Source organism: Methanosarcina thermophila TM-1 (assembly GCF_000969885.1).
Taxonomy (GTDB): domain Archaea; phylum Halobacteriota; class Methanosarcinia; order Methanosarcinales; family Methanosarcinaceae; genus Methanosarcina; species Methanosarcina thermophila.
In genome coordinates, this window is sequence record NZ_CP009501.1 from 1,441,787 (window position 1) to 1,903,159 (window position 461,373).

General features: G+C 40.7%; 395 protein-coding genes, 4 tRNA genes, 3 rRNA genes, 1 other RNA gene and 4 pseudogenes (1 of these 407 running past the window's edge). 205 read left to right on the plus strand and 202 right to left on the minus strand.

Annotation, left to right across the window (positions count from 1 at the left end; genetic code table 11):
* Window positions 1–454 precede the first annotated feature (454 nt).
* From MSTHT_RS06225 to MSTHT_RS13735, 7 genes are all read left to right on the plus strand, one after another.
* A complete protein-coding gene (locus MSTHT_RS06225; RefSeq protein WP_048167037.1) occupies window positions 455–742 on the plus strand; it encodes a hypothetical protein in 288 nt (95 codons plus the stop codon).
* A gap of 97 nt (window positions 743–839) precedes the next feature.
* Window positions 840–1,730, plus strand: a complete 891-nt coding sequence (locus MSTHT_RS06230) for a DUF1616 domain-containing protein (protein WP_048167038.1) — start codon at window positions 840–842, stop codon at window positions 1,728–1,730.
* 224 nt (window positions 1,731–1,954) lie between these two features.
* Complete coding sequence (locus MSTHT_RS06235) at window positions 1,955–3,139, plus strand: CPBP family intramembrane glutamic endopeptidase (RefSeq protein WP_231588216.1); 1,185 nt, start codon at window positions 1,955–1,957, stop codon at window positions 3,137–3,139.
* 266 nt (window positions 3,140–3,405) lie between these two features.
* Window positions 3,406–3,576 carry a hypothetical protein gene (locus MSTHT_RS14485; RefSeq protein ID WP_156149729.1) on the plus strand — a complete coding sequence of 57 codons (171 nt, stop codon included), beginning with the start codon at window positions 3,406–3,408 and terminating at the stop codon, window positions 3,574–3,576.
* Window positions 3,577–4,079: 503 nt separating this feature from the next.
* Window positions 4,080–5,633, plus strand: a complete 1,554-nt coding sequence (locus MSTHT_RS06245) for a DUF362 domain-containing protein (protein WP_048167040.1) — start codon at window positions 4,080–4,082, stop codon at window positions 5,631–5,633.
* A gap of 419 nt (window positions 5,634–6,052) precedes the next feature.
* A complete protein-coding gene (locus tag MSTHT_RS06250) occupies window positions 6,053–7,264 on the plus strand; it encodes a hypothetical protein (protein WP_048167041.1) in 1,212 nt (403 codons plus the stop codon).
* A gap of 495 nt (window positions 7,265–7,759) precedes the next feature.
* Window positions 7,760–8,386, plus strand: coding sequence for an acyltransferase (locus MSTHT_RS13735; RefSeq protein ID WP_052721841.1), 627 nt, complete (start codon window positions 7,760–7,762; stop codon window positions 8,384–8,386).
* Between the two features lie 346 nt (window positions 8,387–8,732).
* On the opposite strand, the gene MSTHT_RS06260 is transcribed toward MSTHT_RS13735, so the two are convergent.
* The 4 genes and pseudogenes from MSTHT_RS06260 to MSTHT_RS13740 form a co-directional block, all read right to left on the minus strand.
* The gene (locus MSTHT_RS06260) at window positions 8,733–9,590 is read right to left on the minus strand and encodes a LamG domain-containing protein (RefSeq protein ID WP_048167042.1); all 858 of its coding nucleotides are present in this window, start codon (window positions 9,588–9,590) and stop codon (window positions 8,733–8,735) included.
* A 432-nt stretch (window positions 9,591–10,022) separates the two neighbouring features.
* A complete protein-coding gene (locus MSTHT_RS06265) occupies window positions 10,023–12,110 on the minus strand; it encodes a PKD domain-containing protein (protein WP_048167043.1) in 2,088 nt (695 codons plus the stop codon).
* Between the two features lie 654 nt (window positions 12,111–12,764).
* Window positions 12,765–13,292: pseudogene (locus MSTHT_RS15565) on the minus strand (PKD domain-containing protein); the annotation flags it as partial.
* Between the two features lie 1,300 nt (window positions 13,293–14,592).
* On the minus strand, window positions 14,593–14,910 hold the full coding sequence (locus MSTHT_RS13740; protein ID WP_052721824.1) for a transposase: 318 nt from the start codon (window positions 14,908–14,910) through the stop codon (window positions 14,593–14,595).
* Between the two features lie 343 nt (window positions 14,911–15,253).
* On the opposite strand from MSTHT_RS13740, the gene MSTHT_RS06280 reads away from it, so the two are divergent.
* On the plus strand, window positions 15,254–16,243 hold the full coding sequence (locus MSTHT_RS06280) for a class I SAM-dependent methyltransferase (protein ID WP_197071765.1): 990 nt from the start codon (window positions 15,254–15,256) through the stop codon (window positions 16,241–16,243).
* A 698-nt stretch (window positions 16,244–16,941) separates the two neighbouring features.
* Here the strand turns inward: MSTHT_RS06280 and MSTHT_RS06285 are convergent.
* The 15 genes from MSTHT_RS06285 to MSTHT_RS15080 form a co-directional block, all read right to left on the minus strand.
* Window positions 16,942–18,015: a glycosyltransferase family 4 protein gene (locus tag MSTHT_RS06285; RefSeq protein WP_048167046.1), complete on the minus strand. Its 1,074-nt coding sequence runs from the start codon at window positions 18,013–18,015 to the stop codon at window positions 16,942–16,944.
* A 297-nt stretch (window positions 18,016–18,312) separates the two neighbouring features.
* Window positions 18,313–19,548: an oligosaccharide flippase family protein gene (locus MSTHT_RS06290; protein ID WP_156149707.1), complete on the minus strand. Its 1,236-nt coding sequence runs from the start codon at window positions 19,546–19,548 to the stop codon at window positions 18,313–18,315.
* A gap of 561 nt (window positions 19,549–20,109) precedes the next feature.
* Window positions 20,110–21,540, minus strand: a complete 1,431-nt coding sequence (locus tag MSTHT_RS06295) for a hypothetical protein (RefSeq protein ID WP_156149731.1) — start codon at window positions 21,538–21,540, stop codon at window positions 20,110–20,112.
* Between the two features lie 381 nt (window positions 21,541–21,921).
* Window positions 21,922–22,947: a glycosyltransferase gene (locus MSTHT_RS06300; protein ID WP_048167048.1), complete on the minus strand. Its 1,026-nt coding sequence runs from the start codon at window positions 22,945–22,947 to the stop codon at window positions 21,922–21,924.
* 76 nt (window positions 22,948–23,023) lie between these two features.
* Complete coding sequence (locus MSTHT_RS06305; protein WP_048167049.1) at window positions 23,024–23,995, minus strand: glycosyltransferase family 2 protein; 972 nt, start codon at window positions 23,993–23,995, stop codon at window positions 23,024–23,026.
* Window positions 23,996–24,770: 775 nt separating this feature from the next.
* Window positions 24,771–25,763, minus strand: coding sequence for an NAD(+) synthase (gene nadE / locus MSTHT_RS06310; protein WP_048167050.1), 993 nt, complete (start codon window positions 25,761–25,763; stop codon window positions 24,771–24,773).
* A gap of 78 nt (window positions 25,764–25,841) precedes the next feature.
* Window positions 25,842–26,858 (minus strand): adenine nucleotide alpha hydrolase family protein, encoded by a 1,017-nt coding sequence (locus tag MSTHT_RS06315; RefSeq protein WP_048167051.1) that lies wholly within the window; start codon window positions 26,856–26,858, stop codon window positions 25,842–25,844.
* A complete protein-coding gene (locus tag MSTHT_RS06320; protein WP_048167052.1) occupies window positions 26,824–28,317 on the minus strand; it encodes a class I adenylate-forming enzyme family protein in 1,494 nt (497 codons plus the stop codon). Before MSTHT_RS06320 ends, MSTHT_RS06315 begins: the two co-directional genes overlap by 35 nt.
* 6 nt (window positions 28,318–28,323) lie before the next feature.
* Window positions 28,324–28,569 (minus strand): acyl carrier protein, encoded by a 246-nt coding sequence (locus tag MSTHT_RS06325; RefSeq protein ID WP_048167053.1) that lies wholly within the window; start codon window positions 28,567–28,569, stop codon window positions 28,324–28,326.
* A gap of 268 nt (window positions 28,570–28,837) precedes the next feature.
* Window positions 28,838–29,437, minus strand: coding sequence for an indolepyruvate oxidoreductase subunit beta (locus MSTHT_RS06330; RefSeq protein WP_048167054.1), 600 nt, complete (start codon window positions 29,435–29,437; stop codon window positions 28,838–28,840).
* Window positions 29,434–31,236: an indolepyruvate ferredoxin oxidoreductase subunit alpha gene (iorA, locus tag MSTHT_RS06335; RefSeq protein ID WP_048167055.1), complete on the minus strand. Its 1,803-nt coding sequence runs from the start codon at window positions 31,234–31,236 to the stop codon at window positions 29,434–29,436. The genes MSTHT_RS06330 and iorA overlap by 4 nt, the downstream gene beginning before the upstream one ends.
* Window positions 31,237–31,743: 507 nt before the next feature.
* A complete protein-coding gene (locus MSTHT_RS06340) occupies window positions 31,744–32,562 on the minus strand; it encodes an ATP-binding protein (RefSeq protein ID WP_048167056.1) in 819 nt (272 codons plus the stop codon).
* Window positions 32,563–33,257: 695 nt separating this feature from the next.
* Complete coding sequence (locus tag MSTHT_RS06345) at window positions 33,258–34,151, minus strand: prenyltransferase (RefSeq protein WP_048167057.1); 894 nt, start codon at window positions 34,149–34,151, stop codon at window positions 33,258–33,260.
* A 96-nt stretch (window positions 34,152–34,247) separates the two neighbouring features.
* On the minus strand, window positions 34,248–34,520 hold the full coding sequence (locus tag MSTHT_RS14785) for an ATP-binding cassette domain-containing protein (RefSeq protein WP_197071766.1): 273 nt from the start codon (window positions 34,518–34,520) through the stop codon (window positions 34,248–34,250).
* Window positions 34,521–34,873: 353 nt separating this feature from the next.
* On the minus strand, window positions 34,874–35,338 hold the full coding sequence (locus MSTHT_RS15080; RefSeq protein ID WP_052721842.1) for a hypothetical protein: 465 nt from the start codon (window positions 35,336–35,338) through the stop codon (window positions 34,874–34,876).
* Window positions 35,339–35,797: 459 nt separating this feature from the next.
* On the opposite strand from MSTHT_RS15080, the gene MSTHT_RS06360 reads away from it, so the two are divergent.
* The 3 genes from MSTHT_RS06360 to MSTHT_RS15090 all read left to right on the plus strand — a co-directional run bounded on the left by MSTHT_RS06360 (window position 35,798) and on the right by MSTHT_RS15090 (window position 37,148).
* Window positions 35,798–36,334, plus strand: coding sequence for an IMPACT family protein (locus MSTHT_RS06360; protein ID WP_156149732.1), 537 nt, complete (start codon window positions 35,798–35,800; stop codon window positions 36,332–36,334).
* 149 nt (window positions 36,335–36,483) lie between these two features.
* Window positions 36,484–36,924 (plus strand): DMT family transporter, encoded by a 441-nt coding sequence (locus MSTHT_RS15085; protein WP_231588217.1) that lies wholly within the window; start codon window positions 36,484–36,486, stop codon window positions 36,922–36,924.
* A gap of 17 nt (window positions 36,925–36,941) precedes the next feature.
* The gene (locus MSTHT_RS15090) at window positions 36,942–37,148 is read left to right on the plus strand and encodes a hypothetical protein (protein ID WP_231588218.1); all 207 of its coding nucleotides are present in this window, start codon (window positions 36,942–36,944) and stop codon (window positions 37,146–37,148) included.
* Here MSTHT_RS15090 and MSTHT_RS15095 read toward each other — a convergent pair.
* The 5 genes from MSTHT_RS15095 to MSTHT_RS06385 all read right to left on the minus strand — a co-directional run bounded on the left by MSTHT_RS15095 (window position 37,132) and on the right by MSTHT_RS06385 (window position 45,611).
* Window positions 37,132–37,335 carry a hypothetical protein gene (locus MSTHT_RS15095; protein ID WP_231588219.1) on the minus strand — a complete coding sequence of 68 codons (204 nt, stop codon included), beginning with the start codon at window positions 37,333–37,335 and terminating at the stop codon, window positions 37,132–37,134. The two genes, MSTHT_RS15090 and MSTHT_RS15095, sit on opposite strands and share 17 nt — an antisense overlap.
* Window positions 37,336–37,421: 86 nt before the next feature.
* A complete protein-coding gene (gene mtaA, locus MSTHT_RS06370; RefSeq protein WP_048167060.1) occupies window positions 37,422–38,447 on the minus strand; it encodes a methylcobamide:CoM methyltransferase MtaA in 1,026 nt (341 codons plus the stop codon).
* Window positions 38,448–38,659: 212 nt separating this feature from the next.
* Window positions 38,660–40,372, minus strand: a complete 1,713-nt coding sequence (locus MSTHT_RS06375) for a histidine kinase N-terminal 7TM domain-containing protein (RefSeq protein ID WP_048167061.1) — start codon at window positions 40,370–40,372, stop codon at window positions 38,660–38,662.
* Between the two features lie 819 nt (window positions 40,373–41,191).
* Entirely contained in the window at window positions 41,192–42,283 is a 1,092-nt protein-coding gene (locus tag MSTHT_RS06380) for a hypothetical protein (protein WP_048167062.1), read from the minus strand.
* A gap of 715 nt (window positions 42,284–42,998) precedes the next feature.
* Complete coding sequence (locus MSTHT_RS06385; protein WP_048167063.1) at window positions 42,999–45,611, minus strand: right-handed parallel beta-helix repeat-containing protein; 2,613 nt, start codon at window positions 45,609–45,611, stop codon at window positions 42,999–43,001.
* 692 nt (window positions 45,612–46,303) lie between these two features.
* Between MSTHT_RS06385 and MSTHT_RS06390 the strand changes: the two genes are divergently transcribed.
* Together MSTHT_RS06390 and MSTHT_RS06395 are read left to right on the plus strand one after the other, a co-directional pair.
* Complete coding sequence (locus tag MSTHT_RS06390) at window positions 46,304–46,567, plus strand: hypothetical protein (RefSeq protein WP_048167064.1); 264 nt, start codon at window positions 46,304–46,306, stop codon at window positions 46,565–46,567.
* Between the two features lie 483 nt (window positions 46,568–47,050).
* A complete protein-coding gene (locus tag MSTHT_RS06395) occupies window positions 47,051–52,048 on the plus strand; it encodes a PKD domain-containing protein (protein ID WP_048167065.1) in 4,998 nt (1,665 codons plus the stop codon).
* A 36-nt stretch (window positions 52,049–52,084) separates the two neighbouring features.
* Here MSTHT_RS06395 and MSTHT_RS06400 read toward each other — a convergent pair whose 3' ends face one another.
* The 4 genes from MSTHT_RS06400 to MSTHT_RS06415 form a co-directional block, all read right to left on the minus strand.
* Window positions 52,085–52,768, minus strand: a complete 684-nt coding sequence (locus MSTHT_RS06400) for a DUF5591 domain-containing protein (RefSeq protein WP_048167066.1) — start codon at window positions 52,766–52,768, stop codon at window positions 52,085–52,087.
* A gap of 230 nt (window positions 52,769–52,998) precedes the next feature.
* Window positions 52,999–54,180, minus strand: coding sequence for an aminotransferase class I/II-fold pyridoxal phosphate-dependent enzyme (locus MSTHT_RS06405; RefSeq protein WP_048167067.1), 1,182 nt, complete (start codon window positions 54,178–54,180; stop codon window positions 52,999–53,001).
* 74 nt (window positions 54,181–54,254) lie between these two features.
* Window positions 54,255–54,746 (minus strand): Lrp/AsnC family transcriptional regulator, encoded by a 492-nt coding sequence (locus tag MSTHT_RS06410; RefSeq protein ID WP_048167068.1) that lies wholly within the window; start codon window positions 54,744–54,746, stop codon window positions 54,255–54,257.
* 67 nt (window positions 54,747–54,813) lie between these two features.
* A complete protein-coding gene (locus MSTHT_RS06415; protein ID WP_048167069.1) occupies window positions 54,814–55,191 on the minus strand; it encodes a 30S ribosomal protein S8e in 378 nt (125 codons plus the stop codon).
* Window positions 55,192–55,868: 677 nt separating this feature from the next.
* Between MSTHT_RS06415 and MSTHT_RS06420 the strand changes: the two genes are divergently transcribed.
* From MSTHT_RS06420 to MSTHT_RS06435, 4 genes are all read left to right on the plus strand, one after another.
* A complete protein-coding gene (locus MSTHT_RS06420; RefSeq protein ID WP_048167070.1) occupies window positions 55,869–56,195 on the plus strand; it encodes a DUF6951 family protein in 327 nt (108 codons plus the stop codon).
* Window positions 56,196–56,396: 201 nt separating this feature from the next.
* Window positions 56,397–57,086, plus strand: a complete 690-nt coding sequence (locus MSTHT_RS06425) for a DUF169 domain-containing protein (protein ID WP_048167071.1) — start codon at window positions 56,397–56,399, stop codon at window positions 57,084–57,086.
* Between the two features lie 487 nt (window positions 57,087–57,573).
* Window positions 57,574–58,092, plus strand: a complete 519-nt coding sequence (locus MSTHT_RS06430) for an NOB1 family endonuclease (protein ID WP_048167072.1) — start codon at window positions 57,574–57,576, stop codon at window positions 58,090–58,092.
* A gap of 175 nt (window positions 58,093–58,267) precedes the next feature.
* Window positions 58,268–58,882: an orotate phosphoribosyltransferase-like protein gene (locus MSTHT_RS06435; protein WP_048167073.1), complete on the plus strand. Its 615-nt coding sequence runs from the start codon at window positions 58,268–58,270 to the stop codon at window positions 58,880–58,882.
* Window positions 58,883–59,182: 300 nt separating this feature from the next.
* Here MSTHT_RS06435 and MSTHT_RS06440 read toward each other — a convergent pair whose 3' ends face one another.
* Window positions 59,183–61,315, minus strand: a complete 2,133-nt coding sequence (locus MSTHT_RS06440; RefSeq protein WP_048168427.1) for a DHH family phosphoesterase — start codon at window positions 61,313–61,315, stop codon at window positions 59,183–59,185.
* A gap of 562 nt (window positions 61,316–61,877) precedes the next feature.
* Between MSTHT_RS06440 and MSTHT_RS06445 the strand changes: the two genes are divergently transcribed.
* On the plus strand, window positions 61,878–62,666 hold the full coding sequence (locus MSTHT_RS06445; protein ID WP_048167074.1) for a slipin family protein: 789 nt from the start codon (window positions 61,878–61,880) through the stop codon (window positions 62,664–62,666).
* Between the two features lie 101 nt (window positions 62,667–62,767).
* Window positions 62,768–64,072, plus strand: a complete 1,305-nt coding sequence (locus MSTHT_RS06450; RefSeq protein WP_048168428.1) for an NfeD family protein — start codon at window positions 62,768–62,770, stop codon at window positions 64,070–64,072.
* A gap of 69 nt (window positions 64,073–64,141) precedes the next feature.
* Here the strand turns inward: MSTHT_RS06450 and MSTHT_RS06455 are convergent, their stop codons facing one another.
* Together MSTHT_RS06455 and hisH are read right to left on the minus strand one after the other, a co-directional pair.
* Window positions 64,142–65,467, minus strand: a complete 1,326-nt coding sequence (locus MSTHT_RS06455) for an AIR synthase-related protein (RefSeq protein ID WP_048167075.1) — start codon at window positions 65,465–65,467, stop codon at window positions 64,142–64,144.
* A gap of 276 nt (window positions 65,468–65,743) precedes the next feature.
* Window positions 65,744–66,352 carry an imidazole glycerol phosphate synthase subunit HisH gene (gene hisH, locus MSTHT_RS06460; protein WP_048167076.1) on the minus strand — a complete coding sequence of 203 codons (609 nt, stop codon included), beginning with the start codon at window positions 66,350–66,352 and terminating at the stop codon, window positions 65,744–65,746.
* Between the two features lie 699 nt (window positions 66,353–67,051).
* On the opposite strand from hisH, the gene MSTHT_RS06465 reads away from it, so the two are divergent.
* Both MSTHT_RS06465 and MSTHT_RS06470 read left to right on the plus strand, forming a co-directional pair.
* Entirely contained in the window at window positions 67,052–67,537 is a 486-nt protein-coding gene (locus MSTHT_RS06465; protein ID WP_048167077.1) for an Ig-like domain-containing protein, read from the plus strand.
* Window positions 67,538–67,643: 106 nt separating this feature from the next.
* Window positions 67,644–68,099: a hypothetical protein gene (locus MSTHT_RS06470; RefSeq protein ID WP_048167078.1), complete on the plus strand. Its 456-nt coding sequence runs from the start codon at window positions 67,644–67,646 to the stop codon at window positions 68,097–68,099.
* Between the two features lie 53 nt (window positions 68,100–68,152).
* Here the strand turns inward: MSTHT_RS06470 and MSTHT_RS06475 are convergent, their stop codons facing one another.
* The 4 genes from MSTHT_RS06475 to MSTHT_RS06490 all read right to left on the minus strand — a co-directional run bounded on the left by MSTHT_RS06475 (window position 68,153) and on the right by MSTHT_RS06490 (window position 73,676).
* The gene (locus MSTHT_RS06475) at window positions 68,153–69,019 is read right to left on the minus strand and encodes a hypothetical protein (RefSeq protein WP_231588221.1); all 867 of its coding nucleotides are present in this window, start codon (window positions 69,017–69,019) and stop codon (window positions 68,153–68,155) included.
* 189 nt (window positions 69,020–69,208) lie between these two features.
* Window positions 69,209–71,131, minus strand: coding sequence for a PINc/VapC family ATPase (locus tag MSTHT_RS06480; RefSeq protein ID WP_048167079.1), 1,923 nt, complete (start codon window positions 71,129–71,131; stop codon window positions 69,209–69,211).
* Window positions 71,132–71,243: 112 nt separating this feature from the next.
* Window positions 71,244–71,606 (minus strand): phosphoribosyl-AMP cyclohydrolase, encoded by a 363-nt coding sequence (hisI, locus tag MSTHT_RS06485; RefSeq protein ID WP_048168430.1) that lies wholly within the window; start codon window positions 71,604–71,606, stop codon window positions 71,244–71,246.
* 90 nt (window positions 71,607–71,696) lie between these two features.
* The gene (locus MSTHT_RS06490) at window positions 71,697–73,676 is read right to left on the minus strand and encodes an amylo-alpha-1,6-glucosidase (protein ID WP_048167080.1); all 1,980 of its coding nucleotides are present in this window, start codon (window positions 73,674–73,676) and stop codon (window positions 71,697–71,699) included.
* A gap of 167 nt (window positions 73,677–73,843) precedes the next feature.
* On the opposite strand from MSTHT_RS06490, the gene MSTHT_RS06495 reads away from it, so the two are divergent.
* The 6 genes from MSTHT_RS06495 to MSTHT_RS06515 all read left to right on the plus strand — a co-directional run bounded on the left by MSTHT_RS06495 (window position 73,844) and on the right by MSTHT_RS06515 (window position 78,200).
* Window positions 73,844–74,995 carry a hypothetical protein gene (locus MSTHT_RS06495; protein ID WP_048167081.1) on the plus strand — a complete coding sequence of 384 codons (1,152 nt, stop codon included), beginning with the start codon at window positions 73,844–73,846 and terminating at the stop codon, window positions 74,993–74,995.
* A gap of 293 nt (window positions 74,996–75,288) precedes the next feature.
* Window positions 75,289–75,609 (plus strand): HesB/IscA family protein, encoded by a 321-nt coding sequence (locus tag MSTHT_RS06500; RefSeq protein WP_048167082.1) that lies wholly within the window; start codon window positions 75,289–75,291, stop codon window positions 75,607–75,609.
* Window positions 75,610–75,676: 67 nt separating this feature from the next.
* Window positions 75,677–76,039, plus strand: coding sequence for a nascent polypeptide-associated complex protein (locus MSTHT_RS06505; RefSeq protein WP_048167083.1), 363 nt, complete (start codon window positions 75,677–75,679; stop codon window positions 76,037–76,039).
* Between the two features lie 413 nt (window positions 76,040–76,452).
* Window positions 76,453–76,821, plus strand: a complete 369-nt coding sequence (locus MSTHT_RS14790; protein ID WP_197071767.1) for a hypothetical protein — start codon at window positions 76,453–76,455, stop codon at window positions 76,819–76,821.
* A gap of 25 nt (window positions 76,822–76,846) precedes the next feature.
* Complete coding sequence (locus tag MSTHT_RS06510; protein ID WP_197071768.1) at window positions 76,847–77,521, plus strand: M4 family metallopeptidase; 675 nt, start codon at window positions 76,847–76,849, stop codon at window positions 77,519–77,521.
* Between the two features lie 346 nt (window positions 77,522–77,867).
* Window positions 77,868–78,200, plus strand: coding sequence for a protealysin inhibitor emfourin (locus tag MSTHT_RS06515; RefSeq protein WP_148704520.1), 333 nt, complete (start codon window positions 77,868–77,870; stop codon window positions 78,198–78,200).
* 273 nt (window positions 78,201–78,473) lie between these two features.
* Here the strand turns inward: MSTHT_RS06515 and rrf are convergent.
* From rrf to MSTHT_RS06530, 3 genes are all read right to left on the minus strand, one after another.
* Window positions 78,474–78,595, minus strand: a 5S ribosomal RNA gene (gene rrf / locus MSTHT_RS06520).
* A gap of 100 nt (window positions 78,596–78,695) precedes the next feature.
* Window positions 78,696–81,602: ribosomal RNA gene (locus tag MSTHT_RS06525) — 23S ribosomal RNA — on the minus strand.
* Window positions 81,603–81,816: 214 nt separating this feature from the next.
* Window positions 81,817–83,294 (minus strand): 16S ribosomal RNA (locus MSTHT_RS06530).
* Together the 16S, 23S and 5S rRNA genes form the textbook arrangement of a ribosomal RNA operon.
* 715 nt (window positions 83,295–84,009) lie before the next feature.
* Between MSTHT_RS06530 and eif1A the strand changes: the two genes are divergently transcribed.
* Genes eif1A through MSTHT_RS06545 form a run of 3 tightly spaced genes read left to right on the plus strand, consistent with a single transcriptional unit; the run spans window position 84,010 to window position 85,673 of the window.
* The gene (gene eif1A, locus MSTHT_RS06535; RefSeq protein WP_048167085.1) at window positions 84,010–84,339 is read left to right on the plus strand and encodes a translation initiation factor eIF-1A; all 330 of its coding nucleotides are present in this window, start codon (window positions 84,010–84,012) and stop codon (window positions 84,337–84,339) included.
* Between the two features lies 1 nt (window position 84,340).
* Complete coding sequence (locus tag MSTHT_RS06540) at window positions 84,341–85,123, plus strand: serine protein kinase RIO (protein WP_048167086.1); 783 nt, start codon at window positions 84,341–84,343, stop codon at window positions 85,121–85,123.
* A gap of 1 nt (window position 85,124) precedes the next feature.
* Complete coding sequence (locus MSTHT_RS06545) at window positions 85,125–85,673, plus strand: KH domain-containing protein (protein WP_048167087.1); 549 nt, start codon at window positions 85,125–85,127, stop codon at window positions 85,671–85,673.
* Window positions 85,674–85,768: 95 nt separating this feature from the next.
* On the opposite strand, the gene MSTHT_RS06550 is transcribed toward MSTHT_RS06545, so the two are convergent.
* The 9 genes from MSTHT_RS06550 to MSTHT_RS06595 all read right to left on the minus strand — a co-directional run bounded on the left by MSTHT_RS06550 (window position 85,769) and on the right by MSTHT_RS06595 (window position 98,687).
* Window positions 85,769–87,175 carry a dihydroorotase gene (locus tag MSTHT_RS06550; RefSeq protein ID WP_048167088.1) on the minus strand — a complete coding sequence of 469 codons (1,407 nt, stop codon included), beginning with the start codon at window positions 87,173–87,175 and terminating at the stop codon, window positions 85,769–85,771.
* A 236-nt stretch (window positions 87,176–87,411) separates the two neighbouring features.
* The gene (phoU, locus tag MSTHT_RS06555) at window positions 87,412–88,062 is read right to left on the minus strand and encodes a phosphate signaling complex protein PhoU (RefSeq protein ID WP_048168431.1); all 651 of its coding nucleotides are present in this window, start codon (window positions 88,060–88,062) and stop codon (window positions 87,412–87,414) included.
* A 5-nt stretch (window positions 88,063–88,067) separates the two neighbouring features.
* The gene (pstB, locus tag MSTHT_RS06560) at window positions 88,068–88,844 is read right to left on the minus strand and encodes a phosphate ABC transporter ATP-binding protein PstB (protein WP_048167089.1); all 777 of its coding nucleotides are present in this window, start codon (window positions 88,842–88,844) and stop codon (window positions 88,068–88,070) included.
* Between the two features lie 47 nt (window positions 88,845–88,891).
* Complete coding sequence (pstA, locus tag MSTHT_RS06565) at window positions 88,892–89,749, minus strand: phosphate ABC transporter permease PstA (protein ID WP_181952262.1); 858 nt, start codon at window positions 89,747–89,749, stop codon at window positions 88,892–88,894.
* 2 nt (window positions 89,750–89,751) lie between these two features.
* Window positions 89,752–90,642: a phosphate ABC transporter permease subunit PstC gene (gene pstC / locus MSTHT_RS06570; RefSeq protein WP_048167090.1), complete on the minus strand. Its 891-nt coding sequence runs from the start codon at window positions 90,640–90,642 to the stop codon at window positions 89,752–89,754.
* A 31-nt stretch (window positions 90,643–90,673) separates the two neighbouring features.
* Complete coding sequence (locus tag MSTHT_RS06575) at window positions 90,674–91,567, minus strand: PstS family phosphate ABC transporter substrate-binding protein (protein WP_048167091.1); 894 nt, start codon at window positions 91,565–91,567, stop codon at window positions 90,674–90,676.
* A gap of 464 nt (window positions 91,568–92,031) precedes the next feature.
* Entirely contained in the window at window positions 92,032–94,827 is a 2,796-nt protein-coding gene (locus MSTHT_RS06585; RefSeq protein WP_048167093.1) for a DNA-directed DNA polymerase, read from the minus strand.
* A 103-nt stretch (window positions 94,828–94,930) separates the two neighbouring features.
* Window positions 94,931–96,970, minus strand: coding sequence for a putative cobaltochelatase (locus tag MSTHT_RS06590; RefSeq protein WP_048167094.1), 2,040 nt, complete (start codon window positions 96,968–96,970; stop codon window positions 94,931–94,933).
* Between the two features lie 19 nt (window positions 96,971–96,989).
* Window positions 96,990–98,687, minus strand: coding sequence for an S-layer protein domain-containing protein (locus tag MSTHT_RS06595; protein ID WP_231588222.1), 1,698 nt, complete (start codon window positions 98,685–98,687; stop codon window positions 96,990–96,992).
* 415 nt (window positions 98,688–99,102) lie between these two features.
* Between MSTHT_RS06595 and MSTHT_RS06600 the strand changes: the two genes are divergently transcribed.
* From MSTHT_RS06600 to MSTHT_RS06640, 9 genes are read left to right on the plus strand one after another with little or no spacing between them, the layout of a single operon-like run.
* On the plus strand, window positions 99,103–99,681 hold the full coding sequence (locus tag MSTHT_RS06600) for a hypothetical protein (protein ID WP_048167096.1): 579 nt from the start codon (window positions 99,103–99,105) through the stop codon (window positions 99,679–99,681).
* Window positions 99,682–99,710: 29 nt separating this feature from the next.
* Window positions 99,711–101,273, plus strand: a complete 1,563-nt coding sequence (locus MSTHT_RS06605) for an outer membrane protein assembly factor BamB family protein (protein WP_231588223.1) — start codon at window positions 99,711–99,713, stop codon at window positions 101,271–101,273.
* Window positions 101,274–101,277: 4 nt separating this feature from the next.
* Window positions 101,278–102,996, plus strand: coding sequence for a WD40 repeat domain-containing protein (locus MSTHT_RS06610; RefSeq protein ID WP_048167097.1), 1,719 nt, complete (start codon window positions 101,278–101,280; stop codon window positions 102,994–102,996).
* Window positions 102,997–103,005: 9 nt separating this feature from the next.
* A complete protein-coding gene (gene cobN, locus MSTHT_RS06615) occupies window positions 103,006–106,992 on the plus strand; it encodes a cobaltochelatase subunit CobN (protein WP_048167098.1) in 3,987 nt (1,328 codons plus the stop codon).
* 13 nt (window positions 106,993–107,005) lie between these two features.
* The gene (locus tag MSTHT_RS06620; RefSeq protein WP_048168434.1) at window positions 107,006–108,580 is read left to right on the plus strand and encodes a hypothetical protein; all 1,575 of its coding nucleotides are present in this window, start codon (window positions 107,006–107,008) and stop codon (window positions 108,578–108,580) included.
* A gap of 37 nt (window positions 108,581–108,617) precedes the next feature.
* The gene (locus MSTHT_RS06625; RefSeq protein ID WP_231588224.1) at window positions 108,618–110,363 is read left to right on the plus strand and encodes an ABC transporter ATP-binding protein; all 1,746 of its coding nucleotides are present in this window, start codon (window positions 108,618–108,620) and stop codon (window positions 110,361–110,363) included.
* A gap of 24 nt (window positions 110,364–110,387) precedes the next feature.
* Complete coding sequence (locus MSTHT_RS06630; protein ID WP_048167099.1) at window positions 110,388–111,281, plus strand: energy-coupling factor transporter transmembrane component T family protein; 894 nt, start codon at window positions 110,388–110,390, stop codon at window positions 111,279–111,281.
* Window positions 111,278–112,045 (plus strand): ABC transporter ATP-binding protein, encoded by a 768-nt coding sequence (locus MSTHT_RS06635; protein WP_048167100.1) that lies wholly within the window; start codon window positions 111,278–111,280, stop codon window positions 112,043–112,045. Before MSTHT_RS06630 ends, MSTHT_RS06635 begins: the two co-directional genes overlap by 4 nt.
* On the plus strand, window positions 112,045–112,770 hold the full coding sequence (locus tag MSTHT_RS06640; protein WP_048167101.1) for an ABC transporter permease: 726 nt from the start codon (window positions 112,045–112,047) through the stop codon (window positions 112,768–112,770). The genes MSTHT_RS06635 and MSTHT_RS06640 overlap by 1 nt, the downstream gene beginning before the upstream one ends.
* Window positions 112,771–113,080: 310 nt before the next feature.
* Here the strand turns inward: MSTHT_RS06640 and MSTHT_RS06645 are convergent, their stop codons facing one another.
* From MSTHT_RS06645 to MSTHT_RS06670, 6 genes are all read right to left on the minus strand, one after another.
* Complete coding sequence (locus tag MSTHT_RS06645) at window positions 113,081–114,106, minus strand: phosphate signaling complex PhoU family protein (RefSeq protein ID WP_259274592.1); 1,026 nt, start codon at window positions 114,104–114,106, stop codon at window positions 113,081–113,083.
* Window positions 114,107–114,605: 499 nt separating this feature from the next.
* On the minus strand, window positions 114,606–115,058 hold the full coding sequence (locus MSTHT_RS06650; protein WP_048167102.1) for a hemerythrin domain-containing protein: 453 nt from the start codon (window positions 115,056–115,058) through the stop codon (window positions 114,606–114,608).
* A gap of 340 nt (window positions 115,059–115,398) precedes the next feature.
* The gene (locus tag MSTHT_RS06655) at window positions 115,399–115,839 is read right to left on the minus strand and encodes a hemerythrin domain-containing protein (protein ID WP_048167103.1); all 441 of its coding nucleotides are present in this window, start codon (window positions 115,837–115,839) and stop codon (window positions 115,399–115,401) included.
* Window positions 115,840–116,010: 171 nt separating this feature from the next.
* On the minus strand, window positions 116,011–116,376 hold the full coding sequence (locus MSTHT_RS06660) for a YetF domain-containing protein (RefSeq protein ID WP_082086788.1): 366 nt from the start codon (window positions 116,374–116,376) through the stop codon (window positions 116,011–116,013).
* The gene (locus MSTHT_RS06665; RefSeq protein WP_048167105.1) at window positions 116,373–116,726 is read right to left on the minus strand and encodes a DUF421 domain-containing protein; all 354 of its coding nucleotides are present in this window, start codon (window positions 116,724–116,726) and stop codon (window positions 116,373–116,375) included. The genes MSTHT_RS06660 and MSTHT_RS06665 overlap by 4 nt, the downstream gene beginning before the upstream one ends.
* Before the next feature lie 247 nt (window positions 116,727–116,973).
* Window positions 116,974–118,038: a uroporphyrinogen decarboxylase family protein gene (locus tag MSTHT_RS06670; RefSeq protein ID WP_048167106.1), complete on the minus strand. Its 1,065-nt coding sequence runs from the start codon at window positions 118,036–118,038 to the stop codon at window positions 116,974–116,976.
* A gap of 617 nt (window positions 118,039–118,655) precedes the next feature.
* Between MSTHT_RS06670 and MSTHT_RS06675 the strand changes: the two genes are divergently transcribed.
* From MSTHT_RS06675 to MSTHT_RS06690, 4 genes are all read left to right on the plus strand, one after another.
* Entirely contained in the window at window positions 118,656–120,524 is a 1,869-nt protein-coding gene (locus MSTHT_RS06675; RefSeq protein ID WP_231588225.1) for a glycoside hydrolase family 15 protein, read from the plus strand.
* A 207-nt stretch (window positions 120,525–120,731) separates the two neighbouring features.
* A complete protein-coding gene (locus tag MSTHT_RS06680) occupies window positions 120,732–121,112 on the plus strand; it encodes a DUF2769 domain-containing protein (RefSeq protein WP_052721843.1) in 381 nt (126 codons plus the stop codon).
* 300 nt (window positions 121,113–121,412) lie between these two features.
* The gene (locus MSTHT_RS06685) at window positions 121,413–121,910 is read left to right on the plus strand and encodes an SRPBCC family protein (protein ID WP_048167108.1); all 498 of its coding nucleotides are present in this window, start codon (window positions 121,413–121,415) and stop codon (window positions 121,908–121,910) included.
* Window positions 121,911–121,991: 81 nt separating this feature from the next.
* Window positions 121,992–122,492, plus strand: a complete 501-nt coding sequence (locus tag MSTHT_RS06690; protein WP_048167109.1) for an SRPBCC family protein — start codon at window positions 121,992–121,994, stop codon at window positions 122,490–122,492.
* A 212-nt stretch (window positions 122,493–122,704) separates the two neighbouring features.
* Here the strand turns inward: MSTHT_RS06690 and MSTHT_RS06695 are convergent.
* Window positions 122,705–122,815: transfer RNA gene (locus MSTHT_RS06695), tRNA-Met, on the minus strand.
* Between the two features lie 651 nt (window positions 122,816–123,466).
* Here MSTHT_RS06695 and MSTHT_RS06700 point away from each other — a divergent pair.
* The 4 genes from MSTHT_RS06700 (at window position 123,467) to MSTHT_RS06715 (ending at window position 127,702) form a co-directional block, all read left to right on the plus strand.
* Entirely contained in the window at window positions 123,467–123,850 is a 384-nt protein-coding gene (locus MSTHT_RS06700) for a molybdopterin dinucleotide binding domain-containing protein (protein WP_048167110.1), read from the plus strand.
* Window positions 123,851–123,918: 68 nt separating this feature from the next.
* The gene (locus MSTHT_RS06705; RefSeq protein WP_048167111.1) at window positions 123,919–125,244 is read left to right on the plus strand and encodes a formylmethanofuran dehydrogenase subunit B; all 1,326 of its coding nucleotides are present in this window, start codon (window positions 123,919–123,921) and stop codon (window positions 125,242–125,244) included.
* On the plus strand, window positions 125,225–126,943 hold the full coding sequence (locus MSTHT_RS06710; RefSeq protein WP_048167112.1) for a formylmethanofuran dehydrogenase subunit A: 1,719 nt from the start codon (window positions 125,225–125,227) through the stop codon (window positions 126,941–126,943). Before MSTHT_RS06705 ends, MSTHT_RS06710 begins: the two co-directional genes overlap by 20 nt.
* Complete coding sequence (locus MSTHT_RS06715) at window positions 126,944–127,702, plus strand: formylmethanofuran dehydrogenase subunit C (RefSeq protein WP_048167113.1); 759 nt, start codon at window positions 126,944–126,946, stop codon at window positions 127,700–127,702. It abuts the gene before it with no gap.
* Window positions 127,703–128,139: 437 nt separating this feature from the next.
* Here MSTHT_RS06715 and MSTHT_RS06720 read toward each other — a convergent pair whose 3' ends face one another.
* Window positions 128,140–128,721, minus strand: coding sequence for a hypothetical protein (locus MSTHT_RS06720; protein ID WP_048167114.1), 582 nt, complete (start codon window positions 128,719–128,721; stop codon window positions 128,140–128,142).
* Window positions 128,722–128,898: 177 nt separating this feature from the next.
* The gene (locus MSTHT_RS06725) at window positions 128,899–130,893 is read right to left on the minus strand and encodes an S-layer protein domain-containing protein (RefSeq protein WP_269429854.1); all 1,995 of its coding nucleotides are present in this window, start codon (window positions 130,891–130,893) and stop codon (window positions 128,899–128,901) included.
* A 1,113-nt stretch (window positions 130,894–132,006) separates the two neighbouring features.
* Between MSTHT_RS06725 and MSTHT_RS06730 the strand changes: the two genes are divergently transcribed.
* From MSTHT_RS06730 to MSTHT_RS06750, 5 genes are all read left to right on the plus strand, one after another.
* Window positions 132,007–132,582, plus strand: a complete 576-nt coding sequence (locus MSTHT_RS06730) for a hypothetical protein (protein WP_048167116.1) — start codon at window positions 132,007–132,009, stop codon at window positions 132,580–132,582.
* 239 nt (window positions 132,583–132,821) lie between these two features.
* Window positions 132,822–134,465 (plus strand): tRNA uridine(34) 5-carboxymethylaminomethyl modification radical SAM/GNAT enzyme Elp3, encoded by a 1,644-nt coding sequence (locus MSTHT_RS06735; protein WP_048168438.1) that lies wholly within the window; start codon window positions 132,822–132,824, stop codon window positions 134,463–134,465.
* Between the two features lie 1,108 nt (window positions 134,466–135,573).
* Window positions 135,574–135,969 carry a DUF1699 family protein gene (locus MSTHT_RS06740; RefSeq protein ID WP_048168439.1) on the plus strand — a complete coding sequence of 132 codons (396 nt, stop codon included), beginning with the start codon at window positions 135,574–135,576 and terminating at the stop codon, window positions 135,967–135,969.
* Window positions 135,970–136,483: 514 nt separating this feature from the next.
* A complete protein-coding gene (locus MSTHT_RS06745) occupies window positions 136,484–136,966 on the plus strand; it encodes a YheU family protein (RefSeq protein ID WP_048167117.1) in 483 nt (160 codons plus the stop codon).
* Window positions 136,967–137,016: 50 nt separating this feature from the next.
* Complete coding sequence (locus MSTHT_RS06750) at window positions 137,017–138,417, plus strand: single-stranded-DNA-specific exonuclease RecJ (protein ID WP_048168440.1); 1,401 nt, start codon at window positions 137,017–137,019, stop codon at window positions 138,415–138,417.
* A 134-nt stretch (window positions 138,418–138,551) separates the two neighbouring features.
* Here the strand turns inward: MSTHT_RS06750 and nrpRII are convergent, their stop codons facing one another.
* The 3 genes from nrpRII to MSTHT_RS06765 all read right to left on the minus strand — a co-directional run bounded on the left by nrpRII (window position 138,552) and on the right by MSTHT_RS06765 (window position 141,191).
* Window positions 138,552–139,310, minus strand: coding sequence for a global nitrogen regulator NrpRII (gene nrpRII, locus MSTHT_RS06755; protein WP_048167118.1), 759 nt, complete (start codon window positions 139,308–139,310; stop codon window positions 138,552–138,554).
* A gap of 196 nt (window positions 139,311–139,506) precedes the next feature.
* Window positions 139,507–140,247 (minus strand): glucose-6-phosphate isomerase family protein, encoded by a 741-nt coding sequence (locus tag MSTHT_RS06760; protein WP_048167119.1) that lies wholly within the window; start codon window positions 140,245–140,247, stop codon window positions 139,507–139,509.
* 194 nt (window positions 140,248–140,441) lie between these two features.
* Window positions 140,442–141,191 (minus strand): ribonuclease H-like domain-containing protein, encoded by a 750-nt coding sequence (locus MSTHT_RS06765; RefSeq protein WP_048167120.1) that lies wholly within the window; start codon window positions 141,189–141,191, stop codon window positions 140,442–140,444.
* Between the two features lie 244 nt (window positions 141,192–141,435).
* On the opposite strand from MSTHT_RS06765, the gene mdh reads away from it, so the two are divergent.
* From mdh to MSTHT_RS13745, 7 genes are all read left to right on the plus strand, one after another.
* Complete coding sequence (gene mdh / locus MSTHT_RS06770; RefSeq protein WP_048167121.1) at window positions 141,436–142,359, plus strand: malate dehydrogenase; 924 nt, start codon at window positions 141,436–141,438, stop codon at window positions 142,357–142,359.
* A 473-nt stretch (window positions 142,360–142,832) separates the two neighbouring features.
* Window positions 142,833–143,090 (plus strand): PRC-barrel domain-containing protein, encoded by a 258-nt coding sequence (locus MSTHT_RS06775; RefSeq protein ID WP_048167122.1) that lies wholly within the window; start codon window positions 142,833–142,835, stop codon window positions 143,088–143,090.
* Window positions 143,091–143,108: 18 nt separating this feature from the next.
* On the plus strand, window positions 143,109–143,840 hold the full coding sequence (locus MSTHT_RS06780) for a tRNA(His) guanylyltransferase Thg1 family protein (RefSeq protein ID WP_048167123.1): 732 nt from the start codon (window positions 143,109–143,111) through the stop codon (window positions 143,838–143,840).
* A 37-nt stretch (window positions 143,841–143,877) separates the two neighbouring features.
* On the plus strand, window positions 143,878–144,831 hold the full coding sequence (locus MSTHT_RS06785; protein ID WP_048167124.1) for a tyrosine--tRNA ligase: 954 nt from the start codon (window positions 143,878–143,880) through the stop codon (window positions 144,829–144,831).
* Between the two features lie 213 nt (window positions 144,832–145,044).
* Window positions 145,045–146,220 carry a hypothetical protein gene (locus MSTHT_RS06790; protein ID WP_048167125.1) on the plus strand — a complete coding sequence of 392 codons (1,176 nt, stop codon included), beginning with the start codon at window positions 145,045–145,047 and terminating at the stop codon, window positions 146,218–146,220.
* A gap of 367 nt (window positions 146,221–146,587) precedes the next feature.
* Window positions 146,588–147,145: a putative ATP-dependent zinc protease gene (locus tag MSTHT_RS06795; protein ID WP_048167126.1), complete on the plus strand. Its 558-nt coding sequence runs from the start codon at window positions 146,588–146,590 to the stop codon at window positions 147,143–147,145.
* A gap of 169 nt (window positions 147,146–147,314) precedes the next feature.
* A complete protein-coding gene (locus MSTHT_RS13745) occupies window positions 147,315–147,932 on the plus strand; it encodes a DUF3786 domain-containing protein (protein ID WP_052721844.1) in 618 nt (205 codons plus the stop codon).
* A gap of 56 nt (window positions 147,933–147,988) precedes the next feature.
* On the opposite strand, the gene MSTHT_RS06805 is transcribed toward MSTHT_RS13745, so the two are convergent.
* Entirely contained in the window at window positions 147,989–148,363 is a 375-nt protein-coding gene (locus MSTHT_RS06805; protein ID WP_048167127.1) for a DUF5518 domain-containing protein, read from the minus strand.
* Between the two features lie 268 nt (window positions 148,364–148,631).
* On the opposite strand from MSTHT_RS06805, the gene MSTHT_RS06810 reads away from it, so the two are divergent.
* The 6 genes from MSTHT_RS06810 to MSTHT_RS06835 all read left to right on the plus strand — a co-directional run bounded on the left by MSTHT_RS06810 (window position 148,632) and on the right by MSTHT_RS06835 (window position 152,804).
* A complete protein-coding gene (locus MSTHT_RS06810) occupies window positions 148,632–149,051 on the plus strand; it encodes an HIT family protein (RefSeq protein ID WP_048167128.1) in 420 nt (139 codons plus the stop codon).
* A gap of 152 nt (window positions 149,052–149,203) precedes the next feature.
* The gene (locus MSTHT_RS06815; protein WP_048167129.1) at window positions 149,204–149,431 is read left to right on the plus strand and encodes a sulfurtransferase TusA family protein; all 228 of its coding nucleotides are present in this window, start codon (window positions 149,204–149,206) and stop codon (window positions 149,429–149,431) included.
* A gap of 18 nt (window positions 149,432–149,449) precedes the next feature.
* The gene (locus tag MSTHT_RS06820) at window positions 149,450–149,869 is read left to right on the plus strand and encodes a DsrE/DsrF/DrsH-like family protein (protein WP_048167130.1); all 420 of its coding nucleotides are present in this window, start codon (window positions 149,450–149,452) and stop codon (window positions 149,867–149,869) included.
* Window positions 149,870–150,070: 201 nt separating this feature from the next.
* Window positions 150,071–151,237 (plus strand): cysteine desulfurase family protein, encoded by a 1,167-nt coding sequence (locus tag MSTHT_RS06825; protein ID WP_082086875.1) that lies wholly within the window; start codon window positions 150,071–150,073, stop codon window positions 151,235–151,237.
* Between the two features lie 74 nt (window positions 151,238–151,311).
* On the plus strand, window positions 151,312–151,947 hold the full coding sequence (locus tag MSTHT_RS06830) for an iron-sulfur cluster assembly scaffold protein (protein ID WP_048167131.1): 636 nt from the start codon (window positions 151,312–151,314) through the stop codon (window positions 151,945–151,947).
* 182 nt (window positions 151,948–152,129) lie between these two features.
* A complete protein-coding gene (locus MSTHT_RS06835) occupies window positions 152,130–152,804 on the plus strand; it encodes a DUF5602 domain-containing protein (RefSeq protein WP_148704509.1) in 675 nt (224 codons plus the stop codon).
* 138 nt (window positions 152,805–152,942) lie between these two features.
* On the opposite strand, the gene MSTHT_RS06840 is transcribed toward MSTHT_RS06835, so the two are convergent.
* Window positions 152,943–155,150, minus strand: coding sequence for a catalase (locus tag MSTHT_RS06840; RefSeq protein ID WP_082086790.1), 2,208 nt, complete (start codon window positions 155,148–155,150; stop codon window positions 152,943–152,945).
* A 490-nt stretch (window positions 155,151–155,640) separates the two neighbouring features.
* On the opposite strand from MSTHT_RS06840, the gene MSTHT_RS15105 reads away from it, so the two are divergent.
* The 3 genes from MSTHT_RS15105 to MSTHT_RS15110 are packed head-to-tail and all read left to right on the plus strand — an operon-like array spanning window position 155,641 to window position 156,441.
* Window positions 155,641–155,982 (plus strand): class I SAM-dependent methyltransferase, encoded by a 342-nt coding sequence (locus tag MSTHT_RS15105; RefSeq protein ID WP_259274595.1) that lies wholly within the window; start codon window positions 155,641–155,643, stop codon window positions 155,980–155,982.
* Window positions 155,918–156,148 (plus strand): class I SAM-dependent methyltransferase, encoded by a 231-nt coding sequence (locus MSTHT_RS15365; RefSeq protein ID WP_259274600.1) that lies wholly within the window; start codon window positions 155,918–155,920, stop codon window positions 156,146–156,148. The genes MSTHT_RS15105 and MSTHT_RS15365 overlap by 65 nt, the downstream gene beginning before the upstream one ends.
* Window positions 156,076–156,441: a hypothetical protein gene (locus tag MSTHT_RS15110; protein ID WP_231588264.1), complete on the plus strand. Its 366-nt coding sequence runs from the start codon at window positions 156,076–156,078 to the stop codon at window positions 156,439–156,441. Before MSTHT_RS15365 ends, MSTHT_RS15110 begins: the two co-directional genes overlap by 73 nt.
* 57 nt (window positions 156,442–156,498) lie before the next feature.
* On the opposite strand, the gene MSTHT_RS06850 is transcribed toward MSTHT_RS15110, so the two are convergent.
* Entirely contained in the window at window positions 156,499–157,626 is a 1,128-nt protein-coding gene (locus tag MSTHT_RS06850; RefSeq protein WP_048167133.1) for an aldo/keto reductase, read from the minus strand.
* Window positions 157,627–158,124: 498 nt separating this feature from the next.
* Between MSTHT_RS06850 and MSTHT_RS06855 the strand changes: the two genes are divergently transcribed.
* The 6 genes from MSTHT_RS06855 (at window position 158,125) to MSTHT_RS06880 (ending at window position 164,196) form a co-directional block, all read left to right on the plus strand.
* Window positions 158,125–159,087 carry a flippase-like domain-containing protein gene (locus MSTHT_RS06855; protein ID WP_231588023.1) on the plus strand — a complete coding sequence of 321 codons (963 nt, stop codon included), beginning with the start codon at window positions 158,125–158,127 and terminating at the stop codon, window positions 159,085–159,087.
* The gene (locus MSTHT_RS06860; protein WP_048167134.1) at window positions 159,063–160,193 is read left to right on the plus strand and encodes a glycosyltransferase; all 1,131 of its coding nucleotides are present in this window, start codon (window positions 159,063–159,065) and stop codon (window positions 160,191–160,193) included. Before MSTHT_RS06855 ends, MSTHT_RS06860 begins: the two co-directional genes overlap by 25 nt.
* Window positions 160,168–160,911, plus strand: a complete 744-nt coding sequence (locus MSTHT_RS06865) for a polysaccharide deacetylase family protein (RefSeq protein ID WP_048167135.1) — start codon at window positions 160,168–160,170, stop codon at window positions 160,909–160,911. The genes MSTHT_RS06860 and MSTHT_RS06865 overlap by 26 nt, the downstream gene beginning before the upstream one ends.
* Before the next feature lie 196 nt (window positions 160,912–161,107).
* On the plus strand, window positions 161,108–161,410 hold the full coding sequence (locus tag MSTHT_RS14040) for a transposase (protein ID WP_082086792.1): 303 nt from the start codon (window positions 161,108–161,110) through the stop codon (window positions 161,408–161,410).
* Between the two features lie 229 nt (window positions 161,411–161,639).
* Window positions 161,640–162,344: a class I SAM-dependent methyltransferase gene (locus MSTHT_RS06875; protein WP_048167136.1), complete on the plus strand. Its 705-nt coding sequence runs from the start codon at window positions 161,640–161,642 to the stop codon at window positions 162,342–162,344.
* 133 nt (window positions 162,345–162,477) lie between these two features.
* Window positions 162,478–164,196: a hypothetical protein gene (locus MSTHT_RS06880; RefSeq protein WP_231588024.1), complete on the plus strand. Its 1,719-nt coding sequence runs from the start codon at window positions 162,478–162,480 to the stop codon at window positions 164,194–164,196.
* On the opposite strand, the gene MSTHT_RS06885 is transcribed toward MSTHT_RS06880, so the two are convergent.
* On the minus strand, window positions 164,193–165,152 hold the full coding sequence (locus MSTHT_RS06885; protein WP_048167138.1) for an SPL family radical SAM protein: 960 nt from the start codon (window positions 165,150–165,152) through the stop codon (window positions 164,193–164,195). The genes MSTHT_RS06880 and MSTHT_RS06885 overlap by 4 nt on opposite strands.
* A gap of 190 nt (window positions 165,153–165,342) precedes the next feature.
* On the opposite strand from MSTHT_RS06885, the gene MSTHT_RS06890 reads away from it, so the two are divergent.
* The 4 genes from MSTHT_RS06890 to MSTHT_RS06905 all read left to right on the plus strand — a co-directional run bounded on the left by MSTHT_RS06890 (window position 165,343) and on the right by MSTHT_RS06905 (window position 167,824).
* Complete coding sequence (locus MSTHT_RS06890; protein ID WP_231588025.1) at window positions 165,343–166,467, plus strand: radical SAM protein; 1,125 nt, start codon at window positions 165,343–165,345, stop codon at window positions 166,465–166,467.
* Window positions 166,468–166,631: 164 nt separating this feature from the next.
* Window positions 166,632–167,219, plus strand: coding sequence for an L-histidine N(alpha)-methyltransferase (locus tag MSTHT_RS15115; protein WP_048167140.1), 588 nt, complete (start codon window positions 166,632–166,634; stop codon window positions 167,217–167,219).
* Window positions 167,171–167,584, plus strand: a complete 414-nt coding sequence (locus MSTHT_RS15120; protein ID WP_048167141.1) for an L-histidine N(alpha)-methyltransferase — start codon at window positions 167,171–167,173, stop codon at window positions 167,582–167,584. The genes MSTHT_RS15115 and MSTHT_RS15120 overlap by 49 nt, the downstream gene beginning before the upstream one ends.
* A gap of 45 nt (window positions 167,585–167,629) precedes the next feature.
* A complete protein-coding gene (locus tag MSTHT_RS06905) occupies window positions 167,630–167,824 on the plus strand; it encodes a hypothetical protein (RefSeq protein ID WP_048167142.1) in 195 nt (64 codons plus the stop codon).
* 634 nt (window positions 167,825–168,458) lie between these two features.
* On the opposite strand, the gene MSTHT_RS06910 is transcribed toward MSTHT_RS06905, so the two are convergent.
* Window positions 168,459–168,821: a HEAT repeat domain-containing protein gene (locus tag MSTHT_RS06910; RefSeq protein WP_048167143.1), complete on the minus strand. Its 363-nt coding sequence runs from the start codon at window positions 168,819–168,821 to the stop codon at window positions 168,459–168,461.
* A 98-nt stretch (window positions 168,822–168,919) separates the two neighbouring features.
* On the opposite strand from MSTHT_RS06910, the gene MSTHT_RS06915 reads away from it, so the two are divergent.
* Together MSTHT_RS06915 and MSTHT_RS06920 are read left to right on the plus strand one after the other, a co-directional pair.
* The gene (locus MSTHT_RS06915; protein ID WP_048167144.1) at window positions 168,920–169,354 is read left to right on the plus strand and encodes a hypothetical protein; all 435 of its coding nucleotides are present in this window, start codon (window positions 168,920–168,922) and stop codon (window positions 169,352–169,354) included.
* Window positions 169,355–169,907: 553 nt separating this feature from the next.
* Window positions 169,908–170,426, plus strand: coding sequence for a hypothetical protein (locus MSTHT_RS06920; protein WP_048167145.1), 519 nt, complete (start codon window positions 169,908–169,910; stop codon window positions 170,424–170,426).
* 3 nt (window positions 170,427–170,429) lie between these two features.
* Here the strand turns inward: MSTHT_RS06920 and MSTHT_RS14050 are convergent, their stop codons facing one another.
* The 6 genes from MSTHT_RS14050 to MSTHT_RS06940 all read right to left on the minus strand — a co-directional run bounded on the left by MSTHT_RS14050 (window position 170,430) and on the right by MSTHT_RS06940 (window position 172,407).
* Window positions 170,430–170,657, minus strand: coding sequence for a type II toxin-antitoxin system RelE family toxin (locus MSTHT_RS14050; RefSeq protein ID WP_331454389.1), 228 nt, complete (start codon window positions 170,655–170,657; stop codon window positions 170,430–170,432).
* A gap of 30 nt (window positions 170,658–170,687) precedes the next feature.
* Window positions 170,688–170,903 (minus strand): hypothetical protein, encoded by a 216-nt coding sequence (locus MSTHT_RS06925; RefSeq protein ID WP_048167146.1) that lies wholly within the window; start codon window positions 170,901–170,903, stop codon window positions 170,688–170,690.
* A 147-nt stretch (window positions 170,904–171,050) separates the two neighbouring features.
* Entirely contained in the window at window positions 171,051–171,608 is a 558-nt protein-coding gene (locus MSTHT_RS06930; protein ID WP_181952265.1) for a DUF4352 domain-containing protein, read from the minus strand.
* A 4-nt stretch (window positions 171,609–171,612) separates the two neighbouring features.
* Window positions 171,613–171,774 (minus strand): AbrB/MazE/SpoVT family DNA-binding domain-containing protein, encoded by a 162-nt coding sequence (locus MSTHT_RS14500; RefSeq protein ID WP_181952266.1) that lies wholly within the window; start codon window positions 171,772–171,774, stop codon window positions 171,613–171,615.
* Window positions 171,775–171,909: 135 nt separating this feature from the next.
* A complete protein-coding gene (locus MSTHT_RS06935; RefSeq protein ID WP_048167148.1) occupies window positions 171,910–172,101 on the minus strand; it encodes a hypothetical protein in 192 nt (63 codons plus the stop codon).
* Between the two features lie 18 nt (window positions 172,102–172,119).
* Window positions 172,120–172,407 carry a hypothetical protein gene (locus MSTHT_RS06940; RefSeq protein WP_048167149.1) on the minus strand — a complete coding sequence of 96 codons (288 nt, stop codon included), beginning with the start codon at window positions 172,405–172,407 and terminating at the stop codon, window positions 172,120–172,122.
* Window positions 172,408–173,976: 1,569 nt separating this feature from the next.
* Here MSTHT_RS06940 and MSTHT_RS06945 point away from each other — a divergent pair.
* The 4 genes from MSTHT_RS06945 to MSTHT_RS06965 all read left to right on the plus strand — a co-directional run bounded on the left by MSTHT_RS06945 (window position 173,977) and on the right by MSTHT_RS06965 (window position 178,838).
* Complete coding sequence (locus tag MSTHT_RS06945; protein ID WP_048167150.1) at window positions 173,977–174,189, plus strand: hypothetical protein; 213 nt, start codon at window positions 173,977–173,979, stop codon at window positions 174,187–174,189.
* A 205-nt stretch (window positions 174,190–174,394) separates the two neighbouring features.
* Window positions 174,395–176,755 carry a phage/plasmid primase, P4 family gene (locus MSTHT_RS06950; protein WP_048167151.1) on the plus strand — a complete coding sequence of 787 codons (2,361 nt, stop codon included), beginning with the start codon at window positions 174,395–174,397 and terminating at the stop codon, window positions 176,753–176,755.
* Between the two features lie 823 nt (window positions 176,756–177,578).
* Window positions 177,579–178,019 carry a hypothetical protein gene (locus tag MSTHT_RS06960; protein WP_048167153.1) on the plus strand — a complete coding sequence of 147 codons (441 nt, stop codon included), beginning with the start codon at window positions 177,579–177,581 and terminating at the stop codon, window positions 178,017–178,019.
* Window positions 178,020–178,397: 378 nt separating this feature from the next.
* Window positions 178,398–178,838 carry a hypothetical protein gene (locus MSTHT_RS06965; protein ID WP_048167154.1) on the plus strand — a complete coding sequence of 147 codons (441 nt, stop codon included), beginning with the start codon at window positions 178,398–178,400 and terminating at the stop codon, window positions 178,836–178,838.
* Window positions 178,839–179,508: 670 nt separating this feature from the next.
* Here MSTHT_RS06965 and MSTHT_RS06970 read toward each other — a convergent pair.
* The 3 genes from MSTHT_RS06970 to MSTHT_RS06980 form a co-directional block, all read right to left on the minus strand.
* Window positions 179,509–181,497, minus strand: coding sequence for a DUF5906 domain-containing protein (locus MSTHT_RS06970; RefSeq protein WP_048167155.1), 1,989 nt, complete (start codon window positions 181,495–181,497; stop codon window positions 179,509–179,511).
* Window positions 181,484–182,548 (minus strand): bifunctional DNA primase/polymerase, encoded by a 1,065-nt coding sequence (locus MSTHT_RS06975; protein ID WP_149761870.1) that lies wholly within the window; start codon window positions 182,546–182,548, stop codon window positions 181,484–181,486. Before MSTHT_RS06975 ends, MSTHT_RS06970 begins: the two co-directional genes overlap by 14 nt.
* 62 nt (window positions 182,549–182,610) lie before the next feature.
* The gene (locus MSTHT_RS06980; protein ID WP_048167157.1) at window positions 182,611–182,826 is read right to left on the minus strand and encodes a hypothetical protein; all 216 of its coding nucleotides are present in this window, start codon (window positions 182,824–182,826) and stop codon (window positions 182,611–182,613) included.
* Window positions 182,827–183,360: 534 nt separating this feature from the next.
* Here MSTHT_RS06980 and MSTHT_RS06985 point away from each other — a divergent pair.
* Window positions 183,361–184,479 carry a hypothetical protein gene (locus tag MSTHT_RS06985; RefSeq protein ID WP_149761872.1) on the plus strand — a complete coding sequence of 373 codons (1,119 nt, stop codon included), beginning with the start codon at window positions 183,361–183,363 and terminating at the stop codon, window positions 184,477–184,479.
* A gap of 147 nt (window positions 184,480–184,626) precedes the next feature.
* Here MSTHT_RS06985 and MSTHT_RS13750 read toward each other — a convergent pair whose 3' ends face one another.
* The 5 genes from MSTHT_RS13750 to MSTHT_RS07010 all read right to left on the minus strand — a co-directional run bounded on the left by MSTHT_RS13750 (window position 184,627) and on the right by MSTHT_RS07010 (window position 189,338).
* Window positions 184,627–185,820 carry a tyrosine-type recombinase/integrase gene (locus MSTHT_RS13750; protein ID WP_052721845.1) on the minus strand — a complete coding sequence of 398 codons (1,194 nt, stop codon included), beginning with the start codon at window positions 185,818–185,820 and terminating at the stop codon, window positions 184,627–184,629.
* Window positions 185,821–186,080: 260 nt separating this feature from the next.
* Window positions 186,081–186,746 carry an orotidine-5'-phosphate decarboxylase gene (pyrF, locus tag MSTHT_RS06995; RefSeq protein WP_048167159.1) on the minus strand — a complete coding sequence of 222 codons (666 nt, stop codon included), beginning with the start codon at window positions 186,744–186,746 and terminating at the stop codon, window positions 186,081–186,083.
* A gap of 4 nt (window positions 186,747–186,750) precedes the next feature.
* On the minus strand, window positions 186,751–187,704 hold the full coding sequence (locus tag MSTHT_RS07000) for a deoxyhypusine synthase (protein ID WP_048167160.1): 954 nt from the start codon (window positions 187,702–187,704) through the stop codon (window positions 186,751–186,753).
* A gap of 335 nt (window positions 187,705–188,039) precedes the next feature.
* Window positions 188,040–188,432: a thioredoxin family protein gene (locus MSTHT_RS07005; RefSeq protein ID WP_052721846.1), complete on the minus strand. Its 393-nt coding sequence runs from the start codon at window positions 188,430–188,432 to the stop codon at window positions 188,040–188,042.
* Window positions 188,433–188,957: 525 nt separating this feature from the next.
* Complete coding sequence (locus MSTHT_RS07010; RefSeq protein ID WP_048167162.1) at window positions 188,958–189,338, minus strand: hypothetical protein; 381 nt, start codon at window positions 189,336–189,338, stop codon at window positions 188,958–188,960.
* Window positions 189,339–189,885: 547 nt separating this feature from the next.
* On the opposite strand from MSTHT_RS07010, the gene MSTHT_RS07015 reads away from it, so the two are divergent.
* Both MSTHT_RS07015 and MSTHT_RS07020 read left to right on the plus strand, forming a co-directional pair.
* Entirely contained in the window at window positions 189,886–190,635 is a 750-nt protein-coding gene (locus MSTHT_RS07015; protein ID WP_048167163.1) for an RNA ligase partner protein, read from the plus strand.
* 261 nt (window positions 190,636–190,896) lie between these two features.
* A complete protein-coding gene (locus MSTHT_RS07020) occupies window positions 190,897–192,129 on the plus strand; it encodes a methionine adenosyltransferase (protein WP_048167164.1) in 1,233 nt (410 codons plus the stop codon).
* A gap of 122 nt (window positions 192,130–192,251) precedes the next feature.
* Here the strand turns inward: MSTHT_RS07020 and MSTHT_RS07025 are convergent, their stop codons facing one another.
* Complete coding sequence (locus MSTHT_RS07025) at window positions 192,252–193,121, minus strand: geranylgeranylglycerol-phosphate geranylgeranyltransferase (RefSeq protein ID WP_048167165.1); 870 nt, start codon at window positions 193,119–193,121, stop codon at window positions 192,252–192,254.
* A 1,041-nt stretch (window positions 193,122–194,162) separates the two neighbouring features.
* On the opposite strand from MSTHT_RS07025, the gene MSTHT_RS13755 reads away from it, so the two are divergent.
* Complete coding sequence (locus MSTHT_RS13755) at window positions 194,163–195,551, plus strand: PGF-pre-PGF domain-containing protein (protein WP_052721847.1); 1,389 nt, start codon at window positions 194,163–194,165, stop codon at window positions 195,549–195,551.
* Window positions 195,552–195,663: 112 nt separating this feature from the next.
* Here MSTHT_RS13755 and nadA read toward each other — a convergent pair whose 3' ends face one another.
* Window positions 195,664–196,578 carry a quinolinate synthase NadA gene (gene nadA / locus MSTHT_RS07040; protein ID WP_048167167.1) on the minus strand — a complete coding sequence of 305 codons (915 nt, stop codon included), beginning with the start codon at window positions 196,576–196,578 and terminating at the stop codon, window positions 195,664–195,666.
* A 443-nt stretch (window positions 196,579–197,021) separates the two neighbouring features.
* Window positions 197,022–197,837, minus strand: a complete 816-nt coding sequence (locus tag MSTHT_RS07045; RefSeq protein WP_082086795.1) for an aspartate dehydrogenase — start codon at window positions 197,835–197,837, stop codon at window positions 197,022–197,024.
* A gap of 253 nt (window positions 197,838–198,090) precedes the next feature.
* Here MSTHT_RS07045 and nadC point away from each other — a divergent pair, with 253 nt between their 5' ends.
* The 6 genes from nadC to MSTHT_RS07075 all read left to right on the plus strand — a co-directional run bounded on the left by nadC (window position 198,091) and on the right by MSTHT_RS07075 (window position 205,272).
* Window positions 198,091–198,915: a carboxylating nicotinate-nucleotide diphosphorylase gene (gene nadC / locus MSTHT_RS07050; RefSeq protein ID WP_048167168.1), complete on the plus strand. Its 825-nt coding sequence runs from the start codon at window positions 198,091–198,093 to the stop codon at window positions 198,913–198,915.
* A gap of 334 nt (window positions 198,916–199,249) precedes the next feature.
* The gene (locus MSTHT_RS07055; RefSeq protein WP_048167169.1) at window positions 199,250–200,509 is read left to right on the plus strand and encodes a BatD family protein; all 1,260 of its coding nucleotides are present in this window, start codon (window positions 199,250–199,252) and stop codon (window positions 200,507–200,509) included.
* A 127-nt stretch (window positions 200,510–200,636) separates the two neighbouring features.
* Entirely contained in the window at window positions 200,637–201,752 is a 1,116-nt protein-coding gene (locus tag MSTHT_RS07060) for an FtsZ/tubulin family protein (RefSeq protein WP_048167170.1), read from the plus strand.
* A gap of 432 nt (window positions 201,753–202,184) precedes the next feature.
* Window positions 202,185–203,396: an iron ABC transporter substrate-binding protein gene (locus MSTHT_RS07065; protein WP_048167171.1), complete on the plus strand. Its 1,212-nt coding sequence runs from the start codon at window positions 202,185–202,187 to the stop codon at window positions 203,394–203,396.
* Between the two features lie 20 nt (window positions 203,397–203,416).
* Complete coding sequence (locus MSTHT_RS07070) at window positions 203,417–204,499, plus strand: FecCD family ABC transporter permease (RefSeq protein WP_048167172.1); 1,083 nt, start codon at window positions 203,417–203,419, stop codon at window positions 204,497–204,499.
* Window positions 204,496–205,272 (plus strand): ABC transporter ATP-binding protein, encoded by a 777-nt coding sequence (locus MSTHT_RS07075; protein WP_048167173.1) that lies wholly within the window; start codon window positions 204,496–204,498, stop codon window positions 205,270–205,272. Before MSTHT_RS07070 ends, MSTHT_RS07075 begins: the two co-directional genes overlap by 4 nt.
* A gap of 225 nt (window positions 205,273–205,497) precedes the next feature.
* Here the strand turns inward: MSTHT_RS07075 and MSTHT_RS07080 are convergent, their stop codons facing one another.
* Entirely contained in the window at window positions 205,498–205,956 is a 459-nt protein-coding gene (locus MSTHT_RS07080; protein ID WP_048167174.1) for a 30S ribosomal protein S15, read from the minus strand.
* Window positions 205,957–206,242: 286 nt separating this feature from the next.
* On the opposite strand from MSTHT_RS07080, the gene MSTHT_RS07085 reads away from it, so the two are divergent.
* Window positions 206,243–206,557, plus strand: coding sequence for a hypothetical protein (locus MSTHT_RS07085; protein ID WP_048167175.1), 315 nt, complete (start codon window positions 206,243–206,245; stop codon window positions 206,555–206,557).
* A gap of 60 nt (window positions 206,558–206,617) precedes the next feature.
* Here the strand turns inward: MSTHT_RS07085 and MSTHT_RS07090 are convergent, their stop codons facing one another.
* The 5 genes from MSTHT_RS07090 to MSTHT_RS07115 all read right to left on the minus strand — a co-directional run bounded on the left by MSTHT_RS07090 (window position 206,618) and on the right by MSTHT_RS07115 (window position 210,928).
* Window positions 206,618–207,919: a hypothetical protein gene (locus tag MSTHT_RS07090; RefSeq protein WP_048167176.1), complete on the minus strand. Its 1,302-nt coding sequence runs from the start codon at window positions 207,917–207,919 to the stop codon at window positions 206,618–206,620.
* Window positions 207,920–208,008: 89 nt separating this feature from the next.
* The gene (locus MSTHT_RS07095) at window positions 208,009–208,653 is read right to left on the minus strand and encodes a hypothetical protein (RefSeq protein ID WP_281853505.1); all 645 of its coding nucleotides are present in this window, start codon (window positions 208,651–208,653) and stop codon (window positions 208,009–208,011) included.
* Window positions 208,634–209,305, minus strand: coding sequence for a hypothetical protein (locus MSTHT_RS07100; protein WP_052721848.1), 672 nt, complete (start codon window positions 209,303–209,305; stop codon window positions 208,634–208,636). Before MSTHT_RS07100 ends, MSTHT_RS07095 begins: the two co-directional genes overlap by 20 nt.
* Before the next feature lie 29 nt (window positions 209,306–209,334).
* Window positions 209,335–209,820 (minus strand): hypothetical protein, encoded by a 486-nt coding sequence (locus tag MSTHT_RS07105; RefSeq protein ID WP_052721849.1) that lies wholly within the window; start codon window positions 209,818–209,820, stop codon window positions 209,335–209,337.
* A 340-nt stretch (window positions 209,821–210,160) separates the two neighbouring features.
* Window positions 210,161–210,928, minus strand: a complete 768-nt coding sequence (locus MSTHT_RS07115) for an SDR family oxidoreductase (protein ID WP_048167179.1) — start codon at window positions 210,926–210,928, stop codon at window positions 210,161–210,163.
* Between the two features lie 999 nt (window positions 210,929–211,927).
* On the opposite strand from MSTHT_RS07115, the gene MSTHT_RS13760 reads away from it, so the two are divergent.
* Window positions 211,928–212,956, plus strand: a complete 1,029-nt coding sequence (locus tag MSTHT_RS13760; protein WP_052721850.1) for a SpoIID/LytB domain-containing protein — start codon at window positions 211,928–211,930, stop codon at window positions 212,954–212,956.
* A 682-nt stretch (window positions 212,957–213,638) separates the two neighbouring features.
* Here the strand turns inward: MSTHT_RS13760 and hisS are convergent.
* The 3 genes from hisS to MSTHT_RS07130 form a co-directional block, all read right to left on the minus strand.
* Window positions 213,639–214,868 carry a histidine--tRNA ligase gene (gene hisS / locus MSTHT_RS07125; protein WP_048167180.1) on the minus strand — a complete coding sequence of 410 codons (1,230 nt, stop codon included), beginning with the start codon at window positions 214,866–214,868 and terminating at the stop codon, window positions 213,639–213,641.
* 552 nt (window positions 214,869–215,420) lie between these two features.
* The gene (locus tag MSTHT_RS13765) at window positions 215,421–215,939 is read right to left on the minus strand and encodes a proprotein convertase P-domain-containing protein (RefSeq protein WP_052721851.1); all 519 of its coding nucleotides are present in this window, start codon (window positions 215,937–215,939) and stop codon (window positions 215,421–215,423) included.
* A gap of 39 nt (window positions 215,940–215,978) precedes the next feature.
* Window positions 215,979–217,415: a S8 family peptidase gene (locus MSTHT_RS07130; RefSeq protein WP_052721852.1), complete on the minus strand. Its 1,437-nt coding sequence runs from the start codon at window positions 217,413–217,415 to the stop codon at window positions 215,979–215,981.
* A 671-nt stretch (window positions 217,416–218,086) separates the two neighbouring features.
* On the opposite strand from MSTHT_RS07130, the gene cobD reads away from it, so the two are divergent.
* The 14 genes and pseudogenes from cobD (at window position 218,087) to MSTHT_RS07215 (ending at window position 232,625) form a co-directional block, all read left to right on the plus strand.
* Window positions 218,087–219,577: a threonine-phosphate decarboxylase CobD gene (gene cobD, locus MSTHT_RS07140; RefSeq protein ID WP_048167182.1), complete on the plus strand. Its 1,491-nt coding sequence runs from the start codon at window positions 218,087–218,089 to the stop codon at window positions 219,575–219,577.
* Window positions 219,574–220,560, plus strand: a complete 987-nt coding sequence (locus MSTHT_RS07145; RefSeq protein ID WP_048167183.1) for a cobalamin biosynthesis protein — start codon at window positions 219,574–219,576, stop codon at window positions 220,558–220,560. Before cobD ends, MSTHT_RS07145 begins: the two co-directional genes overlap by 4 nt.
* A 136-nt stretch (window positions 220,561–220,696) precedes the next feature.
* Window positions 220,697–221,239, plus strand: a complete 543-nt coding sequence (gene cobZ / locus MSTHT_RS07150; RefSeq protein ID WP_048167184.1) for an alpha-ribazole phosphatase CobZ — start codon at window positions 220,697–220,699, stop codon at window positions 221,237–221,239.
* A gap of 17 nt (window positions 221,240–221,256) precedes the next feature.
* Entirely contained in the window at window positions 221,257–222,099 is an 843-nt protein-coding gene (gene cobS / locus MSTHT_RS07155; RefSeq protein WP_048167185.1) for an adenosylcobinamide-GDP ribazoletransferase, read from the plus strand.
* The gene (locus MSTHT_RS07160; protein ID WP_048167186.1) at window positions 222,084–222,689 is read left to right on the plus strand and encodes an NTP transferase domain-containing protein; all 606 of its coding nucleotides are present in this window, start codon (window positions 222,084–222,086) and stop codon (window positions 222,687–222,689) included. Before cobS ends, MSTHT_RS07160 begins: the two co-directional genes overlap by 16 nt.
* 20 nt (window positions 222,690–222,709) lie before the next feature.
* Entirely contained in the window at window positions 222,710–223,450 is a 741-nt protein-coding gene (locus tag MSTHT_RS07165) for an ABC transporter ATP-binding protein (protein WP_231588027.1), read from the plus strand.
* Window positions 223,451–223,452: 2 nt separating this feature from the next.
* A complete protein-coding gene (locus tag MSTHT_RS07170; protein ID WP_048167187.1) occupies window positions 223,453–224,415 on the plus strand; it encodes a SufB/SufD family protein in 963 nt (320 codons plus the stop codon).
* A gap of 128 nt (window positions 224,416–224,543) precedes the next feature.
* On the plus strand, window positions 224,544–224,918 hold the full coding sequence (locus MSTHT_RS07175; RefSeq protein ID WP_231588028.1) for a hypothetical protein: 375 nt from the start codon (window positions 224,544–224,546) through the stop codon (window positions 224,916–224,918).
* A 1,126-nt stretch (window positions 224,919–226,044) separates the two neighbouring features.
* On the plus strand, window positions 226,045–226,695 hold the full coding sequence (mtbC, locus tag MSTHT_RS07180; RefSeq protein ID WP_048167188.1) for a dimethylamine corrinoid protein MtbC: 651 nt from the start codon (window positions 226,045–226,047) through the stop codon (window positions 226,693–226,695).
* A 6-nt stretch (window positions 226,696–226,701) separates the two neighbouring features.
* A pseudogene (gene mtbB / locus MSTHT_RS07185) lies at window positions 226,702–228,108 on the plus strand ([dimethylamine--corrinoid protein] Co-methyltransferase).
* Between the two features lie 274 nt (window positions 228,109–228,382).
* A pseudogene (gene mttB / locus MSTHT_RS07195) lies at window positions 228,383–229,870 on the plus strand ([trimethylamine--corrinoid protein] Co-methyltransferase).
* A 23-nt stretch (window positions 229,871–229,893) separates the two neighbouring features.
* A complete protein-coding gene (locus MSTHT_RS07205) occupies window positions 229,894–230,547 on the plus strand; it encodes a cobalamin B12-binding domain-containing protein (RefSeq protein WP_048167193.1) in 654 nt (217 codons plus the stop codon).
* A 707-nt stretch (window positions 230,548–231,254) separates the two neighbouring features.
* Window positions 231,255–232,184, plus strand: coding sequence for an NADP-dependent oxidoreductase (locus tag MSTHT_RS07210; protein WP_048167194.1), 930 nt, complete (start codon window positions 231,255–231,257; stop codon window positions 232,182–232,184).
* A 54-nt stretch (window positions 232,185–232,238) separates the two neighbouring features.
* A complete protein-coding gene (locus MSTHT_RS07215) occupies window positions 232,239–232,625 on the plus strand; it encodes a hypothetical protein (protein WP_048167195.1) in 387 nt (128 codons plus the stop codon).
* A 37-nt stretch (window positions 232,626–232,662) separates the two neighbouring features.
* Here the strand turns inward: MSTHT_RS07215 and MSTHT_RS07220 are convergent, their stop codons facing one another.
* On the minus strand, window positions 232,663–233,136 hold the full coding sequence (locus tag MSTHT_RS07220) for a GNAT family N-acetyltransferase (protein ID WP_048167196.1): 474 nt from the start codon (window positions 233,134–233,136) through the stop codon (window positions 232,663–232,665).
* A 368-nt stretch (window positions 233,137–233,504) separates the two neighbouring features.
* Here MSTHT_RS07220 and MSTHT_RS07225 point away from each other — a divergent pair, with 368 nt between their 5' ends.
* Together MSTHT_RS07225 and MSTHT_RS07230 are read left to right on the plus strand one after the other, a co-directional pair.
* Window positions 233,505–233,903 (plus strand): YkvA family protein, encoded by a 399-nt coding sequence (locus MSTHT_RS07225; RefSeq protein ID WP_048167197.1) that lies wholly within the window; start codon window positions 233,505–233,507, stop codon window positions 233,901–233,903.
* Window positions 233,904–234,135: 232 nt separating this feature from the next.
* Complete coding sequence (locus MSTHT_RS07230) at window positions 234,136–234,513, plus strand: TolB-like translocation protein (RefSeq protein WP_156149733.1); 378 nt, start codon at window positions 234,136–234,138, stop codon at window positions 234,511–234,513.
* 233 nt (window positions 234,514–234,746) lie between these two features.
* On the opposite strand, the gene MSTHT_RS07235 is transcribed toward MSTHT_RS07230, so the two are convergent.
* From MSTHT_RS07235 to MSTHT_RS14055, 16 genes are all read right to left on the minus strand, one after another.
* On the minus strand, window positions 234,747–237,614 hold the full coding sequence (locus MSTHT_RS07235; RefSeq protein ID WP_048167199.1) for a DEAD/DEAH box helicase: 2,868 nt from the start codon (window positions 237,612–237,614) through the stop codon (window positions 234,747–234,749).
* A gap of 365 nt (window positions 237,615–237,979) precedes the next feature.
* A complete protein-coding gene (locus tag MSTHT_RS07240) occupies window positions 237,980–239,503 on the minus strand; it encodes a PAS domain-containing sensor histidine kinase (RefSeq protein ID WP_052721853.1) in 1,524 nt (507 codons plus the stop codon).
* A gap of 388 nt (window positions 239,504–239,891) precedes the next feature.
* On the minus strand, window positions 239,892–241,490 hold the full coding sequence (gene lysS, locus MSTHT_RS07245) for a lysine--tRNA ligase (protein ID WP_048167200.1): 1,599 nt from the start codon (window positions 241,488–241,490) through the stop codon (window positions 239,892–239,894).
* 316 nt (window positions 241,491–241,806) lie between these two features.
* Window positions 241,807–245,313 carry a PAS domain S-box protein gene (locus MSTHT_RS07250; RefSeq protein ID WP_052721854.1) on the minus strand — a complete coding sequence of 1,169 codons (3,507 nt, stop codon included), beginning with the start codon at window positions 245,311–245,313 and terminating at the stop codon, window positions 241,807–241,809.
* A gap of 457 nt (window positions 245,314–245,770) precedes the next feature.
* The gene (locus MSTHT_RS07260) at window positions 245,771–246,622 is read right to left on the minus strand and encodes a metallophosphoesterase (RefSeq protein WP_048167202.1); all 852 of its coding nucleotides are present in this window, start codon (window positions 246,620–246,622) and stop codon (window positions 245,771–245,773) included.
* 244 nt (window positions 246,623–246,866) lie between these two features.
* Window positions 246,867–247,793 (minus strand): S16 family serine protease, encoded by a 927-nt coding sequence (locus tag MSTHT_RS07265; protein WP_048167203.1) that lies wholly within the window; start codon window positions 247,791–247,793, stop codon window positions 246,867–246,869.
* A 203-nt stretch (window positions 247,794–247,996) separates the two neighbouring features.
* A complete protein-coding gene (locus tag MSTHT_RS07270) occupies window positions 247,997–248,377 on the minus strand; it encodes a CU044_2847 family protein (protein WP_052721855.1) in 381 nt (126 codons plus the stop codon).
* A gap of 229 nt (window positions 248,378–248,606) precedes the next feature.
* On the minus strand, window positions 248,607–250,022 hold the full coding sequence (gene cysS, locus MSTHT_RS07275; protein ID WP_048167204.1) for a cysteine--tRNA ligase: 1,416 nt from the start codon (window positions 250,020–250,022) through the stop codon (window positions 248,607–248,609).
* Window positions 250,023–250,357: 335 nt separating this feature from the next.
* Window positions 250,358–250,951: a Maf family nucleotide pyrophosphatase gene (locus MSTHT_RS07280; protein WP_048167205.1), complete on the minus strand. Its 594-nt coding sequence runs from the start codon at window positions 250,949–250,951 to the stop codon at window positions 250,358–250,360.
* Window positions 250,952–251,100: 149 nt separating this feature from the next.
* A complete protein-coding gene (locus tag MSTHT_RS07285; protein WP_048167206.1) occupies window positions 251,101–253,119 on the minus strand; it encodes a cation:proton antiporter in 2,019 nt (672 codons plus the stop codon).
* A gap of 342 nt (window positions 253,120–253,461) precedes the next feature.
* Window positions 253,462–254,160 (minus strand): methyltransferase family protein, encoded by a 699-nt coding sequence (locus tag MSTHT_RS07290; RefSeq protein ID WP_048167207.1) that lies wholly within the window; start codon window positions 254,158–254,160, stop codon window positions 253,462–253,464.
* A 248-nt stretch (window positions 254,161–254,408) separates the two neighbouring features.
* Complete coding sequence (locus MSTHT_RS07295; protein WP_048167208.1) at window positions 254,409–254,798, minus strand: DUF2769 domain-containing protein; 390 nt, start codon at window positions 254,796–254,798, stop codon at window positions 254,409–254,411.
* Between the two features lie 257 nt (window positions 254,799–255,055).
* Window positions 255,056–255,325 carry a DUF2769 domain-containing protein gene (locus tag MSTHT_RS07300; RefSeq protein WP_082086797.1) on the minus strand — a complete coding sequence of 90 codons (270 nt, stop codon included), beginning with the start codon at window positions 255,323–255,325 and terminating at the stop codon, window positions 255,056–255,058.
* A gap of 621 nt (window positions 255,326–255,946) precedes the next feature.
* Window positions 255,947–256,390 (minus strand): rhodanese-like domain-containing protein, encoded by a 444-nt coding sequence (locus MSTHT_RS07305; protein WP_226999662.1) that lies wholly within the window; start codon window positions 256,388–256,390, stop codon window positions 255,947–255,949.
* Window positions 256,391–257,244: 854 nt separating this feature from the next.
* Window positions 257,245–257,424 (minus strand): hypothetical protein, encoded by a 180-nt coding sequence (locus MSTHT_RS07310; RefSeq protein ID WP_156149734.1) that lies wholly within the window; start codon window positions 257,422–257,424, stop codon window positions 257,245–257,247.
* A gap of 1,196 nt (window positions 257,425–258,620) precedes the next feature.
* Complete coding sequence (locus MSTHT_RS14055) at window positions 258,621–258,920, minus strand: hypothetical protein (protein ID WP_148704488.1); 300 nt, start codon at window positions 258,918–258,920, stop codon at window positions 258,621–258,623.
* Between the two features lie 766 nt (window positions 258,921–259,686).
* On the opposite strand from MSTHT_RS14055, the gene MSTHT_RS07320 reads away from it, so the two are divergent.
* Window positions 259,687–260,337, plus strand: coding sequence for a ferric reductase-like transmembrane domain-containing protein (locus MSTHT_RS07320; RefSeq protein WP_231588029.1), 651 nt, complete (start codon window positions 259,687–259,689; stop codon window positions 260,335–260,337).
* An 87-nt stretch (window positions 260,338–260,424) separates the two neighbouring features.
* On the opposite strand, the gene MSTHT_RS15125 is transcribed toward MSTHT_RS07320, so the two are convergent.
* Window positions 260,425–260,658: a hypothetical protein gene (locus tag MSTHT_RS15125; protein WP_231588030.1), complete on the minus strand. Its 234-nt coding sequence runs from the start codon at window positions 260,656–260,658 to the stop codon at window positions 260,425–260,427.
* A gap of 90 nt (window positions 260,659–260,748) precedes the next feature.
* On the opposite strand from MSTHT_RS15125, the gene MSTHT_RS15130 reads away from it, so the two are divergent.
* A complete protein-coding gene (locus MSTHT_RS15130; RefSeq protein ID WP_231588031.1) occupies window positions 260,749–260,958 on the plus strand; it encodes a hypothetical protein in 210 nt (69 codons plus the stop codon).
* A gap of 517 nt (window positions 260,959–261,475) precedes the next feature.
* Here MSTHT_RS15130 and MSTHT_RS15135 read toward each other — a convergent pair.
* Complete coding sequence (locus MSTHT_RS15135; protein WP_231588032.1) at window positions 261,476–262,468, minus strand: cupredoxin domain-containing protein; 993 nt, start codon at window positions 262,466–262,468, stop codon at window positions 261,476–261,478.
* A 576-nt stretch (window positions 262,469–263,044) separates the two neighbouring features.
* Complete coding sequence (locus MSTHT_RS07335; protein WP_048167213.1) at window positions 263,045–264,298, minus strand: hypothetical protein; 1,254 nt, start codon at window positions 264,296–264,298, stop codon at window positions 263,045–263,047.
* A 558-nt stretch (window positions 264,299–264,856) separates the two neighbouring features.
* Here MSTHT_RS07335 and MSTHT_RS07340 point away from each other — a divergent pair.
* A complete protein-coding gene (locus tag MSTHT_RS07340; RefSeq protein WP_048167214.1) occupies window positions 264,857–265,267 on the plus strand; it encodes a PaaI family thioesterase in 411 nt (136 codons plus the stop codon).
* A gap of 184 nt (window positions 265,268–265,451) precedes the next feature.
* Here MSTHT_RS07340 and MSTHT_RS07345 read toward each other — a convergent pair.
* A tRNA-Gly gene (locus MSTHT_RS07345) sits at window positions 265,452–265,523 on the minus strand.
* 306 nt (window positions 265,524–265,829) lie between these two features.
* Here MSTHT_RS07345 and MSTHT_RS07350 point away from each other — a divergent pair.
* The 3 genes from MSTHT_RS07350 (at window position 265,830) to lysA (ending at window position 270,782) form a co-directional block, all read left to right on the plus strand.
* The gene (locus MSTHT_RS07350) at window positions 265,830–267,479 is read left to right on the plus strand and encodes an ATP-dependent DNA ligase (protein WP_048167215.1); all 1,650 of its coding nucleotides are present in this window, start codon (window positions 265,830–265,832) and stop codon (window positions 267,477–267,479) included.
* A gap of 78 nt (window positions 267,480–267,557) precedes the next feature.
* Complete coding sequence (polX, locus tag MSTHT_RS07355; protein ID WP_048167216.1) at window positions 267,558–269,312, plus strand: DNA polymerase/3'-5' exonuclease PolX; 1,755 nt, start codon at window positions 267,558–267,560, stop codon at window positions 269,310–269,312.
* A 207-nt stretch (window positions 269,313–269,519) separates the two neighbouring features.
* Window positions 269,520–270,782: a diaminopimelate decarboxylase gene (gene lysA, locus MSTHT_RS07360; RefSeq protein ID WP_048167217.1), complete on the plus strand. Its 1,263-nt coding sequence runs from the start codon at window positions 269,520–269,522 to the stop codon at window positions 270,780–270,782.
* 149 nt (window positions 270,783–270,931) lie between these two features.
* Here the strand turns inward: lysA and MSTHT_RS07365 are convergent, their stop codons facing one another.
* Complete coding sequence (locus MSTHT_RS07365) at window positions 270,932–271,492, minus strand: ferredoxin domain-containing protein (RefSeq protein ID WP_048167218.1); 561 nt, start codon at window positions 271,490–271,492, stop codon at window positions 270,932–270,934.
* 181 nt (window positions 271,493–271,673) lie between these two features.
* Here MSTHT_RS07365 and MSTHT_RS07370 point away from each other — a divergent pair, with 181 nt between their 5' ends.
* Window positions 271,674–272,012, plus strand: a complete 339-nt coding sequence (locus tag MSTHT_RS07370) for a winged helix-turn-helix domain-containing protein (RefSeq protein ID WP_048167219.1) — start codon at window positions 271,674–271,676, stop codon at window positions 272,010–272,012.
* Window positions 272,013–272,083: 71 nt separating this feature from the next.
* Here MSTHT_RS07370 and pscS read toward each other — a convergent pair whose 3' ends face one another.
* The 9 genes from pscS to cofD all read right to left on the minus strand — a co-directional run bounded on the left by pscS (window position 272,084) and on the right by cofD (window position 281,364).
* Window positions 272,084–273,244, minus strand: coding sequence for an O-phospho-L-seryl-tRNA:Cys-tRNA synthase (gene pscS / locus MSTHT_RS07375; protein WP_048167220.1), 1,161 nt, complete (start codon window positions 273,242–273,244; stop codon window positions 272,084–272,086).
* A 329-nt stretch (window positions 273,245–273,573) separates the two neighbouring features.
* A complete protein-coding gene (locus MSTHT_RS07380) occupies window positions 273,574–273,852 on the minus strand; it encodes a DNA-directed RNA polymerase subunit L (RefSeq protein WP_048167221.1) in 279 nt (92 codons plus the stop codon).
* 71 nt (window positions 273,853–273,923) lie between these two features.
* Window positions 273,924–274,862 carry an exosome complex RNA-binding protein Csl4 gene (locus MSTHT_RS07385; RefSeq protein ID WP_048167222.1) on the minus strand — a complete coding sequence of 313 codons (939 nt, stop codon included), beginning with the start codon at window positions 274,860–274,862 and terminating at the stop codon, window positions 273,924–273,926.
* 307 nt (window positions 274,863–275,169) lie between these two features.
* Complete coding sequence (locus MSTHT_RS07390; protein WP_048167223.1) at window positions 275,170–275,763, minus strand: METTL5 family protein; 594 nt, start codon at window positions 275,761–275,763, stop codon at window positions 275,170–275,172.
* Window positions 275,764–275,863: 100 nt separating this feature from the next.
* Window positions 275,864–276,871, minus strand: a complete 1,008-nt coding sequence (dph2, locus tag MSTHT_RS07395; protein WP_048167224.1) for a diphthamide biosynthesis enzyme Dph2 — start codon at window positions 276,869–276,871, stop codon at window positions 275,864–275,866.
* Window positions 276,852–277,424 (minus strand): hypoxanthine/guanine phosphoribosyltransferase, encoded by a 573-nt coding sequence (gene hpt, locus MSTHT_RS07400; protein ID WP_048167225.1) that lies wholly within the window; start codon window positions 277,422–277,424, stop codon window positions 276,852–276,854. The genes dph2 and hpt overlap by 20 nt, the downstream gene beginning before the upstream one ends.
* 330 nt (window positions 277,425–277,754) lie before the next feature.
* Window positions 277,755–278,693 carry an IS5 family transposase gene (locus tag MSTHT_RS07405; protein WP_048167226.1) on the minus strand — a complete coding sequence of 313 codons (939 nt, stop codon included), beginning with the start codon at window positions 278,691–278,693 and terminating at the stop codon, window positions 277,755–277,757.
* A 279-nt stretch (window positions 278,694–278,972) separates the two neighbouring features.
* The gene (locus MSTHT_RS07410; protein WP_082086878.1) at window positions 278,973–280,079 is read right to left on the minus strand and encodes an FmdE family protein; all 1,107 of its coding nucleotides are present in this window, start codon (window positions 280,077–280,079) and stop codon (window positions 278,973–278,975) included.
* 355 nt (window positions 280,080–280,434) lie between these two features.
* Window positions 280,435–281,364, minus strand: coding sequence for a 2-phospho-L-lactate transferase (gene cofD / locus MSTHT_RS07415; protein ID WP_048167227.1), 930 nt, complete (start codon window positions 281,362–281,364; stop codon window positions 280,435–280,437).
* 113 nt (window positions 281,365–281,477) lie between these two features.
* On the opposite strand from cofD, the gene MSTHT_RS07420 reads away from it, so the two are divergent.
* The 4 genes from MSTHT_RS07420 (at window position 281,478) to MSTHT_RS07435 (ending at window position 284,088) form a co-directional block, all read left to right on the plus strand.
* Entirely contained in the window at window positions 281,478–282,674 is a 1,197-nt protein-coding gene (locus tag MSTHT_RS07420; protein ID WP_048167228.1) for an HD domain-containing protein, read from the plus strand.
* Between the two features lie 159 nt (window positions 282,675–282,833).
* Window positions 282,834–283,217 (plus strand): prenylated flavin chaperone LpdD, encoded by a 384-nt coding sequence (lpdD, locus tag MSTHT_RS07425; RefSeq protein WP_048167229.1) that lies wholly within the window; start codon window positions 282,834–282,836, stop codon window positions 283,215–283,217.
* A gap of 96 nt (window positions 283,218–283,313) precedes the next feature.
* Window positions 283,314–283,865, plus strand: coding sequence for a UbiX family flavin prenyltransferase (locus tag MSTHT_RS07430; RefSeq protein ID WP_048168457.1), 552 nt, complete (start codon window positions 283,314–283,316; stop codon window positions 283,863–283,865).
* Between the two features lie 148 nt (window positions 283,866–284,013).
* Window positions 284,014–284,088: transfer RNA gene (locus MSTHT_RS07435), tRNA-Pro, on the plus strand.
* Between the two features lie 650 nt (window positions 284,089–284,738).
* On the opposite strand, the gene MSTHT_RS07440 is transcribed toward MSTHT_RS07435, so the two are convergent.
* The 4 genes from MSTHT_RS07440 to MSTHT_RS07455 all read right to left on the minus strand — a co-directional run bounded on the left by MSTHT_RS07440 (window position 284,739) and on the right by MSTHT_RS07455 (window position 290,419).
* Window positions 284,739–286,907: an ATP-binding protein gene (locus MSTHT_RS07440; protein WP_048167230.1), complete on the minus strand. Its 2,169-nt coding sequence runs from the start codon at window positions 286,905–286,907 to the stop codon at window positions 284,739–284,741.
* Window positions 286,897–288,231 (minus strand): DNA double-strand break repair nuclease NurA, encoded by a 1,335-nt coding sequence (locus MSTHT_RS07445; protein WP_048167231.1) that lies wholly within the window; start codon window positions 288,229–288,231, stop codon window positions 286,897–286,899. The genes MSTHT_RS07440 and MSTHT_RS07445 overlap by 11 nt, the downstream gene beginning before the upstream one ends.
* Before the next feature lie 110 nt (window positions 288,232–288,341).
* On the minus strand, window positions 288,342–289,592 hold the full coding sequence (locus MSTHT_RS07450; RefSeq protein WP_082086799.1) for an acyltransferase family protein: 1,251 nt from the start codon (window positions 289,590–289,592) through the stop codon (window positions 288,342–288,344).
* A 365-nt stretch (window positions 289,593–289,957) separates the two neighbouring features.
* The gene (locus tag MSTHT_RS07455; RefSeq protein ID WP_048167233.1) at window positions 289,958–290,419 is read right to left on the minus strand and encodes a hypothetical protein; all 462 of its coding nucleotides are present in this window, start codon (window positions 290,417–290,419) and stop codon (window positions 289,958–289,960) included.
* A gap of 607 nt (window positions 290,420–291,026) precedes the next feature.
* Here MSTHT_RS07455 and MSTHT_RS15140 point away from each other — a divergent pair.
* The 3 genes from MSTHT_RS15140 to MSTHT_RS07470 all read left to right on the plus strand — a co-directional run bounded on the left by MSTHT_RS15140 (window position 291,027) and on the right by MSTHT_RS07470 (window position 294,064).
* Complete coding sequence (locus tag MSTHT_RS15140; RefSeq protein WP_048167234.1) at window positions 291,027–291,611, plus strand: restriction endonuclease; 585 nt, start codon at window positions 291,027–291,029, stop codon at window positions 291,609–291,611.
* A gap of 703 nt (window positions 291,612–292,314) precedes the next feature.
* On the plus strand, window positions 292,315–292,863 hold the full coding sequence (locus MSTHT_RS07465; protein ID WP_048167235.1) for a YkgJ family cysteine cluster protein: 549 nt from the start codon (window positions 292,315–292,317) through the stop codon (window positions 292,861–292,863).
* A gap of 295 nt (window positions 292,864–293,158) precedes the next feature.
* Complete coding sequence (locus MSTHT_RS07470) at window positions 293,159–294,064, plus strand: hypothetical protein (RefSeq protein ID WP_052721857.1); 906 nt, start codon at window positions 293,159–293,161, stop codon at window positions 294,062–294,064.
* A 290-nt stretch (window positions 294,065–294,354) separates the two neighbouring features.
* On the opposite strand, the gene frhB is transcribed toward MSTHT_RS07470, so the two are convergent.
* Genes frhB through frhA form a run of 4 tightly spaced genes read right to left on the minus strand, consistent with a single transcriptional unit; the run spans window position 294,355 to window position 297,862 of the window.
* The gene (frhB, locus tag MSTHT_RS07475; protein WP_231588033.1) at window positions 294,355–295,239 is read right to left on the minus strand and encodes a coenzyme F420 hydrogenase subunit beta; all 885 of its coding nucleotides are present in this window, start codon (window positions 295,237–295,239) and stop codon (window positions 294,355–294,357) included.
* Between the two features lies 1 nt (window position 295,240).
* Window positions 295,241–296,002, minus strand: coding sequence for a coenzyme F420 hydrogenase subunit gamma (gene frhG, locus MSTHT_RS07480; RefSeq protein ID WP_048167236.1), 762 nt, complete (start codon window positions 296,000–296,002; stop codon window positions 295,241–295,243).
* Between the two features lie 13 nt (window positions 296,003–296,015).
* Window positions 296,016–296,486 carry a coenzyme F420-reducing hydrogenase, FrhD protein gene (gene frhD, locus MSTHT_RS07485; RefSeq protein WP_181952176.1) on the minus strand — a complete coding sequence of 157 codons (471 nt, stop codon included), beginning with the start codon at window positions 296,484–296,486 and terminating at the stop codon, window positions 296,016–296,018.
* Window positions 296,487–296,491: 5 nt separating this feature from the next.
* Window positions 296,492–297,862 (minus strand): coenzyme F420 hydrogenase subunit alpha, encoded by a 1,371-nt coding sequence (gene frhA, locus MSTHT_RS07490; protein WP_048167238.1) that lies wholly within the window; start codon window positions 297,860–297,862, stop codon window positions 296,492–296,494.
* A gap of 829 nt (window positions 297,863–298,691) precedes the next feature.
* Here frhA and MSTHT_RS07495 point away from each other — a divergent pair.
* Entirely contained in the window at window positions 298,692–299,054 is a 363-nt protein-coding gene (locus MSTHT_RS07495) for a hypothetical protein (protein WP_048167239.1), read from the plus strand.
* A 386-nt stretch (window positions 299,055–299,440) separates the two neighbouring features.
* Window positions 299,441–299,878, plus strand: a complete 438-nt coding sequence (locus MSTHT_RS07500) for a hypothetical protein (protein ID WP_048167240.1) — start codon at window positions 299,441–299,443, stop codon at window positions 299,876–299,878.
* Between the two features lie 819 nt (window positions 299,879–300,697).
* Here MSTHT_RS07500 and MSTHT_RS07505 read toward each other — a convergent pair.
* Window positions 300,698–301,372 (minus strand): phosphoribosylanthranilate isomerase, encoded by a 675-nt coding sequence (locus tag MSTHT_RS07505; protein ID WP_048167241.1) that lies wholly within the window; start codon window positions 301,370–301,372, stop codon window positions 300,698–300,700.
* A 792-nt stretch (window positions 301,373–302,164) separates the two neighbouring features.
* Here MSTHT_RS07505 and MSTHT_RS07510 point away from each other — a divergent pair.
* From MSTHT_RS07510 to ftsY, 9 genes are all read left to right on the plus strand, one after another.
* Window positions 302,165–302,614, plus strand: coding sequence for a 30S ribosomal protein S19e (locus MSTHT_RS07510; RefSeq protein ID WP_048167242.1), 450 nt, complete (start codon window positions 302,165–302,167; stop codon window positions 302,612–302,614).
* A gap of 93 nt (window positions 302,615–302,707) precedes the next feature.
* A complete protein-coding gene (locus tag MSTHT_RS07515) occupies window positions 302,708–303,076 on the plus strand; it encodes a DNA-binding protein (RefSeq protein WP_048167243.1) in 369 nt (122 codons plus the stop codon).
* Window positions 303,077–303,080: 4 nt separating this feature from the next.
* Entirely contained in the window at window positions 303,081–303,683 is a 603-nt protein-coding gene (locus MSTHT_RS07520; RefSeq protein ID WP_048167244.1) for a DUF7411 family protein, read from the plus strand.
* Between the two features lie 272 nt (window positions 303,684–303,955).
* The gene (locus tag MSTHT_RS14065; RefSeq protein WP_082086800.1) at window positions 303,956–304,111 is read left to right on the plus strand and encodes a 50S ribosomal protein L39e; all 156 of its coding nucleotides are present in this window, start codon (window positions 303,956–303,958) and stop codon (window positions 304,109–304,111) included.
* A gap of 18 nt (window positions 304,112–304,129) precedes the next feature.
* A complete protein-coding gene (locus MSTHT_RS07525; protein ID WP_048167245.1) occupies window positions 304,130–304,399 on the plus strand; it encodes a 50S ribosomal protein L31e in 270 nt (89 codons plus the stop codon).
* Between the two features lie 32 nt (window positions 304,400–304,431).
* A complete protein-coding gene (locus MSTHT_RS07530; RefSeq protein ID WP_048167246.1) occupies window positions 304,432–305,091 on the plus strand; it encodes a translation initiation factor IF-6 in 660 nt (219 codons plus the stop codon).
* 52 nt (window positions 305,092–305,143) lie between these two features.
* Window positions 305,144–305,320, plus strand: a complete 177-nt coding sequence (gene rpl18a, locus MSTHT_RS07535; protein WP_048167247.1) for a 50S ribosomal protein L18Ae — start codon at window positions 305,144–305,146, stop codon at window positions 305,318–305,320.
* 5 nt (window positions 305,321–305,325) lie between these two features.
* A complete protein-coding gene (gene pfdA, locus MSTHT_RS07540; protein WP_048167248.1) occupies window positions 305,326–305,760 on the plus strand; it encodes a prefoldin subunit alpha in 435 nt (144 codons plus the stop codon).
* Between the two features lie 111 nt (window positions 305,761–305,871).
* Window positions 305,872–307,185 carry a signal recognition particle-docking protein FtsY gene (ftsY, locus tag MSTHT_RS07545; RefSeq protein WP_048167249.1) on the plus strand — a complete coding sequence of 438 codons (1,314 nt, stop codon included), beginning with the start codon at window positions 305,872–305,874 and terminating at the stop codon, window positions 307,183–307,185.
* A 154-nt stretch (window positions 307,186–307,339) separates the two neighbouring features.
* On the opposite strand, the gene MSTHT_RS07550 is transcribed toward ftsY, so the two are convergent.
* The 4 genes from MSTHT_RS07550 to MSTHT_RS07565 all read right to left on the minus strand — a co-directional run bounded on the left by MSTHT_RS07550 (window position 307,340) and on the right by MSTHT_RS07565 (window position 310,319).
* A complete protein-coding gene (locus tag MSTHT_RS07550) occupies window positions 307,340–307,525 on the minus strand; it encodes a PspC domain-containing protein (RefSeq protein WP_048167250.1) in 186 nt (61 codons plus the stop codon).
* 386 nt (window positions 307,526–307,911) lie between these two features.
* Entirely contained in the window at window positions 307,912–308,541 is a 630-nt protein-coding gene (locus MSTHT_RS07555; RefSeq protein ID WP_048167251.1) for a serine O-acetyltransferase, read from the minus strand.
* A 240-nt stretch (window positions 308,542–308,781) separates the two neighbouring features.
* Window positions 308,782–309,873: a hypothetical protein gene (locus MSTHT_RS07560; RefSeq protein ID WP_048167252.1), complete on the minus strand. Its 1,092-nt coding sequence runs from the start codon at window positions 309,871–309,873 to the stop codon at window positions 308,782–308,784.
* Window positions 309,874–309,908: 35 nt separating this feature from the next.
* Complete coding sequence (locus MSTHT_RS07565; protein WP_082086801.1) at window positions 309,909–310,319, minus strand: DUF523 domain-containing protein; 411 nt, start codon at window positions 310,317–310,319, stop codon at window positions 309,909–309,911.
* 438 nt (window positions 310,320–310,757) lie between these two features.
* Here MSTHT_RS07565 and MSTHT_RS07570 point away from each other — a divergent pair, with 438 nt between their 5' ends.
* Together MSTHT_RS07570 and MSTHT_RS07575 are read left to right on the plus strand one after the other, a co-directional pair.
* Window positions 310,758–311,447, plus strand: a complete 690-nt coding sequence (locus MSTHT_RS07570) for a peroxiredoxin (RefSeq protein WP_082086802.1) — start codon at window positions 310,758–310,760, stop codon at window positions 311,445–311,447.
* Window positions 311,448–311,807: 360 nt separating this feature from the next.
* Window positions 311,808–312,506, plus strand: a complete 699-nt coding sequence (locus MSTHT_RS07575) for a peroxiredoxin (protein WP_082086803.1) — start codon at window positions 311,808–311,810, stop codon at window positions 312,504–312,506.
* Window positions 312,507–312,869: 363 nt separating this feature from the next.
* On the opposite strand, the gene proC is transcribed toward MSTHT_RS07575, so the two are convergent.
* The 3 genes from proC to MSTHT_RS07590 form a co-directional block, all read right to left on the minus strand.
* Entirely contained in the window at window positions 312,870–313,688 is an 819-nt protein-coding gene (proC, locus tag MSTHT_RS07580) for a pyrroline-5-carboxylate reductase (RefSeq protein ID WP_181952175.1), read from the minus strand.
* 315 nt (window positions 313,689–314,003) lie between these two features.
* Window positions 314,004–315,161: a glutamate 5-kinase gene (gene proB, locus MSTHT_RS07585; RefSeq protein WP_048167254.1), complete on the minus strand. Its 1,158-nt coding sequence runs from the start codon at window positions 315,159–315,161 to the stop codon at window positions 314,004–314,006.
* A gap of 137 nt (window positions 315,162–315,298) precedes the next feature.
* Window positions 315,299–316,642 carry a glutamate-5-semialdehyde dehydrogenase gene (locus MSTHT_RS07590; RefSeq protein WP_048167255.1) on the minus strand — a complete coding sequence of 448 codons (1,344 nt, stop codon included), beginning with the start codon at window positions 316,640–316,642 and terminating at the stop codon, window positions 315,299–315,301.
* Window positions 316,643–317,838: 1,196 nt separating this feature from the next.
* Between MSTHT_RS07590 and MSTHT_RS07595 the strand changes: the two genes are divergently transcribed.
* A complete protein-coding gene (locus tag MSTHT_RS07595; protein ID WP_048167256.1) occupies window positions 317,839–318,255 on the plus strand; it encodes a DUF356 domain-containing protein in 417 nt (138 codons plus the stop codon).
* Between the two features lie 87 nt (window positions 318,256–318,342).
* Here the strand turns inward: MSTHT_RS07595 and MSTHT_RS07600 are convergent, their stop codons facing one another.
* The 3 genes from MSTHT_RS07600 to MSTHT_RS14505 form a co-directional block, all read right to left on the minus strand.
* The gene (locus tag MSTHT_RS07600) at window positions 318,343–318,783 is read right to left on the minus strand and encodes a toprim domain-containing protein (protein WP_048167257.1); all 441 of its coding nucleotides are present in this window, start codon (window positions 318,781–318,783) and stop codon (window positions 318,343–318,345) included.
* A gap of 166 nt (window positions 318,784–318,949) precedes the next feature.
* On the minus strand, window positions 318,950–319,267 hold the full coding sequence (locus MSTHT_RS07605; RefSeq protein WP_048167258.1) for a DUF167 domain-containing protein: 318 nt from the start codon (window positions 319,265–319,267) through the stop codon (window positions 318,950–318,952).
* Between the two features lie 207 nt (window positions 319,268–319,474).
* Complete coding sequence (locus MSTHT_RS14505) at window positions 319,475–319,615, minus strand: hypothetical protein (protein WP_156149735.1); 141 nt, start codon at window positions 319,613–319,615, stop codon at window positions 319,475–319,477.
* A gap of 312 nt (window positions 319,616–319,927) precedes the next feature.
* Between MSTHT_RS14505 and MSTHT_RS07610 the strand changes: the two genes are divergently transcribed.
* The 5 genes from MSTHT_RS07610 (at window position 319,928) to MSTHT_RS07630 (ending at window position 325,004) form a co-directional block, all read left to right on the plus strand.
* Window positions 319,928–321,037, plus strand: a complete 1,110-nt coding sequence (locus MSTHT_RS07610; protein WP_048167259.1) for an amidohydrolase family protein — start codon at window positions 319,928–319,930, stop codon at window positions 321,035–321,037.
* Window positions 321,038–321,055: 18 nt separating this feature from the next.
* Window positions 321,056–321,508, plus strand: coding sequence for a universal stress protein (locus MSTHT_RS07615; protein ID WP_048167260.1), 453 nt, complete (start codon window positions 321,056–321,058; stop codon window positions 321,506–321,508).
* 85 nt (window positions 321,509–321,593) lie between these two features.
* Window positions 321,594–322,448, plus strand: a complete 855-nt coding sequence (locus MSTHT_RS07620; protein WP_048167261.1) for a CBS domain-containing protein — start codon at window positions 321,594–321,596, stop codon at window positions 322,446–322,448.
* A gap of 147 nt (window positions 322,449–322,595) precedes the next feature.
* Window positions 322,596–323,279: a 2,5-diamino-6-(ribosylamino)-4(3H)-pyrimidinone 5'-phosphate reductase gene (locus MSTHT_RS07625; protein ID WP_048168463.1), complete on the plus strand. Its 684-nt coding sequence runs from the start codon at window positions 322,596–322,598 to the stop codon at window positions 323,277–323,279.
* Window positions 323,280–323,756: 477 nt separating this feature from the next.
* Window positions 323,757–325,004 carry a uracil-xanthine permease family protein gene (locus MSTHT_RS07630; RefSeq protein WP_197071742.1) on the plus strand — a complete coding sequence of 416 codons (1,248 nt, stop codon included), beginning with the start codon at window positions 323,757–323,759 and terminating at the stop codon, window positions 325,002–325,004.
* A 138-nt stretch (window positions 325,005–325,142) separates the two neighbouring features.
* Here MSTHT_RS07630 and MSTHT_RS07635 read toward each other — a convergent pair whose 3' ends face one another.
* Window positions 325,143–325,850 carry a YkgJ family cysteine cluster protein gene (locus tag MSTHT_RS07635; protein WP_048167263.1) on the minus strand — a complete coding sequence of 236 codons (708 nt, stop codon included), beginning with the start codon at window positions 325,848–325,850 and terminating at the stop codon, window positions 325,143–325,145.
* Between the two features lie 439 nt (window positions 325,851–326,289).
* On the opposite strand from MSTHT_RS07635, the gene MSTHT_RS14800 reads away from it, so the two are divergent.
* A complete protein-coding gene (locus MSTHT_RS14800; RefSeq protein ID WP_181952181.1) occupies window positions 326,290–326,463 on the plus strand; it encodes a DUF5350 domain-containing protein in 174 nt (57 codons plus the stop codon).
* A 188-nt stretch (window positions 326,464–326,651) separates the two neighbouring features.
* On the opposite strand, the gene crcB (MSTHT_RS07640) is transcribed toward MSTHT_RS14800, so the two are convergent.
* The 4 genes from crcB (MSTHT_RS07640) to MSTHT_RS07655 all read right to left on the minus strand — a co-directional run bounded on the left by crcB (MSTHT_RS07640) (window position 326,652) and on the right by MSTHT_RS07655 (window position 329,232).
* Window positions 326,652–327,026 carry a fluoride efflux transporter CrcB gene (crcB, locus tag MSTHT_RS07640; protein WP_048167264.1) on the minus strand — a complete coding sequence of 125 codons (375 nt, stop codon included), beginning with the start codon at window positions 327,024–327,026 and terminating at the stop codon, window positions 326,652–326,654.
* Window positions 327,027–327,410 carry a fluoride efflux transporter CrcB gene (gene crcB, locus MSTHT_RS07645; RefSeq protein WP_048167265.1) on the minus strand — a complete coding sequence of 128 codons (384 nt, stop codon included), beginning with the start codon at window positions 327,408–327,410 and terminating at the stop codon, window positions 327,027–327,029.
* Window positions 327,411–327,721: 311 nt separating this feature from the next.
* Window positions 327,722–328,915, minus strand: a complete 1,194-nt coding sequence (locus MSTHT_RS07650) for a molybdopterin molybdotransferase MoeA (protein ID WP_048167266.1) — start codon at window positions 328,913–328,915, stop codon at window positions 327,722–327,724.
* A gap of 23 nt (window positions 328,916–328,938) precedes the next feature.
* Window positions 328,939–329,232, minus strand: a complete 294-nt coding sequence (locus MSTHT_RS07655; RefSeq protein ID WP_048167267.1) for a ubiquitin-like small modifier protein 1 — start codon at window positions 329,230–329,232, stop codon at window positions 328,939–328,941.
* 78 nt (window positions 329,233–329,310) lie between these two features.
* Between MSTHT_RS07655 and MSTHT_RS07660 the strand changes: the two genes are divergently transcribed.
* The gene (locus tag MSTHT_RS07660; protein ID WP_048167268.1) at window positions 329,311–330,945 is read left to right on the plus strand and encodes a flippase activity-associated protein Agl23; all 1,635 of its coding nucleotides are present in this window, start codon (window positions 329,311–329,313) and stop codon (window positions 330,943–330,945) included.
* A 518-nt stretch (window positions 330,946–331,463) separates the two neighbouring features.
* Window positions 331,464–331,661 carry a hypothetical protein gene (locus MSTHT_RS07670; protein WP_187148739.1) on the plus strand — a complete coding sequence of 66 codons (198 nt, stop codon included), beginning with the start codon at window positions 331,464–331,466 and terminating at the stop codon, window positions 331,659–331,661.
* A 251-nt stretch (window positions 331,662–331,912) separates the two neighbouring features.
* Here MSTHT_RS07670 and MSTHT_RS07675 read toward each other — a convergent pair whose 3' ends face one another.
* Window positions 331,913–332,377 carry a hypothetical protein gene (locus MSTHT_RS07675; protein WP_048167271.1) on the minus strand — a complete coding sequence of 155 codons (465 nt, stop codon included), beginning with the start codon at window positions 332,375–332,377 and terminating at the stop codon, window positions 331,913–331,915.
* 403 nt (window positions 332,378–332,780) lie between these two features.
* On the opposite strand from MSTHT_RS07675, the gene MSTHT_RS07680 reads away from it, so the two are divergent.
* Together MSTHT_RS07680 and cydB are read left to right on the plus strand one after the other, a co-directional pair.
* Window positions 332,781–334,097: a cytochrome ubiquinol oxidase subunit I gene (locus MSTHT_RS07680; protein WP_048167272.1), complete on the plus strand. Its 1,317-nt coding sequence runs from the start codon at window positions 332,781–332,783 to the stop codon at window positions 334,095–334,097.
* 1 nt (window position 334,098) lies between these two features.
* The gene (gene cydB / locus MSTHT_RS07685) at window positions 334,099–335,142 is read left to right on the plus strand and encodes a cytochrome d ubiquinol oxidase subunit II (protein WP_048167273.1); all 1,044 of its coding nucleotides are present in this window, start codon (window positions 334,099–334,101) and stop codon (window positions 335,140–335,142) included.
* Between the two features lie 38 nt (window positions 335,143–335,180).
* Here the strand turns inward: cydB and MSTHT_RS07690 are convergent, their stop codons facing one another.
* The gene (locus MSTHT_RS07690; RefSeq protein WP_048167274.1) at window positions 335,181–337,940 is read right to left on the minus strand and encodes a cation-translocating P-type ATPase; all 2,760 of its coding nucleotides are present in this window, start codon (window positions 337,938–337,940) and stop codon (window positions 335,181–335,183) included.
* Window positions 337,941–338,219: 279 nt separating this feature from the next.
* Between MSTHT_RS07690 and MSTHT_RS07695 the strand changes: the two genes are divergently transcribed.
* Window positions 338,220–339,554: an NAD(P)/FAD-dependent oxidoreductase gene (locus tag MSTHT_RS07695; protein ID WP_048167275.1), complete on the plus strand. Its 1,335-nt coding sequence runs from the start codon at window positions 338,220–338,222 to the stop codon at window positions 339,552–339,554.
* A 423-nt stretch (window positions 339,555–339,977) separates the two neighbouring features.
* Window positions 339,978–340,253: a DUF3303 domain-containing protein gene (locus tag MSTHT_RS07700; protein WP_048167276.1), complete on the plus strand. Its 276-nt coding sequence runs from the start codon at window positions 339,978–339,980 to the stop codon at window positions 340,251–340,253.
* A 176-nt stretch (window positions 340,254–340,429) separates the two neighbouring features.
* Here the strand turns inward: MSTHT_RS07700 and MSTHT_RS07705 are convergent, their stop codons facing one another.
* Both MSTHT_RS07705 and MSTHT_RS07710 read right to left on the minus strand, forming a co-directional pair.
* Complete coding sequence (locus tag MSTHT_RS07705) at window positions 340,430–341,860, minus strand: aldehyde dehydrogenase family protein (RefSeq protein WP_181952173.1); 1,431 nt, start codon at window positions 341,858–341,860, stop codon at window positions 340,430–340,432.
* Between the two features lie 94 nt (window positions 341,861–341,954).
* The gene (locus MSTHT_RS07710) at window positions 341,955–343,157 is read right to left on the minus strand and encodes an MFS transporter (protein WP_048167278.1); all 1,203 of its coding nucleotides are present in this window, start codon (window positions 343,155–343,157) and stop codon (window positions 341,955–341,957) included.
* An 812-nt stretch (window positions 343,158–343,969) separates the two neighbouring features.
* Between MSTHT_RS07710 and MSTHT_RS07715 the strand changes: the two genes are divergently transcribed.
* From MSTHT_RS07715 to MSTHT_RS07725, 3 genes are all read left to right on the plus strand, one after another.
* A complete protein-coding gene (locus tag MSTHT_RS07715; protein ID WP_231588034.1) occupies window positions 343,970–346,120 on the plus strand; it encodes a DUF2298 domain-containing protein in 2,151 nt (716 codons plus the stop codon).
* A 125-nt stretch (window positions 346,121–346,245) separates the two neighbouring features.
* The gene (locus MSTHT_RS07720; RefSeq protein ID WP_082086804.1) at window positions 346,246–347,970 is read left to right on the plus strand and encodes a flippase-like domain-containing protein; all 1,725 of its coding nucleotides are present in this window, start codon (window positions 346,246–346,248) and stop codon (window positions 347,968–347,970) included.
* A gap of 39 nt (window positions 347,971–348,009) precedes the next feature.
* Window positions 348,010–348,360 (plus strand): ArsR/SmtB family transcription factor, encoded by a 351-nt coding sequence (locus tag MSTHT_RS07725; protein ID WP_231588035.1) that lies wholly within the window; start codon window positions 348,010–348,012, stop codon window positions 348,358–348,360.
* Between the two features lie 80 nt (window positions 348,361–348,440).
* Here the strand turns inward: MSTHT_RS07725 and nikR are convergent, their stop codons facing one another.
* Both nikR and ftsA read right to left on the minus strand, forming a co-directional pair.
* Complete coding sequence (gene nikR, locus MSTHT_RS07730; RefSeq protein ID WP_048167282.1) at window positions 348,441–348,863, minus strand: nickel-responsive transcriptional regulator NikR; 423 nt, start codon at window positions 348,861–348,863, stop codon at window positions 348,441–348,443.
* Between the two features lie 399 nt (window positions 348,864–349,262).
* Complete coding sequence (gene ftsA / locus MSTHT_RS07735; protein WP_048167283.1) at window positions 349,263–350,621, minus strand: coenzyme F390 synthetase; 1,359 nt, start codon at window positions 350,619–350,621, stop codon at window positions 349,263–349,265.
* A gap of 438 nt (window positions 350,622–351,059) precedes the next feature.
* Here ftsA and MSTHT_RS07740 point away from each other — a divergent pair, with 438 nt between their 5' ends.
* Together MSTHT_RS07740 and MSTHT_RS07745 are read left to right on the plus strand one after the other, a co-directional pair.
* On the plus strand, window positions 351,060–351,434 hold the full coding sequence (locus tag MSTHT_RS07740; RefSeq protein WP_048167284.1) for a NifB/NifX family molybdenum-iron cluster-binding protein: 375 nt from the start codon (window positions 351,060–351,062) through the stop codon (window positions 351,432–351,434).
* Window positions 351,435–351,464: 30 nt separating this feature from the next.
* Window positions 351,465–352,154, plus strand: coding sequence for a DUF169 domain-containing protein (locus tag MSTHT_RS07745; RefSeq protein ID WP_048167285.1), 690 nt, complete (start codon window positions 351,465–351,467; stop codon window positions 352,152–352,154).
* Window positions 352,155–352,311: 157 nt separating this feature from the next.
* Here the strand turns inward: MSTHT_RS07745 and MSTHT_RS07750 are convergent, their stop codons facing one another.
* Window positions 352,312–352,836 carry a hypothetical protein gene (locus tag MSTHT_RS07750; RefSeq protein ID WP_197071743.1) on the minus strand — a complete coding sequence of 175 codons (525 nt, stop codon included), beginning with the start codon at window positions 352,834–352,836 and terminating at the stop codon, window positions 352,312–352,314.
* Between the two features lie 25 nt (window positions 352,837–352,861).
* The gene (locus tag MSTHT_RS07755) at window positions 352,862–353,191 is read right to left on the minus strand and encodes a pyrimidine dimer DNA glycosylase/endonuclease V (RefSeq protein ID WP_048167286.1); all 330 of its coding nucleotides are present in this window, start codon (window positions 353,189–353,191) and stop codon (window positions 352,862–352,864) included.
* Between the two features lie 140 nt (window positions 353,192–353,331).
* On the opposite strand from MSTHT_RS07755, the gene MSTHT_RS07760 reads away from it, so the two are divergent.
* Window positions 353,332–354,429 (plus strand): hypothetical protein, encoded by a 1,098-nt coding sequence (locus MSTHT_RS07760; protein ID WP_048167287.1) that lies wholly within the window; start codon window positions 353,332–353,334, stop codon window positions 354,427–354,429.
* Between the two features lie 322 nt (window positions 354,430–354,751).
* On the opposite strand, the gene MSTHT_RS07765 is transcribed toward MSTHT_RS07760, so the two are convergent.
* The 4 genes from MSTHT_RS07765 to MSTHT_RS07780 form a co-directional block, all read right to left on the minus strand.
* Window positions 354,752–354,988: a DUF378 domain-containing protein gene (locus MSTHT_RS07765; RefSeq protein ID WP_048167288.1), complete on the minus strand. Its 237-nt coding sequence runs from the start codon at window positions 354,986–354,988 to the stop codon at window positions 354,752–354,754.
* A gap of 336 nt (window positions 354,989–355,324) precedes the next feature.
* Complete coding sequence (locus MSTHT_RS07770) at window positions 355,325–355,654, minus strand: hypothetical protein (RefSeq protein WP_048167289.1); 330 nt, start codon at window positions 355,652–355,654, stop codon at window positions 355,325–355,327.
* A 551-nt stretch (window positions 355,655–356,205) separates the two neighbouring features.
* The gene (locus tag MSTHT_RS07775) at window positions 356,206–356,946 is read right to left on the minus strand and encodes an MBL fold metallo-hydrolase (protein WP_048167290.1); all 741 of its coding nucleotides are present in this window, start codon (window positions 356,944–356,946) and stop codon (window positions 356,206–356,208) included.
* 2 nt (window positions 356,947–356,948) lie between these two features.
* Entirely contained in the window at window positions 356,949–358,229 is a 1,281-nt protein-coding gene (locus tag MSTHT_RS07780) for an ATP-binding protein (protein WP_048167291.1), read from the minus strand.
* 479 nt (window positions 358,230–358,708) lie between these two features.
* Between MSTHT_RS07780 and purC the strand changes: the two genes are divergently transcribed.
* Entirely contained in the window at window positions 358,709–359,422 is a 714-nt protein-coding gene (purC, locus tag MSTHT_RS07785) for a phosphoribosylaminoimidazolesuccinocarboxamide synthase (protein WP_048167292.1), read from the plus strand.
* A gap of 148 nt (window positions 359,423–359,570) precedes the next feature.
* Here the strand turns inward: purC and MSTHT_RS07790 are convergent, their stop codons facing one another.
* From MSTHT_RS07790 to yciH, 3 genes are all read right to left on the minus strand, one after another.
* The gene (locus MSTHT_RS07790; protein WP_048168465.1) at window positions 359,571–360,797 is read right to left on the minus strand and encodes an Nre family DNA repair protein; all 1,227 of its coding nucleotides are present in this window, start codon (window positions 360,795–360,797) and stop codon (window positions 359,571–359,573) included.
* A complete protein-coding gene (locus MSTHT_RS07795; RefSeq protein ID WP_048167293.1) occupies window positions 360,794–361,159 on the minus strand; it encodes a transcriptional regulator in 366 nt (121 codons plus the stop codon). Before MSTHT_RS07795 ends, MSTHT_RS07790 begins: the two co-directional genes overlap by 4 nt.
* 215 nt (window positions 361,160–361,374) lie before the next feature.
* Complete coding sequence (gene yciH, locus MSTHT_RS07800) at window positions 361,375–361,683, minus strand: stress response translation initiation inhibitor YciH (protein WP_048167294.1); 309 nt, start codon at window positions 361,681–361,683, stop codon at window positions 361,375–361,377.
* 562 nt (window positions 361,684–362,245) lie between these two features.
* Here yciH and MSTHT_RS07805 point away from each other — a divergent pair.
* From MSTHT_RS07805 to MSTHT_RS07830, 6 genes are all read left to right on the plus strand, one after another.
* Window positions 362,246–362,494 (plus strand): helix-turn-helix domain-containing protein, encoded by a 249-nt coding sequence (locus tag MSTHT_RS07805; protein ID WP_231588036.1) that lies wholly within the window; start codon window positions 362,246–362,248, stop codon window positions 362,492–362,494.
* A gap of 364 nt (window positions 362,495–362,858) precedes the next feature.
* Entirely contained in the window at window positions 362,859–365,006 is a 2,148-nt protein-coding gene (gene purL / locus MSTHT_RS07810; protein WP_048167295.1) for a phosphoribosylformylglycinamidine synthase subunit PurL, read from the plus strand.
* Between the two features lie 233 nt (window positions 365,007–365,239).
* Window positions 365,240–366,376, plus strand: coding sequence for a glycoside hydrolase family 57 protein (locus MSTHT_RS07815; protein ID WP_048167296.1), 1,137 nt, complete (start codon window positions 365,240–365,242; stop codon window positions 366,374–366,376).
* Window positions 366,373–367,569, plus strand: coding sequence for a glycoside hydrolase family 57 protein (locus tag MSTHT_RS07820; RefSeq protein ID WP_048167297.1), 1,197 nt, complete (start codon window positions 366,373–366,375; stop codon window positions 367,567–367,569). The genes MSTHT_RS07815 and MSTHT_RS07820 overlap by 4 nt, the downstream gene beginning before the upstream one ends.
* Before the next feature lie 38 nt (window positions 367,570–367,607).
* Window positions 367,608–368,417 (plus strand): V4R domain-containing protein, encoded by an 810-nt coding sequence (locus tag MSTHT_RS07825; protein ID WP_048167298.1) that lies wholly within the window; start codon window positions 367,608–367,610, stop codon window positions 368,415–368,417.
* Complete coding sequence (locus tag MSTHT_RS07830) at window positions 368,414–370,435, plus strand: glycoside hydrolase family 15 protein (protein ID WP_048167299.1); 2,022 nt, start codon at window positions 368,414–368,416, stop codon at window positions 370,433–370,435. Before MSTHT_RS07825 ends, MSTHT_RS07830 begins: the two co-directional genes overlap by 4 nt.
* A gap of 126 nt (window positions 370,436–370,561) precedes the next feature.
* Here MSTHT_RS07830 and sppA read toward each other — a convergent pair whose 3' ends face one another.
* Complete coding sequence (gene sppA / locus MSTHT_RS07835) at window positions 370,562–371,509, minus strand: signal peptide peptidase SppA (RefSeq protein ID WP_181952172.1); 948 nt, start codon at window positions 371,507–371,509, stop codon at window positions 370,562–370,564.
* A 569-nt stretch (window positions 371,510–372,078) separates the two neighbouring features.
* Between sppA and metG the strand changes: the two genes are divergently transcribed.
* Entirely contained in the window at window positions 372,079–374,193 is a 2,115-nt protein-coding gene (gene metG, locus MSTHT_RS07840; protein ID WP_048167300.1) for a methionine--tRNA ligase, read from the plus strand.
* A 225-nt stretch (window positions 374,194–374,418) separates the two neighbouring features.
* Here metG and cyaB read toward each other — a convergent pair whose 3' ends face one another.
* The 5 genes from cyaB to MSTHT_RS07865 all read right to left on the minus strand — a co-directional run bounded on the left by cyaB (window position 374,419) and on the right by MSTHT_RS07865 (window position 378,510).
* Window positions 374,419–374,952 (minus strand): class IV adenylate cyclase, encoded by a 534-nt coding sequence (cyaB, locus tag MSTHT_RS07845; RefSeq protein WP_048167301.1) that lies wholly within the window; start codon window positions 374,950–374,952, stop codon window positions 374,419–374,421.
* 125 nt (window positions 374,953–375,077) lie between these two features.
* Window positions 375,078–375,476, minus strand: a complete 399-nt coding sequence (locus MSTHT_RS07850; RefSeq protein WP_048167302.1) for a Zn-ribbon domain-containing OB-fold protein — start codon at window positions 375,474–375,476, stop codon at window positions 375,078–375,080.
* A 5-nt stretch (window positions 375,477–375,481) separates the two neighbouring features.
* Complete coding sequence (locus tag MSTHT_RS07855) at window positions 375,482–376,654, minus strand: thiolase domain-containing protein (RefSeq protein WP_048167303.1); 1,173 nt, start codon at window positions 376,652–376,654, stop codon at window positions 375,482–375,484.
* Window positions 376,655–376,671: 17 nt separating this feature from the next.
* On the minus strand, window positions 376,672–377,721 hold the full coding sequence (locus MSTHT_RS07860; protein ID WP_048167304.1) for a hydroxymethylglutaryl-CoA synthase: 1,050 nt from the start codon (window positions 377,719–377,721) through the stop codon (window positions 376,672–376,674).
* 48 nt (window positions 377,722–377,769) lie between these two features.
* On the minus strand, window positions 377,770–378,510 hold the full coding sequence (locus tag MSTHT_RS07865; RefSeq protein WP_048167305.1) for a helix-turn-helix domain-containing protein: 741 nt from the start codon (window positions 378,508–378,510) through the stop codon (window positions 377,770–377,772).
* A 138-nt stretch (window positions 378,511–378,648) separates the two neighbouring features.
* Between MSTHT_RS07865 and MSTHT_RS07870 the strand changes: the two genes are divergently transcribed.
* The gene (locus tag MSTHT_RS07870) at window positions 378,649–379,467 is read left to right on the plus strand and encodes a CRISPR-associated protein Cas4 (protein ID WP_048167306.1); all 819 of its coding nucleotides are present in this window, start codon (window positions 378,649–378,651) and stop codon (window positions 379,465–379,467) included.
* Window positions 379,468–379,543: 76 nt separating this feature from the next.
* On the opposite strand, the gene MSTHT_RS07875 is transcribed toward MSTHT_RS07870, so the two are convergent.
* Entirely contained in the window at window positions 379,544–379,969 is a 426-nt protein-coding gene (locus MSTHT_RS07875) for a serine O-acetyltransferase (protein WP_197071744.1), read from the minus strand.
* A 769-nt stretch (window positions 379,970–380,738) separates the two neighbouring features.
* Between MSTHT_RS07875 and MSTHT_RS07880 the strand changes: the two genes are divergently transcribed.
* Window positions 380,739–382,643, plus strand: a complete 1,905-nt coding sequence (locus MSTHT_RS07880; RefSeq protein WP_048167308.1) for a phosphoadenosine phosphosulfate reductase domain-containing protein — start codon at window positions 380,739–380,741, stop codon at window positions 382,641–382,643.
* A gap of 141 nt (window positions 382,644–382,784) precedes the next feature.
* Here the strand turns inward: MSTHT_RS07880 and MSTHT_RS07885 are convergent, their stop codons facing one another.
* Both MSTHT_RS07885 and dinB read right to left on the minus strand, forming a co-directional pair.
* Complete coding sequence (locus MSTHT_RS07885; RefSeq protein ID WP_048167309.1) at window positions 382,785–383,039, minus strand: protease inhibitor I42 family protein; 255 nt, start codon at window positions 383,037–383,039, stop codon at window positions 382,785–382,787.
* A 347-nt stretch (window positions 383,040–383,386) separates the two neighbouring features.
* Window positions 383,387–384,484: a DNA polymerase IV gene (dinB, locus tag MSTHT_RS07890; protein ID WP_048167310.1), complete on the minus strand. Its 1,098-nt coding sequence runs from the start codon at window positions 384,482–384,484 to the stop codon at window positions 383,387–383,389.
* Window positions 384,485–384,752: 268 nt separating this feature from the next.
* Here dinB and MSTHT_RS07895 point away from each other — a divergent pair, with 268 nt between their 5' ends.
* The 4 genes from MSTHT_RS07895 to MSTHT_RS07910 all read left to right on the plus strand — a co-directional run bounded on the left by MSTHT_RS07895 (window position 384,753) and on the right by MSTHT_RS07910 (window position 388,048).
* Window positions 384,753–385,736 carry an ATP-binding cassette domain-containing protein gene (locus MSTHT_RS07895; protein WP_082086806.1) on the plus strand — a complete coding sequence of 328 codons (984 nt, stop codon included), beginning with the start codon at window positions 384,753–384,755 and terminating at the stop codon, window positions 385,734–385,736.
* Between the two features lie 38 nt (window positions 385,737–385,774).
* The gene (gene cbiQ / locus MSTHT_RS07900) at window positions 385,775–386,581 is read left to right on the plus strand and encodes a cobalt ECF transporter T component CbiQ (RefSeq protein WP_048167311.1); all 807 of its coding nucleotides are present in this window, start codon (window positions 385,775–385,777) and stop codon (window positions 386,579–386,581) included.
* A 499-nt stretch (window positions 386,582–387,080) separates the two neighbouring features.
* A complete protein-coding gene (cbiM, locus tag MSTHT_RS07905) occupies window positions 387,081–387,746 on the plus strand; it encodes a cobalt transporter CbiM (protein WP_048167312.1) in 666 nt (221 codons plus the stop codon).
* Window positions 387,743–388,048, plus strand: a complete 306-nt coding sequence (locus tag MSTHT_RS07910) for a PDGLE domain-containing protein (RefSeq protein WP_048167313.1) — start codon at window positions 387,743–387,745, stop codon at window positions 388,046–388,048. Before cbiM ends, MSTHT_RS07910 begins: the two co-directional genes overlap by 4 nt.
* Before the next feature lie 195 nt (window positions 388,049–388,243).
* On the opposite strand, the gene nth is transcribed toward MSTHT_RS07910, so the two are convergent.
* Both nth and MSTHT_RS07920 read right to left on the minus strand, forming a co-directional pair.
* Window positions 388,244–388,957: an endonuclease III gene (gene nth, locus MSTHT_RS07915; protein WP_048167314.1), complete on the minus strand. Its 714-nt coding sequence runs from the start codon at window positions 388,955–388,957 to the stop codon at window positions 388,244–388,246.
* 123 nt (window positions 388,958–389,080) lie between these two features.
* Window positions 389,081–390,433, minus strand: coding sequence for a dihydrolipoyl dehydrogenase family protein (locus MSTHT_RS07920; RefSeq protein ID WP_048167315.1), 1,353 nt, complete (start codon window positions 390,431–390,433; stop codon window positions 389,081–389,083).
* A gap of 410 nt (window positions 390,434–390,843) precedes the next feature.
* Between MSTHT_RS07920 and purH the strand changes: the two genes are divergently transcribed.
* Both purH and MSTHT_RS07930 read left to right on the plus strand, forming a co-directional pair.
* Complete coding sequence (gene purH, locus MSTHT_RS07925) at window positions 390,844–392,460, plus strand: bifunctional phosphoribosylaminoimidazolecarboxamide formyltransferase/IMP cyclohydrolase (RefSeq protein ID WP_048167316.1); 1,617 nt, start codon at window positions 390,844–390,846, stop codon at window positions 392,458–392,460.
* A 677-nt stretch (window positions 392,461–393,137) separates the two neighbouring features.
* The gene (locus tag MSTHT_RS07930; protein WP_231588037.1) at window positions 393,138–393,947 is read left to right on the plus strand and encodes a helix-turn-helix transcriptional regulator; all 810 of its coding nucleotides are present in this window, start codon (window positions 393,138–393,140) and stop codon (window positions 393,945–393,947) included.
* Window positions 393,948–394,125: 178 nt separating this feature from the next.
* Here the strand turns inward: MSTHT_RS07930 and MSTHT_RS07935 are convergent, their stop codons facing one another.
* Complete coding sequence (locus tag MSTHT_RS07935; RefSeq protein WP_048167317.1) at window positions 394,126–395,049, minus strand: UbiA family prenyltransferase; 924 nt, start codon at window positions 395,047–395,049, stop codon at window positions 394,126–394,128.
* Between the two features lie 249 nt (window positions 395,050–395,298).
* Between MSTHT_RS07935 and MSTHT_RS15370 the strand changes: the two genes are divergently transcribed.
* The 3 genes from MSTHT_RS15370 to MSTHT_RS15380 are packed head-to-tail and all read left to right on the plus strand — an operon-like array spanning window position 395,299 to window position 396,595.
* Entirely contained in the window at window positions 395,299–395,547 is a 249-nt protein-coding gene (locus MSTHT_RS15370; protein WP_259274529.1) for a solute carrier family 23 protein, read from the plus strand.
* Window positions 395,538–395,906 (plus strand): solute carrier family 23 protein, encoded by a 369-nt coding sequence (locus tag MSTHT_RS15375; protein ID WP_197071746.1) that lies wholly within the window; start codon window positions 395,538–395,540, stop codon window positions 395,904–395,906. The genes MSTHT_RS15370 and MSTHT_RS15375 overlap by 10 nt, the downstream gene beginning before the upstream one ends.
* On the plus strand, window positions 395,903–396,595 hold the full coding sequence (locus MSTHT_RS15380; RefSeq protein WP_197071747.1) for an NCS2 family permease: 693 nt from the start codon (window positions 395,903–395,905) through the stop codon (window positions 396,593–396,595). The genes MSTHT_RS15375 and MSTHT_RS15380 overlap by 4 nt, the downstream gene beginning before the upstream one ends.
* Before the next feature lie 168 nt (window positions 396,596–396,763).
* On the opposite strand, the gene MSTHT_RS07945 is transcribed toward MSTHT_RS15380, so the two are convergent.
* The 4 genes from MSTHT_RS07945 to MSTHT_RS07955 form a co-directional block, all read right to left on the minus strand.
* Complete coding sequence (locus MSTHT_RS07945) at window positions 396,764–397,378, minus strand: acetate uptake transporter (RefSeq protein ID WP_048167318.1); 615 nt, start codon at window positions 397,376–397,378, stop codon at window positions 396,764–396,766.
* A 652-nt stretch (window positions 397,379–398,030) separates the two neighbouring features.
* A complete protein-coding gene (locus MSTHT_RS07950) occupies window positions 398,031–398,231 on the minus strand; it encodes a DUF1059 domain-containing protein (RefSeq protein ID WP_048167319.1) in 201 nt (66 codons plus the stop codon).
* 128 nt (window positions 398,232–398,359) lie between these two features.
* Window positions 398,360–398,407: a sortase B protein-sorting domain-containing protein gene (locus tag MSTHT_RS15515; RefSeq protein ID WP_148704626.1), complete on the minus strand. Its 48-nt coding sequence runs from the start codon at window positions 398,405–398,407 to the stop codon at window positions 398,360–398,362.
* A gap of 12 nt (window positions 398,408–398,419) precedes the next feature.
* Window positions 398,420–399,754: an L-lactate MFS transporter gene (locus tag MSTHT_RS07955; protein WP_048167320.1), complete on the minus strand. Its 1,335-nt coding sequence runs from the start codon at window positions 399,752–399,754 to the stop codon at window positions 398,420–398,422.
* Between the two features lie 656 nt (window positions 399,755–400,410).
* Between MSTHT_RS07955 and MSTHT_RS07960 the strand changes: the two genes are divergently transcribed.
* The 3 genes from MSTHT_RS07960 to MSTHT_RS07970 all read left to right on the plus strand — a co-directional run bounded on the left by MSTHT_RS07960 (window position 400,411) and on the right by MSTHT_RS07970 (window position 403,953).
* Window positions 400,411–400,986: a gamma carbonic anhydrase family protein gene (locus tag MSTHT_RS07960; RefSeq protein WP_048167321.1), complete on the plus strand. Its 576-nt coding sequence runs from the start codon at window positions 400,411–400,413 to the stop codon at window positions 400,984–400,986.
* Between the two features lie 190 nt (window positions 400,987–401,176).
* Complete coding sequence (gene gpmI / locus MSTHT_RS07965) at window positions 401,177–402,724, plus strand: 2,3-bisphosphoglycerate-independent phosphoglycerate mutase (RefSeq protein WP_048167322.1); 1,548 nt, start codon at window positions 401,177–401,179, stop codon at window positions 402,722–402,724.
* Between the two features lie 266 nt (window positions 402,725–402,990).
* Entirely contained in the window at window positions 402,991–403,953 is a 963-nt protein-coding gene (locus MSTHT_RS07970) for a beta-ribofuranosylaminobenzene 5'-phosphate synthase (protein WP_048167323.1), read from the plus strand.
* Between the two features lie 11 nt (window positions 403,954–403,964).
* Here the strand turns inward: MSTHT_RS07970 and MSTHT_RS07975 are convergent, their stop codons facing one another.
* The 4 genes from MSTHT_RS07975 to MSTHT_RS07990 all read right to left on the minus strand — a co-directional run bounded on the left by MSTHT_RS07975 (window position 403,965) and on the right by MSTHT_RS07990 (window position 407,806).
* Complete coding sequence (locus MSTHT_RS07975; RefSeq protein ID WP_310572464.1) at window positions 403,965–404,903, minus strand: cation diffusion facilitator family transporter; 939 nt, start codon at window positions 404,901–404,903, stop codon at window positions 403,965–403,967.
* 147 nt (window positions 404,904–405,050) lie between these two features.
* Window positions 405,051–406,067: a flap endonuclease-1 gene (gene fen / locus MSTHT_RS07980; protein ID WP_048167325.1), complete on the minus strand. Its 1,017-nt coding sequence runs from the start codon at window positions 406,065–406,067 to the stop codon at window positions 405,051–405,053.
* A 600-nt stretch (window positions 406,068–406,667) separates the two neighbouring features.
* Window positions 406,668–406,970, minus strand: coding sequence for a hypothetical protein (locus MSTHT_RS07985; protein ID WP_048167326.1), 303 nt, complete (start codon window positions 406,968–406,970; stop codon window positions 406,668–406,670).
* A gap of 512 nt (window positions 406,971–407,482) precedes the next feature.
* Entirely contained in the window at window positions 407,483–407,806 is a 324-nt protein-coding gene (locus MSTHT_RS07990; protein WP_048167327.1) for a hypothetical protein, read from the minus strand.
* Between the two features lie 433 nt (window positions 407,807–408,239).
* Between MSTHT_RS07990 and MSTHT_RS07995 the strand changes: the two genes are divergently transcribed.
* The 11 genes from MSTHT_RS07995 (at window position 408,240) to MSTHT_RS08045 (ending at window position 419,239) form a co-directional block, all read left to right on the plus strand.
* On the plus strand, window positions 408,240–409,136 hold the full coding sequence (locus MSTHT_RS07995; RefSeq protein WP_048167328.1) for a presenilin family intramembrane aspartyl protease PSH: 897 nt from the start codon (window positions 408,240–408,242) through the stop codon (window positions 409,134–409,136).
* An 89-nt stretch (window positions 409,137–409,225) separates the two neighbouring features.
* A complete protein-coding gene (locus tag MSTHT_RS08000) occupies window positions 409,226–410,026 on the plus strand; it encodes an HAD family hydrolase (RefSeq protein ID WP_048167329.1) in 801 nt (266 codons plus the stop codon).
* A gap of 396 nt (window positions 410,027–410,422) precedes the next feature.
* The gene (atwA, locus tag MSTHT_RS08005) at window positions 410,423–412,036 is read left to right on the plus strand and encodes a methyl coenzyme M reductase system, component A2 (protein WP_048167330.1); all 1,614 of its coding nucleotides are present in this window, start codon (window positions 410,423–410,425) and stop codon (window positions 412,034–412,036) included.
* A 40-nt stretch (window positions 412,037–412,076) separates the two neighbouring features.
* Window positions 412,077–413,639: a methyl-coenzyme M reductase-associated protein Mmp3 gene (mmp3, locus tag MSTHT_RS08010; RefSeq protein ID WP_048167331.1), complete on the plus strand. Its 1,563-nt coding sequence runs from the start codon at window positions 412,077–412,079 to the stop codon at window positions 413,637–413,639.
* 238 nt (window positions 413,640–413,877) lie between these two features.
* Window positions 413,878–414,324 carry a methanogenesis marker 6 protein gene (locus MSTHT_RS08015; RefSeq protein ID WP_048167332.1) on the plus strand — a complete coding sequence of 149 codons (447 nt, stop codon included), beginning with the start codon at window positions 413,878–413,880 and terminating at the stop codon, window positions 414,322–414,324.
* Window positions 414,325–414,329: 5 nt separating this feature from the next.
* Complete coding sequence (locus MSTHT_RS08020) at window positions 414,330–414,833, plus strand: methanogenesis marker 5 protein (RefSeq protein ID WP_048168469.1); 504 nt, start codon at window positions 414,330–414,332, stop codon at window positions 414,831–414,833.
* A complete protein-coding gene (locus tag MSTHT_RS08025) occupies window positions 414,830–416,077 on the plus strand; it encodes a methanogenesis marker 15 protein (RefSeq protein WP_048167333.1) in 1,248 nt (415 codons plus the stop codon). The genes MSTHT_RS08020 and MSTHT_RS08025 overlap by 4 nt, the downstream gene beginning before the upstream one ends.
* A gap of 7 nt (window positions 416,078–416,084) precedes the next feature.
* Entirely contained in the window at window positions 416,085–416,684 is a 600-nt protein-coding gene (locus tag MSTHT_RS08030) for a methanogenesis marker 17 protein (RefSeq protein WP_048167334.1), read from the plus strand.
* Between the two features lies 1 nt (window position 416,685).
* Entirely contained in the window at window positions 416,686–417,621 is a 936-nt protein-coding gene (locus MSTHT_RS08035) for a methanogenesis marker 7 protein (RefSeq protein WP_048167335.1), read from the plus strand.
* Window positions 417,622–417,765: 144 nt separating this feature from the next.
* Window positions 417,766–418,245, plus strand: a complete 480-nt coding sequence (locus MSTHT_RS08040) for a carboxymuconolactone decarboxylase family protein (protein WP_048167336.1) — start codon at window positions 417,766–417,768, stop codon at window positions 418,243–418,245.
* A gap of 397 nt (window positions 418,246–418,642) precedes the next feature.
* A complete protein-coding gene (locus MSTHT_RS08045; protein WP_394297020.1) occupies window positions 418,643–419,239 on the plus strand; it encodes a matrixin family metalloprotease in 597 nt (198 codons plus the stop codon).
* 50 nt (window positions 419,240–419,289) lie between these two features.
* Here MSTHT_RS08045 and MSTHT_RS08050 read toward each other — a convergent pair whose 3' ends face one another.
* Window positions 419,290–419,727, minus strand: coding sequence for an NUDIX hydrolase (locus MSTHT_RS08050; protein WP_048167338.1), 438 nt, complete (start codon window positions 419,725–419,727; stop codon window positions 419,290–419,292).
* Between the two features lie 582 nt (window positions 419,728–420,309).
* Here MSTHT_RS08050 and MSTHT_RS13775 point away from each other — a divergent pair.
* The 4 genes from MSTHT_RS13775 (at window position 420,310) to speB (ending at window position 424,928) form a co-directional block, all read left to right on the plus strand.
* Entirely contained in the window at window positions 420,310–421,281 is a 972-nt protein-coding gene (locus MSTHT_RS13775) for a TolB family protein (protein ID WP_052721858.1), read from the plus strand.
* Between the two features lie 191 nt (window positions 421,282–421,472).
* Window positions 421,473–423,191: an aldehyde ferredoxin oxidoreductase family protein gene (locus tag MSTHT_RS08060; RefSeq protein ID WP_048167339.1), complete on the plus strand. Its 1,719-nt coding sequence runs from the start codon at window positions 421,473–421,475 to the stop codon at window positions 423,189–423,191.
* Between the two features lie 394 nt (window positions 423,192–423,585).
* Window positions 423,586–423,972 carry a translation initiation factor IF-5A gene (locus tag MSTHT_RS08065; protein ID WP_048167340.1) on the plus strand — a complete coding sequence of 129 codons (387 nt, stop codon included), beginning with the start codon at window positions 423,586–423,588 and terminating at the stop codon, window positions 423,970–423,972.
* Between the two features lie 80 nt (window positions 423,973–424,052).
* Complete coding sequence (gene speB, locus MSTHT_RS08070) at window positions 424,053–424,928, plus strand: agmatinase (RefSeq protein ID WP_048167341.1); 876 nt, start codon at window positions 424,053–424,055, stop codon at window positions 424,926–424,928.
* A 151-nt stretch (window positions 424,929–425,079) separates the two neighbouring features.
* Here the strand turns inward: speB and MSTHT_RS08075 are convergent, their stop codons facing one another.
* The 9 genes and pseudogenes from MSTHT_RS08075 to ffs form a co-directional block, all read right to left on the minus strand.
* The gene (locus MSTHT_RS08075) at window positions 425,080–425,265 is read right to left on the minus strand and encodes an MM0924 family protein (protein WP_048168471.1); all 186 of its coding nucleotides are present in this window, start codon (window positions 425,263–425,265) and stop codon (window positions 425,080–425,082) included.
* Between the two features lie 200 nt (window positions 425,266–425,465).
* Window positions 425,466–425,645, minus strand: a complete 180-nt coding sequence (locus MSTHT_RS08080) for an MM0924 family protein (RefSeq protein WP_048167342.1) — start codon at window positions 425,643–425,645, stop codon at window positions 425,466–425,468.
* 1,114 nt (window positions 425,646–426,759) lie between these two features.
* Window positions 426,760–427,116, minus strand: a complete 357-nt coding sequence (locus MSTHT_RS08085) for a P-II family nitrogen regulator (RefSeq protein WP_048167343.1) — start codon at window positions 427,114–427,116, stop codon at window positions 426,760–426,762.
* Window positions 427,109–427,834 (minus strand): DUF1538 domain-containing protein, encoded by a 726-nt coding sequence (locus tag MSTHT_RS08090; RefSeq protein WP_048167344.1) that lies wholly within the window; start codon window positions 427,832–427,834, stop codon window positions 427,109–427,111. Before MSTHT_RS08090 ends, MSTHT_RS08085 begins: the two co-directional genes overlap by 8 nt.
* Window positions 427,831–428,523, minus strand: coding sequence for a DUF1538 domain-containing protein (locus tag MSTHT_RS08095; RefSeq protein ID WP_048167345.1), 693 nt, complete (start codon window positions 428,521–428,523; stop codon window positions 427,831–427,833). Before MSTHT_RS08095 ends, MSTHT_RS08090 begins: the two co-directional genes overlap by 4 nt.
* A 665-nt stretch (window positions 428,524–429,188) precedes the next feature.
* Window positions 429,189–430,106, minus strand: coding sequence for an NAD-binding protein (locus tag MSTHT_RS15150; protein WP_394297021.1), 918 nt, complete (start codon window positions 430,104–430,106; stop codon window positions 429,189–429,191).
* Between the two features lie 18 nt (window positions 430,107–430,124).
* Window positions 430,125–431,179, minus strand: a pseudogene (locus MSTHT_RS15155) (cation:proton antiporter); the annotation flags it as partial.
* 173 nt (window positions 431,180–431,352) lie between these two features.
* Window positions 431,353–431,437: transfer RNA gene (locus MSTHT_RS08105), tRNA-Ser, on the minus strand.
* 151 nt (window positions 431,438–431,588) lie between these two features.
* Window positions 431,589–431,903, minus strand: an RNA gene (gene ffs / locus MSTHT_RS14070) — signal recognition particle sRNA.
* Between the two features lie 303 nt (window positions 431,904–432,206).
* Between ffs and MSTHT_RS08110 the strand changes: the two genes are divergently transcribed.
* Window positions 432,207–433,832 (plus strand): methylamine methyltransferase corrinoid protein reductive activase, encoded by a 1,626-nt coding sequence (locus tag MSTHT_RS08110; RefSeq protein WP_048167346.1) that lies wholly within the window; start codon window positions 432,207–432,209, stop codon window positions 433,830–433,832.
* 78 nt (window positions 433,833–433,910) lie between these two features.
* Here the strand turns inward: MSTHT_RS08110 and purB are convergent, their stop codons facing one another.
* Window positions 433,911–435,257, minus strand: a complete 1,347-nt coding sequence (gene purB / locus MSTHT_RS08115) for an adenylosuccinate lyase (protein ID WP_048167347.1) — start codon at window positions 435,255–435,257, stop codon at window positions 433,911–433,913.
* 424 nt (window positions 435,258–435,681) lie between these two features.
* On the opposite strand from purB, the gene MSTHT_RS08120 reads away from it, so the two are divergent.
* From MSTHT_RS08120 to MSTHT_RS08130, 3 genes are all read left to right on the plus strand, one after another.
* Entirely contained in the window at window positions 435,682–435,831 is a 150-nt protein-coding gene (locus MSTHT_RS08120; RefSeq protein WP_048167348.1) for a 50S ribosomal protein L40e, read from the plus strand.
* A gap of 6 nt (window positions 435,832–435,837) precedes the next feature.
* Window positions 435,838–436,581: a geranylgeranylglyceryl/heptaprenylglyceryl phosphate synthase gene (locus MSTHT_RS08125; protein ID WP_048167349.1), complete on the plus strand. Its 744-nt coding sequence runs from the start codon at window positions 435,838–435,840 to the stop codon at window positions 436,579–436,581.
* A gap of 562 nt (window positions 436,582–437,143) precedes the next feature.
* On the plus strand, window positions 437,144–438,898 hold the full coding sequence (locus MSTHT_RS08130) for an ABC transporter ATP-binding protein (RefSeq protein ID WP_048167350.1): 1,755 nt from the start codon (window positions 437,144–437,146) through the stop codon (window positions 438,896–438,898).
* A gap of 201 nt (window positions 438,899–439,099) precedes the next feature.
* Here MSTHT_RS08130 and MSTHT_RS08135 read toward each other — a convergent pair whose 3' ends face one another.
* The 3 genes from MSTHT_RS08135 to MSTHT_RS14515 form a co-directional block, all read right to left on the minus strand.
* Window positions 439,100–439,831, minus strand: a complete 732-nt coding sequence (locus tag MSTHT_RS08135) for a flavodoxin family protein (RefSeq protein WP_048167351.1) — start codon at window positions 439,829–439,831, stop codon at window positions 439,100–439,102.
* A gap of 102 nt (window positions 439,832–439,933) precedes the next feature.
* Entirely contained in the window at window positions 439,934–440,581 is a 648-nt protein-coding gene (locus tag MSTHT_RS08140; protein ID WP_048167352.1) for a flavin reductase family protein, read from the minus strand.
* Window positions 440,582–440,798: 217 nt separating this feature from the next.
* On the minus strand, window positions 440,799–440,969 hold the full coding sequence (locus MSTHT_RS14515) for a hypothetical protein (protein WP_156149736.1): 171 nt from the start codon (window positions 440,967–440,969) through the stop codon (window positions 440,799–440,801).
* Between the two features lie 413 nt (window positions 440,970–441,382).
* Between MSTHT_RS14515 and MSTHT_RS08145 the strand changes: the two genes are divergently transcribed.
* Window positions 441,383–442,738 carry an ATP-binding protein gene (locus tag MSTHT_RS08145; protein WP_052721859.1) on the plus strand — a complete coding sequence of 452 codons (1,356 nt, stop codon included), beginning with the start codon at window positions 441,383–441,385 and terminating at the stop codon, window positions 442,736–442,738.
* 237 nt (window positions 442,739–442,975) lie between these two features.
* Here MSTHT_RS08145 and MSTHT_RS08150 read toward each other — a convergent pair whose 3' ends face one another.
* The 7 genes from MSTHT_RS08150 to MSTHT_RS08185 form a co-directional block, all read right to left on the minus strand.
* Window positions 442,976–444,229 (minus strand): COG1361 S-layer family protein, encoded by a 1,254-nt coding sequence (locus MSTHT_RS08150; RefSeq protein ID WP_048168473.1) that lies wholly within the window; start codon window positions 444,227–444,229, stop codon window positions 442,976–442,978.
* 49 nt (window positions 444,230–444,278) lie between these two features.
* On the minus strand, window positions 444,279–445,148 hold the full coding sequence (locus MSTHT_RS08155; protein WP_048167353.1) for an ABC transporter ATP-binding protein: 870 nt from the start codon (window positions 445,146–445,148) through the stop codon (window positions 444,279–444,281).
* A 636-nt stretch (window positions 445,149–445,784) separates the two neighbouring features.
* Entirely contained in the window at window positions 445,785–446,999 is a 1,215-nt protein-coding gene (locus MSTHT_RS08160) for an ABC transporter permease (RefSeq protein ID WP_048167354.1), read from the minus strand.
* 42 nt (window positions 447,000–447,041) lie between these two features.
* Window positions 447,042–448,283: a COG1361 S-layer family protein gene (locus MSTHT_RS08165; RefSeq protein ID WP_048167355.1), complete on the minus strand. Its 1,242-nt coding sequence runs from the start codon at window positions 448,281–448,283 to the stop codon at window positions 447,042–447,044.
* A 13-nt stretch (window positions 448,284–448,296) separates the two neighbouring features.
* Window positions 448,297–449,004, minus strand: coding sequence for an ABC transporter ATP-binding protein (locus MSTHT_RS08170; protein WP_082086810.1), 708 nt, complete (start codon window positions 449,002–449,004; stop codon window positions 448,297–448,299).
* 3,763 nt (window positions 449,005–452,767) lie between these two features.
* Window positions 452,768–453,601 carry an ABC transporter permease gene (locus MSTHT_RS08180; protein WP_048167357.1) on the minus strand — a complete coding sequence of 278 codons (834 nt, stop codon included), beginning with the start codon at window positions 453,599–453,601 and terminating at the stop codon, window positions 452,768–452,770.
* Window positions 453,598–454,587, minus strand: a complete 990-nt coding sequence (locus MSTHT_RS08185; protein WP_048167358.1) for an ATP-binding cassette domain-containing protein — start codon at window positions 454,585–454,587, stop codon at window positions 453,598–453,600. Before MSTHT_RS08185 ends, MSTHT_RS08180 begins: the two co-directional genes overlap by 4 nt.
* A 1,273-nt stretch (window positions 454,588–455,860) precedes the next feature.
* Here MSTHT_RS08185 and MSTHT_RS08195 point away from each other — a divergent pair.
* Both MSTHT_RS08195 and MSTHT_RS08200 read left to right on the plus strand, forming a co-directional pair.
* Window positions 455,861–456,169 carry an Hsp20/alpha crystallin family protein gene (locus MSTHT_RS08195; RefSeq protein WP_048167360.1) on the plus strand — a complete coding sequence of 103 codons (309 nt, stop codon included), beginning with the start codon at window positions 455,861–455,863 and terminating at the stop codon, window positions 456,167–456,169.
* Window positions 456,170–456,290: 121 nt separating this feature from the next.
* Entirely contained in the window at window positions 456,291–456,500 is a 210-nt protein-coding gene (locus MSTHT_RS08200) for a DUF1059 domain-containing protein (RefSeq protein ID WP_048168475.1), read from the plus strand.
* A gap of 92 nt (window positions 456,501–456,592) precedes the next feature.
* On the opposite strand, the gene MSTHT_RS08205 is transcribed toward MSTHT_RS08200, so the two are convergent.
* Entirely contained in the window at window positions 456,593–457,075 is a 483-nt protein-coding gene (locus MSTHT_RS08205) for a TspO/MBR family protein (protein ID WP_048167361.1), read from the minus strand.
* 354 nt (window positions 457,076–457,429) lie between these two features.
* Here MSTHT_RS08205 and glnA point away from each other — a divergent pair, with 354 nt between their 5' ends.
* From glnA to MSTHT_RS08220, 3 genes are all read left to right on the plus strand, one after another.
* On the plus strand, window positions 457,430–458,773 hold the full coding sequence (glnA, locus tag MSTHT_RS08210; protein WP_048167362.1) for a type I glutamate--ammonia ligase: 1,344 nt from the start codon (window positions 457,430–457,432) through the stop codon (window positions 458,771–458,773).
* A gap of 815 nt (window positions 458,774–459,588) precedes the next feature.
* Window positions 459,589–460,641, plus strand: a complete 1,053-nt coding sequence (locus MSTHT_RS08215; RefSeq protein ID WP_048167363.1) for a class II glutamine amidotransferase — start codon at window positions 459,589–459,591, stop codon at window positions 460,639–460,641.
* Window positions 460,638–461,373: the 5' portion of a glutamate synthase-related protein gene (locus MSTHT_RS08220; RefSeq protein ID WP_048167364.1), read on the plus strand. Its footprint extends 776 nt past the window's final position; 736 of the gene's 1,512 nt are visible here — the first part of the coding sequence; it begins with the start codon at window positions 460,638–460,640; its stop codon lies beyond the right edge, outside the window. The genes MSTHT_RS08215 and MSTHT_RS08220 overlap by 4 nt, the downstream gene beginning before the upstream one ends.

Here is a 461,373-nt window from a genome sequence, read left to right on the forward strand (position 1 = left end):
TTTAGAAAACAAATATTTAAAATTTGGTGTGATTTCAATACCCAGGTAGCTTTACTCCAATTGAATAAACGCATTAATCTAGAGCCCTATCACCAAATTCTGGTGCGCTCTGAAGGTATAAACCAAAGTAGCATGCTTGAATGCTTTCATAACAATTATGAGAAGTTAGTATATTGACATTCTAATATATTAATGGAATAATATAAAGCCCATATATAAATTTAGCTAAATTACATTATCATAAAATAATTATTAAAAAATAATATTGTATAAGCAACTCCGGGAGAACACATATAATTTTATTGTTAGGTTAGATATTAAGAAGAGATATTACTAAAACAGAATAGAATAAAAAGTAAATAAATAAAAAAAGAAGCCTCAAAAATCTCAAACATATGAAAGAAACCGCATCAGAAGAACTGGAGAAAATTCTGGGCTCAATTCCCGGGTTGCCTTGCCTGCTCAAAAACTCTCTTTTCAGCCCTGCGCCCTTGTGGCTGCACCTATTTTATATGCGACTTGCCGCGCTTCCTGGCTGGAAAAAGAAAAAAAGCGAGAAAAAATCCAGGAAAAAAACTATGGAGCTAGCCCTCTTGCCACATATAAGGAAAAAAACTTAAAAACGGAAAAAAGTAGAGAGAAGTGGAAGATAAAGAAGTCTGAAAAAATAAAAAAGAAGTATAAGAAGGCAGAAAAAAGTAAAACTGAAAAAATATATAAGGAAAAAAATTTGCTATCTTAAATAAAGCGAAAGAATAAAATGCATTGGAGAGAAGTATTGCTACCCTCAAAAAAAATATATCTACAGTATCTTTTGATTATAAGCCGGATGGACCCGCATGACTGGAAAAAGAATTCCCTCAGACCTCTTGATTGTCATAGGGCTCGTGCTCCTTACGGACATATTTGTGCTTGCCCCCGGAATAAATGAGACTATACTCCGGAACGTACTTGGGCTGCCTCTTGTACTTTTCCTGCCGGGGTACGCCTTAATTGCTGCACTTTTTCCCGCAAAATCCGACCTTGACGGAATTGAAAGGACTGCACTTTCATTTGGGCTAAGCATTGCAATAGTGCCCCTGATAGGGCTTGTCCTCAATTATACGCCTTTTGGGATCAGGCTCCTTCCTGTGCTTGTATGCCTATCCATATTCATATTTATCATGTGCTGGCTTGCATATATAAGGCGGGCAAGCCTTCCTGAAACTGAGGCTTTCGAGATTTCTTTCAGCGCAGCTGCCCTTTCGCTCAAAAACGAGATCCTTGAGAAACCGGAGTCAAAGCTGGACAGAGCTCTCACGATTATCCTTATCCTGTCAATTCTCATGTCTGTCGCAACCCTGGAGTATGTAATCTTAACTCCAAAAGAAGGAGAACACTTTACCGAATTTTACGTGCTTGGTCCGCAAGGAATAGCTGACAATTACACTACAGATTACACGCTCGGGCAGAGTGGGACCATGATTGTTGGCATTGTAAACCATGAATACAGGCCTGTAAATTACACAATGCAAGTAAGGCTTGAAAACCAGTTGCTTCCCCTTCCAGAAAACCTGCAGCATATAACCCTTGACCACAACGAGACCTGGGAAGAGACTGTCACATTTACCCCACCCTTGGTAGGTCAGAACATGAAGCTTGAGTTCCTGCTTTTCAACGAGACCGACAAAACCACGCCCTACAGGGATCTGCACCTCTGGATAAACGTGAACGAAAACGAAAACAGCTAAGGGATGAACCGCAGAAGGATGGCTGCAAATGCCAGCCTCCTAATTCTCAACCTGGCAGCCTTTGCACATGCGGATTTCCTAAACTACATCTTGCTGTGATGGAGTGAGAGTAAGGGGCACGAGCCCCGGACAAAGCCCCCCTTCAAAACAAAGGGTACACAGGGAACTTAAAAACACAAAACCCCTACATAGACCTGAACCTGCCTTAAAAAGGAGTATTTTCCGTGCAAAAACTGATTAGTTTCCATAAAACATCAGAAAAATTGAGTCCTGTAATATCTGCATTAATTCTGACTCTGGTTTTACTGGCAATCTTTCCCGGAACTGCATCCGCAGGTAATTTCGAACTTCCCTCTTCTGCACTGACAGGACCAGTTTCAGATGGAATCTCTACTGAAATCCTGCAAGATGAAACAGACTACGGATTTACTTTGCTGCCCTATGAAAATCCCAGCCTTTTCCAGAAAATTGGGTGGTATGTGGACATTATTTATATGTTTGGTGGGATATGCACTGGGATTCTTATTCTCCTAACGCATCGGCATATTACTGCGCTGGAGCAAAAATTAGCCGAATTCCCAAATAAAAAGTTTGAATTAACCAGATTTGACGAGATAAGTCAGGAAATTTTTAAAACCGAAAGGCTCAGGCTCTTTACCTTAGCTCCTGTTCTGTTCATAGCACTTGCCGAACTTCTTATCTTTTCAGGGAGAATGGGATTAGCGGTCTGGATACATATCGGAATCTTAATTGGGCTTTCTCTTTCCAACATGCTCATAAAAGATCTTAAAATACTTAGAATTTACCAGGCTCTGATGCTTCTCCCTGTGCTGAGGCTAATAAACCTTTCAATGCCTGTGTTCTTTGAAACTACCCTTTACGCTTTTGTTTTTATTTATAGCCCTCTGGCAATTCCACTAGCTGTCATAGTAATGCATCAGAAAGATTCTTTAGAAGAGATCGGAATTACCACAAAAAATTTCCTGAGTTATGTTGCTCTCTCACTGCCCTTGAGTTTTTTGCTCGGGCTTGGAGAATATCTGACCATTCGAACAGGATACCTGATCCCTGATCTTTCCTTTGAAAGTCTCCTTAAGTTAACTATTATAATGGTCTTCTTTGTGGGTTTAGTTGAGGAGCTTATTTTCAGGTCAATTCTCCAGACCAGACTAGAGCAGGCTTTGAGTGTGAAAGAAGCTCTGTTAATTACAAGTATCCTGTTCGGGCTCATGCACTCTGGATATGGCACCTTCCATGAAATCCTTTATACCGGGTTTGTAGGATTGTTAATGGGTATTGCCTTTTACAAAACAAGAAGTCTGCCGTTTATTGTTCTAATGCACGGTTTCATTAATGTTTTTCTTTTCGGAATCCTGCCTCACTATCTAAGCAGCTGGACACCGTTCTGACAGCCCCTTTAAATCATTTTAAGGAGCCAGTTAAGCTTAAAATTCTCTTATTATGCTAATTACAATTTTTTTATTCTGATCCATGTATTAGCAGCCGTGTCTCAATATTTATTCTCATAAAAAGCATAAAAAGTATATAAAAACATATGAAAAGTATGAAAAAGCATAATAAAAAAGAGAATTCTAGCTAGAGAAGCTATGAATCACCTGACCTGTGAAACAGTCAAATACCTATGAGACGATCAGATGACCTTTGAGATGATCAGATGATCTGTAAAACTTTGAAAAATACAATTGCTACAAAACTGAAAAGCAAAGGAACAATTGCCAGATTAAAAGAATTATTGAGATATTTATTCCATTTTTCAGAAGCAGATAACACTTCTTTTAGAGAAAGGAGAACTATAAGCCCGATAGTCACTGTAGCCCCATACTGAGGAAGTCCAGGGGTCGTAAGCATTGAAATTGCACTCGATGAAATAGCGCTTGAAGAAATAATGCTAGACGTGATGGTGCTCAACAACATAAGAATACCTTCCAAGTATTTAAGTGTCTGTCAGGCTGTATTGTAAACTCATTGAAGTAATGTTATATCACTACTATGATAATATACTACTGTAATAACAATACGCTAAAATATAAAAAAGTTTTGATTAGGGCTTTAAGCGAGCTGTTACCCTCTAATTTTCTATACCTAACAGCTAAGACTGGAAGGAAGACCTCCCATTGAATATTTTCGTTATCTGGTTTTCAGTTCAAGGTGCTTCAGTCCCATAGTAAAACCTGAATATAAAGGACTCTTGAGAAGTAGAACCAGTTAATAAATCTGCATTATTGTATGGTTACATCATTATTTAATTAAAAATTATAAACTTTATATAGTGACATCACATTTGTTTTAACACAAGATTTTGGAACTGAGGCGTAAAGGTAGGTACTGATGGAAGAAGATAAAGAGCATCATTGTCATTCTCATAATGAAACTCAGTCTCACACATTCACTAACCACAAAAAAACATCCTTTAAATATAAGATAAGTTATTTGAGTCATAAATTTAAAAATAGTTTATTATTTGTAATTTTTGCAAACTTATTCTGGCTGGTGTGCAGATCCGGAACAAAACCTTCTAGAATTGTTTACCCCTGTCAGAAAGCTGCCATTGCAAATATAAGTACCTTTGCGATACTCCTATTATACAGCGAGAAGATTAAACTTTTTTTAAATCAAGATATTAAATTAAGTAAACTACTTTTAGGTGTACTGGTCGCAGCTTCAATAGCTGGATTATTTTTACTTGCGCGTTATAATAACCCGATTATTCCTCCAATTGAGCCTGGAGTGCATGGAAAAGTTTTATCCGAATCTGAGCAAGAAGAACTGGGAATTAATACTCAATATGCAACAATTCCAGCTGCTTATGATCTCCCTTCTCCTCATAGAGTTGTAGCGGTTCATAATTCAAATTCCACTACATGGAAAGGAGTGGGAAATCCGAATAACTACATGAATCAATCTGAAATAGACAAGATGGTAGAGATCGGAATAATGGAATTGACTGGGACAACTTCCCCTCAAGATGGATGGAGAAAAATAATCCCATACAAAAGTGGAGAAACGGTTGCAATAAAAGTGAATTTCAATAATAACTGGCATTATACAAACGGGTTTTATTTTGATGATGATTCAGATACGAGCATGCTTAATTACGCAGCAATTGTAAATTCGGTAATAAAAGGATTGAGATCTATTGGTGTCCCATCCGAAAATATATGGATAACCGATCCCTCAAGACCAGTTCATGATCAGTTTAGAGAGAGAATCTATGATAAAGAAATAAAGTACTATGTAAATGAAAATTCCGGACCATATATTGAGGGAAGACCTAATATTTTTCTATCGGGTTATGTTTCGGATAACTCGGAATATGCATCAACAAGCACAGCTTACGCTGAAAAAATAAAACCTGCTAAAATATTTGTTAACGCAACCTACATAATCAACATGCCTCAGTTAAAAGGACATGGATTTAAAACCGTTGGAAGAGTAACATTAAGTTTGAAGAATAATTTTGGGAGTGTTTCCTATACTGCTGATGCACACGGGCGCTCTCCAGCACACAATGCCGATTCATTTGCAAAACTCCTGGCAGACATTAATAATAACCCGGTTTTCCGAAATAAAACCAGGTTAATTATAGGTGACGGTATTATGGGGAACCCCAATGTAAATACCGCTCCGCCCACGCTATGGAAATCATTTGGTAACAAACCCCCAGAAACTCTTTTCTTTGGAGTTGATCCTGTAGCAACAGATTCAGTTATGATAGATTATATAAGAAGAGAAGTTGGTTCACAGGCTACAGGTCTAGTTGAGTTTTATGCAGCTGAATTAGGGTTGGGAGTTTTTGAATCGTGGAATGATCAGGAAAAATATACCCACATTGATTATCGTCCTATAGATCTTGACAATCAAACATACAATCCTTATATTTAAATCCTACTGTTATTAAGAGCTAGAACGAGATTTAACAATAAATTAAAACGATTTTTACCTTTATTTCCTCAGAAGGTCTTTTTTCGAAAAGTACATCCAAAATCGGCTTTACTCCGGTAAAGGATAGAAAGAATGAAGTGTCAATGGGTAATTATTTGATAAAAGGTTTCTTACCAGAAAGACAATGAAATAGGTTAAAAGAATGTGATTTTGAAATTAGAATCCTTGGTAATGTCTTAATTTTAATTGTATAAGTCTTAATTTTGAATACATAAGTCTTAATTTTAAGCACATAGATTTTAATTTTAAGCCCATAATTCAAATTAATTAAACTTATATACTTTAAAACTTAATTTAAATTCAAAAATAATATAGAGTTTTAGGAAAAAAATTCAACAAATATTGTTAGGGAATCTGTTATGAGATTCTTCAGCAGAACTTCTCAAATTAAATTTTTAACTTCATTAATTTTAACTTTATTAATTATTGCTCTAGTTGCTTCGACTCTAGGATGTATAAGTTTAAACACAGACAAAGACAATTCAAACTATAATCAAGATATGAAGAAAGAGCCTCCAACACCTGAAGCAAATATTACGTTTATTACTACTGGTTCGTCATTTTCACCGATTATTACGGTCACAGGTAATCCTGAGATTAAGTGGGTATTTGGTGATGGCTCAACATCCAATTCTGCATCTCCTACTGTAAAATTTGGCTCAAAAGAGACAAGAGTAAACACTCTGGTAGTAACGCCCTGGAGTGCAGTAACTAAGATCAATATTGGTTATGACGGTTCAGATGGGGGAGTAACTCCAGGTCCCAATACAATAGAAAATTTAGAACAACAGAATGTAATAGCTGTCAGTGGTTTAGAAAATGTTGCCCCTTACCTCCAGGTATGGGCTTCAAGCTATAATCCGATAACTGAGCTGGATTTCAGTAACTTCACGGCGCTGCATACTATTGAATGTTATTATTGTACATCGTTGAATACCATTACGCTCCATAACGTTCCATCTCTGAAAAGGCTTTGCCTCGAATGTTGTAATCTTTCATATCTTGATATATCCGAAGCTCCTTCTCTGGAAGATCTTCGTGCAGCAGTTCAGCAAAGCCCAACATATACAATAAATTGGGGCAATACAGGAGCTAATATATGGCATGTATGCATCAGAGATAATCCACATATGACCGGCACATTACCGTACAATCAGCTCCCACTTTTAGAAGACTTTTTCACCTGGAACAGTAACCAGAGCGGTACTCTGCACCTGACTTCAACGAATTTGAAAAGTGTTCTATCGTCTGATAACAATTATACTGCTGCTAATCTTTCTGGTTGCTTCCCTGCTGGTAGAGAAGGTACTGTGAATATGTATAATAATAACCTGACAAGTTTAGATATATCTAATAATCCTGGTTTGATTAACTTAAACGTTAGTCAAAACTCACTAAACCAAACAGAAGTAGATAAAATACTTCAAACAATGGATTCGTATAATACCGAAAATGGTTATTTAGATATAACTGGGAATGCTGAGCCTTCAAGTAAAGGAGCCGCACATGCGAATAACCTAACTGCCAGAGGATGGAAAGTTAGAAGTTCAGATCAATTTATTAAAAAATAAATTCGCACTTCATCATTCCTAGATATAGAATTACTTAAAAATATTTTAGGCTCAATACCTGAACAATTAGAACGTACATTGAGTAAGTAAATAGCTTAAATCGAAGAGTAATAACAGGTGAAGCTTGGGATGGAAGTTTATCAATTAAAGTATTGATAAATGGGATATCCAGTCTTCACCATGATTTCTTTGATCAGAAGCTACACTTTTTTTCAACCTTACATATTTATCTGCAGTCTATAATTTTCTAAGTTTGAAAATTGTATAAGTTTGAAGATGGAAAAAGCATAATCGAAAAAATTATGGACTGATAATAATAATTTTTTGGCTATAATATAGTTAGTATACGATAACAAAGCCAGCGTACCAGCGAGATAAAAGAGTTAGTTTATATAATGTAAAGTTGCCAGAATTATATATATATTTGCTCATATTCCATTTTCAGATCTGAAATAGTCGGAGAAAGATGATGATTGAAAAAAGGGTTGAAATAGCATGATTTCATTAAGAGAGATGTTATATTATATTATAAAGGGAATTGATGGGATAATAACACCTCTAATTTTATTACTGACAAAAATAATAATTGTAGACTCACCAGTTATTGTCTCGCTTGGGAAGCTAAGAGGACTTATATTATTACCTTTTATAAAATGTAAATCAATTCCATCTATCGGGAAAGATGTTTACTTCTCGGAATTGCTAACTCGAAAATATGTTTTTGGAAAAAATGTAGGTATTTCAAATTTTTGTAAGCTTTTTGGTCCAATAGAAATCGGAGATAACGTAGATATAAATTATAATGTACAGTTAAGGCCACAAACCTTTATTGGTAATAATGTTGGCATAGGTCCAAATACGCTCTTCATGACTGACACTCACGACTTAGGAAATGAAAAAAAAAGAGTTGGAAAACATAGGATTAAGAAAATAGTTGTTGAAGATGGATGCTGGATCGGAGCAAACGTCATAGTATTAGGCGGAGTAACAATTGGTGCAGGATCGGTTATAGGTGCAGGATCTATAATAGATACAGATGTAAAGCCTAATTCACTTGTAGTAAGTGATAGATCAAAGCATATCAGAGAAATAAGGAAATTGAATTTTTTAAGAAAATCATAATTACATTAATATAGAACCAAGACAGTTCTTCTGCCCTAATTCCAGATTTTACATATAGAGTTAGGGAGGAATTTCAATAAGTCCTAGGGGAAAATAAACTTATCCTAAAAATTTAAAGTAATATCATATGGATAAAAATATACAAGAATATCCAGAGAAAAAAATAAAAATTGCAGTCTTTTCCTTATTCATTAGACCCAAATAGCGTAGAATTTGAGAAAAAAGATAAAGAGACTTTGAATGAGTATCCTAATTTATATTCAAATATCTCCTGAAGTACTTTTCTTTGCTAATATAAACATATTTTCTACGATTGAACCTACAGGTATATACTTTTTCCATTTGCTTATAATTCATTAAGTTTATCAATAACTCCTTTATAGAATTTCGTTTCATTTTCAGGATTGAGATCATCAGCTGATTCATAGTTAGAAGATTGTTTACTGCTTATATACTGGAAACTGTTGAAGACGATCTCTTTGGGTTGCTCATTCTGAGGAGTAAAATTAGCTACAGTACCAAAATATTGACAAATTGTTGATTCTACATGCGGAATCTCACTCTCGTTTGTATAATTCCAGTTACTGATAATTGATCCATCACTACTAACTACGGAAAAATTTATATAAGTAGGTTCCCACTCAATAATATAAGTTATATTTGTTTCATTTAAATATGGCGAATCAGAATATACATCATAATATATATTTGAAGGATAATCTTCAACTGATCCAGGCTGATTGGTGAACCACAAGTGTTCATCATGCCCAGGCCATTGATTTATTTCTATATCAATCTCATTAGTATCATTCGCATAAGTAAACATCCCTATTGATGTATTACGTTCTAAATTCAGGGATGGAGAACTTATGTTCCATATAAATTTCCCATACTTGACGGTATAAGGGCTTTCAAGTGTAGTACAACACCATGTATCACCAATTTTTTGTAACCTCATATGTAAGCGCCCTTGATCGTCCACCCATGTGTTATTTTCCAACTGAGATATCACCCTCCAGTTAATTCCACTCCACAACAGGCGGCCATGACTCACATTACTCGGATGTCCAGTCTTTACATCTGTAACAGGGTCTTGAGCTTCCGGTAGTAACCAGGTAAAACTAAAATTATTAACCAATATGACAATTATTAGCATAACAAGATTCAGTAATATGAAGCCAAATACGACTACCAGCTTTTTCATCGTTAAACATCCAAGGTACTAAGTGGAAATCATGGCCAAATAAGCTTGGAGATCACTCTCCCATTTTTCATAAGAATATTTTTAAAACCTCATTGCTCTGAAATATATCATATGGGCTAATGATTATAGGAGTAATCCAAACTTACTTTTTAATACTGCATGCACTAATTTAAGATTTATTAAAACATAAATATATCATTTTACAACCTGCATTCATATTATAAACATTTATTTTTTTTTCTATATTTTCCCCTTGTGTATCTGGATATGGGAACTACCATAGTTTGACCAGTTGCATGATATTGGAAATTAGATCACTATCTATTCGCAATCATAAGCAGATCCCAAAATTAAATTACATCCACAAATCCAGCATTGAAGATAGTCAATTGATTCACCTAATGTGAAATAGTTTTGATATCCTCATTGATTTCAGGTAAAAATTGATGTTGGGAGAAATTTACTAAGATGTTTGTATAGGAACCAGTACAGTTTATTTAAGACATCTGACGTGAATGGGTTTACTGTAACAGTTTTTATGCAGCTGAAGCTTCCATCGGAACTACTAACAGTCATATTTATAGAATATACTCCTACCTTTTCAAAAACATGAACAGGGTTTTTCTCTGTAGAGTCGACTATACCATCGTTTTCAAAATCCCAGCTCAAATTTTCTGATTTAATTATAGATGTGTCATTAAAAGCTACTGTTAATGGAGCTACCCCAGAATCTGAAGACATTGAGAATGAATGTACAGGAACTCCGGTGTCTGTAATGTTTATTGTATGAGTGCCCGGATCAACATCATGATAAATATAGTAAAATCCATTTTTATATCTTATTTTGTCTTCATAAATTTCTGCACCATCATAATCAGCAGTTATTAAATTTCTATTGTTAATCAATTTTATTGTGAAATTACTGATTGGTTGTTGAGTAGTAATTTCAATAGAAGTGTTATTATCATTACGAGTTGCTATTATTGTAGAGTTTTTTATTCCCGAATTATACTTAGCAATGGTTTCCAGACTCTCATAAGATACATCATCTAAATTTTGAGTTATATAGACAAAAACTTTGGATATATTGGAAACCATATCGGGGTTTTCCATAACCCCCTGAATATGTCCTCCTATGATATAATTAGCTGGGAAGTTAATATTTTTAAAATATTGTAAACTGTTAATATTATCTGTATAAATATCAGCTGGGGTATCAGTATTGATATCGTATCTAGTAGGAGTCTCCAGTTCTATTAAATTTGTTTTTTTGTTATAAAGTATCTTTTGCTTTGGGAAGAACATATTGTTACTTAGTTCATCTCCAATAGAGCCCATTCCTGTAAAAGGTCCATAATTTGAGCTTATTGAATACCCAAGATCTGCAAATATCTGAAAAGCTGGGATTGTACCTGTAGTTCCTGGAAATCTAAAACTATAAAACCCATAATCCTCTTTTCCTGTGGCATCATTTATGATATCTTCAAACATTGTAACATTACTATTACTTGCCGTGTTTACATCAGTCCAATCCACCCCATGTGGATGAATAGTATGAGTATCTCCAAACTGAGAAAAATAATTGAGTCCTTTCTTTGTAGTATCACTATCAGGGATAATAAAAAATGTGTCTGGAATAGAATATGCAAGATTTTTCTTCATTCTGAAATAATTAGACGTTGTTTGTATCTCATTATCAGAACCATGAATATCGTCTATAGTTAATGTGAGTATTTTATCTGTTTTTGGATATGTTACAGCTACACTATATGTATTTGATTCGAAACCCAAAATCCAGTCTCTCAATGAGTAAAAAAGTGCTGAGGCAGTATTTGAGTCAAAGTAGCTATTTTTTCCTCCAGAGATAAACATATTAGGGTTTGAATAAATTGCTTTAGCCCCAGTTGTTGTATTTTCAAATTTAACAAGCATATTTCCATCCCAATGCCCCAGGTGCATTAAAACATTATAGTTAAATCCCGATATTGTTCCTGAGCGAGGGCTATAAGCTCTCATCCAGGTATAACTTTCAATCGATGATTGAATCGGGAGTGATGAGGGAAAGCCCGATAAAAGTGGATCGGTATTATTGAAATATACTCGCTGAGCATGATTAATAGGATATTGACTCCAATTTCCCAGAATGTTTATCCGATTAGCAGTTTGTAAGTTACCATTCTCATCAAATATTGGATCATTTAGAAACCAAACTTTCCCACCACTATTCAGATAATCATTTATTATTGCAGCCGTTGAATTTGACATCTGATTTTCAGGGACTATAAGCAAATCAATACCTGATAAATCTTGAGACAAAATCGTATCATTAAACAAATATGTCAGGTTATACTCATAAAACATCGAAGTACAGAAAGGATCATGACTGACTGTCTGTGCGTTTTCTAGATATACAGCTATATGTTTACTATTATTAAGACATTCTGCTGGAGTTGCAGATGCAATACCTATAGCTGCTATAAAAGAAATTAAACAGATCAGAAGTCCTTTTTTAAGTTTCATGTCTCTTTCCCTTTATAAAGTGATACTACTTTTCTTTTATATTTCTAGAAGCCCTTCTTAAAACAATTATTATGATAGATTACTTAAGCTTTCTTAAATTAATTTCACTTTCCGAACTATTTTTCCTCATAAATAATTTTATTGTACTTTCTCCCATCACCCTAATAAGTTTAATTATTTATTCGTCAAAATTAAATATCTTCTCATCTTTTTTCCTCAATTTCAATCATAAATTCTCTATGAGATTTTATAAAAATGACTTTACTAAATTTAAAATATAAATCCAAGAAATTCTTCTGCTGTCAATACAATAGAAAATTGAAGATTATTATAAAGTATTGAACGTTTATGTGGGATGGAAAGCTGTCAGGCAAGGAGATATGGTTTCCAGAGGGCAATATTATGATGGTAGCAAGAGTTTTCTAAGGTTTGATATGTAAAGAATAGAAACAAAGAGTACAGGTTTTAAAACAAAATAGAATACTACAAGAAATGCTGTTAATTGATTTTTAAAAATAAAATCCTTCGTTTAAAAATTGGGAAAGTTAAAAATTGCCTGCAAAGCAGGCAAATGAATAAATCCTGAGATATTTTTCATTGATTCCTGTCTTTCCGATTTTTTCTTATTTTCACTTTTGTTGCTATTTTCTCCCTTTAACTGGCTTTACAGACCTTTGGTGCCTTTGACACTATATAGTGGTATTTCGTTGTTGAAGTGCTACCTGCTTCATTGGTTACTGTCAACTTTACCGTATACTTTCCTGGTGTTGAATATGTGTGTTTCGGATTCTGGAGTGTTGAGTAAGCTCCATCCCCAAAATCCCAGTACCATGAAGTAGGCGAACCTGTGCTACGGTCTTTAAAGTACACAGTCAGAGGCGCAGTTCCCATCCTTGGTGAGCCCCAGCAGTTTATAACTGGTTTTTCCACGGCTGTTCCTGCTACTGTTATGTAATTTGATTTCGTTGCCGTATTACTGCCTGCAGCATTGGTTGCTGTAAGCGTTACTGTGTAAGTTCCTGCTTTCGAATATGTATGCATTGGATTTTTCTCGGTTGAACTTGTCCCATCTCCAAAATTCCAGTTCCAGGAGGTTGGAGTCCCTGTACTTTTATCAGTAAAAGCAACTTTCAAAGGTACACTTCCTGAGACTGGAGATGCCGAAAACGAAGCTACGGGTTTTTGTTTAGGCTCTTTCCAGGAAGGATCATATGGAGTATAGGTAAAACTACTCAATACTATCTCTGCTGCATTCCCACTTGCAGGATAATAACTTCCTGCCAGGGGTAACAGACACATACAGATGGTAGAGTTTATTGCTGGGATACCTTCAGGATCTGAATAAGTCCAGTCTAGAATTATGGTTCCATCTTCTGCAGTGGCAGAATAGTACACATAATTAGGAGTCCATTCAATTGAATATACTATGTTTTTATCATTCAGGTAAGGATTAGATGAGAAAACACCATAAGAAATGTTTTCAGGATGATTATCAACTGATGCAGGTTGTTTAGAAAACCATACATGTTCATCGTAGCCAGGCCACTGATTTATCTCAATGTCAAGCTCATTTCTATCATCATAATATGTGCATAAACCGAAAGTTGTATTTCTTTCTAAATTCAAGGTAGGTGAGTTTGAAACCCATGTAAGTTTTCCATATTTGACCGTATTACGGCTTTCAAGCATAGCACCATACCATCTATCATTAATTTTTTCTAATCTCATGTGCAAATTGTTTTGGTCATCCACCCATGTGTTTGAACTTGCTGCAGGTACATACCAGGTAATTCCACACCAATTCAGATTACTATTAACAGGATATGTACTGGCACTTACTGTTAATGGCGTTAACAAACTCAATGTAAGGAAAAACAAAAGTATCCTAGTACAATTTATACTAAACCCCCCTTATGAAATTAAAATATTCTTAACTGTTTAAAATCGACAGTTTTGAATATTTTTTGTACAGAATAAACAGATTACAAAATATTTAATTGTATCTGTATTATTTTTTTTCAATAGTATGACCAAAAAACTAATACGAAGATATCCTAAAGTGCAGAATTAAGTCTCTAAGCTACGAATTGTAATAATCAATCGATTAACTGATTATAGAAAATTAATTATAATTTTTTATCACATAATAAATAAAATTAGCTTTAGAATGAAATTAATTATTGAATTAAAAGTACATGTAGACTACTTTGCAGGAGATTGCAGTATGCCTATTTAGACATCAATAATAAAGTTTAATATAAAACTGGTAGTTATAGCGCTCTGTAGAAATCCTTAATTTAATCCATAATAATTCTACTACTTTTTCGTTTATATTATAAACTATTAGTTTAACTTTTACCCCTTTTACTTGATTTTTAACCTTTCTTGCTTTTAATGTTTCTCCAAATTTCCTTTTTACTACATATATTATTGTCTTTACTATATTCCTTCTATTGTATGTGATTATGTCAAACCCTACGTGTTACTGCTTTCTATATTTTCCGTTTATTCTCATTCTTTTTCTTTCTCTTAAAGGTACTATTGAATCTGCTTTTATCTCATTTCTTATTAGAGTATGAATTTCTTCGGAATCATATCCATTATCCATCACATAACATTGAGACTTTCTTGACCTATTTGATTTCTTTATCAAAGTACTTACATGCTTAATCCCATGATATGTTTTTTGGCTAATTTTCCATCCTATTATTACCTTTTTTATTGTGTCTACTGATATTGAAGCTTTCAGGAAGCTCCGGCGGAGCTTCCCTGTTCTTTTAGAATAAAGCCGAAATTTCAACCTTGATTTCCGATCTGATTTACTCTCTATACAAGGAAGCTATGGTCTAAAGATTTAAAGAGAAAAACGAAGAGGCAGGGGTTTACTTCATCTCCGTCCTAAAGGACGGGGTATTCGTGACCCTCTACGCTCACGTTGTAAAATAATCATTGAAATAATAATATTAGTAATAAAAAGTTTAGAAAATTATCTTAAGTAGAAATTTTAAAACCAGTAAAAGAAGTAAAAGTAGAACTGTTAGTATAATAACATAACAAAAAATGCAGGTTTATCTTGACTGAAATTGAAGGTTTTGCAAAGTTATAAAAACATTAATATAGTCATGTGTTTTTACATTCACATTATGAATATACATAGAAACCTCATATCCTTAGCAGAGAAAACAATTGCTAATTTTTCGGTTCCAAAAAGCATAAAAAAAAACTTTACTGAGATTAATAATGATAAAGCTCTGGAACTTAAAGAATGTTTAAGGTATAACCTCTACCGAGATGTGGAAACCAGTTTTCTCGAATCGGAAGAAGGAAAGAGGGACATGGAGAACCAGCTCATTAAGAGGCTTGATTATGATCGACACTCAGTAATTCCCTGGCTTGATAGTGCAAAACCCATAAAAAACGCTCGAATTCTCGAAATAGGATGTGGTACGGGTTCTTCTACCGTAGCGTTAGCTGAGCAAGGTGCAAATGTTGTGGGAGTCGATGTAGACGCCGATTCTTTGGCCGTTGCGAAAAAACGCTGTGAACTACATGGTGTAAACGCACAGTTTATTGAGTGCAATGCAACCGAAATTGCAAGCAAACTCTCTGGTAGCGATTTTGATTTTATAATATTTTTCGCCAGCTTGGAACATATGACCATACAGGAAAGGCTGATCTCCATAAAAAAAACATGGGAAATGTTAAAGCCGGGAAATATCTGGGCAGTCATAGATACGCCAAATAGGTTATGGTATTATGACTCTCACACATCGCTTCTGCCGTTTTATTATTGGCTGCCAGACGACATAGCATACGATTATGCCTCCTTTAGCAAGAGATATGAGTTCAATGAGCTTCCAGATAGTGTTCCAAAAGATTTGGTCAAATTATCCCGATGGGGGAGAGGAGTCAGTTACCACGAGCTCGAGCTTACTATGGGGCCAATCGAAAGCTTGGACATTATAAGTAATCTCAGCGATTTTGGGATTTATGGTAAATGCCAATATATTTATGAGTTGTTAGCCTCGAAAGGATTGAATCGCAAGTATGAAAAAATATTGAAAAAAATAATGCCAAATATAAACCCAGCTTTTACTAAACCATACCTTAATCTTATGATTCGTAAGAATTAATAATGTATTAAACTGTATTTGCTCTAGTACTTTTTATAATCCACTTGTTTATACCAATTACTTTAAACTACAAGCTAAAAAAGTTCCTTTATCATGATCGGTATTCAAGAGAGGAATACGGATGCGCCACAAAGAGTCCAGGAAGGGCTAAAATAAGAGTTACAAGCACCAGCAATACTTAATTTCAATTATTGATCCTAGTAAACCGAAGACTTAATTCCAAAATCTAATGATAAAAGTAAGTGTAATGCCACTTACGAAAATTATAACTATAGAATAATATTGTAATTCTATAATTAAATAAATAATACGGCAAAAATATGTAGCTATAAAATTTACTCTTACTAACTTTTTCTGAGCCTTCAATAGCTTACCAAATTTTCTGTAAAATATGATTGACTCTATATTCCAAAGAATCACTGGAAGGAATAAGGACAACAAATGCTATGGAGAGAACTAACAAGGAGATAAAAAGAAGAAGAAGCAAAGTAGTGAATGGGAGTATTCTCTAATCAAGAGTTAGTATCGAGACTTGTGGTCCAATACTGTAATATTAGTGAAGAGAGGATTACAAGATATAAGTGTATAATAGAATAAATCAAAAAAGAGTAAAAGGATAGAGCGAATTTTACAGTAAATTAGGCACACTATCAATAAAATTATAAATTACATAAGTTCATCATCCAAAGGTAAAAATTTTACTTATTTTTTTTCAATTCATTGTAAACTTGAATATATTGAGCAGAAACTGAATCCCATGTAAAAAATTTTGCAAATTTCTTTTGCATTGATACAATGTGATCCACTTCTTCGGCAGAATAGTGACTCCGAATAATATTCGCAATTTCGTCAACAGTGGGTTCAAAAGATTTCAGCTCAAAATTCATATTATTTACAAAGTCATTTATCCCTGCCTTATTAGAATAGAATACAATACCGTTTAGTGTAGCAAAAGCCTCTAAAATAGCAAGGGAAAAAGGTTCGTATCTAGAAGGATATATTGCCAGATCAACACTTGATAGATACATCTTCAGTTCATCGTTTGTAATTTTACCTAAAAACTTTACGTTATCACTAATTCCTTCTTCTGCAGCAATAGACTTCAAATAATCTAATTGATCACCAATGCCTGAAATATATAAAATCACATCTGATCTCTTGCTCTTTGCAAGACCTTTAATAAGAAGATCAACCCCTTTTTCATAAGAAAGTCTGCCATGATAGAAAATTGAAGGACAACCTTCCAAGTGAATTTTTGATTTGCTTTCAGAAAACCAGAAATCATTTATCGCGTTTGGTATAACATAAACATTTGATACATTATATTTCCTCTCAACAAGAGATTTCATATTGTATGAGTTTACAATTACTTTTTCTGCATTTTTCAGGAATCGGGAAACAAAAAGATAGCTTGGAATATATTTAAGGAAGTTGACCCAGCTTTTATTTTTAAGCTGATTCATGGTTTCAATTCGAATATCACCATGATAATTTAAAATAATAGGTATTCTTTTTAATACAGCTATTAGATGCAATAAAAATCGTTTTGTTGGAGCAAAAAAAGGACTTGTAGTCATATGAACCCCAACAAATTCGTTAGAACCAAAAAATAAATCTTTTAAGCTGTATGAATCCATAGGATACAGATCACTGCAAGGATAAGGACTGATACATAAATTTAAATCTTTTTTAATTTTAATGGCTAAGTACAACTCACGTGCTAAATTTGCAGGTGCATTGTCTTCTTTGGGATAAAAATATATTAAATTCATACCTTCACTTCTTTTATTATACATTCGTAGTCAAATAATTTATTTTAAATATAGTATGAATAAATAAGGCAGCATTTTTTCAGTGAATACTTGGTGATTTCTTGATCAATTTATCCGGTCATCAATTTCTTTAAATTAGCTAGATATAGCTGTATAAGTATGAAAATTAAAACTTTTGTTAATAGAATTTAACTGGAAGCATCAATCCTATCGATTGGCTAATATAAATATAATTTTTTAATTTTCATAATGGAATACATATTTTTCAGAGTTTCATAAACTATTTTAGAAACAAGGCTAAATTTTATCATATTTGAAATATTTTCCTTTACTTAATAAGAAATATACTCCTATAACCAGTGCAATAGAAGTTGATATTGTGGCTCCGATTAATCCTAGATAAGGTATAAAAAACATAGCCAAAATTACATTGATAATAGCTATAAGTATTGAAGTTTTATTAACTAATTTAACACCATCCAATCCTTCTGAAGAGAAAGTCCAGTTATAAGTTCCATAGTAAACAATTAAAATACTGAGAATTGCAAATGAAAACAATAATGGGATTTTTATTGTATATTTACTACCATAAATATTTAAAATAATAAATTCGACAATAATTATAAAAATAGTTCCGAATATAATTAAATAAGGTGCAATTCTATTGATTCTTTTTAGAATAACAGTCTTATCTTTACATTTTGATGCAACCGGGAAGAATACTCCATTGAAAATATTAAAAATTAACGACGCAATATTTACTGAGGCGAAACTGTAAGCATTATAGAGCCCTAAATTTTCAGTACTCATATACATGTTTATTAGTATTTGATTTATATTAGGGTATAATACGAAAGTCATGCTTCCTATTATTGAGTATATTGCAAAATTTGTCAACGTATGCGCCCATTTTCTATCAAACTCATATGTAAGGTATTTACGAATATAAATTAGTATTAAACAAGATGTTATTAGATATGAAAAAAGCATTGAAAATATAGCTAATTTATATGAAAGGGGCTTTATATAAGCAATGCTTAAAAAAGTAAATAATAATATAGTGCTATATATTGGAGTAATCATTGCAAATGCTTTCATTTTATGTAATCCATTAACTGTGGCTGTTAGGAGCATATAAACTGCATATAATACAGAAAAAAGAATACATAAATCAAATATTTCATTAGATACAGAGAAGTATTCTAATATTTTTTGTGGAATAAATAAATATATAATTACTGATATTGTTGTAAAAATAAGCACTAAAATATAGGTCGTTGAGATTACATTTTTCTGTCTGTCATATTTTTCTTCTTCAGCATTATATTTTACCATTGCATTATGATACCCCATAAGCATAGGAACATACAAAAACATTGAAATTGATTGGACTAGACTGAATTTTCCGTACTCTAGAGGTCCAAGTAGCCTGCCGACGAGCACATTGAAAGTAAATAAAAAGGCAGTTCCAATGAATGTTCCAAATCCCACATATGATAAATTTTTGAAGAAATGAGTAACTCCTTCACTCATTTTTTCATGGAATACTTTACCATAAATAAAACTCACAACGAGCCAGAAATAATTAAAAACAGATAAGCCCACTTAAAGCACCTTTTACCTTACTTATTTAACCCTATCTTTTTCCTTTCAACGTAACTGCTTTATGCATATTATAGCTGTATTCTTCTATCGCATTCCAAACATCAGGAAAATCTTATCCTTTATGCATAAATCTATCTGAGATTAATATTGAAAACATAACAAAACTCAGATAGATTCTAAATTTCAAATAAATCTCAATTTGGGACAATCAATTGATTTCCGAATTAGCCAAATAATCTCAAGAGTTTATCATTATGGAAATAAATGATTTTGAGATGAGCTCCATATTTCTAATTATTTTCAGGCTGCTTTTCTGTCGATTGTAATTAAAATTCTATTTTTATCCACTTTATTAAGAATCTCACAAACGACATAATTTTCAGCTTTATCATTACTCAAATGATAATAAATTGAAATATAATACTTTTTGGAATAATTCTTAGGTAAACTTTCAAAAGTTATTTAAATAACTTATTAAAACTTTACAACTCATCCAAAACTTGATGTCATCTCATTACTAACATCATGACTGACTTCAGTTTGGTAATTCATAGAATACCACCCGTTAACATACACAGTAGATCTCCTCACGTTATCCTCCTCTTCATCTCTACCTTCCATCATTTGATAGAAATATTCTGCTTTAGTGTATGATGAAACTGCATTTAGATTATCATCAGGTGCATGATCCCTGAAAAAATTAGATCCGACTTCCTGAGACGTAGGATAATTGATATAGGAATCTCTGCCGTACGAATAAAATGGATATGTTGCAAAGGCGATCAATAGAAAAACAATAAAGAAACCTTTAATAGTTCTACGTAAAGGCTTGGATGGAATATTTAAAGAGTTGAATGATGAAGCTATAAATATTGAAACAAACAGTAGTGAATAATTTAATGTTCGACTAATAATATTCTGAGTATCTGATCCCCCTAAAATCAAATTACCTAAAGTAATGGTTGAGAAAATCACACCTAGTAGCAGCATAAAATATTTCATAATAAGTTTGGGCTCTTTTAACATATTTATATTGTTAGTAGTGAAGGCATAAAAACCTATAAAGTAAAGATCGCATACGATTATAACTGCCAAAACCAGTGCATACAGCTCATATTTAAACATAGTAAGATTTTGTATCCATACATAATCCGCTGCTAGATTTCCAGTACCAACTGTATACGTGGAGGCATGACTCCAATTTCTGCTTTCCAAAGACAGCATACGATGAAGAGTTTCAATTATTCCGGCACCCATAACGCAGGATGGTGAGAATATCCATGTGATCCAAGAGAGAAATACGAAACAAATTTTTTTCCAAGTTATATCCAGTATGTTTAACTTGGTTATACGAATATAAGAATAAAAAAACGCAAGAATCACTAGCAATACAATCGGATGTATTGCATGGGTTGATACAAGTACAATCGCAACTATGTAAAATAGAATTTTTGTGTTCCATTTATCTGAGACACATGAGAATAAGCAAATTAATGTTAATATTATAGCTAAAGAATTGGGAGTAAGTGATATTTCGATAATTTGTGTTGGAATTGCAACCACAGTTGAAATAAAGGCAACTCTTGAATCAAAAAGATGTTCTGTTAATAAATACCAGAAGACAAACATGGATATTAAAACTAAAGGTGTGAAAATAAACCGAGAAAACGCAAATAAATCTATACCTGCCAGTAAATGAACTATATGAAACAACATGTAAGAGCCAGGGAAACTTTCAGGATAGGACAAATCAATCGAGTCAGATAATACTTCTGGGAGCAAAACAGACGCGTGTACTACGTTAATAGTGTCTGGGAAACGATATAAAGTAGACAAAAAATATGGCGTTGCATCTATGACTAATACTAAATAAGCGATAAAAATAAGATGGAATATTTTTCCCTTTAGATCGTACTTCACTATTATAAGGAAAAGTAATACGTACATTATAATTATAATATGTATCCAGGGCCAAACGCCGTTAACAAGCCAGATAGGGTCTGAATGCCTGATCTCTTGTATGTAGTCCCAGTTAATGTGCATAAAAAATATCCATAGGACAGATAGAAAAGTGGAAAAAGCAAGAATAGTCGAGCGCAATAAATTCTTGTTCAAAATGCCCACCGCAACATATTAAATTTTTTCAAAACTAAAGTGTTTATCTATAATTTAAATAAAATTATGTGTGAGATGCTTGAATTGAAAAAATATTAGCATTAGGCTGTTAAATTTTCTAGAGCATAGTTTTAACTAATGGAGTTATTATATTTAATTTTATACATTTGGTACGTAAATTATAAGTTAATCAGTTTTCTCTTTGCCAAAATAATTATGCGAACTTTCATTAAAATGTAAAATAACTCTTGAAAATGAGTTAATCAATTGAATTAATTCCCCGCTGGCAAAGCCTCCAAATACAACCATACAAAAAGTAAGGAGTGCAACAATATTTGCAATGTTAGTACAGACGCTTCTTAGACGAATAATATTTTTCAATCTTTCAGGGAAAGAAAATTTTATCAGATAACTTAAAAAATTTGTCTCCGTCGACTGTAATTGATTATCTACTAATTTTTTCTGACTACCTATATTTGATATCGCACGACCGTATCCAAAACATCGCTTCACTAAAAACGAAAAAGATTTACGGAATTCAAATATTTTGTGGTAGACAACCGCGTCTGGAGTATATATTATCTTTGAATTATTTAACGTATTCAAAATTCTAATACCAAATTCAGTCTCTTCCCCAGTTCTCATGTTGTTATTTATCAGACCGTATTTATCATCAAAAAGACCAACTTTACTAAATACCATACTTCTAAACGACATATTAGAGCCGAAATTACTCCTCACACAATGGATCGTGTCTTTTTGACTTTTATACGAACAACCCATTGTCCAGTAAAACTCCTCTGGAATCCATTTAGCTTCACCCGATATCCATAATGGTTTCATAGGGCCTCCCACGCTAACAACCTCTGGATCTTTATAAAAAACTGCTAAATTAGAAATCCAGTCTTTATCTGCGATAGCATCATCATCAATAAATGCGATAATACTCCCAGAGGAGAGTTCAACTCCTTTATTTCGAGCATTCGATAAACCAGGCAAATTTGAAAAACCTATTATCAAATTATCTAATGATCTCAGATACTCGGATTCATTAAAGGCTTTAAATAAATCTAGATTTCTATCGACCACTAGAACAATCTCAATATTTTTATAAGATTGCTTGACTAACGACTCTATCGTCTCGATAGTGTCCCAATATCTCTCATGAGAATATGAGCAAACAACAACAGACACTTTGGGAATATTATCCATCTTATTAACTCCTCTGAAACCATTAGCCTCTTCTGCTCGAAAAATAAAACATTATGCTGCAGCCAATTATTAAGCTTTAAACTCCTTTGATATCTCTAATGATTGTGGACATTGAATGCAATAGTATACCAATCAGCGCCAAAAAGCTCCCTACAACAGTAAGGAGAACCATAAGTATTGTAGGTCCGAAATAGAGGTTTCCTCCTGAGATAAAGACATGCAGAAAGTAAGCTCCTGTAGAGAGACCGGCTATTACAAGTAGCGTACCAGGCACTGTGAAGCAGAAAAGGGGCTTCTCAAGCTCTATATCCCTTAAAATCTTTGAAAAAACCTCAAATCCGTGTTTAATCGGGCTTAAAGTCGAGCACTCCACATCATAACGGGCACCAATTTCTACTTCTCTAGTTCTAAAACCTGCCTTTCCTGCATCTGCGAGCATTTCACTTTCTATTGCCATACCCTTGTCAGTGAAGCGAAAGGCATCTCTTGTAGAAGCTGCAAATGCATAGAAGCCGCTCTGAGAATCAGTAATTTTGAGACCTGAGTTCAGATTGGTAAATCTGTCCAGAATTTTTTGTCCAAAACGGCGGTAGACAGGAGTATTTCTACCCAGACCATTTAAATAACGGCTACCGCTGACAATATCAGCCTCACCTCGGATAATAGGATCAACTAACTTCGGAATATCAGCAGGGTTATGCTGACCATCGGAGTCCATTGTCACAATTATATCAGCACCTAGATTAGCTGCTGCTGTAAAGCCGGTTTTTAAGGCTTCGCCTTTTCCGCGGTTAACTTCATGGACTATCACTTCAGCTCCGGCTTTTCTAGCTATTTCAGCTGTGCGGTCAGAACTGCCATCATCAACAACGATGACATTATCTGCATACAATCTGGAAAGAAGGACTATGCTTCCAATGGATACTTCTTCATTGTAAGCAGGAAGAATCACAGTTAGATTTTGAGGAGCCTTAATAGCAGTGAATATTTGTTCTTTGTTTTTAATCATGCTTTGATTGCTATTATCCATACAAAGCTCACTGCTCATTTTCAAGACCTCTTTTCTGAGACTTATTGTTGAGACGTTATTGTCAAGGTGTTTGGAAATTTTTATACAGAGATTGTCTTGGATATTACAATTTAATAACAAAGTGAACAAGTGTAATAATCACCACAAACGCTACACTTGAATTTCATAAGCACTCCACTAAATTAGGGATCTTTCACACAAGCTATTGTTAAAAGTTCAAGCGTGTTTTTCTGTTGGAAATCTTAGATTTATCATATAATGTTAATCGATTCAAATAACATTATATTACAGAAGTTACATTAGAAGATTATATAAAGTTAATGGATATACTTTTCAACAAAATAATTTATGAAAGATGATTGTGCTGATGATATCGATTTATAACTTCACACCTAACTCCACAATTAAACTGTTTTTTGGGAAAAAGTAGGCCGGAAAAGAAAATAGAATAATAAATGTCAAAAAGTCAGAGACAAATCCAAAAAAAACAGCATCATCGAAGCTAAAGTATTTGCACCCAGTATTACAGCATCATTATTTGTTCTGCTCGTTTTTTCCCTTCAAGCATGAATCTTTTGCATTACATTTGTTTCTGTCTGTCACTTGCCGCACTTCCTTATAGAAAAAAATGGTTGGAAAACGGAAGGTAAAAGACAGCAGCAAATAGATAAAAAGAAAGGTTTTTCCATTAAAATAAACTCGAAAAAATTATGGATAACCCGGAAGAATGAAATAAATAAGAGTATTTTAGACTCTGTACATATCCTCAATTTAATGTAGATTACTTCTGTCTTTACCTGCTAATATAGCAGATAGGCGGCGCGGCTCGTACATACTCCGTACTATCTCTAATCCTGTTGATATGTATCAGGACTTTTTCTATAGTTTCACTTGATAGTCCGGTATTTTTCTCAATCACCTCGGTCGGCAACTGGTGCTCCTGAGCGTACAGAAGCTGATCCAGAATCTCAAGAGGCATACGCCAGTAAAATTCTTCATCACTAGTAAAATGGCTCCAGGTATCAGCACTTGGAGGACGTTTCATAATAGCTTCGTTGACATTAAGCAGTCTACCCAGGGCATAAACCTGGACCTTATAACAGTCAGCTAGAGGTTCAAAATCTGAGCCTCCATCCCCGTATTTCACAAACTGACCAAGAAACAGTTCTGTCTTATTCGTTGTCCCGCAAACCGCATAGTTCAACTTCTCAGCATACATATACTGAACAAGCATTCGAGATCTCTGTTTGACATTCTGAAGTCCTATTAATTCAAGATAATCATTCGCTTTCAGTCTGTACTTCCCAGCAGGTACCCCATCTTTAACAAGCTGGATATAAGGAACATTTAAAAGTCCCTGGTTAAGAAAATCAGGAAGAACAAGCGACGTCTTATGGAGATCAGGGTCGTAATCAGGGCAGGTTCGCTTTATAATCTGTTCCTTTTTATCATAGATATTAAGCGACCTGAGGATAGGGGAGATGGACACTTCCTCGTATGGAACTCCAAGGCTCTCACAGATTTCAGCTCCAAGGGCTGCGCTGGAAGGAGAGGATTCGTCTTCAGGAAGGAGAAGACAGTACACGTTTTCCTTCCCAAGTGCATGGACACAGAGGGTTAATGCTACTGCAGAGTCTATTCCTCCAGATACTCCTATGACCACCCCTCTTTTCTTAAAAACACTTACTTGCTCTTTAATAAATTTCTTGAGATTTAAAGATAAATTTTCAATATCTCGATTAAGTTCTTCCAGAATATGGACATTTTTACCTTCTGCTGCTTCCATAGCTTAACCCTCGGAATGAATACCATTTATGTTGAATCTTAGTTATGTACCACTTATGTTGAATCTTAGTTAAAAGTCTCAAAATCGATTTAAATCGAAATTAAGCTTCTTTGCAGCCTCCATTATCAGGGGTTGAGAGAGTTCCTGAGTAATTTTCTCAAACCCTTCTTCCCTCGACATATCCCCGCTTCGAACAAGCCCTGCAATATCAAAGGTGTATGAGTGGAATCCATATTTCTTCAGGTGGTTGTAACAGGCAAAGGAATTCAAGATACAGTTAGTTGAGTTGCTGTCGTTGATTCCTGGGGATTCCCAGCCGATTTCAAGCAGGGTCTCAAGTATTACATCTTCATTATAATCCCATAGGCAGAGAGGATGAAGGATACTCGGAACATTCTCACCCAGATTTGCAAGAACCGATTTTTTCAGGAGGAAAACTTCATCCTTATCATCAACCCCTATTTTTTGGAGCTGGGTTTCAAACAGGTTTCTTGACCACTTGAGAAAATTTGCCGAGAGAGGGATTATAGGATTAGGAGACTGACCAGCTGTAAAAGCAAATACAATAAAAGGAGCCTTCTCAGTGATGGCTTTTTCGATCAGTTTTTGCTTAATGATACTGATGCAAACATTACAGATATCACTGGCTCGATATTTGGCAAATCTAGGAAAGGCGTCATAAGATTCAGCAGCTTTTCGGAATGTATCAAGCAGAATTTCCTCTTTCATTGTCAACTGGAAATAATCACAGCCTGTAATCTCACAAATCTTTTTTGCGTTTTTAATTGCACCCTCGGAAGTAAAACCATTATTGAACTGAACAGCAAGAACTTTCAAAAAGGGATAATCTTTTTTAAGTTTATAAAGGGTGTATGAAGAGTCTTTGCCCCCTGAAAGTGCATAAATTACATCGTAGTTTCCCGTCCCTGCGTATTGTTCAAAAAGTTTTTCTATTCTTGTCAGATAATCAGTCTTTTCCTGAAGAGTAAGAGGAGTATATGTCTCACAGAAATGGCAGAGACCACTTTCCTCGTTAATCTGGATACCGGGAATATCGGAATCAAGAACACACTTTTTGCATATTAGCTTTGACATGTTTGTACTCCTCTATTATGGATCGATTGGATATTTTCCCGTTTTCGCTCAAGGGTAGATGATCAATGAACAGGATTTCTCTTGGGCACAGGTAGCCTGGAAGGTTTTTACGGCAGAACGAAAACAGATTTTCGATTTCTGTTCCTTCTGAAGGTATGACAAGGAGACTGATTGCAGTTCCCATAAGCTCATGAGGCACAGGTACGACAAAAACCTTGGAGACCTCGGTATTCTCTTCTATATTTCTTTCAATCTCTCGCGGATTAACACGATGGTCACCTATTTTTATAAGGTCATCTTTGCGCCCGAGAAGTCGGATATATCCATTGGGAAGTTTCTGTGCAAGATCGCCGGTATGAAGCCAACCATTGATAATTTTCTTTTCAGTTGCAATCTCGTCGTCCAGATAACCCAGCATAATATTATCTCCAGCAGCAACCAGTTCGCCTGTTGTGTTAATCTCTGCGGGATTGCAATCGGAGTCAAAAACATCAAGTGTAACACCAGGAATTGCTTTTCCTATAGTGTCAACAAACTCATCCACATCTTCTGCGGGCAGGTAGGCAAGTCTAGCAGTCGCTTCAGTCTGGCCGTACATAGGAAGGATTTCAAGACCAGGAACTAACTCCTTCATTTCTTTCACAATAGCTTTATCCATTCCTCCACCTGCCGATGCAGCAGTTCTGACCTTTGCAAAGGATCGTTTGAATCTATCAGGATATTTGAGAAGTATACGGTAAGTGCTGGGTACTCCATAAAATATTGAGACATCTGATTCTATAAGGTTGAAAACTGAAGCAATGAAATTCATATTCCCAACACAGACCGAACCCCCAGACGCCAGGTGGGAGTTAATTATGGAATTCCCAAAAGCATGATGAGGGGATATTACAAGCGCTCCTTTATCACTGGAGGTTAGCCGAAGTACCTTGATTATGGATTCTGCATTTGATACAAGATTTCTGTCACTTAACATGACTCCTTTTGGAGTACCTGTTGTGCCTGAGGTATAAAGAACAAGCCGAAGTTCAGGATTATTCCGTTCAGTCTCGATATTTTTGCGGAGAATGTTTACGGAAGTATCCCTGGAAAGAACTATTACAGTTCCAAAACGCTCAAAAAATCCCTCTCCAAATCTTGAGTACTGGGTATCGGTTGTGAGGATATTGTTGATATGGGCTGTGTCAAGAAGCTTCTCAAGACTGAACCTGGGAAATTCTATTGGCAGAGGAATGGCAATGTTAGCTGATCGGTATACTGCCATAAGCATCTTTATATACCGCATGCTTGACTCTGCCAGGATTGCAAACCGACAGTGATTAAAATCTGTCAAATGTGAAGCAATAGCATTTATATCAGTGTCAAGGCAGCTATAGGAAATGGAATTTGTGCCCTCTTCAAGAGCAATATTTTGAGGGGTTTTTCTGGCGTACTCGCTGATATACGCATCAATCCGCATACTGTGTCACTTCGACAGCTTAATTATCATATTCGCAATTCCTTCCAGAGTATCAAAATTTTCCGGGGTGAGCATGTCCTCAGGAATATCAATAGAATATTTCTCACAGATATAATCCATAAGTTCAAGCAAACCAATTGAATCTATTATGCCATTTTGAGTGAGAGAATCAGTATCATTCAGGACGGTGTTATTGTCCATAAAAGAATTAGCCTTCAGATAATCGACAATATCATTCTTAATTTGTTCCATGCTTTATTATCCCCTTCACTATCATGTAGTGGGTCATAGGTACAGAATCTGTTTTCAATGAAAGTTAACTCTATACCAGTTGATGTATTTATACTGACTGATGTATTTTTACTATTTAATTAAAGTCTTACTTCTTGAATGTTATATATTTATATAGGTGTATTAAATGAGTGTATTTAAACTAGCCCGTTAAAAAGCCTGTGTATATGGGCATAGGCAATGAAAAAAAGGAAAGTTCTAAAAAGGAAAGTTCTAGATTTCCTCAGTTTCAGCTTTCCTCTACTTTTTGCCTTCCCGCCTCAAAAGCCCTGAGATTCACCTCAATCGTTTTCTGAGGCACAAGGGCTTTTACGCTCTCAATCAGGGTTTCTTTCGGAATGGGCAGATAGCCTGAGACTGCCCCTACCATTACGACATTCATTGCAAGCCTGCTCCCGGCTTCAAACGCAAGTTCATCGGCATTGAAGGCTTTTACTATGTATTTTTCAGACAGGGCATCAAGGATATCCGAAACCTCAGGGTATTTTGCCTGCCCAGAGGTAACGGTCACAGGAACTACAGGCTGGGTATTTACAATAATAATTCCACCGTCTTTCAGGAAATCCAGGTACCTTACGGCTTCCATTGGCTCAAGGGCAAGCATGAGGTCTGCACCTTTTTTCGGGATCATGGAGCCATAAGTTTGCCCGATCCGGATATGGTTCACAACAGAGCCTCCGCGCTGGGCCATACCGTGTGTTTCCGCAGCCCGGATGGGCAGCCCTGCAGTAACGGCAGCTTTTCCGATAATGTCTGAGGCAAGGATTGCGCCCTGCCCTCCTACTCCCGTAATAAGAAGGTCAAACTTTTTTTGCTCAGCCTGGCTCATTTCTTCATCTCCTGAATAGCTTCAAACTTGCAGATCTGGGCACAGACCCCGCACCCGCTGCAGAGTGCCGTAATCACAGCACATTTGTTTTCCTCATCAAACTCAATTGCAGGACAGCCGAACTTTACACACTGCTTACAGCCTTCGCATTTTTCAGGTTCAACAATATACGGGACCCTCCGTATGCCTGCCCTTTTCCCTGAAATCACACAGGGCTGCCTGGCAATAACCACAGCTGTACCTTCAAACTCCTTTGCGGCTTTAAGTGCTTCCTGAGTTTCCTCAAGCTTGTAAGGATTGACAACCGACACGAATTCGGCACCCATTGCTTTACAGAGCTCGGCAAGCGATACTTGAACGGCTGGCTCCCCTGTTACCGTAAACCCGACACCAGGATTTGGCTGATGCCCGGTCATGGCTGTAATGCGGTTGTCAAGGATTGTAACTGTAATATTCGCTTTATTGACAATTGCATTAAGGAGCGAGTTCATACCTGTGTGGAAAAAGGTTGAGTCCCCTATGGAACAGCAAATCGGGCGCTTTTCCCCTGCGTGGTAAAGCCCTGAGGCAATGCTGATGCTCGAGCCCATGCAAAGTGTAGTATCAACAGTACCGCTCTGGATTCCGAGGGTATAACAGCCGATGTCGCTGGGATAAATCGCATCTTTTCCAAAGACCTTTCTCATGGAGTAAAAAGTCGCCCTGTGAGAGCAACCTGCACAGAGGGCAGGTGGGCGGGGTGCAAGCTCAATCGCCGTGCCAGACGGTTCGAGTTCTATCTCAAGGTCAAAAGTTTTCTTAAGAGCCTCAAGGAATGCACCTACATCCAGTTCCCCTTCCCTGGACACAAAACCATTAGCTTTCCCGAGCACTGAGACCTCAATCCCAGCTTCCTGTGCGATCAGCTTTACCTGTTCTTCCACAACCGGCTCAAGCTCCTCGAATACAAGCACTGCATCTACGGTTTTAAGCAGCTCAAGAATCAGCCGTCTTGGAACTGGATAAGTTCCAATTTTAAGGAAGGAAGCCTCAATTCCAAGCTCTACAAGCGCCTCTTTTGCATACATTGCCGCAATGCCTGCACCTATTACCCCTAATTTTGCTTCAGGTTTGAGCTCAAGGGAATTCCAGGGAGATTCGGCAAGGGTGTCCTCAATAGGCTGCTGGATCGAGAGGAGATGTGTATGGCGGTGGCGGGCATTCTTGGGAAGCATTACCCAGCGGTCAAGCAATTTTTCAAAGTGTGGAACCGCCTTTTTTGCAGGGATCTCTCCCAACTCGATATCAGATTTCCCATGTGAGATCCGGGTAGTGGGCCGGAAGATTACAGGGACTTCAAATTTTTCAGAGAATTCGAAAGCATAGGGAAGCATATCTTTGGCTTCCTGGGGGGTTGAAGGGTCAAAACAGGGCAAAAGGGCAAACTGGGCATAGCGCCTGGTATCCTGCTCGTTCTGGGAGGAGTGGCAGGAAGGATCATCGGCAACAATTGCGATCAGCCCGCCTTTCGTGCCTGCATAAGCAAGGGTCATAAGAGGGTCGGCTGCAACATTTAAACCTACATGTTTCATTGTCACTGCAGAACGGACGCCTGCCCAGGCAGCTCCGACTGCGACTTCCATTGCAACCTTTTCATTAACCGACCATTCTATATGATAATCCCGATCTTCCCGGCATGCAAGCGTATCAATAATCTCTGAAGAGGGGGTTCCGGGATAGCCTGCAATAACCTGCACGCCACCTTCAAGGAGCCCGCGGGCGATTGCCACATTTCCAAGCATGTACTCACGCATAGTCATAATTCATATCTCCAGCATCTAAACAGGGAAAATCCTGCTTAATAAAAAATTAAATATATTTTTGTTATTTGCATCAACAAATTCAATTATTTTCTCAATTGATACTTAGCGCAATTTCAATAAGATTTAAGATTTAATAAGTTTGAAGTTCAATAAGGACAGCCCGGTAAATAGACGTGCTGCCCGAGACCAGGTAAACTTTTGCATTATTGAAATAGCACGATCAATAATATACTTTCGGATAAGTGCTCTGAAGTATTCCTCTTTTGCGGTAGGGTAACAGGCAGGAAAAAAATGAGAAATATTCGAAGTTTATAGTTTTGGCAAAAAACTGAAAATAGAGTTAAAAGCTGGTTTTGAATGGCATGTCATTTAGAATGAAAGCTTCTCAAATGAAATAAGCATGAAATTATTTAGTGATCCATATTTGAGACAAAACTTTTTCCATGTATATTAGCCACCCAGACACGTTTTTGGCTATTACTGCCCGGCTGATGGATAAATGTCTCAATGTTTCAATAACTCAATTTTCTCTAGGAACGCTGCAAGTTTTTTGATTTCATCCAGTTCGAAATCAAGCTCTTCACCTTTTAGGGATGCTTTAAAGATCTCTCTTTTTGCGGGGATCTCAGCCACAACATTCACGCAGTTCACCGATGCCAGCATTTCCTCCCTTATATCCGGCTCAACCTTATTAAGCACAAAATAAACTTTACATCCGCACTGAGCACCAAATTCATCGAATTTCTTTGAGAGCTTTAAGGATTCGTAGGAAGGGTCAACAACTACGAGGATGAGGTCAAAGTCCTTATCAACCCCGCGTCCGAAATGCTCGGTGCCAGCCTCAGTATCCACAATAACAACATCGTCTTTCCCGAGATCCAGGTTTTCAAGAAACTCTCTTGTCAGTGTTCCCATTGGGCAGGCGCAGCCTTCCCCGAAATCATGGATTTTACCAACCGCCATCAGCTTTACTCCATCCTTTTCCTCAACAAATTCCGGCGGGAGGTCAGAGAAACTCCACCTGTTTTTAAAAAATCGGGACTGCTGCTGCACCGGCTGTCCAGAAGTACCTTCATTGGCTGCAAGCCCCCAGAACTGGGTGGTTTTTGGAGCTGCCCTCAGCTTTTCCTTAAAGCCCTTCTTTCCTCCGAAATATTCCATAAGATCCCGTGGAGCTGCCATTCCCAGCTGGCTATGCAATCCATAATTTGACTCGTCAATGTCAAGCACAAGCACGTTTTTAGTTTTTGCCATTTCCTTTGCCAGGAGAGCTGCAATAGTACTTTTTCCGCTTCCTCCTTTCCCGCAGACTGCTATTCTCATATCCGGTTCACCTATCCTGGTAATTTATCCTGCTGACGTGAACTAACTCTCCTGCTTTCTGATGAAAGCGAGGAGGAACCTTCTTGCTTCATTCTTCGAATAGTTGTTCGCAAGTCCACAAACCCATCTCTACGTTCCGCAGGTGTCAGATAACTATAAGATTTTGATTAGAATTGTGATGTCCATAAACATTGCATAATTTAGAAGACGGCTCAAATCTTCCTGTGCTTAGAGCAGTTTTTCCCAGCTATTCAACTTTTTATACTCTAATTTTGTTACGGAACTGCTCCATGAAGCGTAGAAGAAGGTTTTACTTCATGCACTAAAATGTGCTGTAAATCAAACCTTGAGATTGATTTCTTAGTTTGTTCATTTCTTTTTATTTATTAGGATCGATTTGGCATTTGTAGGTTTTAATATATTACACATTTTGAAAAGATATATAGGTTTTATAAAGCTTACTATAATGAAGTCGACGGTTTTCATCCCATCTATCGGGCTTCATCCTCCTGAGAAATGGACTTTCCGTCTAGAGTAAAATCTTGCTTGAGAAAGGCAGAAAAGGTCAGGCAAAAAGTCGAAAATAGCAAGATGAAAAGCAAAAAGGATAGAGAACTGAAAAGAGACTGAAAAAGAAAAAGCGAAGGAAAAGAAAAAACTCCAGGGCTCCCTCTCTACAGAGTTAGTTTTTCAATTCAGTAGATAAAGTCAAGGATAATCGAAATCGCATAGATGACCAGAGACATATGGAAAAAGGGAAGCACCTTCAAGCCGGCTGCTGGACTTTTTTCTTTCCAGAGATAGAGGTTTGATCCTGAAAGAAGTACAAACCCTGCAAGAAAACCATAAGGGACAATATTTCCAAGTTCCCTCATAAAGAAAACTCCTGCAAATAGATGCAGGATTGTAAAGCCTGTAATCCAGTATACCGTCCCTTTTTCACCATAGAGCACGGTTATGGATTTCATATCTCTTGCCCGGTCATTTTTCAGGTCTATAAGGTCGTTTAACCCAAGGTGAGCCATTGTCCATGGATATAAAAAAACCATATATAGCAGCATGGTTATGTCCGGCTGCCCGTAGCAGAGATAACCTGCCGCCGGAAAAAGCGTAAAGTCCGTCCTGCCCGAAAGCTGGGCAATCGGATAACTCTGATTTCTCTTTTTTACCTGGTAAAAAGCCTCTATGCCGTAAGAGTACAGCATAATTGCAAACACGTATAAAGAGTTGGGATAGGGAAGTGTGAAAATCAAGGCTGAAATGACCGTTATAAACAGAATAAACAACAGGAGGGCATTTTTTGAAGAAATTTTTCCTGAAGGGATAGGTCTCTCTTTAAAAGGCCTCCAGTACCTTGTGAGCGCGTTCTCCACATCAAGTCTGTCTCTATTTCTGTCAACATAATCGTTAAGTATAAAGCCTGCCCCAAACCCAAGCATACCCATCAGAGCCACCTTGAGAGTCAACTCCCAGGAAAAACCGCCATAGTTTGCAAAAGCAAGCATCAATCCAGAGCAGGAAATAAGAGGCCAGACCGGAAGAAAATGAGCACGAATAAGATCAAAATAGGCTTTCAGGGTTTCTATCATTTTTTTTAGCCTCGATAACAATGAGGGTAATTAAGAGAAACTACTACATAAGAATTATGAAAACTGATTGAAATTCCAGTTAAAAAGTTGTTATTATTAAAATAGAAAAATCAAATTAAACACTGCATCACAAACCTTACTAAAAGACGATACTATCCTCTCATTCCAGACATTAAAGAAGATTTCCAGAGAAGTATCGTTCTCTACTACTATGCAGCCATCCATGAAGAGCACGCGATCTCCTACTTCTCTGGCAAAACCCATTTCCTGAGTTACCGCACCCATTGCCATGCCTTCTTTTTCGAGATCTTTAATGATGTTTAAAACCTTCCCGATCATTTTCAGGATCAAGGATTGCGATAGATCCATCAAAAAAATATAACTAGTGGGTACATTTAAGCTAAACTTGGCAGTTTCTTATTTAACCCACCGTGGTGTTCTCCTGAAACATTCCAGAGCAAAACAAAAAGAAAAGAGTCTTCAAATCAACTTAAAAAGATAATGCAGATTTTTATTAATAAGTTAGTAACTATTCCTCAAAATCGTCCCTGATAAAATTAACGAAAAGTCGCAAGCACTTTATTTGAATTTTCTGAAATTTTCGATCTCAGGAAACACAAAAATTAGAATTAGCTCATAAAAACTATTTTTGAAAAACGGAAAAATGTAGCCTTTTAAAAAGGCTACTTAGATAATTTCTTCTTTACATTGCAGAATTAAGCTTATTCAGCAGCTTCTTCTTCTGCAGCAGTGTCGTTAGCGACTTCTTCTGCGGCAGCGTCATCAGCGACTGGTTCTTCTGTAGCAGTGTCGTCAGCTGCAACATCTTCTGCAGCAGTGTCGTCAGCTGCAACATCTTCTGCAGCAGTGTCGTCAGCTGCAACATCTTCTGCAGCAGTGTCGTCAGCTGCAACATCTTCTGCAGCAGTGTCGTCAGCTGCAGCATCTTCTGCGGTTGCGTCTTCAGCTGCAACCTCTTCAGTTGCAGTTTCTTCTTCGGCTGCAGCTTCTTCTTCAGCTGCTGTTTCTTCTACAGGGGCGGTGTCATCTGCTACTGGAGCTGCTTCTTCAGTCACTTCTTCTGCTCCTTCGCTTGCCTCTGACTCGGACTGCTCAGCACAGCCGGCTGCAAAGACAACTGTGGCAATAACAAGGAGCATTGCCATAATCTTTAACATTTTTTTCATTAATAATACCTCTAAAGTTCTCTTCCTTTTTACACCCAGCTCATACAAAATCCTAGGATTTTGTTATGAGATATTTATGCATGACCAGCCAATTACATTAAAACTTTTCGATTTGGTAAAGAAATAATATAACAATATAGTTCATATGATCAGAATGCATATTCCCAGACTATCTGTAATAAGATAAGAATTATAAAAATCCATTTAATTTATTTATACTTAAAATATCTAAAATAAATAACAGGAGGCGAATAAATGGATAGAAGATTAAAAAAGAAGGATTATTTGGACAGAAAAATATTTAAAGGTGGTACGACACCCCTCCGTTGAAGAAATAAAAACCTGTAAACACTAGATTTAGAAAAAATATGTAAAAGCTGTTTGAGGCAGAACACTGAAAAATTACAAAACTCTTAAGTCCTGCGGCAAGGCTCAAAAAAATTCAAGAATTCTCTGTTTATAGGTTACGCCAGACCTGTAGAAAGTGAACATGAAGCAAAAGCTTTCATAAAAAAGATAAAGGAATTACACAGGGATGCAAATCATAATGTTTCGGCTTATTTTATAAAAGAAAAAAGCTCCTTTGCACTTAAATATGACGATGACGGAGAGCCCGCAGGTAGCTCAGGAAAACCTGTTTTTAAAATACTGGAGTCAAAGGAGATCTGGAATGCAGTTGTTGTCGTGACCAGATATTTTGGGGGAATAAAACTAGGTTTTGGGGGACTTTCAAGAGCATACAGGAATACAGCACTTGCCGCTATTGAAGAGGCAGGAATTGTCGAGGTATTCGAACAGGTTAGATTAAGAGTACGTCTGGGATATGCGGAAAGCCAGAAAGTAAGAAATCTGATCGAGAAATATGGAGTTATTAGGAAAGAAATGTATACAGACAGCGTGGAATTCATTATTCTTGTAAACAAGGAGCTTGAAGATGAATTAGTTAAAAAGCTGACAGATGAGACAAAAAGTAAAGCTGAACTTGAGAGGCTTTAACTCCAACAACTAAATTTGAACTATAACTAACTGCCCTTAAAACGACCGACTAATATAATTATTCCCAAACTGAAGATTCAGGAATTTTTAAATTTAATTCTATGACATTTACAGCAGGTATATAAATGGTACAGGCATATCCCTGTTGAATGTTTCTGGAGGGCAAAAAGCCGCATTTCGCAGTAATTGCAGGCTGTATATTCTACGGCATGAATGGGCTCTTCATTGACCGCATCCACGGTATGTCAATTGCTCCCATAATATTTTACAGATTATTTTTTGGTCTGCTGTTTCTTTTTATATATATAGCTGCCAGAGGAAAAACCTCGGACCTGAAATTAAAGAAAAGAAAGGGGAGCCTTCTTCTTCAAGGAGTGCTTGTAGTCGCATGCATGTTGCTCTATTTTACCTGCCTGAAAATTACCTGCGTCTCTATTGCTATCCTGCTCCAGTACACGGCTCCCTTCTACGTAATGCTTGCCTCTCCTCTTATCCTGAATGAGAAAATTAGGAAGGAAAGTATATCTGTCCTCTTTATCGCAATTACGGGAGTATTCCTTATAGTAAAGCCGGAAGTCTTTCGGGCATAGAACTTACAGGCAACTATATGCTTGGTATTGCAGCCGGGCTGCTCTCAGGAGTAATCTTTGCAGCATTGATTATGAATGTAAGAATCCTGAAAGCAGAATATCCTGAACTTGCAATTATGTTCTGGCCCATGGGAGTCGCCCTTTTGCTTCTAAGTCCCTTTACATTAGAGATTTCTCCCAATGTACTTTACAGTAACCTGAAGGTGCTTATAGCCTTTGGGTAGTATCCATAGGTCTTGGAGAGATATTTACCATTCTGGGATTTGCTAATCTTAAAGCCCAGACCGGCAGCCTTCTTGCTCTGGTAGAACCTGTCAGCGGAGTATTCTTTGATATTGCTGTACTGGGAATCGGATTGCCTTCTGAGACCCTTGCAGGCTGTGCACTTATACTGGCTTCTGCAGTATTCATAAGCTTCAAGGGTTCTGAAAATATAAAGGAAGGCGAGGATAAAACTCTCTTTTGAGTATACTTAACAGGAGGCTCTTAACGAAAACTCACTGTGAGAAGTAATTATCTCTCGCTCTGACAAGTGCTTTTATGTTCTCAAGTGGAGTATGGGGAGCAAGCCCGCAGCCCGGGGCAAGAATATCAATTCCGTCCTCAAGGCAGGCAGTAGCTTCAATAAGGACTGCTTCAGTCCCTTTTATCAGGAGAGTATCAGAAGGAGAAACATTTCCGATAAGGCGTACTCTGTCACCTATAATTCTCTTTGCGAAACTGACGTCTACTTTTTCTTCAATGCTTATTCCATCAAAACCTGCATCTGCAAGCGGGTCAAGCACTGCAGTAGCGTCGCCGCACATATGAAGAACCTTAAAGCCTTTTACTTTCCTACAAAATTTTTTATATAGAGAGAAGACCGATGTTTCAAACATTTGAGGAGAAATAATATCAGGTCCTGCCTCGGAATCTATAAGAGTTATGGCATGAGCTCCTCTTTCGAGCAGACCATTTGCGTATTCTATACATGCATCAATAAGAACTCCCATAAGTTCCTCAACTACATCAGGGTTTGTCACGAACCACCTGAGGTAATTTTCCATTCCTGCAAGCATGGAGGCGAGTCCTGCAGGACCCACAACTCCGGCAACAACAGGTACGGTTTCCCCTACTTTCTCATTTAGAATTTCAACAGCGTCCAGCACTACTGAGGTTCGTCTGCTCTCAAGGAGTGAATCCGGAACTGATATATTCTTTACATCTTTCTTTTTTTTGCAGGGGAAATCCGTTATATAGGGCTGTATATCTATACTTCCTTCATCTACTGTGCAACCAAGCGTCTCGGCAAGCACGGTAATGTCGAAAGGACAGCGTACATTTTCGAATCCCGCAATCTCATATCCTGCCAGTGCGAGAGCAGCCATCTTGTCGGCATTGTAATGTGCCTGGGGCCAGTATGCATCAGTCATTTCCATGGGTTCGACAGTGCCGGTCTGGGTTACCGAACAGACAGGCATGATATCTAATGTCTCTCCTTTGAGTGCCTTCTCAAATCTCTCTCTTAGGGTAAATTTAGTCATTTTGTCACCAGAATGGGCTTATTAGCTGAAAGAATGCTTTTTTGATGTATTATCGTGTGATAATATATTAAAGCGAAGATATAAAATTATGTAAAATTCCATTCAGATAAAATAAAATTAATAGGAGCTAAAAATTTCATCTGTTAAAAAGTCATTATTGATAGAAAAATAGAATGAAAAGAGGAAATCAGACCTCAGGAAGTCTCAAACACTTAAAGTTGTAAGTTTTGCCGAGAAGTATTAACGCGCCAGTTCCCTGGAGGTGCTGTAATCTCAAATGTGGCACCTTTGCCCTCGATTCCGGTTTCTCTTATTTCCAGTCCTGTAATGGAAAGAATACCTCTTACAAGGAAAAGTCCTAGCCCTGTGTTTTTTCCAACGGATTTTTCAAAAATCAGTTCTTTCATTTCAGCAGGAATTCCTATGCCATTATCCTTTACTTCTATTACAAGACTATCATCAACCCTGCGAGAACTAACACTAATTTCGGTTACATGCACTCCATGTGCCCTTGCGTTATCAAAAAGGTTGTAAAAGGCTTTTTTAAATAGAGGATCGGCATATACATCCAGTCCGCTCTCCTCAATGAAAAACTTAATGTTCTGACCGGAGAAAGGAAAGGCTGCTTCTTTTGCAGTATCACTAATGGATTGCCAGGTAGGGGAGACTATTCCAAGTTCTTGGTAGTCTTTGGTGAAAACAATCTGGCTTTGAATTGTCTCTATACCTTTATTGAGATTTTGAAGATACCTCGCAATTCGAGGATCGCTCCTGACATCCTCAGGAAGAGTTTCTGAAATCAGTTCAGTGTAACCGGAAAGTACATTCACCTGATTGAGAATATCGTGTCTGGTAATATTGCTCATGAGATTTATTTTTTTATTAGCCTGTCTCAGAGCTTCCTGATACTTGTAAGTTTCTGTAATATCGTGGATCATTATGAGCTTACCCTCTTCATGGTCTTTTGTCATAAGAGGGCTGATACTAAAAGTAAAGTACTTTGTCTCAAGTCCGCTCTTCAGGGAGATTTCTCTGCTGAAAGTGCCCGAACCCATTTCACTCTGAGGTATCTTCACTTCATCCCCAAAAAGATCATTTAAGTTTTTTCCGATAACCTCTTTTTCTGTTTTTCCTGCCAGTTCAAGAGCAGCCTTATTGATATCTACTATGGAATCCCTAAGGTCTACCACGATATATCCATCGCGCATAGACTCAATTACGTTCCCTCTCGCAATCGGGATAATACTGAGGAACTCATGCTGCATAATGCCCCAAAAAAGAATCAAACCCGTGACTGTAAATGCAAACGGAGTAGGATCAAAGAATGCAAAAGGACCTATATCTGCAATATGGAGAATGTTCCCTAGAATTGGAATGAAGGCTGCCGTGAGAGCAATTGCTGCCTGAGCCTTATAGGGTGTAGTTAAATGGACATATTGCCTGATGAAGAATAAGACTCCAAATAGGATTAAAATGAGAGAATAGATGTAGAATATCCAGAAGAAAGGCCCATATACGAGTACTAAAAGTGGGAAGCCTCCTGAGATATCCAGGTAATATGTTTTAAAATGCATTCTATGAAAGCCATTTGTAAGCATCGAGAAAATTGCGAGAAAAGGAAGCATGAGAAAAACATTTTCATACTTTCTCATGAATTCTTTGCCAACCCCTGAATATTCAGCCGCAAACATAAACCACGCTACAGGAGCAAAAGCAATCCCAATATATTCTAAACGGGCAAAGAGATATTTGAGCTTAATATCCATAAGTCCAACTTCAAAAGCATAATTCAAGGACCAGAGGGACATACTTAACATAATAAGTACGAAATACTTGGAAAAATACACCCTGCGGTAGTTAAAGGACTTGTATGCTTTGATTGCAAGCAAGGCCGATATAAGCCCCGAAAAAATTAATGCTCCCATATAGGGAAATGCAGCGGTATGAATTTGCAGGGAAATAAGACTACCTTCCTTTTATGAATAATTATGAATAGGGAGAATAAGCTAAACGGAGCTAAAAAACATAAGATGTTATAATAATTACAAAGACCCAGATATATAAGTTTTTACATTAAGTTAGAAGGTATACAGAGCTTTTTAACTCGAGGAATGTGGAAGCACAGCGAGAAGTCCCTTCCTCGGAAGTACAAACTTCATAATAAATTGAGACTCTTTGAAAAATAAAATTGTTGATAAAAGAGAAAGGATAGAAACTAAAACGGATTTAAAGAAAAGATGAAATCATACCGGGGGAAGATTTTAAGAGTTTCCCTGATTAGCCGCAGTGCGCATAGATTTCAGTTAGTATTTCTTGGTTGAATTACTCCTGGATCGTTGAAGTACACTTCGAGATAGCACTACAACCTCTACATCAGCATTTTCCTCTTTGTCAGCCTTCTCTGGACTTCTTCATGCGTTATAGAGATCCTGATCTCAGCTCTATGAAGGTTAAAATTCTCTCAGGGCAGAAATTTTCCAAGAATTTTCTGATATTAAGGAGGGAATTACTCGCCTGATTTGCTGCCAGAAATTGAAGCATGGAGTTTTGGAACTCATCCTGAAGCAGTAAAATTATTTACACAGATTCAGCATCTACTGAAAAAAATATTTTCTGCCCTGAGAGTACTTTTTACCCCCTGGGTGTGGGGGGGGTCAAATTATATAAACTTTTTGATAAAAATCTAAATGTAAAATAATGATGGATAAACTCCCTGAAATTCAATAAAGAATAAAAAGGATGCCTTAAAATCCTTCATTACTCTGATAGAAATTGAGAATTTCAGGCAGTCCCATATTGAATTTGTACTTTTCAGAGCTTGATGCTTCAAGGATTCTCTGTTTTATATAATATAGCGCACTAAGGAGACTATCACTGTCCTCAGGATCATTTTCTTCAGAACTCAGATCTCCAGCATAAGGATGGATATTTTCCTCAAGAGCATTCATAAGCCTTTGATCAAGGCTGTTTAAGAAGTAAGTATCCAGCACCAGAAGGTTTGAGACCTGCTCATAGAAATCTATAAGTTCCCGAAGCCAGTCTGGAACCCAGTAATCTCTTGCATACTTTTGCCTGTTAAGGAACGAAAGGTAACTGGAGACAGTGTTTATGAGATCTTCGGTTAACCTGTTATCAGGGAACACAATTGGGAAATGTTTCATTACTGCAGGTGCAGTATATTCTGAGTATGCCATTTCAGATCTGCAGATCGAAGGAAAGAGTCTGGCAATAGAACTGTTAAGAACCGCAGTAACATAAGCATACTTACTCGAATCCTTGAGGACAATACCACACCCGTTCTCAAACACATGATTACCGGCAGCATCGTATGCAGCCTGCAGATGATAGCCCTCAGTAGCAATAATTTTAGGAACGTTGAGATACTCCATGAACTTTCTACCGTGTATACTGTAGTCTGAAGATTTAAGAGGCGAGTTATCATGGCGGAATTTTCTTTTGAACTCCAGAATTCTGCCATAAGTCATAGGGAACCTTACCTTTAGTTCTTCAGGAGGAATTATAGTGTATTCTCTCCTTTTTCCCCCTTCAGACAATTCATAAGGCAGCATAAAACCGTAAGGTGAAGGATGGAATGTGAATTTGTCAGAAAAAGTCTCTGACACATACGGATAGACAAGTTCAGGCTCTAAAAATACAGGCTTACACATGCCCTCGCAAAGATAATATGAGTCAGAACCTCCTTCCTCAGGAAGGGCAAGCCTGTGAAGTAGTCTGTATTTTGTGTTTACACCTCCGAAGATGCTTTCGGAAACATCTCCAAGTGTAACAGGAATCTCACGAATTTTTTCTACAATTTTGTCTTGTTTAAGAAACATCTATTTTTCACTTCTGTAGAAATACATTGAGAAATATCTTCTCTTATGTTTTCTTGCGTTTTTTATTTTCAGTAATCACTTACCTGAATGAGATACAACAATTCAATGATCATCTGGTTTTCGGACTTTAGACCCCCTAAATATCAAAGTCCTGCCTGAAAACTGATAGGATCGGATTACTTATGCAGGGAATAATACAACACCATAAGTATATAAATATAATCTTACTGATAATAAATTATAAATATAAATCGTGATAAATAAGGATTTTAAAATAAGTAGAGTGTGACAGGATTCGTGCCAGAACTGACTAAAGGGTTTTAAATGTACTCATCCCGATTATACATATATGCAGGAAAGAGATAAGCTAAAAGCTCTTGTAGAAAAGTTACACCGAAAGACGCCCAGTAAATGCTTGAAATCTTTTATTATATGAAAACAGTTTTGCAGTCTACCTCGAAACTCCTGTAGGGCTGGAGTTTTTCCATGCTTCCATGATGAGGGCGAACAGGATAAAATCCAGTTTTTCCTTTATTCTTTTTGTTTATATATCCATTTTAATAATTGATTATTCATTCTTTTTAAATTTTTCGAATAAAAAAAGTACAGCTTCTTATAAATCCCTCTAAGAAGCTGTACAGCCCAGATTTCCGATCATGCAGCAGATCCCTGCTGCTAGTCTCCTAACAGTCAGGGAAACGCTCCTTTGCAGCTCTCAGGACTGATTTGTGGTACGAGGATCTGCAAGAGGCAGATAATCAACGCACTCTTTATCCACAACATAGGCTACATCACAGATACCATCGCCATCTTTGTCAGTATGAGTCTGGCTAAAGCCATCTCCTTCTGGTGTAGCCCAGTAATTCCCCCCACGATAATCCCCATTGAGGATATTCTCTGCCCGTACCAGGGTTGTGTTCAAGTTTGTACCTGTGTTTAAGCCTCTAAGATAGGTATTGTTTGTGTTGTTGAAATAATTATTATAAATCGAGCTGTTTCCGGATTCCAGCATGTAAAGTCCATATTCCGAGTTAGAGATAATCCTGTTGTTGTTTAAAATATTACTCTTTGAGAAGCCCATATAGATCCCAAGTCTGGAATTTGAGCTTATCCAGTTATCTGACAGTTGATTGGCAGTAGAATTTTTCAAGTAGATACCGAACGTATTATTCGATGCACTATTATTACTCAGGTTATTGTTGCTGGAAAAAGCAACCCACATTCCGTAATCGCTGTTAGATACAGTATTATTGACAAGTGTATTTTTGCTGGAATTGTGCAGGAAAATCGAGTTGTTGCTGCCCGATGCCGCATTATTAATTAGCATGCTTTCGACAGAATCCCATAAACTGATTCCGGTTCTAATACTGTTTAATGCAGTGTTGTCTGTAAGAACATTTCCACTTGATGCATTAATATGAATACCGATCCTGTTATTTAATGCTGTATTGCCATCTAGCTTATTATCGTTGCTGGAAGAGTACAGCCAGAAACCGTAGTTGCTAATGGATACGGTGTTATTATCAAGCAGATTTGAACTGGAATTCTCCAGAACGATAGAAGCATTATTTCTCGATGCTGTGGAATTACTCAATGTGTTTCCAACAGAATCCCATAGATAAATACCGGAGACTATGTTGTTTAATACCGTACTGTTATTAAGGATATTTCCGCTAGAAGTCTTTAGATAGGCACCGATTTCATTGTTCGACAGATTATTTCCGTTCAGAGTATTATTGTTGGAGGAATCTACCAGGATACCATAGTTGCTTCCAGATACCGAATTGTTGTTAAGTTTATTCTCCGTGGAACTGCGTAGAAGAATTAAGGTTCCATCCCCGGACACAGTATTATTGTCCAGTATATTGGTGCTGGAAGAGTCGAGGAGAATTCCAAATCCTGTTTCCGAACTTGAATTATTGAGAATGAGGGAACTGTTCTCACTAGAAGTATTTAAGTTATCTATGGAAGCATTTAATATGTCACAGTAGGTAGATATCTGATTATTTTCAATGTTGCAGTGTTTAACTCCATTAAGACGGATGCCTGCATTTGGGGAATTTACGGGGCTTGTTATATTCAGCCCGCGAATTGTCACTCCATCTGCAATAACATAGAAAACGTCATCCAAAGCGCTAGCTGCTCTAACAATGGTATCACCACTGCCACCGGGTTCGGAAGTAAGGGTTAAGTTTGTTACGTATACATCAACATTTTCTTCATAGATTCCCGGGAAAATAAGAATTGTGTCACCTGGGAATGCATTGTCTATTGCAGCCTGAATAGAGGTAAAATCAGCAGCCGATCCTGTACTGTTATTTACAGTAAGCGTTACAGGCTTTAATTCTTTGAGAGGGAGATAATCTGTGAGCTGGGTACCTTCAATGCTGTACTGGGAATCAAGAATTCCATCAAGGTCGGCATCCCGGACTCCCTGAGGATATGTAATCCCATCAGGGCTTGCCCAGACGTTACCTCCCAGGTAAGGGCCACCAGCTATGTTAATACCCTCGGTTCTGGTAATGTTCCAGATATTCATGTCCCTAATGGCATTGGATTTTACGTTCACTGTGTTATTAAAATAATTGTTGTAAATCAGATTGCCAGAAGTCTCGTAAATATGTATCCCAAGTTCCTCATTGAGAACTATATTATTATTCGCCAGGGTATTGCCGTTTGATTCACCTGTAAGAGAAATACCTTCTATATTTCCAGAGATTGTGTTATTCTCAATGATATTGTTAGGGGAGTCAAAAAGTGAGACGCCGCTACTGCAGTTTGAGATTGAGTTATTGCTCAAATTATTGTTCCAGCTTCCACTAATGCTGATGCCGGTGGTGCAGTCTGAGATTTCATTATTATCAATCGTGTTACGTGAACTTATCATATATAGATCGATACCACAGCTGTTATTGGACAGTTTATTGTTCTCAACGCGGCAGCCAATAACCCCAAAAAAGTGAATCCCAGCAGATTCGGACCCGTTAATACTAAAACCTTTAATGCTTACGTCGTTTGTCCAGATACTGAAAATATCCTGAGAACTATCGGCTGCCCGGATTATGGTATCGGAGAAATTTCCGGATTCTGAGACAATGGATACGTTCTTAGTAACTGCAATATTCTCTTCATAAATACCGGGTTTGACAATTATCTCATCCCCTGGATTTGCAGCATCTACTGCTTCCTGGATAGAAGTGAAGTTTACAGCCTGATCAGCACTGTTACCTACATAAATCACAGTAGCTGCTGCACTTCCTGCGGTCATCAGCTGAAGCGTGAGAGCTATTATAAAAATCATTCTGGATATTTCTTTTACTTGTTTCATGGTAAGCCCCGTAAAGAATTTTAAATTAAATAGCAAGATTTTGTCTTTTTAGCAATTGCCTGAGTTAATAACCGGATACGGGGGAATTTATGTAAGGTATCACAGGATATCCCGGATTAAGGATTTGATCTTGGATCATTTGGATCGATAATATCAGTTGATCGATAGATCAAAAGTGGACCGTAAAGAATTGGTCACCGTTACCCGTAAACCCCAGACTTTGAGGTCAGTCTTTAAAAATAAGACAAAAAGCAAACCAGACACTCAAAATAATTTTCTCGTTTTTACCCCCTATCCAGTTTCTTTCCCTGATGATTTCCCTGACTTAAAAGTGTATGATGACAGTATTTTCACCAGAGACTCTTATAAATTTTGTAAATTGTGTAATAATTAAAACTTGTAAAGTTATTTAAAGTTAACTGTATGGCTGAAAATATGCTCAAAAGGCAGACCTAAGAAAAGTAAAACCTCTACCACTTACAGCCTGTTCCGGGCAGGAGTTCGAAATCGGGCTCTTCATTGACTTGATAATCTTTAGCCTGGCTTGAAATTTTAAATTCACTAATATAATAAGGAAATTAAGTATAATAAAATTTTTAAATTCATGATAATAAAATAGGGAATATTAAAGTAGAATAATGAGGATATAAACAGATAGGAAGGGTTAATTTGAGTAGGTGGAGAGGGTTAGTTTGAATAGAGTCCTGCTTTCTTTTATACTCATCTTAATTTTTATATTCGATACATCGAACACTCAATTATATGCCGGAACAGAAACTGTGGCTCATGTGGATACAAATCCGTCAGAAAGCATTAAAGAAGCAAAAGTAAAACATAACAACAGCAGTGAAGTCTACAGGGATGGAATTGTAGATAATTTCGATAATTTTAGAAATCTAGGATTTCCGATCGAATATATCGGTTTCGCTTTCGCCCTCTTGCGTGCCGGTTTATAGAGATGCGTATAAAATGCTGCTGAAGAAATAAGAACTGGTACAGGAAAAAATACCATAGTTTACAGCTCTCACAATCTACATGCCTGGTTTTTAATTTTTCATTGTCCTCGACCTGGGCAGCAAATTTTAACCTCTAAAACCTCCTTTTTTGAAACTTTTTTAATGAGACTAGAAGTTTATGAAAATTAATTACACCAGTAAAATTTATTTTTGTTGAACTGTTAACAAAAGAAAGATTATTATATAGTAGTTTACAACTATTTTACATGGTTTTGGGGGAACTTTCTGACCTGCTATTTATATAGTCGCTTTGATTGTGATAATCACTTTAAGTCAAAAAACTCAGATTTCAAAAATTTAAACCTTAATTTCAACGAGTTTGATTCTGGTTTCGATGAATTGCTATAATATTCCAAATATCAACCAAGTCTCAAGTTTATTCAAATTGTCAACTAATTTATAATTCATATGTTGAGGGTCTGAATGGAAGGGGCAAGAAATAATAGAATATTTAGGGGGAATATCTTCAATAAAGTTTTAGGGACAACAGCACTTGCTTATTTAATTCTGGTAAGTATAGCGGGCGCCTCGCCATTTGCATATATTGCAAACGAAGAGAGTGATAATATCTCTGTGATTGACACCGCCACAGACAAAGTTAAGGCTACGATATCTGTAGGGTCAAATCCTGTGGGAGTTGCAATTAATCCGAATGGGACAAGGGTATACGTGGCAAATGCTCATAGCAATGATGTATCTGTAATTGACACGGCAACAAATACTGTTATAGCCACGGTGCATGCAGGAAGTTCTCCTAAAGGAATTGCAGTCAACCCGAATGGAAAAAGAGTATATGTAGCGAATGAAGGCAGTAACAATGTTTTTGTAATTGATACCGCCACAAATACTGTTGTAAGTAAAGTGATTACAGGGAAAAATCCTGCGGCAGTAGCAGTAAGTCCGGATGGAAAAAAGGCATATGTAACAAACTATGGGGAGAAAACGATCTCGGTAATTGACACTGCCACAAACAAGGTTACAGCCACAATATCCACAGGAAAAGGACCTGAGGAAATTGCGGTCACACCGGACGGAACTAAGGTATACCTGGTGAACTCCGATAACCGAAGCATCTCGGTGATCGACACAGCAACAAACCGCATTACCAGCATGATGAAAGTAAGGGGGATTCCTTCTGGAGTAGCAGTCAGCCCGGATGGAGCAAAGGTATATGTAGCCAGTAATGATGAAACTTTTAGCAGTATCCTGGTAATTGACACTTCTACAGACAAAGTTACAACCACGATACCTGTAGGACCCAATCCGGCAGGAGTAGCAGTCAGCCCGGATGGAAAAAAAGTATATGTAGCGATCAATCTCTATAACACAGTTTCTGTTATTGACACTGCAACCAATTCTATTACATCCACGATGCTTGTAGGAAGGAGCCCTCGTGTTTCAAGTCAGTCTATAGGTTCTATCCCGATACAGCCAGTTTACCCTCTGGCGGACTTTAGCAGCAATATTACATCAGATTATGTTTTTCTTTTAGAACCTGTGCAGTTTACCTGTCAATCGGAGAATGTAACAGAGTGGAGCTGGGACTTTGGAGACGGGTCTGGCTCTACAGAACAGAACCCCATACATACATATTCTGAGGTTGGAATCTATACCGTTACCCTGAAAGTAAGCAATCCAAATGGTACGGATACAAAGCTTGCTACAGCAAATGTTGTACCAAAAGGTGTTCCAGCATCTTCATATGCATATATTACGAACTTTAACAGCAACACAGTTTCTGTAATTAATACGAGTTCAAATACTGTTACAGCCACTGTACCTGTAGGAAAAAGCCCTCTTGGGGTTGCAGTCTCATTGGATGGAGCAAAAGTATACGTGGCGAACGTCAATTACAAGAGTCGTGGTACTGTCTCTGTAATTGATACCGCTACAAAAAAGGTTACAGCCACTATAGACATCGGGTACAAATACAGCCCTTGCGGAATTGCAGTCACGCCAGATGGGAAAAAAGTATTTGTGGCAAATCGTGATGTCAACAGTGTATCTATAATTGACACAGCTACAAACACGGTTATAGGCACTATACCTGCAGGAGCTAACCCACTTGGGGTTGCAATCACACCTGATGGAAAAAAAGCATATGTGACGAACCGCTATAGCAATAATATTTCTGTAATTGATACAGGCACAAACAAGGTTATAGCCTCTGTAAAAGCTGGACTTGGTCCCTTTGGGGTTACAGTTAACCAGGCGGGAACAAAACTATATGTTACGAATTGTGAAGATGACACCATTTCTGTAATTGACACAAATTCGGATACAATTACCGCCACACTGCCCGCAGGAAAATGGCCTATGGGAGTTGCAGTTTCCCCGGATGGAACAAAGGTATATGTGGTAAACGAAGGCAGTAACACTGTTTCCGTAATTGACACTGAAACAGAAACTGTTATAAATACTGTGAGAGTTGGAAGAAATCCTTATGGAATTGCAGTCAGCCCGGATGGAACAAAGGTATACGTAACTAACTTTGGCAGCGACGATAATCTAGGAAGAACGGTCTCTATAATCGACACAGCAAGAGGCAGGGTTATAGGCACGGTAAATACAGGTTTCAGCCCCATTGCTTTCGGTCAGTTCATAACTCCCATTCCACCACAGCCCTTACTTCCGTTTGCAAACTTCAGCAGTAATCTCACATCCGGTTATGCTCCCCTTTCTGTCCAGTTTACGGATCTCTCGAGGAATGTAGATAGGTGGAACTGGGACTTTGGGGATGGGTCCATCTCAAATCAGCAGAACCCAGCACACACTTACTCTATAGCAGGAAATTATAAAGTAACGCTTACAGTAAACAATGAAAACGGCACTGAATCTAGATCTGAAACAATAAATGTTCTGGCACATCCCGTATTTTCTGCATCGCCAACCTCAGGAAAAGCACCTCTTACTGTTAATTTTACTGATCATAGCACAGGCTCGCCAAACTCATGGAATTGGACTTTCGGAGATGGAACATATTCAACGAAAAAGAATCCTGCACACATATATAGAGAACCGGGGAGATATTCCGTTACATTGATATTAAACGGAACAGGGAACCCCAATAGAGTAACGAAATCAGACTATATCATGGTTTCAAATGGGAATGAAGCCCCTAATGCTGCTTTTTCTGCATCTCCAGTTTCAGGAAAAGCACCTCTTACGGTTAGTTTTACGGATGAAAGTACAGGATTCCCAACCTCAAGGAGGTGGACTTTTGGAGATGGCACATATTCAACAGGGGAGAACCCTGTACATACATACAGCAAAGCAGGATTATACTCTGTTACATTAACAGTAAGTAACGCAAATGGCACCAATACATTAACAAAATCCAACTATATTCTTGTTTCAAATGCTTTAGATGCTCCTGTCACCAGTTTCTCTGCATCTCCCATTTCAGGAAAAGTGCCGCTTACTGTTGATTTTACTGGTCAGGGAAAAGGAGCTCCAACTTCATGGAGATGGATTTTTGGAGATGGGAATAATTCAACAGAGAAAAATCCTGTATATACATACAATAAACCGGGACTCTATTCTGTGAGATTGACAGCAAGTAATGAGAAAGGCAGTAACACATTGACAAAGTCAAGATATATTGCGATCTCAAACGTCCTGGATGTTCCTGTTACCAGATTCTCTGCATCTCCAGTTTCAGGAAAAGCACCTCTTACTGTCAGTTTTACTGACCAGAGCACAGGGGTTGCAACTTCATGGAGATGGAATTTTGGAGATGGAAATACTTCAACAGAAAGAAATCCTGTACACACATACAATAAACCAGGACTATACAACGTTACATTGACAGCAAGTAACGCAAACGGCAGTAATTCATCGACTAAAGTCGGCTACATTGCTGTTTCAGATGTTTTAACTGCTCCTGTTGCCAATTTCTCTGCATCCCCCGCTTCAGGAAAAACACCTCTTACGGTTAGTTTTACCGACCAGAGCACATGGGAACCGACATCATGGAGATGGGATTTCGGGGATGGAAATAATTCAACTGAAAGAAACCCTGTGTACACATACAATGAACCAGGACTCTATTCTGTGAGATTGACAGCAGGTAATGCAAATGGCAGTAATAGGTTAACAAAGTTAGGCTATGTAAATATAAGCTCTGAAAACGGTGCTTTGATGTTGAATCATGGCGATACTGTTCCTGTAGCTGCCTTCTCAGTATCTCCAACTGAAGGAAGTATGCCGCTTACTGTCCGCTTTACTGACCAGAGTACAGGAGATCCAACCTCATGGAGATGGAATTTTGGGGATGGGAACACCTCAACAGAAAGAAATCCTGTACATACATACAATAAATCAGGGCGATACTCTGTTACATTGACAGCAAGCAATGCAAACGGCAGTAGCGTATTGACAAAATCAAGATATGTTATTGTCTCAAACGTTCTAAATACTCCTGTTTCCAAATTCTCTGCGTCTCCTTCATCAGGAAGCATGCCGCTTACTGTTCGTTTTACTGACCAGAGTACAGGAGATCCAACCTCATGGAGATGGAATTTTGGAGACGGAAATAGCTCAACAGAAAAGAATCCTGTACACACTTACAATAGATCAGGACTATACAATGTTACATTGACAACAAGTAATGTAAACGGCAGTAATGCACTGACAAGAACCGGCTATATCGCTGTTTCGAATACTTTAGCCGCTCCTGTTGCCGGTTTCTCTGCATCTACTACTTCGGGAAAAGCGCCTCTTACGGTTAGATTTACTGACCAGAGCACAGGAGATCCAACCTCATGGAGATGGACTTTCGGGGACGGAAATAATTCATCAGAGCGAAATCCTGTATACACATACCATAAGCCAGGTCTTTACTCTGTTTCATTGACCGCAAGCAATGCAAATGGAAGCAACGCATTGACAAAATCCAGATATATTGCTGTTTCAGGCATCCAAGATGTTCCTGTTACCAGATTCTCTGCATCTCCAGTTTCAGGAAAAGCTCCTCTTACTGTCAGTTTTACTGACCAGAGCACAGGGTCTCCAACTTCATGGAGATGGAATTTTGGAGACGGAAATACTTCAACAGAGAGAAATCCTGTACACACGTATAATAGATCAGGACTATACAATGTTACATTGACAACAAGTAATGAAAATGGCACTAACGTGTTAACAAAATCCAGTTATATTGCCGTTTCAAATTCCCTTGTCGCTGCGTTCTCTGCATATCCGACTTCAGGGTCTGCACCGCTTAATGTTAGTTTTACTGACAACAGCACTGGATCGCCAGCTTCATGGAGATGGAATTTTGGAGACGGAAATACTTCAACAGACAGGAATCCTGTACACACATACAGTAGATCAGGAAGTTATACTGTCAGTTTAACAGTAAATAATTCGGGGAATATCAGTACTGAAACCCGATCCAGATATATTGCTGTTAGTGGATAATGGAGGTAGATTTTAGAAAGTAAAAAGGGAAAATTCTTAAAGAACATACCAGTCTGTATCGTCGACCGAGAGGTCTTCCTTAAGGCCGACTTTTCTTTTTGGCAGCTTAAGAACATCGGTAATCGCATCGGAAAGATCCTGAAGATACTCTCTAGAAGAGAGGCTATTGTAAATGAAGGGCTTATTGGGCTGAATCATTTTCTGAATAGTTGATTCTTTCGGTACGATAATAACCTCTATATCGACCATTTCCACAGCTTTCTCCATTGCAGTACGGAAATCCCCGATACAGTAAGCTATCCTGTGCTTGTAGTTGTTCCTTGTTTTTTCAAGGTAAGCTGCAAGCCTTTCGCTTTCCATTTTAATGAAATCCCGCTTGATCTTTGATACATTACATTTTCCCATCATGAAACTGTAATGCATGAAAGGATACTGGGTATCAAGTTCCCTCGGCGTAACCCCGCAGGTTCCGAAGGTTACTATATGTACATCATCGGGTTTTGCAATCCCGAAGATCACCCTGTCGAATTTTTTATGAGAAGGGCTTTCATGATAGGGTTTCCTTTTGGCACAGGGCACGAAGATACAGAGTTCCCTGTATGGGGCTTCATACTCAGTCAGAACCCATTCATTGGCTCTTATCATATCCGGATGATAAATTACCCTATCAGTGTCAAGAGGTTCTTTAGAGCGTTCATTTTCAGGAATAATCGGCTTCATAAACTTCAAGCTAATTGAGTCTGGAAATTGTATATATAGTTAACTAATCTCGGCAGGCGCGGAGTTAGAGCACAGCTGCAGAATTGTAAGTTTAAAAGAAAATATTCTAAAAACCGAGCCAAACAAAAAAGAGTTAATTGAAAGATGAATAAGATTTGATAAAAGTATTGAAAGATAAACGAGATTTGATAAGAAGTATTGAAAAGACACATGGAAAGATCAGGCAGAATTTACTGTTTTAACCTATCAACAAAGTCTTCCATTCTTTCCAGGGCTTTTCTAATATCATCTATTGATGCTGCGTAGGCGCAGCGCAGAAAACCTTCACCTGCTTCTCCGAAAACATCTCCTGGGATTGTAACGACTTTCTTTTCATCCAGAAGGCGTTCTGCAAACTCGGAAGAAGAAAGACCGGTATTCCCGATGTAAGGGAATGCGTAAAATGCTCCTTTAGGGTTGCAGCACTCAAGCCCTATCCTGTTAAAACCCCTGACGATAAAGTGCCTGCGCCGGTCATATTCTCTGACCATCCTCTCCATTTCCTCGTTACCATTGCGGAGAGCTTCGATTGCTCCTATCTGAGCGGTTATGGGAGCACAAAGCATGGAATACTGGTGGATCATCATCATTGAGTGTATAATTTCAGGTGAGCCCATTGCAAAACCGAGCCTGAGCCCTGTCATTGCATAAGCTTTGGAGAATCCGTTGAGCATGACAGTACGATCTTTCATTCCGTCAAGAGAAGAAAATGGGACATGCTTACCTTCATAAGTGAGGCACTCGTAAACTTCGTCCGAAATAACAAACAGGTCGTTCTCCACAACAAGATCGGCAATGTCCTCAAGCTCTTCCTGTGTCATAATCGCTCCAGTTGGATTATTAGGGAAGTTGAGAATTATTGCCTTTGTTTTGTCTGTGATCGCAGGTTTGAGGGCTTCGGCAGTCAGGCTAAAATCATCTTCCCTGTATGTGGAAACAATAACAGGCTTACCCCCTGCAAGAATAACAGAAGGCACATATGCAACATACGCAGGCTGGACGATAATAACCTCATCGCCAGGATTGACAACTGTCCTTACTGCTATATCCAGAGCCTCACTTACCCCTGTTGTGATGAGTATCTCGGAGGAAGGGTCGTAGTCCAGCCCATAGCGCCTGTAATAGGTTCTGGAAAGTGCATCTCTGAGCTCTGGAAGCCCATAGTTTGAGGTATACGAGGTTTGCCCTTTTTCCAGGGAATGAATGCACATTTCACGGATGTGCCACGGAGTAATAAAGTCAGGCTCTCCTACACCAAGGGAGATTATATCCTCAAGTCCGGAAACTAGATCAAAAAAGCGGCGTATTCCCGAAGGTGGAATATTTTTCACAGCGTCGGCAACAAACTTAGAAGGATCGCATGGAGGTCTCAAGCAAAACACCCTATAGAAAACTATATGAGTACGTTAAATCGGAGAGGGGAGATCAGGCTTTAAGCCAGATCGTATTAAAACGACACTGGTAGCCTTTCAATCGTTTCAGGTTCATGAAGGATAACACCATCTTCTTTATAAGTCTTGAGTACGAAGTGGGTTGATGTGCTCTGTACCTGATCAAGGGTTGCAATTTTCTCTGCAACAAAAAAAGCCACATCCTTCATCGATTTCCCTCGGACGGTAAGGGATATATCATAGTCTCCGGATAACAGCCTGACTGATCTGACTTCCGGAAACTTGTAAATTCTTTCTGCAATTGCTTGATAGCCCTGATTGCGCTCGAGGGTTACCTTCAGCTCAATTACAGCATAAACATAGTTTTCCCCGACCAGGTCCCAATCAACTATGGTCTTATAGTGCCGGATAACTCCCGTCTCTTCAAGTTTTGCGATCGTCTGGGAAACCTCCTGTGCAGACATACCTGTAAGGGATGCAATTTCTTCCGGACTTGTTCGGGCATCGTTTTCAAGAATTTCCAGTATATGTCGAATTTTTTCATCCATGTAGGTCACCGGCACAAAGTAAGAGAATTTGATAAAGGGTTCTGTTTGCGGGAAAATTTAATTGAAATTATTCGATTAATACAGCGTTTACGACTCCGTCCTGCCCAGGTCTGCTTGTAACTCTCGCAGTTCCAAGGGAAGTCCTTATTATGGAGCCTTTTGTCAGAATGTTACGCCTTATGTAGTGCTTGTTTGCAGCATTGTCGACAACTGTCTCAATAGTGGTAGAAGTGGTCTTTCCGTCCTTGGGATTGGTCACATTTGCAACATTACACTGGAGAAGTCTTACTTTCCTGTTGCCACCCCTTGTGTGGATATTCTTCCTCTTTACTTCACTTATACGAGTTTCCGCAGATTCGCGGCCCATCTCGAACTTGCGCTTCCCGCGGGCAGCAATAACTTTCCCACCGGTCACTTTTCTTCTGGAGCTACCTTGCCATCTCATATTAAAACCTCATCGTGTGTTGAAATTGTTATCAGTGATTATCTTAATGATTATATCCTTAATGATTATTTCTGTACTTTTTGATTGTAAATATAATGTAATCCTGATGTGGTGATCGTGTCAGGGCAAAAGCATACCTGTCAGTAGCATAATTGCTCTGATTATAAATTAGCAGGAGTACATAATTAGCATATTTGCTATGGACTATTCAATACAAATAGAATCGTATAAGAACTTTGCGATCAGGTAGCCAGAGAAACCTCAATTTTTTCTCTTGCTCTGGTAGAGTTACCCCTCTCTGAAAGAGGGGACGAAAAGATTAGAAACAAAGATTACGGAACTTTAGATATAAATATTGAATTTAACCCAAAGTAGTAGTTATATGAATTTAAAGAAAAATAGAATAAGTTTAAAAATAATAAAAAAATAATTAATTAGAATAATAAAAATTAATGAATTAAAATAATAAAAATGAGTGGATCATTTTACAAAAATGAATGATCATTTTACAAAAATGAATGATCATTTTACTGGTTAAGTCATTTTACAGATTAAATCACTTTGCAGGTTAACACTGAGACATTAGTTTCTACTTAAATTATGACGCCCAAAAAGAGATGCAGTATTAGGAATGCAGCATTTCAGGTGAGAAAAAATAACGATTCGGAGAGAAAATATTGGTTACAGAGATCTCATTGAACACAGTATGTGGACATACGACAAAGATAATTGCTACAAAAGAAGGGAAAAATACTCACGTACATATTAAGACTTCATGTGAAAAACTCAGGAAATGGGGCGCACATTTTGATATGGATATGAAAGACCTCATGGGAGGACCCGAAACCATACTCAGCCAGAAAATGACTGAAGCCCCCCTTACACCTACCTGTCTAGTTCCGACAGCGGTAATGAATGCCTGCTGGCTTGAAAACGGCATGATTTCGAAGAATCTTGCCCGAAAAATGGGAAAGATGGAAATTATCTTTGATAAACTTGAGTGAATATTCCATATAACCCCATTATTCTCTTGGAGAGGTTCACGGTACGGAAGAGAAATTGAAGATCATGAGAGTACTGTGAAAAATTGTCTGTATACGTACAAACTCGGGAATGTTTATATCAAGGAGATTAACACTTAATAAATGTTAAAATAGCATTGCTATCTCAGAAGGAATAAAAGTCTCAAACCCCGAGTTGAGAATATGGATGTACAAGAAATAAATAAATATGGACAGGAAATGATAGAGTGCCTGAAACTCACAACTTCTCCGGTTGCAGTAAAACTGATTCCTAAAGGAGGAGAAATCCCGGAAGGGATTGCCAGAGTAGATGAAGCTATGAGACACTGCCAGTTGGTTGATAGGGTAAGAAGAACCGGCGAGGAATTTTATACCCTGCTCGAGGATCAGATGTGTAAAGGCGGAGCAGGTGCAATGGGTCTTGGGGAAATGCCCCCGAAAGTCGCAAGTGGAGAATTCTATTTTAAAGGGCTAAAACAATTCAGCACCCAGGGCGCTGCAAGGCGCACCCTTGAGATGGTGCCCAAACTTCCCGCAAACTCAACAGAAGCCATTATGTACTCTCCCCTGGAAAAAACTTCGTTTATACCGGATGTTGCTGTGGTGATCTGTACTCCCAGACAGGTTATGCTGCTTACTCAGGCTATGATGTATAAAACAGGCGGCAGGATTGAATCAAGTTTCGCAGGAAAACAGAGCCTGTGCTCGGACGGGGTTGTAAAGGTCTACAAAGAAGGAAAAATAGGGGTTACAGTCGGCTGCAGCGGAAGCAGAAACTATACCAAAATCGCAGATGAAGAAATGATAATGGGAATCCCGGTCGAACTCCTGGCTGATGTTGCCTCAGGTCTCAAAGCAATCTGCCCTGCATAAGCCTGAAAGCATTTCGCTCCCTCATATAAAAATTATTCATGCTCAACCCTTTCAAGATGTTTCCGGGAAAGAAACCTGTCGAGGGGGTATGAGCTTTTCTGTTTCGTAAAAACAACTGATAAACTTCGAGATATAAAATTCAAGAGACTGTCTCGCCGGCTATCATTTTTATAGTTCTTTACTGCATTGTCATCTGACTCTAATTTAACTATTACCAGTACAAGAAGAGCTGGTGCACGGAAAAGAGTTTACATCATAAATTAATTCATGATAGCCGAAAGGCGATATAATCTGTCAATAAATTCGCGGTTTATCCAGTAAAAAGAATATATCTTACCTAAACCAGTTCTCCAGTTAGTTCTCCAGTTATAACTCAGTTTTTTAGCCGTAATTAGCCCTCTTGAGTGCAAATAAAATTGATACTGCTCTCCCGAGATACAATTCGGGCAGGAATCAATTATATACTAAAAGAGAAAAGAGAAGAAAAATGACCTGTTACATAGCGGATTCAGCAGTATTTATAATGGGGAACTATGATCTGGACAGTTCTCTCATTATAACTGTTCCCTCGGTTGCGAATGAATTGAAAAGCAAGGACGCAGAGCTTCGTTTTGACCTTGCAAAAGAAAGAGGGTTGCGCGTAGAGTGGCCTGATCCCGAAATTGTAAAAGAAGTTCAGAAAATGGCTGAACTTACCCGGGACTCCGAAGAACTCTCAAAAACCGATATCGAAATCCTTTCAAAGGCTCTTGAATACAGGGGCAGATGCATACTGCTTACCGACGACTATGCGGTTCAGAACGTTGCCGTGCAGCTTGGGATTGATGTTAAGCCCATTGCCCAGAAAAAAATCAAAGATATAATTATCTGGCATAAGCAGTGCATAGGCTGCAGAAAATTTTTTGACAAAGGGGATATCTGTCCTATCTGCGGCTCACCTCTTAAAAAGAAAAGGAAAAGAAGTAGAAAAGAGAAGAGTCATCCTGATCTGAAGAAAAAGACATAACGCTTGATAAAGCTGAAGAAAAAGATATAATGCTTGATAATGTAATAATGTCTTTAATTGAGAGAATGTACATTTGAATGTAGTTTTCCAGGCAGTATTCCAGGTAGCGTTGTGAATAAGTTGTAAAACGTGCCGAAAAATACAGCCAGATAAAGATTCAGGTGGGAATGGAGGCATGAAGAATATAGAAGATTTAATTCAGAAAGCGGTAGAATTGCAAAGCAGTGGGCTTGTAACCGGCCAGATTGCCGACGAACTCAACGTCTCAAGGGAGACTGTCACCTGGCTTTTAACCCGCTCAAAAAAAGAAGTATCAGCCCCCGCTCCGAAGGATATTTCCGTAAACTGGAGCAATATAGGAAAGAGTGCTACCCGGCTCCACTACATCTCGCTTGCGCTCTGCGATATGGTGCTTGAGACTCTGGAAAAAACAAACTCCGAAGTTGATGTGGTTGTCGGTGTCGCCGCCAGCGGCATTCCCCTGGCAAGCATGATGGCAAATGAATTGGGAACTGACTTCGCCCTCTATCATTCCCGTAAAGGACAGGATGTAGTCCAGCCAGGCCAGAGAGGGACAATAAGCAGGAACTTCGGAAGCGTTGCTGGCAAAAACTGTGTGATTGTGGACGATGTTATCACCACAGGCTCTACAACTATGGAAGTTATCGAACAGCTTCGGGAAATGGGCGCAAAACCGAGGGTTGTAGTGGTTTTAGTAGACAAAAAAGGTGCAGACATGATTTTAAATGTACCGGTTCAGTCGCTTGTAAGGATTGTGCGCGTGGACTGAAAGGCAGAGTAAAAATAAATTTTCAGTAACCCTTTTTGCATGGAGACCTTTCATAGAGAAAGGTTTCCAAAGTTTTCCAAATTTATAGCTTTTTTAAGAGTTCTTACAGGAAGAGTTGATCTCCTAATTGAACCCCAGAAACAAATTATTAAGAACAAACCTTTTTAGAGTATATATTCCGAAGAACAGGTTTATTTAAAAACAGATTCTCTAAAGAACAGCGGAATTAAGATAAATTATTTAGACAGAGTTTTCTGTCTGAAGCAGGAAGAGGGAAGGAAAGAGACTTATTAAAGTCCTTTAATGCTGGATCTCTGCGACTGCTATCTTCTCGGCAAGCCGGGATAGCACTTCAGTCCTCATGCCTTCTACGAACTTGATGCTGCCCACGACAAGATGCCCTCCACCGCTGACGCCTGCACCTTTTATTTCTTCCCTGAGTTCCCTGACGATTTTCGGGATATTCATAAGCACACCCTTAGAACGGATGACTGCAAAGTCAGGTCCGTATCCTATTGTTACCACGGGTTTATCCGGATGCCTTTTAGTAAGCACGTCATGAACTTCCCCTGAGGTTTTTCCGGGTGGCGGGAAGGTGAATTTCTGTGCATAGTTCTCAACGTCTATCACATTCATAATAGCCCCATTCGCCAGCTTATGAGACTTGACATTAAAGAGACAGGTTTCGAGCTGTTCCTTTATCATGGCATTTGCCTGTTCGCAGAGCAGGGAAACCAGTTTCTTATGGGTTTCATGATCTCCCAGATCCAGAATGTCATCTATAAGACCCTTTCCACTGCTGAATTTTAGCCAGAACTGCTCATAATCCAGAGCGAGTGCCATATCTTTCAGTTCCTCAAGGCTGTAGCGGTCTGAGACAAGAGAGATATACTTTTCAGCTTCAGGGGCTTCAGAACGGTCTCCTACTGCCGAAACCGCTGGAAGATGTTTTATCGTATCACTGATATCAGGATTGATCATACGGGCGATTTCAGCACAGAGCATTCCGGAAGTAATCCCAAAATCCCCTCCTACATGCGCAGGGTTTACATGTCCTATAAGATACTGGTCAACAACCTCATCAGGATGATGATGGTCAATAACAAGCATATTAATTCCATATACTCTAGCCTGCCGCATGGAAGGAACATCTTCTTCAGTTGACCCGTTGTCAACGAGGATCACAAGCGGCATCTTCTGTCCGTGCCTTGAGAGATCCTCAAGTGCAAAAGAAATATCCCTCGTGACATCAGCAAGCTCATAAAAAGGAGCCTTGGAAGGAGCACGCTTGTAGAAATAATACTCTGCATCCGCGCCCCCAATTTCCGTAATAAGGGGAAGGATTGCCCTCTCAAGTGCAATCGCCGAAGTAATTCCATCAGCGTCCGCATGATGCCTTAGAATAATCGGGATTGAATGAAAGATAGCTTTTTTGATTTCTTTGGCGACATGGAGCATTCTGGGTTTGAGCTTCTCCAGAATCTCGCTTTCAATAAGGAAAGGAATATTCGCAGGAGCGGCTTTTTCGTCAATTACCTTCTCAACCCTGCCCCTAACTATTGCTTCCCTCTCGCCGGTCAGCAATTTCATGCTCATGACTTCGATCTGTACCTGGTCATCTCGCAGAGTCACTTCTCCGGTGATGGAGACAACCATTCCCGTATCAATGTGCGGATAGGATCTCTTCCCCGCACTCTCAAAAGCTGCACAGGGGACAAAGCCTCCTTCATCGCTAATAGTGAAAATAGTGGGTCCACTGGTTTGTTTTACCTGAATAACCTCTCCTTCAATTCTGATAAGCTTTCCCTTCATATTGGAGTCGATTTGAGCCGAGTTCTTAAGTGGAAGCTCCTTTTCAAGCTCGATGGTCTTGTATTTTTTGAGGGTTTTAGGAATCAAGTCCAGCTTTCCTCCGGCTTTAATGCTTTTTACCAGCACGATCACAGCATCCCCTACTTCCGGAGGAACTCCAACATTACTGGAATGCATAAGCCCTCTTACATGAGGGTTAAGATCTACAAAGACTCCGAAAGAAGCTTTACTGCTTACTATCCCATGATAAAGTTTCCCTGCCTCCACGTCTTTTAGGTCGCAGGATTCATCAAGTGCATAAACAAACTGAGTACGGGCACAGGAATCACATACTTCTTCCTCGGGATCACTGGGATCCTTAATGCGTTTTCCACAAACCATGCATGTGTATATCCTCCCGAGTCCCTCACAGGTCTCGCATGGAGTGGTCACCTCAATACTTCCTGTGCCATTACATTTCGCGCACACTGCGCCATTTTTCAAAAAATTATCAAGGTTTTTCTCTGACATTTTCATAAAGTCAATTGATTTGGATTTACCTTTTCCCTTACACTGAGGGCAGATACTGGTTGAAACTATTTTGTAGCCACGTCCGTGGCAGTCTAAACATTCCTTACTCATTAACATCAACACCAATGGTTCTTCCGAACCTTCGTTTTCTCGTTCTGCTGTCTGGGCACAGAATAAGTTCCTGACTGACAGCCTTGCTTTATCATTCATCTGTCAGTTTTTAAGTATACTGATCTGACTATTATACAGCTCGGCTCAGGAAAAAAATCAATATTATCCTAGTCCTTTCTTTCCCTGTTAACTCAATTTTTTCCTGTTTGTATTTTCTATATTTCAGATATAAGTATTTTCAGAGATAACTATTTATCAGAATGAATCTCAGAGAAGTTTCTTAATATTTTTCATGATAATCATACATATGCGTATCTAACATTTATTCTCAAACACTGCCTAAAGATCTGAAAAACTGAAATCTTAAGGAAAACCAAGGGAATCCTTACGCAAAAAACAATAAGTAAGCATATAGTTTTTCAGACATTTAGAGGGGACAGTATATAAGTTTTTTTAATGATGAATGCTTACTTTATAGAAACCTAAATTAATTATTCTAACAAAGAATACTTAATTATTATTTTCTAATCCAAACATTAATGGAATAAGAGGTCAAAAAATCATGAATATCTTTGCCAGTCAATTTGCCAGCCCACTTCTTCCTGTATTAATACTTGTGATATTAATACTCTCACAATCCATAAAAATGGTTAATGAATATGAGAGAGTGGTTATTTTCAGATTAGGCCGCCTTAGCGGCGTGAAAGGACCTGGAATCTTCTTTATTATCCCGATTATTGATAGGGCTATGAAAATAGATCTGAGAGTTGTTGCAATTGATGTTCCTAAACAGGCTGTGATCACCAGAGACAATGTGACAGTTGAAGTGGATGCCGTTATTTATTATAAGGTGGTGGAGCCTGGAGCCGCCATAACTCAGGTAGAAAACTATACGTTTGCAACCTCTACTCTCTCACAAACTACCCTTAGAGACGTTATGGGGCAGATGGAACTTGATGAGTTGCTTTCAGAAAGAGAGAGAATCAACAAGCAAATTCAGGAGCTTCTTGACGCATATACCGATCCATGGGGGATCAAGGTTACAGGAGTTACAATCAGGGACGTCGCCCTGCCTGAAACAATGAAACGAGCTATTGCCAAACAGGCTGAAGCCGAAAGAGAGAAACGTGCCCGAATTATCCTTGCGGAAGGAGAGTATCAGGCTGCCCAGAAAATGAAAGAGGCTGCTTCTCTTTATGAGGGAATACCTGCAGCAATCAAACTGAGAGAGCTACAAACTTTAGCCGAAATTGCCAGGGAAAAGAATCTCATAGTAGTTACACAGTCCCAGGCTATTGAAGCTGGAAATGTAGCAGCTTTATCTCAGGCTATGGGTGAAAGAAAAAAATAATAAAGGCAAACAGGGGTTGAAAGAAAGGGATAATAATGACAAAAAGAACAGAAGGAAATGGATAAGCAAAAGAGGACTGATAAGTGAAAGGACCGATAAATATGCCTGCAGAAAAGGCTTTCCATTTCCTATTTATCTTCTTCCTGTGCTTCGTTCTCACAGCTGACTTCATGCCCTCGGCAGAGGCAGGACCCCAAGAGAAAGTGCTTGTGCTTGAAATATCCGAGGCTATAACTCCGGCTTCGGATGATATTATAGCGGATGCGATAGAAAAAGCGGAAAACGGAAATTTTGAGGCTTTGGTAATCAGCCTGAATACCCCTGGAGGAGGACTGGATGAGACCCAGGAAATCATAAGGATAATTGAAAACACGAGTATGCCTGTTATCGGATATGTGCCCGAGAGTGGGAAAGCCTGGTCAGCCGGCACACTCATCCTTATAGGGACAGATATTGCTGCAATGGCACCGTTTACAGTTATCGGATCAGCCCAGCCAGTTCAGATGTCGGCAGAGGGGACAAAACCCGTAGAGGACGAAAAGATAATAAATGCACTTGTCAAATTTTCGGTTGCAACAGCCAGTAAGCACGGGAGAAATGAGACTTTTGCGGAAGAGGTTATAACGAAAAACAAAAATCTTGACGCGCAGGAAGCCCTCGATTCCGGCGTAATAGAATATGTGGCTCCTTCTATTCCGGACCTGCTGGTGCAGATTGACGGGCAGCAGATAAAGGGAAAAACGCTGCAAACCGAAAATGCGGGGATAGAGAACTATGAGCCTCCCTTTTCTCTTTCCTTATTAGGTTTAATCTCAAACCCGATTATTTCTTCCCTTCTCCTGACCATAGGGCTCTATGGAGTTATTTTCGGAATATCAAGCCCTGGAGTTGGGGCAGAAGTTTTAGGGATTATTTTAATCGTATTGGGGCTGATAGGCACAGGATTTGATATTAATATAGCAGCAGTCTTCCTTATCCTCGTAGGGATAGGGCTCTTGATTCTTGAAATCAAGTCTCCCGGATTCGGCGTCATGGGGCTTGCTGGGCTCATCAGCCTCATAATAGGAAGCCTGTTCCTTATACCTATAGGAAATGAAAACATTTATACTCCAGAATTCCGCAGACTCCTTGCTATAACGATTGTCGCTCCTACGATTGTTTTCGGGTTATTTCTGGTTTTTGCAGTCTACAAAGTAACCGAGATCAGAAAGAAAAAACCCGTAATTGGAGAGTTTATAGGTGAGACTGCCCAGTCCATAGACCCACTGGGACCTGAGAAACCAGGATACGTCCGCTTTAAAGGCGAATACTGGAAAGCTCGCTCTGAAGAAGAAATCGAACCGAAGACAGAGGTTGAAATTATCGGAAAAGTAAGGGAAGTGCTCATAGTAAAAAGGAAAGTGTAACTATTCTCCCCTCTTCCAGTTCAATTTCTATTCTAATCGATTTTTCCTTAAAACCATTTTAAAAAGGCTTTATTTCCTTCTTATTTTTTCCAGGACTTTTTGTTTCTTTTCAATTGCTTCAAGCGCAGCTTTATCGATTGCTGCTTTCATTTCCTCAAAGTCCTTGGGATTCTCATCTCCGTGAACCTTTTTCACAGGTGTGTAGGCAGACTCCCTAAATCTTGGTACAAATTCCCGGAGTTCGCCATTTAAGGAAATTTCAGCTCCGCTTCCTTTCTCAACACGTCCTATGACGTCAATCTCAATGCCTGCAGCCCTGACAGTACTGAGTATGTCATCAACATATTCAGGGGGGGCAATTACAAGCAGGGCGTCAAGTGAAACCCCGAGATAATCAATTTTCAAGTGCTCAAGCATTGAAAGCACCTTTGGGTTCACAAGAGCCCTTATTTTTTCTTCTTCAAAGACAAGTTTTACACCTGCGGTTTTTGAAATCTCCTTGGCATCGCCCCGGATTCCGCCATTGGTAACATCAGTCATGGAATGGACTTTTTTATGCAAATCGGATTGCAGCAGAGCCTCGCAGGCTTCCAGGAAGCGAATGTTAATGGTTTCTTCCACAACTTCATGCATCTCATAATAAAGCGCAGTTGTAGAAACCGTACCCCCGCCTGCTCCTTCGGTCATAAGGATAAGATCTCCTTCTCTGGCACGGTTCCGCGATGTAAGCGAAGAGGTTATGCCCACAGCTCCAACGCCGCCGGTCATGCGTTCACCGATAACCATGTCTCCGCCAATTCTGAGTGTGCTTCCCGTAATAAGGGGTACTCCGGTAAGTTCCGAGACCGTTGTTATGCCTGCAATGTGGTCGAATATTTTTGCGACATCTCCATCATCTGCTACATGAATGTCGGAAAGCATTGCCAGGGGGCGGGCTCCCATAGAATATACATCACGTAGAGCTGCCCTGGCTACGTGAAAGCCTGAGAGGAAAGGGAAGTCGCTCAGTCGAGAGTGAATACCATCAATCGTGACCACCAGATAGTTTTCACCGATTTTGACAACCCCTGAGTCATCAAGCTGGGAACTATCCACGACTGCACCTGTCTTCCCTATAACCTCTCCGAGCTTGGCGTGAACGTAGAAATCCCCTACGCCCCTGGAACCTACACCGAATTCTCCCATTGTAACCCCTGAAATAGTCGGGGCTAACACATCTCCTTCTACGTTAAGTGTTGCTTTTGCCTCACAAATGACCGCAGCCGCGATCTCATGAGCTTTCTCAGGGCTTATATTCTTAATTTCGAGGATTCTTGAAACCAGCTTTTCCTCAAGCCCTGCTTCATCTGAAGGGTCCTCCCTGAGAGCTCGTTTTGCATAACCTTCTATATCCATAGTAATCATCTCTTGCAGACTTTTCTGCCCTTAAAGATGGCAGGGCAGGATAGCCTGGCATTCAAGTATCAGTCAATTGATTTCACAAATAATCTGCTGATTTTAAGTAGTCTATTATTTTAAGTAATCTATTAATTTAATATGATTATTGTAAAAATCTTCAGGGATCAAACTTAATATCCTGAGACTCAGAATTCAGCTTTCCCAGGGATTATACATATTCCCGAAAATGAAATATAAACTCAGATATGGGGCATATTCCCCCGATAAATTATCTCAACATATTTCTACAAAGTTTTTCAGGATCTTTAATCCTATAGCTCCACTTTTCTCGGGGTGAAACTGGGTACCCATTACATTGCCTTTCGAGTTCACAACAGACGCCGAGAAATCCAGCCCGTAGTTGCAGGCTGCAAGCGTGTTTTCAGCCGCTGTGTCCACATAGTAGGAATGCACGAAATATACGAAAGAATTGTCAGGAATACCTTCAAACAGAGGATGATCCTGCTTGATGTTAAGATTGTTCCAGCCAATATGAGGTACCTTTAATTCAGACTTCGGAAAGCGCAGCACCTTGCCAGAGATAATATCAAGCCCATTGGTCAGCTTTCCTTCTTCAGAAGAACTCATGAGCACCTGCTGTCCGAGGCAGATCCCGAGCATAGGTCTTCCTGACCGAACGTACTCTTCTATAATCCCTTTAATGGGGGTAAGGCACTTCATAGCGTCCACAAAAGCGCCAACTCCTGGGAGGATTAAACCATCTGCGGCAAGAATCTCCTCAGGGTCCCCAGAGATTGTGGGATTGGATCCGGCGTGTTCTAGCCCCTTTTGAACACTGCGGAGGTTTCCAAGCCCGTAATCGAGAATCACAATTCTTCTCATAGCCCTAACAAATAAAGTTAAGATAGATTAACTTTTCGAGCAGGGGAAAGGGCAGCGGAATAATATTGAAAGGCAGCGGAAAACAATTGGAAGAAAGAAAGAGTAAGATAGAAAAAACTAGTAAATGATTAGAGAGATTGGAAAACGATTAGAAAAAGATGGAAAAATAATTAGAAAAAGATGAAGTACGATTAGGAAAAGATGAAGAATGATTAGAAAAAGATGGAAAAAATGGAAAAATTAGTAGCTATAAATTCTCTGCAATTAAGACCTGCCAGCCGGAAGACTGTAAGAGCTTTTTTCCCTCTCAAACATCACCTTGTATTTGCCACAACGTGTACATTCATAGCGTTTTTCTAGCACTGTCGGCAAAAAGAACAATGCCCCACTTTTTCGCTTCCATTTATGCAGTCCAAAAAAACACAAGAAACTAGGGTCACGATCCGATTCGCCTGAGTCATCAGAGCATTCCTGAGTCAAAAAACTGTTTCTCCTTGTTTCTATTGTTAAGGATATTATGCAACAGTAAGAATAGTATGTGGAAGGAACTATATAAACATATAGTTTTGTATGGAAAATATCAGAGAAATTTTCTATAAAAGATAAATTTTGATTAAAAATACATTGGTCGGGAGCGTTTAGCAAAAAATTAATACAGTTTAGAGTGAATAATTTAAGAAAGTATAATGGAGACAATACATGCAAAAATTCAGATTATTCAGACGTGATGAGAAAGCTATGGAGCTCCCGATTAATATAGTCGTTATGCTTGTTGTCGGGATGGTTGCCCTTGCAACGCTGATTTCGATCATTCCAACCCCGACAAAGGAGATGTCGGTGTTTGTGGAAAATGCAGGGCTTAGAGGAAGTACTCTTGCTAAAGGGAACTCAATAATAGTGGATTCCAGCACCGCAGAAAACCCTCTTGCTATAACCGTAGTGGTAAAAGCAACTGACAACGACGGAAATCCGGTACGGAATGCAAACGTTATTCTGAGAGGGCTTGGCGGGGCAGCCTCGAATACTACGGATGCCAACGGAATCGCTATCCTGACAACTCCAGATAACGCAAGAATCAGGCTTGATCCAAACCAGAACGAAGGGACAATGGATCTGAAGGTTGTGGCTGATGGTTTCTATGACTACGAGAAAAAGGATGCCATTATAATCATTAAGACGAGATGATTTGAGATCTTAGGGAAACAGAATTTAAGGCAATAAGACAGCTGCGCATAGTAAAAGAACTGCATAAAAGAACTGTATGCAACAAAACTGCAGAGAGAGGTTGCACATGCTAAGTGGAAAACTGAAAAATAATGAAACTGGAACCCTGGGGCTTCCAATAAGAATTGTCGTGTTCACAGTTATTGGCCTCATAGGTTTTTATGCAGTTCTTTCAGCCGTCAGCGATGCTCCTACTCCTCCTAAACCCATGTATGCGACAACGAATCTAAGCGCATTTTCTTTGCCTTCACCTGAAGAAGAAAGAAAAATCGATTTGGATCTGCCTGTAAAGGTATTTGACAGCGAAAACCGTGGGGTAAGAGATGCAAATGTGATTGCCTGGAGCCCTGATAGGGAAAAAGCGTATTCAGGCGTTACCGATCTTGAAGGGAAGGTAACATTGAAGATTTCCAATCCCGAACTGCCTCAGGGAAAATCTGAAGGTTACATAAAGATAAAAGTAATGAGAGAAGGATACAGGGATTTTACCAGCGACTACTTTTTAAAGATAACTAGAAGCTAAGAAGAAGCCGTACCCTACTCAAAATTAATAGTTAATACATACATATTCTTAATTCATAACTTACCTGCCAGCGTTTTCTCTCTTCGGTTAGCCATATAAAATTTTATAAATACAGCTCCTGCCATCAGCACGGCAAGCACGATGGAGAAATAAGGAGACCTTATGACATCCCACCGACCAGCCCAGATAAGGAGGGCGGTAAGAAAAAGAGCTGAAGAGCCGATAGCTCCTGAGATTTCAAATGGAATCTTCATAGAGCCGAAAGTAAGCCTGTTCTGACTCTCAAGGACTTTTATACGGGACTCAAGTTCCTTTATATATTTATTTTTCGTATCTTCCTGAGCCTTGAGAGTACGAAGTTCAGTGTTTAATTTTTCGATCTCGGGTTCGAGACTGTTGTGGGTAAAATTCGATAACTCGGATATAGTAGCATGGAGGGAACGGAGGCCTTCTGCGATGCTGGTGAAAATTTCATTCATATTCTTTATTTTATAACCAGTTCCGGAAACTTCAGAAGAATTATCAGCATAAGCCATTGAGGGATTCATGGGCTCGTCTGAAGGAAACACTGCACTGAATCCAAAACTTGAGATGTGTCCTTCCGAACTTGAAGGAACCAGATCTGAAAAAAAAGAATTTCCGCTAATAGGAGACTCAGGAGAAACCGACGGAATCCGTGGGAGAATAGAAGAGCCTGCAACGATACTTCCTTCGTTTCTTTCAGGGAAAAATCCTGATAAATTTCCGGAGTAAATTCTTCCAGCCTGCACTCCAGGAGAGATTCCCATAGAAAGGCGTCTCTCAACTGCCCTGAGTCGTTTTTCAAAACTCCTTATGCTCTGGTCAAAAACCTCAATTCTTCCCTGGAGATCCTCCCTGATTTCCGGCTCTGTTTGATGTGACTTATTCACTCGGACCATACCCATTTAATTTTCTATTACAGAATCTGGGTCTACAGTATATAAAATTTTTCGAGTATCTGCAGTGATAAAATAAAATCAATAGTAGAAAAAATAAGAGAAATCAATAGCAGAAAAGAGAAGAGGAAGGACAAAAAGAAGACTGTAAAAAAGAGAAAAAATAGCTCAAAAAGAGGAAACAGGAAGAGATCAGATAAGCCTTATCTCAATCGGTTCTCCCCTGTCCTGAGCGTCTATAATATCGGAAGCAAGGTCCGAGTTTGCCCTGAGTTTTATCTCTCCATGCCGGCTCACCGTTGCACTGAAAAGGTACTCGCCTGCAATATAGATTTCCACATCTTTTCCTGCAAGTTCCGGAGCCCCAAGAATCAGGTGTTTCTTATTTCTTTCGATGAAAGGATGAACCGAAGAGACAACAGGCACCTCTTCAAAGCTGGATGCTCTTCGCTTTTCCTGAAGAGCCCGGCTTTCAGCTCCATATTTCCTGCCTCTTGCAGCTCTCGGACCTTCGGTTTCCAGCTCTCTGACATCAATATGAAGACCAAGCATATTTTCGATCCGGTCAATGACGTTTCCACCTTTGCCGATAACTTTTCGCATATCATCTTCCCGAACCTTTACGATTGAACTGTCATCTGAAGTCATTTCCACTTCAACAGGACCGGATGCATACCTGCTAATAACGTTCCTTATTTCCTCTTCCGCAAGCTTCCAAGAAGGTTTCCTGAGTTCAGTAGGGGGACCTACTGGCATAACAACAACCTGTTCGCCATAGGTGTAAATCTCATACTCAACTTTTCTGGTTTCAAAATCTGAAATAACTATTACCGGTCTTGCAAGATCCTGTTCAGTCATCCCATGAGGGACTTTAACCGTAAATTCAAGCACCAGAACCTTTGCAACTTCTCCTTTATCGATAAAAATAACGGTGTCCACTACCTGCGGGATTACACCAAGTTCGACCCTCCCAATCAGACGCTGAACGGCATCTACTGCCCTGGTTGCATGCACAACTCCGATCATCCCCACGCCTGCAAGCCGCATATCTGCAAAAATCAGGAAATCGCTGGTCTTCCGGACCTCATCATATATAGTGTAATCCGGCCTGACAAGAAGCAAAAGATCCGCAGTATCTTCCATCCTGCCATTCAGAGGTGAATATTGAGTGATTTCAGGAGGTACCTGAAGGTCTCTTGGAGATTCCATGGTTTTGACCACCTGTCCACGGTCGCTCAGATATCGGGCAATTCCTGCGGCAAAAGTAGACTTTCCGGCTCCAGGCGGACCAGCAATAAGAATTCCACGCTGGCTTACAATCCGTTCTTTGAGTTGATCGCTTAGTCGATATTGTTCAAGATCCACAACTACAGTTGGCCTGACAGCTGTAATTTCCATATCATCGGAAAAAGGCGGGTGGGCAATTGCGACACGCATGTTTCGGATTTGCAAGACAGTTGCTCCACTTGATGACATCTCGATAAAAGATTCAGGATCCAGCCTCGCCCTTTCAATAAGTTCTCTAGATATACTGGAAAGTTCTGCAGAAGTAACAGGTTCATCACGAATCACTACATAGCGTATATCCCCTATTGGTCCTTTCTTGGCCATAGGAGGAACCCCATTTTTAAGGTGTACGGACATCGTATCATCCGTGAAAAAATGCTCTATTCTTAGAGGCGTAAGCTCAGACGGATCCAGAGTTTTGGGAGGCATGTACTCGACATTAAGTCCCTTTGCTTTAGCTATAAGAGACTGCACCCTATCTGCACTTACAAACAGCCCCCCTGCATCAATAGCTGTATTTCGGATAAGAGCATCCACCCTGCCCTCTTTAGATAGCTTTATCTCCTCAAGCGTGGGCTGAACCCCGCTGAATTGAAGGAGAATCTCGTCCCTTTCTGCCAGCTTGCGGAGTTCCAGAAGCTCTTCAAGCCCTTTAAAACCTATTTCTCTGCCCTTATTTGCCTGGGCTTCAAGCTCCGATACCACAGCTTCAGGAATTATAATCTCGGCACCTTTAAAGTCCCCGTCTCTAATGCGAGCCGAAAGCCTTCCGTCAATAATTACACTTGTATCCGGAACAATTCTCCATATCCGCTTCTCATCAGCCATATAAGGGAATATAGAGACGGAAGGTATATAATAAAACCTCCAGCAATTTATTTTAGAAGAAAAAAACTAAAAAACTGTGCAGGAGGAAAATAAGATTTTGGAGACTTGATTCTTAATAAACGTCTTCTGGCTCGAAGACTTTCTCCCCTATAATCTTTCCGTCTAATTTTCGATAAAAACAGGATCTGTATCCCATATGACAGGCTCCACCTGTTTGTTCAACCAGCAAAAGGAGAGAATCCATGTCGCAATCAATTCTGATCTCTTTTACTTTCTGCACATGTCCCGAAGTCTCTCCTTTTTTCCATAACTGCTGCCTGCTCCGGCTCCAGAAGTGTGCGATGCCAGTCTCTACAGTTTTCTCAAGTGCCTCCTTATTCATATAGGCACACATCAGTACCTCCTTGCTAAGATGATCCTGAACAATGGCAAGGATCAAACCGTTCTCGGTTTTTAAGGAATCAAAATCAATCATGGGGGATAGATTGTAAAACAAGTATAAAAAAGAGAGGGAATGAATTTTGAAGGATGCTGCAAAGAAAGGACAGTACATGTGATTCTTATCTCAGGGTTTGATTCCCAGCACATCCTCTACATATGCTCTCAGGATTTCTGCAACACTCCAGGCTTGAGAGATGCAACCACCCGGAGAGTGCGGATAATCTCCATCAAACACCTCAGAGATGGTGCCAACGCCTGCGGTTTCAAGATGCGTATTAAAGCCCTGCAGGAGAGCCCGCATATCTTCGAGGCTTTCTTTTGAATAGTTGTGAACCTTTCGGTAAGCTTTAACATAAGCGCCAAGGAGCCAGGGCCAGGCAGTGCCATTGTGGTAGGCTGCATCTCTAGTTGCTGGATCTCCCTGATAACGTCCTTTATACAGAGGGTGATCTGTCGAGAGGGTCCTAAGTCCGAAGGGGATCAAGAGATCTTTCTCAACTCTATCCACTATCGCTTTTTCTTTTTCAGGGGAAAGCATGGTATAGGGTAGAGCCACTGCAAAGATTTGATTGGGACGGATTGCAGAGTCTTTAACCTCATTTCCTGCTTCGTCCTTATATACAAGGTCAAAGAGGCAGTTCTTTTCCGGATTCCAGAAAACTCTCTCAAAGTTTGAGGCTACTCCAGCTGCAAGAGTCTCATAAGTGGAAACATTTTTTTCTAGAAGGGTGCCCAGACTGGAAGCGGTTTTCAGGGCATTGTACCAGAGAGCGTTGATTTCACAGGCTTTACCTGCTCTTGGAGTTATTTCCTGCTCCCCTACTTTAGCATCCATCCAGGTTAACTGAGGACCCTGCCGGATTAGATAATCGGAGTCCATACCGATTCCAAAGTCCGTACCCTTACGATAATTATCTATTATACTATCCACGGTTTCCCAGACATCTGAGAGGAAAAGGAAGTCTTTTGTATATGCGAAATACCGACCCAGGGCGTGAATGAACCAGAGAGAAGCATCCACAGTATTGTAAATCGGTTCTCCCCCAAGCGACAGAAAAGCATTTGGGATCAGACCTCTCCTACAATATTTGGAATAATTTTTGAGAATAGATTTTGCCTCCTCGAAGCGGCGAGGAATTAGAAGCAAGCCAGGTATGGAGATCATGGTATCCCGTCCCCAGTCAGAAAACCAGTGATATCCTGCAATCACCGTATTTTCCCCTGAAGAGGGATTTTTCACTATAAAAGAATCGGTTGCCCTGAGAAGCTTGAGAGCAAAAGGCTCGGTAAGTCTTGAATTAAAGGCAAGAAGATTTTGCCTGTATACTTCCCTTGTATAGAGCTCCTCAACCTGCTCTAGCGTCAGAGAAGAGATATCTTCTGTTGAAGCGGCAATAAAAAAATGAGATGTTCCTGCTTTGAGTTTGCTTTCGAAATAGCCCGGATTGAAGTTGTCTTCCTGGAAGTTAAGCCCTCTTTGTTTTTCAATATCATACTCAAAGTTATAGTACCATTTGGGATCAGAATGATACTGGAGATTGGAAGAAAGCGAAAAAGCAAAACCATTAGAACTTTCCAGTTTTACTCCTGAAGGACTGGCTTCCTGAGAGAAGGAGATATCTCCTGAGCGAGTAGTGTGGTGGAAGTTTCTAGAATTTACCAGCGGAAAGATTCTCAGCAAAGCTCCATCTCTTCTGGCTCTGATATCATACAGAACACAGGTCGTATTGCTGTTGTGAATCATGAAAACTTTTTTCTTCACGGTAAATGGTCCTGGGTGATAAATCCAGAGAGGAAATGGAGCAAGAATAAATTTGGAAATATAATTGAATCCTGAAGGAAAAACAGTACCCGGATATTTATGGGTTGCCAACCTATAAACCTCGTCATTAATCGCAATTTCTTCATCAAGGGAGGAAAGCAATACGAACCTTCCTGGAGAGTTTTTCGGAGCTGCCACAAGCAGTCCGTGATAAGTCCTTGTTCCCGCCCCTATAACAGTAGATGAGGCGTATCCCCCGAGTCCGTTTCCTACAATCCACTCTTTCTTTATTCCTTCTTCATATGTGGAAAAGGAATCCGTTCCAAACCTGATTCCACTCATACTATCTGGTTAGAATTTAGTCTCTTAAATATATGTACCTTTTCATATTATTGAAGATGTATAATAAAGCAAAGTGAGTAGTTTATAATAGAGAATGCCAAATTATTGTACTTTCAGGTGCAAACATAAACTATTTTAGATGTGCAGGTTATAAGAATGTGAGAATCATGAAGCAAGACCTTTTAGAAATCCTTGGTGATATCTTTAAATCCTCTGGATATAATGTCACAATATGCAGCCAGAGTGATATTCTTGTGGAGAAAAACGGGCATCAGGCTTATATCAGGTGTACCCTGCAGCCAGATCGCAAGGAAATAAAAGCCTTTTCCGAAAAGATAGGAGACTGTACAGGAATTTACGTAATGACCGAGAAAGGGTCTGAAGAATTATTCGATTACGCAGCTGAATTTGGGATTTATGTATGGGATAGGGATGAACTGGCTCTTCAAATTGGAAGATCGGTGCTTGTAAATCTGGAAAGAAAATCAAAGGTTTCGTATTCAGAACCGCGAATACTGCCAGCAAATGAAGCACGAGATCCGTACAGGCAACCAGCTTTAGAGCTAGTAAAAAACTGGAATCCAGAAGAAGAGCTCAGACAGGAATCTTACCCTAACGGAGAAATCCTGCCCTCTCAGAGTCAGCAAATCGAAACCGATAAACTTTCTTTTGAGAATCAATTCGGAATACAGGGCTTTGAGGAGAGAGAAGATTTAAGGAAATCAGAACGGGTTGAGGTTTCAGATATCGAATCTTATGAGATGTTGAATATACAATCTGTAGAGCCAAGAATTTCTAAAAAGCAGGCGATGATTATTGCAAAACCCTATTTAAGCAGCCCCAGGGATGCGATTTTGAAATTTGTGCCTTTCTGGAAATATAAATATAGTGTTGAAGCAGAAAAACGCTTCAGGTCAAAGGTACTGAGTATTGCAGGAAAAGGGAAAGGTTTTCTTAACGCTTTAAACAAATCAAAAGAAGAGATGGAAGTCGAAGGACTGGCTGCACCTACAAGAATTCCTGCCGTACAGTATGAGTTAAAAAGACCGATCGTGGATAAAAAACAGGCAGAAAAGATTCTTCTTGACTCAATAATAGAAGAGAATACACGCGAGATACGCTTTAACAATACAGAAGGACAGGCTGTTATATATGAACACAGGAGCATCAGTCCAAAATCTGAAGAGATACAGCTTGATCTGGAGCTTGTATACATTCCCATCTGGGAAGTGAAAGGGAAACGCAATTCTCTGGAGATTAATGCTTATAATGCAAAGATTCCTGAGAAGCCTGTTGATGAAGATGTCGAGTTTCTATGATTTTAAACGCAAAAAAATATTGGGAGAAAAATATATAAAATAGAAAATATATTTTTATATATTAGCAACGTAAAGATTCTCTGAAAAAGAATCCACACTCTGCCCTTCCAGCTTCCTGTGAAAAAGACTCTTTCAGGGGAAAAAGCGCAATTTTACAATAAACGTTATATTCGCCCGATGCAAGAGTATATAACGTTTGGAAATTATCTGTAAGCTGTAACGGTTGGCATCTTATAGAAAATAGAACACATAAAATTTTGTAAAGTATGGAAAGTAAAAAAAGAGGTGCATAAATGATAGAAGTAACAGACAAAGCTGCTGCAGAATTGAAATCACTGCTTGAACAAGAAGGAAAACCTGATCTTGCTCTCAGAATTTTTGTTGCCGGGGTTGCCTGCAGCGGAATTCAGTATGGATTAGCTTTTGACGATGAACTGAAGGAAGACGACGTCACTATGGAAAGTAACGGAATAAAACTTGTTATGGCAAAAGAAATAGAAAGGAACTTCTCTGAGGGCAGCATCGACTTTATTGAGGATGAAAACGGAAAGGGTTTTCTTATCCGCAACCCCTCAGCTGGCGGCGGATGCGGCACCTGTGGAGGATGCCATTAAGAAAAGTAAAATCGCGCTGAATGTATTGAACCTGAAAAAGTAAAGAAATTAAAGGAGAAGCAAGTCTATGTTCCCAGGAATGGGAGGGATAGGTGGCCGGGGTATGAACCCGGCTAAGATGAAGCAGATGATGAAACAGATGGGAATTGATATTAAAGAGCTCAAGGATGTTCAGGAAGTAGTCATAAAGACTGCGAACTCTAATATTATTATAGAGAATGCAAACGTCAGCATAATGACAGTCCAAGGCTCGGAAACATACCAGATTGTAGGTGACGCAAAAGAAGTCCCAAGAGAACTGGAAATTCCCGCTGAAGATATAAAACTCGTAATGGAGCAAACCGGCGTTTCTGAAGATGAAGCACGGAGAGCTTTGCAAAATTCAAACGGAGATCTGGCAGAAGCCATTGTGTCACTTTCTTCTGCCTGATTCCTTTTTTATATTAATTTTGACAGAAATATTTTGACCTACTGTCGGTACTCTAATATTTTTCTACCCAATAGGGTACTTTGATGCTTTTCTACCTCATTTAATAACAACTTTGATGCTTTTCTACCTTACTTAATAACAATTCACATTGACTTGTTTGATGAATATATAATAAAAAACCAAGAATTAATCTCCTAATTATATATTCGTTATTAGTTTTATAGTAATATTACACACTGATAAGTATCTTTATCTAGCAGACGAATAAAAAATAACTGGTAAAGAGATAAAAACAAATTATGTGATAAATGTATAACCTTGTATGGGGATAATTAGTCACGAGTTTTTTTGAAGTGAGAAACTGTTTTATTATTTATTAAATAAGGCTTAAGTTACTATATGGGGGCAAAAGAGTGGGTAGTTTTAACAATATAGGAAATAACAATAAATGTTTCTGTGCATTCATTCCACCTTATGTTCTTGATAATATGGCAAAAGCTGGAATTGAGGAGGCAAAATCGACTATTGTGCAGAGCCAGGCTTTCCGGGAAAACAGGGCTGAGGCTTCAAAGAAGATGAGTCTGGGGGCTGAGTTCCTTGGAGCTGCTGTGACTACAGGCAAAGCATATGTGAAGGTATATGATTGTGAACATACATCAAAACTTCAAAATAAACTGGTGCGTGATCAAGGAGGCAATTCCTCTCCTACAGGCATTGATGCCGTGGATCTTGTATATGATTATGCTAGTACAAATCGTGATATATTAAGGAATTTTTTTTAAGCGAGATTCCCTGGGCAACAATGGTATGAATCTGATATGCAATGTACATTACGGCGTAAAATTCAATAACGCTTTTTGGGATGGCGAGCAAATAACTCTCGGTGATGGAGACAGCGCACGATTCGCCAGTTTTGCCAAGTCCCTTGATGTAATAGCTCATGAACTAGGTCATGGTATTGTTGAGAATACTGCAAAATTAGTGTATAAAGGTCAATCTGGCGCGTTAAATGAACACTTCGCTGATGTATTTGGAACTGTGATTACGCAGTTGGCCGAAAATCAGACTGCGGACACGGCTGATTGGTTAATCGGGGACGAGATCATGGGCCCTGATTTATATGGGGAAGCTCTTCGTTCTATGAGTGAACCTGGTACTGCATATGATAACAGTATTTTAGGCAAGGATCCCCAGCCTGCGCATGTGAAAGACATGTACACTGGCACTGAAGATCAAGGTGGTGTACATATCAACAGCGGCATTATGAATAAAGCTTTTTACCTTACAGCCATCGAAATCGGAACCGACGAAGCAGCCTTAATCTGGTATAATGCATTACAGAACCTCTGGCCTACTGCTAATTTCAAGGAAGCTGTCGGAGAGATTGTAAGAGCTGCACGGATTCTTGCGAAAAATAAAAGGGTTGATAAGAACGCAACACAGAGAGTAAGAACAGCTTTTAGGGAAGTCGGATTGTTTTAAATTAGATTAACCAGCATAAAACTTAACTTAGTAGAAAGTAGGCTCTGTAGAAATCTCTTAATTCACAACACTTCAAAATTACAACATTGACAAATATGATACAATATATTTACGGTTAATACAATTATTTATGAATTCCATTTAGCCGATTGATGTGATTTTTAGGGGTTTCTGCAGAGCCGAGAAAGCAACAGCTGTAAACTGGCTTAATACCTGAATAATATAATAATTTATAAATAATTACAGCTAACAGTAATTAAAACAGATGTTTTTATATTGAGTTGTCTCATAAAGCATTTCTAATGCCTTCGTGAAAGCGGTTGGAGCTTTTCTATGAGTAGGGCAGATGGTTATAATGCACATAGACTTTGAAAGTTCAGGTGGATATGCCAATATCAGGTTAACGTATCATGGAAACACTGACACGCTTCCCGAAGAAGTTGCCAATAAGCTCATACAGCTCGTAGAAAGCTCCAAAGTATTTGAGCTTGAAAAAAAGGAGGTAACTCCCATCTTACCTGGTCCTCCTGACGTATTACACTATAAACTTACGATTCATGAGGGAAATAGGAGAATTTCTTTATCTTTTAATGACGTTACGGTTCCTGAATCGTTATTTCCACTAATAAGTTTTTTGCAAGAACTTGCATGGGAGCAGGCCGGGAAGGATAATAGATGACTTAATCTCTTAATTTAATTAGATCAAACATATATCAATCGAATCTGACTTATGATATTTGTTTAATTTAATATTAACCACAGAATAACCTTATGTGCATATGATTATATGGGGAAGCTCTCCGTTCACTGGCTGCTTCTGAAACTGTATAATAATAATTCCCTTTTTGGCAGGAACTCTCAACCTGATCATATGGGAAAATGTTACACTGGTTCTAATGATACTGGACAGATGAAAGGCGAAAAAAGAGATTTTAAAACAGATATAGGGTGAGCATGGCAGCGATCCTGAGTTCCCGAAGGCTCGCGCACTTCAGTACAGTCAGGAACGTGGGCAGGCTTATCTTCTGTTTTGGGGAGGGGAACGGGAGTTGCCCTGCCGCTATGGCCGCCACACTCGCCTATGAACGGAATTGATGAATGAAATTTGTCTATGACAAACGCAAGACAAGAAGTCATGTACGGTGCTGCAAGACTGGATTTCGCCTGGACCGGATTAGGAAAGGAACGGATGGTTAGTAAACGCGGACTGAACACCTCGTTGCCTTGGTGCTTACATCCCGTTTCTATCAAACCGGTCTTTTACCGGAATCCTTAATGAGGTCTATTTTTAGGTCGGATTTCGAGCTTAGATGCATTCAGCTCTTATTCCTTAGCGCGTAGCTGCCCGGCAATGCCCTGTCGAACAACCGGTACACAAGTGGCGCCGCTGCTTGGTTCCTCTCGTACTAAAAGCAGCTTACCCGCAGACCTCAGACACCTCTAGTAGATAGTAACCGACCTGTCTCACGACGGTCTAAACCCAGCTCACGATCTCCTTTAATAGGCGAACAACCTCACCCTTGGCCGATGCTGCACGGCCAGGATGGAAAGAACCGACATCGAGGTAGCAAGCTGCCGGGTCGATATGTACTCTTGCCGGCAACGACTCAATTATCCCCGGGGTAACTTTTCTGTCATTTTTGGCCCCCACCAAGGAGGCACAAAAGTTCGCTAGAGCCGACTTTCGTCTCGTCATCCACTACTGTGCTGAATAACGTCAGGCTGACTTATGCTCTTGCACTCTTCAGTGAGTTTCCGACCCACTTGAGTCAACCATTGCGCGCCCTTGATATCTTTTCAAGGGCGTCCCGCCCCAGGCAAACTGCCCACCTATCGGGGTCCTCTTCTCAGAGTTAGGGTCGCGGTCCCAGAAGGGTAGTGTCCCATGGCCGGCTCCACGGATGCTGGCGCACCCGCTTCGACGCCTCCTACCTACTCTGTACATCCAGAACCACAACCCAGCGACAGGCTGCAGTAAAGCTCCACGGGGTCTTCACTTCCCCCTAGAGGTCTCTAGACTGTGCACTAGAATGTAAGCTTCACCGGATTCCAGTTAGGGACAGTAGGGCTCTCATTGATCCATTCATGCAAGTCGCCAATTAAGCGACAAGGTACTACGCTACCTTAAGAGGGTCATAGTTACCCCCGCTGTTTACAGGCCCTTCTTCCCGTTGAACCGGGGTTTCAGGTACCTGCACTGAGCAGGATTCAGAGATTGTACTAGCCTTTACAGGTTTGCAATCTCCTATGTTGGTATTAGACAGTTAGAGCCCCCTGGTCACTGCGACCTGCTGTCTCCACAGCAGGCACTCCTTCTCCCGAAGTTACGGAGCTAATTTGCCGAATTCCCTTAACTGAATTACTCCGACACGCCTTGGCCTTTTCAGCCAGGGGCACCTGTGTCAGTTCTCGGTACGGACATTTAGCGGCCTTTTCACGGGTCCCTGGGTGCAACCGACTTACGCATTAACAGATTCACCCGCTTCTCGCCATTACGGCTCTCCACGGGTTTCGCTGCTTAGACGGAGCGACGACTCCGCTCGGCCTGCCCTGAGACGTCAGACTGATTGCTAAATGGTACAGGAATATTAACCTGTTTCCCTTTTGGCGTACTCGAGTTACGGTACGTCTTAGGACCGACTAACCCTCGGCTGACGAACATTGCCGAGGAAACCTGGCCCCTTCGGCGGAAGGGATTCTCACCCTTCTATGCTGCTACTATTACCAGGATTTTCGTTTGCGAACGGTCCACAGGACTTCACAGCCCTGCTTCTGTCCGAACGCAACGCCTTCCTACAAGATTACCTTGCGGTACTCCGTGGTATCGGTGGTCGACTTGAGCCCCGTCAATTTTCGGGGCCCCAAACCTCGACTGGTGAGCTGTTACGCACTCTTTGAAGGATAGCTGCTTCTAAGCTAACCTTCCAGCTGTCTTGGGCTTGGGACGCCCTTTAGTGTTAACACTTAGTCGACACTTGGGGACCTTAACCACGGGCTGGGTTGTCTCCCTTACGGACTACAAGCTTACCCCAGCAGTCCGGACTCCGACTTTCTTTGACGACGGTGGGTTTGGAGTTTGACAAGCGGGCGAGGGGTTTCCCCCCCGGAACCGCCAATCAGTGCTCTACTCCACCGACGGTCTCCAGTCAGGTCATGCTGCGACATGTTTCGGAAGGAACCAGCTGATGCCGGGTTAGATTAGCATTTCACTACGAGACGCAGGTCACGCGAATGATTTGCAGATCAACACCGCTTGCGGTCCTCCACGTAGCTTTCGCCACGCTTCAACCTGCCCACGCCTAGATCACCCGGCTTCGGGTCGTGCCCCGGTGACTCCACGCACTTGTATACGTCGTGCCTCACTCTGAAGAGTTGCGCACATGTTGCTTTCGCTTCGGCTGCCCAAATATAAGGTTAGCCATTGCCACCAAGACACACTCCCTGGCCCGTTCTTCAAAACGTAAGATACGACACTGGCAGTGATACTCGTACTGCACCCTCGCGAGTGTTTCCTTCGTATCAGAGATCCTTTCATGCCGTATCGTTCTATCACTATCAGGTTTCAGGCACTTTGCACCTCCCTTCTCGGGGTACTTTTCAGCGTTCGGTCACCCTACTATTTCGCTATCGGTCTCAAGTAGTATTTAGTTTTGGAGGTTGGTGCCCCCCAGATTCCCGCACGATATCCAACGCACGGTACTCAGGGACATGTTCCGGTCTTTTGGTTTACACATACGTGACTGTCACACTCTATGGTCTGCCGTTTCAGGCAAGTTCTGTTTAGCCGCCAGACGTTTGAACAGCCCTTCAACACCACATTTCCCCGAAGGGATTCGGTTTGAACTGTGCCGGTTTCACTCGCCGTTACTTACGGCATCTCGTTTGATTTCTTTTCCTGCTCCTACTGAGATGTTTCAATTCGGAGCGTTCCCGATCATTACTGATCACTATGGAGAGGTCCCATTCGGAAATCCCGGGTTCATTGGCTCCTTGCGCCTACCCCGGGCTTATCGCAGCTTGGCACGTCCTTCGTCAGCTCTTGAGCCGAGCCATCCACCTGATAGCATATTTCCTGTATATCCTAACCAGGTCCAGTAAGCGTCCAGTATACAGCACCTGTACATGACTTCATGTACCTGCACGTCAGCACAGGCAATCAGTCCTTCCCCGGAAATTTACTTACCGGGTGCATTTGATGAGTTTGAATTGATCATAGAACTATGATCGATTATTTTAATGGTTTGAGGATTTTGTTTCGGTTTATCGGCATCTGGGTGGTGGGTTTTTTTATGCTTAGGAGGTGATCCAGCCGCAGATTCCCCTACGGCTACCTTGTTACGACTTAACCCCCCTTGCAAAGCACAGGTTCGAACACGACACAGAGTTCGTGCCCTCACCCATACCTCACTCGGGTGGTTTGACGGGCGGTGTGTGCAAGGAGCAGGGACGTATTCACCGCGCTATATTGAAACGCGATTACTACGGATTCCAGCTTCACGAGGGCGAGTTACAGCCCTCGATCCGAACTACGGATGGGTTTGGGAGATTACCAGCCCTTTTCAGGGGAGGGACCCATTGTCCCATTCATTGTAGCCCGCGTGTAGCCCGGGAAATTCGGGGCATACTGACCTACCGTGGCCCGCACCTTCCTCCGATTTAACATCGGCGGTCCCCACAGAGTACCCATCGTCCCGGAGGACATGCTGGTAACAGTGGGCACGGGTCTCGCTCGTTGCCTGACTTAACAGGATGCTTCACAGTACGAACTGGCGACGGCCATGCACCTCCTCTCAGCGATTCAGGCAAGGTCTTCAGCCTGGCCTACATTTTGCTGTCGTCCCCGGTGAGTTGTCCGGCGTTGAGTCCAATTAAACCGCAGGCTCCACCCGTTGTTGTGCTCCCCCGCCAATTCCTTTAAGTTTCAGCCTTGCGGCCGTACTTCCCAGGTGGCTCGCTTCACGGCTTCCCTGCGGCACCAGACACGGTCGCGCCATGCCTGACACCTAGCGAGCATCGTTTACGGCTGGGACTACCCGGGTATCTAATCCGGTTCGTGCCCCCAGCTTTCGTCCCTCACCGTCGAACCCGTTCTGGTAAGACGCCTTCGCCACAGGTGGTCTCACAGGGATTACAAGATTTCACTCCTACCCCTGTAGTACCTCTTACCTCTCCCGGTTCCAAGTCTGGCAGTATCCACCGAAAGCCTAACGGTTGAGCCGTCAGATTTCCCGGAGGACTGACCAAACCGGCTACGGACCCTTTAGACCCAATAATCACGATCACCACTCGGGCCGCCGGTGTTACCGCGGCGGCTGGCACCGGTCTTGCCCGGCCCTTGCTAACAGATGTATTTTACACATCTGGACAGCCAACATATGATGCTGGCACTCGGTGTCCCCTTATCACGGTTTCCCGCATTGTAAAGTTTTCGCGCCTGCTGCGCCCCGTAGGGCCTGGATTCATGTCTCAGAATCCATCTCCGGGCTCTTGCTCTCACAACCCGTACCCGTTGTAGGCTAGTAGGTACATTACACCCACTACTACCTGATAGGCCGCAGACCCATCCTTGGGCAGACGAATCCATTTTACGCATAAAGCATTCCAGCATATATGCGTTATCCGGTATTATCCCCAGTTTCCCGGGGTTATCCCAGACCCAAGGGCAGGTTATCCACGTGTTACTGAGCAGTACGCCATGTTCACGAAGAACATATGACTCGCATGGCTTAGGCGAACACCGATAGCAGTAACCTCTGGCAGGATCAACCAGAATTGCTAATCGCACACTTAAAATTAAAGGTCTTGGTCGCAGAAACTTGCACTAACAACTATCAATTCAGTTATTTCAGTTTCGCGATGATGCGTTTTTTGAAAAACTCTCACCGCCCAGAATTAACCGAACCGACAAAATCCTCGTCAGACAGGAAAGAACTCCTGACTCCATTATTAATGAATAGTAGTTGCTGCATTTTTCATGCAGGAAACTATAGTTATGCACTCATAGTATTTAAAGGTATCTATTCCTTCTCAGATTAAGAAGAAATTTAAACCGAATAACTATAAGAAAACCTTCCAGCACAATCAAATTCGTACTGGAACAGGAAGACATATACTTCAGTTTTAATATATAAATCTTTTTGTTCAGGAAAATTTATAAAAACAAACTTAACAATTGTTGAAAATCTGTTTTGCTATAACCCTGAACTCCGCTCTAGAATTACAATTTCAAGAGCGGTCCACGCCTGTTTTGCGCGTGAGACATACAAAGGAATATATAATATATATACTTGTCGCCTACCTAATTACTTAGAAAAAAATAATAATAAGAAGAGAGTAAAAGAAAGCAGAGAAGCGCAGCATTAAAATAATAACAGAAAGTTGAAAGTTGCAGGACGAATAACCTTAAAACTTGAAAAAACGATATATAAAGGATTTAAGGGTATAAAATAAAAAATAAAATAATAAATATAAATTACATAAAAAGAGGTATCAAACTGGCAGACTTAAAGAAGCCTACATCCAAACCGGATACGGAAGAAGCCGTTACAAGAGTACGCACACCGCGAAGGGAAAATAACGAGATCCTGGCAATTGTTGAAAGTCTTCTGGGTGCAAACCGTCTGAGGCTTCGTTGCATGGATGGGGTCGTTCGTATGGGAAGGATTCCGGGTTCGATGAAGAAAAAAACCTGGATTCGAGAAGGAGATGTTGTTATTGTCGTGCCATGGGAGTTCCAGAACGAAAAAGCCGATGTGATCTGGAAATACACAAGGCCGCAGGTAGACTGGCTTGAGAAGAAAGGATACCTGAAAGGATAATATGGGAATGGATCAGGAAAAGAAGATAAAGCGCATTGATCGCGCTAAAGATAAGTCCAGGGTCAGGGAGAAAGATTCCGAACGGCTAAAAGTAGAAGAAAATGTATTTGATGTGCCCACCCTTAAGATTCTTTATACCCTCTCTAACAAGGGCATAATAAAGGCGATGGGCGGAGCAATCAGTACCGGAAAGGAAGCAAATGTATTTTATGCCGAAGGCCCGGATAAAGAGCTGGCTGTAAAGATATACAGGATTGCCAGCAGCACCTTCAAGGCTATGGACGCCTATATTATGAAGGACCCTCGTTTCACAAACATTCGAAACAATAAGCGAGACATCATTTTTGCATGGACACGCAAAGAGTTTCAAAACCTGAAGCGTGCGAAAAATGCAGGAGTACGGGTTCCGGAGCCTGTGATTGCTGAAAAGAATATTCTTATCATGGAATTTATGGGAGAAAAAGAGAGACCTTACCCACTCCTCAAAAACACGTATCTTGAAGACGATGAGGCAAAGCTTATTTTTGACACTGTGGTCGAATATATGCGTCTTCTCTATAAAAAAGCAAATCTAGTACATGCCGATTTGAGCGAATACAATATCCTGATCGACCCGAAAGACCTGACCCCCATTTTCATTGATATGGGGCAATCAGTAACCCTGGAGCATCCGAACTCCCGGGAGTTCCTTTACAGGGATGTACAAAATATACTCAGGTTCTTCAGCCGCTATGGGATAAAGGACAAACCTGAAGAGCTACTCAAAAAAATACAGGCGGAATGATATGACTCAGTATATCAAAATCCCCAAAGAAAGAGTCGGGGTAATAATAGGTCCAAAAGGAGAAACAAAAAAGTTTATCGAGGACAAAACCGCATGCCAGCTGGAGATCGACAGCGGAATTGGAAAGATAGACATCACCTGTGAAGAAGACCCATTGAAAGAATTCAGGGTTCTCGAAACTATCAAAGCGATAGGAAGGGGCTTCAGTCCCGAAAAAGCTCTCGAACTTCTGGATGATGACATGCTTATGCTTGAGGTCATCGACCTTTCCGATGTAGCTACAACGCCAAAAGAACTGCAGCGCATAAAGGGCAGGATAATAGGAAGAAACGGAAGAACCAGAGAACTTGCAGAAACCCTTATAAACGTTAAAATCTCGGTATACGGAAAAACCGTATCCGTACTTGGGCACCCGGAGCAGAATACTATAATCCGGACAGCAATAAGAATGCTGCTCGATGGAGCCACCCATGGGGCAGTTTACAAGTTCCTCGAAAAAAAGCATCAAGAACTTTTACAGTCCCAGCTTGACTCAGTTGAATATTATTAATAAATAAGAGAAGCCAGATTAAATATTATTTAGAAAGAAGAAAAGCCAGGCTCAGGATATTATAACTTTACATTCTTTGTCAAAGTTCTTTTTCTTCATTCCTGGGATTCATCAGCCTGGTCAAGATCTTCTTCGTCCTCTTCTGACCTCTTTCCTCTACCTTCCAAGAAGTTGCCTCTTCCAGGCTTTGCGTTAATCGACTCCTCACTCCAGATTATCTCACCCCTCGAGAGAGTGTACTCTGGAAAAATCCCCTCCATGCCTTCAAAAGGAGTCCAACCCGCTTTACTATGCAGGAACTCAGCCTTTATAGGACGAAGTTCGCGGGGATTCACAATAATCAAATCTGCATCAAAACCTACATCAAGCCTACCCTTGAATTTGCGATCCAGCCCGAAGGCTTTTGCAGGATTCCAGCTTGTAAGCAGGATCATCCTTGAAAGTGGCAAAATATTTTTTCGGACGGCGGCAAGCATTAGAGGCATAAGGGTCTCAACTCCGGGCACACCCGAGGGAGCAACCTTTATATCAACATCTTTTTCGGATTCCAGATGCGGAGCATGATCCGAAGCTACCATGTCAATAGTCCCGTCATTAATCCCGTTTACCAGAGCTTTAATGCTGTGGCTTCCACGGAGAGGCGGGTTCATTTTTCCAAAAGACCTTAGCCTTTCCCAGTCTCGCGTAGACAGGAAAAGGTGATGAGGAGTAACCTCACAGGTAAAAAGAGGTTCCTTATTTTCCCTTCTTGCAAGATATTTTTCCTTCCGTACCATACCTGTAGCTTCAAGTGTGCTAATATGGCAAATGTGCGCTCTGATTTTCAATCTGGAAACAAGTTCAAGAGCTCTTTGAACCGCAATCGCCTCACACGCATTGGGGCGTACCCTTGAATGATATTCGTAGGAAGTATCGCCTTTTAACAGCTCTTCCAGCTCAAGACGCATTTTCTCGTCTTCGGCATGGATAGTCGCAGGTGCGCCGAGGCGTTTGATTTCGGCAAGTGCCTCCTCAAAGGTTTCCTCATTAATATTTAGTCCGCCTGTGGACTCGGCCATGAAGATTTCCCCAAAAGCCGTGATTCCCAGCTTCCAGAGTTCTTTTAAATTCTCGATATTGCCTGTTACTCCGCCATTAATCCCGAAATCAACAATAGACTTTTTCCTGGCAAGCTTAAATTTTTGTTCGAAAGCCCGCCTATCGGTAGTGGGAGGTACTGTATTGGGCTGGTCAATAACAGTGGTAATTCCTCCGGCAGCTGCTGCACAGGAGCCCGTATACCAGTCTTCTTTTAAAGTCATTCCGGGTTCCCTAAAATGGACATGCACATCAATCCCGGCAGGCAGGGTAAGAGCGCCACCTGCGTCTATTATTGTGTCCGAGCTCGATACCCTGAGATCTTTTCCTATTTTGGTAACTTTACCATCTTCAATAATGATCTCGGCAGGCTGAAGCGAATTATTGTAGTAGATGCGCGTATTTTTGATAAGAATATCAGGCATGGGCGTCTATATGCTTATAAATGTACTTAAAACCTGTACATCAGAGAAAACAGGAAATGGTGAGAAAAAAGGTCAAAAGTATAGGAGAAAAAAGTAATCTAAAGCGTGAAAATGCTGTCCGAAAGCGTGAGAACGCTGTCCGAAAGCTAAAGCAAAAACCGAACTAAAAGTTCAGTATCAAAAACGAAAGAAAAGATAGAAGCAAGAAGCAAAAAAGAAAAGAGGGGAGAAACCACTTAATTTAGTTTAACTCTCTCAGCCGTGGCGAGATAGACCACGCTTTCACACATATTGCAGCAGTGGTCTGCAATTCTTTCCAGGTAACGAATCAGGAAAAGCAAATTTGTGGCTCTGGAAATAATACTCGTGTCTTTCGCCATCATTTCTATCAGCTCAACCCAGACCGCATAAAATAACTTATCGACCTCTTCATCCCTCGCTGCCGCTGCTTTTGCAAGCTCAACATCCTGGGTCTCAAAAGCCTTCAGGGAATTCTCAAGCATAAATCCAGCAATGTCTGCCATTTTCTTCGTATCTATAAGGGGCTTTACATGCCCGCCTTCTATTCTTCCGGGGATTTTTGCAATATTTATTGATAATCCCACAATCCGCCGGAGGTCTGCTGTGATCTTGAGAGTAGATACAACAAGCCGCAGATCACTAGCCATGGGCTGTTGAAGGGCAAGCAGATCGAAAATAGAAGCCTCAATTTCTTCCTCAAGTCTATCTGCCTCTGGCTCAAGGGCAAGGGTCTTTCTGGCAAGCTCGATATCAAGGTCTATAACCGAAGTCATGGAATCTCTGAAAATCAGTTTAACCATTTCTCCAAACGAGAGTACAGACTCTTTGAGTAAATCCAGCTGTTCTAAGTATCGTTCTCGAACCATTCCAATCACCCAAACCTGCCAGTAATGTAATCTTCAGTACTCTTTTCTTGAGGATTATGGAAAATTTGCCTTGTCTGGTCGAACTCAATCAGTTCCCCCGAAAGGAAAAATCCTGTATAGTCTGATATCCTCGCTGCCTGCTGCATATTATGAGTTACGATTACTATGGTATAATCCTTTTTAAGGTTCGTAATCAGGTCTTCAATCCTTGCAGTGGAGATGGGGTCAAGAGCGCTTGTGGGTTCATCGAAAAGAATTATTCTGGGTTTTACTGCCAGGGTTCTGGCAATGCAGAGTCTTTGCTGCTGCCCACCACTGAGGGAGAGCGCAGAAGATTTAAGCCTGTCCGAAGTTTCTTCCCAGATTGCAGCCGAACGAAGAGCCTGCTCAACAATGCTGTCCAGATCTTTCTTATTTACACCATGTATGCGGGGTCCATAAGCAACATTGTCATAAATCGACATGGGAAAAGGGTTGGGCTTCTGGAAAACCATGCCCACTTTTTTTCGAAGCTCAACAACATCCACATCTGGAGCGTAAATATCCTTGCCTTCTATCAATACTTTACCTTCGACCCTGCAGTTCTTAATAAGATCGTTCATCCTGTTTAAACAGCGGATGAAAGTGGATTTGCCGCTGCCTGAAGGACCTATAAGGGCAGTTACGCTGTTTCTGGGGATCTTTATGGAGATATTTTTAAGCACCTGCTTCTCCCCGTACCACAGACTAAGATTCTCTGCTTCTATCTGAGGTTGAGATATGTTTTGAACAGCTTCAGTCATTTGGAGACCTCATTGTCATATAAGACCTGATAATAATGAAACTCTAATTAAATTTTCAGTTTATTCCTGTAATGCCTGCGAATCACAACGGCTACAAGGTTTACCCCCAGTACGATAATCAATAGAACCAGAGCTGTTCCGTACTGGATAGATTTGGTCTCAGAGATGTTTGTACCGGCAGTTGCAAGCACGAAAAGATGGTAAGGAAGCGCCATAAACTGGGAATAGATTGAATCAGGCAACCTTGGCAGAAAGTAAGCAGCCCCTGTAAAGAGAATAGGTGCGGTTTCTCCTGCAACCCTTCCTATGCTCAACACTGACCCCGTAACAATTCCGGGTATGGCAGCTGGCAGTACTACATACCTTATTGTCTGCCATTTACTCACCCCAAGGGCAAGGGACGATTCCCGATATTCATTAGGAACTGTAAGCAAAGCTTCTTCAGAAGCACGGATAATTACCGGTAGAATCAGGAGTGCAAGCGTAAGAGAAGCCGAGAGTATGGAAGGACCAAAATCAAAATATTTCACAAACAGTGCAAGCCCGAAAAGCCCGAAGACCACTGAGGGAGTCCCTGCGAGATTGTTGATTGCCATTTCGATTAGCCAGGTTGTGCGGGATTCTCCTGCATATTCGTTCAGGTATATGGCAGCCATAACTCCTAGAGGAAGAGCTACAAGCATGGAGCCTATTATTAGGGCTATGGTGCCTATAATTGCTGGAAAGATCCCACCCGCTGTCATCATTCTGTTAGGCATTTGTGTAAGGAACTCGATACTAATTGCCCCATACCCATTTAAGATAATGTAGGCAAGGATGACCAACACGATACCTGTCACTATTATCGTAGCCAGAGTTAACAGGGAAAAGGCAATTTTTTCATTTGTATTTGAGTTCAAGCCCATGATCACCTCACCTTAAACTGGTATTTCTTTTTTATATAATCCGCAACCAGATTAACCAGAAGAGTAATAATGAAAAGTACAGACCCAACTGCGAAGAGGGCATAGAAGTGTTCACTTCCCTGAGGGACTTCCCCCATCTCAAGCGCTATTGTGCCGGTCATTGTTCTTACAGGACCAAAAAATCCTCCCGGGAAAGAAGGAATTATTGCAGCATTCCCGGTTACCATCAGAACAACCATTGTCTCTCCAATAGCCCTTCCCACACCAAGCATTACTGCTGCTGAAATTCCGGAAATAGCTGCAGGAATTATGACCTTATATATAGTCTGCCATCTTGTAGCCCCAAGCGCAAGCGAACCATGCTTGAGAGTGCTGGGAACTGAGCTTATAGCATCTTCTGATATGGTGACAATTGTGGGGAGTGCCATAATTCCCAGCACAATGGAACCTGTAAGGGCAGTCTGTCCTGTAGGCAAATTAAGAGTTTCCTGTATAAGAGGAACCAGCACAACAAGCCCGAAAAACCCATAAACAACAGAGGGAATACCTGCCAGAATCTCAATAAAAGGTTTTAAAAAACCCGCAACTTTTGGATGTGCGATTTCAGAGATGTATATTGCAGAAGCGATTCCCAGAGGAACTGAAAACAAAATTGCTCCGACAGTCACAAGAAGGGAGCCAAGAAATAGAGGCATAAGCCCGAATTGCTGGTTTACGGATGTTGGGTACCAGAATTTGCCTGCGAGAAAATCAAGAAGAGATGTTTCTTTAAAAAGAAGTAAACTGTCCCTGAATAGAAATAAGCATATGAGAAAAAGGATCGCGACCGTCAGGGTGCTTGTTATGAAAAGCACAGATTCGATCCCTTTTTCCCTATAATTCCTGCTATGCATAACTTCTCCTGAAAATGTCCTTTTTGAGACTTTACCGATTTATCGGGAAGTATCCTACCTCACTTATCAGGTTCTGTCCTTTTTCGCTCATCACAAAATCAATAAATTCCTTTGTGAGTCCAGAAGGTTCTCCATTAGTGTAGAAATACAGAGGCCTTGAAAGTGGGTATGCGCCACTGATAATATTCTCAGGAGTTGGAGGCACAGAGCCGTTCCCCCCATCCAGGTTTAAGCCTTTTACGCTTTCATCAAGATACGCAACGCCTATATATCCGACTGCATTAGGGTTTTGAGAGACCTCACCTATGATTACTCCTGTAGCCGGCTGTGTAAGCGCATCGGGACGAAATTCATCCCCAAGCAGAACCTCCTCTTTAAAATACTCATAAGTTCCGGAACTGCTGTCTCTGGAGATGGCTACAATAGGTCTATCCTCACCGCCTATCTCCTTCCAGTTTGTTACGTTTCCGTTATAGATGCCGCGTAATTGACCAAGGGTAAGTTCAGAAACAGGGTTTTGTGGGTTTACAATTACCGAAATTCCATCATAAGCAATAACATGCTCTACAGGATTGATTCCGTTTGCTCTGGCATATTCTACTTCTTCGTTTTTTATCTCTCTGGATGCAGTAGCGATATCTACCTCACCGTCAATAAGCGCTGTAATTCCAACACCGGATCCGCCGCCGGTCACTGTTACACTTTTATTGGGGTTTTCATTCATGAATTCTTCAGCTTCAGCCTGTACAAGAGGCAAAACCGTATCAGAACCTTTCAGAGAAATTTCCTGTGATCCTTCCCTCCATGAGGATCTTTCCTTCGCAGAGTCTTTACTGCTTTCGTTTTCAGTACAGCCAGCTCCCAGAAAAACAAGTCCGAACACAAATAATGTAAAAATTATGTAACTTTTTAATCTGTTTACCATTATGGGGTACTCCGCCTGGAAGTGATGAGTCAGTAATTTAATCTAACTAACCCGGTACCATTATAATTCACAATAAAAGAGAGAAATATATAAAGATTCGCCTTATATGTTATAGAGAAGTATATACAGCTCGTAAATATAGAATAAAGTTGTGTAATATATGTATACAATATAAAATATATACAAAAGGGAAAAACGGCGTAAGGAAACTCCAGTATAAAAAACCAGTAACAGGCAGGAAACAGATTAAAACCTTAGAAGGAACTCTCAAGAATCCAAAACCTGAAAAAGCTGAGAATGGAAATGAAAAATTAGAAATCGTGCCAAATTTTTAGATAATCAAATGTTTAGATAATCAAGATATAAATGATCAAGAAAGTTCAAGCTATTTTTAAAAGACTGGAGCTATTTTTAAAAGGCTGAAACTATTTTTAAAAGATTGGGAACAGGAAAATGCAGCAGGCTCAAAAATCGAAAAGGGAACTCTGCCCTACACGCCCGTTCTCTTTAAATAAATTTTGTTCCTTAGGCTTCTCATTATTTTCCTTTTTGGGACGAGGCTTTTCCTGCTTCATTTTCTCAGGTTTCTTAGCTTCAAAGTCAAATAGTCCTTTTTGTTTGGAATCAAAGTCAAGTGAAGAAAGCTTAACCCCGAGAACCTCTAGGATACGTTCCACAGGAGGGAGTATCTGTTTCTTAATATAGTAATCGACATCTATCGGGATATTGTGTTCCCTGACATAGTCTGGGTCTTCAGCCCTATCTACAAATAGCCCTTTTCCAGCAGTAATGATAAAAGGTATCCTGGTTCCTATAGAAGGCATAACACCGGTCCGTTCTTTAAGCTTCTCTGCGACTGTAAGGTGAGGCTGCTTGTTCTTGTAACTCTCCAATTTCCGGGTAAGGGTGCGTGTGAGAATAAGGCTTTCGATAATCTGGGAGTCTTTTGCCGGGTCGAGGTTCCTGACATCGTTAACCACCTTGCGGACATGTTCAACAGCCCGGTCAACATCACCTTCTTTAAGCACGAGCTCAAGAACCCTGTTGAGGGTTACCGAGGTCAGTTCACACCAGTCTCTTCGGACTGTTTCCATACCTTTGACCTTAATCTTATCTTCCCAACCAGAATTCCTGGGTTCAAAAAGCCAGAGAGCATAACGTTTCTTTGCTATAAGGAGAGCACGTTTCGCAATGGATTCAAACTCAAGCTCCATTGGGTCAGGCAGGGAAGCAGAAACGATATTTGAAAGCCTGTTACCTACAAGGCTAACCTCCTCAAGCGAGAGATCCTCTGTGGATTGACAGTGGACAAAAACACTATCTGTATCTCCGTAGGCAACCGACAACTCAACTACCTTATCATGGGGAGAGAGTTCTCCAGCTTCTTCAAGGAGTAGAGCTGCTCCATTCCTGAGCACGATTTTTCCTATGGTGTTGATAATATCCCGGGTGTTCAGGATATTGCTTCTGCCGAAACTGGTTACAGCGTTTGCAAGCGTCAAGTTGTAGAGCCTTGCCCGGGCATATCCGGAATAACCGTAAAAGCTATTTAGCAGAATCTTTACGGCGAGTTGAGTAGCATCAAGTACTCGATACTCGTTTTCATCAGAAGTGCTTCTCATTCTTTTCTTTGTCAGCGACCTCTGGTTAAGCAGATCTTCAAGGATAGAAGGCACGATGCCTTTGTAAACGTCAGGAGGCACGAACTCCCCTCCCGAGGGAGGTTTGATAGTTGCCCCATCAGGTCTGTCACCTGTAACTACTGTACTATAACACAGGTTATGCGCCATCATTATAGTTGGGTAAAGAGACTTGTAGTCAAGAATAATTACATTCTCCAGAAGCCCTTTTTTGGGTTCCAGGACTTCTCCACCTTTAAGATCGGAACTCATTTCATAACGCTCAGCCGAAACCTCATCATCAGGTTTGGGGAGGAGAACACGGTCGCGGCGCCCGAATTCTCTGAGAAGCAGAGTCTCAACCATCGAAGTCTGACCGCCGTCAACAATTTCCTGAAGCAGGCTTCCGCTGACCTGGGCAAGAGCTATATACTTGTCAAGGAGCCTCAGATTAAGGATAAGTTCGAGAGCCAGTTCGGCATCCCTGCGTGCATAATCGACGAATTTTCTGAATTTTTCCCCTGTATCAAACCAGTATTCTTCCATCTCAAGAGGGGGCACATCCAGCTTTTCACGGTTCAAAAGTTCCTTTGAGACCGCACGCAGGGTGTATTGCTTGAGACTGAAAGCTCTTCTTACAAGAGGAAGCGCATCAACAACCACACGGCCTTTTATTTCAGTACGGGTGAGAAGCCCGAATCGTCTGTATCCGATTTTGCTGCCGTCTCTGCCGACAACAGGATTTATTGCTTTCCCCTGTGCAGCCAGAGCCCGGACTCTGTCCGTTATGTAAGGAATATCGAAATCCTGATGGTTATAACCTGCTACAATATCAGGGTCGTATTCGCAGAAGATTTCGAAAAACCGATTTAGCATCTCAGTCTCGTCTTTGCAGGGAAGAACATCGGAATTTATGCCTTCCGCAGGTTTTGCCAGAAGCACAAGCGTTTTATGACCTCTGTATTCTGGCTCGAAGGAGAAACTGATCATAATTATGGGTGAAACATCAGGGGAAGGCATTCCACCATCAAGAGGCAGACACTCTATGTCAAAAGAAAGATACTTCAGAGGGGCAATTGTAAAGTTTTCAATCTTTTTAAACCCGGATGCAAGGATTGAAGAATCACATGCGAAATTTTCGCAGCGGGAGCTGCCTGAGTTGCCTCCCCGGAAATATTTTACAGGGTCAACCGGGGCTCCTTCTGCGGATAACCAGACCATACCTCCAAGGTTCTTATCGATTAAAAAACGATTTCTGAAGAGAATATCAGTTTCATAGACTTCCCATTTGCCCTCAGCCCGCATCACTTCCTGGAGCTTGAGAATATCGTCCCTTATCTCGGGCACGTCTCTGGGAAGGTGGGTGGTGATTTTGAGCATCTCTTTTTTTGTTTTCTGATACCCAATGGGCTCGAATTTTTCAACAATTTCGACTTTTTTAACTTGAGCAAAAGTCTCTTTGATAAGCCTGGCTACGGCGTGAAGGTCTCCAGAAGCCTTAAGATAAAAATAAGGCTCAAAACCAGGTACAAAACAGCAAACGCTTTTCCCGTCCGCCCCCCTGCCAAAGAGGCGGATGACGGGGTTGCTGTCATAAATAACTTCATAATCTGCATCCAAGATCTGGAAATCCATAGGCATGGTTTACGGTTTTAGATAGACATATAGCTTTTGTTGTATTTTGAAAAATAGGAGTATATGCTCAAGAAAGCCTGAAGAATCAAAGCATAAAAAAGTGAAAACTTCAAACTGAAAGGTTGTCTGAAGGAAAAGAAAGCTCGAAAGGAGCAAACGCCCGAACAGCTTTAACTATGGAATCTGTATTTAAGTCCTCAAGCGCAAGATATCGAGCTCCAAGAGAATTGGAAATTTCCCTGGCAAGCCCGAACTTAATCATGCTGCATTCCGTATCAATAACTGCCGATTGTATACATTCCTTTCTGAACAGAGAAGCTATTTTTTTTGTTTCCTGGAGGGGTGGTTCCCCATACATACTGACATTTGCCTTCCCGTCAGAAATAAGAACCATAAACGGACAGGTATCCGGATTGCGGCGTAGTTCTGCCTGTATAGTTTCATAGCCTTTCATTAACCCATGAGAAAGAGGAGTCTTTCCTCCGGTTGGTAGTTTCTCCAGATATTTTTGTGCTATTTCCACACTGGAGGTTGGCGGCAGTATCAGCTCTGCCCCTGCCCCCTTAAAAGCAATAAGTCCAACCTTGTCACGTTTCTGGTAAGCATCCATCAGCATTGAAAGAACTGCACCTTTGGAGGCTACCATCCGCTGCTGAGCCCCCATGGAACCGCTGGCATCCACCACAAAAAGAACAAGGTTACCGATCTTTTTCTCTCTGACCTTCTCTCTGAAATCGGAATCATGAATTACTATGGAATTACCGTTTTTTCCCCGTGTAAACTGATAAGGAGCGGCTGCTCTCAAAGTGGCATCAAAAGCAAGGTCTGTGGTTTTTCCCTTGGGAATTTCGCTCTTTATATACTTGCCCTGTTTGGATTTCGTCAAAGTTTTGCTGCGTCGACCTGATCCTTTTCGCTTATTTCTACGAAAATCAGGTGACAATTGTTTTATCTGATAACTTTCTCCTGTTGAAAAAATTGTTTCTGAAGAAGCATCAGATTGTTCTCCAGCACCATCCTGCGTGGAATCTGACTTCTGCTCTTCGGGCTGTGTATGTGCTTTCTCTGAATGTTCTCTATGTTCTTTTTTTTTCTGTTCGTCTTTCTTTTGCTTTTCCCTCTGTTTTTCGATACTCTCATTCAATTTATCCTGCTTTTCAGAAGGGTTATCAAAAGGTTTTCTGCGCATACGATGCGGGAGGACTAATTCTGCAGCTTCTTTCACATCCTCTTCAAGCACCTCAGTCCTCCCATTGAAAGCTGCAAGCGTAATTGAGGTTTTCATCATCGTAATATCCGCTCTATGTCCGTCTACCCCCATATCGACACAGATCTGACTGACCAGTTCAAGCATGCTGTCCGAGATCTTCACATCAGAAAGCAATTTCTGCGCCAGAAGAATCTGTGCACGGAGTTCAGACTCTGCAGCCTGCCAGCTTGCTGCAAAAGCCTCAGGGTCAGCCTCATAGCTAAGTCTGTACTTGATGAGTTGCACTCTTTGGGCTACATCCCTGATTCCCTTTATATCTACGCATAAACCGAAACGATCAAGCAACTGAGGTCGAAGTTCCCCTTCTTCAGGGTTCATGGTGCCTACAAGCACAAAACTCGCAGGGTGAGAATAGGAGATCCCCTCTCTTTCAATAGTATTTACTCCCATTGCTGCAGAGTCAAGGAGCACATCTACAAGATGATCATCCAGAAGATTAATTTCGTCTACATACAGGATACCCCTGTGTGCATAAGCAAGTACCCCGGGTTCAAAGCGTTTTTCCCCTTTCTTGATTGCATGCTCGATATCAAGAGTTCCTACAACCCGGTCTTCGGTAGCGCTTACAGGCAGATCAATAACTTTCATTTTCTCAAAAGAAATATTAAGAGTTCTTGATTTAACTTTTTCAAGGCATTCCTCACACATTGTGCTTATATCATTGGGATTGCAGTGGAATTTACAGCCTTGAACTACCTCGATTTCAGGAAGAAGATTGGCTAGAGCTCTGACTGCCGTTGATTTAGCAGTACCTCTTTCACCTCTAATCAGAACCCCTCCTACTTTTGAATTTATAGCGTTCAGGATAAGAGCTTTCTTCATTTTTTCCTGCCCGACTATTGCAGTAAAAGGATAGACAGTAAAGTTATGGTTTCTCATGATTTAACCTCAACATCTTTCAGTTTCCGATAAGGTATTCTTCAAGGCTCATAACCGGAATAGACCGCTGGGTAGTTGTAGGAAGAACAGAATCCACCTTTTCCACCTTATTCATGAAGGGGAAGAAGGTAACACTGAGTTTTCCTCCTGTCGTCTTTTCAAAGGAGCCAAGATGGATTTCTTCTGTGACTTTGAGGTCCGAGCCAAAATTAAGAGTATTTTTATTTTCAAGCCGGATATGAGGATAAGTTTCAACAACCGTAAGTGAGCCGAATGTTTCCCCTACCTTTAATTCAAGAGGGCTTTCAGAAAAGTGTAGAGGATATCTCAGACTTACACATGAGTTTCCGCTTCCTTCCAGGACATTATCCACATATACGGAAAATAGGGGGATTTCAACACCATTTACGTTTTTTCTATACAAGAGAGTATGTGTACCAATATCAGCCGAATTTCCTGGAGAGATTATGCTTGAGTAAACCGCAACATTATTTCTCAAAACGGTCAGGTAGACTCTATCCGACTTTATATCATCTACTCTCAGGGTATACCCTTCTCCAAGATCCCATTCTTCACCAGAATAGAGACGTCTGTCATTATCATCATCCATAAGGATATTTACAATTCCCTGATTGTCTCCAAGATATGCATACTTCTCCCCATCCCATCCAAGCACAGAATATCCGCCATTAAAAGCATTTTCTCCATAATCCTTCATCTCTGGATTTTTGTATGGAATCCTGACAGGTGAAGATTCATAAACCAGACCACCTTCCCGGATCCAGTCTATTTCATCATCAAGGTTGAGTTCAAGTCTTTCAGTACTGAAATCATTTTCAAGATCATAATAAAGCATACCAAAAGAGTCGGCTGTCCATACACAGGAATCCGGAGAAGAATCCGAGCGGTTTACAGTTAAAGAGGTTCCTTTTATCTTATATGAGTTAATAACATCTTTAGTCATATTGTAAGAACATGCCTTATAGACATTATCAGCCACTCTGAAATCAATCAAGTTTTCAAGAATTGTTACGTAATCTCCGGGGTTCATCCTTATAGGCACTCTATTTTTCAGTTCTATTTTTTCATCTGTAACCTCTGTGACCTCGAAATTGCCATACTGGTCCCCAACTTTGATTTCAATAGGTGCAGTCGAATACTGATTTACGCTTACAAGACTTACAACCGGATCGTTACTGTTGAGAACCCTGCCGAGAGTTCCTTCAAGAATCACATACTTATTCCCGTTTATTGTAGCTGTAAAATTAAATTTTGAGCCCTCATCAACAGATTTGCTGGTAACGGGGAGAAAGTCTTTCTGGAGTTCAAGAAGAGCAGATTCATCGTTTATCCCGAGCAGTACCAGTCTATAGCCGTTCCCAAGATCGTAATCATTCCCCTGTTGAAGATCCCGGCTTCCATAGCTAACCAGATTTTCCGTGATCAATCCATCTTCAAAGACTTTATATTTTTTTCCAAAAAAGCCAGTGGAACCGGAAATGACTTTTGAAGTATACGTTGCATTTCCAGCCTCAATAAGCCCGTCTTCGGAGAAATAAAGCTCCAGCGACTCGTAATATGTGCCGGTAGAGGTTGAATAGTAAAATCCCGGGCAGTTTTCTCCATTGAGGATTACATACTCTCCGGCTGAAATATTTACGAGAGGACCTCTCTGTTCAATAGCACCATTCACAGGAATGACAGCAACTAATGACATTAAGATAAGCAAAATAATATGAGAATTAATATACTTTTTATTTTTTTTATCACTAAGATTCATAAATATCAGAAGAGTTGTAGCAATATATATTAATTTCGATTTTTGATATAAAAAATTTATTAGATTATTAGAAAAATAGCTCAATATTAAAGGAAAAGTAAATCAATCTCAGTTTACCCCTTATGATTAAAAGCATAAAGAATAGAAGAATTTGCTTCTATAGACTGCAAAATAAAATGAGCTTAAATGAAAAGCAATAATTCAGAAATCAAAAAAGGAAGAAGAAAGAATTGTTACTTTAATAGAATTTGTTGCGATATAGTATTCATAATATTAATTTTGTTGTTAATATATATGAGAATCATTGAATATTTTCGAAAGATTTATTAATCATCTATAAAATGAGTCAGTTATGGTTTCCAGCAAGGTTATGATATTCGGATTTATAGCTCTGAGCCTTACAGGTATGATAATTTACTCTCATATAGTGCCGGAAAAAGCCGTTTATCAGGAAAGCTTCGAAGATTGTAATCTTGAAGGAGATTTTCTAGAATGCAAAGATGGCGTACTTTACCTTGATACTGGAAATCCGGTCCAGACAGGAGAAGGAGTTTGGAGTAAAAATGTGAGCATTTCTCCAGGAAAAATTTCCTGGAACTGGGAAGGGCAGGATCTGGATAATTTCAGTCTCTGGTTAAAAATAACATTCAATGATCACAGGTCCATTTACTACGTTGCAGCAGGGAGTATGAATCCGCAGTCTGAAGGTGAATATTATCGGGATAAGGAAAACAGAAGGCGTTTTTCCCCAGCGATCATAGTCTCAGGAATTCCAATGGGTGCAGTTGAAAGAGATCTCATTGAAGATTATAAAAAATATTGCGGTCCCGCTGAAAATATAAAAATTGAAAAAATGAGTGCAGGTTTTGGAGACAATAGTACACAGCATAAGAATATTTTGAGTATCTCAGATCTCAAGATATACGGATAATGATAAAAGGCAATCAAAGGAGCCTCAAAATGAGCCTGAAAATGAGTCTGAAAATGAAAAAGGGTAGTATTGTGCTGATAATTATACTTTCATTTATTTTTCTGGTCTGTTCAGGATGTGTATCTTCACATATCACGGCCTCCGATGAAGAGGGGAATAACAGTAGTGGAGAAATCTCAAAAAATGAAAAGATTCTAGCAGACAATAGTGAGGGCGGTCAGGCAAGCAATCCCCTGAGCCATGAAAATATAACTTCTTCTGAGAAAGTTTCTCCTTACCTTTACTGGGAGTATGAACTTGGAGATATAAAGCCGGAAAATCTCGGTGGAGGAAGATCGAATATTCAGGACTGTGTAGCATATTCCCAGAACGGAAAGTATTTAGCTGTCGGGACAGGGAAAAACCTGACAGTTATTGATGTGCCAGGCAAAAATACGCTATGGAATAAGACCTTAAATGGAAACATTTCAGACATTTCGTTCTCGAAAGACGGGAAGTATCTCCTTGTAGGGGAAAGGAGTGCTGACGGATACATTTATTCCCTAGATGCAGGCACAGGGGTTGAAATTCACAGCTATAGAAGCGCCGACGATCTGGGAACCAGTGAGAACCCAAAATATCAGCCTTCTATATACAAGATAACGGCTGCTGATGATGCCGTATACATCACAGCAGGTAGATACTGTAAAGAACCCGGCTATGGGCTGGCCTCAAGGGTATACAGGTTCAACCCAGATGGTACACTTTCTTGGAAACTGCCAGCAAATGAAAATTATGCTCGGAGTGTAAACTGGATTGATTCAAGCCAGGATGGAAAAAATGTGGTTTTTTCAACCGGGGACTGGACAAATTCCCTTGAACTTGATGCCGTCGTCTACTCTGTAGATGAAACCGGAAACCTCCGCTGGAAATATGAAATTCCGCCTCTTAAACCTTATTTTGTTTCTACAGCTATCTGGCATGGGCTTGATATTTCAGATGATGGTTCCGTAATAACTGCATATACAGGGGACGGAAGAAAGTACCTGTTTTATGATTCAAAAGTTAAAAAACCGGGAAACGGGAAATCCGAATGGTACTCTAAAGAATTGCAATCCAATGTGACAACTCCAGAAGAACTGGAAGGAAGTGTCATCTATGCTTATGGAGAAGACGCTAAAATCGTGTCTGAAAACGAAATAGTTTACCTTACCGGAGCCACTCTTCCTGCATATTATCCCGGAAATGTCCCTATGGCACACCCCCTTGAAAATTCTCTAGTATCATGTGATGTGGAGACGGGAGAAATCTCCTGGAGCTATAATCTAGGAGGGCGTTGTGCAGGGATTTTCTGCTCTCCTGATATGAGATATCTCGTCCTGCCAGTAGGAAAAGATACGTCATCAGGAAACACTCAGGTTCACGGAATCCATGTATTCGATTTCCAGAAGCCCGGAAATGGGAATTCAAAACTGCTCTGGAAATTCAATACAGAAGGAGTGGTTGCGAGTGCTGCGGTCTCTTCAGACTGTACCATAGCAGCAGTCGAAATCCCCGTGCAGCTTGAAAATGGGAATGTAACCGGAAAACACAGGTTAATAATTGTCAGGTGAGAGAATGAAATGGAAATCTTTGATAGTCCTCCTTATAGTGATTTTGGTGGCTTCGGGATGTGCTGAAAAAAGCCAGGAATCCAATAACAATACATTGATTGAAAGCTCGGATTCAGGGATGCAGGAAACGCGGGAAATAAGCAGTTCTGCAGAAGGAGTCCCTATAGACTCTATAGTTTTCTCAAGGGCTGGAGCTCTGCTTACCCTGCAAAGTGCGACAGAACTATCGGAAATACGGGTTTACTCTGGTGAAGAACAGATAGCTTCTCAGAAAGTTGGAGAAACGGAAGGCAATATCTTTGCTTCCTTTGATTGGAATCCCAAATCCCAGTACAGGTTTGAAGTGATAACAGGCTCAGGGGAGTCCAGCACTATTGAAGCATATGCCCCCTCAAAACCTGCCCTGAAAGAGGAATATACCATAGAACTCGAAGATGTAACTCCCGGAAACATTGAAAAAACCAATGCAAATATTAGAGGTGTAACGAAATTCTCACCAAACAGCAAGTATCTCGCAATCGGGACCCATGGAGGTTCTCTGAAACTCTTTGAAGTTGCAACAGGTGAAAAGCTATGGGAAAAGCAGCTCGTTGAAGGGATAGCGGATGCAAGAATTGCAGACATAGAGTTTTCAAAAGATGGAAAACGCCTTTTTGTGGGTGAAGAAAGTCCGGATGCTTTTCTATATTGTTTCGATGTTAACGGCACCGAAATCTGGAAATTTGGTGTAGGCACGGATCTGGGTTCAGACCTCGATCATATGCCTGCCACGAAAAAGATAAAACTTGATTCGGAGGGGAATATTTATGTTGCTGCCAGCAGGGCATGTGGCTATATCGGTGAGAAATACAAGTACCTGGGAAGAGTCTATTCCTTTGATTCCGAAGGCAATATGCGCTGGAAATTCCCAGAATCCGAACTCATGGACTCTGGGGTTGCATGGATTGATGCCACCCCTGATGGAAAATACGCTGTTTTTGGCACTACCAGTTTTACAAAGGCAGATAAATGGAAAGAGGGCACTGTCCATGTTCTGAACGGAAACACAGGACAAGAACACTGGAACTATCATATCCAGCCACTTGAACCATTTTTCGATTATTCGGCAATCTGGTACAGCACGCAGATTACCCCTGACGGAGAAAAGCTGATAACAATGACAAGTGACGGCAGGGCCTTTTTGTTCAATAACTCCGAGATCATCGAGACCGGAACCCCAGAAATTGCATGGGAGAAGAAAATTTCAACTCCGATAATTGTGAGCGGTGTGCCCATTTATGGCAGTGCGAACTATGCCTACATAGTCAATGATACCCTGATCTTTTCAATTGGCAGCACTTTCTCCAAAGATAAAAACAAGGATGCTCCATTTGAACACCCCAGCGGGAACACTATCTTTGCCTATGATTATGACGGCAACCTTCTCTGGAAATGGAGAGTGGACGGATACGCCGGAGAATGTGCACTGAACGACCGTTACCTTGTGATCCCTCTCGCCCAGAACCTAGTAACTGAGGATAGAAGTGGACACGGAGTGTATGTTTTTGACGTATCAGAAAGAGGAGGAGCAAGTTCCAGGCTCATTCAGACATACAACACAGAAGGCATCACTGTATCTGCTGATATCTCGCCTGATGGTAGGTATATTGCAGCCCTGGAAGCTCCTTCAAGGCTTGAAGACGGCACAGTTCTCGGAGAATATAAAGTGCATATCCTTACCTGAGGGTGAAATATGAAAATCGTTTCTGTAACGTGGAATTCATATATTCCTACCCTTTTAAAGGCAGCAGAAGAGCTTGGAATAGAGCTTAAAGCTTACTACTCAAAAATCCTGGAGGAAAATCCCGAAGAAACTGAAGATGTGCTCGCTGCATGTGAGAACGCTGATGCTATCTTCATATATCACATAGCCAATCCCTTCTGGGAAGATTTCTATAAAAAGCTTGAACCATTAAAATCAAGCATACCCATAATCTGTGTTGGCAGCAACCCATCAAGCTTCACTCTTTCTTCAGTAAAACCCGAAATTGCAGCCACATGTTTTTCATATATTATCTACGGAGGGAAGGAAAACTTCAGCAATATGCTAAGATACCTTTTACAAGAGGTTTTTGGTGCTGAAATAGAAGCAAAGCCTCCGAAAAAAATTCCCTGGGATGGACTCTATCATCCTGATGCCGGAGAAATTTTCTCAGATACTCAGGAGTACCTTAAATGGTACGGGCCCCTTCAAGAAAAAACGATTGGGCTACTGATCTCCAGGACTTCGTGGGTAAATAACGAACTTGAGATTGAGAAGGCTCTAATAAATAGTTTTGAAAATCTGGGTTTATCCGTTATCCCTGTTTTTGCATACTCTCTGAAAGATGAAGAACTTGGAAGCAGGAGTATGGAAGAGGTCATCGAAGCCTACTTTATGAAAGACGGAAAGCCCATCATAGATTGCCTTGTAAAACTTTCTCCATTCTTCATTGCCAGCAGCAAAGCGAAAGAGAGGGAAGCCTCATGTGCAGCAAAAGGCGTAGAGTTACTGAAAAAACTTGATGTGCCTGTTTTCCAGCCTGTAATTTCACACTATATGACCATAGAGCAGTGGAAAGAGTCGCAGGGTTTAAGCACCGAGATCGGCTGGAGTGTTGCTTTACCTGAGTTTGAAGGCGTAATTGAGCCAATTGTAATAGGCGCAGGAAAAATGGAAGAAAATTACATGGGCCGTTTCCCTATTGAGGAACGTTGCTCAAAACTTGCATCCAGGGTTCTGAAATGGATAACCCTCAAGAAAAAACCTGTTGGCGAGAGAAAAGTTGCTTTTATCCTTCACAACAAGCCATGTTCGGGGGTTGAAGCATCGGTAGGAGAAGCTGCTAACCTTGATTCCCTTGAAAGCCTGGCAAGAATCCTCAACCGGATGCAGGAGGCTGGTTATAATGTAAACCCTCCCCTTAACGGCAAGGAGCTTATAGACACTATCCTGAGCAAAAAAGCAATTTCCGAGTTCAGATGGACTCCCATTAACGAGATTGTAAAGAACGGCGGAGCTCTCGCTTTTGTGGAAAAAGAAGAATACGAGAAGTTCTTCAACACCTTGAGCCCCCATGTTAGGCAGAGGGTAATTGAGAACTGGGGAAATCCTCCGGGAGAAGAGATCAACGGCATTCCTGCTGCAATGGTCTACGAAAATAAAATTGTAGTTACTGGAATACAGTATGGAAATGCTGTGGTCTGTGTACAGCCAAAAAGAGGATGTGCAGGCGCCAGATGTGACGGAAAAGTATGCAAGATCCTGCACGATCCTGAAGTTCCCCCAACCCACCAGTACATTGCGACATACAGGTATCTTGAGAATACTTTTGGAGCCGATGTGCTTGTGCATGTGGGAACCCACGGCAATCTTGAGTTCCTGCCAGGAAAAGGGGTTGGGCTTTCAGAAGACTGCTGCCCTGATATAGGGATCGGAACAATACCCCATCTTTATATTTACAACTCTGACAACCCTCCTGAAGGTACAATCGCCAAACGCCGAAGCCTTGCCTGTCTTGTTGACCATATGCAAACAGTCATGACCGCAGGAGGGCTTTATGAAAGCCTTGATGAGCTTGACAGGCTGTTAGGGGAATACGAGCAAGTAAAACATGATAAAGGAAGGTTGCACGCTTTAAAACACCTGATACTTGACGAGATTAAAAAATCGAACCTTGACTCAGAGATAAAAACTGACCATGAGACTCCTTTTGAAGAAATTGTAAGAAGGGCACATGAAACCCTCGGAAGGATAAGGAACAGCCAGATACACCACGGAATGCACATCTTCGGGCAGATCCCTGAAGGTGAGAAAAAAGTTGAGTTCATAAACTCGATTTTAAGGTATGATGACCAGGAAAGTGTGGGAAATAAGGTTTCTATTCGCAGACTGATTGCAGAAATCCTGGGGCTCGACCTTGACGAACTGATATCTGACCAGGGCCGGATTTCAGAAAATGGAAAATCAAATGGGCAGAGAATTGAGGAGATTGATTCCCTCTCAAAAGACTTTATCAGGATATTCATAAATAACCCGGAAAAAGAGCCGTCCTTAATAATCAGAGAGATTCTTGCAGCAAAAAACTTCATGGAACAGACCGTTACACAACATATTTTTAAAGAAAGATTTTTAATAGAACACGTTCTGGCAGATAGGGGTTTCGTAGGAGATAACACTGAAGAAGAAAATTTTACAGAACCTGGTATTACAGAACCGTTTTTCAAAGAACAGAATTTTTCGAGTATAAATTCGGTATTTTCTCAGGACGCTGCTGCAATCTGTGAAAGGATTCTTGACCTTGAATCCAGAATTGATGCCTCTCTGGAAATAGAGTCACTTCTCCACGGCTTTGAAGGGGGATATATCCCTCCAGGCCCATCCGGGCTTATCATGCGCGGAAAAGACGATGTACTGCCTACAGGCAGGAACTTCTATTCTCTTGATCCCAGAAGGGTTCCAACAAAAGCCGCCTGGAGAGTTGGGCAGCAGCTCTCGGAGGCACTGATCAATAAACATCTAAGAGACGAGAACCGTTACCCTGAGAATGTCGGCTTTTACTGGATGGCAAACGATATCATGTGGGCTGATGGAGAAGGTATGGCACAGATAATGAGCCTGCTCGGGGTTGAACCTATCTGGCTCAGCAACGGTAACCTGAAAGGGTTCAATGTTATTCCACTTAAGAAACTGGGCAGACCCAGGATTGATGTTACTATAAGGGTTTCAGGAATCCTCAGGGACAACTTCCCGAACTGCCTGGAGATTATAGATGAAGCTATCCAAGCTGTAGCCTCTCTTAATGAACCTGAGGAAATGAACTATCCGAGAAAACACAGCCTAAGGATGATTGAAGAAGGAGCAGATTTCAGGGAAGCTACCTTACGGATTTTTTCAAGCAAACCCGGAACCTATTCGGCAGGGGTGCAGCTCGCTGTTTATGCAAGTGCCTGGAAAGACGAGAAGGACCTTGCAGACATCTTCCTTTACTGGAATGGCTATGCTTACGGAAAAGATGTAAAAGGAAAAGAGGCTCACATGCAGCTTGCTTCCAGCCTGAAGACTGTTGATGCCACATTTAACAAAGTGGTCAGTGACGAGTATGACTTACTTGGCTGCTGCTGTTATTTCGGGACTCATGGAGGGCTCACGGCTGCTGCAAAACATGCCTCGGGAAAAGAAGTAAAGGTCTATTTCGGAGATACGAGAGAGCCCCAGCATGTTGAAGTCCGGGACATGGCAGATGAGATACGCAGGGTGGTGCGGAGCCGGCTCCTAAACCCGAAATGGATCGAAGGCATGAAACAGCATGGGTATAAGGGTGCACAGGATATATCTAAAAGAGTTGGAAGAGTCTACGGCTGGGAGGCTTCCACGCAGGAAGTGGACGACTGGGTCTTTGATGATATCACAAAGACATTCGTCCTCGACGAAGAAATGCGCAGGTTCTTTGAAGAGAACAATCCCTATGCCCTTGAAGAGATGGCACGCCGACTCCTTGAGGCGCAGTCAAGAGGACTATGGAACCCCGATCCTGAACTTCTGGAAAAGCTGAAAAACTCTTACCTTGAAATAGAGAGCTGGATGGAAGAGCTGGCAGGAGAAGGAGAGTTTCAGGGTGGATCTGTGAATATCGTGAGCTTTGAAGACGTTCCTGACTGGGATAAGAAAATGCAGGAAATCAGAAGAATCCTCAAATAAAAAAGGTTGCGGAATGAAAAACATAGCTTATCTTCTCCCTGTAATGTTACTCGTCTTCCAGCCGACAATAGCCCTTGCACAGGAGGAATTTGAGCTTGAAGAGATGACTGCATTCATGCTTCAGGTTCCGCATGGTGTGGAAGGGAACGGGCTTGCAGTAGGAGGCAGTAACCTTTCTGCACACGTTTTTTTTGAGAGCTATTATAATGGAAATATGAATGTGACTCTAGTGATCGATTTACCTGAGGGTTTCGTTCTCCGGGATACGCCTGTCCAGTCATTTTCTCTTCAGACCGAGTATGAAGACTGGTACAGGCTCGTTGATATTTATATTCCAGAGGATCTGCCTTCCGGAACCTACGATATAACTGCAACTGCAGTTGTTGACGTTGATGGAAACAAGCATACCATTGTTCGCAAAACGCAGCTCAGGGTTGCCTCAAAAGATGAAGTCGCAAATGAGATTTTAGTCTCCGGATTGATAATACCGTCAGATGAGGACGGATACGGAAACCCGAGCTATCCTTCTAATACTCTTATTATTCGGGAAACATCTCCTGTTCTCAAAAAGCTTCTAAAGGTTACAGACCTCCAGATCAACAGGGAAGAACTTACTTCAACCTTCATTGGAGTGGAGATTTCAAACAAAGGAAACAATACGGTACCAGTTGTAGTTACCTATGATATTCTTGACATCAATACAGGGGAACCTGTAAAAGCCTTCAAACCGACGCTGATGGGGATGAAAGCAGATACCTTCTGCTATGCCGCATTAACACTTCCTCCTGACTCAAATTCACTTGTAAGCCTCCCACTCTATATTTCGGATAATGCAATGGGAGGAGATTATCTGCTCAGAGTAGAAGTTAAACTCACAGGCAGTGACTGGGTTGCAACAACCCGGAATCAAAAAATAACTGCAATCTCAAGGAAATGGGGGCATATAATGATTACATTTGCCTCCACAGTGCTCGGACTGACCGCAGTCAGCCTCTTCTTCATAAAGTCAAAAGAGATAATGAGCAGGTTTAAAACCCGTAACCTTGTGCTTATTTCCCTTTTTGGCACAGTTTCTTTTGCAGCCATAAACCTGCCGATGACAATCCTGTGGGAGCTATCCCATGCCATATTCGGGCCTTTCAGTTTCCTATTTACCGGGCTCTTTTATGAGATCCTTCTTTACATGCTTATTGCCTCACTTGTTGTCCTGATCCCAAAACCTGGAGTGGTTAGCCTTTTTACGATGGTCAGGTTCCTTCTTGGAGGCTTTATAACCGGGAGTTTCACCCCGATTAGTTTTATAACGCTTTCTGTGAGTGCGGTGATTCTGGAGGTTATGATGTATACTGCAGGTATAACCGGCAAAAACCCTGATCCGGGAAACAGGTTGCGGGTGGGGATGGTGTGCGGAATTGCGGATATGATCAGCGGCTATGTCTCTTTCAGCGTTTGGATGGTGCTTTATCGGCTATTTTATAGCAACTGGTACATAATGGCGAATATCCTGATAGACGGGTTTCTCTACACTTTCATAGGAGCCTGGTTCGGAATAAGCCTGGGAAACAGACTGAAAAAGGTGGCAGAATAAGGTTGGAGAATAAAAGTAGCAAAGTCAGGGTGGTACAGTGGGAGATGATATCAGAAAACAGAATAAGGGCGGTACAATAATAGAGATCAAAGATTTGTGGTACACATATCCGGGTAGATCGGAACCGACTTTGAAAGGAGTCAATCTGAAAATAGAGGAAGGAGAATTCGTCCTCCTGACCGGACCTACAGGCTGTGGGAAGAGCACTTTACTCAAAACACTTAACGGCATAATTCCGTACGAATCCGAGGGAATATTTTCAGGCAGCATAAAAATCATGGGGACAGAAATCGGTGATTTAAACCAGGTAGAGCTTTCAAGGAAAGTAGGGCTTGTCTTCCAGAATCCTGATGACCAGATCTTTTCTACAACTGTTGAAGACGAAGTAGCCTTTGGACTTGAAAACCTCTGCATAGAAAGAGAAGAGATTGATATAAAGGTAGGAGAAGCTCTCCGGACGGTAGGAATGCTAGAACACAGGCTGAGTTCCACGAATGCCCTTTCAGGGGGTCAGAAGCAGAGGGTCTGCATTGCAAGCATGCTCGCGATGATGCCTGAAATCCTTGCCATGGACGAACCTGTAAGCCAGATGGATCCTGCAGGCACACAGGAAATACTGAACACTGTTAGGGAGCTAAACAAGAGAATGAAGATAACCATTTTGCTGGTTGAGCACAGGCTGCACGAAATTGCACCTTTTGCAGATAGAATCGTCATAATGGATAACGGAAAAATAATTTTCGACCAGCCTGTCCACGACGCTTTTGACCATTTGGAGATATTTCACAGGCTGGGTCTTCGGGTTCCCGTGCCTGTCGAGCTCTGCCATACCTTGGGGATAAAGGCGAGACCATTCAGTGCTGAGGAAACGTTTCCTCTGTTGAATAATAGAGATTTTAAAGAAAAAACAGAGAGATACATAACACATCCTGATCCAAAAAAAAGAACCAATCCTGAGGGCTGCTCTGCAGAAAATAACGAACTTTTGATTTCACTCCAGAATGTGTGGTCTGGATATGATAAAAACCGGATGGTGCTTAAAGGCATAAGCCTGGAAATATGCAGAGGTGAAAGGGTTGCAGTTATGGGCACAAACGGATCGGGTAAATCAACTCTGCTTCTAAATCTTGCATCCATACTTAAGCCGTATAAAGGAAGCATAAAGATTTTCGGAGAAGATACAAAGTTAAAAAATTCGTATTCTTTTGCAGGCAGAATAGGGTTCTTATTCCAGAACCCGGATCTTATGCTTTTCTGCAATTCAGCCGAGGAAGAGGTGATGTTTGGACCTGTTCAACTAAAGTTAGAAAATATAGAGGAAAGGACAAGGATCTCCCTGGAAGCGATGTCAATTTTAGATATCAAGCAGGATCTTCCCCAATCTTTGAGCAGAGGTCAGAGATTAAGGACAGCTATTGCCTCAGTACTTTCTATTGACCCAGAGCTTGTCCTTCTGGATGAACCTACAACAGGGCAGGATAGAGAAAATATAGAGCAGATGATGGATTATCTCAAAAATAAAGGTTACACACTTGTGTTCTGTACCCATGATATTGAGATTGCAATGCTTTATGCCACAAGAATTCTTGTGATGAGCGAGGGTCAGATTATAGCGGATGGGAAGGGAAGAGATGTCATAAAGAATACAGATATCCTCAGGAAAGCATCTCTTACCCAGCCGCCTGTTGTTGAGATTGCTAGCTATCTTGGAATTAATGCCTTTTCGATAACAGAACTTGTAGAGATGCTGGCTAATAGAAGTTGTGAAGTAGTGGAATGTTGAAGAACAGGTGGCTGAAGTGATAATATGATAGGAGTCAGATCAATTGCAGAGCCAACAGTCAAAGACACTATAATTCACAGGATGGACCCCAGGGCAAAGATCCTGATTTTGATATCAGTTGCTTTTGTAGCGGTAATACTTGACAATCCTGAGACCATGTTTTTGATGTTTCTGATCGTACTTTCCGGTTTTGCACTCGCAAGGATGCCTGCAATAAAACTCAAAACCCTTGCAATATTGCTCATACTTTTAATCTGGGGAACTGTCTATTCCCAAGCCCTGTTTTATTCCCAACTTCCTAGGACTGTGATTTTTACCATAATCCGCCCTGATTTTCCGGTTCTGGGCTGGATGACAAATGGAGGACTGTTCGTATATGCAGAAGGGCTTCAGCACGGCGCAATTCAGGGTTTGAGATCTGCTACAATCATGTCCCTTGGACTATTGATGTGCTGGACTACGGATTCAAGAGACATGTTAAACGGCCTTGTAGGACTCAGTGTCCCTTATAGCGTGGCTTTTATGGTGGTAACAGCAGTCAGGTTCCTTCCAATAATAATCACCGAAGTGACCACTGTAATAACAGTCCAGAGGCTCAGGGGTTTTAGTCCTAAAAAGTTTGGATCAGGAATTATCAAAACCTCGCTCAATATATTGACCCCTACCCTGTCAAATTGTGTAAGGAGGACAGGTACACTTGCTGTTTCTATCCAGAGCAGAGCTTTTCGAGCTAATACAGAAAGGACATACCTCAAAAAACTGGAATTTTCGAATTTTGACAAAGCAGTTGTTATGTTCTGCATTTTTGCAGCATTAAGTATTGTGATAATAAAGTTTCTTTACAACATGTATACAAGTGGAATTTACTACAATTCAAGCTTAAGACCTGTTTATGCAATTGCCAGGGGATACCTATGATAGAGATTAAAAAATTATCCCGATCCTTCGGGAATCTGCTTGCTGTAGATAACCTGAATCTGGATGTTGGGAATGAGATATTTGGACTTCTGGGTCCCAATGGGGCAGGCAAGAGTACGACAGTTATGATGCTTACAACCCTGCTAAGACCGAGCAGTGGCACCGCAAAGGTCTGCGGATATGATATTGTTAAGGATTCAAAGAAGGTAAGGTCAAAAATAAGCTATGTTCCCCAGGATATGGCAGTGGACAGAAAGCTGACAGGTAGGGAGAATGTGATGCTTTATGCAAAACTTTACGGAATTCCTGATAGGAATTCAAAGGTAGACGAAGTGATCGAAATGATGGGGCTTTCGGACCGCGCAGATGATCTTGTGGCAAAATACTCTGGAGGAATGAGGCGGCGCCTTGAACTCGCCCAGGCGCTTGTGCATAATCCTGAAGTCCTGTTTCTTGATGAGCCCACCCTTGGTCTGGACGTAGGCGGCAGAAAAAAGATCTGGGAACACATTAAAATGCTGAAAGCCGAAGGAATGACTATTTTCATGACAACACATTATTTGGAAGAAGCAGAAAAATACTGTAATCGGGTTGCTATTATTGACAAAGGAAGAATAACAGCTATCGGATCTCCTGAGAATCTTGTAAGCTCAGCAGGAGAGAATGCTTCTCTCAATGACGTTTTTCTAGAAAAAGTCAAAACTCCTGAGGAGCAGGCAGGGTTTAATTTCACACAGTTCAGGAATCTTCTGAGGCGGAGATAATGAAAGCAATATACTACTATTTTGAGAGGGATTTTGTAAAATGGTTGAGAGGAAGAGTAACTGTTATTTCTTCGCTTGTAATGCCTGCAGCCTGGCTTGTATTTGTTGGGCTTGCCCTGCCCACAAAGTTTACTGATAATTATCTTCAATTTATCACTCCTGGCATCCTTGTTATGACAACCCTTTTTTCTTCCCTTCAGGGAGGATCGCTTATGATTTTCGATAAAATACTGGGTTTTTTGAATAAATTCCTCGCAATGCCTTCCCCGAGAGAAAGTATGCTGTATGGAAAAATCCTCTTTATCAGCGTAAGAGGATTACTTCAGGCGACCGTGATCCTGTTGATAGCTGCGTTTCTTGGAGTAAGGATATTGAAACCTATACATATAGTTCTGATATATCTAACACTATTCATGTTTTCGGTTTTTTTCTCTGCCGTCTCAACCATGATAGGACTGTATTTGAGTGACCATGATAGCTACGCAGCCGTGAACAGCATGATCAGCATGCCCCTGTTTTTCACGAGTAGCGCACTTATGCCCTACGAAGTTATGCCTGCCTGGTTGAGGACACTGGCAAAGCTTAATCCAGTGAGCTATGCAATCGACAGTGTAAGAATGCTGTTTGAAGGAGGAATACCTGTTAACGGGATCATCGGCCTTGCTATAGGAGCCGGGATTATGGTGCTTCTTGGAACGTATCAGTTCAGAAAGGCAGTTGTGTGAAAAAGAGAGAATCAAGGAAAAAAGCACTTTCCTTATAGCCTAAGAAATATCTCCTTTGATCCCGAAAACACTTGAAATTAATATAAGTTAAGGGCTTCAGCCAGCCAATATAAAGACATTTCACTTGACTGGCCTGCTCGGCTCAGCTCGCACTAATAACTTCTGAAGTAGTCCTCTTGATTGATGACTATTATAAATTAATCCCTTTTGAACGAAAGAAGTGAGAGAAAAGGACAGCGGGTTGTTGCGATGTAATCGCAACCCCACGTAAATCTCTGATTATATTTGATCCCAATACACAACTCCAGGATCAAGATTTTCTAATACTCATGTTGATTGCAACTTCAGCAATATCAGCGCTGTATTCCGAAACACGCCTGAGACTCTCCAGGATCATACTAAGCTCGATATTGCCTGAACCATTGCAATCCTGCGGCTCCAGAGAAACCCCGAACTGGGAGACTTTTTTGGCTTCTACAACAATTTTATTAATAGCCTGCGGATCTTCTTCAGTCATTGAGCCTATTGAACTCTCGAAAACTTTGAAGGAGAGATCAGCCATCTTGAAGATTGGGTCATCTGCGCTGACCCCGGAGTCCATTTTAAGGACATTCCTGGAGATCCTGACTGCATGGTCTCCTACACGCTCAATGCATTTTGTGATAAGCCTGTATCCCAGGCAATCTCTGGGATGCTTGATTCCTATCTTTTCAGAGAGTTCGATATCCTCGATTGAGGCTTTAAGCTGGCGGACGGAAAGAAGATAAAAGCGGTCCACATCGTCATCCCTCTGGATGACATCCTCGGCAATCTCGACATTGTGATCCCTGAGGGCAGACATGGAATCTTCAAGCATGGAAAGCACAAGCCCATACATGTTTTTGATTACCCGGCTAAGAGGGAGGTCATTGTAGTTGAGAAGGCACTGGAAGACTAGTTCATTCCGGGATTCTTCCACAAGCTCAAGCCCTATTAGTTTCTGGCGCACGGAATCTTTGATAAACTTGCGATCATAGGCACTGAAACCCTTTTTCGTTGTCAGCCTGATGACGTCATAACCCACAAGATAATGAGAAATAAGAATCCTGAGATTATTTTCTGCACTGTCGGAGTGAACATAATCGATTGTAGCCTTAAGGGCTGAATGTTCCTTTGAAGCCGCGCTGGAAGAAATAAGCAGGGTTCTATTGGGCATGGGTGTAAGAGTAAGGGTGTCCCCAGCTTCAAGCCCTATATCCCGGACCCATTTTATGGGGAGAGACACAATATAAGTAGAATTTCCGGTAAACTGAACTTTTCTTTTATCCTTGGTAATAAGTAAACCCCCTGAGGGCATTCTAATTAATCCTGAAGAAACTATATAGAGGAAAGTAATATATAAAGGTATCCTGAAAATAGAACGCTAAAGTAAGAAATAAAACCTCATTACCTTGTCTAATTACCGTATATAGGATCAGCGTTCAATCACAGAAAAACATAGACTTTCATTGAAAATCCCATACAGAGTCAGGCACAAAACTGATTTATGAGAAAGCGTTTTTTCCTTGAAGAATCTTTTTTGACTAGTATAAGAGACCATGTACATAGTAGAGACCATGTACATAGTTCGGTTGTTAATCTACAGGAAACTGGTGAGAACTAATTAGTTTTGATGAAAATGAAAAGATGGAAAAGAGTATAAAAATCCATCTGGAGAGACCTGGGTTAATAAACGACATATTAATTATAAAAGCAGACTAATTCATATAATATAAAGAAAAGTAATAATAAAAATAAAAAGGATTGATTAAAGGGAAAATCAGACCTGAAATTCAACTTGTTTATATTTTATCTTTTTATATCGGACGTTTCCCGGTTTCTACCCTGTTCATGTAGCTCCTTTTGAACTCAACGTACTGCTTAGCGAGTTTTTCTGCCTCCTGCTGGCTCAGGATATTTCGAGCTCTTTCAAAAACTTTACTTTCCTCTTCTTTTACATGATGGTCTATACTTTGCTTTAGTTCCCTGAGTTTAGAAGTCCAACTTTCATCCCTTTCTTCCATAGCATCCATCTCAGAGATCAGGGTTTTTGCCTCATTGTGTTCATTATAGGCTTTAGCAATAAGGTCACGTAATTCTTCTGTTTCTTCAAGCCTTGGATAGACGAATTTTTCTTCCCCCATCATATGAGGTTCAGCCCTAATCTTTATATTAAGAAAAGACACTTTTGAACTATCAGCCACTGCTTGCTGGAGAAGTTCAGCCAACTGGTCATGTTCCTCTTTAAGGATGGTATAAATTGTTTCCATACTTTCCCCTCTTTTAGTACAAAGAAGTTAGGCAGGTAACCGTATAAATAAGTAACTTTTATATCCAATTTATTTAGACAGTAACAGCAATGGCAATAATTTATGAAATTTTTCTTAAATCTTCTGTTTTTATGTATTGAAGGAAATAAGATCTCCAGGAATGGTTAAGCAGTGTATAAGATAACGCTTATTTTACAATATGAAATAGAAAGGATTAAGAAAATTCTAAGAGAGTTAATGACAAAAATAATACAAAATCTAAAGAGAGAAATAAAGAGAGTCGGCTAAGTAGCACCAGATCTGGACACCTGTAATCTTTTTTTCGTTTACTTTTTAGTTTTTAAGGCATGGGATGCTGCTGTTTAAAAGTCTTTGAGAAATCAAGGTACTGCTGAGCTATCTGTTGTGCTTTGTCTTCACTCATTACTCTCTGAGCCTCTGGAAATACCTTATTTTCTTCCTCTTCTACGTGGTGACTTACAGTCTCATCCAGTTCCTTGAGCTTGGAAACCCAGTTCGAACTGCTTGGATCCATGCTTTCCAGTTCTGATGATACAGATCTTATTTCGTTATGTTCTTCATAGGCATGATTGACAAGCTCACGTAATTCTGATTTCTGCTCAAGCAGTGGATAGAAAAGCTTTTCTTCTCCCATCATATGAGGATCGAGTTTCGCCTTTATCTTGAGGAAACTCTCCTTTGAGCTATCGCGCATTGCCTGCTGTGTAAGGTCAGCTACTTGCCTGTGTTCTGCTTTCAGTATATCATAAATTGTTTCCATACTTCCCCCCCTCGTTCGAGGTATAACAAAGTATTATTTTTTTCAAAAATATAAATATATAACCACAGAGCCTAATTTATAAAAAAAGTAGCGTCAAAAGCAAGGGCTTATTCTATTTTATCACTCTCATAAGATTATTGGAAAAAGTAAATATTGGAAAAAGTAGATGGTTCAAAAATTTTGTGCCCCTTCAGACAACACCCAGATCTCACCTTCGCAGTCGGGAAAGATATCGCCCTTTTCCAGCCAGATAGTCTCACCTGTTTTGTAGCAGGAGTGATAGCCTGAAATTTCAACTTTCGCGCCTGCTTTGTGAGGCTTCCATTCGTCAATCATGTCTTCGGAGATTGTCGGCAGACCTGGTTTTTCTTTTCTGGGTCTGTACCTGAACATACTCAGGCTTCCGTCTCTTTCAAGATAAGCAGCTTCAATTTCTCCCAGACTCCGGATCCCGCCGTTTCTCAATAAAAGGAAAATATCATCCTGCGTTGGGGTGTGTTTCTCAAGTTCCTTCGAATCAAGAATCCCATTACTTATATCTTTACAGGACTACCTTCAGTCAAATCATCATACCAGGAGTATTTATTCGCCAGAGCGTTCTGTACTCTGTAAAATACCATAATGGTTGCAATTCCGAAAACCAACCATAAAATCGCAACATCAGGATAAATCATAGGGTCTCCCATAGCTGACCCAAGCGCAATAATAAGCAGAAGGTCAAAAGAAGTTAGTTGATGGATTGCCCTTCTTCCTAAGAAGCGCATAAAGATAAGTGCAAAAGTAAACATGAAAGCTGACCTGACAATTATTTCAAGAAGGAAATGACAGGGAGCATCGGCTATAAGAATCCTTGTTATTTCGAAGACCTCAATGGAAGATTCTGCCATATCAGGTAATAAAGGCTTAAAAGGGCTTAAAAGCTCTTATTTATATAATTAAACCAATATTGGAAGCAGAAACTAAAAACATCATCAGCAAAAGATATACGAACTTCTCTAAAATAAAAGGCTTGAAAAAAATAAAAATCTTCACGTTGAGATAGCAGAAAAGAAACAAAAGGAGGATTATTCAAATCCTCTTCAATAAAATATGATCAACTGAGATTTTTGCAGAACTTTAAATTCGTCCTGTACATCATTCATATCTGCCGTATTTTTCTGCTGCATCTATCATCGCCATTAGCTTTACAGGCGGCGCATTTACAGGGAATTCACATCCAGGAGAAAGAATATACCCTGATGGAGATTTCATACCTTCTTCGATATTCTGCCTGCAGATTTCCAGAAGTTCTTCATATGAACTGGTAAGGAAAAGTGTAGGATTGATATTACCGCAGATAACGTCATGTTCTCCAAAAGCTTTAATTTGTTCCTTGATAGAGGTTTCCGGTCCAAAAAGCCAGAAATATTTTCCTGACCAGTTCAGCTCCTCTCTTAATTTTCTATAATATGGAATGTTCTGGTTCTGATCAGCACATGGGTGCATGAGCATAGCATTTATTCCCAGTTCTTTTACATGGGTATGAACTTTCTTCATGTATGGGTACGCAAATTCTTCAAACATCTGCGGAGGAATCATATTATTTGACTCGGATGGTCCTCCGTCAAAAGGCAGCAGGCTTTCCGAGCCATATTTATTTGCAAAATAATCAAGAGCATTGATGAACATATCACTTACTTTATCGAGTAAAAGATGGACGGCTTTTGGTTCCATGATGAGCCATGTTAAAAATTCAGATGTATCTGCAACAACCGAGGCTGCGGTAAAATTACTGCCTGTCTGTACGGTAACCGGCATTCCGAGTTCAAAGCATCTGGCTGCAACCCGATCTGCTATTTTGTATGCACCAGGCAATTCTTTCTCAAAATCTGGGACTTCAAGTTTTTCGATGTCTTCTATAGTTTTCACAGGATGCTCGGTTACGTAAGGAGCACCCTGCCCTTTTCTATAAGGAAACTCGATTTTCCCACCAAATTCCCATGCTCCACAGGATGCATATCCATACATCGGAGTCTGTTCATAACCATGAAGTCGCATGGATGCAAACTGTGCCTCAAAACATTTATCCCCATCAGCATAAAAATCTCCAAGCGATATGCCCGTAATATTTGAGGAATATCCCTCTACAAACGGGACTACCGGAACACGGTCAGGCTTTTGTCCTGAAATAAGCGCTGCCATACGTTCTGATGATGTCATTCGTCGTGCCGTAGTATTATCCCCTGTTATATTTTTGTAAAATATGTAACTTAAGTCATAAATATATACCGAAAAGTAGCAATTCAAACAGGTATACAGGAGAATTTTCATCACACAGGAGATTTTTCATACATTTTCGATCTAATGGATTACATCACAAACCAATCGAAAAGAATGATCTTAAGCCATAGAATATGAGTCGAATGAACAATTCTAAAAAAGCAGCGATCTAATAATAATTCAAAGTTCCGAGATATCAAAATTTTAGAAGTCAAAGCTTTAAAAATTAAGATATGAATTGCGCTCTCTGTATATTGTGATTTTTCTGTGACCCCTGGCAAGCCTGTATTAATTTTTCAATCCAAGCGCATAAGTTATAGCCTTTACAAAACCTGAAAAGGCTTTTATTCTCTAAACCCAAAGTATGAAATGAATAATTTTCCGTAAATATTATTTTTGGGGATTTTTGGGTTAAATGTTAAAAGAGCTTCCCAGGGAGGTAAAGCCGTATTGTCCGACATATTGTCCTTGGAAATCAATCACTACTTATAAATATAGACCGGTGGTTTCAGGTAAGAGATATTTATTTCCCTCACGTTGGACAGGAAAACCACCTGATGGGACATTTTCAGAGAATAGGAATCTATACTGACGGTAAGCTTTCCTGGATCAATGAAGAAAATTGGAAGAGAAAGCCTGCGTATAAGAGCGATACTCTTGTCTCCGAGAATTGGGCTTTAAATAATGAACTGGGGATTGAACTGCTTTTGGAAGAAAGCGTGTGTTGTGAAGACAATATATTTCTCCGGAAGATAACAATTAAAAATCTACAGAAAAATTCCCGAGAGGTTCGACTTTTTTTTAATCATGATTTTCACTTATATGGAGACGGCATAGGAGACACCGCAATATATCAGATGGATCATAACGTTATCGTTCATTATAAGCGAGCCAGATACTTTCTTATAGGCATTCTCAAAGCAAACAATAAGGAAGATATGGTTACTGATATCGACGATTATGCTATAGGCTATGCTGAGAGAGACGGGTTAAAAGGTACTTATGTAGATGCGGAAGATGGAGTTCTCTCAAAAAATCCGGTTGCTCAGGGTACAGTAGATTCAACTGCAGGAATTAGCCTGCAACTTCAAGGCAGCAGCACAAAAGTCATTTACTATTATATGACAGTTGGAAAAGATTTTAAAGATGTCTATACGCTTAATGACACTGTTATGGAACTGGGACCTGAAAAGCTTCTGAAGCATACAGAAGAATATCAGAGGAACTGGGTAAACCGTCAAAGAATCGATCTCTCAGGGCTTGAACCTCGGCTTGTGGATTTATATAAAAGATCCCTTCTGACAATAAAGACCCAGACTGACGCAAATGGAGCTATAATAGCAGCAAATGACTCTGAGAATATTCAATTTAATCGAGATACCTATAGTTATATGTGGCCTAGAGACGGGGCTTTTGTATCAATTGCCATGATAAATGCAGGTTTTCCTGAATTTACCAAACCCTTTTTCAGGTTCTGTAAAAATGTAATCTGGTGGGCTGGATGTTTATTGCACAAATATAACCCTGACGGCACTCTGGGAAGCAGCTGGCTTCCCTGGGTTGCACATGGAGAACCTTCGCTTCCGATTCAGGAAGATGAGACTGCTCTTGTTATCCACGCTCTCTGGAAATATTATGAAGCTACCGGTGATATTGAATTTATAAAGGAGGTATATGAACCTCTGGTAAAAAATGCTGTTTTTTTTATGGATGACTACAAGTATCCAAATGATATTCCCGTTGAAAGTTATGATCTCTGGGAAGAACGAAGGGGAATTTTTACCTTTACCGCATCTGCTGTTTACAGAGGACTTCTCTCAGGAGAGAAACTCAGCCGTTTAGTAGGAGACAAAGAAACTTATAAAACATGCATATTGCGTTATTCAAAATTGAAAAAAGCAATATTAAAGGAGCTTTATGATAATGAACGCGGTATTTTTTTGAGGGGTATAAACTATAAGAATCATAATATAAAAAATAAAAGTTTAGATCGGACCGTGGACAGCAGTGTATATGGAATCTTCGAGTTTAATCTACTCCCAGCAGATGAGCCTAGAGTGATAAGAACAATGAGAAACTTAGAACAAAAACTCTGGGTTCCAGAAACAGGCGGTCTGGCGAGATATGAAAATGATTTTTATTATCGTCAAGAAGGCAGGACTAAAAGTAATCCCTGGCTTATATGCACTCTATGGCTTGCGAAATGGTATATTGCAAAAGCAAAAGAGATCAAGGATCTAGAAAAGGCTCTTGAATTGATTAACTGGGTTGCAGATAATTCTCTTGAAACGGGAATTATGCCTGAACAGATTGATTCTCTTACAGGGGAACCACTTTCTGTCGCACCACTTACCTGGAGCCATGCTGAATTCTTGGATACAATTATCAGGTATCAAGAAAAGAAAAAAGCTCTTTATGAAAATTAAAAATTATGAAATGGGGGGAATAATGTGCAGGGGGAAGATTCAGAAGAACAGGAGTTCAAATGCTCTGTTTGTCGTATGACGTTTGCAACACGAGCTGAATATGAAAAACATATGAGAGAAAAGCATAATATGAAATTGCCTGCAAAAAAGTCTTAAGATCAGTTAAATGGAGATGCTTGTAACTTCACTGGAGAAGCACCTAAAAGAATGAATATCTTTGAAAAAAGAATGAATACTTTTGAATATTATTTAGGAGATAGTATGAATATATGCGAAAATGCAAAAGTCCCGTATACTCTAGAGAATATCAAGAAATGTATGTGTCCAAAATGTCCTGTCCAAGCTAACAGCAAATGTGCAATGGATAAACTTGATAATTTAATGAAGAAATATGGAAGTGGGAGCGAAGGTAACGTTCCTAAAAACCAGGACGTTCCAGGAATCTACTGTTCAACTGGTAGAGCTACCTGTCAGGATCTTTACCCTGAAGAACAATGTATATGCTATACCTGCGCTGTCTGGAAAGAATACAATCTGCAAAATGTAAAGCCAACAATGTATTTCTGCCAGAGAGGTGGAGCAGTTTGAAAAAAGAATGAATAAATCCAGTTCAGAATTCAATATTGAGACTTGCTTTGTTAAGTTAATGAAATAGTTTTAGATCTTTAATTGCCTGCATCTATGTTACATCTATGCTTAACTTACGATGTCTGCTGCGCTTGAGTTTTATATTTTAACTGCATAAGTCCTGTGTATAACTTTTATTTTGGGGAATAGAAAACCAGCATTTAAAAAGAAAGGGGATTCAAACTTGAAATTTATGAAAATAAAAGATTGATTTAGAGGTTATTCTACTTGTTATTCTCTGATATATGGGGGTAGGCATAAATGACAGAATCGAATCAGAAAACTGGGGATCAGGAGCTTGTTATTACACGAGTTTTTGATGCACCTCGGGATCTCGTATGGAAAGCATGGACTGAACCTGAGCACGTAATGGAATGGTGGGGACCGAAAGGTTTCACTGCGCCTATTGTCAAGACAGATTTCCGCGTAGGAGGAAAGTCTTTATTGTGCATGCGATCGCCTGAAGGGGAAGACTACTGGAGTACAGGCGTTTATCGAGAAATTGTCGAACCAGAGAAGATTGTTACTACTGATTCATTTTCAGATGCTCAAGGAAATGTAGTACCGGCTTCTCATTATGGGATGAGCGGAGACTGGCCTTCAGAGTTACTTGTGACGGTGACATTTGAAGAAGACGACGGTAAAACTAAACTTACTCTCCGACATGAAGGCTTTCCCGATAGAGAAAATAGAGATCTGGCAAAAGCCGGCTGGAGCGAATCACTGGACAAACTAGCGGAACATCTGAGGAAAATTTAAAAGGGGATCAAATCAGCGAAACATCAGGGAAATAATACATTCATTTGATCCCTCTATTAAAAGGGTTAAGAGTGGGGAAATATGACAAAAAATAATCCTACTAAGATTACCGCAGAACCTGGAAAGCAGGAGTTCATTATTGAACGAGAATTTAATGCTCCTCATGAGCTCGTTTTTAAAGCATTTACAGATCCGGAACTTTATGTGCAGTGGTTTGGCCCGCGAGGGTTCACGACAGAGCTTGAAACATTTGAGCCGAAAAATGGAGGGTCCTGGCGATATATCCAGAGAGACCAGGATGGGAATGAGTTTGTATTCCATGGAGTGAATCATGAAGTTACAGCGCCTGAGAGAATTATAAGTACCTTTGAATGGGAGGAGCTTCCCGAAAAAGGACATGTAATCCTTCAAACCACACGTTTTGAGGAATTGCCAGGTAACAGGACCAGATTAATTAATCAATCTGTTTTCCAGAGTGTGGATGATCGAGATGGAATGCTGCAGTCCGACCCCAAAATGGAAGAAGAGATTAATGAGATGTATAATCGGCTCGAGGTGTTATTGGAAAAAATGAAAAAGTAAGGATTGACATTGGAGCATCAACAACTAATGTATATTATCTATAGAGGGTGTGGGTGTAGAAAAATAGTATAGAGAATATACCTTTTATCTATAGAGGGTACGGGTGTAGAGAAATAATATAGAGAATATACCTTCACAAAAATGACAATTTTTTTCAAATTTTTCTAAATAGAATAAGAATTAGGATAATATAATACTTTAAATAAAACAAGTGCCCGGAGCGTGACTCGAACACGCGACCTCCAGATATCTCAGGAGATTAAAGACGCCTAATTTAATTGTCCCTATGAGTCTGGCGCCCCAACCATCTAGGCTATCCGGGCTTGCAACACACAAATGCACAAAGATCTATTAAAAGCTAACGATCGAAAGATGAAAAATTGGCTCACTGCACAACTATTTTTTATAAGAAAGGGGTCTGAGGATATGGGAGATTGACATTCCATGTGGTCAGAGCACATTAAAGGAATCAGTGAGCACGTTATGTTAGAGTTGACATAATGGGGTAATATATATTAAAAGAAATTATTAAGATATAGCTATATAGCAAAAATATATATAATAAAAAAGAAATAAAAATATGCTTTCAAGCTGAGCTCAAAAACAGGGAAAGCAAAAACCATATTCTGGAGAAGCTTCAACCCCTCAGAATAATATAAATCAACTCGAAGACCTGAGATCTGAGATAAATATAACATTAAATAAATATATATAAGTATAAATTATAGAAGTATGAATTATAATAGATGATTATAATAAATTCAGGCTTAATTATTAACTCCTAAGTATTAACTCCTAAATTTTCAAGCCAGACTCATTAAGCAGCCAGCCAATCAGGACTAAATAACTTCCTGAGAAAGAGTATCATTCTACGGTTTGAAGGCTGTTAGAAAGAAGAAACCTGATACTGACGTTTCACAATAAAGATTTAACTTACTTGAATACCTGGATCAGAACTCAGATGAGGAAATCCAATGAAAATAAAAGCAAATCTCATATCCGGAAGAACCGCCGCCCAGGGAGCACATCTGGAAGCAAAGACGCATAAAGGCTATTTTGATGCATGTGCTTACTGCGAACTCAGTCCCTCTGACCTTGAGAGGCTTGGCGCCACCGAGGGAAGCAGCCTGAAAGTTATCACCGAATTTGGGGACGTGGTGGTTTTTGCAAAGGTGAATGAAGGAAACCCGGACGGGCTTGCCTTTATCCCTATGGGTCCCTGGGCAAATGCGGTGTTGAACCCTGATACACACGGCTGCGGAATGCCCGGATTCAAAGGCGTCCCTGCGGAAATTGAAGTTACGGATGAGAAGCCGCTGGATATAAAGTCCCTGATGAAAAAGTACAGGGAAGCCTGAAATCCTATGGAGCAAGAGAACCACATTTCCAATTAAATCCGGGAATCTGAAAAAATCGGAGGAAAAATATGCCAGTAATTAAAGACGCAGTCTGCTCCCTCTGCGGGTCGCTCTGCGACGATATCACAGTCACGGTTGAAGATAACAAAATCACAAAAATAGAAAACGCCTGTATTCTCGGACACAGCAAGTTTGTAGGCATGCTCGAACATGACAGGATAGAGACTCCCATGATCAGGAAAGATGGGGAGCTTGTCCCGGTCTCTTATGAAGAGGCGATTGAAGCTGCCGCAAAAATTCTGGTGAATTCTAAGAGAACGCTTTCTTACGGCTGGTGTTCCACTTCCTGTGAAGCGGTCAGCAAAGCTATCCAGCTAGCTGAAGAGACAGGCTCAGTCATTGACTCTACAGCAAACGTATGCCACGGACCAACAGCGCTTGCTGCACAGGAGAAAGGGGCTCCCTCAGCCTCTCTTGGGGAAATAAAGAATAGGGCAGACGTAATTATATTCTGGGGCTGCAACCCGGTACATGCTCACCCAAGACATATGGTCCGTTACTCAAGCTTTTCAAAAGGGCTCTTTACCGAAAAAGGGCGGAAAGGCAGGAAAATGATAGTTATCGATGTCAGGAAAACTGATACTGCAAAACTGGCTGACAATTATATAGAGATAGAACAGGGCTCGGACTTGCTTCTGGTTACTGCTCTTCGCTCAATTGTAAACGGGCACGAGGATGTCGTCCCGGAAACCGTTGCAGGCGTTCCTAAGGCTAAAGTTGTTGAACTTGCAGAGACTCTGAAAAACGCAAAGTTCGTCTGTATTTTCTTCGGGATGGGAGTAACACAGTCCCGTTCCAAGTACAAGAACGGGGATGCTATGTCCTCTTTAATTTCAGATCTTAACCAGCACACAAAAGCTGTAATGATCGGAATGCGCGGACACTATAATGTCACTGGTTTCGGGCAGGTTGCAACCTGGGAGACCGGTTTCCCGATGGCAATCGACTTTTCCAGAGGATATCCTTACTATAACCCTGGAGAGACCGGGGCAAATGACCTTCTTGTGCGTGAAGAGCCGGACGCTGCAATAATTGCTGCAGCTGATGCAGGGGCTCATTTCCCTCAGAAAGCAGTCAGACATCTTGCAAAAATCCCTGTAATTCAAATTGACCCATACCCTAACCCAACAACTGAAATTGCAGATGTGGTGATCCCGGCAGCCATTGTGGGAATAGAAGCCGAGGGAACGGCTTACCGTATGGACGCAATTTCTCTCCGCATGAAGAAATTAATTGAATCAAAGTTCAAGACCGACGAAGAAATAGTAAAAGACCTGATCACAAAAGTCAGGGAATTGAAGAGAGGTGCTGAAAATGTCGGAAATCCTGATTAAAAACGCAAACGTCTGCGACCCTGCACAGGGGATTAACTGCGAGACAATGGATATCTGCATAAAGGACGGCAAGATTGTAGAAAGTGTCTCCGCAAATGCAAAGGTTATCGATGCCAAAGGAAGGCTCACAATGGCAGGGGGTTTTGACGGGCACACCCACAGCGCCGGCAAAATTAACGTAGGACGTTTCATTAATCCAAACGATGCAAGGAAAAACCTTGTACCCGGGCTTTCCGGTCAGGTTGCACGTACCGAAAAAACAAGAGCACAGGTAGGGTACAACACTCCCAACACCTATGCAATCGGGTACAGGTACGCAAAACTTGGGTACACAACTATATGTGAAGCCGCAATTCCCCTGCTTGCTGCAAGGCACACTCATGAGGAGTTCAAAGAAATCCCGATTCTTGACAAAATGGGGCTTTCCCTTTTCGGAAGCAACTGGCAGGTCATGGAGTATATACGTGACAAAGAACCTGAAAAACTGGCAGCATACATTGCCTGGGGTCTCAGAGCTTCAAGAGGCTACGGGATAAAAATCGTAAATCCTGGAGGAGGAGAAGCCTGGGGATGGGGAAAGAACGTGAGCGGACTTTATGACCCTGTCCCGAACTTTGATGTAACTCCTGCCGAAATTCTGCTGGGACTTGCTGAGGTTAACGAACGTCTGAACCTTCCTCATTCCGTACATGTGCACTGCAACAACCTCGGAAAACCAGGGAATTATGAAACTACAATAGAAACTATGAAGCTCTTCGAGAAGGTTAAACCTAGCCGGAACAGGCAGGCTCTCCACGTAACTCACGTGCAGTTTAACGCCTATGCAGGTACCTCCTGGAGAGACTTTGAAACAGGAGCTCCCATGGTTGCAGACTATGTGAACGGGGCAGACCACCTGACTTTCGACCTTGGACAGATAATCTTCGGTCCCGCAGTAACCATGACCGCAGACGGGCCTGTGGAATATGCAAATGCAAGAATGCTGCACGAGAAATGGAGCAACCAGGATATTGAGCTGGAAGACGCATCCGGTGTCGTACCTCTGTTCTACTCTCCAAAGAGCTTTGTAAATTCCGTGCAGTGGGCAATTGGTCTTGAACTTGCCCTGCTCGTGAAAGATCCCTGGAAGGTTATGTTTACAACTGACAGTCCGAACGGCGGTTCTTTCGTGAACTATCCTGAAGCTTTTACCTACCTCATGAGTGCAAAAAGAAGGGAGGAAGTCATTTCTGGCTTTTCCAAGACGGCGCTTGATAGGATGGTACTGCCCGGAATTGATAGGGAACTGGATTTCTATGAGCTTGCAGTTATGACCAGGAGCACTCAGTCAAGGATGTACAGCAGACCTGAGAAAGGGAATCTTAAGCCAGGTTCTGATGCCGATATCGCAATATATGATATCCTGCCTGAACAAATTGACCCTTCGACAGAGTATGAGAAGGTTAAGAAAGCTTTCTCAGGTGCAGCGTATACTCTCAAAGACGGGGAGATTGTCGTAAAAGACGGAGAGATCGAAGCTACTCCGAAAGGCAAGATCTACTGGGTAAATGCAAAAGTCCCCTCAACCATTGATAGCGCAATGCAAAAAGACATAGATGTCAAATTCAGGAAGTACTACACTGTGAGCAAAGCCAACTATATGGTTGAAGATATGTATCTCCAGAGACCTGTTGAGATCACAACGGAAGGGGTGTTCTAAATGCAGGTTGTAAAACTCTCCCTCAAAGAAGCCAATAAAATCCCAATCGAAGCCGATGAAGTAAACCCTGACAATTTTGCAGGCAAGACTGAAGAGGAGATAAAGGCGATTAAGGTCTGGTATGGAAACGACCAGTACCACCTTGGCGATTTCTTCAATGTAAAGGTAGAAGGAAGCGACTCCGTTGAGAACACAAAGATTGTTTTCGAAGGCGATGTCTCAAGAGTAAAGCGCATTGGGCAGAACATGAGTGCCGGAGAGATAGAGATCAACGGCAATGTGGATATGCACTGCGGCTTTGGTATGAAAGGTGGGAAGATTGTAATTAATGGCGATGCTGACAACTGGCTTGGCTGTGAGATGACAGGTGGAGAAATTATACTCAACGGGAATGCCTCTTACTATGTAGGGTCAGGTTACAGGGGAGAATCTTGCGGCATGCGTGGAGGGAAAATTACTATCAACGGCAATGCCAAAGACTACCTTGGAGAACACATGTGCGGGGGAGAAATTCTCGTGAAAGGCAGTGTAGGTCTCCTTCCTGCAATCTCAAACAATGGTGGGAAAATAATAATTGAAGGCAATGCTACAATGCCTGCAAGTGAAATGAAGAGCGGTATGGTTATCATTAAAGGTGAAACTTTCGATCTCCTGCCATCCTTTAAAGAAGAAGGAACAGAGGAGTTTGGAGGGGTTACTTACCGGAAATTCACTGGCGATGTTAACGTCGGTGGGAAAGGGATATTGCTGATAAAGTAAAGCGGCATCTTTAACTGAAAATTAATAAAATTGAGAATTAATTAAGCCCCCAAAAAGAATTAAATTGGTGGATAAGATCATAAACGGGTTTAATTCCCAGAAGACTCTTCATCTTATCCGTTTCTTATCCACCATATTGGATCTTAAAAGTAGAATTACCGGAATTGTCTGTTTTAACGGGATTAAATTTGACTTTTTTTGTTTTCTTAAGATATTGAGTTTGTGTACTTTCTTCAGGATGATTTTTTTAAGAAGATTTGCAGCGATATGCCAGTCATTTTAACGAATTTGTTATCAGATTTCATGAGCTGCGGCTCTTTATACCAACAATGAAGGAAATTTGAATGGGATAAGAAGGCTAGGTAAGGAAAGCGAAAAATGAAGTGTAGAAAATTAAAGGATATAAAAGGGTAAAAGACATTACCCTCGCATAAACATCAATATCCTGTTGCTTCAGCTAACTGTCTCACCTGAGTACTGTCAGCAGTATTTCCGAAAACTACCAGCACATAGTTTTCGTTGCTCCAGATATAGGAGTACCTGGGGACAGATTTTCCTCCAGACGTTATATAATCAGTTATTCGGACAGCCGAATGTCCGTTAAAGGATTCTTCCACAAAGCGGGAACCATTCTGTAACGGCGGGAAGGAAGATTTGTATGCACTAATCAGGTTATTTGCAGCTTCAGCATCCTCAAGCTCGATTACATCCAGATAGAAGTCCGACCCATTGTATTTGTACATCCCTTCAGATCCACCTATAATTCCGGAAACATTCTCTGCGTTATAGTCATTTTTGATATCAGTTTCATTAAGAGGGAGGGATCCAATGTATTCAAAACCTGCAGGAAGGTTTTCAATTTCGCTAATATCAGCCGCAGTTCCATCAGGACTTACACCTGTTCCCGGATTATCCTGCCCTGTTCTGTTATCATCTGCAGAATTATTGTCACCGACGCAGCCTGAAAACGCGATCATTAAAGCCACAAATACAGAAATTAAAGCCATACTTTTTTTCATAAATCCTCACCTTGATCTTTAAAACCCTGAAAAACCAGACGGTTTATAGAATCAGGATTTCAGATTTAAAAGAATTGCCAGAACTAAGAAATCAGGAGATAAAAAGGTATCTGCGAAAAAAAAACCAAAAAAGAATTGAAAGAAAGAAGGGTTAGGAAAACCCTTCAATCAGAGAATTTAGTTGTTCCTCCTGACGAGATAGACAACTGCAAGGAGTCCGGCAAGTCCAAGGACAACTCCGAAGCCAGGTGCGCCTTCGCCGCCTTCTTCTTCAGGAGTGTCACCTACGGTTGGTTCCTCTACAGGGGTCTCTCCCGGTTCGGTTACGTTCTCATCAGGAGCAGTTACGTTCTCATCCTCAGGAGCGGTTACGTTCTCCTCTCCAGGAGCGGTTACGTTCTCAGAGGGTCCTTCTTCCTCATCGTCGATTTCACTGACTTCGCCAACAGTTCTCTCAACGAATGGGTAGTACCTGAGCTCGTTGGCTGGAGTGTCAGCGACCTTGAAGAACATGCCTTCAGCGATCTCTTTTTCAGAGTCTCTGGTCAGGGTGAAGGAATCGTCATTGCGGATCACAAGGGTGTCTCCCTGGATGGAAACGTCGTTAAGTTCGCCGAATTCGTCGTCAGACTCAATGGTCATTGCGTTTGCGTAGTCAATGAGCCAGAGACCTTCGATCTGGGCAATGCTGTCGACTGCACCCTGGAAGACCTGGTTGACATGTACTCTGAAGACAACAACATCATCTTCATCCTGGATGTCATCAAGTTCGACTTCCCAGTTGCTCTGGCTTGAATTAACGACTGAGATGATCTCATCATCTACGAATTCTCCGTCCTTGGTGAATTCGAGCCAGACTTTCTCACCTTCAACATCGACCTGCTTGGCTTCGAGAGCATAGCCTTCGCCGAGGTCAAGGGTTTCACCGGTTCTGATGGTGTACCTGTCATCGCTGTCAAGGATGAGCTTGGCAAGCTTGTCAGCGCTGTTGGGTTTCAGTGGGATGTACTTCTCTGCAAAGAAGCCAATTACACTGTAATTGTCCCAGCCTGCGGCGTCGGTGAATTCATATTCAACCTGCTGAATGGTTGTCTGGTAGACAAGACCGCCGTCAGGAATTACATTTCCGCCGTTAAGTCCGGTGACAGAAAGGGTCTCTGTGGTAACATCATCATCGATGTCGTAGAAGAAACCTGCAAAGTTAGTTGCATCCCAAGTGAAGTCACCGGTGGCAACCTGTCCTCTGACTTCATAGGTTCCTGGGTCTGTAATTTCCTTCATGACATAGAACCTGAGGACATTGGATGGGGTGTCAGCGACCTTGAAGAACATGCCTTCAGCGATTTCCTTTGTGGAGTCTCTTGTCAGAGTGATGGTATCGTCATTGCGGATCACAAGGCGGTCTCCCTGGATGGAAACGTCATTAAGTTCACCGAATTCGTCGTCAGACTCAATGGTCATTGCGTTTGCGTAGTCAATGAGCCAGAGACCTTCGATCTGGGCAATGCTGTCGACTGCACCCTGGAAGACCTGGTTGACATGCACTTTGAGGACAACAACATCATCTTCGTCCTCGATGTCATCAAGTTCGACTTCCCAGGTGCTCCTATCCGGATCAGTGACTGAAATGATTTCGTCATCTACGAATTCTCCGTCCTTGGTGAATTCAAGCCAGACTTTCTCACCATCAACATCGACCTGCTTGGCTTCGATAGCATAGCCTTCGCCGAGGTCAAGGGTTTCACCGGTTCTGATGGTGTACCTGTCATCGCTGTCGAGGACGAGCTTGGCAAGCTTGTCAGCGCTGTTGGGTTTCAGTGGGATGTACTTCTCTGCAAAGAAGCCAATTACACTGTAATTGTCCCAGCCTGCGGCGTCGGTGAATTCATATTCAACCTGCTGAATTTGGGTCTCATAGACGAGCCCACCCTCTCCAATCACGTTGCCGTTGTTTCCTGGAACATTTATAATGGAAAGAGTTTCAGTTGTAACATTGTCGTTAATGTCATAGAAGAATGCTGCAAATTGTGTAGCATCGATTGTAATACCGTCGGTACCGACGATTTCCTGGATGTTAGAGCCGTTGAACACAGGGCCGCGGATCTCAATTGCATCTTGTGCACTTGCGGCGGATGCAAATACAGTAAGAAGCATGAGAACAGCCAGTGTCACTGCTGCAAATCTCTTCATTTTATTGTTCCTCCATGTTTGTTAAGATATGTCGTATGTAAGAAGAAGTGTCGGGATCAACACTTTAAGGGTTTCACCATTCTTCACCAAATCAGACTTTTATATATCGTCTATTGCCGAAGAGGTTTTCATTCCCTCCTTATCCCTCTAAATTGGATTACAAGTGTTCTATAAAATAATTGCCTTATTAAATCTTTTGTGGTCTATTTTAGGGAAATTAAACAGGAAAAGCGCAAAACAACGATGTAAATGACGGTAAATGTCGAAATAGCTAAGGCAGAATATTCGTCAGAAATAAACTTAGAAGATAAATTCGAAATACTTATAAAAGACTATAAAAAAATGTAGTATAATTAAGAGCTTCACACTATAATTTCAAATCAATACTAATTCTACAATCGAACTGGTAAACTTCTCCTGCTGATAAGCTTTTTCTGCATCACATCTTAAGTTTTTTCGAGTTTAATAAACTTTTGACATGTTATGAGATCAGATCCAGGCTAATATGTTCTTATGAATCTATTAGTCGCCCAAAATTAATTGAGATAAATCCGAATTTGAAGAGTTCAGTTCATTTAGATAGATCTGTCTTTAGACACGGCGTCCTGAAAGAGCACATACCCAGATACAAGTGATATCATACTTAATACAAATGATATCATACTCAATCAATACAAATGTATATCATACTCAATACAAATATATCCATACTTAACGTGATATTATACTCAATACAAGTGATATCAGTTTGAGGAATATTATAAGAATCGGGGCAATGGTTCGGAAAATTGTGATACAGTTAAATAGTTTTAAAGATTTATTATAAATACTTCCTTAATATTTATAATGATATTCAAAAACTCATTACATTATCTGCAGGAGAAAAAGATGTCATTTTAGAAATTGACGACATAAAAAGAGAAATATAAAAAGAGCATTATATGATACCATAAAAGAAAGCAAAAACTGCCACCATATGAATAAAAGAATAAATTAAATAAGAATGTGAAACAAGGCAAAATTTATTGAACTAAAACAAGGCAAAATTATTGAACTAAATATAGCGTAGTTTTAAAACACGAAGGGGAATTTGCTTTGGAATGTAAAAATGTTATTCAGGATGTCATATGCAGAATAAAAGCTATGAAAGGCGTTGAAGATACATACGTTTTGAGTGAGGAAGATAAAGAAAAAATTCTCGAGCTTGAAAAAAAGGCTGAAGGTGCTGTCCTTATGGGATTGGGTGTGGGAGACAACCAGGGAATTAAGGAAGTCTTCAAACGTCAGATAATCATAGCCTTTACAACTAATATGGATTATGTCTGGCCCGAAGGACCTAACGTAGTGCTTATGCAGTACGGAGAAAAGATTGGTGAGGATATTTACGACTCCAAGAAGCTTGAGGAATGTAAAAAATGCGAGGATATGCTGGTTATGGGAAACCTTGTAATCTACAAAAACGCAGTGCCTAAACCAGGAAGTGTAAAAAAAGAACCTATAACTGTCGTCCTACCCCCACAGAGATGTCAGGATGTAGAGTGCGTGGAAGGGGTGACCAATGTTGTACTTGCGTCTCCATCCACCCCATCGGATGAGTATATAAGATCTTTAATGGGTCTCAAGCCCGCAGCCGGACTCGGAACTTTTATTATTGGGTTCGATCTCTGCTAGCTAAATAATAGATCTATGCAAACCTCATTGATACAAAGACGGAGCCTGCTCTGTTATTATATGCATTAAGCTATTATATGCATTAAGCTATTATTAAGCTGCATTGTTGCAGACTACAAAAAGTTAGATTAAACAGCTTTTTAAAAGCTAAAAAATCTTTTTTAACATCTTACAAATAAATTTTTAGCCCTCCCTAGAAAAAAACCGGGATTTGGAAAACCGGAAAGATGGAACTTGAGATGAAAGAAAACGGTTATAATAAGGCGTGCAGGGAAATTCTTGAAAGAGTACTTGCAGGCGAAATAAAAGATGAGAGTCAGTTAAATAAGGTAAAAAAAGAAGTCAGTAAGCATTACCATCTAGCCAGCCTCCCCAGAAATGGAGACATCATAACCAAGGGGACAACTGAAGAACAGGCAATAATCAAAGAATTCTTGAAACGGAAGCCTGTAAGAACAATTTCCGGAGTTGCGGTAATTGCTGTAATGACTTCTCCAGCACCATGCCCTCACGGAGTATGTCTGCCATGCCCGGGGGGTCCAAACTCCGCTTTTAAGTCGCCCCAGAGTTACATGGGAAGAGAACCTGCAGCTATGAGAGCAATTCAGCATGAGTTTGACCCCTATGCCCAGGTTAAATCCAGGCTCTCCCAGCTTAAAGAGATCGGTCACGACGTAGAGAAAGTGGAACTTATAGTTATGGGAGGCACGTTTTCTGCACGCAATCTGGATTACCAGGAGTGGTTTATTAAACGCTGCCTTGAAGCAATGAATGATTTCACAACAAAGGAGTGGAGGAAGAACGCCTGGAAAATCGGGAAATCTATACCTTATATCCCTCTTGAAGAAGTTCAGAAAGCCAATGAAAAAGCGGATATCCGCAATGTAGGAATAACATTTGAAACACGTCCTGACTGGGCAGCGGAAGAACATGTGGACGAGTTCCTCAAGCTGGGAGGTACTAAGGTAGAACTCGGGGTCCAGAGTGTTTATGATTTTGTGCTTACCCGCATGCAAAGGGGTCATGGCGTTGCAGAGGTTGTCAGGGCTAATCAGATATTAAGAGACAGTGCATTTAAGGTCGGATTTCATATGATGCCTCATTTGCCTGGCTCGGATTCAAAGCTGGATCTCAGAGGCTTCAAAAAATTGTTTGAAGACTCACGCTTCAGACCCGATTATCTCAAGATATATCCTACACTTGTAACTGAAGGCACTCCTTTATACAAACTCTGGGAGGCTGGAGATTATGAAGCCCTTTCTGACGAAGAAGCTGCCGAACTTATTGCAGACGTAAAGGGAATTCTTCCTAAATGGGTGAGACTCCAGCGCATTCAGCGCGATATTCCAGCCCACCAGATATTTGCAGGAGTCCGAAAGAGTAATCTAAGACAGCTTGCAGAAGAAAAGCTGAGAGAGAAAGGAGGAAAGTGCCGCTGTATCCGCTGCAGAGAAGTCGGACATACTGGCTTGAGAGGGAGAAAGGTAAATGAAAAAGACATCGAGCTGACTGTAGAGACTTACGAAGCTTGCGGGGGCATAGAACATTTCATTGCGTTTGAAGACCTTGCTGCAGATGTCCTTATTGGATTTACCCGCCTGCGTTTTCCTTTTGCTCCTTATCGCCCTGAACTGCAAGAAGCCGCCCTGATAAGAGAACTGCATGTTTATGGTTCAATGGTACCTGTAGGAAAAGGAGCAAAGCAAACGGATTGGCAGCATAGAGGATATGGAAAGGAACTTCTGGAACAAGCAGAGAATATAGCGCGTGAAAATGGTTACGAGAAGCTTGCTATTATTAGCGGAATAGGAGCCAGAGAATACTACAGAAAATTCGGCTACACTCTTGATAACGTATATATGTCGAAGATTTTGAGAAGTTAAAACAAGCCTGCTACTTTCGCGTAGGTCACTATTTTTAATTTAGAGATTTTTGAAAATAAAGTAAAAGCACTGCACTTATAATACTGCATAGGCATAATAATACTGCATATGCCTTAGAAGATTTTCAATGCCGTTAATTTAATTTTCAGTGCCACTGATTTACAGGTTTGTAATTTTCAAAATGCCGAGAATGAAAAATCGTAGCATTTAGTAATTTAGTCTCTCCTCCTTATATAATGAGCATTTTAGTAGCTTGGTCCCCCTTATATAAAGAGCATTTAGCAATCTGATCCCTCCCTTTTATATAATGAACATTTAGTAATCTGGTTTCTTCTTTTATATGATGAGTATCTTTAGTGAGATTCTTTAATGAAAAAATTTCTTTTGTTAAACCCGTTCATTCAAAAGAATTTTACAAGAAAAAAGCTTTACAGAAAATATTAAATAATATATTACAGTATCGTATACGTATTCATCTCAAATATATAAAATAGTGTAATATAAATAAATGTCACCAGTAGACTTACTAGTTTATCTCACAAATTGATTTTCAGAATTTCTTTAGATATATTAAAGAAACCCTAGAGTTAGACAGATTGTACTTAAAAATTAAGAAAATGGGAGAATAAAGATTACCTCATTCCTTGACTCAATTTATATAACATAATAGAAAAAGTTGAAAATAAAAGGAAAGTTCATAAAAAATTAAATATTATATGCCCTTAACATAACAAAAACCTCAAATATAAATTAAGGTTTTGAAAAACAGTTTGTAATTCTAAAATTCAAAATGAATTCAAAAAATAATTGAATTTTAGGGTTAACAAATTCAAAGGGTTCAAAAAATAATTAAGTAAACCCGTGATGTAAGAATTAAAAACTTCATGGAAGTTTCAAAAGTTAGTAAAAACATAAAAAATCCGGAATCCCTAAAATCCGGAAAGAACTCCTAAAAACCTAAATCTCGAAAAAACCTGAAGGGGCTCTGATGAAATAAAATAGCTCTAAAGAGCCTCCTAAGAATTTTAAATGAAACCCTAAAAATCCCTAAAAATCCCTAAAATGCTCTAAAACGTCTTAAAATACCTGGAAACGAACGGTGATAAAAATGAAAATTAGAGTCGTAAGTTCAAAAGAAGAGATAGACACTTTAAACATTAATGAGGAAATTGTCCATCTTGCATTCAGACCATCTAACAAGGACATTTTTAAACTCATTCTAAAGTGTCCAGGAATAAAAGCGATCCACATCCCAAGCTCGTACAAAAAAACGATTTCAAGTTCTGCACAGATGTATCTTTCAATGCAGAATATCGCTTTACTTGAGGGCGATGTATGGGGTCACAGGAAAGATATTAACGAATACTCCGAAGTATCACAGCATGTTTTTGACCGCATACAAGAACTCAGAGATGAAGGGCTTTCCGATGAGGAAACTATTGAAAGGCTTGTAAAAGAAACAAGGCTCAGCCCGGATTTTGTAAGTTTCATTATGTCGAATTAAAAATTGTGCAGTCGATCAAGAACCTGATCAGCATTCATTTTCCTTATAGAATTATGCAGCCGGTCAAGAACCTGACTGGCATTTATCTTTCTTATAGATATTACTCAAATTCATTATGCGGCTCAAGCTCTTTTTGATTTTCGCATAAATTACTCTTATGTACAATTTCTTCTATTAATTGCGTACAATTATTATTCTTATATTATTCTTATATTAATACATACAATTATTTCTTCTAGTAATTACGTACAATTACTACTCTTCTATTAATTATGTACAATTACTACCTTCTCTCAATTTGCAGAAATTTGTTTCATAAAATTGAATGCTAGTTAGTTTCAGGCGATTGATGACAGATTCAGACATGTATCAATTTCTCAGTAATGTAACCTGTTTAAGCCCCCAGTATGTAACCTGTTTAAGCTGACATACCTCTCCTATTTACTCAGGGTGAAAAGGTTGCGTTCAGAGTAGAAGGTTTAAGTAAAATAGCGAAAACATTTAACAGGATTTCATGACCGAGTTTGAACGCATGCTTGTAAACTCACTTAATGCATACATTGAAGAGAATGGACTAAAAGCTATATCCTACAGGCTTAAGCAGCACAGATTCACTCCACAGTTTCTGGATGTGCTTGTGGATTCTCTTAACCCGGATCTATACATGGGAATCGAGTGCAAAAGCATTTCAGTAGGCAAAGGAGCAAATGCACTTTACTTTTCTCAGCATTTTACCGTGGATAAAAACGGAATCCATCAGATAGAAAGAATTTCGGATTACCTGAACAGATCAGGAAGACGCGGATTTCTTGCAGTAGAACTTCGCCTGGGACCAGGTCACGGAAGGGAAGCATACATAATTCCCTGGAAGGAACTGGAAAAAGAATATCTCAATCAGAATCTCAAACTTACATTGAAGGAGATCCGAAGTTTTCCTGAAATAAAAAGAGAAGGAAAAGATTATAAGGTCGATCCAAGGGAATGGGAAGGAAAGTAAGATTAAAAAAGCGATTATTTGAGACAAGCAGAAAAACAGTGGAGAGAGGAATGTCTGAAACAATAAAAGCACTTCATAAAGAAGCGGCGAGATGTGCCGACGAAATTAAAAAGTACAAATCAGTTCACGTTGTATCCCATATTGACGCTGACGGGCTGACTTCTGCGGGAATTATCTGTACTGCCCTTGAGAGGGGCGGTTTTGAATACACTACTCGTTTTGTCAAGCAGCTTGATGAAAAGGCTCTTGATGCTATTGCTGATGAGAACCACAGCATTGTCATTTTTACTGACCTTGGGAGCGGGATGTGCGAGCAAATAAAATCTCGCGGGATCCATGCAGTGATCTCAGACCATCACCAACCCCAGGGAAGCTATCAATTTCACCTTAATCCTCACCTTTTCGGAGCAAATGGTTCGTATGAGTTGAGCGGGTCTGGAACTACCTACTTACTGGCTTCAGCTCTTGGAAAAAACCAGGATCTTTCCTCACTGGCAATAGTGGGAGCTGTTGGGGATATGCAGCATCTGAAAATGGGGCAGCTTGTCGGAGTCAACCGGGAAATTCTGGAAGAAGGGGTTAGAGGAGGCATTCTACAGTTCCAAAAAGACCTGACCCTATTTGGGAAACAAACCCGCCCGATTTATAAATTAATGCAATATTCTTCAGATCCTTACCTCCCAGGGCTTACGGGGAACGAAGAAGCATGCATTGAGTTTCTTCACTCCCTTAATATTAGTTTGACTCAGGATGAACACTGGAGACGCTGGATTGACCTTGAAATCTCAGAAAAACAAAAAATTGTTTCAGGACTTATTCAGTACTGCCTGAAATCAGGTATGCCCTCATATAAGATAGAGCGGCTGGTAGGCGAGATTTACATCCTTCTTGGAGAAAAAGAAGGAACGGAAATGAGAGATGCGTCAGAATTTTCCACCCTTCTTAATGCCACTGCACGTTACGATCATGCAGAGATTGGACTGGCAGTCTGCATGGGAAACAGAGAAGAAGCTTATGAAAGTGCCCGTAAATTGCTTGCCGAACATAGACAGAATCTTGTTAACGGACTCATGTATGTTAAAGAAAAGGGAATTACCCAGCTTGAAAATATTCAGTACTTCGACGCTGGCTCGGAAATAAAAGAAACTATTGTGGGTATTATTGCAGGCATGAGTTCTACATTAGTTGAAAACAGAAATCTCCCCATTATTGCTTTTGCAAAAGCTGAAGGAGGGACAAAGGTCTCAGCAAGGGGAACCCAAGATCTTATTCGCAGAGGAGTCAACCTTTCGGAAGCCATGGCGATTGTTTCGGCTGAAGTGGGAGGTGTAGGCGGTGGGCACGATATTGCAGCAGGAGCAACAATTCCTGACGGTAAAAAAGAAGAGTTTGCAAGAAAGCTTGATCTGTTTATAGGAGAACAGCTGCGAAGAAATGCACATTCAAAGTAAAGAGACCAGCATTCGGAATATGCTCCGAAAAGCTGAATTGAATAAGTAAAGGCTCAATAAATTAAAGAGATTTTCGGGGTCAGATTTGCATAAAATTCAGGATCTGCTTTAGAGTCAGATTTTATCATTGAGCCTTAAACCAGATCTTCAATCCTGCTCATCTCTTTGAATGGAACTAGCTGTGACATTGCGCTTGTTTCTATGCTGATCCCATATTCCTGTACAACAGCCATAGGATTTGTCCCTCCTATGACGACTATTCCAAGATGATCTCTCTCTATGGGAACATCCAGAACCCGTGTATTTGGTTCCCCAACTTCAAGGATTCCGCTGAAGCCTGCATCCAGAAGGTCAGAAAGGCAACTTTCAATTTCATCTCTTGCAACCATAGGAGCTTCCCTGAGATTTGCGAGAATTTTGCCTGAGCCTGTCCTGAGCATTTCTGACACAGAAGTAATTCCCTGTGACATCAGAATCTCAAGCGGATCTACAGTCGTACTTACATAGGTAAGCACATCCGTAAAGCGCACCGGAATCCCATTTCGTATCTGAACAACCCCTCCAAGTTTAGGGTTCACAGGAATTCCTGCTTTGAGCAATACGCCGTCAATCGTAATGCTGCATACTGTTCCGATACCTACCTTCCCCTTTTCAATAGTCAGGTCTCCGAGAGATTCACCTTCGGAAACTATCTTAACATAGGGAGTTACCGAAAGCCCGCTTGAAATTACCATCTTAAAGATCCCAAGCACATCATCCAGATCTTTTTTATCAATAAGTGAGAGATTAAGTATAATATCTCCATCCATTTTCTTAGGATCAAATGTAGTCTTGTACATGAGATCCTTTATTTTGGATGATGTAAATTGGATACGGTATCCATTTTTTTGCATTTCAAACCTCCAGTAATTGAAGGTATTTATACCTAATATAATATGTATTCATTGCTTATTCTCCTGAACCTCTCCTGCTACCGGAGTCGGTTTTATTTCAGGATATGGAAAGATAAAAAGTAAGAGGTTTCTGAGAAAACCACATGGGAAGGAAAAGTAAATCACGCTCGTTTAAGTTAGAAAAATAGCCTGCTTCTCAGAGCACTCCTGTCAAGAGTCCTACAAAATCCTGTGGTGCTGTCAAAAACCTGAGCTTTTCAATTTTATGTACAAGCTCATACATATCTTCTATAGAGTTTAACTCGAGCTCGTCATATGTAAGGGGGTTAAGGTTGCGGATCGGCGGAATATTTTTATAAAGCGGATTTTTTACAAAACCGTCCTTAAGAAGGAAATAAGAGGCTCCGGAAAGTCTTTTTATAGGCTCGTAAACCGATGAAAAGTCACGGCAGACCCAGTTTGCCATTTTAAGTGTCTCATCTGAGGCATTTATAGTTACATGCCCATATCCAGGGGGAACAAGCACGAGATCACCTTTTTCCGCTTTGATTACTACAACATCCAGAACAAGATCTTCCTCTCCCTCTTCTACCTTTTGAAGTAGATAGGTAGCAGAACCTTCAAGTACCTGATAAATCTCAGGATAAGTAAGATTTGTTCCCGGAACGCGCGGGTGGTAGTGACCTACAGTTTTTACATATTCCGACCCGAGCATTGAAGGAGGAATTATAGTAATGTCATATCTCAAATGATTAGCTTTGATTTTCTCAAAGTCAGAGTCGCTTTTCGCAAGGTCACGGAACATGTAATAAACATCCCGATTCCTTTCCACTGTTTCTTCAAACCACTCCTGGTCAAAAACCACATCTTCCATATCATGGAGCTTTCTTACATCGGCCACAGCGACTTTATCCCCGAACTTCAGTGTTACTTCCATTGAATTCCCCTTTCCTGCCAGAGCATACAGATAATATTCAAGTTTTAAATAAGAATTTGTTATAAGTCTGTCAATACATTATCCGGATAGGTTATCAGAAACAGCAAGATAAGTATAATAAATTAATGGCAAATACAATTTGCTGCCTGACATTTTATCTTTTATAAGTTCCTAACCTGATAATACTTTGCTTCTCAGGTCTTCAGAGCATTTTCAACCATTTTAGGATAGGTTAGCTCTATAATAGTTTTCAGGTTAACTATATCCTCCTGGTTATATTTAATAAGTTTGTCCAGAGCTTCCTGATCTCCTCTTTCATATTGTCTCCAGAGCCTTACGGCATCAAATCCAGTTAGACCCTCGATGTCATCACCTCGAGAGATCCCGAGTAACTTTTCAATATTTTTCAAACCTCCTTTGTACCCTATTCGCCTTAAAGGATACATGAGGTCTATATGGAGCTGCGTGAATTCTATTTCAGGAAACTCGGATTTTATAAAAGGCAGATCAAAACGAGTACCGTTGAAAGTTACAAGCAGTTTGTATTTTGAGAACTCCTCCACGACATCATCCAGATTAATATCTTTTATATAGATCTTTGACTCCTTTCCGTCGTAGATTCCAACAATGGTTATTTTATTTCGGGATCTGGAAAGACCCGTAGTCTCAATATCTACGAATGCGGCAGAATCAGAAAATAGGGGATATGCCCTCCAGTGTTCTGTGGAAGGAAGGCATTGTGAAAAAAAGCAGTGGTCTTTTGCTGCCAGGCGTTCGGAAGATTTCCTGATCTCTTCACAAATTCTGGCTTTTCGTGACGAAGGTATGGGTATTCTGTCCTTCATCTTAAGAAACTCTTCCCATGTGCGTATTCCCTGAGCCCAGATTTTTTGCTCTAAGCCCTTTCCTACACCTGGAATATGAATGTATGTGTTATTCAGCATGTTTCCCCTGAACAATTTGGGAGTAATATTTAATAAAAATACTGCATGAAATCTGAAAGTGTTCGAAAGAAAGCCAGTAAATTCAAGAATTTAACGACAAAAAAATATTAAATAGATACTGGCACAGAAAAATATAAAAATTATAGTTGATAGGAAATAGAGCCTCATATTACAGGATAAATTTTTAATGTTGTAAATTCAAAGTTTACCTTAAAATAAATTGTTTAGCACAGGTGTACAGTTAATGACTAAAATTTCCGTGGTAGGAGCAGGAAACGTAGGGGCAACTACAGTCCAGCGGCTAGCTGAACTTGAGCTTGACGAGATTGTCATGACAGATATTGTGGAAGGATTACCTCAGGGCAAAGCCCTTGATCTTATGCAGGCAGGTGCAATAAAAGGCTACGATACTTCTATAATTGGAACCAATGATTATGCAGATATTGCAGACTCTGATCTTGTAATCATTACAGCAGGGATTGCAAGAAAACCGGGAATGACCCGGGAGGATCTGATCCGGACAAACTCAAAAATAATAATGGAAGTTTCCAAAAATATCGCAAAATATGCACCAGAATCCATAGTGATCAATGTAACAAATCCACTTGATATTATAACTTACGTGGCTATGAAATCAACAGGTTTTGAAACAAAGAAAGTGTTTGGAATGAGTGGAGTTCTAGATTCAGGGCGTTTTGCAAGCTTTATTGCGGAAGAACTGAAGTGCTCGAAAAAAGATGTACAGGCAATGGTAATAGGAGGGCATGGCGACCTCATGGTGCCTCTTCCCCAGTATACGACAGTATCTGGAATTCCACTCACAGATCTACTTCCACATGATAAAATTGCCAGGCTGGTAGAAAGGACAGTAAACGGAGGAGCCGAGATTGTAGAACTCCTCAAACAGGGCAGTGCCTTTTATGCTCCCTCGGCAGCTGTAGTCTCGATGGCGGAAGCTGTGATTAAAGACTCAAAAAGAATATTACCTGCTTCAGCTTACCTGGAAGGGCAGTATGGACAGGAAGGCATCTACTTCGGGGTACCCGTGAAACTTGGAGCATCCGGAGTCGAAGAAATCCTTGAACTTGAGCTTGATGAAAGCCAGTATGAAACCCTCAGAAAATCCTCAGAAACAATTCGAAATATGATTTCGCAGCTGGGAATATGAGAGAATAAACGGATAGTTAAAACGGATAGATAAACTGAAATTCAAAAATAAACAATAGAGTAAAAAGAAGGTTTATATAAAAACGTAAAGAATCTGGTTTACAGGTAAATGGCTTAGATATCTGTAACCGGAAAAATTTTCAAAGTGATATAGCTTTTACTGTAGAGAGTTGCAGAAAAATAGTGGATAAGCTTAATTTTTGAGCAATTAATAGTAAAAATACTTAAAGCTGTTAAGGCTCCCTCTTCTTTATTCAAAGACAGGTAGTAGGTTTAACAACGTTAAACCACTTTTACCTCTCGATAATTTAAATAAGAATATTTATTTAATAATGACTGAGATTCAAGTTCTATATAGATATGCAGAATAAGACTAATAATTATATAACGTCGGTAAAACTGTAAGATATATAAGTATGTTTTTCATATAAGGTTAGGAGAAATATTTAAATTAATTTACAAAGCAGGGATATAATGCGCGCAGAACTTACATCACTTTTTGGTTTAAACATATACACAAACACCGGTGTTTATGTAGGGAAGTTGCAAGACCTCGTAATTGATATAGAAGAACAGAAGATTACCGGGCTTGCTGTTTCGGATATTAATAGGGAGCTTTTTGACCTGACAAGCAGAGGTGTAATTATTCCTTATCGGTGGGTTATAACGGCAGCGGATATAATTATAATTAGAGATGTCATCCAGAGATACAAAAAGCGAAAAGAAGACTAAGTAAACCTTGAAAAGTTTATGAAAGATCGGGAAATCTATGCTGAAATGCGCTGTATCCCTCCAGTGGTCGTGCGCGCTGACGGCAGGAATTTTAAAAATACGCTTTCGGGCCTGGGCTTTAAAAAACCCTATGATCTAACCTTCGCCAGGGCAATGGCTAATACTGTTGAACTCTTCATTAAAGAAAGTGGTTTAAGCCCTCTCTTTGCCTATACTTTTTCGGATGAGATCAATTTTCTCTTCATGAGCCTTCCCTTTGAGGGAAGAGTGGAAAAAATTGACTCTGTTGTGGCAAGCTTTCTGGGAAGCGCACTTACGATAAACCTGCAGCTTGAAAAACCTGTGGCTTTTGATTCCAGAATAGTAGTTCTTCAAAAAGAAGAGATTCCTGCATATTTCCACTGGAGGCAGCTCGAAGCCTGGCGCAATTTTGTGGGTTCCTGGGGATATTATACTCTGAGGAACGAAGGAATTAATAAGACTGAGGCTTCAAAATACCTCAAAGGAAAGAAAGAGTGGGAAATCCACGAAATGCTTTTTGAGAGAGGGATAAATCTTGCAACGCTTCCTGCCTGGCAGAGGAGAGGAATCGTTATTTCTAAAGAGGAATACCAGATCTCTGGCTTTAATCCTGTACTTGGTGAAGAGGTGAAATCTCTGCGCAGAAGGGTCATTCAGAACTGGGAAATCCCGAATTTCAAATCCGAAGAAGGTATGGCGTTTTTACAGAAACTTATTAATAGAAATTGAGTTTTTGAGAATAGAAAACAAAAGGAATGTAGAGGCTATGGACAGACTCGAACTTATAAAAAGAAATGTTCAGGAAATCGTGACTGAGGAAGAGCTTGAAGAACTTCTTACTAAAAAGGAAGCTCCCCGCGCCTATGTAGGATACGAGCCAAGCGGGAAAATCCATATGGGTCACGTTCTTACAGTAAATAAACTCATTGATCTGCAGAAAGCCGGATTTAAAATCACTGTCCTGCTTGCAGACGTACATGCCTATCTCAATAAGAAAGGCACGCTTGAAGAAGTCCGAAAGATCGCAGATTATAATAGGCGCTGCTTTATCGCTCTCGGGCTCGATGAGGAAAAAACTGATTTCGTATATGGGTCTGACTATCAGCTTGATGCAGAGTACATGCTTAATGTTCTCAAACTTTCAAGGGCAGTAACTTTAAACAGGGCGCGCAGAAGCATGGACGAAGTCGGGCGTGCTATGGACAACCCAACTGTTTCGCAGATGGTATATCCACTGATGCAGGCTATTGACATTGCCATGCTGGGAGTTGATATCGCAGTTGGGGGCATCGACCAGAGAAAAATCCATATGCTTGCCCGTGAGAATTTAAAGAGTCTGGGATTCGAGACCCCGATCTGCATTCACACTCCAATTCTCGTGGGGTTAGACGGAACAAAGATGGCTTCTTCAAAGGAGAATTTCATATCTGTGGATGATACAGAAGAAGAAATTTACGGGAAGCTTAAGAAAGCCTACTGCAAGATAGGAGAGATCGAAGAAAACCCAATTCTGGCACTTTTCCGCTATCATATATTCCCCAGATACGAAACTGTTGTCATAGAGAGACCTGAGAAATTCGGTGGAAATACAACATATAACAGTTACGAAGAAATGGAAAAGGCTTTTGTGGAAGAGAGCATCCATCCAATGGATCTGAAAAACGCTGCCGCAAAGTATATAAATGAAATACTGGACCCTGTCCGGAAAGTTCTGCTCTAAATAAAGAAAATAGCCGGGCTCCCCCTCCCGGCTTTTTCAGAGAAAGTGTAGCATGAGACCATGTCCAGAATACAGGGCATATTTTATGTAAGATTTTTGTTTAAGATAAAATACTTCTTCTATAAATTAAAGAAGCTTCTGGATAAAACATTATATAGCTATAGATAATAGAATAGTTTGAAGGGTTGTTTAGCTATTATCCAGGGTGCTTTTATGAAATATTTATACCAGGACTCTAAGGAACTGCCTGTACAGCGGGATTTCATTGAGGATCTGAAAATTTTTTTAGATATAACTTCTCAGGTAATTCATCTGGAGAATTCTATAATAGAGATAAAGTGCAGGCATAAAGAAGCACTCCATGAGTTGAAGAGTAGAATAGAAGGAATGAATAATTTTGAGGAGAAGCTCAAGACCGTACTTAATAAATTAGTAAATGAAGCTGATACCGAGGACGTTTTACCCTGCGCTAATGCAATCCTGCAAACCTGTAAAGAGAATCTCGGGAAAAGAAAAGAAGTTCTCGAAGCCGAATGCGTGAAAATCGAAAATAGAGCTCCTTATGAGTATAAAAAAATTGAAGAAAAAATACTTGAAGTCCTTAGCAAGTTTTTAATCTCAGGCGTTTACGGAGCTGAAAAACAATTTGAGCTCTCCAGCAATACAGGCGGCGGCATTTCTGGAGAAATGGTAGGTTGGGTCTCAGGCGTGCAGTACCACTACAAGCTCGGCTTTATGGAAGAGAACCTGACCGTAGAAAAACTGCTAGGAGACTTAAGCCTGCCGGGATGGACGCGAACCGGTATCCTGCGAAAAGAAGAAAAAATAAAAATGCAGGATCTTTCCGAATTCCTTGTAACTTTTCTGGAATATGACACGCAGAAAAATGTACGTATAAATCTTGAAAGCAAAAAAGCAAACCGGAAATTCAGGATAGAAGGCGGAGACCGCAGGTACTTTGTATATGAAGATGGTAAAGAGATTACTTCTGATAAAGAGCTTGGGGCTTTTATCGATATGGAAAAACTAGCAAGGATTCCTGAGAAAGTTCAGGCTTATCTCAGAGAAAATATACGCACTTATACCCTTTCAAAAATCCTCCTCGACGAAGAGGATGCTATTTCTACCAACCAGATCTTTGACTGCCTGAAAGTGATTGCTGAACCATATGGGGCAATCGTTCAGGAGTGCCTGGCAAAATCACACAATAAAGAAGAGATAACTATCAAGATAGAAGAAGCTGATGGCACACGCACTGAAAAGTATATAACAAAGTCTGAAATTTATACCCAGCTTGCCGAAATCGGAAGTGAAGGTATAGAGATTGCTGGAATACTTGGTGTTGATAGCAGAACTCAGATAAAGGATAAAAAATACCTGATTGCTTAACCTTTATTATATTTTTTATTTTAGTTTGTTTTATGTTTTAATTTATTTTATTTTTTATTTTAATTTATTTTATTTTCGTTTTATTTTATATTTTTATTTTTCATTTTATTTTTTATTTTACGTTTTTATTTCATTTTTATTTTAATTCATTTTATATTTTTATTTTATATTACATTCTCATTACATTTTGCTTTATCACATTTTGCTTTATTTCACTTTATTTCAATGTTTCATTATTCTAGATTTTTATCTTACCTTCAATATTCTACAGTTTTCTGAATATGGCTTCTCGTAAATTGATTTATTATGCACAAAGAAAAAGGATTAAATAAACTTGACATTCAGATCCTGAAAAGGGGAGATGAACATGGATATTGAGGAAATTCAGACGATCTTCAAGTTTTCAGCTTGGGAGAAGAAAATAATTTCCAGTTTTGAGATTCAGGCAGAGTTATTTCTTCCTTTTCTGCTTTCGCTAAAATCAGGAGGTTCATGGAGTTACGCCTCTGAGGAAATGAAAAGTATTGCTGTAAAGGATGTAATTACCTATTATAATGATGAGAGTAAGACCGGCTATACTCTGGAAAAGATATACCTCTTTATCGAACCTGAGATTGTAGAGAAAGAAGGCGTGGTCTACAGACTCGAAAAATGTGGAGCCAGGGAAGAAAGAGAACTGGTTGAAAGACCTTACTGTATAAGCCTGAGAGCGAAAAAAGTGATATTTGCAGAAGTTAACCCAAGTCTCAGAACGATAAGGATTAAGGAGATGAAAAAAAGGCAAATACGCCTGAAAGGTACACCTGCGTATAGCGCAGCTCATGAGCTTGAGCATCTTGAGAAGGGAGAAATAAAAGGAATCCCGATATGGAACTTTGAGTACGTTACTGAGCCTACAAAAAATCATCCGAAAAGTGCTGATTAAAAGTAAAAAGTTACTGCATAAAAACTGCCACAAGAAGTGATTGAATAAAATCACATAAGATATCATATAGTATATCATTACAGTAATGAAAACCAGAGATTTTTATCTTCCAGCAGTGGGATGTAAACCCTAATCGTATTATTAGCAGACAATAAGGAGTTAAGAAACCGTGACATACGAGATCGCCCTCAACAAGGCTTGGGATGAGATTGCAGCACTAGCTCCTTCTCAAGAATACACTGTAAAATTTTTAACTGACATTTATGAAGTAAAAATAAACGATAAAATAGTGTTGATGAAGCCATCTGATGTTCCCGCAAGCGAGGAAATATCCGTACTTATCCTCCGTTACCTCATAGGCATCCTGAAGCATGGATATATACAGAAAGGAGAATGGATCTCATTCAAAGAACTTAAGGGTGGACCAAGCTATTATCCGGCATATCAAAAAAATACAATCAAACCGATATTGAAAAGCCTTAAAGAAAATCCAGATAGTTTGATCAAGAATCTGACGGAGCGTTTTGGAGGCAAGCTTGTTGAAGGCGGTGATGTCTCGGTAGAGCTGGTTACCTTTCCAGATGTTCGCGTCAGGTTTGTTTTTTGGTTTGCAGATAAAGAGCTTCCACCTGAAGCGACTATACTATTCGATAGGGAATTGACAAAGATTTTTACTACAGAAGAAATTGCAGCATTAATGTTTTTCCTGGCAATGGCAGTGCTGGATAACAGCTCAGAGCGTGTCTTAAAACTCAATTTGACCTCCACAATTGAGATAGGATCGTAAATTGGGATTTTATACACTAATCGCCCAGGATTTCCCTGCAACTGTTAAATAAAAGATCAAAACCGGTAGATTGTGCTCCTTTCAGCCAGAACAGCCCCAATTACCGACCCAATTATACCTATCAAAGCTGCATGAGCTACAATAACCAGCGTAATTACAAATGCAGAGGCAACTACGAATCCTCCAAGAACAGGAGCATCTCTGAGTATTGATCCGAGAATTCCTCCCAGAAGAAAACCCGGAATAATCATGAAAATGGTCATGAGAACTCCGGTTTTAAGCCCTCCCCCGGAACCTCCGTCTGCATAATAGCCCCCCAGAAGACCGCCCAGAAAAGGGGCTATGGAGTTTACTAATGGAATAAAATAAAAAATAAAAGTACAGACTGTGCCTATTAGTGCACCACCCAGAACTCTAGCTATAATCCCCACCCCGCAGTAATGAGATAAACGAGATAAACACAACTCAAGGTTATTATAATAATTTGATCTCTTATTATAATTATTATTTAATATATAGTTAAACGTTTATTAATCTTTATCTCCGGAAAGGAATTTGTTCATCTCAGCGTTTTCCAGACTTTCTACTTCATGGCTCTCTGCCAAACACTTGTTTTAATCTTTAAATCCGGTTACAAGTTGCGAGAGAAACAGAACCCTGATATAAGTGTATCTCCTAAAACTCTAAAGGGATATGGTTATGATGGAAGACTGCCTTTTTTGCAAAATTATAGCGGGGAAAATTCCTTCAGAGAAAGTATACGAAGACGATGCCGTTTTTGCATTTCTTGATGTTTTTCCGGCGAGTGAAGGGCATACTCTGGTAGCCCCTAAGAAGCATTTCAACAGATTCACGGATATGGATGCGGAAAGTGTTGCTTCGCTTTTTGAGGCTGCAAGAAAGATCACGGCTGCAATCCAGAAAGCATTTTCGGCAGAGGGGTCAAACATCGGAATCAATGATGGGAAAGTTGCTGGTCAGGAGATTCCTCATGTACACGTACACGTTATTCCCAGAAGAAAAGGAGACGGCGGGAGAGGAATAAAGTCAATAGTATGGACCGAACCTGATACCACAAATCTGAAAGAAATTGCAAAAAAGATCAGGGAAGCACTCTAAAATATGGTTCAGGATTAATAGAGGGAATTCCCAGAAAACTTTCAATGCGAAATGATAATATAATTTTCGGAATATAGTGAGTTTTAACGAAAGATAGCAGACAGAATTGCTGTCAGAATCCTACCGTTACTCCTACTTTGGGGGTAAGAATAATGACAGAAGTTGAGATCGACGTTCGAGGGCAGACCTGCCCGACTCCACTGGTAGAATGCAGAAAGGCCTTAAGGAAAGCTTCTCCAGGGGATCTTATTATTATAAAAGGGACACACCCGGCATCAAGAAAAGAAATTCCTATGGCCTGCGAGGCAATGGGGCTAGAGGTGCTGGATATTGAAGATAAAGAAGGAGGGAAAGAGTGGGAGATAAGAATCCGGAGATAAGCCGGAAGAGGAATCTAAATGGGGGAAAAAGCGGTCATTATTCTGCACAGCGGCGATATGGACAAAGTATACAGTGCGCTCATAATTGCGAACGGAGCCCTGGCGATGGGTATGGAGGCCTCTATATACTTTACTTTCTGGGGATTAATGCGCTTGAAAAAAGGAGAACTTGACAAGGGGCCGCTTTCCAAGATGAATATGATGGGGCTTGGCAGGCAGATGATCAAGCAAAGAATGGACAAAGCCAATGTAGCTTCACTTGAGAGATTGATGAGCGATTTCAAGGAACTTGGGGGAAAAATAATCGCGTGCGAGATGACCATGGAAATCATGGGTTTAAGTAAAGATGAACTTCAGACGGAATGGATAGATGAATGGGGTGCTGTTGGTTCCTATATTCAGGAAGCAAAAGGCGCTAGTGTAACTCTCTTTATATGAGACTCAGAAAAGTTTCAGAATTGTCACTACTGCGATAATAAGACACTCACTGGTCAGGTCTGATTAGGTCTGATTTATACCTTTGCGTTCAGCTAAACTACTATTTAGGGATTTTTCGGATTGAGAGTATTGTGTTTCACTGAAAAAGCTGAGATTCAGCTATAAAATCAAAATTATATAATCTATTTGGGAGGGAGAAACATATTTGAGAATGTAATTTATCTTGACAACTCTGCATCCACGAGGATGGATGAGCAGGTACTTGAAGCGATGAAACCCTATTTTTTTGATACTTATGCAGTAGCTACATCAGAATTTGGCTATTCTATGGGTATTGATGCAAAAGAAGCACTAGAAAAGTCCCGGGGAAGCATTGCTTCAAAGATTGCTGCAAATTGGGATGAGGTTATTTTCACTTCAGGATCCACCGAGTCAAGCAATACCGCACTTAAAGGGGTTGCCTGGGCTCTTAAAGAAAAGAAAGGAAAGCATATTATTGTCTCGAAAATAGAAGATTTTCCTGTGCTAAATACTGCAAAAGCTCTTGAGAGGCAGGGTTTTAGCGTAACTTTCCTTGATGTGGATGCGGAAGGATTTGTGAATCTAGAAGGGCTGAGAAACGCAATCACAAAGGAGACAGTTCTTGTTTCAATCCAGCACGGTAACCAGGAAATAGGGACAGTGCAGGATTTGAAAGCTATCTCCGAGATTTGCGAAGAGAAAGATGTGCTCCTGCACACAGATGCCACTCACAGCTTTACCAGGCTTCCCCTGAATGTAAAGGAGCTGCCTGTAGACCTGATCACCATGTCTGCCCATACTATTCACGGTCCAAGGGGAATAGGTGCTCTTTACATCCGGAAAGATACCCCAATAACCAAGTTCATGGATGGAGGTTTCCAGGAGTTTAATCTGAGGGCAGGGGTGGAAGACATTCCATCTGCAGTCGGTTTTGCAAAAGCCGTCGAGCTCGTAACCGAAGAGGAAAACATGAGGCTCAAAGCCATGAGAGATAGGATTATTGACAAAGCTCTCTCGGATATTCCTGATGTTACCCTAAACGGAAGCCGGGAAAAGCGCCTGCCTCAGAACGCAAACCTTACTTTCCATTATGTTGAGGGTGAATCCATAACTCTGCATATGGACATGAGAGGGTTTGCAGTAAGCACGGGCTCTGCATGTTTTAGTCGCTCCCTTGAAGCCAGCCATGTAATCATGGGTATCGGAGGAGACCACGAGAGAGCACATGGTTCGGTACGTTTTACCTTCGGACGCTACAACCGCATGGAAGACGTTGATGCAGCAATTGAAGCAATAAGTGAGATAGTAGCAAAGCTCAGGGAGATAAGCCCGCTTGCGAAGAAATGAAAACAAGATTGAAAGGAAATACAAAGGGAAGCAGATTATAGAAGCTCAGAGAAAGATTATAGAAAGGTGAAACAATGAAGTTTCCTTACAGTCAAAAAGTGCTGGAGCATTTCAAGAATCCACACAATGTAGGAAAGATGGAGAATCCTGACGGAAAAGGTCTTGAAGGAAGCCCGGCTTGCGGAGACATGGTTGCCGTTTATATCAAGGTCAATCCTGATACTAAGGTTATTGATGATATAAAATTCGAATCTTATGGTTGTGCCTCAAATATTGCCACAGCCTCGATTATAACTGATCTTGCACGCGGAAAAACCCTTGATGAAGCAAAGAAAATAACCTGGAAGCAGGCTGCAGAAGAACTTGGAGGATTGCCTCCGGTCAAAGCCCACTGTTCTGTGCTCGCAGTTGAGGGTCTGCGTGCCGCAATCAAGGATTATGAGGAAAAACACGGACTTATAACCGAGAAAGAGTCTACAACTGAAGAAGTTGTCAAAAAGAGGCTCAAACACGTTATGAATCCTCTAACAGGGCTTGACGTTATCCGTACAAACCTGATCCTTAAGATCAGTGTTGAGGATGGAGCGGTAAGAGTGGTAGTAGACCTGCCTGCAAACCACCAGTTTGCTCCGGCGATAAAAGAGGATATTGTAGAAAAACTTGGGTCTCTGTGGGATGTCGAAAAGGTTGATGTGGTGTTTACAGCGTGACGTGAATAGAATTCGTATTATTATTTGAAAAATGAAAAATGCTATGTGAGGGGAGTAATATGAAGGGAAGAAAATTGACATATTATTTCTGTATACTCATGGTAGTTGCTGTTCTCTTTTCCGGCTGTGCAATGGCGGAGACCTAGCAACAAAAAGAAAAATGCTTTGTTAAACCACCTCAGATGGGAATGTTTGAAGGGGAAAGTAAAACTCTGGGCAGCGGAGTTGCTTATTCCTGGGTTAAGCTTGATAACGAAGGAAATCCCTCGTCAATAGGAGTAAACTTTACAGAATCAGCTCTGGAAGGACATCCGGAAGGAAGAACTGTGGAATACACACTTGCTCTGCCGGAAGAAGCTGCTTCCACGGCTTATAACCACATTGGGATTGACTGGAATCCTCATGGACATGAGCCTCAGGGAATTTATGATAAGCCGCACTTTGATGTTCATTTTTACATGATAACCCCTGAGGAAAGAGATAAGATTATAGCGACCGGGGAAGATTGTAAGAACTTATCAAAAATGCCGGCATCAGAATATATTCCGGAGGGATATGTTCCCACGCAAGGAGGAGTGCCCAGAATGGGAGCACACTGGGTAGACCCGAAAGCTCCTGAGTTTAACGGACAGCCTTTTAATGAGACTTTTATTTATGGGTTTTATAACGGGGAAATGGTTTTTGTTGAACCTATGGTTACAATAGCTTTCCTTGAGACAAAACCAGAGGTGACAAAAGAACTCAAGCTTCCAAAATGTTATCCGATAAGTTCCTATTATCCCACAGGTTACTCCCTGAGCTACAATGAAACGAATAAAGAGTATACGCTGGCTCTTGAGGGACTAACTCTCAGGTAAAACGCAATTTAACTTTAAAATATAGTTCAATTTTTAAAAGCGAATAGAGTTTAAAAGCGACGAGAGGAGAAATTTCTCCTCTCAAATAACCTCGATTCAAATGAATTTAATTCAAATAAACCCGGAATTCAGTGAAATTCAAGCCGGAACCTGTTCTTTCTTCTCCCTATCCCAGTGACGGTGCTTTGCAATTGCAGTAGTGAAGGACTCATTAAAAGCACTCCTGTCTTCCCCATTAACAGCCGTCACGACACCTTTATCGGAAATCAAAGGAATCTCCTTATCAGCCGATTCCTTCCCTGCAAATTGTATATCAGGGAGGTTTGCGGCTTTAAGTAACTCAATGCCTTCACCGGTTGCTCCAAGAGGTTTGCAGTGTCTGAACGCCTCATTGACGAAATGGATTGCATCTCCTTGCATTTTCAGGGTCTCGACATTCTCTTTTCCTCCCGGGATGTATACAGCATCATAAAATACTGAGGCTGTGGTGACATAGCTCTTATCAACCTCGATACTTTCTCCGCTTGAACTCTTTAACATTCCCTGGTGTTTAGAGATAATATGGGCTCTTGCTCCGCCAGCCTCTAAAGCCTGCATCACCTGGCTGACATCATTATGGTTATATCCATTCGCAGCAATGATAGCAATTCTTCTGGTTTTAATTGTATTCTTCACTGTATGCTCCGAACGCTCCTGGCTGAGATTCGGAGACTCTTTCATGACAGGAGATCCACCTTTCTTCTCAGGAGCCGGAACCCCTACTCCCTTTGCAATTTCAATTGCAAGATCTCCGTCCACATTGTTGAACATATCAACAACTGCCTTCCGTATATTTTTATCATTGACTTTTCCAACTTCAAAATGGAATGCCTCTATGATATGTTTCTTTTCCGGCTCCGACATACTGTTCCAGAATAATTTTGCCTGACTGTAAAAATCCTTGAATTTTTCGCTGCGGGCGCGGATCTTTTTTCCTTCTATTTTTTCCGTGTAGTGGGCGTATCCACCTTCTTCTACAGAGGCAGGACGCGGGAGGTTTTCTCCTACTGTGTTAGGGAAATAACTTGCTTTGCCTTTGTTTATCGTTGTGCGGTGATAACCTTCCCTCTGATTATTGGCTATAGGTGCCAGCGGTCGGTTAATCGGAATTTCATGGAAATTCGGACCGGCTAGGCGGATTAGCTGAGTATCGAGATATGAGAAAAGGCGTCCCTGAAGAAGCGGATCGTTAGAGAAGTCGATCCCGGGAACCACATTTGCCGGGCAGAATGCAACCTGTTCGGTTTCAGCAAAGAAGTTGTCAGGGTTGCGATTAAGGGTCATTTTCCCTATCCATTTAATGGGTACATCTTCTTCGGGCCAGATTTTAGTGGGATCGAGGATATCGAAGTCAAATTTAAACTCATCTTCTTCCTCCAGGATCTGCACTCCAAACTCATATTCCGGATAGTCTCCCATTTCAATTGCTTCCCACAGGTCGCGTCGGTTAAAATCGGGATCTTTTCCTGCTATCTTCTGAGTTTCATCCCAGACAAGCGAGTGAATGCCAAGCAGGGGTCTCCAGTGAAACTTTACAAATCTTCCCTTACCCTCCGAATTAACGAAACGGAAGGTGTTAACCCCAAAGCCCTGCATCATGCGGTAACTCCTGGGAAGCGCACGATCGGAAAGAACCCACATGATCATGTGTGCAGTTTCTGGGTGGCAGGTGACAAAATCCCAGAATGTATCATGAGCTGCTGAAGCCTGGGGTATCTCATTGTCCTGCTCGGGTTTAATTGCGTGGACAAGGTCAGGAAATTTGATTGCGTCCTGAATGAAAAAGATAGGAATGTTATTGCCGACAAGATCATAGTTTCCATCCTCAGTGTAGAACTTTATCGCAAAACCCCGAACATCTCTCACGGTATCAGCCGAACCTCTGGATCCCACAACAGTTGAGAAACGTACAAAGACGGGCGTTTTCTTATTGGGATCCTGCAGGAATTTTGCACTCGTATACTCTGTCATAGGCTCATAGACCTGGAAATACCCGTGTGCTCCGGAACCACGGGCATGAACAACCCTTTCCGGAATTCGCTCATGGTCAAAATGAGTTAATTTCTCCCTGAAATGGAAATCTTCAAGCAGGGTTGGACCCCTTTCCCCTGCCTTGAGCGAAATATCAGTATTACTGACCCTGACGCCCTGATTTGTTGTCAGGAAATCGCGCTCAGGGTCTTCACGAAACATCTCTAACTGCTCATCTTTGCTATTTTCATTGACCATTCTCTTTTTCTCCACTATTGCCACCTTCTCTATTAGTTCTGGTTTCCAGATCTCAAAAACTGAAATTTGAATTCTCATGGGCTTTTAAGGAAGCAAAGGCGAGCAGAGGCGTATCTCAATGTAAGAAGTAATGACCATGCCTGAGATGAGGAATCCTCTAGTCCAATCCACAGTCAAGTCCATGATAGATCTGACTGGAGACCAGGGAATGACCTTAACTCTAGATAGGACAGAACTAATCTATACAGTCAGGATTAGCTCAATTTACAGCTCACAACTGAGTAAATATGCATGCTCAACCTCCCCATTCCGACTTCCCAATTTCTAAATTAGCTTGTTATTATATTAGTCTTTTTATAAAGAAATTAAATACTTAAAATAAGATGGACTTGGAAGGAGTTAATAGTAAACAAAGACCTCAAAGGCCAGATATGTAAATTGGAAATGTGAAATTATACAAAGTGATGGTTTTCAGTGGTGCACAGTAGCATTTACATCCTTGCATAAAGATAACAATATATTAGTCTAAAACACTTAATGAGCACTACGTGAAAGGGAGAGTGAACACATGACTGAATACGTTCACGGTTATTCCGAAAGAGAAGCTCTCCGTCTGGAAGAACAGGCAGATACACTTGAGGAACTTCTTCATTCGGATACAATATATCCTCCAGGAGAAAAGGTACTCGAAGCTGGCTGTGGAATAGGAGCACAGACTGTAATTCTGGCAAAAAACAATCCCTGGGCAGAAATTATTTCAATTGACGTTTCTCCGGACTCTCTTGAAAAAGCCAGAGAAAATGTAAAAAGGAAAGGCATTGAAAATGTAAGGTTCTTGCAGGCAGATATTTTTTTCTCTCCCTTTCAAAGAAGAGAGTTTCGACCATGTCTTTGTCTGTTTCGTTCTTGAACATCTCCAGAATCCATCCGAAGCCCTGAAAAGTCTGAAAAAAATCCTGAAGACCGGTGGCACTATAACCGTTATTGAAGGAGACCACGGCTCATGTTACTTTTATCCCGAAGGAAAAAAGCTCTTGCAGCCTGGAACTGCCTTATCAGGGTACAGGCACACATGAAAGGAAATTCCCTAATTGGTCGCCAGCTTTATCCTCTCCTGCAGGGATCAGGATTAAATGAGGTAAAAGTAGAGCCCAAGATGGTATACATGGATTCCAGTAAACCTGAGTTAGTAGACGGTTTCATCCTGAAAACCATTATTCCCATGGTAGAAGATGTGAAAAGGCAGGCTCTGGGAATGCAAATGATAGAAGAAGAAACCTGGAATAAAGGAATAACAGAACTTCATGAGACTGCCAGGTCCATGGGTACGTTTTGCTATACCTTCTTTAAAGGCAGAGCAAGAAAATAAAATCCTGAGTTCAGGTAATTAGAACGACCCTGGGCTCAGGGGAAAAACGAAAAAAGGTTATTTTTCAAATAACTTTGAAACCTCTTTTAATAGCTCCCTTACAGGGGTTTTTTGCGGACATTTTATCTCACATTCCCCACACTCCGTACAATTTGAAGCCTTGCCTTCAAGGCTGCTATATATAAGCTTTTCCTCTTCTATCTTATCAAACATCTCAGCATTATTAAGATGCTTAAGATTCTCTGGAATATTTACTCCAGAGGGACAGGGCATACAGTACCGGCAGCCAGTACAGTTAACTCTTGTCTTTGACCTGTAAATCTCTTTTACTTTAGAAATCAGCTTTTTCTCTTCCTCGGTCAGAGAATTCGGGAAACCATCTGCTGCAAATTTTATGTTACTCTCTATCTGCGCCAGATCAGACATACCGCTCAGGACAACGCTTATCTCAGGATAGTCCCAGAGACAGCGCAGTCCCCATTCAACAGGGCTTCGTGGAGTTTCGGCACTATCCCAGATTTCCTGAACTTCCTGAGGGACATTTGAAGCAAGGTATCCTCCCCGCAGAGGTTCCATAACAACAACTCCAAGTCCCTTTGAGGCTGCATACATCAGCCCCTCTTTTCCTGCCTGGAAATCTTCATCCATGAAATTATACTGGATTTGACACATATCCCATGGATAGGAATCAACGATCTCTTTAAACAGATCAATATTATCGTGGAAAGAGAAACCTGTGTATTTTATTCTTCCATCTTTAAGGGCGGAATCAAGGAAATCAAAAACCCCATGCTTTTTTAGAAGAGACCAATAATCCCTGTTTAGCGCGTGGAGAAGATAGAAATCTATATAATTGGTTCTGAGCCGTCCAAGCTGCTCGTCTAAATAACGGTCCATATCCTCTCTGCAAGTAACAAGCCAGCTTGGAAGTTTTGTCGCAAGATAGACCTTTTCCCTGTAACCATCCTGAAGGACTTTCCCAACAACGAATTCGCTCATGCCCCCATGATAGGAATAGGCAGTATCAATATAATTGATGCCGTTATCTATAGCGTAATGGATCATTTGTGCAGCTTTTTCCTCGTCAACTTTTGAGTCGTCATCCCCAAGAATAGGAAGCCGCATTACACCGAATCCTAGTATTGAGACACTTTTACCTGTTTTACCAATTTTTCTATATAGCATATACTTTAACCCCCTAATGCAAAAGAAAAATCCGCCCCAAATCAAGTTCCTACTACCTTTTTGTCATGATATATGATAATACTTTGTGAGATTACGAACAGTCCAGATATAAGCAAGAAATTTAGTAAAAAGAAATATAAGAAAGAAAAAAAGGAGTATTAGAATTTAGAGAAACGTTAGAATCCAGTAGGAAACTGAGTGCTAAAATTTAAATTCGAGAAAAAAAATGATGATAGGAATTATATAAAAAGAGCCTAATTTAAGTATGGAGTAAAGGGTTAGGGAAAATGACAGAAATGTTTTTAAGAATTATAGCTTTAGGACATGTAAAATTATGTCTCTGGATATAAGAGTAAACTAATGTTCCCTTTTCGAGATTCAGAAATATTGAATCCAGATTGTAACTAGGTCTCAATTTGCAGGAAATCAGTGACTAAGTTTTAGTTAATGCAAAACTGCATAATAAAATTCTACTCGAGTCCCTGTGAAGGTGTGTTTTTGAGCCGGGTAATCTTGAAAAAAGTCATGGTGATACTCTTACTGTTTACAGTGGGAGTATTTTTGATCCGAACCTACTGGATAGAGATTGTACCTGTGCTTGGAGAGAGCTTGAAAATTCTTGCAGAGACTCAAATCCAATATGTGATTCTGGCATTTTTAATTTATCTCCTGAGTGTGTACTTGTTTGCGGTACGCTGGCAGCAGGTACTTTCCTGCATTGGATATGAGCTCAAAGCTACAGACCTTCTTCCCATTCTTTTTGGGGCAATCTTTGTGAACAACTTAACTCCAGCGAACCGGACAGGAGGTGAGCCCTTGAGGATACTCTGGGCTAAGAAACGCTTCGGGATAAGTTATACTGATGGTTTCATAACTGTCCTTTTTGAAAGGCTGGTTGAAACGGTTCCCATTATCCTGCTTTTATTATATGTAGTATATTTCTTTCCTTCTTTAGATATCAAACTCCTTCCGCAGAAAAGTATCCTGACCTTAAATTCTACTTATCTGTTGCTTCTAGCTTTAATTATAATCGGGGTACTGGTATGGTTTTTCCGGGAGATACTTACTGCCCTTCTTAAGGAGATACAGCAAAACTGGAGACAACTTAAGAAGTCTTATATTCCTGTACTCGTGTTATCCAGTGGGGTCTGGGTTCTTGATATAATACGCCTCAAGTTGATTGCTCTTGCCCTCAATCTTAATCTTTCACTATATACCATCGCAGCAGTCTCGATATTGTACTTGCTGTTGGGAATCCTGCCAATAACCCCTGGGGGACTTGGAATAGTAGAAGGAGGTCTAATATCTCTGCTTCTATATTTGGGGTTACCTCTTGCATCTTCAGGCAGCTTCGTAATTCTGGAACGTTTTATATCCTTCGGGCTCAGCAGTCTGATAGGGTTCCTGTACCTGTCTTACTACGGAGGGATTGAAATATGGAAAAATACAAAATCGCATTAATCAGCGACTGGTATTTTCCAAAGGTTGGAGGAATCGAGTACTCGATGCACACCCTCGCTAAAACACTGAGCATGCATGGTCATAAGGTAAGTGTAATTACCAGAAGCTACCCTGGAGTCCCTCAATACAGTATAAAGGACGGAGTTTCGGTAATAAGAGTCAAAGGAAGTCCTTTACCAGGACAGCAACGTTTTCTCACACCGTCTGCATATAAGGAACTCTTTAGCCTTTTGAAAAATGGAAATTACGAAATTGTCAATCCTCACGGGTTGGACTCACCTATGGGTATGAGTGCTCTTCTCGCATCCCGAAAGCTTGGTATTCCTGTAATAGTTACCAATCACTCCCTGGTAGGAAATACCCCATATCGCCAGCTTCTATATATTGCAGGTAGACTGCTTTTAAGATATGCTGATGCTGTAATCGCTGTCAGTTCGGCGGTTGAAAAGGACTCAAGACTAATGACAAAAAAACCGATTTACCGGATTTTTAACGGAATAGATTCTGAAGATAAAATCATCAAAATTCCCCTTCCTGTTGATACAAAAGGAAAAATTGTAATCGTTACGGTTGCACGTATGACAAAGAAGAAGGGTGTCCAGAACATTATAGATCTTGCTCCTTTACTTCTGGAAAAATATAAAAATTTGTTGTTTTTAATGATAGGAGATGGCCCACTGAGAGAAAAATTAGAAAGAATAGTAGAGAAGTCAGGTTTATCCAACAATTTCTATTTTACAGGAGAAATATCCAGGGAAAAAGTGTTGGGATATCTCGAACAGGCTGATATCTTTGCTCTACCATCTACTAATGAGGCCTTTGGAGTCTCGATACTGGAAGCAATCTCAAGAAAGGTTCCTGTCGTTGCAATGAATAATAGCGGGGTATCGGATATTATCAAGAACGGTATAAACGGTTACCTTGCAGACAGCCTTGAGGAATTTTTATTTTACCTTGAAAATCTGATAGAAACTCCTGCCCTTCGAACTTCCTTTGCTGAGGAAGCTATCCGGGGGCTCTCAAACTATGATTGGAATTGGATATGTGAGCAAACCAGCAAGGTATATACAAGTGTTATTTATGAGAAATATCACAATAACCATTGATGTAGAAGAAGACTGCCCCCCAATGCTTTCAAGTACTAGAGGCATGGAAGAAGGGCTGCCCAAGCTACTTGACCTTTTTAAAGAAGAAGGAATAAGAGCCACATTCTTCGTGACCGGAACAATGGCTGAGCGGTATCCGAACCTTATATGCCGAATTCCTGAAGACGGGCACGAGCTTGGATGTCACGGATATACCCATGCACGCTTCGATCAAATGACAGAGGAAGAAGCCAGGTTTGCTCTTAAACAGGCTGGAAAAACTCTTAGAAAATTTGAAAAGAAACTTGTCTCTTTCAGGGCTCCGAACCTCCAGTTTCCAAAAAGTTATCTAAAACTCCTGGAAAAAGAAGGTTTTCTATATGATTCTTCCCTTGCAATGTACAAACCACCTTTCTTTAAGGATAAATCGGAAAGCAGGATAGTCAGGATTCCTGCCACAATTACTTCTTCATTTCTAAGACTCCCACCAGAGTTTTTTCTCCCATTGATTAAACTCTCAAAAGCACCTGTTATCTTTGTGCATCCCTGGGAGCTAGTGGATATGTCAAACATGCCCATACGTCTGGATTGCAAATTCAATACTGGAGAAAAAGCTCTCAAAAACCTGAAAGTCCTGATACGTACCTTAAAAGCTGAAAATTACCTTTTTCTAACTTTGCAAGAAAGGGCAACCCTTGAAAAATATAAAGAATCATGGGATAGTTTTGAGCTTTACTAAAAAGGCACAAAAGTTATTCTTCAACAATTTCCAGAAGCTCTGAATTTGTCTTTATCTATTTAATAGAGCCTCAATTTTCCTTCTTTTCTTACTTTATTCAATCAAGAGTTCTAAAATTATTTTACTCAGATGGAGAAAATGCTTCTATTACAGCTATTGAGACAACTGGATTTACGAGTTCATATGCAAGTAATTAATAAGGAGAACAGGGAAGCTCCGCCGGAGCTTCCTGAAAGCTTCAATATCAGTAGACACAATAAAAAAGGTAATAATAGGATGGAAAATTAGCCAAAAAACATATCATGGGATTAAGCATGTAAGTACTTTGATAAAGAAATCAAATAGGTCAAGAAAGTCTCAATGTTATGTGATGGATAAAGGATATGATTCCGAAGAAATTCATACTCTAATAAGAAATGAGATAAAAGCAGATTCAATAGTACCTTTAAGAGAAAGAAAAAGAAAGAGAAGAAACGGCAAAAATATAGAAAGCAGTTAAATGTAGAGTTTGACAAGATCACATACAATAGAAGGAATAAAGTAGAGACAATAATATCTGTTGTAAAAAGAAAATTATAAATAATTATGCACATATGTGTGAAATCGGAATTTTTTATCCCTTCCAGGGTTACTAGCTAGCTCAAGTAAAAGTTGAAGAATTGCTAGCCTAAAATTACAGATTTTGTGGGAAAATATTAGGAAAAACAAAGTTTGAGAGTCCGAGGAACATGCCTAAACCAAAAAATGTCTGGGAAGAGTTTTTTAAGGATAAGAAGCATGGAGGGCACAGGTATTCATCAGAGGAATTTCTTGCTATGGAAGCCAGGGAAAAATTATTTCACCTTGATGGAGGCAAAACTCTTCTCGACTTCGGATGCGGCTCTGCAGAACTCCTGACATACTATGCTCCTGAGTATGAAAAGCTTGTAGGAGTGGATTTTTCCCCGTCCATGCTTGGCGAAGCAAGCAAGAGGATCAAGAAAAAAGGATGCAATAACATCGACCTGATTCTTGCTAATCATGAAACCCTCTGGGAGAAATTGGAGTTTAGTTTTGATAGAATAACTGCAGCCGGGGTAATTCAATACCTGACACTTCAAGAAATTGATAAATTCATCTTTGATGCATCAAGGTATCTGAACAGAGGGGGCAAAATAGTATTGTTTGACCTGCTGGATTCCCGTTTATATCCATTATGGAAGGTCGGACTGTTCTCAAAAGATGTGAATTGTCTCAAGATTTTACGTAAAGCTGGTTTTGAGCTCCAGACTGTCGTACTGGCAAGCATAAAAAATCGTCCAAAGGATATTCTCGGGTTTGCCTACCATCCTAATAAAATCGAAAAAATTGCGAGTAAGCATGGCTTTAAAATGATTTATGTATGCTCGATGTATTACGAGTACAAGTACCATGCGATAATGTTTCGGGCTTAAACGGCTACTCTAACGAGTACTGCATTGAAAATAGAGCCCGATTGAGTGATATAATTGATGTGGTGATCCAGTGAAGAGCAGTAGCCATCTAAAAACATTTTTTCCCGCGTTATCTATGTCAAGTAGTTTACATGTGGAAGGAAGTAAAACCTTAATAGACGAAAACATTCCAAAAATTTGTGAAAATGCGAATCAGGGCATTCTCAATCTATTCTCACAAAATTACACCGAAATTAACAGCATCCCAAAAAATGTTTTTATTGCAAATCTTCAAGGTAATAAGATATATGATAAACTATATTCTGCAATTTATGGCACATTGAAATCCGAGATTTCTCTCACTGCTTCAAAAGCACTAAATTATAAAACCTCAAGAGACTCCTGCTTATTTCCTTGCAGTTTATTTCCCGTTGTAGATACTATTTTACAGTCTGGGGTAAATGGATATACAGTAAATTTAACAAAATCTCTAGAGACTCACAGGTTCTGTGAAGCTGCTTCTATACCTTTAATTCACTACAGGGAGCAGCAGAGGCAAACTGAATCACTTTACATTTGCGGGCTTATACCAATGGTTAAATGTACGTATCAAATCTCGATGAATATAAAAACGGATGATTTTCAAAGTTTTGTTGAGCTCAATAGCCCGGGTTCAAAGTTGATTATTCAAAAAGTAGATAATGATAATGTCATACTAAGAAGTTATTTTAAGGATTTTTCTGAGGAGATCAGGTCTAAAACCATACGTATCGGGAATGCGGCAGAGAAATTTGATTTTGAAATAAAGTTTGATGGGTACAATAAAACTAACACTATCTGCACAAATGACGGCAACTTTATCGTAACCCCATTTTATAGCACCGACAGGCAGAGATTACCGTATATTGATTTCTCAAACGGATACATCAAGTTCACTTCTTTTATAGCTGGAAAAGGTACGTACCTGGATGTTGATTTATACAGCATTGGTCAGACAGCAGACCGTAAGTTCATAACTGCGATTGGAAGCAACAAAATACTGGCTTTTGGACTTGATGGACCACATGCTAGAGATACAACAGAGCAGGGCATACGCTATCTCAATAGCAAAAACAATATAGGAACCATATGGTTTGACATAGAGCTCCTTGAGCAATACAGTGAAACTGATCTTGAGTACCTCCGCAGTCTGGTCACTAATGATTCGTGGGACGTAGGAGTGCATTACTCTGAAGAGTTGAACAGACTCCCACTTGAAGAAGCGTACAAGGTAATAGATGAGGGGTATTCCTATGTTTATGAGAAAATCGGGAAAAAGCCAACAAGCTGGTGCTCCATGAGAAATAAAGATACTGTTGCACACGCTATTTATGCATATGAGAACTTAGGGATGTTCTGGAGAAATGGAGACTCGGGAATCCATGCGGAAAGGGATATTGGGAATCTGGACGATACCACCTGGGAATGGTGGGAAAAAGCATCCAGAGCAGGTATGATACACCCTGTTTTTACCCACGAACTTGATAAGGATCCTGCTATAAAATACTCAATCAGCAGTTCAAAATTTAGAAGTTGGGTAGATAATTACAATTCAAATAATGTATCCATAGTGTCTTTTTATGAATATGGTCAAATAAACCGAAACACATTTGATGCCTCTTTTGAAAAACTGCGATATACTGAACACTCTGTCACTTTTGATGCACACACAAACGGAGCCATTGCTCTTGTAAATGTAAACATAAAGGCTGGAAAAAATACACAGATTTATGATAATACATCAGAGAAGTTTATCAGTTACAATATAGAGCAGGATAATTCAGTTACTTTCTGGGTAGAGGACAGGCATACTTATAGTGTATATGTGAACTAGATTGAATTTTCGTGAAAATCAGTGAGTTTAAGTTGCTTCGGACGGGAAAGTTTCATCTGCATGGGTTTCATGTAATCTCCGGACAGATTGTATCTATCCATAAGAGAATTGAGCACTCCATAAAGTTCAGCTTTATACGCTTTATCAACTCCTCCTTTTGCATACAACTTGCAGTATGGATCCACAAGTTCAGGGAATTTTAGCTCAAGAAAATCGAAAAAATGCTTTCTGGTATCGCCCCTCAAGTAAAGAATGCCTGTTAGGGCATAATCCACCTCACACTCGGCTGCAATAGAAAGAATTTGCTCCAGATTCTGAGGGCTGTCTGTAAGAAAAGGAAGAATCGGCATCATGTGAAATCCGGTAACAGCAGCTGTATTTTTAAATGCTCTGAGGACCGAAAATCGCTTTACTGGAGGCGAGGCAGAGGGTTCCAGCAGGGTACTTAAATCCTCATTTATTGTTGTAACCGTGACTGCAATATTTACATACGTAAGTTCGGCAAGCTCTTTAAGAAGATCGAAGTCCCTGAGAATAAGGTCGGATTTTGTAGAAATCATAATCGGATTCCGATATTTTATCATCAGGTGTAGAACCTGGCGCATTAATCCGTACTCTGCCTCTGCAGGCTGATAACTATCGCACACTCCCCCTATATTGATTACTTCTTTTTTCCAGCTTTTTGCTCCAAGCTGTTTTTCAAGGGCTTCTGCTATATTTGTTTTGACGCAGATTCTCTGAAAAAAAGCACAGTTTTTTACTCCTGAAGGTTCTTTAACCGGAGAAGAGTTCATTTCTTCCTTTTCCAGATAGCGGTGAGAATACATTGCATAGCAGTAGTTACAACCGTGTTCGCATCCCCTGTAGATATTGAGATCCCAGCGGAATGGTAGTGTGATTCTGCCAGCATCTTTTATCCGGTTCAGAGCTTTTTTAACCTCGATTTCCTCAAACATCCCGGAATGATACGGCTGAAAGGTATAATAAATTTAACAAAAAGCCCTTAAAACAGAGCTTTCTCGTAGGAATAGCTGCAGCTATCACTTTTGATAAAATCAACTGGCTGTGCCCAGGGGTATCACTTAGTTTCTTGTAATTTGATAAGGAACGCCAAATATACATTTTAATATGCGGGAGGAAGAATCGATGAGCTCTGACGCATTAAGCCCGTTCTTACCACCTCCGATATTGAAGGGCTATATGTATGGAGCACAGGAAGCCCGTGAGGCTCGGAACTCAAATAGACTTTTAGCCATACGCCTTGAAACGAACAAATCATGTAACCTCCGCTGCCGCTACTGCTATGCACAGAGTGGAGAGGGTTCGGCAAAAATAGCAGATATTAATTCCCTCAAACAGATAGTTTCGGAAGCAAAAGAACTCGGGATCAAGTCCGTAGTCGTGATAGGAGGAGGAGAACCGACACTGCATCCGAATTTCAGAGATTTGGTTGCTCATATTGATTCCCTGGGATTAATCCCTGTTGTTTTCTCGAATACGGTTTTAATAACCGAGGAACTTGCAGAATTCCTGTACGAACACAACGCCTCAGTAATGGGAAAGCTGGATTCCCTTAAGCCTGAAATTCAGGATTATCTGGCAGGGAAAGAAGGAGCCTCAGAAGAAATCAGAAAAGGGCTTGAAAACCTTCTTAAAGCAGGTTTTTCAAAACCGGCTGTGCCTGGGGAACTCCGCCTGGGAGTTTCTTTCGTCAGTAATAAAATGAATCTGAGAGAAATAGAAGAGATCTGGCATTTCTGCAGGCAAAACAATATCTTCCCCAATATGGAGATCCTAACGCCTACAGGCAGGGCAAATGATGAACTCCAGGATAAGCTGCTGACAGCTGATGAGATAAAGGAATATAAGTTAAAACTGCTGGAAATTGACCGTAAATATTACGGGTACGACTGGCTGCCCTACACACCAATTACTGCGAGCGGTTGCCTTCAGCATCTTTATAGCCTGTATATCAACATAGAAGGGAATGTCCGACCCTGTGCGCCTACAAAATTTGATGCACATCCTGCGCTAAGAGTTGACGGGGAATATCCCTACAATATAAACAAAAAGAGCCTTCGGGAGATTTATTATTCTGATCTCTTCACATATGTCCGAAATATCGATAAAGTGCTTGAGGGAAGATGCAAGAACTGTGAACATATGGAAGAGTGCATAGGCTGCCGGGGATATGCCTACAGCATAGGAGTAAACAATGGTGCCCACCCTCTCGAAGCCCTGAGAATGGAGTGCCAGCAGTGTTTCAAATAAACTGCAGGATGGGAAAAAGCAGAGTTCAGGCAAGAGGTTGAAAGAAGTAATCTAACATAGGGCTGTTGAATGGTTTGGGGGTAAGGTGAGAATTGAGCAGCACAAGAAAAGCGGTGTCTGGATAGGTTTCGGAAAATAAGGAAAAGATAGTAATTATCAGCAAGATGGAGATAGAGAAAAAACTCATTGAATGCTTGAAGAATCACGAACTCCCTGATTATCTTCTATATACAGGTGCTGGCGGAACAAAAAACTGGCTGGAACTGGATAGATCCAGGACATTTCCTGTAGCCAGGCAGCTCACATCCCTTCTGGAGAAAAATCTTGAATCACTATTGAGATTTATTCCGACAGGCATGAGCCTTGTAAGTGTTGGAGTGGGAAGTGGGGAAAAAGAGGAACTTCTTCTCAAAGCACTCATAAGGAAAAATCTGGCTGAACCCCCAGCTTCAGGAGAAGTGCCGATATGCTATTATCCTGTTGATATAAACAGCGAATTTGTGGATCTTGCCCTTGCTAAGGTCAGGGACCTGCCTGTCGAAAAGAGAGGAGTAGCTGGGTTCATAGAGGATATAGCGACCTTTAAAAAAACTGGCGCTTGCCGGTTCTTTTCTGCATTCTGGGGAACACCTTTTGCAATTACGAGCCAGAATTCATTCTTCAGCTTGTCCGTAAAACACTTGGGTAGGAGGATTTATTTCTCTTGGATGCCAGCCTTCTCCCTGCTGAAGGTCTGGAAGCACAATCTTTAGGGGAATCCATACTTAGCACATATACCTCAAGAGAGAATGCTCTCTTCAATATGTACCCTCTGCTTCATTATGGGATGAATCCTGAAGACCTCGATTTTGAACTCCTGCTTGCACATGTAGATTCAAGGATAGGATTGGTGTGCAGAACCAGGAAGCATCTGCATATCCTGAAAGACTCTGAAATTACAATTGGAGCAGAAGCCATACGCCTCAGAAGAGGAGATGTAATTCGTATGGGTTTTACTTACAAGTATACCCATGACCAGATTACGGCTTTCCTGGATATTTGCGGATTTGAAATCCTCAAGACTTTCCTGAGTGAAGACCAGACAAATGTTATAATCCTCGCAAAACGAAGTACATGAAATGACATTAACCAGAGAGAAACCAATCAAAAGGAGGTTTGGGGTATGGGTTGCGAGATAGAGGAACTGAGCAGAAGCGAGAAAACAAAGCAAAGTATAGCTTATGGGTGTGATGAGCTTGGAAGGCTGAAAAGTGTATTAATACATACGCCAGGAGAAGAACTGTCTCTGATCAACGAATCAAATTATGAGTACTGGCTTTACGATAATCATTCTGTAGCTTCAAAACGCAGAATGTAGAGCCCAGGTTAGGGTCGAAGTCGAAGTCGAAGTCGGAGTCGGGATGATGTCAGGGTCGAAGTCAGAGTTCGAGGTAAGGTTTGATGTAAGGGTGCAAGGTAATGACAAAACTTAAAACCGGCTTCGGTATTTCTGAAATTTTCTTTGCTCTGAAATCTGGCTGAAATTTTTAAACAAAAAAGAGGCAGTTTTAACATTATATAAAAAATTACAATGTTAGGCCCACCTTGGATTAGATGTGGCAGTATTGGCATAGAAGTTTTGTTATCAGTAGAAACATATAGTAAAACGGCAGGCGTAGATGAAGTGGGAAAAATAATTGAAAAGAATTACTATGAATAGACAAGGCTTAACTTGAACATATGAACTGAAAGTGAAAAAACAGAGTAAAAGAAAAGTTGATTATAATTCAAAAACAGTGGGATCTGAGGAATAATCTTGCAGGCCCTGCAGGACAAAACATCCGGACTTTATGCTGATCTGATCAAAGATCTTAGATACAAATTCTGGCTTAATCTCAGGCTCACCACAGGGATTTCACACACATCCTTGTATGTTCCCATTCAAGAAAATATATTATCCATATACGATTTAAAATGATATAAATATAAAAATACGAGAATTTTTGAGTTACCTATATCCCCGCACTCTTTCTTTTTGCAAGCTCTTCCATTGCAGTTTTTCTGACCGAATAATGTTCATCAGAGACAGCTTTATCCATGATCATTTCAAAAGTTCCAGGCTCGTCAGGCCATAAGGATGCAAGCAGGCTGACTGCATTTCCCCTTACCATATTATCCTCATCATGAACGCACCTGTCTCTGACAAATTGTAGAACTTCAGGTTCGTTCCTCCAGCCGTTTGCAAGTTCCTGGAGCGCAACCCCTCTCACAGAATAGTGTTCATCCTTAAATGCCCTTTCCTTGATAAAGAAAATGACATTTTCTCCGCACTCTTTCTTTCTGTATCCACAGGAATAAATCGAAAACATTTTCATTGTTAATGCCTTTATAAAGCAGAAAATATACTTATTTTTTTAGAACTCACAAAATAAGTTTTGTAATAATTGAGGTACATCCTCAGGAGATGTGACAGATGAAAACGAGTATGAAAACAAGTATTTGTATAGGACTTGTGATTCTAGCTATTGTAGGAATAGCTGGATGTGCGGAAAGCAATGAACAGAAGAGTGAAGTCGCACAACCTGATGCAGAAGTAACAACGCCAATCTCTGAGCCAACAACTGCTCCAGGTACTGTTATTGTAACTTTCTCTGGAGACGATTCAACAACTACTCAGCAGTTTACTGCACCTAATAAATGGAAGATTGAATGGGAAACTCAGAACAGCACTAAATATAAACAAACTGTATTCTCCATGTATCTTTGTAGCGAAACCGGAGAACTCCTGGACTACATAGGAAGTACGAGTGTGGCTGACAGCGGAGAAACATACATGTATAAACCTGGGACTTATGCGTTCAAGATTACCAGTGGAATGCCTTACAATGTTACGGTGACTACTGCTTGAGAAGGGTATTAAAAACCCTAATTTTTTTGTTGTAGTATTGGCCCGGAATTCACATACTGTTTTTTTTGAACACAACCGCTTCCGGTTTCGTTTTTTAAATCGTGAACGACTGACATGTTATTAAAATTAGTCATATAGATTATAACAGCAACTCCCGTCTATTAATATTAGAATTGTATTTATCGATATGCATTTCCTCTTTTCTTTTTGAGCATCTTGTTTTAGGTATTCCCTTATTCCCATTTGTTGTTTAGTATATATGATACATCCATATCAATAACAGCATACTGTAATACACATACTACTATACCTATTCTAAAGCCTTCTAAGGGTACTATACCCTATCTAATGGCAAGTACCTGCACCTCTTCTATAAGCCTTACATGATCCTCTCAGGCACCACTGAAGGAATTATATGAGCAGTATATTCTCATTCAATGATAGACCATCTACGCACCTACTACTGCACAGGGACAACTACCACACACACTCCCTGAATACTCCCATGATTACTCCCTGAAAGTATATATCCCCGAAACTACCATTAGGGAGTATGAGTGACAGCGATCATAAGAATATGAAGAAGTTACAAGTATGGGTATCCATCGAGACATGGGAGGAATTAAACTCCCTGGGATATACCAGCCCTACAGATGCGGTGACAGCAGGATTTAAACTGTTATTGGATACTCCCAGGAATACTCCCAAAAACTCCCAGGACACTACCGCACTTGAGGCAACTATTGAAGGATTGCAGATGTTGTTGCAGGAGAAGCAGGAACGAATTGTGGATCTGAAAAGAGAAGTGGAAAGACTTGACTTCTATTCGCAGTTCTTTAAAAGCATGGAGCACCGCCGATTAGAGCAGAGTACTGAAGAGATAAAAGCAGAAGTTCAGAAGGCTTATGAGAAGCCAGTCAGTAAAGCCAGGAGCACTCCAGCAGGGAAGGAGACAATTAAGAAGATCTGCAAGAATTGCGGAGCAGAATTTGATGCTCAAAGCCCTAAAGCAGAAACTTGCAGTAGCAAATGCAGAGCCGCATTTTATAGGAAAAGCAGAAAAGAAAGATAATAATTAGATCAGCCGATCATATTTTTTATGTGCTTGTTCCTGTGTCAGAATTTCGTATACATAGACTTCAGCTTTCTTTGAATCGAATCTGTACATGGCCCTATAATTGCCTATCCTAAGCCTATAGATTTCTTCCTTGTAACCTTCGATCCGGCTTTTATTCCCTCCAGGGAAGGGGTCATTTAGCTCTTTCAGAGCCGCTTTAATTTGATCTACCCTATTTTTGGGAATGTCATTAAGGGCTTTGGATGAATCAAGATTTTAAAGGTCATCAATGCTCACAAACTCGTCTCTGTGTTCTTTGATGAACTCATCCGCTTCCTCTGCAAGCCTGTCTATTCTCGATTTGTATTCATGATCTTTGTATTCTCTGATCAATTTTTCAATGACAGCGTTGTAATCGTCACCCATCGACCCGATTTTTTTTAATTCATCTCTGGTCTGTCTGGTTACTTGAATTGTTGTTGTTTCAGACATGATAATCACTATAGGAGCTATGATATTTATAATTAGCTAAAAACAGAAACATGCTCCGATAAGTGCAGATCAGCTTTCAAGACGAAAAAAAACACCTTAAGTCAAAAGTATGAATATGAGGGTTAATTTGTCCCTCATAACTCAATTTCATTGGATTGTACCTAAAGAGACTAACTTCGTATCTGTGCCCCATATTCCATCAGCTACTTGTAAATTGGCAGTGATTCCTTTAGGCACATCGAAAATAGTCTGCCCCATAACTGGAAGTCCTGGTTGAATCTGTTTCAATAAAATGTTTTCTTCTAAAGCAGACCAAGCTTCTGTATCACTTTCAAAGGTTCTCCCTTCAGAGTCTATAATTTTTACATCACCAGTGGTCATTGTTGCAGACTCTTTGCCAATGTTTTCTATAGTCATGGTTACAATGACAAAAATTCCGGATGCGGTTTGTTTAGTGAAATCATTCCCTATAGAACTCGCAGTTCTTACATCTGTTATTGTATATGCCCTCTCGCCAACAACAACCCTGTCACCAATCTTATAAGTTTCAGGTGTAGCTTCAGGGGTTGCTTCAGAAGCTGGAGCAGATTCTTGAGCCTGTTTTGAGTTACTATTATCTGTTGTACTATCTCCACCAGATCCTAAAAGACCAACTATAACAAGTAAGACAAAAATTCCAAGAATAACTTTTATAATTTTGTTCAACGCCTTACACTCCATTTTTATTTTTTGGTGTTATTATAATATTTTTCCCATCGGTATCAATATCGACTAAACTTCCATTTTGCAGATTGAATTTATCCCTCAGGAAAGCAGGCAGATAAATAGAAGTCCTATTATTTTTATCCCTGTTAATTCTCATTTCTGCCATATGTCGGTACATTTGTAGACAAACATATAATCTTTGTTATTTCAATCAGTTTTTATAAAGTCGAGTTGATTGGTGTGTTAGATTGATATTTTTATAGACTTTCTCGAAGTGGAGGCAGATTTGATTTACTGCCTGTTAATCCTGGTTTGACTTTTTGATATATTTACAGCTATCTGATGGGCACCCAAGCCCTACAGCTACATAAGCACGTTTGCCGTCCACAGTCTTTCTGAGATATGCTACACTGAGTATTTCACCACATAGCGGGCACAGTTCTTTTGCTTTATAGCCTCTCTGTCCTTGATAGTGTTTTTTATCTTCAGTCATGTTTTCACCAAAAAAGAGTTAGAGGTAATAGTTTACCTTGTACTCCTCCCATTCTCTTTTAAAATCGGCTTTCGTCCTCAGCACTCTGTTTTCTCTTCCAGGAACTCTTATGGCAACAAGCTCATCAGTCAGAAACTCAAAGTCATAACCTTTTGCTTCAAAACTTCGAAAACCTCTTAAAAACCATTGGGAGAAGTCGAGAGGCTCATCAAAGATTGATCTTTGAGCAGGTGCTTTCTTGCTGTTGTTATAGACCTGTTTGCCGTAATGCCTGTTTATGTAGCTGTGTTGCTGTCCTGAAATCAAGCCGAGTTGTTTTTATTTATAAGGTTCTGCATATTGTTTCATGCTCCTGTTTGTTGTGCAAATAATACTAGGCATGCCAGGTATATAAAGGTTAGTATTTGGCATGCCTAGTATTAAACAATAGGAGCAACTTTATACTGTTAACTTACTTAGGAACTGCATCCAGATTCAAGTGTTCGAGTGTTCCCTCGATTATTCCACAACATACCGGAATAAGGCGATTCTCAATTGTTTGGCCAACATGAAAAGCAAAATCAGTTTAAAAATCCACATAACAATGGCACTAAAACAGATACAAGAGGCTTAATTTATACGCATATCGAAATGCTGTTCCACTTCATTAATTAGTTTAGTTCCAAGGGGTATTTTCAGTGATATATTCAGAGCTTCCAATGCGAATCTAAATCCTTTCTATCAATAGCAAGTATATACATATCTTTCAACATTGCCCGAATGAGGACAGGATTTCTATTGTGAAGCTATCCAAAAGTGCTGTTTTTCTATCCTCCACCGGTCAATCACAACTGCGAACTTTCCACCAGCACATGTAGCCCTACAGTCTAACTTCCGAAAACTGAGCCAAAGTTCAGGAATTGCAGGGAAACATAAGCCTGATATAACTGAGAATTTTAAGAAAGTGTTAGAATCAATAGGTTAGAGTATCGGCTTAATCTAAGGCTCATAGAGCGATTTAAATTAAAGGGCGTGATTAAATTCTTCCAGCCCTGAAGAGTTTTATCTATGGTGCCCTTCTCCTTGAGCCGGTCTTGAATCTATGGGATATAGTTCTTTAATCAACCCTCACTGCAAACTTCCACCGGCACTTCCAATTTCTCCACCGGCACTTCCAATTTCTCCACCGCCACTTCCAATTCCCTACTTAACCTACTTAACTTCTTTAAAGTGCATGTTCTATTCACTTCCTGATTTTTGAGCGATTAACCGAGGGCAGGAGCCATAAAAGTATATAGGGTGAAATGGTATATATGGGCTAGTTGCTGAGTGGTTGCAGTTCTATTAAGGTTTCTTTTCTGATTTAAAGGATTTAAAAGCACTCCGAAAGCTGGACTGATTAAGGATATTCACAGCGGAAAGCGCAACATTCCAGGAAAGTAAAACAGTATCGGATAAGCCAAAAAGTGCTGATTATGAGCTGATCTTTAAAACAGTATTAATTTTTTGACTTTACAAGTTCCCACCGGAGATACACTGGCAGGAGCAGGACAAAGACAAGTTAACAAGTTCCATTTTGTTCGATTCAATAGAATGCTCATGGCATTATCTATATAAAAATTAATATAAAGCACGTTGTATAAATCGCTTTTTATGCTTTGCCGTGACTCAGACAAAATAGAGAATAGGCGGCCTCATTTTATCATTATTCTAACTTAGCGATGTTAAGTAAACTTTACATTTTGTTAAACATTTCTAACATTTTCGACTAAGGAGTATACCAAATAATGTTTAAAAGACCACGTGCTTTTTATACTCTGACCCTCATAAGACATTGTATGTTAATGTGCGAGTCAGATGCTTGTGAAGTCAAGGAAACTTTCCACTGTTTGAGATGTGGATACTCCTGGCCACAGCGCATACCTGGTATTGTCCCAAAAAACTGCGCTAATAGGGCATGTAAGAGCCCCAACTGGCAAAAACCACGTAGCGAACGGAAGAAGTACACCTGGCAAAGCGAAGAAACGAAAGCTAGAGCCAGCCATAAGGTACGATACGGACTCGAAAATTAACAAAAACAAGAAAAACAAGGGCATTGTTGAAAGATAGAAACTTTGGATTGTCTCCAAACTACTCCAAAGCTTCCATGTGTTGCCTATTCTCAATAAACGAGAGTCACTTTAAGCAAGTGATCACAATAAATACTACGTTGATAGTATTTATAACTTTTCTTGCCTATAAGCCTAACGCTCCGGTTATTGTTGCGAAACACAACGTGTCTTTTTTTACGATGTGCCTTAGAGAGGCATAAAAATTGAGCGATACCAACACACACAAAAATATAGAAATGCCACCTGTGGGAAGCATAGATTTACCAAATCCCTTTAACATTCCTGAAGAACTTAAAAGCCTTAATCAGTGGGTTCTATGGAAATATGAAATCGACACCAACAGCAAAGGCGAAAAGAGATTAACAAAAATACCTTATCAGATAACACCAGCCACCGCAGGAAAGGAAGCAAAAGCAAAGCCTAACGACTCTAAAACATGGGGGAGTTTTGAAGAGGCTTATAGTATCCTCGCAGATTCAATTAAAAGGAAAGGCTATCATGGTCTAGGGTTCGTATTCTCAGAGCATGATCGTTTTGTAGGCGTTGATATTGATCACGTTTTCGACCCTGAAAGCGAAGAATGGAACGACTTCGCATTAGACGAAGTTTTAAAGCTTAACTCGTATGCGGAACTTTCCCCAAGTAACACCGGAGCACACGTTATAGTAAGAGGCTCAAAGCCTCCTGAAAGATGCAGGTCTAATAATTGGGAAATGTACGAAGCAGGGCGTTATTTTACATTTACAGGTAATCACATTCCGGAAACACCGAAGGAGATAAGAGAGGCACCGGAAGCACTTAAAGACCTTTACAGCAGGAGAATAAACAAGGATGCAGGAGAGACACAGAAGAAAGGGAGAGGTAGGCCTAAAAAGAACGTAGTAATTAAGGCAAACCTCACAGACTCAGAGGTTATAGAGAAGTGCAGAAGGGCGAAAAACTACGAAGCCTTTGAAGCTCTCTATAACGGTAAGTTTGATAATTATGTCTCTCAGAGTGATGCAGATTTAGCACTATGTAGAAGGCTAGCATTTTACACTAAGAGCCCTGAGCAGATTGATAGAATATTCAGAACATCAGGGCTTTTCCGTTCCAAGTGGGAAAGGGAAGACTACCGAGCCGACACCATAAACAAAGCAATAGAAAGCACACCGGAAACATATAACCCTAATTACAAGAAAGAGAAGGACAAGAAAACCAAGATTGAGATAACCTTTGATGAAATAGGGGATAGGATATTAGAGAACCATAATATCTTTACAATGCGGGACAATGGGGAACTATTCATTTATCAAGATGGGTATTACAGCAATGAGGGGAGCGAGTCAGTATTAGACACCATCATAAGAGATACACAGATAGAGATATATAAAGAGAAGTGGGAAGAGGCAACAGGGGAGGACGAGCCCGAAAAGATAGACAAGGCTACTTCTAAAAGAGTTTCGGAAGTACTGGCATATATCAGGGCTTACACTTACGTTTCGAGAAGTCAGATAGACATAGAGCAGGACGGGTATGTAAACTTTAAGAATGGGCTGTTTGACCTTAAAGAATGGAAGCTAAAGCCCCATACACCAGAAGTAAGAAGTATAGCACAGGTGCCAGCAGTCTACAACCCTACAGCAGAATGCCCGAACATTAAGGATTATATGAATACCTGCGAGCTACCACAGGAAGACCAGGATGTATTAATAGAGTTTGCTGGATACTGCTTAATATCAGATGTCAGCCTGCAAAGGGCTGTTATGCTGTACGGGAGCGGGTCAAATGGGAAGAGCGTATTTATCAACCTCTTGAAAGTCATTCTGGGAAAGTCCTATGTGAGCGGTGAAAGTCTTCAGAACCTTGAGACTGATAAATACAGAGTCGCCAACCTATACGGCAAAAGGCTTAACGCTTTCCCAGATCTGAAAGATACTCCCCTGCAAACAAATGAGGTATTTAACACCCTTACAGGTAACGATTTAGAGCTTACAGGAGAAAGGAAATATCAGCACTCTTTCAGCTTTAGACCTACAACGAAACTTTTGTTTTCCGCTAACAAGCCCCCTTTTGCACACTCTGACAACTACGCATATTATAGAAGATGGATTCTTATAAAATTCCCTAAGACATTCGAGAAGGAAGAGATAAAAGAGAGGCTTATAGACGATCTCACCACAGAGGAAGAGATAAGCGGGTTTATTAATCTCATGCTGGAAGGGCTTGAAAGGCTCCAGAAGAACCGCAAATTCTCATATAATGCAGGAGTCGAAGAGGTTGAAAGAATCTATTTAATGCACTCTGATAACGTCAGGATATTTGAAGAGGAGTGTTTAAGGGACTGTTCAGGGAACGAGGAGCCAACAGAGAAGAAAAGGGTTTACTCTTTATATTGTGAGTGGTGCAACCAGAACGGTTTAACCCCTGTTAAGCCTAATGCATTTACCATGAGGCTAGGAAAATTAGGGCGCAGAGTACACGAAACCACAAAATACGATATTGTCACAAAAAGGGGAGAGCACATATCTACATATTTTAATACAGTTGTTGACAGACAAGACTGGTTTAAAACTAAAGAATAACCCTAAAATTAAGGTATATCGGAAAACTCAAAATACCTTTTCCGATATACAAAATAAATTCTCTTGCTACTGTTTTTAACTTCTTAAATCGGAAAACTTTTCTATTTGTTACCTCACACCATACAAATTAATTATTTAATTCATTTATTCCCGTTCTCTCTTTCTTCTCTTTCTTGCACAGTAAGATGAATATTCAATTTATTTTTTTGTTTGAACACTACAATAGGAAAAGATTCCCGATATAAGAAGTTATTTTCGATAGCGTGAGAATTTTTTTTGTATATCGGAAATCCCTTTTTGAGTTTTCCGATAGAATCATTTTTCCTTTTTTTTCTTTCCTTATTGTGTTAGTCATACATACCCAACTTTCACCGGAGCCCAGGAGAGAAATATGCAGGAAAAAATATACTGAGCCTTCATCCACCATTGAGAGTTCCCATTTCCCTTCCCAACTCTCCTCTCTCCACTGTGTAGCATATATGAGCCAAAGTGCGAAGACACCATAAGTAGAACTTAGTATAACTTTAATTGAGGTATGCAGATAGAGCTCAGGTTAAGAGCTTGCATTAGTCCAGGACTGAATACTAAGGCTCTCTATACTCTCAGGAGCCCTCGAAATTAATATATCAGTTTCTTTAATAAATTCAGCTGTATAAAAGTTATACCAGCAGTTCCCTCCGCAACTTCTTTAATAAAATGTACATGGTTAAAAATAGCCTGGGTTCCGAATACTTTTCTCTCTAATTACTCCACTTCTCAACTTATAAAAGCAATCGGAAGACACAATTACACTTTTATACAAAAGACATAAATAGACAGTTATATGGTTAAAAAATGTCTCATAAATGATGCTCTTATCCAGAAATGTTACGACAATCTTCTTTTAGGAATGAGCCAGACAGCTTGTGCAAAGTCTATTGGGGTTGCAAGTTCTACATGGTTCAACTGGCAGAAACTTGCTCTCGAAGGAAAAAGACCTTATGCGGATTGGTGGTTTCAATGCCAGAAAGCGGAGGCTGAACTCCAGGCTAATTGTCTAAAATCCGTAAAACTTGCTATGGATCACGGAGATTCAAAGGCGGCAATGTTTCTCTTGTCTACCAAGTTTGCGGGCGAGGGCTTCGGTAAACAGTCTCAGGTAAACATGAACTCCCAGAGTGTTAACATGAATTACAACACGAAACGCAAAGAGAAGACTGATGACGAGATAAGAGCCGAGATTCTTGCCATGCTTGCTCCAAAGAATTCTCAGGTTCCGGAGTAACCTCCAGGATCTTTCCTGGAATTCTTCATTTTCTCCAGCAGTATTCTCCTTTTCCTCCAGGATTCAGTAATTCCCGAGTAATCGAACAGGCCTTATTTTGTCTATATCTCCAGGAACTTTAATTCCTGGCTTTTCTCTTTTTCTTTCTTTTTGAGGATTTAAGTTTCAGAAAAAGTGGTACAGTATAGCGATTCACGATAGATTACATCTTTTACAATATACTGACAGCTCTCAGAATCACAGACCGTATATACAGGAATAAATAGAAAACAATTTTATTGTTAATGCCTTTATAAAGCTGGAAATATACTGATTTCTTTAGAGACTCATAAAATAAGTTTTGTAATAATTGAGGTACATTCCCAGGAGATGTGACAGATGAAAACGAGTATGAAAACAAGTATTTGTATAGGACTTGTGATTCTAGCTGTTGTAGGAATAGCTGGATGTGCGGGAAGCAATGAACAGAAGAGTGAAGTCTCACAACCTGCCGCAGAAGTAACAACGCCAATCTCTGAGCCAACAACTGCATCAGGTACTGTAATCGCGACCTGGTCTGGAGATGATGGTAAAACGACAGAACCGTTTACAGTACCTTCTTCTCCCTGGATAGTTGAATGGGATGCTCAAAATAGTACAAAGTATACACAGACAGTTTTTTCCATTTTCGTGTATGACCAAAAAAATAATTTGATTGATATTGCTGTGGATTCTAGCAATGCAACCATTGGTTCAACATATGAGTATGAACCTGCCGGAGTTTATCACTTGAAGATCTTCTCTGGAATGCCATACAATATCACGGTAAAAACGGCTTGAGAGGAGCATTAAAAGCCACTTAGAAGATCACATAGAAGAGAGAAACGATGTTGAAAAAGAGTGGTCTTGGGGTTAGATGCATAAAGAAAGCAAATGGCAAGTACGTAATATACCGTGAGTATATTGGGGATATAAACAAAGAAGATGGCTCTTCATTTTTTAGGGTGGGTTGAGAGCCTATCCAAAAAATGTTTGACCCATTTTACCATTCGCAGTAAGGGATATACACATAGAGTAGATACTTAGACATTATAAGCCTGTTATAGCTTTTCAACGTGTATTCTGACTTTTCGGATAGGTTCTAAGTTAATCATAATTTTATACCTATAGAACTATATTTATAAAGTGTTAACGTAATTCACGGTCTATTTGATTGACTATATAAAACATAAAAACTCCCTCTTTTTTAAAGAGTTCTTAATTCACATATGATAACTTTTAAAAAAAGAGGGAGTTTTCCTGCAGTAATGGATATAGAATACCCCGTTAATTGGGTGAATTTATAATGTTATTTGTTAGGATGAGGTCGACCGTAATCATTCGGATTTTCCGCCAGTTCCTAAAAGAGAACTCGTGTTTAGTAGGATGGATAGGAAATTTCAACAAAATGAAAAAAGAAAAGATGGTTGCTGTTTTAACAACCAGCTTAAAAATAAAAAAGCGATATTATTTAGCAATACGATGTAATAATATCTTGATCTGTTGCGGCTTCTGAGGGACAGTATTTTTTATACTTTGATTGCGGTTTCCAAGAATAATTCAAGACGAAGCAATGATGACTAGTTAATCCCTTGTTCTTGAACACTCTCTGTGCGTCTCCAATACCACCACAGAGTTCAACCATGTCTCCCAGATCGAACGATCTTTGCGGGAGCAGATCTTCTCCTTGCTTGTTATCAATGCACCAAGCCTTGAGAGCGGTAAAGAGCTCATCTTTAATGAAGGATGTTCTCCCTCCTGCTACCATGTTATCTTCAATGAACTTGTATAGGATATTTCCTGCCTGCATCCATTTTCTCCGGACTTCTGTCCATTCTTCTTTTTGTACTACTAAATGTTTCTCTTGCCTGATTTCCACAATCATTTTGATTACTTCATTCAGGAAGGCACTTTTATTTTCTTCAGTAAATGTGTTCTTCTGAAACTCATCGTTCTGGTCGAAGTGGTTGGGGAAGTATACGTAATACCAACGTCCCCAAAAAGCCTTATCAATGTAAATATTCCTGTTGAACCCAGCCGGACGATTTGCTGTGTAGACATCAACGGTTGTTATTCTTCCATCATACCCGTCTTTGCCTTTGCGTTCTATCTTGTGATTATACCCTCCGGACATTGCCTTTACTCGACCAGTATCCCCCATTTTGAAGTATCCGAGGTCATCGTGGAGGTTTAATATTTTTCCTTCTTTTCTGGCCATTACAAACCGGTCACCGGATGTAAATTCATCTAAGCCGATCGTACATTTACAGGAGTCACCAACAAAGTAAGAAATAAAGTCAATAATAGACGTTTTTCCACTATTTGGTTCCCCGACTAGTAAGTACACTGATTTATACGGCCCATAGCCCATTGCCTGCAAAATACCCTGCGCTGGAATCTGTAAAATTATTTTAGAATCATATCTTCCATTCGCTTCATCTACATCAAGAGGTTGCTCCGGGTTATCATAAAGATATTTCGCAATTCTTGTCATTATATAGTTTGAATCTGCTTCGTCGTCATAATCCACATCAAGCACATAATCGAACTTCCATGTATCTGGGTCTGGATTTTCTTCCAACCAATGAGTTCCATTTTCAAAATCAAATACTACAACGCCATTTCTTACAGGGAATGCATTATTATAGTTATTAAATGGATACTCGTTTACGACATTGTAATTTTGGATATACGTCATGATATCAGTTAGCCGTTTTGATATGTCCCTGCTATTTTCATTTTTCATGATTCCGTTGAGTACTCTGGTAGCCTCTGCTTTTACTGTATATGGGTCTATTTTGTAGCACCCTTCTTTATAGATGAATAGGTTTCCGCGAAATGATATCACATGAAATTTATCAGATACGTATTTGGCTATCCTGTCGTAGAAAGGTTTGATCGTAATATTACCGGCCTCACTTTCTGACATTTGATAAAGGTCATTGAATTCGCTGTCTATGTCAAACGTACATGCGCCAGCTTTTGATTCAGCCTTCTGTTTATTCGAAAGCTCTTTCTTTTTGGCTTTGATAGTGCCGGCATATCCACTTCTGAAAATCTTATTCATTTGGTGATTCTTTCCCTTCGGAATATCGAAATAATCAATGACCTTACATTCTATGAACAGTTCCATTTCCTGTACGTTTCCCTCTTTTGACAGCACTATTGAATTTACAAAATCGATTGCCTGTAGGATTCTATCTTCTAACTCCGCCTTCGGTGTTATCTGAAAAAGTTCTTCAACACATTGGCTGTAATTAAATTCATTTTGTGCCGCCCTGATCTGAGTTGAAATTTCATTTAAAAGCCTGACTAAGTTGTCTTTTGGAACTGGGCAATCGAGTTTATCGTTTTCGTCCTCAACAAATTGAACCATTGCGTCAATATCATTCATTTTCACGGCTTCATATGCGATTTCAGTGATGTCCTTATAATTAGAAGGAGGATTAATTCCTGCCAAGGTTAATCCCCTCCTGCTTTGCTACCAACAGAGTTAGCGTATAACCTAAGATCGGAAGCCGATTACCTTCCTGTATCTCACTTTTCTTGCAACATCCTCTGTCCACCGCATAATAAACCAGCGCACTTCTTGGTATCGGATCATCCTCTGGTATCATTCCGTGTTCCTTCGCATACATCCATACTTTAAACACGGTTTCCCCGTCTTGTGCATTTACACCGAAAAACCGGCCTCCATGTGGTCTGCCTGCCCTTTCACAAGACGCAATACCCGCAAGCATACACAGGTATGAAAATGCGTTATGACATACACTATGCCGCCAGCAATGCATTAAACCATTTGAGACTTTGCAATTGTGCCCGGTTTCAGATCCATGTATCACAGATGGCATAGGGATATACCGCCCTCTCGTGTCACTAACTCCAGATACATCGGTAATATCAAGATCCCATAGGGCGCTCTTTTTACCTCCGATATTTTTACCAGTATACTTTTCCCGTTTAAGTTCCCGGATTGTTGCATCAACCTCTAACTTCTTCATTTCAGCATACCGCGCTGTATAGACTTCCGGTAGCTCTTCGAAAGTTATTGTATTGATCGGGAGTTCATTGTTTAGCGTATATCTTCCTGCGTATGGTTTTTCACAATCAGGCATCCGGTTTATTTCTTCTTCGGAGCACGGCACATATGATCCTGGAGCAAGAACATACTGCCAAACCGATCGGACTTCTCCGGCATCCTTAGTCGGGATATTTCGTTTTGCAGTTCCATCTATGGCAAAAAAATAATTATGCCTTCCAATTCTCTTCCTGGAGGTTACTTGCAAGGTTGGCTTAATTTCCGGGACTTGTGCGAGATCATCGACATCGACGATGCAAAGGGGATCTTTAGCAGTTGCACAGATTGCTATATTGTGCCCTCTTCTCATCCAGTAAAGAGCTTCAGTTATGGTTTTTCTGTTGTTTTTCCAGCTTATCCCTTGCTTCGGCTCCTTTCCTCCGATCTCAAGTACAAAATAGAAAGGATTGTACCCTCTTGGCGCATATTTCATTAACCTAGTATGAAACTTTAACAATTCTTCCGGGTTTGTTTTAGTATCAGGAAGTGCCATATTTAGCCCCTCCTAGTCTGCTTCCACTCTTCCCACGAAACTTCAGGTTCTTCCAGTTCCAAATCAAAATTAGTCACTGGCAAGCTTTGAAAAACATTACCGGAAATATTGATATAGGCAGAAGGGTTTATAAACTCAGAAGTTAATTTATATTTTGAAGTCAGAACATTTGCTTGTTCCGGAAGCCTGGAACCTTCCGGACTATCGTTTTTAATCAATATTCTCAGCTCCTGCTGTTTGCATTATTCGTTTTGCGATAGCTCGATCCATTGGATCAGTACTCTTCCTCATGTGCTCTAAAATTTCAAGATGGTTGGTGCAAGTTTGTTTCGCCCATGTGGAAAAACATTTATCATTAGATATCGTAGTTTTCATGCGGACACTTCTTCTTTAAGTTGGTTGGTGTTGCGCTCCCAGTTCCTTCAGAGTCTTGGCGGGCCTGTGGAACTGGGGTTATTCTTAAGCTCTGGTCGGACAACATTTCGATACACAATACGTCACTCTTTTCTAACTTCATGTTTCTAATCCAGTCTGTCGGAATTGGCAACATGTATGTATATCGAACTTTCTGTATTTTTCTTAATCCAAAGTTAAACATAATGTTTTAACCTCAACCATAACCTAAGTGAAGATCCTATAAATATTTATTTAGTTATTAATAACCTAGGTTATTAATAACCAGTAAACATAGCCGGAATAATTAACATGTATTTTAAACTATGTTTAAATACCCAGACAACATACTATATTTTATGACAAAAAGAATGACAAAAAGAAAAGGAGAACATTTGAAACATAGAGAAGTCAAGTCCAGTATAATTGAATGTATTTTAGAAAGAAATGAAGAGGTTCCTGAGCCGGATATCAGAATCTATTTAAAGAAAAAACATAACGTTGAAGATCAAAGTACAATCAATAAGCATCTCCACGATTTGCAAAAACTTGACTGCATAGAATTAATTCCTCCTGTAAAAAACGGCCTTCGTAACAAATGGAATATAACGACGATTAAGAACTTGAAAAATATTAGACATGGATTTTCCGAACTACGTTTGAACAATTATGAAAAAGCTATTAATATCATCCTGCGGGAACTTGAGTATTTTGATAATAGTCCAGACTGGTTAATTTATCATGTGAAGTTTTATTTGTCTGCTTCCTTTTTCAATACATGCATAGAAACTGGTAAAAGGCCACTTGAAACCGCAGTTGTAAAACTCTACAGAAACAGCATAGATGCTCCCAGACAACAACGCGTTGATGATCTGTTGAAAAAGTGCTACATCTCTTGTACAAAGCATTATCCTGATTTCAAAGCTCCAGAAGAAGAATTTATAGGTGTAATGTATACACTTCGCTTTGAACCAGTATTATCTTCCCTTCCACTAATATTCGAATTATTTAAAGAACATGTACCCGGATTGCCTGAAGAAATCCCTCTGCAAATATTCCAAACACAGTTATCCGGAACAGTAGAAATACCAGAGAAGATACCGGAAGAAATAGACGATGAGGATCTTGTAAAATATGTGCTTAATACGCTACACTTGATTAGGAAGCAATGGAAGGATTTTGAGTCTACACATGACGATTTACTTTTCGAACATTTCTTGAATCATGATATATTAATTGGTGCCGATTCCGATGACCAACTATATTTTGTGAAGAAATCAAAAGAGAACCACGTTTTGCCCAGAGGATCTACAGAACCATCTCAAATAATCATGAAAGAAGCGGAATTAGCTGATTTGAAGCTAGCCAGTGAAATGATATTTAAATATAAGCAACCATCGAGATTTAGTCTTAATACTGTAGATGAGATATATCAAGCAGTACTGGATTACTATAGTCGCTGGCAAGTACGACTATAATTGGCACAACTTTAGAAGTTCTGATAGGATATAACATCCCGAGAGAAAAGGACGTGCTCCATGTTTTAAAGATTTCATCACAATAAGCAAAGATTATCAGCCACTTATAATTATACTAAAAAATGAGTGAAAGTTTGGTTGAGAAAGTTATTTCCCACTTTTTAGCATCTTCTCCTTCAGCTTGGAGATTTCTTCAAGCCCTTGTCTATATGCATCCTTCATTTCTCTAAGTTCTTCTAAGTCCGCAAATTGGATATAATCATTTCTTATGGATTCTACCGTTGTTGTAGCTTCTCTAGATAAAGGCAATCCACATTTAAGACAGAACCTTGCATTTACAGGAGTTAGCTCATGGCACCTGGGACACACTCCAGGCTTCAAGAATTCAGTATCATCTTCATTTGTTTTAATGCCATACATTTTCAAAACAGCGTCGTCCATATTTTTTCCACTCAAATGAACGTATGTAGCTGGTTGGGTCGATGTAGGAGACCAACCTAAATACATCTTGAGCTGTTGTTCTGTAAAATTTGTAGCTAGGTGAGTTGCTCTATCGTGGCGGAAGGAATGAGGATTGACTTTTTTCTCTATTCCTGCTTTTTCCCCACATCGATTGAATACATTAACAAGCCCGGTAACTGACATGAGTCCAGCGTTTTTATCCAATGTACACCATAAAGGTGCATCCCTCTCATCCTTTCTAGGGTGATCATCTATCCATTCCCGTAGGTATGGAGCAGAGAAAACCAATCTAACCCTCCTAGCTCCTGTCTTACCTTCTGGGAAGGTAATCACAGCCCCATACTCATCAAGCTCTACGTTTTTGAGCTTAACAGAAAGCTGTTCCCCTCTTCTGGCGCCAGACTCATAAAAACAAGCTATGATGGCTCTGTCCCGACTATTGCTACCTGCTTCAATCATTTTTACAATATCTTCTTTACACTTAATATCTTCAGGAAGCTTCTTTCCTTTGAGTCTCTTACACTTTATTTTTTCGTGAAGCTCGTAATTTTTGTTCCATTTTAAGAACTTCTTCAAAGATACTTTTCGAGTCTCCTTTGTTGGCTCAGAATATTTCTTTATCTTACCTGCCCTGTCTGTGTAAGTGTAGTTTTCTAAAGCATCAAAAAAGAGATAAAGGTCATCCTCTGTAAGTTTCCCTAGATCACACTCATGAAGAGCCTTCGCTACCCATATCATATTCTCCATATGGTTTAAAGCTGTTCTTTCGCTATTCCCTTCATGCCTCAAATATCTGAAATACTTACTCAAAATTTCCCGATTACATTCTGAAAGCTCTTCAGACTTTAGGAAGTTTTCAGCATCCACTAATTTAAACATACTAAGTAAATGGTATTCTTAGTATTTAATTCATGAGGTACTCAATTTTCGTGCCTCAGAACTCATAGGGCTCATCATAAATCAGCAAAGTTTTTCATCACAGGCACTCAATTGATCAGATAATATAGCTAAATAATAAATATCTCTCAACATAGCTAAATAATAAATATCTCTCAACATAGCTAAATAATAAATATCTCTCAGAAAACGGAAAAATATTTTTAGAAGAAATAAATTCTAAAAACATTTAAAAATATTTTTCAGCCCTCTCTTCTGAGTTCAGCCTCAATCTCGGCAGCAATCTCGCTGGCAGCCTTCTTTGGTAATTCTGCTTTATAGATGCTCCTTCCTACTATTACCCAATCGGCACCTGCGGCAATAGCATTAGAGGCTCTTCCTCCCTGGGCACCAACTCCAGGCGAGATAATAGTGAGTTTATCTCCAACGATTTCCCTTATTTTCTTTACTCTTTCCGGTCTAGTCGCAGGAGCAACAAGACCAGAGGCTCCTGCTTCAGCTGCCATTCTCGCAATTGCTTCTCCGACAGGCTGGAGGAATTCGGCTCCTCCTGGATGGCTCATCTCGCTTACCACGAACACATCTTTCCTGTATTCAGAGGCAACCTCAATGCAGGCATCAAGGCTGTCGCGACCTGTGAACCCCTGGACAATCACGGCATCGGCTCCTACTTCAAAAACCTGTTCGCAGATAAGGCGGTTGGTATTGGGAATATCGGCAACCTTGAAATCTGCGATTATTGGAGCAAATTCAGCAAGTTCCCTGATTATCTCAAGCCCGGTTGCGAGTACAAGGGGGTAGCCTACTTTTATGGCGTCCACGAATTCTGAAACATCCTCTGCAATTTTAAGTGCTTCTTCCCTGTCAGAAACATCCAGGGCAAGAATTATACGGGTTTTCCTTTCCATAAACTCATCTCTTTAAAAGGCGTGTCCGCACAGCTGCAACTATAAGAGGAAGGGTAATAGTTGCATCAGCGTACACAGTTACAGTTTTTGCATTTTCTCCGACCTTTCCCCATGACTGGGCTTCGTCAAGTGTTGCCCCGCTTAGACCTCCGGTCTCAGGGCGATCCATGGTCAACTGGATTGCATAATCAAATGACCTGGGGGTCACAAGCATAGACTGCAGAATATAGTTTTTTGGAACTCCGCCCCCAAGGAGCATGGCGCCTGCACACTCGGTCTCATAGCAGATATCCATAAACTCATGCATATCAGCAAAAGCATCCACATGCAGAGGATTCCCTTCTTTATATAACCAGGCTTGAAGCCCTATTACAGAATCTTGAATGGCAGGGCAGTACACAGGCACGCCCATATCTGCTGCGGTTTTCAGGATAGAGGAATCGTCATCAAGGTTTTTCCCTATCTCAGTGAGAACCTGCCGGATAGAAAGTTTTTCCTTAGGAAGCCCGGCATAGATGCTCTGCAGAAATTCTTCAAGTTCGGTAAAGTGCTGGTCTGGCAGGTAGACGTCATAGATCCTGTCGATGCAGTCGTGCCTGAGCTGGATATCATTTGCACAGGCTGTACCCTTATAATGGTGAAGACCCAGAGCCTCAACAGTATCATGTACCATATTTGCTCCAGTAGTAACAAGCACATCGATATAGCCGTCGCGTATCAAATCAGCGATAATATTTCTCATGCCTGCTGGAATCATAGCTCCTGCAAGCCCAAAAAATTTCGTAGTTTTCTCGGAAGCCAGCATTTTATAATAGATATCCACGGCTTCAGCCAGCCTGCCTGCTCCAAAGGCACAGCCACTATATTCCCTTACAAGCTCGTCTACAGTCATATCCGCAACTATCTTTGCACCCCTAATCGGAGTTGTAAGGTTCTTAGAAGAATCTTCAATATCCATTTTTATTCCTCAAAATTTACAGGATTAATTAATTTACAGGATTAATTAAGAGATTATTGTAAGAGTAATTACAGGTTCATGTCTCAAATGGAGTACTGATCTGAGAGAATTTATGTGGGCATGTCTGTATACATAAACCTTCTCTTCTGATAAGTTCCTTTTCTAAGAATATAGTAAAAGATTTTAGAAAAGCTGAGGTTGAATATCGCAGGGAAGACAGGCTTGTCAGTATCCTGGCTGCAGTTCAGGCTATATTTGAGAAGTTCGGGCTTGTGAGAGAGGAATCTACAGGCAGAAAGAAAAGGAAAAAAAGAACCTGGGTGCTGACCCGCAGGTCAAACGTATCCCGTGATGTCCTGACCGATTGGAGTGCTTTTCTTTATACATTCTTCTCCGTAATTAATCATATCTTCAACTGCCTTTTTCAGTATGGAAGGATAGATCTGGCCTACCTGCTCCCACACGGGTCTTCCCCGGCAGAAGAACTTAAACGTAGGCGTGCCAAGAACGCCGTACCTTTCTGCAGTCCATGGATTTGTTTCAATATTCAGACGGGCAAAAATTGCCGAGTTTTTGAATTCTTTTGCATAGTCTATAAAATAAGGTTCCATAGCTTTGCAATAAGGGCAGGTAGAGCTGTAGAACATTACAATAACCGGCTTTTTAGAGCTCTCTACAATTTCTCCCCAGTTCATATCTCCAATTTCAATCACACTGCTTTCATTCAATCTATTACCCCGCGAGATCATGGATAGTTTAATAAAACAAAACAAACAGAATTACCATGCTTATAGATATCAGTCGCTCTATTTGTCAGATTTTATTTATCTGTTTTTATTTATTCTATTTATCTGGTTCTATTTGTCAGTCCCCGTTTATTGGATTATGTTTGTCAAACTCTGTTTATTAGATCAATAGTCTCTACTTTTATAAGATTAATATTTATGCTTTATAAAATCTAATTTCATGGATCCGCGAGTAATTGAATAGGGAATATGATGAACTATCAATTTTTAAATGAAGAACTTTTAGATAGCTTAAGAAGAAAAAAGGCAAAGAAAAATAAAAGTAAGGACAAGAAACAAAAAAGAAAATAAAGGGGAAAAAATCCGGAAAAAATTAGAAAAAACTGGTGACAGAACTGAAGAATAGTTCTGTATTTCCGGGCAGAAATTCTCGGTAACTGATGCCTGATTCCTGCCTATTGATTAAAAATTCAGGCAGAGGGATTAAGTTTACACACAGATTTCCATTTAATCTTCTTCGTCACCCTCGGGATTCATTATCTCAGAAAAACATGTGCTGCAGATATATTTATCATCAAGACATATCTCTTTAAAGTCAACTTTGGGACCGCCAGGTTTTGTGGTTGCTTCCCTGAATACATAGAACTTTTCATTAAATTCGATTGGCTGCCCGCATCTTGAACATACAAAGGGTGGATTTTCAATCGAATCAATTGCACACTCAATGCAGATCAGATCGGACTTATCCCCGTGGACCTCTTTGAACTTTATTGGTTTCATATCCAAGCTAGTGTCCACAACCATTACGTCTTCCAGCAATTCCCGACCGCAAATATTGCAATACTCCTTCATTGTGTCGCCTCCCTTACTCAGAGGGTTTCTCACCATGCCCTATGCTGAGCCTACACAGGGCTTCAATGTCTCCGTGTTTTCACTCAAATCATATACCCCATTTTCAGCTTATTACCATTATACCGAATCGGGCTATTTTGAGGTGTCCAATCCGGCTCAATTTTTCACATCATTGAGCTGTGTCTTACTTGCCGGTATTACCCGACTTGCACATCGATCTCGAGAAGATCGGTCCAGAGCTGAAAAGCAAACATAAAGACTAACAGCACAACATTTATTCTAATGTTGATTCAAAAATGCTTCTCGCATTTGAGTCGAAACAACATTAGAAGACACTTTATAAAATTTGTTTTAGATAGCTTTTTAGCCTCTGGTTTTAACTTCCCTATGAAAATATATGTCTTAAAACTATATACAGTTATTGATTTTGATTAAAAAATAAACAGATAATAAAAAAAGAAGGACTATAAAAACAGAAAAAAGATAAAAAGTTAGTAAATGATCGGAATAAAACAAAGAATTTTATTGATCATTGATCAATACATAAAATGGGTAAATAGATTGTTCTAAAAGGTTTGAAAAAATGCTCAAACAGAGATTTGTGCTGGATACTACAGCATTGACGGATCTGCAGACGCGTGAGGTTATGGGTTATACTTCCCTTTGTGAGGGAATGAAGGCAATCCTTGACCTGATAGCCAATGTTCGCCTGCAGTTCGGGATAAGCTGTTACGTGCCCTATCCGTCAGTGTATAAAGAGATGTATGAATTCGCAAGCCACAATGGCTGTGACAGGGAAGTTATGGCAAAAATAGATACCTGGCTTGTGAAAAAATCTCCTGATCGATACAGGGTTAGTGTAACTTCTCAGATTTTCCATGAATATGTTACTTATATGCGGGAAAGGATCAACCGGGGCATGGGAGTTGCGGAAGATGCGATATGGGAAGCCGCTACTGAGTGCCTCTTCATGGAAAATCCGCAAAATAAGAAAAAAGAGTATAAGGAAGAAGTTGAGAGGGAAGTAATCGGGGGGATAATTGGCAAATTCCGGAATAAATATCGTGCTGCCCTGAGATATGGGATTCTTGATAGTGCTCCTGATATTGATGTTCTCATCCTTGCCAAGGAGCTTGACGCCGCAGTTATTGCAAGTGATTATGGGATTGAGAAGTGGGCTGAGCAGCTTGGAGTACGTTTTGTGCCTGCAAATACTTTCCCCATGATGATGAAAGAGTACCTGAAACATCTTCCGGAAACCGGAAGTGAACCCGAATCCGGAAGCCAGAACAAAAGCAAAAAAGGATCATCTGAAGAACTGGAATTCATTTAATAAGTTAATCTTGAATAATGATAACAGCACGATTCCTGAGATTCATCGGAAAGGATTTAAATTCGACCGATATAATGCCTGAAATTTATCATGGAACTTAATTTCGGGCTACTATTAAAACATGAATCTCGGTGAATTATTGGAACATAAATCTCAGTGAAAAATAGTATCATTAATCTTTATCAAGCCTTAGGGGAGTTAACGCCTTTAATGCAACTGCCTTTAGTGTAATTGTATTTTTAGAATTTGGGGGATGAGAGTTTGAGGAATATAGTCGTAGAAGAATTAAAAGCGCCTGAGGTTTACCGCCAGAGAGTTGAAGTTGTTGAAAGAAAGGGGCTAGGGCATCCGGATTATATCTGCGATGCAGTTATGGAACAAATATCAGTGAACTTGAGCCAGAAATACCTTGAGACTTTTGGGACTATTCTGCACTATAACATTGACAAAGGTATGCTTGTTGCAGGAGAAGTGGAAGGGAAATTAGGAGGAGGCAGAGTAGTAAGCCCTATGAGGCTTATCATCGGGGACAGGGCGACTTTTGAATTTCAGGGAATAGAGATTGACGTTCCCGAGCTTGCGATCAGTACAGCGAAGCAATGGATTCAGGATAACCTCCGGTTTGTGGATCCTGAGAATCTTATCTATCAGGTAGAGTTAAAAAAAGGTTCTGCAGAACTTACAGATATATTTATCAGAGGAGGGGAAATTCTCGGGGCAAACGACACATCCGCAGCAGTCGGATATGCACCATTGAGCCCTACTGAAAGGCTTGTTTTTGAATGTGAGAGATACCTGAACTCGAAGAAGTTCAAAAAAGAGTATCCGGAATCCGGAGAAGATGTAAAAGTTATGGGACTCAGGCATAAGGAAGACATACATCTGACTGTTGCGATGCCGCTGGTGGACAGGTTTGTTGAATCCGAAAATGAGTATTTTAAGAAGAAAATCGAACTTCACGAGCGGATAGAAGAGTTTGCTGCCGAGTTTGCAGAGAAAGCAAGAGCTGAATTTGAAGGCTGTATGTGCCTGAAGCCGACAGCTTCCCTGAACACTCTGGATGTTCCGGGCAGGGGGCTGCAGGGAATTTATACCACTGTAACTGGCACTTCTGCAGAAGATGCGGACGGCGGGCAGGTTGGACGCGGAAACCGAGTAAACGGAGTAATTCCCCTGAACCGTCCTGTTAGCAGCGAAGCCGCAGCAGGCAAAAATCCTGTGAGCCATATAGGAAAAGTTTACAACCTGCTTTCCCACAGGATTGCAGCCCAGATCTATAAAGAAGTGCCTGATGTTTCCGAAGTTTATGTCTGGCTTTTAAGCGAAATCGGGACTCCAATAGATCAGCCCCAGATCGCCACTGCCCAGCTGATAATGAAGAAAGGATCTGCAAGCGAAGTAGAAAAGGAAGTAGCCGAAGTAATGGAAAAAGAGCTTGAGAATATACGGGATTTTTCAATGGAACTGGTCGCAGGAAAATGTCCAATCTGCTGAAGTAAGTTTAATAGAGAAGGATCTACAAATTTTTGAAAAACTTTTTTCTAAAAACTTTTTGATAAAACATTTTTCTAAAAAGTTTTTTTCTAAACGGTTTGTATTGCTTAGCCGGAAAGAAATTATACCCCGGCAATAAAAGCAATGAGAGCAAAGAACATAGCTATCTTGAACATTCTTGAGGACTTTGTAGGATTGTTCCTGATAAGTAACTGGTAGATGGCTGCGAGAAATCCCATATCTGCCAGAAGGACAAGATAAAGATAACGTACGCCAAGAATCTGCATAAAGTAAGGAAGAGGGCTTAAAAGCACGGCAAGGAGTCCTATAAATACTGCAAGGTAACCTGCCTTTTTTGCCCCGACCCTGATAGGCAGGGTGTCTGCCCCTTCGATCTTGTCCCCTTCAATGTCCTCAATATCCTTTACAATCTCTCTGGCAGTAATCCCGAGGGCTGCTAGCAGGAAGAGTACGAAAAGCACGTCCAGTCCTTCAAACCCGAAAACTGAAGCTCCGAACAGGAAGGTTGACCCGGTGAGATAGCCTATGCTCAGATTTCCTAAAAGAGGAGTGCCTTTGAGAGTTTTTGCATAGAAGATTAGCAGCAGGGAATTAAACAGGGCAATAAATCCGCAGATTAAGTTAATCCAGAAAGCTAGGAGTGTGCCAAGGGCAAACAGAGTGTAAGAAAAATAGAGAGCTTCTTTTAACGTTGCCCGACCTGAGGGGATAGGTCTCTCAGGGCGATTTATCGAATCTATCCTCACGTCAAAATAATCATTAATGGTATTTCCTGCACCTGAGACTAAGAATACGACTAGGAATACAAGGCAAGAATAAAAAAAAGGAAAATCTTCAGGGCTATAAGATCCTGGGGCTTCAGAGATAAGGATATTAAAAGCGATCAGTGTTCCGATTACGGCTGCAAAACCCGCCATCAGGCAGTTTTCGTATCTCATAAGTTCCAGATATGTGCGTATGCCTGCAGACATCAGTACAAAGCAGTATTACAAAGTATTAAAGGTATCGGATTTTCTCGCCCGAATCCCGTCTTGGGAGGATGGCTCCTTTTTCTTTCACCTCGTTCGCTCAAGAAGCGTATCTATTGGACAGAATTTATAATATTTCCACTCCAATTCCGCAAATTTCTATAATGTTTGATCAAAAACGGCATAATCTTGGATTTTAGAACTTTATCCCCTAACCCTATCTGGCGTGATAAACACAAACTTTTTAAGAAAAAGTTTGATCACAAGCCTTTTCAAAAAAGGCTTGAGCGAAAACCTTTTGAGAAGGTTTTATCGAAAACGGCGTGACGGCGTGGTCAAGCGGCACAACGCTTGGTGATAAACCGGTGCAACGGTTTTGGTCAAGCCTTTTCGTAAAAGGGTCGCAGTTCAACGGTTTCGAGTCAATGGTTCTGGTATAAAATTTGCATTAGAGAGTAAATTACTGATTATTACGAGAGGTTACATGAAGGACAGGATTTCAGGGAGGAAGAATACAACTAACAAGGGAATAAAAAGAATTATAATATGGGCTTCTTGAAATATTTTATTTTTTGATTTATTTAAAATTATGCGATGTAAGAGGAAGCTATATAGTAAATATGCGGATATTGAATCAAAGGAAATTTATAGTAACATACTAATTAAAAAGTTAATATTAAGTAAGACGGTTTTATGTCCTGCCGTTCTTCCCTTTGATATATAAAAGGTTTACCAATTTCAGAAACAGGCAAACCCAAAAAATGCCCTAAACTCAAATAAATATTTGTTCAATCTTAAACAGATTCAAATATTGAACTGGAGCAAAGAAATGTGTTGACTTAGGATCTATTAAAAATCTACTATAATCAAGATCTTAATTTTATTTATACGAATTATATACTATTCCGTTAATAATTAGGAAAGAACCGGAAATTTTTGTTTACTGACGCATGGGTGGAGGCCAATAAGATGAAAGCCGATTTTTTTAGCTCTTTGATTTATATATTAGTTATAATACTAATAATTCCCGGGACAATCTCCAGTATGGCATCTGCTATAGATCAGGATCCCGGAAATGATGGAAGTGATACAGCAGGTCCCAATCTGAATGAGGAAAATCCGAGAGATGGAACTTCGAATGAGGAAAGCCCAAATGAGGAGAATCCAAATGAGGAGAATCCAAATGAGGAGAATCCAAATGAGGAGAATCCAAATGAGGAGAATCCAAATGAGGAGAATCCAAATGAGGAAAGCCCAAATGAGGAGAATCCAAATGAGGAGAATCCAAATGAGGAGAATCCAAATGAGGAGAATCCAAATGAGGAGAATCCAAATGAGGAGAATCCAAATGAGGAGAATCCAAATGAGGAGAATCCAAATGAGGAGAATCCAAATGAGGAAAGCCCAAATGAGGAGAATCCAAATGAGGAGAATCCAAATGAGGAGAATCCAAATGAGGAAAGCCCAAATGAGGAAAGCCCAAATGAGGAGAATCCAAATGAGGAGAATCCAAATGAGGAAAGCCCAAATGAGGAGAATCCAAATGAGAGAAGTCCAAATAAAAAGAGTCCAAATGAGAGAAGTCCAAATAAAAAGAGTCCAAATAAACAAAATCCAAACACCAAAAATCCTAATACTGTAACTTTAGATAACAGGGAAAATAAAGAAGATAATAATTCCAATTCTTCTTCCGATAGTTCATCCCCTACTAACAATTCATCCTCTTCTGGCAGTTCGTCCTCTAGCGGTTGGGGAATGAACCTTGTTTCTAGTGAGGATGCGAGCAATATTGCCGCCAAGGAACTTGCTACCAGAAGCGTTATAAGTGGTTACCCTGTCAAATTTGATTTTGTAGAAGGTGTTACATGCGTTACCTACATCAAATTTGATCCGAAGAAGACTTTCAGGAGAACAACAACAGTTGTAGAAGAACTTAAAAACAAATCCACTCTTGTCCCGACAACTCCTCAAGGCAAGGTCTATAAGCATGTAAATGTCTGGGTAGGAGATAAGGGAGCAGGACTTCCCACTTCCATTAGAAACGGACTTATAGAGTTTAAGGTTGAAAAATCGTGGATTAAGGATGAGAATATTAATGAGACTCTGATAACTCTTCAAAGGTACGACGAAGATTGGCAGCCCCTTTATACTGAAAAAGTCAGAGAAGACAAGAATTACGTTTACTTTGAAGCGGAAACCCCTGGCTATTCTTTCTTTGCAATAACGGAATACGAAGGAAGTGGAGAAATCCAGGGCGCAAATAAGATACCCCTGAGAAGCATTGGAAGCGAAGGAAGGGCAGCTATGAGCGGAAACGCGGGAGGAGATAGTAGAATCAAGGATCCGATGGGAGCAGCCAGGATATTTATGGCAATTTCCTTACCGCTTTTCATGATTATTGCCGGGTACTGCGTGTTAAAGAAAAAGATCTGAGAATGAATTAAATTAGATGGGGCAGGTGGATTTTTTATACCTGTCCCTTGTTATCTTTATAATTGCAATTGAATAAATCGTTAGAGGCTGCAAGGTTTAAAGTACCAGACCTTTATCGGATTTTTACTGCAAGCATACGGTCAAGCGCTTTTTTTGCCCTGATCCTGACGTCATAAGGAACGGTCACTATATGCTGGATTTTTTCAAGGGAGATCAGGACTTTCTCAAGATTGATCATTTTCATGCTCGGGCAGCAGGTGAATTCGGAAATGCAATAATATTTCTTTTCAGGGGCTGCTTTATGGATACCGTGGAGAAGTCCACACTCCGTACCTATAATAAACTCCTTTGCAGGAGAGTTCTTTGCATACATAATCATCCCTCGTGTGCTTGCTATGTGGTCTGCAAGCTCCAGAACCTCAGGGCGGCACTCGGGATGTGCAATAAACTTAGCTTCAGGATGCTTTTCCTTCATTCTAAGGACGTCCTCTCTCAGGATCTGGTGGTGAGTGGGGCAGTGTCCTTCCCAGGGAATGATTTTTTTGTCAGTCCTAGCTTCAACGTAGGCAGCCAGGTTTTTATCAGGCACAAAGATAATTTCATCGACATCCAGTGAATTTACTACCTCAACGGCATTAGCCGATGTACAACAGATGTAAGATTCAGCCTTGATGGCAGCCGAACTATTAACATAGCAAACAACCAGGGCATTGGGATGCTTTTCCTTTTCTCGCCTGAGACCTTCAATATCCACCATGTCTGCCATAGGGCAGGTGGCATCGATTTCCGGCAAAAGGACAGTTTTGTCAGGACAGAGAATTGCAGCGCTTTCTCCCATGAAATGAACACCGCAAAAAACAATAATATCAGCAGTCTGACGGACAGCCTCCTGGCTCAGACCAAGAGAGTCTCCGACAAAATCTGCAATATCCTGAACCTCAGGACGGGCATAGTAATGAGCAAGAATAACTGCATTTCGTTTTAATTTGAGTTCTTTGATCCTTTCAATAAGCTCTGCTTGCTGCATTTGACCACCTGGTTTTTGAAACAAAATCCGAAAATAAGACTCGGATCTGAGATTGAAGGTCAAGCTTGAGATAACCAGTTTTAATTTAACGGAAGTCTAACAGGCAAATGGATGTAGAAAAGAGTTAAACAAAGGAAACCTTATCCAGTATACTCTTTTTGTACATATACCATTTGCTTCTGGGAACTTACGTGCTTAACTCTTCCGCACTATATAATATTTATGAGTCTCGCCCGAATTGCGCTTCGGGATCACAGAAAAACAAAGATTTTCTGGGAGTTGCACTGCAAGTGCAACAGTACGCTTCTCTTTTCGCTTCCCAAGTTCCGTCTCGTTATGGGTTGACAATTTCTTCAACTCAGGTAAACTAGAGAAGAAATATTAGATTTCTGATTGTGAGAAAAAGTGTTAGGCGGCAAGTTAAATTCTTGCTTTTTCCGAGCTCAGGTACCTATCTGGACCGGGCTCAGGATTTTCTTCAGGGTGGAGATTGCAGAGAGGGCTGCAAGGTAACTTGTTTTCGGGTTCTCAGGGGAGGGAACATTTTCGACTCTGGTGAAAAATTTGCCGAATTTGCCTTCTACGGTTATCTCATGCACGTTTCTGGAAAGGGAAGGGTCGGCTACTACTTTTACTTTCGTCCGGTCAAAGCCTATACCTGCAAGGCTTATCGTAGCTGCAACATTTACGTTTGCAGGAAAGGCTTTGACCGCTTCTGACGCAGGCCCTTCGAAAAGCAGGGTTTCTTTTTCGATCTTTTCAAGCTCAATTCCAAGGGCTTCAATGTGTGGGGCTCCTGCAAGGTTCAGAGGCGGTTTTCGGGTAGTAAGGGTAACTGAGGAAATTTCGGAAGCCGAGGCGGAATTTATTCCATCTATACCCACGATTGCTCCTGAAGGGAAATACAGCTTGCAATTGTTCTGTTCTGCAAGCCTGAAGAGTTTTTCCCGGAGTTCTTCATCCGCAAGCGCACCTACACTGAGTACCATTACATCACGCCCTGCTTCAAGAGCCTGAGGTACTATAAGTCTGACAGCGTTTTGAGAGGCACTTTCAATAACAAGGTCTACGCTTTGCAGTAACTCCTCAATTCTCATATATGCAGGGCTGTACCTTTTCAGGGAGGCTGTAAGTTTAAGGGCTTTGCTCTGAGAAGAGTCAAAAAGAGCATACAGCTCCGCATCAAAAGCCCCGCTATCAATAGCTCTGCAAATCTGTCCGCCAATAAATCCGCAACCAATAACTCCTATTTTCAGCATTCCAGGCTCCTGAGAAACAACCAATAAAATCATGTTGTTTTATTATTACTTCTAGCAGCAGGCTTCATAAGCCTGAGGACAGGGATACTGTATTCCATTTCCTATCTTTAAATCTTCTGCTGAGCCCCTTTAGTAGAAGATTTACCTTTCTCTATTCATATATAGACTGCTTTCTACTGTTTTTACATAATCCGGTAGCAAGGACACCGTACCTCTTATTAATTACGGGATCATAACATAGCAGGGTAAAATTATGCTTATTAAAGAAGTTGAAAGATTTATAGAAGAAGATCTAGGATACGATGATGTCTCGTGCACTATTGTACCTGACAAACCTGTAGAAGCCATTATTTTTACGAAAGAAGCCTGTGTTATTGCCGGAATTAAAGAAGCCGAATCAATTTTTTGCTATCTTGGAGTTCAGGATGAGACGACGCTTAAAGATGGAGACCATGTCAAAGAAGGCGATATAATTTTCAGGCTAAAGGGAGGAGCTGTATCTATCCTTAGAGCAGAAAGGCTTGTCCTGAATTTCCTTGGCCACCTCAGCGGGATTGCAACCCTTACCCGAGCATGCGTGGATATAGTAAGGAAGCATTCTGAGACCACAAGGGTGGCATGCACCAGAAAAACCACTCCAGGCATAAGGAAATTCGAAAAACTGGCTGTGGCTGCGGGTGGAGGAGACACCCACAGGTTCAACCTTTCTGATTCGGTTATGATTAAGGATAACCATGTCAAGCTGATGGGAATAGAAGCTGCAATTAATGCTGCGAAAAAAACCAGCTTCACCCGGAAAATAGAAGTTGAGGTGGAGTCTGCAGAAGATGCCGTGCTCGCTGCAAAACTCGGAGCTGATATTATAATGCTGGATAACATGCAGCCCGAAGCCGTCAGGGAAACACTGGAAATCCTTAAAGAAAAAGGACTTAGAGACTCAGTTATTGTGGAAGCATCCGGAGGGATTTCCCTGGAAAACCTTGAAAATTATGCAAAAACGGGAGTGGATGTAATATCTATGGGTTCTCTTATCCATAAGTCCAGATGGATAGATCTCAGCCTGGAAATAATGAGTTAAAACCCTTATTAAGGTAGCAACAGGAAGGAATATAAAATATAAAAAAGGAGATAAGAGAAACAGGTAAATCATAAAATTTATGTTGTTAATAGATCAGGAAAAAATCCGTTAGCTTTAAAGTTCGGTTAGAAACCGAATTCACAGGTCTAAAGGCTTATTTTCAGATTTTTCTTTTAAAAAAGAATAAAAAGAGATCACAAACTTTATATTTGTTTTTGTTGAAAATATTTAGGGTCAAGGGAGTGAAATTACTGTTAAAAAAGCTTATCTAAAACATTTAAGTAGTAATCTGTTATAGACAGGCTTTTTTATCAGGGTCTTTGGGGTAGCAGAAGTGAAACTGAAAAAGATTCATACAACTTTGTTACTTGCGTTTTTCATTCTGCTGGGATCTGGCAGCACAGCATCGGCAAAAACTGCAATATATGAAGGTGACATTAAGGAAGGGCAGGCATACCAGCTTAATAATTACATAATCGAATTTACTGATATTTTTCCAGAAGCCAATACAGCCTCATACTATGTTTATGAGAAAGATAAAGAAGTAAAGGACGGCTTGCTGGGTGTAAACAAGACTGCCAATTTTAGTTTTGAGGAAAAGGGCAAAGTCGAGATGCGTCTTAAGTCGGTGCATGGCGGGAGAGTTGCCACGGTTGTGATTACGCTGTCAAACTACAATCCAGGAGACCTTTATATAAACAAACTTCTTGAAAATGGGCGATCTGAAGCAGTTTTTGCAGGTGACCCTGAAGTCGTGATAACAAAAAGCATAGATAAATCGAAAATCAAACTCGGAGAAACTGTAACTGTTACGGTAAAGGCAAAGAATATCGGAAACGATACTGCAAATAACATCACGTTTATAGACCCGAAGCAAGAACACTTTGTCCTTGAAGAAACCATATATGAAGTCCCAAGTACGATTCCTAAAATGGAGCATGGGGAATCAGTCCCTGAAACGCTCGTTTATATATATAAATTAAAGGCAACCGCTGCGGGAACTTTTGACCTCAAAGCTGTTAATGCGAGCTACACCAATAGTATCGGGCAGATCTACCAGATATCTTCTAACATACCTTCCATAACTGTGAGTGAAGGAAACAAATTGCATGCAAACGTGGAAGCCAGAATGAACGTTGACAGCTTATCCGTAGAAAGGAATGAAAAAATAGCCTCGAGCATTATCCTGAGAAACACAGGTAATGCTCCTGCACAGGCTGTCCGGGTTGATATCCATCTTCCTGAAAGCTTTGAATATGTGGGAGGGGAAGAAGGCATCGAGTCCATCGGTGGAACCCCCAGGATATACATTGAAACCCTGGAACCAAATAATGATAAAGAATTCACATACACTTTAAGGGCAAAAGAAGTGGGAATCTATAACATAAGTTCCAGGCTTTCTTATGAATATAATAACGGCATAGAGGCACAGAATCAAAAGGTGAATAATAATTCAACCACTTTGAATATAAATGTGAAAGAAGGAAAGTTCGATTTTTTAATTAAAAGTCCGCTGTATATTGTAGTTTCTACCATTATTCTGGCAGCTGTGGGTATCCATATATATAGAAAGCATAAAGAATATCGATATTAGAATAATTGGTGGGATATTAGAAAAACAATTCGAGGTAAAACTCTGGGGAGTGTAACCGTAGATCATAAAAGCTGAGAACTAGCTCCAGCAGGAAGATCTCGGAATATCTTCGAAACGGAGGAGTTTTTTGCTTAATATACTGATAATAGGAAATGGGCAGTGTGGGAACAGAATTCTTGATGCTATTAACCGGCGTGCTCTGGGAGGGGGGAAAAACTGCAGCAGACTTGCCAGGTTTTATTCCAGGCAGAAATTTAAGAGCCACGTTGAGACTCTTGCACTGAACACTGCAATTAACGATCTCAAGGAAATGAAATTTACGAAAGCAAAAGATAGAATCCATATCGAGCATCTGCATGGGGTTGGTGCAAACCGGAATATCGGAAAACAGGTTTTTGGAGAAAAAAAAGAGAGAATAATGCGGCAGATCGAGGAAAGGGGAAATTTTGATATTGCTTTCGTGATAACCTCGGCATCAGGAGGAACAGGTTCTTCTTTTACCCCTCTGCTCGTAAAAGAAATGAAGAATAGGTATAACTATCCTGTTTATTGCCTTGTTGTGCTTCCTTTCAGGGAGGAAGGAACGCTTTATCTTCAGAACACTGCTTTTTCAATCCGGGAAATCCGCCAGAGCGGAACAGATGGGATAATCCTTGCAGATAACCAGTACCTTAAAAACATTGGAGGAAGCATTCAGGAAGCCTATAACGGCATTAACGACATGATTGCCGAACGCATTCTTTTCTTGCTCGATGCCCTTGATAGTGAAATGATGATGGTAACTGACCTTGGGGACTTTAAATCTGTTATGAGCGGGGGAGCAGGTCTTGCAACAATGGGCTTTTTTAAATCAGACAAGGAAACATCTATAAAAACTGCAATCCAGAGTACCCTCTCTCCAGCTGGACTTCTCTTTTCCACAGATGTATATAAGGAAGCAAGCCGTGCAATGATCATTATAAAAGGCGACCGCAAGTACCTGAACGTAGATGATATCTCAGATGAAATCGAAAAACTATCCAGAGCCATAGGGCATGTCTTTAAGGGAATAATCGTACGTAGTGGAGAGTATCCCCAGGTTCTGTCCGTACTCACTCTGGAGTCAGCTCATGAGATGGAAAAACTGTATAATATAGCCATCCAGGCGATTCAGCAGGAAAAGGAGAAAAAACAGAGGGTAGAAAAAGAATCCGAACTGGATAAAACATTTTCCATGATCGAGGGACTGGAACCTGAATACTGAATTAACTTTTTGTGGATAGCCTCAAAATAAATATTATTATTTGATTTCATCCTGTATTATTCAATTTTCATTTATTTTTCACTTATCTTAACTTTCATTATCCGAGCTTTATCCCTTTTGAGGAGTTTATCTAATTTTAATCAAAGCTTACCCGATCAGTTTTCATGAAATAAATCTTTTCTTACTCGATCAGTTTTCATGAAGTTAATCTTTTGCAGCTTTAAATCTACAAAAAAGAAGCATTCACAGATGTCGATTTCAATGATTGAACTCAGACTGAACTCAGATAGTGCTGCTAGTTTATGTTCATCAGGCTTTAAAAGTTATAATAGCTCATCAATTTTGAGAATCTTTTAAGATATAAATAATAAACAGATAAATTAAGTTAGCTTTATGTAATACTTTCACTCTCTAATTACAGAGGAAAATAACATGAAAGTGGGATATAGTATTAAATTAAATAAAATTATCCTAGTTGGAATACTCATTGCTGCCCTAGTTATTAGTTCGGGATGTGCTGAGGATTCTACTTCGGCTGATAATTCTGAAGTACCGGCTCCGGCGGAAGCTTCAGGAGCTGTAGATGCCAATGAAGGAGTTGAATCAGCAGAGCTTACACTCACGGATGGGTTTGGCAGAGAAGTGACCATACCCGGGAACGTGGAAAAGGTTGTTTGCTCGGGATCCGGCTGTCTGCGCTACCTTGTATACCTCCAGGCTGAGGATTATGTAGTAGGAGTCGATAGCATGGAGAAAAAGGTAAATGAGATTGAAGGCCGCCCCTATTTCCTTGCAAATCCGCAGCTCAAAGACTATCCCCTGATTGGTGAGTTCAGAGGCAAGGATGATCCTGAGAAGCTCATTGAGGTTAACCCCCAGATTATCTTGAAAAGCAGCACAACTGGCCAGGCATCGACACAGGCTGCTGCTGAAGCTGACACCCTTCAGAGTAAAACCGGTATCCCTGTTATCTCATTCCCTTACGGGTCTTTGAACAATGAGGAGCAAAAAGCCGAAATGTATAGTTCTCTCAGGATTATGGGCGAGGCTGTAGGCAAACAGGAGAGAGCAGAAGAGGTAATTGCTTATATCGAGGCTACCATGCAGGATCTTGAAAGCAGGACTGCGGACATTCCGAAATCCGAACGAAAGACGGTCTATGTTGGTGGAGTAAGTATGTCAGGAGCTCACGGAATAGTCTCCACAGAGCCTGCTTACGCGCCGTTCCTCTGGGTAAATGCAGATAATGTCGCAGCCGGCATGGGCACAGAACATGCGGATATTGCTAAAGAGGCTCTTGTAGACTGGGATCCAGAGTATATATTTATTGATGTTGGCACCCTCCAGCTCGGTAATGAAGGTGCAGTTGGAGAACTCAAGAGTGATGCGTCACTTAAAGGGCTTTCGGCAGTAAAGAACGGCAAAGTGTATGGAGTAATCCCCTATAACTTCTACAGCACCAACTATGAGTCCGTGCTGGCAAATGCTTATTTTATTGGAAAAGTGCTCTATCCGGACAGGTTTGAAGATATCGATCCTGAGGCAAAGGCTGACGAGATATACACTTTCTTTGTTGGCAAACCCGTATTTTCGGACCTTAACGAACAGTACGACAATTTAGGGTTCAAACAGATTCCGCTATGATGGATGGAGGGTAAAAACAGGTGCATTTTGCCAGTGGAGCCGTTCCGGAAGACTATCTCGCATATGTGCGCAGGAAGTACTTCTGGATCATGGGGGGGCTACTGCTCCTCTTCTTTATGCTTGTTTACTCAATCTCGGTAGGAGCGGTAGAGATCCCTTTTTATAAAGTGGTGCAGACATTATTAGGTCAGGAACCCATAACCAAATCTGATGAGAACATATGGAGGATTGTCTGGAATATCCGGCTCCCTCAAGCTCTAGCTGCAATAGTTGCAGGAGCTGGACTTTCAGTTGCAGGGGTTGTGATGCAATCCATCCTGCGTAATCCGATAGCATCTCCATTTACGCTCGGCGTTTCAAATGCCGGTGCTTTTGGAGCTGCAGTGTCTGTAGTAGTTCTGGGCACCGGCAAGATGCAATCCACAGTTGCAGATGCTGTTATTATAAACAACCCTTACATGACTACAACGGTAGCTTTCCTCTTTTGCCTCCTTGCAACCGGAGTGATCTTGTTAATCTCGAAAATCCGGGGAACTTCACCCGAGGTAATGGTGCTTGCAGGAGTTGCACTTTCATCTCTCTTCACCGCAGGCACGATGTTTCTCCAGTACTTTGCTGACGATACTCAACTTGCAGCAGTCGTATTCTGGACTTTTGGAGATGTAGGTAGGGTAAACTGGGTGGAACTTGAGATAATGACAAGCGTTGTGCTGCTTGCAATCCTATTCTTTATTGTAAACTGCTGGAACTACAATGCCATAGACGCAGGTGATGAGACCGCAAAAGGTCTTGGTGTCAATGTGGAGAGGATAAGGTTAACAAGCATGGTAATTTCAGCCCTAGTCTCGGCAGTGATTGTTGCTTTCCTTGGGGTTATTGGGTTTATAGGGCTTATCTGCCCTCATATGGTTAGAAGAGTAATAGGAGACGACCAGAAATACCTGATACCCGGTTCCGCCCTATTTGGAGGAATCTTGCTTCTGGTGTCGGATACCGCAGCCAGGCTTATAATATCACCATACGTGCTTCCTGTCTCGGTCCTTACGGCTTTCATGGGAGCACCTGCTTTCATTTACTTACTTCTCAGGGGGTACAAAAGATGATTCTATCTGTAGAAGAGCTTGAATTCCTATATCGAAACCGTAAAGTCCTTCACGAAATTGCTTTTTCTATTGATGAAGGAGAAATTGTAGCGATCCTTGGACCCAATGGAGTTGGCAAAACTACACTTTTAAAATGCCTTAACAGGATTCTCCGTCCTAAAGGAGGAACAGTTCATCTTGATGGGAATAACCTTTTTGACCTTGGAACAATGGAAATTGCACGCCTTGTAGGATATGTTCCCCAGAGGGTGGAAACCGGAAGGCTGACTGCTTTTGATGCAGTCTTGCTCGGAAGACGACCCCATATCAAATGGGATGTAACCGAAAAAGATCTTCAAATAGTCGACTCGGTATTCAGGCTGCTCTCAATGGAAAAACTGCGCCTGACTTATATCGACGAGATGAGTGGGGGTGAGCTCCAGAAAGTCGCAATCGCTCGCTCCCTCGTACAGGAGCCAAAAGTCCTCCTCCTTGACGAACCCACAAGCAGCCTTGATCTGAGAAACCAGGTTGAGATCCTTGCCATTATCAGGCAGATTGTCCTTGAACACGGGATTGCAGCCGTTATGACCATGCACGACCTTAACCAGGCTCTCAGGTACGCAGACAGGTTTATTCTCCTGAAGGATGGAAAGGTTCATGCACACGGAGGAGCCGAAGTGATTACACCTCAGGTAATCGAGGAAGTATATGGCTTGCCAGTAGTTATCGGAGAGATTGCGGGTATGCGGTGCGTAGTTCCCGGAAATCCTGAAGTAGCACTCGTAAAATAACCTGTAAAAAGGGTAGGATCTGAAATTCCTTCAAGAAATAATTAGCAATAACTTAAAAAGCAGTAGAAAAGAGCAAAAATAACTGACACAGTGAAGCAAAGCCGGTTGGAGAAGTCGGAAAAGACAGAAAAGAACAGGAAAACAGAGAAAAACAGAAAAAAGCGAAAAAACAGAGTAAAACAGAGAAAAACAATAACATAAAGGTGAAAAAAGATTTCCAGGTGTTTACCTGGTAATCATCACCTCTGCAGTTTCAGGCGTGTAGAACCAGTCTTTCGGAAGTACCTTTTCCCGCTTGTAGTACTTAACAAGCCTTCTAATCTTGGACTCGGTAAGGTTAAGGGAACGTCTGTTATGGATATCTTTCTTGTTAATAGAAAGGTGTTTTCTGAGTCTGAGAGCCTTTACAATCAGATTGGTAAGGTCTTCAGGGACGTTTGGAGCAACATTGTTCTCCTTAAGAATGGTTGTGATTTTCTTGCCTGTGATAAGCTTGGCATCTGGGACACCGTAGCGGTCTCTTAAAGTCATTCCAATTTCAGCTGTGGAGACTCCCTGCTTCCAGAGATCGAGAATAATTGTTGTAACTTCGTCTGCGCTGATCTTGCACCATTCAGGCGGCTCAGTTCTGTTTGGCCTGGTGGAAGAGGACTTGCCTTTTCTTCTAGTATGCATTTTTGCCATAATATTTCTCCTGATATCAATTGATCAATGCCTGAAGAAAGCTCTTCGGGCTGAAGTTATATCTTTACCGACTATAACGGACCAATACATCGATCGGGAGATTTTAATCCGCCACAGCAAACTGCTGCGTGGCTTTTCAGGAATTCCTGCAAAAGCGTAAATTTTTCGGTAAAAACATCACTAGAGAACGCACCATACCATATATACTTTGTGTTGAGAAGAGGAAGGATTAAGTCTTTTCTAAAGTCCTAAAGAATATATAATCTGAGTCTTATAAGAAAGAGGTATGACAGGAGAACCTAAAAAACCATCAAAGACCACTGCTATGAAAATTTTGTGTAATATGGTATTAATCCCGAACCTTAACGATGAGGTTGAATACTTTACCGTTGATTCTAAAGGATATCCAGCTCCGAAAAAAACAGAATATGCCAATAGGGAAGCAACTATAATTGTAGGACACAAAGAACGAAGTTACCTTGTGGTTACTCCTGAAGATCGAGTATTCACTGGTGCTTTTAGGAGCAATGGACGACTTTCTTCTGTAGGGCAAGAACTTGAAGGAAAGGAATTGACAGTTATTATACATATGCCTGAATAAAAATAAAAAACTCAACTTTATTTATATAAAAGGATTCAGTGGCAAGTATATTCTCTATGCTCAGGACGAGGGACTCCAGAAGCTCAAAATTATACGCGCCCCGCCCGGGTTTATCTGCCTGTAAACAGATTCAATCTGCTCGTCCCGAAGCATCCGGGCTTTCTGAAGATTTTCAGCTTCAAGAATGGAAAAGACCGTTTCGTTGATCTCATCTGAGAATTCAGTTTCAAGTGCGTTTCTAATTTCATCCCTTAAATATTGGGTCATTTGTTCTTCAAGTAAAGGAAGATCAGCCGCCGACGTATTTTCAGGAAGAGTCCTAGAATCTATCGGGAACCCGGCTTTAAGCAGATTCGAAAAATATGCTGCGAAAGCCTCTTCTCCAGAGATTCCCTCTGCAGGCCGTTCGGAAACTCCGTAGAGCAGGATCTGGAAAGATTCCTCAGTTTCCTCTCCGAAAACCGATCCGAAATAATCCGAAGGGAAAAGCAACCCGGTAACTGCTTCGGCTCCTTCAATAGCTGCAACGTCAAGTGAAGCATTAAAAGCCTCAAAAAGTATCTTACTGGCTTCTTCATCTGAGGAGTTAAAAGAAGCTTCAAGCACGGAATCGTTGACACAGGCAAGCAGAGAAGTTTTTGAAGTAGTGCTGGCATAGAGAGGCATTGAAAGTTCTGTACTTTGCCGGATAGCATTTTCAGGAGGTTCTTCCCCTATAATAAGTTCGCTTTGAATGGGAAAAGCTTTTATGGGATGCCAGTAGGCTTCAAACCTGTAAGAGAATCTCCCTCCAGTCTTTTGATCCAGATACGCTGAGAGGACTTCCGCATCCCGGGAAAAGTAGTTCGCAGCAAGAGGGTTTAGAAAAACCGAAGAATCATTATTTGAAACTGTCAGGGAAAGGGCAAGATATTCAGCGACCAAGTCAGCAAAAGTCCTGTGTTTCTGCTCTTTCCCGAAGAGGGCATGAGAGGAATTTTCCACAAATGAATTTTGAGGTACTGAGATATTAAGAGCAGCAAGAGGGGAAATTACATATTCGAAATCCTCAAGTTTACAGGAAAGCAGCGACTCAAGCAGATAAACATCAAGTTCTGAAGAAGTAGTGTAGCCGGCTGCATAATACTGATTTTCAGCCTTCATGGAGGGCATTAACACGACACCTGCAAGCGAAATCAGGACAAGCAAAAAGATAGCATCAAAAACTGTGGAATAGCCTGAACACTTTGAAGCCAGCCCGGCTTTTTTCCTTCGGTACTTTCCGGAGATCTCAGAAGCTCTTAAATGCGCTACTTTACCCTGCCTTCGGAGCTTTGATCTCTGGCTTTCTTTTATGATTTCTTCAGTTTTTCTTCTTTTCATGCGATCTCTCTCATCTCAAGCCATATTTACACTTCATGCCTTGTTTCCGCTTAGAATTTACTTATATCTGTCATTTATTACGGGTTTTCTTACATCCATGCCGTCTTATAAATCACGACAGTAAGGAATCCAGGCACCGATTGTGCGGGATTCAACTCAATAACAACAGGTACAGAGGCTGCAACCTTTTCCTTACCATCGGCAAAAGCTTCAGGTTCAACATTGTCCGGTACAATCCGCCAGCAACACTGGGCGTCCTCTGTGCGGATTTCAACCAGAAACCGGTAGTTCCCGGAAAAATTTGCAAAAAGCCTTTCTCTTTCATTGAATCCATCTGGATCCGAAAGAGAATCAAGTGCAGTTGCCGATAGCAAACCTGAACTTCCAGTCTTCAGAATAGGATTGTCAGCAAGGGTTTCGGCAAGAAGGGAAGCGCTTTCGTAATTCTCCAGGGCAAACGAACGGTCCTCATAGCCGAAGTAGGTCTGCGAAATCAGGGCTGCAAAAACCATGAAACCTGTGACAGCGAGGGCTATGGAAAGCAAATCGGCATGGGGTTCAATTATTGCTCGCTCGTCAGTGAACATTACGGAGCACTTTTGTTTTACAGGCTTTATGGCGGTGCAGGGTAGATACACAGTCACTAACCAATCTTTGGGCAGCAGTTTCTCGATGGGATTTTTGAGAATACTTTTGAGATGAACCTTGAGCCAATCATTGATAAACAAGGACACAGCCAAAAGCAGAAATTCCCTCCTCATCTTTTACATAAATAAGCTCTTTTTTCAATGAAATTTTTTCATTTGGATCCAGAACTGCCTCATCTGTCCCGACAGCCTGAAGAAAAGCTTCTATTTCGGCATAATCAGCTGTAAGGGGAGTTTCTTCACCGCCCTGAGCTCCGAATTTAGTACTGAGCTTTTCATGCAGAACAGATTCATTAAATGGTAAAACTCTGAATGTAAAGGGTTTGACAGCCCTGAAACTCCGTTCCCGATACTTGGTTTCAAGACAGATGTATTCTCCCGAGACTTTTATTTTTAGATCTTCCATAAAAGGCGAATTCCTGAAAATTTCCTCATCTTCAAAACAATAGTAACCATCCGCCTGAAGATTATTTGAACCTGGATTACCTGGATCTGAATTATCTGAACCTGAATTATCTGGTCTTAGGTTATCCGATCCTGAGTTACTTGATCCAATCATATCTACCGCAGTTTTAAAGTCCCGGGAAAGAAAATCAAGCTGTTCCTGAATCTCAAGCTCTTTAAAGCTTGCAGCCAGATGAAAGATTCCTGCAAACAAAATAACGCTTGCAAGAATGAGTGCCGCCTTTGAGATTAGAAAATCGGCCCATGCCGAGTCATCCTGAGCAAAATTTCTCACAGCAAATCTTCTCCTGAGTGTCAGATTTTTTAAAGGCTTTCTTTTTCGGAAATAAGTACGAATAATCTTCCGGATTTTGGTTCGAGCTTTGTAGATAGAAGAAGCCTGTGCCTGCCAGAAGCAAGGGATACGGGCCCATTAAGCTCAGGATTTGAAAATGAAGCGGCAGAATAGTAGAACGTGACCTTTTCTGCTGTACGGATGCAGTAATCATTCGCATCCGCAGGCCATTTGTCTTCCCGGCCGGGCAGAGCCCCAAAATCCACACTCACGCCTTCAGGAAGCCTGAGTTCCAGGGAAATTTCACTTCCTTCTCCATGCAGTGAGAGCTGTTCGGCAGCAGCCGTAAGCTTTGAGACCTCGTCCAGAGCTGTCTTCTCCTTTGCCTCCTCCAGAAAATCAAAAAGATAAACTGAGGAGAGAAGTAAAATTACAACAAAAAGGACGCCTGAAACCGTAAGCCTGAAAGGAAGTGAAGTAACAGCGGATTCGTCAGTTCCAATCCGACGAGGCAAAACTGGACTTTCATTAACCGTAAATTAACCCCCCATTCAGAACTCCTGAAATTCTGAGTGTTGAGAATAATGAATTTAGCCTGCCAGAGTATAAAAAATTTTTTACTCTTTTGGCTAAGAAATAGTAATCCGAGTGAAGACGTAAATCCAGAAGTTAAGGTGTTCTTAATCGCAGCTTTATCCAATTTGCGAATGGGCGCACCAGCATTTGCTATGTTTTTATTGAAAAATAGAAAAAATATGAAAATTAATATTTGAAGAGAGTTTTATCTTTTATATCTCAAGGAAATAAATATTATAAACTCAAAGAAATAAAAATTATAAAACAGAAATTTTTTTGTTAAATTGAGGTCCAGCCGCCATCAACTATAATCATTTGACCTGTAATATATGTTGATGCATCGGATGCGAGATAAAGGACTGTCGTATCCAGTTCTCCAGACCTTCCCGGGCGTCCCATCGGGCACATGAATTCAATGATTTTCGCAAATTCCGGATCAGCAACAACCCCTTCAGCCATTCCGAGAGCAAAATATCCTGGTCCGATAGCGTTAACCGTAATCCCTTCTTTTGCCCATTCGCTTGCCAGAGCCTTTGTGAGCGTTAAAACCCCACCTTTTGTTGCACAATAAGCTGTGACCGGCATTTCTTTCATTGATACAACTGAGTGAATCGATCCTATGTTAATGATTCTTCCGTATTTTTGCTTCAACATTACTTTTCCGACCTCGCGGGCAAAGAAATAAACCCCGTTCAGGTTGGTATCAACCATTGTGCGCCACATCTCATCCGTTGTTTTTTCGGCAGCATCAACAAGCCCGAGCCCGGCATTATTTACAAGAATATCAATTCTGCCGAAGTCTTTTTCCACCCGCTCTACAGTATCCTGAATTTGATCGGTTTTCATTACATCACATACATAATAGCGGCAGGTTACGCCGAGCTTTTCAATTTCCTTCTGTACTTCCTTCAATTTATCTTCCCGGCGTGCAATGAGAGCAAGATTTGCACCCTGATTTGCCAGAGCTTTTGCAAAATCCACTCCAAGCCCTGAGGAAGCCCCTGTAACAATAGCAACTCTTCCAGTTAAATCAAAAAGATTCTTCATTATAACCCTCCCCTTACTTTATTAGCTAAATATTGATTATGTATTAGTCCCCAAAATTGCATTTTATCCAGAGACTTTATAAGGCTTATTATCAGCTCTATAAACTTTTAAAGTATAGTTTATAATTTCTTTGTGAATCCGTGCACATATAAAAGTCTTCAGAAAAGTGAATAGGTCTGCATATAAGTTAACGTTGTGGACTTTGTTCGATTTACTTTTATGTAAGTCATTTGTCAAGTCAGATATTACTGGTCTTAGGAGCAAAGGCTTTATAGCCAACCATATGCAAAAGCTAGAAAAATATAAATTTTATATCAGTTCTTTAAAATATTAAAAAGCATGACAGTCTGTAATAATAGGAATAAGTTTATTAGCTTCAAAGGCAACCTTTAGCCAAAATTAAAGATAAGAATAATTGCATAAGGAAAAACTCAAATTTAATAAACTATACTATTTTTATTTTTTTAATTTGTTAATAGATATTTAAATTTTTGGGTTAAAACCGTATATTTTACTATTAATAATCATCTATTTCATAAGAAATTCGTATTTATGAGATATAATACGAAAAAATCATCTTAGATAGTCTTGTTTACCTTTGTAAAACCGAAGACTCTTTATAGTTATTTTACAGAAATATCTATTGATTTACAGAAATATTTATTGAGGTGATTTGAAAAGATCAAAAAAAGCATTTAAGAGTTTAGTGGCATCAAGGTTGCCGGACCCGATGCCACCTAAAGATTCTTGGACAAAGAATAGATCTTCGTCGTATAACGTAGCCAATTGTTTATGGTACTTAAAGTTTAAAACCCTTCCCTTTTAAAAATTTTTAGTTAGGATTAATTTTTAAAAGGAAAAAAATTACGTATGAGAGTCTATTTTTTACAAGAGTCTTTACACACCGAATCTGTCACAAATGATGTTTTATTTTAGGGTTCAACTATAAAGAATTGTTATAACTTCTGAAAGATACAACGATAGAGGTGAGTAAAGCAGATGTTTCACAGAAAGCTTTTGGCATTTTTACTATTAGTATTCTTTGTAATATCTTTAACTGCTCCAGCAGCAAGCGGTATTGCTGGAAAGAAGACAGTTACCCCAACCGAAGATACCATAAGAGTATATAGAACTGCTACGGGTCAAATTGAGGTATTAGATATAGAAACTGAGTATTTGCCGTATGTTGTAGCTGCAGAAAATGGTGAAGCTCCGTTTGAATCCATGAAGGCACAGGCTGTGGTTTCAAGAACATTTGCTTACTACAAGAAAAACCATCCAAGTGGATCAAATTTTGATTTATATGATGATGAGAGGGACCAAGTCTATAATCCTAATAAAGTCCTCAATAAGAACCACAAAAAAGCAGTTTCTGAAACAAATGGTTTCATTTTAAAATATGATGGAGATACAATTTGCAGTTTTTACGTAAAGGGAACTGGTAATACGGCAAAGTATGTTACTTACAATGAGGGAAAGAGTGGAGATAGTATTTATCAAACTTCTCTGGGTTGGAGAACTGACCCTCCTTCTAAAAACCCATATAATCGGGGTTGTATGGGGCAAGTTCAGGCAAATAAACTAGCTAATAAAGGGTATGATTGGATTAGCATTTTTAAATACTTCTACGGTGAAGATATCATACTCACTAAAATTGACTTAACCAAGTCTAATTACAAGTCACAATCAAAAAATACAAAATTACCCAATAAAGCAAGCGAAGACGAAGTTGTATCATTATCTGTTCTTCGAAAAGCTGCAGCTAATGACCCCGCAAGACCACAAGGTGAAATAACTCCAGATGCAGATGATGATGTGAAGATTGTTGAAGAAGCTTTGGCTAAAGAAGGATTACTCAGCAGCAAATATGCATATGATGGAAGCTATGGAACTGCTACTATCAAAGCATATAAAAAATGGCAGGAGTCTATTGGTTCTGCGCCAAGATACTGTGACGGGATACCTGGGAAGAAGGATCTGACCAAGCTTGGTAAAAAGTATGGGTTTACTGTGGATACCTCGAATTGATCCACGAAATGAAAAATCAACATAAAATGCAGAAGCAATCAAAGGTATCAGGATATATCATTGAATTGTCAATAAGCAGTAAGTTAACCTAAAAGTAGTTTCTTGAGAATTAGGCTTTAAGAATAATCTCAAAAAGTCGGTTCCTTCAAGTTTAGCCATTTAAAAATTAGCCCCTCAAGGATTAATCTCTAAAAGGTTAGTTCCTTGAAGGTCAATATTTTTTAAAGTCAAGTATCTCAAGGTTAACCTCTTGAAATTCTTGTTTTTTGAAGTATGCATTTACAATTAATGATCTTTAACGTTGCTATTTCTTTGAGTGTTATTTTTCTACAATACTTCAGACTTAGAAGATTCGTTTTAGCAATATTTTAGAGTCTTATTCCTATGTTTCAGGTTTCTCTAATTAAAAAAGAAGGAATTTAAAAAAGTGGCTGGCGGAATAAGCAGTTTTTAAAAATGAAATTAGTAAGTACCAAAAAGGCACTACAGATAGTGTAAAACCTAAATTTGATCCACAATTGGGATATTCGAGTATTTGACTATGCGTTAAATTCACACCTGAAGCTTGGAACATCTCTACCGGTTTTAAGTCAAATATCCAGTATCCAACTGTAGAATCAATCGAGTTTTTAGACAGCCTCAAAAGAGCTGTCTTTTCCTTGCTTTTAACAAACCCTCGCTTTTAACAAACTTTCTCAATAATCTCTTCCAGCGTCAGAAGTTCCTGTTCTCCTGAAACCATATTTCTCAGCGTAAGTTTTCCAGCTTCTAATTCTTTTTCCCCGACTATGACAACGTAGTCGGCATTGATGGCGTTTGCATAGGAGAGCTGGGCTTTGAAATTGCGTTCCATAAGGTCTATGTGGACTGGAACGTGTTTTCTTAATTCTTTTGTAAAGTGAATAGCTTCGCGATGGACATTGGGTTTCGATACAAGGACAAGGGTTTTGGGCATAGGAGGTTCAAGAGGGCAGATTTCCATTATCCTGTCGAAACCGATTCCAAAGCCAGTTGAGGGTACGTCTCCACCGCCAAAAAGCTGGATAAGCTGGTAGGAGCCGCCTCCGCAGACCTGTTTCTGGGCGCCGAGACCCTCGGCATAAACTTCAAAAACCATGCCTGTGTAGTAGTCGAGCCCGCGGGCGATCCCGAAATCAAGGGAATAGTCTACCCCATAGGCATCAAGAAGATTGAGGGTTTTCTCAAAACTGACGAGTTCGGGAATATTCCCGACAATTTTTATTACTTCGGGGAGGATATACTTGCCTTCCAGTTTAATAAGGTGGAAAAGGTCTGATTTGAGCTTTTCCTCGGTTCCGATCTCATCAAGCAGGGCTTCAAGGCCTGCATATTCTTTTTTGTCCACAAAGCGCATGACCTTGCTTACGATTTCGGGCTCAAGCCCGCTCAGGAGTGTGCGTATGACTGCAAGATTTCCAATCTTCATATCGCCCTTCACTCCAGCAGCTTTTAGCAGGGCATCGGCAAGGGCAATAACCTCGGCATCAGAATCGGGTTTTCCGCTCCCGATAAGTTCAACCCCAAACTGCCAGAATTCCCTGAAGCGACCCTTCTGGGGGCGTTCATAGCGGAAGCAGTTCTCAAAATAAAATAATTTTAAGGGCTTCGGGAAGGACTGGAGTTCATTCACATACAGGCGCATGACAGGGGCGGTAAGCTCGGGCCTTAGGGTCATTTCCCTGCCGCCTTTATCCTCAAAGTTATAGAGTTCCTCTACTATTCCTTCCCCTGACTTCAGGGTAAAAAGGTCAAGATGTTCAAACGTGGGAGTAATGATCTCACTGTAGCCCCATTTGTGGGCGACATCGCGCATAATACTTTCCACGTATCTCCTCCGGGCAGTCTCGGCAGGTAAAAAGTCCCGGGTCCCTCTTGGTCTGTTAACTATCATTTTTAAATGCACCTGATAATCTCAAATATTCCTTATTTTCCTGACTAACTGAGCTTCAAACCAGGTTTTATTGTTCTTCTAACTTTATACATATCGTTAATGCATATTGCTGATAGATATGATCTTTTTCAGCTAGTCTGGATGATTCTGATGATTCTTAGCGATTCCAGATGAATCTGGATGATCCTTAATGAGTCTGGATTGTACTAAGTTAAAAGCAAGCTATTTTACTTTTTCGATACTATATGAAGTCGGCAAAAATAGTAGAGCTAAAAAAGGTTTCTATTTTTGGAGTATCCGTTTTTATTCAACTTTTTATTTTAGTTGATCACATAAACCCAACTTTCAGCTAAGGTAACAATAGAAAATTCAAGGTAAACAGCAGGTATTTTAGAGAAAATTGAAGTCTATACATTTAGAAGAAGCTATACCGCACCCATTTAAACTTTCACAGAGATAATAAAAAGCTATAAAAGAAAAAATAAAGTTCATTTAATTAATAGAAATTATTAGTTAATAGAGTATTAATTAACAGGGCTTAATAGAAGAGCATCAAGTCTTAACTTTAATTTTTAACCCCCAGTTGTTTAAGGTTCCGCGGTCCTGTGCCCATTTATCAACTATTTTTAACTGCCATTTGCCTTTAATGCTCTTTCCTTCAAATTGCTTCAATTCCGGCTTGTTTTTAGAATCATAAGTCTCGCTAAGGTTATCTTTCCCTCCACCTTCACCTTCATGCAAAGGTATAACCGTGTTATCAGGGCTCACCAGTGAGACAAATAAATCCCCTATATAAGTGTGAGATATATCGACAGAGACTGCTTCGACAGATTCTACAATGCCCTCTTCATCAATCTGTATCTCGCTAACAATTCCGTTCAAATCGTTATCAGGTATTGCAACTCCCGAAAGGATATTTTTTTCAACAATTCCCCTGGAAGAGTTTTCCATATCATCCTTAACTGCCTTAAGTGCTTTATAGGCGTTGATTCGCCCATAGCCGAACATTTTGCTATAGCCATCGATGTATTTACCTCTATTCGGATCAATTTTGTCTGCAGTATCACACATATATTTTCTAACCTGATCCCACCGCAGGCTCGGGTTTAGCTATAAAATCAGAGCAGCAACACCTGCGGCTAACGGTGTGGCTGCAGAAGTTTCCCCAAAAGAGTTCGTGTAAAAACCATCTGCATCACCTTTGCCCACATCTCCAACATTATATCCCCTTCCGGGAATCGATACATCTGTTGTATAAACCCTTTTTGTTCCTCCGCTGCTTGGAGCAACAAACGCAAGTCCCTCTCCACAGTTACTGTAGGCTGCGATTTCACCCCTGTTAGTTGAGGCACCTACAGCGATAGCCTCCGGCACATTCGAAGGAAATCCAATTTGATTTTTTGACCCATTCCCAGCCGCCACAAAAACAGGACAGCCTTTGCCGCCACGCCCAGTTTGAATGACATCTCTAATGGCATATGTTACATCGTTGCTCTCAGGGCAATTCCAGCTATTGCTCAGTATATCGGCTCTTTGCCCGGCATAGCGAATTGCATCTGCCAGTCTATTATTTTGGACCAGGTTGTCACCCATAAAAATTTTCACAGGCAGGATCTTGCAATTAGGGGCAACCCCAATAACACCTAGTGCCCCATTTCCAGTAGCTGCTACCAGACCAGCACAGGGTGTCCCATGATTATCGTTACCTCTCGTCACATAATAAGGAGGAGTGAATTTCTTCGGATTCGGATCACTGTTACCATCGAAGAAGTCCCAGCCATGTATATCAGGCTGAGAGCTATCAGGATTCGTCCAGATATTGGGCTTTAAATCGGGATGATTAATATCCACGCCATCATCGATAATAGCGACTGTAATGTCTGGAGAGCCTTTAGTTAAGCCCCAGGCTTCCTTAGCCTTAATGTCCTCCCCAGGCACACCATGATTTTGTCCTGTATTGTGCAGGTACCATTGTTCAAAATATGGCACGGAGGTTTTCTCAATTTCAGAGAGGAAGTTAGGCTCGGCAAATTCGGTCAGATCTGATTCATGATATTTCCTTGCTATGGCGAATGTTTCTTTAGGATCCTTTACTTTGAGAATATACTGATTGGGAGCAAAGCGGTCTTTTTCGAGAATCTCAACGCCAGTCTCTTTGTTAAGCCTATCAATGGCATCATCGGAGACACCGCTTTTAAATCTGACTGTTATTTCATCTGTTACAACCATGCGCAATCCAGACTGAGGCTCTTTATAGACGGGAAGGACAAGCTCAACACGATCATCGTCTTCAAGGTTTTGTATGGATTCTTTCACATCAACCAGGTGTTTGGGCTGCGGCAGGGTAACAATTACAAGGTTGTTAGCTGGTATATCCTTGCGCTCTTCGGCATCTGCCAGATCAGGCATATCCAGTAACTTTTTTTCAATAGCATGCGCTGGTACATCGCTCTTATATCTCAAAGCAAAGCTGTCAGGCAATTTATTTAGCTTAACTTTTTTATCGCCTACATAATAATACTCATACTCCTCGCTCTGGTTTGCCACTTGTTTATCCCCCGTTAAAATCCCCACTTTTCAAGATAATTTAGAATATTTTTTTATTTATTAAGTAATTCCAAAACTCAAAACTAAGTCCCTAACTCTGAAATTTTGAGCAATTAACAGATAATATATTTTCGTTTTGTTGTATACGTTGTTAGAATCACATCTATGTCTATCAACTGCTGATTTGATTGTATGATTTTATTGCTTAAGTTATATATTAAATAATGCACGTCCCTCGATAAATAAGCGTAAATGAAGAGAATTTTCCAATTAACGACATTAAATATTCACTTTTCCATTTTACATTTAAAGCAAGACTTTGTTATCCTGCTGAAAAATCGTTTAAAATCAGGTTTTTCTAAAGATAACACCAAAAAAGCTTTATTTTCACAACTTTCTGTGATAACCTTCCACCTGAGATTGGCGAAAAAATTCTGGTTTTTGACTATAAATTTCAGGGGAAGGGGTGTAATTTTAAATACGATTCTTCCGTTATTAAAAAGAAGTAAATCTAAATTAATATATTTATTCTGCGAGATAAAGTAGAATGGATTCCAGAAAGAGAAGTTTTCGCAATCAAACAATTGTAAAGCAAATAAAGGCAAGTTTAAAATGAATAATATAATAAGCAGCTTAATATACATGATTTACACTAAATTATTGCGATCATCGTGTCAGAGCAAAGAAGTGTACCTTTAAGGAAGCATCTGATGGACCTGAAACCCTGCAGACATGGAGGGTTGGTTCAGGAAACATCTGAGACTTATAGGATCCCTGAAAGCGAAATTCTTGACTTCAGTGCCAACTTTAATCCTCTGGGAAATCCTTTTGAGCATCCGGAAAGCGGATTGAACTTTGATGAGGTTCTTAAAAACAGCTTTAAGAAACTTACCGAATACCCTGACAACAGGTATCTTGAGTTTAGGGAAGCTGCTGCAAGGTTCGTAGGACTTGGGGTAGCCCCACAGAATATAATTCCGGGTAACGGTTCAACAGAAATTATAAGGCTTGTAGTGGAATGTGTGGTTGAAAAAGGGGATCTTGTCCTTCTTCCTCAGCCCACTTTCGGGGAATATGAAATGCAGTGCCGGATTATGGGAGCAGAACTTCAGTACCCGAACCAGGACGAGGTAGAAACACTTCCTGACGAGCTTCTGGAAAAAGCAAAAATCCTGTTTATCTGCAACCCTAATAATCCTACAGGGAAGCTCCGTACAAGGGATGAGATCAAAGCCCTTGCCGAACGCTGTACAAAGCATAAAACTCTTCTTTTCGTAGACGAGGCTTTTATTGAGCTATCCGATCCTTCACAGAGCGTTGCAGACCTTGCAATAAGCAATAATTACGTTTTTGTCATGCGCTCCCTTACAAAAGATTTCGCAATCCCTGGAATCAGGATAGGTTTCGGAATAGCTTCTCCCAAGATGGCTGAGATTCTGGATACTGCAAGGCTGTCGTGGAACCTCGGAACCCTGGCAAATGCCATGGGAACTGCGCTTCTTAATATTGAAAACGGGGTAGAAAATCCATACCTGAAAAAAGCCAGGCTTATGATCAGGGAAGAAGGTGAGAAGCTCAAAGCGAAACTCGACAGGATTCGAGGTTTTAAAGCCGGAGAAGTAAATGTGAATTTTATTTTTGTCAATGTCAGCAAATTCATGCTTGACTCGACAGAGTTAAGTGCGCGCCTGGCAGCTCGTAGAGTCCTTGTAAGGGATTGTTCTTCCTTCCACGGTCTTGGAAAAGATTACATAAGGGTTGCAGTGCGGACTGCAGAAGAAAATGACAGGCTGATTGCCGCAATAGGGGACGTAATTACCCAGTGGGGCAAAGAACAGGCGAAAAGCGAACTTCAGCATGTAATAGAAAAGGCTTCTGAAGAAGGCATAGGAAGCAGGAAAACCTGCGAGTATTATCCCTGCCACTTTGAAGGCCAGAACTGCACCTTCTGCTTCTGCCCGTTTTATCCCTGTGAAAACGAGCGTACAGGAGGGAAATGGATTGAGAGCTCAAGAGGCGGCAAGGTATGGAGCTGCGTTGACTGTCATCTAGTTCACAAGAAAGAGACCGCCCAGAAAATCCTCGACTGCCTTATGCAGGAAGGAAACACAGACGAACTTGTGAAAGTGGCTTGGAAGAAAGTTATGGAGCCTATCCTATGATTTTGCCAGACAGCGGGCACCTTGCTCTCGTACTTCTGCTTGCAGCAGCAATAGACATAGTTTTCGGGGAACCGCCTGCTGCCGTACACCCTGTTGTGTGGATAGGAAAATTAATCAACTTTTTGAAAGATGCGGCTCCTCGGACCCACAGAAAAATTTATGGAGTTGCAATGGCTCTATGCTGCGTTTTTTTCGCAGCTTTGCTTGGATACTCAGTGCTTTACATTGCAGCCCTTCCAGGAATGCCAGGCGTACTCGGGCTCCTTCTCGAAGCCTATTTCCTGAAAGCTACCTTTGCCATTAACTGTCTGCTCAGCCCTGCAAGGGAGATTTACGGGCATCTTGAAGCAAACAGGCTTGAGAAAGTCCGGGAAATGCTCCCGATATACGTGAGCCGTAACCCTTCCAAACTGACCAGAACCCAGATGTCGTCGGCAGTTATCGAATCCGTATCCGAGAATTATGTTGATGGTGTCCTGAGTCCAATATTCTATTATACCATTTTCGGGGGATACGGGCTTGTTGCTGCGTATGCATTTAAAGCTATAAGTACTCTGGATTCAATGGTAGGATACAAAACCGAGCCGTATAGGGAACTTGGGTACTTCTCGGCAAAATCCGATGATGTACTGAACTGGATCCCTGCCCGAATCTCAGTTATATTTATTCTTGCTGCAGCCCTTACAGTGGCTTTGCTCCCGAAAAAACCTGGGCAAATTTTCCCCTTAAACAGCATAAAGAGCGCCCTTGAAGACGGAATGAAAACTCCGTCCCCCAATTCCGGCTATCCCATGGCAGCTACTGCAGGAGCGCTCGGAATCAAACTTGAAAAACCTGATAATTACATACTTGGGGCCTTATATCCCCCGAGCGAAGTAAAAGATATAAAAAGGGTATCCCAGTTAATAGCATTAGCTTCAGGCTTCTCGCTTGCTGCCTTTGCGGCAGTAATCCAGATAGCAGGGATACACCTGCATCCGTGACTTTTCCTTTGCCACCGGAGCCAATCCGTTAGATATCCAGAACTTCATATGGAAGCAGGTTTCCAGGAAAAGCCATGTGATGTTGTTAAAGATTCTCGAAATCAATAGAACTGTTTAACAACCCCGAAGTGATGATATGAAGTTATCCGATATTGAGGAAAAGAACCTGAAAAAAGGACAGCCTGAGAATGTAGAAGAAAAAGCTACATTCGACATTCTTGACGTCCTGGCTGAAGAAGGCATCAGTATTCAGGATCTTACAGATACGGCTCTGGAGATGTATGTTCCACATCCGGGGCTTGAGACCAGGGAGAAAGCCGACACTCTGTTCAAAAGGGAACTCAAGTACGCGCTTTCTGATCCAAACCTCTGCCTTCTGATCTATTCCGGAATCCTGCTGGAGCGAGAAGGCAGGGCAGGAAACCTTCCGAACCTCAGCAAAAAAGCCTATGAGAAGGATCTTACTTTTATAATTGCAGATGAAGTCCTTGGCACAAGTATTGCAAACTATATCAGCGGTTCCAAAGGCACGTTTGAGTATATCAGGTACGATAAAAAGAAACCCGGAATCCTTGCAAAACTCGGGCCTTTTATGGATGATGTAATAGGGGGCCTTATAGGAGGCGTGTCCTCCAACATGTATTCACGAGGTATGGCAGAGTTTGAAAGAAAGGATTGAAAAACAGGCGATATTCAATGAATTCATATTTGCTGGCTTTTAAATCAGGCTTTGGCTTCCTGTCCACGATCCCTGTGGGAATTAGCATGGAAGGGATCGAAGAGCTAATGAAGAAGATCTACTTCTATCCTGTGGTAGGAGCAGTTCTCGGGCTTCTTATAGGGTCAATTGCATACATCGGGCAGATAATATTTCCCGCACCAGTGGTTGCAGCCCTTATCATGGGATTCATATATTATATTACAGGGTTTAACCATCTCGATGGAGTTACTGATATAGGGGATGGTTTCATGGCCCACGGATCGAGAGAAAAAAAGCTCAAAGCTCTCAAGGATACATCCCTTGGGACAGGGGGGGCAGCCTTTTGCATGTTGCTGCTGCTGACCCTTTATGGTTCCATAAGGGCAGTTCAAGAAGAAGGCCTGACTGTTTTCGGACCTGACCTCCCGGTTCTAATGTTTGGATCAATGTTTATTGCCGAAGTCAGTGCAAAACAGTCAATGTTGACTATTGCTGCCTTTGGGAAGCCAATACCTCCACGAGAAAAACAGGCTTATCCTGGCCTTGGAACCATGACTATAAACGGAGCAACAAAAAAGAATTTCCTGATAGGCTTCATATTCGGTGCCGTTGTTTGTTTCCTGCCCTTCGGGTGGATAGGGCTTCTGGCTTATCTTGGAGCCTGTACCTCGGCTCTGGTGATTCTTAACCGGAGTTATGCCCATTTCGGCGGCTTAAATGGCGACGGAATCGGTACTGCTAACGAAATCGGCAGGGTGACCGCTCTTACTATTCTCGCAGTTATCCTGAAACTATCATTGAACGGACAAATGGGAGGTTTAGAATGGACGCTATTGTAATGGCAGGAGGATTCGGGCAGAGGCTTGGAATGGGAGAAAAGCCATGTGTTGAGCTGCTTGGAAAGCCACTCATAGCCTATGTAATAGATACCCTCAGAGCCGCAAAGGGTATAGACAGGGTTTTCGTAGCGGTCTCTCCTGTTACTCCCAAAACTGAAATCATGATTCATGAGCGCTACAAAGGAGAAGTCCGCGTAATAAGAACCTTTGGCGGAAACTATGTAGGAGACATGATTTATGCGGTAGAAACTGCAGGAGCAACTGGTCCTGTAATGATTATCATGTCCGACCTCCCCCTAATAGACCCAGAACTTATCGATTTGGTAATTGAGAGGTATAAAGAAGAAGGAAAGCCTGCACTTTCGGTCTATGTCCCGATAAATGTCTGCAAAGGAGTTGGAATCAGGCCGGACACGGTTTTTAATAAAGATGGGAAGCTCATAGTACCTGCTGGAATTAATATTCTGGATAGTTCTCAAATCCGAAAAGAACAGGAAGACTTTAATCTGATACTTGATAATCCCAAACTAGCAATAAACGTAAATACCGTTGAGGATCTGCAGCGCTGCAGGGATCTGCTGCAGGTTTAAAACTAAAAAACTTACTAGAGGTGTCGTATATTCTATCATTAAAAAACCTGGTGCTGAGCCGTGATGGAAAGAAAATCCTGCATGGAGTCAATCTTGAGGTAGGCGACCGGGAAATTCACAGCATTATCGGTGCAAACGGCGCGGGAAAAAGTACACTTGCATATACCCTGATGGGACTCCAGGGTTATGAATACGAAGAAGGTAGCCTCATCTTTGATGGGGAAGATATCACACCGCTCTCAATAACCGAACGTGCTAGAAAAGGCATTACCCTCGCCTGGCAGGAGCCTGCCCGTTTTGAAGGGCTGAAAGTCAGGGATTACCTAGCAATCGGGGCAAAAGGCAATGGAGGCATTACTGAGGAGGAACTTAAAGAAGCCCTGAGGAAAGTTGACCTTAATCCCGAAAAATACCTGGACAGGGAAGTTGGTGAAGCACTCAGCGGAGGGGAAAGAAAACGTATAGAACTTGCATCAATAATCACGATGAAACCAAAACTTGCAATTCTTGACGAACCGGATTCCGGGATCGATGTTGTCTCCTTAAAAGAGATCGTGGCTTTGATCCAGACCTTAAAGGAAAATGGTTCCTCGGTACTTGTAATTACACACAGGGAGGAGATTGCAGCCGCATCCGATAAGGCGTCCCTGATGTGTGAAGGGACTATCCTCAGGAGCGGAGACCCCCTGGAAATCAGTGAGTTTTTCAAAAACAGATGCATACCATGTGACAACAGGGTATCCTCACCAAAGGCGGCTTAACGATGACCCAGATAACTGTTAATACGCTTTCAAGTGAAATCAAAGAAATGGACGCAGCCTATTCGGCAGCAGGAGGGAATCCTGCAGTACTGCATAAGCATGAGCTTGCAAGCCTTGTGATAAGCGGAAACAAAGTACTTAATGCAAACGGGACAGAAGGAATTGTGCTTGAAACTAATCGGACAGAACATGGAGTGGACGTTAATATGACCATTAAGAAAGGGTATAAAATTCCACTTCCTGTCCATCTCTGCTTTGGGCTTATTCCGGAAGACGGACTCCAGGAAATAAAGATGAATTTTGTGGCTGAAGAAGATTCAGCTGTCGAGCTCATTGCACACTGCACATTCCCTAACGCTGTGAAGGTTATTCATAGAATGGACGCCAAAATGGTCATAGGGAAAAATGCCTCATTAAAGTATACGGAAACCCATTTCCACGGTCCCCACGGGGGAGCTCAGGTGATTCCGAAAGCTTATGTAAAGATAGAGGAAGGAGGCCGTTACTATAATAATTTCTCACTGGTCTCGGGCAGAGTAGGATATCTTGAGTTTGATTACAGCGTGGATGCCGAGAAGGATGCTGTCTGTGAGATGGTTACCAAAGTCTATGGGAAAAAGGACGATAAAATAAAAATCCTAGAAAAAATATCCCTTAATGGGGAAAATGCAAGAAGCGTAATTAAAAGCCGACTGGCCATTACAGATAACGCGGAATCGGAATTCAGGGGAATTACCGAAGGTCATGCCCCGGGAGCCAGAGGGCATGTGGATTGCATGGAGGTTATCCAGGGCAATGCAAAAGCCGAAGCTGTCCCCATAGTACGTGTTGATAACCCTCTTGCCAAAGTAACCCACGAGGCTGCAATTGGGTGTGTGGACAAAAAAGAGGTAGAAACCCTGATGGCTCGCGGCCTTGAAGAAGAAGACGCAATTGATGTCATCGTGAAGGGAATGCTGGCCTGAGACCCGTTTTATTCCCTTTTTCACGCATAACTTAAGAAACTTAATTATCTCTCCAGGAATACTGGAAGTCTATCCCGTAAACTGTAAAAGGGGGATCCAATTTAATCTGAATGAGATCTTAACAAGAGGTGAGAGACATAGTTGGTGAAATTATTATCTTAGAGAAAAAATATTCCGAAAAAAACCTGCAGCTTATTACAGGAAAAAAAGATATATCTTCACATTATCAGGATATTCCCGAAGAAATGCTGCTCTTAAGTGAAGTCATTGAAGATCCCCTCAAACTACCTTACATGCTGGAAACTTTCTATACCGCTCCGATAAAGAATGAAAAAGCCTTCCATTTTGCTCTCCTGCGAGTCCAGGTAGATTCCGACCTCAGGATGCATGAGGATATCCAGAAATATCAGCAAAGGAAATATGTAGCCGAAACCCTGGAAAAGCTGCTCTATGGAGAACTTATGCTTTCAGTGGGAGAAAGTTCAGGCATGGAAAACGACTGATTAGTTCAGTTTCCTATAAGTGATTTTTATCTGGCTGTGCCATCTTTTTGGCTAATCTGGCTCCCGGCAGATTGGCATGGGATCTTGAAGTATATTCTTATTCTCCTGGGACTTTTTACAATAGCTCAATGGCAATAGAGATCAACCACCGAAGATGTTCGGAAAATTATATCTCTATAGTACTCCAGTCCTCACAATGCTGGTAATAGCAATGTCTTAACTGGCATTCATATTTTTAGGATTCTGGAAGTTTATTGCGCTGGCTTATGGACTTTTCAATCAGTTCCTCTTTTGTATAGACATAATATCTCTGAACAGGCTTGAAATAGGATGGACATCTACGCCAATTGAATTCATCGCCCTGGCGCTATATATCTCGCTCTGGGTCTATTCATAACAGGAGGCTACAGAGAAGAAGCCAGAATTGAAACATTGACCTGATTAGTTGTATTTCTCAAAAAGAGTTTGGTAATTCCTGCCCGAAGTATGACGGAAATCCCTCAGAAGCTGTTGAAAATAAAGATACTATACTGTAAACACCTGGAAGCCGTCATATAATGTGAGCAAACTCTATAGAGTCTCATGGAGTTTAGATTTTCCAGAAAGCCTATTGGATAAATCTGATTGTATTTGCATAAGTCGGAAAATTAAATTAATGAATAAAAAAAGTTTCTAAGATAAGAATAAATATATAAATCTAAAATAACATATAGGGAAGCTTAGGGGAATATTAATTTTTATTAAAACTGTCCCTGGAGTTCAAAACGAGGGTTTAAATCGGACGGCTTGCTTGAAGATTTCAAAAGCTGAATCTTCCCATAGAGAAAAAGTATTTTGGAACATTATGATTCTGGTTAGAGGGGTGAAAGCCAGATGTAGGGGTTGTACAGGCAGCAAAGGATTATAAGAGTTATATTTATGGAAAATACTCGATTGGAAACGTTCGATTATTGTATTAATAAGGATGCTGAAGCTGAAACCCCTATATCCGGGCAGTCGTCTCTGAAGTGACTAATTTTCTAATTACAGTGAGGATTAGAAAAGCCACGCCTTCTATTATATAAGGCGATAAAGGTTGATAAAAGCTTTCTAAAATAAAACAAAGATCTGGATAATGGGGGTTGAAATGGAAAGTAAAGAAGAGTTACTTCAGGAACTTTCAGATGCAATTGTTTCCTGTAAAAAGGATAGAGTAATTGATGCTGTAAACAAAGCAAAAGAAGTAATGGAACCTTCGGAAATAATTGAAAAAGGACTTTCTGCAGGCATGACTCAGGTAGGAATTCTTTTTGAGAGAGGGAAGCTTTTCCTTCCACACGTAATGATGGCTGCGGATGCAATGACAGCAGGAGTCAAAATTCTTGAGGCTGAAATGCCTGCAGAAACTCAGACAAAGAAACTGGGAGTTATCGTAAACGGCACGGTCGAGGGAGATGTGCACGACATTGGAAAATCAATTGTGTCCACAATGCTCCAGTCTGCTGGTTTTGAGGTGCACGATATCGGACGTGATGTTCCAATCAGGGATTTTATCGAGAAGGCAAAGGAAGTCAATGCTGATATGATTGGACTCTCCGCCCTTATGACCACAACCCTCCAGGGACAGAAGGACGTAATCGAGCTTCTCAAGGAAGAAGGGCTCAGGGACAAAATAAAAGTCATGGTAGGCGGTGCACCTGCAACCCAGGCATGGGCGGACAAGATTGGTGCAGACTGCTATGCTGAAAACGCAAGTGAGGCTGTCGCAAAGGCAAAAGAGCTGCTGGTCAGGAAGTGAAGAGAAATGGCAACCGAATATTCTTTGCGTATGGGAGACGGGAAGAGAATCTTCCTTACAAAAGATAAGATCATGGAGGAGATTGAGGCAGGTACTGGAAATGCTGCCGACCTTGGTGAAATCCCTGCTCTGAATGCCAATGAAATTGACAAGCTTGCTGAAATCCTCATGATGCCCGGCAAGGCTGTGAGTGTGGAACAGGGCATGGAAGTTCCTGTAACGCACGATATAGGTACTATAAGGCTCGACGGTGACCAGGGCAATAGTGGCGTTGGAATTCCTTCAAGCCGTCTTGTTGGGTGCATGATGCACGAGAGGGCTTTTGGTGCCGACACAATGGAACTGGGACACATTGACTACAGTTTCAAGCCTGTAAAACCTGTTGTTTCAAACGAGTGCCAGGCAATGGAAGTCTGCCAGCAGAACATGATCATTCCGCTGCTTTACGGTGCAATGCCCAATATGGGACTCTATTATACCCCGGATGGTCCTTTCGAGAACCCTGGCGACCTTATGAAAGCTTTCAAGATTCAGGAAGCCTGGGAATCAATGGAACACGCTGCAGAACACCTGACAAGGGACACGGTCTGGGTTATGCAGAAACTCTTTGCCTCAGGAGCCGATGGGGTCAATTTCGATACAACTGCGGCTGCAGGGGATGCTGATATGTACGGTACCCTCCATGCGGTCGAAGCCCTTAGAAAAGAGTTCCCTGATATGTACATTGAAGTAGGAATGGCAGGGGAAATGGTGCTTGGCATGCACGGAAACCTTCAGTACGATGGGGTGACCCTTGCAGGTCTGTGGCCTCATCAGCAGGCTCCTCTTGTTGCAAAAGCCGGAGCAAACGTTTTCGGTCCTGTCTGCAATACAAATACCAGCAAAACCTCAGCCTGGAACCTTGCCCGTGCAGTTACCTTCATGAAGGCAGCTGTGGAAGCTTCTCCAATTCCCTGCCACGTTGATATGGGCATGGGAGTCGGCGGAATCCCCATGCTTGAGACTCCTCCGATTGATGCAGTTACGAGAGCAAGCAAGGCAATGGTCGAAATTGCAGGCGTCGACGGCATATAGATCGGGGTCGGCGACCCTCTGGGTATGCCGATCTCCCACATAATGGCTTCTGGTATGACAGGAATTAGAGCTGCAGGCGACCTTGTTGCAAGGATGCAGTTCTCAAAGAACATGCGCATAGCCGAGGCAAAAGAGTACGTGGCAAAGAAACTCGGGGTCGATGTCATGGACCTTGTAGACGAGCATATCATGCGCGAGCTGCGTGAAGAACTCGATATCGGTGTGATTACCTCAGTCCCTGGAGCCGCAAAAGGCATTGCTGCGAAAATGAATATCGAAAAGCTGCTCGATATAAAGATAAATTCCTGCAACGTCTTTAGAAAACAGATAAGGGAGTAAGAGGAAAATTTATCCGAAAAATCAGAGGAGATTATCAAGAAATTATGTTAGGTGCTATAAGATATATTTGATTATATAATCTGGAAAAAATTAAAGTTACAGGGATTTGATCCGGAAAAGTATGAGATTTTGCCAAAAGGCAGCGTGGTTTTTCTCTATAAATGCAAGGGAGGGAATGGCTATTTAAGGTTTTAGAAAAGCGAACAGATTTTCTCTGGTTCGGTAAAAGTGGACAAAAGCAAATTTAGGAAACTCGAGAATAAGGAGGGAGGAAATGGCAAAAACTAATGCAGTTGCAGGATTTAATGCACTTAATGGCGTAGAATTAAACCTTTTTACTAATGAAGAACTCAAAGCAATACACTATGCTACCATGGAAGTTCTGATGAACCCCGGTGTTCAGGTTTCTGATCCCGAAGCAAGGCAGATCTTCAAAGAAAATGGCTGCGAAGTCGACGAGGAAACCAAAGTTGTAAAAATCCCTGAATATATTGTAAGAAAAGCTCTTCAGCTTGCGCCTTCCAGATTTGTCCTCTGGGGTCGCGATAAAAAATACAATACTGTACAGGAATGCGGCGGTAAAGTGCACTGGACCTGCTTTGGTACAGGAGTAAAGATGTGCAAATACCAGGACGGCAAGTATGTAACAGTTGACTCCGTTGAGCAGGACATTGCAGACATCGCAAAACTCTGTGACTGGGCTGAAAATATTGACTACTTCTCACTGCCAGTTTCTGCAAGGGACGTTGCAGGTCAGGGTGCACAGGATGTCCACGAGACTTTCACACCGATTGTAAACACATCTAAACACTATCATCACATAGACCCAGTCGGCGAAAACGTCGAATATTACTGGGACATCGTAAAAGCATACTATGGCGGCGACGAAGAAGAAGCAAGGAAAAAACCAATTTTCTCAATGCTGCTCTGTCCAACAAGCCCGCTCGAGCTCAGTGTAAATGCCTGTCAGGTCATAATTAAGGGCGCTCGCCTCGGAATCCCAGTTAATGTCCTGAGTATGGCAATGTCAGGGGGGTCGTCTCCTGTTTATCTTGCAGGCACGCTTGTAACCCATAATGCCGAAGTGCTCTCAGGAATTGTGCTTGCCCAGTTGACTGCTCCTGGAAGCAAAGTATGGTATGGAAGTTCCACAACGACATTTGACCTGAAAAAAGGAACTGCTCCTGTCGGATCTCCTGAACTCGGCTTGATAAGCGCCGCAGTCGCAAAACTTGCCCAGTTCTATGGCCTACCATCCTTTGTGGCAGGTTCCTAGTCTGATGCGAAGATCCCGGACAGCCAGGCAGGACATGAAAAAACTATTACCACCTTACTTCCAGCCCTTGCAGGAGCAAACACTATCTACGGAGCTGGAATGCTCGAACTCGGAATGACATTCTCAATGGAGCAGCTGGTAATTGACAATGATATTATTAGTATGGTCAAGAAGGCTATGGAAGGGATCCCTGTCTCAGAGGAAACCCTGTCAGTGGAATCAATCCAGAAAGTAGGCATCGGAAACAATTTCCTTGCCCTCAAACAGACCAGACAGCTTATAGACTATCCTTCCAGCCCAATGCTCATCGATAGGCGTATGTACGGAGACTGGGCAGCATCTGGTTCAAAAGATCTTGCAGCAGTCGCACATGAAAAGGTCGTGGACGTTCTTAAGAACCACCAGGTAAAACCAATTGATGCAGACATCCTCAAAGATATGCAGGCTGTTGTGGACAGGGCTGATAAAGCCTTCAGAGGCATGTAAAAACAGGAGCAGGAGATCTAAAAATGGCAAGCAAAGAAGAGATTTTAGCAAAAGCAAAAGAAGCGATTACTGAGTTCGATGAGGAAATGGCGGCTGAAGTCGCAGAAGAAGCCCTTGCTGCAGGGATTGATCCTGTAGAACTTATTGAAGAAGGATATACTGCAGGCATGCAGGAAGTAGGAGAGAAGTTTGAACAGGGATCTCTTTTCCTGCCTCATGTGATTGCAGCCGCAGAGGCTATGAAAGCAGGAATAGATGTCATTACACCGGAAATGGAGAAGCGTAAATCCGAGACAAAGAACCTCGGAACTGTTGTTATAGGAACCATAGAAGGTGACATTCACTCCATTGGAAAGGACATCGTAGCCTCCATGCTCAACATCGCAGGTTTCAAAGTTGTGGATCTTGGAAGGGATGTTCCTATTAAAACCTTCGTCGAAAAAGCAAAGGAACTCAAACCCCAGGTTGTCGCATCCTCCGCTCTTATGACAACCACAATGGTCAACCAGATTCAGATTGAAGAACAGCTGAAGGAAGCAGGCATCCGCGATCAGGTTAAAACCATGGTCGGAGGCGCTCCTGTAACCCAGGACTGGGCAGACAAGATCGGCGCAGACATCTATGGTGAGAGCGCTAACGATGCAGTCGCTAAGGTAAAAGCAGCCCTGAAGGTCTAATAATCGGGAGGGCAGACAGTCCCGGGAATCCGTGGTAGATTATATAAACCCGGTTCCCGGCACACCTGCTCAATAGCTCTGACAAAAGAGGGGGTGAGCACGGATCGGAAATTTTTGAAATATAGAAAATAAAAGGAGACCGATCAAAGGAGATCAATTAAAAATATATGTGAGGAAAAACTAGTTTTACTCACTTATTTTTTTCAGCTTACACTCTGCTTTTAGTATTCAAAGCCAGATAGGTGCTCCTTAATACTATGTCTACTCTCATAATACTATGCCTACTATTTTCTAGTCCTGAGCAGCCACTTAAAAACTTTTAATATCCCTGATTAAATTACCTGTATTCTAGCTCTTTTTCATATTATTCTAGCTCTTTTCCATATCTATCTGTACCATATTTATCCATTTTTGAAGAGTGAGAAGCAGCCAAAACCCTCCATTTTCCGCAAGAGAAATTTCTTTGTCTTAAAATTTCAGAAAAAATCAATAAGAATCAATTTATAGAATCATAACTATATTAAAAAAACAGGGTTGTAATCGGTAAAAAGATGCATAAACATGCTTGAATAGGTTTTTTAAAGGAGCTTTCGAGCGATATGCATTGGCGCAGATGTCATACTGAGGAAAATTGGGAACGTTGAGAAAAATTTGCTGAACGGAATTATCAGATATAACTTTTTAAAGAAGGGATTTGGGGCGAAAATTTGAAAGCGATAAAGATTTATGAGTTTGGGGGACCAGATGTTCTCAGATATGAAGATATCCCGAAGCCTAAGCCAGGACCTGGGGAAATCTTGATTCGAATTATTGCAGCCGGAGTTAACCCTATAGATTGGAAAATTCGCAGCGGATATATAAGCGGGTTGCCTCTGCCGATGATTATGGGGCTTGATGTCGCAGGTATCGTGGAAGCTGTAGGGCAGGGAGAAACTTCCTTCCAGCCTGGAGATGAAATTTTTGCTAAAGTTTCTATAGGGCAGGGAGGCTACGCCGAGTATACCGTTACCAGTTCTACGCAGGCGGCGAAAAAGCCCAGAAGTATCGGGTTTGTTGAAAGTGCTGCCATTCCTACTGCCGGCCTTGCTGCCTGGCAGTCACTTTTTGATATTGCAGGCCTGGAGAGTGGACAGAGCGTACTCATTCACGGCGCTGCGGGTGGGGTAGGGACTTTTGCAGTCCAGTTCGCCAAATGGAAGGGAGCACATGTTATCGGCACAGCATCGAGTAAAAATGCAGAGTTCCTGAGGAGTATAGGCTCTGACGAAGTGATCGACTACAGGAACCAGCGGTTTGAGGAGATCGTCAATAATCTGGACGTAGTGCTGGATACCATAGGTGGAGATACATTCGAAAAGTCGTGGAAAGTACTGAAACCCGGCGGATTCCTGGTATCGACCGTAGCCAGCATTCCCGAAGGTATGCCGCAAAAGTATGGGGTACGTGCAAAAACTCTCATGACTCAGGCTGATGGAAGAGAACTTGCTCAGATAGCAGCCATAATAGATGAACAAAAAATCAAGCCAATCGTAACGACTGTGCTTCCTCTAGCTGATGCTAAAAAAGCGCATGAAATGAGTGAAAGCCGTCATACTCGCGGCAAGATTGTACTGCGCGTTGCAGAGGATCCAAGATAAAACCTAAAAGTGCCAGTAATGTAATACTCGGATTGCATGAAGGGAGAGAGAAGGGTGTCAGAAAAGGAAAAAAAGTCCAGGAGCCTCATCCCGCTTTATATATTGATAATATTATTTTATATAGTTGCTTCGCTTCAAGGAGACGAAGATAATGTCCTCTCAAAATCTGTGTCTAAGGAGTCCGATTTTGAAGTTAACCTTACTCAAGGTGTGAATTACACCCTCTGGCTTGAGAGCCCTGATGGTCCCGAGAAAATGAATGTGACAATAAGCAATGGTTCCTATGTTGCTTTTGAAAACACATTTGTTATGACACCTTCAGGAAAAGATTACCTTCCTTACCATCCGAAATTTACTGTTAAAGAAAACGGGATTTATCACGTGCATGTCAAACCACTGGATTCTGGAATTGTCAATTTGGAAATCAAGAAAACCAGATAAATGGAAGAATGCACCTTGATCGATATTGATTTGATGTTCATTTAACGAGAAGCTTTCTCATTATAAAATTGATTAAAGTTAGACCTTTACGCTCAACGCTTTGCTGCTTAACTGTTTTGTAACCGCGCTTCTCAAAAAAGGGTTTTGCAGTAATTGATGCCTCGGTGGTAATAATAGTAATATCGTGCTTCTGTGCATATTTTTCTAATTCATCCACGATTATGGTTGCTATTCCCTGACCCTGGAAGTCTTTATGGACATAAAGCTGGTCAAGATATCCGGTTTTATCCAGATTTCCAAAACCCACAATTGAGCCTTTGATTTCAATTACAACTGTATAGGTGCTGGAAAGGGACTTATCCCACATATCTATATTGTTCTCTTCCGGTGCCCAGGCATCAAGTTGTGCTGAACTGTAGTCCTTCGAATTAATTGTGTGGACTGTATCGTAAAACAGCTCAACTATTTCTTTGCAATCCTGTGATCGATATAGCCTGACTATTTTCTGCATTTCAGTGGATCCTTGGACCATTCATATAATATACATGGGAATTATGAATACAAAACTGAGAATTGTGAGTTAAAGAAAACAATAACGGCTCAAATCGAATAATTATCAGCCGTGGGGGTTTTTATAAAACCTGTTTCAATAAGCTTAATATATCCATTAATTCTTCTTTATTAAAATATAATTATTTTTATTACTCCTGCAAACACTGCTCGATATAAAACGAGATTGAATTTAGTTTTGTGAAAAAAATCGTTGGTTGCTTTACACTACTAGTGAAAAAAGGTTTACTAAACTTAAATAAACTTAATAGCCCCGGAGCATAATCTGATAAAACTGGAGGATTATTGGAGAATTATTGGAGGATTATTATGGATAAAACCGATAATATCAGAATGAAACATGTTGAAGCAAATCTTGAACATCTTAACCCCATTCCAGACAAAGTTTCCGATACAAGTGTGGGTTTTCCAGAAGAAGTCAGAGACTACAGGTATCGCTCAACAAATTTTAGAAATGTCTGGAAATATCTGGAACTATTGTTTTCCATGCTGGTAGATTCCTTTAAAGGAAGATACCCGCTCCCAAGGAAAACCGCATTCGTGCTAACACTCGCTTTTCTATATCTCATAACTCCGATTGACATCGCTCCGGATATTCTTCCTGCAATCGGTTTTGTGGACGATGTCGCTATGTTTGCTTTTGCAACAGGCCTTATAAAAAGTGACCTGGAAGATTATAGAGTCTGGAAAATGAGTCACTGGCAGTGATTGTTTATCTGTGATTTCAATTAGCCTGACCGTTCCTGCTCTATCAGAATCGCCTTTGAGAAGAAAAGTAAGTATTAGATCAAACTTTTTTCCTTAACTCCTCATACTTACACAGAAGAGAGGTGCTATGTTTGAAAAATTTTAAATTAGTTAAAAAAAGAATTTAAATATATATTTCAGACTGAACATCATCTGAAAAGAGGAATAGATGCCGGCAGAACAGAAAAAATTTATGAATTTTATACAAATTTGCATAACTATTACTATATTTTATGTAATCTTCTCACTTCTGGAAGGCGGAGAATATATTTTATCAGAATCTGTATCGCAGGAATCTGAGTTTCAGGTCTACCTCACCGAGGATGTAAACTATAAACTGTGGGTCGTGGATCTTAACGGTCCCGAAAGTACTAGTATAAGAATAAGCAAAGGTTCCTATGCTGCATTTGAAGATACATTTATGTTAATGCATCCTGAGGGAGACTATCTTCCTTATCATCCAAAATTTTCCGTAGAGGAAAGCGGAACTTATCGGGTTTATATTAAACCAATGGATTCAGGAACTGTTAGACTTGTAATCACGAAATCCAGATTTCCAAAGTTTCTGTAATATAAGGTGTAGTAAAAAGGTAATATAGCTTATTACTATGTTTCCACACAGCTCTCCTTAAATCCTCTGATTGAGCCACTCCTTTGAAACATCGGTTTTGAAAGCAAGTAGCAAAAAATATCCGTACTTCATTAGAACTACTAAAGGGGAGTATTAGAGACACTTACATCAGCACAAATCGTAAAAAGCACCGAAGAAATCATCTAAATTTTAAAAAATAAAATTTTTTGATTTTACTCCCAAAACTTCTTCGTTTTCACATAATTCCTTTCCGCAACCAAAATATCCCTGTAAAACGCTTCTTCGTCCACCCTCATCTTCTCAATAACCCTTGACGCTGTTTCAGGTCCTATTCCCCGGCTGGCAAGTGCAATAACTGCTTTTTTCCCCTGGGAACGGACTATGCTAGCGTTTCGGTAGACGCGCTGAATTCGTTTCTTTTCTTCGGGGGTGACTTTGACATTTTTTGCCTGTTTTTTGACGAGCTTTATTTCCTCTTCTTCCCAGGGCTTGAGGGCTGCAATCATCTGTGAGTTGCAGACCGGGCAGAGGATTTCTTCGGGAACGTTTTTTACCTGGCGGCGGGAGGTCCATTTCTTGCAGTTCGTGCAGAATAAAATGATCCGGTCGTTCATAATGCGTTCCTTAAGGGCGAGGACAATTGAGCGGTCGGCTTTCTCCGGGGCTACAAGGTCTTTTTTCATGGCGAAACCGGCTGAACCGATCGGGGTAGGGCGAGAAACTTCGACTGAGATCTCGCCAGAAGCGAGCTTTGTAAGGACTTCTTTTGCCCGCGGGACGTCAAGGAGGTCGTGAAAAATTTCCCTGATAACCTCATCGTACATTGAAGAGCCCTGATAGATTTCAAGGAGTTTTTTCATGCTGATCCGGTCGTAGTCGATGTCCCGCGAAAGAGCTCCGAATTTCCGGGCGACGTGGACCATTTTCCATTTCATCAGGGTTGTGTTTTTCAGGGTCATTTCTATGATCGGCTCGACGTGTTCAGGGCGGAGGGAAAGCAGCATATCCCGGATCTGGACCGAACCAATCCGCCGCGGAAGAGTTAACCTTATCCTGTAGGGGTCGACTTCCTGAGCGACACTGCTGCCGAAGCGGGCTGAAAGAAGTGAAGTCAAAACTCGGGCAAGAGTGCCGTTTGTGTTATGACCAAAACAGGCGTTCAGGGTTACAGCATCGCCTTCGTCTTCGATCACGATTGTATCTGCATCGGGAAGGGGAAAGCCTCCCTCTATATGTTGGCGCACAAGGCGGATCACACCAAGCACGGCATTCTTTGCCACGGGGTATTTTGCCTGAAGCTGTACGGCAATAGTTTCATCATCAAGACCATCACGAATAAAGGCTGCAATTTCTGCCCTGAGCTTTCCTACGTCCTGGGCTACTTCAAAAGGCACAGGAATTTCTTCGCCAGACCAGCTCGGAACCTCACCCATACCTTCTACAGGCTCTACTTTGATTCTGTCTTTTCCCTGTTCCTGTCCAGGCATTTCAACGACCCGCCACATGCAGCCTTTTGTTATGAAAACAGCGCCAGGCTCTGCAAAGTTCACGACAAAAGCCTCATCCAGCACGCCAACCGATTTTCCACTCACAATGTCGTAAATCTCGTACTTCTTTTCGTCCGGGATCATGGAAAGGTTTTCATAATAGTATTCCCAGCTTTTCCTGCGCCTTTTAAGCACGCGAGAGCCTTTTTCATACCAGACCAGTTTATAATCCCCTATCTGGTCCACAACCCCCTGTAACTCTTCAATTTGCAAATCCCGGAATGGGTAGGTCCGCCTGAGAATTTTAAGAATCTTATCAATTCCGACTTCCCCAAAATCCATAGCCATGCCTGCAAGCTGATTTGCTACGACATCAAGGGATTTTACGTGCGGGGAGATTTCTTCAACCCTGCCTTCCAGTGCAGCTTTTGTTATCACCATACTTTCCGCAGTATCATCCGCTTCTATCGAGATAATAGTACCCCGTGAAATTGCATGCAGCTTATGCCCTGCTCTTCCCACTCTCTGGAGTAACCTTGAAACCTGCCGCGGAGACCCGTACTGAACCACGCGGTCAACATTGCCGATATCTATACCCAGTTCCATTGAAGAAGTGCAGATAAGTCCTTTCAAAGCTCCAGATTTGAAAGCCTCTTCAGCTTCAACACGGGCTTCAAAAGAGAGCGAACCATGGTGCACCCCTATAGATGCTCCAAGCTTCCGAAAACCAGCCGCGAGCGCCTCGGCACTCTGCCGCGTATTTACAAAAATCAGGGTGGACTGGCTATTTTCGACAACTTTCCTGATGCAGAGCAGGTGAGAGACAAATTCAGGCTCACAACCTACCGTTTTTGCAATTTCCAGGACTTCTTTTTCCTGTATCTCCCCGCCTTCTGAGATCTGAGGATTGACAACATCAAACTCAAGCAATTTCAGCAGGGATACCTCAATCACAGTAAAATCTCTTCCATTACCTGCCAGAAATTTAGCAATTTCCCAGGGGTTCCCGACTGTAGCGGAAAGTCCGATTCTCTGGAACTCCCCGGAGATTTCCACAAGCCTCTCAAGACCTACAGCCAGTTGAGTTCCTCGTTTCGAGCCTGCAAGCTCATGGATTTCATCTATCACGACATGAGTCACGGTCTCAAGGTTCTGCCGCAGGCGGGAGCCAGTAAACATAGCCTGCAAGGTCTCAGGGGTCGTGATCAGCATATCAGGAGGATTTCTTGACTGGCGCTGCCTTTCACTCTGCGGAGTATCCCCATGCCGGACCTGGACTTTGATATCGAGCAATTTCCCGAGGATTTCTATGCGAGAAAGCATATCCCTGTTAAGCGCCCTCAACGGGGTTATATAAAGGGCGGAAATTCCCCTTCTGGCTTCGGGTTTCTTTTTCAGAATACTGTTAAAAACGGGCAGCACAGCTGATTCGGTCTTGCCTGAACCCGTTGGAGCTATTAAAAGGGTGTGCTTCCCGTCCATTATATGAGGAAAAGCCCTTTCCTGGGGCTCTGTGGGCTTTGTAAAACCAAGGGTCTTAAGGGCTTCCTGAATCTTTGGATGAAAGAAGTTAAAACTGTTATGAAATGTCATATTTTATGAAATGTCATATTTTTGTGATCGGTTTTTGATTAAGATGCCCAATTATTGAGCTGATAGTTCCGGTATAAATATTTCTATGCAAGCGTGTAAATAAAGCGAGTGAAATGAATAGGAAATATGAGAAGAAGAGCATGAGAAAAATGTAAGAATTGATATAGGTATTAAAATATATAAAATTAGTCCATATTAAAATAAAAAGTAAAGGTATGGAAACTTAAAACCTGGATGGAATCAAGTAAAGGTTGTAAAAGTTCATTTGTAAGTTGTAAAGATTTTTTATAAGTATGTAATATTTATAAAATATTGGAAAAAATAAAGCCTTCCTGAAACTATACCGCACTAAAATCTGGATTTATTCATCCTGAAAAGTTAGCCGAGATCTCAACTTTGGTAACATTATCTTTAAATGCATTTTCCGGATTTTCCGCTTCGTCCAGACCTTTTACAGGAAGTTCAAATACAAAGGTTGAGCCTTTTCCCTGAACACTTGTAAACCATACTCTGCCCTTATGCATATCAACAAACTGCTTCACCAGAGCAAGCCCAAGACCAGTACCTCCATACTGCCGGTTCATGCCTGAATCAATCTGTTTGAATGGTTCAAAGAGATATTTCTGGTCTTCGGAAGATATACCTATTCCTGTATCTGTGACCGAAAATACAGCTTTGTTTCCGCTTTTTTTACAGTAGACAGAGATTTTGCCTCCATCGGGAGTAAACTTGACAGCATTGCTTGTGAGGTTATAAAGGATCTGGATAAGGCGGCTTCTATCTGCCTGTATATATTCTAAACCTGGGTCTATCTTGAATTCCATTTCAAGGTTTTTAACCTGGGCAAGGGGAGAAATTGTGGATTTAACCTCATCGAAAACCGAGCTAATAGAAAACTCACTGTAATTGAGTTCCATTTTACCAGCTTCTACTTTAGAAAGGTCAAGGATATTGTTTATAAGTCCAAGGAGATGTTTTCCGCTGACAGAGATGTTACTTACATATTTCAGCTGTTTTTCATTAAGATCTCCATAAAGTCTTTCATACAGGATATCCGAAAAACCAATAATAGAGTTAAGTGGCGTCCTTAATTCGTGACTTATATTGGTAAGGAACTCACTCTTTGCTCGGCTGGCAGCTTCAGCGTCCAGTTTTGCCTGGAGCAGTTTCTGTTCAGTTCTTTTACTCTCGGACAGGTCAATGAAACATTCAACAAAGTAATCTTTGCCCTCTATGGTTACTGGAACTACACTTTTAAGGATTGGAATAATTTCCTTTCGAGCATTGATCATCTTTTTTTCTGAATTATCCACAGTCTGTCCAAGATCACTGATAGGACATTTTCCTACTTCTGTAGGACAGATAAATTGGTGACATATATTTCCGACAATCTCTCGTTTTGATTTCCCGATCGTTTTTATTGCAACAGGATTCACATCAACTATTTTGTGGCTAGAGGCGTCAATTAACAATATTCCACAAAGGCTTTTTTCCAGTAAAGCACTTAATATCTCTCTTTCTTTCTGTATCAGACGTTCTGATTCTTTACGTAAAGTTATATCCCGGGCGGTTATCAAGATAGTTTTTCTTCGGTTATTTAAGGCTAAGGAATAAATTTCTACGTCGAGAACACTATTGTCTGACCTTTTAAACTTTGTCTCAAAAAACGCTGACCTATTCTCCAGTGTTACCCTCATTGCATTCTGAAAGTCGGGAAGGGATTCTTCAGCAAATATAGAGAAGAGGGAAATTTTTTCAAGATGATCCCTATCATATCCAAGAAGTTTACAGCCTTGAGGGTTGACTTCCAGAATGCGCTCCTCCTCTGTTATGAAAATCGCATCATTGGATTGCTCAAATAGAGCCCTATATACTTCTTCTTCAGCCATTAGATTGTCCTCGGCTAATTTACTTAAAAATGGATCGTCTTCTCATTTTTGTCTCAGTTTAACATGAAAGCACTCTCCTGGGATTGAAAGAATTTATATCAAGAGACATCATAACATAAAAATTTATACTGTAGAACTACTTATTACTTTTTATTATAAAGATTTATTGCTGAGGACAAGTGCTGGGGAAAAAATAAAATTAAAAATAATTTGCAGGATAATAAAAGACAATACAAAAATATGGAGAACCTGATGAATTCTATGCTGCCCGAGGAAAATGCTATTCAAGTTTCTCCGGAATAAAAATGAAGGGGATTTTCTCCCCGACTGCCCTGTCCGTTTAACAGGATAGACATGGACCCCAAAACGAAACTAAGTCTGAAATCAATCAGTCTTCTCTCTTCATCTGGGGGAAGAGGATTACTTCCTTGATGGATTCCAGACCTGCAAGGATCATAGTAAGGCGGTCAATTCCAAGCCCCATTCCGCCTGTAGGGGGCAAGCCGTACCCGAGGGCGTTTATGAAATCGTAATCAATGGTTTGTGCTTCGAGGTCTCCGAGCATTCTTTTCTTATCCTGTTCCTCGAACCTTTTTTCCTGCTCAAGAGGGTCGTTTAGTTCGGAATAACCGTTTGCCAGTTCCCAGCCGTTCAGGAAGAGCTCAAATCTCTCGACAAAACCTTCTTTTGACCTATGGTTTTTGGCAAGCGGGGAATTTTCCACAGGGAAATCGTATATGAAAGTAGGATTAATCAACTTGTCCTCTACCAGACCTTCAAAGAGCAGAGCAAGGAATTCCCCATACGTCTTTGCCTTTTCGTAATCTTCTATCCTGTTTTCAATTGCGATTTGCCTCAATTCTTCAAGCGAATGTGCAAAGACGTCAAGTCCGGCATACTCTTTTAAGGCATCTTCCATGGATATCCTTTTCCAGGGAGGGCGTAGATTGATTGTGTTTTCGCCCATTTTGATTTCATAGCCGCCAGTCAGTTTGAATACGAGTTCCGAGATAAGACCCTCGGTTAAATCCATCATGTCATTGTAATCCTTGTAAGCCTCATAGACCTCTATCATGGTAAATTCTGGATTATGGGTCGTGTCAATGTCCTCGTTCCTGAAGTTCTTGGCGATCTCAAAAACCTTCTCGTACCCGCCAACAACAAGCCTTTTAAGGTAGAGTTCAGGGGCTATTCTCATGAAGAGATTTTGCCCAAGGCAGTTATGGAAAGTCGTGAAAGGTCTTGCATTTGCGCCCCCGTATACAGTCTGGAGCACAGGGGTTTCAAATTCCAAAAATCCCCTGTCAGTAAGGTATCGCCTGATCTCGGAAATGAGTTTACTCCTCATGACAAAGATCTCTCGCTTCTCGGCATTGACTATAAGGTCAAGATATCTTTTTCTGTACCTGGTTTCTACATCTTTTAATCCATGGAATTTTTCAGGAAGGGCACAGAGGGATTTTGAGAGCAGGGAAAACTCTGATACATTGATAGAATTCTCGCCCCTTTTTGTTCTGAAAAGTTCACCCTGAATGCCTATTATATCTCCCGAATCGACCAGGTTTTTGAAAACCTCGAAATCCTCATCAGGAAGATTTCCTTTCCTTAAGATAATCTGAATTCTGCCTCCCTGGTCTCCAAGATCGGCAAATATCATTTTTCCAAGCCTGCGAATATTATAAAGCCTTCCTGCAGTTCTTACCTTTAGACCTTCATTTTTTTCAAAATCGTCAAATTTTTTCAGGATTTCACAAATATCCCCATTCTTTTCAAACCTGTAGGGGTACGGGTTAAGTCCCTGGCTTCTAATGCCATTTAATTTCGCAATTTTTGAGTCATCAAAAATCCTGCTTTTTAATAAGTTATCGTTATCAGAAAGAGTAGCATTGCTGTCGGACTGGATAATTTCATCTGACAGTTTCGTGTTATTAAGGTCTGACTGGATAATCTCATCCGACAGTTCCGTGTTATTAAGTTCTGTATCCATTGAATCAGTACATCCTTTCAGGTGAATGCAAATAAATCAATCAGTGACAAACCGGTAGATCAATTGTTACCAACCAGTCAGTCAGTAATTAATCAAAAGATCGATTATTAAATCGATTAGATGGTTATACTAATCATAAATAGTCAAAGATAGAATTCTCAGGAATTCTAAGGAATAATGACTGCTTATTAGCCTTGTTCCTCACATTTAATTTTTTCCATAGATCCATGCATTATATAAAAATTGAGGAGAAGTATCGATATTCTTATGAGATTAATCTCACTTCCTGAAGAGAAAATATCTCATAGGTTAGACTTTACAGGACATCGGATTTTTCTATCAGGTTGAAAGTAATTCTGAACTCAGTCCCCTGATCTCGCTTAATCTCTATTTTTCCATCCAGCTGGTCAACAAGGGTGCTCACTAACTGCAGCCCAAGAGAATCAAGGCGTTCAAACTCCAAATTTTCGGGAATCCCTTTCCCGTTGTCTGAGATTGTCAGACTGAAACATGATTCCTGTATTTCGTTATTTTTTTCTTCCCTGCACAGCTTGATTCGAATTTCCCCTTTTTCCTCTTCAGTAAATGCATGTTTGAGAGAATTGGAAACAAGTTCATTAACAATTATTCCCAGCGGGACGGCAATGTCCATGTTAAAGAAGGCATTCTCCTCGAGATCCATTAGCAGGTTGAGATTTTTACTTCTAAGGCTGTAAGTCTGGAAAAGATTTTCAGCTAGTTTCTGGAGATATGCGGAAAAGTCCAGTGTATCGGTTCCTTCCCCTCTATAAAGTTCCTCATGAATAAGGGACATCGAGAATATCCTGTCCTGGCTTTCTCTAAAGGCTTCAAGTACATCGTTATCAAAAAACTTCTCAGCCTGCAAATCCAGTAGAGAAGAGATTACCTGTAAATTGTTCTTGATTCGGTGATGAATCTCTTTTTTTCTAGTTTCTTCAATTTTTGCCAGGATTTTTTCTGCTTTCTTGCGTTCAGTAACGTCCCTGGAAATAGCCGAGACAGCTACAAAATCTCCGGACGAGTTAAAAATCTGGGAGAGACTTACTGAGACATTTATTGGTGTACCGTCCTTTTTTAGCTGCAAAGTTTCGTAGTACTGAACTTTATCGTTATTTTTAATCTTCTCGATTAGCTGTCCTACTTCCCCTTTTAATTCTGGAGGTTCAATTACTGAAATATTTTTTCCCAGAATTTCTTCAGCCGAATAGCCATAAATCTGCTCTGCACCCTTATTCCAGCTGGTAACAACACCCTCAAGGGATGTGGTTATAATTGCATCGTTTGATGATTCTACAGCATTCGCCAGGGTCTTAATTTTTTCTTCGGCTTTTTTACGCTCGGTAATATCCTGAACTATTCCTCTTGCCCGAACAGGAAGATTTTCCTCGTTAAAAATAACTTCAGCTCGTACATGGATTGTGCGTACTTCTCCATTATCCAGAACAATCCTGTGATCAATATCAAGTGGATTTCCATTAATAGCTTCCTTATAGGCATTATCGACATAGTCTCGATCGTCGGGGTGTACATAATCTAAATATTGATTGTAAGGTAGTGCTGACTTTTGGGGATCAAGCCCAAAAATACGATACATCTCCTCAGACCAGTTAATCTCACTAGTTAAAAAGTCCCAATACCAGCTTCCAATATTAGCCATTTTTTGAGCTTCAGCTAGGCCTCTTTCGCTTTCTTCCAGGGATTTATAAGTCTTCTCAAGCTCTGCTGTGCGCGCTTTAACCAGCTCTTCCAAGTTATCGAGGGTATCTTTTAACCTGGCTTCCGCTTCTTTTTTGTCTTTAATATCACGCGAAATAGCAAGAATAGAGCATACTTTACCATTGGTGAACTCCGGTACTATCCGTGTATTAAAATAGTATTCTTTTCCCTGAGGTGATATGTACTGGAATTCCATTGTCTCGGGTTTTCCTGTAGCAAAAACCTTCTGGTGGCACTCTTCCCAGAGACTTACAAGTACAGGATCCATTCCAAGTTCACTATGAGTTTTTCCAATTATTCTGGCTTGAGATAGACTGTAAGCCTTTGCAGCTGCAGGATTTGCATACATATGGCGGTTTTGTTTATCAAAACGGGTAATTACATCAGGAGAATTCTCAGCCAGAGTACGGAATCGCTTTTCACTTTCCACCAGCTCCAGTTCAGCTAGCTTGCGCTTGGTGATATCACGGACAATACCTACGATAAAAAGAGGCTTCTTACTTTGATCTTTAGTAACCCTGAAGTGGTCGGCAAACCACACATATTTGCCGTCCTTGCACCTGAACCTGTACTCAATAGTTCCAAAACCTGAGTCAGATGCCTGAGTCAGTTTTTCAATAACCAACTGGCGGTCTTCTGGATGAATGCGATCAAAGATCTCACTGATATTCGTCTCACTTATCTCCCTGGCAGAGAAGCCTGTGAGCTGCTTTATTACAGGGCTCATGAAATCATAGTGGTCAGTCTGAAGGTTTCGCCGGTATGCAACATCGAGAGAGTTCTCAATAACCCACCTGAACCGCTCCTCACTTTCCCTCAGCGCATCTACCAGAGCGTCACGTTCATTTAGCAACTGGCTCAACTTGATATTGCTATAGCTTAACTGTGAGACCATATTGGCAAATGCCATTAAGAAAGCCATGCCTGTATCCACAGCTTCCCTGCTCAACCTCGGGACTTTTTCAAGTGCAGCCATATATTCCTCTTCATTGAAGCCATATTTCCTGGCTTGGGCTCGGTAGAACTCGTAGTTAAGATGCTCATCCTCAAAAAAGAACTGCCCTGAGAGGATACTGCCAACTTGCTTGCCTCCTACCATAACAGGAGTTGCGACACTCCACATATTGTTCTTGCACTTGTGCAGCTTAAACTCTCCAGGCGGGGTAACCGTAGAAAGCTCGATGTCATTCTCTATACAGTGCTTGCAGGTTTCAGGATGAACCCTGTGGAATTTCGTGCAGATGTCCTGCCATCCGACACCTACCAGAACATTACCTTTTAGATCATTCAAGCCCACAGTCATGTGAGTAAGCTTATGGAAATCCTCCATGAGGGACTGGATCGCCTGGATATCAATAATCTCGGCAAACTCCAGGTTAGCCATTTCCCGGTCTGGTGAGAGAATATTTTCTAGTCTAAGTCTTGGACATTGCTCACTTTGCCGCAGCTTCTCTTCAGCCTGCTGACGCTCGATAATATCTGCAGCCTGCCGGGCAAGGATATCAACAAGCATCAATTCACGTTCATCCGGGAAGTGAGCCTGGCTGAAATAAGTAGAGATAACACCAAGCAGTTTGCCCGACAGGCTCACGAGAGGCGTTGACTGAATAGCTCTTACTCCTTCATCCAGCAGTACATCAAGGGCTTCACTTTCGAATAAGCCCGGACTGCAGGTGATGTCCTCAACGACCACGCGTTCCATTCTTTTTATTGCAGCTCCACATATCGCTGCTTTCCCTGCATCTGCAAGCTCGAAGAATTTTAAAAAACGAAGGCTAAACCCCTTCTGGGCTGCAAGCCTCAGTTTTCCTGTTGGTGAATCGAGAATCTGTATATTTCCTTTATCCGCTCTGGTAATCGCAATTGCAGCCTCAACCATTTCCTGAAGAATCGAGAATGAGTCACTGTCTCCGAGATACCGCTTGCTGAGTTTATGGAGAATACTAATATCTCTAGTCTCTACTCCTAGTTTGTTCCTGGGTTCAATCGGCTCATTCTCCGAACACTTGCAGTCGAAAATCCCGGCATGCAACTTTTTATTTGTATTATCCGATTCCTCAGCATTCAGGCGATCAAAAGCAGTCATAGTTATCCAACCCTGCTTTAATTAGGGTTTCAGTATTGTAGCTGAATTTCCTTTATTTGATGGAATTTATGTGATGGAATATAGGGAAAGATTCCATAAAATCAACACCCCAAAATCGGTTATTCTTCCGTTCCAAGCCTCCCAAATTCCGAATAAAAATTTAAAAGCTTATATGAATTTCCTGCCGGTAGCCATTTTGACACCTGTGAACTTTTCTGGTGTTTCGGTCTCACTAGCCAGAGCAAATTCTGTGATTGCTTTTTCAGAAAAATAGAGATCATCTGCCTGACAATTTAATTATATCGATTTGAATAAACTGTATGTTAACTCATCAGGATTCTTTATTGTTACTTATCAAATTTTCCTTAAAATGTTCAAAGATTGATAGCAGTTATAAAACATCAATTTCATAAAAAGATTTGGATAAGACATAAAAAATTAAAATTATGAGGAAATCTCAAAATTTAGATTTCTTATAGCTCCTGCCCGGCATCCTGGTTCGAACCCTTGTATGTTGCAGTTTCCGAATATTCCCGAGCAGCCCTAGTCTTGTCCCATCGAGCAAATACACTTCTGAAGCCTCAAGTTCAATCCCGCCTGAGAAAAAAGCAGGACCCAGGAGGTCTTCCTGAGTGGATTCGTTAAAAGGTATGCCTCCACATAATTCATTAAAAGCCGGCATTATGAAAAGCTCAGGATCGCTCCATTGTGCAGTGTCTTCAAAATCAAGATTTTCATACCTACTCTTCAGGACATCCACATTGAATTTTGTCCTTATCCAGGCAGGCTCAGTTATGGAATAGCCGAAAGCATCCATAAAGCGGATTGTAGGATGGTTATGGGCGACAATTATATGAGAGGCACCCAGCAGTTCAGGTGCAGGCCAGGTATGCCCGTGAAAATATCCCACACCATCGAGAACCGCCCCGCGTGCGGAATGAACCCTGATATCCTTTTGCCTGTTAAAAAGAAATTCAATTCCTCCGTCATGGTTTCCAGGGAAGATATCCACATGTGCATGTTTTGCAAGTGTCTCAAGAAAGCGAGGAATTTCATCTTTCTCCTGCCAGGAAACTTGAGGAACATTATGCTTTATATCCCCGAGAAGTATTATCCGATCTGGGGAATTTGCCTGAATATAGCTCAGAATCCTGTCCAGCCTTCCTTCCATCTGGCTGGGAAGATTGATCCCGCTCCTGTAAAGATCCCATTCTATCCCCAGGTGGATATCAGCAACTACCAGTGAAGTTTCGGTATTGGATACAATGAGAGCAGGCTCTTCAATAATAGGTATGATTTCTGGTGGCATAGTTGATGAAAGATTGTTTTTCAGAACTTAAAATTGCATATTCGATGGCAACCTAACAGGTTCAATCTCAACGCGTATAAATATATACTTTGCACTATATAAATAAATAGAGGGTATAAAATTGAAGGTAGTAAAGGAACGGTTCATGGGGGAAAAATCTCAAAAAAATAGAATTTCTGGAAAAGTTCCAAAAAGTTTCCCGGAAAGATAATCCGGATTACAGTAAAAATTGAGACTTGGATTTTTATCTCTGATACCTCAGTACATCATCTATCGTATCTACGTATTCGACATCGATTCCCACCTTTTCTTCTATATACTCCTCGGCATCTACGGGCTCTGCCACCCTTTCAGTTACTATAAAGCCGCCAAAGTTTCTTTCTACCAGCTTGTAAGTAACAAGTCGACTATTTTCTCTGGGAATGAGGAAGAGTGTTTTGCCTCCTGCTTTTGCAGCCTCGGCTTTTTCGATAATGCCGCCGACCTCTCCTATATTGCCTTCACTATCAATGGTACCTGTTATAGTAATGCTGTCATTTAGCTTGGTATTATTATCGATTGCGGAAATTGCAAGGAGAGTCATTAGAGCGCCTGCACTTGGACCATCGACCCCTCCGGGAATATCTTCCTCAGCAGTTACACTAAAAATAACATCACTGCTTGAAAGCTGATGTCCGGTTTTACTCTCGGCTACAAAGACAGCAGTATTTGCCGCATCCTGGAAGCCTACTCCGGTTAGAGGTACTGTTTGAACAAGTACGCGGCCTTTTCCTGGTCTGATCTCAACCGATATATCAAGTAAAGCACCTTCCTCAGAAATTCTTTCCCTGATAAAGGGACCAGACCTCTCCAGTTCAACTTTCTGGAAAACCGCAGGTCCCTGAAGGGTAGCAAAACCCTCAATTCCTGCAGGACGCATTTGAGAACTACTCTCAAGCTCAAAGATTCTCTCACGATAGGTTTCTAACTGAGAAGCATAAGACTGAAGCGACTGATTACTCTGATTTAGCTGCGCTTTAAGGTTTTCATTTTCAGTCTCAAGGTAATCTATGCGATCCTGCATTTCCTGGATTTGCTTCTCATCAAAGGAAGGTTGTTCCTCAAACAGGACAAAATAAGTGTTTGCAATAAGTGAAACAGCAAGTAAAAAAGCAAGAAGTTTGGACTTCATACTATCTACCACTTTTAATTTGTTTTAGATCCTACTTATTTCTTCTTCCAGTAACAAAGAAGAAAAACAGCAAGAACCATTATAGATAGAACTGCGGATTTAACTTGAGAGCAATTAAGTGAATATTGATTCAGAAAATCTTCTTATCGTATTCGTATATTTGCATTAGAAAAAATTATATAATTATAAGCAGAGTTTCAGCCTTACTCCTCAGGAACTTCCTTCTCAATCTCATTTCCTTTGTCTTTCCACCTTAGCACTACTTTAATATTTTTCTCATTCTCTGATTTGGTAATAACTGCTCTCCCATTCATAGTTAGAAGCAGATTAAAAGTTAGCTCCACCTGAGATGGTCTGAACTCCGCAGGGGTTTCCTCCATATTGTCTACAACTTTTTTAGAGATTTCCTTGATCATAAGCATTGCATTGTCAATAGACTCTGTGGATTTTTCTTCCAAGGCTTTAGGAGATACGAGCCTCAAGGCTTTTACTGTGCCAGGAGCATGCCCCAGTTCGGCTAAAATATGCCCTGTTTTTAAGGCATTCTTACTGGAGACATCAATTACTTCTTCGTCAATAATCACTTTATTCAGAAATTGCCCCCCTATAGACGATAAGGCACGCATAATAGAAAAGAAGAATGCGACCCAGAATAAGAATAGATTAATACAAATAAGATATATATATTTGCATAAATAATTATTGACGTTTTAAGGATTTCAGAAGAACTACCTTTTTTGCCCTCTGATAAAAGTGAAGAAGGGGACCTCCTGCCTTAGAGTTAAGGAAACTTATACAGGAATTTAATTAACTTTATTCAGCTTCCCTTACGTGTGGTCCTTCTTTTGTATCCTGCACGATATAGCCCAGAGATTTTATTTTTTCCCGGATAGCATCCGAAACTGCCCAATCTTTCCTTTTTCTAGCGTTTTCACGTTCTTTAACCAGTTCCATGATTTCTTCGGGAATTTCCTTTTTTCTAGATTCGGCAAAAATTCCCAAAACATTCGAAAACTGCCTGTAAAGGGAATGGAGCCTATTGAGAACCTGCCGGTTTTTTCCGGACTCAAGGTATTTATTGGCTGTACGGGAGAGTTCTCTAAAAACAGTTATGGCTTTAGGAGTATTGAAATCGTCCTCAAGAGCTTCCCTGAACTGACTCTCAAGTTCGGGAAGGGCTTTAAGAACTTCATCGTCTTCGGGATAAGCTTTATCTTCTGCGTTTGCCAGGGCAAATTCAAGGTTTTCGAGCGTTTCTTTGAGCTTCAGATAGTTGTTTTTAGCATTTTCTGCAAAGGCATCAGAGTAATCCAGTTTCTTACGGTAATGTACTGTGAGAAACATAAAGCGTACAACTTCCCCGCCATATTTCTCTACAATCTCGGGCAATGTGAAGATGTTTCCCTTGGACTTGCTCATCTTCTCCCCTTCGACTATCAGGTGTTCGACGTGAATCCAGTAGCGTGCAAAAGGTTTACCTGTTGCCCCTTCCGATTGCGCTATTTCATTTTCATGATGGGGGAAGATAAGGTCCACTCCTCCTAGATGCATATCCAATGTGGGTCCAAAACAGTTCATAGCCATTACCGAGCATTCGATATGCCAGCCCGGGCGAATTTTACCCCACGGGCTTTCATAGTAAATTCCCCTCTCGATCTCTTCCGGGGTTGAGGCTTTCAGAAGAGCAAAATCACGTGGGTTATCCTTATCATATTCATCCACATCCACTGATGCGCCAACCTTTATTTTATCGAAGTCAAGCTTTGAGAGCTTACCGTAATCAGGAAATGATGAGATTCTGTAATAGACCGACCCGCCTTTTTCGTAAGCCAGTCCTTTGTCCATGAGCTTTTTTGTAAGCTCAATCATGCTGCCAACGTTTTCCGTGGCTCTCGGATAGGCTGAAGCTCTTTTTATGTTCAGCATATTAAGACCTTTAAAGAACTCTGCCGTGTATTTATCCGTAAACTCCTTAAGTGACATTCCGGCTGCTTTTGAATCCCTGATAGTTTTGTCATCTATGTCGGTAATGTTCATTACAAGTTTTACTTTATAGCCAAGGTACTCAAGAGTTCTCACAATATTATCGGTCATCAGGAAAGTACGATAATTGCCTATATGCGGCATACTGTAAACTGTAGGCCCGCAGGCGTAAATCGAGACTTCGCCTTCCTTTAAGGGTTTGAAAATGTCTTTCCGTCTTGTAAGAGTATTGTAAACCTTGAGCATCCGGAACGCCTCTGGAGATTTAAACACCTGAAATACTTAGCAAAAATTAGACTAATTTCTTTAGACTTACCCGAGTTAAGAGTATTCGGTTAATTCGTTGTTATCTAATTGGTAGAAGATACTTTATTACCTTTGCCACAAGCCTTTTGAAGAAATAGCTCAAGCGCAAACTTTTTCAGAAAAAGTTTGATCAAAAACCTTTTCTCAAAAGGTTTTATCGAAAATGGCATATTTTTTGGATTTGATAACCTTATCCCCAAACCCTATCCAGCGTGATAAACCGGCGCAACGGTTTCGCTCAAGCCTTTTCGTAAAAGGGTTGCAGCTCAACGGTTTCAGGACAAATCTTTCTCAAATATGTTAACTCCGGCTCTTTGCAGTATTTTTCCCAACCGGAAGAGGGGGAGCCCCACGATATTAAAGAAATCGCCCTCGATTCTTTTCACAATGGCTGCACCTTTACCCTGAGCAGCAAAAGCTCCTGCTTTATCAAGAGGCTCTCCAGTTCTGACATAAGCAGAGATCTGTTCTTTGATCATCTTATCCATCCAGACTGTCGTGGATTCCATTTCACTGATTTCCTCCCCGCTGTCAAGGTCAAGAACCGTAAGAGCGGTAATAACCCTGAACTTCTGTCCGCTTAACATTTCCAACATTTTCTCTGCCTTTTCGGGAGTGCCTGGCTTTCCAAGAAGTTCCTCATTAAAAAGTACCGAGGTATCAGCAGAAATTACAAGCCCGGAATCAAAATGTTTAGCCACTTCCCTGGCTTTCTCGAGAGAGTGTTTTGTGAGCAGTTCTTCAGGGTGCAGGTCAGGGTAGGGGCATTCCTTATATGAACTGGCATGAACCAGGAAATTGTTTCCTATCAACTGTTTGAGTAACTCCTTTCGCCTCGGAGATGCAGACGCAAGAATGATCTGACGCATGGGAAAAAGTCAGGATGCATGGGATATATTTGTATGCATATACAGCGGACACGAAAATAGATTAAGGAGCTAATTAGAGAAATTAATTGAGAGAAAAAAATTAAAAAAATTGGGGAATTAATTAAGGAAATTAGCAGGCAAAACTATCCTTATCCTTGAACCCCTTCAAAGAACTTTCTGATACTGCAAAGATCCTCAGGTTTTCCAAGGAGAATACAGGCATCCTTTGCCTGAAGAAGGAAATTGTCTTCTGGATTACAGATAAGGTCAGAGCCTCTGCTGACGGAGAGTACAGTTACCCCATGCTTTTTCCTGAAGTCCAGATCTGCCAGGGTTTTTCCATCGAGACTTGAACCATGCCCAACTTTAAGAACCTGAATCTCAACGCCTGGAAGCCCATACTTTATATCGAATTCGTTATCAATACCTGTATTAACTGACAATTTTCTCATCATTCTGTAGCCGTTAGCCCGCACTTCATTTACCAGCTTTTCAATATCCTCTCGTGGAATCAGATACTTTTCCAGCAGGCGGACAAAAATTTCCACAGAGGTTTCATATTGCACGGGAATGATTTCATCCGCACCCAGAGCATTAAGGTGTTTCATTTCCTGTAAATCCCGTACTTTTGCGATAATGCAAATATTCGGATTCAGTTGTTTTGAGATCTCCACTATTTTCCCTGTAGCGGCTGCATCTGAAATCCCGATAATAAGCACTCTCGCATTCTTGACGCCTGCATGTTCCAGTACAGCCTCAAGTGTTGCATCTCCATAGTGAATATTTTCCCCTTTCTGTTTCTCCTGTTTAACAGTTTCAGGGTTTGCTTCTACAATGATATAAGGGATACCTGCGGCTTTTGCAGCCTTTGAGACTGTTCTTCCGGTAAAACCGAAACCTACGATTATTAAATGATCTTTCACCCCAGGTTCAGCCTGTTCCTCTTCTTTGATGGGTTCTGAGTATAACCCGTGTACCAATTTCATTCCATGAGGCATACCTGAAACCTTTCTAATAAGGGTATCAGCAGACTTATAAGAGGCATTGATCAAAAAAGGTGTAATTGCCATACTAAGAATTGAAACAGCCATAAATTCTTGATAAAATTCCCGTGTCAGGAGAGAATATTCCACTCCCAGCGTAGCAAGAACAAAGGAGAATTCTCCTATCTGTGAAAGTGCAACCCCCGTCAATATAGTAGTGCGTAGAGAAGACCCAAGAAGAAAAGTACCCATTATTCCTGCAATTGATTTCAGGACAATAATACCAATCGTTGCAAAAGTGAGGACGGGGAGGTTATCAATTACATAGTTTATATCGAGCAGCATGCCTACAGACACAAAAAAGAAACTCATAAACATGTCTTTCAAGGGTGAAACATTCCCCATTGCCTGCTGGCTGTATTGAGACCCAGAGATAACTATCCCTGCCAGAAAAGCCCCCAGTGCAAGAGATAACCCTATACTGGAGGTAAAGACAGATGCTGATAAACATATGAATACAACACTGACAAGGAATAATTCCTTACTTCCAGTTCTGCCCACATGGTAAAATATCCATGGGACAATAAATTTGGCACTCAGGATAAAAACCAGGAGAATCAGAGAACCTTTTATGAAAACATCAGGAAGCGCCCCCTCAAAATTTACAGAGCTACCTGTAAGCATCGGAGCAATCATGATCTGAGGTACGATAGCAAGGTCCTGGAATATAAGGACTGCAAGCGAGATTTTTCCATGGGGAGTAAAAACCTCATTTCTGTCCTGAAGAATTTTGAGTACTACTGCAGTACTGCTATGTGAAATCAAAAAACATATGAAAATAGAGGTAATAGGACTGAAACCCAGAACTATGCATAAAATAAAAAATAAAATTGTTGTGAAAAGGAAATGGAGAGTTCCCCCTAATAATAAGGCTTTTTTCATTTTCTTGAGCTCATTTAGGGAGAGTTCAATTCCTATCGTGAAAAGCAAAAAGATTACACCGAGTTCGGTACTCAGGTCTACAATTTCTCCTCCATTAACAATCTCGAGCCCATAAGGCCCTATCAGCATTCCGATTACAAGAAAACCCAGCACAGGAGGGAACTCAAATCTGTAGAATATTGTAAGAATTAGAATGGCAAAGCCCAGTATTACATCAACATTTGCCAGTAACGAGAGTGCCATTTATTTTGTTCCTCCAGAAGTGAAATAAGTTTCTGGGCTTCCTGAAATCTCAGAGAACCAGGATAAACCCCCATTGAACATTGCTCCCATTTATATCCACATACCTCAAATATTTTGGCTGTAAGATAAGAATATTTACGAAGATATATCGTTTTCGGTGGGAAGAGGGTTTAAAAATCCATTTAATTAATCCGCCTCAAAGTAATAATTAGAAAAATAATTGATAACCAAAACAAAGAACTAGCCGAAAGTTAATGAATAAATTAATTATATTGAATAAGCAGTTTTAACAGAATTATACGACAAAGTACTGAACCCTGTGTTTGAGTACTGTACCTGTATTCACCATATTTTAGGAATTAGCCTGTATGTTCTCTTTGTGTAGTCCTCATAACCTTTGACCTCCCGAACAAGGACTTCTTCTTCGCGTTTCAACCTGTATAAGAACAGGAGAACTAACATTGCCGATATGCTCAGGGTGAGGTAAGCATTCAGGATTAGTGGAACTCCGACTGCCTGTAATATGTTTCCTGCATAAGCCGGATGCCTTATGAATTTATAGGGACCATTTTCAATTAATTGATGGTTGTTTTTGATCTCGATATGGGCAGAGAAATATTTGCCCAGCGTCCACATGCTCCAAGCTCTTATTCCCGTACCGATTAATGCAAATAATGCTCCAACGGCTGTAACTGCGAAATTATACTGCTGTAGAAAGCCGAATTTAAGGTGTGGATAAGAGATATACTCAAAAACAGGGGCAATCAGGAGAAGCCACCAGAAAAATAAAAGCAGGCTTCGGGTCCATCTTCTTGATTGCCTTCCTTTAAGATCTGATCCTCTGTATGCGACTTTTTCTGCCAGTAAATAAAGTAATAGGATCCCGGTATAAATGCAAATTAGCTTATGGTTTAAAAAGCTCCAGTTTTCAACAAGAAGCTTCCATGTTTCGGCAGCAAATAAAAGCATAACTATGTTTATAGCCCAGTTTATCCATTCTCCCTTGTTTTCTGCTGCTTTCCAGTTCTCAAACTCTACCATTTACTTCTTTAATTAAATTAATTGTTTTTCTATTTTTCCAGGTGGTTACAAACTGCAGGCAGAAAAAGCGGTGAATGCGTAAAAAACAATCTTTGAACTCAAAAAATTGGTCTTTAAGTTGAGAACAATGTGTCTTTAAGCTGAAAACAGTTCACTGGCGCAAAAATTAGGAAAGTTTTTGAAAAAACATGTAAGAAAACAAAAACGGCAGTGAGTAAGCGAGAAAACTACCGTCTGAAGGCAGAAACTCAGGTTGCTCTGCCGTTGTGACAGAAGTGATTGTTTGGATTTGCATCTTTGAGGTCATACTCCTTCCAGACCTCACATGAGCCGCAGATGCATTTTCTATCAGGGTCAAGATCCGAACAGGTTGCCTCACCTTCCGAGCAGTATACCCCCGGAAAATCCTCAGGGTCCGGAACCTCGCCTTCTGGAAGATTTTCCATTAATTGTTTTGAACTTTTAAATTTATCCTGTGCACACTGACTGTCATCCTGCACTGGACACTGTGGACACCTGCACCTGTTAACATTTGCCCGATTATAGGGAACCAGGAAATTCGTACTCCTTTCAAAAGTTATATCTCTATCCCTGGGTGGAATAGGACTCCCCTCTTCAGTAGATATATTTCTTCCCATACTCTGTTACCCCAAACTTAATACTCCACTGGTTTTTCTATTTCAGGTTTCGGCTTTAGGGCATAAAAGCATTTTCAGTAGCCGAAAGAATATACGCTAGTGAGAGAGCAAATATAAAACATGATCCTGAGACGAGATCTGCAGCTTAGATAAGCTATCCAGCGAGAAAAATAAGGAATGAAAAAAAGTTGAAAAACGACGAAATTTATGCTTACAGGAAAAATTAAATGATATTTGTCTTAACCTTAGTGAGCAAATCAGGTTGCTCTGCCGTGAAGGCAGAAGTGATTATTTGGATCTACTTTCTCAAGACCGTACTCTTTCCAGACCTCACATGTACCGCAGATACATTCTCTGTCAAACTTGAGATCCTCACAGGTAGCTTTGCCTGTGGAGCAGTATATCCCTGGAACCTCTTCCGGATCTGGAACTCCCCCTGCGGGCATGCTTTCCATTAATTCTTTTGCGCTCTGAAGTTTTTCCTTCACACATTTACTGTCAGCCTGCACAGGGCACATTGAACACATGCATCTCTCAATATTTGATTTTATATAAGGAACCTTAGAATCTTTACCACTCTCGTTGGATATTATAGAACCCCCTTCCCTGGTTGATGTATTTTGCCTTTATTCATAATATTCTCCCAAATTAGTACTCGGCTAGTACTCGGTCTTAGGCTTTGTTTTTGAAGTTTAAAAGCCTTTTCAGTTATAGAACGGATAAACTGTAGATATTTAGAAGCTACTGCACTTGAAATTAAGTTATTTTATTTAAAATCAAACAAATGTTCTTAGAGCTTATCTAACTCTACATGAAAGTCAATCAGTATTATCTGGATTAATCTAATTAATTAAAGCCAAACTGGTTTAATTGAGATTAAATCAACTTAATTAAACCAGTTTTAATTGAGAATAAGCAGGGAAAAAATATTCCACCTGAAAGAAGTGAAGAAACATATCCAGCTGAGTCCTCGAATGATTGCTTTTTTCTCGTTTACCATATCAATGGAGCACAATTAAGGATTAGCAGATCCACGCTGAAAAAGGATAATATTGTCATGGAGCTTCAGGATAAATTTGGGTTGTTCTTAAATTTCACTGACAGGATACAGTTCTCTTGTTTATTTGTAACCTCCCATGTTTAAAGTTTCAACCACGAGAGCCGTCATCAGTTTCTATATCTTCCGAGCTTACAACCGGATATCCTGCATCTATCCAGGCATTGATACCTCCTTCCATATTATATACCTCGGAATATCCTGCATCTACAAGCATTGTACTTGCCGACACACTTCTGCGCCCTGATTTGCAATAAACCAGTACTTTCTTCCTAGGAACTTCATCTATGCGAGCTTCGAGCAAACGTTCTGAGCTTAAATTCGATCCTGAGACGTTGCTTACGGGAATAAGGGTTGCCCCTTTGATATGCGAGGAGTTAAACTCGTCAGGCGTGCGCACATCAAGTATGAATACATTGCCTTCTTCAATCATCCCTTCTGCCTCATGTACGCTTACATTCTCAAACCCTGAAGGATTTTCTATTTCCTTTTCTTTTCCCTGTTCTGTAAAGATCAGGAATGTTGCTAAAAACAAGAGAATAAGAACACTGAGACATATCAAACTCCGTTTGTTCGATCAGATTCCTCCAGCATTATAAATTTAAAACTCGAATAAATTTAAAACTCGAGGTAAATGGACGCATTTACTTTTTTGCCAGTATGAACAGGCATTCTATATAAATTATTTTTAACTGTAAAAACTATCTCATGATATAACTATCTTTCCTCGAAAGAAGAGTAATAACTCTTAAAAATTGAGCTTTTTATTCTTAGTCCAGGTTGGCTCCATTCCGGCAATTTATCAGGCAAATCCAGAAATAAAAATAAAAATTAAGCAGATCGAAAAGTAAACTGAGACTCTGGAGAAGAAAGATTATCTGAAAAATAACCAGCAAGAAAAAAACGGAAAGTTGACCGTCGGATAAAAAATAAAAACAATTATTCAGATCTTGGGATAGTTTTATGGATGAAAACAGGATAAATGCAAGAAAAACAGGATAAATGCAGAAAAAGCAGGAATTAAAAAAAAACAGATTTAAAAATTAAAAACCGCCGCAAATCTTCAGAGTAAGAAGCAAAGTATACCTGCAGAGACATCAAATAAGGTTCATCCGCCGATCTATTTTGAGTCTACAGGTAAGTGAAGGATTGGAAGATCCCCTTACAAATATTTCCTTATTTCCTTATTTCCTTATATGTTTTAAAATCTAGCAGGGTCTTTCACCCCTGAAATCTAACGTGGGACTGTACTAATGGGCTTACGAATTTGCATGTTTTGCAGCAGGTTAATCCAGTTATACTTTATAACTGATCAGTTTAGCACCAGCATTTGTTCTTTCCGAAGGAATCAAAACCAAAGAAATTACATTTGCCTCCAAAACCAAACTTTTATTTGTCCCAACATTTACATCTGTCAAATTTGTCAAATCTATCGAATTTCTTATTTCGTATCAAATCTGTCGAATTTCTTATCGAATCTGTCGAATCTATCGAGTCGAATCTGCCGTATCCATCCTTTGCTGCGCTCACTGTAGTAGCTGAGATTGCAGCCATGAAAGAGATAAGCATGGGCATACACAATGCTTTCTTAAGCTTTACCATTTACCACACTCCACAAATTTTTGTTATACTTTTAAATTTTATCTTTTCATTTAGATTCAGTAGGTAAGATGCAATCTAGGGTTAATTACAAATTCTGTTTTTTCATCGACGTAGTATTTAATGAATTATTTCCATCAATTCGTCATCCAGCACCTATCATGGATAAGTATACCAGTTATAAAAATCCTGTATTATCCCCATATAATATACAGAAAGCCGATGAAAAGTAAATCCCTAATTATATTAGTACGTGATTATAGTTTATAGAACATAATATTTAAAGAAATAATAATCAGGAGCCTATAATAATTGGAAATAGGCATTATCCAGTCCGGTTTAAGGAGAAATCATCTCAAAATTGTTATTATGACAATAATTTTATATTAACAGCATTACCCAGTCTTTAAGCTCGGGATTATAATAATTTAAGATCCAAACTTAGGATCTATTTTCAGCTTCATATAACTAATTTTTTAATATGGTTAAAAGCTCAGTCTTGTATATACATTAAAGGAATTCATACAAAAATCAATATTTATCGATGAATTTCAGGAAAAGTGAACATCCAGTCAATTTTACACTGGAAGCTATTTCACAATCGGGAGAAATCCCATACTGCACAACATAATTATCTAAGTAAATTTCTGTTCATTAAAAAGAAATGGATGTTAAACAATTTCCTTGACTGTTTGAAATTTTCAGTAACGGGTTACCCTGATTAGCATAACAGATAAATCTCCTGATATTCGAGACAAGAAAAATCGCAATAACAAGAGAAATCACAATAATAAGAAAAATTTAAAAATTATAAAAATAACGTTAACTTTTCAGACGTATAATTATAAAAAAATTAATGAACTCATTCGTAAGCTTGCTTCGGTAATTGCTGGTAAGCAAGGCAAAGAATTTACGCAATTCGATAAAAAAGATTAATCGCATGCGGCTTCAACTATTTAATTCATAACATCTGTCGCAAACTTATTAATATCTTTTTTATCCATCAAGCACGTAAATCCTGTAAGGAGAATGCCTCCATCGGTATTTTAGATACTTTTAGATACTAGGAAGCTGAAGATTTTGCTGTCCCAGAAATTCGACGCAGAGCTATCGAATGAGTATTAGTCTGTTTATTCTTTATACTTACATTCATGCAAGTTTAACTGTTAACACCATCCGCACCAGTTACAGCCGCTTCCAAAGAAGCCAGAGAAATTAAAGAACCCTACAAACTTGAAGCAAAACTGGCTGAAGATATACTTGCACTGGCTGAAGTTGCACTTGCCTTTCCAGTCACACTTATCTTTCCAATCACACTTGCCTTTCCAGTCACACTTGCCTTTCCAGTCACACTTGCCTTTCCAGTCACACTTGCCTTTCCAGTCGCACTTGTCTTTACATTTACAATCTTTCCCGTCACATGCACTGGCTGACGCAGCTGTCAGTGACAGTACAAAGAGGACCATCACCAAAATACTCATTGTCTTTTTAAATATACCCATTTGTGTACACTCCCTAAATTGCTATGTTTCTAAATGTCGGCTTTGTAACACATTTTCATCGTCAGATGGGGCGCTTGGAAATGATTTTTACCAGTTAATCATATATCCATGAATACTGGCTAATTAATCATCTTTTACTGCTGAAAATGCTCTAACGATGAAATGGATACAAATCACGCCAACAATTGAGACATAAAGGAGATTATCATTTGAAGGATATAATATATACAGAAATATAAATAAGGAACAATAATCAATTAAAGAGATATATTTAATAATATATATTTTACAAGTGCGTTCTGAGCATCCCGGACAATAATTTTTAATAAGAAAATTATAGAAATTCTTATTTTTTAGAAAATTTCCATATGAGATCCTATTTCAGCTTGACTTAACAGCCTCAAGGAGAATTTCTGTATAAATTCTATAATTAATTCAGAAGATAAATTTAAAAAGACAAAATTAAACCCTGACATAGCTTGTAACCATGCCTGCGTAACACCCGAAAATGGCAGATAAACACAATTTAACAATAAGATTCAATTTTGTTAACTGGATTCGCCTTTAATGTGACTAAAATTAATCTAGTAATAGTAACAAAGGTTAATTCTCGACACATAAGGATTTAATCTGGTCTTAGCCGATTTTTTGAGAAAGCCAGTAGACTACTTTATTAAAAGCACTGATGTCATTGGGAAAGAATAACAGCATTACTTTCGGGGGAAACATTTTGGATAAAGAGAAGGCGGGAAAATACACAGGTCACAGCAAAGGTAGGGAAAGTTCGGGCAAAGGATCCTCAAATAAATATTTTTACCCGATCTACGGCATACTTCTACTCGTAACCATATTTATAACGTATATTATTCTTCAAAACACTGAAGAACCTATTAGGACTATACGCAGGTTTGCAGGGACTTTCGGCTACCTGACCGTGTTCCTTGCAATAGTTACATCCGAATATATGGCTAAAATGAAAAAAATATCAGGACTTCCTTTTATGACAGCTCACCATAATCTGGCGAGAATTGGACTACTGCTAATCCTAATTCATCCACTTACTTTTATTTTACAGGGGAGAGGAATAGGAATTTTTTCGCCGATTTCTCCGACAAACGTTTTCATTGGATTGGCAGGTCGTCCTGCTTTTTATCTCTTCTTTCTGGCTGCAGGTATTGCATTGTACAGAAAGAAATACAAAAATTGGAGGAAAGTCCACTATCTCAGTTACCTGGCTTTCTTACTCGTCACATTGCATGCCCTGATGTTAGGTGACGACTTTGAATTAGCTATAATGAGGATACTTGCAATTGCAATGGCGATTACTGTGATAGTTATCTTCATACATAAAAGATCGGCGTCAGGGCGAAAAAGAAAATGAACAACAGAAACTGGGACAGAACCTGCAGTTTCAACTGAATAGATATTGACACCAGACACACTGCATAAAATTTTAGAAAATTTACTTTTATTCCTTTCCCAAAAGCCTGTTAATTTCACTGGAGAGTTTCTGTACCTCGCTGCGCATCTCTGCAATTTCTTTTGAGGAAAGCTCTTCTTTATCTTTTCCGATAAGCACGCTTGCCAAGGCTGCAGTTATGTACCCAAAAATTGAAAAAGCATAAACCGATAACGAAAAAGCCAGTATTCTTCCCTCGGGGGTAACTGGCCAGTAAGCACTTCCTATTGTAGTCATAATCATGGCTGTCCACCATAATGCGTCCCAGTATGAAGTAAACCCCGGACGCTCAAATTGTACATTCCCGCTGCCCCAAGAAAGGTAACTAAAGCCGTGAGCAATAGAACATATCCCAAGCCCCGCTGCCTGATTATCTGTCGGACTGTTCTTAAGATCCGATTAAAAGAAGAAAGAATCCGAACCAGGTTAAGAGATCAGACAGAATTTGCAAACCTGACAAGCCTGAATCCTTTAAATAGCCTTAAAACCCTCAACGCAGGCAAAAATAGGGAAAAAGCAACAAGCCAGTTACTCTTTAAATAATCCTTCTTTAACGGAGAAATGTACAATTCAATAAGAAAATCGACTATAAATATTCCCCAGATAACCAGACTTAATTTTTGCAAAGAAGAAGAGAGACCATACACAAAGTCGACAATAAGAAGAATAAGCCATAATAGTGACAGCAAAGTTAAAAGGAGATCAAAAAGATCGTTAATCTGAGAAAGAAGCTCTGCTCTTTCGTCTTTTAGTTGCTTCTTATCCATGTCTTCATGTCTCACCGAAATTTATCAGGTTGTCAGGTGAGTGCAGACCTGCTTTTAAAAGAAGGCTAGATAAATATTATTAGATTTTTGAGCACTTATAGATATCTTTGTTAAATCCGTTCGGGTAAAGGTGAAAAAGCAGCTCAATATGACTCAAAAAAGGATAATCGTTTTAAAAACTCTTCAGTTATACAAATGAAGGATTATGTGAAATAAAATATTTAAGTAGACTGAATATTTTCTTCATTCAGTCCACTCTAAAACCAAACATTCAGTCCGCTCTAGAACCAGACTCATTTCTCCTCAACTATTACAGACCCGCGCATGGAAGGATGAATCAAGCAAGAATATTCATACGTGCCTGCGTCAGTAAACTGGAACTCATAAGATTCTCCTTCTTGCAATATGCCGGAGTCGAAAGTAGAACCTGTAGCTGTATGATTAGCTGAATCAAGGTTTGTCCATCTGACAGTATCACCTGTTGATATTGTAACTGATTCGGGATTAAAGGCAAAACTGCTGATTGACACCTCGACAGTCTTTCCGCCTGCAGCCTCCATTCCATCCATTCCGGTCGTGTTGTCCATGCCGATCATGTTGTCCATGCCGGTTATGTTCCTCATGGCTTCGGGCGTATAGCATTTCATGACTCCAAAAAGATAGCATTTCTCTGTGCCCGTCACATTATACATGCTCATGTTGTCCATTCCGGTCATGTTGTCCATGCCGGTCATCATGTTGTCCATTTCAGTCATGTTATCGCCGGTCATATTACCCATCATAGCATCGGGCATATAACACTTTACGGCTATGGCAAAATAACACTTCTTCATGCCGGTCATGTTATCCATGCCAGTCATGTTGTCCATGCCTGTTACATCGTCCGTGTCTGCCATGTCGTCCATGCCAGTCATGTTATCCATTCTAGCCATGCTATCCATCTCAGTCATATTATACATGCCAGTCATGTTGTCCATGGCTTCGGGCATATAACATTTCATTATTCCTGCTAGGTAACAGGTCTTCATTTCGGTCATGTTATCGGTCATGTTATCCATTCTAGCCATGCTATCCATATCAGTCATGTTATACATATAAGTCATATTTTCCATGGCTTCGGGCGTATAACACTTCATGACTCCGAGAAGATAGCATTTCTCCATTCCGGTCATTTTATTCATTCCAGTCATGTTATCCATGCTGGTCATGTTAGTCTTTGCTTGCGCGGATACAAGAGATAAGGATAAGCATAATACTAGAAGGAAAACTATCAATTTCAGTTTCATTCTTTTACCCCCCATATGCGAATTCAGTAAATTGAACTAATTGAGCATATATAATAAAATAAAAATTAATTTAATATAAATCAATTAAACAATAATGGTCGATTTATAAATATTTAATCTATATTAACTACAGCAGCTAGTCAGGTTTTCGTAATCAAGGGTCTTTTAAGGAGTAGATCTATCACATTTTATTACATTAGTAAAATCTGACTCACAAATTGCCAGACTCCTTTTTAGAGCATTAATCCTTCAAGATTATTTTTTTGATTTGAGAGTTACTTAACTCTGAATACTCAGTAGAAGGAGAATCAGAATATATTGAAACCTGATCTTAGATAATCAGAGATCAGATATAAAAAGAGAATTATCGGATAAAACAAAGGAAAGAATTGAAAGAAATGAATCGACAGATAAAATAAAGAAATGTGAACTGCAAACCATCTACAGGTTTGCAGCCTTTATTTTTAATCTGGCTTCTTTAACCAGGACAGTAGATCATTCATTTCTCATCCTAGCTTTATATGTACATCTTCATCGATCATTGACTACAACATGCCTCAGGTCATGTTCCTTATCTCAGTCCATGCTTTCTACTTCAGCAAAAGTTGTAGTCTGATTTACATCACAGGTGGCGCTCTTGGTCACGATTGAAATCGTGTCTCCAATGCTCCTAATTACAGCCACCTTTCCAGTTACGTTATACGTGTCCTCATCCATACCTTCGTCATCGGATATATCAGTAATATCCCCAACTATAGTCTTGTTTCCATCCATTGTGGTAAGGTCAGCCAGATGCTTGTCTATTTTCTCGGCCGTTCCGATCATGTAATCTACATTGCTAATTACAGCCATCTTTCCAACAAGATTACACTCCACGGGTTGGTTGCCTGTATCTTCAAACATTCCGGTCATATTACTCATTATTTCGGACATCTCATCGATGTCATCGATGTCTTTAATCACAATTATCTGTCTGGTCATATCACCTGTTACATTTCCGGTCATACTTCCAGCCATAAGTAAAGTCATGTTGCCAATGCTTTCGGTTGTGCTGCCCATATCATCGGTCAGGTTGACCGTGATGGTTCCAGTCATATCTCCGATCATGACTACAGTCGTATCATTCATGGCTTCAATCATGTCTTCAATCATTTCGTCCATGTCTTCAGTCATGTTGTCGGTCATGTTGTCGGTCATATTACCGATCATATCGTCAGTAATGTAATCGGTCATATTGTCGGTCATATTGTCGGTCATATTGTCGGTCATGTTGTCGGTCATGTTGTCGGTCATGTTATCCATGCCAGTCATGATTTCTGTCCTTCCGAAGATGACTACGCTTCCGGGCATATCATCCATTCTTCCGACCACAACCGCTTTTTCTGTCATGTTGCCAAAGTCTTTGATTAAAATTATCTTTCCAGTAACATCAAGCTCCATGCTTTGAGAGACATTATTCATGTCTTCAGTCATGTTGTCGGTCATATTACCGGTCATGTTGTCAGTCATGTTACCGATCATATTACCGGTCATGTTATCGGTCATATTGTCGGTCATACTACCGGTCATGTTATCGGTCATGCTATCGGTCATGTTGTCGGTCATATTACCGATCATGTTATCGGTCACATTATCGGTCACGTTAACCGCTTCTTCGACTATTACCACATTTCCGGTTACATTACACTCAACGGCTTTAGTAATATTTCCGGCTATGATTACATTTATTTCATCCATATCTTCTATCGCGTTATCCTGTGCCTGCACGGGTGCTATAAAAAGGGCAAGACATACCGCTAGCATCAGAGGAAATATCAGCTTCAATTTCATTCTCTACCCCCCGAGTTGATTATTAAGTTTTTGAGTAGAATAAAAAATAATTTAATACAATTATCTTAATAATAAAGGATCAGATTATAAATAATTAATCTCTATTAACTATAGAGATTAGTCGAGTTATAGGTGTCAATCGGCATTTTAAAAGTAGATATTTGTCATATATTTATTATGTTTGACGTAAGAGATATTAAGCAGTATCATTTGAAAAGCTTCTCGAAAAATCACGTTTAACGTTTATTTTAGATTGTCCTCCAGTTCCTAACCTCAGCCTTCTTATATCCTGCATGATGCAACCTAAACCCTTCCTTATTATGCACTTACGACTACACCAGGTTATTTGGTAACATGGCAAAAGAGCCACAGTAAGGCCTCGAAATTCTTATTAAAGCTTTAAGATCACATTATTGGAAAAGTTCAAGATAGCAACACAGTCAGTCTCAAGGGAAAAGAGCGGAAGAAGCGTGCTTAAAGACGCAACAAAAAACATAAATTTAATTAAAAACACGGAGAATAGAGCACGACTTTACTGACAATAACCGGTGTTGTTATATGGAAAATATTAAAGAATTTTTTAAGAATGATAATTTTGCTGCAATGTCAGGAATCGAACTTCTTGAAGTCTCTCCAGGGTATGCAAAAGCCGTCATGAATATAGAAGAAAAACACCTGAATGCCCTGAAAACCGTACAGGGAGGAGCACTGTTTACCCTTGCAGATCTTGCTTTTGCTGCAGCCTCAAATGCATACGGCAATGTTGCTGTTGCTATCAATGCAAATATCTCTTTCGTGAAAGCCGCAACAGGGAAAACTCTTACTGCCGAGGCAAAAGAAACATCTATTAACCCCAAAATTTCAACGTATACCGTAAACATAACTGACGATAAAGGAGACCTGGTGGCGATTTTTCAGGGCATGGGTTACAGGAAAAAGATTTCACTTGATGAGCTATCCCGCATTTGAATTAGCCGGATTAATCTAAAACAGGCAGGCAGGGATCTCCAGAAGATTTCCTCTAAAACCGTTATAAGGTGTTCTGAGGGTTAACTGGAGAGAATATAAGAGAGAATATAAAACATATTTCTTTAAAACATAATTTAAGCTAGAAAAGAAACCAGTTTTAAAAAAGAGTTAAGAGAATTTTCAATGCGACTGCCGGGATTCGAACCCGGGTTCTAAGCTTGGGAAGCTCAGGTCATAGCCACTAAACCACAGTCGCATAAGGATGTAAAGAAGTGCTGTGTATTTTTTCATGCATCTTTTAGATATTAAAGGTTTCGGTGAAAGGACGAAACGGCAAGGATAGCTGTTTTATTGGCAAAAGAGGAAAAACTCTATTTCTGAAAATAGAGGGTGCAAAGCATAAAGACCTGAGGGTGGAATAATATAAGAGAAAAATTTCAAAGCGTTTTTCGGGGAGAGGGCAATGGCTCGGTTTATAGAGCTTGCAGAGCTTTTTGAAGAACTTGAAAAGATAACATCTCATAAAGAGATCGTCAGGAAGATTGCAAACTTTTACTAGGAATTGGAAGGAAAGGAAGTAAAGGACAGTGCATACCTTTTTCTCGGAAGCATAGGACCTGCGTTTGAAAAGACGACACTGGGAGTAGGGGATAAGATTGCTTTAAAAGCAATTGCATCTGCATACAGAGTTTCAGAAGAGGAGGTGAAAAAAAGATATTCAACTACAGGGGATCTTGGGGATGTGGCGTTTGAGTTAAGTAGGGGAGAAGGAAAGTCGCTTACAATTGATGAAGTATTCGGAAAGCTCAGGGAAATAAAGGAAACCTCAGGAAAAGGAAGTCAGGAAGAAAAAGTCAGGCTGCTTTCCAGTATCCTGCAACGAGCCAGCCCGGAAGAAGGGAAATATATAGTCAGGATTGTGCTGGGGAAGCTCAGGCTGGGTTTTGGGGATCAGTTTTTGCTTGAAGCACTTTCTCTTGCTTTTACAGGAGATAAAAAATATACCGCTAAGATCAAGGAGAGCTACAATGTCTGCACCGACATTGGAGAGCTTGCAGAATCCCTTTCAGAGCATGGCACCAGAGCTCTTGGACGCTTTTCCATAAAACTGGGACGACCTGTCAGGTCAATGCTTGCCCAGCGAGTAGAATCTTTTGAAGAGATAGAAAAAAGGATTCCCGGAGAAAAGGCAGTTGAAGAAAAGTATGATGGGGAAAGAGTTCAGATCCATAAAAACGGAAACGAGATCAAAGCCTTTTCTCGAAGGCTCGAGGATATAACTGCCCAATATCCTGATCTTGTGGAAGCAGTCAGGAGAGACATTAACGCAGAGAAAATCGTGCTTGATGGGGAAATCATTGCATATGTTGAAGGCAGTAAAGCCGATGACTCTACCCAGGAATTTTATTCATTCCAGAGACTGATGCAGAGGCGCAGGAAATATGAGGTTCAAAAATATGCTGAAATCTTCCCTGTTGCAGTATTCTTTTTCGATATCCTGTACCTAGAAGGAAAGTCCCTCCTGAAAGAACCTTACCCCAGGAGAAGAGCTCTTCTCGAGGAAAATGTAAAGCAATCCGAAGCTCTTCGCATGGCTGGAAGAATTGTTACGGACAATCTTGAGGAGATAGAGGATTTTTTCAACAAGACTCTAGAAAAGAAGCTTGAAGGAATTATAATCAAATCCATGAGCAGCAATGCGGTTTACGAAGCCGGAAAAAGGAGCTGGTTCTGGCTCAAGTGGAAAGAAGAATATGCCGAAGGAATGCGAGAGACCTTTGACCTTGTAATTGTAGGTAAATATTACGGGCGAGGAAAGAGGAAAGGCTCATTTGGAGCTCTCCTCTGCGCTATTCTCAACGAAGAAGAGCAGCGTTTTGAGACTTTTACGAAAGTAGGTACAGGATTTACAGAAAGGGACGCAAAGGAAATCGACAGCCTGCTTTCAGAGCATATAGTGAATGAAATCCCTAAAAACGTACTCATAAAAAGTAGGATGATGCCCGATATTTTAGTAGAGCCCACTGTGGTTATCGAGGTTCTTGGTGCGGAAATCACGAAAAGTCCTGGTCATACCGCAGGACAGGGAGAAGGAGATACAGGGCTTGCCCTGCGCTTTCCTCGATTTTTGCGTATAAGATATGATAAAGGACCTGCAGATGTCAATACAGTTAAAGAAATCATGAATTTGAAGGAAGGAATAGGCGTTTAAAGATTCAGGCAGGAAAGAAAGTAAGAAAGAAGTACGGGAAGCACAGAAAAGCAAAATAGAGGAGATAGGGGGAAGCAGTTGAGAAATCGCGAAGTAGCTGAGTTACTTTATGAAGCTGCTGATATTCTTGAGTATCAGCAGGTTGAGTGGAAACCGCGAGCTTATCGGAGAGCCGCCCAGATGATAGAAAACCTCGGGGAAGACATAGAGAATATTTATGCCAGAGAAGGAAAAGCCGGCTTGATCAAAATTCCAGGTGTTGGGAAGTCCATTGCTGATCATATTGCTGAGTATCTCGAAACAGGCAAAGTTGAAAAATTTGAGAAACTCAAAGGGAAAGCCCCTTCAGGTGCTGCGGAACTCATGGAAATCCGCGGGCTTGGCGCAAAAAAAATGAAAAAGCTTGCCGACACCCTGGGGATAAGGACGCTCTCAGATCTTAAAAACGCGATCGCTGCCCACAGGCTCAGGAGGCTCGAAGGCTTCGGAGAAAAAACTGAGGAAAATCTGGCAAAAGCAATTGAGCAGTATGAGAAAAGTCATTCCCGAATAGCTCTCGGGAAAGCGCTTCCAATCGCAGACGAGATTATATTCACTTTAAAAGCCAGGTGTAAGGATACAACCTCTAAAGTTGATCTTTCAAAGATAATCTACACCGGCTCACTTCGCAGGTTAAAAGAGACGATCGGTGATATTGACATCCTGGCAGAAGCTGAAAAAGGAGAAGCTTTAAAGGTAATGAATTGTTTTGTCTCCCTTCCTGATGTTGATCAGGTTATCTTAAAAGGTAGCACAAAAAGCAGCGTGATCCTGAAAGAAGGAACTGCTATTGACCTGAGAGTAGTTCCACCTGAAAGCTATGGGGCAGCTCTTCAGTATTTCACAGGCTCAAAGGAACACAACATAGAACTCAGGAACATTGCCATAAAGAAGGGTTACAAACTTTCGGAGTACGGGCTGTATATAAAGGAGTCCGGAAAACAGATTGCAGGCAGTAGTGAAGAAGAGATTTATAAGGCACTTGGTCTTGCCTACATCCCGCCCGAACTTCGTGAAAACAGGGGAGAGATTAAAGCCGCTGCAAAAAATGCCCTCCCAAAACTGATAGAACAAAGCGATCTCAGGGGAGATCTCCATGTGCACACAAACTACAGCGAAGGAAAGGATAGCCTTAAAACCATGATTGAAAGAGCAGAAGCTCTTGGCTATGAATATATCGCAATAACTGACCATTCCCGCTCCCAGAAGATTGCCAGGGGTCTGGAAATTGAGAAATTAAAAGCTCAGTGGAAAGAGATAGATAAACTTTCAAAGTGCTTCCGGATAAAAATTCTTAAAGGCTCCGAGGTTGACATCCTGAAAGATGGGACCCTTGATTTCCCGGATGAAATTCTCAAAGAACTCGATATTGTCTTAGGATCCATACACTCCGGTTTTGCCTTGCCTGAGAAAGAAATGACCGAAAGAATTGTCACGGCTCTGGAGAACAGGTATCTTGATATCCTTGCCCACCCTTCAGGCAGGCTGCTTGGGAAAAGGGAGCCTTATGCCGTTAATTATGAAAGGGTTTTTGAGGCTGCGGCTGCAAACGGAAAATTGATCGAGATCAACAGCCAGCCTTCAAGGCTTGACCTCAACGACGAACTCATCCTGCGGGCAAAAACCTTTGGCATTAAATTTTGCATCTCCACTGACAGCCATTCCGCTGCCGACCTTACCTTCATGCGATACGGGGTAGGACAGGCACGGCGCGGCTGGCTAGAAAAAGAAGATGTGGTAAACACTTACCCCTACACCAGGCTTAAAGAAGTATTAAAGAAACTCAAAGAATAATAAATTTGTAACGAGACTGCTGCGCCGGTTTATCACCAAGCGTTACGCCGCTTGACCACGCCGTTGCTCGGGGTTTTCGCTCAAGCCTTTTTCAAAAGGCTTGTGATCAAACTTTCTCAAAAAAAGCTTGCGAAACAGTAATAAAGGAGTAAAAGTTCAAATTGATGTAAAACCCATTAAACAAAAATCAGGCAAAAGGTCACAATAATGGTCTCAAAAAATCTCCCATTTACAAAAGAAGAAATCCTTAAAATTATAGAAAAATATCCCACTCCTTTTCATATTTATGATGAGAAAGCTATCAGGGAAAACGCCAGAAAGCTGAAATCCGCCTTTAAAGATATTCCCGGCTTCAAAGAGTTTTTTGCAGTAAAAGCCCTTCCTAACCCTTTTATCCTTAAGATCCTCAAAGAGGAAGGCTTCGGGGCAGACTGCAGTTCTCTTCCAGAACTTATCCTTGCGGAGAAAGCAGGGATGACCGGCAATGATATTATGTTCAGCTCAAATGATACGCCAGCCGAGGAGTTTATAAAAGCAAAGGAACTTGGCGGCTACATCAACCTTGACGATATCAGTCATATCGATTACCTGGAAAGATCTGCAGGGCTTCCGGATATCATTTGCTTCAGGTACAATCCCGGACCCCTGAAAGAAGGAAATGCTATCATAGGAAAGCCGGAAGAGGCGAAGTATGGATTTACACGAGAACAGATGTTTGAAGGGTACAGGATCCTCAGGGACAGGGGCGTGAAGCGCTTCGGGATGCACACTATGGTAGCCTCGAACGAACTGAATCCTGATTACTTTGTGGAAACCGCAAGGATTCTTTTCGAACTTATAGTTGAAATCTCAAAGGAACTCAACATAAACTTCGAATTTGTAAACCTGGGCGGAGGCATTGGCATCCCTTACAGACCCGAAGAAGAGCCTGTCTCTTACGAAGCCATTGCAAAAGGTGTAAAGGAAGCTTACGAGGCTACTATCACAGCTAACGGGCTTCATCCACTTAAAGTCTTCATGGAATGCGGTCGCGTGATTACAGGTCCCTACGGATACCTGATTTCCCGGGTAAGACATCTCAAGCATACCTACAAGGACTATGTTGGGATGGACTCCTGTATGGCAAACCTGATGCGTCCTGGCATGTACGGAGCCTATCACCATATAACCGTGCTCGGAAAGGAAAATGAGCCGCCTGTCCGCAAATACGACGTAACCGGCTCCCTCTGCGAAAACAATGATAAGTTTGCAATCGACCGCCCGCTTCCTGAAATCGAAATCGGAGATATCCTTGTAATTCATGATACAGGAGCTCACGGGCATGCAATGGGCTTCAATTATAACGGAAAACTCCGCTCTGCCGAACTACTTCTCAGGGAAGACGGAAGCGTTGTACAGATCAGGAGAGCTGAGACTATTGAGGATTACTTTGCAACCCTCGACTTTGAAGCCCTGAAAGACTTCAAGTAAGAAAATGACTCCGCTAAAACAGAAGAGATGTCTCAAAAATTTATTGAAGGCTTAGATACAGGTGAGCAGGAGAGAAATTTTATTGATTTATCTCACTGCTGTGCCTGAATTAACCTTTTTTATACAAAATTTATATAAAACTAAAAAAATTAACCCTTGACTTTTCTTGTAGATTCCCGATCAAAAAAGATGTTTTTTCCTTTAACACTCAGCGGAAGTCCCATAGCTACATCCGCATCTATAATTTTAAAGTAACACGCAGCAGCGCCTGCAGAATAAAGCACGCGGTTGTCGATACAAAGATCCTTTGCTTTTGCTGCTGCTGAGCCCACGGCAATTCCGAGGTCAAGGTACTTGATCATACAGTGGGGACCTGAAAATTCTTTCTGAACCTTTCCGTGCTCAAGCATTTCCTTACAGGTTGCAAATCCGCAGGCTCCACAGTCCAGATTGCTAACGCCTGAAGCCTTCAACCCTATAAGAATAATTGCATTAGCATCCCTGACATTTCTGGCGTCTCGAAGAAGAAACTTCAGGTTCTTGATTTCGCTTAACTCTTCCATTCGGTCAGCAAGCTCGTCTTTTTCCTCCTTAGAAAGGAGGCAGGTTACAATATCGTCAATTCCTTTTCCTTTTGGGGCAGTCCGGGCAGCAGTAAGAATTATTTTTGCAAGCAATTCAATAGACTCAAGTTCGGGATTCTGTCTCATGGCAGGAAGTTGAAAATAATATTATTTATATCTGAACCAGCAGGAGCAATTCTACAGTTTTTTTTAATTCTCGCTTGTAATTTCCGACTATAATTCTAGCTTACAACTCTTGCTTTTTGTAAACTTATTTAGATACTCAGGCTGATATATTAATAATCAGCTGATATATTAATGATCAGATATGACACCTGAGAAAGCCGCAAAAAGAAAAGAAGAATGGGTTGCAAAGATGAAAAAGGAAGGCAGGATGAAAGAGGATATGACAGAAGACCATAAAGCCTGCCTTAATGCACTGCAGAACCCAGTTCGCAGAAACATTCTTAAAGCCCTTGTTGGGCAGAAAAAGTCGCTGGAAGAAATTAGGACAGAGCTCAAACTCACGGATTCCCAGGCAAGTTACAACCTCAATATGCTGGAAAGTACCCTCTGTATTGAAAAAGAGGAGAGCGAAGGAGTTATATATTATGTCCTGACTCCCAGGGGAGAAGGGTATATGGAAAACGTGGAGCTGAAAAAATAAAGAAGTCAGGAGAAATAGATCCTCCTGGCACCTGATGTCGTCCGGTTAAAACGGATGTTAATTTTCTGACATTAAATATCTTCGTATTTTTTCAGAATATCCTCAAAGGAATCCACGACAACTTTCAGTTTTTCCTTTCCAAGCCCGAAAGTGCTGAGTTTGAAGTATTTAGTGAGCCCTGATTTTATGCCGTGGATATTGCGTTCCTTGAGTTCCCGGTAGAGGAAATATCTTCCATTCTTGACTTTCTGGGAGATCTCATAGAAACGTGGGGCTTCGAAAAAAATCAGGTCATGAGAATGGGGTTTCTGACCACGCTGGATAAAGCCCTTTTCCTCAAGCCTTGCCGAGAACCAGCGGGCGTTTTCGACCTCCTGGTCCCAGTTCCTAACACGCTTTACAACATCCGGGAAAGAGGCAATGAGAGTCATAACCGTAGCGCCCCTTGCCGTGCAGCCAAGAAGCTCAACCTCTTTTACCTTGCTGTGTTTCGATTTCCTGAACACTATAGGAGCATATTCTTCACTTACTCCGAGCACCCCGACAGGTCCTGATGCAGCCATCGATTTATGCCCGCTGCCTACAATAAAGTCGGCACCGATCTCTTTTGCCGATACAGGCATTCTTCCGACGGCGTATGCACCGTTCAGAAGGAGGGGAACATCATACTCATGGCAGATCGAGGCTATTTTTTCTGCATCGGGCAGGTTTCCATAGTTTCCGTCCGGATATGTCACAAGTGCAAGAACAGGCGGTTTTCCATTTTCCTTTGTAACCTCTTCAATTGCTGTAGCATAGCCTTCGGGGTCGAGGTAGTAATCAGGACTGCCTGAGTGCGGTACAGCTTTGATATTCAGTCCAGCTCTTTCGGCTGCAACATATGAAGAGTAGTGGGCAAGCCCATCAAGCACAATCCAGTCACCCGGCTTCCCGATAGAATGCATGATAGCAAACTTGGATTCCCGTGCCCCATTTGTAACTCTTGCCTCGTCACAGCCGAGGAATTCGGGAAGCGCCTTGTGTACAAAATCATGAATTGGAGGTTTTTTTATCTGATCCAGAACCCCTCCGCAGAAATCACATACTGAATATCCGTCTCCCCATTCTATAAGTGCCTGCTTTGCGGCTTCGGTCAACAGCCCGCCTGTCTGAAGAGGGTCAATATTTATACTGCCCAGAGATTCTCTTTTTATAAAACCGAATTTCTGAAGGGATGAGTCATCAAGTTTCATCTTATTTCATACCTCAATATTAATTACAGGTTAATTATGGTCTTTAAACTGCAGATGCAGGATGCGATCCTTAAACTAAAAAGAATCGTATTCTATCCGTTCAATATTTCCGGAAAGATTGCCAAACCTGGGATTTCTGTCAGATTTTTTATTCATTCTGGATATGCATAGAAATCATAAAAAGTATTCCAAGGATTCTTCAGGTCCGAAGATAGCAAAGGCTCACTAAATACTATTGGAAGCCCCCCTATAAGTAAGGCTCCGGACTGACCGGAGAAAGAGAGCAGAACGTCTTTAGAAAGACATCATGCAGTCGTTTTTAGGAGATTTCAGGCGTTTGCTGCCTTGCTAAAGACTTCGGTAAACTCGTCACACTGAGCAATTATTTTCAAAGCAGCGTCCTTTAAGACCTCAATGGGGTTTGTACCATCGGTTCTGATGTAAAGGATAGGGTCACTAATGCTCACGTATTTCATATCGTAAAAGGCAACCTCAACCCTTTTGTCCCTTATAAGGGAGTCCCTAAGCAAATTGAGGAGAGTATGTGTCTCGCCTTTGAGCTCGACTTCAAGCTCATTGTCTGTTTTGGAAAGAATGTTCAGTTCCATTGATGATCACCTGTAAATGGTGAGTAGTGTGATTTATTGTGCAGAAACCCATACCTGCAAGGAGAAAGAAATTACCTGATCCCTTTCCCGTACTCGGTTGAGATTTTGCGGGTTTCAGTCATATTGCAAACCGGGCATTTAAGCTTTTTCCCTTCAAGCACAAGTTCCCCTCTGCAATTTGAGCAATAAGCTTTTACAACTCCGAGAGAATCTTCAGCTGTTGTCAAGCGCATCTTTTCAGCATCGATGACCCTTGCACGGATTATATCAGAGGGTCTGAATTCATCTGAAAGTCTCTTAACATAGGAGTCACGTACATTTGAGACGTGAATGTCTCCAGTCCGCACATTGACGATTTCCCGATCTTCTTTGCCTTCAATTCCTGCAATTTCTACCATTGCTCCGGACTCACGCACGTCAATTATCTTTCCATAAATAACATCCCCCACTTTAAGGATATTCGGAGTAACTGTACTGGGCCTGACCGAAACTATTCTCGCTCTTCTGTCAATAACAATATTTCCGGTAGCTGAGGAATAAATATCACCGACAGATACCGTTGTTCCTTCGCCAGGTTTAAACTCTTCTATGGTTCCGATCAGCTCTCCAGGGAGAACAAAACCTCCTTTTTCAAGCTCCTCTTCAGGGGTCGCGGGCTCACAGGGGGCTCTAGACTCAGGTGCTTCCGTCCTTTCCCTGGAAGCCTTTTTCGGGAAGGGGAACCTTCTCTTTTTACTATGGTCTCCCCTGAAGTGGTCTTTAGACTGTTCCCTGGGTTGACCTTTAAACTGCTCCTTGGGCTGGTTCCTCGGCTGACCTTTGAACTGGTCTTTGGAATGCTCTTTGGGTTGTTCCCTGAGCTGACTTTTAAGCTGATCTCTGGACTGGCCTTTTGGTTGGTCCCTGCTTTCTGGAGTGACTTGAGGAGATGCTTTTTCAGTAACTGACTTTCCTACGCTCGGGCCAGTCAATTTCTTTCTCGTAGTTTTACTTTTTCGGATTCTAATCATAATCCCTCATTTGAATTATCGTTAATAGTCAATATAATTAGTAATTGCAGTAATTGTCATTGACATACAATACTGGCAGCCGTCCAATCGAATATCGGCAACATTCAATCGACAGATAATCAACTATCAGGAGAGGGGACAGATTGCCACGCTCGTATATCTGCCATTTTTTGTCCCTATTGATGTACTTATCTAGTTCGATATGAACAGGCATATCCGTTATAAGCAGCTTTATCGGTCTCTTTTTGAGGTAAAGCCTTGATGCTGCACTATAAAATCCGATGCCTTAAACGGTACTGCGCATTGATTATCCGGAGACCTTAATCCTGTAGATCTCGACCTCAATAACCTTTCTTTCTTTTTTATGGAAATCAAAGGTTCGTTTTATGGGGAATTTTGCAACGTAGGAATGTGTAATGACCGCAGGCTTAATGAACTTTTGGATAAAAGCAAGGCTTCCACGGTTGTGAATTGAGTATATCACTTCACTTGTTCTTAATGCTGACGAAAGAAAAGGTCTGTCCCTGCCTTTAACTCTTGCCCCGAAAGGAGGGTTCATGACCGTGGTTTTTACATGTTCTGTAATATCGTTAATGTCCGATAATACAAACTCCACTTCAACTCCCAGTTTTTCAGCATTTTTCTTTGCTATCTCAAGAGCTTTCGGGTCCGCATCATACCCAATAACCCTCTTTGCTCCCAGAAGTTTAGCCCCGATTGCAAGGATTCCGGTACCGCAGCCCAGATCCTGCACCGAGTCATCAAGATCTCCCTGCATATAAGCAAAGTGAAGAATCTCCGCAGCCAGAGGAGGAGGAGTCTGGTACTGCTCCAGTTCAAGTTCAGGATCGGAAAAGTTTTCCAGTTCTTCGAGCAGCATCTCAAGCTTTCGTTGTTTCATTCCATCGACTTTAATTTTCTATTTACGTTTTAATACCGTATTTTAATTCTTTATTTATATATTTTAGCACTTAAATTATTCCACAGGATCAGAGGTAAGATTACACAGGTTCCTCGGTTATTTCATCGAGCACAAGGTTTTCCCATTCCCGTTCTCCGAGTACGATTTCAAATTCCTGGGGCGTAAGCATTGGAGAGGGAAAACGTCCTGCCTCATCGATTGCGAGCCTGGGGCAGGCGGTGTTTACGAAAGCATCCACCTTGAACTGGAGAAGCTGATCCGGAGTTACAAGATCAATCAGGATAAGGTGTGCTTCTTTTCCATGATTTTTCGCGAGCGCTTTCAAAGAGTGAGCCAGTTCCATCCGTTCCTGCCCATTTTTGCTTGAGACGATTATCCCGAAAACCTCCGCATCCAGAGACTTTGCAATTACCGCACTCCGCTGGCGAAGGATTCTTGAGGGATCAACCTCACGAACTTCCCCGGTGAAAGGATCGGCTGCAAGAACCCTCTTCTTTGTGGAGAGGGCTACACCCAGAGGATGGAAGTCACCACTTCCTATATAGAGGTATTCATCACAAACCTCGTTCCTTGCCGCCGAAAAATTGCAGCCCAGTACCTGACCCGGATACGCAAGCCTGGAGTCACCACGCCCAATTACACAGGTTTTCCCATTCGCCTTAAGGACAGCACAGGCTTCAGGGAGCTTATGGATATGCTGGATAGTACTAATCAGCCCTATACCCTGCCCCTTAAGCTCAGGGACAGCTTTCTCAACAACAGGTCGAATATCAACTGCCGAGCGCGTTTCTATGAAATAGACCTTTTCGGAAAGTTTTGTATCCTCAAGCTCGGCATGTCCAAAATGGAAGAGGACGTCAACCTGCCCGAGCAAAGTTTTATCCAGGTCACACGCCCCAAAACAGGGGTTTCCTGAAATAATAATCTCGGCACCAGTAGCCTCTTCAACCTTTTTTGCGAGCTCAGGGCCTTTTCTTTTGAGCCCTTCAGGAAACTGGAAACCTACGGTTTTTGCTTCCAATTTTTTTATTACACTGATAATGTATTCAGTCCTTAAGTCAAACGCGTCACTTGTCTCCAAAGACATTCTTGATCTCCACGCCTTTCTCGCCCACATCGATCGTTACCAGGATTTTAGGCTCAACCCCGTGTTCCTTTATCTGTAAATAACCTGTCCCGCGTCCGATAACGGAGATAACATCCACAACCTCTACACCCATGTTTTTCAGGGCTTTTATAAGGGCTACCAAGGTTCCACCAGTACTGATTACATCATCCACAATAATTACCCGGTCACCTTTCTTGAGCCCGTTTATGTAAAGGACTCCTTTCGAATATCCTGTGCTCTGAGAAAGTTCTACCTCTCCTTCAAGGTAATAGGGTCGCTTCCGGATAATGGTTAGAGGAACTCCGGTTTTGAGGGAAAGGGCGATTGCCACAGGAATACCCATAGCCTCTATAGTGACAACAGTATCAACTTCTTCCATATCGGTAATCGTAAGGATAAAATCCGCGATTTCCTCAACCAGGCGGGGATCTATGGAAGGCACGCCATCAGAAATCGGATGGATAAAGTAATTATACTCCCCCCGCTTGATTACAGGAGAATTAATTAGTGAGCTTTTCAGTCTTTCAAGCATAGTTTTAACTCTTTTTTTGGCTGTTGCGATATTCCTGCTAAAGAATTGTATTGTATTAATAAAGTATTATTTCTACTAATAAAGAATTCTGTATCCTTACCCTTAATCTATACGCATACACCCCTCGCCAAGAGCGAAGACCTGAATATTTCATGGGATAGTAAACTGACATCAGAAAAGGTTAAAAATACTATATTTTAGTTTTCCAATCTCTGTATGCCCACAAATCACATGAGCTTATATAAGTAATTATGTAGTATTGACAGATTTAAGAATTTAAGTTAAGGCAGTCCGGAAGGTCAAAGCGAGAATTAAACGGTTTGAGAGGGCTCAGGTATGAAAAAGCCAGTAATTAAAAAGAAAGAGAAAAACTGGCTCTGTAGAAATCCTTAATTTAATCCATAATAATTGTATTACTTTTTTGTTTATATTATAGACTATTAGTTTAACTTTTACTTCTTTTACTTGATTTCTAACCTTTCTTGCTCTTAATGTTTCTCCAAATTTTCTTTTTACAACAGATATTATTGTCTCTACTATATTCCTTCTATTGTATTTGATCTTATCAAAGTCTTTGTTTAATTGTTTTCTATATTTTCCGTTTATTCTCTTTCTTTTTCTTTCTCTCAAAGGTACTATTGAATCTGCTTTTATCTCTTCTCTTATTAGAGTATGAATTTCTTCGGAATCATATCCTTTATCCATCACATAACATTGAGACTTTCTTGACTTGTTTGATTGTCTTATCAGAGTCTTTGCATGCTTGACATCATGATCTGTTTTTTGGCTAATTTTCCATCCTAATATTACTTTTTTAATAGTGTCTACTGATATTGAAGTTTTAAGGAAGCTCCTTCGGAGCTTCCCTGTTCTCTTAGAATAATAATGACTTGCATAAGAACTCGTAAATCCTGTTGCATCAATTGCCGTAATGAGAACTTTTTCTCCATGTGAGTAAAATAGTTTTAGAGTTTTTGACAAAATTAGGTTAAACAATGAAGAGGGAATTCTGGACACAAACTTTTGAAGAGTAGTGTAATGAGGAACCTTATCAAGGTCAAGTTTTTCCTTTATACTGTTCATGAGGTCAACAAGTTCTACAAAGTCACGGTAGTCTGTACTTATATACTCCTTCAATAAAACAAGAACAAGAAGCTGATGTTGAGTATAAACACGTTTGGAATATTTGCAGGAGTAAAGGTTCAGTCTGGAAGACTGAACCGTTTTAAGACTGAGATCAATAAATTTAATATACTTATTTGATGACAATAGCAATTGCTCCTTTGTTTTTTGTGTGGACAAAAAAATTAAGGAGCATTTTTACAATTTTATTTTTATAATTTTTGGGTAAAAACAGAATTTAGAGGATTTCTACAGAGCCGAAAAACTAAAAAATAAAAAGGAAGCGAAAAAGGAAAATTTAATGATTACTGGAAACCTCTGGCATAGTAGATAATTCTTTCTACAAAGGCTTAAACATGTTTTATTCCCATCGCTTATTCTATAAACCTCATTTTTTCAGGGATTGACATTCTCTTCTGAATTTTTTCAGGGATTGACATTCTCTTCTGAATCAAGCAGTCCGAGAACCACATAAGGATTATTTCCTGCCTGCTTCATTTCATTCAGGGTAGCTTCATCAATGTCTGTTACGGAAATTACCGAGACAAGCTCCTCAGTATCCCAGTTTTCTTTATCCATAAGCCAGAGATCCGCTAAATACTTTGAAATCCAGGCAGGATCATCGGCTTTTGCCCCGCATTCGGCATTGACAATATCAAAGTTAAATCCAAGAACTACGGCTTTCATAGTCCCAGCATTCTTATCCGTAACCACGAAGATTCCTGCAGGAGAGCCTCCAAGGGCTTCTTTTTCATCATCGGTCAGTGAAGATACCCAGATTCCTCCTTTTCCGGGAGTTGTGTCCCAGCGTTTTACGAAAACATCTTCTTTGCACCAACTGGGGCAGGAGAAAACCGTATAGCTTACATTCTCCTCAAGCGGATAGTTTTCTTCCATCCAGTTTGCAAGCACAAAGCCACTGGAGACCCCTGGACAGAAATGGTTGTGAAGCTCTAAGCACTGCATAAGCTCATAATCGAGTTTCCCGGTAGCCCAGCCATTGCAAATTGTAAGAATTGCAAACTCTCGCCCGTTAAAGATCGTTGAGTTTACCTTTTCACCCCATGCAGCTTTCGACTTCGGTGTTTTCGAAAGCTTATCGAAATCTATGTTTTCCGTTACCTGATAACTTATTTCACTTTCGTTTTCGTAAGAGACCTCGATATAAGTACAGTTTCCGCTGCATTTATCGAAGAAAGCAAACCATAGAGGGCTGTTCCTTGCGTTCTGGACTACAAGAAGATTCTGTGTATACAGGAGATCTCTATCATAAAATTCCGAGTAAAAATCGTCCAGGAAAGCATAAGATCCCGCAGGGGAACCTATATCCGTAATAATGAGAGTCTCTTCCGGTTCTATACCTCCAAGGCTTGCTTCGGCTGCACTAAAAACCTCAGCCATAAGCTCAGAGTTATCAGCTTCGGTTGCCGCCCCTATAGTAGACCCGAGGGATAAAATGAGGGCTGCTAGGAAAACCAGGAAGAAGATTCTTGCTTTGATATTCTTCATATTCATAACGCCTGCTCCTATCATGCTTTTTCCTCCACTATTCATTAACCCGATTTCTTTACAGTCTGACAATATAGATAGCACATATCAGAAAGTAAAGTTTAATGTTTAAGATAAAAGTTTAATTTAGTAATTTTTAGTGTTACAAAAGATGATAAAAATAATACATAAAACTTTCTAGTTTCGTTAACACTGAGAATATCTAGAGAAATATAAAAGAGGAATAAAAATATGCGGTAGCTGGTGAGCAAGGAAGTGTAACGAGGATGAATCTAAAAAGATTTAGAAGTGATCGAATTATTAACTGTTCAATAATTGAAAACAAATAAAAAGTTAATAAAAAGCTAATAAAAGGAGAATAAAGGATTAAACAGGGAAGTTAAGGACAGACAAGAGTGTCAAAAAGCCCTAGTATGATTTCTGCCAGTTCCCTGCTCTTTTCAGTTGAGGTCATTATGGTGTCGGCGCGGATGGCACGGCATCCAATCCTCTCAAAAGCGAATTCATCAGCCTGATCCCTTTCATCGAAAACAAAGACATCCAGGAAATCCTGATAATATTCTGCAACTCCCATTGAAGAGACCTCAAGCCCTGATGCTGCCATCAGTTTGCCGGCGGGCCCGCTTACAGGGGCATTGCCAATAATCGGGCTGACTGCCACGACCATTTTCTTTTTCAGAATATCTCTCATGCCTGGCAGGGATATAATGGGACCGATACTCGTAATCGGATTACTTGGTCCTATAAGGACTTTGTCATCATTTTCCAGGGCTTCGAGTACTTTTGGAGAAATTGAGGCTTCGGAAACTCCCCTTATCTCAACCCCAAGCACGTCGGGTTCTCCATGTCTCCCGATCCAGAAATCCTGGAAATGCATAACGCCTTCTGGAGTTTCTATATAGGTGAAAATTGGATCGTCAGACATAGGCAAAATTTTTGCTTTAATTCCGAAGATTGATGCAAGCTCTAAAGTTGCATCTGTAAGGGAAATTCCCTGCCTGAGAAAATTCGAGCGAATAATATGGGTTGCCCTGTCCTTGTCTCCCAATTTCATACTCTCTGTGACACCAAGTTCCTTCATACGCTCATAAGTAAGGAAGGTGTCGTCTTTGATGCCCCACCACCTTTTTCGGTCAATCTGGTCTGAAAACAGATAGAGCACTGTATCCAGGTCAGGACAAATCATGTTTCCCGAAACCCAGAGGTCTTCAGCAGTGTTTACAACAACGGTCAGTTCCTCCGCAGGGAGGATTTCCTTGAGTCCGTCAAGGAGCTTTGGAGTTCCAGTGCCGCCTGAAAAAATAATCATGATAATACCTATTCCAGCTTTCTTTTAAACTTTCGGATAGAGGGTATTTCTGCAAATCTACAATATCAGAGTAATAGTAACAGCAATATATAATGAAATCTGTCTAAAGAATAATGAAAGTTGTCCTTGATCCTGTACACGGTTACATCGAGCTGGATAATCTAGCTCAGGATCTTCTTTCAACACCACAGATGCAGCGCCTCAGGAGGGTCAAACAGCTTGGTTTTTCAAACCTCGTCTATCCGGGAGCTAATCATACGCGTTTTGAGCACTCGCTTGGAGCAATGCACCTTGCCTCCGTGCTAACAAGGAGTCTCGATTCAATTGAAGAAGACAGGAAAATTGAGGTTAAAGCTGCCACTCTTCTGCACGATGTAGGTCATGGACCTCTTTCTCATGTTACCGAGAACATTATTGACAAATACACTCGGCGCAGACACGATGATGTAAAGGAAATTCTCGGAAAAGGAGAGATAAAAGAAGTCCTGAGCAAACATGGAATTTCTCCCGGAAACCTTGTGAAGCACATTAAAGGAGAGACTTCCGTGGGGCAGATCCTTAGCAGTGAGATCGATGTAGACCGGATGGACTATCTTGTACGGGATGCCCATTACACAGGTGTAGCCTTCGGGGTCGTGGATTATAACCGCCTGATAAACCAGATGGACTTTTATGAGGACAGGCTCGTTGTGAACTATGGTGGATTGAAAGCTGCCGAATCTCTTCTGGTCTCACGTTTCTGGATGAACACATCAGTTTATTATCATCATGTAACCAGGATTTCAGAAGCTATGTGTTCCAAGGCAGTGGAGTACATGATCGAAAACAAAGAGCTAGACCCGCTCAGGCTCAGGCAGATGGATGATATAGACCTTATTGCAGCAATGCGAAACGCAACAGGGTATGCGGGAGAGCTTTCAAGGCTGCTGGATGCCCGTAAGCTCTATAAGCGGGCATTATATGTGGGTCTGGCAGACACAGGAAAATCCGTACTCAGACACCGCGACCGAATTCGAAGAGTAGAAAAAGAAATTGCAGATATGGCAGGGGTTGAAGATGAGTACGTGCTTGTGGACATTCCAAAGATGCCTGAAATGCTGGAAATGAGGGCAATGATAAAAACTGACCACAAACTGATTCCCCTTAACGAAGCTTCCCATTTTGTATCCATACTGCAGGAAGCGCATATGGACAACTGGAGGATGGGTGTATACAGCCCGAAAGAACACTGTGAAGCTGTGGGAAAAGCCGCAAGAGACTATTTTGATATAAAAAAATCCTTAAAGCAGTTTAAACTAAGTGATCTTTGAATTAGATAAAGGAAAAGGAGCAATTAGGAGAAAAAGGGACTTTTGAGATTTAAAGAAAATATAACAGTCCTGAAACCATTAATAGGCTTGAAACAATTTACACAGTTGATAAGGTTTTGAAACTAAAAGCTGAAAAGCTTGAAGGGCAGAGGAAGGAATTTGTTTCACATTAAGCGGAAAGTGGGAAAAATCGAGATAGCACTTGATGCAAAAAAGATTGGAGAAGATTACCTGCTGACTCTCACAGGTGGAGAGGAACATGTGGGAGCTGTGGCTACTGGACTTTTCGATGAGAAAAGCCAGAGAGCAAGTTCATCGGTGGTAACAATGCCTGGCCACAGGGAAGAATATCTTGCCCTGCATGGAGCAAGACAGGTTAGCAAGGCAACGAAAAGAGCCTCTGTATTTGTTGTCGGAATACATCAAGATAATATCAGCCCTGAGGAGATAAGGGATATAGTTTCAGCCGCAGAAGAAATGATAGAAAGTTTCATCGCCTTTTGCAAAAAAGAAGTCGAACTGCCAAGGCAGGATAAAGCCTGAAGTACCGGGCTAGACATGAAAACTAGACATGAAAATGGGTATAACAGAAATACGAATATGGAAAATAACGGCAGGAGCATTAGTGGCAGGGATAAAATGGAGATAACGGTAGGGATAAGCGGAGCATCAGGGGTCCAGTATGGGATTCGCCTTCTTGAAGTGCTGGCGGAAAAAGGAATAAAAACCCATCTGGTTTTGACAGATGCGGCAAGCCAGATAATAGAGATTGAAACGGATTACACCCCTGAGGCAGTGAAGAAACTTGCAACCTGGAGCTATGCCCAGAAAGAGTTTTCAGCACCGATAGCCAGCGGATCTTACAGAATCGAAGGAATGGTTATCGCTCCCTGCAGCATGAAAACCCTTGCAGCCATAGCAAACGGGGTCTCCGATACCCTTCTTACGAGGGCTGCAGATGTCTGCCTTAAAGAGGAAAGAAAACTTATCCTGATGACCCGGGAAACCCCGCTTAACCTTGTACACATCGAAAACATGCTAAAAGCTAAAAAAGCAGGAGCGAGTATCCTGCCAGCCTGTCCAGGCTTTTATTCACGTCCCCGAACTCTCGAAGATTTCATAGATATAATGGTAGGAAGGGCACTCGACCTGCTCGGAATAGAGAATGAGCTTTATCAGCGCTGGAAGTGAAAGAAGCTCAAAAAACCTGCGAATTTGGGCATCACAGGCAGAAAAATTTTCAACTACTAGGAAAGACTTTTTCAATGAAAGCATGACTGACCCATGTTCTAACGAAAGCTATTTAAATGATAATATCCTTTGAGAGGAAGTACCCCTTGGGATAGTAGGGTAGCTTGGTCCATCCTCGAGCGTTTGGGACGCTTGGACCGCGGTTCAAATCCGCGCTATCCCATCACATATTATCTACATTTTTTTAGAACATTCTCTACATTTTTCTAGGAACATATATTTCATTACTATTTCTTCTGATTATTTTTCTTATTATTCTACTACTTCTTCTCTTTGTTTTATTATTTCTTCTCTTTGTTTTCTTATTTCTTCTCTTTGTTTTCTTATTTCTTCTCTTTGTTTTCTTACTTCTTCTCTTTATTTTCTTACTTTTTCCGCTTATTTTCTTATTCAGTCTGTTTATTTTTTGTTTATTACGTTTATTTTCTTATTTCCTCTGTCGATATCATTTTTTTCTGTTCATCCTTCTGTCTTTTTCCGCTCATCTTTCCTTTTTTCCTGTCATTCTCTTGTTTCTTAGAAGCTGGAAGTAAACTATATGCGAGGCAGGGAGATATGCTGTTATCCTGAAAGTAAAGAATGTTAAAGCAGCGGTATCAGAACTGTATCTAGATAAAACAGTTAAAAGGTAGTTAAGAATAAAGAATAATTTAAGTTAAAAAGTGCAGAGCGGGGCAGAAAAAAATTGAAATTTTTCTGTTCCCGACTTCCTATACATGGATTATATTGACCCGCAATAGCTTAATACAGGGCTCAAGGATTTCTCCTCCTTTTATAGCCTAAATTTCAAGCATTAAAGCATCCTGAGATACCTCATCGGTGCCTGACAACACAATTCGAGAGCCCGATTATCTCAACAATGTCGCTGTTATCTGGGGAATGGACTATCATCTGTCCTTTTTTAAGATATGGAATTCTGCGTTCATATTCTTTCGGGACTTTGAGGGACGTGATAGCTGCATCATTGTTAAGGTTGAGGATCAATTTTGTATTTATTTGCTTGAAAACTGTATCATCGATATCCTGGGGGTCCTGGGTGATTAAAAAAAGACCAAGTCCTTCTTTTCGGCCCTGTCGCGCTGCATCTGCAAAACGGGAGATTATAAGGCGAGAATGTTCCCCTTTTGCCTTTGAGAGGTAACGGTGAGCTTCGTCCAGAGCCAGAATGATCGGGGTCTCTTTAATAGCTTTCTCTCCTGTTGTACTTAACTTATTGTCCACGATCAGGCTCATGATTGTGAGCACTATAAGGTCGCGGATTCTGGGATCACTTATATACTCAGTAGGGAAGACTGAAATCTGCCCTGGTTTGAAGATTTTATCCAGAAGCTCGGTAATTGGGGAAGCATCCCGATCAAAGACCTTTGAGAAGAAAGGATTCCTGACTCTTCTCACGATCCCGTCATATGAGGATTCATGCAGCTTCCCGCTGTCAACATAGTAAGAACGGGTACCCTCATTATCAATATGGTTGATAAAGTTCAGGTAAGTGTGCGGTACGTTTGACCTGAAGAAATCCCCAAGAAGCACCTCAAGTCCTATGTACTGGAGCTCGGACATCCCGGCTGCTGCAATAAGCCAGGGATTATGCTCTACAAGCGAAAAGGGAATTGTAAACTCAATCTGCTCCGCTCTTGACTTGTCGCCAGGGTATCTTTGCCCATCAACTTTTGCGACGAAAGCTTTTGTGGAGGTAACCCTGCCGTAAACCACGTTTTCGGACTCCAAGCGGAATTTTTCGTCCTCACTCAGAGTTTCATTATCTTCGAAAAGCTGGGAATACTCATCCTGGGGATCCATAATTACCAGGCAGGGGTTTTTCCGTGCCTTATCAGGGGAACTTCGTAGCCTGTACCTGTTATTTTCTGTCATGAACTGGCGCAGAATATTTTTTGAGAGGAAGGTTTTTCCTGTTCCAGTGCTTCCGCAGATAAGCATATGCCTGAAAATAAGGGGATCGCCCATGGAATAGTCGTTTCTGAGATAGTATGCAACTGTTTCGGGTTCGGAGTGGGTTTTTAAAAGCTCGCCTCCCACACTCAGGTGACCGAGAAAGATTCCTTCTTGAGGAATATTAAGTCCTGTCTGAACCTCAAGCCTATCAGTAACAGGCAGGATAGGAGTGTTAGGATGAGGAATCCGGTCTGCCATGCGCCTTGTAAGTGTGCTTCCTTTCTTCAGGTACAAAATACAGAGCGGATCCAGATAAGCAAGAAACTTATAATCTGCTTCGTTTACAGGATTTCCTCTGGCGCTGAGCATACGCCTCGAGTGAATCTCGGTTGCATCGTCTACGACAAATTCCTGCCTGTACTGGAGTTTTCCTACCTTCGCAAAGAGTTTTTCTCCATTTTCGTAAGGCACAACAACGTATGTTCCTAGCCTTATCTCGTGCCGCCGGGCAGATGTAATATAACCTGTGATTACAGCGTCTGAAGCGGTTAATTCGAGGGGTTCTATGCCTGTGGTGATAATTCCGAAAGCTTCTGAGGTCTGAAGAGCTTTAAGGGCATTATTGTCGTACCCGATAAAGGGCTCAAAGGGAAGACTTTCCTTTACAGAACTCCCAAGAGCTTCGGATTCAAGAGAGAGATCCGGGGAAGGTAGAGAAACAGTCTCAGATAGAGGGGCAGCTTTAGACAGAGAGGAGGATTTAAAGATAGCTTCGGTAGAGTTTGAAAAAATATCAGATTCAGCTTCCGGAATAAGGTCTGATATATCCTCCTGGCTGTCTTTCAAGAGAGTATCGGAGAAAGGAACCTGCAATTCTTCATAAGTGTCAGGTGTGAGCGCAGAAGTAACCCGATTAGAAATATCTTTGACAGAATTTGCGGTTTCACCCGCATTCTGGTCTTCAAGATTGATTTCGCCGTGATTTTCCTTTAAATCTGCATTTTCTTCCATTCCTGAGCTTGCAGGGGCTGATTCCTTTTTCGGTTTGTAAGAATTAAAGGTAAAAATGTTAGTATTTTCATATTTCATTCATTTTACCCCACCGAATGTCATTATAAGTAATATCGGGATTCATATTTTCAAAGAATTTATCAATCTCTTCCCTTTCCACTTTGCGGATTTTTGCGAGATGATCCGCTTTAGTGAGGGTTAGGGGAAAACCATGCAAAGAAAGGTCAAAGAGCACTTTTTTGGTAATTTGCATACGGAGAAAATCGTCTTTAACAAGCCCGTATGGGGCTTCTACCTTAAAGATAACATCCGTGGAAGGCATATAAAGTATGAAAAAACAAAGGGCATAATCCTCAGGCGGGAAATTGTGCCTGAGTTCCTGCTGGAACGGGTCTACAGCTGCAAGGGGGGAAGTTCCGTTAAGCATTTTCTCGTAAAACCTGTTGGGCTGCAGGAACCAGTTGGTGTAAGTAATGTAAGCATTCCTGAAATCAGTGTACCTGCCATTTTTTCCGTTATTTTTCGAATTTCTTCCGCTGTTACCTGATGCAATGTAAACTTTTTCAAGGGAGAGCAAATTTCTGAAAAACTGGGAGTCAAGCATCCAGGGCAGGTCGAAAGCTTCTTTTTTCTTCCGGACGATATCCATAATCTGCACGTCAGTAGGGTTTTTTACAAACCCAACTACAGGCATCTGGTTCTCCAGGAAATGATCCATAATATCGATATAATTCTGGAGGATCTTTCTGGCATTGCTGTTCTGCCGGATTCTTACGTCCTCGTCATCCAGCACCATCCAGTACATTAGCTGTTTGGGATAAATCGGCCCGTCCATTATGAAAAAGCTCTCAGGTTTTATCCTATCCTTCATAAAAATAATATGTTCGGATTCAGCCAGGTACATGGCAAAGCTGTGAACCATGTCAGGAGCCTTTCTTTTTAACTCGTCAGGAGCGATTGTGACTAGTTTTGCCCGTCCAAATTCTTCATCAAAGGTTTCCCAGTCCAATGAAGCCTGTATAGCTACCCTCTGGGAAGAAGAATAAGCTGCACATACGATCGTCCTGAATCTCTGAATGTCAAGGTCAGTAGGCGTTGCTGCCAGCCCGCAGTGACAGAAATCCACAAAAAGCCCGCTGTCATAGGTTCTGGGATTGGTACTCCCGCTGTCGCAGGCATAAGTAACCGGATACGGGTCCTCGCCCTGTGCCATGAGTTCAGTCCTTACAATCCCTCGATAGAGCCTGTCTATCGCCTTAAGTATGACCTTCCCATCTAGCCTCAACTCCTCAAGCAGAGAATAGATATTTGCAGCCGTATTCACCTCTTCAAACTCAAAAGACTGGTCAATCTTTCTCGCAAGCTCCGAGATCTTACGCATATGCACGGGCTCAAGGGTCATAAACAAAAGATACTTTGAGGAGTTTATATATTTGTTGAGTGAAATGGGGGAGCAGCATTTTAAGCTAAAATATTGCTATGAGAATAGTATTTAGTGTGCATTTTCTGCTCTTATTTTCCTTCTTTCCTTTCTCCCTTCACACTTGAGTGCACAGCGGATGGATTTTTCATAATCTCATACATAGCAGAAAGTAACTTACCCGATTTACAAAAATTATAAGTCTTCTGTACAATTAGAGATGCCTCATTATAAGATGTCCTGTACAGTGCATTTGAAAGCCGCTGACCGCCTAAATCAAACATCTCGTAAAAATATGGAGCAACTAAATAGACCAGAATGATAGTCGACACAATACTGGCAATGGCTGCGATATTATAAGAGAAAAACTGATTAAGCTGGCTGAAGACTATGCAACTATAACTACACATTATAATCATATGGATTACATAAACGCTGAAAGACATACGACCCATCCACACTAAAAACTTATTGGATAGGAGCTTTTGTAAAATGGTGCTAAAGACGACCCCAGCCAACACAAATATCGCTCCAAAAGCTAAATCTGGATATTGTATACCAGTATGTAATCCGATTATTGAGAGTAACCCGTTCACATCGTAAGTGAACGCAGCCATCCATAATCCCACGGCTGTAATGCCGATGCAAACAGGTTCTGGCAACCGATAATTCATATTGTTCCTCAGGTCACACAATGCCACACCTGCAAGGAAGTTTATCATGTACCCATCCTTAAATAATAGAAATCCAGCAATGTAGGCTAATAGGCGGTCCCACCGATCTCCAAAAAACAATAGGAATCCATAGACAAGAAAGCTGCCTCGTAGTTCAGTGGCCATTGTCCATAAGGCACCATTATATCTATTATCCCCGGTGATAAACACTCCAAATAGACCGTTATATATTGCCTCAAATATATCGCCATGAGGAAACTGGAATAAAGTGTTTAGCCATAAAACTGAACCCGTAATTGGTACTATTTCCATGTGACGATAAAGTCCCAGGGAGCCCATAACGAAGGAAATCATTACACTCGTAAACACTGGTACTAAAAGGCGAAAATATCGTCTATATGCACTGCTCCTTAAAGTTTTGATATTTTTACTGACAAAGTATTTGTAGCTCAGCACATACCCACTCAGTGTGAAAAACAGGCAAACAGCAAACGGACCATTATATAGTAAGTGCAAGGGTCCATCTCGGATGGTGTCCTCAAAACTAAAATGAAGCATAGCGTCTCCGAAAAGTAGAGCTGGATAGAACGCACAGAACAGATGTCCTATCAAGACCATGAATGCTCCTATTCCTCTCAGACTTTCAAGCGCTTCGATCTTTTGGGACATAACTTATTCAACTTATATTGTTTAAAACAATATCTTTTTCTAAAAATATTATGAAAGGTAACCTAATATTATTGATTAAAATATTAATAGTTATTCGAAAAGTTTGGTTTATGATGCCACATATGTTTTAAATAAAAACGTGTACTATAAGGTCCTGGATCTCCCAAATAAGGGCAAAATGAGGATTTTTAATATTAAAATATTTGTTCTTATTTGTTCTTATAACTAATACTGCCACAGAAATAACTATAAAAGTGAATTAACCTATGAGAGTGAATTAAATTTTATAATATTTGTAGAATTGTTGACACTTAAGTTTGAGGCAGGACAGGTTCATAACCTTATTCACAATTAGCATGTTATCCTCATGTATTGTTAAGCTCGTTAGCTTTTGCCTGCGCTGCTTCCTCGGTTTCGAAAATCTCGGTGTTCAAAGGATAACTATATAAACATATCCCATCTGTAACCTGCGCACCTCTGTATATAAGAGTGTAAACAGGGTTATCCATGTCATCTGATTTCAGGTAGCTGATCTCATTTTCACCAAAATTTACCAGTGTATATTCCGAGCCTTCTATTTCTATCGTCTCAGGAAACTCTATGCCGTCAAATAGCTGTTTCCCGACTGAAAAATTCAGATCCTTATATAGCAACACCGGTCGAATAAGCACTTTCGGAAACTTTGATTCCGTGCCTTTATCTGAAAAATGTGACAAATCCACTTTCTCATCTACATAGTTAGAGAAGTTTGCGTTTCGAGATGCGTATTCATATACTGATTCGTATACATGTGCAATCATTCCATTGATCTCGATATGAAATGTCATAGATTTCAGCCCCGCAGGCTTATAGACCGATCTATAAAACATTGGATAAAAGCATGTGAAAATTAAGTTAATTTAGTTTATTTTTAAGTTATTTCCAAGTTATTTTTAAGTTATTTCTAGGTTATTTTCAGGTTACTTTTAAGTTGTTTTTAAATTATTTCAATTTATTTTTAACTGATATTTAAGTTATTTTAGTTTATTTTAACTATATTTAAATCTCTTTAACTTATATTTAAGTTACTCATTTTTTTAATAAAATAGAAATTTTCAGCAGCGGCTACTGGTACTCGGATCCCTTTCCGGCTTTTTTCTTATAATAACTGGCTTTTTTCTCCTAATAAGAGTAGATTTTTTCTTTTATCTATTCAATTCTTACTTACTGTAGCACAATTAAGTTCAATTTAGAAAATAATCACTTAATCCAACAGTATATTTATATTAAATTATTCTTTTAATTGATAAGTTGCCCTCAGATTTGAATTTCCTTTCGCTGAAAGGCATAAGCTGGAAAGAATATTCTAGAATTATAGAATATCGTAGTTTTTGATATGCATTACGGACTTTGCAATACCCTTTATAGGTTTTAAAAACAGAAGGAAGTACGTTGATGAAAATAAGGAAAAAAGGAAAGAGCAGAAAACAGCACCGCTTTGTTAATTATTTATTTAAGTTGATGTTATACCTTTTGATAAAACCAATTAAGCTATTATTGAGTTTTTCATTTTACTTACTGAAGTTTATATGGCTACTGTCAAGTTATTCGATGCATTTATTGTGTAGTCTTATAAAACGACTATTTAAGAGAAAACCATCAAACCCAGCTCTATCCACATTAGCTGAAATCGATAAGATGAATGGATACAAGTTTGAAGAATTTATGAAACACGTTTATGAACAATTAGGATATTCAGTTTATCATACTCCGAAATCACGTGATCAGGGTGCAGATCTTATTCTAACCTCAAAAGAAAGAAAAAGAATTGCTGTTCAGGTCAAAAGATCCTCGAGTAAGGTTTCAAACAGTGCAGTACAGGAAGTTGTAGCTGCAAAAGGTTTCTACAAATGCACCAAGGGCATAGTAGTTACAAACAGTTACTTTACCGATTCTGCCAGACAATTAGCTAAAGCGAACTTTATTGATTTGGTTGATAGAAACGAACTTGAGAAGCTGATTAATACCATTCTGAGTTAAGCTCTGAATAAAATTTCTTTTTTATATATCTTTTTTTAGACTTTTTATTAGTTCCATCAAACCCTGTCCTAGAATCTCTGTTATGTTTTAATAGTTTATAAAAAACGCAATTGAAAACCTGGAATCATTTAACTTTTACTGGAGTTTGGCGAGAAATCAAGACAAAAAGCAAATTGTAGCACAGATAAATTATGCTTTAGAACATCTTCTTAAATTCGATGACTCGAATAAAGCTTTCTATTCCACCAATTTTGCTATATCTTAATAATCAATCAATTTAACAAATCAGTAAGAAAGAATATTTTATTCAGAACAGAGGGCTTATACAAAAAATAGGCAAATTAAATTTTGAAATCAATAACATAAACAGTCCTAAATCAATAACATAGACAGTCCTAGATCAATAACATAAACAGTCCTGAGAAGCAAAACAAGATAGTATATAATTAAAAATGCGCCTAGAACTATAGGAGATAGAGCATAGGAGATAGAGATTTAAGCAAAATTCAACCAATTGAATTCGAAATAAAAAATTCAGATTTTATTTCCCTTATCATTCAGATGATTTTCTTTCTCAATAAAATGTTGTAATTTACTATTTGGTAAGAGAACAGATGAAATGTAACCCATATATAAATTACCAGTTGAACAGAGCATTAATAGCTATCATTAACCCTCTTTTTTATTCAATCGGGTGAATACTATGGATAGAAGACAACGTTCTAAAAAACACGATTGGTTAGTCTCAAAAACTCAAAGCATACTTAAACACTATACTTGTCCTGAATCATGTAATGCAAGCTGCTGCAAAACTCACATTATTGACTTTCGTAGAAAAGAATACGAGAAAATCTTAAAAAATGTAGACAAAGAAAGTGCAAGAATTTTAAAATCTAATGCAGTAAAGTCAGAGTTGGAAGGATGTTATAAAGCAATTGTTGGGCACTGCCCATTATTGATAGACACAAAATGCAGGATATACGATAACAGGCCTGAAGCATGTAGAAATTTTCCTTTTGTAATTTTTCCTGACGATGATATAGGATTTGGTTTAACATTGTTATTGTGTCCGATGTCTGTCAACATAATCCAAGATTACGCACAGTGGTATAAATCAGTAAACTCAACAATGTACAGCGAATTAAATAACTTATACAAACACTATAAAAACATAGACAAAAACAATGACTTTTGTATTGAAATGAAAGAGAGTAATTTGGATTCGTTCATAGAATTTCTTGAAAGAAAGTAATCATTATTAATTTCTTTTTTCTTGCCTGCTTGTGTTAAAGTATAGAAATTTCAATATGCAGGCGGTGAAAGATTGAAAAAATGAAAAATAGTAACATATATAAAAATTAGTTTTTTATTTTTAAAAATATTATTGTTTTTTACTGATAAATTCCTCACTATTTCTACATAGATGAACAAAAGACAATGTTTTTATTATAATAAACATAATGATTAATTTAATTAAGCTGCAAATAATTGCCCTCAATAGAATAAAATATTTTATAAAGTATAATAGATAAAGCCTGGAGATTATTATGAATCTTGTCAGTAAAATTTTTGGAATTAAATTAGCAGGGCTGCTAATTATTATTTTATTTATCGCGATATCGGGCTGCAGTTCAGCCCCGGATACAGAGAGTCAAAGTGCCAGTGAAAATGCACAGTTAGCAGATGACACAGTTACAACGACAAACGCATCCCACACAGATGAAAATGTTATAGCTCTAGAAAGTACCGACCCGATGTCAAGCTCAGCAAAGGTCATATATCTTCATCACAGCACCGGCGGAGTTATCTGGGAAGGTGGGGTACAGGATACGATTGAAAAATATAATGCTGAGCACGGCACAGACTATAGTATAACACCCCTGGAATTTCCAAAGGCATCCCCCTATGGATGGAATAACTATCCTTATGATTACTGGAACATCTGGGTAAATCATGCCGGTCCTTCTGCCTATATGGAAGAACCTACCTTAGAGATGCTGACTCAGACTTATGACGTCATCGTTTGGAAGCACTGTTTCCCGGTTAGCAACATAGTTGCCGATACAGGTTCTCCAGATGTAACTTCCAGTGTCAAAAGCCTGGAGAATTATAAGCTGCAGTACAACGCGCTTAAAGAAAAGATGCATGAGTTTCCGAATAAACGTTTCATAGTTTGGACAGGTGCAGCTTTGGTCGAAAGCCAAACCAATCCCGCAGAAGCTGAAAGAGCAAGAGAATTTGCTAACTGGGTCAAGACAACCTGGGATGAGCCCGGTGATAATATCTATGTTTGGGATTTCCGTGAACTGGAAACCGGAGGCGGACTATACCTCCTGCCGGAAAATGCCGTATCACCCTCGGATTCTCACCCTAATTCAAAATTTGCCGCTTCCGTTGCCCCACTGATCGGTCAGCGTATCATTGATGTCATAGAAGGACGCGGTGATAATTAATTTTATTCCAAAGCTTGACCATCCTCTATCATAAAAGCTTTTTCAGGAGTTAGAATCCAGGCGTAAAAACAACTCTTCCTCTCTGGAGGAGTTGTTTTATTTTTGCAGTTTACTACAAGCCTGAGTGCTCACTCGTGAGCAGATATCGGGCGGTTACTGGCAAGAAAGGCTCGAACTTGCGATAGCCCGATGGATGAGTTACAAAAAGGGATCAAATTGGGGATGAGACAGATCCTCTTCCCCTTGTTCCGCGTAGATAACGCGAATAATCCCGATAACTAAAAGAAAATTTAGGCGTAAGGGTTCCTCAACGCCTTGTTGACACCGAAGTTCTTACGCTCCTCAACTGTCTTCCAGTTTTTATCGATCTTTTCCTTTGCAAGCTTTTTGACGAGATCGAGACCAGGTTTGACTTCTTCTATGGGTTTTGTCTCGAACATGCCTGCAGCAACAGCTTTGGACCAGATTTCATTACCTCTCTTGGTGCGGATGAAGACCGTGGACCAGCCATCTGGGCTTCCGACCGAGCCGGTTGAAATATCGGCAAGGTTGGAGACATAATCGAGGCAGACGTGGCAGCCGGGTTGCTCGTATTTGTGGGTAGCTTTCAGGGGCAGGCTGGCGACATTCCCCCGGTTAGTGTAAACCCAGAACTTGCCCTTCCCGATGTCCATTCTTCTCACGGAGTTGAGGCTCTGCGCCGCATGGTCCTCGACAATGGTTTGCAGAGACTTGTATGGGAAGTTCTCCATACAGAAGAGACCAACTGTGAAAGCAACCTTATCAGGGACGTCCCGCATGTTAATCGGATAGAGCTGAGCCTTCCTGACTGCCTGCATCTGGCAGCAGACACCGGTTACACCTACCTTATCGAGACCGAAAGACCGAGTTGCTTCCTTGAGCCAGGAGATCTGGGGGCTGATGCTGTACTTCGTCCCTCGTGCCTTGAGAATGTCCTCGCGGCTCATAGCAACGAACGGTTTGGGCTCCCATGGTCGGTCTCCTTCGCCTGCCACAATAGTTCCATCGATTATCCCCTGTTCGAGAGCATAGACCATGAGGGTGGTGGCAATGCCGCCGTCCTGTGCCTTCTGGAGGATCTCTTTGTCCGTGCTCCTTGCCGAGACGCAGGTTATGTATTTGCCGAGATATGGATCTTCAATCAACTCTCTCACCTCACTTAAGCGCTCCAGCAATTAACTCGTTGATGTTCTCGAATTCTTCAATCACATCGGTGTTGAAGAATGATCTAGGACAGGCGCCGTAGCAGGAGCCACACTTGATGCAGAGGTCACGCTCTCCCTGCGGCTTCCCGAACTCCATGGTGATCGCCCGTACTGGACAAGAGGCAGCGCAGGTGCCACAGCCCATGCAGAGACCCTGATTAATTACATCAACCATCAGGTCGCAGAAGCATCCTGACGTGCCGCGCTTCGCAAGGTCCATGAGAGGCTTTAAGTACTTGCCCGCAAGAGCTTTCTGATCCTCGTTCCCCTCCAGGAGCAGGTACGCCATGATAGAGACATTCCTTATGAGTTCTGGGCTCGGAGGGCATCCGGGGATGTAGAGATCTACGTCGATGAGATCCCCTATGGGAAGGAAGGATTCATGCTGGGGCTGATTGTGCTGCCCGCCGCGGCTGAACCTTGTGATGTTCCCATAACTTGCGCAGGAACCAAGAGCCACCACTATCTTTGACTTCTTCCGCGTCTCTTTGATCTCCTCCACCGATTCATGATCCTGGATGCAGACCGATCCTTCAACAAGCGCGACGTCCATCTCAGGGATATGCCTAACGTCGGCGAGTGTAAGGCAGTAGACGAGGTCGGCGTAGTCGTCCAGGATTTTGATGAGTCCTAAGTTATTGTCGGCCACGGACACGAGGCAGCCGGTGCAGCCGCTCAAGTGTACATGCCCGAGCTTGATCTTATTTGCCACTGGTTTTGTCTCCTTAATAGTTCATCCCGATTTCCTTCAGTATCTCAGATACAGCTTCTGGAATGGATCTCTGTACTTCGTCTGTAATCCCGATGACCATCTCAGGGGCAGACACATACTTCTTCTGGCATGCCAGAATCCGGATCTTGATATCGTCCTTGATTACTTGAAGCGGCTCTGTCAGATCCCATGAATGGGCGTCCCTATAGCTTCCCACAGGAAGCTCGTCAACTGAGAGCCACCTGAGCTCGCCAGGTTCCCCTCCGAAATCCGCAATGTCCACAATAATAAGAGTCTTTGTAGACTCGGGATTGAGAAGGGTAAAGATGAAATGGGGTCCCCCTAGTCCCGCGTCAACGACCGTGACATTCTCTGGAAGCTCGAATTCCTTGAGCTTCTCCACAACTGCAGGTCCGAACCCATCATCCGCAAAGAGGGGGTTGCCGCAGCCTGCCACCACGATCTCGGAGTACAGCGTATCCATTCGTCTCACCACTGGAGGAGTTTCTCGGCGACTACCTTATCCTCCTCATTCACCACAATCATGTGGGTTGCACATGATACGCACGGATCATAAGCCCGGACAACCATTTCGGCTATCTGCCAGGGGGCTCCTGTCAGAGCGCGACTGCAGGTCGGAAGGTTCCATGTGGTGGGCACAAGCATCTCATACCACAGCACCTTTCCGTCCTTAACCCGTGTGAGGTGGATATCGGTCCCGCGTGGGGCCTCATTTGCAGCCCAGCCCATAGACCCATCTCCCTGTGGAATTTTGTCGGCAACAACCCTGCCTGAGGTATTCAGGGAATCAAGGCACTTAAGGATGGTATAAAGACAATCAGGATACTCCATCTGCCTGGCGATGTGCTGGGCAAAGGTACCCCTCTCAGTGAAATTCTTGAAGGTTGCGAGCCTTGCCCTCGGACCTACCTCAACAGGCTGACCATCATATGTCGGAACGCTGTTGCAGGCTTCCATCTGGGGATTTGCCTTGGTGCCGACCTTTGTTGTGCCTCCTATTGGATAACTTGGATCCTCAAGATCGATGGTTACCTCGCCCATGTACCATTCCCATGGCCGGGTCTCTTTCCATCGGGAGGGGTCCCATGTGGGGTTTTCGTCAAGGCTGGATGAACCGTACATTGGAGATGTAGCCATGACCCCCTGGTTGTGGTACCCAAGCGTCTTGGGGATCGGGATTTGCTTGCCTGCGACGTCTATGTATTCCAGACTCTGCATATTCCTTATGACCTCGAGCATGAACTCCATCTGCTCATGAGCAAGGACAAGCCCTTCCTTCGCCAGGTCTGCCATCTTCTGCTTTGCAAGGGGACTTACGTTGCGGTACATTCCACCAATTCTCGGGTTGGAGGGATGGATTGCCTCGCCACCTGCGATGGCTCCAATGGTCTGCCCGATCTCGCGAAGGCGGATAATCCTTGCCGCAACACTTCTGGCAGGTTCCTCCTTGGCAAACATGTTGAATTTCTTTTCCGTCCCAGGGATGTAAAAATCCGGAAGGATCAGGAGGTTGTGCAGGGCGATGCTATGAAGGCGGTTTGCAGCATGGAGAATTACCCGCAGGAGTTTAGCATCCTTGGGGATCTCGCAGCCAATCGAGGCCTCCATAGCCTCGATGCTTGCCAGGGTGTGGGCTATGGGACAGATACCGCAGACCCTAGAAGCGATCTTCGGGACCTGTTCCATCGTCTTACCTATGGCGAGTTTCTCAATACCCCTGACCGGGGTTATGGAGAGCCAGTCTCCTCGCTCGACAATACCCTCATCATTCACCTTCATGGTAAGCTTTGAATGGCCTTCATGTCTCGTGGTTGGAGAGATTTCTACAACTTTCGTCATTGCATGCCTCGTTTTCGCTTCAATGTTATTCAGGCTGTACCGTAGATAAGGCACTCCCTGTATGATTATTCTAAGATAGTTACCCGTACATCAGGTACGTTAACCCCTTACTTTCTTCAGTGCTTATTACCTCAGTATATTAATATTTAACTTACAATGAAAAAGAGTCGAAAACACAATATTACATAAACCCTTCCCTCTATAAAGAAAGCAAAAAATAAGAAATATACATTTATAATTATATTTTTATATTATTTTTGGGATTTCTATGATGAAGGAAATCTGAAGATTGTCAAGGAACACAACTAATAAATATAGGCAATAATTACTTATTGCGTTTCAGGAATTAATTGATTGGTTAGAAGACTGCTTAAATACCAGAATAAATAATGTGAGGAAATTGCTGGTAATAACTTATTTTAAAGAAATGCATAACGACATTTTTTAATTGCAGCAGAAATTTGCTGAACTTATTTATTGACATTTTTCATCTTAAGCTATAATTTTCCAGGCATGATTATTCTGTAACATATAAGAATAATTTAATTCTTACCGATAACTGTTATAGGATAGACGAAATAAAAAACCCAACTATAGGCTTTCCTTTTTTCATTTGAGCATTTGGAGAGATTGAAACAAAACTATATTTTTTCTTTAAAAACATCAATATGTGTAATTCTTTGCGAGAATAACTATTTATCCATGTTTAAATTGCCTGTTTTGCCAGAGATTTTCTGCTGTAAATATATATTTAAAAGCGCATACTGGAAGAGAATAATACTTTATCGGAAAGTGGTGCGCCGGATGTGAGAAAATCAAGCCCGAAGAAATGCTAAAATATGCAACGAGATTTGAATTCCCGCCAACGAAAAATTTGAGACTGAGTATTGAGAAAAGCGTTTTCTTCAGTGGAGACTTCTGGTTAATAAAAAATATGGAGACTGAGGTCTTTGACCCTATCAAAGGTAAATTTGGATTTATCCGAATTAGTGAGTCAACTCCAAAGTACTACTATTTGAGTTTAAAAGATGCTTTTGAGCTTGTTAAATGGATCATACAAAAAGATGAAGAAGGTGAGATAAACAGCAGGGGAAGATGCCGACAATGTGGCAAACTTTTTGAAGAAAATGAGTTGAAAGAAGCCTTTGGGTGGTATTTTTGCCAGGAATGTTATGATGATTCTCAAGACTGAAGATAACGTCTCTCCTGACAGGAATTCCTGAATATTTTCCAGAACAAACCGGATTCAGTAAAAAACACTCAATAGTTTAGAGATAATCATGGGAAAATCTGGCAAAACTCATATAAAGACTCAGAAATATTTCTGAGATCATCCAGGACAAGTTAAAGTTGTGGTAGTCGATTTTAATGAACCCTTGTAATTATTTAAGATGTGAAAAATGAATTTCTGGTTGTCCTCAAGAACAGATTTAAGCAGACTTCTCTAGAAAATAAACAAAATAAGTTTTTTATTGGAGCAAGCAAATCACCAGAGCAAAAGGCAACATTATAAATAAAAAGAGAAATTTAGGGGGATGTGAATAAGGTTGGTAGTTAAGTTTTTAGAAAGGTGATTTATTGGATACTGAAAGTCTCCGGACTTATAAAAAAATCGAACCGTCTTCATATTCTATAAAAGATAGAATAATCCAGATTATCGGGCTTTCTGCATTACTACTGTGGCTAGTAGTATACACGATAGAAACAATGAACTTTAACGAATATGGCGAGGATGCAATATTAATAAAAGCATTATTCTTCCTGGCTGCGTTTTTCTTTACGGGGTCTATTTCTTTGGGAGCGTGGGCATACTATAAAATAAAAAGCGCTTATTCTAATAATCCGTCAACGAGAGTAACGAACGCAGCTAAATTGTTTATATCCGGACTTTTTGTCCTCATGCTGTCAATTCCATTTATATTATTCCCAGAGTCCGACAAATTCTTTAATATATATACAATTGCACTGGTGTATACAGGAAAACGTGCAATGGAAAAGATCTCAAAGAATCCATGAGTAAATTCTGGCTTAACTTTAGAGTAAAGAGCGGTTTATTCCATGCTTTTGTAATTAGAAAGCTGAAGGAATATATTTATGAACGTCAAGAGTTACAGAAAACATAACAACATTTTCCACTAAACCTGCTGTTTTAACACACTTTGATTTTTATGAGCAATTGTAACCTTATACTTTAGAATAGATCACCAGAACAAATCACTAACAAATCACTAACAGATCACTAAAACAGATCACTAAAACAGATCACTAAAACAGATCACTAAAACAGATCACTAAAACAGATCACTAAATAATAAAATCATAATAAACATTTAAATGTTGTTTGATAAAAAAACATTTTATATAGGGATATAATTTGCCCACAACCAATTTTTCATATAATTAATTATAAATAAATTTGTGAATTAATATAGATTGTAGACTGAGAGAACAAATAAAAGCTAACGGATCAACCTCTACGTGAGATCAAAACCAATGGATTAACACAATGGGAAAGTGACTGGTAGGGTATGTGAGCAAAGAAATGCCTGGAAGAAGTTCTAATCTAAAAAATATAGTCGGGGGATATTTTTTAGATTACTGTATAGGGGGCTACAGTAAAAAGAACGAGGTTCTTCCAGGCGTTCTCTAATCATTTCAAAGTGCTTTTTTGCTTTTCTTACAGGTATTTGTAAGTGATGATATAATTCTAATTCTTTAAAAACTGTTAATTTTTTAGTCACAGAACTTCTCTCTCCCTCGCAGCTTGCTTTTTTTCTATTATCTGGCTTTACATTTTCCCCTTCTGTGTTTATCTTTAAAAACCTGGGTTCAGTTTTATAGAGGTAGATTTCGGATATTGAAGAATTCGCGTTTTGCGCGAGATATGAAATTAATCACTTTCGTTTTATCTTTGAAACCATCAGAAGCTTTAAGCCCGGAGCTGGCATCTACACCATATGGCTTTACAAACCATATAGCTTCTCCAACATTTTCAGGAGTCAGCCCCCCTGCTAAGATAACTGGTTTTGATACCTCTTGAACAACTTTTCTGCTAATATTCCAATCATGAACCAAACCTGTCCCACCTACTTTATCATTGGCTAAATCAAGAGTATCCAGGATGAAAGCATCTACCACAGGTTCAAAAGGTTTCATAGCTTGAATAACTTCTGACCCGTTAACATGAAAGTTTTTGATTATTTTTATATAGGGGAGGGCTTTGCGCAGGGATATGATACTATCAACTGTACAATCAGAATGCAGCTGGATAGAAGTAACACCTATTTCATTCGCTAGATTATAGATTTCCTCAGCGTCATCCAGTTCTGTAACTAAAACTGGAGAAATATAAGGTGGGCACTCTTTCACGATTTTTTGAGCTAAATGTTTGTCAATAAAGTCATCTGAATTATGTTTTTGTCCTACTACTAATCCAACCGCATCAGCTCCACAATATGCAGCCATAATAGCGTCTTCGACCCTTTTAATACCACAAATCTTTATTCTCATTATAATCTCCTGAAAAGCCTTTAAGGGAGTTTAAATGCTTTACCTGTTTTATAATGATTGAAATATAAAGAGAACATATTAAAGAGAATATATCAAAGAGAACATATCAAAGAGAACATATCAAAGAGAACATATCAAAGAGAACATATCAAAGAGAATATTATAGTTCCATAAAGAGGATATTATAGTTCCATAAAGAGGATATTATAGTTCCATAAAGAGGATATTATAGTTCCATAATAAATTTCATGATAAAATTGGTTATCGGATTAAGGGAAAAAATCCTGCCAAGACAGAAACTTCTTGAAACCAATAAGATATATCTGGCTCATACCGATTTCATCAACAGACTAGATTTATCTTCATATTAGCTTCCAGAATATATTCATTAAGCATTTATATATGAACTCGCACAATGCTTTTATAGCTTGAAGGTAATTACGCTGGATGTTGGCACTTGCATCAATTGACAGGAGCCAATCTATACAATTAGATCGTTTTTCAGTTTGAAGTTTTATACAAAATCACCTGATCGATTGTATATGAATATCCATACACAGTAATATATAAATGCATCAACCTCCTTCCAGTTTAAACTAAAATCACACTTACCGGCTTATCGGGCTGAAAGCCCAAACCATAGAGTCCATAAAATCCAGCTACAAAGAATGGAAAGAATCTCCCGAAAGAGAGAGTTACCTACTTCGGGAAAAATATTTCTGGCAGCCAGGGAGAGGAATCGGCACTTCTTCCCCGGCACAAATATAACCTGATTTAGGAAAGGTGGCGAGTATGACAACAGTATTTGATGTCCCTGCAACGGAGCTTATTGAGAAGGTTGCAGGTATCCTTAAAGAAAACGATAATATCGTTCCCCCTGAGTGGGCAAAGAACGTAAAGACCGGAGTTCACAAGGAACTTCCTCCGAACAACGACGACTGGTGGTATATCAGAACCGCCGCAATCCTGAGAAAAATCTATACTGATGGACCTATAGGAATCGAAAGGCTCAGATCAGTATACGGTGGAAAGAAGGACAACGGATCAAAGCCAAGTCACAAAGTAAAAGGCAGCGGTTCGATTGCCAGAAAAGCAGTACAGCAACTTGAGACTGCAGGTTATCTGCAAAAAGTAAAGGATGGAAGAACAGTATCTCCAAAGGGACGTTCCCTGCTTGACAATGCAGCACACGAGCTCAAGCAGGAACTTGTTGAGAAGATCCCTGAACTTGCAAAATACTGAGAACATCCCATACCGAAGAATCCTGAAAATTTCCTGGGATTCTTTTACAGATAACTAAATTTATCCAGTTGCTCCGGAAAACCGGTTTTTTGGGTGATTGCCATGTCTACAATGGATGATGAACTCAATGAGATCCGAAAAAGGCGGCTAGCAGAACTCCAGCGGCTGCAGGCGCAAAACCAGCAGGCTGAAATTCAGGCAGCTTACCAGCAGGAACAGGCCAGAGCTGAAATGGAAGCTCAGAAGCAGGCTATCCTGAGGCAAATCCTGACTCCTGAAGCCAGAGAACGCCTTACAGCCCTAAAACTGTCAAGACCGGCTCTTGTAGAACAGCTAGAGATGCAGCTGATCTCGCTTGCTCAGACTGGGAGGCTACCGTCTAAAATTGATGATGAACAACTAAAAAAGCTACTTATGAGGATGCAGCCTAAAAAGCGTAAGACATCCATAACCCGGATTTAAAAAAATGAAAATTTCGGTCCTCTTTAGCGGAGGCAAGGACAGTTCGCTCTCTGCCCTTTTGATGGAACCGTTTTTTGAGATAGAACTCATAACCTGCAGCTTTGGTCTGCTCCCAAATGGCGAGCTGGCAGCAAAAACTGCAAAAGAGTTAGGATTTCCGCACAGGGTTCTTACTCTGGAGTGGGAAATCCTTGAAAAAGCTTACGAGAAAATAATGCAAGACGGTTTCCCGAAAAGCGCCATTAACTACATTCACGAGAAAGCCGTAGAAACTCTTGCCTCGGACCCTGAAGTGAAATTCATTGCAGACGGAACCCGAAGGGATGACAGAGTTCCTGTGCTCTCAATCTCACAGATACGAAGTATTGAAGACCGGCTGGGAGTTCAGTATATCTGTCCTTTGAAGGGATATGGCAGGAAAACCGTGGATATTCTTGTAGAGCGCTATCTGAGGATTGAAGAGGGACCGAGTGAGAGTACTCCGAAAGCGGACTACGAAACCGAGCTCAGGGAGTTAATCAGGCAGAGAGATGGTGAAGAGAAAATAAAGGAACTGTTTCCTGCCCATATCCAGTCCCATGTGCTTTCCAGAAAAAAACTGCCCTGAAGAAGAAGCTCCCCGAAATCGAGAAGTCTTCTGAAAGGGAAAATTCTGGAATAAAGATTTATACAATAATCGAGTTATATTCAACCCTTATACTGCTGCAGATCAACAAAGACCCACATAGAATTTACCGAATATGGTTTTAAAAACTGCCATTAAAGCTGGCAGGGTAAAACCTCAATTATGCAAGGGTTACAATCACAATCAGCTAATTATCGAATATAACCGGAAGTTAATAGAATTAAATTATTTACAGGTCAACAGGTGTGATCCACTTGAGTCATAACATGAAAGGACAGAAGAGGCGTCTGGCAAAGGCGCACAAGCAGAACACACGCGTTCCAGTGTGGGTTATTGTAAAAACTAACCGGAAGGTCGTGAGTCATCCCAGACGCAGGCACTGGAGAAGAAGAAGCCTTGATGTGAAGTAAGCAAGGAAGGTGGGAAAAATGGCAGACGACATGGTAAAAGAACAGATATATACAATCCCTCTCAGGGACGTAAAGAGAGTACCTGCATGGAAAAGAGCCAACAGGGCAGTTACTGAAGTAAGAAGTTATCTTACGAGGCATATGAAGGTTGATCCTGTACAGGTCAAACTGGACAAATCAATTAACGAGCGTCTCTGGGAAAGAGGCTGTGAGAAGCCTCCTCTCTCCATCCGGGTCAGAGCTGTAAAATTCGCAGATGGCGAGGTACAGGCAGAACTAGCCCAGTAAAATATACAAGAAAACGCGAAGCTTCAAAGAATATGATTCGAACAGTGGATATCTATGAAACCCCGTTGATCGGGGTTTTTGCAACATGCACAGAGGATTTTGTTCTTGTCCCTCGCGGCACAAAACCCGAAACCTGTGCAATACTTGAGGATTCGCTTGAAGTAAAAGCCATTGAAACTCTTGTTAATGGAAGCGTTGTGGTAGGAGCCCTTTCCAGAGGAAACTCAAACGGCTTCCTGTTTTCATATGGAACCGATACCAGAGAGATCCAAAAACGAACAGGAGTTAAGGCTGAAATTCTCCCGGGCAAGCTGAATGCAGTCGGAAACATTGTACTTGCAAACGACTACGCAGCACTTGTCCACCCTGAACTGTCGGACAGCGCCGTTGAGACAATTGCCAGTGTCCTTGAGGTAGAAGTCTACAGGGGAACAATTGCCGGGATAAAGAATGTAGGGATGGCGGGAGTTGTTACAAACAAAGGACTTCTGGTACACCCGAAAGTTACACCCCCAGAAAAGGAGATACTGGAAAATATCTTCAAGCTTCCGGCGTATATAGGAACTACGAACTATGGAACTCAGATGCTCGGCTCAGGCCTGCTTGCGAACTCAAAGAGCTATCTGGCAGGTTCGGATACTACAGGACCCGAACTCGGTAGAATTGAAGAAGCTCTGGGATTCGTAGAGTGAGACAAATCATCCATCTGTTACGGAACAAAACTACAGCAAGAGTGTGACCAAGATGAAGAATTTTATTGTTAAAGGCAAATTTAAAGCAGGAAATTCCTGGGAAAAATTCACAAAAAAGGTCGAAAGTCAGAATGAAAAGAACGCAACCGATAAGGTTTATTCTATCTTCGGAAGCAAGCACGGTATTAAGAGAAACCAGATCCAGATCGAAAGCATTGCTGAGGAGTGAAGGATATGGCAGAAGTCAGTGAAGAAGTCAGAAATCTGGCAGCCAGATATCAGGAATTCCAGAGACAGGCGGAGACCTTAAGGCAGCAGATGAACATGGTTCAGGCTTCCATTACAAGCTGTGACCAGACAATAGTAACCATCAACGAGCTTAAGGCTGCTTCAGAGGGAGGGAAGATTACTGAAACAATGGTCCCTGTAGGATTTGGCTCATTCGTTCATGCCGAAATAAAAAATGCAGATAGGATTATTGTAGACCTTGGATCAGGCTTCAGTGCAGAAAAAACGGCAGATGAAGCCATTGAGACTCTTAACCGCCGCAAAGAGCAGCTTATGAAAATTCTCCAACAGATGAATGCTTCACTGACTCATTATGTACAGGGTATGCAAGCTTTAGAATCCGAAGCTGCAAGGCTTCAGCAACCCGGCGGCCAGGCCTGATAAGACCTGGCTCAGATAAAAAGGATAAAACTCAAACCCCATTTGAGAACAAAATCTTTTGTTTTTAATTAATTGTCTATTTTTTATTGAATTTCTTTGGGATGGGATCCTGTGTTCAGCAAATTCAAAGAAAAACTTGGGAATTTTAAGAAGGCACTCAGCAGAACTATTGATAATAAAGCTGTAGAAATCGAACCGGTAATAGAACCTGTGCCTGAGTCCGAAGAGGGCTTTGAAGAGGAGATCGAGCCCATTCCAGAGGAAGAAGCTCCTGAGACACTCCTGGAAGAGAAAAGTTATGAAGTCAAACCTGAAGAAGCCAAACCTGAAGAAGTTAAACCTGAAGAAGTTAAACCTGAAGAAGTTAAACCTGTAACAAGCGCTCCTTCAAAAGTCGAGATTGAAGACTGGAAAAAGGCTGAATACAGGAGAAAACTTGAAGAGAGAAAGAAGGCTGCAGAGATCAAACCTGCGGAAGAAGAAAAAGTACCTGAGGAAAAGAAATCCTTCTTTAAAAGATTTTCCTCGAAGGTCGGGTTTGCACAGAAAGCGAAAGCTCTTGTATTCAATAGGGAGGTCTATCTGGATAGTAAAGACCTGGAAGAGCCTCTCTGGGAACTTGAGATGGGGCTTCTTGAGAGTGACCTCGCTCTTTCAGTTTCCGAAGCAATTGTGGAGTCTGTGAAAAAACAGCTTACAGGTACTACAAAGCGGATTGGGAGCAATACCGGAGATATTGTAGAGGCAGCCCTTAGAAAAGCCATCTACGATGTGGTCTCTGCCAATACCTTTGACTTTGACGAGTATGTGAGGAACAGGGAAAAACCGGTCCATATTGTCTTTGTTGGAATCAATGGGACAGGGAAAACAACGTCCATTGCAAAAATAGCGTACAGATTATTGAAATCGGGTTATTCTGTGGTGCTTGCTGCAGGAGATACTTTTAGGGCAGGTGCTATTGACCAGCTTGGGATTCATGCCGACAGGCTCGGAGTAAAAATGATCAAACATCAACCCGGAGCCGATCCTGCGGCAGTTATTTACGATGCGGTGCAATATGCAAAAGCCCATAAGATAGATTTTGTGCTTTCCGATACTGCAGGCCGTATGCATACTAACCTTAACCTAATGTCACAGATGGAAAAGATCTGCAGGGTAAGCACTCCAGATCTTATAATTTTTGTAGATGAAGCCGTCGCAGGGAATGATGCAGTTGAGAGGGCTGCACAGTTCAATGAAGCTGTGCCAATTGATGGTTCGATTCTGACAAAAATAGACGCTGATGCCAAAGGAGGAGCTGCGATATCCATTGCCTATGTCACAGGAAAGCCCATTCTCTTTTTTGGGATAGGACAGGGTTATGAGGACTTAAAAAAGTTCGATCCCGAATGGTTTGTAGACCAGCTTTTTAACCAGACCGTTTAAGCTTTGAGCTAGCATAGAATAGTGAGTCACTCAAAGCTTTTTGGGAGACCCACTATTTTATGAATCCTACTAAAGGGCTAATCTGAAAGAAAAATATTAGCTTTTTTAAATTTCTGGTTTTCCAGAGGAGAGATTTAGATTTTTATCGGAGAGTTCAGGGCTCCTCAGGAATTATAATCCATGCTATTAAATAGGCAACTATACCTGTTCCTGCCCCCATTATAGTGATAAGCAGCCATAGGAGCCGTATAAGCGTAGGATCAACTTTAAAGTATTCACCTATCCCGCCACATACCCCTGCAATAATCCTGTTCTTCTTTGATCTGTACAACCTATTCATTTGACCACCCCTAATTACAAAATGCTTTAAGCTTTATAAAAGCTACATAATAGATTGCTGAGATTCAATTTATAAGTAACTCTGAAAACAGGAGATTTTATCGAGAATCTCTATATGTTTGCAAGTAAGTTGATTTTAGCTGGTTTTTTAATAGCTTTGTAGAAAACCGATCTAAATCAGTGTCAAGGGCTAAGGCTAACTACTGAAAATATAGATCGCAAGGCATAGTTTAAACTAATGCAGATTTGTTATTTCATAGGTTTTCTGCAGAGCCCAAATTATATTAACAAGCCAGCACTGCATTTTTATCCGGTTAAATTAAACCAGGTTTGAATGTGGGGCATTAAGAACTTTCGTCCACACATATAACAAGCCAATTATGAAATCTACTGAGATCTTCTTAAAATTTCTGTAGCTTTAAAATAGCATTTATCAAATCCTTCGTTGCTAACTTTTCTTGCTGGAACTCCTGCTATTGTAATTCCTTTTTCTTTAAAGGATTTGTTTACTACTGAATTTGCACCTATTGCTATATCATCTGCAATTTCAATATCTCCAAAAATTTTAGCACCAGGACCGATATACACATTATTCCCTATTTTTGGCACGGGCAATACAAAATCCGGTCTTGATTTGTAGTCCCTACTAAAGACGTTTGTTGCAATACTTACGCCGGTATGAATGCGACAATTCTCACCAACTTTTGCATTGCTATTTACAATTATAGTACCTTTATGAGCAATAGATAATCCAGGACCAAATACATTCGGAGGGATAGTAAATCCTAATTTCGTACTTAGTCTTTGGAATTTGAGAAAAAGATACAGACTGTATGGTTTATATATAATACTTTTTTTACAATTTATATAGTACTCTCTTTTTCTTAGTAATCTCTCAAATCTCCAGATATCATCCAGAAAGTAATCTATATAATACTGAATTGTACCTCTTTTTTTCCTGAGTGCAATCTCATCTGCTTTTAAATAGAATAAATAATCCTTCTTTGATTTAATCATAAAGGCTCAACTAACGAGTATCAAATTAGTTATCAAATAGTGTGCTAAGATGGAAAATGAGTTTTTCTAAGTATCTTGGCACATTCCTCATAAGTTCTTAGATAAACATGCGGAATTTAAACCCTTAGAAGCCAATCCGTTTTATTTAGAAAGTTAACAATTATTGATTTTTACGACGGTTTTAAGTTAGAATTTTACACATAATTCTTTTTAGAAGGATCTTCCAGGGGTTCATGTTTTTTAGATTCTAGCCCAATCGCTGATTACATCTTCAGATACAAAGTTCTCCCCGAACGCTTGCACATATATCCTGAATTCCTTCCCTGCAGGAATCTTAAGCCCTTTTGCGGTATAGTTGTAAACCCCTTCCGGCTCAATTACAACTGGAGAACTTTCAATCTCGTCCCAGAAAGAGAGCTGATCTTTAGCCTGAAGGGCAACGTAAAAAGTTGTGTTTTCGGCTTTTTCGGAACCCACATTGATTGCGGTGACACTGACATCGACAATTCCCTCTATTCTTGAGTACTTGCACTGAGCTTTGAAATCAAGATTAATCTTGGGTCTTCTGGAAACAGGGATAACACGTACAGGTTGACCTTCATATTCTTCGGGAATTTCCCCTATATGCCAATCAGTACCTGTGGTCTCCAGATAATAATAATTGTTACCTTCGTACTCAAAACTCCTGCCTTTCTGCTCAGGACTGCATTTTATTCCCAGAGCCATATGTTCAGGAAGTTCAAGAAGGACAACATCACAACCTATTTCCTGAAGAAGCGCTACAGAGAGAATCGCGGTATCTTCACAGTCTCCGCCTCCCTCATAAAGAGTCTCATAAGGGAAACGAGGATACTGTTCGTAACCTGAACTCTGGAGATCCGAGGTATAGTTCAAGGACTGAACAAAAGAAACACAAAAACCCGGGATCTCACTTTCCTCAAGCCCACAAGATTTTGAGAGTGAGATCAAACTGTTTGCAATCTCCTTAATTAACCAGTCATCATACGGATCCGAAGCAAATAGATCATAGTCCCTATTTCGAGTTCTGGCTTTATACGATTCATAAAGTTCATCATCAAGAGGTAGGGTAAGCTGCCAGCTACCCCTTTTGTATTCCCATGAGTAAGTTCTAGATGATGTTCCTGAACTGATGGATTCCTCTGTAACCCAGGCACTGCAAGGCTCACTATTCACTATATTTACTCCTACCAGGTTCTCCACGGTATCACCTATACAGGAGCCCGGGGAGGTCTCAGGGCAGGATGATACCAAGAGGAAGTCGACCAGATAAATTAACAGGAAGAAGCAAAAAAGAGTGGCTACTCTTTTCACAAATTATCCCCCCATCCAGATTGCAGTCTGTGATTTCATCTCCAGAGAACATCCCTGAGATGGGAATCTACATGGTTCACTTCCAGCAGACCCTCCAGAGGGGGTTCAAAAAAAGTCGGATTCATAAGAGACCGGTATTTCAGAACAAAACCGTTAATGTCTCCTGTAGAATTGAGGAAATCCGTGCAAAATGTTTCCATAACTTCAGGAACATCCCTGCTGCTTGTGGACTGCACACGCCGCTGTTCCCCGTTCTCAAGGACTATCTTTACCGGACCTCTGGGAATGCCAAGCCCTAATTCCACCTCCGGGCAAACTGGCAGGAAATCAACATACTCCACGAGATTTGCCACCGTGGAGCTGTTTATCATATCCCCATTACATCGACAGTGATCAAACTCAAGGCATCCACTAACCACAACCTCTCGCCGAACAAACTCCCTCATTTAACCCCCATATAAGAAAGGATTTGCAGTATAAATTACTTTCCAGAAGAATGCCGAAAAAGACTCCTTTTTTTAAAATATAGAGTTAGAAAGTAGAGAACTCTTAAAAAAGGCTTTAAAGCACTTGTTAGAGGAAATTGCCAAGTTTGAATGAATAAATGGTTTAAATTTAATCAGAAACTTATCAAAAATTACAATATGACAGGTTTTTCAAAGCAAAAATCTCGAAGAGGACGATTTATTAAAAGTTTTTCTAGTCAAAGGTAATTTTTTCTTTTTTCGGGAACAGCTTTATAGCAACAAAAATAATTATAAGATATAACTTATGGAGGAGGTCAGGGGAAAGGCCAGTGTTTTTAAGGGTTAAGCTCCCGAAACTCGAAGTCCGTCTCCGGATCCCAAACAAAACGGTATACTCTTAAAAATATAGGTGAAAATATGGTACAGGCCGAGTATGAACAGATACGTATGCCGCTAATAGGGGACGATGCACCTGCATTTAAAGCTGTGACGACCCAGGGACCAATAAGCTTCCCTGAAGATTATAAAGGCAGATGGGTTATTCTTTTCAGCCATCCTGCAGATTTCACGCCCGTATGCACTACTGAGTTTATGACCTTTGCCAGTATGCAGGAAGAATTCAGAGAGATGAATACTGAGCTTATAGGGCTTTCCATAGACAGTGTCTTTTCCCATATTGCATGGCTCAAGAGGATAGAGGAGAAAATTGAGTATAGAGGGATGAAAAATCTTGAGGTCAAGTTCCCGGTAATAGAAGACCTGAAGATGGAAGTTGCGAAAAAATATGGTATGATCCAGCCAAATGCTTCAACTACGCAAGCTGTAAGAGCCGTATTTATTATAGATCCTGAGGCAAAAATCAGGACAATACTCTACTATCCGCAGTCAACCGGAAGGAATATGCAGGAAATCAAGAGGATAGTTATGGCTCTTCAGAAGAATGCAGCTGAAAAAGTTGCAACACCGGCTAACTGGCAGCCAGGAGATGACGTCATTATTCCAGCCCCCAGTTCAATGGAAGCCGTAAAAGAAAGAGCCGGTAATTCAGAGGATGGCATGTACTGTCTTGACTGGTTTTTGTGCCTGAAAAAAGATGGTAAAAAATAATGTAGAGCATAAAAATTCTTCAAACATTACTTTATCAACCTTTTTTTATTTTATTAATAGAATATAGTTCTATGAAGAAAATTTCTGGAAAAGCTTACTCCAGAAGATCCTTTTTTAACAAAAACCAGAATCTAGCTTTTTTAATATCAGATTCCATTTGATTAAAATATTTAAGAATAAAAATTTTCAGCGGAAAAATTTTACTACTGTTTGAGAAGAGATTTATAAGAATGAAATATATAAAATTACTTTTGGGGGCGTGGGAAAAGCAATTCTTTTTAGTGTTTTTTAGTGTTCACTCCCAGTAACTCGAAGTCAGTTCCCATATACAGGAACTTCTGAAACAAGAGTGGTGAGAGTATGGTAGAAACCGAGTATGAGAAAACATATATACCGCTAATTGGGGAAGATGCGCCTTCATTTGAAGCCATGACAACTCAGGGACCAATAAACTTCCCTGAAGATTATAAAGGCAAATGGGTTATTCTTTTCAGCCATCCTGCAGATTTCACACCCGTATGCACTACTGAGTTTATGACCTTTGCCAGTATGCAGGAAGAATTCAAAAAAATGAATACTGAACTCATCGGGGTCTCTATAGACAGCATTTTCTCCCACATTGCGTGGCTTAAGAGAATTGAGGAGAAAATCGAGTACAAGGGGATGAAAAATGTAAAGATAGGATTTCCAGTAATCGCTGACCTGGAAATGGATGTTGTCAAAAAATATGGTATGGTTCGGGTAAAGGATTCAAGAATCCAGACTGCAAGAGCAACTTTTGTTATAGATCCCGAGTCAAAAATCAGAGCGATAGTTTACTATCCTGTAAATAATGGCAGGAACATTCAGGAATTCAAGAGGCTCATAAGTGCCATGCAGAAAAATTATGCTGAAGATGTATCAACTCCAGCAAACTGGCAGCCAGGCGATGATGTTATAATTCGTACTCCTCGTTCAATGAATGAGGTAGAGAAAAGGCTAGAGAAAGTCCAGGATGAAGTTTACTGCCTTGACTGGTTTATTTGCCTGAGGAAAGATAGTAAAAATAATTTGGGGTGATTGAATTAAAAATCTCAGGACCTGGAGTAAGAAGCAGATAAATTGGTGGAGTTAATTTAAGAGTTGCGTAAGTATAGAAGAATCTCTTACCCCCCCAATAAGAGATTCTCCTGGTGAACCGAAGAAGGTCTAAGACTCCGTTTCACCAGAGTTCATCGAAAGCGGAGTAATAAGTCAAATAGCTGAAATAAAAAGATGAGATATGAACCCCATGTATCTTCAGTTTTGCATGGCGGGGTAATAATGTCTAAAATAATATATAAAGAACCGCTATATAAAACTTATGTATATTTATAATTAATGATCGTTAAGTATAGGGAAAGGAAAATAGAACAATAAAAAAGAAGATGGAGTGGAAAAAACTCACTTCTTTCCGAGCTCCTTTGAGCGTTCGCTTGCTTTTATAACCGCATTCATGAATGCAGCCCTGATTCCTGCCTCTTCAAGGACACGAACGCCCTGAATGGTTGTTCCAGCAGGAGAGGTAACCATATCCTTGAGTTCTCCGGGATGCAGACCTGTTTCAAGCGCCATTTTTGCAGCCCCAAGTACAGTCTGGGCTGCTAGAGTGAGGGCACTTTTCCTGTCCATTCCTTCAAGTACAGCGCCATCAGCCATTGCTTCAATTACAGGAAAGATAAATGCAGGTCCACTGCCTGAAAGGCCTGTAACAGCATCCATCAGGGACTCTGGCACCTGTACCGCAGTGCCGACTGCAGAAAAGATCTCAAGCGCGGTTTTCAAGTCTTCGGAGGTGGCATTTTTGCCAGGGGAAATTCCTGAGGCAGCTTCGGAAACCGTAGCTGCAATATTTGGCATCACTCGGACAACTCTTGTGCCTTCTGGAAGGGCATTTTCGTAAGTGGCAAGAGGCACACCTGCTGCAATTGAGATGATAAGTTTATCAGCATTTATATAAGGTTTAAGATTTTCTAGTACTGAGTCTAGGGTCTGGGGCTTCACCGCAAGAACAAGAATATCGGACGCTTGAGCAATAACAGCATTATCAGTTGATACATTGATGCCAAGCTGAGAATTCAGCTCATTCAAAAAAGGCTCATATATGTCACTTGCACCAAGGTTTTCAGGTTTTACAATTCCAGCTTTTATAATTCCATGAATAAGAGCAGAGCCCATTTTTCCTGCTCCGATAAATCCTATCTTTCGGTTCTGAATTGTCATATTATATTTCTCCTATTATTGAGATAAAAGCAAATAAGAGGCACTTGCCTTAAAACTTATCTACAGTTAGTATTGAGTAATCTCAAGAGCTTAGTAGTTTAAATCAGTTTAGTAATCTAAAGGAACTAAGTAATCTAAAGGAACTAAGTAATCTAAAGGAGCTTAGAATTTAAAGGTTTAAAGCGGCTTAGAATTTAAAGAAATCAAAGGTTAAAAAGAATTTGATAGACTGCTAAAGGGTCCGGACAAGAATAATTAATTCAAATTCCAGATACCCGAAAAATCAAGCTTGATTCTTCAGACCTGCCAATTGATTTAATTCAACTCTTCCAGTATGCCAATATTCTCTTTTTTTATAACATTGCTGTAATTACTATAGCCCAGAATACTCTCAATTTCGTCGGTATGAGCCCCTTTAATTTTGTTAAGTTCCTCAGAAGAGTAATCTGTAATTCCTTTCGCAAAGACTCTGCCTTCACATTCGAGTCTTACAATATCTCCTCGGTCAAAATTTCCCTCAACCTCTATAACTCCTGCAGGAAGAAGGCTATTTTTCCCCAGAATTGCAGCTTTTGCCCCTGCGTCCACGCGGATAGTACCAGAAGCCTTTGCAAGAATGATCCAGCGAGCGCGGTTCTTCCGGATGTGCCTTTCAGCCAGGAAAAAGGTACCTATCTCTTCTCCGGAAAGAGCTCTCAGAAGCACGTTATCAATCTCACTATTTGTTATCAGGACATAACAACCTGCCATGCTACAGATCTTTGCAGCTTTTATTTTTGTTCTCATTCCTCCTACACCCTTGAAACTCGTGGGGTTGCCCCCATAACTTTCGATCTCAGGTGTTATTTTCTCAACGAGAGAAATGAGTTTGGCGTCGCTGTGTGTTTTGGGGTTCTTATCGAAAAGACCATCTATATCTGAAAGGATAATCAGGAGGTCAGCATCGATTTTACTTGCGACCATTGCAGAAAGTTTGTCATTATCTCCGAAGATAGCTTCAATCTCATTCGTACACGTGCAGTCGTTTTCATTTATTATGGGAACTACCCCATATTCCAGAAGAGTGGAGATACTGTTCCTCAGGTTCAGGTAAGATATCCTGTCAGAATAGAAATCATAAGTGAGGAGGATCTGAGCAACTTTTATCCCATATTTTGCGAAGGCTTCGCTCCAGTACTGCATCAGGATACTTTGTCCTACAGCTGCTGCTGCCTGCCGAATTGGTATTTCCCGAGGTTTAGGAGAAATGCCCAGTTCGTAGAGCCCGACACCTATCGCCCCTGAGCTTACCACAATTACTTCTTTTCCACTCTTTCGAAGCTCAAAGATTTGGGCTGCAATATTTTCCATAAAGTCAGGATCAATACTGCAATTTTCTTTTGTACTATCACAGTTCTTTTTTGTAATTGAGGAGGTACCGATTTTGACAACGATTTTATTAACTTCATTGAGAAATTTTTTTCTGTCTATCAATCACAAGGCCTCATAAGATGTTTTGAGGGTGCGGCTTAAATATATTGCAACCGCAGCCCGAATTCCATCGCTTGAATTCAATTTGCGCTGGTATTTGAGTTCAGATATATAAACCTATCACAAATATTCGACAGGTTTCACTTTACATCTTCAAATTTAAGATCAAGCTTCCTGTGCGTGTAGGGCTTTGCATTTTCTCCAGAATAATCTGCAACAATCTGCCCCTTCCCGAGCAAGATGTATTTATAAATCAGCAGTCCTTCCATGCCCACGGGTCCACGGGAATGAATTTTATTTGTGCTAATTCCGACTTCAGCTCCTTTCCCGTAACGATAGCCGTCAGCAAAACGGGTTGAGGCATTTACCATAACACTAGAAGAATCAACAAGCCTTGTAAATTCATTTCTTCTTGAGGCGTCCTCGGTTATTATTCCATCGGTGTGGTGGGAGCCAAAAGTGTTTATGTGGTCAATTGCTTCCTTGATAGTATCAACGCACTTTATTGAGAGAATGAGATCATTGTATTCAAGGCTCCAGTCTTCTTCAGTAGCCTTTGAAAGTGGGGAAAATCCTTTATTCTCAAGCAGAGCATAAGTATCAGGATCACAACGCAGTTCAACTCCTGCCCCAAGGTACATCTCTGCCATCCTGGGCAGGAAAGCATCCGCGATTTTACGGTTAACCAGAAGGGTTTCAATGGCATTGCATACTGCAGGATATTGAACTTTGGCATCAAAGCAGACCTTCCAGGCTATATCGAGGTCCGCATATTCATCTACGTAGATATGGCAAATTCCGCTTGTGTGCCCAAGTACCGGAATTTTCGTATTATCCTGAATAAATTTGACAAATTCGTTTGAGCCCCTGGGGATAAGAAGATCTACATAAGCATCAAGGCTTAAAAGATCCATAATCTCCTCTCTGGTTTCCATAAGCTGGAAAGCTCCAGCTGGCATGCCTTCGGTGGATTCTATGGCTTTTACAAGAATCTGGAAAATAGTGCGATTGGATTCTTTTGCTTCACTTCCGCCCTTGAAAATGGTCGCATTTCCACTCTTCAGGCAAAGAGACATAACCTGAGGTACAACATCAGGTCGGGATTCAAAGATTACCCCTATAAGGCCAATTGGACAGCTCACCTGGTAAAGGATGAGGTCTTTGTCCATCTCAAGAGTAGAGAGGGTATTTCCTACAGGGTCATTGAGCTTAATTACATCCCTGATTCCTGCGATCATCCCGTCAATCTTCGAATCGTTCACTTTAAGTCTATCTACAAGGGCCTGAGTGAGCTTTCCCTTATTTTTCAGTTCAACTGCGTATTCAAGGTCTTTTGAATTTGCATCCAGAATAGCTTTCCTTTCCCTATCCAGAGCCTGAGCCATGGCCTCAAGCGCTCGATTTTTTATTTCTGTGCTTACACTGGAAAGTTCAATCGATGCTCTTTTTGCCTGAATTACTTTGGTTTTGATGTCTTCAGCCATATGATCACACCGTTTGATATGATGACTCCTGAGTGCCCATATTGATAATCGGGCAGCCAAATTGTAATCATGTCAATGAATTTACTGAAAGTTCAGTATTAAATCTGGAGATTAAGTATTTTCGATATTATATACCAAACTTTTTATTTAATCATAGATAATTGGTCTTACTATTAAAATATAATAAGCTTACTATAATTATATCTGAATATTGAAATTATTATACTGAGTACTGAGTTAAATTGAATATTGAGATCAACTGAGTATTGAGTTAAATTGAATATTGAGATTAAACTGAATGTTGAGTTAAATTGAGTGTCTCTTTCTTTAAGTGAGGGTATATTTTTTAAAGGTCGGGTATATTCATAATTCTAAGATATATTAAATCTTCCCGCCACATCTAGAAAGCAGGCATGGAAGAAAAGAAGTGAAGACATTTGTAGTACTTTCGATACTTTTTATACCCTGTTGCAGTAAATGATACAGTGAAGCTCTGGACAAAGTGAAGTTCTGGACAAAAGGTAACGCCTTATCAAGTAACTTTTTACTTGCAGTGCTGATAACTCGGAGGAGTTAACTCCATATATTTTTATCTTAGGTCTTTATGCCTGAAGTAAAATTTGCCAAGTTCTTCTTTATTTTAAATTCATATGAGATATAGCTCTATCTTAATAAAGTTTATTTTCAATTTCGTTAGATAGAAAGCTAATCTTTAATAGTTCTATATACAGGATAAAATCAATCTCACTTTAATTTATTGAAACAGTAATTAATGATACTGTCTTATCAGGTAAGATCTCACAGTTTATATTATAAAAAGAAAATGTAACTTATTAAGAATTCGACAAGAAAAAGGTAAAACAGCTTTCTAATAATAGATATTATTTCAAAACGAATATATATAGGATGAATATAACTATGTTTACAGGGCTCCATTACCTGGGATCGTGCTACATCTGAAAAAGGAAATTGCAAGGCACCCTTATAATTTTTTAATTTTTCTTGCAGCAGAGAGACAAAGTTTTGCAGCCAGGGGCCAGACCATATAGTGAGTAAAAGTGATTAAAAGGTCATAAGATGCTGGAGATGCCCAAAACCCCCTGCCTGTTCAACATTCTCTCATACACAAAGATTATTATAGGGGTACATCCATATCGAAATGGGGATAACTTCAGTATATTGGTGGTGTGTAAAAAATGAAATCATTTGCACTAGTCCGGGCAGACGATTCGGACAAAGTAAAAATAGCCTTACATGATCTGGAACGATACGGACATATTCAATTTTCAGCTACTCCAAAACGCATAGAACCGGCCTATGCTGATGAGCTTCTTGTTAGTGTAATGGACGTATCCCTGAAGTCAAAATGTAACTCTGCCGCGTTGGTAGAATTGAATAATCATGCAGGTGCAGCAATTAGCAGGCTGAAGAAAATCCATCCTCCTGCTCATATAATCATTATCAGTCCAAGACATAAGATGTTTGAAGAACTGGCTAGCAAGTTTTCAAAGTATCCAGAATTCGACCGAACATTTACTCATCCGAAGAATTCACAAAATATGGAGATCGTTCAGGAGAAAGGAGAGATCTCCAATCCGATGCCGAAAGAATAAAATAACTTCGCCAATTAACAACATTAACTTTAATAAATTTTAAGTTAGATTTTAAAGTTAATTTATAAAGTTAACTTTAAAACTTTTTTAGATCAATTTATTAAAATCCTGCTTCGAGCAGTATCCTGTCTTTGACCTGAGCCTGGAAACATAGGTATAAAGACTTTCTATATCTTTAATTTCTTTCTGGGAAATGAGTCTGAGTTTGTTTCGAATTTCAAGCTCAGGTTTCAGGCCAAAGCTCTCGAAATATCCTGATAGCTTTATAGCCAGCAGGTCACCCCGTCTGTCCCAATCAGTTAATATGACTACCTCATTGCCAAGCTGGGCAATCCTTTCTGATAAATTAAATAGGGATTGTCGGGTTGCAATTTCGAAATTGCCCTCAATTCCAAGCTTTTTCAATGAGAGAATATCTCTTTTTCCTTCAACTATGATAATTGCTCCCCGTGAGGAATATTCAGAGATTTCGGAGAGTAACTCTTCAATCCTTTCAAGCCTTTTTCTGTAAATTTCAAGATCAGCCACTTTGTCTGCAACCTGTTATTAATATAAAATTTTAAAATTACGTTTTTTTAAATCTACAAATACTTTCCAGAGGAAAAACTTACTCTTAAAACTTAAAAACCTATTCTAAACCTGGTACTACCTGAATTCTGCTATTAAGGCTCTATTTTTCCTTAAAATTTCTGTTTTATTTCTTTAAGTGAGCTCCAAAAACAGAAATCGCCCGCTGGTATGAAACTCCTTTTAATAATAATGATTTCTTGCTGCTTGTTGCCCCACTATTTATAAGAATATCCGAACTGCTAATTTCGAAGAGATCAGCAAGGCATTCAATTAGCTGTTCATTTGCCTTTCCTTTCTGGGCGTTTTTGGTTAGTTTTACTTCAATCCGTTTGCGCCATTCGTTGTAACCGCTCGGAACCGAGACTGACTTGGAACCAGGAGTAACTTCGATATCAACAATTATATCGGAACCCAGATCTGTGATTGCCTCTTCAAAGGACATATGTTTTACCTTTCTGGAAGTATTCTATAAATCAATGACGAATCGACCTATCAAAGCAAAAAATTGGAAATGATAAGTTTCTAAGTTAGAAGAAAGTCTCCAATCGGATTTAAGATATAGATCCATAATACAAAGATTATAGTTAAGCGTCTTTAGATCCATAATACAAAGATTATAGTTAAGCGTCTTTAGTTAAGCGTTTTAAAATTAGCAGAGAATAGTGCTGTAGCCCGAGCGCACTAACTCCGAAAGTTCATCCTCTGGTTTTCCGCAGTCACTTTCAGTTACCCTCGTGCCGGGCAGTGTCACACTATAGATGTACCGCATTGGGGTTGTCTGTACACTCACAGTCAGGATTTTCCATTATCTCATGCAAGGACCTATACAATGCGACAAAGCCATATTGTATACATACTAATATATAAAAATATCGGCAAGCAGCGAGTTATTACACCGCATATATATAGGAGATATTTATAATAAAAATTGATTTGTCTCTTAAAAGAATAGCCTCACTTGTAAACGGTATTAAAATAGCTACATTCTCAAAAAGATTGTTATAATAGTAAAAATTTGAAGGAAAACTTATTATACTATGTATATGTTTGCTTTTCCACAAATTGAACGCAGATGCTCAGTGAATAGCAGGGATGCGTATATATGTACGGCGCTGAACAGATAATTCCCGGGACAATTATTGCAGGTTCTGAGCTTGAACCTATAGAGGGATATGTTTGCATACATAGAGGAGTAATTACAGAGGTTGAAGAGGAACGTACACACTCTAAAAACATAATAGCTCCCTGTTTTGTCAATGCTCATACTCACCTTGGAGACTCGGTATTCAAGGATCCTCCTCTGGGAAAAGTTTCGGGATACCGGACTCAAAAAGACCTTGATGCTCTTGTAAAACCTCCTGACGGATTAAAACACAGGATTCTAAGAGAAACACCATACAAAACCCTTATCGAGTGCATGAGAAAGTCCCTACTGGATATGATAGAAACCGGAACCTGTGCTTTTGCGGATTTCAGGGAAGGAGGGGTTGTGGGAGTATCAGCCCTGAATAAAGCTCTCGAAGGACTTAAACTTCATCCCATGATACTGGGTAGACCTGCTGAACCGGAATTGCCTCTTCCGGTTGTAATGGCTGAAGTAAGAAGGATTCTTTTGCATTCCTCCGGACTTGGTATTAGCGGGGCGAACGACCTTGATCTCGAACTGCTTGAGAGTATTGCTGCCTGCACAAGGCAGTACAGAAAATTCTTTGCAATCCATGCAGGAGAGAAAGATGCGAGCGACATAGAAGAAGCGTTATCACTCGAACCGGATCTTCTGATTCATTTAACAAATGCTACAAAAAGAGATCTTGAATATGTGGCTGATGCGAAGATTCCGGTTGTTGTCTGCCCCAGATCTAACCTCATTACAGGAGCCGGAATGCCGCCTATTGCTGAGATGCTGGAGGCTGGAATAAGAGTAGCTGCGGGAACGGATAATGTAATGTTAAATTCTGTAAATATGTTTGCTGAAATGGAATTTATGTCTAAGGTTTTTTCTATTGATGATAGGCAAGTATTTAAAATTTGCACACTTAATGGTTCTTTTGTAATGGGGCCTGATTCTACGGGTTCGATACAAAAGGGGAATAAAGCTAATCTCATGATCCTGAATGGAAGTTCAAATAACCTTGCAGGGATAAAGAACCCAATAAGTGGAATCACAAGGCGGGCAAGACCCGATGATATACTATCGGTACTTCATTCGTAAAGCAATTGGAGAACAAATATGGTGAGCGAATTTTACCGGAATATAGTGATTGCAACAGATGGATCCGAGAACAGTCAGAGAGCTGTTTCTTACGGTATTGAGCTTGCAAAACTTAGCGGAGCCACAGTTCACGCTCTTTACGTAGTAGATACAACTCCTTTTTCCTCGATACCTATGGATGCGGGCTGGGAAGAAATGTATGAAGCCCTGAGAAGAGAGGGGGAAAAAGCGACATATGAGGTTAAGAAACGCGGAGATGTCTCAGGGGTTGAAGTGAGAGAAGTTCTGCTGGAAGGTCATCCGAGCAAGGAGATTACAGATTTTGCAGAGAATAATAATGTTGACCTGATAGTTGTAGGTACTCTCGGTAAAACCGGGTTTGATAGATTTCTGATGGGAAGCGTTGCAGAGAAAGTAGTTAGAGGCTCAAAAGTCCCGGTCCTGGTAGTCCGGAGTGAAAAGCAAAGTTAAGATTTTTCTATCAACTGGAAGCCTTTTTAGAACAGATATACAAGAAAAGAAAACCAGGATTAAGCATATACAAAGGTGTGATCACATGCCAAAAAACATCTTCATTGAAGATATCATGGTAAGGGACGTAGCATGCGCAACCCTTCCAGGTTCAAGGGATGAGGTTCTTAAAATTCTTAAGAACAAACACATTTCAGGAGTACCAGTACTTAAAGATTCTAAAGTTGTAGGAATTGTAACCAGAACAAACCTTTTACAGAACCCTGAAGAAGAGCAACTTGCCCTTCTTATGACACGGGATCCGATAACAATACCCCCTGGATCGGATCTGCAGACTGCCGCACGCCTGCTTTTGAAACATGGCATAAGAAGACTTCCGGTAGTGGATGATGGTAAGCTTGTAGGACTCGTTACCGTGGCAGATCTTGTAGGCGCAATTGCAGACATGAACATTGATATTCCAATTAAGGACTATGTAGAGAAGGAAGTCGTTGCGATTTACAGTGAGACTCCCCTGCCTGTTGTTGCCAGGATTATGGAGCTTGCAGCCGTCAAAGCTGTCCCCGTGCTGGATGCAAACCTTGAGCTCGTAGGAATAATCTCGGACAGAGATATTATTGCTGCCAGCATAATTGAAGATAGTGTAGAGATGTCAGATATGTCTTCAGGTCTGGACGATGATGCCTGGACCTGGGAATCAATGCGAGATACCATGAGCATTTATTACAGCGTGTCAAGGATTAAGGTCCCCAACTTGATTGGACGCGATGTAATGATCAAGGAGCCGATTACAGCTACATATATTTCATCTGTCAGTGACTGTGCACGAAAAATGAAGCGCAACCGGATTGACCAGATTCCAATTATTAATTCTAACCGCAAGCTTCAGGGGCTTTTGAGAGACCATGACCTTTTGAAGCCGCTGATAGAAATGGAATAAACTCAAACAAAAACCTGTTTCTAAAAATCGTTAAATCCTTTAACGAGGCAAAAAAGCCAGGAAACATTAAATTATTCAATACTTTCCACTCAGGAAGCACTCTGCTGAAAGATGCTTCCTATAAAACTTTTTTCAGGAGCCAGAAAAATGGAAAAACCTTTTATTTTCATTAATTCTGCTATGTCAGCCGACGGCAAACTTTCAACAAAGGAAAGGAAACAGGTCAGGATCTCCGGAAAACTTGATTTTGAGAGAGTGGACGAACTACGAGCTCAAGCAGATGCTATTATGGTAGGAATAGGGACTGTCCTTTCAGACGACCCAAGCCTGACCGTAAAATCTCAGGAAAGAAGGGCAGCCAGGAAAGCCGCCGGAAAAGATGAGAACCCAGTAAGAATTGTTGTAGACAGCTCAGCAAGAACTCCATTAGATGCCGACATTTTCAAAAAAGGGGAAGGAACAAGAATTATTGCGGTTTCAAACTCTGCGCCTGCCGAAAAGGTAAGAAAACTGGAAGAAAAAGCTGTTGTTATCAGAACAGGTACAGAGAAAGTTGACCTTGAGGAGCTTGTAAGAAAATTAAAGGAAATGGGCATAAAAACAATTATGGTAGAGGGAGGGGCAACCCTGAACTGGGGTATGCTCTCCGCAGGTCTTGTTGATGAGATATATACTTTCGTTGGAAATCTGATAATAGGAGGGAAAACAGCTCCAACCTTCACGGATGGGGAAGGTTTCACGGAAGCCGAACTTCTCGGACTTGAACTGCTTTCAGCTGAAAAAATCGAAGACGGTATACTCCTTAAATGGAAGGTTAAAAAAGGGAATTGAATTTTATTTCTCTCTCATTTATTTTCCTTTCTTTTATTTCTCTCTCATTTATTTTCCTTTCTTTTATTTTCCTCTCTTTTATTTTCCTTCCTTTTATTTCTCTCTTCTATTTTCCTTTCTTCTTACCTTATGACTTAAACAAATAGTATCAATTTTATCAAAAATAAATTTCTTAAAAGCTTCGAAGTACCTGGTTTTGAAATAGGAATCTCTTCCAGAGTGACCAAAAACTCTAAGTGTTCAATCGAATTTACCGTCGATTTTTATACGACATTACATTCTTTCAGCATGAATATATAACTCCGAGGTCTTATTCTTTATAATCAGTATAATTATTTAGTGGATATGAGGACACAGTACCAAAGTTCGTAATAAATATAAAATTGAAAATTACTGGATTTTGGGACAGAGTCTATATGATGGAGACCTGAGAAAGAAATGCAGTTTAAATATGGATTAGATGACAAACCTAAAGGATTGGAAATAATTATATACGGTTTGCAATGGTTTGTAGTGAGCATCCCGGCTCTGTTAATTATAGGAAAGCTAATTGCCACAATGCAATATAATGATCTTGGTCAGCAGATCATATATATACAAAAACTTATTTTTGTCACTTCCATTGTACTTATTGCTCAGGTATTGTGGGGGCACCGTTTGCCTCTGGTATTAGGGCCTGCAACCGTCCTTTTGATAGGAATTATAGCTTCTCAAAGCAGCAGACCTGAGTTTATATCAACCTCTGTTTTTATAGGGGGTTTAGTACTGGCTTTGGTTGCTTTTTCCGGGCTTTTTGCTCATGTGCAGAAGCTATTTACGGTGAGAGTAGTTTCAGTAATCCTTATCCTTATAGCCTTTACCTTATCTCCCGTAATTCTTAACCTTATCTTTTCTCCTGAATCAGCCATCCCCCCTCTTTTCAACCTATCTTTTGCCATGCTGCTTTGTCTTGGTATGTTCACTGCTAATAAATTGCTAACCGGGGTCTGGAAAGCAACTGTAGTTGTCTTTGGTATTCTTTTCGGAAGCATTGCTCATGCTTTGTTGCAAACAGTTTTAGTCCCTGCCTCTTCTGCCTCCGTTCCAGAACTCCCCATGTTCAGCCTTTTCTTTGGAGATCTTTCGTTTAAATTTGCCCTTGATCCGGGAATCCTGCTCTCGTTCTTGTTCTGTTATCTTGCACTTTCCATAAACGATTTGGGTTCGATACAATCCGTAGGAGGTCTCTTAAACGCCAGCTCAATGGAAGAACGCGTCAGCAAAGGAGTTGGGATTACAGGGCTTGGAAATGTCACAGCAGGTCTTTTCGGAGTTGTCGGACCTGTTAATTTCTCTTTCAGCCCAGGGTTGATCACAGCCACGGGCTGCGCTTCACGCTATTCTTTGCTCCCAGCCGGTGTCGGATTGCTTATCCTGTCCTTTTTCCCCGCAGCAGTCAATTTTATCAGTAATATTCCTCCGGTAGTGATAGGAAGCGTTCTGGTCTATCTGATGAGTGCTCAGATAGCTTCAGGGTTGCTCATGCTTACAGAAAGAAGTGCCATCAGTGGGTTTAATGAAGGATTAATAGTCGGTTTTCCCATACTGATCGCAACGATTCTTGCCTTTATTCCTTCTGAGTTCCTGACAACTTTTCCTCCCATACTGAGACCAGTTGTAGGGAATGGGTTTGTTATGGGGGTAATTACTGTAATCTTGCTTGAACGCCTGATACTGAAGACTTAGAGTTAATACCAGAATAGGCATAAATAATCGAGCTTTTTCCGCAAATGCAGGCGTTCAGCCATTTTAATTTATTTTTGAAGTTTATTATCCTGATAGTTGTGCCCCTGCATCGAGCAATTCTGCTAACCAGATATCCGATTAAGGTTTGAGTTTTTGCTTTTCAAACCCGCCTTTGCAATATCCAAAAACTTCCAGTTCACATTCGCCTTTAAGAAATTCCCTCATTTTGCGGTCATAAATCCTCTGGACATGCTTTAAACTGTTTTTCCTGAAATGAGTTTTCACAGCTTCGAAAAAGTCAATCATCTGTTTAAGATAAGCTTCTTCATAAGCCCTGGTCTCCCGTGCAATTGCTTCACATTCCGAATCCTCAATTTTGGAATTATATCTCCCATGCTCGTTTAAGCCGCTAATCTGCCTCCAGTCCACTTTTCCAAATTCATCAGCTTCCTGATGGAGCATATAAGGATAGACCCTGCAAATTGTGGGACGATTGTCATAGATCTTGCATCTTTTATTCTCAAGGAAAACACAGGAGCCGTCAGGCTTTGTTCTCAGCGCATAGCCCGACACATAAAAATTCCCCTTCTGGTCACAAAACTCAGGATCTGGAGCAGGAGTAACGGCATCAGGGTCTATTTGCCTTATTATTTCCAGGTCTGCATCAAGCAGAAAAACATGGTCATTAAACTCATTAGTGCAGCAGCGTGCACAGAGTTCACATCTGAACCCCAGTTCTTTGATTATCCCAACAAATTCGGAGTCAGGAAACTTCTTTAATCCCGCAAGTTCTTCTCGCGCATCTTCAAGCCTCGATTCAATTTTATTCTTTTTTACGTTAATCACCTTTTAAGAAACAAGTTTTTCACAAAATTTTTCAAAAAAAGTATGATCAAAAACCGGCACAACAGTTTTGGTCAAGCGATGCCGCGCTTGCAGTTCAACGGTTTAATTACAATTTTTAGTCATATTCCAGTCTAATATCCGTAACATTTAACTACTAGCATTTCTCTTTATGATAAACCCAAGGCTTGATGACATTTATAATTTTGCACTTTCAGGCCACAAAGAACACCAGATATCCTCAAATATCATTGAGAATTATCAATTTAACGTTATCAACTCAGGAAATACCTGTTTGAATACTTGCTTATTGGGACTTGTCGGATAGAAGAAAAAATCCGCGGCAACCGGCAGTATCCAGCAACAAGCAAATACCTGCTACAACATGATAAATTACAAATTCAGAGAAAAATTAAGATGAAAATTTTAACGAGGAATGATAATGGGCAAAACCGGCAGCATTGAATGGGTAAAGATAAAAGGCAGAAAAGGCAGAGTAATTAAGGTCCCGAAATCAAACGCTCAAAAAGCACACCCAGGGCCCGCACAGCGATTTACTTCTTCTGGTCATAAGAGGCGCTTTATCAGAAGATCTCCAAAAGCTCTTGTAAAGTGATTTTAAGGGCTTTTAATTTTAACTTTTTTGAATACTTTTTTAAATATTCAAACCTTTTTTATTTTGAATCCTCTTGTTGTATAATTCTTTTTGAATTATGATTTCTTCTGTCCGATAATCTTTTAGATACTGTGTGTTATCTGGACTGTCATGCATATTCTAGGATTTAAAAATGATTCAGGGCAGTGTCAAGCCCATAAATCCAAAGCCAGATATGCAATGCTTACTCCTGAAAAGCAGAGAACAACATTAAGAAAAATATTGATGGAAAAAGAGAGACTTTGTCCTTCTTCAAGCAATTTGAAAGTTTCATATGCAAAGGTAGAAAATGTGGTAAAGGAACCTAAAATTCCTATGTTTATAAAATATACCACGGACTCGGGCTCCGAAGAAAATGTAAGAAGGGCAAGCGCAATAGTCCCTAAAAGATTTACTGTAAGCGTGCCCGCAGGGATATTCTTGATTCTGGGAACCCGGCTTGAGACCGTGTATCTGAGGCATGCCCCTATAAAACCACCTGCACCAATCAAGAGGAGTTTTCCAGGATCCGGAAAAGAAAGCATTTATTTATCCTCCCTGCCTGAAAGAGTCTTTATTACACTCTTGCCCATAAATACGCCAATCAGGGTAAGAAACAGGTTGGCACTGATATTTTCCAGGGCAGGAAAAAAGGGCATGGCGAAAGACTGGACTACAAACGTCGAGAATGTCGTAAACGCTCCCATAAATCCGGTTCCAAACGCAAGCTTTCCCCTTGGACCTATAAACTCGATGTATTCTGTATCGTACATAATCATGCCGAGCATAAAACTCCCAAGAACATTTACCGAAAGAGTGCCTAGATGCGCTTCCATGAGTTCACAAAGCAAAAACCGGGAAATAGCTCCCAGAAACCCACCCGCTCCTATAAGAAGGACTTTATCAATTTCATCATGCTTGGAAGGCATCACATTTCACTTTGAAAATCATTTAAGATTTAGGTTTTTTTGAAGATTTGAACTCGTAGGATTTCGCTCTGAAAGTCAAATCCTGAAAACCTTAACTACTAGATCTTAACTCTGGCTTTCCCCGATTGATTAGTCTTTGAAGTATAAAATTATATCCCATAAGGTGGGAAGACGCCTTCCTCAATCCAAAAGGATGCAGGGGTGGGGAGCTTAACTGCTGCTCTCTAAAAAAGTAAAGTAAACTTGCTGTAACCTTTTTTTCTTTAAATAACAGGGTTTGAAAAGGAGAAATTTTGAAAAATACAGGGCTTTTATTCTATCAAAAAGACATCCACTTCTTCTCCTTCATCATACCCTTCAATATCTTCGGGCACAAGCACGTACCCATCAGCCTTTGCAACCGAACTAAGGATCCCCGCTCCGGCTCCTGTAAGGGGGCGAACCTTATCCCCCTCAAAGGCAACACGGATAAAATTAACGTATCCTATTTTAGAACTGATTTTTGCAGCCAGGCGCCTTTTAAGAATAGGTTCGGGAACTTCAGGAATTGCTGCCAGTTTCCTGATTCCGGGACGAACAAAGAAGTAGAGAGCAACGAGTCCGGCGACAGGATAACCGGGAAGGCAGACAACAGGGACACTATTTATAATCCCAAGCGCTGTCGGTTTTCCTGGACTAGCTCCTATGCCGTGTAAGAGTAATTTCCCGAGGGCTGCCAAGACCTCAGGGGCATGATCCCTTTTCCCTACCGAGGTTCCGCCCGAAAGAAGGATCATATCGGCGTCCAGGTTTGCTTCTACAGCCCTTTTTATACTGTCCGGGTTATCAGGCACAATCTCAGTACATCGAGGAATTCCACCCCATTTCTTCACATAAAGGGCTGACATCAACCCATTAGTTTCAATCATCTTACCGGGAGGAGGAACATCCACACACTTCTTACGGCTTACAAGCTCATCCCCTGTCGGAATGACTGCAACGACAGGCTTTTTGAAAACTTTCACTCTATCAAATCCAAGTGATGCCAGTACGGCTGCGTCACACGGACGAAGGAGGTGCCCTTCTTCAAAAACCCTGTCTCCTTTTTTTATATCTTCCCCGATCTGTCCTACATTCCTGTTCGGGTAGACCTGTGCCCTGATCTCAACAAGGTTTCCTGCAGTAGCAGTATCTTCAACCATGATGACAGCATCTGCTCCTTCAGGCATTGCTGCTCCGGTATGAACCCAGATCGCGCCTCCTTCCTCGATTTGATCAGAGAGCTGCAACAGAACCGGATTTGCAGGAGAAGCCCCCAGGGTATTGACAGCCCTTACCGCATACCCGTCCATAGCAGCACGCCTGTAGTGAGGCACATCCCTCTCAGAAATTATAGTTTCTGCAAGCACCCTGCCTGGGCAGCTTTCGAGTGGAACTTCTTCTGTTTTTCTCAGAGTGGAAATATTTTCAAGAAAAAGTCTTAAAGCTTCGTTAACCGGGGTTCGCTCTTTGAATATCCTGCCCATTGTCTCCCTTCCTGAAAAGAGAATTAGCCTCCAGAGACAGGAGGCAGGACTGCAAGCTCATCGCCATCTGAAAGAAGCGTATCAAGCCCGTCAAGATGCCTGACATTGTTTCCGTTTATAAGGACATTAATTGAACCGCGCATAGCAGGAATCTCACTTCCTTCTTCGGGTTGTTCAAAAATAAGAGGTTCTAATTCGGGATATTTTTCAGTAAGGGATAAAAGGACATCAATAACTTTTTCTCCCGACAATTGCAGTTCTGATGTGCCTGCCTTCTCACGCAAATTTGCAAATAACTTGACTTTTACCTCAGCCATGAGAGAGTATTTTATCCTATTCCTTAAATATACCTATGCCTTATTAAGAGACAGCTATGCTGGAAGGTTTGGGGAATAATGCAACAGGGTCAGGATTATAATACAGAAAACTCATCAGGGCTTTCTGAGAAAAAATATAAAACATTAGGAATTCTGATCATTCTTTTTGCCCTGTTAATAAGACTGTTTGACCTGGGAGAACGAGTTTTTCATCATGACGAAAGCGTACATGCAAGTTTCACTCTTAAACTTCTGGAAACTGGGCAATACAGTTATAACCCAGCTTATCACGGTCCCTTTCTTTTCCACTCTACCGCTGCAGTCTTTTATTTTCTGGGAATAAGTGATACAACCGCACGCCTGATTCCTGTTTTCTTCGGGGTAGCGGCGGTTCTGCTGATCTTTTTGCTCAGGAAAGAACTTGGGAAAAAGGGTGTACTCTGGGCAGCTTTTTTGCTTGCTTTTTCTCCGAGTATGGTGTATTTTTCAAGATTTTTCAGGAACGACCTGATCATTGTTTTCTGTACCCTTGCTGCGGTTATAGGGGGGACCCGTTACCTTGATAACCTGCACAACCAGAAGAGATATTCTTATCTTATCCTTACAGCATTTTCCCTTGCCCTTGCCGTATCCTCAAAAGAAAATGCCTATCTTGTAATAGCGATGTTCGGAGCCTATGCAGGGATTTACTCCTTATACAGGTTCTATTCCGACTGGGAAAGAGAGAGAATTAGTCTTAAAAAGTTTTTTTCTCTCAAGATAACAGCTATATCTCCATTTCTTCCCGAGATCCTGCTATCTGGCGTACTCTTCATTTTTACAGTAATGTTATTCTATACAAGCCTTTTCAGAGTCCATGAGACCCTTTTCTCAATTGTAGAGAGAGCTTTCTCCCACTGGATGGAGATGCATAAAATTGAGCGCATAGGAGGTCCTTTTTACTTTTACATTCCTGTTCTTCTCACGTATGAAAGCCCTATTCTAATCTTTGGGACTGCAGGCATTGTCCATTTTCTGAGAAAGAAAGGTAAAAATTTCTCTTTTTTCCTGTTTGTCTCCTACTGGGCAATTGCAAGTTTGCTGCTCTATTCCTATCTCCAAGAAAAGGTTCCCTGGCTTGTTGTGCATATTGTCTTGCCCTTTGGAATTCTGGCAGGAGCTTATCTGGGTGATCTTTTTTCCAGGACTTCTGGCAGAGAACAGGTAAGTTCATCAGGAGCAGAAAATATTAGCTCCGGAGCAGACAAATCCCCTGCGCCCAAAATGAGATATTCCAGTACCTACAATCTCGCAGTGGGAATTCTAGCACTGACCCTGATAATATCCCTGTTTCAGTGTATTTCTGTAAACTTTTACAGGAGTATGGAACATGACGAATTGATGACTTACTCACAAGCGCCTCAGGATATCAGGGAACTTATGGGGAAAATCGAAGGATTCAATAAAGGGTCTGAAAACCTGAGGATAGCTGTTGTAGATCAACATAATCTTTACTGGCCCCTGCCCTGGTACTTCAGGGACTATGAAAAAGCAGAGTATTATACAGCTCCTCCTGGGGACGGAAAATACGATGCAATAATCGTGCCTGCTGCGTACCAGATGTATGAAGAAATACCGGAAGAAAGGTATGCTTCATATAATTTCTCCCTGCGCCCCGGAAAACAGCTTACCCTTTACTATGACAGAAAACTTGAAAATAATGATGAGCCTTGAAAAGGGGGTTCGCGTTTAATAGTAGGGAAATTTGGTTCCTCTTTTTTTCGCATTTATAGGGTTTTTAATTGATCCGTATGCTCTGAGAAAGCAGACAGCTTTATAACAGACCACAAGAAAGAAACAATACTTAAAAGTTTGGATAAGTTTATACCAACTTTTAAGTATACTTGTTGAGTTTTTTTTGAACTTTTTTATCAATTTTTGCCTCATGTCAGTAAATCCTGCCATTCAGAGATCTTATAAGAGTGTCCGGGATTTTACCGATTACCGTTATATCAAACAGAAAAAACATGATAAATAGATAAAAAGTAACCATGCGAGATTGAATTTTATTATATTTTTAGATTCTTAAACGTTAAATATAGATTCAGATAAACGTTTTATCATAAACTAAGTGCGTCATGCTCGGAGTTTGAGGAAAAAACCAAGGGGGGTTTTAACGGCTCAAAATTTAAATGGTGAGTGGTGGGATTATGGTATCGGTGAGTAAGAAATGGATTTTAGATAATGTTCAAATGCTGTACTGCTCTAGTGGGATACTTGACCTTGAAGATGTCAAGGGTCTCGAGGAACCAGAAGAGGGTTTTGAAACAAATCTGAATAATATCGAAAAGCTGGAAGTAGAAAAAGGGGAAAGAAGGGAAACGTTCCAGATCCTTATTCCTGGGGGGTTTGGATGGGCTGAAGCGTTCCCTTTCATTGCGCATCCTTAAGAAACCACTGAATACTAAATATTGTAAAGGATGCTGAAACCGAAAGACTGTGAAAATATAAAAAACGAATACTTAAAAACGCATCCCTAGTTTAGTAACATTTAGTTCATATTTTTGAGATAAAACCCACGGGGTTTATCTATCTTATCTCCGAACTTAGCCTCTAATGTAAACTTAGCCTCTAATGTAATTTAATCTTTGTAACAGGCAGGTAAAGACATAATTAAAAAATATTCGATCAAATGTTAACTTTATTCAAATTGTGAAGTCGAGTTTAATTTTAAGATACGTTCAAATTCACGTCTTCTGGACAAATCAGGATTAAACCCTAATTCCGTGTACTCAGCCTGTCTTACTTCTTCCCAATAGGCATTTTTACTTGCGTTAAATCCGTGATAACCATGCTTCTGATCCTCAAATATCTCACTGAAAAGCTTGTTTTCTGCAAGTGTCCCGAATCCACGAAGGCAGCAATCGTCTCCCTCAAGATTTGTACCTGTTAATACTCTTTCTAATAGCTGCCTGTATTCATTCCTCTTCTTAATCAACTCGGCTTCTGTGTGGTTATTAAGGTCAATTAACTCTATACCGTTTTCATCTGCCCATGAAATAATTGCTTTGTTTTCCTCGTCACTATTTGAATTAACAAACTTTAAAAGAGGGTTCAAACCACTATCTGGATCACTATTAAGATACCAGCTTACATTTATATTCATCACTACTACTCCTCATTTTTTATAGCAAAGACCCATACTTTATAGCCAGACTATTCCCCGGCATTATACATTATTGATGCTACAAGAGTAAAAAAGATATGCTTGAACCAGAGAGAATAATTGATAGTGAGAATAATTCAATAATTTAAAGTCTATTTCCTGTTCTAAATAACCCCTGGAGACCCCCATTCCTAGTATTTCAGCTAAAGTGGAAAGAACTTTATATTACGGCAAAGGGATTAATATAACCTTAAACACATTTTTATCATTAATTTGTCTATTATTTTGTTATCTTTGCCCATAAAAATTTAGTTTAATATACTAAAGCGTTACAGTTTTACATAATTAGATAAAAATGAAGGTCATAAAATATCGAGAGATTCAAAAAAATGAGAGATAATGAATGGTTGAGCTGCTTTTATTAAGCCGGCTTCAGTTTGCCATAACAGTTGCATTCCATTTCCTGTTCGTTCCACTTACACTGGGACTCGCACTGTTAGTAGCAGGCATGGAAACAGTGTACTACAGAAACAAAGCTGAAACCTGGCGAAGGATGGCCGACTTCTGGGGTGGGATATTCAAGATAAACTTTGCAATAGGTCTGGTAACAGGGCTTGCGATGACCTTTCAGTTTGGTACGAACTGGGGTGCCTATGCGGAATTCATGGGAGATGTCTTTGGACCGCCTTTAGCTTTTGAAGCATTACTGGCTTTTTTCCTTGAAGGCACTTTCTTTGGCGCATGGATATTCCTGAACCGCTCACATCAGAAACTAAAAGCATTTTCCATGTGGATGGTCGCTCTGGGTACTAACATGTCTGCATTATGGATTATCACTGCTAACGGTTTTATGCAGAATCCAGTTGGCTATGAGATGGCTGCTGATGGGAGCAAGGTGGTTATGACAGATTTCTTTGCCCTACTTACGAACAGCTATGTGTGGTACATGCTGGTACATACTCTGCTTGCAGCTTACCTGTTAACCTCATTCCTTGTCATGGGAATCTGTGCATATCATTTCCTTAAAAGAAACAACAGTGAAGTGTTCAAGAGGTCTTTTAGCATAGCAGTTGCCATAGCACTTGCTACTGCAGTCATGCTCCCTGTTCTTGGTCATGGTTATGCTCAATATGTTACTGAGCTTCAGCCTGCTAAAGGAGCGGCAATGGATGCCATATGGGAAACAGGTTCAAGAGAACCTCTGTATCTGATACAGGTGCCTGATCCAAGCACTGGTTCCAACAGCATTCAGCTTCTTGGAATTCCAGGTCTTGCAAGTTTCCTGTATACAGGAAGTTTCAGCGGAACGATAACAGGACTTAACCAGTTGCCTCAGGATGAGATACCACCTGTAGGAATTGTATTCTGGAGCTTCAGGCTGATGGTAGCTCTGGGATCCCTGTTTATAATAGAGGCTATTGCAGGCTTATATCTCCAGAAGTCAGGTAAGTTGTACACATCGGATAAGTATCTGAAGTTGCTAATATGGTCGATACCACTCCCATACATAGCCATTATTGCTGGTTGGATTGTAGCCGAAGTAGGAAGGCAGCCGTGGATAGTATATGGTCTGCTAAAGACGGCAAAGGGGGTATCATCTGTTCCCACAGAAAATGTGCTTTTAAGTATTGTCATTATCAGTGCACTATATCTGATCCTGACGGTCTTTGAAATATACATTATAAAGAAAACAGTAGTTAATGCAACAGGGGTTGAGTAAGATGTTTGATTTCCTTACTCGTGATATGCTTGCTATTATCTGGTTCTTCCTGTGGTGTGTCATATGGGGAGTTTACTTCGCTCTAGACTCATTTTCTCTTGGGGCAGGTCTTCTGGCACCCTTTATTGCCACAGATAAAGTGCAGAGAATACAAATCCAGAAAGCTGTGGGTCCCTTCTGGGGCGGTAATGAGGTATGGCTCATCCTCGCTGCGGGTGGAACATTTGCTGCATTCCCTCTGGTATTTTCGAAGATGTTTACTTTCCTGTATCTTCCCATGATGCTGCTGCTCATCGGTCTGATCGCAAGGGGCATTTCCGTGGAATATCTCCATAAGGATGAAAATCCCCAGATACAAAAAATCTTTACCTGGGGATGGTTCGCTGGAAGCCTGCTGACTTCTCTGGTTCTGGGAGTTGCATTTGCGAACCTCTTCAAGGGGCTTGAAATAGCTTCAGGAGGAGTTTATAAAGGTAATCTTCCTGGACTTTTTAGCCCGTATGCATTGATAGGCGGTATACTGTTCGTGCTTATGAGCGTTACTTCAGGTGCGCTCTGGATCAACTTCAAGACCGAAGGTACAATAGCTGCAAAAGCAGGTGATCTGGCAAAGAAGAGCTGTCTTATTGTATTTGCACTTGCTCTGGTCTATCTGGCATATTCTTTTATAGGTATTGAAGGTTTTACAACCAACTATTCAGCCTTGCCAGCTCTGTACTTATTGCCAGTTCTTGCGATAGTGGCAGCTGCCCTTGCTATATTCTTTGTAAAGAAGGACAGAGGGTTCCTGGCATTTTGCAGCAATCTCCTGGTGCTTCTTTTCGTTGTTCAAAGCGGGCTTGCAAGTATCTATCCTTACATGCTTAAGTCCTCTATTTCTCTAGAGTATGGAATAGATATCTTTGAGGCAGCAGCAAGCCACATGTCCTTAAGCGTTATGCTGGCAGGAGCACTGGTATTCGTTCCCATAGTCATTATCTACCAGCTGTGGGTTTATACTCTGTTTAGAGAAAAAATAAAAGAAACAGATCAGGTCGATTACTGATCTGCTTTCTCTTATTTTTCACTTCTTTGTTAATTTAATTATAAAGTATAAACCCAGTCAGACTTTGTTTTTTCATATTTATTCTCCTTATGACCTCTTCCAGAAAAGTACTTTACAAGTTCCATAGCGATAAACGTAGTAGAAGCAAGCGGGAGTATTACTTTCCAGTCAGAGAGTGAGAGCGGAACAGTCCCAAAAGCGGTCTGGAAGAAAGGAACATAAATTACCATTAGTTGCAGGATTATTGTTGTCATGACTGCGTAAACCAGGGGCTTGTTTGTAAAAAGCCCCAGGGAAAAGACCGAGTATCGATCAGAACGCCAGTTGAAGGCATTGAACATCTCTGAGAAGACCACAAGTGTAAAGATCAGAGTCTGGAGTTTCTCAATTGGAAAGCCTCTATCAAGAGCCCATGTTAAAACAATGAGACCCTGAAGAGCAATCAACCCTCCTATTCCAAGCCCGGCTATGATTTCTCTGCGGGTGACAATCCCTTCCTTAACATTTCTTGGCTTCTGTCTCATAATGTTGCGGTCCGGAGGCTCAACTGAAAGAGCCATTGGAGGAAGCCCATCTGTAATCAGGTTAATCCAGAGGATCTGAACTGCAAGAAGAGGCAGGACTTGCCATCCCAGGATCGCAATAAGGACTATAAGAACCTCACCAGTATGAGTTGAGATCCCGTAAGTAATAAAATTTCGAATATTTTTGAATATATTGCGCCCTTCTTCAACCGCTGCAACAATGGATGCAAAATTATCATCTGTGAGAATCATACTTGAGGCTTCTTTGCTGACATCCGTGCCTGTGATTCCCATAGCTATTCCCATATCTGCAGCTTTGAGGGCAGGGGCATCATTCACCCCGTCCCCTGTCATTGCCACAACATAACCCTTTTTCTTAAAAGCGTCTATTACCCTCAATTTATGGGCAGGATAGACCCTTGCATAAACTGAAACCCTCTCAACCATCTCTTCGAACTCGGCATCCCCAAGACTATCAAGCTCCGATCCTGTAAGAATGAGATCGTTTTCCTTTAAAATCCCGAGTTCCTTTGCAATTGCAGACGCCGTAATTTTATGATCTCCTGTTATCATTACAGTTTTAATACCTGCGTCTGCACACTTCTGGATTGCAACCTTTACTTCCTCTCTAGGGGGATCTCTCATGCCCATTAAGCCTGAGAAAACCATATCCTCCTCAATTTCCTCTGCAGTGCGCTCTCCAGAGGAAACTTTCTCAGGAGAGATATCCTCAGCCAGGGGACGGAATGAGAAAGCCATAACCCTTAAAGCCTGGTCAGCCATTTCCCTGACTTTCCCTGAGATCAATTGTTTTGCCTCAGGAGATAAAGTTTTTATTTCACCATCATGAAAAATTTTCGTACACGAGCCAAGGATTACTTCAGGAGCTCCCTTTGAGAAAGCAACCAGTCCATTTACAGGAAAACTGACTGAGTTAGCTTCCACTCTATTGAGGGTAGTCATTCTTTTTCTTTCGGAGGAAAAAGGAATTTCCCCAAGCCGTGGATATTCCTTATCAAGATCGGCTTTATGGAGCCCTGCCTTTGCGGCAGCAACTACAAGAGCTGCCTCCGTAGGATCCCCTTTAATCTCCCATATCTCATCCTTTTTAAAAATACCAGCATCATTGCAAAGCACAGCCCCCAGCAAGAGAACCTGAAGATGGGTATCTTCTGCAGGGAATTCTTGATCTTCTTTAAAGAACTCTCCTTCAGGAGAGTATCCAACTCCTGTAACCTTTAAAAGTTGTTCGTTGACACAAATTGTCTCAACCGTCATTTTATTCTGTGTAAGTGTGCCTGTTTTGTCCGAACATATAACATTTGTGACCCCAAGCGTTTCTACAGATGGGAGTTTTCTTACGAGGGCGTGTCTTTTGACCATACGTCTTACTCCAAGCCCAAGCCCTACTGTAACAACTGCAGGAAGAGCCTCAGGAATGGCAGCGACTGCAAGGGCAACTCCCCAGAGAAACATATCGAAAAGAGGAAAGCCATAAAGAACTCCAAGCGTTGCTACAAAGGCTACGATTATAAGAGTTGCAATACCAATCCATCGGCCGAATTGATCAAGACTTTCCTGCAGGGGAGTTCTGGACCTCTCTATTGTTCCTAAAAGCCCTGCCAGTTCTCCAAAAGCCGAATTCATTCCAGTTGCCGTGACAACGGCACAGCCTCTTCCGTAAGCAACTGACGTTCCTGTATAGACCATGTTTGTCCTGTCAGCCTCTGGAGTCTCTGAAGGCAAGGCTTCAGCGCTTTTCTTAACAGGGACAGATTCTCCCGTAAGGGAAGACTCATCAGTTTTGAGATTGAATTCTTTAACTACCCTGGCATCCGCAGGAATGCGGTCCCCTGTCTGGATAATAATAAGATCTCCCGGGACAAGCTTTCTTGAGGGAATTTTTTTTTCGACCCCGTCCCTTATAACAGTGGCTTCCGGAGATGTGAGGGATCTCAGGAGTTCAATTGATTTTTCAGCCCGGTACTCCTGCGCAAAACTCAAGATGCCTGCAAGAAAAACCGTAAAAATGATTACTATTGCATCAATTAACTCCCCAAGCAGGGCTGAGATAATAGAGGCAGTTATCAAAATGATGATCAGTACACTTTTAAACTGTGAGATAAAGAGCCGCAGGACTGAGACTTTTTCCTCTTCTTTAAGTTCATTTTCGCCGTATTTTTCAAGTCTTTTTTCGGCTTCTTCTTGACTTAAACCTTCTTCTGATACCCCAAGCTCTTCAAAAACGGAGTTTATTTCCTGGTCGTAATACACTCCTCTACCTCTCAAGCCTTCAGATTAACAGGATATATCCCTCAATTAATATATTCGCTCCTACTATATTCGCTCCTCCAATATAAGTTAGTTCAAAGCATATATAATGATTAAGCGTGTCGATATATTACAAGATTTGTAAAGGAATACAGATTATGTAGGAACCTTTGTGGAAAAGAAATATAAGACATTAGCTTTTTTGATATCAAGATCGGGTTTGAAATCTTAAGGGGTATTGAGATTTCGATTAAAAGTTGAAACAGGTAAGGAAAATTGGGTATGAAAATTATAATAATCGGAAGTGGGGTTGCAGGACTTACAGCCGGGTACAGGCTCTGCAAATCAAATGAGATCATTATTTTTGAAAAAGATGCGGAAATAGGGGGGATGGCTGCAAGTTATTGCCAGGAATGTGCAGGAAAAAGATATTTTATAGAGAAGTACTACCACCATATATTCAGGAGTGACTCGGAACTTCTAGATCTGATAAGGGAACTGGGGCTTGAAGATCAAATGCTGTGGCTTAAGGGGAAAAACGCCTATTTTGTAGAAGGTAAAAGCTATCCTATGAATACTCCTATTGAGATTCTAAGGTTTGACCCGCTTTCATTTACGGATCTGGTAAAACTTGGCATGCTGGTGCTCAGGATTAAGTTAATAAGAGATACTACCTCCTATGACAATATAAAGGCGAAAGACTGGATTCTTGAGACTGCAGGAAAATCCGTATATGAAAACTTTTTTGCTCCTCTCTTGAAAAGCAAGTTCGGGGATAACGCCGAGAATGTTTCTGCAGCCTGGCTTATAGGGCGCGTTAAAATAAGGTCGGATAGGGGAAAAGATGGGGAGAAACTGGGGTACCTGAGAGGAGGATTCAACTCCCTGATAGAAGCTCTTGCAAGAGAAATCACTGCACAGGGAGGCAAAATTCTGCAAAATAAAGCTGTAGAGGAAATCGTTATCAAAGATAATGCTGTGCAGGGTGTGGTCTCTGACGGAGAATTCATACCCTGTGATGCCGTGATTTCAACTGTTGAACCCAGGGTACTGGATATTCTCACAAAAGGCAAGCTTGGAGCTCTTCACGAAACCCTGCGAAGTATCCATTACCAGGGAACAGCATGCGCCCTGATAGGGCTTAAGAAAAGGCTTATGGAAGATGGGAATTACTGGCTGAATATAAAGGCTGACGTGCCTTTTGGAGCCGTGATAGAGCACACCAATTTTATGCCGTTTGAGGATTATGGAGAGCACCTTCTCTATGTAACTTCTTATTTCCAGAATGAGAACGATACTCTATGGGTTAAAAAGGAAGAAGAAGTCCTGGACACTTATCTAAAAGGTCTGGAGAGGATGTTTCCAGATTTTGAAAGGACTGATATTAACTGGGCAAAAATCTTCCGCAGAATGGATACTGCACCTGTGTATGAACAGGGATATCTTCAAAAAGTTTTACCGTTTGCTCCAGGTCCATCGGGACTTTACCTGGCGGGAATGTTCTCATCAACCAATTACCCTGAAAGAAGCATGAACGGCTCTGTAAAAGCCGGGTTGGAAGCTGCAAATTTCTTCATGAAAAAGGATAAAAAATGTGAGGTTTGCTGGCTCGACTGAGAAAGTGGCACCCTGTATTTTTATTAAGAGTTTTGCATATCTGAAGAAGTCACCTGACTTAATATAGTCTTTTAGGACGAACTATTATATAGCCTAAGGGATGATAATATACTGTCTGTAGCTACATGCAGAAGGAAGTTCTGCATGATTACCTGTCCTTCCAGATTTATCATTCATGGGGATTTTAGCAATGATAAAGAAGGAAAGGCTGTTAAAATATAAAAAATCTGGATTTCTGCCGTTAATCGGCATTTTGGGGGCATGCTGATCAAACCCGCATTAGCGGAGATGACACAGGAGAATAAACTTGTTTTTCCCTGAGGCTTGGCTCTCAAAGAGACCCGGATGCTGTAAAAATGAATGCTGCCCTGGCTTCCGGGAAGGGGTGTTGGCAGCGTAGAAAATAAAGAGGAGTGGTAAAAGATGTTATTCATGGACGTTAGTACCTGGGACCCTTCGAACCGCGATAAGATCCTAGAACATTTTAAGAAACTGGAGATTCCAGAAGGAATTGATGTCATTAACCAGTGGATTGACCTTTCTGGAAATAGATATTATATTCTTTACGAAGCTGAAAGTGCAGAGGCTTATGGAGCGTTCAATCTGCCCTGGTCGGATATCTGCGTAATTGACAGCGTGCCGGTTATGGAAGCTTCGGAATTCATGCAGCTTCTGCCGAAATATCAGAAGAAAACCTGAGCTGTCAGCAGGGCTCTATAAAAACTGCCGATGAGCTGCATTAACTGGCTCATCGAAAACTCTTTATTTTATCGTTATAGAATACAGAGCTTTTTAGAATCAGGGCTTTTTCATATCTTTTTAAATTACTTCAGGCTCATATCCTATTTTAATCATTACATCAGGTTTTCATTACATCAGGTTTTCAGCATTACTGTTTTAAGTTCAAGGTATTCGGAAAGGGCATCAGGTCCGTTTTCTTTTCCGATTCCGCTGTCCCTTGTACCACCGAAAGGAACCTCTGGAGCGACCTTAAGATGCTGATTTAGCCAGATAATTCCTGCATTCAGCCTCTCACATCCTATACGTGCTCTATCAATATTCTTTGTCCAGATAGATGCTCCAAGCCCGTAACATGTATTGTTTGCTTTCTCAATTGCTTCATCGAGGTCTTTTACCCGGACTACAGGCAGAACCGGGCCAAACACTTCCTCATTTAAAAGCCTGGATTCCTCTGACACATCTACAACAAGCGTGGGCCCAAAGAAATATCCCTTACTATAGTCGCCGCCCTCTGGAACCCTGCCCCCTGTGACTATCCTTCCTTCTTCCTTTTCTTCGACTTCTGCAACAAGCTCTTTTATATACTCCCACTGCCTGCGGTTGTTAAGAGGTCCCATATCAACATTTTCATGCAGTCCATTCCCAACTCTTAAATTCCGGATGCCAGCCTCAAGCTTTTTTATGAATTCGTCAGCTACGGATTCGAAAACAAATAATCTTTTTACGGCAGTACAGGTCTGTCCGCAATTGTAAAATCTTCCTCGAAGGGCTCCTGCAACTGCAGCCTCAAGGTTTGCATCATCACAGACAAGCATAGGATCGCTTCCTCCAAGCTCAAGTGTTACTTTTTTCATTCCACTGGCTGCAAGTTCAGCTACACGCTTACCAGTTCCGGTTTCTCCGGTAAAAGAAATTCTTTTTACTTTACGGTTCTTAATCAGGGATTCTCCTACAACCTCACCAGGACCTGTAACGATATTGAGCACACCCGCAGGCAAACCTGCTTCACTGAGGATAGAAGACAGGGTGAGGTTAGTAAGGGGAGTGCTGCTTGCAGGTTTCAGAACAAGTGTATTCCCGGTGATCAGGGCAGGGCTTATCTTCCACGCCATAATAAGGGCAGGCATATTCCAGGGAATTATAGCGGAACAGACTCCAAGAGGTTTCTTCACGGTAAAAGCATATCCGCTTTGATGGATCGGGATAAAACCTCCGTGGAAACTGCTCGCAAGCCCGCAATAATATTCAAGGACATTTGCAAAACCTTCTATCTCGTTTTTAGCTTCGGTAAGGGGTTTTCCCTGCTCCCTGGTGAGCAGGACGGCAAGTTCATCCTTTCTCTCTCTTACAATTCCCGCAGCCCTGTAAAGTATTCCAGCTCTCTGCTGCGGAGATGTGGAAGCCCAATCACTAAAGGCTGACCATGCAGCTTCAACAGCCATTTCCGCATCTTCTTCAGTGCCTCTTGGAACCCGGTCAATAAGCTCACCTGTCGCCGGGTTTATAATATCAGAAAACTCATGACTGCATGCTTCCACAGCTTTTCCGCCAATCTGCATTTTCATGTTTATCACTATCTGCAAAGCCCTATTTTAAGATAACAAGAGGAATCGGTAACGTTAAATCGGAGAAAATCACAAGCTGTATTTCGGTCACTATTTAGAAATACCCAACACCTCTGCTGTGCATAGCTTTTTTCCCATGTAATAAATAATACAATAGCAAGCACACTACCGCAAAAACTGCCATGAGCATGTATATTCCTCTGTAACCAGTAAAGGGAATGATAAATCCAACCATCAAAGGCCCAATTCCCATTCCTATGTCTGCAAACGCAAAATATGTTGAGTTTGCCAATCCCATACGGTGTTGTGGAGTTATTTTAACAGAAATTGCCTGAGTACTGGACTGTATAGCTCCAAATCCAAGCCCTATCAAGGCTGCGGCTAACAAAAGTGTATAACCGTGATGAGTTTGGCTAAATAGCATCATTCCAGCCGTAAATATTAGAATCGCCGGGTACATGATTGCATTTTCACCTTTGGAGTCAAACAGTCGACCAATAATTGGTCTTGAAAATAAAATTACTGTGGCATATACTATGAAAAAGAAGCTGGCTGCATCCACGAGATGAATTTCCCTGGAGTACACTTCAAGGAAGGACACAACACTCGAATAACAGCTGAAAATAAGCATACAAACAACTGAAATTGGAATTACCCTGGGTTCAAAGAAGTTGTTAAATTTGAATTCCTTCATTTTTTCCAGCTGTTCTTTTGTTAATTTTATTTCATGTAAGGATGATAAAAATGGCAGAATCACAAGACTGATTGCTGAGGCAACTGCGCAGGTAGCAAAAATTGTGGCGAAACTGCCATGCTGGCTAATTAACATACCTAAAAAGGGACCGATAGCGGTTGCGAGTATCTGACTCAATCCGAAATAGGCAATCCCTTCACCTTTCCTCCCTACAGGAATAATATGTGCAACGACTGTAGCTGCTGCTGTAGTAGTAATGCCAAATCCCATGCCATGAAGAAAGCGGACAGCAAACAGAAGAAAAATATTATTGACCCTAAAATATAATAGCGTCATAATTAAGCTTAAAATAATTCCCGCATAAAGGGTCTTCTTATGACCGATTTGTCCGATCCATTTTCCGACAAGCAGACGTGCGATAAGTCCGCCAATAATGAATATACTGGCAGAAAAGCCCGCTTCACCTGGGGATGAATTAAATCTACTCATCGCATATCCAGACATAACTATCATTAATAAGTAAAAAGTTAAGGCAGCTAGAAAATTTTCAACAAAAACGATTACAAAATCATTAGTCCATAATCTTGTTTTTTTTGAATTCATGATGTCTCATTATGTCTCCTTTTTCTTTTGAAGAATTCTTAGGATATTAGTGAAACGCACCACTTTATATGTATTTAAAAAACCATAATCGAATTTGGAGAGCTAGCATGCTGGTTTATCGTATATGTTTGGTGGAAAACCAGACCAGAAGCTGTTTCAATCTAGCCTTTTTTCATATGTTGAACTATTCTAAGAGAACTGTTCTCGAACACTATTCTCAACTGTTCTCAGAGAACTATTCTAAAAGTAATATGTTTGAATTAGTTACATTATGAAACAAATTTGGTCTTTATACATTTTTAGCGTATATAGTAGTTACTGATGAAATCGAATCAGGATACGAATTAGCGGGACAAGAATTAGCAAAACTGAACACAAAGTAGCAAAAACCTGAATACGAACGGGTACTGAGGGAATAGTAAATAATGAAGGCTTGCTACAAGCTTCAAGAAAGAATTCAATCATTTAAAATTTAAAAAAGATAAAATCGGAAGAAAAAGAAAATTTATTCCATACGATAAAAATATAAACCTCTTTACAAAATACATATTATTAAAATAAATATTATCGGCACTTATGTCAGGTAAATAAAAGTTGGGGAAATAGGAATACCGACTGCAAAAGTAGTTGGAAGATTTCAATAGCCTCTCGGAAACGACATTAACCTTTAGTTGTCTCTCCGAGCTAATAAAAGGCTTAGATTTTGGATACAGGTTTATATTTAAAAGTGCACCTCAAGAAAGTGGGGCTTTAGAAGTGCACGTTAAACGACCGATTTTAAAGGGAAGAGAGCAGTGCTAGAGTATTTTAACGTGATTTTGTGGTTTGCATTTATAGAAGTACTGGGCTTGATCTCCACCCCTCTTGCCGGAATAATTGGGAACAGGCTTGCTGACAGAGGCTATTCTGCAGCCAGAACTCTGGGAATAGTGCTTGTTACTTACATTGCCTGGTTTTTTTCGTATATATGGGGCTTTAACCGGAGTACGATCCTGATTTCAGTCCTTTTGCTTTGCCTTATTTCGGGAATAGTTTATAGAAAACGAAGCATTTTACCAGAAAAGAAGGTAATCCTATCAAACGAGCTTGTATTCATAGCAGGATTTTTTTTCTTCCTGTTTATACGCATGCATCTCCCTGAGATTTACAGGCATGAAAAATTTATGGACTTTGCCTTTCTGAACGCAATGATGAGAACTGCTTCCTTTCCCCCAGCAGATCCCTGGTTTGCAGGTGGGTTCCTTGACTTTTACTACTACCTGGGATACCTTTCAGTAGGAGTTCCGGGAAAATTACTTTCTGTCGAGCCGTCAATGCTTTTCAATCTGGCTATTGCACTCACTTTCGCTCTGGCTTTCAATCTCCTTTTCGGTTTAGGATATAATCTTTCTCATGGAAAAGCCAGGTACGGAGTCCTGACCGCCTCATTTGTGATTCTGCTCGGAAACCTGCAGGGACTTAAAGAGTTCCTGAACCTGTATATTGTCAAACAGCCAATCTCAATGGGATACTACTGGAGCAGTTCGAGAGTTATCCCCTATACGATAAATGAATTTCCTTACTTCAGTTTCATACACGGGGACCTGCATTCCCATGTACTTGCAATTCCCTTCCAGCTGGTGGTACTTACTTTCCTTTTGAACATATATTTAAGAGAAGACAGTAAATGGGCCTTTGAAAACGTGCTAGCACTTCTGATTTTTTCAGTATCTCTTGGCTTCTTATTCCCTTCCAATTCCTGGGATTTCCCAGTATATTTCAGCCTGACACTTGCAGTTATTTTTGCTTTTTACTGTGGGCGTTATATTCGCAATAAAAACTTATCCGGCTCCTTTACAGGCTTTTTGGGAACAATTTTTCTGGTTTCCGTTCTCAGCCTTCTTCCTTATTTGCCCTTTTACCTGACATTTAAACCCCAGGCTGCAGGTGGATTTGACTTTGTTCCTCCGGAACTTCGAACAACAATTAAAGAGTTTCTGATCCTGTTCAGCCTTTTCCTCTTTCTGACTTTTTCGTTCCTTATGACCAGGCTGGAATTCAGGCAAAAAGTACAATATTTCATTCTGTGGATAGGAATTACTGCGATTCTCGCCAGTGAATTATCTATTCCTCTGCTTGTAATTCTTCTCCCTTTGTTTGCCCTCTCGCTGTATTCATTCCTTAAAGATCTTCCGGAAAGGAGCAGTGCAGGATTTGTATTCTTTCTTATAGCAGCAGCTGCATTTGTAGCGCTTCTCTGTGAAGTTATTTTCCTTGATGACCCTATTCAAGGGAAATTTGCTCGTATGAATACGGTTTTTAAATTTTATATGCATTTATGGATTTTTCTAGCTATTGCAGCTTCCTATTCATACTCTCAACTCTACCTTCGTTACAGGACATTATCCGGAAATATCTTTTTTTCGACTAACCGAGGTTATGGAAAAAAAGTCTGGATGGTCTCGCTTGTGCTCCTTGTTCTCTCATGCAGCGTTTTTCCTGTGGTAGCAACTGTCACAAGAATTGAAGATATGAATGCAAAACCTACTCTTGATGGCATGGAATATATGAAAGAACTGGACAGGGGAGATTATGACGCCATAAGATGGATGCAGGAAAATATCAAAGGTACTCCTGTAATTCTTGAGGCTTCCGATGATAACAGCAGTTATCAATATACCTCACGTGTCTCGGCAAATACCGGGCTTCCGACAGTTATTGGCTGGACAAGGCATGAGAGGTTCTGGGGAAGAGACCATGAAGAAATCAGGACAAGAGTTGAAGATGTAAATACCATTTACAGTACAGTCAGTGAAAAAAAAGCTCTTGAGCTTATAAATAAATATAACGTAAGCTATGTGTATATCGGTAAACTTGAAAGGCAAATGTATGACGTAAAGACGGATAAATTCGAAGATGAAACTTATTTTGAACCGGTTTACCAGGGCTCAGTCCGGATTTATAAGGTAAAAAACAAGTTCTGAGAGTTTTCGGTTTTTAGGGGGAACCTTAAACTCTGACTCATATAAAAATCAAGATATACAAATCGTAAATTCGCTCCTAATACTGGAATGAAAATAGAGGGGTTTTATCCATTACCAGCGTTTCGGTGGTTTTACCAGCTTATAACGAGGCAGCGAATATCGAAAAAGCTGTCTTTACTACAGCGGAAACACTTTTCAAAATAACTGATCATTTCGAGATCATTATAGCAGAGGACGGCAGCACAGATGGTACGGACGGAATAGCTTCCGAGCTCTCAGAGCAGTACACTTATGTTGTCCACCTGCACTCGGATAAGCGGCAGGGCAGAGGAAAAGCTCTGAGCAGGGCATTTAAAGCCGCTTCAGGAGAAGTCCTCTGCTATATTGATGTGGATCTTGCAACGGATATGAAATATCTGGAAAAATTGATCAGGGCTGTGAGTAAGGATGAATATGATTTTGCCACAGGCTCGAGAATGATGCGTGAAAGCGATGCAAAAAGGCCTTTTAAACGGGAGTTCGCAAGCAGGGGATATAATTTTCTGGTGAGAACCTTTTTGCATTCAAAGCTTTATGATCATCAATGTGGATTTAAGGCTTTCAGAAGAGAAGCTCTTTTTGAACTTCTCGACGAGATCGAGAATGAACACTGGTTCTGGGATACTGAAGTACTCGTAAGAGCCCAGCATAGAGGATACAGGGTAATAGAGTTTCCTGTTTACTGGAGGCATGGAGGATCAAGCAAGGTTAATCTGGCAAAAGATGTCAAAGGAATGGGATCAGAGATATTCCGGCTCTGGCGGGAACTCTCATTCCCACTTATCGTTTCAGGAAAAGGGAAGGTGTTTCTTGCAACTTGCCTTGCGATTCTGATCCTTGCATTTGTTGCGACTTTTTTGGGCGTGTCCGATATTCTGGAAAATGTGAGAGCTGCCTCTTTCAGGACTCTGGCGTTTGCTTCTCTGGTGTACTGCATCTCCTGGCCTTTGAGGGGGGTGCGTTTTCAGCAGATCCTTAAAAGGCTCGGAAGCGAGTACGGACTTGGCTTTCTTATAGGCAGCATTTTTGTCAGCCAATCAGCAAACGTAGTTCTCCCTGCACGTATAGGAGATCTGAGCAGAATGTATATCCTGAAAAAAAGCAAGAATCTTGCCTTTACAACAAGTTTCTCCTCACTGACCGTAGAAAGGGTCTTTGATATAGTTGCAATTACTTCCATAGCAATACTTGCATCTTCAGGTGCAGCGTCCCGTTTTGAGCTTGCTCCGTGGATGAGCTCCCTGATAAAGCTATCCGGGCTTGCAGTAGTGCTTTTCTTTTCAATTCTTTTTATTGCATCTTTTAGGGAAAGCCACGCTAAAACAACACTGGAAAGAGAAAACTTCCAGAACGGGCTCTCTGGCAAGATAAAGGGTTTAGCATCAACTTTTCTTCACCAGATGAGCGTTGTTGCAGTGCGACCTGGCTCATTTCTGGCCGTAACCGCATCTTCTCTTCTTATATGGGGAATAGATATATTCACCTGCCTTCTGGTGCTTAAAGCTTTTCCGATAGCAGGAGTAGATGTTTCCTCAACGTACATGATATCTCTTATTTTCCTGGCTGTAGCTCTCGGAAATATTGCAAAAACCTTCCCAATAACACCTGGTGCTATAGGAACATACGAAGTTGCTCTTACTGCAGTTTTTGCCCTTGGGGGGATCGAGCCGAAAATAGGGTTTACGGTTGCCGTGCTTGATCATATTATAAAAAATTCAATTACTTTGATTGGAGGCGGTTTTGCCCTCTCGGGACTCGGTTTGAGGTGGAAAGAAGTACTTTGCACGGATAAGGATATTTTGAAAGGATAAAATAGGATAAATTCAGGATAGCGTGAGCTGAGTCTTGCCGTGCATACAGCAATCAGTGAAGATGTGGAAGAAATTGTCAGCCTGTTTAAGGTGCTTGCAGACCCGCCACGCCTCAGGATTCTCAGGGCTCTTGAAGTCCAGAGCCTCTGTGTCTGTGTCCTTGTAGAGTGCACGGATCAAAAGCATTCAGCACTTTCCTATCATCTTAAGCTGTTAAAAGAAGCAGACCAGGTAGACACTCGAAGAGAACGCAGTTTCCAGATCCACTACCTCACGGAGTTCGGGTACTTACTCCTGAAGCACATTGAAAAATATTTTGAAAAAAACTTGAATTGGAAAAATGGGGAGGAATTATATCTCTTTGAAATTTCCCTCCATTTAGGGGCATAATTCTCTCTGAAACGCTTTCCTCTTCTCTTGTCTGATTCTCTTTACTGCTTCGAGTGTTAGTCCTGCTCTGCCAGGTAAGGTCAGATTTTTTCGTTTGACGCTACCGTTGTAAGCTTTGAGAACTTTACCCCTTTGAGAGCCATTATAGCTTCAGCAAGCTCCTTAATCTCTTCACCGTCTCCATCCAGAACGACTACTTCAAAGCAGTTATCGTGATCAAGGTGGATATGCACTGAGGATTTTATCAGGTGAGAGTAGTTGTGCTGGATGTCTGCAAGGGCATTTGAAAGCCCTCTTTTGGTGTGATCATAAATAACCGCAACCGTTCCGACACGGTGACCTTTAATATCACCCATCCATTCGTAATAGGAAATATAACTCCTGATAGCGTCCCTTATGCCTTCCGAACGGGAAGAATAACCTCTTTTCTCGATAATCTCATCAAATTTACTCAGAAGGGTATCGGGAAGGGAAACCCCTATCCTCATCAATTCTGTTTCCATCATATCACCAGGTAATCTTGGATTTGTCTACAAGATAATACTTTAGCATATTGTAAGTATTACTATATATGTTTTTTTCACTTAGCCACTAATATAAAAGAGTTGATTAAAAGATTATTATTCTTCAGTAATATTAATCTTTGGGAACGATTTACATTTGCCATCGGGAAAACGGATAAGTTCGTTCATTAAGAAGAAATAATATAAAAATACAAAAAAAAGTGAAAGAAAGTCTTAATCAGCTTTTTGTTAAACAAGACTTTCAGAAAATTGTATTGAACATACATTCCCGCATAAGTATATCTGGCAGTGTAGATGTAATTTTCCGGCTTAAACGCAATTTTCTTCTGAACGTAATTGTCTGTATGAAAAGAACCTGCCACTCATGCAGTTGCGCTGTTATCGTCTATCAACAAGCCTTTTAGGTCTGCCCTTTATCCTGTGTAACTCAAGCCCCATAGGGTCTGTGAAGTTGAACACTATTTTGAAAGTGCCTTCAGTATAAGCCCTGGAAAGCGGAGGCTTATACCTTAGAAAAGCCCTGATAAAATTTTCTTCTATAAGGTCCCGATCGCATATCTCAGGATTTTCACACTCCATACTGACCCTGAGTATGGTCTCTCCCTCGTCCTCATCACCATAAAGGAAAGCCTCATATTCTCCTGTCAGATAGTCCATGTTTTCACGCTGGAAAACACCCCTTTCCACATCTACGCGGTTAAAGGGAGTCCCTTCTACCCACACAGTTTCAGCCTCCCTCTGGGGAGTCATAATTTTCATATGAGTTCTTCCGCAGGGACATTGTTTACGAGTGAGCATCACAGTTGTGTCTTCAGTATCATAGTTTAAAAGAAGGGTTCCTGCTTTTGCCCCAACAGGCAGCAATGTGCTCAGAATTACTCTTCCACATTCTCCTTCAGGCACGTAATTCCCTATATGGGGATCGTAAATGTCAAGGTGAACAAAATCTTCAGGCACATGCAGCCCAGAGACATCACTGCACTCTCCGCACATTGTGCCTTCTGTGCTCCCATATGTGTTGTACACAGGACAGCCCCAGATTTCGGAAAGGTAGTTCCTGGATTCTTCAGCAAAGGCTTCTCCTCCCACGACCAGTTTATCTACACCTGATTCCTGAGGATCAATGCCTTCTGCTCGTATTCTTCTGGCAAGATTCAGGAGTTTGAAGACACTGCCTACTATGCCTGTAGGTCTGTAGGCTTCGATAACGCGAAGGGGAAATGTGCATTTGCCCTCAGGAATAATGCTCATGCCAAGCTGCCTGGCTGCAAGGGTCATGGTGTTTGCGCCTACGTTCATTCCGTAAGAAGCACAGACAACAACCCTGTCTCCAGGCCCGAAACCCTGTGATCTGAAAATCCGGGCGTATTTTTCCGAGTATCGTTCCCAGTCCTCCCATGTAAGGAAAAAGCTTTTAGGAGTTCCGCTAGTTCCGCTGGTTTCATGAACTGTAAAAACATCTTCCCAGGGCACGCTCTTGAACATAAATTCCTTCACTTCAGGGGGCTGGTTCTCACGGATAGTTTTGCCAGAGATTATAGGTAGATCCAGAAGATCTTCATGAGTTTTGATTTCAGCCGGATCTATATTCTGTTTCTCAAACCATCTTCTGTAAAAAGGGGAATTTTCTGCCGCATATTTTACCGTGTACCGCACCCGCTCCTCGATGAGAGCATCAAGTTCCCCCCTGTCCAGAGTTTCGATTTCTGGGTTAAAATAAGGTCCTGAGCTGTCCATACCAAACACCAATACCAGGTAAATTAACTATTTAGCGCATATAAAAGCCTGTTATTTAATGATTCTAAACATGAAGCATTTATGGGCAAATTAAGGGTTTTAAACTTTTTTCGGGTTTGACAAAAGCAATCTAGTATCCCATATCTTAAATCAAAGCAGCTGTCAGGGACTTAAACAGAGTGACATAAAAAGTTCCAAAAATGACCAATGAAATTGGTAAGTTATTTATAATATATCGCATATGTGGGAATTAGTGGTAAATAGAGTTAAACGCAGGATATCGTGCCTTCAAAAACCACATATATGTCCGATGTGCGATGTCGATACTATTTACCAATTGGCTGCGAAGGCAGAAGGAAGAGGTTAATTTAGAACAATTACTGCTGCCCAAAAAGCAAGGGAAAAGGGGCAGTAGACGCTAAACCAGAGTGTGACAGAATGACAAAAATTGCTGTACCATCGATAAGTGACAGGGGATTGGAATCGGATGTGTGTGCCCATTATGGCTCATGTGAATACTTTACTATTGTAAATGTCGAGAACGGCACAATTACAGGTATTGATACTATAATTAATAGCTCTCCTGATGGAGCGCATAACTGCGCCGCCCCCTCAATAATCCTGAAATCACACAATGTCGATACCGTACTTGTCTCGGGCATTGGCGGAAGACCTCTAATGTCACTGAAGGAAAAGAAGATAAAAGTATTTGCAGGAGCTGCGGGCAAGGTATCTGATGCAGTTCAGGATTACAACAACGGGTTGCTGCAAGAGTTATCTATGAATGAAACTTGCAGTTGCTCTCATCACTAAAATGAAAGTTTCAAAACCCGAGTTGAGAATATGGATGTAGGAGAGGTAAACAAATATGGACAGGAGATGGTAGAGTGCCTGAAACTCACAACTTCCCCGGTTGCAGTAAAACTGATTCCTAAAGGAGGAGAAATCCCGGAAGGGATTACCAGAGTAGATGAAGCTATGAGACACTGCCAGCTGGTTGACAGGGTAAGAAGGACCGGCGCGGAATTCTATACCCTGGTCGAAGACCAGATGTGTAAAGGCGGAGCCGGCGCAATGGGTCTTGGGGAAATGCCCCCCAAAGTCGCAAGTGGAGAATTCTATTTTAGAGGGCTTAAGCAATTCAGCACACAGGGTGCGGCAAGGCGTACCCTTGAGATGGTTTCCAAACTCCCCGCAAACTCAACAGAAGCTATCCTGTATTCCCCCCTGGAAAACACTTCATTTACTCCGGATGTAGTTGTGGTTATCTGCACCCCCAGACAGGTTATGCTGCTTACGCAGGCTATGATGTATAAAACAGGTGGCAGAATTGAATCCAGCTTTGCAGGGAAACAAAGCCTGTGCTCGGACGGGGTTGTAAAAGTATACAAAGAAGGCAAAATAGGAGTCACAGTCGGTTGCAGTGGAAGCAGAAACTATACCAAAATCGCAGATGAAGAAATGATTATGGGAATCCCGGTCGAACTCCTGGCTGATGTTGCCTCAGGCCTCAAAGCAATCTGCCCCAGGTAAAATGCGGTAAACATACTGCTCTTCAAATAAAATTCCTTCATGTTCAGGCCCTTTCACAAACCGTTTCCAGAGAAATAAAATGAAAGGGCCCATCAAAATATATCTCTTCAGACCTATTTAGCTTGCCGAAAATTAGTCTGTCGGAAAATTAAGTTATCTACATTAATTTTGAAACCTGAGAAATATAAGAATCTTCTTTCTGAAGATTAAGTGAACAGGTTCGGAACAAAAACAAAGTAGTCTCAGAGCTTATTAAGGCATCAAGGGGCACAAGGTATATATAATCTGCCCTCTTCTGACCTTTTACCAGCTCGCAATGTCTGAGGAGAGCAAACTGGTTCTCGGTTTCCAGCAGAGATATTCCGAATTTTTTTGCAACTTCTTCTTTTTTTGCCCCTCCACTAGAAATAATAAACTCATAAATGGCTTTTTGCAGTTCGGTCAGGCCTTCTATACCCTCTAAGCCATGCATTTTTCTAAAGAGTTTTTTAGAGCACACAGCCACAGGATCTGCAAACTTGATTCTCTGTTGCTCTTCCAGATAACAGTCCTCGCATATCATTCTCCCGTTCACTTTAATGTATTCAACTCCAGGAATTTCTTTTCTACATGCCGGGCAGGTTATAAAATAGGAAATATTTTTATTGAGTTCACGATTGTCGGATTTATCCGTTTTTACCAAGCCGTGAAATTCAAGATAACAGAATTCAAACCCTGCAATCACACCCTCTTTCCTTTAGGAGCCGGATCTGTTCTTTATAAGAATCCACAAGCTCGTCCTGAACTGCTTCTCCTGTCGCAAAGGCAGGGTCGAGAGGAGTGTGGTGCTTATAACCGCGTTTTGTCATTTCCTCAACCAGGGCTTCATGCCTCAGGTACAGAGCTTTGAGTTTTCCCCGCCAGCGCATGGTTTCAGGATGATGTGCATAACCCTTCTTGTTATTGATAATTATTGACCATAAAGCATGGAGCTCACGGTGTTCCCCAAGCAGGTGATTTCTGCATAATCTCTCAGGGGGTACATCCCAGATCCTCATAAGATGAACTCAGAGCGCATTTAAGAAAGGGTTTTCGGAGGGAGGAGAGTTTTTACTTAACACAAAAATTAGATATCATGTTCTGCGTCTGATTCTTTGTTCTTATACATATTTACATACTACCTGAGAAAACATAGTCCATGAGACCACGGGTATTACAGCATTCTGGCTTCTTTCTGCTTTTTCTGGCTGTCACATGCTTTATACTAACTCCTACACTTGCTCATGTGCCAGTTTTCGGAGGGGAGGGTAAAAGTCTTGGGACCGCAATCCCGATTGAAGATCCTGCGAAATCAAGGGTGTTTTACGGGCAGCTTGCATTCGGAGACATCAGGTATTACAGTTTTAATATGGAAAAGGGAGAGAGAATTACACTCGGTCTTACTGTTCCTGTTGAACAGGGAAACCAGGATTTTACCCCAGGTCTTATTCTTATCGGGCCTGGGCTTGAGAATGAAGGACAGCCACCCGAGAGATTGGAAGTGCCCGAAGGATATGGGGCAAAAGTGCTTTCCTACAACCTTCCTGAGAGTCCTGTGTATGAAGGATTTACCCCAAGCACTTTTTATTCGCTTTCCCGGCTCGATATGGAAGCTCCTGAAAGCGGGACATATTACGTTGCAGTAAGTGCGGTACAGGGAACAGGCGTAGCAAGGGAAGAAGACTCATTACAGGAAGAAAATGTACAGGAAAGGAAAATCTCAGGAGAAGGAAATTACGGAGTAGTTCTGGGATACAGAGAAACTTTCACTCTGAAGGAATGGATCACCATACCCCTGGGTCAGATAAAGGTTTATCGCTGGGAGGGTCAGAGTTGGCTTTTGATCTTTACTCCGCTTGCGCTTACTCTTGCAGCCGGGTTTATGGCAATTTATTTAAAAAGGGAAGCCGTAGCCGGACTTAGTCTTGCAAGCATCTCAGGAACGCTTGCAGGTCTCTTCTTTCTGGGCACAGGAGCGTCCTATATCTTCCAGATGCTCCTGTCATTAAATAAAAGTTCGTATTCCCCAGAGATATTTATTACTCTTATCCTGATCCTTGCCAGCACAGGACTTGGAGTTGCTGCAATTGCCTTAAGCCTTAAAGATAAGAGGTATGGTACAGGATCGATAAGAAAACGGCTTTATTTCTTTACTCTGGGAATAGCCGGACTTTTATTATGGGCAGGATTGCTCATAGGACCGATCCTGGCGTTTGAAGCTGCACTCCTGCCCGGAAACGTAAAGAATAAAGTATGAAATTCAAAAACGATAATAACTGAATAATATAATTCAAGTTATAATTCAAGTTATATGAGTAGACTTATGGTATTCAAATAATCAGAGTAATCAACTTTTAAATGAGTTTAGATGAAGGAAAAAAGAAATAAAATGAATGAAAAAAACAAAGAAACAAGAAAAATGAATGAATAAAAACAAAGAAACAAGATAAAAAAATAAAAATATGCCCCTAAAAAATGAAAAAGAACTTATTTTAATTTTATATCCAGCCTTCTGAAAAATAACAGCTGATTAAGCCCCTTTTATAGTATCACACCGGAAAGGAGCTCTTCTAATCATTTTAATCATGGCGAACAGCGGCCTCATGAGTTTGATACGTATCAGTTCTAACAGTGAAATAGATCATGTAAAGCGCTGCAAGTCCGACTAATATATATATAATCCTCGAGAGAGTACTTCCTGCCCCGAAGATAGCGTCTACAAGGTTAAAATCTAAGAGCCCTACAAGCCCCCAGTTTAGTCCACCAACTATGACAAGTATAAGTGCAATTAAGTCTACTGGATTTCTTACTGCCATAGATATCACTCCCTTTTTGTTTTATTCACCTATTTTTCATAATAGGAAGAAATATAATAAACCCAATATTAAAATTGGATGTACTTGTATTTATATGTGACTAATAGAAAAAAATTGAAACTTATTAGAGGATAAAATAGAAAATAAAACTAAATTATTATTCAGGTGCAGGAATCTTTTATTTCTCAGACTTTTCTTCCAGGAAGATAATAATATGGTACTTGAGATAAAAAATTTTCAGGCATAAAGCTTGTTTTCAGACATACAGCTTGGTGAGCCTATCCTTTCGTTGAGTCTGGTAGGCGAGTCCCTTATCTCCCGCCCATTACCTCAGTATTAGAGAGCACCATATATTCCAGATACTACTAAATATAGAGAGACTACATAGAAAATTAAATTTATAAATATCTTACCCGCTTTATAATCAGACTCAGCTTGATATTCATTTTCATATAACTCAACATACAATCTGTAATCTATTGATTTTCGATTCCAGTTGTCAACTAATACACAAAATCCTCCCACTAACATAATTAAAAAGCTAGCTTTTGTTGCTAAATTAACAACAACTGGATAACTCTCTATTATTAAAAAAGTAAGTATAATGCCGTCAAGTCCTATGAAATATCTATAGTAATTACCTAAAGAAGAGGAAAGCTGATTCATAATTATACACCGTATAAAGTCTTTTAGTTATATTAAAACATTAAGATAAATATTAATCTAATGCTTCTATGCGAATTTTGTTTATCTGCTATTTGGCAGATTTGAAGGCCAGTCTATCTAAAGAAATATATCCATTTTTAGCTATACTCTAGGAAGCAGGCGAAACACCTTAATTATCCGGGAAAAGCGTAAATTTAAGCTTTAATAAGCCTGCATACATATCGATAAAAATTAAGATTTTGGCATGCAACTTAAACAGAAAATATGAATAAGTTACCTGGATGAAATTTAAGATTTCTACAGAACCTAACATTTTTCAATATATAACTTAACGTCTAATTCTTTTTTATTACACTCGCCACTAATGAACTGACTTTTCCAAAATTTCCCCTTCCTGCCAGACGTGATTACGAACACCTCAAATGCTGCAAGCAACTCTGATAAACAGCCGTTCTAATATCCATTCTCCCTACACCAGGATTCGAATACTTTCAGAACTCATAGACACTATTGGGTCACGATATGTAATGAAGTCAAAAACGTAGAAATATTTAGAGTTCAAAAACCTGCCCATCGTATCCAAGGGGTATGAACAACGCTTCAATATTATGAGGACGAAACAGATGACTGAGATGGGTCAAGACCACTTCTTTTGCATTGAGCTGCTCTGCAAGTGCCATAGCTTCTTCTGAATTCATGTGCTTTTCTATATGAATATGGGGCGGAACTATAGCATCGGCAATAAGAAGGTCTGGATCTTGCATTAACTTCAGGCTGGCTTCGGGAATCTCCGAGTTTGTATCTCCCGTAATGACTACTTTTTTGTCGCCTTCGAGGATTATAACCCCAACAGGAACCTCCACTGGGGGATGATTTACCTTAAAAAAAGTAAATTGCAGCCCTATTAGCTCGAACGGCTCATAAAGCTTTACGTAGTGATACCTTGGTTTAAGAAAGGAGACATACTGATCTATGTATTCGAGAGTTTCACGAATTCCATAGACATCAACCTTATCTTGAACCCTGTAGAACTCGCCGAACCCAGAATAGTGGTCGTAATGCCCGTGCGTCCAGATAACTCCATCTACACAGGAAAGATTTTGCTTGAGGAACTGCTGCCTGAGATCAGGGCTTGTGTCAATAAGGATTTTACCCTCCCCGGATTCCACAAGGATGGAGGAACGAAGACGCTGGCTCTTTCCCCCCTTTCGAGCATCTTCACAGGCAGGGCAATAACATCCGATTTTAGGAGTACCGACGGCATCACCGGTCCCAAGCAGTGTTAACCTCATCTTTACTTCTTCCTATCATACTCTTCAGATTTGAGATCAGACCTCTCATCAAAGGATCTTACAGCTGCCAGCAGATCCTCCTGGGTAAGTACTTTACGTTCCTCAAGAAGAGCACTCAGGACAGCTTCTCTTATAACCATACGCAGGTCCGAACCCGAATAGCCTTCAGTTAATTCAGCAATTTCCTCTGTATTGAAATCCCCTTCAATGTGCTGGGTCACAATATCCAGAATATTCTTACGCATATCAAAATCAGGAAGAGGGAAATGCACGATCTCATCAAAGCGCCTCCATGCCGCACTGTCAAGCATGCGGGGGTGATTGGTTGCAGCAATAAGAAGAACCCCATGCTCTACAAGGCTAATCTCGTCTATGGCTTTAAGGAGAGTGTTGACTGCTCGCTTGATGGCAGCATTTTCATCCGAAGTCCTTGCCTTTGCTACGAAATCCAGCTCATCTATGAAAAGAATACAGGGATTCAGTTTCTTTGCAAGCAGAAAGACTCTATCAATGTTCTTTGCAGTCTCACCAAGATACTGGTCTGTTATCATGGAGAGCTTGACCTCAACAAACGGGATTGAGAGCCGCTCAGAGAGCGCGCGGGCAACCGAGGTCTTTCCAGTACCGGGAGGACCAACAAACAGAAGTTTTCCGATATCATGAAGCCCGATTTCCCGCAAGTATTCCCTATGCTGAATGGCTTTCATGATTTTTTCGACTTCATTTTTCTGTTCTTCGGTAAGTACAAGGTCGCGGATTTTTTGCTTCACATCTTCAGGGGCAATAATGACCACGAGTCTAAGCATCTCTTCGCCTTTGTCCTCTTTCCTGATCTCTGCTACCAGAGACTCTATCCATTCCCTGTCAACTTCCTTGGGTCTTATTTTTGCCTTTGCATGTGCGTAGTTTGCAGCCTCAACCTTTCTTATTTCTCCAAAGTAATAAGCCAGGACAGGGTTATTTTCAATCCGCTCCAAGGAACCTTCCTGCTTTTCAAACCATTCAGCAGCAAGTTCAAAAGCACTGAGATTAAGTTCAAAATGAGACTTATCAATATTTATGAAGGGAACATTTCTTACAAATTTTTCGATATCCTGAATTCCATACAGTTTTTCAATTTGTAAAAACGTGGCTCTAATGGGTTTGGGAACTGTTTTTTCTGCGCTATTCCAGTAATTTTTTCGAATGTTTTTTGGAAGATCGTTTACATCCAGTTCTGGGTAGCGTTTATAGATCTCTGCAGTCAGCAGTAGTTCTACTATATCTAATATAGTGCCTGACATGTTTTTACCTGTTGTATGCTTGGACTAATCCACTATCAAGTGTTGGGCACTCAAATGCGGTAAGTTCTTAAATCTTTGTTTAAGTTGCTGAACCTAGTAATTGATTTTCTTCGATGATAAAATTTACGAAGCCGTCGGCGGTAAGAAGAAAGACCGTCTGGAGATGATAGCTTTATCTAGCAGAAGAAGTTATCATCTACTCTATCTCTTTCGAGATTTAAGGCATATTTCGGGAAAGGCCTTTGCCGTGTCCAGGAAATGTCTCACATTCGGAGAGTAATCGTGAATTCTGGAAATAACCGAATTGTCTCCGTGAGAATACTCGCGTTTTAGAGAGAATTCGATCGATATAGATTATCTCTGGAATACCACGGCATTATCAAAACTCCTTCATTATCAGAACTAGTATATTAAAACTATCATTCCTAAGATCTCCCTATCTAAGGAAACCCAGAATTATCCCTAGAGAGGACTATTGCATGATAAGAGAACAGCTCTATTCAGGGAAAGCAAAAACTATATACAAGACGGACGATCCAGACACCCTTATTGTTGAATTCCGAAACAGTCTGACTGCATTTAACGGAGAGAAAAGAGGGGAAATTGAAAAGAAAGGGTATTACAACGCCCAGATCTCAAAGAAACTTTTTGAGATGCTTGAAGCAGAGGGAATAAAGACTCACTTTGTCAAAATGCTTTCTGATGTCGATATGCTTGTGAAGAAAGTCGATATCATAAAAATTGAGGTCATTGTCAGGAATATTGCCGCAGGCTCAATTACAAAAAGATACCCCTTAAAAGAAGGTACTGTTTTCAAGTCACCAGTACTTGTTTTTGACTTCAAGAGCGATGAATATGGGGACCCTATGCTGAATGATGACATTGCTTTAGCGCTTGAGCTGGCGACAAAGGAAGAACTTGCCACACTCCGAAAACTCGCTCTTAGAATCAATGAACTGCTTGTGCCCTATCTGGACGAGAGAGGTATTGTACTTCCGGACTTCAAGCTGGAATTTGGAAGAAGAGACGGAGAAATTATTCTTGCAGACGAAATTTCTTGCGATACCTGTCGGTTCTGGGACAAGAGCACCGGACAGTCAATGGATAAGGATGTCTTCAGGTTTGACAAAGGGGACATTTCCAAAGCCTACGAAGAAGTTGCGCGGCGTATAGTACCCGAGATCTTCAAATAAATCTGATAAAGGTAGAAAGCTCGAAAAGCTTCTTGAAAAGCTTCAAGACTTCCTACCCATTACCTTAAATTTATTTAGTATTTTTATTCAAGCCATTTCTGCTATTACTTAGATTTTATCATTTACGTTGCTCCCGCTTTTAACCCAATTACCCTTTAAAAAAGAAATCGAGAGTGGTTTGAAAACGGAAATCTGAGAGCAGCTTTGCCTGCTGTATCCATTCGGCTTTTGGTGTGCTTACTCTGCCCGCAAGATCTGAAACTGCGGCTTCGAGAGAATCGAACTTCTTTGGAGGATTCTGGAGAGCCTTTCTCATGCCTTCCCTGACAACCCATACACCCAGGGGAGCCCAGTAGTCCGGAGTTATTTCTCTGAGTACGAAGACCGAAGCCTGCCTTTTAATTTTCTTAAGGTATTCAAGTACAGGCAGTCTTGCAGCATAATAACCCCCAGCAAGGGGAGAATATCCTTTCTTACCGTCATAACCTTCACTATCTTCCGCAATCCAGCTTGACTCTCCAGACCAGACTGTTTTTGGGAGCCAGATTTCAATGAGCTCAAAGGAATAAGCTCGTGGGAGAATAAGGACTTCAAAACGATTTCCGAAATGAGTCTCGCTAAAAAGCTGGATTTCTGAAATCCAGGGAAAATCCTTTATACGATTTGCAAATTCCTTTCCAGCCATATCATCAACAGCTGTGATTGACCAGCGGGTTGGCACGATTTTTCGTGCTCTTCCGAGCAGACCAATGGAGAGCAAGCGCGTGATATGTTCAACTGGGATATTTCCTTTATAGAGTTCAAGCACAGCATCTTTTGCCAGCGCATCAGTGTCGTAGACAAGATAATCAACTTTTTTAGGAACATTTGGATTCTCGGCAATCTCAAAGTTTTTTACAAGCCCTGAGGGTCCCATGGGTGTGAGCACTGCATCGAATTTGAGTTCCTGCTTAGGGGCTTTGAAAAACCAGGCTTCGGTATCCACGGGCTTTCTGGAAAGGGCAAGTTCCTGAGCCTTTACAAGGAGAGTGTTTTCTTGTTCTAGAGCTTTTTTTACGTGGAAGTTTGTGTTTGCCCTGATCATGCGGGAACGAAGAGAAATAATGTCTTCAATCTGCATGTTTGCCCAGGCTGAAGGTTCTTCAAAAATAGAGGCTTCACTCTCCTTTGCCAGAGGGGGAATGAGCGGACCTGCCGATACCCTGGGGTAGCCATAGCTTCCAACAAAAATAGCTGGGGGAGATGCTCCAAAAACCGAGTTTCCTGAAATTACAGGAGAAATCGATTGTAGAGATTTAAACTTTTCAAGAATTGGGCAGCGGGGACGCCCACAAAGTCCTTTTCCTTTACATTTAACACAGAGTGTATCATTCACTTTGGATCCATATCCTCGCATATGATACAGGGTTTAGCTTCGGGAGCGTTCCTGTATAGCCAGCCTGATTTCTGAACAAAACTGCAAATTTCACACATGCCTTTTGCTTTCTCCTGAGAGGATAGACCTCGACTCAGAAGCACTGATGCAAACTTCCGGATTTCACTCTGGGTCTCCTCGGAAAAACCAACTTCAGCACCGCGTTTCTCACTAACGTACTGGGATACTGCAGCCCTTGAGAGTTCCAGGATATCCGCTACATCCTGCTGCGTGCATCCATACTCAAAAATCATTGTTCTGGAGAGCTCTGCTCGAATTGCAGGCAAGACTTTCTGTACCATAACTTCGCATGTTGTTCTCATGGGAGACCGACACCGGATAAATCAGATAAATTTTAAGAGATATAATCTCTTAACCTTTTATATATCTGTCTATTTTTATTTTTCGAGTAGAGCATGTCTCCCTTAATTTATAGAAAATGCATGCTATCGAAAAATATGTTAAAATATATTAGTCCCGAGCCTGAAAAATCTTTTTTATTCTGCAGACTCGGTTTTATCCTTAGAAGCGTCAGAGTTTAGTTTTTAATCTGTTCAGCAGAGAAACCCTTTTCCATGAGGACTTCTTTCATGCGGGCAAGGTGATTACCCTGAAGTTCCACAGTATTTCCTTTTACCGTACCGCCGCATGCAAACTTCGATTTAAGGTAAGTGGACAGTTCATGAAGATCAATTTCACTTGCGTCGAAACCTTCTACAACGGTAACTTCTTTTCCGTATCTTCTTCTGTTGACTTTTACAGTAATTCTCTGTTGCTCTTTTGCGACCTCTTCGCAAATGCAAAGTTCTTGTGGAAGCCCGCATACTGGGCACATTCCGCTACTCATTTGTTGGTATATCCTCCGAATTTGTAATCATAGTATATGTGCATCTAAAAATAACTGAATAGATATAAAGTACTTGTCAATGATGGTATTAAAGCCTAATGGTATTTTTAAGGCACTTTACACTGAATTTCAGCAAATAATAAAGATTCACGAAAGCGTAAAGAAACAGCCAGAGCTTTTATAATTTTATATAACATTGTGTTCGTGTGTAAGTAGAATTTAACAATAAATGTATTATTGAATAGTAATGTCGCGAATAGTATATGTCGTAAGCGAAAAAGCTGGAGTTATGGGATAATTCCATAGGTTAGCACCTTGAAGACGAATCCAGACTGAAAAAGCTTAAAAGTCGAAGAGACTAAAAAGGTTAAAAAGCCTAAAAAGCTGGAGAAGCCTGAAATTCTGCCTTTGCTGGGAAGAGCTCCTATTTCCCGGCAAGAAATTAAATATATCTTGAACCCCATTTCTTTCTATATTTTGTAAATATATGTATTCACTTCTATTATATAAATATAATCCTATGAAAACATTGAATAACCTGATTCACGTTTGGGGGCTCTAAATGAATGATTTGAACGGGTTAATAGGTTTCGTGAACGGAAACAGTATAAGGCAAAAAGTGCTCTCCTTACTCTCCTCGAAAGGAGAAATGGAAGGGAAAAGAATATCAAAGACTGTGCGAGTTGCACATCCTACCGTCGCAAAAACACTAGAAGAACTTGAACAGAAAGGATTAATCATAAAAAAAGATGAAATATACTCCCTGACCGAATCCGGAGTAAAAGTAGAAAAAATGATCCAGCAAATTTAATAAAAATCAACTGATAGAACCAGTTAATTCTGCAACCAGTAAAGCAAGAGTATTTTTATCTTTTTCCTTTTATATTAAATACAGAATTTTTACTCGAGAGCCATCCAGTATCTTCCCATAACTAATTTTCGAATTACTTCTTACATATTTACATTCATTAATTCAGATTTGTGAAAAGGGCGCCGTCATCCCGAGACAGGATTCAGGCGAAATAGGACTCAGGAGTCAGAAATATTTATCTAATCCTTATCCCTTTATGTCGCCATAGGCTGTTTGCGCTAACACTAAAGATTCTGGATTTAAAAATAACCTATTAAAAACTAAATTTCGGTATCCAAAAAGGATTAGCATCAGAGGCAAGTCAATGTTACCTGAAGAAGACCTTAAGATTATTAAAAAAGAACTCGGGCGAGAGCCCACCCTGGTAGAACAGGGCTGCTTTTTAAATTTATGGAGCGAACACTGTTCCTACCGCTCAAGCGCTCCTCTCCTTAAAACTTTTACTACGACTGGCAAGAACGTGATTATCGGTCCAGGAGACGATGCTGCAATTATTAGATTCGAGGATGGATACGTACTTGCCATAGGCATGGAAAGCCATAATCACCCCTCATATGTAGATCCCTATAATGGGGCTGCTACCGGTGTTGGAGGTATTGTGAGGGACATAATCTCTATGGGAGCCCGCCCTATTGCTCTCATGGACCCTCTCTATTTTGGGCCTCTTGACACTCCTAAAAATCTATTCCTTTTCGAGCAGATAATTAAGGGAATTGCAAGCTATGGAAACTGTATCGGAGTGCCTGTAGTCAACGGTGAGACCTTCTTTGACAGAAAATACAGTGGAAATCCTCTTGTAAATGTGGTTGCAGTAGGGCTCTGTAAGGAAGAAGAAATTATAACTTCACGCTCCCAGAAAGCCGGAAACAAACTCGTGCTCGTAGGCTCAAGCACAGGAAGAGACGGGCTTGGGGGAGCTTCCTTTGCCTCAAGGGATCTTTCCGAATCAGCCGAAGCTGAGGACCGACCAAGTGTTCAGGTAGGAGATCCCTATACTGAGAAGCTTGTAATTGAAATGACCCTGGAAGCTATGAAAAAGGGGTATGTAAAATCCTGCAAAGACCTTGGAGCTGCCGGCTTAGGAGGGGCAAGCTCGGAACTGGCTGCAAAAGGAGGGCTTGGAGCCCGGATCATTACAGACGCTGTGCCGCAACGCGAGCCCAATATGAACGCTTATGAAATCCTGCTTGCGGAATCTCAGGAGCGCATGCTCTTTGAAGTAGCTCCCGAAGACGTCGAAGCCGTCCTTGCTCTGGCAGCAAAATACGACCTTAATGGAGCTGTAGTAGGATACCTGACAGAAGAGCCAAACTATACAGTTGAGTTTAAAGGGGAAATTGTTGCCGATATACCAATAGCTTTACTGACAGGCGGCGCTCCAACCTGCGAGAAACCCTCAGTAACTCCTATTTCCCAGGTTGAGGAGAGTAAAGCACTAGAAACTCCAAAAGACCTGAAAACAGCTTTCCTGAAAGTCCTATCTTCCTATAATATTGCCTCAAAAGAATGGATTTACAGGCAGTATGACCATGAGGTTCAGTTGAGAACAATTGTCAAACCCGGAGAAGATTCCAGTGTGCTCAGGATTACCGATAAAAAAGGAATTGCACTTTCCTGCGGCTGTCAGCCAAGAGCTACCCTTCTTGACCCCTACAATGGGGGAAAGACCGCAGTTGTGGAAAACGCCATGAACCTTGCAGTAAAAGGTGCAGAAGGGCTTGCAATTGTAAACTGCCTGAACTTCGGAAACCCTGACCGTCCGGAAATTTACTGGCAATTTAAAAACGCCGTGCTCGGTCTTGGGGATGGAGCCAGGGAACTCTCTATCCCTGTCGTTGGGGGAAACGTCTCTCTATATAATGAAAGCGATGAGTTCAAGACTGCAATTCTCCCAACTCCTTCGATTGGAATGATAGGTAAAGTTGACCTTGAAACTCCACTTCCTTCAAGCTTCTTTGTGTCATCCGGAGACACTATTATCCTGGTAGGAGAAACAACTGCCGACATGGGAGGTTCCGAATATTATGCCTGTTTTGGAGCCCAGAATGCTGGGAAAGTTCCTCCTGTCCCGACAAACTTCCCGGAGATAATAAAAGCCATAATCGAAGCTGTAAAGAGTGGAAAACTAAACTCGGCACATGACCTTTCCCTTGGAGGAATTGCTGCAGGGCTTGCAAGAATGTGCAGAGACCTTGGCGCAGAAGTAGACCTGAGTGAGGCTGCAGAAATTAAAGCTGATGAGCTGTTATTCTCAGAAGCCCCTGCACGGGCTTTGCTTGCTACAAACGAGCCGGAAGCTGTACTGGAGATCCTCAAAGATGTGCCCCACATCATAATCGGCAAGGTAGGAGGTAATTCGCTTAGGATCAAAGGAAAAGATTTTGAGATTTCTCTATCCCTCAAAGAGATCTCGGATGCGTACGGCAGCCTTACAAGATTTATGATGGGCTGATCCCACAAGTCTTGTTTTGGAGGTATAAGACTTTCTGTGCTCCAATTCGAAGGGATAACATCCCTTCTTACTTTTTAAGATGTTTTTAATCTAAGCTGATATTTTTCAGCTCTTGTATCATCTTATCTTTAGTACTTTTTGATATTTTTCAAGTTTTGATTTAACATGAAAAGCAGTTTAGAAGTAAATTAAACAATAGTTTTTAGTAGGTTTCCGCACTAGATTACTTTGTTATGAAAGCCGTATGCATCTGTATGGGAGTGCATTTGCCTTACAACCCCAAGTGGTACTGGCCTGTCGAGGGTTTTGTGGGGATACCTGAGATGGATAGATATTTTGATCGGAATAGTATTTTTTCAAAATTTTTAAAAGCGAGCAGGCAAATGTTACGCCTTAATGATTTGATTCTGGAATCTATTGAAAGGGGGGGAAAATATTCCTTTGATCTGTCTGGACCCTTCCTTGAACAGTGTAGATGGGACCCCGAACTTCTCGAATCATTCTACGAACTTGGGGAAACCGGTGGTGTAGAGTTTACCGGGAGCTGCAATTATCACTCCCTGAGTTCATTATATCCCGATCTATCCTGGTTCAATGAAGAAGTGATAATGTACAAGGAAACACTCAGGGAGTTACTTGACATTACACCCGAAACATTTGTAAATACTGAACTTCTATATACTGAGAGAGCAGAGAGAATTCTTACCGATCTGGGTTTTAAGTGTCTTATCGCAGAAGGGTCTAGAAATCTTATGAATGGATACGACCCTGTACATGTTTTTGAAAACCATGTTCCGACCCTTCTAAGGCATATAAACCTTAGCGAGGATCTTGAACTGCGTTTTTCGAAGAAAGACTGGCAAGGCTATCCTCTTATTCCGGAAAAGTTTGTGGATTGGATTAACAGTATGGATGGTGACGTCCTGACACTTTATATTAATTATCAGAATATTTGTTTTCATTATAGAAATAAGAGTATGATAGCCGATTTTATCCGGTTGCTTCCCGAAACACTCAAATCCAGGGGAATTGAGATGTTGACACCAGCTGAGGCTGTAAAGAGATTCAAGCCTCTGAAACTTCCGACGCTGGCAACTGAACAGACAATACGTTATGGGATGCATAATGCATTAGGGAACCATGCTCAACAGCTTTATCTGCGAGAACTGGTAAGGGTTGGCGAGGAACTCTCAGAACTTAAGGGAAAAAAAGATTATAATAAACTTAGAGATGTATACGGTTATCTCCAGCAAAGTGAAATATTTTTTTCAATGAACCCTGGAAATATAAGAGAAGGGTATGAAAGAGCTGTAAACTATTTTTCCATCCTTTCAGATTTCAGAAGAGCTGTGCTTGAGGGAGGAACATGACCTCGGTTTGTATTTATTTCCAGGTGCATCAACCGTTCAGACTGCGCAGGTTTTGGCCAGATGACAGATCAGGGTTTTTCCGCTATTTCGACGAGAGATGCAACAGGGAAATCTTTGAAAGAGTAGCCCGGAAATGCTATATTCCTGCAAACAGAGTACTTCTGGACTTGCTTGATAGATATAAAGGAGAATTCAGGTTTTCTCTTTCAGTTACCGGAACCCTGCTCGAGCAATGCGAACTTTGGGGAAAAGATGTACTCGAGAGTTTCCGACAGATGGCAGAAACCGGATCAGTGGAATACCTGGACGAAACCTTCTATCATTCCCTCTCAAGCCTTTTTGAAGACAAAACCGAATTTATTGAGGAGATAAGAGAGCACAGAGAAAGTATGTCTGATCTTCTGGGAGTTAAACCTGAGGTATTTCGGAATACTGAACTGCTTTACAATAACACGATAGCAAAGCTTGTTTCTGACCTGGGGTATAAGGCTATCCTTACTGAGGGTGCGGATCATATACTTGATGGAAGGTCTCCCAACGTTCTTTACAAGGCAAAAGGCTCGGGACTTCCAGTTATAGTCAGGAATTATAAACTAAGTGACGATATAGGATACAGATTCTCGGCAAGGTGGTGGGAAGGATATCCTCTGACTGCAGAAAAATGGGCCTCATGGGCATCTGGGATTAATGAGGATTGTATTAATATTTTTATGGACTATGAGACCTTCGGAGAGCATCAATGGGAAGAAACCGGGATATTTTCCTTTCTGGAAAAGCTGCCAGAGGAAGTTCTCAAGACTCACCTGGATTTCAGCACTCCCCGTGAGCTTGTCGAAAAATACTCACCTGTTTCCGAGATTGATATAGGGGATTTTTCTACAATCTCCTGGGCTGATATGGAGCGCGACACCAGTGCATGGCTTGGCAACGACATGCAAAGGCGCTGCTTTGAAGAGATAAAGCTGCTTGAGCCATTTGTAAGGAAAACAGAGGACCCTGAAATCCTGCGTATTTGGAAGCACCTTCTAACTTCGGATCACTATTACTACATGTGTACCAAGTGGCTTGGGGATGGGGATGTCCACTCATATTTCAGCGTCCACTCCACACCCTTCGATGCCGCTGTTAATTTCATGGCTGTACTTATGGATTTCAAAGCGCAGGTATTCAAGAAACTTAGCGCAATAGCTTAATTAAATGTGCACATACTAATTTATGGGAGTCGAGTCACATGGTAAGGGACTTGTTCATGTTTGCAGGCCTCAATGAGAGGACGCAGATTGTATGGTTTAAAATTATTTATTCAAAGGAACCCGGATCTTTATCCTCAATAATCGACTTTCTGGAAAAAGAGAACGCGTTCATTATGTTTGGTCATCTGGATAACATAACACAAAAAACAGGAGAATATTCAGTATTTATCGAACTTGATAAAAATAGTGACCCAGAAGACTTTGCCAGGAAGGTAGAGGAGCTTGACGTTGTAAGTGAGGTAGAATACGGAGTTTCAAAGTACAGAATGATCTATTCTGCGGACTTTCCCCTTAATGTCGTAGGAGTCAGAGGAGTTGCGGCAAGAGCACTCACAATTGTTGATATCATTAAGACTCTAAATCAGAATGTGCCACATGCCGAGGGACTTCTCACAATGTCAGGACTTAAGGGAGGAATTCATTCAGCAAAATATTTTAAGAGTATTTTGAACCTTGATGATAGTAATTTCGCAGACGTGCTTGCAGAACTCTACAGGGGTGTAGGCTGGGGAATTCTTGAGATAGAATGCGATCCGAAGACGTATCAAGGAAAAATTATTGTTAAAGATTCGTTTATAGCTGACGTTTACGGAGGGGCGGACCAGCCAGTATGTGCCTTTATGAGCGGCTATTTTGCAGGTTACCTGACCGAGTATTTCGGAAAAAACATTAGTGTGAGGGAGGTAAGCTGTAAAGCTACAGGAAAGGATGTCTGCGAACATATAATCTCACCGGCACCATCGGGCGGCACAGGTCAGGAATACCAGCTGAGAGGGGAGACGCGGTGATAAGGCTACCCAATGCCGTTTTAGGAAATGATGAGCTGCTTGTAACAATGGGGAGAAAAGGAGAAATCCTTGGCTTTTTTTATCCCCGACGAGACCACGCTCAGCATGTCGAAGAATCCGTTGCCTGTATTCATACGGGCGAGAGGCTTCTCTGGACCAACGATAACGATTGGCACTGCATCCAGAATTATGTAGAAGACACCAATATAGTATCCACAAAACTCTACCATGATTCGGGAATCCGAATCTCCATTCTTGATCTTGTACATCCTGATGTGCCTGTTCTTATACGCAGGTTTAAGGTCCAGTCCCAGAGAGAAATTTCGGGAAAATTCTTTTATTATTCCAATTTTAATGTAGGGGAAACTTCTAAGAAAAACTCAGGATTTTGCGATACCGATACCCATTTGCTCGTACAGTACTGGCAAAACTACTATATAGGAATTTATTCCCTTCCAGAGTTTACCGAATGGCAAATAGGAAAGGCAATGGACACTATCTGGTGGACTAATTCCAAGTATGATATGGAAGATGGGAAACTCCAGAGAAATAAGGAAGATATAGGAAATATTAATAACGCAGCTGGCTGGGACCTTGAACTGGAGGCTGGCGGAGCAAACGAATTTGTTATCCTGATGGGAGCTGCATCTTCCAGACACCTCCTGTATAAGAGGATATACGAACTCTCAAAACTGCCCCTTGAATACATTTTCGAAAAGACAAGAGAACACTGGGTTATGTGGCTTTCAAGAAAGCAGGTGCTCAGGATGCCTGGAATAGAGGGATACGATAACCTGCGGCAGGAGCTATTCAGTGCTTATAATAGGGCTCTTCTTGTGCTTTATCTCCTTAATGACCACGAGCACGGGTCTTTTGTGGCTGCTCCAGAGTTTGACTCCAACTTTGAGAAATGCGGAGGTTACGGCTTCTGCTGGAACCGAGATACCTCAGAAGTCGTGCTTGCACTAAAACGTTCCGGCTATCCAGAGTATTGTGATAAGTTTTTCAAATGGTGTATCCGTACCCAGCTTCCTGATGGATCCTGGTTTCAACGCTACTGGCTCAATGGGGACATAGCTCCTTCCTGGGGAAATTTTGATTACTCAACTCAGATAGATGAAACCGGATCCACGCTTTATGCAATGGATGTTTATTACAGGGTTCTAGAGGGTCTGAAAAAAGCTGAGTTTCTCGAAGAAGTCTGGGTTTCCGTACTCAGGGCTGCGGAATACCTGATGAAGCGGACCAAATCAGGAATCCACGAAAGCTGCATGGATCTCTGGGAAACTTATTACGGAATTTTCACTTATACAAACGCTTCAATCTACGCCGGGCTTATGGGTGCTTCCCACCTTGCTGAAGAGAACGGGGAAATTGGTATGGCAAGGCGCTGGAAGAAGAGGGCAGAGTTCATCAAACAGGCTACGATTGATCGTTTCTGGCTTCAGGAAGGTTATTTCGCAAAAGGAGTTATTAACGGAAAACTGGACAAAACCGCTGACGCAAGCATTCTTGGAACCTATGTTCCTTTTGGAATGCTCTCCCCGAAAAATCCCATAGAGAGGGATATGATCCAGTTTATGATAGAAAATATTCAGAAAAAGCTCTCAGTACCTATCAATATCCATTATGGCATCAAAAGGTATGAGAATGACAGCTACATAAATGGAAATCCGTGGGTAGTGACCACTCTATGGCTTGCAAAAGCTATGTTTACATTTGCTCTTGATCTTCCCCATGAAAACGCAATATCTTCCCCCATACAGGAGACCCACCATGAAAAAGAAGACAGATATGATGAGGACGTAAAACGGTTTACCAGTGAAGGGATTAAATGCCTTAAGTGGGCTCTTGCCGGGGCAACCAGCACAGGACTTCTCCCGGAACAGGTAGATCAGTCTACAGGCAAGCCTGCCTGGGTAATTCCCCTGGGATGGAGCGAAGCCCTGATGCTTGATAACATTCTGCTGCTGGACAAAATATGCAGGAGAAAAGCCGGAAATAAAAAGGAAGGTTAAAGAGAAAGAGAATCAAAAGGAAATCATAAAAATAAAGGAAGAGTCGAGAACTCCTGAATTTTTTGTAATTTGAGTTATCTATCTGCTGCGGTATTCCTTTTAAAGTTTATGTGCTTTTGAGCATTTTCATGCAAGGACTCTTCCATATGGACTTTCTTCAAAGTAACTGACAAACTGCCCGACCGTTTCGTTAGATCCTCCTGAACCCGAACCCAGAAGCAGTCTTGAGAGACTTACCCTGTTCATATATTCAACTTTAGGTTCCCCTTCAATTCCTCCTAGTTCCGCAGCTTTGTCAATCGCATCATAAAGGTTTCCGAATCCATCTACAAGCCCAAGTTCCTTTGCCCTAGCTCCGGTGTATATTCGGCCATCAGCAATCTCTTTTACTTCACTCCGGGACATGTTGCGTCCTTCTGAAACCTCGGTTATGAAATCTTCATAGCTTTCCATTACCACGGCATCAGCATATTCCTTTTCCTCATCAGTAAGCCCTCTCCAGTTGCTTCCCATGTCCTTTAATTCTCCGGACTTTGCAATATAATGTTCTATACCTTCTTCTTCATAAGAGGCAGACTTATTCTGGAAGACCCAGACCACTCCAATAGACCCGGTATTCGTTGAAGGGTTTGCAATAATATAATCAGTCGATGCAGAGATGTAATATGCAGCACTGGTTGCAAGATCTCCCATTGACACAACAACAGGGACTCCCTTTGCCCTGGCTTTCTCAATTTCTCCTGCAATTTCCTGTGCTGCTGCAGGAGATCCCCCTGAACTGTTAATCCGGAGCACAATTGCCTTGACTCCACTGTCTGCAACAGCCCTGCGGATATTTTCGGAAATCTCTTCAGAAGTAGCATAGCCAAGCCCTGTAGGAACGTTTCCGGAAAGTATGGTACCCTGAACGTAAATAACAGCTACTTTTTCAGAATTCCGCAGATCTCCCCCAGCACCGAGACTGAAGGAAATAACCGCAATACTTACCATTATAACAGCAATCAGAGCCAGTACTACCAGCACGTAGGGCATCAAATTATGTTTTTTACTCTGTGGAGATGGATCGGAATTCATACTTAAACTCTTATTCTCAATTTCTTTATTTTGAGGAAAATCTTCAAAGGAAGCTCAAGGATTACCTGTTTTTCCTGGAGTATCTGAAGCAAAGCCTGAGCCTGAGGAGTTCTCGTTAGTGCTTTAAACTCCTTTATTAGAGATCCTCTCTTCCATTGTGAAGACTGTTTTGTAAGTTGCTTTCTCCAGGTTACTTTTCTGAGTTCGTACCTTCATGACTTGAGCTCTTATTGTTAATATATAATAAGACAGTATATATTGAACTCGTCACATAATCTGCGATCTTGATTGTAGTTGAAACTTAATTAAGATAACAGATATATTAAGTTAGCCGGAATGCAGGAAGGAGAACTTGCAAAGCCTCAAGGCAAGAGAATTGTTAAGAGCCTTAATTGTCTGAGCTCTTAGTTATCTGTCTCTACATTCCACCCTTCTTTATATAGGATAATTAACTATCCCTCAAATAGGTTACCTTGTAAGCAAACTTTTTCAAAAGAATAAACGAAATATATTTTAGAATTGCGACCATCGAAGAGGAATATATTTACAAAAAATGTATGGAGATAAAAATGTCAAAATCATCCAGTAAACCCGTACTTGTCACATGCGGCCTGCCTTATGCTAACGGCAAAGCTCATATCGGACACCTCCGGACTTATGTACCGGCTGATATTTTTGTCCGTTCCCTTAGAAAGGAAGGGAGGGAGGTTACCTTTGTCTGCGGCTCAGATACCCATGGCACCCCAATTGTCGTAAATGCCGAAGAACTCGGGATCACTCCCAAAGAACTTGTAGAGATATATCACAAACATTTTGATGAAATCTTCAAGCAGCTGGGAATTTACTTTGATGCCTTTGGAACAACAGATGATCCTGAGAATCACAACAGGACCCTGGACATTGTCAACAGGTTGATTGAAAAAGGTTACGTGTACCCGAAGATTATTGAGATTGCCTACTGCCCGAGTTGCAATCGTTTTCTTCCTGACCGCTATGTTGAAGGCTCCTGCCCTCACTGCGGCGAAACCGCAAGAGGAGATGAGTGCGACCAGGGGTGCGGAAAACACCTTGAGCCCGGAGAACTTCAAAACCCTGTTTGCACTATCTGCGGGGGACCTGCCGAGTACAAGCAGCAGGAACACTTCTTTTTCAAGCTTTCGGATTTCAGCGATTATCTCATGGACTACCTCTCAAACGATCTCGGTGGAACATCAAATGCTCGGAACTATGCACTGGGCTGGGTAAAGCAGGGGCTTTCAGACTGGTGCATTACCCGGAACCTTGAATGGGGAGTAAAATTCCCTGGGCGTGATGACCTTGTGGTCTATGTCTGGGTAGATGCCCCTATAGGATATATTGCCTTTACCGAGCAGTGGGCTGCAAAAGCCGGGGATTCATGGGAGAAATACTGGAAAAATGATGGGGAAATTGTCCATTTCATAGGAGGGGACATTACCTATCACCACTGCATTTTCTGGCCAGCAATGCTTAAAGGTGCGGATTATTCAGTGCCTACGGCTGTCGTAGCTTCAGGCATGGTCAAAATCGAGGAGAAGAAATTTTCCAAGACCCGGGGCTATGTAGTCTGGGTAGGAGAGGACTACCTTGACCACGGTTTCCATCCCGACCTTCTGAGGTACTATCTCGCGAGCTACACCTCCCACACGAAAGAACTGAACTTCTCCTGGCGCGTGCTTCAAGAAAAAGTCAACACTGAGCTTGTGGCTGTACTCGGGAATTTCCTGTACCGAACAATGCTTTTCGCTTTCAAGAATTTTGGGGAAGTTCCAGCAGGAGAACTCGAGCCTGCCATAAAAGAAGAGATCGAAAAAACTTTAAAAGAAGTAAAAGCAGCAATGGCTGAATATGAGTTCAAAAGAGCTGTTGATTCTGCAATGGCTCTTGCGTCTTTCGGAAACACTTACTTCCAGTCCCACGAACCATGGAGCCTGATAAAGCAGGACAAAGCAGCCTGCGGACATGTGATCTATAACTGCCTGCACCTGGCAAAAGCTCTCAGCCTTATATTTGAGCCTGTAATTCCGGAAACCGCAGAAACCGCCTGGAAAGAGCTCGGACAGGAAGAAGACCTGCATACTGCCCTGTATGACGAGGCTCTTGTGCCAATAAAAGCAGGCACAAAGCTTGCAAAACCCCAGATTCTCTTCACCAAACTCGAAGACGATAGGATAAAGGAGATGGAAGAGATCGCAAACCAGAGGGTAAAAGCTGCCAATGCGAAAGCTGCAGGAAAGGTGGAAGAAAAAGAGCCCTCGAAATCCGAAGGAATGGGCACTGCCAAAGACGTCGAAGAAGCAAAAAAAGCAGCCGCTGAGGAAAGAGAAATCCTTCCCACGATCGAGTATAAAGACTTTGCGAAACTCGATATCCGCGTAGGAAAGGTTTTACTTGCCGAACCCATAAAGAAGTCCAGAAAGCTTCTCAGGGTTGAAGTGGATATCGGCGAAGAAAAGCCAAGGCAGCTTGTTGCAGGCATGGCTCCTTATTACACTCCCGAAGAGCTTGTAGGTAAATATGTAATCGTACTTGCCAACCTGAAACCTGCGAAACTCTGCGGAGTAGAATCAAACGGCATGATGCTCGCCGCCGACGATTGTGCAAATGATATCGTAGCAGCCCTGACGCCGGACAAAGAGATAAAGCCCGGTTCAAGAATAAGGTGAAACAACTGCAACCTTTTTGATGAGAAAGGCTTCTGTTCACTCAGAAGTCATTTTGAATCTACGAATAATAGGACGCTTCCGCCAGTTAATCTGGCGGCGTCCGAGAAAAAGTAGAAGTAAGAGAAAAAGATAAAAGGCAGTTTGAGAAGAGTAATTCAAACTTAATATAAAAAATGATACAAAAGGCATTGAAAGAATAGTACATACATTACATCATAAGATGTATTAACTTTTATTTTTCTCCATCACCATCTCAAGGTAAGAAGTCCTGATCGAATCCTTTTCCCCGGCGTCAAACTGTTTTAGCAATTCAAATAATTTCGCCCTTGAGGTTTCAAGCTCAGTTTCATTTTCAGCCACGATTTCGACCTCAAGGAATTCTCCGAGCCCTTCAACAGCATCGAGGCAGATAGTTATTTCTCCTGCGCTGAAAACTTCTCTTTTTTTGCGGACTACTCCGGCTTCTCGGAAGCCGAGAGCATGCAGGATTTCTATTGTGGCAGCCTCGTCTACAGGAGTTTCAAATTCTTTCCGGGTTTTGGAAACGCTATCGAGTTTAGGACCTTTGTAGGTCAGTACAGCCTCGCCGTCTGAAGAACGGATTCGGAGTGCTTCATCGGTTTTCGCAAAATCCCTGTGAGGAGCTGCAAAATAAATGTCAGATTGGCTTTCAACACCTACTTTTATTGCCCCAATTTTATCCAGAATAGGGCGGGCTTTTGAATGATCTGCTCTGACCTTGACCTCGATTTCGATCATAGTTTCCAGATATCTCCAGTTAATTCCGGTTAAAATTGGCTGAATATTTAATATTAGATGCCTGCTTTGCTAAAAATTTACTTAAATAAGCTGGAAAAAATAGAATCCGGAAGATCCAGATCTTTTTATTCATCTATGGGGGTGAATTTAGTGCCGTAATAAATCATACCGCGTTTACCATCTTCCCCGAGTTTGCGGAAAACGGATCTTACTCTCATTCCAATATGAATCTTTTCCGGATCGCCAACTACCTGGGAGGTTAATCTGGGTCCTTCATCCAGCTGGATTATGGCGAGGGTGTAGGGAGCCTGAATCTCAAAACCTTCCGCAGCTGTGTGAATAAATGTATATGTTACTATTTCGCCAGTGCCTTTGAACGTATAAGGCTCAATCTCTCCTCCACGCCTGCAGTTCACACAGACATTGCGGGGGGGATAGAAATACTCCCCGCATTCACTACAGCGAGTACCTTCAAGATTGTACCGGCTGCCGAGATTTCTCCAAAATCTAGGAACGGAAGACATCTATATCACCTTTCCCTCGAAAAAATATGCACTACTGCTGTTGCACCTGACCCTCCGACATTGTGGGTCATGCCGTATTCTGCACCTTCTACCTGGCGCTTTCCTGCTTCTCCGCGCAGCTGAGTTACAATTTCTACAGCCTGTTTTATGCCTGTTGCCCCCACCGGGTGTCCACAAGCTTTAAGACCGCCGGATGTGTTGACAGGGATCCTGCCTCCAATTGCAGTTTCTCCATTTTCAGTAACAATTCCGCCTTTTCCTTTCTCTGCAAACCCGAGATCTTCAATTGCGCAGATTTCGGCAATTGTGAAGCAGTCGTGCACTTCCACAAGGTCGATATCCTCAGGTCTTAGCTTTGCCATGGAATATGCCCGCTGCCCAGCGATTACAGTGGCATCCAGGGTTGTCAGATCACGCCTGTCATGGAGTGCAATAGTATCGCTTGCCTGAGAAGTTGCTTTGATATAAATGGGGGTATCAGTATATTTGCGTGCAACATCCGCAGGGGCAAGCACAAGAGCTGAAGCTCCGTCCGTTATTGGGGAACAGTCAAAAATATGCAGAGGGTCTGCCACCATAGTTGAATTCAGCACATCATCAACAGTAATTATGTTTTTGTACTGGGCAATCGGGTTCAGGCTTCCGTTTCTATGATTCTTTACGGCAACCTCAGCAAGCTGCTCGCTGGTTGTCCCATACCTGTGCATGTGCAGCCTTGCAATCATTGCATAAAGTCCAGGAAAGGTGGCTCCTGCCATGCCTTCCCATTCCCTGTCAGCCGCTGCCGCAAGAGCAGAAGATGCTTCCTCAGACCCGACATCTGTCATCTTCTCGGCTCCCGCTGCAATCACGATATCGCTATAACCAGATGCTACAGCCATGATAGCTTGCCGCAGAGCAAGCCCCCCTGAGGCACAGGCAGCCTCCACTCGTGTGGCGGGAATGTGCAGGTTCTTGGAAAGCCCGGAATAATCCGCAATAAGAGCTCCGATATGTTCCTGCTCAATAAAACGGCCTCCGCTCATGTTTCCTACATAAAGAGCATCGATTTCTTTTCCGCTGACGCCAGCATCTTCGATTGCTCCTATTCCGGCCTCTACCACAATGTCCCTCAGGGAACGTTCCCAGAGTTCTCCGAATTTAGTATTTTTCACTCCGACAATTGCTACGTCTCTCATTTATACTCACTCCATTCTCAGGCCAGGCGAATCTTGCCTTTATGCTTGGCATACCTTGCATAGTCAATGTATATTGGGTTCTTAATCAGTTCGGAAACCGTCGGAGCTTTGTTTCGGATTTCCTCGATTCTATCTGTAACTGTGATACTAAAAGCGTCAGACCCTGCGCCAGACCCGAAGGCAGTTGCAAAAATCCGATCTCCTGGTTTCGCCTGATCCAGAGTCGCAGCAATTCCCATAAGGCAGGAGCCTGAATAAGTGTTCCCTATTTTTGAGACTACAAGCCCTGGAGCAATCTGAGCTTTATTGAAACCAAGGATTTTTGCAACTTTGCTTGGGAACTTCCCGTTGGGCTGGTGGAAAACAGCATAATCATAATCTTCCGGTTTCGTTCCGAGTTTTTCCATAAGACCTCTGGCGCCATTAGTTACATGCTTAAAGTAGCCTGGCTCTCCTGTAAAGCGACCTCCATGTTCTGGATAGGGCATTCCTTCCCTTCTCCAAAAGTCAGGGGTGTCAGTTGTAAAAGAATAAGTGCCTTCAATTATTGCAGCAAGCTCAGACTCTTTTCTCCCTATGAGGCAGGCAACTCCGCCTGCTGCCGCAGTGTACTCAAGTGCGTCACTTGGAGCTCCCTGGGAAACATCTGCCCCTATAGCCATTCCCAGGTCTATCATCCCTGAACCCACCAAACCCATACAGGCTTGAATTGCGGCTGTACCTGCCTTACATGCGAATTCAAAGTCTGCTGCAGTCATATATGGAGCTGCTCCAATAGCCTGGGCAACAATTGTGCTTGTCGGTTTAACAGCATAGGGGTGGCTCTCAGAACCAGTGTATATTGCCCCAATTCTGCCTGGATCGACACCACTTCTTGCCATTGCATATCTTGCCGCTTCCACAGCTATAGTTGCTGCATCTTCGTCTATATCTGGCACGGATTTCTCATGTACCATTAGACCGTTTTTAAGAGCCTCCGGGTTATCACCCCAGAGCCGGGCAATTTCTTCAATTTTTATACGGTAACGGGGGACATAAGCACCGTAAGATACAATTCCAATAGTCATTATTTCCACCTGTTTTTGGGTTATTCAGGGAATCAGTAATCAGGGAGCTTACTCCCTGGCATAATATTGACTGTATTTTTTCAGTAACTGGACAATCTGGTCAAGATCCATTGTAGTTGTGACGAGAGGTATGCGGTCGACCTCCGCCATTTTGATTGCAACGGGTTCTACGTCTTCCTTTCGAAGCCCGTGAAGTACCACCGCGCCGGGCTTAAGGTTAGTAACCCGGATAGCTACCATAGGGGATTTCCCGGTGCTGACTTTGGTAAAGATCATAGCCCTGTCCGTACTCCAGCCGTAGAGTTTCTGGAACTCATGGGAGGAAAGCTCCAGGATTGCCCTCTGGCTGTCAACAACAGAGAAACCATAAAGAGGCTTCTCAACTCCTTTGTAGACAATCTCTCCCTCGATAAGGTTTACTAATTTCGCAAGCTGTATAGGGAGGGTATATTCATATGTTGAGTAAATGGACTTTGTACTGCTTTCAGCGTTAAGTAGTGATCCATAAGCGTGAATCTTTTTGCCTCCCCTTTCAGCATCAATCTCAAGAAGAGACTCGACAATTTTCTTGATAATCAGTGTCCCTGGAGACTTACGTCTCCCGCTTTCATAATCACTGATAACGGAAGGGGAAACCTTAAGGTAATTTGAAATATCGGTCTGAGATATCTCGAAATTCGACCTCCATTTTTTGAGTGACTCTCCTGGCTTTTCCGAAAGAGTGATATCTCCAGCCATTTTTTCCGCCAAACGATTGCGCAGATTTTCTGAGGATTCATCAGATGTCATGACTCACGTACTTTAAGAGGAAACATTACCATATATATCTAACGAATAGGAGTTCGGCAATTGCCGCAGGTGTTTTGTATCGAATTACGGCGAAAACTTTCAAAAAAATATATAACATTTGTGAAAGAGTATTATCTAATGCAAGCCGAATTACCCAATCAAGAGACAAATGTTTCAGATCTTCTTCTATATGTCAACTGCCCACGAAAAGTTTACTTTATCAACCGGGGGTATGAATTGTTCCCAAAGATGAATGAGCAAAGGCTCGAGAGGATGATCCTGAAAGAACTGTCCCTGACTTATCCTGAAATTTTGAGAAAGTGTACGTTAAACGCCGATACCCTCCGTAAGGAGCTTGAAACTTCTCTGACACAGATATGTACGGATTTGCCGCTATTGTTTCCAAGGGAACTTGCCGATGTCACGAGGGAAATTCTAGAGGAAGGAGAAGCGCGGGCAAGAGCCAAAATTCCCGAAATTGCAGCCAATCTCATAGAAGCACTTGAGGAATATGGGAAAGAGCCCATGCTTGCGGCACTCACACCTGTTAAAATCGAGCCATTTCTTTCCTCAAAAAAACTCAACCTTAAAGGTGTCCCCTCCAAACTAGTTTGCTTTGAGGGCGCACAGATCCCGTCGATTTTAAAGCCTGGAAGCTGCCCTGAACAGGGAGTATGGGCTTCAGACAGGATACATGTCGCTGCTCTTGCCATGCTTCTTGAAGCTGGGAGTGAGAAAGAAGTTCCCTTTTCTTTTGTTGAATATGTGAGTTACGGCCTGCTTAGACGTGTAGTTATCCGAAGCTCGGACAGGCGGGAAGTACTCAAAATCTCCAGGGAAGTTGAGAAAATTAAAGCAGGACTTATGCCCGAGAGAAAAGAAGGAAAATTCTGCAAAGAATGCAGCTTTTTAGAACACTGTGCTTTAGATTCGTCTCTTATGTCAAAATTTTTCTGAGTTAGAAATGGATGGAAAAAGGTTACTGCAAAATAAAAAAGATTATAGAATTGTGCATTTCTATCACGAGAATTATTTAGTAGCGGGTACAAGAGCGTTCTATCTTTGCAGCAATATCAGGAGTGTTAGAATGGGATAATTCATTATCTGAAACTATAAATCCGTCTGTTCCTTTATTACTTATTTTTCTAGCAGGAACTCCTGCAATTGAAATCCCTTTTTCATAAAATGATTTGTTTACAACAGAGTTTGCTCCAATTGCGATATTGTCAGCAATCGTAATATCTCCAAAAATTTTAGCGCCTGGTCCAATATAGACATTGTCACCTATTTGCGGCGCTGAAACCCCATCTATGTTAGATCCTATATTAGTACAGGCGTGTATTCTGCAGTTCTTTCCAACTTTAGCGTTTTTATTTACAACAATAGTTCCCCTATGAGCGATACATAATCCAGGTCCGAAAACATTTAGTGGAATTGTAAACCCTAGACGGACGCTCATCTTGTGATATTTATATAATATATATTTTAGATACAATTTAGAAAGAAAGGATTTCTTACAATTAGTATAATATTCAGCTTGTCTTAATAGTCTCTGAAATTTCCATATATCATCGCCAATTAGCTTAGGTCTTTTATATTTTTTCCCAGAAGCTAACTGATCTGCTTTAAGATAAAAATCATAGTCTGCTTTTGATCTGATAATGAATAATCCCCCTCACAAAGTTTTTCAAATTTCGGAAATTTCCAATATACCCCAATTAGAGTTACAGACGCATTCAACTAATCTGGTCCGTTTTTATATAAGAAATATTCAGATTATATAAATTAACTGTACGCATACTATATTGATGAATAAATTTACTTATATTAATGAATGAATTTACATAAAGTTTTTCCAAACAATTTAGGAGAGTTTTATAATTTTACTTTCGAATGATAGAAACTATATTTACTGAAAGTAAATGCTGGTTTTCAAGATTCAGATTATTGAGGGAATTAGATTGTAAGAAAGGCATATGCTCAAAATCTGAGTACTGAAATTCTTAATTTCTGGTTAGATCATCAATACTTAACATCAGATGTCCATTTATAAAATTGTAGTCTCATATTAAGGATTCAATCTATTACTAGAAGATCCGACCCAAAGGCAGTACGATATTAAAACATCCAGTGAATAAATACGCAGATATTTTTGATCAAGCTCTTTTTAAACCGCTTACGAAAAAGCCAAAACCTTTTAAAGGGGAACTTATCTCAATCTGCATGTCATGTCCAGACCAGCATATCTTGGTAAAATGCTTCTGCACTGGTGCGAGGCTTGCAATGTGCCTGTACTGGGAAAACAGTGCGGATGCGGAAAAAATACAAAAAAAGTCGAGGTAACTCCTCCTGCGGATATCCGTCCAGCTTTTGATTACGATATTAAACGTATAAACTCGGTTTCTAAAAAACAATTCAATGCACCCCTTATACCTGAAGGGCACCTGGTAGTGTTAAATAAAGCCCCGTATGAAGACCGCATGGATGAGATTATAGTCGATGGAGAAGTGCTTGCATCTATCAGATTTGAGATTGAGAGCTGTGAATGGGTTTTGCTTCCAAGGCTCGAAGGGGCAAGAAGACTTTTCCAGGGCAGGGATATAAGAGCCCTGAAGAAATGGGTCATTATTGAGCAGTCAGTTGTACCTTTTATTCTGAAAAAGGGGGCAAGTGTCCTTGCTCCTGGAGTTCTTGATGCTGATCCCGAGATCAAGAAAGAAGATGAGGTTGTTGTATTGAACCCTGCAGGAGAGGTAATCTGCTGTGGGCGTGCCCGAATGTCCGGGAAGGAAATGTGTGAGGAAAACCGCGGGCATGCTGTAAAACCACGCTGGAGTGGAGAGCCAGCACCTCAAAAAACAAATTCTGCAGGTAAGAACTGGGAAGATGCCGTAAAAGCCAACGAGAGAATTCTGGACAGCATGATAGAAAAATCCCATGCTTTCATCAAAAATGTAGCAGGCAGCATGGATATGAAAGTAAGCGTATCCTACTCCGGGGGAAAAGACAGTCTTGCCGTGCTCCAGCTTGTTGATGAGTGCCTTGAAGATTATGAGATCATGTTTGCAGATACGGGGCTTGAGTTTCCGGAAACTCTCGATAATGTCAAACAGGTTGCTGAGCACTATGGGAAAGAGCTCAGGACTGCAAGTGCAGGAGATTCTTTCTGGGATTCGATAAGTGTCTTTGGTCCTCCTACAATGGATACCCGCTGGTGCTGCAAGATCTGCAAACTCGGACCAATTACCAGGCTAATTGATGAGAACTACGAAGGCGGATGTCTGAGCTTTATAGGGCAGCGGCAGTATGAATCCCACGCCCGTTCAATCAGCAAGAAAGTATGGAAAAATCCCTGGGTGGGAAACCAGGTCGGAGCTTCCCCTATACAGGAATGGACTGCCCTTCATGTCTGGCTTTATCTTTTCAGGGTAAAAGCCCCATATAATCCGGCTTATGAGAAAGGATATGACAGGATGGGGTGCTGGCTCTGCCCGTCTTCCTCGCTTGCCGACTTTTTCCAGCTTGAAGAAAGCCATCCCGAGCTTGCAAAAAAGCTCAATTCCCATCTCCTCGCCTATGCCGAGAAAATGGGACTCTCTGCTGAATGGGTAAAGTACGGTTTATGGCGCTACAAGCGGTATCCTAAAGTTCTCCAGACACTTGCGGAGAAAAAAGGAATTCGCCTTCTTCCGTCACAGGAAGCCCCAAAAGAACTGCATTTTGAAGTAACAACAGGATACAGACCCTGCAAAGCAGGAGGAATATCTGCAGATGGGAGTTTCGGGCAGGCAATCGACATAGAGACCCTGAGAGAAAGCGGAATGTTATCCCCGATCGGAAAAGCTTCTTTTATAGAAGGTGCGGCGTCGGTCACCTTCGGAGAATCCAGAGCGCAAGTTTTTGCCTCAGGGAATGTTAATGGGAGGAGTGACAATGAAAAGACTCTGAAGAGGCTTATGAGAATTATTGAGTTCTCGGTAAGAAGAGCTTTGCTCTGCCAGGGGTGCGGAGTTTGTGTAGGCCATTGTGAGCATAACGCGATTGAGATAAAGGAAAAGAAGGCCCGGATTAAAGAAAACTGCACTCACTGCGGGGCATGTATTGAAGTCTGCCCGCTTGTTAAATTTATTTAAATCAGAATAAAATTTGAAAAGACTGAAAAAAGTCTGAAAAGATCGGAAAAAGAATAAAATGACCTCCAGCAAGGCTGGGAAAATCTGGCTTTGCCGGAGAAGGCACTTCTTGCAGGGTGTAGGAGCTTGGGAACTAGGGCGTTACTCTGCATCAATAATAATTTCAAAACAACTTGCTATTTGCTTACCCTTGCGGTATGTACCTTTAAGTTTTTGACTACCCTGGGACGTTACCTGAATATCCCATACGCGGTACCCTCCGCCGCCAATATTTCCCTCTTCTTCAGGGACGAAACTATCCCTCATTACCTGCAGCCCACTACTGGTTGCAATGTCCCAGCTAAATCCACTGGTAGGGTTTTCCGGAAACTGGATGGTAAACGGTTTTTTAAGCATACAAACTTCTCCTAACCGTCACTGTCTGCAGCCGTCCTCTCATATCCCAATTTACACATTCTGACAAAAAATCCAAATAGAAAATAGTCGCCGTTGGAAATATGGGAATAGAAATTCAGGTCATGGATACAATTCTGAAATATATCTCATATTATTATTATCAATTTTTTATGTGATAAATTTTATGAAAAAAGCACACTGGAATTGACAGAAAGGAAAAAGCGTATATTATATTCCCTTAATTGAGGCAAAACATATGAAAAGGCAGTCTGGAAAAGTATCACTGTCAGGAGCCAACACGGCTTTGCTCAGATTGAGGTAAACGTAAATCTCAAAAAAGGCAAAACTCAATAATCAAAAATGCTTTTCTGACCCATTCTTTTCTGGAGTCCCCCTACCCTGATGCCTACACGCCTGAACTCGGTCTGACTTTCCGAGAGGAAATCACCCAGGATTTCACGAGCGACTTCAAGAAGGGCTTCCTTTGAATAAGCTGGATGGTTTAGTGTACGACTTTTTGTATACATTCTGAACTTTGAGTTTATGACCGTTACAGTTACAATCTTGAAGGAAAGCTCTCTTGAATCAAGTTTTGAAATTACATCCCCTGCCAGCCTGTTAAGTAACTGAGAAATAAGGTTAATGTCTAAGGTATCCTCAGGCAGGGTTGCAATCCTTCCAATCTGTTCAGAGCCACCCCTCTCTTTTACAGGAGAATCATCTATTCCTGCCGCTACCTGTTTAAGCCAGATTCCCCGCGTTTTCCCGAAAGTAGAGATCAGATCAATAACATCATGTTCAGCAAGATCTTTTATTGTAACTATACCCATTTCCTGCAGCTTTCTTGCGGTTACATTCCCTATTCCCCAGAGTTTAGACACCTTAAGGGGCTGGAGAAAGCTCACGAGTTTATCCGGGCTTATAACAGTAATCCCGTCTGGTTTCTGTACTGAAGAAGCCATCTTGGCAATAAGCTTATTTGGGCCTATACCTACTGAGCAGGTCAGTTTCTCCTTATCTTTTATTTCGTTCTTAATCTGGGCTCCTATTTCAAGAGCTGCACTAAAATCCCCACCTGTCTTCTCGGTAATTTCCAGAAATGCCTCATCTATGCTGATCTGCTCAAACGCTGCCCCGGCATCCGTGGCATCCGCATAGCTTCTGAGAATTTCCATAACCCTGTCCGAAACCGAAGTGTAAAAATCCTTTCTGACAGGCAAAAAGACAGCTTCAGGATTCAGCTTTTTTGCCTTTGAACAGGGCATGCCTGCCCTGATTCCTGATTCTCGCGCAGTGTAATTACAGGTACTTACAGCCCCACTCAGTCCACCTCTTCCAGAAAGCATGCAGACAACAACGGCTTTTCCCTGAAGTTCAGGATTTTCCCGTTCCTCAATGGCTGCAAAAAAATAGTCCATATCTACATGTAGAACAACACGCTGCATTGGAAAAAAATATGCCGGGAAGATTTGTATAATTATCTCTTAAACTTCAAAAGCAGAAAAGTATAAACCACAACGTGTAAAAAAGATAAATTCATTATAGTAGCACTATTATTCGTTATAACACTATTATTCATTAATAGTAGCACTATTATTCGTTATAACACTATTATTCATTAATAGTAGCACTATTATTAATTAATAGTAGCACTATTTTGAAAAAAGTTAGTTTCCGCAGTTAGACCCGATTTTCATTCAGGACGCTTTCAGTATGAATACTCCGAATTCCCCACATAGCCCCGATAAAGCAGCAACTTTCCAGGAAGAAACGACAGCCGGGAGAAGGCATAAATCCGGAACAGATTCCGAAAAAAAGAATCAGGTCTCCGAAAGAAACATTGTTCCTATCCTTGAAACCAGAGATCTCTGCCACAGATATCCTCATCTTGATTCAAATTCCCTTGATAAAATCAGCTTTAAAGTGTTTAAAGGGGAGAGAGTTGCAGTGCTTGGGGCTAATGGGGCTGGGAAATCGACTTTATTTAAGCACCTTAATGGAATCCTGCGCCCTCTTTCAGGGGAAGTCTTGATAAAAGGGGAAAAGTTGACCAAGAAGAATGTTCGGGCTTGCAGGGAAATAGTAGGGATTGTCTTTCAGAATCCTGATGACCAGGTGCTTGCGCCGAGTGTCGAAGAAGATATAGCGTTTGGACCAATTAATATGGGTCTGTCGAGAAGCGAGGTCGAAGAAAGAGTTAAAGAAGCCATCGAAATGGTAGGACTCACAGGTTTTGAGGATAGAGCCCCGCATCATCTTAGTGGAGGGCAGAAAAAGCTTGTGGCGATTGCAGGCATTCTTGCCATGCGCCCTGAAGTTATAATCCTTGATGAGCCTACAGCCAACCTCGATCCCCTCAGTTCTGCCCGCATTCTTGATCTGATAATGAAAATGAATCGAGAGCTTGGAATCACCCTGCTTCTTTCCACCCATGATGTGGATGTCGTGCCTTATTTTGCAGAGAGGGTTTTTGTCCTTCATCATGGAAGACTTGAAGCTGACGGAAGCCCGGATGAGATCTTCAGCAATCCCGAACTCCTCAGAAAAGCCCATCTGAGACTTCCGAGAGTGGCTGAGGTTTTTGAAATGCTCCAGCATGAGGGACTCGATGTCAATATACAGATTACAGCCGAGAAAGCCAGGGATGAAATCCTCAGGGTTATCGGGCTCAGAGACCAGAAGGCAGAGATAAAATAACATCCAGATAAAAAAACTTCTGCGCAGGAGAACTTTTAATGGTAACCCTTACGGATATTGAACGCGAATCATATAAAGACAGTCCAGTACACAGGCTTGATCCAAGGATAAAGTTGATTTTTGCACTTGCAATAATCGTATATGCAGTCAGCCTGCCCCGAATTCACGAAAAGAATATGATCCGTCTTCTTGCCATGGAAGCTTATTTGGTGCTCCTTGTGCTTATCGCAGGGCTGAACTTAAAATATTTTTTCCTTCGAATCCTTGCAATCTTACCTTTCGGGATTGGGGTTGCCGTTATCCAGCCTTTCCTGAGACCTTCCTTTGTGGAGAGTTACACACCATATCCTCTTGACCTGCCTTTCGGGCTCAGCATAACCTATGAAGGTCTGGTCTTCGGGAGGATATTATTCATGAAATTCCTGGTATGCGTAACAGCCGTAATCCTTCTTTCTTCCACCACACGGCTAAGGGATATGGTTGTAGCCGCAGACAGGATGGGCGTTCCAAGGGAATTTACCCAGCTCGTCAGTATGATGGTACGTTATCTTTTCCTGTTCTGGGCCGTCCTGAAACGAATAAAAACTGCACAGGAGACCCGTCTTTTCGATATATGGAATAATGCTGTGCCCAGAAAATGGATTCTTAAACAGATCGGATACAGTATCAGTGCAATTTTCGTGCGCTCTTATGAGCAGGGAGAAAGGACATATATCAGCATGCTCTGCAGAGGTTATGGAAGCGGCCATGAAAAAGCATATTACAGAGCAAAAATTCAGACCAGGGATATACTCTTTTTGCTTCTCAGTACTGCAAGTATAGTATGCATTCATTTTTTTGTCTGAAGGATTATGTCACTGGTATTCTTATTTCTCAAAATCCTTGTTTGTTCTTTTTCATACATTTTTTAAACGGTTTTCAGTCCGGAAAATAGAAAAAAGGGCGTCTAATATAACAGATTATAAATTATAAAATATAATACTAAATACTTATTCCCTGATACTCGGTTATATATATACAACCGGATAAGATACATAATTTGACGTATATATAAACAAAGAAATACTGAATCCGATGAAAGTGAAAAATTGTCAAACAAAGTAATATCAAAACGTATATATGTAATACTGGACAATCTCTTATTGTCAAGAATACTCATCTAAAACAACAGTCCGAAATAGCGTAAAAGGATCTCAAATATTGAGATCTTCCCTGAAAAAGGATTTCAGACTTAATTTAAGAACATTTTCTAGTCTTCGTTTTCAGGAATATTCACCAACGTAAAAAAAGATTCCTGTTTGAGTTGACAGGAAATAAAAGATAGGGGTAAAAGAGGGAAAATAAATGCATATACCTGATTCGTTCATACCACCTGACCAGGCGTTAATCTACTGGGTTCTTGCCCTTCCATTTATTATAATGTCATTTAAGTGGGCAAAAAACGAGCTTGATGAGATGAAAGTGCCGATCCTTGCGGCTCTTGCAGCCGGTATCTTTGCAATCCAGGCTATGAATATACCAATTGGGATGGGGACAAGCGGACACATGATCGGGGCAGCCCTTGTAGCCATAGTTTTCGGGAGCCCCTGGGCAGGAGTGCTTGTGCTGACATTGGTGCTGCTAGTTCAGGGTTTTGCCTTTGCTGATGGAGGAATTACTACAATGGGCGCAAACATCCTGAACATGGGTGTTGTTTCTGGATTTATCGGGTATTACACTTACAGTATCCTTCGTAGAGCTCTGAGCGTAAATATTGCAGCTTTCATAGGCGCCTGGCTTGGCCTTTTTGTCTCGGCAATTACCTGTACCATCCAGTTATGGCTGGCTGGCACTTTTCCCCTGGTTCCTGGACTTATAGCTATGGGAACTTTTCACCTTATCATCGGCTTCATAGGAGAAGGGCTCATTACCTCGGTTGCAATTGCAGCTATTGCAAAATCCAGACCAGATCTTCTTGAAGACGATCTCAATACCAGAACCGACAGAGCTGAAATTGAGGCTATGGCATGAGCGAGAAAGCTAATAAGAAATTTTTTTATCTTGGGGTTGTAGTTGCACTCTTGATTGCTGTACTTGCACCCTTCCTTGCCTCCCCGAACCCAGACGGACTGGAAAGTGCAGCAGCAAATGTGGTTGAAGAATCAAAACTCTCCGAGCTGGAAGAAAGTGGACCAGTTGTAAGTTCTCCAATGCCTGATTACTCAATTGAAGGCATGGGCAAAAGCGGAGAAGTAGCAGCAATAGTAGTCGGGACGCTCGTAGTGCTTGCAATCAGTTTTGGGTTTGGAAAAGTGTTCAAAAAGAAAGCCTGAACTTTTAATACTGATTCACAAACTTGGCTGCTCAAAAACCGTTGCTCCACAACCCTTTTACGAAAAGGCTTGACTGCAAACTTTTTAGAAAAAAGTTTGATCAAAAATGGCGTGGCGGCGTGGTCAAGCGGCGCAACGCTTGGTGATAAACCGGCGCAACGGTTTCGCTCAAGCCTTTTTTTGAAAAGGCTTGGTTTACAAATAATACCGCGTCATAAAGATTTTACTCGAAGGGCAGAGCTGATTAACAACGCAGGAAGGGCATTTTGGTTTTTTTGCCTGGCAGATTTTCCTCCCGTGATGAATGAGGGTCATGGAGAGCGCGTCAAGATCTTCCTTTCGAGCAAGCGCGATAAGATCCTTTTCAATTTTAACAGGATCGGAGTTTCTGGTGAGTCCCAGCCTTCTTGAAACCCTTTTTACGTGGGTATCTACAGCAATACCCTCAATTATTCCAAATCCTCTGGCAAGCACTATATTGGCTGTTTTTCTTCCGACGCCTGGCAAAGTAACCAGCTCCTCCATAGTTTTTGGAACCTCTCCATTATATTTCTCAATAATTATCTGGGCAGCGGCTTTGATGTTCTTTGCCTTGCTTTTGTAAAATCCTGTGGAATAGATGTCATTCTCAAGCTCCCTCAGATCTGCACTGGCATAGTCTTTTACAGTCCTGTACTTTTTGAACAATTTCTCAGTCACTTTATTAATCTGAACATCAGTTGACTGGGCTGAAAGTATTGTTGCCACAAGTAATTCAAGAGGATTGGAGTAATTGAGAGAAGGTTTTACATCAGGATACTCTTTCTTTAGAAGTGCCCAGATTTTGTCGAAGTTATGTGTATTGTCAGGAATATCGTATTCAGAGATTAGATCCTGTGTATTCGATAGTTCTAGCTTTTTTTCAGGCATAATAGCTCCATTTTTAAGTTGCTTTCAGGTATTAGTCAGAATGATATGTTTGCAGAAGCTGTATTTTAAACTGTGTTTTTTGAGAAAATTAAGGTTTTTCAGTTTCTGTATCCAATCCTCGAGTTATAGCATATAAGGGATATCTGAGCACGTAGTAGGATAGGAGAAGATCAGCTTTTTTATATCCGAAGCTCTGAGTCCTAGCCGCATTACTGCAGCGAAGATGTTGATAGCTTCTCCGGCATGCGGGCCCAGAATATGAGCTCCCATTATACGGTCGTTTGCTTCATCAATAATAACTTTTGAAGCCGCAAATTTTATTCCTGCTCTCCGGGTTGTATTCCAGCTGCTTCTGTCCTGAAAAATTACTTTATATTTATCGCTATCTTTAGGCGCACTGATTCCTACAGAAGCCATTACAGGAATGGTAAAGACTGCACTTGGAATGCCTGTATAATCTGCCTCGGTGCTGTCACCCTCAAGGACATTAATTGCGGCAATATCTCCCTGAAGGGCTGCTACAGGAGTAAGCTGCATACCCTCCAGTACACAATCCCCACCTGCATAGATCAGAGGGTTTGAGGTTTTCATAAACTTATCAACTACAATAGCTCCCTTTTCGGTTTTAACTCCGGCTTTCTCGAGCTGCAAATCTTCTATATCTGCAACACGACCTGCTCCGTGCACTACCATATCAGCGTGGAAAGTCTGAGTTTCGAACCTGGATTCAGTTTTCGATTTGACCCTGACTAGAAGACAATTGTTCTCTTTTTCTATCGAAATCACGTGTTTGTTTGTAAGAATTTTGATTCCTGCGGCTTCAGATGCTTTTATAAGCATATCCACTATATCAGGATCAAAATTTCTCAATATTCTTTCACTTCTGTGAAGGATAATTACTTCGGCTCCAGCTCTTCGCACAACATGGGCGAATTCCATGGATATATAGCCGCCTCCGATGAAAATAATCCTCCCAGGAATTTTTTTGGTCTCCATTAACCCTTCACTTGTGGTAATGTACTCTTCACCTGGAATACCGAGTTTTCTGGGCTTTGCACCTGTAGCAAGGAAAAAATACTCACCTTTAAGTTTATCTTCCCCGACAACGATTGTGTTCTGATTCTCAAAATAAGCTCTTCCGTGATATGTATCAATTCCCATCTCAACCAGACGTTTCTCTATTTTGCTGGGATATTCTCCTGTAAACGTTCTTTTAAATTCGATTAGTGAAGCCCAGTCGATAGTCAGAGAAGTATCTGTCCCTACACCTTTTCCTACTAAGCGGTTGCTCGAGTCAACGACTTCGGTGATATCAATTAACACCTTTTTAGGATCACATCCCCTTAGAGGACAGGTGCCCCCATATTCCCTTGAATCAATAATAGCAATTTTTAATCCGGAATGTGAAACTTTACCCGTGAAGGTCCTGCCTGCAGTACCTGTCCCTATAATTATGATATCATATTTATTTTCCATTAAACTCCCCACCTGTTGAGATTATTTTAGAAGGTAAATTAAAAAGAAATCCGAAGGCGTATTTTCCATATATTCTTTATCCACTGTGACTCCAAAGAATAAGTATTTCAGCTGAATTCGAATTTCAAAGAAGAGGTACTTCACCTGAGTTATGGTTCTAGAAAAGAAGCATTTCACCTTACTATTATCCCTCTGAGGAACATAAATTACAGTTCTTTGGGTTATGCGTAAAAAAACACCAAAAACATAAAGAACTACATTCCCAGAGGATTTCTGACAGCATACTGACAGAATACTGGATTTGTAAAAATGAAGTCCAGCATTCTAAAAAAGTTTCTTTTCAATATAATAACATTTAGACCATAAGTTTTATAGCTAAGAATTTTTAAAGCAAGTATACTGGTGATTTTTTGGTAAAAAGGGCACTGCTCAGCGTCTCAGACAAAACAGGAATTACAGAATTCGCACGCGGGCTTCAATCACTTGGCGTGAAGATTATTTCAACAGGCGGAACCGCGAAAGTCCTTCGCAATGCCGGCATAGAAGTTACAGATGTATCAGAGATCACGGGTTTTCCGGAAATGATGGGAGGGAGGGTTAAAACTCTCCATCCGAGAATTCATGGCGGGATCTTATGCCTGCGAGAAAGCAAGGAACAGATGGCTGAAGCTATAAAAGAAGATATCTCACTCATCGATATGGTGGCTGTAAACCTCTATCCTTTTGAGGAAACAGTCTCAAAGGAAGGCGTGAAACTTGAGGAAGCCATTGAGAATATAGATATTGGAGGTCCAACCCTTCTTCGCTCAGCAGCGAAAAACTACCGTTCTGTTACAGTGCTTTCCGACCCGTCGGACTACGGGCACGTACTGGAAGAACTGCGTTCAACCGGGGTAATTTCGGAGGCAACCCGGGCTGCCCTTGCAATTAAGGCTTTCAGGCATACTGCAAATTACGATGCAGCCATTGATGTCTATTTAAGCAAAACCCTGCTCGGAGAAAACGTACTTCGTCTGAATTTTACTGAGGGCGTAAAACTCCGCTATGGAAAGAACTGGCATCAGGAAGCCTTTTTCTATAAAGATCCCAAAATAGAAGGTCCTACCCTTGCAAAAGCTATCCAGCTTCACGGAAAAGAACTCTCATATAATAATTATGTGGACGCTGACAATGCCCTTCAGACAGTCAAAGAAATCGGGAATGTTTCTCCTGCAGTTGCAATTGTTAAACATAATAACCCATGCGGGCTTGCTACCGGAAGTACGCTCCTGCAAGCTCTTCAAGCTGCCTGGGACGGAGACCCTGTTTCAGCTTACGGAAGCATAATCTGCACCAATGAAATCTTTGACCTAGAGGCTGCAACTTTTCTGAATGGAAAATTTGTGGAGATTATCCTTGCACCTGACTTCAAACCTGATGCCCTTGAGTTCCTGAAAAAGAAAAGCGAAAATCTCAGACTCCTTAAACTGCCAGAACTTAGAGAAGCTTTCGGGACAGACTACACATATAAGTATATAATCGGAGGTATGCTAAAGCAAAGCCGCGACATCGGCCTCTACGAAAAATGGGAGTCTGTGACCGACATACCGTATCCTGAGGAAAAACGTCCGCTCTCTGAGTTCTGCCTGAAAGCCTGCAAAACAACCAAATCCAACGCAGTAATTCTTGCTCACGAATACGAGCCAGGATACTTCATGGTGCTTGCCATGGGCGCAGGACAGCCTAACAGGGTAGACTCGATTCGCAAACTGGCAGCTACAAAAGCCGTCGAAAACCTCAGGATAATTTATGAGAGGGAAAAGCCTGCAATTTCTTTTGAGGAATATAAACAGAAAATTATCTCGGAGTGTGTAATGGCTTCGGATGCCTTCTTCCCCTTCGATGACAGCATAGTTTATGCCGCACAAAATAATATCCGTTACATAGTCTCCCCAGGAGGATCAATTCGCGACAGTGAGGTCATTGCCACTGCAAACCGGCTTGGAGTTTCCATGATTTTTACAGGCATGCGCCACTTCCTCCACTGAGACCCCTTATTAAATAAAACGAAGCCCAAGTCCGAACAACCCTGCCGCCCAGGGCAGGGGAAAATTTATTCAAATTTGATTTCCCCAAACGCAATCCTGGAAAGCTCTAACACTCTCCTCTGGCATCTGCTTTTGAATATTAAAGGAAGTTTCGGACATTTAATAATATTGCTATTAATAAATTAAAATATAAACAGATATAATTTATTTGCTCTCATATTGAACATACTTTTCCATACAAATAGCCGCACACTTTTTTTAAATTATTGGATTATTTCCCGATTTTGAATATTAATTTTTTAATAATCAATTGATTATGTTTCTAAGCAAATTAGTTCCAAGCCTTATATTAGTAAGATAATCTGATACTATTAACATATAAATTTTTTTTGGTTTTGAGAAAAAATTATTTAAAAAGATGAGTTACGTTTTCGGGAAGCTGCACGTACAGTCAGGAAATAAGATAGAAGAATTACCAGTAACCAGATAAACTGTAGAAAAAGAAATATATATTGAAATCGTATAGCATTCTAGCATTAGTATATCATCCTATTATAACTCTCACCTTAATTTAATATAAAAAATTAAAAAATATAAAATTTAAATTTTTATTTATTGTAAAACGAAAGCAAATAGAATGTTCATGGATATTAAACTCCAATTAGCCCCCGAAACATATGGAAAAAAATGAGATGATCGAAGTGAAATCCAATGGATTGTTAAGCATTCTGACCTTCTCAGAGAAAAGAAAGGATATTTTGTTTTTACTCCAAGAGAATCCAAGAACTCTCTCCGAGATCAAAGATTATTTTGATGTAAGATCACCTGAGATCCTTCCTCGCCTTAAAGAAATGGAAGCCGCAAATTTGATTGTCAGGCAGGAGGGAATGTACTACTTAACATCTTTGGGGAGAGTTTCAGCCATATATTATAAGCCTTTCCTGGATACCCTTACAGCTATAGAGACAAACGAAGAATTCTGGAGAGACCATGACCTTACTGCAATCCCTGAGGCAATGTTAAACAGAATTCAGGAACTTAAAGAATGCAGAGTTGTAAGAGATGAACATGAGCATATTTATGATACTCATAAAGCATTTAGTGAGAATGTAATGTCTGCCACCCACTTCGCAGGCTTTTCATCGATTTTTCTTCCAAGCCATCCCCCAATGTTTTTGGATTTAGCCCGAAGAAATATTCCTGTTTCCATAATCGTTACACCCAATGTATTTTTCAAAATAAAAAGTGAGCACAGCACTGAGATTGAAGAATTCCTTAAATATAAGCACACGAGCTTCCATGTGTACGACAATGCAAAGATAGCCTTTGTAGTAACAGACCGCTTTCTATCCCTTTCGCTCTTTTTCAAAAACGGAACTTTTGATCCCCGAAACGACCTGATAGGCTTCGACTTAGCATCAATCAAATGGGGAGAAGATCTTTTTAAGTATTACAAAGAGAACTCGATCGAGATAAAGAGTTTATAAAACTGTTGAAGCTTTAGCAAGTCTGTTAAAGATTTCGGAAAAGAAACCTTAAAACTAATAGAGAAATAGGGTTTTGAATTTTTTTCCCGGTAAATTTCCGGGGAATTGGATCGCTTTTTTTTTGGTAGACTGTGTTATCGTTTTTGCATTTGAGCATAGACCTCATTTCAGGTATACATTATGCCAAAAAAGCATTTGCAATTGCTCTCAGTCCGACAATTGAAGTAGATTCTCCATCCACAAGGATGGTTCTTTCGAGATTCTGGAAAGAAGTCTCTTCTTCGTCAGTTACAGTATAGTTCTGAATGCATATCAACCCGCATATGAAACTGTAGAGAACAATGAGAGGCTCAAAACCAAGAACTCCATTAATCAGAGCAATACCGAGTATCAGATGTGAGAGCAGGTGCAATCCGAAAAGAAAATTACGGGTATTTCGTGCCCCGAGAGTTACAGGAAGAGTTTTGATACCTGCAAGAGTATCTCCTTTGATATCTTTGAAATCATATATAGTAGAGTTGATAAAAAGTTTGACTCCAAAGAAAGTAAAAACCAGAACTACGGGTAGCATGCTATTACAGGCACTACCTGCAAGTCCTGAGATAAAAGCACCCCAGGTGAGACCTACAACAAAGTTTTTGACTCCAAGTCCACCTTTGAGTTTCAAAGTGAATTTTCCAATTGTAATTCCTTTACTGTAAAGGAAACCAATTATGAAAGGTAAGAATGCAAGTGCAAGCAGTCCTTCTTTTGCGAGTACATAGCTTCCTATTACAAAGGTAAGCATGGAAACTGCAATTCCTATTTCCTTTCTTGAGCCGCTTAACTCCTTCCGGTTTACAATATCTTCTTCAGAGCCGAGTGCCCTATCAAGTGTATATACACTGTAGATTACGAGTCCTCCCGCAATGCAGGTAAGTATACTTGAGTTAGTCTGAAGCAGGAGGAAAGCAATATGAATTCTTAGCGCGCCTGAAAACGCAACTAAAATCGAACTTTTTAAGAGTTTAAGTGTAGCATTTCTTTGCTTAAATTCGGGGGCATTATTTCGTCTGTACCTGAGAAATCGTTCAAATCTTCCGAAAAATACATTGGAGCTCATAAAATTAATACTGGACGACTTCCAAATATTATTTACTCGATATAAGATTTTTTGATGTGTCTAAGATATGAGGAATCAACTACGGTTTAGAGGAATGAACTAATATTAGTCGAATAAACTAACCGTTATTATAATGAAATTATTTTTCTCATTATTCCATAAAAAGATATTAACATACGTTATATAAGAAATCGTAATACTTGAAATCTCAAAATCAGTGAATTCAAATAAATTTACTGAGTGGCTCCAATGGAAACCCTGGAAAAGTTATTCAAATTACACCAGAATAAAACCGATCCTAAAACCGAGATTCTCGCCGGGCTGACTACTTTTGTAACAATGGCTTACATAATTTTTGTAAACCCCACTACCCTCAGCAGCAGAGGGATGGATTTCGGAGCTGTGATGGTTGCAACCTGTCTCTCAGCAGCAATCGGGACTCTCATTATGGGGCTGTGGGCTAATTACCCATTTGCCCTGGCTCCTGAATGGGATTGAACGCCTTTTTTGCATTTACTGTAGTTCTCAGCATGAATGTCAGCTGGCAGGCTGCCCTTACTGCGGTACTTATCGAGGGAATTATCTTCATCCTGCTAACTCTGACAAGATTCAGAGAGGCTGTAGTCAATGAAATTCCGAAGAACCTTAAAATTTCGATAAGTGCAGGAATAGGATTCTTTATAGCTTTTATCGGGCTTACAGGATCAAAGATTATTATTCAGGATCCTACCACCTTTTTAACTCTGGGAAACCTGAAGGAAACAACGGTGCTTCTTTCCATACTTGGCTTCACTATAATGATAGTGCTGCAGGCTTACAGAGTTAGGGGGCAATTCTATGGGGAATACTTGCAGTGACCGTTCTGGGGATGGTTCGTGGTATTGCAGAATTTCCTGACAGATTATTTTTAATGCCTCCTTCTCTCGCTCCAATAGCTTTCAAGTTTGATTTCTCGATCCTTACCAATCCCGACTTCTCTATTATCATGTTCGCCTTCCTCTTCACGGATTTTTTTGATACAGTGGGCACTCTGGTTGGAGTTTCCTCAAGGGCGGATTTCCTGGACGAGGAAGGAAAACTTCCCAGAGCCAGAGAAGCTCTTATGGCTGATGCCATAGCCACATGTGCCGGTGCAATTATGGGAACGTCTACAGTTGCTACTTACGTTGAAAGTGCATCAGGGGTTGAGGAGGGGGGAAGGACAGGACTTACTTCAGTTGTAGTAGCAGGATTATTTTTGCTTGCGATTTTCATATCGCCAATAGCAGCTGTTATTCCAGGGTATTCTACCTCTCCTGCCCTTATTGTGGTAGGAATTATTATGATTCAGGGCTTAAGAGACCTCGATTTTGAGACCTGGACCGAGGTTGCCCCTGCAGTAATTACCATTCTGATGATGGCATTCAGCTATTCAATTGCAGAAGGAATTGTCTGGGGCATAATTTCCTACACCGCGATAAAAATTGGAAGTGGAAAATTCAAAGATATAAGCTTAATCATGATTTTCCTATCTCTGATTTTCCTGTTAAAGGAAATATATCTTTAAGAAAATTCAAGAAAATGCTCCCCTGAAAGTTTTTTTATCTTGGGAAAATAGTCTTCAAACGAGAAACAGTCCAATAATAAAAATAAGGGATTACGAGAAATCCCAGCAGGCAACTGCCAAAAACTAACAACAGAAGGCAAAAAGCCCAGAGATAATGGAGTATAATTGTTATAAAGGAACTATTTTCTTTCCATACGCTTCGTTTAATACCTGACCGAGAGCTGTGTAGATTGCAGCGAGTCCTGTGAAGATTCCTTCATAACCAGCTATTCTCAGTATTCCAGCACCTGCCCCCTCGGCACCCAGGTAGTTTCCAGCTGCAAGCAGGAAGAACAGAATTGCAAGGGCTATAAAAACAACAGAGAGAGCCTTTGAGCCTTTGAGCGTACCTATGAACATGAAGAAGGTGAAAACTCCCCACATGAACAGGTATGCAGCAAATGCGAATGAGTCTGTAGCGAAGCCTGCAAAGTCTGGAGACTTAGGGAGCAGGACATTACCTACTAGCGTTAGCCAGAAAAGCCCGTATGAAGTAAAAGCAGTAGCCCCGAAAGTATTTCCCTTCTTCCATTCCTGGATTCCGGCAATGACCTGAGCCAGTCCACCGTAAAAGATGCCCATAGAAAGGATCATAGCGTTCATCGGATAGAAGCCTGCATTGTGTATATTCAATAGTACAGTCGTCATCCCGAAACCCATCAAGCCCAGAGGAGCAGGGTTTGCGGATAAATCCGTAATTTTTACATCACGAATGTTCATAACATCTTTAATATTTTGACTCATTGATTCAGATCCTCCTTCCCGTTAACCGGTGATTTAGCCTGAACTCCTAATGAAAAACTTATTTAGAGATATTAGACTGTTTTTAGGATCTGTTTTTTACCTCTTAAAAAGATATGTCATTGTTAATAGTTATAGAGTTTACGATACAGTCAAAAGAAAAAAAGCAAAGACCGGTCATTTGTTTGACTCATTAGGCAAATAAGGAATAAAATCTTTGTTTTAAGCCATAGTTTGCCCTGTAACAAGCAGCATAGAAATTGAAAAAAATGGGGGGAAATCGTTAATTTTACATCTTTGTCTGTTAACTGTTGAGTACTTGAAGATGGCTGCAAAGGCGGCTTCAGCAGCACAAAAACCACAGTTAAACCTGATACTGAAGTGTTACTTCACACTGAGAGGCATTAATATTATCCTCTCAGGGCATTTTTTGCCGCGCCTGCCATCAGATTTCCTGAGTCAGCACCTGCACTCCAGGCTGTGAAGATCAAGGCTATAGTTGCCGCAAAAAAGTCCATGGTGCTGAAGTAGCTACTGCAACTCAGGTGCAAAGATATAAGGAGTAAACGTTACTGGCTTTTTCTCCAGAAAATTCAAAAAGAAGAAGTCATAGCTCCAGAAATAAGCTGAAAAAATATAAAACTAGCCTTTGGCTTTATTCTTTGACCTTCACAGGTCTTATCTTTTCTTCAATCTTGCGTTCTGTCTCCTCGGAGATCTCTTTCATACCGTGCTCACTAGCCATGTGGACTTTAGCATGTTCCATAACTTCTTCCTTTGTCTTTGCCTGGACACGAAAGTCACATTTCTGCTCTAGATCTCTGCAGCAAAATAGCATATATTCAACATCTGGCATAAATATCCCCCAAATTCTATTTTAATAAATAATTTTTAAATGAATAACGTTTTCGATCAGCCCTTGCTAAATAAATCCCGAAAATTCTCGGATTTATCTAGCGATGTATATAATTTAACTTTACACTTTTATATTCTAAGCCTTTTTAACAGATATACGCCCGAAATTGTAAAAATAAAAAATGAAAATTAAATGGCAGACTCCTTTTTCTCACTCGCTGGAGCAGTCTTTGGGGCAGCTATTGCAGGTGGTCTCATCAGTACAAATGCTACTATAATGCCAAGTACTGACAGCACAGCGACATATGGGAAGACATTGATGTATCCACCCAGTATGTCTTTTGCCGCGCCCGCCATCAGATTTCCGATAATAGCACCTACACCATAAGCTGTGAAGATTAAGCCATAGTTGCGTGCATAATCTTTGGTGCCAAAATAACTGGCTGTGGCTGCGGGAGCAATAGCCAGCCATCCACCGAGACAGAGCCAGAGCAGTGAGAATGCAATTGCATACATATTGACCGATGCCGGATTGAGGTACACCAGCAGGGATGCGATTATAATAAGGACATATGATAAAATTGCGGCTCTTGATGGAGTAAGCTTATCCGTTAACGTGCCGAAGAGAGGTCTTCCGCCTGCGTTACAAATTGCAAACGGCAGAATGAGGTTAGTCATCAGCACACCTGCAGTTAGTTCATCTATGCCTGCATTGCCAGCAACCTCCATACCCGCGGGCTTCGCAACGCCTATAGCCATGAGTCCTGCAAGAGCACCTATAGTATAACAGACCCAGAGACCGATAAAGGTCTTGGTTCTTATCATTTCTTCTCTGGTAAAATCAACTTTAGAGATACCTCCTATCGGTGCAGGTTGAGTCCAGCCTCTCGGGCACCATCCTGCTGGTGGGAAGACAAGGAACATTGAAAGAATCACAATCAATGCAAGGAAACCGATTCCCAGGAGACGAAAAGTATTAAATATCCCAAAGTTTGCGGTCAATATATCCGCTGCCTTCCCGGTAACAAACGCAGAGAAACCAAATCCCAGCAGTGTAAGTCCTACTGCAAGACCTCTCTTGTCCGGGAACCACCTTGCGGAAGTTGTAATCGGGCAGCCGTAAGCAATACCAACGCCCGTACCTGCAACAAAACCGTATAGAATAGCCAGAGATATCGGCGAAGTCGCAAAAGATGCCAGAATCCAGCCTAATCCTACAATAACCCCACCGATCATTCCCACCTTTCTGGGTCCCATGCTTTCTATGTATCTGCCGACCAGCGGCATGGTTACCGCAAACATGGCTAGGGACACGATATACGGTAGCTGCATCTCAATTGCGCTGACCGTTAAACCAAAACCTCCAGCTGATACAGGATCTGTAAAGATTTTCCTTAATGGCACACTGAGTACACTATAAGCATAAACAGCACCCAGGCAGAGTTCAATAATGGTGCCGATGATAACTAATATCCATCGCCCCGATTCGGCGGGCATACCCAATACCTTGACATCATCTGCCATAAGTTTAACACCCCTGAAAGAAAATTATCTACTCTTTTTCTATGCAGGCAATAAATGTCGAAGACTTACGCAGTTGAAACAAAGAATGAACGGCATTAAACTTTTTAGCTGCCTAAAACGTAAACTGCGCTGTAATTTTGTTGTGTTTATCTTTGAATCTCGTGCGTAAATCCTGTATTAGCCTGATTAGCAAATACTCAGCCTGCTCAAAAACGGCATTCACAAGCCGTTTTTGATAGAAAATGTTAGCATAACACTAACCGATAAAAAAAAGCATAATCAGTAACCAGTAATTAAAATCCAAATCATAAGAATTTCATAACCCCAAAAATGGTTACTGGTATTTTACCCAGGCTGAATAGTTGCCTCTATTTAACGAGGATCTGTACAATTTAGTTTTGCCAATCCCCCATTATTTTACTCGGCTCCTCCCATATTTAAACTTGATGGATATTTATCAGGATTATTCATTATAGTATTAAAAGTTGATTCTAAGGGCTTACAGTATAGGCTTAACTCTCCAATTAATCAAAAAGCGTAGCAAAAGAAATATTACTGCCCTTCACATCGAATATTTAGAGGCATTTTCTTCAGGGAACTGGTACTGATAATGATTTTTTAAAAGAGATTACCAGAAACGGAGAGGGGTGGTTAATATGCTGAAGAGCAATCCAAAGACTTCGTGGAATAGCACAGAGCGCATGCCGACAGTATCGGCAACTGCTTATGTGGATGACTCAGCTATACTAATAGGGGATGTGAGGATTGGCAATAATGTATATGTCGCGCCTGCGGCTTCACTCCGGGCGGATGAGGCTTACCCTATTATTATAGGTGACGAGTGCAATATACAGGACGGCGTAATTTTTCACGGCCTTGAGGGTAGCTCAATTGAACTTGGAAAGCGCGTCTCAATAGCCCATGGAGCCGTAATTCACGGTCCTATTAAAATCGGCAATGATAGCTTTGTGGGTTTTAACGCAGTGGTGCATGCATCCACTCTAGGAGAGAGGTGCTTTGTAGCCCATGGAGCGGTAGTTATAGGCGTAAAGCTCGCAGATGGAAAGTTTGTGCCACCTACTACTTTAGTTGATACACAGTATAAAGCCGATGCGCTTGGACCTGTCCCGGATGACCTCAAACACTTCAATGACGAGGTAATCAAGATAAATAAGGAGTTTGCTGCCAGCTACGGTCTAAAGTCCAGAATGAGGAGAGTAGGGGTAAGATAGAGATCTTTTATTTCACTTGCTGGAATGATTTGCAGGCAGTTGTTGTTGCACCCAGAATACAATTAATTACATAGTTTAAGATATTACATATTTACATTATACAATAATTATAAATATACAATATATGATCATGCAATTATACAGGATTTCATAATAAGATATTTATGAACATATGTGGAATTTGCTTCATATGACTCAGGCAAAAAGACCTCTTATGCTTATTATTCTTGATGGCTGGGGCTACAGGGAAGCCAGAGAAGGAAATGCTGTTCTGGCAGCCAGAACCTCAAATCTTGACCGCCTGATAGAAGAATATCCCTCGTGCTTTCTGGAATGCTCAGGAGAAGCCGTTGGTCTTCCGGAAGGTCAGATGGGAAATTCTGAGGTAGGGCATCTGAATATAGGAGCAGGGCGAATTGTTTACCAGGATCTTACCCGCATAAACCTCGCTATCAGGAATGGAGATTTCTTTGAAAATCCGGCTTTTTTGAATGCTATCTCAAACGTCATAGAAAATGACTCAAGCCTGCATCTCATGGGGCTTGTCTCTTACGGAGGCGTTCATAGTTATATAACCCATCTTTATGCCCTTATCAAACTTGCAAAGGAGAAAAGGTTAAAAAAAGTTTATGTACATGCATTTCTGGATGGCAGAGACGTGCCTCCCAAAGCTGCTCTCAATGATATAAAGGAGCTTGATGCTTTTTGTAAGGAGAATGGGATTGCTAAGATTGCAACAGTATCAGGGCGCTACTATGCAATGGACAGAGATAAACGCTGGGACAGGACAAAACTTGCCTATGATGCCCTGACTCTGGGGGTTGCCCCATATAAAGCTCCGGATGCCGTTACTGCGGTTTCTGAAGCTTACAGCAGAGGAGAAACTGACGAGTTTGTGAAGCCGACTATAATCACGGATTCAGAAGGAAAACCCGAAACAGTCATACGTGATAATGATTCTGTGATTTTCTTTAATTTTAGACCTGATAGAGCACGGCAGCTAACCTGGGCTTTTGTAAATAAAGATTTTGAAGGCTTCCCCAGGGAAAAACACCCGAAAGTGTACTATGTCTGTATGGCTCAGTACGATGAAACTCTGAATTTGCCTATAGCTTTTCCACCTGAAGAGCTGAAAAATGTACTTGGTGAGGTTTTGAGCAAGCATGGGTTAACCCAGCTTCGGATTGCCGAAACCGAGAAGTATGCCCATGTGACTTTTTTCCTGAATGGAGGGCAGGAGAGATGCTATGAAGGAGAAGACCGCTGCCTCATCCCGTCCCCAAAGATTTCTACTTATGATCTCAAACCTGAAATGAGTGCATATGAAGTTACGGACGAAGTGATAAAAAGAATCAAAACAGGAAAATATGACGTGATAATCCTTAATTTCGCAAATATGGATATGGTAGGACATACTGGAGTTTTTGATGCCGCAGTAAAGGCTGTAGAAGCTGTAGATAACTGTGTGGGAAGAATTTCAGCGGTTCTGAGAGAAGTGGGAGGTGTAGCTCTTATAACTGCGGACCATGGGAACGCCGAACAGATGGAAGATTCATCTACCAATGAACCTCACACTGCACATACCTCAAATCTGGTAAGATGTATTTACGCTGGAAATCATGAAGTGAAGGCTCTTAAGAATGGAAAACTATGCGATATTGCGCCAACTCTTCTGGAAATTCTCAAGATCAAAAAACCGGAAGACATGAAAGGGGAGTCCCTTATAATAAAAGAGTAATTCGACAAAGAAAGGGTGTAGATATAGAATTAAGCAGAAAAAAGGCATATGAGTCCTTAGACGTCTATATTCTCTTCTGCCCCATCTACTATTCTCTTTTGCCCCTGCTCTCCTCCTTGCCCTTTTCTTACTTTTTATATCATTTTCACAAAAATTAGGTTTTGATAAGATAATTATTAAAAGATTAAATATCAGCAGCTATAATAAAAGAACACAAATAGTTCACAAGTCATGAAATTTAAATCCAGTACTGGAGTTTAACACTGATGATCGAGATAACTACCCCTTCCCGAATTCACATGACTCTTATTGATATGAATGGAGAGATCGGAAGAGTTGATGGAGGAGCAGGATTGACTCTTTCCTCTCCCAATATAAAAATTACGGCAGAAGAAGCCGAAGGCGAAGGAGTCATTATAGAAGGTCTGCAGGATTTTGCCGATCGAATGAAAAGAGCTGCAGAATCTCTGCTCCCTGAAGGGAAAGGAATTAGAATCAACGTAAAGGAAGTGTACCCAGCCCATGTGGGTTTTGGATCAGGGACTCAGTCTTCCCTGGCCGCAGCAGCAGCTGTAAATGAGCTTTATGGGCTTAATAAAAGTGTTAGAGAACTTGCAATTGCAGTAAAAAGAGGAGGAACTTCAGGTATAGGGGTAACTGCTTTTGAGAGGGGCGGATTCATAGTTGATGGAGGCCATAGATTTAAGGATAAAGGTGGTTTTATGCCGTCGGCTGCCAGTCCTGCACCCCCAGGACCCGTACTCTTTAGGGAGGACTTTCCTGAATGGGATATGGTAGTAGCAATCCCTAAAGATAAGGGAATGCATGACCAGGCGGAAATTGACACTTTCAAAAAATTTTGCCCTATCCCTATAGAGGAAGTCAGGGAGATCGCCCATGTCGTACTTATGCAGATGATGCCTGCCGTAATAGAGAAAGATATCGTGAGTTTCGGAGCCGCAGTGAATCATGTCCAGACTGTCGGGTTCAATAAGAGGGAGAGCCTTATCTGGCCTGATTTTGTAAAGAATATTGCTTCTTTCATGCGTAGCAGGAGTTATGGAGCCGGAGTAAGTTCCTTTGGACCTGTAGTATATTCCTTTGTAGACAATAAATCCGAAGCCAGGCAGCTCCAGGCAGAAGTTCAGGAAATGCTTAACGAATCCGTTGGCGGGAGTGTCATCCTTACAAAGGCAAAAAATACCGGTGCAGAGATATCCAAAGTCTAAAACCTTAAAATTCAGTGCGAGTGAGAAGGGAGATTGTCGTGCTCATGCTCAGACAGTCTGTGAAATGATTCCCCTGCTGAACCGAGTGGGTCCACGTGCACGACTACGTTGGAGAGATAATCCAGGCTGTGCATCATCCTGTGCCGTACCTCCACGGCAATTGCGTGCCCTTCTTCGACCGAAAGCATTGGGTCTACAGCAATGTTTACTTCTGCGTATAACCTGTGTCCTAGCCAGCGAACCCTTACCTCAGTAACATCTTTTACCTCTTTTACTTTTTTGACTGTCAGGTAGATTTCGTCAACAATATCCGGTTCTACACCATCAAGCATGCGGGAAAACACAGATTTGCCTGCATCCCAGACGATTTTAAGAATTGCAATTGTGATGAGAAATCCTGCTAGAGGATCAGCTACTGGATAACCCAGCCAGATCCCAAGTGCCCCTAAAAGCACGGCAAGGCTTGTAAAACCATCTGCCCGGGCATGGTAACCATCAGCCACAAGAGCCGCACTTCCAATCTCCTTTCCTATTTTGATTCGGAATCTCGCAACCAGCTCATTTCCAAGAAACCCAACAATAGAAGCTGCCATTACTCCTCCAAGAAACTCCACGGGCTGCGGGAAGAAAAATCTGGAAATTGACTCATAGGCTGCAACAACTGCGCTAAGAAAGATTAACAAGACAATTATCAGGCCTGCAAGATCCTCTACTCTGCCGTAGCCGTAAGTGAAACGCTTATTGGGTTTTTTTCTGGAAAGAAAAAAGGCGAGACCCAGAGGAACCGCAGTTGCGGCATCGCCGAAATTATGGAGCGTGTCAGCCAGAAGAGCTACACTTCCCGAGAACCAGAAAATGAAAACCTGAAAAAGGGCTGTGGCTATCAGCCCAACAAAGGACCATTTGACTGCATAAAGCCCCCTAGAGGTGGAGAGAAGCTCAGGGTCCACAACTCCATGAGTATGAGCACGCGAGTGTTCTTTCCGGGAAGTGTTCGGACCTGTTTTTATCTGTCTCAGACCTCCTTGACTGAAAATTTGAGATAAGATTTTATAAAAGAAAAATTTGGGACAAGGATGTTTCTGAATAAACCCTTTTCAAAACCACTGGTCAAGGGTCCTCTGTCGGGCTCCGGAGGTTGCTTTAAGCCGTTCTACAGCTTTTTCTACCCTGTCAACCGAGAAGTCGTGATCTTCACAAAGGAATTTGAAGAGCCTTTCAGAGTCAGGCTTACCCCACTTTATTTCGTAGTTGTCCGTTACTTCAGGATGGAGAAAAATTTCCCTGATTCTGTCCACAGCTTCGATCTCCACCCCTTTTTCACGGAGCACAGCGTAAATATCTCCATGCTTTTTAATAAGTTTGAGTGCTGTTTTAGGACCTACCTTTTCCAGTCCTTTGTTGTAATCCGTTCCCACACATATTGCTATATCTATGAGCTGCTCCTTGGTAATTTCCAGGGCTTTGAGAGATTCTTCCAGCTCAATTATCTCGGGCTCGACATCAACATAGACGTTTTTTCCGGGAAGCTTGCGTTTTCCCGTGATTGCCAGATTCCGGACGACAACCGGAGCTCCGAAAAGAAAGGAATCATAATCCTGTGATGCAACACAATTCGCATCTCCTTTAAGCACAATATGTGCAGCCTGCGCTTCTCCTTCACAGGGAGCCTGAACAAAAGGAATTCCCATAATATCAAGCAGGTACTTGGAATCTTCAATGATCTCCTCATTTACCTTTGAAGAAGCCTGAGCATACTTATAAGCTGATTTTAAATCTCCTGCAGCCTTTGCGCTTTCCCACTTCTCCCATGAAGATTCCCTTACTTCTTTCCTTTTATTCAGAGTTTCGGACTTGAGGTCAGGAGGCTTGCCGTCAAAAACAAAAAGAGGCTTGATCCCGGCTTCAACAAGGCTTGCTGTCCGGTAGAGCAAGCCTGAGAGATGAGAGGTTACTCTCCCTGTAGAATCGATCAAAGGAGTTCCATCCCGCTGGCGAATAATGCTCAAAAACTGGTGCAGTGCGTTAAAACCATCAATTGCAACCACCTGGTTTGCAAAATCCGAAAGCTTAGCTTTTCTCTTCTGGAGCAGGTCGCCTATATCTGTGCCCATGTTTTCCCTCGAGTATCTGAAGTTTCCCTGAAGTTTTAGAGCTTCCTTTAATTTCTTTTTTATTTCGTCTTTAATCTCTGGTTTTCAACTTTTCTTTAGAAAGCCAAGGTTAGGATGTAGATCAAGGGTTTTACTGCAGATCGATATCAAATCAGATAACTTTACCGCAATGCAGCACCCAACATTTTTTAGACAAGTTTTATTTTTATCACAGTTGTTTTATTCGTTGATCTATACGTCTTATAGGTGCAATAGTTTTATATTTACCGCGTATTTACGGTTATCCTGAACCTATTGAATGATAAAATAGATACTATTAGAAATAGCAACTGCTCAGGAGTAGAAGTGAAGTAATCAGATTTATGGAGTTTCAGTTCAATTCACGGACTGTTGCCTGAATTAATAGGAATACAGTCAAATTAACAGGATCTCTTAGTCAATTCTGAGGTTCAGATCAGGGATGGAACTTCAACCAGGTTACAGTGTTTATATCCACCAGACCTTCCTGAGAGATAATCAAAGCTATCCAGTATGGAAAAAGAAAAATACAAAATTTTAAGCCTTTACATGTACCTTAAAAGTCAAAATGTACCTTAAAAGTCAGGCATTAAGGTCAAGTCGAACATCGATCACTGAATCTTCATTTGCGTCTATTTTGGATATTGTCAGCAAATTACCATTTCTCTCCAGTAAGGTCGCTTTCGTTACCTGTACCTGGTGGCCATCCGTCTGTTTTATATTGTTGTTTTTATGGATAACCAGGAGCTTCTGTCCCCTCTCAGCTCCTTCCCCTATTTTCGACACTATGTTTTTTATGACCTGTTCAAAATCAGAATAAATCAAAATTTCCGATTTATTTGCAACCCTCTTGATAATGCCAATCGGTTCCAGATTAAGGTGCATATTAACTTTCCTTCTTAACCTGCTTACACAAGTAATCAAATAATACTAACTATGAGTAATAATAACTTACGATGCTCAATATCTGAATTATTATTTTTTGGTAATCATAATCTCAGATATTCTCCTTTACTACAGAAGATCCCGTATATATACTTTACTAAACTGCGGAGCTTGTACACGAAAATTCTTAATTAGAAGCAAAGTAGATCGAAAATTAGCGAATATTACGGTTAAAACGAATATTGTTAGTAACAAATTTATGCCCAAAATCAAATGAAACTCGAAAACCTGCTTAAAAAATTTTTAAGTTACTGTTCTTTTAAATTAATATCTTTATTTATAAAGCCCTACAATATAGAATGTGCACTGAAGAGTGTTAAATGAAAGAGAGTTAAATATATCTATAAAAAACTATATCTGCATGTTAGCAAAATTTGAATATACGATCATAATCTTTTTTAAAAATCGAAAATTAAAACCAGGGTCTTATAAAAAATAATTATAAATAAAGTTTAGTGATACTTTCTGCGGTTGAATTCATAGATTGCGTTATCAACTTTGCTTGCGAGCTCATTCATTCTTTCTTCAATCTTTATTCCCGTGCTCTCCATATTGACCTTGAGAGTGCGGTCCTTTGCTTCTATTTTATCTTCGAGCTCCTGAAGCTTGTTGTTGATAGATATGAGCATAACAGACAGCGTTCCAACCAGGACCATAACAGAGAGAATAATCAGGGGGTTTGTGGGTCTGTATGCAAACCTTCTAAGCCACTCAAAGGATAGAAGAAAGGCAGACAGAACCATCACAGCAAGAAATACAGTATCTCTAGTTTCCATCGTATACCTCTAACATACCTGTAATATTTTTCCGCATACACAAGTATTCTGTGATAGCATATCTCAAAATTATTAAGCGGGGATACTTGCGTTTAAGTATTTACTGCTTTTCTATTTTTACTATTTTCTATTTTTACTATTTTCCATTTTTGTTTATTTTTTAAACAGATATAATATATAGTTTTTTTACAGGCTACTTATCTATAGTCCTATTCTGTCACTTTTATTATTGTTTCTGCCAAAAAAGACAGTGCCTAGGTATATATACCGAAAGTACCATTGAGGAAAACTGCATTGTTGAGATACATAAAAAGAAGAATGCTTTCCAAGTAAAATCATTATATAAATATTCAAGAAGAATCGAAGATAAATATACAGTAAATATATAAAGCAATAGATGAGGGATACTGTTAAGAATTAAGGAGTCTAACACTTGAGTTCCAGTGAACGATCAGTTAAAGATTATTTACCTATTCTCTCCATGGGAGGATTAATCCTGATAGTGCAGATTCTTGCACTTTTTTTGTCCATGCCCATGAAAGCTAACGAGATGCAGGCTTTTGAAGACCCAACCCAGGTGTCCTATTCCATATATTATATTGTAATGATCCTGGTTTTTACCCTGTTTGTCCTGATAGCGCTAAAGAGAAACATGAAGTGGACAATCAGCCTTTTTATTTACCTGGCTATTATAAGCACACTTTACTATGTGTTCTTCGCCCTATTTACCCTCATTCCGGATCTATCGGAACATGTAGTCAGTGCAGCTTCAGCCGTGCTATCTATAGGAATAACAGTCTTGCTCTATAAATATCCAGAATGGTACATAGTTGACATTGTAGGCGTTTGTATTGCAGCCGGGGTCAGTGCCCTGATAGGAATTTCCCTTTCAGTAATCCCTGTAATAGTACTTCTGCTACTTCTTGCAATCTATGATGCCATTTCGGTATACAAGACAAAACATATGATTACTATGGCTGAGGGAATAATGGATCTGAAGCTTCCAATCCTGTTCGTAATACCAAAACATTCGAATTACTCCTTCTTGAAGGAAGATTTTAAACCTGGAGAAACGCGTGAAGCTTTTTTCATGGGTCTTGGAGATGCGGTTATGCCCACCCTGCTGGTAGTCTCGGCAAACGTCTTTATAGAGAACAATGGAATTTCGTATCCAGTCCTCGGGGCTATGCTGGGTACTCTTGTAGGGCATGCAATACTCTCCATTCTGGTGATGAAAGGAAAACCCCAGGCAGGACTTCCCTTCCTGAATTCCGGGGTAATCCTGGGGTTTTTTGCTGGAGTCCTGATTTCAGGGGCTTCAATAATGTGAAGTTAACTTTTCTTTAAACTTATTTTATGAGATCATGCTGGATTTCCAGATTTGCAAAGATTTTTTTATTTATAGGGTAATCAATTGGTATGCCCAAAAGAATTGCAGTGGTCTTTGATAGCGCCGGAACCCTTCTACAAATGTACAGAGTAGCAAAGGAAGTCAGCACCGGAAACATCCTTGAGAATATAGAGAGTACTGCTATTGTCGCGCAAAAGAATGGATGTGGGCTTGTAGTCCTGAACGCCGAAAGTGATATAATTCTGGGCTCAAGAAAAGACATGCCTATATTTGAGTTTATAAAAGAATACAGGGTTTCAATAGGTATAAGCTGTTCAAAAGGAAAATTTACCCCGGAAATTGCATATGAAATCATAAGAGGAACATCACCTAGAATGAGTGATATACATGATGTGCTGAAGGCAGTCACAACCCGCTGCCCTAATGTTTTTTACCTTGCAGCTGGCATGATAGTTGACTCTGAAGCCAGAAACGTACCCTATGTACTGAGCACAGGCGGACACGTATTCGATACCACGCTACAAACGGTTCAGACTCTCCATTCCATGAAAGTAGATACGTATATAGCATCCGGGGATAGTCATTTAGCTCTCACACAACTGGCTGAGTTCATAAACATTCCACAGGAGAGAGTCTTTGCCCTTTCAGACACCCTGAAGAAGGAAAAAATTGTGCTTGAGCTAAAAAACAAATATGAAAAAGTAGTCATGGTAGGGGACGGAATCAATGACATACGGGCGTTAAGAGCAGCGGATGTGGGAGTTATGACAACGCAGCAGGGTGACAAAAGGCCCAAAGAACTCAGAGAGGCAGCAGACGTGATAATTGACAACATAATAAAAGTTGTGGATGTGGTAAAAGCATTATAGCCAGTGTATAAAAAACATCTTTTATATAAAATGAACCGATATGTTGCGACGGATCAATATAGTAAGAGGAATCAATAATGACACAACGATCCAATATAGTAAGAGGAATCAAATAACACAACGAATCAATATAATAGAACAAAATCAACACTGATTATAAGCAAATTCGCCAGATGAATCGTTTTAAGTATTGCTTTAAATGTTAACAGTGAAAAAATAATGCGTTATGTTTATGTAATCTTTACTCTTATGTAGTTGCTGCCCAAATGTGTGAAATTCATTGTTTATATTATTGTAATATTCACCTGTAGTAATTGCTTTTCGCTCTTGAGCTATATGCCCAGGCAGGCAAGAGCCACCAGAAAGTTTTGCAGCTCATAATGCGGAGGAAAATCCATGCCAGTATTTATTGAAGTAAAAAACTTAACCGTAGATTTCAACGGTCACAAAGCCCTGAAAAATGTAAATTTAAGCATTAACGAAGGAGAAGTTGTTGGAATTCTGGGAAAAAGCGGGGCCGGGAAGACAATCCTGATGCACATACTGCGCGGTACAGAATCTTTTGAAAACGTCTCAGGTGAAGTGATATATCATCTTGCCCGTTGCCCGAAGTGCGGATATATAGATCGTCCCAGCAAAACAGGTCAGAGATGTCCTGTATGTGGAGAAACCCTGGAAGCTTTCGATGCGGATTTCGTGAAACTTTCCCTTTACGACCCGATAAGGAAAGACGTTACCAAGCGTATAGCTATCATGCTTCAGCGTACCTTTGCCCTTTACGGAGATGAGAGAGTTCTTGTAAACGTTATAAACTCTCTGAATGAAATTGGATACTCTGGAAAGGACTCTATGAGAAAAGCAGTCGAACTGCTGGAAGAAGTAAACCTGAGTCACCGCATGATGCATGTTGCAAGAGAACTTTCGGGTGGAGAGAAACAGAGGGTTGTGCTCGCAAGGCAGCTTGTGAGGAATCCCATGCTTCTGTTAGCTGACGAGCCCACAGGCACCCTTGACCCCATGACTGCAAAACTGGTCCATGATGCTATGACCAGGGCGGTAAAGAACTATAATATGACCATGATCCTGACTTCTCACTGGCCTGAAGTTATAGAACAGATGGCAGATAAAGCCATCCTGCTTGAAAACGGAGAAGTAGTTCAGGAAGGTAACCCGCTTGAGGTCTCTGCAATCTTCATGCAGAGCGTGTCCGTGGTAAAACAGGAAAGAAATGTCATGGTCGGGGAACCTATAATCAGGGTAAGAAACCTCTCCAAACGTTATATCTCAGTTGACCGTGGCGTGGTAAAAGCCGTAGATGGTATATCCTTTGATGTAAAAGAAGGAGAAATCTTCGGACTTGTTGGGGTGAGCGGAGCAGGCAAAACCACAACTTCAAAGATTCTTATGGGGATTTTACCGCCCACATCCGGGGAAGTTGAGGTTCGCGTGGGAGATGAATGGGTTGATATGACAAAGCTCGGAGTTGAAAACAAAGGAAGGGCGACCAAGTATATGGGATTCCTGCATCAGGAGTATGGCCTTTACACTCACAGCTCTGTAATTGACAATCTCACTGAATCTATTAGCCTTGACCTGCCTTTTGAACTCGGAGTCAGGAAAGCCATAATGACTCTCAAAGCTGCAGGCTTTGAGGAAAACAAGGCAAAAGCTATTTTACCCAAAATGACCGATGAACTGAGTGAAGGGGAGCGGCATAGGATTGCACTTGCACAGGTCCTGATCAAGGAGCCCAGAATCGTTATTATGGATGAGCCAACAGGTACTATGGACCCTATTACCAAGGTATCAGTAACTAATTCCATCCTGAAAGCCAGAGAGGAGCTAGGAGAGACATTTGTTATCGTTTCTCATGATATCGATTTTGTAAACGAGGTCTGTGACCGTGTTGCACTTATGCGCAATGGTAAGATTGTAGACATAGGTAAGCCGAAGAGCGTACTATCTCAGCTCACTGAGGAAGAAAGGATCAAAGCTGCAGAAGAAATATAAATATGCTGCCACCTCTTAGTATGGAAAATACCGAAATGAGGTGCCGATTACGAGTAATGAGATAAGCGTAGAGGTGAATGGGCAAAAATATACCTTACCTGCAAGCTCTACCCTTGGGGACTCCCTTAAAGTCTCCGGAGCCCCTTACGTGGAAGGTACGGCGATCGGAATTCTGAAAGAGACCGCTGAAGAAAGGACAGAGATAATCACCGAGTACGCTATCAACACTTCCAGAGGAGAAATCAGGATAGAAGTAAAAGACCCAGAGTCACCTTCAGGAAGCTTATGGGCTAAACATTTTAAAGAATATCAGGGGAAGCCTGTGCACTGGGCAAGCCCTGAAGCTCTGGCTTTTGGACCCTTTGAAGCCGCCATTAAACCTTCGCATGAGACTGGTAATTTTGAAGCGTTTGAAGTGATGTTTGGAGCAGGTGGGTTTGATCCCCGTAATACTCATCTTATCTTTTCACTGAAAAGACATGCTGCAGAGTATGGGACTCCTGAAGACGGAACCTTTGCAGAAGTTGTGTCTGGAAGAAAAATTTTATCCAGGCTTTCCAGAGAGGATACTATTCTTAATATTGAACCAATTATAGAGTGGGAACAAATCTCAGAGAAAGTCTGTACAACTGATCTTTCTACTCCGCTTGAAGATGGAGATAGCATATTTACTTATTTTGAGGTAGAGCTTTCCAGAAATGCTCCCAGCGGAGCAGAGCATTTCTATGCCCTGACCCGTGAAGGAACCTTTACTGTAGATGTTACTACCAGTTCATTTATTTCAGATGACGGTCTGAAAGGAGAACCTGCCCCCTACGAGAACTTCGAGCCGAGGAAAGAAGGTGCAATCTCTATCCGAACAGTAGGATACGGATTGGGCAGGATATATATTTCTAAAGAAGACCGACCCTCAAGCCTTGTACATTCGGTTGTAGGGCAGGTAACAAAAGGTATTGAACTGATCAAGCTAGCAGAAGAAGGACAGAAACTCTCAGTTGAAAGCCTTCCTCCTCAAATAGTTCTTCTGGGGCACACCTTTGAGGAAGCAGAACCCGTACTTTCTTTAATAGGAGTCGAACTGGTAAGGGCTGGATATACCAAAGATGATGGAATAATTGTCAGTCAGGATCCGCCAACAACTCTGGAGATTCTTGGAGAAGCAAAGGTGACTGCATATGCAGTACCCAAAGAAAAATTAATTGAAATTGAACTTTATCCTGAAAAAGCCCCCAAATCTGTGGATTTTTTCCGGCATGCTCTTGAGCTTAAGACAAAAACCGTAGGAAAATTGCCTGTTTATATGATATACGACGACACCTATCTTTTTAAAACTGAAAAAGAAGTCGTCAAATATAAAGAAATCCTTCCGGAAAACACACCCACGGATAAGGTACTCGGAGGAGAAATAGGAATTACAAATCAGGCGGCAAAGAGAATGGGAACTATTGGAGTTAGAATTAGCGATGACGAGCTCTTTGGCCCTACTGGAGAAAGATTCTCCTCAACCAATATTGTTGGTCGGATAATAAATCCTGAAAAACTCCTCGATGTCAAAGAAGGAGAAACTATATATGTAACTGAAATTGTGCGCAAGCAAACTTAAAAATACTGAGCGCACATAATAATATATAAAAGAAGTAATATACATTAGCGCAAACAGATAAAATAGCCATAATAAGTACCGGGCTACTAAACAACTGAGCAATATCGGCTTGTCAGTATAAGGTTAAACTTGGCTGATAAGCAGATCAACAGTTATTGATTAATTTAACAAATTCAAATGTTTGAACGGATTCACATTTATAGAGGCTAAGTCTCCCGGGGCCAAGGAGAGACGAAAGATGACGGAAACTGAAAAAGAAGAGATTACAACAAAGTACATTGTAATCAGTTCGGATAAAGTGCTGCCTTCAGACGCAGCTATGAAGATTTACGAATCAGAGTTTCCAGTTACGGTAAAGGAGACATGTTTTGGACTTATTGTTTCAGGAGCTAAAAACGATGTCCAGGCAGTGGTCGAAGAAATCCGGCAGCTGGACAAAAATCATATTTTTGTAAAGGATAGGGGATTCCCTCCAGGAGATGAGAGACGCTGCCGCGCAAGCAGGGGTGGAGGCCCGCGGCCAGGATTCCATTTTTTGAGGGAAGAAGTGAAAATGCTTCCGGCTATAGGAGCTGCACTTGACGAACTTGAAATAAAGGAGCATGTAAAAGAGAAATGCAAAACGAAATGCAAGCTTAAAACTTCAGATCTTGATAAAATTATTAAAGAGGAGCTTGCGAGGTGAGTTTTTTGGCAAAAGTTTTCATTTATCCTCTAAATAGTCTTATTCTGGCCGACCTGGTTGAACGTTTCGGGCACAAACCCTTAACCGTTATGAGCCAGATCCGAGAAAAAGTTACAAGTCTCAGCCTGGACTCTCCTCCTATAAATATAACTCCAGAAGACCCTAAACTGGGTCTTAAATATGCTGCAATTGAAGTCCCGGCTGGAGTAAGAGGAAGAATGTCCCTTATGGGTCCCCTTGTAGAACAGGCAGAAGCCGCAATTATTGTTGAGAACCCTCCCGCGGACTTCGGCTGTGTGGGTTGTAATCGCACAAACGAACTGGTAAAATATCTGATTCGCTCAAAAGGTGTCCCTGTTCTTGAGGTAAAGTATCCGGAGTCCGACGAAGAAGCCCGCGATTTTGTAAACAAAATTGCAGAATTTCTGGAAACGCTGCCCAAGGAGAAACCTGAAGAAGAGGAAAAGGCGGGAGAGAAAGAGTCTTCAGAAGAGGAGGTAAAGGAATGAGCGCTCAAAAATCCGAGGTAGTAAAGATTGCGCTGGTTTCCTGCGGCTCTGAGTATGCTGGAGTTCAGCCCGAGTTTGAAGAAGCTGCAGCTAAAGTAAATGCAAAATTTGTTTTCCCTGAGGTTGATATTGCATCTATAGATACCATAGGCAGGGATTTCGGGCTTGAGGTCGCAAGTGGGGATCTAAGGCTTATGATGGCCAGAGCAAAGGCTGTCGTCGAAGGCACAGCCAATGTGGATGGGGTTTTTATTGCTACCTGCTTCCGCTGTGCTGAAGGGGCTATTGTACGAAATGAGATCAGGAGGTACATCTACAGGCACTCAAAAATCCCGGTAATCAGTTACTCATTTACTGAAAGCACAACGGCAGGTACCCTGCTCACGCGTCTGGAAGCCCTGACCACGATTGTCAGACGCAGGCACCTCCTTACAAGGGAGGTTCAGACAGGACTGACTGCGGGAATAGATTCAGGGTCAACAACTACAAAAGCCGTGATAATGAGGGATAACAAAATAATAGGCAAGGGATGGGTACCCACAACAAAAGTCCTTGATAGTGCCGAAGAGGCGTACTCTATTGCCCTGAAAGAAGCCGGGGTCTCCAGGGAAGAAATCCAGGCTCTAGGTACTACTGGATACGGGCGCTTCCTTGTAGGGAATCATTTAAAAGCTCAGCTTATCCAGGAAGAAATTACCGTCAACTCAAAAGGAGCGGTCTATCTTGCAGACAGGCAGAAAGGTCCTGCAACCGTTATTGATATAGGTGGTATGGACAACAAGGCAATCTCGGTTGAAGACGGAATCCCCGGAATGTTTACAATGGGCGGGATCTGCGCAGGTGCCTCAGGACGTTTCTTTGAAATGATCTCAAAACGGCTTGGGGTAGACATCACTGAACTCGGAGCCCTGGCAGTCAAAGGAATGCACGAAAGGGTGCCCATGAGCAGCTACTGTATAGTTTTCGGAATTCAGTCCCTTGTAAATTCCCTTGCTAAAGGATCTACGCCTGAAGATGTGGCAGCTGCGGCTTGTTACAGCGTGGTGGAACAGATCTATGAGCAGCAGTTGCAGGAAGTGGAGGTAATAGAACCGCTGATTCTTGTGGGAGGCTCATCCCTGATTGAAGGAGTTCCAATAGCCCTGGGGAGGCTTCTCAAGATCGATGTCCTCGTGCCCAAAGACTCTCATCTTATAGGAGCAGTAGGAGCAGCTTTGCTTGCTTCAGGATATGTAGAGGAGTGAGGAAAAGATGGATTCGCTTGAGGTTTTTGCTGTCGAGTCCGCAATTCCTTCTGAGCAGGAATTTTACAGGAAAATAATCGAAGACAACATGGCAAGTCTCAGGCTTGCTCCGGCAATAGGGAGAATAAAGGTTGTGTTGAGACCTGAAGACTCCCTCTTTCAAATGGCAATAATCCTCAGGGATGTAGGAACCAGAGTTACAACAATTGATATTGCCGATGTGGAGGCAAAACCGGTTGCAGGCGAGATAATAATCTCAATAAAGAAAGAGCAATATATTCCGGAGCTACTGAGAAAACTCTGGGAACGTTACGGGAGAGCTAATATCAGCCAGCCTGACCGCTGGACTGTTGCCATAAGTACGGACAGGGCAGAGGAAGAAGCGAGTTTTCTTAAAGATATGGTTGTTGCAGATCCCAGGCACAGACTTCATGAGAACCTTGTTGATTTTGCAATCCGCATTACTCCCGAAGGCTTCAGAGTTCGTTACCACCTGTATAAAGGCAACAAGTTTATTTTCGTAGCGTCCGAGGAAGCATTAAAACATGAATGGATCGAAGAAACAGAGACAATGCTCGAGAAATTGATGGAAGGAGGGAAAACGTAAGATGGCTGCTGTACTCAAACCCTACCTTTATACAGGTGGTGTCCACAAGCATGGGCTTTTAATCGAGCTGCTGGAAGATCTGGGAGGTTACATAGTCCAGAAAGTGGTCACAGGGACTGAAGTAAATCTCATAATGCTTATTCCTGAAAAAGATATCCCAGTAGTAAAAAAGCTATCTGACGAACTGTTAGGGATGTTGATAGAAGCTCCCCTGACCGGAGTTGAGATTGCAGTTGTTTCCCCTACCCTTGCCTCTCATCACCTTCCACATTCAGCCTGTGACGTAGCCGAGTACCTTCGCCACCCCGGAGCTAACACGAACATGATAGGCCTTGCAAGGGGGATGGGGCGCAGAGTGTCTCTATCTATGGATTATGAAAGAAAACTGATAAACGAGCACGATATTGCAGTTTTCACATTCGGGTCATTCAGTGACTGTATAATAAACAAGAAGCCAAAACTCTTTGAGGGCATAGAAATCCCGATAGTGGTAACAGGTGGACCTGACCTGAAAACCGAGGAAGTTGCCGGAGCAGACCTCTATGTTGGGAATATCGGAAGGACTTCCCACAGACTAAGGAGAGCAGAAGAGATTGAAGCCCTTGAGAAACTCAATCAAGGGGTTGCGAAAATTGCTGACAATATCCGTAAGCAGCAAGCAAAAGATCCCCTCGCAGTGCTTCCTGCCAGAGTTATGAAAGAGATTGAAAACCAGATTCCTGAAATCCGAACTGTACTTTCGCCTGCTCCACTTACCCTTCAGCTCAATGGGTTAAGAGTCAAACTGCCTTATGATGAATTCCATGAAAGGATTGAGAAACTTGAATTTGATGAAGGGGTCACACTTTCCGAACTCGCAAATATTTCAAGATCAAAAATGAAAAATTATATATTGATAAAAATCAAATCTAAATCTGAAGTTGGTTTTGCAATTTGATCCGAATTCTGTTGTGTTAAGAGTTGTCAACTTTGCATTTTTACTGGATTCGTGTATTTTCACTTATCCTTTAAACTGTAAAGCCTTACCCGGAAAACGGTGACTGAACCCTTTTTCCACGTTGATCTATGCTGGTGGTTTCGTATGGAACTTGAGGATATTGTGGAAATTTTAAAAGAGGACCCTGAGAGAGCTATTCCTGAACTCCTTGAGGATGTCCGGAATCAGTATGGCGAAGTTCCTTACATCATGAACTTCATGAAGGATCTTCCGGAGATTTTTATTCCAAAAACGCTTTATGATAACTCCATAATGAGGGAATTTAAGAATCTTGACCCGGAAACGGTGGAACTTATTTCCATAGGTGTGGCATCTGCTCTTCGCTGCGAGCATTGCCTGAAAATGCACATTAGAATTGCAAAAAGAAGAGGGATAAAAAAAGAAAAGATATTTTACGCCATTATGATAGGAGCATCCATCTCCAATGCTGCCGTGCTTGCCGAAAGTACAAGAGCGCTTGCATCCGAATTCCCGGAGGATGGATGTGAGGAAGAGAAAGAAGAAAAACACTGCTCTGATCCCAACTGTGAGATATGTGATATCTCCAGAGCAGCTCTTAAATAAATAGGAAGGTCCAGTAATATATCAATCATATCAATCAGGTTTTTATAAATATTGTAAAAATATTACAAAAGTTTTCTAATTTTTATAGAATAATTCTCTGACAAGAAGCTACTGCCGGGAGCATCTCCGTAAATAATTAAAACAATACGTCAATTAAACCACGCTTTTGCATCAGGCTTATGCGAATATATGCGAGGGAGCTGTGGGGTATGTAGATATATTCAGGAGATCGATACATTTACATCAAGTTCTCAGGGTCAGATAGCATTTAGTATGGAGGCTGATTCGTATAAATCGAAACCGTATTTACGGAATTAAACTGTTTTTTGTACTGTTACTGATAGTACCTATTTTACCTGCTGTTTCAGCTGCATCCAATTCAAATCAAGAAAGGATTCTGGACTATCCGTGGGATCATTCCCCTATTACTGTATATATAGACAACACCAATGTTCCCGAACACTATAGCCCTACCTATTATACACAGATAGAAAAGGCTATGGAATACTGGGAGAAAGGAGGAAATGGAAAACTAAAATACAAGCCTGTTTTCGAATTTGCTGATTCGAAAGATGCTGATATCAGAGTAAAATGGGTAGAAAACCTGGAAGCTGTTGAAGGAGCTCCTTCAGGCGTAGCCGGTTATGCAAGCCCCACGGTATCTAATGGTCGGTTTGTACGGGTAGATATAGTTCTTGAGGTCGGGAACTACAAGGGAAAAGCCTGGCGTCAGTACGGGGATGCTACAATGCTCTCTATTGCAAAACATGAGTTTGGACATGCCCTTGGGCTGGGTCACAGCAACAACAGGCGAGACATAATGTATCCCGAGTATGAGCTGAGAGATAACATAAATCCTCTCCTCCTGAGCAAGTACGGCAATGTGCTGCGTTTAGCAGGTTTTGCAGCTCTAGCAGTTCTCCTCTATCTAGGAATAAGCTGGCTGCACAGCAGGAAAAAAAGGAAAATACTTGAGGAGAAATATCTCAAGTAGATTTGATTTCAAGTAAATTTTTCTTAAAGTGACCTCAAAGTAAATCTGGATTAAATAGGCAGTTCTGGAGGTTCTTTATTTTCCGCGGCGAATCTCATAAAGAATTCTCTGAAATGGTCAGGAAGAGCATCCATCTTCAGGATGCGATTAAGAGGACTCCATATGTATTCCACATGCTCGTGACTCAACTTTACATCAGCAATAACATATCCCCCATTATATACTATAGCAATTACCCTTTTATCCGGAAGCTCAAAGGTGGCATACCCTGCGATCCCTCCAGGCACGATTGAGATCCCGGTCTCTTCCCAGACTTCCCGCACAACAGCTTCTTCAAGGGGTTCCCCACGAACCAGCTTTCCCCCTGGCAGATCCCATTTTCCCGGATTGCTGTGGGAGTTTTCCGACCGCCTGAGAAGCAGAAACTCGCCTTTCTCATTCCGGAGAATGGCATATACAGAAACTATGTAAGGTTTCTTCAGATTCATAAAATAATATTTGAGATTACCTGTCTTAAAGACTAGCTTTTTCAGGATTTTCAGGATATAATCCTAAAATCGGTAAATTCTGGGAGAATTGATAATAAATTTATTTTTTCAAATTAGTAAAAAAGCATATCCGCCCTTTTAAAAAATATCCAGGAAAGATAAGAATTTTATTTGTTATTTTAAACTATTAATCTAAAATATTAGGTGTTAACTTAAATCGAAAAAGATATATTCTGTACTGCATATAATTTTTTTAGAATGGAAAGGGTAAAATCCATTCTTTCAACCTGGTCTCCTGGAACCAGCGAAAAAGCTGAGACTTTTTTGATCTGTTTTTTGAATGTCACAGTCACAATTAGGCTCCAGAACTCAGTGCCTTTAGTAGATTAAAAGACTAAGTTTGAAGATTGTGATTGAAGTTCTAAAAGGTTTTCAGAGTAGAGGCTGCAGGTCTCGTACACCTGGATAGTTGTAAAAAAATTCTTCCTGCAAATTAGAACTCAATGCGCAAAAACGAGAATCGGATTCTGGAACACTTCAAACCAGGGGTAGAAATCCTTTATGGATTAAGGGGTAAGTTAAATGAAAATTGATAACAGAACTGTAATTTTCTCTGGAATATTTTTTGTTCTATTTTTTATGACCATAGGAAATGCGACTGCAGGTTCGGAAAGAAACTCAGTTATTTACGAAGACCGGATAGTCTGGCAGGATGATAGTAATGGAAATTGGGATATTCAAATGTATAATATTTCCACTTCCGCTAAAATTCCGATCACAAACGATGAGGCAGAGCAGCAGAATCCTGATATCTACGGCAACAGGATAGTCTGGCAGGATTCCCGCAACGGAGGACGCGAAAATGGAGATATCTACATGTATAATATCTCGACCTCCACGGAGACCCAGGTAACTCCTAATAAATCGTGCCAGATGAATCCGAATATCTATGGGGATAGAGTAGTATGGGCAGATGATCGCAATGGAAACTGGGACATTTACATGTACAATATCTCCACTGCCACTAAAAGTAAAATCAGTAACACTGGATCAGCAAATTATCCTGCTATCTATGAGAACAGAATAGTTTGGCAGGACTCTCGCAATGGAAACGAGGATATCTACATGTTTACCCTTGATTTGGATGAAGTGCCGCCTGTGAATGGAAACGAGACAGAAAATGATACAGACAATTGTACTGAATTTCCAGACAATGAATTCGATGCGGGGACAGATGACGGGACAGACGATGAAACCCAGATTCCAGACAACTGTTCTTCTGAGTTAACACCCCTCGACAGGATACTGGCTCTTAAGGAATATGTAGAATGTACATATAAATGCCAGGTTAAAACAAAAACAGGGTTGGCTACCCTTCTGGATACCTCGATGTGCCACTATGAAAACTGTGACAACGCAAAAGCCGTTTCAATGCTTAAATCCTTCATTCATCTGGCTAGAGAAATGGAAATGTGCAACCAGATTTCAGCTGACGAAGCGGATTATATGGAAAGGGAAGCAAAGAGAATAATAGATCAGATTGAGGCAAATTAAGAGTTAAAATCGAATCTATAACCAGAAAGAAGGGATAAAAAACTGTAAAACATGTTATATAAAGATAACTAACCTGGAAAAGGTATAAGGAAGCATTAGAAAAGTAAGATCAAAAATAAGGAAGCATTAGAGAAGTAAGATTAGAAATAAGGATTAAATAGCAAACCGGGAAAGGGAATTGAGGAATTAATATGGATGGCTGGGCAGGAAAAACAATATATATAGACCTTGGTTCAGGATCAGTGAAGACCTTCAGGACTGAAGAAAGTTTAATTAGAAAATATCTGGGCGGCAGGGGAATTGGGGTAAAACTGCTTTCTGAACTTACAGACCCAGATAATGATCCTCTTAGCCCGGCAAATCCATTAATTTTTACCTCCGGACCTCTTTCTGGTCTTGCTCCCATGGCTTCTGGAGCAGTCCTGACATCAAAATCGCCGCTGACAGGTACAATATTTAGCTGGAATATTAGTGGGGACTTCGGGAGAGAACTCAGGAAAGCCAGAATTGACGCCCTGATCATTGCCGGAAAGGCAGAAAGACCTTCGTATATAGAAATTGGGGAGGGAAATATTGAAATTTTGTCGGCAGGACAGCTCTGGGGAAAGAATATCAGGGCATGTACTGAGGCTCTTAAGGAAAAAGGCAGCGTAGCCTGTATAGGCAGAGCAGGAGAGAAGCAGGTTCTTATTTCTTCATTTGTTGTAGACTTCCTTCACAGTGGAAGAGGGGGTCTTGGTGCGGTTGCAGGCTCAAAGATGCTCAAAGCCGTGGTCGTAAGAGGAGAAGCCGAACTTTTACCTTCTGATCCAGATAGATTCCGGGAGCTTGAGACAAAAGTATTGAAACTTTTTGATGCGAGCCCTGTGCTTTCCAAAGGACTTGCAAATTACGGCACATGCGCTCTTGTAAAATTACTGGATTATATGAATCTCATCCCAACAAGAAACTTCTCCAGGAGAGGAACTTCTTTTGCAGATGCGTTTTCAGGAGAGAGTATTAAATCCTCTTTTGAGCTTGAAAAAGAGAGCTGCCCTGGCTGTCCTCTGGGCTGCAAGAAAAAGATTAAAGAAACAGGGCAGATTGTGCCTGATTATGATTCCCTCTGGGCATTCGGGTTTAACCTTGAAAACCCTGACCTGATTTCGGTGCTGAGAGCGGACAAAATATGCAAGGATTACGGGCTTGATCCGATCTCGGCAGGTTCCATACTCGGGGCATGTTCAGAACTCAAGCCTGGAAAAATAGAAGCTAAAGGACTGGAATCCCTGCTCCTTGAAATAGGGGAAGGGGAAAAAATGGGGAGCGGAGCCAAAAGATATCTTTCAGGTATTGGGAGAGAGGATTTGAGCATGGATGTGAAGGGGCTTGAACTCGGAGGCTTTGATCCACGAGGAGTAAAGGGACAGGCACTGGCTTATGCCACATCCAGCCACGGTGGAGACTACCTGACTGCTTTCATGGTAGGACCCGAGGTGCTTGGGAAGCCAGTGAATCTTGATCGTCTGAGCTTCAAAGGAAAAGCAGGTATCCTTCAGGTATTTGAAAACCTGACCGCTGTGCTTGACTCTTTTGTATTCTGCCCCTTCTCAGATTTTGCCATTAATGAAGAACTCGGTTCATCTCTCCTGCTTTCGGGAACAGGTATAGAAATATCACCTGCAGAACTCCTGAGAGTTGGAGAAAGAATCTATAATCTTGAAAGAATTTATAACCTTAAAGCAGGATTTACCTGCGAAGATGATACCCTTCCTGAGAGGCTGTTTGAAAATGTAGAAGAAAATGAAGGATATGGATTTTCTAGGCAGGAGTTTAAAGCTGCGCTTCAGGAGTACTATCATTACCGCGGCTGGGATGATAAAGGAGTACCCAGATTGGAGAAATTAAAAGAACTTGAACTCAATTTTTGAAGAGAAAACCGGAAGGAAAATGTTCCTTGAAATCCAGTATTTCCCTTAGTCTGGGATTATCTTTAGCCACGAATTTTTGGGATATTCAGGGCAGTTTTCCCCGAAAGTTGGCTTAAAGGCGCAAAATCTCGCATAAGCGTTATATAGTCATGGATAATTAATCGTATTAGATCTCGATCTATGGATGAATTCTGCAGGCACCCCCAAGCTCGGAATATTTTCCAGTTTTTCCATGCAGGTCTGAGCGATGCATGGATAGAGTAAGAGGCAGGCTTAAAAATCAGGAAAGCCTTCTTATACTACTCCACCAGATCGCGGAATTTTATCAAGGGAGCCCGGAATTGTGTTTTACAGCTTATTTATAAATATCCTAAAAACGTAAGGGAGAATTGTTATGAAACAACAGGTAGAAGTTAAAGATCTCAAAGAAGGAAAATACGTAATTATTGATGACGAAGCATGCGTCATAAAGAGCATTACAAAATCCAAGCCGGGAAAGCACGGAGCTGCAAAGGCAAGGATAGAGGCTATCGGTCTCTTTGATGGTCAGAAGCGCTCCTACGTAGGTTCCGTTGCAAACAAAATCTATGTTCCGATTGTGGAAAGAAAAACCGCACAGGTAATCTCGATTACTGGTGACATTGTCCAGCTCATGGATCTGGGAGACTTCTCAACCTTTGAGATTGTAATCCCCGATGAGTACAAGGATAAGGTCAAAGAGGGTGAGGAAGTTCCTTACATCACAGCTCTCGGCAAGACCAAACTCGACATAAGGACTTAAACTTCCAGAACCAAAGTAAAAACTCAGGTTAAAAAACCTGAGCTATTCTTTTTTAAATGAATAATTATATAGGTTACACTATGTTTTTACCCAATTCCTTTATAGATGCTCTTGCAGACTATGAGTCTGCTCGTTATGTTATCTTCGGTGTGCCTTTTGACAACACCTCTTCTTTCAGGGCAGGCAGCCGTTGGGCTCCGGATGCAATGCGGCAGGTTTCTGCAAATTTCGAGAGTTATAACCCGACTTTCGACATAGATCTTGTGGATCTACCTATCCATGATGCAGGAAACCTGGAAACCTCAGCCTCGGTTGATGAGACTCTGGAAAGCCTCTACGAAGCTACAAAAGACCTCCTGAAAGATGGAAAGCTTCCCATTATGCTTGGAGGAGAACATTCCCTGACCTTTGCTATGGCAAAAGCCTGTGCTGAAGCTGCAGGAGAGGATTTTGGGATACTCATTCTGGATGCTCATTTCGATTTGAGGGAAGAGTACAGAGGTTTTAAGCATAACCATGCCTGCGTATCCAGAAATATTCTCGATGAGATTACAAAGAACATGGTCTCTATAGGCATAAGAAGCGGTCCTGAAGAAGAGTGGGTTTTTGCAAGGGAAAATAATCTGAAATACTATACAGCCGATGATGTGGAATCCACAGGTATGGTAGAGATCCTTAAAGAGGCTCTCGAATGGCTTGACTGCAGCCAGCTATATCTTTCCCTTGACATGGATGCAATAGATCCGGCTTATGCCCCCGGTTTGGGCACGCCTGAGCCTTTCGGGCTGAGTGCAAGGGACGTAAGGACTGCAATAAGAACGCTTGCGCCTTTCTCAATGGCTTTTGATATTGTAGAAATTGCCCCTGAATATGATTCCGGTCAAACCGCCATGCTCGGGGCAAAATTGATGAGGGAGTTTATTGCTTCCCATGCAAAAAGCCATATGAAAGCATAAGCTACGGAAGTAAAAAGGGACAGCATATACAAAAATTTTAAGCTGGCAGGACAGCCTGAGTCTTTTGAGAGCTTAAAAACTGGTGGAAAAGGAGGAACTTCTTACTTCCAGACTTTTCCATTATATCCAGTATCCTTATTCAGTAAATTTTTTATGGAGCTTGTGCACGCCATACAGCTATGATTTTATCCATTGCTATGTACGTGTACTTTCCATTCTGTTCAAGACAGAGCACATTGTCTTCGCAGCTTTCTACCCTTCCGCTAAAGACATCTGGACCCCCACAGTAGACATCTACAACCTCACCTCGAAGGTTTTTCACTATAAAAGACTGCATTTCTTTGCACCTCAGATATTTTTCCAATATGACGGACTTTCTTACCCTGCTGGCTTGAACTAACTTCTTTTTCCGGGAACAAAGTCCGATCCAGTCGCCAAACACTTCATCCAATTTTATCCAGGTTTAGAAAATAAGTAAGATTTCACCTGTTCTGGTTATTCCAATTAATATGATGTTTTTAATATATAATCTTGAGCTTATTGACCCCACAATGCTATTATTTTGTCGATTGCTATATGGGTAAGTCTCCCTTCATTATCAAGCGTCAGTACATTATCGGCACAGGCTACTACATTTCCACTGAAAACGTCGGGACCACCACAGTAAACGTCTACATCCTTATTCAGATAATGTTCTACTATAAACGCTTGCATCATAGATTTCTCCTCCTGATTATTTTCTTCTTAACCTGTTTATTCAGGCTTTATGATTGACTGATAGCATAAGCTATTAGTCGTTATATCCACAGATGCCCATTAAATAAACTGTCCTTCATTCCATATAAATATATTTAGAAATTAAAATTGATTTTCAGGATGCTTTGCCATTAATTCATGGAGGAAAGATTAGCTAACATGGAGCTGCATAATCACCAGGTCTTGCTTTTCAGGAAATAAAAAGAATTATTTTGCTTCTTTTCTACGGGTTTATTTGCCTCATGGAATCGGGAAAGCTAAGTTTATCTGGATAAATTTTATGGATTTAATATTCTGGTAAAAGAGGTTGAGTTTCAGGCTTGCCAGTAGTTTCTGATGAAGAAACCCTCTACGGTTAAATAAACGATGTTTTTCTCCCAAAATGAAGCCAATCAAGTTTTTCATTCCGAGCTATCAGCTTCATAGCCTTCATACATGAAAATATTTTCAATATACGTGCCGAACTTAATTAAGACTGGGCTATAAAATAGAGAAGCAGTTAGAAAGCATGTTAAGTATGTGTATGTAGGATGAAACAGGATAAATAATTTATATGAGTTTAGTGTATATTAAAATTATGGAAGATAAATTTTTAAGATATGTTGAGATTATATTTTGTGTTTGCCTTGCCATACTTTTTCTGATTTCTTGCTTTCATACTGCGTAAAAATCTAATTCGTACTGCATAAAAATTTAATTTATGCTGCATAAAATACTAGAATTCCATTCCATCCAACGATATATAAGATTGATTGGGTTCTCTTAAATCTGCTATTTAATCAAAACTATTTTTCCTCTTTTTTATTAATTAAACTAAAGAAGAATTTCTTCAAAAAAATGCATCTTATATTCTATCTAAATAACAATTAAAGTAGAAAAAAGCCGTAAACTCCACTAAACGAAGATTTCAAATTGACTCTGTAGAAAAACTCATTTAAATTAGCTCAAAAAAAGGAAAAATAAACAGGCAGGAAGATATCATTTCTATTCAGTTCAAATATTGAAGTCTTCTTGCTTTAGAGATCTCTACAGAGCCAAAATTATAAGCTTTTATGAGCTCAGAACCCTCAAAAGCTCAGGTTTCTTTCTCGGGGGGACACCCCATTTCATAAAAAGGATGACAAATCCCAAATACTTTATCCAGGGAAACTACAAATCCTATGCCAGTTCCGGGTTCGTTAAGGTTTATAGCATCAATAATACTATTCCTGATATCTTCTTCAATATCTGACTTGGCTATTGTAAGTACAATTTCTTTTTCCGGTTCAATCATCAAGCCAAGAATTTTTTTATTTTCATGGATCCCTGTACCACGACCAAATAAGATTGTTCCTCCCTGAGCACCGGCTTTTCTTGAAGCTTTAATAACCTCATCGCCCCAGCCCTTTTTGACAATTGTTACTATTAACACAAACTCACTCTTATTACACATTTCTTATACCTCCATTAAATCTTATATAAACACCCAGCAACATAACAAAAATAATAGGTGCGAGTGCTATCATTGCGATCAGACCGAAGCCGTCTGCTACAGGGTCTGCACCTTCATATGCTGTGGCTACTCCTACAGCCATAGACATAAGAAAAGATACAGCCATCGGACCTGTTACAGCTCCTCCTGCATCGAATGCTATACCTATAAAATCTCTGTCACAAAGCCATAATAGAACAAGGGCAAATAAATAACCTGGAACTATTATGTACAGGAATGGAATTCTATAGACAATTTTTGCCATTGTAATAGCAGCAAAAAGAGCAACTGCTAAGGAAAGCGTGTAAAGCATAAGATTTGATCTTATATAACCATTTGAAGACACCTCAACCTGATAACATAAGACTCTTACAGAAGGTTCTGCAAGAGTAGCAAGTAAACCGAGGATAAAACCTATAGGGATCAAGAGATTTTCTCTAGAATCACCAAAAAATTCGCCTATTTTCGTTCCCGCAGGAAGAAAGCCATTAGAGACTCCATAGAGAAACAAAATCAGACCGAATGCAGTGAAAGCTAATCCTGTATAAAGTTTTACTAACTGTGATGGTGGCAATTTTAAGTACAATATCTGGAATAGTGTAAAGAAAATTATTAGAGGAGCAATTGACTGAATAACTTCTAAAATTACAGGAAAAATTCCTCCTATACTCAAACTCATGAAGATAAAACCCCCAGAAGCATGAGACTCAGTATAGGACCTGTAGTCGCCAAGCCTATAAGCCCAAATCCATCCAGTTCAGATCTATCCTGCAAAACTGAAGCTACCCCGACTCCAAGTCCCATAAGCACAGGCAAAATTATAGCCCCGGTAGTTACGCTTCCAGAATCAAAGGAAATTGCTAAGAAATCAGCAGGTACGAAGAAGGACAGCACGAGTATAAATGAATAAATTGCAGCAAACAAATATCTGATCGGAGTTCCATAGATTATTCTCAGGATGGCAATAGCCATAAGGAAACCTACTCCAAAAGCGATGGAGAACAACAGTAAATTTCTATCTATGCTACCCTGCAGAGCTGAATCAACCAGGTTAATTAAAACAATTACATTGGGTTCTGCAATGGCTACAAAAAATGAGAATAAAAATACTATTAATGCAATGAACCCCAGTGAGTTATGCTTAGGCAAGTCACCTCCAATTGCTCCTCCTATAGGGAGCATACTTACCTTAACCCCCGTTAGAAAAAAAATCATTCCTAGTGCAGTTATTGCTGTAGCTATTAAAAAGGAAATAAGATCGTTCCAACTTACACCGACGAACAAAAGTAACAGCAACCCTATTGCCAGCGCTAAGGGAAAGACCGCTTGGGCTACTTCCTGAAAAGTTTCTTTAAGAATATTACTCATAAAAGCTCCACCAGATTATATATATATTAAACAAGATGCGTACATATTTATAATTATTGTTTGTGTACAATGCATTAAAAATTCAGTAAAATATATTCTAATTTGACTCCTAGATTAAGATTTAATTTGACCTGTTAGAGAATTGAAGCCTGCATCTTAAGTTCTTTATGTAATCTGGATCTGTATATACAAATCTATCTGAATTAAAATTTATCTGAATTAATATGATATAAAGATTCATCTTGAAAATTGACGGCTTTTATTTGACGGCTTTTATGATAGAAAATCCAAAACTGAAAACTCAATATTTCCTGATAAGGATTTTAAACATATCTCGCACGTCTACAGGTTTTCTCCCTTTTCTACATGTATCCTGTTAATTGCCTTTTAATTTTCTTTTCTTAGAGCTAACAAAGATATCCAAATCTTCTGGTTTTAACCGATTATTTTCAGTTAATCTGGTTCTCAAACAGGAAGGCAATACAAATTATTTTCAGTTAGTTTGGTTTTCAAACCGGAAGGCAATACAAACAGGGTTAACAATATCATATATAACAAGTATAATATGAAAAAGTATAGCAATAGAAGAAAGGATCTGGTGATTAAAACCTCCAGCCTCAAAAACCACAGGTTTTACATGTTTTTATACAGAGAGGAGTTGATTTTTATTCCAGACTATCTTCGCAAAGCTTTCTAACCTCATCGAGCTCTTCTGGTGGACTGATTACAAGCAGGATGTCATCCGCCAGAATCTCAGTTCCAGCTTCTGGTCCCGGAATTATTTTATGAAAGCGAGAAATTGCAAGTACAGATACCCCATACTTCTTTCGGAGATCGAGTTCCCCGAGGGTCATTCCTGCAATTTTGGAAAGTTTGCCGACCCTTATGCTTCGAATTTCTACATCTGCAAAGTCAAGAGCCAGATCATACATTTTCTTCCTGCGAATTTCAGGATTCCGGAGCATCTCGTAATGGTCGGCACGCAAAGTTAAGCCCAGTGAATTGATTTCATTGCTGGGAACTAAGTATCTGTGAAGCACCCTTGTGAAAAGCTCTATTGAACTTTCAAACTCGTCAGAAATTACCTCATCTGCTCCAAAAGCATAAAACTTATCCAGCTCGCTCAGGAAATGTGTCCTTGCGATAATATGAATTTGAGGGTTCAACCTGCGAGCAACCTCGATTATCCTTTTGGCACTGGCAGGATCGCCGGCGGTCACAACAATGGATTTCGCTGTATAGATACCTGCATGCTCCAGTACAGAGCTCTGAGCAGCATCACCATAGAATATATGTTCCCCTTCCAGTTTTTTTACCCGTACGACTTCAGGATTCATGTCAATTACTATGTAGGGAATTGAAGTTGCCTTTGCGGCAGTCGCGACATTCCTACCATTTATCCCGAATCCGACTATGATTACATGGTTTTCAAGCTTCTCTTCAGATTCATTTTCTTGAAATTTACTGTACCAGCCTTGCTTCAAGATGGGAGGGAAAGGCAGCAACTCGGCAAAATTCGTGGTTCGATACCCTATACTCATAAAAAGGGGGGTAAGTACCATAGAAAGCACAGCTACATCCATAAATTCCTGGTATGTAAGAGAGGAGATCAAGCCGCTTGTAAAACCTACTTTTGCAAGAATAAAGGAAAACTCTCCTACCTGTGAAAGAGAAAAACCAACCAGGATCATCGTATGCATAGGAAAGCCTATAAGAAATGTACTCAAACTATTTGCAACAACTTTCAGGAGCAGTATGGTCAAGGTAGCAGCCAGGATAAGAAAGAGATGCTCTCTTAAGATATCGAGATCGAGCAGCATCCCTATGAAACGAAGAAGATGCTCATGAACATATCCCTGAATGGGATGAGATTACCAAGAGCCTGAACCGAGTACTCAGATTCGGAGATGATCAGACCAGCAAGAAAAGCCCCGAGAGCCAAAGAGAGACCAATTTTTGAAGTCAGCCAGGCTACAGAGAGCCCGATTGCCATAACACTCAAAAGAAAAAGCTCGTTATTCCGGGTTTTAGCGACGTGGTACATGATGAAAGGAATCACATACCTGGCACTTAGAAGAGTAAAAATAATGAGCCCGAATCCCTGCAGGGTAAGCTCCAAGAAAGATTTTTCTGTTTCAGGGGTACCTGCAAGAACCGGAATCAGAAGTATAATCATCACTGCAGCTATATCCTGAAAAATTAATATTCCTAAAGAAGTTCGCCCATGAAGACTGTAGATTTCTCCTTTTTCCTGTAACAATTTAAGGACAATTGCAGTGCTGCTTAGTGCCACTAAAAGCCCCAGGAAAATCGAGGATTCTCTGGAATTGCCAATCCAGAGAAATATAAGGGCAACAATGATAGCAGTTAGGGAAAGCTGCAGTCCACCTCCGAAAATTACAATTCTGCGAAGCTTCAGGAGGTCGCGCAGTGAGAATTCCATACCTATTGTAAAAAGCAGGAGTACTACACCCATCTCCGCCAGAAATTCGATGTTTTCTACGTCTCGAATCAGTCCCAAACCGAAAGGTCCGGCAAGAATACCTGCAAGCAGAAAGCCGATCAGTGGAGCTATTTTTAATTTTGAGAAAGTAAATACCACAGGAATAGAAAGCCCGAAGATGATCAGGAGGTCGGCTAAAAAATCTGTTGCCATCAAAAGAAATTTAATTTTTAAATAATATAAATGTTATTATAACATACTGCTAGAAATTATTGTACTGACGACATTCCAGATTAACAGTTTGTATAAAATCCAGATGTTGATTGCTATAAAACAGATCAGAGAAATAAAAAGAAGTAATTTAAGGATAAACTTGAAAAAGAGAACGACGAGAGGGGGATTCGAACCCCCGAGATGCAAAGCATCACGGGATTAGCAATCCCGCGCCATACCGGGCTTGGCTATCTCGTCACAAAGGATTTTAAGAAGCGCGTCCCCTTAAACGCAGTCCATATATTTAATCTTTTCCGGGGAAAAGGCTTCACACAGACTATCTTTTAAGAGATAATTCTGCTATAAAACTAAATTACTTTATTTGTTCTAAATTACCTTATGTGTTAAGTGATGAGCACGCCTCAGGTCGCTGCATCTTGGAGACACCAGTAGGCTGGACCCTCTCCTCCACCCCGCACCCCCGCAAGCGACAGTTGCCCACGGTAAGTCTGCTCCCTTCCGGGCCTCGACCGGTCTCCGCAGTTAGGGTATGAGAATCTGCTCTCCAGCAAACCCTCATACCTGCACCATCCCAGCAGGACGGGGCTTCTCCGTTGAGATTCCAGGCTGAAATCCCTTCGATGCCTCTTCCCTCGGCTTCGTCCCCCGCATATCGGCGATTTCGGGTTACAGGTAACGCCGAGCTACCCGGACTAGCTCATCAGCTATAAAAAGACACTTTTAATATATAAGAATATCGTAGCCACGTTCCTCCCGATATTTATTTTCTAATTATAGAATCAAAATGTTCAATCCCTCCAAAAGAAAAGGGCAGAGATAAAAAGGTATTCTTCAAAAAACTGAGAAGAAGTAATCAACTAAAATTCAACAGATCTTAAAATAATAGGAGGAATAAATCTCCCTATTTATTTATATACGTTATTTTTCAAAATAATGTTGAATAAATCTCAAACGGCTTATTAGCAAATTAAATACCCGGCAAAATAGGGAGATAAAGGGGAGTTCTATGAGTTATGGAGTTGCAATTGACCTTGGAACCAGCGGGTATCGAGCTCAGAAAATCGATCTGGATACAAAAGAGATCCGAAGAACAGTGATAACTTTGAGAAACCCTCTGCCCGGAGCGAACGTGATGGATCACATGGATTTCGGAATTCGTTACGGGCAGGAGCTTGCACATGGGCTTTCAATAAATGCAGTGAAGATTCTGTTCCGTGCTCTTGATGTGAAAAGTGAAGAACTCGAAAGACTCTCAATCTGCGGAAATCCAATCCAGCTATCCATTTTTCAGGGAATAAGCATTGAAGACCTGGCTTATGCAGGGGAACGTAAGAAAAAGAAGTACAACATACAGGAACAGGACAGAAGCGCCAGAATAATACATAGCAGCGAAATCTCCGGGCTTGAGGAATATGATTGTGAAGTCGTAGTTCCTCCTGCAATAAAGCACGAAGTCGGAGCAGATGCTCTTGCCCTGATAGTAAAATCTGGAATGCTTGACAGCAACGATATCTCAATTGCTACGGACTACGGGACAAACGCAGAAATGGCTCTTAAAGTAAAAGATATAATTTATACGGGATCTGCAGCTGCTGGCCCTGCTCTTGAAGGACAGCAGATAAAGCACGGAAAACTTGCATCTCCATATGCCATATCAGATATAGAAATTGAGGATGGCGCATTCAGGAATTTTGTGCTTAGCGAAGAGATGAAACCTGTCCAGGGAGATCTCGTAGACCCGGCAACAGGAGAAGTGCTTAATGAAGGTCAGATCAAAGCTAAAGGAATTACAGGTACCGGAGTTATAGCACTAATAGAGAAAGGAATGGAAAGCGGACTTATAGAGCTCCCTAAAATTAAGACCCCTGACAGACTCATTCATCTGCAGAACAAGATAGATTTCTCTGAGAAAGACCTGACAGAAGCTGGAAAAGCCATAGGTGCTATCCGTGCAGGGCATATTACACTCTGTGCCGTTGCAGGTATTGAGATGACGGATATCGACAAGGCTTATATGGCGGGCGCTGCCGGCACATATATGGATGCGGCAAAAGCTCAGAAAGTGGGGTTGATCCCATATGCGACAGAAAAAATCTGTCAGCTTGGGAACACCTCACTTGCAGTAGCCCGCGAAATCCTCCTTTCAGAAGAGAGGTTATGGGAGCTCCAGGACATTGCAAGCCAGATAATAGGCACACACATAATGTTTGCTACCGCTCCAGAGTTCAGAGATACATATGTACTCGAACTTGCATACTGGGAAGAGGGTATGCCCTTTAAAATGTTTAAGAAACATCTCAAAAAGAAGGGACTTCCTGTGCTCGGAGATCCTATAGAAAAGCCCAGTATTGAGAAACGTGTGGAGAGAGACATTCCGGTTCTTGGAGAAGAGGGGCTTCATGTACTTGAAAGAGTCGGAACCTACATGACCATGGTTGTCGATTGCCCCGAGTGTAAGAAGTGTATTAAAGTCTGTCCAACTGGAGCCATATCAATTGACGAAGAAAACAGAGTTATGATAAGTACTGATCTATGTGAAGGCGCCCATTGCCAGCGATGCATACGAGCCTGCCCTCCGGAAAAATTTAGCTGGGAGAATCTTGAGGTTTTCGAGCAGCTGTTGCAGGAGTAAAAAGTGTGCTCTCATGACAGGTGTTCTCAGGATCTCTCATCAGGCGGCTTCAAAATTGAATAAATAGAGGAAAGAAAGTTAGAGGGAATAGGTCTCGCGAAGTTTTGTAACAAGTGCTTCAACCTGCTCAACTGCAGTCCCTATGTATTTGTCGGGGTTTACAAGGTTCTCAATATCCATAACAGTTAGATACCTTGCAATTTCGGGGGTTTCCAGGAGTACGGTTTTAAAATGCTGCCCCGTATCATGGGCTTTCATTGCCGCAGTCCGCACAAGCTCGTGGGCTTCCTGCCTGCCCACTCCTCGCTTTGCAAGCTCGATCATTACAGCTTCGCCCATATTGAGACCTCTGAGCAGCTCCAGATTCCTCCGAATGTTCTCAGGATAGAACTTCAGGTTTTCAATCACGTCTATCCCGAGCTTAAGGATGTGATCCGTAAGCACGCAGGCTTCAGGGAAAACTATCCTCTCAGAGGAAGAGTTTGTCAGGTCTCTTTCATCCCACAGGGTATTATTTAAAAGCTCAGGCTCGACCATAGCCCTTACAATTTTTGCAAGTCCGCATATCTGCTCGGACTTTATGGGATTGCGCTTATGAGGCATTGTAGATGACCCTACCTGCTTTTCTCCAAAACTTTCCTCAATCTCAGCAATTTCACTGCGCTGGAGAGTCCTGATTTCTATACCTATCTTATCCAGGGTCGTGACTGTATTTGCCATCCACATTACAAATTCGGCATGCCTATCCCGCTGAATAATCTGGCTGGAAACGTCTACAGCCCCGATTCCAAGATTCTGCATAGTAAGTTTCTGGATAAGAATTCCGGCTTTTCCAAAGGCAGCCTGGGTTCCGACTGCTCCGGTCATCTGCCCAACTGTCACTCTTGGAGTGAGTTGATTGAGACGTTCCAGATGTCTTGAGATCTCAGAAGACCAGATCGCAAAACGCAATCCGTAAGTCGTTGGAACCCCAATCTGCCCGTGGGTTCTTCCGCAGCAGACCGTATGCTTGTGTGCTTCAGCCTGGTTAACCAGAGCCCTGAGTAAAGTTCTGAGTTTATCTTCCAGAATATCGATTGCGTCCTTGATCTGAAGAGCTGTCGCCGTATCCAGGATATCATTTGAAGTAGCTCCGAAATGTACCCATTTTCCGGCGTCATCTCTGCACTGTTCAGAAATTGCAATGACAACAGCCATCATATCATGGTGGATCTCAGCCTCAATTTCATCAACCCTTTCGGCTTTTACAGAAGAAATACTCTGGGATATGATTTCAGCTGCATCTGCTGGAATCAAACCCATATCTGCCTCAGCACGGGCAAGGGCGGCTTCTACCTGCAGAATCTTTGCAAGTCTGTTCTCCTGGCTCCATACGTGTTTCATTTCTGCGGTACCATAGCGGTAGTCTATAGGATGAATCGCCACACCAATCACCATTGATAAGATAAGAATTAATTAATTCTGAGGGAATTAAATTAATAGGGAATTATATTCCGAATCTGAAAGTCTCCGTTAATTAAATAATTTTAGCCTTATTGATTCTTAGTACCATTAGATCTCGATGTTAACTTAATGTATCATTAGATCTCGATGTTAACTTAATTATAGTTTAATGTCAGCTTGATTACAGTTTTGCTTTTGGGTTAAGTATAGAGTAGGGAATAAACAACGTAACCAATAAATAAACTTTGAGTTGGCAGGACAGGAAGAACAACAAATTTGTTAAAAGTAAAAAAGATTGCAAACTCAATAAAAGGTGGACTTTTGATGAAAAACATTATATTCCTTAACATCCATTAAGCGGGCTATATACCATATCAATATTGAAAAATAATAGCAGGTTACAAAAATGGCTCGTTTTCCAGAAGCAGAAGAAAGATTATTAAATAAGAAAATTTGTATGAAGTGTAATGCCAGGAATGCAATAAGAGCAACCCGCTGCAGAAAATGCGGCAGCAGTGCTCTTCGGGTTAAATCCAAGGAATCCAAGGGAGCATGATCTTTTTTGCAGGTGGAAGCACACCTTCAGAAAATCATTGATCAGGAAGGAAAAGTCCATCTTACCCTTATCGATCCCGCTTCCCAGACGCCTGAACGAGCTGCTGAAATCGCTCTTGCAGCCGTCAAGGGAGGCACCGATGCCATCATGATAGGGGGTTCAACCGGGGCATCGGGAACCCTGCTTGATGAGACCGTCATAAAAATAAAAGAAAAGGTAGATGTCCCTACCATCCTTTTCCCGGGGAGTGCAGCCGGACTCAGCAGGTATGCAGATGCCGTATTTTTCATGAGCCTGCTGAATTCGAGAGATATAGCGTATGTGATCACAAATCAGGTGCTTGGAGCTCCGCTTATATACAGAAGCCAGATCGAACCTATCTCCATGGCATATATTATTGTCGAGCCCGGAGGAACGGTTGGCTGGGTAGGAGACGCAAAGCTGATTCCCAGGAAGAAGCCTGAAATTGCTGCTGTATATGCCCTTGCAGGCAAATACCTTGGCATGCATTACACCTACCTTGAGGCTGGCTCTGGAGCTGATACGCCTGTCAGCCCTGAGATGATAAGAACTGTCAAGCAGGTACTCGGAGAGAACAAACTCATAGTTGGCGGTGGGATCAGAGACGCAAAAACTGCAGAACTCTGCGCTTCTGCAGGTGCAGATATGATAGTTACCGGCACCATTCTTGAAGAAGTAAAGGATGTTACTGCAAAGGTGGCTGAAATTGTATCAGCGATAAAAAGATGATGTCTGAAAAAAGACTCGGGATGTGCTGCCTGCATTAAAAAGAACTTATTTAAAAATAACTTATTAATTCCTTACTTCTTTTAAAATATTTATTTTTTTCCAGAGAACTTTTCCAGAGCGGAGACTATCTTTAACATCTGTGCAGAAATTAAAACCCACTTTTTAGCAGCTAAACAGGAATGAAAACTCATTTATTTTATTAAGTAGATATTATTAAGACCGGAAAAGGCTAGATAAAAATAAATAAGTTTTTAAAAATAAATAAGGCTTTCAATCCTGAGAAACTTCTCATTTAGTTCTAAATTTGAGATATTGTTGTTCCGGAGAATTTTTGAACATTCAGGGCGAAAATTGTAGGCTGTTGAAGCCCAAGTCACAGCAGCCGATTGTAATAAATAGTTATAAGGTAATATTTGACTCCTATTTTAGTATAAGACTGTATGGCGCAAAAGGATCCGAAAAATGTAGAGAATGAAAACAAATTACCACACACGATTGGCAGAATTGTAGAACTGAGTACGGGTCCGGCATTAACTTGCGATCAACACTAAGAGGTATGATTATGCTCAGAGTTTCCAACCTGGTTAAAGAGTATGAGGTACGTTCCGAAAAAATAAGAGTGCTGGACAATATCGACCTGACGGTGGAAGATGGAGAAATTCTCGGGATTACAGGTCGAAGCGGAAGTGGGAAATCAACCCTGCTGCGCATTATCCGGGGAGTGGAACCCTTTCAGCAGGGGACCGTGGAAATCGATGGAAAAGTTATAACTCCTGATTCAGGAATTGAAGGGGAGAAATTTTTAAAAAGCGTAACCGCAATACACCTCCAGCGGAATTTCGGGCTCTGGAACGGGCCTGCAATTGAAAATGTAATGAGAAAACTAAATTACCTTCGAGTGGGGCACGAATCCCTCCCCCCAATTGAACGCCTTCCTCATGATATACCTAACGAATACGATGAACTCTTTGAAGAAGCAATGGAGTACTTAAAGCTCGTGGGTCTGGAGCATAAAGCACTTCATTCAACTAATCTCCTTAGCGGAGGAGAAAAGCAGAGAGTCGTAATGGCAAGGCAGCTTGCCGCAAAGCCAAAACTCCTTCTCCTCGATGAACCTGTTACAATGACTGGACCAGACACAAAACAGGAAGTTCTTGATGTAATAAAGAACCTGAAAAAGAAATTAAATATCCCGATTATAGTGGTTTCTCACCTTCCGGAAATTCATGCCTATCTTGCTGACAGGGTAATCTTTCTTGAAAATGGAAAAATCATAGCCGATGGAGAACCTACGTGGGTGCTAAAAAATTTCCTCCGGGATATGAAACCAAGGGAAGAGCTTGCACAGCCTGAGAAAAAAGAGGTTTGCATCAAAGTTAGGGGAATCTCGAAACGCTATTCCCTTATACGGGTGGGGGAAGTCCTTAATATAAAAGATTTTTCTCTCGACATTTACAGAGGAGAGATTCTTGCTCTTATAGGCTCATCTGGAGCTGGAAAAACAACGCTTATGAAGCTTATGGAAGGGCTCATCAAGCCGAAAGGAGGAACTGTTGAGTACCTCTGCAACGGAGAATGGGTAGATGTCACCCAATATAGCAAAAAGCGTATGGAACTCAGGCGGATTATGAGTATCATGAATCAGGAGTTCTCTATGTCCGTTAACTCTACTGTCAGGGAGCAGATCCGGTTCAGGCTAAGCATGAAGAAGAAGGGTGCAATCGAATACGCAAGGAAAAAAGCCAAGGATATGGGGCTTTCAGATGAAACCCTTGATACGATATACCGCCTGCCTGATATGCCCGAAGATGAAAAAGCAGATATACTGCGGGAGTTAAACCTGAGCGATGCCATCTATTCCGAACTCTTCCCCACAATCCCGGTAACTGATGTTGATACATATGCAAAGCCCGTCTTTGAAGCACTTGATCTCCCATTGGAGGTTCTTGACAAGACACCCTACCAGATCAGTGGGGGAGAACATGTCAGGGCTTTCATTGCCTTAAGCCTCGCAACTTCTCCCGAGTATCTCATGCTTGACGAGCCCTTCGGAGACCTTGACCCTGTAACCCTCAGGGATGTCACAAACTCCTTAAAAAGAATCAATGAACGTTTTGGCACAACCATTGTACTTGTGAGCCACCATATGGATTTTGTGCGTGAAGTTGCCCATAGAGCCATACTGATTGAAAACGGAGTTCTTGTAATGGATGGAAAGCCGGATGAAGTCTGCCAGGAGCTTATTAACAGGAGCAATGCCCCTTACATGGAACACAGCCTGCAAGACCTTGTAGAAGGCAGTTCTGGGGCTAATTAAAGACAGCCAGATGATCTGTAGAAAGAGCAGTCCAGAGGGTTAATAAAAAGCTCAGCTGAGTTATTTAGTGAGGAGGAAAAAAGGTCTTTTCCTTCTCTCACAACTAAAAGAGAGTTCAGGTTTACCTGCTCTGCTCTTTTTTTATTTATTTTGAGTATCCAGTAATGCTTGAGAGGTCTTCATGCTTTTTTGCAGCCTTTTTCAGTCAACCCTGTTTTCCTCGCACAATCTATCCCATTCTTCATTCCCAAATTTTATGTACAGGCTTTCGGGAACAATTTGTTTTTCAAGTTCACGGACTGTTTTGTCTGAGAGCTTCTGGTTTTCGACAATCTCTCTTCCAGCGCACCGGAGCAATTTTTTATATTTTCCCAGAAGAGGTTTTAACATGATATTGTTTTTGCCCCTGAAAATCTCTCCTTCTCCCCTGTAAATCTCAGCAATGAGTTCAGTGTGAAAGGTTCTTGCAAGCCTCCTGAAAAAAAGACTTTCAACCTCAAAATTTGTTTTACCGGGCAACCCGGCATTTGAGATTACAGCAATTTTAGGAAACTTCTCATAGCGTTTTGCATGCCTGTACTCACCCTTTTCGTCCTCTTCAAAATGAGGCAAAAGGACAGGAGCAAGCCTGTCTATGAAATTTTTCATAACAGCTGGCACGTTATCAAAATAAACTGGACATGCAAATACTGCAATATCGGATGCCATAAAAGCTGGGAGCAGGTCATCCATATCATCCCGTAGAGTGCACATTCCAGGGGTCTTGAGCCAGCATTCAAACTTTCCTTTACAGTATCCAATGTTTTTCTCTATCAGGAAAATATTTTCGGTTTCTGCTCCTGCTTCCTCTGCTCCTTTCAGGAATTCCTCAACCATAATTAGAGTGTTTCCTTCCCTTCCTTTATGGCTCCCGCTGAATACTGTTATTTTCAAATACTAAACCCCCATTTCCCCATAAATAAAGTATCTGTGAGCTTAACCAGTGATTAGAATAGTCTTTCCGGTAAGACCGATTTTATATTTCTTAGTTTTTGCTTATTTCCTTCCAATCACACCTGCAATATTTATTTCCTTCAGCTCATTGTTTTCAGCTTTTTTTTCATTATTGTTCTCGCCGAACTTCTTCCCAACAGACCAGGCTTTGCCCAGGCGCTCTCCTATTCCCCAGTAATTGTTATCATACATTGAAAAAACTATAGGCTCGATCTTCTCAATATCAGGAATCTCATTACAGAGAAATCGTTCTTCTGCATAGCTCTCAACAATTTCTCCTATGAACACTTCACTCGCACCTCCGAGATCCAGAGTATCTACAAGCCTGCACTCAAGATTCACAGGACATTCCCGAATCATTGGAGCCTTTTCAAGTTTTCCATAGAAAGTTTCGAAAATTTCGGATTTGTCAATTCTTTTTCCGGAGACTATGCCGCAGTAGTCTGTGACCTCAACCATATGCCTGGAAGGAATATTTACACTAAAACACTGGTTTTCCTTTATTCCTCCATTTGTATAGTGCATCTTCCCCAGGGTCACCGCAATCATAGGAGGGCTTGCCTGTACTATTCCACAAAATGCGACTGTCAGATAATTCGGCTTTCCATTTACTTGAGCCCCTACGAGGGTAGTAGGCATGGGATAAAGAAAATTCTTGGCTCCAATTGCCTTTTTCTCTCCAGTTTCCATATTTAGTTCTCCTCAAAACTGCGCAGGTCAACCCTGGTTCTGGCTTAGTTATATAGCGAAATCTGCCGGCAAAATACACCGGAAGTTATATTTTCAAAGTTATTCTCAGGATACATCATTAGTGTTCCGGTTTTTATCAGTATAAGTAAGGATATAATTTACCGGAGAGAATCCTCCTTAAAATCTGAAATTGGAGCCCTGGGCGCTTATTTTCTGTTCAAAAAACCTTGAAATTCGCCCAAAAAGAGACATTTGCAACCACTGCAGCAATTCCTATAATAATTCCGAGCGTTGTCAGGGTGAAGCTTAGTTTTGCATTTCCAATATTCCCAAAAGAGATTTTGATAGCTTGCCTTATACTCACATAAAACCTTCCAATTCCCACCATGACGCCGTAACCTTACTTGAGACTTCATATCTGAACTTTAGTTTTCGGATGCGAAAGTGCAGCACAGACTACTTTTTGAGAATAACGTAAAATAAGAAATGTTTCGGGCGGTTTCCAGAAGCCAAAGTAAATATTAAATTGCCAGATATGTTAAGCTGCTTTTAAAAGAACAGTATAAAGTAGAATACTTCTTATATAAGCTAATGACATACATAGAAAAAATGAAGTGTAGGTGTAAAGTGTCATAAATTTAGAAAGGGAATTATATGCTTGAAATTCTTTGATCAATTAATGCACTAAGTCACCTTAAACTGCTGAATATTAAAGCTTATGCCTCTAGAGTAGGTCTCATACCCTATTCAAACTCTGTTGCAGAATATTAGAACACACTTGAGATGTTAGGGGGAAAGATTTTGAGAAAAAATATTGTTGAAAACCCCAGACTTTTTTCAAACTCTCCGCAGAGTTCCCAGATCTCTGCTATATACAAGGATATCGAAGAGTTGACAGAACTACTTGTCGCCTATTTTAAGGAAGGAATTGAAGGGGGAGAATACTGCTTATGGATTTCCCCTGATAAACTAACCGCTGATAGTGTAAAACATGAATTTGAGAAGGCAGGATTGTGCGTCGAGCACTCTCTCGCTTCCTCTCAGCTGGACATTTTACCGGAGCATCCATTCCTTGAAGACCTTACCCTCTTTGCATCAGCAGTAAAAGAACTTACAAAAAACGGATATAAGAAGACCCTTTCAGGAGGATTTTCAGGATTTAGAACAAACTTTGATTTTAAAGGGTATGGTGACCTCCTTAAGCCCTATCTTGAGACGTGTGAGAAGGCTGTCAAAACAGCGGCTTTCGAGAATAATAAACGTCTCACACTGCTCTGTACTCTCCCTCTTGAAGAGCTTTCAGGGAAATCATTGCTTGAGATAATGGAAGAAAACAATGTTTTTGCCAAAAGAAAGGGAAAATGGAAGCTTTTGAATGAACCAGAAGGCAAAATAGAACTCGAAGATATCTTTCTCAAAGCAGGAAAGGATATAGAAGCCACAAACTGGACCAAAAATGGGTTAATAATGAATATGAGTCATGAACTTCGAACTCCCCTTAATTCGGTCATAGGTTTCTCTGATTTACTGCTAGAAGGGGCTTTCGGATCCCTGAACACGAGGCAATCAAAGTATGTAGGTAATATTCTCATAAGTGGGAAGAATCTTCTGGAAATTATCAATAATTTGCTCGATATCTCAAAGCTTGAAGCCGGTGAAAGAAGCCTTTACTATGAAAATGTGGATATTGCCAGCCTTATAGGGGAAGTGAGAATGAGTCTCCTCTCACTTGCCTCAAATAAGAAAATCAGTATGGAAGTCAAGGTTGATGCTTCCCTTGAAAACATCCGGGCTGACAGAATAAAACTGAGACAGATCCTGTACAATCTAATAAATAACGCTATAAAATTCACCCCTGAAAAAGGAAGGGTTACAGTGAGTGCCCGCAAAAATGAAGGGATGCTCGAGATTAAAGTTTCTGATAGCGGGATTGGGGTGTCGAAAGAGGATTATGAAAAAATATTTATGCCTTTTATTCAGGCTGATTCTTCCGCAGGATACGATCCTTCCGCAGGATATGGCGGCACCGGACTCGGATTGTATATTGCTAAAAATTACATAGAGCTTCACGGAGGAAAAATATGGGTAGAGTCGGAGGTGGGAAAGGGCAGTACGTTTATCTTTACTCTTCCGCTGGATAAGAAAGAGAGAATTTGAACGAATATCGACTAAGTTGGTAGTCATTTTGTGCTCTCTATCCGGATACAATCTTAAAGATAAAAAATATTATGAGGCTGACTCTATGTTCCAAAGAGAGCAGACTGGCAACCGTTTCTTTTGAAAGAAACGGCTGACCAAAGACTGAGATGCTTTGTTCTAAAGAGACCCGACTGGATTTCTCGACCTTTAACCCTTTGAAGTTTAGTTTTCAGGAATTTCTATCCCCGGAGATACTCATTTTTCACTCTTTTTCTTCTTTCTGTAAATTAAAATCCCTACGACAGCAATAAAGGCGAGTAATAAGCCCTGGATAAGCAGATTTGAACTGTTCCCTGTTGATTCCTCAATAGGCTGAATATACAGGTTGCTTACTATGTTTTCGTGCCTGTTTATCCCATTGTTATAACTTGCTGAGAGTGTAAGGTTTACAGGCTCTGAGGTTTCTCTAACATCTGATGAATCGTCTGCTACTGCGGTGAATTCGATGGTAAAAAGCTCATCCGGATTCATTGGTCCTATGAAATATTCAGCAGGGTAAAATCTTATACCCTCAGCTTCGGGTTTTATGCTTACTGAATTAAACTCGTTAGGATGAGTGTTTGCCACATCAAATTCAATTGTGGCTTTTCCATCGATCATTGTAAGTTCCTTTGAAGGAATTACCATTATGTTTGAAGAGTCGACCTTTAGAGGAATGTTCTTTCTGCTATTGTAATCGAAGGAGTTTCCCTCTATTGCAAGTTCAAGGTTATGAGTTCCTTCTGTAGCTTCCTCTGTAACCTTTACATTGAAGGTCAGCTTGATACTATCTCCAGGCCCCAGAATGCCCATATCCTCGTAGGGGGCGTCAAGCACAACTATCCCATCAGATAAGGGCCTTAAAACCGCAGCCTGAATTCGGGCATTGGTATCATAATCAACGCCATCAATAGTAACAGTCGGGGTGGTTGCAGTATTAGTGAGAGTTACAGTGATTGTACCCCTGTCCCCTGGCATGAAAACCTGAGGTTCCGAAATGACTTCCTTAAGCTCAACTGTACCTTTGCTGTTAAATGTTTCAGTACCTATTCGTATGTCAAAACTTTTCTCACTCCAGGGACTGTCTTTATCAGTTTTTGTGCGGATAGTAATAGAGCGTACTCCTTTCTGTGCATTTTTGTCTACAAAAAGGTAAAATTCCTTTGTAGCAGTCCTCCCAGGATTGAGGGCTCCAATGTTCTTTACAGCATTTGCCTGGGAATCAAGAGAGAAAGGATATTGAGGTACGATTTCTATATCAACATTGTCAGCTTTATCCCCTCCGATATTCTCCACCTGAACTGTTAGAGTCAGGTATTCTCCTATTTTAGCAGGATAAGGATTTGTTTCGACTATTGTAACCTTCAGATTGGGTCCTCCAACAGCCGCAGAAGAAGGAACTGCAAAAAGAGAGGAAACAAGAAGCAAAGATACTACAAGAGGGATAAGTGAATTTTTGATTTTTGTCATTACAATTTCACCCCTATTAGCTTGAATCCCAAGATTTGAGTGCCAGAGATTATTCTGCATTGCTCTGAATTATCCCATCCTTTAAGAATACTATCCTGTCTGCATACCCTGCGATTTCTGGATCGTGGGTAATCATTACAATGGTTCTGCCATCTTCATTAAGTTTTTTAAATATATTTAGAATTTCACAGCCTGTTTTCGAGTCAAGGTTTCCGGTAGGTTCATCCGCAAGAAGGATTGCAGGGTCATTGATAAGAGCTCGGGCAATGGCAACTCTCTGGGATTGCCCTCCTGAAAGCTCACCCGGCTTATGGTGCATTCTGTCCTCCAGCCCCACGAGTCTAAGCAATTCCTTTGCTCTTTCATGAGTATTAACCCCACTCCTCGAGTTAGCATAGGTAGGGAGTTCAACATTCTCAAGAGCTGTAAGTCGGGGGATCAGGTTGAATGTCTGGAAAATAAAACCGATCTCCAGCCCTCTAAGCCTGGCAACTTCCTTGTCAGATAGTTTATTGATATCAAGGCCTTTAATTATGATTTTCCCCTCAGTAGGTCTGTCAAGGAAACCTATAAGATTCATGAGTGTACTCTTCCCCGAACCAGAAGGTCCCATGATGGCGAGGAATTCTCCTTCCTGTACTTTTAGGTTGATATCGTGAAGAATCGGAACTTCCACGCCTCCAAGAAAATAACTCTTTTTGACATCAATCACTTCAATAATGGGAGCTGCCGTCAATGATATTTCGTCACTCTGTGGTTTTGCCAAACGGCGCAAATCACATTCAAACGGTTCTTCATTTGAGGTAACTATGTTTTCTCCTGAGGGCAGTTGTCCTTCAAGTCTGGAATTTTCGGTTCCTGTCTCCAATATTGAATTTCCGGGAGCAGAAACATCATTAATGGATGTCTTCGTTTCCATGTCTACTCCTCTGTCTTTCAAATGATCTAATCAGATGCGTATCTTAGTAATATAATATAGCCTGTATAATTTCCATGTTTTAAATTTCAGGTAATAGGACGAATTTTCAGGATGCTAAAACCAGAACTATAGAGAAATAATTACTATTTTTCGAAGTAGGAGAGATCACTTATTCAGTGCCACACATGTTTTTAGTTTCTTTCAGGCTCCATATCTTCGTTCAGGTTTCATATATCTGTCATATTGTGATATCCCCGAAATCCCCACATTATGAGACTTAGCTGCCAGGGAATAGGCAGTCTCTCGAGAGCTATCTAGTTAGCTTTCTATTAGAAGTTTCCAGTTATTCGGCAAAGTTTGAGTCTTTGCTTTCCTGTTGTTTGGTAAAGTTTGAGTCTTTTCATCTGAGTTGTTTATAATAGCTTTACCAGCGTATTGATAGGTGTAATAGTTTCCTGTCAACCTGCCTTAAGCGTTCATGTAATTTTGTTAAAGAGATTTAAGGAATTTAACGTTAAGGAGTTACTTAGAAGTTTTGTTCACCCATCCAGTGCCTGAATTATTGTCAGGTAGATAAGATTGAAAAAGAAAAGGGCTTTTCTCCAAGCAGAACAGCCCTATTCAATGGACAGTTTCTTACTCATATCTCAAAGCATCCACAGGATTCATGCGTGCAGCCTTTCTTGCAGGATATAAGCCAGCAGTTATCCCCACAAGGATAGAAATTGCAATCCCGATTTCAATCAACTTTAAGGGGAAAACTGGAGGAAGATCAAGGGCACTCTCAAGAGCATAAGCTCCCAAACCACCGATTAAAGTGCCTACAATCCCTCCAAAGAGACTGACCATCACAGATTCCAGCAAGAAAAGGGATAGAATATTGGAATTGCTGTAACCTACAGATTTCATTATCCCGATTTCTCTCGTTCTTTCAGTTACGGTTACAAGCATAATATTCATAATTCCTATTGAACCCACAAGGAGAGATATCAGGGCAAGAGCCAGCAGGAAAGAGTTCAAAGCATCTCCAATTTTTCCTGTTTGTTCAAGAACTTCCTCCTGATTAAAGACGTAATAGGGTTTTGAATCCTCATCATCAATTTCTCTTTCCGGAACCCCGAAATTTCGGGCTAATCTTCTATCCACTTCATCTGAAATACTACGAACTTTCTCAGGACTGTCCGCCATTGCAAGGAAAACTCCATAGTCTTTTTCCCCGATCATCTCATTCATAGTGGAAATGGGAATGAAAACTGTCAAATCGTAGTCACTGTCCTGACTTACAACCGTTGGCTCGGAATCTTTCAATACCCCTTTTACTTTAAAGGATTTCGTCACAAGAGTGCCGTCTTCCTGTCGAAAAGAAATCTTCACATTGCTTCTATGAGATATTTTCTTACTGAATTCCTCGTTTGCAATATTGTATCCAAGGACAGCAGCAAAGCTGTCTTTATCCGACAGAAAAGTACCTTTTTCCATTTGCAGACCTTGGATCTCCTGAAAATCTTCGTTGATCCCTGCAATATTGACGCTTTTAGTTTCTGAAAGATATGTTAGATCTCCACTCATTGTCTTTCTTGGAGATACACCTGTAATCCCTGGCGTGTTCTTAATAAGATTATACTCATTATCAAAGAAGAGGTTTGGCTGCTTGCTAGCTGCAATAATAAAGTTTGAGCCTACAGAAGAAATCTCATCAGTAAAAAACTGATTAAAGCTAGCACCAAGGGATGCATTAACAACTACGGCGGCTACACCGATTACTATTCCTAGCGTCGTAAGCGCAGACCTTAGCTTAGCGCTTCCTATGCTCCCAGATGCTATGCGAACTGCCTGTGCAAATTTTATCATATTCCACCCCGTAAATATGATGGTCAGTTGACTTTTTTCTGATTACTTTTTTCTTCTTCTGTAGAACAAAAAGGCTGCGGGAACAGCAATTATGATAAGCCCACCTGCCAGTACGGCTTTTGGACTAGATTCCGTAGATCCCGAAACACTTGTAAAGTTCAGATTGCCTACAGTATTTACATGCCTGTTGATTCCATTATTGTAATTTGCAGTGAGACTCATGTTTGCCCCTTCCTCGTTTCTGGGATTCCATGAATCATCCGCCACTGCGGTGAATTCGATAGTAAAGAGTTCATCCGGATTCATTGGTCCTATGAAATATTCAGCAGGGTAAAATCTTATACCCTCAGCTTCGGGTTTTATGCTTACTGAATTAAACTCGTTAGGATGAGTGTTTGCCACATCAAATTCAATTGTGGCTTTTCCATTGATCATTGTAAGTTCCTTTGAAGGGATTACCATTATGTTTGAAGAGTCGACCTTTAGAGGAATGTTCTTTTTGCTATTGTAATCGAAGGAGTTCCCCTCTATTGCAAGTTCAAGGTTATGAGTTCCTTCTGTAGCTTCCTCTGTAACCTTTACATTGAAGGTCAGCTTGATACTATCTCCAGGCCCCAGAATGCCCATATCCTCGTAGGGGGCGTCAAGCACAACTATCCCATCAGACAAGGGCCTTAAAACCGCAGCCTGAATTCGGGCATTGGTATCAAAGTCATTTCCACCAATTGTAACAGTCGGGGTGGTTGCAGTATTAGTGAGAGTTACAGTGATTGTACCCCTGTCCCCTGGCATGAAAACCTGAGGTTCCGAAATGACTTCCTTAAGCTCAACTGTACCTTTGCTGTTAAACGTTTCGGTACCTATTCGTATGTCAAAACTTTTCTCACTCCAGGGACTGTCTTTATCAGTTTTTGTACGGACATCAATAGAACGTACCCCTTTCTGTGCATTTTTGTCTACAAAAAGATGAAATTCCTTTGTAGCAGTCCTCCCAGGATAGAGAACTCCAATGTTCTTTACAGCATTTGCCTGGGAATCAAGAGAGAAAGGATATTGAGGTACGATTTCTATATCAACATTGTCAGCTTTATCCCCTCCGATATTCTCCACCTGAACTGTTAGAGTCAGGTATTCTCCTATTTTAGCAGGATAAGGATTTGTTTCGACTATTGTAACTTTCAGGTTTGGTCCTCCAACAGCTGCACAGGCAGGAACTGCAGAAAGAGAGGAGATCAACAGTAGAGAAAAAAATGTTGCTATAATATTCTTCTTAATCCTTTGCATATACTTCCACCTTTCAATTGTATTGAATTATTCCATCCTTTACCAAGATAACTCTATCAGCATATTTTGCAATCTCAGGGTCGTGTGTAACGATTATTATTGTTCTTCCTTCCATATTCAAATCCATAAATATTCGAAGGATTTCAGCTCCTGTTCTGGAGTCGAGGTTTCCAGTTGGCTCATCCGCAAGAAGAATCGCAGGGTCATTAATAAGCGCACGTGCGATTGAGACCCTCTGTGACTGCCCTCCTGAAAGCTCTCCTGGCTTATGGTGCATTCGATCATGTAGTCCCATAATTTCAAGGAGTTCCCTTGCACGCTTTACTGGATCGATACCATCTCTAGAGTTGGCAAAAGTAGGGAGCAGAACATTCTCAAGAGCAGTCAGGCGCGGAACAAGATTGAAAGTTTGAAAAACAAAACCTATCTCAAGCCCCCGAAGGCGAGCAAGCTCCTGATCTGACATTCTATTTAGATCCTTTCCCTTTACAAGAATCTGCCCCTCGGTAGGCCTGTCAAGGCAACCTATAAGGTTCACAAGAGTACTCTTTCCGGAGCCAGATGGACCCATAATAGCTAGGAATTCCCCCCGCTCAATTTTAAGATTGATATCTGAGAGAACGGGAATCTCCAAATTCCCAAGTACATAGGTTTTCCTGGCATTGGAAACTTCGACAATAGGAAGCCCGTCATCAGGCAAACAATTTTTGTTAATATCCACTTCCCCCTGTCCCAAAGTTACTGAAATGTTATAGAAAAATTACATTGAATAATCTCAATGTTTTTACTTATTATGTAAGACAGTCCATTTTAACTTATGCTTTCTTAAATTTCGTCTGAAGATCTCATATAGAGGTATACAGATATTGATTTTTAGCATCGAGTGCGATATTTTGAAATGGATTTACAAGAACACCATGTAATATTCGGCTTCCTACTTTATATAGATTTTATCAATATAAGACTAACTACTTTACGAAAAAATATTGGAAATATAGTCAATTAAAACAGAGACAGTGAGAACAGATAGCATTAATTATTCCATTAGATAAGGGTTTTTTAAAAAATTTATAACTGTTTTCTTGAGTCAATCTTCATAAATTTGTACTGTTTTATTTATAAAGATTTTCTTAAAAGTCAATTGCAGACTTAGTAATAGCTAAACCAATCATTTAAAATATTTTTTTATTAATGCTGGGAAATACAGTCTAATATTTAGATTAAAGTAGAGATAAACTCTAAACTTTTAAACATTACATAAATCTAAAAAATATATGGGTGTTTGTAGAAACCTTACTCTAAACATTTAGAAACTATTATTCATAAGGAAATTAAATTCTATTGAGCTTATATAACTTGCTTTATATAGCTATATACAGTCACTGTTGGCTAAAAATTCAAACTGTATACCTCAAAATAAGAGAAAACGCATCATAGAATATTGATAAGTGGCTGACAGGGACCTTGAAAAATATACCATCTACAGTAGACAGATATTGATATAAACATGAGATATGGAGGGAATAGAAGTGACCTTTACATTCAACTTTGGTCTGTTGTTCGAATTCCTGAACAACTTCTGCTTCTCAATCAAACTGTGGTAACTGAATTTCTAAAGCAGAAGCGAATAGGTCTCTATGGAGAATGGTCATAAGGCCTTATACTCCCATTGCAAAAGACCGGGTATAACGAGGTTTGAATAATCAAGAAAAGAATGAGGGATTGAAATGATCTTAAGCTTCGAATATTCAAAGATTACAAAGATCTTCCAGGCAGAAGTCTTCAAATTCTTCTACTGCTTCTAAATAAGCTGTGAAGAAATAGGTTCTGCAGGGTAGATGAGTTATAAACCAACTGCAGAACCCGGGGTATAACGGGGGACGAACAAAATAGAGAAAGGAGTGAGGGATTGAAATGATCATAAATTTTGAGTATTCAAAGATTGTACAGTTCTTCCAGGCAGAAGTCTTCAAATTCTTCTACTGCTTCTAAATAAGCTGTAGAGAAATAGGTTATGCAGGATAGATGGGTTATAAACCCAACTGCATAGCTCAGGGGATAACGGGGACGAACAAAATAGAGAAAGGAGTGAGGGATTGAAATGATCATAAATTTTGAGTATTCAAAGATTACAAAGATCTTCCAGGCAGAAGTCTTCAAATTCTTCTACTGCTTCTAAATAAGCTGTGAAGAAATGGGTTCTGCAGGGTAGATGAGTTATAAACCAACTGCATAATCCGAAGTAACGGGGGACGAACAAAATAGAGAAAGGAGTGAGGGATTGAAATGATCATAAATTTTGAGTATTCAAAGATTGTACAGTTCTTCCAGACAGAAGTCTTCAAATTCTTCTACTGCTTCTAAATAGGCAGCCGTTTGGATCAAGAGATAACAAGAATAGATGAAGTTGCCTGCCCTTCGGGCAACTTCATCTTTACAAAATAAATATGCTATTATCGCTTTTCTACTTTCCTTTTATTTTCTAATTGTTCACTCTTTTTAAAAACGATGTAATTCTGAACAAATTTATTGAGATATCAAAAAGAAACAGCGTTAAGGTTTTCAGATTGATTATGAGAGGCCCAAATTTAGGGAAAAAATAATATTTTTAGGACATTATGGCTTCTGAAGAGATAATTTACCTCAGAAAAATTAAAATTCAATTTAAAAAACGAGTTGTTGAGAAATCTCATAAGATAATTACAGCAAAAACTTCTGTTTTCAAATATTGGAAAACTATTATTTGTAAGGAGTTGTTATTCCTCACATTATATGTAAATTGATACTATACCTTAATATTGAAGCTCCTAAATGAATTAAAATAGAATAGCCTGATTATATTGTTTCAGGTTATCTACATAATATTCTTTAAGAGCATATATACAATCCAGATATAAGATTAAAGATACTTCAGATCCTTAAATCTTTTAGCTGGAAATCTCCAAGATTGTTTATACATCCCTGCAATCCCAAAAACTGGTTTTCGGGAGTATAACCTGGGAGTATAATAAAAATGAGTATTGAAGTAGGTTTGGAGGAAGCAGATCATATCCAAAGGATCCGAAAGTTGAGTTTAGTTAGTAAGCTATCAATTGAGTGAGGATAAACAAAACTACAATATTGGAGGGAATTAAAATGTTCTACTATATAAGTTATACAAAAATCACAGTACTTGTACAGATAATAAAGTTTAAGCTGATTTATATTGGCGGCCAGGGTTTTTGCGGCTTTGGAAGATTCCTCAGGTAAAATAGTATATGTCTACTGTCAGCTACCGTTACTAAGTGGTGTCCAATACAGGCTCAGACTGTATGCTCAGGCAACAGTGCAGCCTGTATAATCTTTTTTTCAGCATAATTGGTGATATTCTTAAACATAGATGAGAGAATTCAAGCCTTTTCCTGAATACTAATACAAGCATTAACTAAATAACATAAAAGTTCAGCTGCACAAATTTTTTAATGTAAGTTCTTTTTTGAGTACGATAGCAATCCATCGAATGGTTAATCCTGGCGTAAATAGTAGATTATCCAGACATAAAAACGGAAAGGTAAAGGACTTTTGAAAGCTATCAACAAATGTAAGAATAGAAAAATTTAAATTTTTGAGAAGTAGAGAACTTGAATTTTGAAAATGAGAGAAGTTTAGATTTTTGAGATGAGAAGAGGTTTTACTATTTTAATTGGTTATACTAGGTAAAACGTCTTTTGTGGAACCATCTATAAACATCTTTATCATCAAATTTAACCGTCATCAGATAATCGACGCAGTGAACTGACATTATAGACAGAGCTATAAACTGTCATAAGCACCTCATTTACAATTGTTTCAGACTATATAATCTCATAAAATGACAGAACTCCGTCTAAATGTCATAAATACAGGATTAACAGCCTGAAAATTTATGCATTTTTTCTATATTATAAACTTTTAAAGTGAGCTGCCTGCAATTTGAGGTATAGTAAAAGTTTTTCTGTTTTCTCTATGTGTTTCTGTTTTTCTCTAGCAATAATAGATCTAAGCCGAACTATGGAAATGAAATAAATCCTTAACTTAAAAATACAATAGGAATGAATCTGCCGCATATAGCCTTTAACAGTATAATACCATTCATGCCCCAGAGAAAGCATGAAAGCTTGAAGTTCTTAGCCCAGAAGAGTTTCCAGGCCTAAATGATTCTTCCAATATTCTGCTAGAAAAAGAATCAGACTCAGAACCCCAGGAGAGAAATTACTGCATAATTGCAATTATTACTTCTATAGTTCGAATTGAATGATAACTGGAAAATAAGCACGTTAAAAAGCCTGGATTACTTGGAAAACAAAAACTTAACTGCATGTTTTTAATTATAGCCCTAAGCACTTTTCTGAATTATAGAATTAGGATTGTAAACTTACACTTAAAATTTGGGAATAAGATTGCCTGCTAGACAGGCAATCTTTATAATCATGGTAAAAAATCGAGGGGAATGAGGATATACATACTTATATATCCACCTTATTAAACCTCCACATAGCAGCAGATAGCATTACAAGGGCGAAGATAATGAGGCCCACGAAAGAGAAGGTGATATCTGCCGTTGTATAAGAATAGTGATTCCCCATTACAGAGAAATCGGATCCTAAAGCAAAATAACGGATCCCATCTGCCAGCAGCGTAAGTGGGTTAAACATTGAAAGAAACTTGAGGATATTAGGAAATGCGTCGATAGGATAAAGGGCGTTACTTATAAAGAAAAGAGGCATGCTGAGCAGAGTAAGGATTGACTGCATCCCTTCAGGATTTTCAATAGTAATCGCAATGGAACCCGAGAGGAAAAGGAATCCCAGAGTAAAAATCGCTACCAGTAGCGTAATTCCCAAGATTGCGATAAAGGTCTCAGCAAGGCTATATCCCTTAAAGAAATCCATTCCTATAAGTATCCCGAATCCTATTATTATAAAAGTTTGAATAAGGGCCTTGGTCACACCTGAAAGCCCAATCCCAAGAATTATGTGGGACCTGGGAACCGGGCTTGCCAGGGTTTCCCTCAAAAGGCTGAACTTCTTATCAAACATAAGGGTTGTGCCCCCAAACAGGCTGCTGAACAGGACATCCATTGCAATTATTCCTGCGCCCATATACGAAAGGTAATCTACTACAGGAACTCCGGATGTAGTGGGGACAAGCGAAGTTAATTTGTCAAAACTATCTGACATAGCAAGCCCGAAAAACGCCAACCACATCACAGGCTGGATCATTGAACTGAAGAGCACCGATTTAAATCTAAAAAATTTCACCATCTCTCTCCAGTATATGGCATGAAATTCGAAGTTCACTCAGACATCCCCCCTATTTCTGTTCCTTGATGGTTTCCATTCTCATTGCCTTCTCTTAATCCATGACCTGTGTAATGAACAAAAACATCATCCATTGAGGGCTTTTTAATATTCACAGTTGTAATATCTATCCCTTCTCCCCGCATTTTGTCCATAATTAGAGGGAGCGCATGGGTAACATCTTCCCCTATTATGACTCTAAGAGACTTGGTATCTTCTGTTACGCTTTTTACTGATTTAAGTGACCTTAAAATCTCTGCAGCAACTTTGTTATTAGTAGTTTCTAGATAAATAAGGTCTTTACCAAGTTTATTCTTTAATTCATCGGATGTTCCGGTGACAATTATTTTTCCATGATCAATTATGCTTATTCTGTCGCTCAACTGATCTGCTTCTTCCATATAATGTGTTGTCAGAAATATGGTTGTGCCTTCTTTCTTGATCTCTCTAAGATATTCCCACATTTTCATTCTCGTCTGGATATCGAAACCCACAGTAGGTTCATCAAGGAAGAGGACTGCGGGTCTTGTCATTAATCCTCTTGCAAGTTCAAGCCTTCGCTTCATACCACCACTGAGATCTTTTGCCAGAGTATTCCTTTTACTCTCCAGATCTGTCAGCCTTAAGAGCTCATCGATGCGTTCTTTTCTTTCCTTCTTTGGCATTGAATAAATCTTACCGTGATATTCAAGGTTTTCATATACTGTCATCTCATGATCAAGGCAAAGCATCTGGAAAACAATACCTATCGATCTTCTTACAGATTTTGGATCCTTTGCGACATCATATCCATTGACCCTGGCCTCTCCCTTCTGGATCTTTTTCAGTGTTGTAAGAATATTAATCACGGTACTCTTGCCCGCCCCATTTGGACCAAGAAATGAGAAAATTTCCCCCTGTTTTACAGTAAAACTTATGTTATCGACAGCTTTTATAGGACCATATGAATGTTCAAGATTATTTACTTCTATGACATTTTTGGTCATTGATAAATCAACCCCTTCCCTCTACCGTATCATATCACTCCTGTCATTTATACTAGATCCGATTATTAGATCTGTTAACCCCATTATTAGACCCCCAATCTATAATGGGTATGGATTAGTAAGCAGATTGTTGACCCCCTAATCTATAATGGGTGTGGATTTAGTAAGCAGATTATTAGCAATTGAGTTTGGATAAATATCTTAATAGTTTTACACATGTAGTTATGCTTCTGATGGTTTATATAAATAGGAAATAAAGATTCTAAACTAACTTCTGCTAAGCTCCCCATTTTCGTTTAGACGTTTCAAAGATACCTGATAGATCGTCGAAATCAATTTCACTTATTGAAATGTCCCCCCAATAACTTCTCCTTTTGTTTTTTATTGATAAACCTCTTCCTTATTAAACTTGAGATAAGAGAATAAAATATATGAGAAAGATAACTTTATATCATTGGACATGCCTCGAGACGGATTTCCATTGATTTTAAAATCAAATTCCTTTTAAAAATAATTGTAGATTAATATTACTCCCAGTTAAAGAACAAATTTCGCACTATATAAAGTTGTCTGTTCTAAGAATTAATGCTGTCTTTTACACAAGTATCTCATACTCCAAATAATATTCCAACAGGCTTTATAATTTAAGGGCTTTATCTATACAAATATACGAACACGGAATATACTCTAAGGAGATTAAATAAAAACTAAAGCCCCCCTAATATCAAAAGCTTAAAAATTTTATACAGAACATGATTATATGAATTCAAATAATGAGTTTGAATGAGATCTTCCTCACAAATATACCTGTTTAAAACAAATTTATCTAAGTTGAGCTTATGTAAACAACTCTCCAGCTTGCATATTTTAAGGATGCTCAATTAAGGTATTTTGGAGATATATATAAATACTTTAATCGGTGATGTTATTTTGGGGGAGATAACGCAAATACTTTGAAAATCCATTGGCATCAGTGCATATCCTTACAACGAGATTTAGAACCTGCAAATTGAAGTAATTCCTCCAGGAGTGGAAAAGAAAGATATTACTTTTAAGATTATCGAGAATAACTTCTACATAAAGCTATCAAAGAAGGTACTGAGTATGCAGACCTTTATATATCTGCTGCCCAGTAAGCTCGGAAAAACGGATGCTAATTATCCAAAAAGCATATTTAAAGTGATTTATATCAGGCTTTTGAAAAAGCAGTGGACATAAAAAACCTATTGAGTAAAGAGATCTACGGTAAATTTTTTAAGGGGGAGAGAATACTATGGAAAGTACTATACCCAGAATATTGAAAACTCCAATACTAGCAATGTATCACGATGACAAACGCCAGCTTCTTACTCTGGAAGTTGAACTTCCCGATGTAAAAAGTGAAAACATAACGCTTTTGATGCATGAAAACAGCTTCTACATTAAAGCTTTCAGTAAAACGGTAGAGTATATAGGATCCTTCTTTCTAGATGGACCCGTTGATCCAGAAAAAGCAACCGCTGTCAATGAAAATGGCATGCTTACTATCAAAGTACCCTATAAAGAAAGCTTCACGTGTGCAAGATATGTTCCGATTCAGTAACTCAACAAGAAATGAACTATCGGAAAAATAATCTGAAAAACTAATTTTGCATTCTATTAATCTTTATTATTCTCTGAATAAGATAATTCTGATTGAGAGCGGTTTGCGCAGAGGAAACATCATGAAAATAATAAGATGCGGGGATCTGGGGTTCAAGTGTAACTTTATGGCTGCTGGCAGCAAATTGGAAGAAGTTGAAAATGCCATTTTTGATCATATAGAAAAACAACATGGAAAAGAACTTCAGAGTATGTCCGAAGATGACCTTCGCCATTTGAAGCATAGGATATCGACCCTTCTGGGAAGAAGTTGCGGCTGTGGAGCTCTGTAATTTTATAAGGGATAAATAAAATTATGGAGATAAGGATAGGTTTTAAACAAGCCTGTTTTTAATCCAGAAAGCAAAAAAGTCTCAACCTTCAGTTACGGGTTAAGAATCCAGAGATAGTAGTTAAGCAGCATAGCGAAGCTAACCCATAGGATATAGGGGAGCAGCAAATAAGAAGCTGTTTTTGAGATTTTCATGAATTTCACTATTGTCAGAAAGATTGCAAGCCATAGCAAGATAATTTCGATAAAAGCATAATATGGGGATTGTAGCCCAAAGAAAATAAAAGACCATAGAGCATTAAGGATTAACTGAACACAGAAAATAAGCATCGCCACCTTGACCCCCTCTTTTTGAAGCCCTTTTTCCCACACAAGGTAAAATGAGATTCCCATAAGCGTAAAAAGCGTAACCCAGACTGGGAAGAAGAGCCAGGATGGAGGAGAAAAAGTCGGCTTTTGCAGTAAAGGATACCAGTTCTCTAGAGAGGTAGCTGTAAACACCGAGCCTATTGCCCCTACAAACTGGCAGAGCAAGATAGAAACAAGAAGTTTGAAAAAATTGATCTTTTTAACCATACTATACCCAGAATTTATTCTGTATTTCAACCGTTATTAATATTAAGTTTCAAAAAAACTTTAAAATTTTTTTCCTTTAGATTACAGCCTTTTTGCAAATATGCGCTGTCAAAAAAACTTAAATTGCATTAAGAGATCGAATCCTTTGGTAGCTTTAACGACTTTATATACCAGATTAGAAATATGTTCAACAGAATGGGATAGAACACACGAATACTTTTACATATAACATATTTTTGATAATCAAATAGTTCAATGTTTTATGGAGGAATGGGAAAGATATATATATCTGTGAGTAGGTAATAGGATACCTAGTGAATAGTTGTCTAAGTTATAGTTATGGATGGAAATCAAATGGTGCAGATAAGAAAGTGTACAACCAAAGAAGATGTAATGGAGACTGTAAAAGAAAGAGACGTGAAGTTTATCCGGACCCAATTTACGGATATACTCGGCACCATTAAAAGCTGGGCAATTCCGGTCGAACAGCTGGAAGAAGCTTTTGAAAACGGGGTAATGTTTGATGGGTCATCCATCCAGGGCTTTACAAGGATTGAGGAGTCTGACATGAAACTTGTACTTGACCCGTCGACTTTCAGGATTCTTCCCTGGAGACCTGCAACCGGTGCAGTTGCCAGGATACTCGGAGATGTGTATCTGCCTGATGGACGGCCTTTTGAGGGAGATCCGAGATATGTGCTTAAGAGTGCAATTGCAGAAGCCGAAAAAATGGGGTACTCAATGAACGTAGGTCCTGAACTGGAATTTTTCCTTTTCAAACTTGATGCAAATGGGAATCCGACTACAGAACTTACGGATCAGGGAGGATACTTTGATTTCGCGCCCCTTGACCGGGCACAGGATGTGCGCAGAGATATTGACTATGCTCTAGAACATATGGGCTTCCAGATTGAAGCCTCCCATCATGAAGTAGCACCTTCCCAGCATGAGATTGATTTCAGGTTCGGAGATGTACTCAGTACTGCAGACAATGTTATAACCTTCAAATATGTGGTAAAATCGATTGCATATCACAAAGGTTATTATGCTACCTTTATGCCCAAACCTCTCTTTGGGGTAAACGGCTCAGGCATGCACACAAACCAGTCTCTATTCATGGATGGTAAGAATGCATTCTATGACCCGGATACTCCAACTCAGCTTTCACACGGCGCCATGTATTACATTGGTGGTCTATTAGCACATATCAGGGAATTCACTGCGATTATAAACCCGGTAGTTAACTCCTATAAAAGAATTGTGCCCGGATATGAAGCACCAGTTTATATAACCTGGTCTGCAAAGAATAGGAGCTCCCTGATTCGTATTCCTGCGACCCGGGGCAATGGGACAAGAGTAGAATTGAGATGTCCTGACCCTGCCTGTAACCCATATCTTGCTTTCGCCCTTATGCTCAGAGCTGGACTTGATGGGATAAAGAATAAGATTGATCCAGGAGAGCCTACTAACGCGAACATCTTCCATCTGACAGAGAAAGAGCGAGAGAAGAGAGGTATTCGCTCCCTACCTGCAAATCTCAAAGAGGCAATTGATGAAATGCGAGGCAGTGAATTCGTAAAAGAAGTACTTGGAGAGCACGTTTTCAGTCACTACCTCTGTGCTAAAGAAATGGAATGGAACGAATATAAAGCAATAGTTCATCCCTGGGAACTGGACAAATACCTTCATATGCTGTAATCCTACCAGCTCCTGGAATCCATGCATATCAAAAAGCTCAGTGAAGCAGATTAAAAAAGGTTCATTCAGAATTGGAAAAGATTCATTCAGAAGATACCTTCGGAGAGGTGTGCCCCAGATTTATAAAAGAAGCCAATAGATCAGAGAAGAGTCTTCTCACTCAATCAGTTAGTTTCCGCTTAACCGGTTAACATCCGGTTTAACAGATTATGCTATATTACAGGTTTATTACAGGTTTTTCTATTTCCTTCCTTGATTAAAGCCTGAAAAATATTAAGATTAAAATACTTTCTTATAAATTCCAATGTTTAATTACTTTTTTTCACGAAGAGGCAATCTGCACATGCAGGGATAACATTGATGTTCAGAGGACGGTGATGGAGTAAACTTTAAAGAGCAAGTGTCAGATAGAAGTGAAGAAGAGAAAATAAAAAAATTAAAGACAACAACACATTTTGCTTTGCTGGTTTCCCTCAAGAACTTTTAGCCGGAAAAAGAAACATATATATATTGTCAAATAGGTACTAAATTACTTACTTCCCTTAGTGATAACCCTCTCAATGTATGTTAAGAAATGAAACCATATATGGGAGCGCTATTTATCACTCACATTAATTAGATAATTTAGATTGAAACAAATTTAGTTAAAGCTCCTCAAATCGCGGAAACTGACAAAAATTATCCCTGAAACCCAGTTTTTCAGCTGGCAAATTTTTTGAACTATTTCTCAAAAATGAGCCGTAAAAATAATCCAGAAAGTTATTGATGAATATACCACGTTATGTTCATTCCTATCCATTTCCAGAGTGATAAAAATGTGTGGAATAATAGGCTTAATAGACCGAACAAAGTCCAGAATGGACGGGTCGAGCATAAAAGCTGCCCTCAGCCTCATGGATGAAAGAGGTAGTGGAGATGGGGCAGGCTACGCCGCATATGGAATTTATCCAGAATATGCAGATTACTATGCTCTTCATGTTTTCTTTGACAATTTAGGTGAACCAAAAAAGAAGGTAGATGAACTCCTTGAACAGTGGGGAGAAATTGTTCACCAGGAAGAAATCCCAACAACCCCTCAGCCGGGCATGAAGAAAGTGCACATCCCATGGAGATACTTCTTTAAGCCCTCAGAAGACCTGATAGTAGGGAGGATGGAATCTGAGAGTGATGTTATCACTTACATAGTTATGGAAGTAAATACCAACATAAAAGGAGCTACAGTCTTTTCCTCAGGAAAAAATATGGGTGTTTTCAAAGCTTCCGGCTGGCCCGAGGACGTGGGAAACTTTTACAGAATTGAAGATTACAAAGGATATATCTGGCTTGCCCATAACCGCTATCCTACAAATTCCCCTGGCTGGTGGGGAGGTGCTCATCCTTTCAATCTACTTAACTGGTCAGTAGTGCATAATGGAGAAATTACCTCTTATGGCACAAACCGGCGTTATGTCGAAGGATACGGATACAAGTGTACCCTGTTTACTGACACTGAAGTTGTAGCTTATCTGTTTGACCTGCTTGGAAGACAGCATGGACTGTCACATGAAATGGTTGTCAGGGCTTTAGCTCCTCCTTTCTGGGACGAGATAGACCGGATGCCAGCAAAAGAGGCAGAATTGAACAAGGCAATCCGCCTTACCTATGGGCCTGCCCTCATGAATGGACCTTTTGCAATTGTGGTCGGATCAGAAGATGGTATTGTCGGCTTTACTGACAGGATTAAACTGCGCCCCCTTGTAGTTGGTGAGAATGGAAATCGGCTCTACATTTCCAGTGAAGAAGCCGCAATAAGGGTCATTGACCCCGAAGTTAAAAATATATACACTCCCAGGGCAGGAGAACCAGTAGTAGGGAGGTTTATTGAATGACGCTCGGAAGCGTGCCCCCAAAATTTAAGGTAAGCATTGACCGCGACCAGTGTATGGACTGTGGACGCTGTATTGAGAATTGTTCCTACGGTGTTTACAGGAGAGAAGGTGACAGAATCCTGGTGGAATCCAGAAAATGTACAGCCTGCCTTCGGTGCGTTGCTATGTGTCCGAGGGACGCAATTACACTTATAGAGAAACCTGTTGACTATCGTAGCCACCCCCTCTGGACCAGAGAAGTAAGAGAGGATATTATTAAGCAGGCTCGCAGCGGAAAGATTATTCTTTCAGGAATGGGAAACGCCAGGGATTTGCCAACTGTCTATGACCGCCTTCTTCTTGATGCTTGCCAGGTTACAAACCCGAGCATTGACCCCCTGAGAGAACCTATGGAACTCAGGACTTACATAGGAAAGAAACCATCCAGACTCAAATTCAGGGAGACCGAGAGTGGAGACATAGAACTTGAGACAAAACTGGCTCCAAACCTCGAGCTCAATACTCCAATCATGATTGGACATATGAGTTTCGGAGCTATCAGCCTTAATTCCCAGCTCAGCATGGCAAAAGCTGTAAAAGAGATAGGAACCTTCATGGGAACTGGAGAAGGAGGTCTGCATAAAGAACTCTACCCCTACCAGGATCATATGATTGTTCAGGTAGCATCAGGCCGTTTTGGGGTCAATATTGACTATCTTGAAAGGGGAGCAGCCATTGAGATTAAAATCGGTC

Coding starts and splice junctions, on each gene's coding strand:
- MSTHT_RS07700 (WP_048167276.1), top strand. CDS start 339,978: ATGTTATTCATGGACGTTAGTACCTGGGACCCTTCGAACCGCGATAAG.
- MSTHT_RS08200 (WP_048168475.1), top strand. CDS start 456,291: ATGAAAATAATAAGATGCGGGGATCTGGGGTTCAAGTGTAACTTTATG.
- MSTHT_RS07550 (WP_048167250.1), bottom strand. CDS start 307,525: ATGAATAGGTTGTACAGATCAAAGAAGAACAGGATTATTGCAGGGGTA.
- MSTHT_RS07510 (WP_048167242.1), top strand. CDS start 302,165: ATGACAACAGTATTTGATGTCCCTGCAACGGAGCTTATTGAGAAGGTT.
- MSTHT_RS07960 (WP_048167321.1), top strand. CDS start 400,411: ATGCTGAAGAGCAATCCAAAGACTTCGTGGAATAGCACAGAGCGCATG.
- MSTHT_RS07555 (WP_048167251.1), bottom strand. CDS start 308,541: ATGATTAAATCAAAGAAGGATTATTTATTCTATTTAAAAGCAGATGAG.
- MSTHT_RS07505 (WP_048167241.1), bottom strand. CDS start 301,372: ATGAGAATAAAGATTTGTGGTATTAAAAGGGTCGAAGACGCTATTATG.
- MSTHT_RS07065 (WP_048167171.1), top strand. CDS start 202,185: ATGAAAGTGGGATATAGTATTAAATTAAATAAAATTATCCTAGTTGGA.
- mtbC (WP_048167188.1), top strand. CDS start 226,045: ATGGAAAGTAAAGAAGAGTTACTTCAGGAACTTTCAGATGCAATTGTT.
- MSTHT_RS07520 (WP_048167244.1), top strand. CDS start 303,081: ATGAAAATTTCGGTCCTCTTTAGCGGAGGCAAGGACAGTTCGCTCTCT.
- MSTHT_RS06760 (WP_048167119.1), bottom strand. CDS start 140,247: ATGGAAGTAACACTGAAGTTCGGGGATAAAGTCGCTGTGGCCGATGTA.
- MSTHT_RS07385 (WP_048167222.1), bottom strand. CDS start 274,862: ATGATTAGAATCCGAAAAAGTAAAACTACGAGAAAGAAATTGACTGGC.
- MSTHT_RS08060 (WP_048167339.1), top strand. CDS start 421,473: ATGGATGGCTGGGCAGGAAAAACAATATATATAGACCTTGGTTCAGGA.
- nikR (WP_048167282.1), bottom strand. CDS start 348,863: ATGGAAACAGAATTGATGAGGATAGGGGTTTCCCTTCCCGATACCCTT.
- MSTHT_RS07610 (WP_048167259.1), top strand. CDS start 319,928: ATGTACGGCGCTGAACAGATAATTCCCGGGACAATTATTGCAGGTTCT.
- MSTHT_RS07170 (WP_048167187.1), top strand. CDS start 223,453: ATGACCCAGATAACTGTTAATACGCTTTCAAGTGAAATCAAAGAAATG.
- MSTHT_RS06680 (WP_052721843.1), top strand. CDS start 120,732: ATGAATATCTTTGAAAAAAGAATGAATACTTTTGAATATTATTTAGGA.
- MSTHT_RS06745 (WP_048167117.1), top strand. CDS start 136,484: ATGACCGAGTTTGAACGCATGCTTGTAAACTCACTTAATGCATACATT.
- MSTHT_RS06850 (WP_048167133.1), bottom strand. CDS start 157,626: ATGCTATATAGAAAAATTGGTAAAACAGGTAAAAGTGTCTCAATACTA.
- MSTHT_RS07450 (WP_082086799.1), bottom strand. CDS start 289,592: ATGTCCCAAAAGATCGAAGCGCTTGAAAGTCTGAGAGGAATAGGAGCA.
- MSTHT_RS07705 (WP_181952173.1), bottom strand. CDS start 341,860: ATGAAAATGCAGATTGGCGGAAAAGCTGTGGAAGCATGCAGTCATGAG.
- MSTHT_RS07455 (WP_048167233.1), bottom strand. CDS start 290,419: ATGACATTTCATATCGAGATCAATGGAATGATTGCACATGTATACGAA.
- MSTHT_RS06710 (WP_048167112.1), top strand. CDS start 125,225: ATGTCGGAAATCCTGATTAAAAACGCAAACGTCTGCGACCCTGCACAG.
- MSTHT_RS06890 (WP_231588025.1), top strand. CDS start 165,343: ATGAGCTCTGACGCATTAAGCCCGTTCTTACCACCTCCGATATTGAAG.
- MSTHT_RS06345 (WP_048167057.1), bottom strand. CDS start 34,151: ATGATAGAAACCCTGAAAGCCTATTTTGATCTTATTCGTGCTCATTTT.
- sppA (WP_181952172.1), bottom strand. CDS start 371,509: ATGAATTCCGATCCATCTCCACAGAGTAAAAAACATAATTTGATGCCC.
- MSTHT_RS06905 (WP_048167142.1), top strand. CDS start 167,630: ATGGGTTGCGAGATAGAGGAACTGAGCAGAAGCGAGAAAACAAAGCAA.
- MSTHT_RS07920 (WP_048167315.1), bottom strand. CDS start 390,433: ATGGAAAATAAATATGATATCATAATTATAGGGACAGGTACTGCAGGC.
- MSTHT_RS07145 (WP_048167183.1), top strand. CDS start 219,574: ATGATTTTGCCAGACAGCGGGCACCTTGCTCTCGTACTTCTGCTTGCA.
- pscS (WP_048167220.1), bottom strand. CDS start 273,244: ATGAAACTTGATGACTCATCCCTTCAGAAATTCGGTTTTATAAAAAGA.
- MSTHT_RS06635 (WP_048167100.1), top strand. CDS start 111,278: ATGATAGAGATTAAAAAATTATCCCGATCCTTCGGGAATCTGCTTGCT.
- MSTHT_RS06285 (WP_048167046.1), bottom strand. CDS start 18,015: ATGAATTTAATATATTTTTATCCCAAAGAAGACAATGCACCTGCAAAT.
- MSTHT_RS07085 (WP_048167175.1), top strand. CDS start 206,243: ATGACAGGAGAACCTAAAAAACCATCAAAGACCACTGCTATGAAAATT.
- MSTHT_RS13760 (WP_052721850.1), top strand. CDS start 211,928: ATGTTTCACAGAAAGCTTTTGGCATTTTTACTATTAGTATTCTTTGTA.
- MSTHT_RS15140 (WP_048167234.1), top strand. CDS start 291,027: ATGAAAATAAGGAAAAAAGGAAAGAGCAGAAAACAGCACCGCTTTGTT.
- MSTHT_RS06545 (WP_048167087.1), top strand. CDS start 85,125: ATGACTCAGTATATCAAAATCCCCAAAGAAAGAGTCGGGGTAATAATA.
- MSTHT_RS07430 (WP_048168457.1), top strand. CDS start 283,314: ATGGAGATAACGGTAGGGATAAGCGGAGCATCAGGGGTCCAGTATGGG.
- MSTHT_RS07695 (WP_048167275.1), top strand. CDS start 338,220: ATGAAAATTATAATAATCGGAAGTGGGGTTGCAGGACTTACAGCCGGG.
- MSTHT_RS06700 (WP_048167110.1), top strand. CDS start 123,467: ATGAAAATAAAAGCAAATCTCATATCCGGAAGAACCGCCGCCCAGGGA.
- MSTHT_RS06495 (WP_048167081.1), top strand. CDS start 73,844: ATGAAGCAAGACCTTTTAGAAATCCTTGGTGATATCTTTAAATCCTCT.
- pyrF (WP_048167159.1), bottom strand. CDS start 186,746: ATGGAAAGGAAAACCCGTATAATTCTTGCCCTGGATGTTTCTGACAGG.
- MSTHT_RS06765 (WP_048167120.1), bottom strand. CDS start 141,191: ATGCTGAATAACACATACATTCATATTCCAGGTGTAGGAAAGGGCTTA.
- MSTHT_RS07985 (WP_048167326.1), bottom strand. CDS start 406,970: ATGCACCTTAATCTGGAACCGATTGGCATTATCAAGAGGGTTGCAAAT.
- phoU (WP_048168431.1), bottom strand. CDS start 88,062: ATGGTTCGAGAACGATACTTAGAACAGCTGGATTTACTCAAAGAGTCT.
- MSTHT_RS06750 (WP_048168440.1), top strand. CDS start 137,017: ATGTCTGAAACAATAAAAGCACTTCATAAAGAAGCGGCGAGATGTGCC.
- rpl18a (WP_048167247.1), top strand. CDS start 305,144: ATGAAGAATTTTATTGTTAAAGGCAAATTTAAAGCAGGAAATTCCTGG.
- MSTHT_RS15105 (WP_259274595.1), top strand. CDS start 155,641: ATGACTGAATACGTTCACGGTTATTCCGAAAGAGAAGCTCTCCGTCTG.
- MSTHT_RS06585 (WP_048167093.1), bottom strand. CDS start 94,827: ATGCCTATGGATTTCCAGATCTTGGATGCAGATTATGAAGTTATTTAT.
- MSTHT_RS07280 (WP_048167205.1), bottom strand. CDS start 250,951: ATGCGTCAGATCATTCTTGCGTCTGCATCTCCGAGGCGAAAGGAGTTA.
- MSTHT_RS06435 (WP_048167073.1), top strand. CDS start 58,268: ATGAAGAATATAGAAGATTTAATTCAGAAAGCGGTAGAATTGCAAAGC.
- MSTHT_RS08160 (WP_048167354.1), bottom strand. CDS start 446,999: ATGATAAAATTTGCACAGGCAGTTCGCATAGCATCTGGGAGCATAGGA.
- MSTHT_RS08185 (WP_048167358.1), bottom strand. CDS start 454,587: ATGACCAAAAATGTCATAGAAGTAAATAATCTTGAACATTCATATGGT.
- dph2 (WP_048167224.1), bottom strand. CDS start 276,871: ATGTCTTTGGAGACAAGTGACGCGTTTGACTTAAGGACTGAATACATT.
- MSTHT_RS07570 (WP_082086802.1), top strand. CDS start 310,758: ATGGTACAGGCCGAGTATGAACAGATACGTATGCCGCTAATAGGGGAC.
- MSTHT_RS07595 (WP_048167256.1), top strand. CDS start 317,839: ATGAAATCATTTGCACTAGTCCGGGCAGACGATTCGGACAAAGTAAAA.
- MSTHT_RS07655 (WP_048167267.1), bottom strand. CDS start 329,232: ATGGCTGAGGTAAAAGTCAAGTTATTTGCAAATTTGCGTGAGAAGGCA.
- MSTHT_RS07010 (WP_048167162.1), bottom strand. CDS start 189,338: ATGGTGAGAAACCCTCTGAGTAAGGGAGGCGACACAATGAAGGAGTAT.
- MSTHT_RS06300 (WP_048167048.1), bottom strand. CDS start 22,947: ATGGATAATATTCCCAAAGTGTCTGTTGTTGTTTGCTCATATTCTCAT.
- speB (WP_048167341.1), top strand. CDS start 424,053: ATGTTTTTACCCAATTCCTTTATAGATGCTCTTGCAGACTATGAGTCT.
- MSTHT_RS07445 (WP_048167231.1), bottom strand. CDS start 288,231: ATGACCCTTGAGCCCGTGCATATGCGTAAGATCTCGGAGCTTGCGAGA.
- MSTHT_RS13735 (WP_052721841.1), top strand. CDS start 7,760: ATGATTTCATTAAGAGAGATGTTATATTATATTATAAAGGGAATTGAT.
- MSTHT_RS07465 (WP_048167235.1), top strand. CDS start 292,315: ATGGATAGAAGACAACGTTCTAAAAAACACGATTGGTTAGTCTCAAAA.
- cyaB (WP_048167301.1), bottom strand. CDS start 374,952: ATGATCGAAATCGAGGTCAAGGTCAGAGCAGATCATTCAAAAGCCCGC.
- MSTHT_RS08095 (WP_048167345.1), bottom strand. CDS start 428,523: ATGAGTAATATTCTTAAAGAAACTTTTCAGGAAGTAGCCCAAGCGGTC.
- MSTHT_RS07495 (WP_048167239.1), top strand. CDS start 298,692: ATGCTAAAATATGCAACGAGATTTGAATTCCCGCCAACGAAAAATTTG.
- MSTHT_RS14515 (WP_156149736.1), bottom strand. CDS start 440,969: ATGGTGGGAATTGGAAGGTTTTATGTGAGTATAAGGCAAGCTATCAAA.
- gpmI (WP_048167322.1), top strand. CDS start 401,177: ATGACTCAGGCAAAAAGACCTCTTATGCTTATTATTCTTGATGGCTGG.
- MSTHT_RS06735 (WP_048168438.1), top strand. CDS start 132,822: ATGAAAGAAAACGGTTATAATAAGGCGTGCAGGGAAATTCTTGAAAGA.
- MSTHT_RS07045 (WP_082086795.1), bottom strand. CDS start 197,837: ATGCTGAAAATAGGAGTTATTGGTTGCGGATTTATTGGCGGACAGATT.
- MSTHT_RS07670 (WP_187148739.1), top strand. CDS start 331,464: ATGCTGTACTGCTCTAGTGGGATACTTGACCTTGAAGATGTCAAGGGT.
- MSTHT_RS06775 (WP_048167122.1), top strand. CDS start 142,833: ATGCGCGCAGAACTTACATCACTTTTTGGTTTAAACATATACACAAAC.
- dinB (WP_048167310.1), bottom strand. CDS start 384,484: ATGCAGCGTGTTGTTCTACATGTAGATATGGACTATTTTTTTGCAGCC.
- MSTHT_RS06290 (WP_156149707.1), bottom strand. CDS start 19,548: ATGAGTGAAGGAGTTACTCATTTCTTCAAAAATTTATCATATGTGGGA.
- MSTHT_RS06490 (WP_048167080.1), bottom strand. CDS start 73,676: ATGAGTGGAATCAGGTTTGGAACGGATTCCTTTTCCACATATGAAGAA.
- MSTHT_RS07575 (WP_082086803.1), top strand. CDS start 311,808: ATGGTAGAAACCGAGTATGAGAAAACATATATACCGCTAATTGGGGAA.
- MSTHT_RS07770 (WP_048167289.1), bottom strand. CDS start 355,654: ATGAATCAGCTTTCCTCTTCTTTAGGTAATTACTATAGATATTTCATA.
- MSTHT_RS07795 (WP_048167293.1), bottom strand. CDS start 361,159: ATGAGAACAACATGCGAAGTTATGGTACAGAAAGTCTTGCCTGCAATT.
- MSTHT_RS06465 (WP_048167077.1), top strand. CDS start 67,052: ATGCAAAAATTCAGATTATTCAGACGTGATGAGAAAGCTATGGAGCTC.
- fen (WP_048167325.1), bottom strand. CDS start 406,067: ATGGGCACAGATATAGGCGACCTGCTCCAGAAGAGAAAAGCTAAGCTT.
- MSTHT_RS07605 (WP_048167258.1), bottom strand. CDS start 319,267: ATGTCCTTTGAAGAGGCAATCACAGATCTGGGTTCCGATATAATTGTT.
- cbiM (WP_048167312.1), top strand. CDS start 387,081: ATGCATATACCTGATTCGTTCATACCACCTGACCAGGCGTTAATCTAC.
- metG (WP_048167300.1), top strand. CDS start 372,079: ATGTCAAAATCATCCAGTAAACCCGTACTTGTCACATGCGGCCTGCCT.
- MSTHT_RS07875 (WP_197071744.1), bottom strand. CDS start 379,969: ATGAGCGTCCGTCTAGGGTTTACAATTCCACTAAATGTTTTCGGACCT.
- MSTHT_RS06790 (WP_048167125.1), top strand. CDS start 145,045: ATGAAATATTTATACCAGGACTCTAAGGAACTGCCTGTACAGCGGGAT.
- MSTHT_RS15150 (WP_394297021.1), bottom strand. CDS start 430,106: ATGGATGTAGCTGTGCTTTCTATGGTACTTACCCCCCTTTTTATGAGT.
- MSTHT_RS07470 (WP_052721857.1), top strand. CDS start 293,159: ATGAATCTTGTCAGTAAAATTTTTGGAATTAAATTAGCAGGGCTGCTA.
- MSTHT_RS06260 (WP_048167042.1), bottom strand. CDS start 9,590: ATGAAAAAGCTGGTAGTCGTATTTGGCTTCATATTACTGAATCTTGTT.
- MSTHT_RS07365 (WP_048167218.1), bottom strand. CDS start 271,492: ATGAGACAGAATCCCGAACTTGAGTCTATTGAATTGCTTGCAAAAATA.
- MSTHT_RS08050 (WP_048167338.1), bottom strand. CDS start 419,727: ATGAATCTGAAGAAACCTTACATAGTTTCTGTATATGCCATTCTCCGG.
- MSTHT_RS07680 (WP_048167272.1), top strand. CDS start 332,781: ATGGTTGAGCTGCTTTTATTAAGCCGGCTTCAGTTTGCCATAACAGTT.
- MSTHT_RS15135 (WP_231588032.1), bottom strand. CDS start 262,468: ATGAAACTGAAATTGATAGTTTTCCTTCTAGTATTATGCTTATCCTTA.
- MSTHT_RS06650 (WP_048167102.1), bottom strand. CDS start 115,058: ATGGAAACAATTTATACCATCCTTAAAGAGGAACATGACCAGTTGGCT.
- MSTHT_RS15375 (WP_197071746.1), top strand. CDS start 395,538: ATGGGATTGAACGCCTTTTTTGCATTTACTGTAGTTCTCAGCATGAAT.
- atwA (WP_048167330.1), top strand. CDS start 410,423: ATGCCAGTATTTATTGAAGTAAAAAACTTAACCGTAGATTTCAACGGT.
- MSTHT_RS08140 (WP_048167352.1), bottom strand. CDS start 440,581: ATGGAAACTGGAGAGAAAAAGGCAATTGGAGCCAAGAATTTTCTTTAT.
- MSTHT_RS07935 (WP_048167317.1), bottom strand. CDS start 395,049: ATGAGCTCCAATGTATTTTTCGGAAGATTTGAACGATTTCTCAGGTAC.
- cobZ (WP_048167184.1), top strand. CDS start 220,697: ATGAAGTTATCCGATATTGAGGAAAAGAACCTGAAAAAAGGACAGCCT.
- MSTHT_RS07250 (WP_052721854.1), bottom strand. CDS start 245,313: ATGACTGCTTTTGATCGCCTGAATGCTGAGGAATCGGATAATACAAAT.
- MSTHT_RS06590 (WP_048167094.1), bottom strand. CDS start 96,970: ATGAGAAACCATAACTTTACTGTCTATCCTTTTACTGCAATAGTCGGG.
- proC (WP_181952175.1), bottom strand. CDS start 313,688: ATGACAATTCAGAACCGAAAGATAGGATTTATCGGAGCAGGAAAAATG.
- MSTHT_RS07930 (WP_231588037.1), top strand. CDS start 393,138: ATGGAAAAAAATGAGATGATCGAAGTGAAATCCAATGGATTGTTAAGC.
- MSTHT_RS06630 (WP_048167099.1), top strand. CDS start 110,388: ATGATAGGAGTCAGATCAATTGCAGAGCCAACAGTCAAAGACACTATA.
- MSTHT_RS07115 (WP_048167179.1), bottom strand. CDS start 210,928: ATGAAGAATCTTTTTGATTTAACTGGAAGAGTTGCTATTGTTACAGGG.
- MSTHT_RS08090 (WP_048167344.1), bottom strand. CDS start 427,834: ATGAGTTTGAGTATAGGAGGAATTTTTCCTGTAATTTTAGAAGTTATT.
- MSTHT_RS06230 (WP_048167038.1), top strand. CDS start 840: ATGACTGGAAAAAGAATTCCCTCAGACCTCTTGATTGTCATAGGGCTC.
- MSTHT_RS06330 (WP_048167054.1), bottom strand. CDS start 29,437: ATGAGCCAGGCTGAGCAAAAAAAGTTTGACCTTCTTATTACGGGAGTA.
- MSTHT_RS13765 (WP_052721851.1), bottom strand. CDS start 215,939: ATGTGTGATACTGCAGACAAAATTGATCCGAATAGAGGTAAATACATC.
- MSTHT_RS06925 (WP_048167146.1), bottom strand. CDS start 170,903: ATGTCTGAAACAACAACAATTCAAGTAACCAGACAGACCAGAGATGAA.
- MSTHT_RS06455 (WP_048167075.1), bottom strand. CDS start 65,467: ATGGATATAGAAGGTTATGCAAAACGAGCTCTCAGGGAGGACCCTTCA.
- MSTHT_RS07660 (WP_048167268.1), top strand. CDS start 329,311: ATGCAACAGGGTCAGGATTATAATACAGAAAACTCATCAGGGCTTTCT.
- nth (WP_048167314.1), bottom strand. CDS start 388,957: ATGCCTGAAAAAAAGCTAGAACTATCGAATACACAGGATCTAATCTCT.
- MSTHT_RS07335 (WP_048167213.1), bottom strand. CDS start 264,298: ATGAAATTGAAGCTGATATTTCCTCTGATGCTAGCGGTATGTCTTGCC.
- hisS (WP_048167180.1), bottom strand. CDS start 214,868: ATGATAGTTAACAGACCAAGAGGGACCCGGGACTTTTTACCTGCCGAG.
- MSTHT_RS06265 (WP_048167043.1), bottom strand. CDS start 12,110: ATGAAACTTAAAAAAGGACTTCTGATCTGTTTAATTTCTTTTATAGCA.
- MSTHT_RS06280 (WP_197071765.1), top strand. CDS start 15,254: ATGAATATACATAGAAACCTCATATCCTTAGCAGAGAAAACAATTGCT.
- MSTHT_RS06865 (WP_048167135.1), top strand. CDS start 160,168: ATGAGAAATATCACAATAACCATTGATGTAGAAGAAGACTGCCCCCCA.
- MSTHT_RS07885 (WP_048167309.1), bottom strand. CDS start 383,039: ATGCTTAAAAAACCGTTTACCATCCAGTTTCCGGAAAACCCTACCAGT.
- MSTHT_RS06780 (WP_048167123.1), top strand. CDS start 143,109: ATGAAAGATCGGGAAATCTATGCTGAAATGCGCTGTATCCCTCCAGTG.
- MSTHT_RS06250 (WP_048167041.1), top strand. CDS start 6,053: ATGAGATTCTTCAGCAGAACTTCTCAAATTAAATTTTTAACTTCATTA.
- MSTHT_RS07775 (WP_048167290.1), bottom strand. CDS start 356,946: ATGAGGTTAACACTGCTTGGGACCGGTGATGCCGTCGGTACTCCTAAA.
- MSTHT_RS06440 (WP_048168427.1), bottom strand. CDS start 61,315: ATGAGTAAGGAATGTTTAGACTGCCACGGACGTGGCTACAAAATAGTT.
- MSTHT_RS06450 (WP_048168428.1), top strand. CDS start 62,768: ATGCCTGCAGAAAAGGCTTTCCATTTCCTATTTATCTTCTTCCTGTGC.
- MSTHT_RS07815 (WP_048167296.1), top strand. CDS start 365,240: ATGAAAGCCGTATGCATCTGTATGGGAGTGCATTTGCCTTACAACCCC.
- MSTHT_RS06690 (WP_048167109.1), top strand. CDS start 121,992: ATGACAAAAAATAATCCTACTAAGATTACCGCAGAACCTGGAAAGCAG.
- MSTHT_RS06550 (WP_048167088.1), bottom strand. CDS start 87,175: ATGCCTGATATTCTTATCAAAAATACGCGCATCTACTACAATAATTCG.
- cobS (WP_048167185.1), top strand. CDS start 221,257: ATGAATTCATATTTGCTGGCTTTTAAATCAGGCTTTGGCTTCCTGTCC.
- MSTHT_RS08215 (WP_048167363.1), top strand. CDS start 459,589: ATGTGTGGAATAATAGGCTTAATAGACCGAACAAAGTCCAGAATGGAC.
- MSTHT_RS07290 (WP_048167207.1), bottom strand. CDS start 254,160: ATGGTAGAGTTTGAGAACTGGAAAGCAGCAGAAAACAAGGGAGAATGG.
- MSTHT_RS07590 (WP_048167255.1), bottom strand. CDS start 316,642: ATGGCTGAAGACATCAAAACCAAAGTAATTCAGGCAAAAAGAGCATCG.
- MSTHT_RS08085 (WP_048167343.1), bottom strand. CDS start 427,116: ATGTGTAATAAGAGTGAGTTTGTGTTAATAGTAACAATTGTCAAAAAG.
- crcB (WP_048167265.1), bottom strand. CDS start 327,410: ATGCCTTCCAAGCATGATGAAATTGATAAAGTCCTTCTTATAGGAGCG.
- MSTHT_RS07970 (WP_048167323.1), top strand. CDS start 402,991: ATGATCGAGATAACTACCCCTTCCCGAATTCACATGACTCTTATTGAT.
- MSTHT_RS07220 (WP_048167196.1), bottom strand. CDS start 233,136: ATGCAGAAAATAGTCAGGCTATATCGATCACAGGATTGCAAAGAAATA.
- MSTHT_RS07090 (WP_048167176.1), bottom strand. CDS start 207,919: ATGAAAAGAAGAAAAACTGAAGAAATCATAAAAGAAAGCCAGAGATCA.
- mdh (WP_048167121.1), top strand. CDS start 141,436: ATGACTAAAATTTCCGTGGTAGGAGCAGGAAACGTAGGGGCAACTACA.
- MSTHT_RS06910 (WP_048167143.1), bottom strand. CDS start 168,821: ATGAAAATGTTTTCGATTTATTCCTGTGGATACAGAAAGAAAGAGTGC.
- MSTHT_RS06785 (WP_048167124.1), top strand. CDS start 143,878: ATGGACAGACTCGAACTTATAAAAAGAAATGTTCAGGAAATCGTGACT.
- MSTHT_RS14485 (WP_156149729.1), top strand. CDS start 3,406: ATGATCTGTAAAACTTTGAAAAATACAATTGCTACAAAACTGAAAAGC.
- hisH (WP_048167076.1), bottom strand. CDS start 66,352: ATGAGAAGAATTGTGATTCTCGATTACGGGCTTGGAAACCTCCGCAGT.
- MSTHT_RS07870 (WP_048167306.1), top strand. CDS start 378,649: ATGCAAGCCGAATTACCCAATCAAGAGACAAATGTTTCAGATCTTCTT.
- MSTHT_RS08030 (WP_048167334.1), top strand. CDS start 416,085: ATGGATTCGCTTGAGGTTTTTGCTGTCGAGTCCGCAATTCCTTCTGAG.
- MSTHT_RS06575 (WP_048167091.1), bottom strand. CDS start 91,567: ATGGTAAACAGATTAAAAAGTTACATAATTTTTACATTATTTGTGTTC.
- MSTHT_RS08000 (WP_048167329.1), top strand. CDS start 409,226: ATGCCCAAAAGAATTGCAGTGGTCTTTGATAGCGCCGGAACCCTTCTA.
- pstA (WP_181952262.1), bottom strand. CDS start 89,749: ATGGGCTTGAACTCAAATACAAATGAAAAAATTGCCTTTTCCCTGTTA.
- MSTHT_RS08165 (WP_048167355.1), bottom strand. CDS start 448,283: ATGCAAAGGATTAAGAAGAATATTATAGCAACATTTTTTTCTCTACTG.
- nadA (WP_048167167.1), bottom strand. CDS start 196,578: ATGCAGCAAGCAGAGCTTATTGAAAGGATCAAAGAACTCAAATTAAAA.
- MSTHT_RS15090 (WP_231588218.1), top strand. CDS start 36,942: ATGCTTGGTATTGCAGCCGGGCTGCTCTCAGGAGTAATCTTTGCAGCA.
- MSTHT_RS08150 (WP_048168473.1), bottom strand. CDS start 444,229: ATGACAAAAATCAAAAATTCACTTATCCCTCTTGTAGTATCTTTGCTT.
- MSTHT_RS07525 (WP_048167245.1), top strand. CDS start 304,130: ATGGCAGACGACATGGTAAAAGAACAGATATATACAATCCCTCTCAGG.
- MSTHT_RS07765 (WP_048167288.1), bottom strand. CDS start 354,988: ATGGCAGTAAGAAATCCAGTAGACTTAATTGCACTTATACTTGTCATA.
- MSTHT_RS07075 (WP_048167173.1), top strand. CDS start 204,496: ATGATTCTATCTGTAGAAGAGCTTGAATTCCTATATCGAAACCGTAAA.
- MSTHT_RS06815 (WP_048167129.1), top strand. CDS start 149,204: ATGACAGAAGTTGAGATCGACGTTCGAGGGCAGACCTGCCCGACTCCA.
- MSTHT_RS06810 (WP_048167128.1), top strand. CDS start 148,632: ATGATGGAAGACTGCCTTTTTTGCAAAATTATAGCGGGGAAAATTCCT.
- MSTHT_RS07675 (WP_048167271.1), bottom strand. CDS start 332,377: ATGAATATAAATGTAAGCTGGTATCTTAATAGTGATCCAGATAGTGGT.
- MSTHT_RS06640 (WP_048167101.1), top strand. CDS start 112,045: ATGAAAGCAATATACTACTATTTTGAGAGGGATTTTGTAAAATGGTTG.
- crcB (WP_048167264.1), bottom strand. CDS start 327,026: ATGCTTTCTTTTCCGGATCCTGGAAAACTCCTCTTGATTGGTGCAGGT.
- cydB (WP_048167273.1), top strand. CDS start 334,099: ATGTTTGATTTCCTTACTCGTGATATGCTTGCTATTATCTGGTTCTTC.
- MSTHT_RS07650 (WP_048167266.1), bottom strand. CDS start 328,915: ATGGGCAGGATATTCAAAGAGCGAACCCCGGTTAACGAAGCTTTAAGA.
- MSTHT_RS06515 (WP_148704520.1), top strand. CDS start 77,868: ATGGTTATAATGCACATAGACTTTGAAAGTTCAGGTGGATATGCCAAT.
- MSTHT_RS06975 (WP_149761870.1), bottom strand. CDS start 182,548: ATGAAATATGCGCCAAGAGGGTACAATCCTTTCTATTTTGTACTTGAG.
- yciH (WP_048167294.1), bottom strand. CDS start 361,683: ATGAGTAGCGGAATGTGCCCAGTATGCGGGCTTCCACAAGAACTTTGC.
- MSTHT_RS07755 (WP_048167286.1), bottom strand. CDS start 353,191: ATGAGGATCTGGGATGTACCCCCTGAGAGATTATGCAGAAATCACCTG.
- MSTHT_RS06340 (WP_048167056.1), bottom strand. CDS start 32,562: ATGAGAATAGCAGTCTGCGGGAAAGGAGGAAGCGGAAAAAGTACTATT.
- MSTHT_RS08110 (WP_048167346.1), top strand. CDS start 432,207: ATGAGTTATGGAGTTGCAATTGACCTTGGAACCAGCGGGTATCGAGCT.
- MSTHT_RS06620 (WP_048168434.1), top strand. CDS start 107,006: ATGAAAAACATAGCTTATCTTCTCCCTGTAATGTTACTCGTCTTCCAG.
- MSTHT_RS06415 (WP_048167069.1), bottom strand. CDS start 55,191: ATGAGATGGCAAGGTAGCTCCAGAAGAAAAGTGACCGGTGGGAAAGTT.
- iorA (WP_048167055.1), bottom strand. CDS start 31,236: ATGACTATGCGTGAGTACATGCTTGGAAATGTGGCAATCGCCCGCGGG.
- nadE (WP_048167050.1), bottom strand. CDS start 25,763: ATGGAAGCAGCAGAAGGTAAAAATGTCCATATTCTGGAAGAACTTAAT.
- MSTHT_RS06645 (WP_259274592.1), bottom strand. CDS start 114,106: ATGCCCTCAGGGGGTTTACTTATTACCAAGGATAAAAGAAAAGTTCAG.
- purC (WP_048167292.1), top strand. CDS start 358,709: ATGATAAGAGAACAGCTCTATTCAGGGAAAGCAAAAACTATATACAAG.
- MSTHT_RS07000 (WP_048167160.1), bottom strand. CDS start 187,704: ATGGATATTGAAGATTCTTCTAAGAACCTTACAACTCCGATTAGGGGT.
- MSTHT_RS07740 (WP_048167284.1), top strand. CDS start 351,060: ATGACAAAAATTGCTGTACCATCGATAAGTGACAGGGGATTGGAATCG.
- MSTHT_RS06885 (WP_048167138.1), bottom strand. CDS start 165,152: ATGTTTGAGGAAATCGAGGTTAAAAAAGCTCTGAACCGGATAAAAGAT.
- MSTHT_RS06325 (WP_048167053.1), bottom strand. CDS start 28,569: ATGGAACAAATTAAGAATGATATTGTCGATTATCTGAAGGCTAATTCT.
- cobN (WP_048167098.1), top strand. CDS start 103,006: ATGAAAATCGTTTCTGTAACGTGGAATTCATATATTCCTACCCTTTTA.
- MSTHT_RS07850 (WP_048167302.1), bottom strand. CDS start 375,476: ATGTCTTCCGTTCCTAGATTTTGGAGAAATCTCGGCAGCCGGTACAAT.
- MSTHT_RS06665 (WP_048167105.1), bottom strand. CDS start 116,726: ATGGCAGAATCTTCCATTGAGGTCTTCGAAATAACAAGGATTCTTATA.
- MSTHT_RS06500 (WP_048167082.1), top strand. CDS start 75,289: ATGATAGAAGTAACAGACAAAGCTGCTGCAGAATTGAAATCACTGCTT.
- MSTHT_RS13775 (WP_052721858.1), top strand. CDS start 420,310: ATGAAAATTGATAACAGAACTGTAATTTTCTCTGGAATATTTTTTGTT.
- MSTHT_RS06705 (WP_048167111.1), top strand. CDS start 123,919: ATGCCAGTAATTAAAGACGCAGTCTGCTCCCTCTGCGGGTCGCTCTGC.
- MSTHT_RS07295 (WP_048167208.1), bottom strand. CDS start 254,798: ATGGGAAGAAATATATCTACTGAAGAGGGGAGTCCTATTCCACCCAGG.
- MSTHT_RS06245 (WP_048167040.1), top strand. CDS start 4,080: ATGGAAGAAGATAAAGAGCATCATTGTCATTCTCATAATGAAACTCAG.
- MSTHT_RS07710 (WP_048167278.1), bottom strand. CDS start 343,157: ATGAATTCAAAAAAAACAAGATTATGGACTAATGATTTTGTAATCGTT.
- lysS (WP_048167200.1), bottom strand. CDS start 241,490: ATGGATACAGAACTTAATAACACGGAACTGTCGGATGAGATTATCCAG.
- MSTHT_RS07370 (WP_048167219.1), top strand. CDS start 271,674: ATGACACCTGAGAAAGCCGCAAAAAGAAAAGAAGAATGGGTTGCAAAG.
- MSTHT_RS07945 (WP_048167318.1), bottom strand. CDS start 397,378: ATGAGTCAAAATATTAAAGATGTTATGAACATTCGTGATGTAAAAATT.
- MSTHT_RS06385 (WP_048167063.1), bottom strand. CDS start 45,611: ATGAAACAAGTAAAAGAAATATCCAGAATGATTTTTATAATAGCTCTC.
- MSTHT_RS06305 (WP_048167049.1), bottom strand. CDS start 23,995: ATGAGCAGTGAGCTTTGTATGGATAATAGCAATCAAAGCATGATTAAA.
- MSTHT_RS06380 (WP_048167062.1), bottom strand. CDS start 42,283: ATGTTTCTTAAACAAGACAAAATTGTAGAAAAAATTCGTGAGATTCCT.
- MSTHT_RS07300 (WP_082086797.1), bottom strand. CDS start 255,325: ATGTGTTCAATGTGCCCTGTGCAGGCTGACAGTAAATGTGTGAAGGAA.
- MSTHT_RS07080 (WP_048167174.1), bottom strand. CDS start 205,956: ATGGCAAAAATGCATACTAGAAGAAAAGGCAAGTCCTCTTCCACCAGG.
- MSTHT_RS07390 (WP_048167223.1), bottom strand. CDS start 275,763: ATGAAACAACGAAAGCTTGAGATGCTGCTCGAAGAACTGGAAAACTTT.
- MSTHT_RS06375 (WP_048167061.1), bottom strand. CDS start 40,372: ATGGGAGCATTAATTTTTTCGGGGCTTATATCGGCCTTGCTTGCAATC.
- MSTHT_RS06605 (WP_231588223.1), top strand. CDS start 99,711: ATGAGCCTGAAAATGAGTCTGAAAATGAAAAAGGGTAGTATTGTGCTG.
- MSTHT_RS06935 (WP_048167148.1), bottom strand. CDS start 172,101: ATGACTGAAGATAAAAAACACTATCAAGGACAGAGAGGCTATAAAGCA.
- MSTHT_RS06315 (WP_048167051.1), bottom strand. CDS start 26,858: ATGTCAAAGCTAATATGCAAAAAGTGTGTTCTTGATTCCGATATTCCC.
- MSTHT_RS07625 (WP_048168463.1), top strand. CDS start 322,596: ATGGAAAAACCTTTTATTTTCATTAATTCTGCTATGTCAGCCGACGGC.
- MSTHT_RS06860 (WP_048167134.1), top strand. CDS start 159,063: ATGGAAAAATACAAAATCGCATTAATCAGCGACTGGTATTTTCCAAAG.
- MSTHT_RS07230 (WP_156149733.1), top strand. CDS start 234,136: ATGAATTTTATACAAATTTGCATAACTATTACTATATTTTATGTAATC.
- cbiQ (WP_048167311.1), top strand. CDS start 385,775: ATGGTAACCCTTACGGATATTGAACGCGAATCATATAAAGACAGTCCA.
- MSTHT_RS14055 (WP_148704488.1), bottom strand. CDS start 258,920: ATGGTCCTCTTTGTACTGTCACTGACAGCTGCGTCAGCCAGTGCATGT.
- MSTHT_RS07265 (WP_048167203.1), bottom strand. CDS start 247,793: ATGAAGTCCAAACTTCTTGCTTTTTTACTTGCTGTTTCACTTATTGCA.
- MSTHT_RS06915 (WP_048167144.1), top strand. CDS start 168,920: ATGAAAACGAGTATGAAAACAAGTATTTGTATAGGACTTGTGATTCTA.
- MSTHT_RS08075 (WP_048168471.1), bottom strand. CDS start 425,265: ATGCAGTCTTTTATAGTGAAAAACCTTCGAGGTGAGGTTGTAGATGTC.
- MSTHT_RS08035 (WP_048167335.1), top strand. CDS start 416,686: ATGGCTGCTGTACTCAAACCCTACCTTTATACAGGTGGTGTCCACAAG.
- MSTHT_RS06430 (WP_048167072.1), top strand. CDS start 57,574: ATGACCTGTTACATAGCGGATTCAGCAGTATTTATAATGGGGAACTAT.
- MSTHT_RS06920 (WP_048167145.1), top strand. CDS start 169,908: ATGAGTGACAGCGATCATAAGAATATGAAGAAGTTACAAGTATGGGTA.
- MSTHT_RS07865 (WP_048167305.1), bottom strand. CDS start 378,510: ATGACATCTGATGAATCCTCAGAAAATCTGCGCAATCGTTTGGCGGAA.
- MSTHT_RS06410 (WP_048167068.1), bottom strand. CDS start 54,746: ATGGATGAAAAAATTCGACATATACTGGAAATTCTTGAAAACGATGCC.
- MSTHT_RS06675 (WP_231588225.1), top strand. CDS start 118,656: ATGGGACATTTTCAGAGAATAGGAATCTATACTGACGGTAAGCTTTCC.
- MSTHT_RS06600 (WP_048167096.1), top strand. CDS start 99,103: ATGGTTTCCAGCAAGGTTATGATATTCGGATTTATAGCTCTGAGCCTT.
- MSTHT_RS06830 (WP_048167131.1), top strand. CDS start 151,312: ATGAAGTTTCCTTACAGTCAAAAAGTGCTGGAGCATTTCAAGAATCCA.
- MSTHT_RS07025 (WP_048167165.1), bottom strand. CDS start 193,121: ATGTCTGCAGGCATACGCACATATCTGGAACTTATGAGATACGAAAAC.
- MSTHT_RS07860 (WP_048167304.1), bottom strand. CDS start 377,721: ATGACTATTGGAATTGTATCTTACGGTGCTTATGTCCCCCGTTACCGT.
- MSTHT_RS14500 (WP_181952266.1), bottom strand. CDS start 171,774: ATGGCAGAAATGAGAATTAACAGGGATAAAAATAATAGGACTTCTATT.
- MSTHT_RS07990 (WP_048167327.1), bottom strand. CDS start 407,806: ATGGAAACTAGAGATACTGTATTTCTTGCTGTGATGGTTCTGTCTGCC.
- MSTHT_RS07780 (WP_048167291.1), bottom strand. CDS start 358,229: ATGTCAGGCACTATATTAGATATAGTAGAACTACTGCTGACTGCAGAG.
- MSTHT_RS07910 (WP_048167313.1), top strand. CDS start 387,743: ATGAGCGAGAAAGCTAATAAGAAATTTTTTTATCTTGGGGTTGTAGTT.
- MSTHT_RS06540 (WP_048167086.1), top strand. CDS start 84,341: ATGGGAATGGATCAGGAAAAGAAGATAAAGCGCATTGATCGCGCTAAA.
- MSTHT_RS07615 (WP_048167260.1), top strand. CDS start 321,056: ATGGTGAGCGAATTTTACCGGAATATAGTGATTGCAACAGATGGATCC.
- MSTHT_RS15370 (WP_259274529.1), top strand. CDS start 395,299: ATGGAAACCCTGGAAAAGTTATTCAAATTACACCAGAATAAAACCGAT.
- MSTHT_RS06670 (WP_048167106.1), bottom strand. CDS start 118,038: ATGACATCATCAGAACGTATGGCAGCGCTTATTTCAGGACAAAAGCCT.
- MSTHT_RS07820 (WP_048167297.1), top strand. CDS start 366,373: ATGACCTCGGTTTGTATTTATTTCCAGGTGCATCAACCGTTCAGACTG.
- MSTHT_RS08205 (WP_048167361.1), bottom strand. CDS start 457,075: ATGGTTAAAAAGATCAATTTTTTCAAACTTCTTGTTTCTATCTTGCTC.
- MSTHT_RS07410 (WP_082086878.1), bottom strand. CDS start 280,079: ATGATAGGAGCAGGCGTTATGAATATGAAGAATATCAAAGCAAGAATC.
- MSTHT_RS07310 (WP_156149734.1), bottom strand. CDS start 257,424: ATGCTTATCTCTTTCATGGCTGCAATCTCAGCTACTACAGTGAGCGCA.
- frhD (WP_181952176.1), bottom strand. CDS start 296,486: ATGGATACGCTGTACTCCGAGATCGTGGTGGCAGGCTGCGGCAACCCC.
- MSTHT_RS07340 (WP_048167214.1), top strand. CDS start 264,857: ATGGAAAATATTAAAGAATTTTTTAAGAATGATAATTTTGCTGCAATG.
- MSTHT_RS06395 (WP_048167065.1), top strand. CDS start 47,051: ATGGAAGGGGCAAGAAATAATAGAATATTTAGGGGGAATATCTTCAAT.
- MSTHT_RS07745 (WP_048167285.1), top strand. CDS start 351,465: ATGGATGTAGGAGAGGTAAACAAATATGGACAGGAGATGGTAGAGTGC.
- MSTHT_RS06445 (WP_048167074.1), top strand. CDS start 61,878: ATGAATATCTTTGCCAGTCAATTTGCCAGCCCACTTCTTCCTGTATTA.
- MSTHT_RS06715 (WP_048167113.1), top strand. CDS start 126,944: ATGCAGGTTGTAAAACTCTCCCTCAAAGAAGCCAATAAAATCCCAATC.
- MSTHT_RS15080 (WP_052721842.1), bottom strand. CDS start 35,338: ATGAAAAAAATGTTAAAGATTATGGCAATGCTCCTTGTTATTGCCACA.
- MSTHT_RS06960 (WP_048167153.1), top strand. CDS start 177,579: ATGGTTAAAAAATGTCTCATAAATGATGCTCTTATCCAGAAATGTTAC.
- MSTHT_RS06320 (WP_048167052.1), bottom strand. CDS start 28,317: ATGCGGATTGATGCGTATATCAGCGAGTACGCCAGAAAAACCCCTCAA.
- MSTHT_RS08065 (WP_048167340.1), top strand. CDS start 423,586: ATGAAACAACAGGTAGAAGTTAAAGATCTCAAAGAAGGAAAATACGTA.
- lysA (WP_048167217.1), top strand. CDS start 269,520: ATGGTCTCAAAAAATCTCCCATTTACAAAAGAAGAAATCCTTAAAATT.
- MSTHT_RS06875 (WP_048167136.1), top strand. CDS start 161,640: ATGCCTAAACCAAAAAATGTCTGGGAAGAGTTTTTTAAGGATAAGAAG.
- MSTHT_RS06965 (WP_048167154.1), top strand. CDS start 178,398: ATGAAAACGAGTATGAAAACAAGTATTTGTATAGGACTTGTGATTCTA.
- mtaA (WP_048167060.1), bottom strand. CDS start 38,447: ATGACTAAATTTACCCTAAGAGAGAGATTTGAGAAGGCACTCAAAGGA.
- MSTHT_RS07825 (WP_048167298.1), top strand. CDS start 367,608: ATGGTAAGGGACTTGTTCATGTTTGCAGGCCTCAATGAGAGGACGCAG.
- MSTHT_RS07240 (WP_052721853.1), bottom strand. CDS start 239,503: ATGGCTGAAGAAGAAGTATATAGGGCTCTATTTGAGCAATCCAATGAT.
- MSTHT_RS06595 (WP_231588222.1), bottom strand. CDS start 98,687: ATGTCATTAGTTGCTGTCATTCCTGTGAATGGTGCTATTGAACAGAGA.
- MSTHT_RS07235 (WP_048167199.1), bottom strand. CDS start 237,614: ATGACATTTCATAACAGTTTTAACTTCTTTCATCCAAAGATTCAGGAA.
- MSTHT_RS08025 (WP_048167333.1), top strand. CDS start 414,830: ATGAGCGCTCAAAAATCCGAGGTAGTAAAGATTGCGCTGGTTTCCTGC.
- MSTHT_RS07530 (WP_048167246.1), top strand. CDS start 304,432: ATGATTCGAACAGTGGATATCTATGAAACCCCGTTGATCGGGGTTTTT.
- MSTHT_RS06505 (WP_048167083.1), top strand. CDS start 75,677: ATGTTCCCAGGAATGGGAGGGATAGGTGGCCGGGGTATGAACCCGGCT.
- MSTHT_RS08040 (WP_048167336.1), top strand. CDS start 417,766: ATGGAACTTGAGGATATTGTGGAAATTTTAAAAGAGGACCCTGAGAGA.
- nrpRII (WP_048167118.1), bottom strand. CDS start 139,310: ATGCAAAAAAATGGATACCGTATCCAATTTACATCATCCAAAATAAAG.
- MSTHT_RS07895 (WP_082086806.1), top strand. CDS start 384,753: ATGAATACTCCGAATTCCCCACATAGCCCCGATAAAGCAGCAACTTTC.
- MSTHT_RS07565 (WP_082086801.1), bottom strand. CDS start 310,319: ATGAGGGAGTTTGTTCGGCGAGAGGTTGTGGTTAGTGGATGCCTTGAG.
- MSTHT_RS13750 (WP_052721845.1), bottom strand. CDS start 185,820: ATGTTTAAATTAGTGGATGCTGAAAACTTCCTAAAGTCTGAAGAGCTT.
- MSTHT_RS08195 (WP_048167360.1), top strand. CDS start 455,861: ATGGAAAGTACTATACCCAGAATATTGAAAACTCCAATACTAGCAATG.
- frhA (WP_048167238.1), bottom strand. CDS start 297,862: ATGACGAAAGTTGTAGAAATCTCTCCAACCACGAGACATGAAGGCCAT.
- MSTHT_RS13755 (WP_052721847.1), top strand. CDS start 194,163: ATGGCATCTGCTATAGATCAGGATCCCGGAAATGATGGAAGTGATACA.
- MSTHT_RS06470 (WP_048167078.1), top strand. CDS start 67,644: ATGCTAAGTGGAAAACTGAAAAATAATGAAACTGGAACCCTGGGGCTT.
- MSTHT_RS06840 (WP_082086790.1), bottom strand. CDS start 155,150: ATGAGAATTCAAATTTCAGTTTTTGAGATCTGGAAACCAGAACTAATA.
- hpt (WP_048167225.1), bottom strand. CDS start 277,424: ATGCTTGAAAGACTGAAAAGCTCACTAATTAATTCTCCTGTAATCAAG.
- MSTHT_RS06475 (WP_231588221.1), bottom strand. CDS start 69,019: ATGGTCCGAGTGAATAAGTCACATCAAACAGAGCCGGAAATCAGGGAG.
- MSTHT_RS07285 (WP_048167206.1), bottom strand. CDS start 253,119: ATGGCACTCTCGTTACTGGCAAATGTTGATGTAATACTGGGCTTTGCC.
- MSTHT_RS06795 (WP_048167126.1), top strand. CDS start 146,588: ATGGATATTGAGGAAATTCAGACGATCTTCAAGTTTTCAGCTTGGGAG.
- MSTHT_RS08120 (WP_048167348.1), top strand. CDS start 435,682: ATGGCTCGTTTTCCAGAAGCAGAAGAAAGATTATTAAATAAGAAAATT.
- MSTHT_RS07205 (WP_048167193.1), top strand. CDS start 229,894: ATGGCAAGCAAAGAAGAGATTTTAGCAAAAGCAAAAGAAGCGATTACT.
- MSTHT_RS07620 (WP_048167261.1), top strand. CDS start 321,594: ATGCCAAAAAACATCTTCATTGAAGATATCATGGTAAGGGACGTAGCA.
- MSTHT_RS07760 (WP_048167287.1), top strand. CDS start 353,332: ATGAGACCACGGGTATTACAGCATTCTGGCTTCTTTCTGCTTTTTCTG.
- MSTHT_RS06400 (WP_048167066.1), bottom strand. CDS start 52,768: ATGAAGCCGATTATTCCTGAAAATGAACGCTCTAAAGAACCTCTTGAC.
- cysS (WP_048167204.1), bottom strand. CDS start 250,022: ATGCTCAAGGTTTACAATACTCTTACAAGACGGAAAGACATTTTCAAA.
- hisI (WP_048168430.1), bottom strand. CDS start 71,606: ATGATTGATTTTGATTCCTTAAAAACCGAGAACGGTTTGATCCTTGCC.
- MSTHT_RS14785 (WP_197071766.1), bottom strand. CDS start 34,520: ATGGATCTATCGCAATCCTTGATCCTGAAAATGATCGGGAAGGTTTTA.
- purL (WP_048167295.1), top strand. CDS start 362,859: ATGTTACCTGAAGAAGACCTTAAGATTATTAAAAAAGAACTCGGGCGA.
- MSTHT_RS07160 (WP_048167186.1), top strand. CDS start 222,084: ATGGACGCTATTGTAATGGCAGGAGGATTCGGGCAGAGGCTTGGAATG.
- pstB (WP_048167089.1), bottom strand. CDS start 88,844: ATGACTGAAGCTGTTCAAAACATATCTCAACCTCAGATAGAAGCAGAG.
- MSTHT_RS07855 (WP_048167303.1), bottom strand. CDS start 376,654: ATGAGAGACGTAGCAATTGTCGGAGTGAAAAATACTAAATTCGGAGAA.
- MSTHT_RS06820 (WP_048167130.1), top strand. CDS start 149,450: ATGGGGGAAAAAGCGGTCATTATTCTGCACAGCGGCGATATGGACAAA.
- MSTHT_RS14800 (WP_181952181.1), top strand. CDS start 326,290: ATGGGCAAAACCGGCAGCATTGAATGGGTAAAGATAAAAGGCAGAAAA.
- MSTHT_RS07225 (WP_048167197.1), top strand. CDS start 233,505: ATGGATAAAACCGATAATATCAGAATGAAACATGTTGAAGCAAATCTT.
- pfdA (WP_048167248.1), top strand. CDS start 305,326: ATGGCAGAAGTCAGTGAAGAAGTCAGAAATCTGGCAGCCAGATATCAG.
- MSTHT_RS08080 (WP_048167342.1), bottom strand. CDS start 425,645: ATGATGCAAGCGTTTATAGTAGAACATTATCTGAATAAGGATGTAGAC.
- MSTHT_RS06985 (WP_149761872.1), top strand. CDS start 183,361: ATGACAAAAAGAATGACAAAAAGAAAAGGAGAACATTTGAAACATAGA.
- MSTHT_RS07420 (WP_048167228.1), top strand. CDS start 281,478: ATGAAAGTTGTCCTTGATCCTGTACACGGTTACATCGAGCTGGATAAT.
- MSTHT_RS07955 (WP_048167320.1), bottom strand. CDS start 399,754: ATGGCAGATGATGTCAAGGTATTGGGTATGCCCGCCGAATCGGGGCGA.
- MSTHT_RS07950 (WP_048167319.1), bottom strand. CDS start 398,231: ATGCCAGATGTTGAATATATGCTATTTTGCTGCAGAGATCTAGAGCAG.
- MSTHT_RS08130 (WP_048167350.1), top strand. CDS start 437,144: ATGCTCAGAGTTTCCAACCTGGTTAAAGAGTATGAGGTACGTTCCGAA.
- MSTHT_RS06655 (WP_048167103.1), bottom strand. CDS start 115,839: ATGGAAACAATTTATGATATACTGAAAGCAGAACACAGGCAAGTAGCT.
- cofD (WP_048167227.1), bottom strand. CDS start 281,364: ATGATTATTTTTTCAGGCGGCACTGGAACTCCAAAGCTCCTTGACGGA.
- MSTHT_RS15110 (WP_231588264.1), top strand. CDS start 156,076: ATGTTACTTTTATCCCGAAGGAAAAAAGCTCTTGCAGCCTGGAACTGC.
- pstC (WP_048167090.1), bottom strand. CDS start 90,642: ATGCATAGCAGGAATTATAGGGAAAAAGGGATCGAATCTGTGCTTTTC.
- MSTHT_RS06720 (WP_048167114.1), bottom strand. CDS start 128,721: ATGAAAAAAAGTATGGCTTTAATTTCTGTATTTGTGGCTTTAATGATC.
- MSTHT_RS07805 (WP_231588036.1), top strand. CDS start 362,246: ATGAATGATTTGAACGGGTTAATAGGTTTCGTGAACGGAAACAGTATA.
- MSTHT_RS06685 (WP_048167108.1), top strand. CDS start 121,413: ATGACAGAATCGAATCAGAAAACTGGGGATCAGGAGCTTGTTATTACA.
- MSTHT_RS15095 (WP_231588219.1), bottom strand. CDS start 37,335: ATGAATACTGCAGAAGCCAGTATAAGTGCACAGCCTGCAAGGGTCTCA.
- MSTHT_RS08015 (WP_048167332.1), top strand. CDS start 413,878: ATGACGGAAACTGAAAAAGAAGAGATTACAACAAAGTACATTGTAATC.
- MSTHT_RS15125 (WP_231588030.1), bottom strand. CDS start 260,658: ATGATTATGACTACAATAGGAAGTGCTTACTGGCCAGTTACCCCCGAG.
- MSTHT_RS07880 (WP_048167308.1), top strand. CDS start 380,739: ATGTCCAGACCAGCATATCTTGGTAAAATGCTTCTGCACTGGTGCGAG.
- MSTHT_RS06425 (WP_048167071.1), top strand. CDS start 56,397: ATGGATGTACAAGAAATAAATAAATATGGACAGGAAATGATAGAGTGC.
- MSTHT_RS07015 (WP_048167163.1), top strand. CDS start 189,886: ATGCTCAAACAGAGATTTGTGCTGGATACTACAGCATTGACGGATCTG.
- MSTHT_RS06740 (WP_048168439.1), top strand. CDS start 135,574: ATGAAAATTAGAGTCGTAAGTTCAAAAGAAGAGATAGACACTTTAAAC.
- MSTHT_RS15085 (WP_231588217.1), top strand. CDS start 36,484: ATGTTTCTGGAGGGCAAAAAGCCGCATTTCGCAGTAATTGCAGGCTGT.
- ftsA (WP_048167283.1), bottom strand. CDS start 350,621: ATGGACAGCTCAGGACCTTATTTTAACCCAGAAATCGAAACTCTGGAC.
- MSTHT_RS07440 (WP_048167230.1), bottom strand. CDS start 286,907: ATGAAATATGAAAATACTAACATTTTTACCTTTAATTCTTACAAACCG.
- MSTHT_RS08155 (WP_048167353.1), bottom strand. CDS start 445,148: ATGGAAACGAAGACATCCATTAATGATGTTTCTGCTCCCGGAAATTCA.
- MSTHT_RS06510 (WP_197071768.1), top strand. CDS start 76,847: ATGAATCTGATATGCAATGTACATTACGGCGTAAAATTCAATAACGCT.
- glnA (WP_048167362.1), top strand. CDS start 457,430: ATGGTGCAGATAAGAAAGTGTACAACCAAAGAAGATGTAATGGAGACT.
- MSTHT_RS07380 (WP_048167221.1), bottom strand. CDS start 273,852: ATGGAACTGAACATTCTTTCCAAAACAGACAATGAGCTTGAAGTCGAG.
- nadC (WP_048167168.1), top strand. CDS start 198,091: ATGCTTATTAAAGAAGTTGAAAGATTTATAGAAGAAGATCTAGGATAC.
- MSTHT_RS06610 (WP_048167097.1), top strand. CDS start 101,278: ATGAAATGGAAATCTTTGATAGTCCTCCTTATAGTGATTTTGGTGGCT.
- MSTHT_RS06835 (WP_148704509.1), top strand. CDS start 152,130: ATGGGAATGTTTGAAGGGGAAAGTAAAACTCTGGGCAGCGGAGTTGCT.
- MSTHT_RS06480 (WP_048167079.1), bottom strand. CDS start 71,131: ATGGCTGATGAGAAGCGGATATGGAGAATTGTTCCGGATACAAGTGTA.
- MSTHT_RS15115 (WP_048167140.1), top strand. CDS start 166,632: ATGGAGATAGAGAAAAAACTCATTGAATGCTTGAAGAATCACGAACTC.
- MSTHT_RS07260 (WP_048167202.1), bottom strand. CDS start 246,622: ATGCCACCAGAAATCATACCTATTATTGAAGAGCCTGCTCTCATTGTA.